This window comes from Pseudomonas sp. E1BtOHC1 (genome assembly GCF_058744285.1).
The window spans coordinates 1981262-2434605 of sequence record NZ_CP196023.1 but is presented as its reverse complement, the minus strand read 5'-3'; the positions used below and the strand labels follow the sequence as shown (position 1 = coordinate 2434605).

Annotated in this window: 424 protein-coding genes, 4 tRNA genes and 1 pseudogene (2 of these 429 running past the window's edge); 158 read left to right on the top strand and 271 right to left on the bottom strand. The window is 62.0% G+C overall.

Translation table 11 applies throughout. The features are described 5' to 3' along the window. The 12 genes from ACSSVC_RS11210 to dapA form a co-directional block, all read right to left on the bottom strand. Window positions 1-5 carry the start of a fimbrial protein gene (locus tag ACSSVC_RS11210; RefSeq protein WP_346634893.1) on the bottom strand. Its footprint begins 1114 nt before the window's first position, so only the first 5 of its 1119 coding nucleotides appear in the window; it begins with the start codon at window positions 3-5; the stop codon falls past the left edge of the window. Between the two features lie 268 nt (window positions 6-273). Next, window positions 274-3309 (bottom strand): two-partner secretion domain-containing protein, encoded by a 3036-nt coding sequence (locus tag ACSSVC_RS11205; protein WP_346634894.1) that lies wholly within the window; start codon window positions 3307-3309, stop codon window positions 274-276. Between the two features lie 75 nt (window positions 3310-3384). Next, a complete protein-coding gene (locus ACSSVC_RS11200) occupies window positions 3385-5028 on the bottom strand; it encodes a ShlB/FhaC/HecB family hemolysin secretion/activation protein (RefSeq protein ID WP_446438929.1) in 1644 nt (547 codons plus the stop codon). Between the two features lie 79 nt (window positions 5029-5107). Next, entirely contained in the window at window positions 5108-5869 is a 762-nt protein-coding gene (locus tag ACSSVC_RS11195; protein ID WP_404939935.1) for a fimbria/pilus periplasmic chaperone, read from the bottom strand. Next, window positions 5869-8436: a fimbria/pilus outer membrane usher protein gene (locus ACSSVC_RS11190; protein WP_492612287.1), complete on the bottom strand. Its 2568-nt coding sequence runs from the start codon at window positions 8434-8436 to the stop codon at window positions 5869-5871. Before ACSSVC_RS11190 ends, ACSSVC_RS11195 begins: the two co-directional genes overlap by 1 nt. Before the next feature lie 172 nt (window positions 8437-8608). Continuing rightward, a complete protein-coding gene (locus ACSSVC_RS11185) occupies window positions 8609-9373 on the bottom strand; it encodes a fimbrial biogenesis chaperone (protein ID WP_404938580.1) in 765 nt (254 codons plus the stop codon). 27 nt (window positions 9374-9400) lie between these two features. After that, a complete protein-coding gene (locus tag ACSSVC_RS11180) occupies window positions 9401-9964 on the bottom strand; it encodes a fimbrial protein (protein WP_346634898.1) in 564 nt (187 codons plus the stop codon). 613 nt (window positions 9965-10577) lie between these two features. After that, a tRNA-Ser gene (locus tag ACSSVC_RS11175) sits at window positions 10578-10667 on the bottom strand. An 83-nt stretch (window positions 10668-10750) separates the two neighbouring features. Beyond that, window positions 10751-11464: a phosphoribosylaminoimidazolesuccinocarboxamide synthase gene (purC, locus tag ACSSVC_RS11170; protein ID WP_058433542.1), complete on the bottom strand. Its 714-nt coding sequence runs from the start codon at window positions 11462-11464 to the stop codon at window positions 10751-10753. A 28-nt stretch (window positions 11465-11492) separates the two neighbouring features. Further along, entirely contained in the window at window positions 11493-12251 is a 759-nt protein-coding gene (locus ACSSVC_RS11165) for an MBL fold metallo-hydrolase (protein WP_123726262.1), read from the bottom strand. A 4-nt stretch (window positions 12252-12255) separates the two neighbouring features. Then, window positions 12256-13371, bottom strand: a complete 1116-nt coding sequence (gene bamC, locus ACSSVC_RS11160; protein WP_346634899.1) for an NlpB/DapX family lipoprotein — start codon at window positions 13369-13371, stop codon at window positions 12256-12258. A 17-nt stretch (window positions 13372-13388) separates the two neighbouring features. Continuing rightward, the gene (dapA, locus tag ACSSVC_RS11155) at window positions 13389-14267 is read right to left on the bottom strand and encodes a 4-hydroxy-tetrahydrodipicolinate synthase (RefSeq protein WP_102878721.1); all 879 of its coding nucleotides are present in this window, start codon (window positions 14265-14267) and stop codon (window positions 13389-13391) included. 325 nt (window positions 14268-14592) lie between these two features. Between dapA and ACSSVC_RS11150 the strand changes: the two genes are divergently transcribed. After that, window positions 14593-15153, top strand: coding sequence for a glycine cleavage system transcriptional repressor (locus tag ACSSVC_RS11150; RefSeq protein ID WP_346634900.1), 561 nt, complete (start codon window positions 14593-14595; stop codon window positions 15151-15153). Between the two features lie 9 nt (window positions 15154-15162). Beyond that, window positions 15163-15636 carry a peroxiredoxin gene (locus ACSSVC_RS11145; protein WP_346634901.1) on the top strand — a complete coding sequence of 158 codons (474 nt, stop codon included), beginning with the start codon at window positions 15163-15165 and terminating at the stop codon, window positions 15634-15636. 37 nt (window positions 15637-15673) lie between these two features. On the opposite strand, the gene ACSSVC_RS11140 is transcribed toward ACSSVC_RS11145, so the two are convergent. Then, window positions 15674-16744, bottom strand: coding sequence for an AI-2E family transporter (locus ACSSVC_RS11140; protein WP_346634902.1), 1071 nt, complete (start codon window positions 16742-16744; stop codon window positions 15674-15676). Between the two features lie 33 nt (window positions 16745-16777). Further along, window positions 16778-17017: a sulfurtransferase TusA family protein gene (locus ACSSVC_RS11135; protein ID WP_011059792.1), complete on the bottom strand. Its 240-nt coding sequence runs from the start codon at window positions 17015-17017 to the stop codon at window positions 16778-16780. Between the two features lie 233 nt (window positions 17018-17250). Between ACSSVC_RS11135 and ACSSVC_RS11130 the strand changes: the two genes are divergently transcribed. After that, window positions 17251-18684, top strand: coding sequence for a M48 family metalloprotease (locus ACSSVC_RS11130; RefSeq protein ID WP_346634904.1), 1434 nt, complete (start codon window positions 17251-17253; stop codon window positions 18682-18684). Window positions 18685-18759: 75 nt separating this feature from the next. Here ACSSVC_RS11130 and ACSSVC_RS11125 read toward each other — a convergent pair whose 3' ends face one another. The 4 genes from ACSSVC_RS11125 to rpoE all read right to left on the bottom strand — a co-directional run bounded on the left by ACSSVC_RS11125 (window position 18760) and on the right by rpoE (window position 22579). Then, entirely contained in the window at window positions 18760-20190 is a 1431-nt protein-coding gene (locus ACSSVC_RS11125) for a DegQ family serine endoprotease (RefSeq protein ID WP_123726268.1), read from the bottom strand. A 223-nt stretch (window positions 20191-20413) separates the two neighbouring features. Next, a complete protein-coding gene (locus tag ACSSVC_RS11120; protein ID WP_404938578.1) occupies window positions 20414-21370 on the bottom strand; it encodes a MucB/RseB C-terminal domain-containing protein in 957 nt (318 codons plus the stop codon). Between the two features lie 8 nt (window positions 21371-21378). Then, window positions 21379-21966, bottom strand: coding sequence for a sigma-E factor negative regulatory protein (locus ACSSVC_RS11115; RefSeq protein WP_346634906.1), 588 nt, complete (start codon window positions 21964-21966; stop codon window positions 21379-21381). A 31-nt stretch (window positions 21967-21997) separates the two neighbouring features. Continuing rightward, window positions 21998-22579 (bottom strand): RNA polymerase sigma factor RpoE/AlgU, encoded by a 582-nt coding sequence (rpoE, locus tag ACSSVC_RS11110; RefSeq protein WP_007930230.1) that lies wholly within the window; start codon window positions 22577-22579, stop codon window positions 21998-22000. A gap of 559 nt (window positions 22580-23138) precedes the next feature. On the opposite strand from rpoE, the gene nadB reads away from it, so the two are divergent. Continuing rightward, window positions 23139-24761, top strand: coding sequence for an L-aspartate oxidase (gene nadB, locus ACSSVC_RS11105; RefSeq protein WP_346634907.1), 1623 nt, complete (start codon window positions 23139-23141; stop codon window positions 24759-24761). Here nadB and ACSSVC_RS11100 read toward each other — a convergent pair. Both ACSSVC_RS11100 and ACSSVC_RS11095 read right to left on the bottom strand, forming a co-directional pair. Next, complete coding sequence (locus tag ACSSVC_RS11100) at window positions 24724-25176, bottom strand: protein YgfX (protein WP_492612286.1); 453 nt, start codon at window positions 25174-25176, stop codon at window positions 24724-24726. The genes nadB and ACSSVC_RS11100 overlap by 38 nt on opposite strands. Then, on the bottom strand, window positions 25160-25414 hold the full coding sequence (locus ACSSVC_RS11095; RefSeq protein ID WP_011059785.1) for an FAD assembly factor SdhE: 255 nt from the start codon (window positions 25412-25414) through the stop codon (window positions 25160-25162). Before ACSSVC_RS11095 ends, ACSSVC_RS11100 begins: the two co-directional genes overlap by 17 nt. A gap of 149 nt (window positions 25415-25563) precedes the next feature. Here ACSSVC_RS11095 and ygfZ point away from each other — a divergent pair, with 149 nt between their 5' ends. Further along, complete coding sequence (ygfZ, locus tag ACSSVC_RS11090; RefSeq protein WP_346634909.1) at window positions 25564-26505, top strand: CAF17-like 4Fe-4S cluster assembly/insertion protein YgfZ; 942 nt, start codon at window positions 25564-25566, stop codon at window positions 26503-26505. Between the two features lie 38 nt (window positions 26506-26543). Beyond that, entirely contained in the window at window positions 26544-27365 is an 822-nt protein-coding gene (locus ACSSVC_RS11085) for an HDOD domain-containing protein (protein WP_346634910.1), read from the top strand. A 3-nt stretch (window positions 27366-27368) separates the two neighbouring features. Here ACSSVC_RS11085 and ACSSVC_RS11080 read toward each other — a convergent pair whose 3' ends face one another. Next, entirely contained in the window at window positions 27369-28754 is a 1386-nt protein-coding gene (locus ACSSVC_RS11080) for a sensor histidine kinase (RefSeq protein WP_346634911.1), read from the bottom strand. Then, window positions 28747-29418 (bottom strand): response regulator, encoded by a 672-nt coding sequence (locus ACSSVC_RS11075; protein ID WP_346634912.1) that lies wholly within the window; start codon window positions 29416-29418, stop codon window positions 28747-28749. Before ACSSVC_RS11075 ends, ACSSVC_RS11080 begins: the two co-directional genes overlap by 8 nt. Before the next feature lie 235 nt (window positions 29419-29653). On the opposite strand from ACSSVC_RS11075, the gene ACSSVC_RS11070 reads away from it, so the two are divergent. The 5 genes from ACSSVC_RS11070 to ACSSVC_RS11050 all read left to right on the top strand — a co-directional run bounded on the left by ACSSVC_RS11070 (window position 29654) and on the right by ACSSVC_RS11050 (window position 35147). Further along, a complete protein-coding gene (locus tag ACSSVC_RS11070) occupies window positions 29654-30946 on the top strand; it encodes an OprD family porin (protein WP_346634913.1) in 1293 nt (430 codons plus the stop codon). 163 nt (window positions 30947-31109) lie between these two features. After that, entirely contained in the window at window positions 31110-32096 is a 987-nt protein-coding gene (locus ACSSVC_RS11065) for a Bug family tripartite tricarboxylate transporter substrate binding protein (RefSeq protein ID WP_346634914.1), read from the top strand. Between the two features lie 58 nt (window positions 32097-32154). After that, complete coding sequence (locus tag ACSSVC_RS11060; RefSeq protein ID WP_404938571.1) at window positions 32155-32613, top strand: tripartite tricarboxylate transporter TctB family protein; 459 nt, start codon at window positions 32155-32157, stop codon at window positions 32611-32613. 1 nt (window position 32614) lies between these two features. Further along, a complete protein-coding gene (locus ACSSVC_RS11055) occupies window positions 32615-34129 on the top strand; it encodes a tripartite tricarboxylate transporter permease (protein WP_346634916.1) in 1515 nt (504 codons plus the stop codon). Next, window positions 34122-35147, top strand: a complete 1026-nt coding sequence (locus ACSSVC_RS11050) for an AbrB family transcriptional regulator (protein WP_492612285.1) — start codon at window positions 34122-34124, stop codon at window positions 35145-35147. Before ACSSVC_RS11055 ends, ACSSVC_RS11050 begins: the two co-directional genes overlap by 8 nt. Window positions 35148-35218: 71 nt before the next feature. Here the strand turns inward: ACSSVC_RS11050 and ung are convergent, their stop codons facing one another. Beyond that, window positions 35219-35911, bottom strand: a complete 693-nt coding sequence (ung, locus tag ACSSVC_RS11045) for a uracil-DNA glycosylase (RefSeq protein ID WP_346634918.1) — start codon at window positions 35909-35911, stop codon at window positions 35219-35221. A 133-nt stretch (window positions 35912-36044) separates the two neighbouring features. Here ung and dspII point away from each other — a divergent pair, with 133 nt between their 5' ends. Next, window positions 36045-37157 carry an enoyl-CoA hydratase/isomerase DspII gene (gene dspII / locus ACSSVC_RS11040; protein WP_404938565.1) on the top strand — a complete coding sequence of 371 codons (1113 nt, stop codon included), beginning with the start codon at window positions 36045-36047 and terminating at the stop codon, window positions 37155-37157. 49 nt (window positions 37158-37206) lie between these two features. Here dspII and ACSSVC_RS11035 read toward each other — a convergent pair whose 3' ends face one another. Then, complete coding sequence (locus tag ACSSVC_RS11035; RefSeq protein ID WP_346634920.1) at window positions 37207-37614, bottom strand: hypothetical protein; 408 nt, start codon at window positions 37612-37614, stop codon at window positions 37207-37209. A 302-nt stretch (window positions 37615-37916) separates the two neighbouring features. On the opposite strand from ACSSVC_RS11035, the gene ACSSVC_RS11030 reads away from it, so the two are divergent. The 5 genes from ACSSVC_RS11030 to ACSSVC_RS11010 all read left to right on the top strand — a co-directional run bounded on the left by ACSSVC_RS11030 (window position 37917) and on the right by ACSSVC_RS11010 (window position 41782). Continuing rightward, window positions 37917-39404 carry a sensor domain-containing diguanylate cyclase gene (locus tag ACSSVC_RS11030; RefSeq protein ID WP_492612284.1) on the top strand — a complete coding sequence of 496 codons (1488 nt, stop codon included), beginning with the start codon at window positions 37917-37919 and terminating at the stop codon, window positions 39402-39404. Further along, complete coding sequence (locus ACSSVC_RS11025) at window positions 39397-39615, top strand: cysteine-rich CWC family protein (RefSeq protein WP_102861583.1); 219 nt, start codon at window positions 39397-39399, stop codon at window positions 39613-39615. Before ACSSVC_RS11030 ends, ACSSVC_RS11025 begins: the two co-directional genes overlap by 8 nt. Before the next feature lie 33 nt (window positions 39616-39648). Continuing rightward, window positions 39649-40341, top strand: coding sequence for a 16S rRNA pseudouridine(516) synthase (locus tag ACSSVC_RS11020; RefSeq protein ID WP_346634922.1), 693 nt, complete (start codon window positions 39649-39651; stop codon window positions 40339-40341). A gap of 326 nt (window positions 40342-40667) precedes the next feature. Then, window positions 40668-41552, top strand: coding sequence for an alpha/beta fold hydrolase (locus ACSSVC_RS11015; protein WP_346634923.1), 885 nt, complete (start codon window positions 40668-40670; stop codon window positions 41550-41552). Between the two features lie 156 nt (window positions 41553-41708). Further along, window positions 41709-41782 (top strand) — tRNA-Gly (locus ACSSVC_RS11010). Between the two features lie 163 nt (window positions 41783-41945). Here the strand turns inward: ACSSVC_RS11010 and ACSSVC_RS11005 are convergent. Then, complete coding sequence (locus ACSSVC_RS11005) at window positions 41946-42371, bottom strand: SMI1/KNR4 family protein (RefSeq protein ID WP_492612559.1); 426 nt, start codon at window positions 42369-42371, stop codon at window positions 41946-41948. 262 nt (window positions 42372-42633) lie between these two features. Between ACSSVC_RS11005 and ACSSVC_RS11000 the strand changes: the two genes are divergently transcribed. After that, window positions 42634-43362: a class I SAM-dependent methyltransferase gene (locus ACSSVC_RS11000; protein ID WP_346634924.1), complete on the top strand. Its 729-nt coding sequence runs from the start codon at window positions 42634-42636 to the stop codon at window positions 43360-43362. 25 nt (window positions 43363-43387) lie between these two features. Here the strand turns inward: ACSSVC_RS11000 and ACSSVC_RS10995 are convergent, their stop codons facing one another. Further along, window positions 43388-45163 carry a putative bifunctional diguanylate cyclase/phosphodiesterase gene (locus ACSSVC_RS10995; RefSeq protein WP_346634925.1) on the bottom strand — a complete coding sequence of 592 codons (1776 nt, stop codon included), beginning with the start codon at window positions 45161-45163 and terminating at the stop codon, window positions 43388-43390. A 560-nt stretch (window positions 45164-45723) separates the two neighbouring features. Here ACSSVC_RS10995 and ACSSVC_RS10990 point away from each other — a divergent pair. Further along, window positions 45724-46011: a hypothetical protein gene (locus ACSSVC_RS10990; RefSeq protein WP_346634926.1), complete on the top strand. Its 288-nt coding sequence runs from the start codon at window positions 45724-45726 to the stop codon at window positions 46009-46011. Window positions 46012-46239: 228 nt separating this feature from the next. Next, on the top strand, window positions 46240-46614 hold the full coding sequence (locus ACSSVC_RS10985; protein WP_110595061.1) for a hypothetical protein: 375 nt from the start codon (window positions 46240-46242) through the stop codon (window positions 46612-46614). A gap of 77 nt (window positions 46615-46691) precedes the next feature. Here the strand turns inward: ACSSVC_RS10985 and ACSSVC_RS10980 are convergent, their stop codons facing one another. Continuing rightward, window positions 46692-47228 (bottom strand): GNAT family N-acetyltransferase, encoded by a 537-nt coding sequence (locus ACSSVC_RS10980; protein ID WP_492612283.1) that lies wholly within the window; start codon window positions 47226-47228, stop codon window positions 46692-46694. A 227-nt stretch (window positions 47229-47455) separates the two neighbouring features. Between ACSSVC_RS10980 and ACSSVC_RS10975 the strand changes: the two genes are divergently transcribed. After that, complete coding sequence (locus ACSSVC_RS10975; RefSeq protein ID WP_492612282.1) at window positions 47456-49612, top strand: TonB-dependent receptor; 2157 nt, start codon at window positions 47456-47458, stop codon at window positions 49610-49612. Between the two features lie 107 nt (window positions 49613-49719). Here the strand turns inward: ACSSVC_RS10975 and ACSSVC_RS10970 are convergent, their stop codons facing one another. The 4 genes from ACSSVC_RS10970 to ACSSVC_RS10955 all read right to left on the bottom strand — a co-directional run bounded on the left by ACSSVC_RS10970 (window position 49720) and on the right by ACSSVC_RS10955 (window position 55039). Further along, window positions 49720-50730: an Ldh family oxidoreductase gene (locus ACSSVC_RS10970; protein ID WP_346634930.1), complete on the bottom strand. Its 1011-nt coding sequence runs from the start codon at window positions 50728-50730 to the stop codon at window positions 49720-49722. A gap of 10 nt (window positions 50731-50740) precedes the next feature. Further along, the gene (locus tag ACSSVC_RS10965; RefSeq protein WP_446438934.1) at window positions 50741-52360 is read right to left on the bottom strand and encodes an aldehyde dehydrogenase (NADP(+)); all 1620 of its coding nucleotides are present in this window, start codon (window positions 52358-52360) and stop codon (window positions 50741-50743) included. 44 nt (window positions 52361-52404) lie between these two features. Further along, on the bottom strand, window positions 52405-53976 hold the full coding sequence (locus ACSSVC_RS10960) for an APC family permease (protein WP_346634932.1): 1572 nt from the start codon (window positions 53974-53976) through the stop codon (window positions 52405-52407). A 142-nt stretch (window positions 53977-54118) separates the two neighbouring features. Next, the gene (locus ACSSVC_RS10955) at window positions 54119-55039 is read right to left on the bottom strand and encodes a dihydrodipicolinate synthase family protein (protein WP_492612281.1); all 921 of its coding nucleotides are present in this window, start codon (window positions 55037-55039) and stop codon (window positions 54119-54121) included. A 264-nt stretch (window positions 55040-55303) separates the two neighbouring features. On the opposite strand from ACSSVC_RS10955, the gene ACSSVC_RS10950 reads away from it, so the two are divergent. From ACSSVC_RS10950 to ACSSVC_RS10930, 5 genes are all read left to right on the top strand, one after another. Continuing rightward, window positions 55304-56236, top strand: coding sequence for a 4-hydroxyproline epimerase (locus ACSSVC_RS10950; protein ID WP_492612280.1), 933 nt, complete (start codon window positions 55304-55306; stop codon window positions 56234-56236). Further along, a complete protein-coding gene (locus ACSSVC_RS10945) occupies window positions 56233-57354 on the top strand; it encodes an NAD(P)/FAD-dependent oxidoreductase (protein WP_346634934.1) in 1122 nt (373 codons plus the stop codon). The genes ACSSVC_RS10950 and ACSSVC_RS10945 overlap by 4 nt, the downstream gene beginning before the upstream one ends. After that, entirely contained in the window at window positions 57351-57584 is a 234-nt protein-coding gene (locus ACSSVC_RS10940) for a (2Fe-2S)-binding protein (RefSeq protein WP_492612279.1), read from the top strand. The genes ACSSVC_RS10945 and ACSSVC_RS10940 overlap by 4 nt, the downstream gene beginning before the upstream one ends. Further along, entirely contained in the window at window positions 57581-58849 is a 1269-nt protein-coding gene (locus tag ACSSVC_RS10935; RefSeq protein ID WP_346634936.1) for an FAD-dependent oxidoreductase, read from the top strand. Before ACSSVC_RS10940 ends, ACSSVC_RS10935 begins: the two co-directional genes overlap by 4 nt. 113 nt (window positions 58850-58962) lie before the next feature. Beyond that, window positions 58963-59739: an AraC family transcriptional regulator gene (locus tag ACSSVC_RS10930; RefSeq protein ID WP_346634937.1), complete on the top strand. Its 777-nt coding sequence runs from the start codon at window positions 58963-58965 to the stop codon at window positions 59737-59739. 7 nt (window positions 59740-59746) lie between these two features. Here ACSSVC_RS10930 and ACSSVC_RS10925 read toward each other — a convergent pair whose 3' ends face one another. From ACSSVC_RS10925 to ACSSVC_RS10895, 7 genes are all read right to left on the bottom strand, one after another. After that, window positions 59747-60520 (bottom strand): GNAT family N-acetyltransferase, encoded by a 774-nt coding sequence (locus tag ACSSVC_RS10925; RefSeq protein ID WP_346634938.1) that lies wholly within the window; start codon window positions 60518-60520, stop codon window positions 59747-59749. Window positions 60521-60669: 149 nt separating this feature from the next. Next, entirely contained in the window at window positions 60670-61194 is a 525-nt protein-coding gene (locus tag ACSSVC_RS10920; protein ID WP_346634939.1) for a DUF4142 domain-containing protein, read from the bottom strand. A 157-nt stretch (window positions 61195-61351) separates the two neighbouring features. After that, on the bottom strand, window positions 61352-62701 hold the full coding sequence (locus tag ACSSVC_RS10915; protein WP_346634940.1) for a sensor domain-containing protein: 1350 nt from the start codon (window positions 62699-62701) through the stop codon (window positions 61352-61354). A 104-nt stretch (window positions 62702-62805) separates the two neighbouring features. Then, window positions 62806-63444 (bottom strand): LysE family translocator, encoded by a 639-nt coding sequence (locus tag ACSSVC_RS10910; RefSeq protein ID WP_346634941.1) that lies wholly within the window; start codon window positions 63442-63444, stop codon window positions 62806-62808. Between the two features lie 125 nt (window positions 63445-63569). After that, complete coding sequence (locus ACSSVC_RS10905) at window positions 63570-63746, bottom strand: VOC family protein (RefSeq protein WP_346634942.1); 177 nt, start codon at window positions 63744-63746, stop codon at window positions 63570-63572. Between the two features lie 3 nt (window positions 63747-63749). Further along, window positions 63750-64481 (bottom strand): PA3715 family protein, encoded by a 732-nt coding sequence (locus ACSSVC_RS10900; protein WP_446438939.1) that lies wholly within the window; start codon window positions 64479-64481, stop codon window positions 63750-63752. 10 nt (window positions 64482-64491) lie between these two features. Beyond that, window positions 64492-65229, bottom strand: coding sequence for a PA3715 family protein (locus ACSSVC_RS10895; protein WP_346634944.1), 738 nt, complete (start codon window positions 65227-65229; stop codon window positions 64492-64494). A gap of 129 nt (window positions 65230-65358) precedes the next feature. Here ACSSVC_RS10895 and ACSSVC_RS10890 point away from each other — a divergent pair. Further along, window positions 65359-65490 (top strand): annotated as a pseudogene (locus ACSSVC_RS10890) (type II toxin-antitoxin system RelE/ParE family toxin); the annotation flags it as partial. Window positions 65491-65541: 51 nt separating this feature from the next. Here the strand turns inward: ACSSVC_RS10890 and yiaY are convergent. Further along, on the bottom strand, window positions 65542-66690 hold the full coding sequence (yiaY, locus tag ACSSVC_RS10885) for an L-threonine dehydrogenase (RefSeq protein WP_346634945.1): 1149 nt from the start codon (window positions 66688-66690) through the stop codon (window positions 65542-65544). Window positions 66691-66846: 156 nt separating this feature from the next. On the opposite strand from yiaY, the gene ACSSVC_RS10880 reads away from it, so the two are divergent. Continuing rightward, a complete protein-coding gene (locus ACSSVC_RS10880; protein WP_404939931.1) occupies window positions 66847-67866 on the top strand; it encodes a DUF4917 family protein in 1020 nt (339 codons plus the stop codon). 111 nt (window positions 67867-67977) lie between these two features. Here ACSSVC_RS10880 and ACSSVC_RS10875 read toward each other — a convergent pair whose 3' ends face one another. Continuing rightward, window positions 67978-68520 carry a helix-turn-helix domain-containing protein gene (locus ACSSVC_RS10875; protein ID WP_123726337.1) on the bottom strand — a complete coding sequence of 181 codons (543 nt, stop codon included), beginning with the start codon at window positions 68518-68520 and terminating at the stop codon, window positions 67978-67980. 161 nt (window positions 68521-68681) lie between these two features. Between ACSSVC_RS10875 and ACSSVC_RS10870 the strand changes: the two genes are divergently transcribed. Beyond that, window positions 68682-69464, top strand: coding sequence for an aldolase (locus tag ACSSVC_RS10870; RefSeq protein ID WP_346634946.1), 783 nt, complete (start codon window positions 68682-68684; stop codon window positions 69462-69464). A 33-nt stretch (window positions 69465-69497) separates the two neighbouring features. Further along, entirely contained in the window at window positions 69498-70385 is an 888-nt protein-coding gene (locus ACSSVC_RS10865; RefSeq protein ID WP_346634947.1) for a dihydrodipicolinate synthase family protein, read from the top strand. Window positions 70386-70454: 69 nt separating this feature from the next. Here ACSSVC_RS10865 and ACSSVC_RS10860 read toward each other — a convergent pair whose 3' ends face one another. The 19 genes from ACSSVC_RS10860 to ACSSVC_RS10770 form a co-directional block, all read right to left on the bottom strand. After that, window positions 70455-70988 carry a hypothetical protein gene (locus ACSSVC_RS10860; RefSeq protein ID WP_446438940.1) on the bottom strand — a complete coding sequence of 178 codons (534 nt, stop codon included), beginning with the start codon at window positions 70986-70988 and terminating at the stop codon, window positions 70455-70457. Then, window positions 70988-71632, bottom strand: a complete 645-nt coding sequence (locus ACSSVC_RS10855; protein WP_346634949.1) for a hypothetical protein — start codon at window positions 71630-71632, stop codon at window positions 70988-70990. The genes ACSSVC_RS10860 and ACSSVC_RS10855 overlap by 1 nt, the downstream gene beginning before the upstream one ends. 262 nt (window positions 71633-71894) lie before the next feature. Further along, window positions 71895-72233 (bottom strand): YegP family protein, encoded by a 339-nt coding sequence (locus ACSSVC_RS10850; protein ID WP_346634950.1) that lies wholly within the window; start codon window positions 72231-72233, stop codon window positions 71895-71897. Window positions 72234-72296: 63 nt separating this feature from the next. Then, window positions 72297-73649 (bottom strand): LLM class flavin-dependent oxidoreductase, encoded by a 1353-nt coding sequence (locus ACSSVC_RS10845; protein WP_492612278.1) that lies wholly within the window; start codon window positions 73647-73649, stop codon window positions 72297-72299. Next, the gene (locus ACSSVC_RS10840) at window positions 73642-75069 is read right to left on the bottom strand and encodes an MFS transporter (protein WP_346634952.1); all 1428 of its coding nucleotides are present in this window, start codon (window positions 75067-75069) and stop codon (window positions 73642-73644) included. The genes ACSSVC_RS10845 and ACSSVC_RS10840 overlap by 8 nt, the downstream gene beginning before the upstream one ends. Window positions 75070-75200: 131 nt before the next feature. Then, window positions 75201-75950, bottom strand: a complete 750-nt coding sequence (locus ACSSVC_RS10835; protein WP_346634953.1) for a tRNA-dependent cyclodipeptide synthase — start codon at window positions 75948-75950, stop codon at window positions 75201-75203. Between the two features lie 4 nt (window positions 75951-75954). Then, window positions 75955-76731 carry a 2OG-Fe(II) oxygenase gene (locus tag ACSSVC_RS10830; RefSeq protein WP_404938529.1) on the bottom strand — a complete coding sequence of 259 codons (777 nt, stop codon included), beginning with the start codon at window positions 76729-76731 and terminating at the stop codon, window positions 75955-75957. A 291-nt stretch (window positions 76732-77022) separates the two neighbouring features. Beyond that, window positions 77023-77973: an aliphatic sulfonate ABC transporter substrate-binding protein gene (locus tag ACSSVC_RS10825; RefSeq protein ID WP_492612277.1), complete on the bottom strand. Its 951-nt coding sequence runs from the start codon at window positions 77971-77973 to the stop codon at window positions 77023-77025. A 52-nt stretch (window positions 77974-78025) separates the two neighbouring features. Next, window positions 78026-80494 carry a TonB-dependent receptor plug domain-containing protein gene (locus ACSSVC_RS10820; RefSeq protein WP_492612276.1) on the bottom strand — a complete coding sequence of 823 codons (2469 nt, stop codon included), beginning with the start codon at window positions 80492-80494 and terminating at the stop codon, window positions 78026-78028. A 25-nt stretch (window positions 80495-80519) separates the two neighbouring features. Further along, window positions 80520-81017: a RidA family protein gene (locus ACSSVC_RS10815; protein ID WP_404938523.1), complete on the bottom strand. Its 498-nt coding sequence runs from the start codon at window positions 81015-81017 to the stop codon at window positions 80520-80522. A gap of 137 nt (window positions 81018-81154) precedes the next feature. Beyond that, window positions 81155-82732, bottom strand: a complete 1578-nt coding sequence (locus tag ACSSVC_RS10810) for a flavin monoamine oxidase family protein (RefSeq protein ID WP_492612275.1) — start codon at window positions 82730-82732, stop codon at window positions 81155-81157. 259 nt (window positions 82733-82991) lie between these two features. Continuing rightward, on the bottom strand, window positions 82992-84203 hold the full coding sequence (locus ACSSVC_RS10805) for a dipeptidase (RefSeq protein WP_404938519.1): 1212 nt from the start codon (window positions 84201-84203) through the stop codon (window positions 82992-82994). A 235-nt stretch (window positions 84204-84438) separates the two neighbouring features. Next, a complete protein-coding gene (locus tag ACSSVC_RS10800; RefSeq protein ID WP_404938517.1) occupies window positions 84439-85401 on the bottom strand; it encodes an ABC transporter substrate-binding protein in 963 nt (320 codons plus the stop codon). Between the two features lie 10 nt (window positions 85402-85411). Continuing rightward, on the bottom strand, window positions 85412-86221 hold the full coding sequence (locus ACSSVC_RS10795) for a class II aldolase/adducin family protein (RefSeq protein WP_346634959.1): 810 nt from the start codon (window positions 86219-86221) through the stop codon (window positions 85412-85414). Between the two features lie 46 nt (window positions 86222-86267). Beyond that, window positions 86268-87206, bottom strand: a complete 939-nt coding sequence (locus ACSSVC_RS10790; RefSeq protein ID WP_404938513.1) for a D-isomer specific 2-hydroxyacid dehydrogenase family protein — start codon at window positions 87204-87206, stop codon at window positions 86268-86270. Beyond that, window positions 87203-88408, bottom strand: a complete 1206-nt coding sequence (locus tag ACSSVC_RS10785; RefSeq protein WP_492612274.1) for an acyl-CoA dehydrogenase family protein — start codon at window positions 88406-88408, stop codon at window positions 87203-87205. The genes ACSSVC_RS10790 and ACSSVC_RS10785 overlap by 4 nt, the downstream gene beginning before the upstream one ends. Next, entirely contained in the window at window positions 88405-89184 is a 780-nt protein-coding gene (locus ACSSVC_RS10780) for an ABC transporter ATP-binding protein (protein ID WP_404938509.1), read from the bottom strand. Before ACSSVC_RS10780 ends, ACSSVC_RS10785 begins: the two co-directional genes overlap by 4 nt. A gap of 2 nt (window positions 89185-89186) precedes the next feature. Continuing rightward, window positions 89187-90008, bottom strand: coding sequence for an ABC transporter permease (locus ACSSVC_RS10775; RefSeq protein WP_346634963.1), 822 nt, complete (start codon window positions 90006-90008; stop codon window positions 89187-89189). A gap of 276 nt (window positions 90009-90284) precedes the next feature. Next, on the bottom strand, window positions 90285-91172 hold the full coding sequence (locus ACSSVC_RS10770; RefSeq protein WP_123723323.1) for a LysR family transcriptional regulator: 888 nt from the start codon (window positions 91170-91172) through the stop codon (window positions 90285-90287). 106 nt (window positions 91173-91278) lie between these two features. On the opposite strand from ACSSVC_RS10770, the gene ACSSVC_RS10765 reads away from it, so the two are divergent. The 6 genes from ACSSVC_RS10765 to ACSSVC_RS10740 all read left to right on the top strand — a co-directional run bounded on the left by ACSSVC_RS10765 (window position 91279) and on the right by ACSSVC_RS10740 (window position 99065). Further along, on the top strand, window positions 91279-91908 hold the full coding sequence (locus tag ACSSVC_RS10765; protein ID WP_346634964.1) for a cysteine dioxygenase family protein: 630 nt from the start codon (window positions 91279-91281) through the stop codon (window positions 91906-91908). After that, the gene (locus tag ACSSVC_RS10760) at window positions 91905-93488 is read left to right on the top strand and encodes a rhodanese-related sulfurtransferase (protein WP_492612273.1); all 1584 of its coding nucleotides are present in this window, start codon (window positions 91905-91907) and stop codon (window positions 93486-93488) included. Before ACSSVC_RS10765 ends, ACSSVC_RS10760 begins: the two co-directional genes overlap by 4 nt. A 261-nt stretch (window positions 93489-93749) precedes the next feature. Next, window positions 93750-94298, top strand: coding sequence for an RNA polymerase sigma factor (locus ACSSVC_RS10755; RefSeq protein ID WP_492612272.1), 549 nt, complete (start codon window positions 93750-93752; stop codon window positions 94296-94298). After that, the gene (locus ACSSVC_RS10750) at window positions 94295-95257 is read left to right on the top strand and encodes a FecR family protein (RefSeq protein WP_346634967.1); all 963 of its coding nucleotides are present in this window, start codon (window positions 94295-94297) and stop codon (window positions 95255-95257) included. Before ACSSVC_RS10755 ends, ACSSVC_RS10750 begins: the two co-directional genes overlap by 4 nt. A 119-nt stretch (window positions 95258-95376) precedes the next feature. Further along, window positions 95377-97938, top strand: coding sequence for a TonB-dependent receptor (locus ACSSVC_RS10745; protein ID WP_492612271.1), 2562 nt, complete (start codon window positions 95377-95379; stop codon window positions 97936-97938). 506 nt (window positions 97939-98444) lie between these two features. After that, window positions 98445-99065: a hypothetical protein gene (locus ACSSVC_RS10740; protein WP_346634969.1), complete on the top strand. Its 621-nt coding sequence runs from the start codon at window positions 98445-98447 to the stop codon at window positions 99063-99065. A gap of 192 nt (window positions 99066-99257) precedes the next feature. Here ACSSVC_RS10740 and ACSSVC_RS10735 read toward each other — a convergent pair whose 3' ends face one another. The 6 genes from ACSSVC_RS10735 to ACSSVC_RS10710 form a co-directional block, all read right to left on the bottom strand. Further along, window positions 99258-99560, bottom strand: a complete 303-nt coding sequence (locus ACSSVC_RS10735) for a ribbon-helix-helix domain-containing protein (protein ID WP_346634970.1) — start codon at window positions 99558-99560, stop codon at window positions 99258-99260. A 14-nt stretch (window positions 99561-99574) separates the two neighbouring features. Next, entirely contained in the window at window positions 99575-100156 is a 582-nt protein-coding gene (locus ACSSVC_RS10730; RefSeq protein ID WP_346634971.1) for a DJ-1/PfpI family protein, read from the bottom strand. A 148-nt stretch (window positions 100157-100304) separates the two neighbouring features. After that, window positions 100305-101540: a class I SAM-dependent methyltransferase gene (locus tag ACSSVC_RS10725; RefSeq protein WP_446438949.1), complete on the bottom strand. Its 1236-nt coding sequence runs from the start codon at window positions 101538-101540 to the stop codon at window positions 100305-100307. Window positions 101541-101821: 281 nt separating this feature from the next. Beyond that, window positions 101822-102439 carry a TPM domain-containing protein gene (locus ACSSVC_RS10720; RefSeq protein ID WP_346634973.1) on the bottom strand — a complete coding sequence of 206 codons (618 nt, stop codon included), beginning with the start codon at window positions 102437-102439 and terminating at the stop codon, window positions 101822-101824. A gap of 29 nt (window positions 102440-102468) precedes the next feature. Further along, entirely contained in the window at window positions 102469-103239 is a 771-nt protein-coding gene (locus ACSSVC_RS10715; RefSeq protein WP_346634974.1) for a TPM domain-containing protein, read from the bottom strand. A gap of 195 nt (window positions 103240-103434) precedes the next feature. Then, window positions 103435-104043, bottom strand: a complete 609-nt coding sequence (locus ACSSVC_RS10710) for a LemA family protein (protein WP_346634975.1) — start codon at window positions 104041-104043, stop codon at window positions 103435-103437. 240 nt (window positions 104044-104283) lie between these two features. Between ACSSVC_RS10710 and bglX the strand changes: the two genes are divergently transcribed. Continuing rightward, window positions 104284-106575, top strand: a complete 2292-nt coding sequence (bglX, locus tag ACSSVC_RS10705) for a beta-glucosidase BglX (RefSeq protein ID WP_346634976.1) — start codon at window positions 104284-104286, stop codon at window positions 106573-106575. A 60-nt stretch (window positions 106576-106635) separates the two neighbouring features. Here bglX and ACSSVC_RS10700 read toward each other — a convergent pair whose 3' ends face one another. The 9 genes from ACSSVC_RS10700 to ACSSVC_RS10660 form a co-directional block, all read right to left on the bottom strand. Beyond that, a complete protein-coding gene (locus ACSSVC_RS10700; RefSeq protein WP_346634977.1) occupies window positions 106636-107793 on the bottom strand; it encodes a phospholipase D-like domain-containing protein in 1158 nt (385 codons plus the stop codon). 1 nt (window position 107794) lies between these two features. Continuing rightward, a complete protein-coding gene (locus ACSSVC_RS10695) occupies window positions 107795-108376 on the bottom strand; it encodes a YceI family protein (RefSeq protein WP_402889407.1) in 582 nt (193 codons plus the stop codon). 100 nt (window positions 108377-108476) lie between these two features. Further along, window positions 108477-109247: an IclR family transcriptional regulator gene (locus ACSSVC_RS10690; RefSeq protein WP_346634979.1), complete on the bottom strand. Its 771-nt coding sequence runs from the start codon at window positions 109245-109247 to the stop codon at window positions 108477-108479. An 84-nt stretch (window positions 109248-109331) separates the two neighbouring features. Further along, a complete protein-coding gene (locus tag ACSSVC_RS10685; RefSeq protein WP_492612558.1) occupies window positions 109332-110774 on the bottom strand; it encodes an amidase in 1443 nt (480 codons plus the stop codon). Window positions 110775-110791: 17 nt separating this feature from the next. Beyond that, entirely contained in the window at window positions 110792-112102 is a 1311-nt protein-coding gene (locus ACSSVC_RS10680) for an MFS transporter (protein WP_492612270.1), read from the bottom strand. Window positions 112103-112200: 98 nt separating this feature from the next. Continuing rightward, the gene (locus ACSSVC_RS10675; RefSeq protein WP_492612269.1) at window positions 112201-113376 is read right to left on the bottom strand and encodes a M20 aminoacylase family protein; all 1176 of its coding nucleotides are present in this window, start codon (window positions 113374-113376) and stop codon (window positions 112201-112203) included. Between the two features lie 172 nt (window positions 113377-113548). After that, window positions 113549-113878 carry an amidase gene (locus tag ACSSVC_RS10670; RefSeq protein WP_446438952.1) on the bottom strand — a complete coding sequence of 110 codons (330 nt, stop codon included), beginning with the start codon at window positions 113876-113878 and terminating at the stop codon, window positions 113549-113551. Next, window positions 113875-114972: a serine hydrolase domain-containing protein gene (locus tag ACSSVC_RS10665; RefSeq protein WP_492612268.1), complete on the bottom strand. Its 1098-nt coding sequence runs from the start codon at window positions 114970-114972 to the stop codon at window positions 113875-113877. The genes ACSSVC_RS10670 and ACSSVC_RS10665 overlap by 4 nt, the downstream gene beginning before the upstream one ends. Before the next feature lie 170 nt (window positions 114973-115142). Further along, entirely contained in the window at window positions 115143-116021 is an 879-nt protein-coding gene (locus ACSSVC_RS10660) for an acyl-CoA dehydrogenase middle domain-containing protein (RefSeq protein WP_346634984.1), read from the bottom strand. A gap of 140 nt (window positions 116022-116161) precedes the next feature. Between ACSSVC_RS10660 and olsB the strand changes: the two genes are divergently transcribed. Both olsB and ACSSVC_RS10650 read left to right on the top strand, forming a co-directional pair. Then, window positions 116162-116917, top strand: a complete 756-nt coding sequence (gene olsB, locus ACSSVC_RS10655; protein WP_346634985.1) for an L-ornithine N(alpha)-acyltransferase — start codon at window positions 116162-116164, stop codon at window positions 116915-116917. Beyond that, window positions 116917-117711 carry a lysophospholipid acyltransferase family protein gene (locus ACSSVC_RS10650; RefSeq protein ID WP_346634986.1) on the top strand — a complete coding sequence of 265 codons (795 nt, stop codon included), beginning with the start codon at window positions 116917-116919 and terminating at the stop codon, window positions 117709-117711. Before olsB ends, ACSSVC_RS10650 begins: the two co-directional genes overlap by 1 nt. 100 nt (window positions 117712-117811) lie before the next feature. Here the strand turns inward: ACSSVC_RS10650 and ACSSVC_RS10645 are convergent, their stop codons facing one another. Further along, on the bottom strand, window positions 117812-118396 hold the full coding sequence (locus ACSSVC_RS10645) for an acyl carrier protein phosphodiesterase (protein WP_492612267.1): 585 nt from the start codon (window positions 118394-118396) through the stop codon (window positions 117812-117814). A gap of 153 nt (window positions 118397-118549) precedes the next feature. Between ACSSVC_RS10645 and ACSSVC_RS10640 the strand changes: the two genes are divergently transcribed. Genes ACSSVC_RS10640 through ACSSVC_RS10630 form a run of 3 tightly spaced genes read left to right on the top strand, consistent with a single transcriptional unit; the run spans window position 118550 to window position 121120 of the window. Then, a complete protein-coding gene (locus ACSSVC_RS10640; protein WP_016965050.1) occupies window positions 118550-118852 on the top strand; it encodes an ArsR/SmtB family transcription factor in 303 nt (100 codons plus the stop codon). Window positions 118853-118870: 18 nt separating this feature from the next. Beyond that, window positions 118871-120037 (top strand): MFS transporter, encoded by a 1167-nt coding sequence (locus ACSSVC_RS10635; RefSeq protein WP_346634988.1) that lies wholly within the window; start codon window positions 118871-118873, stop codon window positions 120035-120037. 33 nt (window positions 120038-120070) lie between these two features. After that, the gene (locus tag ACSSVC_RS10630) at window positions 120071-121120 is read left to right on the top strand and encodes an alkene reductase (RefSeq protein WP_492612266.1); all 1050 of its coding nucleotides are present in this window, start codon (window positions 120071-120073) and stop codon (window positions 121118-121120) included. Window positions 121121-121184: 64 nt separating this feature from the next. Here ACSSVC_RS10630 and ACSSVC_RS10625 read toward each other — a convergent pair whose 3' ends face one another. Then, window positions 121185-122069: a DMT family transporter gene (locus ACSSVC_RS10625; protein ID WP_346634990.1), complete on the bottom strand. Its 885-nt coding sequence runs from the start codon at window positions 122067-122069 to the stop codon at window positions 121185-121187. Window positions 122070-122231: 162 nt separating this feature from the next. After that, a complete protein-coding gene (emhR, locus tag ACSSVC_RS10620) occupies window positions 122232-122864 on the bottom strand; it encodes an efflux system transcriptional repressor EmhR (RefSeq protein ID WP_346635024.1) in 633 nt (210 codons plus the stop codon). Window positions 122865-123129: 265 nt separating this feature from the next. On the opposite strand from emhR, the gene emhA reads away from it, so the two are divergent. The 3 genes from emhA to adeC are packed head-to-tail and all read left to right on the top strand — an operon-like array spanning window position 123130 to window position 128891. Beyond that, window positions 123130-124287, top strand: a complete 1158-nt coding sequence (gene emhA, locus ACSSVC_RS10615; protein WP_346634991.1) for an efflux RND transporter periplasmic adaptor subunit EmhA — start codon at window positions 123130-123132, stop codon at window positions 124285-124287. Window positions 124288-124290: 3 nt separating this feature from the next. Then, window positions 124291-127434, top strand: coding sequence for an efflux RND transporter permease subunit (locus ACSSVC_RS10610; protein ID WP_346634992.1), 3144 nt, complete (start codon window positions 124291-124293; stop codon window positions 127432-127434). After that, complete coding sequence (gene adeC / locus ACSSVC_RS10605) at window positions 127431-128891, top strand: AdeC/AdeK/OprM family multidrug efflux complex outer membrane factor (RefSeq protein ID WP_346634993.1); 1461 nt, start codon at window positions 127431-127433, stop codon at window positions 128889-128891. Before ACSSVC_RS10610 ends, adeC begins: the two co-directional genes overlap by 4 nt. 68 nt (window positions 128892-128959) lie before the next feature. On the opposite strand, the gene ACSSVC_RS10600 is transcribed toward adeC, so the two are convergent. From ACSSVC_RS10600 to ACSSVC_RS10585, 4 genes are all read right to left on the bottom strand, one after another. Beyond that, the gene (locus ACSSVC_RS10600; RefSeq protein WP_492612265.1) at window positions 128960-130906 is read right to left on the bottom strand and encodes a multinuclear nonheme iron-dependent oxidase; all 1947 of its coding nucleotides are present in this window, start codon (window positions 130904-130906) and stop codon (window positions 128960-128962) included. Between the two features lie 15 nt (window positions 130907-130921). Next, window positions 130922-132082 carry an aKG-HExxH-type peptide beta-hydroxylase gene (locus ACSSVC_RS10595; protein WP_492612264.1) on the bottom strand — a complete coding sequence of 387 codons (1161 nt, stop codon included), beginning with the start codon at window positions 132080-132082 and terminating at the stop codon, window positions 130922-130924. Window positions 132083-132102: 20 nt separating this feature from the next. After that, entirely contained in the window at window positions 132103-132573 is a 471-nt protein-coding gene (locus tag ACSSVC_RS10590; protein ID WP_346634996.1) for a GNAT family N-acetyltransferase, read from the bottom strand. 93 nt (window positions 132574-132666) lie between these two features. Continuing rightward, window positions 132667-132924, bottom strand: coding sequence for an Os1348 family RiPP precursor (locus ACSSVC_RS10585; protein ID WP_346634997.1), 258 nt, complete (start codon window positions 132922-132924; stop codon window positions 132667-132669). 622 nt (window positions 132925-133546) lie between these two features. Here ACSSVC_RS10585 and ACSSVC_RS10580 point away from each other — a divergent pair. The 4 genes from ACSSVC_RS10580 (at window position 133547) to ACSSVC_RS10565 (ending at window position 137502) form a co-directional block, all read left to right on the top strand. Beyond that, a complete protein-coding gene (locus ACSSVC_RS10580; protein WP_492612263.1) occupies window positions 133547-134809 on the top strand; it encodes an OprD family porin in 1263 nt (420 codons plus the stop codon). A gap of 249 nt (window positions 134810-135058) precedes the next feature. Then, window positions 135059-136249 carry an NAD(P)/FAD-dependent oxidoreductase gene (locus ACSSVC_RS10575; RefSeq protein WP_346634999.1) on the top strand — a complete coding sequence of 397 codons (1191 nt, stop codon included), beginning with the start codon at window positions 135059-135061 and terminating at the stop codon, window positions 136247-136249. A gap of 25 nt (window positions 136250-136274) precedes the next feature. Beyond that, the gene (locus ACSSVC_RS10570) at window positions 136275-136664 is read left to right on the top strand and encodes a helical membrane plugin domain-containing protein (protein ID WP_346635000.1); all 390 of its coding nucleotides are present in this window, start codon (window positions 136275-136277) and stop codon (window positions 136662-136664) included. Between the two features lie 13 nt (window positions 136665-136677). Further along, window positions 136678-137502, top strand: coding sequence for a methyltransferase domain-containing protein (locus ACSSVC_RS10565; RefSeq protein WP_346635001.1), 825 nt, complete (start codon window positions 136678-136680; stop codon window positions 137500-137502). 25 nt (window positions 137503-137527) lie between these two features. Here ACSSVC_RS10565 and pcaC read toward each other — a convergent pair whose 3' ends face one another. From pcaC to pcaR, 11 genes are all read right to left on the bottom strand, one after another. Further along, a complete protein-coding gene (gene pcaC, locus ACSSVC_RS10560) occupies window positions 137528-137920 on the bottom strand; it encodes a 4-carboxymuconolactone decarboxylase (RefSeq protein WP_346635002.1) in 393 nt (130 codons plus the stop codon). Window positions 137921-137942: 22 nt separating this feature from the next. Next, window positions 137943-138731: a 3-oxoadipate enol-lactonase gene (gene pcaD, locus ACSSVC_RS10555; protein WP_492612262.1), complete on the bottom strand. Its 789-nt coding sequence runs from the start codon at window positions 138729-138731 to the stop codon at window positions 137943-137945. An 11-nt stretch (window positions 138732-138742) separates the two neighbouring features. Further along, window positions 138743-140107 carry a 3-carboxy-cis,cis-muconate cycloisomerase gene (locus ACSSVC_RS10550; protein WP_492612261.1) on the bottom strand — a complete coding sequence of 455 codons (1365 nt, stop codon included), beginning with the start codon at window positions 140105-140107 and terminating at the stop codon, window positions 138743-138745. A gap of 48 nt (window positions 140108-140155) precedes the next feature. After that, window positions 140156-141451, bottom strand: a complete 1296-nt coding sequence (locus ACSSVC_RS10545) for an MFS family transporter (protein WP_492612260.1) — start codon at window positions 141449-141451, stop codon at window positions 140156-140158. A 95-nt stretch (window positions 141452-141546) separates the two neighbouring features. Further along, window positions 141547-142113: a protocatechuate 3,4-dioxygenase subunit alpha gene (gene pcaG, locus ACSSVC_RS10540; RefSeq protein ID WP_492612259.1), complete on the bottom strand. Its 567-nt coding sequence runs from the start codon at window positions 142111-142113 to the stop codon at window positions 141547-141549. A gap of 1 nt (window position 142114) precedes the next feature. Then, complete coding sequence (gene pcaH, locus ACSSVC_RS10535) at window positions 142115-142819, bottom strand: protocatechuate 3,4-dioxygenase subunit beta (RefSeq protein ID WP_492612258.1); 705 nt, start codon at window positions 142817-142819, stop codon at window positions 142115-142117. 37 nt (window positions 142820-142856) lie between these two features. Further along, window positions 142857-144062, bottom strand: coding sequence for a 3-oxoadipyl-CoA thiolase (pcaF, locus tag ACSSVC_RS10530; protein ID WP_492612557.1), 1206 nt, complete (start codon window positions 144060-144062; stop codon window positions 142857-142859). Then, window positions 144059-144838, bottom strand: coding sequence for a CoA-transferase subunit beta (locus ACSSVC_RS10525; RefSeq protein ID WP_346635007.1), 780 nt, complete (start codon window positions 144836-144838; stop codon window positions 144059-144061). The genes pcaF and ACSSVC_RS10525 overlap by 4 nt, the downstream gene beginning before the upstream one ends. Next, the gene (locus tag ACSSVC_RS10520; RefSeq protein WP_102861493.1) at window positions 144838-145695 is read right to left on the bottom strand and encodes a CoA transferase subunit A; all 858 of its coding nucleotides are present in this window, start codon (window positions 145693-145695) and stop codon (window positions 144838-144840) included. The genes ACSSVC_RS10525 and ACSSVC_RS10520 overlap by 1 nt, the downstream gene beginning before the upstream one ends. A 190-nt stretch (window positions 145696-145885) precedes the next feature. Beyond that, window positions 145886-147232, bottom strand: coding sequence for a 4-hydroxybenzoate transporter PcaK (gene pcaK / locus ACSSVC_RS10515; RefSeq protein WP_346635008.1), 1347 nt, complete (start codon window positions 147230-147232; stop codon window positions 145886-145888). Between the two features lie 290 nt (window positions 147233-147522). Beyond that, the gene (gene pcaR / locus ACSSVC_RS10510) at window positions 147523-148365 is read right to left on the bottom strand and encodes a pca regulon transcriptional regulator PcaR (RefSeq protein ID WP_016962563.1); all 843 of its coding nucleotides are present in this window, start codon (window positions 148363-148365) and stop codon (window positions 147523-147525) included. A 686-nt stretch (window positions 148366-149051) separates the two neighbouring features. On the opposite strand from pcaR, the gene ACSSVC_RS10505 reads away from it, so the two are divergent. Next, a complete protein-coding gene (locus ACSSVC_RS10505; protein WP_102861491.1) occupies window positions 149052-149252 on the top strand; it encodes a hypothetical protein in 201 nt (66 codons plus the stop codon). Between the two features lie 376 nt (window positions 149253-149628). Beyond that, window positions 149629-151104 (top strand): inorganic phosphate transporter, encoded by a 1476-nt coding sequence (locus ACSSVC_RS10500; protein WP_102861490.1) that lies wholly within the window; start codon window positions 149629-149631, stop codon window positions 151102-151104. 133 nt (window positions 151105-151237) lie between these two features. Here ACSSVC_RS10500 and ccoM read toward each other — a convergent pair whose 3' ends face one another. Continuing rightward, window positions 151238-151354 (bottom strand): cytochrome c oxidase subunit CcoM, encoded by a 117-nt coding sequence (gene ccoM, locus ACSSVC_RS10495; RefSeq protein ID WP_015634423.1) that lies wholly within the window; start codon window positions 151352-151354, stop codon window positions 151238-151240. Window positions 151355-151498: 144 nt separating this feature from the next. Beyond that, a complete protein-coding gene (locus ACSSVC_RS10490) occupies window positions 151499-151660 on the bottom strand; it encodes a hypothetical protein (RefSeq protein WP_177435099.1) in 162 nt (53 codons plus the stop codon). Window positions 151661-151865: 205 nt separating this feature from the next. Between ACSSVC_RS10490 and ACSSVC_RS10485 the strand changes: the two genes are divergently transcribed. The 3 genes from ACSSVC_RS10485 (at window position 151866) to ACSSVC_RS10475 (ending at window position 154496) form a co-directional block, all read left to right on the top strand. Beyond that, a complete protein-coding gene (locus ACSSVC_RS10485; protein WP_404939927.1) occupies window positions 151866-152732 on the top strand; it encodes a LysR substrate-binding domain-containing protein in 867 nt (288 codons plus the stop codon). A gap of 88 nt (window positions 152733-152820) precedes the next feature. After that, on the top strand, window positions 152821-153291 hold the full coding sequence (locus ACSSVC_RS10480; protein ID WP_492612257.1) for a RidA family protein: 471 nt from the start codon (window positions 152821-152823) through the stop codon (window positions 153289-153291). Next, the gene (locus ACSSVC_RS10475; RefSeq protein WP_492612256.1) at window positions 153288-154496 is read left to right on the top strand and encodes an aminotransferase class V-fold PLP-dependent enzyme; all 1209 of its coding nucleotides are present in this window, start codon (window positions 153288-153290) and stop codon (window positions 154494-154496) included. Before ACSSVC_RS10480 ends, ACSSVC_RS10475 begins: the two co-directional genes overlap by 4 nt. Here the strand turns inward: ACSSVC_RS10475 and ACSSVC_RS10470 are convergent. After that, window positions 154493-154834: an aspartate-semialdehyde dehydrogenase gene (locus ACSSVC_RS10470; RefSeq protein ID WP_346635012.1), complete on the bottom strand. Its 342-nt coding sequence runs from the start codon at window positions 154832-154834 to the stop codon at window positions 154493-154495. The two genes, ACSSVC_RS10475 and ACSSVC_RS10470, sit on opposite strands and share 4 nt — an antisense overlap. Before the next feature lie 218 nt (window positions 154835-155052). Here ACSSVC_RS10470 and rapA point away from each other — a divergent pair, with 218 nt between their 5' ends. Then, window positions 155053-157902, top strand: a complete 2850-nt coding sequence (gene rapA / locus ACSSVC_RS10465) for an RNA polymerase-associated protein RapA (RefSeq protein ID WP_492612255.1) — start codon at window positions 155053-155055, stop codon at window positions 157900-157902. Window positions 157903-157965: 63 nt separating this feature from the next. Here rapA and ACSSVC_RS10460 read toward each other — a convergent pair whose 3' ends face one another. Continuing rightward, window positions 157966-159312 carry a spinster family MFS transporter gene (locus ACSSVC_RS10460; RefSeq protein WP_404938462.1) on the bottom strand — a complete coding sequence of 449 codons (1347 nt, stop codon included), beginning with the start codon at window positions 159310-159312 and terminating at the stop codon, window positions 157966-157968. Window positions 159313-159639: 327 nt separating this feature from the next. Between ACSSVC_RS10460 and ACSSVC_RS10455 the strand changes: the two genes are divergently transcribed. Then, the gene (locus tag ACSSVC_RS10455) at window positions 159640-160008 is read left to right on the top strand and encodes a YkgJ family cysteine cluster protein (protein ID WP_346635015.1); all 369 of its coding nucleotides are present in this window, start codon (window positions 159640-159642) and stop codon (window positions 160006-160008) included. Between the two features lie 142 nt (window positions 160009-160150). Then, a complete protein-coding gene (locus tag ACSSVC_RS10450) occupies window positions 160151-162427 on the top strand; it encodes a putative bifunctional diguanylate cyclase/phosphodiesterase (protein ID WP_492612254.1) in 2277 nt (758 codons plus the stop codon). Here the strand turns inward: ACSSVC_RS10450 and ACSSVC_RS10445 are convergent. Beyond that, entirely contained in the window at window positions 162318-163214 is an 897-nt protein-coding gene (locus ACSSVC_RS10445) for an NAD(P)-dependent oxidoreductase (protein WP_492612253.1), read from the bottom strand. The genes ACSSVC_RS10450 and ACSSVC_RS10445 overlap by 110 nt on opposite strands. A 198-nt stretch (window positions 163215-163412) precedes the next feature. On the opposite strand from ACSSVC_RS10445, the gene ACSSVC_RS10440 reads away from it, so the two are divergent. Continuing rightward, window positions 163413-165596, top strand: coding sequence for a hypothetical protein (locus tag ACSSVC_RS10440; RefSeq protein ID WP_346635018.1), 2184 nt, complete (start codon window positions 163413-163415; stop codon window positions 165594-165596). Window positions 165597-165850: 254 nt separating this feature from the next. Here the strand turns inward: ACSSVC_RS10440 and ACSSVC_RS10435 are convergent, their stop codons facing one another. After that, entirely contained in the window at window positions 165851-166156 is a 306-nt protein-coding gene (locus ACSSVC_RS10435) for a DUF2288 domain-containing protein (RefSeq protein WP_102878633.1), read from the bottom strand. 338 nt (window positions 166157-166494) lie between these two features. Between ACSSVC_RS10435 and ACSSVC_RS10430 the strand changes: the two genes are divergently transcribed. The 9 genes from ACSSVC_RS10430 (at window position 166495) to ACSSVC_RS10390 (ending at window position 174143) form a co-directional block, all read left to right on the top strand. Beyond that, entirely contained in the window at window positions 166495-167622 is a 1128-nt protein-coding gene (locus ACSSVC_RS10430) for a branched-chain amino acid ABC transporter substrate-binding protein (protein ID WP_346635839.1), read from the top strand. Between the two features lie 230 nt (window positions 167623-167852). Beyond that, window positions 167853-168776 (top strand): high-affinity branched-chain amino acid ABC transporter permease LivH, encoded by a 924-nt coding sequence (livH, locus tag ACSSVC_RS10425; RefSeq protein WP_346635840.1) that lies wholly within the window; start codon window positions 167853-167855, stop codon window positions 168774-168776. Beyond that, window positions 168773-170029, top strand: coding sequence for a high-affinity branched-chain amino acid ABC transporter permease LivM (locus tag ACSSVC_RS10420; RefSeq protein WP_346635841.1), 1257 nt, complete (start codon window positions 168773-168775; stop codon window positions 170027-170029). The genes livH and ACSSVC_RS10420 overlap by 4 nt, the downstream gene beginning before the upstream one ends. Beyond that, window positions 170026-170793, top strand: a complete 768-nt coding sequence (gene livG, locus ACSSVC_RS10415) for a high-affinity branched-chain amino acid ABC transporter ATP-binding protein LivG (RefSeq protein ID WP_060837861.1) — start codon at window positions 170026-170028, stop codon at window positions 170791-170793. The genes ACSSVC_RS10420 and livG overlap by 4 nt, the downstream gene beginning before the upstream one ends. Continuing rightward, window positions 170794-171495 (top strand): ABC transporter ATP-binding protein, encoded by a 702-nt coding sequence (locus ACSSVC_RS10410; protein WP_123727752.1) that lies wholly within the window; start codon window positions 170794-170796, stop codon window positions 171493-171495. A gap of 153 nt (window positions 171496-171648) precedes the next feature. Next, complete coding sequence (locus ACSSVC_RS10405; protein ID WP_346635842.1) at window positions 171649-171951, top strand: BufA1 family periplasmic bufferin-type metallophore; 303 nt, start codon at window positions 171649-171651, stop codon at window positions 171949-171951. A gap of 25 nt (window positions 171952-171976) precedes the next feature. Beyond that, window positions 171977-172867, top strand: a complete 891-nt coding sequence (bufB, locus tag ACSSVC_RS10400) for an MNIO family bufferin maturase (protein ID WP_346635843.1) — start codon at window positions 171977-171979, stop codon at window positions 172865-172867. Beyond that, complete coding sequence (locus ACSSVC_RS10395) at window positions 172864-173634, top strand: HvfC/BufC family peptide modification chaperone (RefSeq protein ID WP_346635844.1); 771 nt, start codon at window positions 172864-172866, stop codon at window positions 173632-173634. Before bufB ends, ACSSVC_RS10395 begins: the two co-directional genes overlap by 4 nt. A 2-nt stretch (window positions 173635-173636) precedes the next feature. Further along, window positions 173637-174143 carry a DoxX family protein gene (locus ACSSVC_RS10390; protein WP_492612252.1) on the top strand — a complete coding sequence of 169 codons (507 nt, stop codon included), beginning with the start codon at window positions 173637-173639 and terminating at the stop codon, window positions 174141-174143. Between the two features lie 12 nt (window positions 174144-174155). Here ACSSVC_RS10390 and ACSSVC_RS10385 read toward each other — a convergent pair whose 3' ends face one another. After that, window positions 174156-175064: a LysR family transcriptional regulator gene (locus tag ACSSVC_RS10385; protein WP_346635846.1), complete on the bottom strand. Its 909-nt coding sequence runs from the start codon at window positions 175062-175064 to the stop codon at window positions 174156-174158. 104 nt (window positions 175065-175168) lie between these two features. Here ACSSVC_RS10385 and ACSSVC_RS10380 point away from each other — a divergent pair, with 104 nt between their 5' ends. The 3 genes from ACSSVC_RS10380 to ACSSVC_RS10370 all read left to right on the top strand — a co-directional run bounded on the left by ACSSVC_RS10380 (window position 175169) and on the right by ACSSVC_RS10370 (window position 178345). Further along, window positions 175169-175768, top strand: coding sequence for a short chain dehydrogenase (locus ACSSVC_RS10380; RefSeq protein WP_346635847.1), 600 nt, complete (start codon window positions 175169-175171; stop codon window positions 175766-175768). 173 nt (window positions 175769-175941) lie between these two features. Continuing rightward, window positions 175942-176619 (top strand): COG3650 family protein, encoded by a 678-nt coding sequence (locus tag ACSSVC_RS10375; RefSeq protein WP_346635926.1) that lies wholly within the window; start codon window positions 175942-175944, stop codon window positions 176617-176619. A 112-nt stretch (window positions 176620-176731) separates the two neighbouring features. Further along, window positions 176732-178345 (top strand): NAD(P)/FAD-dependent oxidoreductase, encoded by a 1614-nt coding sequence (locus tag ACSSVC_RS10370; RefSeq protein WP_402889490.1) that lies wholly within the window; start codon window positions 176732-176734, stop codon window positions 178343-178345. Between the two features lie 132 nt (window positions 178346-178477). On the opposite strand, the gene ACSSVC_RS10365 is transcribed toward ACSSVC_RS10370, so the two are convergent. Then, window positions 178478-179572 (bottom strand): PLP-dependent cysteine synthase family protein, encoded by a 1095-nt coding sequence (locus tag ACSSVC_RS10365; protein ID WP_346635849.1) that lies wholly within the window; start codon window positions 179570-179572, stop codon window positions 178478-178480. Window positions 179573-179895: 323 nt separating this feature from the next. On the opposite strand from ACSSVC_RS10365, the gene nhaA reads away from it, so the two are divergent. Next, window positions 179896-181083 carry a Na+/H+ antiporter NhaA gene (gene nhaA, locus ACSSVC_RS10360; protein WP_346635850.1) on the top strand — a complete coding sequence of 396 codons (1188 nt, stop codon included), beginning with the start codon at window positions 179896-179898 and terminating at the stop codon, window positions 181081-181083. Window positions 181084-181161: 78 nt separating this feature from the next. On the opposite strand, the gene ACSSVC_RS10355 is transcribed toward nhaA, so the two are convergent. After that, complete coding sequence (locus ACSSVC_RS10355) at window positions 181162-181626, bottom strand: outer membrane lipoprotein (protein ID WP_025127763.1); 465 nt, start codon at window positions 181624-181626, stop codon at window positions 181162-181164. A gap of 174 nt (window positions 181627-181800) precedes the next feature. Between ACSSVC_RS10355 and ACSSVC_RS10350 the strand changes: the two genes are divergently transcribed. Next, window positions 181801-182037, top strand: a complete 237-nt coding sequence (locus ACSSVC_RS10350) for a hypothetical protein (RefSeq protein WP_123727741.1) — start codon at window positions 181801-181803, stop codon at window positions 182035-182037. A 10-nt stretch (window positions 182038-182047) separates the two neighbouring features. Here the strand turns inward: ACSSVC_RS10350 and pdxH are convergent, their stop codons facing one another. From pdxH to dinG, 5 genes are all read right to left on the bottom strand, one after another. Continuing rightward, on the bottom strand, window positions 182048-182695 hold the full coding sequence (pdxH, locus tag ACSSVC_RS10345) for a pyridoxamine 5'-phosphate oxidase (protein ID WP_346635851.1): 648 nt from the start codon (window positions 182693-182695) through the stop codon (window positions 182048-182050). A 23-nt stretch (window positions 182696-182718) separates the two neighbouring features. Next, the gene (locus tag ACSSVC_RS10340; RefSeq protein WP_404938450.1) at window positions 182719-183963 is read right to left on the bottom strand and encodes an OmpA family protein; all 1245 of its coding nucleotides are present in this window, start codon (window positions 183961-183963) and stop codon (window positions 182719-182721) included. 140 nt (window positions 183964-184103) lie between these two features. Further along, window positions 184104-185249, bottom strand: coding sequence for a serine hydrolase domain-containing protein (locus tag ACSSVC_RS10335; RefSeq protein WP_346635853.1), 1146 nt, complete (start codon window positions 185247-185249; stop codon window positions 184104-184106). A 112-nt stretch (window positions 185250-185361) separates the two neighbouring features. Then, complete coding sequence (locus tag ACSSVC_RS10330; protein ID WP_492612251.1) at window positions 185362-187761, bottom strand: beta-galactosidase; 2400 nt, start codon at window positions 187759-187761, stop codon at window positions 185362-185364. Window positions 187762-187854: 93 nt separating this feature from the next. Continuing rightward, window positions 187855-189999, bottom strand: coding sequence for an ATP-dependent DNA helicase DinG (dinG, locus tag ACSSVC_RS10325; protein WP_102878618.1), 2145 nt, complete (start codon window positions 189997-189999; stop codon window positions 187855-187857). Between the two features lie 99 nt (window positions 190000-190098). Between dinG and ACSSVC_RS10320 the strand changes: the two genes are divergently transcribed. Continuing rightward, window positions 190099-190563 carry a CopD family protein gene (locus ACSSVC_RS10320; protein ID WP_346635855.1) on the top strand — a complete coding sequence of 155 codons (465 nt, stop codon included), beginning with the start codon at window positions 190099-190101 and terminating at the stop codon, window positions 190561-190563. A gap of 56 nt (window positions 190564-190619) precedes the next feature. Here ACSSVC_RS10320 and ACSSVC_RS10315 read toward each other — a convergent pair whose 3' ends face one another. The 4 genes from ACSSVC_RS10315 to ACSSVC_RS10300 form a co-directional block, all read right to left on the bottom strand. Then, entirely contained in the window at window positions 190620-191378 is a 759-nt protein-coding gene (locus tag ACSSVC_RS10315) for a collagen-like protein (protein WP_346635856.1), read from the bottom strand. After that, on the bottom strand, window positions 191371-191652 hold the full coding sequence (locus ACSSVC_RS10310) for a DUF1145 domain-containing protein (RefSeq protein WP_346635857.1): 282 nt from the start codon (window positions 191650-191652) through the stop codon (window positions 191371-191373). The genes ACSSVC_RS10315 and ACSSVC_RS10310 overlap by 8 nt, the downstream gene beginning before the upstream one ends. Window positions 191653-191791: 139 nt before the next feature. Next, window positions 191792-192520 (bottom strand): PA1041 family peptidoglycan-binding anchor lipoprotein, encoded by a 729-nt coding sequence (locus tag ACSSVC_RS10305; protein WP_346635927.1) that lies wholly within the window; start codon window positions 192518-192520, stop codon window positions 191792-191794. An 89-nt stretch (window positions 192521-192609) separates the two neighbouring features. After that, window positions 192610-193299, bottom strand: coding sequence for a PA1041 family peptidoglycan-binding anchor lipoprotein (locus ACSSVC_RS10300; RefSeq protein ID WP_346635858.1), 690 nt, complete (start codon window positions 193297-193299; stop codon window positions 192610-192612). Window positions 193300-193489: 190 nt separating this feature from the next. Here ACSSVC_RS10300 and ACSSVC_RS10295 point away from each other — a divergent pair, with 190 nt between their 5' ends. From ACSSVC_RS10295 to ACSSVC_RS10280, 4 genes are all read left to right on the top strand, one after another. Then, the gene (locus ACSSVC_RS10295; protein ID WP_404938444.1) at window positions 193490-193987 is read left to right on the top strand and encodes a DUF6231 family protein; all 498 of its coding nucleotides are present in this window, start codon (window positions 193490-193492) and stop codon (window positions 193985-193987) included. A gap of 4 nt (window positions 193988-193991) precedes the next feature. Continuing rightward, window positions 193992-194468: a YchJ family protein gene (locus ACSSVC_RS10290; protein WP_346635860.1), complete on the top strand. Its 477-nt coding sequence runs from the start codon at window positions 193992-193994 to the stop codon at window positions 194466-194468. A gap of 63 nt (window positions 194469-194531) precedes the next feature. Further along, the gene (locus ACSSVC_RS10285; RefSeq protein WP_346635861.1) at window positions 194532-195017 is read left to right on the top strand and encodes an LEA/WHy family protein; all 486 of its coding nucleotides are present in this window, start codon (window positions 194532-194534) and stop codon (window positions 195015-195017) included. A 6-nt stretch (window positions 195018-195023) separates the two neighbouring features. After that, window positions 195024-195230: an SEC-C metal-binding domain-containing protein gene (locus tag ACSSVC_RS10280; protein WP_016965285.1), complete on the top strand. Its 207-nt coding sequence runs from the start codon at window positions 195024-195026 to the stop codon at window positions 195228-195230. Window positions 195231-195279: 49 nt separating this feature from the next. Here the strand turns inward: ACSSVC_RS10280 and ACSSVC_RS10275 are convergent, their stop codons facing one another. Continuing rightward, window positions 195280-195828, bottom strand: coding sequence for a cysteine hydrolase family protein (locus ACSSVC_RS10275; protein ID WP_492612250.1), 549 nt, complete (start codon window positions 195826-195828; stop codon window positions 195280-195282). Between the two features lie 145 nt (window positions 195829-195973). On the opposite strand from ACSSVC_RS10275, the gene ACSSVC_RS10270 reads away from it, so the two are divergent. The 7 genes from ACSSVC_RS10270 (at window position 195974) to ACSSVC_RS10240 (ending at window position 203827) form a co-directional block, all read left to right on the top strand. Continuing rightward, complete coding sequence (locus ACSSVC_RS10270) at window positions 195974-196615, top strand: glutathione binding-like protein (RefSeq protein ID WP_404938440.1); 642 nt, start codon at window positions 195974-195976, stop codon at window positions 196613-196615. Between the two features lie 243 nt (window positions 196616-196858). After that, the gene (locus tag ACSSVC_RS10265) at window positions 196859-199300 is read left to right on the top strand and encodes a penicillin acylase family protein (protein WP_492612249.1); all 2442 of its coding nucleotides are present in this window, start codon (window positions 196859-196861) and stop codon (window positions 199298-199300) included. A 332-nt stretch (window positions 199301-199632) separates the two neighbouring features. Continuing rightward, entirely contained in the window at window positions 199633-200415 is a 783-nt protein-coding gene (locus ACSSVC_RS10260) for a transporter substrate-binding domain-containing protein (RefSeq protein WP_346635865.1), read from the top strand. Window positions 200416-200471: 56 nt separating this feature from the next. Further along, complete coding sequence (locus ACSSVC_RS10255; RefSeq protein WP_346635866.1) at window positions 200472-201200, top strand: ABC transporter permease; 729 nt, start codon at window positions 200472-200474, stop codon at window positions 201198-201200. After that, complete coding sequence (locus tag ACSSVC_RS10250) at window positions 201197-201907, top strand: ABC transporter permease (RefSeq protein WP_346635867.1); 711 nt, start codon at window positions 201197-201199, stop codon at window positions 201905-201907. Before ACSSVC_RS10255 ends, ACSSVC_RS10250 begins: the two co-directional genes overlap by 4 nt. A 23-nt stretch (window positions 201908-201930) precedes the next feature. Then, window positions 201931-203049: a succinylglutamate desuccinylase/aspartoacylase family protein gene (locus tag ACSSVC_RS10245; protein WP_492612248.1), complete on the top strand. Its 1119-nt coding sequence runs from the start codon at window positions 201931-201933 to the stop codon at window positions 203047-203049. Between the two features lie 13 nt (window positions 203050-203062). Next, window positions 203063-203827 (top strand): ABC transporter ATP-binding protein, encoded by a 765-nt coding sequence (locus tag ACSSVC_RS10240; RefSeq protein WP_492612247.1) that lies wholly within the window; start codon window positions 203063-203065, stop codon window positions 203825-203827. A gap of 69 nt (window positions 203828-203896) precedes the next feature. On the opposite strand, the gene ACSSVC_RS10235 is transcribed toward ACSSVC_RS10240, so the two are convergent. Then, entirely contained in the window at window positions 203897-204109 is a 213-nt protein-coding gene (locus tag ACSSVC_RS10235; protein ID WP_102861446.1) for a hypothetical protein, read from the bottom strand. Between the two features lie 105 nt (window positions 204110-204214). Further along, entirely contained in the window at window positions 204215-204781 is a 567-nt protein-coding gene (dcd, locus tag ACSSVC_RS10230; RefSeq protein ID WP_016965530.1) for a dCTP deaminase, read from the bottom strand. Between the two features lie 352 nt (window positions 204782-205133). Between dcd and ACSSVC_RS10225 the strand changes: the two genes are divergently transcribed. After that, window positions 205134-205343, top strand: a complete 210-nt coding sequence (locus ACSSVC_RS10225) for a cold-shock protein (protein WP_002554837.1) — start codon at window positions 205134-205136, stop codon at window positions 205341-205343. Window positions 205344-205461: 118 nt separating this feature from the next. Here the strand turns inward: ACSSVC_RS10225 and ACSSVC_RS10220 are convergent, their stop codons facing one another. Beyond that, window positions 205462-206469: a DUF481 domain-containing protein gene (locus ACSSVC_RS10220; RefSeq protein ID WP_404938432.1), complete on the bottom strand. Its 1008-nt coding sequence runs from the start codon at window positions 206467-206469 to the stop codon at window positions 205462-205464. Between the two features lie 159 nt (window positions 206470-206628). On the opposite strand from ACSSVC_RS10220, the gene ACSSVC_RS10215 reads away from it, so the two are divergent. From ACSSVC_RS10215 to ACSSVC_RS10200, 4 genes are all read left to right on the top strand, one after another. Next, on the top strand, window positions 206629-206982 hold the full coding sequence (locus ACSSVC_RS10215) for an MGMT family protein (protein WP_346635871.1): 354 nt from the start codon (window positions 206629-206631) through the stop codon (window positions 206980-206982). A 42-nt stretch (window positions 206983-207024) separates the two neighbouring features. Then, window positions 207025-208590 carry an AmpG family muropeptide MFS transporter gene (locus tag ACSSVC_RS10210; RefSeq protein ID WP_346635872.1) on the top strand — a complete coding sequence of 522 codons (1566 nt, stop codon included), beginning with the start codon at window positions 207025-207027 and terminating at the stop codon, window positions 208588-208590. Between the two features lie 129 nt (window positions 208591-208719). Continuing rightward, a complete protein-coding gene (locus tag ACSSVC_RS10205) occupies window positions 208720-210435 on the top strand; it encodes a proline--tRNA ligase (RefSeq protein WP_346635873.1) in 1716 nt (571 codons plus the stop codon). A gap of 17 nt (window positions 210436-210452) precedes the next feature. Continuing rightward, entirely contained in the window at window positions 210453-211403 is a 951-nt protein-coding gene (locus tag ACSSVC_RS10200) for a hypothetical protein (RefSeq protein WP_123727721.1), read from the top strand. A 77-nt stretch (window positions 211404-211480) separates the two neighbouring features. Here ACSSVC_RS10200 and dinB read toward each other — a convergent pair whose 3' ends face one another. Next, window positions 211481-212548: a DNA polymerase IV gene (gene dinB / locus ACSSVC_RS10195; RefSeq protein ID WP_492612246.1), complete on the bottom strand. Its 1068-nt coding sequence runs from the start codon at window positions 212546-212548 to the stop codon at window positions 211481-211483. A gap of 294 nt (window positions 212549-212842) precedes the next feature. Between dinB and ACSSVC_RS10190 the strand changes: the two genes are divergently transcribed. The 5 genes from ACSSVC_RS10190 (at window position 212843) to ACSSVC_RS10170 (ending at window position 218129) form a co-directional block, all read left to right on the top strand. Continuing rightward, window positions 212843-212919: transfer RNA gene (locus tag ACSSVC_RS10190), tRNA-Met, on the top strand. A gap of 202 nt (window positions 212920-213121) precedes the next feature. Then, window positions 213122-213198, top strand: a tRNA-Met gene (locus tag ACSSVC_RS10185). Between the two features lie 277 nt (window positions 213199-213475). After that, a complete protein-coding gene (mprF, locus tag ACSSVC_RS10180) occupies window positions 213476-216124 on the top strand; it encodes a bifunctional lysylphosphatidylglycerol flippase/synthetase MprF (RefSeq protein ID WP_492612245.1) in 2649 nt (882 codons plus the stop codon). Further along, window positions 216124-217422 (top strand): virulence factor family protein, encoded by a 1299-nt coding sequence (locus ACSSVC_RS10175; protein ID WP_404938426.1) that lies wholly within the window; start codon window positions 216124-216126, stop codon window positions 217420-217422. Before mprF ends, ACSSVC_RS10175 begins: the two co-directional genes overlap by 1 nt. A 431-nt stretch (window positions 217423-217853) precedes the next feature. After that, complete coding sequence (locus tag ACSSVC_RS10170; protein WP_337154090.1) at window positions 217854-218129, top strand: DUF3077 domain-containing protein; 276 nt, start codon at window positions 217854-217856, stop codon at window positions 218127-218129. A 166-nt stretch (window positions 218130-218295) separates the two neighbouring features. Here the strand turns inward: ACSSVC_RS10170 and ACSSVC_RS10165 are convergent, their stop codons facing one another. Next, window positions 218296-220137 carry a potassium transporter Kup gene (locus tag ACSSVC_RS10165; protein WP_373873504.1) on the bottom strand — a complete coding sequence of 614 codons (1842 nt, stop codon included), beginning with the start codon at window positions 220135-220137 and terminating at the stop codon, window positions 218296-218298. 381 nt (window positions 220138-220518) lie between these two features. On the opposite strand from ACSSVC_RS10165, the gene rimO reads away from it, so the two are divergent. The 6 genes from rimO to tsaA all read left to right on the top strand — a co-directional run bounded on the left by rimO (window position 220519) and on the right by tsaA (window position 225453). Next, window positions 220519-221856, top strand: a complete 1338-nt coding sequence (gene rimO / locus ACSSVC_RS10160; protein WP_011059594.1) for a 30S ribosomal protein S12 methylthiotransferase RimO — start codon at window positions 220519-220521, stop codon at window positions 221854-221856. Window positions 221857-221952: 96 nt separating this feature from the next. After that, on the top strand, window positions 221953-222426 hold the full coding sequence (locus ACSSVC_RS10155) for a GNAT family N-acetyltransferase (protein ID WP_346635876.1): 474 nt from the start codon (window positions 221953-221955) through the stop codon (window positions 222424-222426). Between the two features lie 82 nt (window positions 222427-222508). After that, window positions 222509-223219 (top strand): rRNA pseudouridine synthase, encoded by a 711-nt coding sequence (locus ACSSVC_RS10150; protein WP_446438966.1) that lies wholly within the window; start codon window positions 222509-222511, stop codon window positions 223217-223219. 66 nt (window positions 223220-223285) lie between these two features. Then, a complete protein-coding gene (locus ACSSVC_RS10145; protein WP_194237494.1) occupies window positions 223286-223747 on the top strand; it encodes a YehS family protein in 462 nt (153 codons plus the stop codon). Window positions 223748-223866: 119 nt separating this feature from the next. Continuing rightward, window positions 223867-224637 (top strand): SDR family oxidoreductase, encoded by a 771-nt coding sequence (locus ACSSVC_RS10140; RefSeq protein WP_346635877.1) that lies wholly within the window; start codon window positions 223867-223869, stop codon window positions 224635-224637. 120 nt (window positions 224638-224757) lie between these two features. Continuing rightward, entirely contained in the window at window positions 224758-225453 is a 696-nt protein-coding gene (gene tsaA, locus ACSSVC_RS10135) for a tRNA (N6-threonylcarbamoyladenosine(37)-N6)-methyltransferase TrmO (RefSeq protein ID WP_446438967.1), read from the top strand. 122 nt (window positions 225454-225575) lie between these two features. Here tsaA and fpr read toward each other — a convergent pair whose 3' ends face one another. Then, a complete protein-coding gene (gene fpr / locus ACSSVC_RS10130; RefSeq protein ID WP_003198368.1) occupies window positions 225576-226355 on the bottom strand; it encodes a ferredoxin-NADP reductase in 780 nt (259 codons plus the stop codon). 119 nt (window positions 226356-226474) lie between these two features. Between fpr and ACSSVC_RS10125 the strand changes: the two genes are divergently transcribed. After that, a complete protein-coding gene (locus ACSSVC_RS10125; protein ID WP_060842641.1) occupies window positions 226475-227401 on the top strand; it encodes a LysR family transcriptional regulator in 927 nt (308 codons plus the stop codon). Here the strand turns inward: ACSSVC_RS10125 and ACSSVC_RS10120 are convergent. Together ACSSVC_RS10120 and erdR are read right to left on the bottom strand one after the other, a co-directional pair. Next, window positions 227398-227760, bottom strand: coding sequence for a diacylglycerol kinase (locus tag ACSSVC_RS10120; protein WP_123727711.1), 363 nt, complete (start codon window positions 227758-227760; stop codon window positions 227398-227400). The genes ACSSVC_RS10125 and ACSSVC_RS10120 overlap by 4 nt on opposite strands. A gap of 75 nt (window positions 227761-227835) precedes the next feature. Next, complete coding sequence (erdR, locus tag ACSSVC_RS10115; RefSeq protein ID WP_060837817.1) at window positions 227836-228486, bottom strand: response regulator transcription factor ErdR; 651 nt, start codon at window positions 228484-228486, stop codon at window positions 227836-227838. Window positions 228487-228724: 238 nt separating this feature from the next. On the opposite strand from erdR, the gene ACSSVC_RS10110 reads away from it, so the two are divergent. Next, the gene (locus tag ACSSVC_RS10110; RefSeq protein WP_346635878.1) at window positions 228725-229633 is read left to right on the top strand and encodes a DMT family transporter; all 909 of its coding nucleotides are present in this window, start codon (window positions 228725-228727) and stop codon (window positions 229631-229633) included. Here the strand turns inward: ACSSVC_RS10110 and ACSSVC_RS10105 are convergent. After that, window positions 229617-230327 (bottom strand): tRNA-uridine aminocarboxypropyltransferase, encoded by a 711-nt coding sequence (locus ACSSVC_RS10105; RefSeq protein WP_110594976.1) that lies wholly within the window; start codon window positions 230325-230327, stop codon window positions 229617-229619. The two genes, ACSSVC_RS10110 and ACSSVC_RS10105, sit on opposite strands and share 17 nt — an antisense overlap. A gap of 191 nt (window positions 230328-230518) precedes the next feature. Here ACSSVC_RS10105 and ACSSVC_RS10100 point away from each other — a divergent pair, with 191 nt between their 5' ends. Beyond that, window positions 230519-230944, top strand: coding sequence for a quorum-sensing-regulated virulence factor family protein (locus tag ACSSVC_RS10100; RefSeq protein ID WP_194237498.1), 426 nt, complete (start codon window positions 230519-230521; stop codon window positions 230942-230944). 1 nt (window position 230945) lies between these two features. On the opposite strand, the gene ACSSVC_RS10095 is transcribed toward ACSSVC_RS10100, so the two are convergent. Next, window positions 230946-231140 (bottom strand): hypothetical protein, encoded by a 195-nt coding sequence (locus ACSSVC_RS10095; RefSeq protein WP_110594975.1) that lies wholly within the window; start codon window positions 231138-231140, stop codon window positions 230946-230948. A 453-nt stretch (window positions 231141-231593) separates the two neighbouring features. Between ACSSVC_RS10095 and ACSSVC_RS10090 the strand changes: the two genes are divergently transcribed. Further along, complete coding sequence (locus tag ACSSVC_RS10090; RefSeq protein ID WP_346635879.1) at window positions 231594-232712, top strand: LOG family protein; 1119 nt, start codon at window positions 231594-231596, stop codon at window positions 232710-232712. A 40-nt stretch (window positions 232713-232752) separates the two neighbouring features. Here ACSSVC_RS10090 and recX read toward each other — a convergent pair whose 3' ends face one another. The 42 genes from recX to ACSSVC_RS09880 form a co-directional block, all read right to left on the bottom strand. After that, window positions 232753-233220 (bottom strand): recombination regulator RecX, encoded by a 468-nt coding sequence (recX, locus tag ACSSVC_RS10085; RefSeq protein WP_194237500.1) that lies wholly within the window; start codon window positions 233218-233220, stop codon window positions 232753-232755. An 8-nt stretch (window positions 233221-233228) separates the two neighbouring features. Continuing rightward, window positions 233229-234281, bottom strand: coding sequence for a recombinase RecA (gene recA / locus ACSSVC_RS10080; RefSeq protein WP_011059579.1), 1053 nt, complete (start codon window positions 234279-234281; stop codon window positions 233229-233231). 83 nt (window positions 234282-234364) lie between these two features. Next, window positions 234365-234865: a CinA family protein gene (locus ACSSVC_RS10075; RefSeq protein WP_346635880.1), complete on the bottom strand. Its 501-nt coding sequence runs from the start codon at window positions 234863-234865 to the stop codon at window positions 234365-234367. A gap of 245 nt (window positions 234866-235110) precedes the next feature. Beyond that, window positions 235111-235524 carry a hypothetical protein gene (locus ACSSVC_RS10070; RefSeq protein ID WP_346635881.1) on the bottom strand — a complete coding sequence of 138 codons (414 nt, stop codon included), beginning with the start codon at window positions 235522-235524 and terminating at the stop codon, window positions 235111-235113. A 96-nt stretch (window positions 235525-235620) separates the two neighbouring features. Next, window positions 235621-236463: a putidacin L1 family lectin-like bacteriocin gene (locus ACSSVC_RS10065; protein WP_346635882.1), complete on the bottom strand. Its 843-nt coding sequence runs from the start codon at window positions 236461-236463 to the stop codon at window positions 235621-235623. 8 nt (window positions 236464-236471) lie between these two features. Beyond that, window positions 236472-236657, bottom strand: coding sequence for a Com family DNA-binding transcriptional regulator (locus ACSSVC_RS10060; protein WP_404939925.1), 186 nt, complete (start codon window positions 236655-236657; stop codon window positions 236472-236474). An 84-nt stretch (window positions 236658-236741) separates the two neighbouring features. Next, window positions 236742-237248 (bottom strand): hypothetical protein, encoded by a 507-nt coding sequence (locus ACSSVC_RS10055; protein ID WP_404938415.1) that lies wholly within the window; start codon window positions 237246-237248, stop codon window positions 236742-236744. Window positions 237249-237323: 75 nt separating this feature from the next. After that, complete coding sequence (locus ACSSVC_RS10050; RefSeq protein WP_492612244.1) at window positions 237324-237887, bottom strand: glycoside hydrolase family 19 protein; 564 nt, start codon at window positions 237885-237887, stop codon at window positions 237324-237326. A 50-nt stretch (window positions 237888-237937) separates the two neighbouring features. Further along, window positions 237938-238285: a tail fiber assembly protein gene (locus ACSSVC_RS10045; protein WP_492612243.1), complete on the bottom strand. Its 348-nt coding sequence runs from the start codon at window positions 238283-238285 to the stop codon at window positions 237938-237940. Continuing rightward, complete coding sequence (locus ACSSVC_RS10040; protein WP_492612242.1) at window positions 238282-240054, bottom strand: phage tail protein; 1773 nt, start codon at window positions 240052-240054, stop codon at window positions 238282-238284. Before ACSSVC_RS10040 ends, ACSSVC_RS10045 begins: the two co-directional genes overlap by 4 nt. 98 nt (window positions 240055-240152) lie before the next feature. Further along, window positions 240153-240515, bottom strand: a complete 363-nt coding sequence (locus ACSSVC_RS10035; protein ID WP_404938413.1) for a tail fiber assembly protein — start codon at window positions 240513-240515, stop codon at window positions 240153-240155. Then, window positions 240512-242314 (bottom strand): phage tail protein, encoded by a 1803-nt coding sequence (locus ACSSVC_RS10030; protein ID WP_492612241.1) that lies wholly within the window; start codon window positions 242312-242314, stop codon window positions 240512-240514. Before ACSSVC_RS10030 ends, ACSSVC_RS10035 begins: the two co-directional genes overlap by 4 nt. Before the next feature lie 15 nt (window positions 242315-242329). Continuing rightward, the gene (locus ACSSVC_RS10025; RefSeq protein WP_346635889.1) at window positions 242330-242929 is read right to left on the bottom strand and encodes a YmfQ family protein; all 600 of its coding nucleotides are present in this window, start codon (window positions 242927-242929) and stop codon (window positions 242330-242332) included. Beyond that, complete coding sequence (locus ACSSVC_RS10020) at window positions 242917-243957, bottom strand: baseplate J/gp47 family protein (protein WP_492612240.1); 1041 nt, start codon at window positions 243955-243957, stop codon at window positions 242917-242919. The genes ACSSVC_RS10025 and ACSSVC_RS10020 overlap by 13 nt, the downstream gene beginning before the upstream one ends. Beyond that, window positions 243947-244345, bottom strand: a complete 399-nt coding sequence (locus tag ACSSVC_RS10015) for a phage GP46 family protein (RefSeq protein WP_346635891.1) — start codon at window positions 244343-244345, stop codon at window positions 243947-243949. The genes ACSSVC_RS10020 and ACSSVC_RS10015 overlap by 11 nt, the downstream gene beginning before the upstream one ends. Window positions 244346-244347: 2 nt before the next feature. Continuing rightward, a complete protein-coding gene (locus ACSSVC_RS10010; protein WP_123727696.1) occupies window positions 244348-244854 on the bottom strand; it encodes a phage baseplate assembly protein V in 507 nt (168 codons plus the stop codon). A 108-nt stretch (window positions 244855-244962) separates the two neighbouring features. After that, window positions 244963-246003, bottom strand: a complete 1041-nt coding sequence (locus ACSSVC_RS10005; protein WP_346635892.1) for a phage baseplate assembly protein — start codon at window positions 246001-246003, stop codon at window positions 244963-244965. 3 nt (window positions 246004-246006) lie between these two features. Further along, a complete protein-coding gene (locus tag ACSSVC_RS10000; protein ID WP_492612239.1) occupies window positions 246007-247251 on the bottom strand; it encodes a DNA circularization protein in 1245 nt (414 codons plus the stop codon). Next, window positions 247244-248962, bottom strand: coding sequence for a phage tail protein (locus ACSSVC_RS09995; RefSeq protein ID WP_492612238.1), 1719 nt, complete (start codon window positions 248960-248962; stop codon window positions 247244-247246). The genes ACSSVC_RS10000 and ACSSVC_RS09995 overlap by 8 nt, the downstream gene beginning before the upstream one ends. A gap of 130 nt (window positions 248963-249092) precedes the next feature. Further along, a complete protein-coding gene (locus ACSSVC_RS09990; RefSeq protein ID WP_041116251.1) occupies window positions 249093-249389 on the bottom strand; it encodes a phage tail assembly protein in 297 nt (98 codons plus the stop codon). Further along, window positions 249386-249733, bottom strand: a complete 348-nt coding sequence (locus ACSSVC_RS09985; RefSeq protein ID WP_016965085.1) for a phage tail tube protein — start codon at window positions 249731-249733, stop codon at window positions 249386-249388. Before ACSSVC_RS09985 ends, ACSSVC_RS09990 begins: the two co-directional genes overlap by 4 nt. A gap of 66 nt (window positions 249734-249799) precedes the next feature. Next, on the bottom strand, window positions 249800-251296 hold the full coding sequence (locus tag ACSSVC_RS09980; protein ID WP_492612237.1) for a phage tail sheath subtilisin-like domain-containing protein: 1497 nt from the start codon (window positions 251294-251296) through the stop codon (window positions 249800-249802). Continuing rightward, window positions 251296-251478, bottom strand: a complete 183-nt coding sequence (locus ACSSVC_RS09975) for a DUF2635 domain-containing protein (protein WP_123727692.1) — start codon at window positions 251476-251478, stop codon at window positions 251296-251298. Before ACSSVC_RS09975 ends, ACSSVC_RS09980 begins: the two co-directional genes overlap by 1 nt. Then, window positions 251475-252056 carry a phage tail terminator protein gene (locus tag ACSSVC_RS09970; RefSeq protein ID WP_492612236.1) on the bottom strand — a complete coding sequence of 194 codons (582 nt, stop codon included), beginning with the start codon at window positions 252054-252056 and terminating at the stop codon, window positions 251475-251477. Before ACSSVC_RS09970 ends, ACSSVC_RS09975 begins: the two co-directional genes overlap by 4 nt. A gap of 52 nt (window positions 252057-252108) precedes the next feature. After that, window positions 252109-253260, bottom strand: a complete 1152-nt coding sequence (locus ACSSVC_RS09965) for a glycosyl hydrolase family 18 protein (protein ID WP_346635897.1) — start codon at window positions 253258-253260, stop codon at window positions 252109-252111. Between the two features lie 105 nt (window positions 253261-253365). Continuing rightward, window positions 253366-254409: a phage late control D family protein gene (locus ACSSVC_RS09960; RefSeq protein ID WP_346635898.1), complete on the bottom strand. Its 1044-nt coding sequence runs from the start codon at window positions 254407-254409 to the stop codon at window positions 253366-253368. Window positions 254410-254470: 61 nt separating this feature from the next. After that, window positions 254471-254677 (bottom strand): tail protein X, encoded by a 207-nt coding sequence (locus ACSSVC_RS09955; protein WP_123473858.1) that lies wholly within the window; start codon window positions 254675-254677, stop codon window positions 254471-254473. Further along, window positions 254652-255497 (bottom strand): phage tail protein, encoded by an 846-nt coding sequence (locus tag ACSSVC_RS09950; RefSeq protein ID WP_492612235.1) that lies wholly within the window; start codon window positions 255495-255497, stop codon window positions 254652-254654. The genes ACSSVC_RS09955 and ACSSVC_RS09950 overlap by 26 nt, the downstream gene beginning before the upstream one ends. A 9-nt stretch (window positions 255498-255506) precedes the next feature. Next, entirely contained in the window at window positions 255507-258062 is a 2556-nt protein-coding gene (locus ACSSVC_RS09945; RefSeq protein ID WP_492612234.1) for a phage tail tape measure protein, read from the bottom strand. A gap of 141 nt (window positions 258063-258203) precedes the next feature. Beyond that, on the bottom strand, window positions 258204-258509 hold the full coding sequence (locus ACSSVC_RS09940; protein WP_492612233.1) for a phage tail assembly protein: 306 nt from the start codon (window positions 258507-258509) through the stop codon (window positions 258204-258206). Between the two features lie 12 nt (window positions 258510-258521). After that, window positions 258522-259031 (bottom strand): phage major tail tube protein, encoded by a 510-nt coding sequence (locus ACSSVC_RS09935; protein WP_123727684.1) that lies wholly within the window; start codon window positions 259029-259031, stop codon window positions 258522-258524. A 12-nt stretch (window positions 259032-259043) separates the two neighbouring features. Continuing rightward, window positions 259044-260210, bottom strand: a complete 1167-nt coding sequence (locus tag ACSSVC_RS09930; RefSeq protein WP_492612232.1) for a phage tail sheath subtilisin-like domain-containing protein — start codon at window positions 260208-260210, stop codon at window positions 259044-259046. 101 nt (window positions 260211-260311) lie between these two features. Beyond that, window positions 260312-260698, bottom strand: a complete 387-nt coding sequence (locus tag ACSSVC_RS09925; protein ID WP_492612231.1) for a tail fiber assembly protein — start codon at window positions 260696-260698, stop codon at window positions 260312-260314. Window positions 260699-260701: 3 nt separating this feature from the next. Further along, window positions 260702-262099: a phage tail protein gene (locus tag ACSSVC_RS09920; RefSeq protein ID WP_492612230.1), complete on the bottom strand. Its 1398-nt coding sequence runs from the start codon at window positions 262097-262099 to the stop codon at window positions 260702-260704. After that, window positions 262096-262701, bottom strand: a complete 606-nt coding sequence (locus tag ACSSVC_RS09915) for a phage tail protein I (protein WP_492612229.1) — start codon at window positions 262699-262701, stop codon at window positions 262096-262098. The genes ACSSVC_RS09920 and ACSSVC_RS09915 overlap by 4 nt, the downstream gene beginning before the upstream one ends. Window position 262702: 1 nt before the next feature. Next, window positions 262703-263584 (bottom strand): baseplate assembly protein, encoded by an 882-nt coding sequence (locus tag ACSSVC_RS09910; RefSeq protein ID WP_492612228.1) that lies wholly within the window; start codon window positions 263582-263584, stop codon window positions 262703-262705. Then, on the bottom strand, window positions 263581-263907 hold the full coding sequence (locus tag ACSSVC_RS09905) for a GPW/gp25 family protein (RefSeq protein ID WP_102861399.1): 327 nt from the start codon (window positions 263905-263907) through the stop codon (window positions 263581-263583). Before ACSSVC_RS09905 ends, ACSSVC_RS09910 begins: the two co-directional genes overlap by 4 nt. Before the next feature lie 4 nt (window positions 263908-263911). Continuing rightward, on the bottom strand, window positions 263912-264115 hold the full coding sequence (locus tag ACSSVC_RS09900; protein WP_123727678.1) for a hypothetical protein: 204 nt from the start codon (window positions 264113-264115) through the stop codon (window positions 263912-263914). Window positions 264116-264203: 88 nt separating this feature from the next. After that, window positions 264204-264794 (bottom strand): phage baseplate assembly protein V, encoded by a 591-nt coding sequence (locus tag ACSSVC_RS09895; RefSeq protein ID WP_404938347.1) that lies wholly within the window; start codon window positions 264792-264794, stop codon window positions 264204-264206. Continuing rightward, the gene (locus tag ACSSVC_RS09890) at window positions 264791-265312 is read right to left on the bottom strand and encodes a hypothetical protein (protein WP_346635909.1); all 522 of its coding nucleotides are present in this window, start codon (window positions 265310-265312) and stop codon (window positions 264791-264793) included. The genes ACSSVC_RS09895 and ACSSVC_RS09890 overlap by 4 nt, the downstream gene beginning before the upstream one ends. An 86-nt stretch (window positions 265313-265398) precedes the next feature. Next, window positions 265399-265749, bottom strand: a complete 351-nt coding sequence (locus tag ACSSVC_RS09885; protein ID WP_123727675.1) for a phage holin family protein — start codon at window positions 265747-265749, stop codon at window positions 265399-265401. Between the two features lie 517 nt (window positions 265750-266266). After that, a complete protein-coding gene (locus ACSSVC_RS09880) occupies window positions 266267-267013 on the bottom strand; it encodes a LexA family transcriptional regulator (RefSeq protein ID WP_123727674.1) in 747 nt (248 codons plus the stop codon). Window positions 267014-267199: 186 nt separating this feature from the next. Between ACSSVC_RS09880 and mutS the strand changes: the two genes are divergently transcribed. After that, window positions 267200-269779 carry a DNA mismatch repair protein MutS gene (mutS, locus tag ACSSVC_RS09875; protein WP_346635910.1) on the top strand — a complete coding sequence of 860 codons (2580 nt, stop codon included), beginning with the start codon at window positions 267200-267202 and terminating at the stop codon, window positions 269777-269779. Between the two features lie 142 nt (window positions 269780-269921). Beyond that, window positions 269922-270245 (top strand): ferredoxin FdxA, encoded by a 324-nt coding sequence (fdxA, locus tag ACSSVC_RS09870; RefSeq protein WP_007908827.1) that lies wholly within the window; start codon window positions 269922-269924, stop codon window positions 270243-270245. A 517-nt stretch (window positions 270246-270762) separates the two neighbouring features. Here the strand turns inward: fdxA and rpoS are convergent. The 8 genes from rpoS to ACSSVC_RS09830 form a co-directional block, all read right to left on the bottom strand. Then, window positions 270763-271770 carry an RNA polymerase sigma factor RpoS gene (gene rpoS / locus ACSSVC_RS09865; protein ID WP_016964675.1) on the bottom strand — a complete coding sequence of 336 codons (1008 nt, stop codon included), beginning with the start codon at window positions 271768-271770 and terminating at the stop codon, window positions 270763-270765. A gap of 106 nt (window positions 271771-271876) precedes the next feature. Further along, entirely contained in the window at window positions 271877-272737 is an 861-nt protein-coding gene (locus ACSSVC_RS09860) for a peptidoglycan DD-metalloendopeptidase family protein (RefSeq protein ID WP_346635911.1), read from the bottom strand. A 211-nt stretch (window positions 272738-272948) separates the two neighbouring features. Next, window positions 272949-273584, bottom strand: coding sequence for a protein-L-isoaspartate(D-aspartate) O-methyltransferase (locus ACSSVC_RS09855; protein WP_170001073.1), 636 nt, complete (start codon window positions 273582-273584; stop codon window positions 272949-272951). 41 nt (window positions 273585-273625) lie between these two features. Beyond that, a complete protein-coding gene (surE, locus tag ACSSVC_RS09850; RefSeq protein WP_102861388.1) occupies window positions 273626-274375 on the bottom strand; it encodes a 5'/3'-nucleotidase SurE in 750 nt (249 codons plus the stop codon). After that, window positions 274363-275421, bottom strand: a complete 1059-nt coding sequence (gene truD / locus ACSSVC_RS09845) for a tRNA pseudouridine(13) synthase TruD (protein ID WP_346635912.1) — start codon at window positions 275419-275421, stop codon at window positions 274363-274365. The genes surE and truD overlap by 13 nt, the downstream gene beginning before the upstream one ends. Next, a complete protein-coding gene (ispF, locus tag ACSSVC_RS09840) occupies window positions 275418-275891 on the bottom strand; it encodes a 2-C-methyl-D-erythritol 2,4-cyclodiphosphate synthase (RefSeq protein ID WP_123727669.1) in 474 nt (157 codons plus the stop codon). The genes truD and ispF overlap by 4 nt, the downstream gene beginning before the upstream one ends. 52 nt (window positions 275892-275943) lie before the next feature. Further along, a complete protein-coding gene (gene fghA, locus ACSSVC_RS09835) occupies window positions 275944-276795 on the bottom strand; it encodes an S-formylglutathione hydrolase (protein ID WP_346635929.1) in 852 nt (283 codons plus the stop codon). Between the two features lie 83 nt (window positions 276796-276878). Further along, entirely contained in the window at window positions 276879-277991 is a 1113-nt protein-coding gene (locus ACSSVC_RS09830; protein WP_404938345.1) for an S-(hydroxymethyl)glutathione dehydrogenase/class III alcohol dehydrogenase, read from the bottom strand. A 104-nt stretch (window positions 277992-278095) separates the two neighbouring features. Between ACSSVC_RS09830 and ACSSVC_RS09825 the strand changes: the two genes are divergently transcribed. Then, the gene (locus tag ACSSVC_RS09825) at window positions 278096-278995 is read left to right on the top strand and encodes a LysR substrate-binding domain-containing protein (RefSeq protein WP_346635914.1); all 900 of its coding nucleotides are present in this window, start codon (window positions 278096-278098) and stop codon (window positions 278993-278995) included. Window positions 278996-279007: 12 nt separating this feature from the next. Here ACSSVC_RS09825 and ispD read toward each other — a convergent pair whose 3' ends face one another. The 23 genes from ispD to rpsB all read right to left on the bottom strand — a co-directional run bounded on the left by ispD (window position 279008) and on the right by rpsB (window position 305128). Next, window positions 279008-279715, bottom strand: a complete 708-nt coding sequence (gene ispD, locus ACSSVC_RS09820; protein ID WP_346635915.1) for a 2-C-methyl-D-erythritol 4-phosphate cytidylyltransferase — start codon at window positions 279713-279715, stop codon at window positions 279008-279010. Further along, window positions 279712-279990: a cell division protein FtsB gene (gene ftsB / locus ACSSVC_RS09815; protein ID WP_011059544.1), complete on the bottom strand. Its 279-nt coding sequence runs from the start codon at window positions 279988-279990 to the stop codon at window positions 279712-279714. Before ftsB ends, ispD begins: the two co-directional genes overlap by 4 nt. A gap of 172 nt (window positions 279991-280162) precedes the next feature. Next, on the bottom strand, window positions 280163-281452 hold the full coding sequence (gene eno / locus ACSSVC_RS09810) for a phosphopyruvate hydratase (protein ID WP_123727664.1): 1290 nt from the start codon (window positions 281450-281452) through the stop codon (window positions 280163-280165). Between the two features lie 157 nt (window positions 281453-281609). After that, window positions 281610-282455: a 3-deoxy-8-phosphooctulonate synthase gene (gene kdsA / locus ACSSVC_RS09805; RefSeq protein ID WP_011059542.1), complete on the bottom strand. Its 846-nt coding sequence runs from the start codon at window positions 282453-282455 to the stop codon at window positions 281610-281612. Window positions 282456-282460: 5 nt separating this feature from the next. Beyond that, window positions 282461-284092 (bottom strand): CTP synthase, encoded by a 1632-nt coding sequence (pyrG, locus tag ACSSVC_RS09800; protein WP_123727663.1) that lies wholly within the window; start codon window positions 284090-284092, stop codon window positions 282461-282463. Window positions 284093-284366: 274 nt separating this feature from the next. Then, window positions 284367-285683: a tRNA lysidine(34) synthetase TilS gene (tilS, locus tag ACSSVC_RS09795; RefSeq protein ID WP_346635916.1), complete on the bottom strand. Its 1317-nt coding sequence runs from the start codon at window positions 285681-285683 to the stop codon at window positions 284367-284369. A 115-nt stretch (window positions 285684-285798) separates the two neighbouring features. Further along, complete coding sequence (locus ACSSVC_RS09790; RefSeq protein ID WP_015634338.1) at window positions 285799-286746, bottom strand: acetyl-CoA carboxylase carboxyltransferase subunit alpha; 948 nt, start codon at window positions 286744-286746, stop codon at window positions 285799-285801. 139 nt (window positions 286747-286885) lie between these two features. Further along, window positions 286886-290407: a DNA polymerase III subunit alpha gene (gene dnaE / locus ACSSVC_RS09785; protein ID WP_346635917.1), complete on the bottom strand. Its 3522-nt coding sequence runs from the start codon at window positions 290405-290407 to the stop codon at window positions 286886-286888. A gap of 69 nt (window positions 290408-290476) precedes the next feature. Continuing rightward, window positions 290477-291109 (bottom strand): ribonuclease HII, encoded by a 633-nt coding sequence (gene rnhB, locus ACSSVC_RS09780; protein ID WP_102861377.1) that lies wholly within the window; start codon window positions 291107-291109, stop codon window positions 290477-290479. Between the two features lie 11 nt (window positions 291110-291120). Continuing rightward, complete coding sequence (gene lpxB, locus ACSSVC_RS09775; protein ID WP_404938339.1) at window positions 291121-292251, bottom strand: lipid-A-disaccharide synthase; 1131 nt, start codon at window positions 292249-292251, stop codon at window positions 291121-291123. Between the two features lie 2 nt (window positions 292252-292253). Continuing rightward, window positions 292254-293030 (bottom strand): acyl-ACP--UDP-N-acetylglucosamine O-acyltransferase, encoded by a 777-nt coding sequence (lpxA, locus tag ACSSVC_RS09770; protein WP_346635918.1) that lies wholly within the window; start codon window positions 293028-293030, stop codon window positions 292254-292256. Further along, a complete protein-coding gene (gene fabZ, locus ACSSVC_RS09765) occupies window positions 293027-293467 on the bottom strand; it encodes a 3-hydroxyacyl-ACP dehydratase FabZ (RefSeq protein ID WP_007924058.1) in 441 nt (146 codons plus the stop codon). The genes lpxA and fabZ overlap by 4 nt, the downstream gene beginning before the upstream one ends. A gap of 109 nt (window positions 293468-293576) precedes the next feature. Continuing rightward, window positions 293577-294632: a UDP-3-O-(3-hydroxymyristoyl)glucosamine N-acyltransferase gene (gene lpxD / locus ACSSVC_RS09760; protein WP_346635919.1), complete on the bottom strand. Its 1056-nt coding sequence runs from the start codon at window positions 294630-294632 to the stop codon at window positions 293577-293579. A 3-nt stretch (window positions 294633-294635) separates the two neighbouring features. Next, on the bottom strand, window positions 294636-295139 hold the full coding sequence (locus ACSSVC_RS09755) for an OmpH/Skp family outer membrane protein (RefSeq protein WP_102861373.1): 504 nt from the start codon (window positions 295137-295139) through the stop codon (window positions 294636-294638). Window positions 295140-295184: 45 nt separating this feature from the next. Then, window positions 295185-297575: an outer membrane protein assembly factor BamA gene (gene bamA / locus ACSSVC_RS09750; RefSeq protein WP_125062631.1), complete on the bottom strand. Its 2391-nt coding sequence runs from the start codon at window positions 297573-297575 to the stop codon at window positions 295185-295187. A gap of 74 nt (window positions 297576-297649) precedes the next feature. After that, window positions 297650-299002 (bottom strand): sigma E protease regulator RseP, encoded by a 1353-nt coding sequence (gene rseP, locus ACSSVC_RS09745; protein ID WP_446438990.1) that lies wholly within the window; start codon window positions 299000-299002, stop codon window positions 297650-297652. 48 nt (window positions 299003-299050) lie between these two features. After that, entirely contained in the window at window positions 299051-300241 is a 1191-nt protein-coding gene (gene ispC / locus ACSSVC_RS09740; RefSeq protein WP_346635922.1) for a 1-deoxy-D-xylulose-5-phosphate reductoisomerase, read from the bottom strand. Then, window positions 300238-301044, bottom strand: coding sequence for a phosphatidate cytidylyltransferase (locus ACSSVC_RS09735; RefSeq protein ID WP_346635923.1), 807 nt, complete (start codon window positions 301042-301044; stop codon window positions 300238-300240). Before ACSSVC_RS09735 ends, ispC begins: the two co-directional genes overlap by 4 nt. Continuing rightward, on the bottom strand, window positions 301044-301799 hold the full coding sequence (gene uppS, locus ACSSVC_RS09730) for a polyprenyl diphosphate synthase (protein WP_317071628.1): 756 nt from the start codon (window positions 301797-301799) through the stop codon (window positions 301044-301046). Before uppS ends, ACSSVC_RS09735 begins: the two co-directional genes overlap by 1 nt. A gap of 15 nt (window positions 301800-301814) precedes the next feature. Then, window positions 301815-302372, bottom strand: coding sequence for a ribosome recycling factor (frr, locus tag ACSSVC_RS09725; protein WP_123727653.1), 558 nt, complete (start codon window positions 302370-302372; stop codon window positions 301815-301817). Next, window positions 302369-303112 (bottom strand): UMP kinase, encoded by a 744-nt coding sequence (pyrH, locus tag ACSSVC_RS09720; protein WP_011059526.1) that lies wholly within the window; start codon window positions 303110-303112, stop codon window positions 302369-302371. The genes frr and pyrH overlap by 4 nt, the downstream gene beginning before the upstream one ends. A 208-nt stretch (window positions 303113-303320) precedes the next feature. Next, a complete protein-coding gene (gene tsf / locus ACSSVC_RS09715) occupies window positions 303321-304187 on the bottom strand; it encodes a translation elongation factor Ts (protein WP_346635931.1) in 867 nt (288 codons plus the stop codon). Window positions 304188-304390: 203 nt separating this feature from the next. Continuing rightward, entirely contained in the window at window positions 304391-305128 is a 738-nt protein-coding gene (rpsB, locus tag ACSSVC_RS09710; RefSeq protein ID WP_011059524.1) for a 30S ribosomal protein S2, read from the bottom strand. Between the two features lie 407 nt (window positions 305129-305535). Between rpsB and map the strand changes: the two genes are divergently transcribed. Genes map through dapC form a run of 3 tightly spaced genes read left to right on the top strand, consistent with a single transcriptional unit; the run spans window position 305536 to window position 310307 of the window. Beyond that, entirely contained in the window at window positions 305536-306318 is a 783-nt protein-coding gene (map, locus tag ACSSVC_RS09705) for a type I methionyl aminopeptidase (RefSeq protein WP_068580424.1), read from the top strand. A gap of 48 nt (window positions 306319-306366) precedes the next feature. Further along, window positions 306367-309069 (top strand): [protein-PII] uridylyltransferase, encoded by a 2703-nt coding sequence (locus ACSSVC_RS09700; protein ID WP_446438992.1) that lies wholly within the window; start codon window positions 306367-306369, stop codon window positions 309067-309069. 38 nt (window positions 309070-309107) lie between these two features. After that, on the top strand, window positions 309108-310307 hold the full coding sequence (gene dapC / locus ACSSVC_RS09695) for a succinyldiaminopimelate transaminase (protein ID WP_492612227.1): 1200 nt from the start codon (window positions 309108-309110) through the stop codon (window positions 310305-310307). Window positions 310308-310379: 72 nt separating this feature from the next. On the opposite strand, the gene ACSSVC_RS09690 is transcribed toward dapC, so the two are convergent. Beyond that, window positions 310380-312026 carry a Na+/H+ antiporter gene (locus ACSSVC_RS09690; protein ID WP_404938331.1) on the bottom strand — a complete coding sequence of 549 codons (1647 nt, stop codon included), beginning with the start codon at window positions 312024-312026 and terminating at the stop codon, window positions 310380-310382. Window positions 312027-312263: 237 nt separating this feature from the next. Between ACSSVC_RS09690 and ACSSVC_RS09685 the strand changes: the two genes are divergently transcribed. The 4 genes from ACSSVC_RS09685 (at window position 312264) to ACSSVC_RS09670 (ending at window position 315377) form a co-directional block, all read left to right on the top strand. Beyond that, entirely contained in the window at window positions 312264-312626 is a 363-nt protein-coding gene (locus ACSSVC_RS09685) for an ArsC family reductase (RefSeq protein WP_346633435.1), read from the top strand. A 33-nt stretch (window positions 312627-312659) separates the two neighbouring features. Beyond that, complete coding sequence (dapD, locus tag ACSSVC_RS09680) at window positions 312660-313694, top strand: 2,3,4,5-tetrahydropyridine-2,6-dicarboxylate N-succinyltransferase (protein ID WP_015634328.1); 1035 nt, start codon at window positions 312660-312662, stop codon at window positions 313692-313694. Between the two features lie 76 nt (window positions 313695-313770). Then, window positions 313771-314976: an aminotransferase class V-fold PLP-dependent enzyme gene (locus ACSSVC_RS09675; RefSeq protein ID WP_346633436.1), complete on the top strand. Its 1206-nt coding sequence runs from the start codon at window positions 313771-313773 to the stop codon at window positions 314974-314976. Next, entirely contained in the window at window positions 314973-315377 is a 405-nt protein-coding gene (locus ACSSVC_RS09670) for a SufE family protein (RefSeq protein ID WP_404938329.1), read from the top strand. The genes ACSSVC_RS09675 and ACSSVC_RS09670 overlap by 4 nt, the downstream gene beginning before the upstream one ends. Window positions 315378-315507: 130 nt before the next feature. On the opposite strand, the gene tcdA is transcribed toward ACSSVC_RS09670, so the two are convergent. Beyond that, window positions 315508-316320, bottom strand: coding sequence for a tRNA cyclic N6-threonylcarbamoyladenosine(37) synthase TcdA (gene tcdA / locus ACSSVC_RS09665; protein ID WP_492612226.1), 813 nt, complete (start codon window positions 316318-316320; stop codon window positions 315508-315510). A 217-nt stretch (window positions 316321-316537) separates the two neighbouring features. Between tcdA and ACSSVC_RS09660 the strand changes: the two genes are divergently transcribed. The 4 genes from ACSSVC_RS09660 to ACSSVC_RS09645 all read left to right on the top strand — a co-directional run bounded on the left by ACSSVC_RS09660 (window position 316538) and on the right by ACSSVC_RS09645 (window position 321743). Next, the gene (locus ACSSVC_RS09660; RefSeq protein WP_346633438.1) at window positions 316538-319132 is read left to right on the top strand and encodes a glycosyltransferase; all 2595 of its coding nucleotides are present in this window, start codon (window positions 316538-316540) and stop codon (window positions 319130-319132) included. A gap of 186 nt (window positions 319133-319318) precedes the next feature. After that, window positions 319319-320470 (top strand): succinyl-diaminopimelate desuccinylase, encoded by a 1152-nt coding sequence (gene dapE / locus ACSSVC_RS09655; protein ID WP_346633439.1) that lies wholly within the window; start codon window positions 319319-319321, stop codon window positions 320468-320470. Then, window positions 320470-321279: a putative RNA methyltransferase gene (locus tag ACSSVC_RS09650; RefSeq protein WP_404938325.1), complete on the top strand. Its 810-nt coding sequence runs from the start codon at window positions 320470-320472 to the stop codon at window positions 321277-321279. The genes dapE and ACSSVC_RS09650 overlap by 1 nt, the downstream gene beginning before the upstream one ends. Before the next feature lie 86 nt (window positions 321280-321365). After that, entirely contained in the window at window positions 321366-321743 is a 378-nt protein-coding gene (locus ACSSVC_RS09645; RefSeq protein ID WP_346633441.1) for a hypothetical protein, read from the top strand. Window positions 321744-321846: 103 nt separating this feature from the next. Here the strand turns inward: ACSSVC_RS09645 and ACSSVC_RS09640 are convergent, their stop codons facing one another. Then, window positions 321847-322056, bottom strand: a complete 210-nt coding sequence (locus ACSSVC_RS09640) for a cold-shock protein (protein ID WP_011059510.1) — start codon at window positions 322054-322056, stop codon at window positions 321847-321849. A 247-nt stretch (window positions 322057-322303) separates the two neighbouring features. Here ACSSVC_RS09640 and plsB point away from each other — a divergent pair, with 247 nt between their 5' ends. Genes plsB through ACSSVC_RS09625 form a run of 3 tightly spaced genes read left to right on the top strand, consistent with a single transcriptional unit; the run spans window position 322304 to window position 325972 of the window. Beyond that, window positions 322304-324808, top strand: a complete 2505-nt coding sequence (gene plsB, locus ACSSVC_RS09635) for a glycerol-3-phosphate 1-O-acyltransferase PlsB (protein ID WP_346633442.1) — start codon at window positions 322304-322306, stop codon at window positions 324806-324808. Window positions 324809-324859: 51 nt separating this feature from the next. Further along, window positions 324860-325258, top strand: coding sequence for a YbaY family lipoprotein (locus ACSSVC_RS09630; protein ID WP_346633443.1), 399 nt, complete (start codon window positions 324860-324862; stop codon window positions 325256-325258). A gap of 24 nt (window positions 325259-325282) precedes the next feature. Further along, on the top strand, window positions 325283-325972 hold the full coding sequence (locus tag ACSSVC_RS09625; protein WP_102878539.1) for a DUF4197 domain-containing protein: 690 nt from the start codon (window positions 325283-325285) through the stop codon (window positions 325970-325972). A 59-nt stretch (window positions 325973-326031) separates the two neighbouring features. On the opposite strand, the gene ACSSVC_RS09620 is transcribed toward ACSSVC_RS09625, so the two are convergent. From ACSSVC_RS09620 to ACSSVC_RS09610, 3 genes are all read right to left on the bottom strand, one after another. Beyond that, the gene (locus tag ACSSVC_RS09620; protein ID WP_346633444.1) at window positions 326032-327207 is read right to left on the bottom strand and encodes an aromatic ring-hydroxylating oxygenase subunit alpha; all 1176 of its coding nucleotides are present in this window, start codon (window positions 327205-327207) and stop codon (window positions 326032-326034) included. Between the two features lie 261 nt (window positions 327208-327468). Continuing rightward, window positions 327469-330525: an efflux RND transporter permease subunit gene (locus ACSSVC_RS09615; protein WP_346633445.1), complete on the bottom strand. Its 3057-nt coding sequence runs from the start codon at window positions 330523-330525 to the stop codon at window positions 327469-327471. Between the two features lie 6 nt (window positions 330526-330531). Further along, window positions 330532-331620 (bottom strand): efflux RND transporter periplasmic adaptor subunit, encoded by a 1089-nt coding sequence (locus ACSSVC_RS09610; protein ID WP_346633446.1) that lies wholly within the window; start codon window positions 331618-331620, stop codon window positions 330532-330534. Between the two features lie 95 nt (window positions 331621-331715). Between ACSSVC_RS09610 and ACSSVC_RS09605 the strand changes: the two genes are divergently transcribed. Continuing rightward, entirely contained in the window at window positions 331716-332351 is a 636-nt protein-coding gene (locus tag ACSSVC_RS09605; protein ID WP_346633447.1) for a TetR/AcrR family transcriptional regulator, read from the top strand. A 148-nt stretch (window positions 332352-332499) separates the two neighbouring features. Here ACSSVC_RS09605 and ACSSVC_RS09600 read toward each other — a convergent pair whose 3' ends face one another. Further along, complete coding sequence (locus tag ACSSVC_RS09600; protein WP_346633448.1) at window positions 332500-333282, bottom strand: class I SAM-dependent methyltransferase; 783 nt, start codon at window positions 333280-333282, stop codon at window positions 332500-332502. A gap of 93 nt (window positions 333283-333375) precedes the next feature. Between ACSSVC_RS09600 and ACSSVC_RS09595 the strand changes: the two genes are divergently transcribed. After that, a complete protein-coding gene (locus ACSSVC_RS09595; RefSeq protein WP_492612225.1) occupies window positions 333376-333993 on the top strand; it encodes an energy transducer TonB in 618 nt (205 codons plus the stop codon). A 9-nt stretch (window positions 333994-334002) separates the two neighbouring features. Here the strand turns inward: ACSSVC_RS09595 and ACSSVC_RS09590 are convergent, their stop codons facing one another. The 7 genes from ACSSVC_RS09590 to ppc all read right to left on the bottom strand — a co-directional run bounded on the left by ACSSVC_RS09590 (window position 334003) and on the right by ppc (window position 341257). Continuing rightward, window positions 334003-334701, bottom strand: a complete 699-nt coding sequence (locus ACSSVC_RS09590; RefSeq protein ID WP_492612224.1) for an extensin-like domain-containing protein — start codon at window positions 334699-334701, stop codon at window positions 334003-334005. Window positions 334702-334714: 13 nt separating this feature from the next. Then, on the bottom strand, window positions 334715-335545 hold the full coding sequence (locus tag ACSSVC_RS09585; protein WP_346633451.1) for an isocitrate lyase/PEP mutase family protein: 831 nt from the start codon (window positions 335543-335545) through the stop codon (window positions 334715-334717). Window positions 335546-335578: 33 nt separating this feature from the next. After that, on the bottom strand, window positions 335579-336439 hold the full coding sequence (locus ACSSVC_RS09580) for a DUF72 domain-containing protein (RefSeq protein ID WP_346633731.1): 861 nt from the start codon (window positions 336437-336439) through the stop codon (window positions 335579-335581). Further along, complete coding sequence (locus ACSSVC_RS09575; protein ID WP_346633452.1) at window positions 336436-336738, bottom strand: hypothetical protein; 303 nt, start codon at window positions 336736-336738, stop codon at window positions 336436-336438. The genes ACSSVC_RS09580 and ACSSVC_RS09575 overlap by 4 nt, the downstream gene beginning before the upstream one ends. A gap of 186 nt (window positions 336739-336924) precedes the next feature. Continuing rightward, window positions 336925-337599, bottom strand: coding sequence for a tRNA (adenosine(37)-N6)-threonylcarbamoyltransferase complex dimerization subunit type 1 TsaB (gene tsaB, locus ACSSVC_RS09570; RefSeq protein ID WP_492612223.1), 675 nt, complete (start codon window positions 337597-337599; stop codon window positions 336925-336927). A gap of 90 nt (window positions 337600-337689) precedes the next feature. After that, window positions 337690-338337 carry an adenylate kinase gene (adk, locus tag ACSSVC_RS09565; protein ID WP_346633454.1) on the bottom strand — a complete coding sequence of 216 codons (648 nt, stop codon included), beginning with the start codon at window positions 338335-338337 and terminating at the stop codon, window positions 337690-337692. Window positions 338338-338626: 289 nt separating this feature from the next. Beyond that, a complete protein-coding gene (gene ppc / locus ACSSVC_RS09560; protein ID WP_346633455.1) occupies window positions 338627-341257 on the bottom strand; it encodes a phosphoenolpyruvate carboxylase in 2631 nt (876 codons plus the stop codon). Window positions 341258-341461: 204 nt separating this feature from the next. On the opposite strand from ppc, the gene ACSSVC_RS09555 reads away from it, so the two are divergent. The 3 genes from ACSSVC_RS09555 (at window position 341462) to lptF (ACSSVC_RS09545) (ending at window position 343346) form a co-directional block, all read left to right on the top strand. After that, complete coding sequence (locus tag ACSSVC_RS09555; RefSeq protein WP_346633456.1) at window positions 341462-341806, top strand: pilin assembly protein; 345 nt, start codon at window positions 341462-341464, stop codon at window positions 341804-341806. A gap of 287 nt (window positions 341807-342093) precedes the next feature. Beyond that, on the top strand, window positions 342094-342507 hold the full coding sequence (locus ACSSVC_RS09550; RefSeq protein ID WP_016967758.1) for a DUF4398 domain-containing protein: 414 nt from the start codon (window positions 342094-342096) through the stop codon (window positions 342505-342507). Window positions 342508-342557: 50 nt separating this feature from the next. Next, window positions 342558-343346, top strand: coding sequence for a lipotoxin F family OmpA-related lipoprotein LptF (lptF, locus tag ACSSVC_RS09545; protein ID WP_346633457.1), 789 nt, complete (start codon window positions 342558-342560; stop codon window positions 343344-343346). A gap of 112 nt (window positions 343347-343458) precedes the next feature. Here the strand turns inward: lptF (ACSSVC_RS09545) and ACSSVC_RS09540 are convergent, their stop codons facing one another. The 7 genes from ACSSVC_RS09540 to prfB all read right to left on the bottom strand — a co-directional run bounded on the left by ACSSVC_RS09540 (window position 343459) and on the right by prfB (window position 350232). Next, entirely contained in the window at window positions 343459-343785 is a 327-nt protein-coding gene (locus ACSSVC_RS09540) for a PA3694 family proteiin (RefSeq protein ID WP_011059491.1), read from the bottom strand. Beyond that, window positions 343782-344696 (bottom strand): alpha/beta hydrolase, encoded by a 915-nt coding sequence (locus ACSSVC_RS09535; RefSeq protein ID WP_346633732.1) that lies wholly within the window; start codon window positions 344694-344696, stop codon window positions 343782-343784. The genes ACSSVC_RS09540 and ACSSVC_RS09535 overlap by 4 nt, the downstream gene beginning before the upstream one ends. Before the next feature lie 53 nt (window positions 344697-344749). Next, window positions 344750-346027 (bottom strand): flavohemoglobin expression-modulating QEGLA motif protein, encoded by a 1278-nt coding sequence (locus ACSSVC_RS09530; RefSeq protein WP_492612222.1) that lies wholly within the window; start codon window positions 346025-346027, stop codon window positions 344750-344752. 35 nt (window positions 346028-346062) lie between these two features. Beyond that, the gene (locus tag ACSSVC_RS09525) at window positions 346063-346608 is read right to left on the bottom strand and encodes a hypothetical protein (protein ID WP_346633459.1); all 546 of its coding nucleotides are present in this window, start codon (window positions 346606-346608) and stop codon (window positions 346063-346065) included. A gap of 88 nt (window positions 346609-346696) precedes the next feature. Next, window positions 346697-347413, bottom strand: a complete 717-nt coding sequence (locus tag ACSSVC_RS09520) for a TetR/AcrR family transcriptional regulator (protein ID WP_346633460.1) — start codon at window positions 347411-347413, stop codon at window positions 346697-346699. Between the two features lie 105 nt (window positions 347414-347518). After that, a complete protein-coding gene (lysS, locus tag ACSSVC_RS09515; RefSeq protein WP_102861335.1) occupies window positions 347519-349021 on the bottom strand; it encodes a lysine--tRNA ligase in 1503 nt (500 codons plus the stop codon). Window positions 349022-349136: 115 nt separating this feature from the next. After that, window positions 349137-350232 (bottom strand): peptide chain release factor 2 gene (prfB, locus tag ACSSVC_RS09510; RefSeq protein ID WP_100255254.1). Its coding sequence is split into 2 segments (ribosomal slippage): window positions 349137-350159 and window positions 350161-350232, totalling 1095 coding nucleotides; the frame shifts between segments, so codons are not numbered across the junction. A 402-nt stretch (window positions 350233-350634) separates the two neighbouring features. On the opposite strand from prfB, the gene ACSSVC_RS09505 reads away from it, so the two are divergent. Next, window positions 350635-351042, top strand: coding sequence for a hypothetical protein (locus ACSSVC_RS09505; protein WP_492612221.1), 408 nt, complete (start codon window positions 350635-350637; stop codon window positions 351040-351042). A gap of 18 nt (window positions 351043-351060) precedes the next feature. Here the strand turns inward: ACSSVC_RS09505 and ACSSVC_RS09500 are convergent, their stop codons facing one another. The 8 genes from ACSSVC_RS09500 to ACSSVC_RS09465 form a co-directional block, all read right to left on the bottom strand. Then, window positions 351061-352062, bottom strand: a complete 1002-nt coding sequence (locus tag ACSSVC_RS09500) for a response regulator (protein ID WP_025127597.1) — start codon at window positions 352060-352062, stop codon at window positions 351061-351063. 48 nt (window positions 352063-352110) lie between these two features. Continuing rightward, window positions 352111-353121 (bottom strand): chemotaxis response regulator protein-glutamate methylesterase, encoded by a 1011-nt coding sequence (locus tag ACSSVC_RS09495; protein WP_110652336.1) that lies wholly within the window; start codon window positions 353119-353121, stop codon window positions 352111-352113. Then, the gene (locus tag ACSSVC_RS09490; RefSeq protein ID WP_346633462.1) at window positions 353118-355436 is read right to left on the bottom strand and encodes a hybrid sensor histidine kinase/response regulator; all 2319 of its coding nucleotides are present in this window, start codon (window positions 355434-355436) and stop codon (window positions 353118-353120) included. The genes ACSSVC_RS09495 and ACSSVC_RS09490 overlap by 4 nt, the downstream gene beginning before the upstream one ends. Then, window positions 355433-356119: a chemotaxis protein CheW gene (locus ACSSVC_RS09485; RefSeq protein WP_346633463.1), complete on the bottom strand. Its 687-nt coding sequence runs from the start codon at window positions 356117-356119 to the stop codon at window positions 355433-355435. The genes ACSSVC_RS09490 and ACSSVC_RS09485 overlap by 4 nt, the downstream gene beginning before the upstream one ends. After that, complete coding sequence (locus ACSSVC_RS09480) at window positions 356116-357393, bottom strand: CheR family methyltransferase (protein WP_492612220.1); 1278 nt, start codon at window positions 357391-357393, stop codon at window positions 356116-356118. Before ACSSVC_RS09480 ends, ACSSVC_RS09485 begins: the two co-directional genes overlap by 4 nt. Beyond that, window positions 357390-357926 carry a chemotaxis protein CheW gene (locus tag ACSSVC_RS09475; RefSeq protein WP_346633465.1) on the bottom strand — a complete coding sequence of 179 codons (537 nt, stop codon included), beginning with the start codon at window positions 357924-357926 and terminating at the stop codon, window positions 357390-357392. The genes ACSSVC_RS09480 and ACSSVC_RS09475 overlap by 4 nt, the downstream gene beginning before the upstream one ends. After that, window positions 357926-359548: a methyl-accepting chemotaxis protein gene (locus ACSSVC_RS09470; protein ID WP_346633466.1), complete on the bottom strand. Its 1623-nt coding sequence runs from the start codon at window positions 359546-359548 to the stop codon at window positions 357926-357928. Before ACSSVC_RS09470 ends, ACSSVC_RS09475 begins: the two co-directional genes overlap by 1 nt. 214 nt (window positions 359549-359762) lie before the next feature. Then, window positions 359763-360488: a tellurite resistance TerB family protein gene (locus ACSSVC_RS09465; protein ID WP_492612219.1), complete on the bottom strand. Its 726-nt coding sequence runs from the start codon at window positions 360486-360488 to the stop codon at window positions 359763-359765. A gap of 353 nt (window positions 360489-360841) precedes the next feature. Here ACSSVC_RS09465 and ACSSVC_RS09460 point away from each other — a divergent pair, with 353 nt between their 5' ends. The 3 genes from ACSSVC_RS09460 (at window position 360842) to ACSSVC_RS09450 (ending at window position 363686) form a co-directional block, all read left to right on the top strand. Then, complete coding sequence (locus ACSSVC_RS09460) at window positions 360842-361252, top strand: hypothetical protein (RefSeq protein ID WP_492612218.1); 411 nt, start codon at window positions 360842-360844, stop codon at window positions 361250-361252. 35 nt (window positions 361253-361287) lie between these two features. Continuing rightward, the gene (locus ACSSVC_RS09455; RefSeq protein WP_492612217.1) at window positions 361288-362310 is read left to right on the top strand and encodes an SEL1-like repeat protein; all 1023 of its coding nucleotides are present in this window, start codon (window positions 361288-361290) and stop codon (window positions 362308-362310) included. Between the two features lie 182 nt (window positions 362311-362492). Next, window positions 362493-363686 (top strand): DUF418 domain-containing protein, encoded by a 1194-nt coding sequence (locus tag ACSSVC_RS09450; protein WP_346633470.1) that lies wholly within the window; start codon window positions 362493-362495, stop codon window positions 363684-363686. Here ACSSVC_RS09450 and ACSSVC_RS09445 read toward each other — a convergent pair. After that, the gene (locus ACSSVC_RS09445) at window positions 363683-364216 is read right to left on the bottom strand and encodes a GNAT family N-acetyltransferase (RefSeq protein WP_346633471.1); all 534 of its coding nucleotides are present in this window, start codon (window positions 364214-364216) and stop codon (window positions 363683-363685) included. The genes ACSSVC_RS09450 and ACSSVC_RS09445 overlap by 4 nt on opposite strands. A 199-nt stretch (window positions 364217-364415) precedes the next feature. On the opposite strand from ACSSVC_RS09445, the gene ACSSVC_RS09440 reads away from it, so the two are divergent. After that, complete coding sequence (locus tag ACSSVC_RS09440) at window positions 364416-366035, top strand: glucan biosynthesis protein D (RefSeq protein ID WP_346633472.1); 1620 nt, start codon at window positions 364416-364418, stop codon at window positions 366033-366035. Window positions 366036-366200: 165 nt separating this feature from the next. Here ACSSVC_RS09440 and ACSSVC_RS09435 read toward each other — a convergent pair whose 3' ends face one another. The 4 genes from ACSSVC_RS09435 to ACSSVC_RS09420 all read right to left on the bottom strand — a co-directional run bounded on the left by ACSSVC_RS09435 (window position 366201) and on the right by ACSSVC_RS09420 (window position 370601). Further along, window positions 366201-367307, bottom strand: coding sequence for an NADH:flavin oxidoreductase/NADH oxidase (locus tag ACSSVC_RS09435; protein ID WP_346633473.1), 1107 nt, complete (start codon window positions 367305-367307; stop codon window positions 366201-366203). Between the two features lie 248 nt (window positions 367308-367555). Next, window positions 367556-367873: a DUF6124 family protein gene (locus ACSSVC_RS09430; RefSeq protein WP_492612556.1), complete on the bottom strand. Its 318-nt coding sequence runs from the start codon at window positions 367871-367873 to the stop codon at window positions 367556-367558. A gap of 418 nt (window positions 367874-368291) precedes the next feature. Beyond that, window positions 368292-370001, bottom strand: coding sequence for a single-stranded-DNA-specific exonuclease RecJ (recJ, locus tag ACSSVC_RS09425; RefSeq protein ID WP_053156512.1), 1710 nt, complete (start codon window positions 369999-370001; stop codon window positions 368292-368294). 57 nt (window positions 370002-370058) lie between these two features. Continuing rightward, a complete protein-coding gene (locus tag ACSSVC_RS09420; protein WP_346633475.1) occupies window positions 370059-370601 on the bottom strand; it encodes a YaeQ family protein in 543 nt (180 codons plus the stop codon). 219 nt (window positions 370602-370820) lie between these two features. Between ACSSVC_RS09420 and ACSSVC_RS09415 the strand changes: the two genes are divergently transcribed. Both ACSSVC_RS09415 and ACSSVC_RS09410 read left to right on the top strand, forming a co-directional pair. Next, window positions 370821-372557, top strand: coding sequence for an ATP-binding protein (locus ACSSVC_RS09415; protein WP_446439003.1), 1737 nt, complete (start codon window positions 370821-370823; stop codon window positions 372555-372557). A gap of 99 nt (window positions 372558-372656) precedes the next feature. Beyond that, on the top strand, window positions 372657-374378 hold the full coding sequence (locus ACSSVC_RS09410; RefSeq protein ID WP_492612216.1) for a hypothetical protein: 1722 nt from the start codon (window positions 372657-372659) through the stop codon (window positions 374376-374378). A 29-nt stretch (window positions 374379-374407) separates the two neighbouring features. Here ACSSVC_RS09410 and ACSSVC_RS09405 read toward each other — a convergent pair whose 3' ends face one another. From ACSSVC_RS09405 to bacA, 6 genes are all read right to left on the bottom strand, one after another. After that, window positions 374408-375097, bottom strand: a complete 690-nt coding sequence (locus ACSSVC_RS09405; RefSeq protein ID WP_346633478.1) for a phospholipase D-like domain-containing protein — start codon at window positions 375095-375097, stop codon at window positions 374408-374410. A gap of 39 nt (window positions 375098-375136) precedes the next feature. Further along, window positions 375137-380281 carry a DNA repair ATPase gene (locus ACSSVC_RS09400; RefSeq protein ID WP_492612215.1) on the bottom strand — a complete coding sequence of 1715 codons (5145 nt, stop codon included), beginning with the start codon at window positions 380279-380281 and terminating at the stop codon, window positions 375137-375139. Between the two features lie 176 nt (window positions 380282-380457). Next, window positions 380458-382533 (bottom strand): flotillin family protein, encoded by a 2076-nt coding sequence (locus ACSSVC_RS09395; protein WP_346633480.1) that lies wholly within the window; start codon window positions 382531-382533, stop codon window positions 380458-380460. Window positions 382534-382569: 36 nt separating this feature from the next. Then, window positions 382570-383211, bottom strand: coding sequence for an OB-fold-containig protein (locus tag ACSSVC_RS09390; RefSeq protein WP_194237949.1), 642 nt, complete (start codon window positions 383209-383211; stop codon window positions 382570-382572). A 64-nt stretch (window positions 383212-383275) separates the two neighbouring features. Then, window positions 383276-383971: a PspA/IM30 family protein gene (locus ACSSVC_RS09385; protein ID WP_194237948.1), complete on the bottom strand. Its 696-nt coding sequence runs from the start codon at window positions 383969-383971 to the stop codon at window positions 383276-383278. A gap of 15 nt (window positions 383972-383986) precedes the next feature. After that, window positions 383987-384607, bottom strand: a complete 621-nt coding sequence (gene bacA / locus ACSSVC_RS09380; RefSeq protein ID WP_346633481.1) for a biofilm formation regulator BacA — start codon at window positions 384605-384607, stop codon at window positions 383987-383989. A gap of 318 nt (window positions 384608-384925) precedes the next feature. Between bacA and ACSSVC_RS09375 the strand changes: the two genes are divergently transcribed. Together ACSSVC_RS09375 and ACSSVC_RS09370 are read left to right on the top strand one after the other, a co-directional pair. Continuing rightward, the gene (locus ACSSVC_RS09375) at window positions 384926-386125 is read left to right on the top strand and encodes a CaiB/BaiF CoA transferase family protein (RefSeq protein WP_492612214.1); all 1200 of its coding nucleotides are present in this window, start codon (window positions 384926-384928) and stop codon (window positions 386123-386125) included. 79 nt (window positions 386126-386204) lie between these two features. After that, window positions 386205-387053: a TIGR02285 family protein gene (locus tag ACSSVC_RS09370; RefSeq protein WP_446439004.1), complete on the top strand. Its 849-nt coding sequence runs from the start codon at window positions 386205-386207 to the stop codon at window positions 387051-387053. Window positions 387054-387221: 168 nt separating this feature from the next. On the opposite strand, the gene ACSSVC_RS09365 is transcribed toward ACSSVC_RS09370, so the two are convergent. After that, the gene (locus tag ACSSVC_RS09365; RefSeq protein ID WP_346633484.1) at window positions 387222-387509 is read right to left on the bottom strand and encodes a DUF3509 domain-containing protein; all 288 of its coding nucleotides are present in this window, start codon (window positions 387507-387509) and stop codon (window positions 387222-387224) included. A gap of 218 nt (window positions 387510-387727) precedes the next feature. Here ACSSVC_RS09365 and ACSSVC_RS09360 point away from each other — a divergent pair, with 218 nt between their 5' ends. Next, window positions 387728-388381: a response regulator gene (locus tag ACSSVC_RS09360; protein WP_346633485.1), complete on the top strand. Its 654-nt coding sequence runs from the start codon at window positions 387728-387730 to the stop codon at window positions 388379-388381. Here the strand turns inward: ACSSVC_RS09360 and ACSSVC_RS09355 are convergent. From ACSSVC_RS09355 to xerD, 6 genes are all read right to left on the bottom strand, one after another. Beyond that, the gene (locus tag ACSSVC_RS09355) at window positions 388378-389643 is read right to left on the bottom strand and encodes an EAL domain-containing response regulator (protein ID WP_492612213.1); all 1266 of its coding nucleotides are present in this window, start codon (window positions 389641-389643) and stop codon (window positions 388378-388380) included. The two genes, ACSSVC_RS09360 and ACSSVC_RS09355, sit on opposite strands and share 4 nt — an antisense overlap. 91 nt (window positions 389644-389734) lie before the next feature. Continuing rightward, complete coding sequence (locus ACSSVC_RS09350; protein ID WP_492612212.1) at window positions 389735-393349, bottom strand: ATP-binding protein; 3615 nt, start codon at window positions 393347-393349, stop codon at window positions 389735-389737. A 91-nt stretch (window positions 393350-393440) separates the two neighbouring features. Beyond that, window positions 393441-394865, bottom strand: coding sequence for a threonine synthase (thrC, locus tag ACSSVC_RS09345; RefSeq protein ID WP_446439007.1), 1425 nt, complete (start codon window positions 394863-394865; stop codon window positions 393441-393443). Between the two features lie 107 nt (window positions 394866-394972). Beyond that, on the bottom strand, window positions 394973-396277 hold the full coding sequence (locus ACSSVC_RS09340; protein ID WP_346633488.1) for a homoserine dehydrogenase: 1305 nt from the start codon (window positions 396275-396277) through the stop codon (window positions 394973-394975). Window positions 396278-396412: 135 nt separating this feature from the next. Then, complete coding sequence (locus ACSSVC_RS09335) at window positions 396413-397144, bottom strand: thioredoxin fold domain-containing protein (protein WP_123727604.1); 732 nt, start codon at window positions 397142-397144, stop codon at window positions 396413-396415. 149 nt (window positions 397145-397293) lie between these two features. After that, the gene (xerD, locus tag ACSSVC_RS09330; RefSeq protein ID WP_346633489.1) at window positions 397294-398190 is read right to left on the bottom strand and encodes a site-specific tyrosine recombinase XerD; all 897 of its coding nucleotides are present in this window, start codon (window positions 398188-398190) and stop codon (window positions 397294-397296) included. A 107-nt stretch (window positions 398191-398297) separates the two neighbouring features. Here xerD and ACSSVC_RS09325 point away from each other — a divergent pair, with 107 nt between their 5' ends. Further along, window positions 398298-400100: a cation:proton antiporter gene (locus ACSSVC_RS09325; RefSeq protein WP_404938304.1), complete on the top strand. Its 1803-nt coding sequence runs from the start codon at window positions 398298-398300 to the stop codon at window positions 400098-400100. A 71-nt stretch (window positions 400101-400171) separates the two neighbouring features. On the opposite strand, the gene ACSSVC_RS09320 is transcribed toward ACSSVC_RS09325, so the two are convergent. Next, a complete protein-coding gene (locus ACSSVC_RS09320) occupies window positions 400172-400585 on the bottom strand; it encodes an acyl-CoA thioesterase (protein ID WP_102861301.1) in 414 nt (137 codons plus the stop codon). 326 nt (window positions 400586-400911) lie between these two features. Here ACSSVC_RS09320 and ACSSVC_RS09315 point away from each other — a divergent pair, with 326 nt between their 5' ends. After that, window positions 400912-403038 (top strand): DUF4132 domain-containing protein, encoded by a 2127-nt coding sequence (locus ACSSVC_RS09315; RefSeq protein WP_492612211.1) that lies wholly within the window; start codon window positions 400912-400914, stop codon window positions 403036-403038. A gap of 58 nt (window positions 403039-403096) precedes the next feature. On the opposite strand, the gene rplS is transcribed toward ACSSVC_RS09315, so the two are convergent. From rplS to ffh, 5 genes are all read right to left on the bottom strand, one after another. After that, window positions 403097-403447: a 50S ribosomal protein L19 gene (gene rplS, locus ACSSVC_RS09310; RefSeq protein ID WP_007927677.1), complete on the bottom strand. Its 351-nt coding sequence runs from the start codon at window positions 403445-403447 to the stop codon at window positions 403097-403099. Window positions 403448-403492: 45 nt separating this feature from the next. Then, window positions 403493-404266: a tRNA (guanosine(37)-N1)-methyltransferase TrmD gene (trmD, locus tag ACSSVC_RS09305; protein ID WP_170001093.1), complete on the bottom strand. Its 774-nt coding sequence runs from the start codon at window positions 404264-404266 to the stop codon at window positions 403493-403495. Next, a complete protein-coding gene (gene rimM / locus ACSSVC_RS09300; protein WP_346633492.1) occupies window positions 404248-404784 on the bottom strand; it encodes a ribosome maturation factor RimM in 537 nt (178 codons plus the stop codon). Before rimM ends, trmD begins: the two co-directional genes overlap by 19 nt. 5 nt (window positions 404785-404789) lie before the next feature. Continuing rightward, the gene (gene rpsP / locus ACSSVC_RS09295; protein WP_007927680.1) at window positions 404790-405041 is read right to left on the bottom strand and encodes a 30S ribosomal protein S16; all 252 of its coding nucleotides are present in this window, start codon (window positions 405039-405041) and stop codon (window positions 404790-404792) included. A gap of 249 nt (window positions 405042-405290) precedes the next feature. Next, the gene (gene ffh / locus ACSSVC_RS09290) at window positions 405291-406667 is read right to left on the bottom strand and encodes a signal recognition particle protein (RefSeq protein WP_346633493.1); all 1377 of its coding nucleotides are present in this window, start codon (window positions 406665-406667) and stop codon (window positions 405291-405293) included. Between the two features lie 208 nt (window positions 406668-406875). On the opposite strand from ffh, the gene ACSSVC_RS09285 reads away from it, so the two are divergent. The 3 genes from ACSSVC_RS09285 (at window position 406876) to ACSSVC_RS09275 (ending at window position 410480) form a co-directional block, all read left to right on the top strand. Then, window positions 406876-407688, top strand: coding sequence for a cytochrome C assembly family protein (locus tag ACSSVC_RS09285; protein WP_123727600.1), 813 nt, complete (start codon window positions 406876-406878; stop codon window positions 407686-407688). 9 nt (window positions 407689-407697) lie between these two features. Beyond that, window positions 407698-408927, top strand: a complete 1230-nt coding sequence (locus ACSSVC_RS09280; RefSeq protein ID WP_346633494.1) for an HlyC/CorC family transporter — start codon at window positions 407698-407700, stop codon at window positions 408925-408927. Between the two features lie 236 nt (window positions 408928-409163). Next, on the top strand, window positions 409164-410480 hold the full coding sequence (locus tag ACSSVC_RS09275; protein WP_492612210.1) for an MFS transporter: 1317 nt from the start codon (window positions 409164-409166) through the stop codon (window positions 410478-410480). Between the two features lie 77 nt (window positions 410481-410557). Here ACSSVC_RS09275 and purT read toward each other — a convergent pair whose 3' ends face one another. From purT to ACSSVC_RS09250, 5 genes are all read right to left on the bottom strand, one after another. After that, window positions 410558-411739 (bottom strand): formate-dependent phosphoribosylglycinamide formyltransferase, encoded by a 1182-nt coding sequence (purT, locus tag ACSSVC_RS09270; protein WP_346633496.1) that lies wholly within the window; start codon window positions 411737-411739, stop codon window positions 410558-410560. Window positions 411740-411838: 99 nt separating this feature from the next. Continuing rightward, the gene (locus ACSSVC_RS09265; RefSeq protein WP_346633497.1) at window positions 411839-412306 is read right to left on the bottom strand and encodes a preQ0 transporter; all 468 of its coding nucleotides are present in this window, start codon (window positions 412304-412306) and stop codon (window positions 411839-411841) included. A gap of 116 nt (window positions 412307-412422) precedes the next feature. After that, a complete protein-coding gene (locus tag ACSSVC_RS09260) occupies window positions 412423-412638 on the bottom strand; it encodes a DUF1289 domain-containing protein (protein ID WP_025127551.1) in 216 nt (71 codons plus the stop codon). After that, entirely contained in the window at window positions 412635-413159 is a 525-nt protein-coding gene (locus tag ACSSVC_RS09255) for a gamma carbonic anhydrase family protein (protein ID WP_492612209.1), read from the bottom strand. The genes ACSSVC_RS09260 and ACSSVC_RS09255 overlap by 4 nt, the downstream gene beginning before the upstream one ends. 56 nt (window positions 413160-413215) lie before the next feature. Next, window positions 413216-413815: a CoA pyrophosphatase gene (locus ACSSVC_RS09250; RefSeq protein WP_102878492.1), complete on the bottom strand. Its 600-nt coding sequence runs from the start codon at window positions 413813-413815 to the stop codon at window positions 413216-413218. A 135-nt stretch (window positions 413816-413950) separates the two neighbouring features. On the opposite strand from ACSSVC_RS09250, the gene ACSSVC_RS09245 reads away from it, so the two are divergent. The 7 genes from ACSSVC_RS09245 (at window position 413951) to nagE (ending at window position 422479) form a co-directional block, all read left to right on the top strand. Further along, window positions 413951-414502 (top strand): NUDIX hydrolase, encoded by a 552-nt coding sequence (locus ACSSVC_RS09245; RefSeq protein WP_346633499.1) that lies wholly within the window; start codon window positions 413951-413953, stop codon window positions 414500-414502. Between the two features lie 49 nt (window positions 414503-414551). Next, complete coding sequence (locus ACSSVC_RS09240) at window positions 414552-415055, top strand: L,D-transpeptidase family protein (RefSeq protein ID WP_346633500.1); 504 nt, start codon at window positions 414552-414554, stop codon at window positions 415053-415055. Between the two features lie 274 nt (window positions 415056-415329). Continuing rightward, the gene (locus ACSSVC_RS09235) at window positions 415330-416061 is read left to right on the top strand and encodes a GntR family transcriptional regulator (protein ID WP_102861287.1); all 732 of its coding nucleotides are present in this window, start codon (window positions 415330-415332) and stop codon (window positions 416059-416061) included. Between the two features lie 29 nt (window positions 416062-416090). Beyond that, a complete protein-coding gene (gene nagA / locus ACSSVC_RS09230) occupies window positions 416091-417197 on the top strand; it encodes an N-acetylglucosamine-6-phosphate deacetylase (protein ID WP_346633501.1) in 1107 nt (368 codons plus the stop codon). Further along, complete coding sequence (locus ACSSVC_RS09225; RefSeq protein WP_492612208.1) at window positions 417178-418200, top strand: SIS domain-containing protein; 1023 nt, start codon at window positions 417178-417180, stop codon at window positions 418198-418200. The genes nagA and ACSSVC_RS09225 overlap by 20 nt, the downstream gene beginning before the upstream one ends. Window positions 418201-418227: 27 nt before the next feature. Further along, the gene (gene ptsP, locus ACSSVC_RS09220; protein ID WP_492612207.1) at window positions 418228-420750 is read left to right on the top strand and encodes a phosphoenolpyruvate--protein phosphotransferase; all 2523 of its coding nucleotides are present in this window, start codon (window positions 418228-418230) and stop codon (window positions 420748-420750) included. A 22-nt stretch (window positions 420751-420772) separates the two neighbouring features. Continuing rightward, a complete protein-coding gene (nagE, locus tag ACSSVC_RS09215) occupies window positions 420773-422479 on the top strand; it encodes an N-acetylglucosamine-specific PTS transporter subunit IIBC (protein ID WP_492612206.1) in 1707 nt (568 codons plus the stop codon). Window positions 422480-422577: 98 nt separating this feature from the next. On the opposite strand, the gene ACSSVC_RS09210 is transcribed toward nagE, so the two are convergent. Continuing rightward, window positions 422578-422889 (bottom strand): YqfO family protein, encoded by a 312-nt coding sequence (locus ACSSVC_RS09210; protein ID WP_346633735.1) that lies wholly within the window; start codon window positions 422887-422889, stop codon window positions 422578-422580. 5 nt (window positions 422890-422894) lie between these two features. Then, window positions 422895-426791 (bottom strand): phosphoribosylformylglycinamidine synthase, encoded by a 3897-nt coding sequence (gene purL, locus ACSSVC_RS09205; protein ID WP_346633505.1) that lies wholly within the window; start codon window positions 426789-426791, stop codon window positions 422895-422897. Between the two features lie 286 nt (window positions 426792-427077). Here purL and mltF point away from each other — a divergent pair, with 286 nt between their 5' ends. Beyond that, window positions 427078-428538, top strand: coding sequence for a membrane-bound lytic murein transglycosylase MltF (gene mltF, locus ACSSVC_RS09200; RefSeq protein ID WP_346633506.1), 1461 nt, complete (start codon window positions 427078-427080; stop codon window positions 428536-428538). A 66-nt stretch (window positions 428539-428604) separates the two neighbouring features. Here mltF and pdxJ read toward each other — a convergent pair whose 3' ends face one another. From pdxJ to lptF (ACSSVC_RS09160), 8 genes are all read right to left on the bottom strand, one after another. Next, entirely contained in the window at window positions 428605-429351 is a 747-nt protein-coding gene (gene pdxJ / locus ACSSVC_RS09195; RefSeq protein WP_060842554.1) for a pyridoxine 5'-phosphate synthase, read from the bottom strand. 133 nt (window positions 429352-429484) lie between these two features. Next, window positions 429485-430174 carry a DNA repair protein RecO gene (recO, locus tag ACSSVC_RS09190; protein ID WP_047301927.1) on the bottom strand — a complete coding sequence of 230 codons (690 nt, stop codon included), beginning with the start codon at window positions 430172-430174 and terminating at the stop codon, window positions 429485-429487. A 118-nt stretch (window positions 430175-430292) separates the two neighbouring features. Beyond that, entirely contained in the window at window positions 430293-431195 is a 903-nt protein-coding gene (era, locus tag ACSSVC_RS09185; protein ID WP_404938293.1) for a GTPase Era, read from the bottom strand. Then, complete coding sequence (gene rnc, locus ACSSVC_RS09180) at window positions 431188-431877, bottom strand: ribonuclease III (protein WP_102861278.1); 690 nt, start codon at window positions 431875-431877, stop codon at window positions 431188-431190. The genes era and rnc overlap by 8 nt, the downstream gene beginning before the upstream one ends. A 216-nt stretch (window positions 431878-432093) precedes the next feature. Further along, entirely contained in the window at window positions 432094-432948 is an 855-nt protein-coding gene (lepB, locus tag ACSSVC_RS09175) for a signal peptidase I (protein ID WP_346633507.1), read from the bottom strand. A 5-nt stretch (window positions 432949-432953) separates the two neighbouring features. Next, window positions 432954-434753, bottom strand: a complete 1800-nt coding sequence (gene lepA / locus ACSSVC_RS09170; protein WP_123727581.1) for a translation elongation factor 4 — start codon at window positions 434751-434753, stop codon at window positions 432954-432956. 168 nt (window positions 434754-434921) lie between these two features. Further along, a complete protein-coding gene (gene lptG / locus ACSSVC_RS09165) occupies window positions 434922-435983 on the bottom strand; it encodes an LPS export ABC transporter permease LptG (RefSeq protein WP_404938292.1) in 1062 nt (353 codons plus the stop codon). After that, a complete protein-coding gene (lptF, locus tag ACSSVC_RS09160) occupies window positions 435976-437094 on the bottom strand; it encodes an LPS export ABC transporter permease LptF (protein ID WP_346633509.1) in 1119 nt (372 codons plus the stop codon). The genes lptG and lptF (ACSSVC_RS09160) overlap by 8 nt, the downstream gene beginning before the upstream one ends. Before the next feature lie 306 nt (window positions 437095-437400). Here lptF (ACSSVC_RS09160) and ACSSVC_RS09155 point away from each other — a divergent pair, with 306 nt between their 5' ends. The 5 genes from ACSSVC_RS09155 (at window position 437401) to rlmF (ending at window position 444106) form a co-directional block, all read left to right on the top strand. Beyond that, window positions 437401-438891, top strand: a complete 1491-nt coding sequence (locus tag ACSSVC_RS09155) for a leucyl aminopeptidase (protein ID WP_404938290.1) — start codon at window positions 437401-437403, stop codon at window positions 438889-438891. A gap of 60 nt (window positions 438892-438951) precedes the next feature. After that, on the top strand, window positions 438952-439380 hold the full coding sequence (locus tag ACSSVC_RS09150; protein ID WP_492612205.1) for a DNA polymerase III subunit chi: 429 nt from the start codon (window positions 438952-438954) through the stop codon (window positions 439378-439380). 7 nt (window positions 439381-439387) lie between these two features. Further along, entirely contained in the window at window positions 439388-439855 is a 468-nt protein-coding gene (locus tag ACSSVC_RS09145) for a DNA polymerase III subunit chi (protein ID WP_346633512.1), read from the top strand. 171 nt (window positions 439856-440026) lie between these two features. Then, window positions 440027-442873 (top strand): valine--tRNA ligase, encoded by a 2847-nt coding sequence (locus tag ACSSVC_RS09140; protein ID WP_346633513.1) that lies wholly within the window; start codon window positions 440027-440029, stop codon window positions 442871-442873. A 207-nt stretch (window positions 442874-443080) separates the two neighbouring features. Then, on the top strand, window positions 443081-444106 hold the full coding sequence (gene rlmF, locus ACSSVC_RS09135; protein WP_492612204.1) for a 23S rRNA (adenine(1618)-N(6))-methyltransferase RlmF: 1026 nt from the start codon (window positions 443081-443083) through the stop codon (window positions 444104-444106). Window positions 444107-444200: 94 nt separating this feature from the next. On the opposite strand, the gene ACSSVC_RS09130 is transcribed toward rlmF, so the two are convergent. Beyond that, complete coding sequence (locus ACSSVC_RS09130; protein WP_003440137.1) at window positions 444201-444482, bottom strand: HU family DNA-binding protein; 282 nt, start codon at window positions 444480-444482, stop codon at window positions 444201-444203. A gap of 394 nt (window positions 444483-444876) precedes the next feature. Here ACSSVC_RS09130 and yejK point away from each other — a divergent pair, with 394 nt between their 5' ends. Continuing rightward, window positions 444877-445881 (top strand): nucleoid-associated protein YejK, encoded by a 1005-nt coding sequence (gene yejK, locus ACSSVC_RS09125; protein WP_011059411.1) that lies wholly within the window; start codon window positions 444877-444879, stop codon window positions 445879-445881. Then, entirely contained in the window at window positions 445881-446237 is a 357-nt protein-coding gene (locus ACSSVC_RS09120; protein WP_346633515.1) for a glutaredoxin family protein, read from the top strand. Before yejK ends, ACSSVC_RS09120 begins: the two co-directional genes overlap by 1 nt. Before the next feature lie 91 nt (window positions 446238-446328). Here the strand turns inward: ACSSVC_RS09120 and ACSSVC_RS09115 are convergent, their stop codons facing one another. The 5 genes from ACSSVC_RS09115 to ACSSVC_RS09095 all read right to left on the bottom strand — a co-directional run bounded on the left by ACSSVC_RS09115 (window position 446329) and on the right by ACSSVC_RS09095 (window position 450241). After that, complete coding sequence (locus tag ACSSVC_RS09115) at window positions 446329-447264, bottom strand: glutathione S-transferase family protein (protein ID WP_350023633.1); 936 nt, start codon at window positions 447262-447264, stop codon at window positions 446329-446331. Window positions 447265-447351: 87 nt separating this feature from the next. Further along, window positions 447352-447681, bottom strand: coding sequence for a GIY-YIG nuclease family protein (locus ACSSVC_RS09110; protein ID WP_346633517.1), 330 nt, complete (start codon window positions 447679-447681; stop codon window positions 447352-447354). Between the two features lie 45 nt (window positions 447682-447726). After that, window positions 447727-448197 carry a nuclear transport factor 2 family protein gene (locus tag ACSSVC_RS09105; RefSeq protein WP_346633518.1) on the bottom strand — a complete coding sequence of 157 codons (471 nt, stop codon included), beginning with the start codon at window positions 448195-448197 and terminating at the stop codon, window positions 447727-447729. 99 nt (window positions 448198-448296) lie between these two features. Continuing rightward, complete coding sequence (locus tag ACSSVC_RS09100) at window positions 448297-449568, bottom strand: CynX/NimT family MFS transporter (RefSeq protein ID WP_346633519.1); 1272 nt, start codon at window positions 449566-449568, stop codon at window positions 448297-448299. A gap of 13 nt (window positions 449569-449581) precedes the next feature. Beyond that, window positions 449582-450241 (bottom strand): FadR/GntR family transcriptional regulator, encoded by a 660-nt coding sequence (locus ACSSVC_RS09095; RefSeq protein WP_492612203.1) that lies wholly within the window; start codon window positions 450239-450241, stop codon window positions 449582-449584. A gap of 165 nt (window positions 450242-450406) precedes the next feature. Between ACSSVC_RS09095 and ACSSVC_RS09090 the strand changes: the two genes are divergently transcribed. Together ACSSVC_RS09090 and ACSSVC_RS09085 are read left to right on the top strand one after the other, a co-directional pair. After that, window positions 450407-450718 (top strand): type II toxin-antitoxin system MqsR family toxin, encoded by a 312-nt coding sequence (locus ACSSVC_RS09090; RefSeq protein ID WP_492612202.1) that lies wholly within the window; start codon window positions 450407-450409, stop codon window positions 450716-450718. Continuing rightward, a complete protein-coding gene (locus ACSSVC_RS09085) occupies window positions 450715-451197 on the top strand; it encodes a type II toxin-antitoxin system MqsA family antitoxin (protein WP_346633522.1) in 483 nt (160 codons plus the stop codon). The genes ACSSVC_RS09090 and ACSSVC_RS09085 overlap by 4 nt, the downstream gene beginning before the upstream one ends. 65 nt (window positions 451198-451262) lie before the next feature. On the opposite strand, the gene ACSSVC_RS09080 is transcribed toward ACSSVC_RS09085, so the two are convergent. The 3 genes in view from ACSSVC_RS09080 to ACSSVC_RS09070 are tightly spaced (at most 10 nt apart) and all read right to left on the bottom strand, a layout consistent with a single transcriptional unit that may run on beyond the window. Next, window positions 451263-452027 carry an amino acid ABC transporter ATP-binding protein gene (locus ACSSVC_RS09080; protein WP_041116093.1) on the bottom strand — a complete coding sequence of 255 codons (765 nt, stop codon included), beginning with the start codon at window positions 452025-452027 and terminating at the stop codon, window positions 451263-451265. Window positions 452028-452037: 10 nt separating this feature from the next. After that, the gene (locus tag ACSSVC_RS09075; RefSeq protein ID WP_346633523.1) at window positions 452038-453135 is read right to left on the bottom strand and encodes an amino acid ABC transporter permease; all 1098 of its coding nucleotides are present in this window, start codon (window positions 453133-453135) and stop codon (window positions 452038-452040) included. A 10-nt stretch (window positions 453136-453145) separates the two neighbouring features. Next, window positions 453146-453344, bottom strand: the 3' portion of a protein-coding gene (locus ACSSVC_RS09070) for an amino acid ABC transporter permease (RefSeq protein ID WP_346633524.1). The gene runs 983 nt beyond the window's last position; 199 of the gene's 1182 nt are visible here — the last part of the coding sequence; its start codon lies off the right edge, out of view — the gene reads right to left on this strand; the stop codon is at window positions 453146-453148.

Here is a 453344-nt window from a genome sequence, read left to right as displayed (position 1 = left end):
TTCACCCACAGGGAACGTCGTTTCCGATCAGCTACAAGCCTGAGCCATTGGCGAATCATCTGTCATTCTCCCAGTCTGCGCCTGTGTGCCACGGCCCCTGAAAACGGCTGCGTGATGCACAAGCGAGATGGATTGCACAGCGATGGCCGGCTGCTTCCGGCCATCGGCAAAGAACAGACAAGGGACGGGACAAGCAGGTACCCGCCAGCAGCCTCGATACGCCCTGCACCCGCACGGCGTATCGAGAGACTGCGTTTCCCCTGTACTACCTCATCAGTTGCGGATATCGCCCTGATTGAGGCCAACCAGCGGTACCTGGGTCGCCTGCCCCAACGCGGTGTTGTAGGCCAGGATTCCGTAGTTGACACCGGCCAGACCACCGTAGGTCTGCTTGCCGTTCGCGAGGACCTTGACGTTGCCGTAGGCCACGGACTGACGAATATCCCCCATGTTCAAGCCGGCCAATCCACCCAGGCGGGCATAGCTGCCACCACTCACCTCACCATTGGCCAAGGAGTTGGCGATCCGCGAATTGTTCTGCCCGACCAGGCCACCAACGGTACTCTGGGCACCGCCCACGACGTTGCCTTTGGCCGACGCGGTATCAATGCGGTGATCCACATAATCGCCGTTGGTCCCCACCAGGCCGCCGATAAAGCTGCTGGCGCCGCCGCTGACATTACCGCTGGCCTCGACTGAACTCAGGTCGCCATCGTTGAACCCCACCAACCCGCCGATATGGCTCAGGGTGCCGCCGGTGACCTTGCCGCGAGCCACTGCATATTCGGTAGTGCCGGCAAAGTTGTGCCCGATGAGGCCGCCGATGTTGCCGCTGCCACCACCCAGAACCTCACCGGTGGCTTCAGCCGTGTGGATTTCACTCCGGTCGTTCTTGCCCACCAGACCGCCAACATTGGCACCGGTCGAGTCGGCAACCCTGCCGGAAGCGCTGACGTTGTTCAGCACGCTGTTCTGGTTCAAGCCAACCAGGCCGCCTGCTGCCGCTGACCCCGTGCCGGTGATCGCACCGCTGGCGCTGGAGTCAGTGACGGTGCCGTTGTTGTTGAAGCCCACCAGGCCACCGATGTTGCTGGCGGCATAACCCCAGACGTTGACCGAGGAGCTTGCGCGCTCGATGGTGCCGCCCTGGTTGTAGCCCACCAACCCACCCAGGTTCGGGTCCTGGACGTAACGGTTGAAACCGGTGCCGACGGTGCCGGCACTGGAAGAGTCGGCAATCGACCCGCCCTTGTTGACCCCCACCAGGCCGCCCATACCGCCAACGGGACTGATCTGCATGGTGCCCAGGACCTGCACGTTGGTGCTGCTGTTGGTGATGGAGCCCGCACCGGCGAAACTGTTGCGGTTTTCCCCTACCAGCCCGCCGACAGCGAGGGTGTAGCCATTACCGGTAACAGTGCCGGCCATGGTTCCACGATCGATGGTGCCACCGGAGTTGATCCCCACCAGGCCACCGAGGTAGTTGTTCTGATTGCTGTTGGCAACTACCCGCAGATTGGTGGCACTGACGTTGTTGATCCGGCCACTGTTCAAGCCCACCAGCCCACCGATATTGCCGAAGCCGGCGTTGGAGGTCGTACCGTTGATGGTCATGGAGGCCAGCTTGAGGTTGCTGATGTCACCCGACGACTTGCCGAACAGACCACCGTAAGGGCCGTCGGTGTTGACGGTGAAACCGCTGATCGTGTTGCCCAGGCCATCGAAGGTCCCGGTGAACGTGTTGCTGCCACCAATGGACTTGATGATCCCGCTGCCGGCGATGTTATTGCCCAGTACGTACAGGCCATCGAGGCTGGTACCGATCGCCTGCAACTGCGCGGCGTTCTGGATCACGTTGTACAGATCGCCATTGGCGTCGAACCAGGCGCCGCTGCCGGACAGCGTGACCCGGCCATCCGTGCCCAGGGCATAGGCGTTGCCATAGTCCAGACCCAGACTGCTGTTGATCCCGGTGAGCTCCACCGCGCCATTGAGCTTGATGTCCCGCTCGGCATTGAGCTCGATGCGAGTACCGCCGCCGCTGCCTTTCAGGCCGCTATTGATATGGATGTCCTGGGCCGAGTTGACGCTCAGTTGATTGCCGCTGGTCCAGGCAATGGCTCCATCCACCGAAACGTCACCGCTCTTGCTGTTGAGCTCGACATTGGTAGTGGCCAGGTTGTGCGCCAGGGTATCGGCATACACGGTGTTGCTACCGGCCGTGGCGGTAGGGCTGACCTTGACCTCGTCGGAGCTGATCTTCCAGGTGCCGGCCTTGCCATTGTTGGCCAGGGTGTTGACCCGCGCGGCCAGTTGCACCTTGGTATTCGCGCCCTTGGTCTCGACCACACCACCATCACCCACCGAGGTCAGCGCACTGGCGCTCATCGAGCCGCCGACGTTGACTACACCTATGTCGCCACCGTCCAGGGTGATCTTGCCGGCCTTGCGTGACAGGGTGTTGGCTTCGATGGCGCCCTGGTTGTTGACCACGGTCTGCAGCATGGAGCCGGCGCTCTTGGCGGTCATCAGCACCTGTCCACCGTCGGCCTTGAGCAGGCCGCCGTTGCTCACCAGCGCATTGATCGCCGCGGCGTCCACTTGCAGATCCAGCAAGTTGCTGCCGTCGAAACTGACGGTGAATTCATTGCCACCGCCCAGGGCTACCCGGCCCTTCTGGGCCTTGATGGTGCCGTCGTTGATCACGGTCTTGCCGAGCAGCGCCACGTTGCCGCCGTCAGCAGCGGTGATGGTGCCGTTGTTGACGATCCGCGCCGATGAGGTGCCGGCAAACTTGTAGTTGCCGGCAGTGAAGTTGGCATCGGTGATGTTCTGGGTCGAGGCCACCAGGCCGCCGACATTCACTTGCGCGCCCTGGCCGAAGACCACCCCGTTGGGGTTGATCAGGAACACCTGGCCGTTAGCCTTGATTTGCCCCTGGATGTCACTGCCGTTGACGCCGATCACCCGGTTCAGGGCGATAGAGGTCTTGGTCGGCTGGCTGAAGGTCACGGTCTGACCGTTTCGCACACTGAAGTCGTTCCAGTTGGTGATCAACTTGTCGGTGTGCTGGTTGATCGACATCTGCTTGCCGTTATCGAACGTCAGAATATCCGCCGTCCCGGAGACCACTGTTCCCCCAGTCGGCAAGGCGAAAGCCGCGGGCAAACCGCCCAGGCCCAACAAACCGGCGACCATTACCACCAGGCCTTTGCGGGTTCCGGAACGACGGCGACGACGGGCGCCTTCGTCGGTCACACTCCAGCAGCCCTGGGCCTGATTCCATACCAATGCATAAACCTTGTTCACGTTGACTCCTCATCTATCAATTAACGCCCTGCAACATTTGCAGGACGGCACTGCATCCGAAGTGCACGCAGGCCTTCAGAAATACTGTGTGGCGCTGGCCCAGACCCGCGGTGTGCGCTCGGGCCCGCTGCCTTCCTTGCTGTTGTCCAGGGGCCAGGCGCTGGTCACGCTGATCTGTTGCGATGGCCCACTCCAACTGGCGCCCACACCGGCGCCCGAGAGCTGGCGGCGGTTCTCTTCGCGGGTCCAGGGACGTTTGTTGACCTCCACCGCTCCGTGGTCGACAAACGTCTTGAGCTGCCAGCGAGGGGCCAGGGCGTAGCGCAACTCCAGGCTGGCCTGCCAACCCTGGTCGCCACTGCCGGTGCCCTGGGGATAGGCACGCACATCAAAAGGACCGCCCACGCCGAACTTTTCCGAGCTGTCCAGGTTGGCTGAAGCCCATTGCGCGTTGAACTGGGTGTAGAGCTGAAAGCGCGGGCTCAGGTACTGCAGGCGCGCGGCATTGAGGTTGAACTTCTGAAAACCGCCGGCCGTACCGGCCGTGAAGTGATCACGCCATTGATCCCCTGGATCGTCGAGGCTCAGCCGCCCGCTGCCATAAGTGAGGTAGAAGAAGGTCTGGCCGCCGCCGAGCAGGCTGTCCTGAAAATTGCCGTTGAGACCCAGGCTCCAGAGTTCCACGTGTTTCTTGCTGCTGACTTCGAACAGGTCGATGTCATCGCGCAGACGCTTGTCCTCGTATTGCAGCTGGGCGCTGAGATCGAAGGTGCGGCTGCGGATCAGCGGCTGGGTGACAAAGACGCTGCCGATGCTGGCTTGGCCGTGGGCCTCCAGCAGTTCGAAGACCTTGCCCAACTCGTAGTTCATCTGCGAATAAGCCACGCCCAGGCTGGTGGACCAGGGGCCTACCGGAAGCTTGTAGGCGGCGCGGTAATAACGCTGATCCTCATCGCTGCCCAATACCCGCAGGTTGAGCTGGTCGCCCAGGCGCAAGGGGTTGTTGAGGTTGAGGCTGCCCCCCAGTCGATATTCGCCGGTGTAGTAGCCGCCATAGTTGTCGGCCTCCAGGCTGCCGCTGGCCCAGGGACCGGGCTGCGCATTGATCAGCAGGTCGGTGGTGCCGCGCTGCTCACCGGCGCGCAAGGTGCCCTTGACCCGTACTCCAGGCAGGTCGCTCAACAACAGCAGACTGCGCTCGAGGTCATCGCTGAACACGGGGGCTTCGCTCTTGAGTGACGACAAAGGGCCACGAATCACCGAGTCCAGGGCCCGGGATTGGTTGTGCAGTTCGATACGGCCGTAACGGCCCTCGATGACCTCGATGCGCACCACGCCGTCCTCGATGTCCTGGGCCGGCAGGAAGGCCCGGGCCAACATGTAGCCCTGGCCCTGGTAATAGGTGGTCAGGCGTTCGGCAGCCGCACGCAACTGATTCAGGTCCAGCTCCTGGCCCTTGAGGTCCGCCAGCAACGGCAGCAGGGTCTGATTGGAGAACGCCTGGTTGCCCACAAGCACAAAGTCGTTGACCTCTAGGCGGATACCCGAGGTATCCGGGGCAGGAGCGCTCGGCGGCTTGACCGCAGGCAGGTCCAACTCCGGCTCCGCCGGTTCCGGCAAAGCCGGTTGGGTGGACTCGATATCACGCATCGCCTGTCCCGCGTTGGGCACATACCCAGCGGCAGTCGCCAGCCCCGGCAGCAGCAGGAGCAGGCTCAAACAGCCTCTGGAAAAATGTTGTCGAGCGCCTTCAAGGCCCCCGAAAACCGACCCACTCAAAGACTTGCCCAAGGCAACTTCAGTCTTGTATCCGCGCACTTCCACTCAGCGTCTCCCCGCTGTCTGTTGCCACTTGGTAATGAACCACCGCCTGATCCGGGGTAATTCCTGGTACTTCAGGCAGGGCGATCCGCGCCGAACCAAAAGGCTCCACGGTGATGCCCTGCAAGGTGTTGGCTCGAGCGCTGCTGCCCAGCGTCAATTCGGCGAAGGACACGTAATACGGCGTCGGGTTGCCGACCAGCAGCGCCGCATCGGATTTGCCCGCAGCGGCGAAGCTCCAGCGCAGTTGGCGCACGGCTTGGTCGGCACTACCGGCCAGGCCCTGGGGGCGATACAGCAGCTTCATGCGCATGCGATAGGCCAGGCGCAAGACGTTCTCGGTCACCGGCAGCCGAGATGGCACTTCCAGAAAATTGATCCAGAACACTGACTCGCGATCAGAGGGCAAAGGCTCGCCGCTGTAACGCAGCATCAGGGCCGCCCGCTGTTGCGGTTCCAGCCTGGAGATCGGCGGCGACAGCACGAACGGCACTGCCAACCCACTGGGACTGGCCTTGGCATCGCCCTTGTCCAGCCAGGCCTGTAACAGGATCGGCGCCTGGCCGATGTTGCCGACCCGGATGCTCATGACGGACGTATCTGCGGGGAAGATGAACCGGGTGCCGGCGATCGACAGATCGGCCTGGGCCCAGGCACTGAACCAGAGCAGTAGCGCCGCCAGCAGCCAGCGGCCAAGACCGGCTCGGCATGGGATCTCACGTCCCTCCAGAAAGCGCATCAAGACTGCCCCCCCTGGCTTGGGCTCGCGTCGCCAGCGGGCACTGCCCGACAAGGAAGCTGGAGCAGGTCATAACCGGTGGCGGACGCCGGATCACGAGGCGGCAACTGGTAGTCGATCAGGCAGCGCTGATCCGGTTCGTGGCCCCATTCCACACGGAGGGTTCCCTGGTCCTGCTCGGAACGCAGTACCAGACGACTGCCTTGGCCGACGGCGCCCAGTTCGGCACCGCTCTGGTCATCGACGGCGACCGCGGCAAACGGCAATTGCTGGCCATTGGGCTGCCGGCTATCGATCAGGAACGCCCTGGCCCTGCGGGTGGGATAAGAGAGCATCACCACCGCGCCCGCTACCGGCGCGACGTTGCGTGAACTGACCTGCAGTTCGACATCGTCGGCCATGCCGCTGGGGTCGATGTCCACGGTGTTCAATTGATAGGGACTCAGGCTCGGCACCACGGCGTAGCCGCGTCCATCCACCCGCGTCTGGGCATAGCCAACCCTGGCACCCTTGGCATGGGGGGCATACACCAGGCCTGAGGTTTCACTCAGGGTCTGGGAGAACGTCAGGCCGCCCGAGTGCAGGACCATGCCTCCGGAAGCCCCCAGGGACTCCTGGCGATAGTCGCTGCCCTGGGAAAAACTCGAACTCAGGGAGACCTCGGGCATGAAGTAGTTGAAGCTGGCGTTGGTCGAGGTCTCGCGCTGGCGCTGATCATGGGACGCGGACACGGCATAGGTGGCATCGCCGCGCTCGCCCAGGGCTCCGGAAACACCGCTGGTGTAGTGCGCACCGGAGTTCTTGTCATGACTGGCGTAGGCGTTGACCGTGGTTGCTCGGCGACCCTCGCGTCCCAGGGGGATCGACAGACTGAAGCTGAAATAGGTGTTGTCCGCCCCGACTCCACGTCCAGAGCCATTGCTGGACGCGCGCATGCGCTGGGCCATGAAGGAGTAGCTGTTGCCCCGCCACTGATTGCTGTAGCCCAGGGAGAAGTTCAGGGTCTGGCCCTGGCGATTCCAGTACTTGAGGCTGGAGCCGGTGACATAAAGCTGACCGCCACCCTCGCCCAGTTGCTGGTTGATGTTCACATCCAGGCGGTCCCGCACGCGGGAAAACGACTCGGCCCCGGCGCCACGCTCCACGTAGTCCTGCAAGGCAATGGCGTCATGCAGCCCCAGATAGCCACGGGTGGAATAGCGATACGCCAACAGGGAAAACTGCGTACCGCTGATGGGCAGGTTCTTGCTGTAGGAAAGGCGCAGGCTCGACCCCTGCAGACTGCCTTCGCGGGGCAGTTCGGTCTTGGCCTGAGTCAGGTCCAGAGCGAATGCGCCCACGGAGGTATTCAGCGCACTGCCGATCAGGGCCGACATGTAGCTGCCGGTCACTGCCGTACCGGCGTAACCGGTCAGTTGGTTATCCAGCCCGTAATGCAGGGTGCCCTGGGCCACATACTGCTCGCCACCAAGCCCCGGGTCGGTGACCTGGCCGGCGGTCAGGCTGTAGCGTGAGGTGCCCGGACGCAGCAATTGCACGGTGGTGGCAAAAGGCACGGTAAAACGGCTGGTTTGTCCATTGGCCTCGGTGACTGTTACCTCCAGGTCACCGCCAAAGCTGGCCGCCTGCAAATCGGAGATTTCGAAGGGGCCCGGGGCGACCGCCGTCTCGTAGATCAGATAGCCGCGCTGATACACCGAGACCTTGGCGTTGGTGCTGGCGGTGCCTCGCACTTGCGGTGCGTAGTAACGCTGGGTGTCGGGCAACATGCGCGAGTCGCTGGCCAACTGGACGCCGCGAAACGACACCGAATCGAACAGATCGGCATCGGTCACGCTTTCCCCCACCAGCAACTGTGAGCTCCAGTCCGGCAGGTCGGTCTGGGCATAGATGTAGCCACGCTGATAGCGGCTGCCCAATTCCGGCGACCAGGTCGCGGTACCACTGTGGCGCAAGCGCAAAGCGCCGATATTGAGCCCCATGTTGAGTCCGGCGTAGCCATGGGTCTGGCTTTGTCCACGACTCTGGGAGCTGAACAGGCTGGTGTTGTAATTGAGCACCGCCGCGGACACGCCGGAATCCCAGCTCGCCGGATCGACGTAGGTCTTCGACTGGTTCGGCTGGAGGAAGAACTGCGGCACGGACAGGTCGATCTTCTGCTCGGCGATATTGATGCGGCTGGTTACACCGGGGATGTAGCTGCCCAGGTCGCCACAGAACAACCCCTCGCTCATGAGCGGGTGGGACGCCCCGGCCCCCAGCGCGGCATCGGCCTTGTGCAGGTCGATCCCCAACTGCTGCAGTGACGCGCGATCGAAGCACGGCCGGCTACCCTGAGGCTCGTCGCTGGCACGGAACTCGACCTCCAGCAACGCCCGCCATTGGCCACTCACCAGCAGATCAAGCAGGTATTTGCCGGGCGCGATATAGCCCAATTGCTCAAAGCGCGAAGTATCGATGGGTGTCTCCTTGCCTTGAAACAACATCTGGCTGTCGAACAGCACGCGTTCGCCACTGTTCTGCTGGGGCCCCTCCTCGCTCGCGACCAGGACCGTCGAGTGCCCCATCAGCGCCGCCAGACACAGCCTCTGCACAACCGGAGCAGAACCCCGACCACACCGAACACCGGGGCGCGCAGATACATCGCGCCTATGGCACTGAACACTCAACATAACGAGATCCCAACGCGCTCAAGACTGAGCAAGCGGACAAACGAGCGAAGTTGAATTAAGAAACCAACTAGAGCAGCGAACTCTTCAGCGATCGGCGGCCACCGAAATCGTTGATCACTTCATAGTTGATGGAGGCCTTGGCCGGGTCTTTCGGAGCTGTCGCCGGCCAAGCGAACGACTCATTGGCAAACGGCGCGACCATTCCCGGTTTAAGGGCAAACTGACGACCTCCCAGTTCAACCTCTATACGACCGAAAGACACGTAGTAAGGCGTTGGGTTGGATACCTTGACAACAGGCACTTGCGGACCTGTCGGGGCGGAACTCAAGTGACCGGCCCGATTGAACTCCCACTTGAGTTTTTCAGCGGCCGAGTCAACAACACCGTCAAGATTGGGCGGCCGAAAGAAAATCTTGATACGCGTTCTAAATGCAAACTGCAGTACGTTTTCATCCTTCTCCTTGCGGGGCGGAGTTTCCAATACATTCAGCCAGAACAATGATTCGCGATCGGTCGCCAACGGCTCTTTCGAATAAGACAGGCGCAGCACTGCCGAGTCTCCAGACTCCAAACGACTGACAGCCGGCGCCAGCAGGAAAGGTACTTGTATTTCTTCAGGGGCCTTATTGGCTTCCCCTCTATCGATCCAACTTTGCGCCAAAAGAGGAACAGGACCGGAGTTACTTATTTTCAATGTAACCTCTCGGGCTTCGGCCGGATAAATCAACCGAGTCCCTTGTAGAACTATCCCTGCATGCGCAGCTCCCGAAAACAGCCCCAGGAACATGACACCGATAACGAGAGAATGTACAAAACGCGCTGTCGGCGTCATGACCTGCCCCTTAATAACTAACGACTGTTACTGATAAGCCAGGGTGTAGCGAATGAAGGAAACACCCGAACCGGCACCGACCGAAGCTGCCGTAGAGACGTAAGCGGCCTTGTACTTGAGGGTCGCGGCGTTGCCGGAAACCGTTGCCACTTGCGGCGTGGTCTCGGCCTGGCCCAGGACAATCTTCTGCGGTTGAGCGGCGTTGTCGTTGTAGATCTGGATCTGTACACCGGTTGCCGGTGCACTGCCGATCAGCTTCAGGTTGCCTGTAGCAGGGTCAATGTTATTGACCTGATCGAACTCGATGGACACCTTGGAGTCGTTCTTGCAGTTAGTACCCGAGAGTTTCAGCTCGAAGGGTTTCAAGTCGGACGTGGTACCGATTTTTGCAAAGTGCGTAGGCAAGAAAGTGCCCAACTCAACGTTGGTCACGTTGTTTTCGCCGGGCGCCTTGCCGTTGATCTCGCAGGTCACGTCAGTGATGCTGCCACTAAAGTTCACTACACCGTCGGTAGCCTGGGCAAATGTCGGGATCAATGCAGCCAGCATCAAACCGGAAGTTGCCATGGACAAGAGAGAGTTGCGTTTCATCTGATTTCCTTTTCCCAATAGCTCAATAGAGTAAGCACAAAGATCTTCCCTATCTGAAAGAGGTCGACAAACACTCTTGCCACCGCAATAGAAGAAAAGACCTGCTCTGCCTTCAAACGTTTATGAATACTGCTGACTTCCAGTTCGATGACCCACTTCAGTCACACAAGCGGGCCAGGCTTGCCAGCAGGAAGCCACCATATCGAATAGCCGATTGTTTTAGATCAAGACCACGCCGACTCGAATTACAGGAACAGTCCCAGAGCTCTATAAGAAATTTCCTACAGCCTTAAAAACAACACCCACGAGTCAACATCCAGATAAACCCATTGGATACCGGACAACAGCATTTGAATTTAATAGTTTATTAATAAGGCCGTAGATGAATACAACTCCAACGACCACGAATAAACTTGGCCACTGGAGCTATTGAGATCGACAACAGGAGTTGGGCGAGAAGGAAGCCACAACGGCAGAATAAAGTCAGGCCGAACAAGGAACGTCCGAGAGGACTGGGTGATGGCTTGGAGCGCGGCGGGAAAGCGGTTTCGGAAAAAACAGCGGGCAACAAAAAAGCCCCGGAAATCGACAATTTCCGGGGCTTTCATTTGTATGGCGGAGAGATAGGGATTCGAACCCTAGGTACCGGTGAAGGTACAACGGATTTCGAATCCGTCCCATTCGGCCACTCTGGCATCTCTCCAACGGCGCGCATCATAACAGCACCTTTGCCGGATGCGAAGCCCCCGAGCAAATTTTTTCCGTGCTATCAGATGCTTGCGTCGATTACAGCGGTACGCCCAGGCGCTGAGCGACTTCTTCGTAGGCTTCGATCACGTCACCGAGGCCCTGGCGGAAGCGGTCCTTGTCCATCTTCTTCTTGGTGTCCTTGTCCCACAGGCGGCAGCCGTCCGGGCTGAACTCGTCGCCCAGGACGATGGAGCCGTCGCTGAACACACCGAATTCCAGCTTGAAGTCCACCAGCAGCAGGCCAGCGTCATCGAACAGCTTGCTCAGGACTTCGTTGACCTTGAGCGACAGTTCTTTCATGCGCGCCAGTTGCTCGACGGTGCCCCAGCCGAACGCCACAACGTGGGATTCGTTGATGAACGGGTCGCCCTTGGCGTCGTCCTTCAGGAACAGCTCGAACGTGTAAGGATTGAGCTTCATGCCCTCTTCCACACCCAGGCGCTTGACCAGGCTGCCGGCCGCGTAGTTACGCACCACGCACTCCACCGGGATCATGTCGAGCTTCTTCACCAGGCATTCGTTGTCGCCCAGCAGCTTGTCGAACTGGGTCGGCACGCCGGCGGCTTCAAGTTTCTGCATGATGAAGGCGTTGAACTTGTTGTTCACCATCCCCTTGCGGTCCAACTGCTCGATGCGCTTGCCGTCGAACGCCGAAGTGTCGTTGCGAAACAGCAGGATCAAGCGGTCAGCGTCGTCGGTCTTGTAAACCGATTTGGCTTTGCCGCGGTAGAGTTCTTCACGTTTTTCCATGATGGGCTCCGCTTGCTAAGTAGGTGGGCTAGGCGATGTGGCGCCAGTCGAGCCCTGAATCTTGATCGGCCAGTTGCAGCCAGTCCGGGTCGCACCCGAGGGTGTCGACAAAACATTGCCGGGCCAGCTGCGGCAGGTTGTTCTTGCTGCTCAGATGAGCAAGGACCAGATGCTGCAGGTCCTGCCATCCCAATTCGGCCACCAGGCTTGCGGCCTGATGGTTGTTCAAATGCCCTTCGTCGCCGCCAACCCGCTGCTTGAGAAAGTACGGGTAATAGCCGCGCGCCAACAGGTCCCGGCAATGGTTGGCCTCGATCATCAAGGCATCCAGGCCACGGTAGCCTTCCAGTACGCCGGCACAGTAGGAACCCAGGTCGGTCAGCAGGCCAAAACGCCGCTGACCGTCGCTGAAGACAAACTGCGTAGGTTCCTGGGCGTCATGAGCGACGGCAATCACGTCAATGCACAAGGCGCCGATCTGCAGTTGCTCGCCACCGCGGACAAAACCCGCAGCCTCCACCGGCTTGCGCATCCCGCGCAACGTGCCCTGGCTGAGGTAGACCGGTAAATTGTAGCGCCGAGACAGCAAACCCACGCCATGCACGTGGTCGGCATGTTCGTGGGTCACCAGGATGGCGCTCAACTGCGAGGGATGAACGCCCAGGCGCAGCAGGCGCCGCTCGGTTTCCCGCAGGGAGAAACCACAATCCACCAGGATGTAAGTGTCAGCACTGGCGATCAGCGTGCCATTCCCTTGGCTACCACTGCCGAGAACGGCAAAACGCATCTGATCAGCCCAGGTTGTCCTGAATCACGCCCAACACTTTGCGCGCCACATCGGCCGGCGCCACGGTGTTGATGTTCTTCTCGACGGTCACCTGGACGTTGTCGCCCACCTTGCTCAGGCGAACCTGATAGCGCTCGGCACGGGCTTCGATCTCTTCCTTGGCCGGCTTGCTGCCGAACAACTTGCCGAAGAAGCCCGGCTCGTCGTTCTTCTTCTCGGCTTTTTCCGCCAGGTTGATGTAGTACAGGCCCAGGCTGCGGTTGATGTCCTCAACCCGCCACTCGCCCTGCTCCAGGGCGCGGCCTACGCTGGACCAGGCGCGATCGAGGTCGGCACCCAGGTTCAGCACCGGGTTGCCGCTGCCGTCTTCGCTGAGGCTGACCCGGCTTGGGGTATCGAAATCACGGGCCGCCAGCAGGGACACTGAACCGCCCTTCTCGGAGGTACGGCTCATGCTGGCAAGCATGTCGTCCACCAGCGCGGCGTCCAGGCCGGTGTTGACCGAGCGATTGGTGAACTCCACGTCAGCGGTGCTGCCGGCGGGACGCTCGGCACTGACCACGTAGACTTCACTGGTATTGCGCTGCACGCCCGGTTCGATACGGACCCGTACGCGGGTTTCGCTGTCGGCGGCGACGCCGGCGCTGCTCAGGCGCTTGGCCACGGCAGCGGAAAGCTCGTCGGAACGCTGCCAGCGGGTGCTGAACTCGCCGGTTTGCGGACGTTGCTGATCCAGACGGAACCCGTTGTCCTGGAAGAACTGCACCGCCACTGGCCAGACTTCGGCCGGTGGATGCTGGGCCATGACCCAGCGCGAATCGCCGCTCTTCTGCAGGGTGTAGTCGCTGGCGTCGGCAATGGCCGACAGCGGCTGCGGACGAGGTACTTGGTACTCGCCCTTGACGTTGTCGTCGGCCACGTTGCGCGGGATCGGCAGCAGCGGATCCAGACGCTTGGAGGTCTGGACATCCGGCGGCAGTTGCATCGGTGCTGTTTGTTGCGCTTGCAGGTAATCGCTACCCCGGTCACGGAAGTAGCCTTCCGGGCCCCAGATCCAACCGCAGCCACTGGTGCTGGAGATAATCAAGGCAAGTGCGGAAAGTCCGGCCATTCGCTTCATGCGTTGTACTTCCTCAATTAAACCAAGACGCCGGACTGGCGCATGGCCTGCCGCAGCGGTTCGTGACAGGCGGCACTGAGCCAGGTGAGCGGCAGACGGATACCGTCCGGCATCAAACCCATTTCGTGCAGGGCCCATTTCACGGGAATAGGGTTGGATTCGATGAACAGAGTCTTGTTCAGCGGCATCAGGGTTTCGTGGATCTCGCGGGCCTTGGCGGCATCGCCGGCCATGGCCGCGGCGCACATCTGGCTCATGGCCCGAGGCGCGACGTTGGCAGTCACCGAGATATTGCCCTTGCCGCCCAGCAGGATCAGCTCGACGGCAGTGGCGTCATCGCCGGAGTACACCAGGAAATCGTCGGGCACACCGGCCAGGATGGCCTTGGCGCGCTGCAGGTCGCCGGTGGCTTCCTTGATCCCGATGATGTTTTTCACGGAGGACAGGCGGATCACGGTCTCGGCCTGCATGTCGCATGCGGTGCGGCCTGGAACGTTGTAGAGGATCTGCGGGATGTCCACGGCCTCGGCAATGGCGCGGAAATGCTGGTACAGGCCTTCTTGAGTCGGCTTGTTGTAATACGGGGTCACCAGCAGGCATGCATCGGCGCCGGCAATCTTCGCGTTGGTGGTCAGTTCGATCGCTTCACGCGTCGAGTTGGCGCCGGTACCGGCAATCACCGGGATGCGCCCTGCAACCTGGGCCACCACCCGACGAATCACTTCGATGTGCTCGTTGACATCCAGTGTGGCCGATTCACCTGTGGTGCCGACCGCCACGATGGCGTTGGTGCCCTCTTGCAGGTGGAAGTCCACCAGTTTGCTCAGGCTGTCCCAGTCGAGATTTCCCTGTGCATCCATGGGTGTGACCAGTGCCACCATACTGCCCGCAATCATGCAACCGCTCCTGCCGGAAAAAGAGAGCGGTAATGGTACTGGCGCCAAGTTCCTTGCACAAGCGAAGTCCCGCGCCGTGAGCATTCCCCTGAGCGATGGTTTTCGCTACCCTTCAGGCTTTGATCGCTACCGATAAGCGTGTAAACCGGGTTATCGCCTGCCTGTCGCTTCTCCAAAGCCCCATTCCTGCATTGCCAGCCTGTGTTCCGGACGTATCGGGACCTGTCGCCGGCTTGTGGTTCAAGGCCCAGAAGATCCGCTTGCAACACTTGCCCGGCACTGGCTTGTCAAAAGTATCGACCGCTCATCGCTTTAGGAATGCTGCATGTCCACCCCCACAGTTCGCGAACAATTCCTTGTCATCAGTGCCCTTGGCGCCAACCCCATGGAGCTGACCAACGTCCTGTGCCGCGCCAGCCATGAAAACCGCTGCGCCGTAGTGACCTCGCGCCTGACCCGGCATGGCGAGTGCAGCGCCCTGGTGCTGGAGATTTCCGGCAGCTGGGACGCCCTGGCGCGCCTGGAAAGCAGCCTGTCATCCCTGGCCAAGAAGCACGCCTTCACGGTCAACGTGGTGCGCAGCGCCGCCCTGGAAAGCCGCCCCCAGGCCTTGCCTTATGTCGCCTACGTCAGCGCGGCGTACCGCTCTGACATCGTCAATGAGCTGTGCCAGTTCTTCATCGACCACCATGTCGAGCTGGAAAACCTCACCTGCGATACCTACCAGGCTCCGCAAACAGGCGGCACCATGCTCAACGCCACCTTTACCGTGACCCTGCCCGCCGGCACCCAGATCAGCTGGTTGCGCGACCAGTTCCTGGATTTTGCCGATGCCATGAACCTCGATGCGCTGATCGAACCCTGGCGCCCACAGAACCCTATGTAAGGAAGCCCCATGGCCGTTGCTATCGATCAACCTATTGCCGATTTCCAGGCCCCTGCCACCAGCGGCCAGACCGTCAGCCTGTCCGGCCTCAAGGGCAAGCAAGTGGTGATCTACTTCTACCCCAAGGACAGCACCCCAGGCTGCACCACCGAGGGCCAGGGCTTTCGTGATCAGTACGCCGCCTTCCAGGCCGCCAACACCGAGATCTTCGGCATCTCCCGCGACAGCCTGAAGTCCCACGAGAACTTCAAGTGCAAACAGGAGTTCCCCTTCGAGCTGATCAGCGACAAGGACGAAGCCGTCTGCCAGCTGTTCGACGTGATCAAGTTGAAGAAGCTCTATGGCAAGGAATACCTGGGGGTGGACCGCAGCACCTTCCTGATCGACAAGGACGGCGTATTGCGCCAGGAATGGCGCGGGGTCAAGGTTCCGGGCCACGTCGACGCTGTACTGGCTGCAGCCCAGGCACTGAACAAGGCCTGAAACCAACGGGGCGGCTGAATCAGCCGCCCCGCGTTATCTAGAGTAAAGGCGCCACCACCGGGTCCTTCCTCGGCCAGGCATCCAGCACAGCCTTGAACAAGGTGGCCAGGGGAATGGCAAAGAAAATCCCCCAGAAACCCCACAACCCGCCAAACAGCAGCACCGCACAGATGATCGCCACCGGATGCAGATTCACCGCGCCGGAGAACAGCAGCGGTACCAGCACGTTGCCATCCAGGGTCTGGATAATCCCGTAGACCGCCATCAGATAAATGAACTGGTCGCTCCAGCCCCACTGGAACAGCGCGATCAGCGCCACCGGCACGGTTACCACTACTGCGCCGACATAGGGCACCACCACCGAAATCCCCACCAGCAGGGCCAGCAGGGCCGCGTAGTTCAGGCCCAGGGCGACGAAGGCGATGTAAGTCACACCACCGCAAATGACGATCTCGATCACCTTGCCGCGGATATAGTTGGCGATCTGTCGGTTCATTTCATGGGCGACCCGGGTGATCAGGGTCCGTTCCTGGGGCAGATAGCCAATGACCCAACGGCTGATCATCGCCCGGTCCTTGAGGAAGAAGAACACCAGGATCGGCACCAGCACCAGGTAGATCATGATGTTCACCAGCAAGGGCAGGCTGGACAGGGAGAAGGTCAGCGCCCATTGCCCGAACTTGCCGATCTCGCCCCGAGCCACTTCGATGGCCTGCAGTACCTGCTCGTCCGATACCAGATGCGGATAGCGCTCTGGCAACAGCAGCAACAGCGACTGCCACTTGGCGAGCATGCCCGGCAACTCGTTGAACAGGGTGACGAACTGGTGCCAAAGCAACGGCACCACCACCAGGATGAACACCAGCAGCAGTCCCATGAACAGGGCGAACACCAGCCCCACCGCCGCCCCACCGGGCAGGTGCAGGCGCTCCAAGCTCACCACCAGCCCCTGCATCAGGTAAGCCAGGACCATGCCCGCCAGTACAGGCGCCAGCATCCCGCCCAAGGTCAGGACAGCGGTAAAGGCCAGGAACAGCAGCACAGCCAGCACCACCGCTTCTTCATCCGAGAAGTAGCGCTGTATCCAGTCACGTAGCACTTTGAACATCAATGATCCTTAGATGAAAGCGGTGATGGGCCGTCAGGCCTTTTTCAGCCAGTAACGATAGACTCCGGCCTCGTCCTCTTCGCGCAACAGGGTATGACCGGCCAGGCGAGCGAAGGTGCGGAAGTCACGCTGGGACCCGGCATCGGTGGCAATGACCTTGAGCACCGCGCCACTGGCCAGGCGATTGAGTTCCATCTTGGCCTTGAGCAGTGGCAGCGGGCAGTTGAGCCCACTGGCATCCAGCTCGGCGTCATGGGCGACAACATCGGTCATGGGCTTACTCCGATCATCAATTCAAGGCGCCTAGAATACCCTGCAAGGCAAAGCCGTCGGCAATAAACAAGCCTGAAACCAGAGCGCTGTTGCGCCGAGGTAAAGGCTCGATAAGGTAGACGTCGGAATTTGCCTGAAAGCACTTTTTTATCCTCAGAGTTTTCACTGGCTTTGTCTGGTCCCCGGCCAGGTGTCCAGCTACAGTAGAGCCTTTGTCGATTAAGGCTTTGTGCATGAATTTATTGCGCCCTACCCTGCTGACGCTCGCTTGCCTGCTCGCCTCACCGGGCTTCGCCGACGACCTGCCGTCACTCGGTGATGCCAGTTCATCCATCGTCTCTCCACAACAGGAATACCAGCTGGGCCGTGCCTGGCTGGCGTTGCTACGCAGCCAGGTCTCGCAGCTCAACGACCCGCAACTCAAGGACTATGTCGAAACCAGCGTCTACAAACTGGTGGAGACCAGCCAGGTCAACGACCGGCGCCTGGAGTTCATCCTGATCAACAGCCCGCAGCTCAACGCCTTCGCCGCCCCAGGTGGGATTGTCGGGGTCAACGGCGGCCTGTTTCTCAATGCCCAGACCGAGGGTGAATACGCCTCGGTGCTGGCTCACGAACTGGCGCACCTTTCCCAACGCCACTTTGCCCGCGGTGTCGAAGCCCAGCAGCGCATGCAGGTACCAATGATGGCCGCCTTGCTGGCTGGGATCGTGATCGCCGCCGCCGGCGCCGGGGATGCAGGGATCGCCACCATCGCCGGCACCCAGGCCGCGGCCATCCAGGAACAGCGACGCTTTTCCCGGCAAAACGAACAGGAAGCCGACCGCATCGGCATTCTCAACCTGGAGAAGGCTGGCTACGATCCGCGCTCGATGCCCACCATGTTCGAGCGTCTGATGCGTCAATACCGCTTCGACGCCAAGCCACCGGAATTTCTCCTGACGCACCCGGTCACCGAATCGCGGATCGCCGACACCCGCAACCGCGCGGAACAGGCCAAGCTTGGAGGCACCGAGGACAGCCTGCGCTATCAACTGATCCGTGCCCGGGTGCAGTTGAACTACGAAGAATCTCCAGGGCTGGCTGCGAAGCGCTTTCGCGCACAGCTCGATGAAAACCCGAAGAACGACATTGCCCGCTACGGTCTGGCCATCGCCCAGATCAAGGGCAGCCAGTGGAACGAAGCCCGGGAAAACCTCAAGCCGCTGCTGGCCAAATCCCCCAATGACGTCACCTACAACCTGGCCCAGATCGAACTGGACATGGCCAACAACCGCCTGCCGGATGCTCAGGCCCGGGTGGAGCGAATGCTCAATCTGTACCCGGGCAATTACCCGCTGAACCAGATCCGGGTGGACCTGCTGCTCAAGCAGAACCGCCCGGCGGATGCGGAAAAGGCCCTGGAGGGCTTGCTGAAAAGTCGTCCGGACGATCCGGATGTCTGGTATCTGGTGGCGGAAACTCGCGGCCTGTCGGGCAACATCATTGGCCTGCACCAGGCCCGGGCCGAGTACTTCGCCCTGGTCGGCGACTACCGCCAGGCCATCCAGCAGCTGGACTTCGCCAAACGGCGGGCCGGCAGCAACTTCCCACTGTCATCGAGAATCGACGCTCGCCAGCGGGAGATGATGGATCAGGAGCAGATGGTCAAGGACATGATGCGCTGATGTTTCCAGGCAGCATAAAAAAGCCCGCCTCTTACGAGGCGGGCTTTTTATTGCGCGAGCATTCCGTCAGACGGATTACTCGGCCAGTTTAAAGGTAATGAAACTGGCTCGCCCCTGACGCAGTACGCGCATGGACACCGAACGGTTCTTCGGCAGCGCCTTGGCAATTTCGGTGAACTCCTTGGCGGTGGTAATCGCCTGGTTGTTCAGATGGGTGATCACGTCACCCGGCTGCAGACCGATCAGCGCCGCTGGGCCGTCCTGGACTTCCTTGATGACTACGCCGCCCTTGAGGTCAAAAGTCTTCTTCTGCTCATCATTGAGCTCGACCACGGCTACGCCGAGACGGTTGCTGCTGCGCTCGACACCGGACTTGGGCAACATGCTCAGATCCTTGTCTTCTTCAGGAATGGCGCCCACGGTGAGTTCGACATTCTTGCGCTTGCCTTCACGGATCACTTCCAGGTTGGCCTTGGCTCCGGCCTTCAGCGCCCCTACCAGATGCGGCAGGTCCGCCGACATCACGATTGGCTGGCCATTAAGACTGAGAATCACGTCACCCACTTGCAGGCCGCCCTTGGCCGCTGGTCCGCCGTCCTGAACCTGCGCAACCAGTGCACCGGCAGGTTTTTCCAGGCCAAAGGATTCAGCCAGGTCTTTATTGACCTCCTGAATCACTACGCCCAGCCAGCCACGACTGACCTTGCCCCCGGTTTTGAGCTGATTGGAAACGTCCATGGCAACGTCGATAGGGATCGCGAAGGACACCCCCATGAAGCCGCCGGAACGGGTATAGATCTGCGAGTTGATCCCCACCACTTCCCCCGCCAGGTTGAACAGCGGCCCCCCCGAGTTACCCGGGTTGATCGGCACGTCGGTCTGGATGAAAGGTACGTAGTTTTCGTTTGGCAGACTGCGACCAATAGCGCTGACGATGCCTTGGGTCACTGTGTGGTCGAAGCCAAATGGCGACCCAATAGCCACGACCCATTGCCCGGCTTTCAGGTCCTGGGATTTACCCAGCTTCAGCACAGGCAGATCCTTGCCATCGATCTTCAACAGTGCCACGTCGGAGCGTGGGTCGGTGCCGATCAGCTTGGCTTTCAATTCGCTGCGGTCGGCCAGGCGCACGAGAATCTCGTCCGCATCGGCGATCACGTGATTGTTGGTGAGGATGTAGCCATCCGGGGAAATGATGAAACCCGAGCCCAGGGACTGGGCTTCACGCTGGCGATCCCCTCGCGGAGAGCGCTGCTGCGGCATGCCGCGCTCGAAGAACTCCCGCAACATTGGCGGCAGGCCTTCCAGATCGGGCATCTGCGCCGAGTTGGAGACCCGGCGATCAGGCAGTTTCTGTGTGGTACTGATGTTCACCACTGCAGGCGAGGCCTGTTCGACCAGTTGGGTGAAATCAGGCAACTCGGCTGCCTGGGCAGACACGGCCTGTCCCAGCACCAGCACGGTGGCAAGAATGGTGAAGTAAGACTTCAAGCGTGGTATCGACATACGGCTCCCGTTACGACGAGCGTGGTTAAGCGATATGGAGCAAGCAGTACCGAACAGACAGGGGCGGTACTTTTGTTCCAGGAACGACAAATAAGGTCAGAACCGAGGGGTTCTGACCTATAAAAAAACTCTGGGGATTTTGCAAATGAAATTGCTCACCAAACATTTCATCTTCTCAATTGTGGAGTAGGCATTACCGACCTCTTACACAACCAATAAAGGCTCATTGCTTGGCGGTGGCATCGGAACGCATCGACAGTGCGATTCGTTCAGCGGTACCGATAGGGATTTCCCCGACCACGGTGACCATCATTTCGCCATCGGGCGTGGTCAAGCGACGCGATACGGCGACAGTCGGACCGAGCTGAGTCCGGGTATCGGTAACCGTCGCACCGTTGAGCGGCTCGAGGAATACCGAGAACCGCGCCAAGCCGTCGTCATACAGCAAGCTGTTGACCAGGGTCTTGGTTTCCGGATCCTTGCGGGCGGAGCTACTGGTCAGCTCGAAACCTGGAGGCAGCCAGTCGGAATGCCAGGTTTGCGCAGTTTTGATGGCCGAAGCCTTGTTGCTGTCCAGGCTCACCGGCTTGCAGTCAGCACCAGCTTGCAACTCGGCGTCTTCGGGGACATCTGTAGTATCCAGACGAGTGAACTGGAAGCGCTCCAGCAGCTGTCCCTTGTCATTCAACAACAGGGATTTGAGCGGCAGGCCGGTTTCCCGATCCAGATGCAACTCAAAGCCGTAGCGATGCTGATCTTTGGGCGTAACAGAAACGATCACTGCCTGACGCCCAGCCACACGAGACTTGCCGATAACGGCAAGGTCGTACCAATTCTTGAGCTTTTGCGGGTCCAGCGCACGGGCCGCAGAGTCCGGAGCATCCCCCAACCCTGCCACCAACGTACCGCTGACGCACTGGGTGCGACCATCGACACGCACCACCTCTTGAGCGGATCCATCGAGCTGAATCAGACGCTCACGGACCTTTCCATCCTGGACGCGATGCCAGATGTTATGGGTAGAAAAACTACCGTTACGCTCGTAAACGAAAGTGCCCTGAAAGCTTTGCTGTTGTTCCGCTTGCCCAAGACGTTGCAACCAGTCCTGGGCTTCATCGGCGTGGGCTGGAACCACAAACCAGCCACTAAGCAGAAGCGAGAGTAGAGGTATGGCGCGCATGATCCTCCTTAGCGGTTTTCCAAGCTTGCCGCACGGGCATAAGGCAGTGCGCTTTCAGTACCTTTTAGTGCAGCTTGCTGAGCATGCTGACGCAGGTAGCTCGGCAGACGCTGATCGTGCCAGCCTGGCTGCCCTTGCAATACACCATTAGCCATAGGGCCAGTGGCTTCCGAGCTTTCATTGTAGCCGGCCAATACAGCAGGGCCTTTTACTTGTGGAGTCGCCAGGGTTGGCTGACCGGCTTGCTGAGCCAGTTCAACGCCCGCGATCTCGTCTTGGTTGTACAGACGCACACCGGCCAAGACCGCCACAGTCACCGACGCAGCTACCGCCAGGCGGCCCAGGCTGCGCCAAGGTCCGCGGGACACTTTGGCCGGTACGGCCTCATCAGCCAGAGCTGCAGAAACGGCAGCGGCAATGTCCAGACGTGGAAGCAGCAACTCCTTGTGCATAGCTGCCCGGGCGATTTGATAACGGGCCCAAGTCTCACGGGTTTCTACTTCGTCGACGGCATTCAATACCCGACGCAATTCCAGTTCGTCCGCTTCGTTATCCATCACCGCGGACAGCGATTCCTGCAGGGCTTCACGACTCATGGCGGTTCCTCTCTTGGCTGTCGCCGCTGTCTCAGGTTTCCTGCAACAACGGCTGCAGGGCTTTATCGATGGCTTCCCGAGCGCGGAAAATCCGGGAGCGCACGGTACCCACCGGACACTGCATGACGCTGGCAATGTCCTCGTAACTCAGACCATCGAATTCACGTAAAGTTAAGGCTGTACGCAAATCTTCAGGCAGTTGCTGGATGGTTCGATGGACGGTGCCCTCGATCTCATCCCGCAGCAATGCACGTTCCGGCGACTCGAGATCCTTAAGGCCATGATCGCCGTCATAGAACTCAGCATCCTCAGAACTCACATCGCTATCCGGCGGCCGACGGCCGCGTGAAACCAGATAGTTTTTCGCCGTGTTGATGGCGATACGGTACAGCCACGTGTAAAACGCGCTGTCCCCTCGAAAATTACCTAGTGCACGGTAAGCCTTGATAAAGGCTTCTTGTGCGACATCCTGGGCTTCATGGGTGTCGTGCACGAAACGCACGATCAACCCGAGAATTTTGTGCTGGTATTTCAGCACGAGCAGATCGAACGCTCGCTTGTCGCCGCGTTGAACGCGTTCGACCAGCTGCTGATCCTCTTCCTGGGTTAGCATGAACACTCCTCGATAAGCTCGGAGGAGGCTTGCATCACTAATTGATCAGGCTTGCAAACATAGACTCGGGCTTTTCGCAAAAGTTCTCCCCCTCCAAGCAAGTTTCCTGCGGGCTCTGATCCGGCACGCACGAAAAACGCAGCGCGGGCAAGGCCGGCTGCGCGAATAATCCTGTCGTCGATTTCTGTCACAAGGGCCAGATTGCAAACCTTGGCCAGAACCGACGCTGTCCCTTCTTTCAGGCAACCTTCTATTGAGTTTGGGGCCTTGGCAAAAGTTCCCAATCTTTATAGCTGTGCTGAACGAAGATTGTGTAACGGTGAAGAGAAAAACCGCCCTACTTCTTCGAACACTCGGTTTCGCAACCTGGAATGCTTCGAATACCTGGGTGATCGAGAGCAACGCTTCTGCTCAGCGAAGTCGCACAATGCCCTGAAGGCGCGACTATTGTGCCGATCCCCCCCTCTATATACTAGTGGGCTGTGTGGCTGCCATGACTCGCCGATTCAGGCGTCTTGCGCCAACCCCGTCCTGGGTCGCTTTGAGCGGAATCCTTCAAATGAGCCAACAGTTTCAACACGATGTTCTGGTGATTGGCAGCGGCGCCGCCGGCTTGAGCCTGGCCCTGACACTGCCCCGCCACCTGCGTATTGCCGTCCTGAGCAAGGGCGATCTGGCCAATGGCTCGACCTACAGGGCCCAAGGCGGCGTCGCTGCCGTGCTGGACGATACCGATACTGTCGAATCCCATGTCGATGACACCCTCAACGCCGGTGGCGGCCTGTGCCACGAGGATGCAGTGCGATTTACCGTGGAACACAGCCGTGAGGCCATCCAATGGTTGATCGACCAGGGGGTTCCCTTTACCCGTGATGAAGACGCCAGCAGCGACGACAATGGCTTCGAGTTCCACCTGACTCGAGAAGGCGGTCACAGTCACCGACGGATCATTCATGCCGCAGACGCCACCGGCGCGGCCATCTTCAAGACACTACTGGCACAGGCCCGACAACACCCCAATATCGAACTGCTGGAGCAACGGGTTGCCGTCGACCTGATCACCGAGAAACGCCTGGGCCTGGAAGGTGATCGCTGCCTGGGCGCCTACGTGCTCAACCGCGGCACCGGTGAAGTGGATACCTTTGGCGCCCGCTTCGTAATCCTCGCCTCCGGCGGTGCGGCCAAGGTCTACCTCTATACCAGCAACCCCGACAGTGCCTGTGGCGACGGCATCGCCATGGCATGGCGCTCGGGCTGCCGGGTGGCCAACCTGGAGTTCAACCAGTTCCACCCCACCTGCCTGTATCACCCCCTGGCCAAGAGCTTCCTGATCACCGAGGCCCTGCGCGGTGAAGGCGCCCACCTCAAGCTGCCCAACGGTGAACGCTTCATGCAGCGGTTCGACCCCCGGGCCGAGCTGGCTCCCCGGGATATCGTCGCCCGGGCCATTGACCATGAAATGAAGCGCCTGGGGATCGACTGCGTCTACCTGGATATCAGCCACAAACCAGAAGCCTTCATCAAGACCCACTTCCCCACCGTGTATGAACGCTGCCTGGAATTTTCCATCGACATCACCCAACAGCCGATCCCGGTGGTGCCGGCCGCTCACTACACATGCGGCGGCGTGATGGTCGATCAACAGGGGCGCACTGATGTGCCAGGCCTGTATGCCATCGGCGAAACCAGTTTTACCGGCCTCCACGGAGCCAACCGCATGGCCAGCAATTCGTTGCTGGAGTGTTTCGTCTACGCCCGTTCGGCAGCAGCCGACATTCTCCAGCAGTTGCCCCAGATCTCGATTCCCATCGCCCTGCCGGCCTGGGATGCCAGCCAGGTCACCGACTCCGACGAAGACGTGATCATTGCGCACAATTGGGACGAACTGCGGCGATTCATGTGGGACTACGTCGGTATCGTGCGGACCAACAAACGCCTGCAACGGGCTCAACACCGGGTACGCCTGCTACTGGACGAGATCGACGAGTTCTACAGCAACTACAAGGTCAGCCGTGACCTGATCGAGTTGCGCAACCTTGCCCAGGTGGCCGAGCTGATGATTCTCTCGGCCATGGAGCGCAAGGAAAGCCGAGGTCTGCACTACACCCTCGACTACCCGCAGCTGCTGCCCGAGGCACGCGACACTATTCTGCTGCCACCCACCTACGCCGGCCGAACTTGAGCCGCACCCGCAGACGCCGGTGCTCATCGGCTGTCTGCGCGTCCCTGGGAACACAAAGGGAGCGCACCCAGCGCTCGCCCTGCAGACGAAAGCGCAACACCACGATCAGCGGTAACGCCAGGCTGTCCGGCCGCAACTGCACCACCTGCCACCCCGTGGCCGGACTCCACAACTGCCAGCCCTCAGGCGAGTGCCGCAAGCGGCTGAATGCGCGGGAATGGGTCAACAAAATCTGTCGAGGCAGCACCCAACCGCCATGCACCAGGCACAGCAGGATGCCCAGCCCCTTGGCCACAGACGGGATATCCAGCAGAAAAATGGCGACCAGGGCGAATGCCTGGGCCAGCAGGTAGGCCGCCAGCAGTTGCCGTGAAGCACGCCAGCGGCACTCGAACAGCCTACTTGGGCTGGACACGGTCCAAAATCATGCGAACCATGCGCTGCAGCTCAGGATCCTCGGATTCGCTGCGCTCCATGAACCAGCCGAACATGTCCTGATCCTCACACTCCAGCAACTTGCGGTAGCACTCGCGATCAGTCTCATTGAGATGCGGGTACACCTCCCTGACGAACGGCACCAGCAATACGTCCAGCTCAAGCATGCCGCGACGGCTGTGCCAGTAGAGGCGATTCAGTTCAACATCTTCAACCATGGAGCGCTCCTCAAATAGAGCGCAAGTATACAGCCCGGGGAACACGAGAACAGTCGGCTTTGGTCGGTCACCACCCGTCCTTTGTGAACTATCCATTTCAGGGGCGCCCCCTTATGATGTGCCCCAGACTTTTTACCCTGCGATGAACCATGGCTGACTCCGCTTTTTTCTGCCCCCTGTCCCACGAAGGCGTCCTCGCCGTCCGCGGCCCTGATGCCAGCAAATTCCTTCAGGGTCAGTTGACCTGCAACCTCAGTTACCTCAGCGACAGCCAGTCCAGCCTGGGCGCCCGTTGCAACCAGAAAGGCCGCATGCAGTCGAGTTTTCGTATCCTCCTGGAGGGTGACGGCTGCCTGCTGGCCATGGCCAGCGAACTGCTTGAGCCGCAACTGGCAGACCTGAAGAAATACGCAGTCTTCTCCAAGGCCAAGCTCACCGATGAAAGCGCCAATTGGGCGCGCTTCGGCCTCAGCAATGCCGACTCCAGCCTGAGCGGCCTGGGCCTTGAACTGCCCCAGGAAGACGGCGCCGTAGTCCGCGCCGATGGCCTGATTGCCGTGCGCGCCTCAAGCAAGCGCGTCGAACTCTGGGTCCCGGCGGAACGCGCCGAGAGCCTGGGCCAGCAACTGGCTGCGCAACTACCCCAGGGCGAGCTCAATCAGTGGCTGCTAGGCCAGATCCGCGCGGGCCTCGGCCAGGTCATGGCACAGACCCGTGAACTGTTCATTCCACAGATGCTCAACCTCCAGGCCGTAGGCGGCGTCAGCTTCAAGAAAGGCTGCTATACCGGTCAGGAAATCGTCGCCCGCATGCAATACCTGGGCAAGCTCAAGCGCCGCCTCTACCGACTCGCATTGCCCGCCGGCGAGCTCCCCGTCCCAGGCACCCCGCTGTTCTCCCCGACCCACAACAGCTCCATCGGCGAAGTGGTCCTGGCTGCCCAGGCACCCGATCAAGTGGAACTGCTGGCCGTGTTGCAGGCCGAAGCGGTAGAAGATGGCAACCTGCACCTGGGCGCACTCGAAGGGCCCGGTCTGCAATTGCTTGACCTGCCGTACCAACTGGACCGCGATCGCGAAATCCAGCGCTGACCGACTCCCCCTTTCCTGCAACACCCTAGAGAACTGAAATGACTGAGCTGGCGGAAAAGGTCCAACAGGATTTGGTGGAGGCCATCGACAATGATGACCTGGTTCTGCCAACCCTACCGGAGGTGGCCATGCAGATTCGCCAGGCCGCCGAAGACCCGGAAATCAGCGTCAGCACCCTGAGCAAAGTGATAGGCCGCGACACCGCGTTGTCGGCGCGACTGATCAAGGTGGTCAACAGCCCACTGTTGCGGGCGGCCCAGGAAGTCACCGACCTGCACACCGCAATCACTCGTCTGGGAGTCAACTACAGCAGCAACCTGGCCATCGGCCTGGTGATGGAGCAGATCTTCAATGCCCGCTCCGAGGTGGTTGCACAGAAAATGCACGATGTCTGGCGCCGCAGCCTGGAAGTGGCCGGGGTCAGCTATGCCCTGTGCCGCAGCTACACCCAGCTCAAGCCCGACCAGGCGGCCCTCGGCGGCCTGGTACACCAGATCGGCGTGCTGCCGATCCTGACCTACGCCGAAGACCACTACGAACTGCTTTCCGACCCGGTCAGCCTCAATCACGTGATCGAACGCATTCACCCGCTGCTGGGGGACAAGCTGCTACGGGTCTGGGAGTTCCCCGAGCAACTGGTGGAAATCCCCGGGCACTACCTGGAATTCAACCGCCAGACCACCGGGATCGACTACGTCGACCTGGTCCAGGTGGCGACCCTGTACTGCCACAAAGACACTGACCACCCTCTCTCGCGTATCGACGCCTTCAGCGTGCCGGCGTTCAAGAAGCTGGGGATCGACCCGGACAACAAGGCCATGTGCAACGATCTGCAAGAATCCCGCTCAATGCTCTACTGATCCTCATCCGGCGATAAAACTCACCCGCACCTTCAGCCCCGAAGGCTCGCCATCGTGCAGACTGATCTGTGCCAGATGGGCGCGACAGATTTCCCCCACGATCGCCAGCCCCAACCCCGAACCGGCCACCTGCTGATTACGCCGGTAAAAACGCTCGAAGACCCGGTCGCGATCCTCCAGGGGAATTCCCGGCCCGTCGTCCTCCACCTCCAGCACCCCCGGCGCCGATACCCGCAGCACCACATTGCCGCCCGACGGCGTGTGGGCCAGGGCGTTGTCCACCAGGTTGCTCAGCAGTTCATTGAGCAGGGTGGGCTCGCCCTTGAGCCACACCGGCTCGTCGGCTTCCAAGGCCAGGGCCACCCCTCTGGCATGGGCCAGGGGCGCCATGGCCATGCCAAGCTCCCGGGCCAGCTGGCTGAGATCGAGCAACTGTGCGCCCCCCTCGGCGATGGCCCGGGCGCCATTTTCCACCCGGGCCAGGGACAGCAACTGATTGGCCAGGTGGGTCAGGCGATCGGTGCCCTGGGCCGCGCTTTCCAGGGTCGTGCGCCAGGTGTCCGGCTCACTGGAGCGCAGTCCCAGCTCCAGGCGGGCCTTGAGTGCCGCCAGCGGTGTACGCAATTCATGGGCGGCCTCGGCAATGAACTGTGCCTGGCGCTCGAACTGCCCCCGCAGGCGTTCGGTAAAATGGTTCAAGGCCCGCACCAGAGGCCACAACTCACGCTGTACCGAAACCAGCGGCAGTGGCCGCAAGTCATCGGGCTGGCGCTCCTCCACCGCACCGCGCAAACGTTCCAGCGGACGTAAGGCGGCACTCACCGCAAACCACACCAGCAGCAACGCCCCAATGGCCAGCATGCCCAGGCGCAGCAAGGTGTCGGCCATCAAACTGCGAGCCATGGCGACCCGCGCCTCGTCGGTCTCCGCCACGCGGATTTCCGCCATGCCGTTCATGTTCGGCTCGCTGACCGCCTTGAGCAGGCTCACCACCCGCACGTTCTGGCCCTGGTAGGTGGCGTCGTAGAAACGCGCCAGAGCCGGATAGTCATCGGTACGCGGAGTACCCGGTGGCGGACCGGGCAAGTTTTCGTAACCGGAGATCAGTTGCTGGTGAATATCGTTGACCTGGTAATAGATGCGCCCGGCGCTGTCGTAGGCAAAGGTATCCAGGGCCACATAGGGCACATTGGCGCTCAGGCTGCCGTCACGCTGGGACAACCCGGCGGCAATGGTCCGTGCCGAGGCCAGCAAGGTGCGGTCATAGGCGGTGTCAGCGGCCTCACGGCCGTTCCAGTAGGCACTCAAGCCGCTGGCCAGCATCAGCACCACCAGCAGCAGAGCCAGGTTCCACAACAACCGCCAGCGCAGGCTGCTGGGCCTATGCATCGCGGCTTTCCAACAGATAACCCAAGCCACGGAACGTCACGATGGCCACCGCATGGCCATCGAGCTTCTTGCGCAGACGGTGGACATAAATCTCGATGGCATCCGGGCTGGCCTCCTCATCCAGGCCAAACACCTGAGAGGCCAATTGCTCCTTGCTCATCACCCGGCCAGGACGGGCAATCAATGCCTCGAGCACGGCCTGCTCGCGGGACGTCAGGGTCAGCAATTCCTCACCCAGGGTGAAGCGCCGGGTATCCAGGTCATAAGCCAGCACGCCGCAACGCTGCTGGCGCTCGCCCCCCAGCACGCTACGGCGCAACAGCGCCTTGACCCGAGCTTCGAGCTCGGTCAGTTCGAACGGTTTGGCCAGGTAATCGTCGGCCCCCAGATTCAGACCATGGACCCGATCCTTGACGTCGCTGCGGGCAGTGAGCATCAGCACCGGTAGGTTCTTGCCCCGGGCCCGCAGGCGCGCCAGCACCTCGAAACCGTCCATGCGCGGCAGGCCGACGTCGAGGATCGCCATGGCGTATTCCTCACTGCCCAGGGCCAGGTCGGCGGCCACGCCATCGTGCAGCACATCCACGGTCAGGCCGGTGCTCTTGAGCGCCTGGGCGACACTTTCGGCCAGTTGCAGATGGTCTTCGACGAGCAGGACTCGCATGTTTTCTTACCTCGTTCCGGGGGGATCGACGCCACTCTTTGGCGCGGAGTGTACCGCCGCAACCGCCGCTGTGAAGCCCGAAAACCGTGAAAGTACGCTGAAAGGTTAGCGAAAGGTTGGCCCTTTAGAGTCCGGCTACGGACAGTCTCGACTGCCCTGGCCTTGACGGCCGCTGATACGCAAAACGCCTTGAAGCGTTTTCGTCAAAATAAGAACAATAACGGAGTACTCCAGGATGCCATCCTCGCACCCTCAGGCTGTCCAGCCCGCGCGTTTTTCCCGTTTGACCCCGACCGCCCTGGCCAGCGCCGCCGCCCTCGCCGGTTTCGCCCCACTCAGCCAGGCCGCCTTCTTCGAAGACAGCAGCGCCACCTTCGAAACCCGCAACATGTACTTCAATCGCGACTTTCGCGACGGCACCAGCGCCCAGCAATCCAAGCGCGATGAATGGGCTCAGGGTTTCATGCTCAACCTGCAGTCGGGCTACACCGAAGGCACCGTGGGTTTCGGCCTGGACGCCCTGGGCATGCTCGGGGTCAAGCTCGACTCCAGCCCCGACCGCACCGGTACCGGCCTGCTGCCGACCCACGACGACGGACGCGCGGCCAACCAGTACTCCAAGCTCGGCCTGACCGGCAAAGTGAAGATCTCCGCCACCGAACTGAAAATCGGCAGCCTGATCCCCGAGCTACCGATCCTCAAGCCCAACGACGGGCGCATCCTGCCGCAGACCTTCGAAGGCGGCCTGCTGACTTCCAAGGAAATCAAGAACCTGACCTTCACCGGCGGCCGCCTGGACAAGGCCAAGGACCGCGACGACAGCAACTACGAGGACATCCGCCTCAACAACAAGAACAGCCGCTTCGCCGGCACCGTGGCCGGCAAGCACTTCAATTTCGGCGGCCTGGATTACAAGTTCACCGACAAGATCACCGGCAGCTACCACTTCGCTCAGCTGGACGATGTCTACAACCAGCACTTCCTCGGCCTGGTAGCCTCCCAGCCCATGGGGCCGGGCACCTTCGGCACCGACCTGCGCCTGGCCATCAGCGACGACCAGGGCCAGGCCCGGGGCGGCAAGATCGACAACAAATCCCTCAACGGCCTGGTGAGCTATGCCCTGAACGGGCATAAACTCAGCGCCGGCTACCAGCACATGTCCGGCGACAGCGCCTTCCCCTACGTGGATGGCAGCGATCCGTACCTGGTGAACTTCGTGCAGATCAACGACTTCGCCGGGGCCGAGGAACGCTCCTGGCAGGCCCGCTACGACTACGACTTCGCCAAGCTGGGAATTCCCGGTCTGAGCTTCATGACCCGCTACCTCAGCGGCGACAACATCGCCCTGAAAAACGGCGACACCGGCAAAGAGTGGGAACGCAACACCGAGGTCAAATACGTAGTGCAAAGCGGCACCTTCAAGGACGTCGCCGTGCGCCTGCGCAACGCCACCTACCGCTCCAACTACTCGGCTCGCGACGCGGATGAAGTGCGCCTGCTGGTGAGCTACAGCGTGGCCCTGTGGTAAGCCACCCGTATCACGCTGCGTCGTAGGAGCTGGCTTGCCAGCGAAGAGGCCCGCAAGCCCTGTACAAAACCAAGGCCTCCTTCGCCGGCAAGCCGACTCCTGCGGAAAAAGGGTCGGGGATGACCCGGACATACCGATAACAACAACTCCTGTGGAGACGTTCATGGACCTTTCACTGCGCAAACTAGCCCTCGCCGCCGGCTGCCTGCTGTTCGCCGGCCAACTGCTGGCTGCGACCGCCGAGCCCAAGCGCCCGGAATGCATCGCACCGGCCTCCCCCGGCGGCGGTTTCGACCTGACCTGCAAGCTGGCGCAAAGCGCCCTGGTCAACGAAAAACTCCTCACCAAGCCGATGCGCGTGACCTACATGCCTGGCGGTGTCGGTGCCGTGGCCTACAACGCCGTGGTGGCCCAGCGTCCCGCCGACGCCGGAACCCTGGTGGCCTGGTCCAGCGGCTCGCTGCTGAACCTGGCCCAGGGCAAGTTCGGCCGTTTCGATGAAAGCGCAGTGCGCTGGCTGGCAGCGGTCGGCACCAGCTATGGGGCCATCGCCGTGAAAAGCGACTCGCCCTACAAGACCCTCGACGATCTGGTCCAGGCTCTTAAGAAAGATCCAAGCAAGGTAGTGATAGGTTCCGGCGGCACCGTGGGCAGCCAGGACTGGATGCAGACCGCACTGATCGCCAAGGCCGCCGGGATCAACCCCCGGGACCTGCGCTACGTCGCCCTGGAAGGCGGCGGTGAAATCGCCACCGCCCTGCTGGGTGGACACATTCAGGTCGGCAGCACCGACATCTCCGACTCCATGCCCCATATCCAGGCTGGCGACATGCGCCTGCTGGCGGTGTTCTCCGAACAGCGTCTGGACGAGCCGGAAATGAAAGACATCCCCACTGCCAAGGAGCAGGGCTACGACATCGTCTGGCCGGTGGTACGCGGTTTCTACCTCGGGCCGAAAGTCACCGACGAGGAATACGCCTGGTGGAAAAATGCCTTCGACAAGCTGCTGGCCTCCGAAGAGTTCGCCAAGCTGCGTGATCAGCGCGAACTCTTCCCCTTCGCCCTCACCGGCCCCGAGTTGGACACCTATGTGAAAAAACAGGTGGCCGACTACAAGACCCTGGCCAAAGAGTTCGGCCTGATCCAGTGACCGACCCTTTCTGACGGCCCGGTCCTCGCGCATCGAGGGCCGCGCCCGGGAGTTAGCCATGCTCGTTCAACGTCTCTTCGCTGCGGTGTTGCTGCTGGCCTGTGCCGGCCTGGCACTGATGGCCTGGCCGTATCAGGCGGCCTTTTCCTACGAACCCGTGGGCCCGCGGGCCTTCCCCTTGCTGATGCTCGGCCTGATGGGCCTGGCCCTGCTGTACATGCTGCTGCGTCCGGCGCCCATCAAGCACAGTGAAGAAGAACCGCCCCTGGACCGGGCAACCCTGAGCAAGATCGCAGTCTGCGTCGCCTTGCTGCTGGTGTTCGCCGGAACCTTCGAACCCCTGGGCTTCATCGTCGCCAGCATCCTCATCGGTGTACCAATGGCACGGCTCTACGGCGGCCGCTGGCTACCGAGCCTGGTGATCATCAGCCTGCTCAGTGTCGGCCTCTACTGGTTGTTCGACCGGGTCATGGACGTACCACTGCCCCTCGGCCTGCTCGACGTTCTGGAGAATTGATATGGATACCCTCAGTTATCTGGGCCAGGGCTTCGGCGTTGCGCTGACCCCCTACAACCTGGTCACCGCCCTGTCCGGCACCCTGATCGGCACCGTGGTCGGCCTGCTCCCGGGCCTGGGCCCGATCAACGGCGTGGCCCTGTTGATCCCCATTGCCTTTGCCCTGGGCCTGCCGCCGGAGTCGGCGCTGATCCTCCTGGCGGCGGTGTACCTGGGTTGCGAATACGGCGGCCGCATCAGCTCGATCCTGCTGAACATTCCTGGCGAAGCCTCCACCGTGATGACCACCCTGGACGGCTACCCCATGGCACGCAAAGGCCTGGCGGGCGTGGCCTTGTCACTCTCGGCCTGGAGTTCGTTCATCGGCGCCTTCATCGCCACCTGCGGCATGGTGCTGTTCGCCCCGCTGCTGGCCAAGTGGGCGATCGCCTTCGGTCCGGCGGAATACTTCGTACTGATGGTGTTCGCCATCGTCTGCCTCGGCGGCATGGCCGGCGATCGACCGCTGAAAACCTTCATTGCCGCGTTGATCGGCCTGTTCCTGTCGGCGGTGGGCATCGACGCCAACAGCGGCGTGTACCGCTTCACCGGAGACAACATCCACCTCACCGACGGCATCCAGTTCGTGGTGCTGGTGCTGGGCCTGTTCTCCATCAGCGAGATCCTGTTGCTGCTGGAGAAGACCCATCGCGGCCAGGAAGCGGTGAAAGCCACCGGCCGCATGATGTTCAACTTCAAGGAAGCGGCCTCGGTGTTCGTGGTGAACATCCGCTGCGGCCTGCTGGGCTTCATCATGGGCGTACTGCCCGGTGCCGGCGCAACCCTGGCCAGCGCCGTGGCCTACATGACCGAGAAGCGCATCGCCGGCGCCAGCGGCACCTTTGGTGAAGGTGACAAGCGCGGCCTGGCGGCCCCTGAAACCGCCATCGGCGCCTCGGCCTGCGGTGCCCTGGTGCCGATGCTGACCCTCGGCGTTCCCGGCTCCGGCACCACGGCGGTGATGATCGGCGCCCTGTCGCTGTACAACATCACCCCCGGCCCGCTGTTGTTCCAGCAGCAGCCGGATATCGTCTGGGGCCTGATCGCCTCCCTGTTCATCGCCAACATCATGCTGGTGATCCTCAACATCCCGATGATCCGCATCTTCACCCGCATCCTCGCCGTACCGAACTGGGCCCTGGTGCCGGTGATCGCGATCATTACCGGGATTGGTGTCTACGCAGTGCACGCCACCACCTTCGACCTGTTCCTGATGGTGGGCATCGGCATCTTCGGCTACATCCTGCGCAAGCTCGACTTCCCGTTGTCCCCGGTATTGCTGGGTTTCATCCTCGGCGGTTTGATGGAACAGAACCTGCGCCGGGCGCTGTCGATCTCCAATGGCGCGCTGGAGATCCTCTGGTCGAGCCCGATCACGGTCGGGGTCTGGGTGTTGACCCTCCTCATGCTGTTCATGCCGCTGCTGCGTATCTGGCGCAAGCGTTCGGCCCAGCAACGTGCCGTGGCCGATGTCTGAAGCCCGCTTCAGACAATGGTGGGGCACGCCCCTGGTGGGCCTGGCTGGCGGTTATCTCGCCAGCCAGATCGGCTGGCCGCTGCCCTGGATGGTCGGCTCGCTGCTGGCGATCATCCTGGTGCGCTGCCTGACGCCCTGGCAATTGGCGGAAATTCCCGGCGGCCGCAAATGTGGGCAATGGGTCGTCGGCATCGGCATTGGCCTGCACTTCACCCCACTGGTGATGGCGCAGGTCATGAGCCACTTTGGCCTGATCTTCTTCGGTGCCCTGGTGACCAGCCTGTCCAGCATGGTCGGAGTCTGGTTGCTGCGGCGTACCGGAGAGGACCGGGCCACTGCATTTTTCTCCAGCATGCCCGGTGGCTCCGGGGAGATGGTCAATCTGGGCGCGCGCAATGGCGCGGTGCTCAGCCGCGTGGCGGCTGGACAGAGCCTGCGAGTACTGACCGTGGTGCTCTGCGTGCCAGCGGCCTTCAAATATCTGCTAGGAGAAGGCACCCCCGCCCTGCATGCCACCACTGTGGACTGGCAGTGGCTGGCCCTGTTGTTTCCGGCGGGCGCGCTACTGGCCTGGATCTGGCAGCGTCTGCGTCAACCCAACCCCTGGTTGTTCGGCCCCTTGCTGCTCAGCGCTACGGTGAGCATCGCCTGGGACCTGCACATTGGCCTGCCCGAGGGCAGCAGTCAGGTGGGCCAATGGCTGATTGGCAGCGGCCTGGGCTGTCACTTCAATCGACAGTTCTTTCGCCGTGCGCCGTCGTTCATGGGACGGACCTTGATCGGCACCGCCCTGACCATGCTGATCGCCGGCCTCGCGGCACTGGGCCTGAGTGTGTTGACCCACCTGGATCTACGCTCGTTGACATTGGGCATGATGCCCGGCGGTATCGCGGAAATGAGCCTCACGGCCGAGACCCTGCAACTGTCGGTGCCACTGGTGACCGCCATGCAGGTGATGAGGTTGTTGTTCGTGCTGTTTCTCGCGGAGCCGTTGTTTCGGCATTGGAACAGGGACTGAGAACCTTGTTCGCCGGCAAGCCGGCTCCTACAGGGAATGCAGGAGCCGGCTTGCCGGCGAAAGGGCCTTGATCATACCGGCGGCAGGCGCCACTCGATGGGCGTCTCGCCGTTCTGCTCAAGGTATTTGTTGGTGCGGCTGAAATGCCCGCAACCGAGAAAGCCGCGGTAGGCCGACAGCGGCGAAGGATGCACCGAGGTCAGCACCAGATGCTTGGTGGCGTCGATCAGCTTCTGCTTGCTCTGGGCGTGAGCCCCCCACAACAGGAACACCAGGTGCGGCTGGTGCTCGCTGACCACTTCGATGATCCGATCGGTGAAGAACTGCCAACCCTTGCCCGCATGGGACGCCGCGTTGGCCCGCTCCACGGTCATGGTGGTGTTGAGCATCAGCACGCCCTGGTCGGCCCAGCTTTGCAGGTAGCCGTGGTTAGGAATGTCGATGTTGAGGTCACGCTTGAGCTCTTTATAGATGTTCACCAGCGAGGGTGGCGCTGGCACCCCGGGCTGTACCGAGAAGCACAAACCGTGGGCCTGACCCGGTCCGTGGTACGGGTCCTGGCCGAGGATCACCACCTTGACCTTGTCCAGCGGCGTCGAGTTCAAGGCATTGAAGATCATCGGACCCGGTGGATAGATTTCCTTGCCGGCGGCATGTTCCTGGCGCAGGAATTCGCGCAGTTCGCCCATGTAGGGCTGCTCGAATTCGGCACGCAGCGCCTCCTTCCAGCTCGGTTCGAGTTTGATACGATCGTCAGCAGTCATGGCCTGGCCCGTGAAAAAAACAATGGCCGCACCCTAGGAAAGCCGACTTCGCTTGTCAATTGATCTGACACAGAACCGGCACTTTCCCTACCAGCGATCATACTGATCGCTCCTATTTCCCCTCGAGGTCACGATGAACCTGCACGTCGAAGAACTCACCGGCACCGATGGCGCACGCATCGCCATTGCCACCCTGGACGCGGAAAAATCCCTGAATGCCCTGTCGCTGCCCATGATCCAGCAGTTGAGCGAGCGCCTCGACGCTTGGGCCAAGGATCCGCAAGTGGTCTGTGTGCTGCTGCGGGGTAACGGCACCAAGGCCTTCTGTGCCGGCGGCGAGGTACGCAGCCTGGCCCAGGCTTGCCTCGATCACCCCGGCGAAGTGCCGGCCTTGGCCGGGCATTTTTTCGCAGCGGAATACCGTCTCGACTATCGCCTGCACACCTACCCCAAACCCGTGATCTGCTGGGGCCACGGCTATGTGCTCGGCGGCGGCATGGGCCTGCTGCAAGGCGCCGGGATTCGTATCGTCACCCCCAGCAGTCGCCTGGCAATGCCGGAAATCAGCATCGGCCTGTATCCCGACGTCGGCGCCAGTTGGTTCCTCTCGCGGATGCCCGGCAAGCTCGGCTTGTTCCTGGGGCTGACCGGCGCCCACATGAATGGCCGCGATGCCCTGGACCTGAACCTCGCCGACCGCTTCCTGCTGGACGAACAACAGGAAGCACTGATCGAGGGGCTGTTGCAGTTGAACTGGCAGGAACAGACACCAAGGCAACTCAACAGCTTGCTCAAGGCCTTGCAGCAGGAAGCATTGGCTCAACTGCCCGACGCCCAATGGCTGCCGCGTCGGCAGCAGATCGATGCCTGGCTGGACGTCAGTGACGTGGCCTGTGCCTGGCGTGCCATCAGCCAGTTGCAGAACCACAGCGATGCTCTCTACAGCCGAGCGGCCAAGACGCTGGTCGAGGGCTGCCCGCTGACCGCGCACCTGATATGGGAGCAGATCCGCCGTGCCCGCTACCTGTCCCTGGCCGAGGTATTCCAGATGGAATACACCCTGAGCCTGAACTGCTGCCGGCACCCGGAATTCGCCGAAGGGGTGCGTGCCCGCCTGATCGACAAGGATCATCAGCCCCATTGGCATTGGTCGGATATCAACAGCGTGCCCGAAGCGGTGGTGGAAGCGCATTTTCACAAGGCCTGGGAAGGCCGCCATCCTCTGGCGGACCTGACGGATTACTAAAAAGCCTGGAGCCGCCGGCAGCGGCTACAGGCTTGTGGCCCACTGGGAATCAATGACCGCGACCGCCTCGCCCATGGTCGCCACGGTCACGATCGCCACGTCCGCCGTGACCGCCCCAATCCCGGTTGCCACCGTTGTTGCCCCAATTGTTGTTGCCCCAGTTGCTGTGGCGATCATGCCCGCCCCAGCCCTGGTTCGGATAAGGTCGGTACACCGCCCGAGGTGGCTGGTAGTAGCGCGGAGCCGGTTGGTAATAACGGGGCGCCGGCTGGTAGTAGCGTGGTGCGTAGTAACTGCGGCCAGTGGAGTAATAGGAAGACCCGCCACCGTAGTAATAGGCAGGCGCGGGGGAACTGTAGACTTCGGAGCTGTAATAGCTTGAACCTCCACCGTAATAAGGGACACACGCGCTAAGACTCAGACCCAGTAATGCAACAAGCAGAAGTCGACGATACATGGCGGCCTCCTGGACCGCGAAGAAGCCACGCCAGCGACGCTGGCAGGCGGCAGCCGACAACAGGCCGACTGACGAAATATCTGACCGCGAAAACCCCTTCTGGTGCGATTTTGGCAACACATTGATACAAGTCCTCGACCGCCGGTAACCGCCTAATCAGGACGACTCGGGACCTGCGCTTCCGGCACCGGAAAAGCCCCATGCCGTGTATCGATTCCGAGACAATTCAGTGCGCTGATGAACGAGTTATTTCCAAGCCGTGCCACTAGAATGAGTCATCGGGCCACTATCACGGAATCGCCATGCCGCTTCGTTCTCCCTTGTATTCGCAACGTTCGCTGGTACTGGCACTGATCACCTTGCTGGGCAGTGGCTTCCTCGCCACCTCCCTGCTCAGCTACTACGCTTCCCGAGACTCGATCCGCGACAGCATCGTCAACACCGAACTGCCCCTGACCTCCGACACCGTGTACTCGGAAATCCAGAAAGACCTGGTACGTCCGGTCCTGATCTCCTCGATGATGGCCCGCGATACCTTCATGCGTGACTGGGTGGTGGCCGGTGAACACAACCCCACCCAGATGACCCGTTACCTCAACGAGGTCATGACCCACTATGAGGCCTACACCGCGTTCTTCGTCTCCAACACCAGCCTCACCTATTACCAGGCCAAGGGCGTGCTGAAGAAGGTCAAGGTCGATGAGCCCCGAGACGCCTGGTACTTTCGCGTACGCGACATGGCCACGCCCTACGAAATCAACGTCGATCCGGACCTGGCCAACCAGGACAAACTGACCTTCTTCATCAACTACAAGGTCTACGACTACCAGGACCGCTTCATCGGGGCGGCCGGAGTGGGCTTGACGGTGGACGCGGTGATCAAGCTGATCGACAAGTACCAGCAGCGCTACCAGCGCAGTGTGTACTTCGTCGACACCTTCGGCCGCATCGTCCTCACCGGCGCCGACGGCGGGCCCCAGGGCGCCCGCAGCGGCCAGTCCCTGCATGACCTGGACAGCCTCAAGGAACTGATGAACCAGCAGCCCAAGCCTCACAGCGGCAGCTATGAGTACTCGACCCAGGGCCAGGGGCACTTTCTCAATGTTCGCTTCATTCCCGAGTTGAACTGGTACCTGTTCGTCGACAAGCGCGAAGACGGCGCCCTCAACAGCATCCGCCAGTCGCTGTACCTGAACCTGCTGATCTGTCTGGTGATTACCAGCATCGTGCTGATCCTGCTCAGCGGCGTGGTGCGCCGCTACCAGCGCAAGATCGAGGCCCAGGCCACCCTCGACAGCCTCACCCGCCTGCCCAACCGCCGCGGCTTCGACCTGTTGGCAGCCCAGGCCCTGCAAGAGGCGCGACGGGACCTGACCCCACTGTGCGCCCTGCTGCTGGACCTGGATCACTTCAAGCGCCTGAACGATACCTACGGCCACCTGGCCGGGGATCTGGTGCTCAGCGGTTTTGCCCGGGACCTGCAGGATTGCCTGCGCCAGTCCGACATCGTCTGCCGCTGGGGCGGCGAGGAGTTCATCGTCCTGCTCAAGGACACCGAGAACAGCGCCGCCCTGGTAATCGCCGAGAAGATCCGCCTGCAGACCGAACAACAGCGCTACTACTATGAAGGGCAGCCTCTGCAACTAACCGTCAGTATCGGCTTGACCGCTCTGCAATCGGAAGACACCCTGCACAGTCTGCTGTCCCGTGCCGACCATGCGATGTACCGCGCCAAGCAGAGCGGACGCAATCGAACCTGTGTGGAAATGCCTCACTCCAGCCATGAATGAACCTGACCTTTGCCCGGCCTGCGGCGCCCGCAACGACTGCACCCTGGCCGACCCGCGGACGGCGGACCAAGCCTGCTGGTGCTACAGCGTGAGCATCGACCCGGCAATCATCGAAGCCTTGCCGCCACAACTGCGCGACCGCTCCTGCCTGTGCCCCCGCTGTGCCGGGGTCGAGGCGCAGTTGCGCGCCGGCACCTTACCGCGCTCCTGAACCTCCTCACCTTGCCCCCAGCCGCCGATCACCATGCGCATTGACCGTTTCCTCAGCAACCTGCCCCGCTTCAACCGTCAGCAGGTGCGCCTGTTGCTGGTGCAACGACGCATCCGCATCGACGGCCAGCCAGTGAGCGACCCCAAGGCCGAGGTTCGGGAGTTCAGTCGTGTCGAGCTGGATGAGGAAGTGCTCCAGAGCGGCAAGCCGGCGCGCTATTTCATGCTGCACAAACCCATGGGCTGCGTCAGCGCCACCCGAGACCCCGAGCACAAAACCGTGCTGGAGCTGATCCACGAGCCGGACCCTCAGGAACTGCACATCGCCGGGCGCCTGGACTACAACACCACCGGACTGATGCTGATCACCAACGACGGCAGTTGGTCGCGACGCTTGACCCAGCCGCAGACCAAGTTGCCCAAGCTGTACTACGTGGAGACCGAAGCGCAGATTGGCCCCGAGTACATCGAGACCTTCGCCCAGGGCCTGTATTTCGCCTTCGAGGACCTCACCACCCTGCCCGCGCAGTTGCAGATCCTCGGCCCCCGCAGCGCCAGACTGAGCATCGTCGAGGGGCGCTATCACCAGGTCAAACGGATGTTCGGTCACTTCAACAACAAGGTTGTGCGCCTGCACCGCGAACGCATGGGACCACTGGTGCTGGATAAATGCCTTGCCCCCGGCGAATACCGCCCCCTCAGCGCAGACGAAATCCGCCTGATCTGATGCCCCCTGCCCTCTGAATGACCGCTGGGCAGAAGCTGTCGAACAATTTGTCCAATGCACTTGCAGGTTCCCGGTTGCCCTGCTTGAATCAGTCCGTCGGCCGAAATGTGACCGACGAGTCACCAACACATATCTAAGAAACCTTTTGCCGGCCTGAGCCCTGCCTGCTCTGCATTCAACCCGGTAAATCGCCCGCCTATAACAACACCCGTCGACCTGCATTACCGGATCGACATGGGCTCCCATTCCAGGCGTATGCCTACCTGTCACATTGCCCGTGCACACTCAATGTTGCGCGCATACCCGCTTGCCAGGAGTCTTATGACATGAGGCCAGAAATCGCTGTGCTGGATATACAGGGTCAGTATCGGGTTTACACGGAGTTCTATCGCGCAGATGCCGCAGACAAGACCATCATTCTGGTCAACGGCTCGATGGCCACCACTGCGTCATTTGCCCAGACCGTGAAGAACCTGCACCCGCAATTCAACGTGGTGCTCTACGACCAGCCCTACGCGGGACGGTCCAAGGCCCACAACAGGCACGAACGGATGCTCACCAAGGAAGTGGAGGGGCAGATCCTGCTGGAGTTGATCGAGCACTTCGCCGCCGAGCATGTGCTGTCGTTCTCGTGGGGCGGCGCCGCGGCCTTGCAGGCCCTGTCCCAGTGTCCACGACGCATCGAAAAGGCGGTGATCAGCTCGTTCTCGCCGGTGATCAACGAACCCATGCGCGACTACCTGGAGCGCGGCGTCGACTACCTTGGCAGCCTCGACCGCCATCGCGTCGGTCACCTGGTCAACGACACCATCGGCAAGCACCTGCCATCGCTGTTCAAGCGTTTCAACTATCGCCACGTCAGCAGCCTGGCGGAGCACGAGTACGGGCAGATGCACTTCCACATCAGCCATGTGCTCAACGGCGATCGCCAGTGCTACTTGCGGGCGGCGAAGAACATCCAAGTACCGGTGCTGTTCATCAACGGTGAATGGGACGAATACACCTCGGCCCACGACGCCCGTCTGTTCGCCAACCACGTGCAGCATTCAAGCTTCAGCACCATCCAGGCCACCGGGCATTTTCTCGATATGGAACACAAGGCAGCCTGCCGCGACAGTCGCCAGGCACTCATGGGTTTCCTCAAGCCAACTCAGTACGACAACCGCTCGCGTCCACACTATGTTCAGGATCAGCATGCACGAGCCATCTGAAACCCCGTCGCCACAGGCCGTCACCCCGTCTTGAAAAACCCTGTTTTTCCTGGCGCGTGACGCACCTGTGGCGACCTCAACCGACACGCAAGCACAAGTCAGATAAAGAAAAACTTCAAATCCCCGGCCACATCTGGTACAAAGTCAGCCGTTCGAGCGGGTGTCGTATAATGGCATTACTCCAGCTTCCCAAGCTGATAACGAGGGTTCGATTCCCTTCACCCGCTCCACTTCCCCAATCTGCGGGCTCGCGCAGATATCTGTAGTAGCTTCTCAAGTCGTTAACTCAAACGATCTCCTCCCCCCCAGCAGCAAACCTGGCGAATCAAGCCCAAGCCTCGTGCAGATGATTGGGGCGCCGCTGTTTAAGCACCGACCTTTGCCAAGAGCGCATCAGCCTGATGCCTGGCACTGCCGATCAGGATTGGCCAAGAAGGCCGCATAGCCATCCGCAACGACGCAGGTTCGGCCCGTCTCATGGGACCAGAGCACCACGACCGGCTCACCGGTATCACCCAGTACGGCGTAATCGAAGCAGTAATAGTCGCCCGTGCCAAATTGAGCGAACGGCAGCAGGCTGGAGAAGTCGAGCGCGATGTCGGAGAAGGTGTCTTGCCAGGCCTGCCAGCCCTGCTCGAAATGCCGGACTATCGACTCCCAGGTCTTGCGGGGATCACGCGCATCAAAGACAGGAAATACTTCCAGCCCCCCCAGCGCCTTGCCGTTGTGCTCCAGAAGCCAGTCCACGAACGACCTGGGCAAGGTTCGCCCCAATGCCATCTCGGCAGCATGAATAGCCTCTACTGTCGTGCCTATCACTCTCGCTTTGCCCAAGATTCCTCGCTTAGGGTACAGACCCGGGTTCGGGGGATTCGATTGGCCCTTACAGACGATCACCCACCGGTATCGGTTGGGTTGGTGTCGATGACGACGCTGATCGTTTGAGGCGTGGCGCACGATAATGCATAACCCACACTGAGTGAAAATCCGCCGTCACAGGGTCAGAGGAAAACCCTCAGCCGCATCTTTTGTATGGTCCGCCCGACACCACGGCTGCACACGAACCTGAAGGAAACGCTACATGACCCAGAACATTTACGACGATCCGACCTTTTTTCAGGGCTACAGCCAGATGGGCCGCTCCCTCGGCGGCCTGGATGCGGCACCGGAATGGCCGGCCCTGCAGGCACTACTGCCTGCCATGAACGGGCTCAAGGTGGTGGACCTGGGCTGCGGTTATGGCTGGTTCAGCCGCTGGGCCAGCGAACAGGGAGCCCAGCAGGTACTGGGCCTGGACGTTTCGCAAAAGATGCTGGCGACCGCTCGCGCCAGCACCTCGGCACCCAACATCGATTATCAGCGGGCCGACCTGGAACACCTGAGCCTGCCCACCTGCCGCTTCGACCTGGCCTACAGCTCCCTGGCCCTGCACTACATCAAGGACTTGCGCGGGTTGTTCACCCAGGTCCATGCCGCCCTGGTACCCGGGGCGCGTCTGGTGTTCTCCATCGAGCACCCGATCTTCATGGCTCCGCGCAACCCGGGTTGGCGGGTGGATGACCAGGGCCGCAAGTCCTGGCCGCTGGACAGCTACCAGCAGGAAGGCGAGCGGGTAACCCATTGGCTGGCGGAAGGCGTGATCAAGCAGCACCGGACCCTGGGCACCCTGCTCAACACTCTGATCGACACAGGGTTCAGCATTCGTCATGTCGAAGAGTGGGGCCCCACGGCGCAGCAGGTGCTTCAGCAACCGGCGCTGGAAGAAGAGCGGGAACGGCCAATGATGCTGCTGGTGGCTGCCCAGCGTTGAGGCAGCCATCGCCCTTAGCAGGCGTCTAGATGCCACCCTGCAACGGAAAACGCCGGGCCCCGCTGCGAGCGAGGAATTTTTCCTGAGCCATGGGCCGGGCCAGGAAATAGCCCTGGGCTTCGTCGCAGCCAAAGGCCCGCAGCATCTGCAGGCATTTGAAACTCTCGATACCCTCGGCCACGGTGCGATAGCCCAGCTCCCTGGCCAGGGCGATGACCGAACGGGTGATCTTCTGGTGCTGGGCGCTGCTCTCAAGGTCCGTGACCATGGACTTGTCGAGTTTCACCACATTGGCGGGAATCTGATGCAGGTAGGCGAAGTTACTGTAGCCGGTACCGAAATCATCGATGGCCACGTCCATGCCCAGGCCACGTATCTTGCTCAACTGATCCAGCACCCTTGGGTTGGAACGCAGCCAGGCACCCTCAGTGATCTCCACCTCCAGGCGCCGAGGATCGATACGGTGACGCAGGCAGGCATCCCTGAGCACATCGGCAATGTCCTGGTCCTCGAAATCCTGGGGGGACAGGTTGATCGACAGGCGCTGTACATCGCTGGAGCCCCAGCTGTGCAGCCTCTCAAGCACCGCGTTGATCACCCAATGGGTCACCCGGTGGATCAAGGCGTTACGCTCCATGACCGGAATGAATTCCGCCGGGGAAACCGGTCCCAGCCAGGGATGATCCCAGCGGATCAGTGCCTCGGCGCTGACCTGGGCACCGTCGGGCAGGGCAAAGCGCGGTTGGAACATCAGGTAGATCTGTCCGCTGTCGAGGGCTTCGCTGATGTCCGAGGCCAAGTTGAAGGCACGTCGATAGGCCTGATCCCGCACCACGTCATAGGGCGCCCAGGTGCTGCGCTTCAAGGCCGCCAGCTCCAGGGCGAACATGGCTTTGCGCAGCACGTCCGGCACCGCATCGCGGTCCGTGGAGAACTCCACGGTGCCCGCACATACCCCCGGAATCATCGGCAGCTCAAGGCCCGGCGGCTGGCGCCGCAAACGCCGCACCAGCCCTTCGAGAAAACGTTCGATGCCCGGCGCTGCCGGTAGCAGGAAGCCAAAACGCTTGACCGAGACGTGATACACCCGCACATGCCGTCCCAGGTAGGCGAGCAGTTGCTGGGCCAGAAAGCGCACGATGATTTCGAACGGAGCCATGCCCATGGCCAGGGTCAGCTCGTGAGCCACGGTCATGTCCACCGCATCCACCAGCACCAGCACGCGCTTTTCGCCAGGATGCTGTTCCGCCAGGTCGTACAGGTCGCTCTGGAATTGTTCCCGATTGGGCAGACTGCTGACTGGATCGCGACGGGTCTGGCGCTGACGCTGTTCGATCTGCTCCATCACCAGGGACGCCAGATCCCGCAGTTGCTGGCGTTCAATGGCATTCAAGCGCTGGGGCTGTTTATCGATGACGCACAAACTGCCGATGGCGTGGCCAGTGGACGTGATCAGCGGCGCGCCGGCATAAAAGCCGATGCACGGATCTTCGGTAACCAGCGGATTGGCATGAAAGCGCACATCCCGGCGGGCGTTTTCCACTTCAAACACATCACCGGACTTGATGGTGTAGGCGCAGAACGATTGATCGATAGGGGTCTGCTCGGCGACAAAACCCACTCGCGACATGAACCACTGGCGGTCCCGATCCACCAGGGTGATCAGGGCCGTGGGTACCTTGAAGTATTCCGCCGCCAGACGACAAATACGATCGAAACGCTCGCAACGAGCCGTGTCCAGCAGCTCCAGGGCATACAGGGCAGCCAGGCGCTGCTCCTCGGCCAACGCCTTATCGGGCATACCGCGCCTCAGGCAGGATCAACACACTCATCAGAAAACCTATCTCAGCATCGCAGGGGGAAAACGCCACCTGGAAACGGGCCGCGCCCAAAGTAGTGGCATTACGACATCCATCGACAGCATGACGCAGTGACTAGTGCTTGCCAATTCCATCCGTCGGACGAACGGTATTTCCCTGGAAAATTTATCGCGACCTTGAAAGGACCGGTCCAGAGCGCTTGCGCCCAATGACAAAGAGACCTTGCCGGCTATTGCACCCTGTTCCAGCCGCCCTCTGCAACCCCTGGCAGATCGGCAGGTGCGCACCTTGCGAGGACAAAAAAAGCGATCCGCAGATCGCTTTCTTTGTTACTGCATCACAAGGCCGGTTCCAGCGTCCCGACCTCCTTGCCCCCTTGTCACTACCCTGCTCCTGCCGGGCGTCCGAACCTTTTAACAGTCTGCGACTGTCTGCTGGCTGAACCTGCCGGCGACAAGCGTGAAAATTCATGACTAGGCCCTTGCCAAGCAGAAGCAAAGCCGGAACCATGCGCCGCCCTGCCCACGGATGGAGCCGTACCATGAAAAAACTCGTCTTCCTGCTGTTCGTCGGCCTGCTGGTGGTACTCAACGTCGGCTACTACACCGAGCTGGAAGAAGCTGAGACCCACACCCGCTGGTTTATCAAACAGTCCCCGACTCTGCGCCTGGAGTTCTTCAATATCCACGCCAATGACGGCGATTACCGGCGCGTGGAAAAACTCACCCCCGAGTACCGGCAGATGATCATCGACTACTGCAAGTACCGTTTGGGCATCGATACCCAAGTCACTACCCAGGCCGACGTGGAGCGTTGCGCAAAGCTCTGACCCCTCCCCTTCTGCACGCCCCCCGTTCTTTGGTACTCGTCTCATGTCGACCGGGCCAGCCCCTGGCTATGGTCGCGACAACACCCCTGCCCAAGGCCCCGGGGAGCCCTGCGCCCGCCCTTGGTCCAGGGGTGCTATGGTGGTCGGCTGCCCTGCGTGCCAGGGCTCACTGGAGGAGTGCGACGCTGAACGCCTGGTCGTGAAGCTTGAGGAGGTCACTGAATAGATATGTGCAACGCCAAAGATATTTATACCGCGGGTTGGATTCTGGTGGTCATGTCCGGACTGGTGTCCCTGGTGATCCAGGTTTACCTGGGTTATTTCAAGATCGATGACATGGTCAAGTACCTGGCCCGCTGCCGGGTCATCGCCATTCGCATGCCGCTGCTGGGCAAGGACCCCCTCAGCCGTCTGTGCATGCTGGTGTGCATTGGCGGGATGTTCGCCATGCCCCACCTCTTTCTGCGCAATGGCGGCATGGATGTACGGGACTACAAGAACTTCCCCCTGGGCCTGAAATGGCTGATCAATCTGTTCCAGCTGTCAGCCCTGGCCGCAGTCATCGCCTTCCTGGTGCTGTGGTGGGTCAGCCGTCACCTTTGACCGGCAACTGACCGGCAACGGCCTTCATTGCGGGGTGCCACAGGACGGCGCCCCGTCTCCCCATCGCTAGCAGCCCTTCAACCGGTGGCAGACAGCTGAAGAAAATCCTCACGGGTCATTTCGAAAAAACGGCTTGGCAGCCCTTCAAATTCGCCGTCGTGAGTGAAACGAAAACCTATCTTGCGAGCCACCGCCAACGAGGCGCCATTATCGATGTGAGCATCAGCGACAATCCGCTCGACCTCCGGGTCGGCAAAGGCGTGCTCGACAATGCGCCTGGCGGCCTCAGAGGCAACCCCCCGGCCCCAGGCACGCCGCACCAGACGCCAGCCCATCTCCAGCTCGGGGCCCACGGCGTCGAACGGAATGAACGAGACCCAGCCCAGAAAATCGTTCGGGGCCTCCTTGGCGAAGATCGCCCAATAACCGCATCGCTCACCAAAGTCCTGGGTCATGCGCGACTGCAGGAAATCCCGATGCCATTGCCCACCGTCCCAGATCCCCGGAGTGAAGCGCGTGACTTCAGGGTCCAGGTCCATGCGCAAGCAGGCCTCGAAGTGTTCGAGCGTGCGTGGACGCAATATCAGGTTGGGGGTTTCGAAGTGCAGATTCATCCGTGATCTCCTGGGTTGATGGTCGACCATGAAACAGCGGTGGGCGGAAAAAGAAAACAGCCCGCCGCAAGAAACACGTCGCTCCGCACAGCAGACCCGATCAAGCCCCCTCACCTCGTATACAGCCACGCATACACTTTTCGACACCATTGTTCAGAACTATCTGATTGAATGATAATGATTATCTAATGAGAATCGCTTCCAAATAAAACGGAGGCTCTATCTCAATGTCCAGTCCCGCCCGCCCACAACCCTGGAAGTTGTGGTCCACCTCTCTCGGTCTGATGGCCCTCAGCGAAGCCAGCCTGGGAGCCACTCCTGAAGACACCAAACGTCCCACCGAGGCGACTCCTGTCACCCTGGCCCCGACCCATGTGCAGGGGGTGCATCAGCCTGGCTACAAGCGCGATGCCTCGGACTCGGTGAAGTTCACCGCGCCACTGCGGGAAACGCCGAAGTCGGTGACCATCATCACCGACACCCTGATGCAGGAACGTGCGGTGTCGACCCTGACCGACGCCTTGCGCACCACCCCGGGCATCACCTTCGGCGCCGGGGAAGGCGGAACGCCGCTGGGGGATCGCCCCTTCATCCGCGGCTTCGAGGCCAGCACCGACATCATGATCGACGGCATCCGCGATGTCGGCCGGATGAACCATGAAGTCTTCAACTACGAGCAGATCGAGATCGTCAAAGGCCCGGGTTCGGCCTACTCGGGACGCGGTTCCACCGGTGGCACCATCAACCTGATCAGCAAGGTGCCGCAACAGGAGAACTTCGTCGCCGGCAACCTGACCCTGGGCACCGATCATCAGCGCCGCAGCACCCTCGACCTCAACCAGTACCTGCCCGAACAGAACATGGCCCTGCGTCTGAACGCCATGAAGCACGAAGCCGACACCCCGGGGCGGGACAACGTCGAAGTCAGCCGCTGGGGCCTGGCACCGAGCTTCTCCTTCGGCCTGGGCACCGAGACCCGCGGCACCTTGAGCTACTACCACATGCAGACCGACGACATGCCCGACCAGGGCATTCCGGTGTCGGAAATCAGCGGCAAGCCGGTCAAGGTCGATCGGGACAATTTCTACGGTCTCACCAAGCGCGACTTCCGCAAGACCTCGGCAGACCTCGCGACCTTGCAGCTGGAACATGATTTCAATGAGCACCTGACCCTGCGCAACACCACCCGCCAGGGCCGCAGCATGCAGGACTACATCATGAGCCGGCCGATCGCCTCGGCGGCGCAGGAGCGGGCGAACACCGTGCAACGTACCGCTCGCGGGCGCAACGTGAGCAACACCTCGCTGATCAACCAGACCGATATCTTCGGCAAGTTCGACACAGGGACCATCGGCCACAGCTACAGCGCCGGCCTGGAGTTTTCCCGGGAACGGATCGACGTCAAGAATCGCTACGGCAACTCCCGCAGTGCCGATCTCGGCGACCTGAACCAGCCCAATCCCAAGGACCCGTTCACCCCGATACCACGGGGCAACGGCCAGCACACCGCCACCAAACACAACAACCGTGCCGTCTACGTGATGGACACCCTGGCCCTGCACGAACAATGGGACCTGAACCTGGGTGTGCGCTATGACGCCTATCACGTCAGGGACCCCAGCCAAAGCAACCGCAGCAATATGTGGACCTACCAAAGCGGCATCGTCTTCAAGCCCCTGCCCTACGGCAGCATCTACCTGTCCTACGGCACCTCGTTCAACCCTTCGGGCGAAACCGCCGGGCAGTCGGGCGGCGCCGATGGTGCAGCGGGCGGACGGCTCAGCAACCTGGACCCGGAAAAGAGCCGCAGCCTCGAACTGGGCACCAAATGGGACCTGCTCAACGAGCGCCTGGCCCTGACCGCAGCCGTGTTCAAGACCGAGAAGACCAACGCCCGGACCTACGACCCGATCAGCAACGAAGTGACCCTGGATGGCGATGTCGAAGTGAAAGGTTTTGAAGTCGGTGCCACTGGTCACCTCACCGATCAATGGGAGCTGATGGCGGGCTACACCTACCTGGATGCCAAGACCGTCAAGTACGCGTCAGGCAGGAACACCGACTTCAACGGCAACCAGATGAAGTTCATCGCCCCCAATAGCGCCTCGGTCTGGAGCACCTACATGCTCACCGACCGCCTGAAAGTCGGTGCCGGCGCCAACTATGTGGGCGAGCGCTACACCAACGACGAAAACACCCGCAGCCTCGATGCCTACTGGCGCTACGACGCCATGCTGGCCTATCGGGTGAACAAGAACCTGGACCTGCAGTTCAACGTCCTCAACCTCACCGACGCGACCTACTACGACGCCTCCCACGTCGGCATGTTCGCCATCGTCGCTCCGGGCCGTTCTGCCGAGCTGGCGGCCAACCTGCGTTTCTAAGGGCTTGCCCTCTTCGCCGGCAATCCGGCTCCTACGGAGGTTGTAGGAGCCGGCTTGCCAGCGAAGGCGTCACATGAACCCAGTCCCTGCCCGCCGGCAAACACCCCCTAAAGCAAACGCCGGATCTCCTCCAGCAACTCCCGAGGAATCTGCACCCCGTGCTCCAGGCTGCGCGCCCGCGCCTCGAACCTGCGCTGGGACGGCAACCGCGCACCATCCCGGGCAATCCCTGCGAACAAGCCCTCCGCCCGCTCCAGTCCCGCTTGATACCCCTGCCCCAGAAACACCTGGGGATCGAACGCCAGCACCAGCTCACCATGACAAGGCGTAGCCCCGACGCCCTCATCGAAGGCCATGGATTCCACACTGGTGAGGTCGCCAATCAGGGCCCCGGCCAACAATTCGATCATCGCTGCCAAGGCCGAGCCCTTGTGTCCGCCAAAGGTCTGCATGGCACCGCGCAATGCAGCCTTGGCATCCGTGGTGGGCTCGCCGTCGGCATCGATGGCCCAGTGCCCGGGAATCGGCTTGCCCTGGCGTGCATGCAACTCGATGTCGCCGCGGGCGATGGCGCTGGTGGCGAAGTCGAAAACAAAAGGATCGCCCCCCGGTCGCGGCCAGGCAAAGGCCAGGGGGTTGGTGCCGAATACCGGGTGCCGGCCACCGGCCGGAGCCACCCAGCTGTGACTGGGGTTCATCGCCAGGCCCACCAGCCCGGTGGCGGCAATCGCCTCGACCTCGGGCCACAGGGCGGAAAAGTGGAAACAGCGCTTGATCACCATGGCGGCGATCCCCTGGCTGCGGGCCTTTTCCGCCAGGACCGGCAAGCCAGTGTGGAAACCCAGCAAGGAATAGCCGTAATGGGCATCCACTTCCAGCACCCCGGGCGAGACATGCCGTAAGCTGGGCTCGGCCCGGGGGTCGATCTTGCCTTCGCGCACCGAGCGCACGCAGCCCAGCAGGCGATACACCCCGTGGGAATGGCATTCGTCACGCTGGCCCTGGGTGATGACCTCGGCGATCGCCCGACTGTGAGCGTCGGACAGGCCATGTCGGCTGAGCACCTGGAAAGACAGGCGGCGGACTTCGTCCAGTGACAGGGTGATGTATTCAGACATGGTGGAACCTCTATGAGCAGTGAGTGAAAGCTCCTGTGGGAGAGTTTGTTGTGGGGCTGATCGGCCCCTGGCCATCGATCAGTTGCGGCACCTGCAACCGATTGCCGCTGGACAGTTCGACAGGCAGCAACACCTCCGGCAGATCCTGGTAAGACACTGGACGCAGAAAACGCTGGATCGCCAGGCTGCCCACCGAGGTGCTGCGACTGTCGGAGGTGGCCGGGAACGGACCGCCATGAACCATGGCGTGGCCCACTTCGACCCCGGTGCCGAAGCCGTTGACCAACAGGCGTCCGGCCTTGCGCTCCAATAGCGGCAGCAGCGTCCGGACCTGGGGGTGGTCGCCATCGCTCAGGTGCAGCGCAATGGTCAACTGGCCCTCCAGGCTTTGCAGCACCTGTTGCAAGGCAGCAAAGTCCGGGCAACGCACGATCAACGAGGCCGGGCCAAAGACCTCCTCGCGCAATGCTGCGCAGCCCATGAAGGCCTCGGCCGAGGTGGCGAGCAACGCGCCTCGGGCCTGGCTGCCCTGCCCCGCCAGGCCCTGGGCCAAGACCTGCACCTGGGGATGGGCCGCCAGGGCGGCAACGCCCTGGCAGTAACTGCGGTGAATGCCTGGAGTGAGCATGGTCTGCGCCGCCTGTGTATCTAGGGCTGCTGCGGCAGCGTGTTCAAAGCGCTGCAATGCCGAGCCTTCCAGGGCCAGGATCAAGCCCGGGTTGGTACAGAACTGCCCGGCGCCCTGGGTCAGCGAGGCAACGAACGCCGGGGCAATCTGCTCCGCCCGTGCCTCCAGGGCTTGGGGCAACAACAGCACCGGGTTGATGGAGCTCATCTCGGCGTACACGGGAATCGGCTCAGGGCGCAAGGCGGCGATCTGCATCAGCGCGACCCCGCCCGTGCGCGAGCCGGTGAACCCCACCGCCTTGATCCGCGGGTCCGCCACCAGCCCCTGGCCGATGGCCCGGCCACTGTCGAACAGCAGCGAAAACACCCCCTCGGGCAACCCCAGGCTCTGCGCGGCCCGGACAATGGCCTGCCCCACCAGCTCTGATGTACCGGGGTGCGCCGAGTGGGCCTTGACGATCACCGGGCAACCCGCCGCCAAGGCCGAGGCGGTGTCGCCGCCGGCCACGGAAAACGCCAGGGGAAAGTTCGACGCGCCAAACACCGCCACCGGGCCCAGGCCGATATGCCGCAGGCGCAGCTCGACCCGGGGCAGAGGCTGACGCTCAGGTTGCGCCGGGTCGATCCTGACCCCGAGAAAACCGCCGTCACGGACCACCTGGGCAAACAGGCGCAACTGGCCGACGGTGCGCCCCCGCTCACCTTCCAGGCGGGCCCGGGACAAGCCGGTTTCCAACTGACAGCGCTCAATCAGCTCCTCGCCCAACGCCAGAATATGGCTGGCAATGCTCTCCAGAAATGCCGCCCGCTGTGCAAGCGGCAGCTGGCGATAAGGATCGAAGGCCGCCTGGGCCAAGGCACAGGCGCGCTCGAGCTCAGCTGCCGAGGCGCCACCGAAAGCCGGTTGCAACACCTCGCCACTGGCGGCGGCCAGCCCATGAACCGAGCCATTGCCGCCAAGCACGGCGGTGTGACCTATCAGCATCTGTCCCGTAACAGTCATGGATTACCTCGTCTGCGTGAAAGTGATCGTGATCGTGATCGTGGTCATTCCACCTCATCGCCATCGAGCACCAGCTTGGCGCTGGGCACCCCGGTATTGGCCCCCCAGTAATAGATGCACAGGGCCATGAGAGTGACGGTGAGGGTGTCGTAGGGGTGACTCAGGGCGCCGATACCGCCGAAGCTGCCCAGGTAGGAAATGAGGATGGTCAACGCGTAGAAGGCGATCAGCCACAGGGACGAGCGGACCTGTTCCCCCAGGCTCAGGTGATCGGTGGGTACCAGGCGCTTGCACAGCAGGTAGATCACAAACATCAGGATCTGCAGCCCCAGCAGCCAGGACACCGTGCCCCAGCCGGACCAGTAGACAATCAACGCCGCGATCACGAAGGACACCGGGCCGAGCAAGGCAAACGCCCTGACCCGGAACGGCCGCGGCATCTGCGGTGCACTCTTGCGCAACGCCGCGACGCTGATGGGGGCCACCGCATAACTGAGCACCAGGGCCGCCGAAACCACGTTGATCAGTGCCTCCCACGAGGGGAACGGCAGGGTCCAGAACACCGATAGGCCGAAGGTCAGCCATAACGCCGGACGCGGGATGCCGGACTGTTCATCGATGCGGGTGAAGATCTTGAAAAAGGTCCCGGTCCGGGCCCAGCCGTACACCACCCGTGGCGTGGCGTTCATGTAGATGTTGCCGCAGCCGCTGGGGGAGATCACCGCATCGGCCACCACCAGATAGGCCAGCCAGCCGACCCCGAGGGTCAGGGCAATGTCGCGGTACGGCAGGGAGAATTCCTTGCTGATGCCGCTCCAGCCGTTGGCCAGCATTTCCGTGGGAATGCTCCCCAGAAAGGCCAGTTGCAACAGGCCGTAGATCAAGGTCGAAAGCAGCACCGAGAGAATCAGCGCGATGGGAATGGTGCGCTGGGGATTACGCACTTCACTGGCCACGGAGATGATCGGCGTCAGCCCCAGGTAGGCGAAGATGATGCCCCCCGCCGAGACCGCCATCTCGATTCCCGACAGGCCGAACGGGGCAAAACCCTGGACGTGGAAGTTGTCGGGCTTGAAGAAGGTGAACAGCACCGCGATCACCAGCAGCGGCACGATGAACTTGAACAGGCTGATGAAATTGTTGGATTTGGCGAAGGTCTTGACGCTGTAGTAGTTGAGCCAGAAGAACAGGCACAACAGGGCAAACTGCACCAGCCAGCCGATGATGGTCGGGTTGCTGGAGCCTTCGTGGGTCAATGCCGGGAACCAGGCCGCGGCGTATTGCCGGGCCGCCACCACTTCAATCGCCACCAGGCTGGAAAAGGCGATCAGGGTGATGAACCCCATCAAGTAGCCCAGCAGCGGGCCATGGGAGAACACCGGGTAACGCACCACGCCACCGGCCCGCGGCAGGGCGGCTCCCAGCTCGCAATAGACGATGCCCAACAGCAGCACGGCGAACCCGCCCAGCAGCCAGGAAAAGATCCCCGCCGGCCCGGCAATCGCCGAAACGTGGCTGGCAGCGAACAGCCAGCCGGAACCGAAGATCGCACCCAGACCGATAAAGGTCAGGTCCACCAGAGAGAGTTGTTTCTTGAATTTACCTTTGCCTGACATGGGGCTGCGCCTTTTTGAGGTTATTGGAATAGGCAGGTCGAATGTCACGTCGACGGAACCGCTCGACGCTTGCAGCACGTGTGATGTTCCAAAAGCGGGCGCCCCCACCCAGGGCGCCCGACCCACTCCTACAGGCCAGTTTCTACAGGCCGACGTCCGGCAGGCTCGGGCGCGTGGCCAGGGCCTTGGCGACTATGGCTTTGACTTCGGCCAGGGTTTCACCCTGCAGTGCCAGACGCGGCGGCCGGGTGATGGACGAGCCACGGCCCACCAGTTCTTCGCAGAGCTTGATGCACTGCACCAGGTCCGGACGAGCGTCCAGGTGCAGCAGCGGCATGAACCAGCGGTACAGGGCCAGGGCCTCCTCGAAACGCTGTTCCTTGGCCAGGCGGAACAGGGTCTCGCCTTCCTTGGGGAAGGCCACGGACATGCCCGAGACCCAGCCCTCGGCCCCCACCGCCACGCTCTCGACCACCACATCATCAAGGCCGGCGAACAGCACGAAGCGATCGCCGACCGCGTTGCGCAGATCGATGAAACGCCGGGTATCGCCGGAAGAATCCTTGAAGCAGACGATGTTCTCGCAGTCCTGCAGGGCGATCAGCACTTCGGGGGTGACGTCATTCTTGTAGATCGGCGGGTTGTTGTAGACCATCACCGGCAGGTCGGTACCGGTGGCCACCGCACGAAAATGCGCCGCGGTTTCATGGGGCTTGGCCGAGTACACCAGGGCCGGCATCACCATCACCCCGTCGACTCCGACCCTGGCCGCTTCGCGCACCGTATGGCGGGCGAACTCGGTGGTGAATTCGGCCACCCCGGCGATCACCGGCACCCGGCCGCCGGCGGCGTCCTTGGCGACTTCGATCACTGATAGCTTTTCCGTGGTACTCAAGGAGGTGTTCTCCCCCACGGTGCCGCACACCACCAGGCCGGATACGCCATCGTCCACCAGGTTGCGCATGACCTTGTGGGTGGCCTGCAGGTCGAGGGAGAAATCGGCTTTGAATTGAGTGGTCACAGCGGGGAACACACCGCTCCATTGGATGGCTTTACGGCTCATGGTCTTGTCCTTGTGTGAGGTCGGCGGGGCCGACTGACGTTGAAAACCCAGACCAGAGTCGCCTTTTATCCCCCTCGCAGCTTGAGGCTTTTCGTCCCTGCAAGAGACGAAATCGGCACACTCGCCCCTCGCCCCACTGTGGCTTCAGCGCCACAGGAGCCATGGCGTGACTGTGCCGATTTCGTCATCTGCAACAGCGAAAACCCACAAGCAACGCCGCCCCCGCCAAGGCCACTCTGTAGCTCTTTCCCGTCAGGTGCCGCCATGAAAAAAATAACCGTGATCGACTCACACACCGGGGGTGAACCCACTCGCCTGGTGATCGACGGCTTTCCCGAGCTGGGCCGTGGCTCCATGGCCCAGCGCCTCCAGACCCTGCGCAGTCAGCACGATCACTGGCGCCGCGCCTGCGTCCTCGAACCCCGGGGCAGCGACGTGCTGGTGGGGGCCCTGCTCTGCGAACCGCAGGCCGGGGATGCCTGTGCCGGCGTGATCTTTTTCAACAACAGCGGCTACCTGGGCATGTGCGGCCACGGCACCATCGGCCTGGTGCGCTCGCTGTACCACCTGGGCCGCATCGACTACGGCGTGCACCGCATCGAAACCCCGGTGGGCACGGTGGAGGCCACCTTGCATGACGACCTGTCAGTGAGCGTGCGCAATGTCCCCGCCTATCGCTACCGCACCCAGGTGGCGCTGCAAGTGCCGGGGCACGGCACGGTGCATGGCGACATCGCCTGGGGCGGCAACTGGTTCTTCCTGATCAGCGATCACGGCCAGGACATTGCCCTGGACAATGTCGAAGCCCTGACCCAATACACCTGGCGCGTGCGCGAGGCCCTGGAAGCCGCCGGGGTGACCGGGGCCGAGGGCGGGGTCATCGACCACATCGAACTGTTCGCCGACGACCCACAGGCCGACAGCCGCAACTTCGTGCTCTGTCCCGGCAAGGCCTACGACCGCTCCCCCTGCGGCACCGGCACCAGCGCCAAGCTGGCCTGTCTGGCCGCGGACGGCAAGCTCGCTCCGGGCCAGACCTGGCGCCAGGCCAGCGTCATCGGCAGCCAGTTCAGCGCCCACTACGAGCAGGCCGGCGAGCGGATCATTCCCACCCTGCGTGGTAGCGCCCACATCAGCGCCGAAGCGACCCTGCTGCTCGATGACAGCGACCCGTTCGCCTGGGGCATCGGCTCGTGAATTCCCAGGGCGAGGCCGACGTGATCGTGGTCGGCGCCGGCATCATCGGTGCCACCTGCGCCCATGAACTGGCCGGCCGCGGCCTGCGGGTGCAGGTGCTGGACGACGCCCGTGGCGGCGCCACCGGGGCCGGTATGGGGCATCTGGTGGCCATGGACGACAACCCGGCGGAGCTGGCCCTGAGTCATTACTCCATCGTCCTGTGGCGGCAACTGCGGGAACGTCTGCCCGAGGCCTGTGCCTATCGCAACTGCGGCACCCTGTGGCTGGCCGCCGACCGCGAGGAAATGGACCTGGCGCGCGCCAAGCAGCAGACCCTGGCAGACCACGGCGTCACCGGCCAACTGCTCGACGGCCGGCAACTGGCGGCGCTGGAGCCGATGCTGCGCCAGGGCCTGGGAGGCGCCCTGAAGATCCCCGGGGACAGCATTCTCTATGCCCCGGCCACCGCCCACTGGATGCTCAGCAGCCATCCACTGATCCAGCGCCAGTACGGCCATGTGCGCCGGGTTGCCGGCGATCAGCTGGAGCTGGACGACGGCCGGGTCCTGCGCGCGCCCCGGGTGCTGCTGGCCAACGGTCTCGCCGCCCGGGAACTGCTGCCGGCCCTGCCCCTGCGGCCAAAGAAGGGCCACCTGCTGATCACCGACCGCTACCCGCAACAGGTCCAGCATCAACTGGTAGAACTGGGCTACGCCGCCAGCGCCCATGCCAGTGACGGTACCTCGGTGGCCTTCAACGTCCAGCCGCGTCCAACCGGCCAGTTGCTGATCGGCTCGTCCCGGCAGTTCGACACCCTCGATCCTCAAGTCGAACCGGCCGTACTGGCGCCCATGCTGCAACGGGCAGTGGAATACCTGCCGGAGCTGGCAACGCTCAACGGTATCCGCGCCTGGACCGGCTTTCGCGCCGCCACTCCGGACGGCCTGCCGATCCTGGGTGAACACCCGCAACAGCCGGGCCTGTGGCTGGCCGTCGGCCATGAAGGCCTGGGCGTGACCACCGCCCCCGGCAGCGCGCGGCTGCTGGTGGACCTGATGCTCTGCGAATGCCCGGCGATCGACCCCCGCCCCTATCGGCCCGGACGCTTCGCCACCCTGACAGGAGAACGCCCGTGATCATCTACCTGGATCAGCAAGCGCTGGAGATCCGCTCCGGCCTCACGGTGGCCGCCGCCGTGGCCACCAGCGGCATGCCCTATACCCGCACCGCCTGCAGCGGTGCTCCACGAGCGCCGTTCTGTGGCATGGGCATGTGCCAGGAATGTCGAATGACCATCGACGGTCGCCGTCAACTGGCCTGCCAGACCCTGTGCCGGGATGGCATGCAAGTGGAGCGCAGCCAATGAGCGCCCAACGCCTGCACTGCCAGATAGTCATAGTCGGCAGCGGCCCGGCGGGGCTCGCCGCCGCCCAGGCCGCCAGCCACAGCGCGACCTCGATCCTGATGATCGATGACAACCCGCGGCCCGGCGGACAGATCTGGCGCAATGGCCCCGGGCACCCGCCCACAGCCCTCCAGGCCGAGCGTTTCAAGGTCCTGCAGCACCCGGCGCTGCGCTACCTCAGCGCCACCCGCATCATCGCCGCCCTGGGCCCGCAACGCCTGTTGCTGGAGGATGCACAGCAGGCCTGGCAGGTGGACTTTGAACACCTGATCCTGTGCTGCGGCGCCCAGGAATTGCTGCTGCCCTTTCCCGGCTGGACCCTGCCCGGGGTCACCGGCGCCGGAGGCCTGCAGGCGCTGCTGAAGAATGGCCTGCAAGTGAATGGAAAAAACCTGGTGATCGCCGGCAGCGGCCCCTTGCTGCTGGCCAGCGCCGCCACCGCGCGCCAGGCCGGCGCCCGCGTGGTGCGGGTGCTGGAACAGACCCCAGCAGCCTCCGTGCTGGGTTTCGCCGGCCAGCTGTGGCGCTGGCCAAGCAAGCTGGCCCAGGCCCTGAAGCTGGCTACCCCGGCCTACCGTTGCAACGCCCATGTGGTGGAAGCCCTGGGGGACCGGCACCTGCAAGGGGTGCGCATCCGCCAGGGTCGACGCAGCGAAGAAATCCCCTGCGACTACCTGGCCTGCGGCTTCGGCCTGGTGCCCAATACCCGTCTGGCCAGCCATCTGGGCTGTCACCTGGAACACGGCGCCATCGTGGTCGACCACCAGCAGCGCAGCAGCCTGCCCCAGGTCCTTGCCGCCGGTGAATGCACCGGCATCGGTGGCAGCGAACTGGCCCTGATCGAAGGCGAGATTGCCGGCTGCGTCGCCAGCGGCCAGAGCGTCCGAGCGGCCAGCTTGATCCGCCAGCGCCAACACTGGCAGGCCTTTGCCAGGCAGTTGCAGCGTCACTTCGAGCTGCAACCGCAGATCCTCGAACTGGCCCGCCCCGAGACGCTGCTGTGCCGTTGCGAAGATGTGCCCTACGCTGCGGTGGCGGCGGCAGCCGATTGGCCCAGCGCCAAGTTGCACAGCCGATGCGGCATGGGGGCCTGCCAGGGCCGGGTCTGCGCCAGCGCTGCCCAGCGCCTGTTCAACTGGCCCATAGTGGCCCCGCGAACGCCGCTGGTCCCGGCCCGGGTCGCCACCCTGATGCTCGACGAGACCTGCCACGACGCCGCAGACTGAGCCCCTGAACCCACCCTGGCCGGGAATACCCGGCCAGCTTGCACAGCCCTTTTGTACCCCCTGGCTTTATCGACACAGATCCATCCCCCAAGCCCCCTAGAGAGAGGCCGACGATGATCGATAGCGCACAGCTCCACCACTTGCCCAGGGCCATCGCCGCCCAATCCCTCGGGGACATCAACAGCCTGCTGGCCAGCATGGCTCCGATCACGCCCCTGCTGGACTGCATTCCCAGCGCGGTGTTCTTCATCAAGGACCTGCAGGCCCGGTACCTGATCGCCAACCTGACCCTGGCCCAGCGCTGCGGCTTCAAGAACATCCGGCCATTGCTCGGCAAGACCTCCGCAGAAGTCTTTCCGGCGGTGCTCGGCCCGGTCTACACCGAGCAGGACCAGCGCGTGCTGCGCCAGGGCATCACCATCAAGGGCCAACTGGAGTTGCACCTGTACGGCAGCCGCGAACCCGGCTGGTGCCTGACTCACAAACTGCCGCTGTATGGACGCGACGGACAGATCATCGGCATGGCCGGCATCTCCCTGGACCTGCAGGCAGCCCGTGACACCCATCCGGCCTACGAGCGTTTGGCGGCCGTGGACCGGCATATCCGCGAGCACTACAGCGAAGCCATCCGCCTGCAGGACCTGACCCGCATCGCCAACCTGTCCACGGCGCAGCTGGAGCGCTACTGCAAGCGCATCTTCCACCTCACGCCCCGGCAGATGATCCACAAGGCACGCCTGGAACACGCCTCACGGCTGCTGCTGACCCAGGAGCCCATCACCGAGGTGGCATTGCAATGCGGCTACACCGACCACAGCGCCTTCAGCCGGCAATTCAAGTCCCTGACCGGACTCAGTCCACGGCAGTTCCGGCTCAACGCCACGACTTAGCCAGGACTTACTCCTGGCAGAAGGTGCAGTAGTCGAACAAGCCCGTGAAGCCGACCTTGCGGTAGATCGACAGGCCGTCGAGGGAGGCTTCGAGCACACAGATTTTCGCGCCCTGGGCCTGGATCAGGCGCAGCACCGAGTGAATCAGCGCCGTGGCATAGCCCCGCCCCTGGCACTCCTGCAAAGTGCCGATATCATCCAGCCGCGCCACCCCCGGCCCCAGGGACAGCGTCAGGGCGCTCACCGGACGCTGGTCGACATACAGAGTGAAATGGCGCAGCGCCCTGCCGGCCTGCAACGCCGCCCGATGCCGTTCCAGGTACTGCTCGATGCCCCCACCATTGGGCTCGAACGCACTCTCCACCGGTAGCCCCCAATCGTCCAGATGCTCATCGGTGCAACGCACATCCGCCAGTGGCACCAGTACCTCCTGCGCTTCATAGGTCGCCAGATCCAGCACCATGCAAGTGGTCTTGTCCGCGGGCATCAGGTTCTGCTGTTGCAACTGCAGACTGACCCGTGACACCTGCGCCTGAGGGATCACCACACAGAACGGCATGCCGGTGCGCTGCAGGAACGCCACGCCCTCGGCCAGTTGCTCGCTGTTGTCGCCAGCCTGGTCCGTCATCATCAACAGATTCAGGCTGCTGGCTTCGACCCCAGTGCAATAGGCACTGAGATCGGAGCCGAAGCGCCGATAGAACTGGGAGATGGAAACGAAGAAATAGTCTTCCGCCTGATGATACAGATCGATGATCGACGCGCTGGGTACCTGCGCCATCTGCTACCTCCTTGAGCCTCGCGGCGCGCCATGCGTCGCCTGATCCGAGCCACGTTAAGCCCACAGGCCCGGCGGCTCCAGCACAATCCTGTTTTATTGTGCGAAGGAATGTTCTGAGGTGTAAGCAGACAGCGTTGGTTGATCACCACTCAACCATCCAGGCGATCGCCGGGGCGTCCGGCCTGGATGGCCTTGGCCATTTGCAGGTGGTTCTCCAGCTTGGGCAAGGTTTCCTCGGCGAAGGCCTTGAGCTCCGGCACTTCACTGGTTTGCGCCTGTTGCTGGATCTGCCGGATCGCCGCTTCAGTGGCCTTGATCTGGCTCGCGGCATAGGCGCGGTCGAAATCCGCACCCTCGGGCACCTGTGGCATCAGGCGCTTGGCCTGGTCCACTACCTGCTCTCGGGGGGCCACCGGCAGGTCCAGTTGCCTGGCGATTTTTGCCAGGTGCTGATTGGCGGTGGTGCGATCGTTGATCACCTGAATGGTGTATTCCTTGACCGCCCGGGACGAGGTTTGCTGATGCGCCAGGCGACTGGCTTCGATATCGGCCATGCCCTTGGCCGAAGCGTCGTCGATAAAGGCCGCGGGGGACTGGGCCAGGGCGTTGCTGGCGCCAAGGCCGAGCAACAAGGCCAGGCCGGCACGACCGAGGATTGTGGCCATGGGGTTCATGCGGGGAGTCTCCTCTTGCAAATCAATACGGCGGGAGCCACAGCACCCGCCTGCATTGGGAAAACCCGGAGCCACAAAGGTTTACAACAATCGCCGCCGGTACGACGAACGGCGACTCTTTCAGGCCTGGACCAGAGCCCTGCCCCTGGCCATGACTTCAGGCGCTGGAGCGGCTTTTGCGCTCGCGCTTGACCGCGTACATCGCCTCATCGGCGTGCTTGAACAGCTGCTTTTCTTCCAGGCCATGTTCGGGGTACAGGCCAATGCCGATACTCGGCAGGATACGCAGGGAATGGCCATCCAGGCGCAGGGGCTCGTTTAGCGCGCGGCGAATCTTCTCGGCTACATGCTGGGCATCGTCACTGTGCTGCACGCTCTCGAGCAGCACCACGAACTCATCGCCGCCCATGCGCGCCACGGTGTCGGTTTCCCGCACGCAGCCCTTGAGGCGATTGGCCACTGCTTGCAGCAGCATGTCGCCCACAGCATGCCCGCAGGTGTCGTTGACCTCCTTGAACTTGTCCAGGTCGACATACAGCAAGGCCATGCGTCCCGACTCGCGCCGGGCCCGAGCCAGGGCTGAACGCAAGCGCTCGCGCAGCAGCTCGCGGTTAGGCAGATGGGTCAGTTGATCGTACTCGGCCATGTAATGCAGGCGCGCATGCAATTGCGCGCGTTCGATGGCAGCGGCGAGCTGGGCACTGACGTACTGCAGCAATTCCAGCTCTGCATCACCGTAGCCTTGTGCGCCGGGTGCACTTTTGACCATGAGCACACCGATGGTGCCCTTCTGCGAATTCAGTGGTACGCCCAGCCAGCAGCGAGGACCTTGAGCGACGGCGAACTCGTTCCACAAATCCCGGCTCAACGGACACTCCGGTGCCAGCAGCAAGGACTGGCCGTGCCGCAGCACTTGCGTGCAGAAACGCCCGATCAAGGTCCCGGGCTGCTCCGGGCTGCTTTCGCAGTCATCGACGTGGTAGGGAAAGTTCAGGCTATCGCTGCGCTCGTCGTACAGCGCCAGAACGAAATTGAGCGCCGGCAGCCACTCGCCGATGATCCGATGCACATGCTTGAACAGCACCAGCAGGTCCTCGGTGGCATGGGCCGCTTCGGAAATGGCATACAACGCCGCCTGTTTCGATTCGGCCTGTTTACGCTCGGTAATGTCCCGAGCCACGGCGATGCGCAACTGGTCCACTTCCGACCAGCGCGCCGACCAGAGGATGTGTGCCACCCGCCCGTCCTTGCGCAGGTAACGGTTCTCGAAATTCGGTTTGGGCACGCCCCCCATGATTTCCCGGGCGGCCTGCAAGGTGCGCTCACGATCGGCCGGGTGCACCAGCTCGATCATCGGCCGGCCGATCAGTTCATCGGCGGTGTAGCCGAAGACCCGCTCGCAGGCGGCACTGACAAACACGAAGCGCCCATCGATATCCACTGCGCACACAGCGTCCAGAAGCAGATCGATAAAGCTCGCCAGAGGCGCGGAATTGTTGGTTGCCATCAGAGAAAGCTACTACCCATGAAAAATGCACTGAGTACCCATCCCTTGAGCCCGGTCAGGTGGGATCGCCACCGACTGCGCACCGTCGCAACCCGCGCGGTACGTTATGCCTTGTTACCGATCAACCCCGGCACCGCATGCAACAGGGCATTGATCGCAAAACCGATGAACATCACCCCGCAGACCCGGGTGATCGCCAGCTCGTGACGCTGATACCAACTGCGTACCTGACGCGCACCGACCACGCCGATGAGAATAGCGTAAGCGCCGAGGCCGCCAAGGAAGCTCAGGGCAATCAGGCCGGGAAGCATGGACCAGCTGAGCAGCTCCGCACGGCTGGACAGCAGCGCGGTGAACGTCGCCACCGCCACCGGATAGGCCTTGGGATTGGTCAGGCCGAAGATGATCCCGTGCCAGAACGGATTGCGCGCAGCGCCCTGAGGTTCATCGCCATTGCTACCACGACTGCGAATAGCCCGCAGCCCCAGCCAGAACAGGTACAGACCGCTGAGCACCCCGAGGATATTGAAGGCGTCGCTGCCGATTTCCCGGGCGCCGACAATGGCGATCAGCGCCGTACTGCACCAGACCACATCGCCCAGCAGGTGCCCGCAGAGAAACCCGGCGCCGGCCTGCCGACCACGGGAGGCGCCAATACCGAAGACCGCCAGGACTCCTGGTCCGGGGGTGATCGCGTAAATGAAACCCGAGGCGATAACGGCCAGTAACAGCGATGAGGTCATCAACAAGACTCCAGAACGGATGCACCTCACGGAAACGCCAGGCACAGAATGAATCTGCCGGATTCTGCACGATCAAGGCACCTTGCCACCAGCGGCTTTCGTCAGCTGCTTCCGCTAGCGGCGCCTCAGTCGGCGGGGTAAAAGCGCATCCCAGCGTAAGGATGTTCGCGACAGGCCCGTAATCGCGAAGCCAAATCACCGACATGAGTCTCCAGACGCAGTTGCAACTGCGAGTGATAGAAGGCCAGGCTGCGGGGCAAGTCGCTGACCGCCAGGGTCAGGTGATTGAGGCCGGTGAGCATCGATTACTGTCCTTTCAGGGCTTTGCTCAACACGTAGCGCCGGCCGTCATAGTGCAGGGTCGCCAGCGTGTTCCTGGGCGCCAGGTCACGGCTTTCACAGCCGTCGCGGCCCTTGAAATGCTCGGTACTGACTTCACGGGTACGCACGATCAGATCGGCGTAACCGTTGCGCTGGCCGCTGCCGACTTCCAGGGTCCGGTGCAGGGTCCGGGAGCGGCCCACGCATTCGCTGCCCCAACCAAACTCGCCGGTGCTTTCATCCACCACCAATCCTTCCAGCAGCGGCAGGACCTCCTTGTCTTCACGTCGATACAGGGTCAGCACGCTTTTCTCGTAGGGCATGGCACTGGAGCTGTGGTGATAGAGAACCCGCAGGCCAAAGGCCCGCTGCTCTTCGTTCAAGCGGTAGCGCCCGGTGTCGATCTGCAGCCCTTGCAGGGCCACGGCATCGGAGAACAGAGCGGAATCCTTGTAGTTGCTGGCCAGGGTCCAACCGGAGTCGATGTCCTGCAGCGATACGTCCAGGCTGTAGCTGCTGACGTCGCCAGCCTGGCTCCCGGGCATGGGCGTCGCCCGGGCACTGATGCTCAGTTCCGGCTCCGCGGGCCAGGGCTTGCAGACATAGAGCTCTCCGGGGATATCCGTCGTGTTGTCACAGTGCGCCTGCGCCGCCGTGACACCCCCCAACCAGGCACAGAGCACCAGGCCCAGACCCCATGGTTCAAGCCACTTCATCAAAACTCCTTCAGATACCGCTGTAACCATTGGGCAGGACGTAACGCTGGCCATCGTAATGCAGCGTGATGAGCACCGGCTTGGCGGTCACGGACTTGGACTGGCACTCCTCCCCCACTTTTTCGCTCCGGGTACTGACGCTGACCGAACGCACGATCAGGTCGGCATAGCCATGGCTGCGGGTCTTGGCGATATCCAGGGTGCGAGTGGTTTCAGTGCCCTCGCCGGTGCACTGGCCATCCCACTCGCCGTTGTAGGAGCGGGCCAGGAACTTCTCCAGCACCGGGCGCAGGGTGCTGCCTTCGCGCACGTAGAGACTGAGCCAGATCTGATTGAAGGGGTTGACCCGGGAGGAGCCCTCGAACGCCGCCCGAACCCCAAAGGCCCGCACTTCTGGCGCCAGTTGGAAGCGCCCGGTGTCGAGCGTCACGCTTTCCAGGCGGAAGGCGTCGGAGACGAAAGCCACAGGCTGTCTGTAACTGGCCAGGGGCTTGCCGCTGTTGCGCTCCAGCACTGCCAGTTGCAGATTGTAAGTGCCGTCCCCGTCGCCGGTGTCGCTGGGGTCCGGGACTTGTTCTGACAGCAGGCTGATGCTCTGGTCGTCAAAGGCCGGCCAGTCCTTGCACAAGGAAAAGCCCGGAACCTCGGCGTTGCGTGGCGGCGGCAGGCACTGGGCCGCGACGGATGTGGTGCCGGCCAGCAGCGCGAGGCTGCCCAGAAGCGGGATCAGAGAAGAGCGACGGAACATTCACGACTCCTTGTGACAGGCGGATACAGCGCGGTTTCAGGTCGCACTATCCTCTGCCCCGCCGACGCTTTCAACGCTGGGAGCACGGGTCCGGGAATAAGGCCGCCATATTGCTCAGGCCGATCCTCAGGCCGGCTACCCGGCACCCGGGGGTGGGTGATATCCGGCTGGCCTTACCTGATTCCCTACCGGGTGCGCGGGGACCGGCTCCAGATTCTGCGAATTTTCCATACCCACCGGCAGCCCCTGGCACGTTGGTGAACGCTTCACTTGTAGGAGCTGGCTTGCCAGCGAAACGGACTTACTCGTTCCTCAAAACGCGCTACGGAAAATCTCTTCGATCTGCCGCTGCTCCGCCGGACGCGGGTTGGTCAGGCCACAGGCGTCTTTCAGGGCATTGGCCGCCAGCACCGGAATGTCCTGCAACTTGGCACCCAGCTCGCGCAGCCCGGCAGGAATTTCCACATCCCGAGCCAAAACACGAATCGCCGCAATTGCAGCCTGGGCACCCTCCTCCGGGCTGAAGCCACGAATGTCCGCGCCCAGGGCGTGGGCCACATCGGTCAGGCGCTCGGCACAGACACTGGCGTTGAAGCTCTGCACATGGGGCAGCAGTACCGCGTTGCACACTCCATGGGGCAGATCATAGAAACCGCCCAGTTGGTGGGCCATGGCATGCACGAAGCCCAGGGAAGCGTTGTTGAAGGCCATGCCGGCGAGGAACTGCGCATAGGCCATGTTCTCCCGGGCCAGCAAATCGCTGCCGTCGTGCACCGCCTGGCGCAAGTTCGCGCTGATCATGCTGATGGCTTTCAACGCACAGGCGTCGGTGATCGGGTTGGCGGCGGTGGACACATAAGCCTCCACTGCGTGGGTCAAGGCGTCCATGCCGGTGGCGGCGGTCAGGCCCTTGGGCATCGCCACCATCAGCGCCGGATCGTTGACCGACAGCAGGGGCGTAACGTTGCGGTCGACAATGGCCATTTTCACGTGGCGCGACTCGTCGGTGATGATGCAGAAACGGGTCATCTCGCTGGCGGTGCCGGCGGTGGTGTTGATGGCAATCAGCGGCAGTTGCGGCTTGCTCGACTGATCGACGCCTTCGTAATCGCGAATATGCCCGCCGTTGGTGGCGCACAGGGCAATGCCCTTGGCGCAGTCATGGGGCGAGCCGCCCCCCAGGGAAATCACGAAATCGCACTGGGACTGCTGCAACTGCGCCAGCCCCTGCTCGACGTTGGCGATGCTCGGATTGGGCTTGGCGCCATCGAAGATCACCGAGTCGATGTCCTGCATGGCCAGCTTCTCGGCGATCATGCCCGCCACCCCGGCCTTGGCCAGCCCGACGTCGGTGACGATCAGCGCCTTGCGAAACCCATAATTGCGAATGGCGCTCATGGCCTCGTCCAGGCAATCGATGCCCATGATGTTGACGGCTGGGATAAAGAAGGTGCTGCTCATGAGGAGGTCTCCAGGCGAATGCCCAATGCGGGTGTCGATTCATGTCTGCCCGACAGGATCGACTCATCGGTCACGGGCGATCTTGATCTGGCTCAAGGGTCGGTCGTGATAAAGTCGGCGCCCTGATTACCTTCTGCCTTGAGACCAATGACCGCGATGACGGATTTCCAGGAATTTGACGCCAAACTTGAAGACTGGAACGCCCTGGTCACCAGCACGCCGTTCAGTGGCCTGCTGATCGGCAACGGTGCCAGCCGTGCCGTGTGGGAGGATTTTGCCTACGACTCGCTGTTCGAAAACGCTCGCACAGTGGAAGAAAAGCCCCTGAGCCAGTCCGAGCTCAGCGTCTTCGAAGCCCTGCAGACCCGCAGCTTCGAACAGGTATTGGGCGCCCTGAAAACCACCAGCCGGGTCAACAAGGCCCTGGCGGTCAGCTCGGCGGCGCCGCGCAACCGCTACTACGCCATCAAGGAAGCCCTGATCAACACCGTGCATGCGGTGCACATCCCCTGGCGCCTGGTGCAGCCGCAAAGCCTGGCGGCGATCAACCAGGAGTTGCGACGCTATCCCACGGTGTTCACCAGCAACTACGACCTGCTCAACTACTGGGCGGTACAGCATGACAGCCAAGGCATCGACGACCTGTTCCACGGCGCCGATCCGGCCTTCGCACTGGGCACCACCTCCAGCACCGCTACCCGCTTGCTCTACCTCCACGGCGGCCTGCACCTGGTGCGCAACCTGGACGGCAGCGCACGCAAGCTGAGCTCCACCGAAGGCACCCTGCTGGGCAGCTTCGCCATCAACAACACCCTCAAGACCCTGGACGACGTGCCGCTGTTTGTCAGCGAAGGGCCCCTGGCGGACAAGCTCAAGACCATCCGCAGCTCGGACTACCTGTCGTTCTGCTACCAGCAGTTGCTGGACCACAGCGGCGCCCTGTGCATCTTCGGCCACAACCTCGGCCCCCAGGACCAGCATCTGGTGCAGGCGATCCGCCAGTCGGCCACCAAGACCCTGGCCATCTCCATCTACCCACGCAGCGCAGCCTTCATCCAGCACCAGAAGCGCCACTACGCCAAGCTGTTCGAGGGCCTGGAGCTGAGCCTGCGCTTCTTCGATTCCAAGACCCACGCCCTGGGCAACCCGGCGCTGTCAGTCCCCGTAGAACGCTGATCAGCCCCGCAGATCTCACGACTGGCGCAAGGAACTGGCTTGCCAGCGAAGGCGGCCGCAGAAGCAACACAAGGCTCCACCGCCCGGCCAGCTCCTGGCGGATGAGCGCCCTCAGTCCTCGCTGCTGTGCACCACCACCAGCAACTGCGCCTGCTCGTCCCCCAGGGAGCGGATGCGATGGGGCTTTTGGGCATTGAAGTGCAGCGCGTCGCCACGGTTGAGAATCACCCGCTCGTTCATGAAGTCCACTTCCACCTGGCCTTCATGAACAAACAGGAACTCCTCCCCCAGGTGTTCCTTGAAGGTCTTGTCACTGAACTCTTTGGCCGGGTAGATGATGAACGGCAGCAGATTGCGTTCACTGACCTGATGGGCCAGCACCGCATATCCCGGCGTCTGCCCGTTGGCTGCCAATGACTGGCGCTCGTCGCTGCGCACCAGGCTGTAGCTGTCCAGGCTGATGCTGTCCTCGGCGAACAGCTCCTCGACCTTGACGTTCAGCGCCTTGGCCAGCTTCAAGGCGGCTGCAATCGACGGCGTGTTCAACCCGCGCTCGACTTTCGACAGGTAGCTCTTGGTCATCCCGGATTTTTCAGCCAGGGCCTCCAGGGTCACGCCAAGTTTTTTTCTCAATAATTTCAAACGGATAGACATGTAAAGCGATTAATCCATCTAGAAAACAACGATTGGCGCTTGCCAATGACACAAAGTGTCATATAGCCTCTTTAGTGTCATCAGCATTCACCCAACGACCTTGCAAGTAGCAGGTGAAGTGCAGACCCGACGTCCATTGCACCCTCACCAAGGACCCCGATATGGCCAAGACATTAGCATTGCCCAAGGACCAACTGATCAAGCAAGCCCTGACCCAGATGCAAAATACACTGGCGGATAATACGTGGACCGACCGGCAAAAGCTGGCCCTGACCTGCCGCATTCTGTTCGAGAACGGTCACGACTCGGGCCTCGCCGGGCAGATCACCGCCCGCGGTCCGCAGCCAGGCACCTACTACACCCAGCAATTGGGCCTGGGTTTCGATGAAATCAGCGCCAGCAACCTGCTGCTGGTCAACGAAGACCTGGAAGTCCTGGAAGGCCACGGCATGCCCAACCCGGCCAACCGCTTCCACAGCTGGGTGTACCGCGCCCGCCCGGACGTGAACTGCATCATCCACACCCATCCGACCCACGTTGCCGCGCTGTCGATGCTGGAAGTGCCCCTCGAGGTATCGCACATGGACCTCTGCCCGCTGTATGAGGACTGTGCCTTTCTCGAACCCTGGCCCGGGGTGCCAGTGGGCAACGAAGAAGGCGAAATCATCTCCGCAGCCCTGGGAGACAAGCGCGCGATCCTGCTTTCCCACCACGGTCAGCTGTCCACCGGGGCCAGCATCGAGGAAGCCTGTGTCATCGCCCAACTGATCGAGCGCGCAGCCAAGCTGCAACTGCTGGCCATGGCCGCCGGCACCATCAAGCCGATCCTTCCTGAGCTGGGTCGTGAAGCCCACGACTGGATCTCCAAGCCCAAGCGCCATGGCGCCGCCTTCAACTACTACGCTCGGCAAAACCTGAAAAAACACGCCGACTGCCTGAACTGATCCACACCCTTATGCCTTGCTAGGAGTTGCACCATGTCTACACCCGATATCCACGGCATCATCGGCTACACCGTCACCCCCTTCGGCCCCCACGGCGAGGGCCTGGACCTGGACGCCCTCGGGCACTCCATCGACCGCATGATCGACGCCGGCGTCCACGCCATCGCCCCCCTGGGCAGCACCGGCGAAGGTGCCTACCTCAGCGATGCGGAATGGGATCAGGTCGCCGAGTTCAGCATCCGCCACGTGGCCAAACGCGTGCCGACCATCGTCAGCGTTTCCGACCTGACCACCGCCAAGGCCATCCGCCGCGCGCGTTTTGCCGAAGCCCAGGGCGCCGACGTGGTGATGGTACTGCCGGCCTCCTACTGGAAGCTCAGCGAAGCCGAGATCCTCGCCCACTACCAGGCCATAGGCGCCAGCATCGGCGTGCCGATCATGCTCTACAACAACCCGGCCACCAGCGGCACCGACATGTCGGTGGAGCTGATCCTGAAGATTTTCCACGCCGTGGAGAACGTCACCCTGGTCAAGGAAAGCACCGGCGACATCCAGCGCATGCACAAGCTGCAACTGCTGGGCGAAGGCCAGGTGCCGTTCTACAACGGCTGCAACCCCCTGGCCCTGGAAGCCTTCGCTGCCGGTGCCCGCGGCTGGTGCACGGCGGCGGCGAACCTGATCCCCCAGCTCAATCTCGATCTGTACCAGGCCGTGCTGAACCATGACCTGCAACGGGCCCGGGAACTGTTCTACCGTCAGTTGCCGCTGCTGGACTTCATCCTCAAGGGCGGCTTGCCGGCCACGGTCAAGGCCGGACTGGAACTGGCCGGACTGAACGCCGGCGAGCCACGCCGGCCGGTGTTTGCCCTGAACGCGGGCGGTCGCCAACAGTTGCAGACGCTGCTGCATACCCTGGGTTGAATCCCTGACAAAAAAGCCCGGACGGCTGACACCGTCCGGGCTTTGGCATGGGCCACGTTCAACGGTCGCTCAGTGGCTGTTCAGCGCCACCGGGGCCTTGGCCTTGAACAGCGGGTCCTGCAGCATCTGCGCGATGAAGTCGTCGGTGATGCGCTGCACATGCTGGTATTGGCCGCCATCGAGATTGGCCCAGCCGCGCCAGGACCGGGTCTGATTACTGACCCGATACTTGGCCAGCGGCTGGTCACCACGGCTGACATGGAACATCACCTGACTGTCCCAGGTGGCCCGGGCCGGCACGATAAAAAAGGTCATCGCGCTGAGCAGCCCCATGGGAATGTTCTGCCAGCCAAAGTAATCACTGTTCGCCATCACGATCACGTTGTAGCCATCGGCACTGAACCCCGACTGCACCTGCTCGAAGGTGCCGCGACGACGCAGTTCGTCACGGATCAGGCCGCCGGGAATGGGCCCGATCACACTGACGCTGATGGCCGGCAACCTCTGCTGATAATCCACCTCGGCCGGCTTGAGACTATGGCTGGTCTGGCAACCGCCAAGCCCCAGCATCAACACCATCAACAACCACCAACCACTGCGCATTACAGATCCCCCGACAGCATGGCCTTGAGCATTGACGCCTTGGGCCCCTGCTCCTTGACGATCAGCGACGTGACGTCTTCCATCTTCTGCAGATCGACCCGTTGCAGGCTCGGCACCTGCGGGTACTTGGCGCGCACCAGAGCGGCGTCGCGCTCCAGGTGGTCACTGTGCAGAAACACGCACTTGGCCCCCGCCGCCGACAGGCAGCCGGCGCGGAAATCACCGACGTAATAGGCCTTGCCGGCTTCCAGTTCCAAGGGGATGGAGAAGTCTTCGCGGCTCCAGGAAGTGGCGTTGCCGCGGTCGAAGTGCAGGTTGTAGATCTCGTAGCGCCCGGGTTTGAGCGGCATCACGAACAGGCTGCCGATACCGTGCCAGGTCTCGCGCACATCGCGCGGGGTGCGACCGTAGACCTGGTTGTACAAGCGCGCCGAGGCGAACCCCTCACCGCCCCGTGGGCGAATCAGCAGCATCTGTTCGTTGGCGGTGTGCACCGCCTTCGGCCAGATGCCGACCACGCCCACCACATAGGCCACCCCCGACTGCGAATCGGGGCGCATGCTCTCGGCGATTTTCGTGGAAGACAAGCTGTAGCAACCGCTCAGCGCCAGCAGCGCGGCGAGTAATACGAGAGGGCGAATCATGAGGTCGCAAATCCCTTGGACAATGATCGATAACGTCAACCAGTGCGCCAGGCATGCCGACCGCCCGGTGACGGGCGCGGAGGATAATGCAAGTGATGGCATTTCGCCAGAATTCAGTCGCCAAGCGGCTGGCGTCCGCCAGGAGCTCGAACCAAAGCTCGCCGCCATCGCGGGCGACGAGTTTCAGCCGGGCAGATGGCGGCGCAGCCATGCGGCCTTGCCCCTGATCAGGCCAAGCGGCCGGGGCTTTGCCGAACCGGGTTTAAACGCCAGTCAGGTCCTTGATGTTGTGGCTCGGACCGTTGGCCTTGACGCTGGCGATGCCCTTGTCCCGGGCCGCCTCCGATGAATAGGTTTCACTGTTGCCGATGATCTGGTGATTGGCCGCCTTCAGCGTGAAATAGGGTTTGCCGTCCTTGGCGCTCTTGCGCTCGTAGCGCTCATCCAGGGGACTGTTGGTCTGCACCGAGGCAATGCCGTTCTCCGCGGCGGCGCGAGTGGTGTATTGCTCGCTGGTGAGAATGGTCTCGGCGTTGGCCGCCTTGAGCACGAAACGAAACTGACCGTTGCTGCTTTTCTTCAACTCATACCATCCGGACATGCTGTGGCTCCTTGCGTTGATCGATGGGCGTTGCGCCTTGAGAGTAAAGACTCTTTAAGCGATTCAGCCATTGCCCCGATGACTGAAAAATCGGTTTTCCACTCGCGCAAGCCCCAGGTGTTCGCGCAGGGTGTGCGCCGTGTAGCGCTGGCGAAACAGGCCCCGGCGTTGCAGCTCCGGGGTGATCAATTGCACGAAATCCTCGATGGCTCCCGGCAAATGGGTAAACAGCACATTGAAGCCATCGGCGGCGTACTCCTCGTACCAGGTCGCCAGTTCATCAACGATCTGCCCTGGCGTCCCCACCAGTACCTTGTGCCCGCTGGCGGACAGGCTGCGCAGCAGCTGCGCCAGCGTTGGCCGCTCCCGGCGGACCAGTTCCACCACCAGTTGCCGACGGCTCTTGTGCCGCTCGGTGGGCGCCGCGTCTGCCAACAGCGGCACTGGGGCATCCAGGGGCAGTGTCGACAGGTCGATGCCCAGGTCCAGCAAGTAGGACAGCGCCCTGAGCTGGGCCTGCGGGTCCTGCAGCTCCTGCAATTGCTGATACTTCTCCTCGGCCTCGTTGAGGGTCCGGCCGACGGTCGGCGCAATCCCCGGGAAGATCTTCAACTGCCGGGCATGGCGACCGTAATGGGGAAGTCGTTCCTTGAGCCCGACGTAGAAATCCTTGGCCTGTTGCAGGTCGCTCTGGGCGGTGAACACCAGCTCGGCACAGCGGGCCGCCAGCTCGCAGCCCGGGCCCGAAGACCCGGCCTGGGCGATCACCGGCCAGCCCTGCAGCGGACGCGGCGCATTCAACGGGCCCTGTACCTGGAAGTGCCGGCCACGATGCTCCAGCAGGTGCATCCTGTGCGGCTGCAACCACTGGCCGCTGGCCTTGTCCCGGGGAAAGGCGTCATCGGCCCAGCTGTCCCACAGGCCGCTGACCACCGTGAAAAACTCCTCGGCCCGGGCGTAACGTTCGGCATGGCTGGGGGGCTCGGGGTGATTGAAGTTCTCTGCGCCGATCAACCCCGTCACCAGGTTCCAACCGGCACGCCCCTCACTCAGGTGGTCCAGGGACGCGAACTTGCGCGCCAGGTTGTAGGGCTCGTTGTAGGTGGTGCTGGCGGTAGCGATCAGGCCGATATGCCGGGTCACCACGGCCAGCGCCGGCAGCAGGGTCAAGGGGTCCCAGCGCAAGCTGTAGGAACTGCGGGCCAGCACCCGGGGATCGAGATCCCCCACGGCCACGTTGTCGTTGAGAAACAGCGCGTCGAAACAGCCGCGCTCCAGGGTCTGGGCGTAGTGTCGGTAGCGCTGGAAATTCAACGAGGCATCGGCATCCGCCCGGGGATGGCGCCAACTGCCGCCGTGGGCGCCGGAGCCGGAGAGAAAGGCCCCCAGCCCCATCTGCCCGCTGCGCTCAGCCATGACCGGCGCCCTCCTCGGCCGCCGCCAGGGTAGCCGGGGCGGTACGCAGCAACAGGCTCACCGTGGCCCAGACCAACAGCGTCGCCACGGCCAGAAACCCCATCACCCCGCGATAACCGTTGAGAAAGGCGCCCTGGGCATCGTCCAGCGGCGTCGCGGAAAAGTAGTGGAACAAGCCCACCCCCACCGCCAGCCCCACGCCACCGCCGACGTTGTGCAGGGTCATCAGCGAACCCATGGCCACCGAGCCCACTTCCTGAGGCACCGAGGAAATCCCCAGCACCGTCGACGGCCCGAGAATACTGGCCCAACCCAGGCCCATGATGACGAAGGCGCCGAGCAGATACGCCAGCGACGTCTGGCGGTCGAACCCGGCCTGCAACAGCGCCGACAGCACGAACAGCAGCAGCCCGGTCTTGATCAGCAGCGCCGGGCCCTTGCGGTCCACCAGCCGTCCCACCAGCGGCGACAGCAGTGCCACCCCCAAGGTGGTGGGCAATAACAGCAAGCCGCTGGCCTGCACCGACTCACCACGGATCTGCGCCAGATACAACGGCATGACGAAAAACGCCACGCAGTAGAACAGCGCCAGACCGAAGCTTGCCGCGACCCCGGCGACAAAGCGTCGGTTGGCGAACAGCTTGAGATCGATGATCGGCGCCGCAACCCGTTTCTCCACCGCCAGGAAGGCCACCAGGGCCAGGGTCGCCAGGGCGATCAGACCCAGAGTCAGGTGCGAGCCCCAGCCCCAGGTTCCACCCTGAACGATCACCAGCACCAGGCTCGGCAAGCCGATCAGCAACAGCAACGCGCCCCATACATCCAGTCGTGCACCGGCCTCTGCCGAGCGGGACTCCTTCACGCTGAAACTGCAGATGCCCAGGCTCAGCAGCACGAAGGGCACGTTGATCAGGAAGATCCACTGCCAGCCAAAGCCACTGGTGATCAGCCCCCCCAGTACCGGCCCGATTGCCAGCCCCACGCCATTGACGCCGAACAGCACGCCGAAGGCCTTGCCCTGTTCGGCGCTGTCGAAGGTGCTGGAGACAATGGCCCCCGACGCGGTGTAGAGCACGGCGCAGGCCAGCCCCTGGATCACCCGGGCAGCGATCAGGGTGTCGATCTGCGTCGCCAGCCCAGCCGCCAGCGACGCCAGACCGAACACCGTCAAGCCGATGAACAGCACCCGCTTGCGTCCATGCAAGTCGGCCAGGCGCCCCACCAGCACCATGAAACTCGACAGCGCCAGGATGAAGCCGTTAATGACCCACTGCAGACTGTCCACCGAGGTCCCCAGATCGGTCTGCAATGCCGGCAGCGCCGTGTTGACGATGGTGAAATCCACACAGCCGAGAAAACTGGCAATGCTCACTCCGAGCAATGCCCACCATTTGCGTTGCTGTTGCGCAAAAACGCCCATGGAAACTCCTTGTCAGTCATAAAAAAACCGCTCTGCAGGAGCCCGCTTGCCGGCGAACAGGCCCTTGAGCCCTGCACCGCCCGCAAGGACGTCTTCGCTGGCAAGCCAGCTCCTACATTGATCGCGGCGGATCAGATGGCGATCGCGCCACTGGTCCAGTTCGGGTGAATGGCCCCAGGCAAGGTGAACGGAATCGGAATCCCGCGCTTCTTGAACTTCAGGGGCAGCCAGCGCACCCGATCCGGACTGTGGGGTTCGATCAACAGCTCGCGACTGGTGGCCATGGCCGTGGTCATCTGCTGCGGGTAGAGCACGTAGTGATAACCCTCATCGGCCCACAGCGGCAGGATGATGGGGATCTCTTCCAGGATGTATTCGCGGCACTGGGCCGCCGCGCGTTCGATGTCCGCGTGCTCGTCACGCAGGCGCAAACGCTCGGTGAACACGCCGATGGTGCTGTCGATGGCGTCGCGCAATTCCTCGCGCTGCTGATAGATGCGGTCCAACTGCTGGCGCAACTCGGCATAGCGGTCGCTGGCCAGTTCCTGGTTCCAGCGGGTGATGTGATAGGGCACCCGCAGGCCATCGAGGATGTCCTGGTTGCGCGCCAGCCAGGCATCGCCGTCGCGGATCGACGCCGACAACGCCTCCCCCGGAGATTTGCCGTGCTTGTTGTGGCGTTGCAGGGTGTCGGCCACCACCACCTTGACGTGACTGAAGCCGGACTGGTTGATCAGGTGAATGGTGGAGCGCAGCTTCTGGTCTTCGTGATATTCCTGGCCAACGCTGACCGCCAGGACCACGCGCTTGCCATCGAATTCGTGCTCTTCGCCGCCCTTGTTGAAGTAGGCCTTGAGATTGATTTCCTGCACCTTGCTCATGAGTTCAGCTCCAGTAGGCCAAAGGCTGTTGTTCGCCGTAGTAACCGATAAAGACCCCGAGGGTGACCCGGGTGCTGCTGGCCGAGGGGCGTACCGCGTGGATCAGCCGCGGGTTGAGCAGGATCAGGTCGCCCGGCTCGGGCTTGATCACGAAATCCGGCGGCGGCAGCAGATGGCGCTCGATGCCGTAGGCTCGTTCGCCGCGCAGGCGGTTGTACTCCTCCTCGTCCGGCTCGATGCCCCAGATCTCCAACTCTCCGCCGTCCTCGGGGATTTCCAGGTAGATGTTGGTGGACAGCTGGGTCAGCAGTGGCGGGCTGTGGCCCTGCGGCGCGTTGCGTTCGAGCTTGTCGGTATGGGGCGTGAGATCGACCCCCGAGCCCTGGAAGCGGGCGATACCGACAAAGCACTTCTGCCCGCCTACCTGCAGCAGGTGGGCGCCCTGAGGCCAGACCTCATCCAGCAGCAGGCGCAGCTCGTCGATGGGCGAGGCCAAGGGCCGGAACAGGTTGCGGATCTTGCGGATATTGGGCAGTGCCAGGGCATGGTATTCGGCGCGGCTCTGCTCATCCTGGATCTCGATATAGGCCTTGCCGACGCGGACGAATTCCTGCTGCTGGCTGAAGGCGCTGCGCAGCTCCTGCTGGTACAGATGATCCCGCGCCACCTGCAAGGTGTCCGGCGGACAGAAACCTTTGAGCTGGACGCCATAAGAACGTTTTTCAACGACATCGAGGATATGCCGCGCTTCAAGTTTGTCGGCAGTAGTGACTGTGAACATGCAAGCTCCCTTATTCCCTGGAAGTAGCGACGAAGTACATCTTTGGCAGAACGTAATAATTTATTTCAAGGCCACCTTAGGCAGTTGCCAATGCCTTGTGAAATACCCTTTATCTCTAATATCCAAACTTAAAAATGTATAGAAAATCAGGCAAATAGCGGCCATCACCGACAACTTTAACGGCCTGCGCGGACACTATGAAATTTGCTGATAGTTAAGTTAAACAGCGGACATTATTGAAGGGATATTTATTCATTCCTCCCGAGCTTAATTAATAAAAATGCCATCTATTCATTCAACTTCATTGAACTGTTCGTCCATGTAAGCCGAGGCATCGAAAGACTGGCGGATGATGCCTTCCTCGCGATACAGATCGGCGGTGTGCTGCACGTCCGCCACCACCGACGGCCCCACGGCAATGCGTCGGGGCACGGAGTAGCGGTTGGAGCGTTCATGGACCTCTACCGGCAGGCCGCTGTAGCCGGCCTGGATGCGGGAAAACTCGGCCTGATGTTGATTGGCCCAGGCATAGGCGCGATCCAGGCGCCGGAGGAAATCGGCAATCTGTGCCGGCTTGTCATGGATCGCCTGATCATTGGCCACCAGTAACATGTGCCCGGCGAACAGGCCCTCGCCACTGACCAGCACCCGGGTTCCACCTTCCATCTGCACCATGCTGGTGTAGGGGTCCCAGGTCGACCAGGCATCGGCCTGACCATTACTCAGCAGGCTGCGGGACTCGGCGGGCTGCAGGAAGATGAACTGCGCATCCGCGCCGTGCAGCCCCGCCGAACGCAGGGCGGCGAGGGCCAGGAAATGGCCGATGGAGCCGCGAGTGGTGGTGATGCGCTGGCCCTTGAGGCTGGCGGCATCCTGCAGCGGCGAGTCGTTCTTGACCACAATCGCCACTGCCGTGGGCGTGACCTTGAGTTTGATCACCCCCACGGTCTTGATCGGCGCCCCGGCGGCGGCAGCGAACACGAACGGCGCATCCCCCAGGCTGCCAATGTCCACCGCCCCGGCCGCCAGCGCCTCGGCGGTGGGCGCGGCGGCGGCAAAGGACGCGAACTCGATGGGATACGGCACCTGCTCCAGCTCGCCGGCGGCCTGCAGCAGAATCTTCAGCGACTGCTTCTGGCTGGAAACCCGCAACGCCGGCTGCGCCAGCGCAGTGCCCACCCACAAACACAACACCACCCCTTGTAGGAGCCGCGACTGGCCCCTGAACCTTGCACCCGTCATGCGGCCGCCTTCGCTGGCAAGCCAGCTCCTACAAGATCGATGCTGACCATGCCTAGAACGCCAGGCTGACGCGGCTGTAGTAATAACCACCGCCCAGGCCATAAGGCGAGAACATCCCGTATTCATAAGTCCCCGCCCAGGCCTTGAGGCCGATCTTGTCCGGGTACACGTCAAACAGGTTATTGGCCCCCACCGCGACGGTGAGGTTCTGGGTCACGTCGTAGGCCACGTCCAGGTCGGTGATCCACTTGGCACTGTAGGTACGGTCGTTGGCCGCAAGGTTCGAGCCTTCGGTGTACTCGCCAAAGCGGGTCAACTGCAGGTTGGTGGTCCAGTCGCCCACCTTGTAGTTGCTGGACAGAATCCACTTGTCCTTGGGCGTCGACTTGGTCAGGTCGATCTGCTGCTGGCGGTCGAACAGCACATAGCCGGCCCCCAGGCGCGACAGGGCCGCCGGGGTCTGCGCCAGATCGCGGATGGTGGTCTTGTTGTGGTTGTAGGCGACGCTCCACTTGGCCGTGCCGTACTCGCCGAACGACTGGCTGTAGTCCGCCACCAGGTCCACGCCCTTGGTCCGGGTGTCGGCGGCGTTGGTGTAGTACTGCCCGGCGAGGTTCGGCGACAGGCCGTTCTCCACCAGGATCTGCGACACCGCCGGGCCCTTGAGGATGCCGGTCTGGAGGATGCGCTTGTCGATGTCGATCAGGTAGAAGTCGGCGGTCAGGCGCAGGCGCTCGGTGGGTTCGGCGGTGAAGCCCAGGCTGTAGTTGCGCGAGGTTTCCGGCTCCAGGTCCTTGGCCCCCAGGGCAATGGCTTCCGGCGAGTTGGGGCGCATCTGTTTGGTCCGCACCGAGCTGGTGGTGCCGCCGGCGCCGAACTGGGTCACGGTGCTGGTGGTGGAGAACACGCTCTGGGCCAGGGACGGTGCGCGGAAGCCGTTGCTCACCGCCGCCCGTACCGCATAGCCGGGTATGAACTCATAACGGGTGGTGAGCTTGCCGCTGGTGGTATCGCCCACGCCGAGGTTGTATTTCTCATAACGCGCCGCTGCGCCGACGTACCAGTTGGGGGTGATGTTCAGGCCGAAATCCACATAGGCGGCTTCGCTGTGGCGCTTGAGGCTGTAGGCGTCTTCCGGCGTGGTGCCGTTGACCGAAAACAGCCCCGGGTCCGGTACCACGCCGGCAAAGGGACCGGTGGCCGGGACGTAGCTGCCCTGGTTGTAGGAGTTGGGCTCGCCCTCTTCCAGCGCGTATTTCTCCCAGCGGTATTCCACGCCAAAGGAGGTTTCCAGCGGGCTGCTCCAGCCGATGTCCAGGGCCCGGGAGAAGTCCAGGTTGTTGGTCCACTGGTCAAATACCAGATTGCCCAGGTGGAAGTCGTGCTGGCCGTAAGGGCCGTTGGAAATGTTCAGGTTGTTGGCGGTATCCAGTACCCCGCGGTCCTTGCCGTAGGTGCTGGACAGGTCCCAGTCCCAACCGCCCGCCAAACCCTTGGCACCACCGGCGACCTGGAAGTCGGTCTCGCGGATCTCCCGCCGCGCCTGGCCGCCATTGGGATACGGTGCGTTGGGTACCCCCGCCAGACTGGTGATGTCGGTGGGCTTGCGGTGCCCCAGGTTCTTGTTGCTGTTGCGGTAGCTCAAGGTGGAAAACGAGTACAGCTTGAGGTCGTCGGCCAGGGGCAGCTCGGCGTTGTAGGCCAGGCTGGTGGTGCGGTCGCGGCCCAGGCCGTACTCGGTGCCCCAGCCCTGACGATTGCTTTCCCGAGGGTCCGGCGAGCCATTGGGCTGATTGAAGTACAGCTGGCCGCTGGCCGCACTGGAGCGCTCGTAAGGCTCCTGGAGCTTGGCGTCCCAGGACAGGTTGACGAAGCCGCCGTCCTCCCCCAGCTTGCTGCCCCAGTTGAAGGCTTCGTGGCCGGTGGTGCCGTCACCGTCGTAGTACTGGCCCAGGGTGGTGTCCGAGGTCAGGCCTTCGGCATTGCGCTTGAGGATGATATTGATCACCCCGGCGATGGCGTCGGAGCCGTATTGCGCTGCGGCGCCGTCGCGCAGCACTTCGATACGCTCGATGGCGGCCGTGGGAATCAGGTCCAGGTCCACCGGAACCGAGGCGTTGCCGACCCGGGCACCGTTGTTGATCAGCGCCGAGTTGTGCCGGCGCTTGCCGTTGATCAGCACCAGCACCTGATCACCGCCCAGGCCGCGCATGCTCACCCCACGCACCAGGAACGCCGTACCGCCGCCGTTGATGGTGGGCACGTTGAACGACGGCAGCAGGCGCCCGAGCATTTCTTTCAGACCGTTCTGACCGATGCTGCGCAACTGCTCGCTGTCGATCACATCGATAGGCGCCGGGCTGTTGGTGACGGTGCGCTGCTGGCTGCCACGGACCCCGGTGACCACCACCGTGCCCAGGGTTTCGTCAGCGGCCAGCAACTCCACAGGGGTTGTCAGGCTCAACAGGCCAAGGCTCAGGGGCGCGGCGCCGCGAACGATTTTATGCAAGGAAATACCCATGACTTCAGATCCTTTTGAATGGCGCTCAGCGCGACCGGGCGGCGACGGTTTCGACTTCGATCAGGGCCCCGGGCAACACCAGCCCTGCCACTTGCACCGTGGTCCGGGCCGGTTTCAGCGGTTGTTTCTCGGTGCCGAAGAACTCGCGAAAAGCCACTTGCAGGCCATCGAAATCCAGCTTGCCACCCAGGGCCGGGTCGCCCACCAGGTAGATCCGCAGTTGCACCACATCCCCCAGGGTCAAGCCCTGGCTGGCGAGTAGGGTTTGCACCTTGCGCAGCACCACCCGGGCCTGGGCCTCAGTGTTGCCGGCGGCATGGATCTGCTCCTTGGGCGCCTTGGGGTCCACCGGGTCCGGCAACAGGCCGGAGAGGTAGGTCACCTCGCTGTTGGCGGGCAAAGTCACCGACTGCAGGATCGGTGAATTGGGATAGGTGGACGGCACGCGCTGGATACCCGCGGCCCAGCTGCTGCTGGCGGCAAGCAACAGCCCCAGCCCTACGACGGTATGTTTTACAGACATGCAAAGACGCTCCAAGGTTGTGTGTGCCAGCCTCGGAGGTCCGCTACCCGGCATGGGTTACTGCTGTTCTGTACGAAAACTGCCTGCATTTCGATCAGGTAATTTTTTGTGCAGAACAAGGTAAATGCTCGGCTTTTTCAGGCCGTTTGCTGTAGCGACGAGCCTTGCGCCCGTTCAAAAAGGTGGCGCACCACGCGCCGCGCTGCACCGGCGGCGGCTTCCTGCCAGATGCCCACGCCGCTGTGGGCCAGGCCGTCGCTGGTCAGGTAGACCCGGCCTTGGGGCTGGTTGAGCAGGCTGTAGTCCGGTTCGGCCACTTCATGGCTGATCCAGGGCCCGAAGTTGTAGGGGATCTTGCTCCAGGCAATCACCAGAGGATTGCGCAGTTCATGGCTGTGACCGGGGTGCAGCAGTTCCACCGCCTGACGGGAGATCTCGATCTGCTGGGCCAGGGTTTTCTCACCGAACTTGCGCGCGGTTTCACCGTTGTTGTACGCCGCCACCAACACCCCTTCGGCCTGGTTGAACCCACCGCTGGGGTACCACAGCCCGGACGCTTCCTGATTGATGAACGACAGCCCGCCATAGATCTGGTACTGGCTTTCCCAGAAGCGCCGGGACTGCCAGGCCACCTTGTTGGCGTAGCCGAACTGCACCGCAGCGATGGCCTGGCGTACCGGGGCACTGAAGTTGTTCTGCACCTTGGCCAGCAGCGGCAAGGGCAAGGAACTGATCACGTAGTCGGCCTTCAGGCTCTGGGTGCGACCGCTGCGCCGGTCCAGGTAGAGCACCTCGACGCTGTCACTGTGATTGGTGATGGAACGCACCTCACTGTGCAGCCGCAACCGCCCCTGCAAGCGTCGGGCAAAGGCCTGGGGAATGCGGTCCATGCCGCCCACGGGCTGGAACATGGTGGGCGAGAATTCCGGGTATTCATCGATCATCAGCGCCGTGGTCAGCGCCGGGTTGAGCAGGGTCTGCAATGGCAGCGGATCATTCTTCTGCGCCAGCTGGTCACCGGCACCGGGCCAGACCTTGTAGCCGGAGCGGGCCGATCCCAGGTATTCCAGCTTGTCCGAGAGATCGCCCCAGGTTTTCAGGAAGCTCAGCAGGTTGCTGCGATCGGCCGCCGTCAACTCCTGGTCCAGGGCATGCCGATTGACCGCCTTGGCCAGCAGCTCGGAAAAATGCCCGCGGCTGTCATTGACCGCCTGGCGGATCTGCAGGGCCGGCTGGTTCAGGTCCGGACGCACCAGGGCATTGCGACTGGTGTTGACCAGTACCTCCAGTTCGACCCCCAGCTCGCGGCAGTAGCCGAGCATCAGTTGATGGTGACTGGGCAAGCGACCGGCCCCGGCATTGAGATAGAAACCGTCATCGAACTCGGCGACTTGCGCACTGCCGTCGCTGTATTCCACCCGATCACCGCGGCGCACGGTCCAGTTGCGCCCGCCGACCCGGTCCCGGGCTTCCAGCAGCGTGACCTTGAACCCGGCCTTGTTCAGTTCATAGGCACTGACCAGACCGCCGATTCCGGCGCCGATTACCACCACCGAAGCCCCCTTGCCCAGGGCAGCGGTGGGCAGCGACGCATAGTTCTCCTCGTAGGCCTCGGCGTTGCCCGGACCGCCGAACAGGCCCATGACCGCACTCGCCGCCTGGACCCCGCCGACAGCGGCGATACGGGCGATCAATTGTCTTCTGGTCAGTGGCATGCCAGCGCTCCCTGCTGCGGATGGATAGTGCGTTCGGTTATAGCCCGTGGACTTATGCAGTCACTTGGGTCTATGGGAAGCCATCCTAGGGGCGCTCATTTAATAAGAGAAATACATTTTAAGCATATGCAAATATTACTTTGTTTCATATTCAAGCCAGAAGATTCTGCGCCCCGCGCATAGCCCAAAAAACCAAACAGGCCTCCTCTCCCGGTAGGAGCTGGCTTGCCAGCGAAGGCCGTCTCCAGCGCCCCAAGCCTCAGGGTCCATTCGCCGGCAAGCCGGCTCCTACCCGTTGGGCGGCGTCGAGGACTCGCAGCAGATTGCCGCCCCAGATCTTCGCCAGGTCCGCTTCGCCGTACCCCGCCGCCAGCAAGCGCTCGGTGATTCGCGGCAGCTGCGCCACATCCTCCAGTCCCTGCACCCCTCCACCGCCATCCCAGTCGGCGCCGATGCCCACATGGTCCGGCCCCACCACCTCAAGGATGTGCAACAGGTGCTGCAGGTAGTCGTCCAGGGTTGCCCTGGGCTGTGGGTAGCGCATCTCCACCTGACGAATCCGCTCGGCCAGGTCCGCCACCTGCCCGGGGCTCAGGCTGGCGGCCAGGCGGAACTCGCGGTACAGCGGCCCCAAGGCCTTGTCACGCTCGGGATTGGGCACGAGGTTGATCAGGTCACTGGCAAAGCTGTTGACCTGCACCACCCCCCCCTTGGCCGCCAGTTGCCGCAGGCGCCGATCATCCAGATTGCGGGGATGGTGGGTGATGGCCCGGCTGCTGGAGTGGGAGGCAATGATCGGCGCCGTGGACAGCGCCAGCACTTGGTCGAACACCTGATCCGAGGCGTGGGACACATCCAGCAGGATGCCCAGGCGATTGGCCGCGGCCACCAGATCGCGGCCCGCAGGACTCAGGCCCTGCCACTGCGGCAGGGCAGTGGCCGAGTCGGCGAAGTCGTTATTGGCCGAGTGCACCAGGCCGAGCATGCGCAAGCCCTGGCGATGGTAGGTGAGCAAACGCCCGGGATCGGCTGCCAGAGGCTCGGCATTCTCCATGCTGATAAACACCACTCGCTGGCCACGGGCGATGATCGCCGGCACATCGGCGGCGCTCAGGGCCAGGGCAAAGTCCTCGCGGTGGGCGGCGATCAGGTCGCGAATCCGCGTGAGCACTGCCAGGCCATGCTCACTGGCCAGGGTCCGGCCTTCGGCATTGAGCGGGCCCTGGGGGGTGAAGATGGCCCAGAAACCGCCATCCAGGCCGCCCTCCTTCATGCGCGGCAGATCCACCTGGGACAGGTCGTCCTGATAACGATGGCGCTGGGTGATGTCCCAGCCGGGGCGAGCCAGTTGCATGGGGGTATCGAGATGGCTGTCGAGCACCGTAAGGCGCTGGTGCAGTGAAGCGGCAGGGCTGGCGGCAAGCGCCCAGGGACTGACCAGCGCCAGCAACAGCAAGGATCGGGTGAACATAAGGCCTCCGTGGCCAATAGAAACGCTGCCCTGCAGGAGCTGGCTTGCCAGCGAAGGCGGCCACAAGATCGATGCAAGACTCAAGGACCTGTTCGCCGGCAAGCCGGCTCCTACAGGGAACTGCACGGTGTATCTGACTGCTGTAGGAGCTGGCTTGCCAGCGAAGGCGGCCACAAGATCGATGCAAGGCTCAAGGGCCTGTTCGCCGGCAAGCCGGCTCCTACGGGGTGAAGGCTCAGCTCCAGTGGAAGCTGCGGTCCCACAGGCCGGAAACATCCAGCTGCTGGGGCAGAACACCGGCTTCAAAGAACAGATCGGCCACGTCCTGCTGGGATTTCACCGCCGCGTCGTCCACCGGTTGCAACAGCCGTGGGCCGCTCTGGGCACGGTATTGGGCCAGGAACACTTCCCGGGGCATGCCGAGGATCTTCGCGCTCTTGGTGGCCCATTCCTCGGGATGGCTGGCGATCCATTGCCAGGCACGGTATTCGCGCAGGATGTAGTCGGTGATCGCCGCGTGCTTGAGCGGATCGGCAATGCTCTGTTGGTTGGCGGCAATCACGTAGTTGCCGGACAGGTAGCCCTGGCCGGTCTTCAGTACCCGGGCCCCGGCCCGCAGTTCCGCCAGCTGGATGAAGTAGCCGAAGCTGACCCAGGCATCCAGCGCGCCATTCTGAAAGGCGGCGAAACCATCTTGCGGAGTCAGCGCCATGGGCACGATGTCGGCAAAGCCCAGCCCCTGCTCCTTCAACGCCTTGAGCAGGAAGTAGTGGGAACTGGTGGAGCGGATATAGCCAACGCGCTTGCCCTTGAGTTCGGCCACCGACTGCACCCTGGAGCCCTTGGGCACGATAAACGCCTGGTTGTTGACGTCGCCGGTCAGCACCGCGATCAGTTTCACCGGGGCGTGGTTCTTGATCCCGAAAATCGGCGGGATCTCACTCATCGGCGAGATATCCAGGGTGCCGCTGACCAGGGCTTCGAAGCTCAGGTTACCGCCGGTGAACTCGGCGTACTTGACCTTGTAGGGCGGCGATTCGATGCCCGCCTCGGGGAAGAAGCTCGGCGCTGCGCCCTTGTAGGTGGCGACATTCAGGGTGACCCCGGACAGGTCCGCCGGGGCCCCCAGGCCCAGACGCGGCAAAGCACCGGCCAGGCCGGCAAGGGCCGAGAGTTGCAGAAATCGACGACGCTGCATGAGCTTGTCCTTAATCGAGAAAATCCGGTTCTTCGCGCACGATCCGCTCGCGGTAAGGCTGGAAGCTGAACCAGCCACCAAACTCGGTGCCGACCTGGCGCGCGGTGTGGCGCGCCACATCATGGGGAATGGGCCTGGGTGTGCCGGCGGCTTCCGCCAACAGCTGAGTCTGGGCGGCGTTGTCCATGGCAATGAAGCGCCAGACGGCCGCCTCGACGGTTTCGCCAACGGTGAGCAGCCCGTGGTTCTGCAGGATCAACGCCTTGCGTCCCTGCAACGCGGCGGCGATCCGCGCGCCCTCGCTGGCCTCCAGCACCACCCCGGAAAAGTTGTCGAACAGCCCGTGCTGTTCATAGAAGGCGCAAGCGTCCTGGGTCAGCGGGTCCAACAGGCGGCCCAGGCTCGACCAGGCCTTGCCGTACAGGGAATGGGCATGGGCGGCGGCCACCACTTGCGGGTGGGCTTCGTGGAGTGCTGCATGGATGGCGAACGCCGCCAGGTTCAAGGCGCCCTCGCCTTCGACAATGGCGCCCTGGGGATCGACCAGCAACAGGTCACTGACCCGGATATGGCCGAAATACACCCCCACCGGATTCACCCAGAAATGGTCCGGGCGCTGCGGATCACGCACGGTGATATGCCCGGCGCCGCCCATGTCGAAACCCAGCCGGGCGAACACCCGGAAGGCGGCGGCAAGGCTCTGTTTGCGCTGCTGGCGCTCAAGCTCGACGGTGGCTTGCTGGGGCGGATGCTCCCAGCGCAAAACCGTGTGGCCGTCGCGGGGCAGGTCATACACCGCGGGACGAAAATGCGCCGTCATGGCGGCTCTCCTTCAGAGGGGTTGTGGGGGCCAATGGCTGGCGAGGCTAGTAGCCACGTTCGATCTCCACCGGGTTTTCCAGGGCCAGCCCCGCACGCCAGCGCTGGAGGTTGCGCTCCAGCAAACGAGCGATATTCAGGTAGACCCGAGGCGAGTTGGCCGAGGTGTGAGGCGACAGGCGAATGCGTTGATGACGGTAGAACGGATGGCCTGCGGGCAGCGGCTCGGGATCGGCCACGTCCAGGCTGGCGCGAGCGATCTGCCCCACGTCCAGAGCCCGTAACAGGGCGGTCTGATCCACCAGGGCACCCCGGGCAATATTGATCAGGTGCAGACCGGGCTTGGCCGCCGCCAGTACCTCGGCGTCGATGACCTGCCGGGTCTGTTCGGTCAGCGGCACCGCCAGCAGCAGGTGGTCGGCCCGGGCAAACAACTCATGCAGGTTGGCCACAGGCTCGACTCCGGGCACATCAAAGGGCCGTTGCGAACGCCGCAGGGCCAGCACCTGCATGCCCAGGGCCTGGGCCTTGGGCGCCAGCTCCCGGGCGATGCTGCCAAAACCGAACAGGCCCAAGGTGCTGCCGGCCACCGAGGCCAGCGGCCGTTGCCGCCAGTGCTCGGCATCATCGATCCACACCTGGGGCAGGTCTTTGGCGGCCGCGAAAATCGCCGCCAGGGCAAACTCGGCGATGCTCTCGGCGGTGCTGCCACGGGCGCTGGCCACCGGCAACCGGGCGAACAGCCAGCGCGGAAAATAGTCCAGGCCCGAGGTCACCAGTTGCACAAACTGCAGGCCGAAGGGCCAACCCGCAGGCGGCTCTGGAGCATCACGAAAATCGGCATGGGGCGCCGCCAGCAGCACCTGGATATCCCCGGGCAGATCGCTGGGCAGCCCGCGGGGCAGGCTCAGTACCTCGACGCCTGGCAGCCACTGGCGCAATTGCTGGTTGAAGCCCTCGTCGAGCTGGCTGGCGATCCGCGTCACACCTGGGCTCCCCGGCTGGGCAAGGCAAAGGCGGCACGCCCGACAGCGCCAAGGATCGCGTCGTTCTGCGGCGTGTGAATCCGGCTGCAGAGCACGTCGCGGTAATGCCGTTCGATGGGATTGCCCCGGGCCAGCCCGGGGTTGCCGATGGCTTCGATGCCCAGCTCCACGGCGCTGATGGCGTTGCTGGTCACCAGGTACTTGATCTGGGTCGCCTCCCCCGGGGCGATCCGCCCTTCGGCGGCCGCATCCAGCAGCACCCGATTGTTGAACAGCAAGGCATCGATGCGCCCGATCAGTTCCTGGAAACGCGGCAGGCTCGACAGTGGCGCGCCAAGGTTGGCCGGGGTGCGCTGGGCCAGCCAGCTCAGCAGCCAGTCGCGGGCGGCCCGGGCCACGCCGTCATAGATCGCCGACAGCAGCACCGCCAGCCAGAGCACACCCTTGCTGTCCAACTCCGAGGGGCGCGGAACGTTGGCCGGCTGGATGTCCACCGCTTGTTCCAGGGGCACGAACACTTCGTCGAAGATCACGTCGTGACTGCCGGTGGCGCGCATGCCCAGGTGGTCCCAGGTTTCCTCGACGCTGATGCCGGGGCTGTCGCGGTGCACCAGCCAGGTGCCCACCTGCGGCTCGGCATCATCGCTGCGGGCCCAGACCGCCAGCCAGGTCAGCCCGGGAATGCCGGTGGAGTAGATCTTGCGCCCGCTCAGCCGCCAACCGCCTTCGACCCGCCGCGCCAAGGTCGAGGGCAACCCGCCACGGGCCGGGGTGCCCAGGTCCGGTTCGACCCGCAGGGCGTTGATCAAGGCGCCGTCCTGTACCGCTTCACGGGCCACTTGCTGACGCAGATGCAGGGGCCAGGCGTTGTTCTGTTGCAGCCGCGTGTGCTGCAGATACTGCATCACCAGCACCAGCGCAGTGGAGGGCTCACCCTGGGCCACGGCGCCGATCACTCGGCGCGCCTGGGCCAGGGTCGCCTCACTGCCCCCCAGGGCCCGGGGCACCGTCAAGGCCAGCAGGCCATGCTCGTGCAGGCGTTGCAGGTTGGCGTGGGGAAACTCGCTATGACGATCGTAATAGGCCGCAGTGGCGGCGAACTCCTCGCTCAACTGCTGCAGCAGATCGGCGAACTCGGCAGAGTCCGCATCCAGCGAGGAACGGGCTACGGACGGGGACGGTTGCACAGTGGAAAGGCTCATCGGCTGGCAGTCCTGCTCAAGGGGTGGGAGACGCTGACGGCCGGCTCGGCCTCAGTTTCGACCCCCAGCAGTTGCAGCAGCCGCGCACGCAGTTGCTGGAACCCCGGGGTGGACGCCTGACGCGGACGCGGCAGGCGAATCGGTAGCTGTTCGGCTATCTGCCCGTTGGCCAGTACCAGCACTCGGTCGGCCAGCAGCAATGCCTCATCGACATCGTGGGTCACCAGCAACACGGCCGGGGTATGCACCCGCCACAGGCGGATGATCAGCTGATGCATGCGAATTCGGGTCAGGGCGTCGAGGGCGGCAAAGGGCTCGTCCAGCAGCAATAACTGCGGCTCGCGCACCAGGGCCCGGGCCAGGGCCACGCGCTGGGCTTCGCCGCCGGACAGGGTGCCGGGCCAGGCACCGAGGCGATGACCCAGCCCTACTTCGGCCAATGCCGCCAGCGCCCGCTCACGCACCTGGGCCCCGCGCACACCGAGGGCGACATTGCGCCATACGCGCTTCCAGGGCATCAGCCGTGGTTCCTGGAAGACTGCGGCCATGGCAGTGGGCACCTGCAACTGCCCCTCATCTACCGGTTCCAGCCCGGCCAGGGCCCGGAGCAAGGTGGTCTTGCCCGAACCGCTGCTGCCCAACAGGGCGACGAACTCCCCCGGGGCGATCTCCAGGTCCAGGCCATCCAGGACCGCTTGCCCGGCAAAGCGTCGGCTGACGCCGCGGCATTCGACGGCGGCGCGCACGCGGCCCGGCTGGGGCAGTAATACAGTCATGGTCAGTTCCTGATGAAGGTCGGCCGCCAGGCCAGGGCAAAACGTTCAAGGCCGCGCACCAGGCTGTCGATGCCCAGGCCCAATACGCTGTAGACCAAGAGGCAGATGACGATCACGTCGGTGCGCATGAAATCCCGGGCGTCATTGACCAGATAGCCGATACCGGCGCTGGCGTTGATCTGCTCCACCACCACCAGCCCCAGCCAACTGATGCCGAAGGCGTAGCGCAGGCCGACGAAAAAGGCCGGCAACGCACCGGGCAGGATCACGTGGACGATCAGCTCCCAGCGCTTGAGGCCCAGCAGCGTCGCTGCCTCCACCAGCTTGGGGTCGAGGCTGCGGATACCGGAGAACAGGGTGAGGTAGATGGGAAAGGTGGTGCCCAGGGCAATGAGGGCGATCTTTGGCGTCTCGCCAACCCCGAACCAGAGAATGAACAGCGGCACTATGGCCAGGAATGGCAGGGTGCGCAGCATCTGCATCGGCGAGTCGATGGCGATCTCGCCACGCCGGGACAGGCCCGCCAGCAGGGCCAGGACAGTGCCCAGGCTGACACCGATGGCCAGTCCGCTGAGGGCGCGCTTGAGGGACACCCACAGATGTCCGCCCAACTCGCCACTGCCGAGCATCTGCCACAGGGTGTCGCCGATGGTGCTGGGGGCGGCGATGATCCGTGTCGGCAAGAGCCCGGTGCGGGAGGCCAGTTCCCAGAGCAGCAGGAGTAACAGCGGGCTGATCAGGCGTAACAGCAGGTTGCCCAGGAGCTTCAATCCGGGGCGCTCGGTCCAGCGGGAGGACAAGGTCAGCGGGGCTTGCGCAGGCATTTCAACATCCCTATTTCAGCGCGTTCGAGCCCCATGCTAACTACATAAAAAACGTCCGTGAAATTCGTTTTGGTTCTAACTTAATATACAAAAAATGCATTCAGCAAATAGATATATATGCAAACAAAGGATAAACCACCCCCCCCCCCCTGTAGGAGCCGGCTTGCCGGCGAAGGGGCCGTTGCGGGTTGCGCTGCCCCTGCCGAAGCCTTCGCCGTCTAGCCCGCTCTTGCAACAAGCCAGCACCTGCAAGCACCCGTTGCGCCGCACCCGTGACTAGCCGACGCGGGCGGCGACCATCTCGCCAAACAGGCTCACCGGTTCTTGCAGGTTGCCGAGGAAGCGCGGGTGTACCAGCCACAGGTCGATCACCGGCTTGAAGTCGCTCACCGGCACTATCTCCAGTTTGTCGCGGTGGCTGCTGTTCTCCAGCAACGGCAGCGGCACCAGGCCGTACCCCAGGCCATTGGCGATCAGCCCCAGTTGCAGCTCGGTGCCGAAGGTTTCCAGGTTGATCTGTAAAGTCAGGCCCTGGGCACTCAACGCTCGTTGCAGGCCCGCACGGAAACCGCAGCCATCGGGATTCAACACCCAGCCGCGCTGGTAACAGTCGGCCAGCTTGCAGGAACGCTTGCGCACCTCGCCCTTGGCCGCTACCACCACCAGATTCATGCTGCCCAGGGAGCGCCCCACTACGCCTTCGGGGAATACCTTGCCAGCGGGAAACAGCGCAGCCACCACGTCCAGCTCACCGTTCTCGACCTTGCTCAGCAGGTGGCTGCCCCACCCCGTGGCCACCGACGTCTGCAATTGCGGATAGAGCGTCTTCAGCTGGCTCAGGGCATCCAGCAGCACCACATCGCCAATGGTCTGCGGCACACCGATGCGCAAGGCGCCGCTGGGGGCGCCGTCATTGGCCACCAACTCGTTCAGGGCATCGATGCTGCGCAGCACTTCCAGGCACTGGCCATAAACCCGCAGGCCCATGCTGGTGGGCTTGAGTGGCTTGGTGTTGCGATCCAGCAACTCCACCCCCAGGGCTTCCTCGAAATTCTGCACCCGGCGGGTGATGGCCGGCTGGGTCAATTGCAGGGCATCGGCCGCCTGGCTGATGGTCTGGCAACGGATCACCGCAACGAACGCATTCAGATCATCTATCTTCATTCTTTTTTCGCATAATAAATGACTGGAAAAATGTTCGATAAGAATAATACCTTTTAGCTCGCCCGTGTAGTTCGCGTCATTTGCCTTGTGTCCACGGAGGGAGCCCATGCCCCACAACGCCGAAACAATCGCCATTGCTTCACCCAACTTCGCCCGCCTGCGGGACTTCATCGCCGCCCTGGCCGAGCTGCTGGACAGCGCCCCCGATGAGGCCCGGGTGCTGGATCAAGGGGCCACGCTGCTGCAGCGCCTGGTGAGCCGGGACGATTGGCTGCCCGATGAGTTCGCCGAGCCGGACCCACAGCGCTACCAGCAATTCCTGCTGCATGCCGACTCGCGCCAGCGCTTCTCCATCGTCAGCTTTGTCTGGGGGCCGGGGCAGCGCACGCCAATCCACGATCACCGGGTCTGGGGGCTGATCGGCATGCTCCGCGGCGCCGAAGACTCCCAGGGTTTCGAACGCCTGGCGGACGGCCGCCTGCAACCTGCGGGGGCTCCGATACGCCTGGTGCCGGGGCAAGTGGAGGCAGTGTCGCCGCGCATTGGCGACATCCATCAGGTGAGCAACGCCTACGCCGACCGGGTGTCCATCAGCATCCATGTGTATGGCGCCAATATCGGTGCGGTACGCCGTGCCGTATACGATCCGGACGGTCACGAGAAGCCCTTTGTCTCCGGTTATTCCAACCGCTTGCTGCCTAACCTCTGGGACTTGTCGAAGGAGCCCCTGCAATGACCGATTTCCCTACCCGCAGCCCGGCGCACATCCGTCAGGCCCTGCTCGACCGCCAGGAACTGGCGCTGATCGATGTCCGTGAAGAGGCGCCCTTCGCCGAAGCCCACCCGCTGTTCGCCGCCAATATCCCGCTGTCGAAACTGGAGCTGGAGGTCTATGCGCGCATCCCCCGGCGCGACACCCCGATTACCCTCTATGACCAGGGCGAAGGGCTGGCCCAACGTGCGGCGACCCGCCTGCGGCAACTGGGCTACAGCGATGTCGCCCTGCTTGAGGGCGGCCTGGATGGCTGGCGCACCGCCGGTGGCGAGTTGTTCAAGGACGTCAACGTCCCCAGCAAATCCTTTGGCGAACTGGTGGAGGCGGAGCGTCATACCCCATCCCTGGCCGCCGAAGAACTCCAGGCGCTGCTCGACCAGCAGGCCGATCTGGTGGTGCTGGATGCAAGACGCTTCGACGAATACCAGACCATGAGCATCCCCGGCAGCACCAGCGTGCCCGGCGCCGAACTGGTGCTGCGGGTGCGTGAACTGGCCCCCGATCCGCGGACACAGGTGGTGGTCAACTGTGCCGGACGTACCCGCAGCATCATCGGCACCCAGTCCCTGGTAAACGCCGGCATTCCCAATCCGGTGGCGGCCCTGCGCAACGGCACCATCGGCTGGACCCTGGCCGGGCAGAAACTGGAGCACGGCCAGAACCGCCGGTTCAAGGCAGTGAATGAGGCCCAGCGGGCGCAGGCGCAAACGGCGGCACGGGCGGTAGCGGATCAGGCTGACGTGGCGCGCATCGATCTCGCCCAGTGGCGGCGCTGGCAAGCCGATCCCAAGCGCACCAGCTATCTGTTCGATGTACGTACTCCGGAGGAATTCGCCGCCGGCCACCTGCCCGCAGCCCGCTCCACGCCCGGGGGGCAACTGGTGCAGGAAACCGATCACTTCGCCAGCGTTCGCGGTGCGCGCCTGGTGCTGGTGGACAACGACGGCGTGCGCGCCAACATGAGCGCGTCCTGGCTGGCCCAGATGGGCTGGCAGGTGGCGGTGCTCGACGGTCTGCGCGACAGCGACTTCAGCGTGCGCGGTCCCTGGCAGGCGCCCTTGCCGGATGCGGCCCCGGCCGAGGAGATCAGCCCGCGCACCCTGGCCGACTGGCTGCAGGAACCCGGCACCCTGGTTCTGGATTTCACCGCCAGCGCCAACTACGTGCAACGCCATATCCCCGGTGCCTGGTGGGCCCTGCCCAGCCAACTGGAGGAATCCCTGGCCCAACTGCCCCAGCCCGAGCGGTTTGTCCTGACCTGCGGCAGCAGCCTGCTGGCACGCTTTGTAGTGCCGCAATTGCAGGCCCTGACCCAGCGTCCGGTGTTTCTCCTGAGCGGTGGCACCGCAGCCTGGATCGAAGCCGGGCTGCCCCTGGAGGAAAGCCGCCAGCAACTGGCCGCGCCACGGATCGACCGCTACCGCCGCCCCTATGAAGGCACCGACAACCCCAGGGAAGCCATGCAGGGTTACCTGGACTGGGAGTTTGGCCTGGTGGAACAACTACGGCGCGACGGCACCCACGGCTTTTTCGTGATCTGAGCCTTTATGGGGGCTTTCGCTGGCAAGCCAGCGCCGACATGCCGTGCTTCCCCCTTGTAGGAGCCGGCTTGCCGGCGAAGAGGGCGCAGCCTGGCATCGCCTGCAAGGGCGCCTTCGCTGGCAAGCCCGTTCCCGCGAAGAAGGGTATTTAGAGCGCGAAGGCGGTGCTGGCTGATCGTCAATTTGCGCAAGTGACAAATAGCAATAATTCTCGATATCATTCGCGACCTTGTGCTCACCGCGTCGTCAAGAAGGATATCCATGTCTCTCTCCAAGACCGACTCTGCGTCGGCGGACTCTGTTCGCGGGTTCTATGCGGACATCCTGCATTTCCTGCGTAAACGCACGGACAACGCCAGCGACGCGGCGGACATGACCCAGGACGTGTTCACCCAATGGCTCGATTACCGTGATCGGGCCCAGGTCGAGCAGCCCCGGGCCTTTCTGTTCCAGATGGCGCGCAATCTGCTGCGCGATCATTGGCGACGCCAGCAAGTACGTTCCAAGGTGCACCACGAGCCCCACCTCGAAGAAAACTTCGACAGCGAACCCCTGGCCGACGAACAGCATGAGCCGCTGCCCGCCATCCAGCGCCTGCAACGCCTGGAGCAATTGAAAGAAGTCCTCGCCCAACTCTCGCCGCGCCGCCGCGAAGCCCTTATGCTGCACCGCTTCGAAGGGCTGAGCCAGGCGCAGATCGCCGAACGCATGGGGATTTCCGTGAGCATGGTGGAGAAACACATCGCCTTTGCCCTGCTGCACTGCAAGCAGCACCTACAACGAGAAAATGGCAAGGAGCAGCCTGAATGACCCGCTTTCCCGGCACCCACGACGACCTCGACAGCGAACAGATCGATGCTCAGGCCGCCAGCTGGTTCGCCCGTAACCGCAATGATCCGGATCGCGCCACGCGCAAGGCCTTCGATAGCTGGATCAGTGAACCGGCCCATGCCCGGGCCTACGCCGAATTCGAGGCGCTGTGGGACGACCTGGCGCAGTTGCAGCAACTGAGCCGCCCGGTGCCGCTCCCCCGGCGCAAGACGCCACTCTGGCGGCCGGCCCTGGCAGTGGCCGCCGCCTTGCTGTGCGCGGTGCTGGCGGTCAACCTGGGCACGCCCCAGGCCCCCTACCGGCAGCAGATCGCGGCCCAGGAACAGGGGGCACGGGCCTTCAAGCTGCCGGACGGCAGCACCTTGTACGTCAACGCCAATACCCAGGTGACCATCGATTTCAGCGCCCATCAGCGCAACATCTACCTGCAGTTGGGCCAGCTGTACCTGGAAGTCGCCGCCGACAAGGAACGTCCGCTGTGGGTGCACAGCGGCGAGGCCAAGGTGCGGGTGGTGGGCACCGCCTTCGACGTGCGTCGCGGCCAGCGCCAACTGGTGGTCAGCGTGGCCCACGGCCAGGTGGCCTTCAGCCCGGACGGCAAGCCCGGGGAGTTGACCCTGCTGAGCGCTCGACAACAGGCCACCTATGACCTGCAAAAAGGCACCCTGCGCCAGCAGACCCTGGACCGCGACGAGGTGGCCGACTGGCGCAGCGGGCGCCTGGCCTTTCGCAACCGCGACCTGGCGAGCCTGGTGGACGAGCTGAACCTGTACCGCCACCAGCCGGTACAACTGGCCGAGGGCCCGCTGAGCGCCTACAAGGTTTCCGGCAACCTCGACGTCAACGATCCGGATGCCTTGGTCAAGGCTCTACCGGCCCTGATCCCGGTAAAAACCCGGGTACAGGCCAACGGTCAGCTGAAGATCGAAGCCCGCTGAATTTTATATGAGAATATTTTGCATTCGCATATGAGGTTTTTTTTCACTGCCGCGTCTTCCTCCTGTCTGCGATCTGTCCGCAGCGCCTTTTTGGCCTTTAAGCCGCTCTGGGGGAAGTCATGTTTCGCGCGTTCTTGCCTGTTCCGTTAGTCCGTACCCGCCCGACCCTGCTCGCCGCCTGCCTGGCATTCAGCCTGCAGGCCCATGCCGGGCCGCTGCATTTCCAGCTGCCGGCGCAGCCTCTGGCCGCCTCCCTGAGCCAGATCGCCCAGCAGGCAAAGATCCAGCTGCTGTTCGATGAGCAACTGCTGCGCAATGCCAAGGCCCCGGCCCTGCAAGGCGACTACAGCCCGGAAGAGGCGATCCGCGCCCTGCTGCAGAGCGGCCAGTTCAACCTGATGAAGGTCGACAACACCTACATCGTGCGCCCTGCCGAGACCAGCCTCAGCAGTGGTTCGGCCTTGCAACTGGGGGCCATGAGCGTGATCGGCAATGGCACCGAGGTGGACGCCGCCAGTGTTGGTCGCTCGACCCTGAACCAGACGGAAATCGATCGCCACCAGTCCAACAACGTGGTCAGCCTGATCGACACCCTGCCCGGCGTGAGCCTGGGCGGCTCGCTCAAACCCGGCGGCCAGACCATCAACATCTGGGGCCTGGGAGACGCCGAAGACGTACCGATCACCGTCGACGGCGCCACCAAGAGCGGCTTCGAGCGCTACCAGCAGGGAGTGATCTTCATCGAGCCGGAACTGATCCGTCGGGTGGAAGTGGAGAAAGGCCCGCACTCGCCGAAGACCGGGAACGGCGGCTTCGGCGGCACCGTGCACACCGAGACCAAGGATGCCCCGGACCTGCTGCAGGACGGACGCAATGTCGGCGCCATGGTCAAGTACGGCTACAGCAGCAACGACCATCAACAGGCCTACACCTCTGCCGTCTATGGCCGTTCCGATGACCATCGCTTCGATGCCCTGGCTTACTGGACCAAGCGCGACGGCGACGACATGAAGCTGGCCAGTTCCATTCCCGACCCGCGCAATGAATACCTGATCAACCCCAAGCGCCAGCCCAACACAGCTCAGGACCTGGACGGCGAGCTCTATAAGTTCAACATGCAACTGACCGACGAGCATCGCCTGGGCTTGAGCTACATGCGCTCCAACAGTGACATCTGGGCGCCCTTCTCGGCCAAGACCTACCCGGCGCCGCCCAGCAAGGCCAACATCGACAAGTACGGTTATGACGGCGCCACCAAGCGCTACCTGGCTCAGCGCAATACCGTCGACACCACCTGGCTGACCAAGTACGAGTATCAGCCGGTAGACAACCCCTGGGTCGACCTCAAGGTCCAATACTCCAACTCCAAGACCGACCAGACCGACGAGCGCGGCCCGACCGCTTTCTATCAACCGGTCACTGGCGGTCGCAAGATCACCGTGGGCTACGAGGACAAGATCCTCGAAGTGACCAATACCAGCCGCTTCAGCACCGGCCCTCTGGAACACGCCTTCACCACAGGTGCGCAGATCCGCAAGCACACTCGCGAGGTGGACATGTGGATGCCGGGCAAGACCTATGAAGTGCCCAAGTACAACTACGGCCACTACCAGCCGGGCTTCATGCCCCATGGCAAGGTCGACAACAACGCCTTCTACATCCAGGACGCGGTAACTCTGGGGGACTTCACCCTGACCCCATCGCTGCGCTACGACCATGTACGCAACCGTGGCGAGCAAAACGATGCGCCGCTGTACAACAGCACCAGCCCCAAGGACGGCCATGACTATGGTGACAAGACCTACACCGGCTGGTCGCCGCGCCTCTCGGCGTTCTGGAACGTCAATCCGAACCTGGCGCTGTTCGCCGACTACAGCAAGACCTGGCGCGCACCGGTAATCGACGAGCAGTACGAAGTTCAGGCCCCCGGCAGCACGCGCTCGGCCACCAGCCGTAACCTGGACCCGGAGCGCATCACCGCACTGCGAGCAGGGACCATCCATAATTTCTCCAAGGTGCTGACCGACAACGACAACGCGCAGATCCGCACCACGGTGTTCCAGAACAAGATCACCAACGAGATCCTCAAGGCCACCGGCATCGGCTGTGCGGAGCAGTTGAGCACTGGCAAGAGCATCTCTCAGGTGTGCAAGGAATCGCCGATGTCGGTGTATCGCAACATCGGCGACCTGACCATCAAAGGCTTTGAAGTCGAGAGCTACTACGACTCCACCTACCTGTTCGGCGCCCTGTCTTACTCATGGATCACCGGCAAGCACCAAGGCGCCTATACCAACCCTTGGGGACCGAACGTCTGGGCCCGGGACATTCCGCCACGCAAGTGGGTGGCGACCCTGGGGCTGAAGATTCCCCAATGGGATGCCCAGGTTGGCTGGCAGGGCCAGTGGGTACGCCAGACCGACCGCCTGCCCAGCGACAAATACCCCAGCGGCCCGGCCAGTAGCCTGGGTGATTCCTACTGGGACCAGTACGGCAATGATCGCTACAACGTGCAGGGCCTGTTTGCCAACTGGAAGCCCCAACAAGCCTATCTCAAGGGCACTGAAGTCAACTTCACCCTGGATAACATGTTCAACCGCGACTACCGTCCGGCCCTCAGCGGCGACAACGCCTACAGCGTCGGACGCAACGCCAAGATCAGCGTGACCCGCTTCTTCTGACGGCAACTGGCTGCGGTGCATCGGATGCACCGCAGCAGGCCAGCCGTTGGCCATCACGGATGTATTGCAAGCCTTTAGCCAAGCCCTGCCGCCCGCGCCTGCCGGGCTAAGATCGACTCCCCCCTGAAAACCGCTGAAATGCCTTTGGGCGCTTTCAGCCTACTTCCCATTGATTATGTACGACATTCGTCGTACAAACGAGAAAGCATCATGGACAGAGGCTTCAGGAAGGTCAGGCGGGACCTGATCGATGCACTACAGAGCGGCAACTATGTGCATGCCGCGGCTCGATCGAGGTCAAGAACCTGCTGGCCACCGGTGAGGTTTCGGCCGGCCAACTGATCGAGGTCATCGGCGCCTGCAAGGGCACCGACCACCAGTGCAGTGCCCACCACAGCGCCCCGGACCTTGCCGTCCATGTGCTGAATAAGGCGGACTGGTACATCAAGTTCTACTTTATCGAGCCAGATGTGTGGTTCATCAGCGTTCACCGATGAGGGCAACCCATGAAACTCTATCTGCAGGGCGACCGGGGCAAGGCGCTTTGTGAGCATTGCCAGCAGGTCGTGGGCATCACCTACACCCGCCGCGACGTACCGTTCAGCGACGGCAACGGCCAGGCCCGGGAGATCCTGGTGGGGGTCTGCGACCTGTGCGCCACGGTGGTAGCCATCCCGCCCCAGTCGACGCCGGCGATCAAGGAAGCGCGCCGCCAGCAACTGACCTCCATCGAGGCGCGGCTGCCAGCGGTCTACCTCGACGTGCTGGATGCCGCGATGCACTCGGTGGCCGAGGACGCCGGGGTACAGATGCGCAAATTGTTCTTCAGCTACTACTTCAGCGCCCCCGCCGAGCCTGGCCTGGAGCAGGTACACGAGGGTTTCGCCACGTACCTGGCGGAACAGGCCAAGGCCCGCCAGTTGCCTGCCGTGCCGGCAATGAAGCGCCTGTCGCTGAAGGTCAACCACTATGTGGCTGAGGATCTCGCGCGTCTGCTGGAGGCAACCCGGATGACCCAGACCGAACTGCTGAAATCGCTGATCGCACAGATTCGCCTGGATGTGCTGGAGGGCGGCAACCCGGCGGTGATCGCCGACCTGCGCCAACTGGCGCGCCTGGGCCTGTAACCGCTCAGCCCGCGCCTCGTCCGGGCGCCCTGCCCGCCTGCAGCCAATCCCCCCGGCGCCGGTGAAGAGGCATGCCACGATGGCATGCCTCTTCACCGGCAAGCCGGCGCCTACAAGATGTAACGCCGTAAGCCTCGTAGGAGCTGGCTTGCCAGCGAAAGCGCCGCCAGGTGCGATGCACGACACGAGGACTTACAAAGCGTTGCGGCGTACCAGGCTGAGATCGGGGGCGCTGCGGCGCTGGCTCAGGTAGCGGGTGCAACTGACCCGCAGGAAGGAGGCGAAATTCACCACTTCGCCGCGATAGTCCATGACCTCTTCATACAGCTTGGCAATCAGCTGGTTGGTGGTCATGCCGTCCACTTCGGCAATTTCGCTGAGGATATCCCAGAACTGGTTTTCCAGGCGCAAGGTGGTGACCACGCCACAGATACGCAACGAGCGGGAACGGGATTCATAAAGAATCGGGTCGGCCTTGACGTACAGCTCGCACATGACGTGGTCCTCGCTTAAAGGGTGATGCGGGTGCCCAGCAGGCCCAGGAAACCCGCCAGCCAGCTGGGGTGCGCCGGCCACGCTGGGGCGGTGACCAGATTGCCCTGGACGTGACCTTCAGTCACCGGGATATCGATGTAAGTGCCACCGGCCAGACGCACTTCCGGGGCACAGGCCGGATAGGCACTGCATTCACGACCTTCGAGGATGCCCGCTGCCGCCAGCAGTTGCGCGCCATGGCACACCGCAGCAATCGGCTTGCCGGCCTGGTCGAATTCCTTGACCAGTTGCAGGACTTTTTCGTTCAGGCGCAGGTATTCCGGTGCACGTCCGCCGGGGATCAGCAGGGCGTCGTAATCAGCGGAGCTGACCTGGGCAAAATCGAAGTTGAGGGCAAACAGGTGACCCGGTTTCTCGCTGTAGGTCTGGTCGCCCTCGAAGTCGTGGATCGCCGTACGCACGGTCTGCCCGGCGCTCTTGTCCGGGCACACGGCGTGCACCGTATGACCGACCATCAGCAGTGCCTGGAACGGCACCATCACTTCGTAGTCTTCGACGTAATCGCCAACCAGCATGAGGATCTTTTTAGCGGCCATGGAGTGGACTCCTTTCAGGGAAAGACGTGGGCGGAATGAGTACTCAAGGTAGTCCCAATCCGCCAGCCCGGGTAATAGCCACTTACTACAGCGGCAAGCTGTAAGCCTCAAGCTGCTGGCGTGAAACTCCAGACTGGTGGCTTGCAGCTTACTGCTTGGCGCTGCTGCTCTGTAGATAGCCGTCGGCCTTGAGCAGGGTTTCCAGGCAGTGTTCGCTGATCTGGTAGAAGGCCTTGAGCTCTTCGATCCTGGCCAGCAGTTGGGTCGGGTCAACCGGCTCGGCACGCTTGACCGCAAGGATCATCTTGTTCTTGTTGGTGTGTTCCAGGGAGATGAATTCAAAGACCTTGGTTTCATAACCGCAGGCTTCGAGGAACAGGGCCCGCAGGCTGTCGGTGACCATCTCCGCCTGCTGCCCCAGGTGCAGGCCGTATTGCAGCATCGGCTTGAGCAGCGCCGGGCTCTGGATCTGCAGGCGGATCTGCTTGTGACAGCACGGCGAGCACATGATGATCGCCGCGCCGGAGCGGATGCCGGTGTGGATCGCGTAGTCGGTGGCGATATCACAGGCATGCAGAGCAATCATCACGTCCAGTTCGCTGGGGGCCACACTGCGCACATCGCCACACTTGAACACCAGGCCCGGATGCTCCAGACGCGCGGCGGCGGTGTTGCACAGGGTCACCATGTCCTCACGCAATTCGACACCGGTGACTTCACCCTGGGCCTGCAAGGTGTTGCGCAGGTAATCGTGGATGGCGAACGTCAGATAGCCCTTGCCGGAGCCGAAGTCCGCGACCCGCACCGGCTGGTCGAGCTTGATCGGCGAGCTGCCCAGGGCGTGGCTGAAGACCTCGATGAACTTGTTGATCTGCTTCCACTTGCGCGACATGGCCGGGATCAGTTCGTGCTGCTTGTTGGTCACTCCAAGATCGGCCAGGAAAGGTCGGCTCAGGTCGAGAAAGCGGTTCTTCTCGCGGTTGTGCTCGGCGGACGGCACATCGCGCTGGGTTTGCGGCTTGCCCTTGAACAGCGAGCTCTTGCCCTTCTTGCTGTATTCCAGCTGCACTTCGTCGGTCAGGGTCAGCAGATGGGCATTCTTGAACGAGACCGGCAGCAGCCCGGCGATGGTGGCCACGCCCTCGTCCAGGGGGAAGTTCTTGGTGATGTCACGGGTCTTGTAGCGATAGACGAAGGACAGGCACGGCTGCTCCTTGACCGTCAGTTGCTTGATGATCAGCCGTTGCAGGTCCGCCTCCGGGCCCACGTGCTTGGCCAGTACCAGCTTGATAAAGGCGTTTTGCGCAAGGCTGGTGTCGAGCAATTGCAGGAACTGGGCGTGATGATCCGGCGCGGGACGGGCGGAAGGTGCGGTGACAGACATGGGGGCAGGTGCCTCGGGCAATGCGGGGTGTGAATCAGGGAGTGGCAGGTATTTTAGGGAGCTAGCCCCGTCGGGGCACGAAGTTATTCACCCGACGGTAAAAAATCCTCGCCCGAGGGCGGTGCAAGGCTCAGGGGCCATTCGCCGGCAAGCCGGCTCCTGCATGAACAACACCGATATCGCACCGCCGTAGGAGCTGGCTTGCCAGCGAAGGCGTCCTCAAGGGCGGTGCAAGACTCAGGGGCCTGTTCGCCGGCAAGCCGGCTCCTACGGCGGCGGGCTCAGTTGAGCACCACCAGGCGGTTGGGCAATTCGTTGCGCTCCTGGGTCAGGGGCACATGGGTCTTGAGCAACTCGCCGCTGGCTTCAATACAGTCGAGGAAGCCCTGCAGGGTCTGGCCCTGTCGCACTTGCTGGGTAAAGTTGCGCACGATGTCGTTCCACTGCTTGTTATCCAGACGCTTGGAAATGCCCTCGTCCACGAGGATTTCCACGTAACGCTCGGCTTCGCTGACAAAGATCAGCACCCCGGTGCCGCCCACAGTGTGATGCAGGTTCTGTTCGAGAAACTGCCGTCGGGCCAGGTTGGAAGCCCGCCAATGGCGCACCGACCGCGGGATCAGCCGGGTGGTGATCTTGGGCAGGCGGAACACCAGGCACAGCACGATGAAGGTCGCCCATTGCGCCAGCAGCAACAGGTGCATGTTCAGCCAGCCGGTGGCGTAGTGCACCAGCCCCGGCACCACCAGCGCCAGCAGACTGGCCCAGAGCAACGGGATGTAGGCATAGTCGTCGGCCCGGGCGGCCAGCACCGTCACCAGCTCGGCGTCGGTCTGGCGTTCGACTCGGGCGATGGCTTCGGCCACCTGCCGTTGTTCGTACTCACTCAGTAATGCCATGTCGTTGGATACCCTCTTTTTATTTTCAGTTACCAGCCGCCGGAGGAACCGCCGCCGCCAAAACTGCCACCGCCCCCGCTGAAGCCGCCACCACCGCCGGACCCGCCACCAAAACCGCCACCGCCGAAACCGCCGAAGCCACCGCCTCCGTCACCGCCGCGCCCGCTGGTGGTGGTGATGAACCCGAGCGCCTGCGCCACTATCACCACCAGGATGAACAGCAGCACCAGGAAGATGAACAGCAACGGATGACGCTGGACAAAATCGTCCTGGTCGCTGCTCTCGACGCTGTCATACACCGGGTCCGGTTGGTCCAGCGGCGTGCCACCGAGCACCAGCAGCATGGCCGAGACGCCGTCGCTGATGCCCTTGCTGAATTGTCCAGTCTTGAACGCCGGGGTAATCACCTGATTGATGATCACCGAGGCCTGGGCATCGGTCAGGCGATCCTCCAGACCATAACCCACTTCAATGCGCAGCTTGCGCTCGTCCCGGGCGACGATCAGCAGCGCGCCGTTGTTCTTGTCCTTCTGGCCAATGCCCCAGTAACGCCCCAGCTGATAGCCGTAGTCCTCAATGCTGGCACCTTGCAAGTCAGGTAGGGTCACCACCACCAACTGCTCGCCGGTGGCCTGTTCGTGGGCTTGCAACTGCCGAGTCAGCTGGGCGCTGATGGTTGGTTCGATCAACTGGGCGTTGTCCACCACCCGCCCACTCAGAGCCGGGAACTTCAGCTCGGCCTGGGCCGTGACCGCAAAGACCCAGAGCAACAGCACCAGGCCGATTTTATAGAGTCGCATCAGCACCTCATCCTCAATGATTGTCCGCTTGCGCTACCCAGTGCCGGACGCCCCGCCTCCGCCAAAACTGCCACCACCGCTCCGGCTGCTGTCGGAGTCGGAACTGGAACTGGAACGGCTGTTGCGCCGATACGGCGCCACTCACCAGGCATAGCGACAGCAGCGCGCTTTGCAGCACGCGCTGCCCGAGGCTCATCAGAATTTCACTTGCGGCGCTTTGTCGGCGTCAGGGCTGGTGGCCTCGAAGGACGCACGCACCGGCAAGTCGCTGTACATCAGGCTGTGCCACAGGCGACCGGGGAAAGTGCGGATCTCGGTGTTGTACTTCTGCACCGCGAGGATGAAGTCGCGGCGGGCCACGGCGATGCGGTTCTCGGTGCCTTCAAGCTGGGATTGCAGGGCCAGGAAGTTCTGGTTGGCCTTCAAATCCGGGTAGCGCTCGGAGACCACCATCAGGCGGCTCAGGGCACCGCTCAACTGATCCTGGGCCTGCTGGAACTGCTTGAGTTTTTCCGGGTTGTCCAGGGTACTGGCGTCCACCTGGATCGAAGTGGCCTTGGCCCGGGCCTCGATCACCGCAGTGAGGGTTTCTTCTTCATGCTTGGCGTAGCCCTTGACGGTCTCCACCAGGTTGGGAATCAAATCGGCACGACGCTGGTACTGGTTCTGCACCTGGCCCCAGTCGGCCTTGACCTGCTCATCGAGGGTCGGAATGTTGTTGATGCCACAACCGCTGAGCAGGCTGGTGAGCAGCAACAGGGCGGCAACGGGCCAGCTCGAGCGCAGGCTTTGGGTGATGTTCATGGGTGGGGCTCCTTGCACAACCTGATGGAAAAGAATCTTTTGCCCGGTTTCACACATCCTGTGGGGCAAAATCTGCCTGCGCCACTGGAATGCATCGGGCTGATGGGCTAAAAGATGCCCAGCGCGAAAAAGAGTTCAGAAGTGTGCGGGAATTATCTGAACAACAATAGTCGCTCCCTAAATTTTGGCTGTTCGACGCGTCACTCATGCGTCGGTCTTGAGCCCCTGAGAACACTATTCATGAATAAGCTGTGTTTGCTGGGCCTGCTGGTCAGCCTGGCCAGTCACCCTGTGTTGGCCGAATCTGCCCCGGTCCCCCTGGAAAACAAAGAAGCCTTTATCAGCGATCTGCTCCAGCGCATGACCCTGGAAGAGAAGATCGGCCAGTTGCGCCTGATCAGCATCGGCCCGGAAATGCCTCGCGAGCTGATCCGCAAGGAAATCGCCGCAGGCAACATCGGCGGCACCTTCAACTCCATCACCCGCCCGGAAAACCGGCCGATGCAGGACGCGGCCATGCGCAGCCGGCTGAAGATCCCGATGTTCTTCGCCTATGACGTGATCCACGGCCACCGGACCATCTTCCCCATCAGCCTGGCCCTGGCGTCCAGCTGGGACATGGACGCCATCGGCCGCTCCGGGCGCATCGCCGCCAAGGAAGCCAGCGCCGACAGCCTGGACATCACCTTCGCACCCATGGTCGACATCTCCCGCGATCCACGCTGGGGCCGTACCTCCGAAGGCTTCGGCGAAGACACCTATCTGGTCTCGCGGATTGCCAAGGTGATGGTCAAGGCCTACCAGGGCCAGAGCCCGGCCTTGCCGGACAGCATCATGGCCAGCGTCAAGCATTTCGCCCTGTACGGCGCCGTGGAAGGCGGTCGCGACTACAACATCGTCGACATGAGCCCGGTGAAGATGTACCAGGACTACCTGCCGCCCTACCGCGCGGCCATCGACGCCGGTGCCGGCGGAGTGATGGTGGCCCTGAACTCCATCAACGGCGTGCCGGCCACCTCCAACACCTGGCTGATGAACGACCTGCTGCGCAAGGAGTGGGGCTTCAAGGGCCTGGCGGTGAGCGACCACGGGGCGATCATCGAGCTGATCCGCCACGGCGTCGCCAAGGACGGTCGCGAAGCGGCCAAGCTGGCGATCAAGGCCGGCATCGACATGAGCATGAACGACTCGCTGTACGGCAAGGAACTGCCGGGGCTGCTCAAGTCCGGGGAGATCGAGCAGAAGGACATCGACAACGCCGTGCGTGAAGTGCTGGCGGCCAAGTACGACATGGGCCTGTTCAAGGACCCTTATGTGCGTATCGGCAAAGCCGAGGACGACCCGGCCGACACCAACGCCGAAAGCCGCCTGCACCGCAGCGACGCCCGGGACATTGCCCGCCGCAGCCTGGTGCTGCTGAAGAACCAGAACGACACCCTGCCGCTGAAGAAAACCGCGAAGATCGCCCTGGTAGGCCCCCTGGCCAAGGCGCCGATCGACATGATGGGCAGTTGGGCCGCCGCCGGCGTTCCGGCACAGTCGGTGACGCTGTATGACGGCATGCGCAACGTTCTGGGCGACAAGGCCCAATTGGTCTACGCCCGGGGTTCCAACATCACTGCCGACAAAAAGGTGGTGGATTACCTGAACTTCCTCAACTTCGATGCCCCGGAAGTGGTGGACGACCCACGCTCCGCGCAGCAGATGATCGACGAAGCGGTCAAGGCGGCCAAGCAGTCGGATGTGATCGTGGCCGCGGTGGGCGAGTCCCGTGGCATGTCCCACGAGTCTTCGAGCCGCACCGATCTGCATATTCCCGCCAGCCAGCGGGAGCTGATCAAGGCCCTCAAGGCCACCGGCAAGCCTCTGGTGCTGGTGCTGATGAATGGCCGTCCGCTGTCACTGCTGGAAGAAAACCAGCAAGCCGACGCCATCCTGGAAACCTGGTTCAGCGGCACCGAAGGCGGCAACGCCATTGCCGACGTACTGTTCGGCGACTACAACCCGTCGGGCAAGCTGCCGATCACCTTCCCCCGTTCCGTGGGCCAGATTCCCACCTACTACAACCACCTGACCATTGGCCGGCCGTTCACGCCGGGCAAGCCAGGCAACTACACCTCGCAGTACTTCGACGACACCACCGGCCCCCTGTTTCCGTTCGGCTATGGCTTGAGCTACACCAGCTTCAGCCTTTCAGACATGGCGCTGTCCTCCACCACCCTGAACAAGAGCGGCAAGCTCGATGCCAGCGTGACCGTGAAGAACACCGGCAAGCGTGACGGCGAAACCGTGGTGCAGCTGTATATCCAGGACGTGGCCGGCTCGATGATCCGCCCGATCAAGGAATTGAAGAACTTCCAGAAAGTCATGCTCAAGGCCGGTGAAGAGAAATCCATCCACTTCACCATCACCGAGGACGACCTGAAGTTCTACAACGCGCAGCTCAAGTACGCCGCGGAACCGGGCGACTTCAATGTACAGATCGGCCTGGATTCCCAGGACGTCAAGCAACAGAGCTTCGAACTGCTCTGATCCCCTGTGACGGGTCGGCGCTGAAACAGCGCCGGCCGGTTACGCCTCTGCCCTTGGCGCCTAGCCGCGACGATCCAGCAGGTTGACCACCAGGCGGTCGACCCAGCCCCAGATCCGCTGCTTGATCCGCCGCCACAACGGCCGGTTGCGCCACTGCGCCAGGCTGATCTCTTCACTCTGGGCAAAGTCCGCCTCGAAGCTCGCCGCCACGGAGCGCGTCAGTGGCGGGTCCAGGGCTTCCAGGTTGGCTTCCAGGTTGAAGCGCAGGTTCCAGTGGTCGAAATTGCACGAGCCCACACTGACCCAGTCGTCCACCAGCGCCATCTTCAAATGCAGGAAACGCGGCTGATACTCGAAAATCCGCACGCCGGCCTTGAGCAGGCGCGGGTAGTAACGGTGCCCGGCATAGCGCACGGCCGGATGATCGGTGTGCGGCCCGGTCAGCAACAGGCGTACGTCGACGCCCCGGGCGGCCGCCTTGCGCAATGAGCGCCGCACCGACCAGGTGGGCAAGAAATAAGGCGTGGCCAGCCAGATGCGTTGCTGGCCGCTGTGCAGGGCACGAATCAGTGAATGCAGGATGTCGCGATGCTGACGCGAGTCGGCATAAGCCACACGGCCCATGCCCTCCCCCGAGTCAGGTACACGGGGCAGATGGGGCAGGCCAAAATCGACGTTGGGCCGCCAGGCGCCCCTGCGCAGGTTGGCGCTCCACTGGCGATCGAACAGCCTCTGCCAGTCCTGCACCGTGGGCCCGGCGATCTCCACCATCACTTCATGCCAATCGCAGCTGTTGTCCTCGGGCTGCCAGAACTCATCGGTAACCCCAGTACCGCCCACCACGGCCAGGGACTGGTCCACCAACAGCAGTTTTCGATGGTCGCGGTAAAGGTTGAGAAAGCCCTGGCGCCACTTCAGGCGGTTGTAGAAACGCAACTCGACACCAACCTTGGTCAAGCGCAGGCGCAAGGCCTGGGTAAAGGCCAGGCTGCCATAGTCATCGAACAGACAGCGCACCCGTACCCCGCGCTCGGCAGCCTGGACCAGGGCCCGGACCAAAGCCTCGGCACATGAACCGGCTTCCACCAGATACAGCTCCAGCTCCACCTGTTGCTGGGCGCGAGCAATGGCCACCAGCATGCGCGGAAAGAACTGGGGACCGTCGATCAGCAGCTCGAAGCGGTTGCCTTCACGCCAGGGGAACACCGCTCCGCGCATTTCAGCGCGCCGTGAAGATCAGTACCGCACCCACCGGTACCGAGAAACTGATGGCCGACAAGCCAGCCACCTTGCGCAGGCTGTCGAGGCCCGGCGCCAGGTTGAAGTCTTCGGCATTGAGGACCAGGGGTTCCAAGGTCACCACCTGGAAACGCCGCTCATCCAGGCGAGTGGCCAGCAGTTCGGCGTTGTAGGTGTGTTCCTGGCCGTGCAGGGCCACGGTGACCGGCAGCAGCAACTCGATCTGCGCCCCGGGGGCCAGGTCGTTGATCGGCCGCAGGTTGATCTGCGCCGTGATCTGCGCCTCGGGAAACTGCTGGACCTGGAACAGCTCCTGGCGCATGCGTTCATCCCGCAGAGGAATGCCGCTGCTGACCGAGTCCAGCTCGATCTGCAACTGGGCCTGGCCCTTGGCGTCGACCTTGCCGTGCAACACCAGAAAGCGCTGGACCTCGGAAATGCTGGCGTTCTTGGTGGTCACGAAGGACACCCGGGAAGACTCGTTGTCCAGGTACCAGTTGGCCTGGGCCGGCAGGGCCAGTACCCCGAGCAGGCTGAGAAGAAGGCGGATCGGCGTACGCATGCAAGCTCCCGTGAACAGAAGGCGCCACCTTAACCGGCTGCCAGGGGGCTGGCAAACACCGCGCTCAAGTGGGGCTCAGCCGTTGCAGACGGGGAATGGCTCAGGCAATGGACTTCTGCAATTGCTCGATGGTGTCGGCCAGCAATCCCAAGTGGCGATTGCGCACCAGTTCGACACAGCTCAGGTCCATCGGCCAATGCAGGGCGATGCTGCCGATCACCCGACCTTCGGCCTGCAACGGCAAGGCCACCGCGCGAATCAGAAAGGGCAGGCGCACCGGATACTCCCAGTGCCCCTCGGTACGCTGGCCGAACCCCAGATGCTGGGACTGAGCGCAAGCCTGTTGCCGGTCTTCGGCCGGCACTCGCTCACGCTCGGCCAGACGCGCGACTTCATCACTGGCCAGGGCCCCCAGGCAAGCCTTGCCCATGGCCGAATGAAACAGGCTGGCGTGCTGGCCGACAATCCGGCTGTTGGTCGGGTAACGCTTGCGCAACACCGCAGGCACCGCACTTTCCAGGACCTCAAGGTGCTCGCCGTCAAAACTCGACAGGTCACTGACCAGTCCGGTGCGTGCACTCAACTCCAGCATCCAGGGCGCTGCCTGCTCCACCAGATGGCGCTTGAAACGTTGCCGGCTGTCACCGAACAGGCTGCGAGCGCTCAGGCGATAACGCCGATCGCTGAGGCCACGGTAGATCCAGCCCTGCTCCTGCAGGGTCAGCAACATGCGCGACACCGTGGCCTTGGGCAGCCCCGTCAGGTAGTGCAACTCCTCGAGCCCCAGGGCCTGGTGCTGGCCCAGCAACTCGACGATGGCCAGGGCCCGTTCCACGGAACGCACGCTACCGGTTTCTACCTTGCTGGCCATAGTCCGAACTCCCTGACTGAGGATGGGTAAGGTTTTACCCAGCAAGATGCGGGCCTCAGAACCCTATCAACGGCATTTGCCTGGTTACAGCAGATTACCCGGAGGGTGTTGCCGCACCCATTGCGTCAGTTGTTCGTGGGCATAGGCCAGTTGCAGCACAGCGTGGTCGGCCTGGGCCGGCCCGATGATCTGCAAGCCCATGGGCAGGCCCGACAGATTGAACCCCACCGGAATGCTGATACTGGGCAGACCGGCCAGGGTCGGACCGATCACCACTTCCATCCAGCGGTGATAAGTGTCCATTTCCTGCCCATCGATCTGCCTTGGCCAGGCCTGCCGTGCATCGAAAGGGAACACCTGGGCCGTAGGCAGCAGCAGAAAATCGTAACGCTCGAACAGTCGCAGCAAGGCGCGATACCAATCGCTGCGACTCTGGGAAGCGCGATACACGTCCGCGGCACTGAGGTTGGCCGCGCCCTCTACTTCCCACCGTGCCTCGGGCTTGAGCCAGCGGCGCTGGTCCGGGTCGTTGTGCAACAGCCCCAGGGAACCCTGGACCAGCCAGTGCCGGTGCACCAGCCAGCAGTCCCACAGTTGTGCCATGGAAAACTCCGGCTGGCAGCTTTCCACTTCACAGCCCAGACGGGTGAAGTCGGCCAGGGCCTTTTCGCACAGGCTCAGGACTCCCTGCTCCATGGCCAGGTACCCGTTGTAGTCCCCCAGCCAGCCCAGGCGCAGTCCGCGTACATCCCGTTGCAGAGGCGCCTGCAGCAACGCCGGATCTTCCTTGAGGGACAAGGGCGCCCGCGGGTCGTAACCGGCCTGGGTGCTCAACAGCCGTGCCACATCAGCCACCGTGCGGCCCATCGGTCCTTCGGTAGCCAGTTGTTGCACGAACAGCTCAGGGGTCGGGCCGAATGGCACCCGCCCCTGGGAGGGGCGCATGCCGAACACGTTGTTGAAGGCCGCCGGATTGCGCAGCGAGCCCATCATGTCGCTGCCATCGGCCACTGGAAGCATGCGCAAGGCCAGGGCCACCGCCGCACCGCCGCTGCTGCCGCCGGCGCTCAGGCTGCTGTCGTAAGCATTGCCGGTGGTGCCGAACAACTGGTTGTAGGTATGAGAGCCCAGGCCAAACTCCGGCACGTTGCTCTTGCCGACAATGATCGCGCCGCTGGCCCGGACCCGGGCCACGCTGATGGCATCCACCTGGGGTACCTGATCGGCGAACAGTGGCGACCCCATGCTGGTGGTCAGCCCCGCAGTGGCTGCCAGATCCTTGATCGCCTGGGGCATGCCATGCATCCAGCCCATGGACTGTCCCCGATCCAGTTGCCGGTCACGCTCATCGGCCTGGGCCAGCAGGTCCTGCGGATCGCACAGGGAGACCAGGGCATTGACGCCGGGGTTGTAACGCTCGATCTGCTGCAGATAAGCCTGCATCACCTCGCGACAGGACAGCTCGCGGGCATGGATCGCCCGGGAAAGCGCCAGGGCGTCCAGCTCGACGATGGATTCGTTGGCCATTGGTTCGCGGTGCTTGATCAAGACTCGCCTCCCAGGGTCACGGCATCGGGTTTGTCGTCTCTGACCGCGTCGTACATGCAGTAGATACCCAGCAGACTGAGGATCGAGGTCAGCAAGACATAGAAGGATGGCGCCACCGGCGTGGCCATGACCTTGCTCAGCCAGGTCACGATCAAGGGCGCAAAGCCACCGAACAGCATCACCGTAACGTTATACGCCACCGATACCCCAGTGGAGCGCACCTCGATGGGAAACTGCTCGGCCAGGGCCGTAGGACCGGGACCGAAAAAACCGCCAATGGCACCGCACAGCAACATCTGCATCACCAGCAGACGCTCAATGGACGGCGCCGCGGCGACCCACACATACAAGGGATAGACCATGACGAAAAACGCCAGGGTGAAGGCCATCAGCACCGGGCGCCGGCCGATGCGGTCCGACAGTGCTCCGGCAAAGGGAATCACCACGGTCATCAGGGCCACGGCCAACATCTGCACCAGCAGTACCTGATCCAGAGGCAGGCCGAGGTTGGTGTGGGCGAAGGTCGGCATGTTCACCAGCACCACATAGAAAGACACGGTGCCGCCGCAGCACAGGCCCATGGACACCAGGATTGCCCGGCGGTAGGCCGACACCACCTGCCACAGCCCCGGCCCCTTGCCACGCACCTGCTTGCGCGCCTCGATGAAGGCCCCCGGCTCCTCCATGTACTTGCGAATCCACAGCCCCACCGGACCGATCAGCAGACCGATCACGAACGGCAGGCGCCAGCCCCAGAGATCCAGGGTCTGCGGTGAAAAGAAGTGGGTCACCGCCGCCACCATCGCGGCTCCGCTGAACACCGCCAGGCACTGTCCTACCAGTTGCCAGGAGCCATACAGGCCTTTCTTGTCCGCCGGGGCACTTTCCACCAGGTAGGCCGTGGCGCTGGCGTACTCCCCCCCAGTGGCAAAGCCCTGAAGCATCCGCGCCACCACGATCAGCAACGGCGCGCCCAGGCCGATGGCCGCGTAGTTGGGGGCAAAGACGATCATCGCAATGGCCAGGGTCATCAGCTGGATGATCACCAACATGGCCGCCTTGCGGCCTTTGCGGTCGGAATACATGCCCAGCAGCACGCCGCCCACCGGGCGCATGAAAAAGCCCACGCCGAAGGTGGCCAGGGCCATCAGCAGCGAGGTGTACTCATCTTCAGCCGGAAAAAACTGGCGAGCGATAAAGCTGGCGAGAAAGCCATAGACGATGAAGTCATACCATTCCAGGGCGTTGCCAACCACGGCGGCAACCACCTGCCGGGTCTTGGAAACAGAGGGTATCGAGACGCTCATGGGAGGTTCCTTGAAACTTTTGAGCCTTCTTGCGGGCTCGGAAAAGTTCCGGGCGCATGGAACGCCCGGACCGAACAGCGCTACAGGAACAGGAAGGCTCAGACGGGCTTGAGCCAGCTCTCCGCCAGGGCACCCCAATAGGCCGCACCGGTGAGCAGGATGTCGTCGTTGAAGTCGTAACCCGGGTTATGCACCATCGGTTGCGCTACGCCATTGCCGATGAACAGGTAGCTGCCGGGGCAGCGCTGCAGCATCCAGCCGAAGTCTTCGCTGCCCATCAGCTTCGGCGTGTTGCCATTGACCGCTTCGGCCCCCACTAGCTCGACACCGACCCGCCGGGCAAACTCGGTTTCTTCCGGGCTGTTGATCAGCACCGGATAAGCCGGGCGATGGTCGATGCTGACGCTGCAGCCAAAGCTCTCGGCCTGGGTCTGGATGATCGCCTTGACCCGCTCCAGCATCTGCTCGCGCACCGGTGCATTGAGGGCCCTCAGGCTCAGGCGCAACAACGCCTGCTGGGGAATCACGTTGGCCGCCTCGCCGGCCTGCAGGGCGCCGACCGTCACCACTGCCGCTTCCTGGGCATCGATATTGCGCGCCACCACCGTCTGCAACGCCAGGACCATGCTGGCCGCGGCTACCAAGGGGTCCACCGCCAGGTGCGGCATGGAGCCGTGGCCGCCGACGCCTTCGACAATCACCTCGAGCAAGTCCTGGGACGCCATCATCGGCCCCTCGCGAAAGCCCAGGTGACCGGCCGGCAGCCCGGGCATGTTGTGCAGGCCGAACAGCGCATCACAGGGGAAGCGCTCCAGCAGGCCATCGGCAAGCATCGCCTCGGCACCGCCCTGCCCCTCTTCCGCGGGCTGGAAGATCAGGTTCAGGGTGCCGTCGAACGCTCGGGTCGCCGCCAGGTAGCGCGCCGCTCCCAGCAGGATCGTGGTGTGGCCGTCATGCCCGCAGGCGTGCATGCAACCGCCATGGCGGCTGCTGTAGGAAGCCCCGGTGTTCTCGATGATCGGCAAGGCGTCCATGTCCGCCCGCAGGCCCAGGGTGCGCGTGCCCGTGCCGTTGCGCAGAACGCCCACGACCCCGGTTCGACCGACGCCGGTGTGCACTTCATAACCCCATTCCTCCAGACAACGAGCCACCAGCGCCGAAGTGCGTTGCTCTTCGAACCCCAGTTCCGGGTGGGCATGAATATCCTGGCGGATGGCCCGCAGATCGCTGGCAATGTCGTTGAGCCAGGCAAGGATGTGCTGGTGTCGGGTCATGGCGTATCTCCTCTGGGCCGGGTGGCTTCCCGTTCTTTTTTTCGGAGCGTTGCACGAGGCGCAGGAGCGTGCTCGAAGCTCTGCGTCAGATAACCGCGAGCCGGAGCACAGGACAATCAAATGTGGTTCCACTGGATGGAACACATAATCTGCAGCGATGCCTGATCCAGGATCAGGGATCGAGGCGGCAGCCTTCCCGGGGGCCCAGCCAGAGCGCGCTATGGGTACGCCCCAGGGCGCTGGCGGTGACACGTCGGCTCAGCGGTTCATCGCTAAAACCGCTGATGGGCAGGTACTGGCGCACATAGGCCCGGCAGTAGTCGGCGGGGTGTTGCATCACGTAGCGGCAGGAGCAGTACTCCTTGGCGGTATAGGCACCGAGGATATCCGGGAAGGCTTGCAGGGCCTCCCGTTGCTGCCAGCTCCAGCCCAGCAACAGGAGCAGCGCCACCAGCACCAGGCCGAACAGCGGATGACGGCGGAAAAAGGCCCGGCGTCTCATGGCTGCCCCTTGCTGGAGAAAGCCGCCAGGACTCGCTTGAGCAGCTCATTGTGCCGATAGCTGCCATCGCGGTCGTCGCCGTAACGCACGATCACCAGGCGCTGTGCAGGCAGGACATACAGTGCCTGCCCCCAGTGCCCCAGGGCCGCGTAGGCATCCGCCGGCGCATCGGGCCAGGGCTGGGGGGCGCCATCCACCGAGCGGTTGAGCCACCAGTGCCCGCCCGCCACCGCCTCATCCTGGTTGGCCCGATAGCCAGCGAAAGGCGTACGGCAGAACTCGACCCAGGCCCTGGGCAGCAACTGCCGATCACGCCAGCGACCGTCGCGCTGCATCAACAGGCCGACACGGGCCAGATCGCGGGCCGTCAGGTAGAGGTAGGAAGACGCCACGAAGGTGCCGGCGGCGTCGCGTTCCCACACCGCCTGGGTGATGCCCAGCGGTTCGAACAGGGCACGCCAGGGATAGTCCGCATACTGGTCCGCCCCCACCATCCCCCGCAGGCTGGCCGCCAGCAGGTTGCTATCGCCGCTGGAGTAACGGAAGGCCTGCCCCGGTGGAGTGGAGCGCGCCTGCTGTGCAGCAAATGCCGCCATGTCCCGATGCCCGCGGGTGTAGAGCATGGCCACCACTGAGGAGTTGAGGGGGGCGTATTCGTAGTCTTCCTGCCAGTCCAGACCCGAGGCCCAGTGCAACAAGTCACCCAGGGTGATGGCCGGATGCGCCTGTAACGCCGGGTAATATTGTGCCGCGGGGTCCTGGAGCTGGAAGCGGCCTTCACCGTAGGCAACGCCCAACACTACCGCCAACAGACTTTTGCTGGCCGACCAGATGAGATGGGGCGTCTGGGGTCCGGTGGCGCCGGCGTAGCGCTCGTAAAGCACCTGGCCATCGCGGATCACTAGCAAGGCATCAGTACGAATGCCTTTGTGGGACTGGTCGTCCCTGGGCACGAAGGCGTAGTCCTCCAGAGCCTTGAGCGCCGGGCTATCGACGACCGGGCCTCGACTCCATTGCTGCGCCGGCCACTCCTCGGCCCAGGCCGGCAGGCTGAGGCATACAAGCAACGCCAGCAGGATCGGACCTTTGACCATGGATGAGCCTCGAATGACGTCAGTGGCCGAGCCTAGTTGAGGCGGATGACAGTTTCACTGCAAGCGCCCTCGTTTGTTGGCACTGGCTGGCGTAGGGAGCATCAAGCCTTGTGCAAAACCATCCGGCCCCTTCGCCGGCAAGCCGGCTCCTACGCAAGGGGGCGCCGTTGCTAAAACGAGGCCAGGGCTTTGGCCAGGCGTTGCTCCCGGGCGCTGGCAGCCAGGTCCAGCAGGGCCTGGTCCCGGGACCATTGGCTGCGCCAACGCTCAGGGCCATTGGCGAAGGCGGCGTCGATTTCAGGCCGCAATACCTGGAACTGCGTGAACAAACCACCCAATAGAATGTGCCCGCCACTCAAGGAAGGATTCTGCCGACTGACTTCGGCACAGCCCGCAAGCAATCCCAGCAACTGCAGTTGCAAGGGCTGCGGCCAGCCACTGTCCTGCCCCACGCCATACAGCCAGGCGAGCATGGCGCTCAGGACATAGATGTCCTCCAGGGTGCGGAAGGGTTTGACATAGGCGTCCCAGCCATCGCCGGCCAGCAGTTCGCAGGCAGCGTTTTCCAGCAACAGGCAGCCGTGGCTGATCTCCGGCATCAGGGCGATGGCCGGCAGGGTCTGGACCTTGACCCCAGGCTCTCCGGCATAGACCACGGTCAGGCGCAATGCTGCCCGCTCACCCGGGGCCTCGCTGCGCGCCGCCACCAACAGCCAGTCGGCGGCATCGCCGGCGGTCACGAAATCCTTGCGCCCTTGCAGGCGCAGATCCTCCAGCCGGGTCTGCATGTCCGCCGGGCGCAGGCTGCGGCGTTCGGTCGCGCACAAAGCCCCCAGGCTTTGCGGCGCACTGGGCCACAACATGCGCAATGCCGCCTGGTAGCCCACCAGGAACGCCAGCCCCGGAGTCTCCATCAGGCGGCCCCCGAGCACCGCCAGTTCGAAGGGCGTAACGCTGCCCAAATGGGCCAGCAAAGCCCCGTAGCCCTCGGCCAGATCGGGGTTGACGGGCAGTCGTTCACGGCTCTCGAGCAGGGCTTGCCAGGGCATTCGAAGATCCTCAGGGGCTGTCATATAAGCATCACCAAAGCTTCATGGCGATGACACCGGGGCTACATAGCCTGACTTTGCACAACAAAGTCGATTGGCTGCAACCCAAGGCGGGTCGGTAGCCCGCACGGAGATTCACAATGACTCAGATCGCCCGCATCAGCGACACCGGCACTGAACGCCGCCTGCAAGCCGAACGCCTGATCGGCGCCCAGGCCCTGCAGGAAGCCCAGGCCCTGCGTTTCAACGTCTTCAGCGGCGAGTTCAACGCCAAGCTCAAGGGCGCGGAACTGGGTCTGGACATGGATGACTATGACGTTCACTGCAGCCATATCGGTGTCCGCGACCTGAACACCGGGCGCCTGGTAGCCACCACCCGCCTGCTGGACCATCAGGCCGCCAGCAGCCTGGGACGTTTCTACAGCGAGGAAGAGTTCAGCCTGCACGGCCTGACGCACCTCAAGGGCCCCATCCTGGAAATCGGCCGCACCTGTGTCGACCCGGCCTATCGCAACGGCGGCACCATCGCCGTGCTCTGGGGCGAACTGGCGGAAGTGCTCAACCAGGGCGGCTACAGCTACCTGATGGGGTGCGCCAGCATTCCGATGCAGGACGGCGGCATCCAGGCCCAGGCCATCATGCAGCGACTGCGGGAGCGTTACCTGAGTACCGAACACCTGCGGGCCGAGCCGAAGAACCCGCTGCCCAGCCTGGACATCCCTTCCAATGTCATCGCCGAGATGCCGCCATTGCTCAAGGCCTACATGCGCCTGGGGGCGAAGATCTGCGGCGAACCCTGCTGGGACCAGGACTTCCAGGTGGCCGACGTGTTCATCCTGCTCAAGCGCGACGAGCTGTGCCCGCGGTATGCCCGGCACTTCAAGGCGGCGGTTTGATGCGCCGGTTGCGGGTCTACGGGCGCATCGCCCGGGTACTGCTGGTGGTGGCGCTGGGCCTGAGCATGGCCAGCATCTTTGGCCTGCTGGAGCGCCTGGGTGTTGCCAATTCCATGGTCCGGCGCCAGCGCTGGTCGCGGTTCTTCATGGCACGCCTGAGCAATGCCCTGCCGTTCCGGGTCACGGTGCACGGCGAGTTGCCTCGCCAGCCGATGCTCTGGGTCAGCAATCACGTGTCCTGGACCGATATTCCGCTGCTGGGCATGCTCACGCCGCTGTCCTTTCTGTCCAAGGCCGAAGTGCGCACCTGGCCGGTGGCGGGCTGGCTGGCGGCCAAGGCCGGTAGCCTGTTCATCCGTCGTGGGGCCGGTGACAGCCAGTTGATCCGCAAGCAAATGACCCGCCACTTGCAGGAGCAGCACCCGCTGCTGCTGTTTCCCGAAGGCACCACCACCGACGGCCGTGGCCTGCGCACCTTCCACGGACGCCTGCTGGCCAGCGCCATCGATGCCGAAGTATCCCTGCAACCCGTGGCGATCCGTTATTTGCGCGATGGCCAGATCGACACCCTGGCCCCCTTCATTGGCGACGACGACCTGCTCTCGCACCTGATGCGGCTATTTGCCAACGATCAGGGCCGAGTGGAAATCCATGTGCTCAAGCCCATTGCCTGCCAGGGCCAGGAACGTGCGGCGCTGGCCTTCCAGGCCCAGCAAGCGGTGCACAAAGCCCTGTTCGGTGATGTCGTACAACCCGCCGAACCACGCCGCAACGGCGAACTGGTTGCCGCCTGAAACGCCCTGTAGGAGCCGGCTTGCCGGCGAAGAGGTCCTTGAGACAGGCACCGCCCACGAGGACGTTTTCGCTGGCAAGCCAGCGCCTACAAAACGCCATTCATTGCCCTGGTTGGGTGTGTTCGGCGGCGAAACTCTGCAACTGCGGGTAGAAGGCACGAAAATCTTCGCTCAACGGCTGATACAGCCGCTCCAACTCGCCCATCGCCGCGGTCAGTTCCTCTGGCCGTGACAGGCGCCGGGCAATCCCTCGCAACACCTGCTCCAGCACCGCAAATTCGCGATAGGAACCCAGCCAGTCATCCGCCGCCATATAGGGCGCAATCTGCGCCAGGCGCGCTGGCAACTGCGGTTCGGCCGCCAGCACCCGATACACCTCGGCAGTGAACAGCGGCAAGGGGCGATCGGCGTAATGCTGCCAATCCCGGGCCAGGCAGTGGTCGAAAAACACGTCGATGACGATGCCGGCGTAACGCCGTCGGGTCAGGGAGAAACGCGACAGTGCCGCCGCCACCAGAGGATGGCTGTCGGTGTAGGTATCGATGCGCCGATGCAGCTGGATCGCCGCCTCGACCTCGGGGGCAAACTGCCCTTGCAGGCGCCCTTTGACGAAATCGCCATACAGGCTGCCGAGTAATTGACCCGGGCGCTGGCCGCCAAGGTGCAGATGTGCGAGATAATTCATTTGCGCAGCTTAGCACTGCGCCTCGCATATCGTTATAACCCGATATACCGATAAGTAATGATTTAAGATCAAAATCATATTGGTATATCGCGAAATAACGATTTAAATTTCGCCTCATCGCGATACAACGTTTTATGGAAAACGAGCACCGCCATGTCCCTCGACCTCGACGAAATAATAAAAGCCCTGGCACATCCGGTTCGCAGGGAAATCCTGCACTGGCTGAAAGACCCGACAGTCGAATTTCCCGATCAGGCTCACAGCAATGAGCACGGCGTCTGTGCCGGACAGATCGATCAACGCTGCGGCCTGTCGCAGTCGACCGTCTCCGCCCACCTCGCCACCTTGCAACGTGCAGGCCTGATCAGCAGCCGGAAAGTCGGCCAATGGCATTTTTTCAAACGCAATGAGGAAGTCATCCAGCAGTTCCTCACGCAAATGAGCCAACAGCTCTGATCTGACAAGGACCCGACAATGCCCCTTTCACTCATCATCCTGGCCTTGAGTGCCTTCGCCATCGGCACCACCGAGTTCGTCATCATGGGGCTTTTGCCCGATGTGGCGGCGGACCTCGGGGTGTCGATTCCCGGCGCCGGCTGGCTGGTTACCGGCTACGCCCTGGGCGTGGCCATCGGCGCGCCGTTCATGGCCCTGGCCACCGCACGCCTGCCGCGCAAGGCAGCCCTGGTGGCGCTGATGGGGATCTTCATTGTCGGCAACCTGCTGTGTGCACTGGCCAGTGATTACAACGTGCTGATGTTCGCCCGGGTGATCACTGCGCTGTGCCACGGTGCCTTCTTCGGTATTGGTTCAGTGGTGGCTGCCGGCCTGGTGCCCGCCAACAAGCGCGCCTCGGCCGTGGCCCTGATGTTCACCGGCCTGACCCTGGCCAATGTACTCGGCGTGCCCCTGGGTACCGCCCTGGGTCAGGCAGCCGGCTGGCGTTCGACCTTCTGGGCGGTGACGGTAATCGGTGTAGTGGCGCTGATCGGCCTGCTGCGCTTCCTGCCGGCCAAGCGCGATGAGGAAAAACTCGACATGCGTGCGGAACTGGCAGCCCTCAAGGGCGCGGGGATCTGGCTGTCCCTGAGCATGACCGCACTGTTTGCCGCGTCGATGTTCACCCTCTTCACCTACGTTGCGCCGCTGCTCGGCGACGTCACCGGCGTCTCGCCCCAGGGCGTGACCTGGACCCTGCTGCTGATCGGCCTGGGCCTGACCCTGGGCAACATCATCGGCGGCAAGCTGGCGGACAAGCGCCTGGGGGCCACCTTGATCGGCGTGTTCGCGGCCATGGCCGTGGTCTCCACCGTGCTGACCTGGACCAGCGTGGCGCTGATTCCCACCGAGATCACCCTGTTCCTCTGGGCCACCGCTTCGTTTGCCGCGGTACCGGCGCTGCAGGTCAATGTGGTGACCTTCGGCAAGGCTGCCCCCAACCTGGTTTCGACCCTGAACATCGGCGCCTTCAACATCGGCAACGCCCTGGGCGCCTGGGTCGGCGGCAGCGTCATCGCCCACGGTTTCGGCCTGACCAGCGTGCCACTGGCGGCGGCGGTCCTGGCGATCCTGGCCCTGCTGGTGACGTTGATTACCTTTCGCCAGGGCGGCAACGCCGAACTGGCCCCTGCGACCCACTGACCCGTTTCTTTCCTATATAGAAGGCTGCATTCCATGACCACTATCTTTGATCCGATCAAGATCGGCGACCTCGAGCTGTCCAACCGCATCATCATGGCGCCGCTGACCCGCTGCCGCGCCGACGCTGGCCGCGTACCCAATGCACTGATGGCCGAGTACTACGTGCAGCGGGCTTCCGCTGGCCTGATCCTCAGCGAGGCCACCTCGGTGACCCCAATGGGCGTGGGCTACCCGGACACTCCCGGCATCTGGTCCAACGACCAGGTGCGTGGCTGGTCCAACGTGACCAAGGCGGTGCACGGCGCCGGCGGCAAGATCTTCCTGCAGCTGTGGCACGTGGGCCGGATTTCCCACCCGTCCTACCTGGACGGTGAAACGCCAGTGGCGCCAAGCGCCATCCAGCCCAAGGGCCATGTCAGCCTGGTGCGTCCACTGGCCGACTACCCAACCCCGCGCGCCCTGGAAACCGCTGAGATCGCCGACATCGTCGACGCTTACCGGGTCGGTGCGGAAAACGCCAAGGCCGCCGGTTTTGACGGTGTGGAAATCCACGGCGCCAACGGCTACCTGCTGGACCAGTTCCTGCAAAGCAGCACCAACCAGCGCACCGACCAGTACGGTGGCTCCCTGGAGAACCGTGCCCGCCTGCTGCTGGAAGTCACCGACGCCGCCATCGACATCTGGGGCGCCGGCCGAGTGGGCGTGCACCTGGCACCCCGTGCCGACTCCCATGATATGGGCGACGACAACCTGGCGGAGACCTTCACTTATGTAGCCCACGAGCTGGGCAAACGCGGCATCGCCTTTATCTGCTCCCGCGAGAAAGAAGGCGCTGACAGCCTGGGTCCGCAGCTGAAAGCGGCCTTCGGCGGCCCCTACATCGCCAACGAGCGTTTCACCAAGGACAGTGCCAATGCCTGGCTGGCCGCCGGCAAGGCTGACGCCGTGGCGTTCGGCGTGCCCTTCATTGCCAACCCGGACCTGCCGGCCCGCCTGAAGGCCGACGCCCCGTTGAACGAGGCGCATCCGGAAACTTTCTACGGCAAGGGCCCGGTCGGTTACATCGACTATCCGACGCTGTAAGCCTGGATCGGTAAATAAAAAGCCCCGACTCTCGCGAGCCGGGGCTTTTTTGTGAGCGCCGGGATCAGCGCTTGCGTTGCGTCCAGGCCACCGCCAGGCCGCTCAGGCAGATCACCGCGATGCCGATCAGGCCATAGCTGTCTGGGGTATGACCGAAGATCAGGTAGCCATACAGGCCGGCGAACAGAATCTGCCCGTAGCTGAACGGCGCCAGCATTGCCGGCGCGGCATGGCGGAAGGCCTGGGTCAGCAGCATATGGCCAAGCATGCCGCAGGTGCCGAGGCCGATCATGAACAAGCCGTGGACAAAGCTCGGCGTGCTCCAGAAGAACGGCAACAACGCACTCATGATCAGGCTGTTGAAGATCCCGGTCAGGAAGTTGCTGGTGGTGGGGCTGTCGATGCCGCTGAGCTTGCGGGTGAGCAACTGATAAAAGCCGAAGCACAGCGCCGAGCCCAGGGGCAGCAGGATCGCCGGAGTGAAGAGTACGCCACCGGGACGCACCACGATCAGCACCCCGACGAAGCCCGCGAGCACCGCCAGCCATTGCCCGCGGCTGACCCGCTCGCCCAGGAACGGCACGGACAAGGCCGTGACCAGCAAGGGCGCAAGGAAGTTGACCGCGGTGGCTTCCGCCAGGGGGATATAGCGCAGGCCGGTGGTGAACAGCAGGCTGGTGCCGATCAGACACAAGGCCCGGAGCAGTTGCAGGCCGGGACGCTTGGTTCGCACCACCGCGGAAAAGCCGCTGCGGGGGACGAACACCACCAGCATCAGCAGCGTATGAACCACATAACGCGCCCAGACCACCATGACGATGGGGTAAAAGGCCGAGAGGTATTTGGACAGCGTGTCGTGACTGGCGAAGAGCAGAACCGCCAGACAAATCAGGGCGATACCCTTGATTGGCTGTTCTGCGCCTTTGAACGGTGAAGGGTTCACACTCATTCACACACCCGCAACAAAATCCCTACAAAATACGTAGCTCGCTATCTATCAAGATGCAGCCAGCCCGTATATAAAAGCACCCCATCGCGATCTGGCGAGCGCTGGAATGAATCTCCCTCGCCGTAAATCTTGACACAACTGGACTCAATTACGCATTTTGTCTTAATGACGGAGGCTCGGGCTCAAGCGCAGCATATCCAGCCCGATGTCGATCCAGCGCTCTGCCTCGGTGTGCAGAGCGAAGCTGTCAGGGGCCAGCAGCCATTGATAAAGGATGCCATCGATAAAGGCGCGCATGCTGATAGCCGCCCGCATCGTGTCGAGGTTTTCGGGCAATTGCCCACGATTCACTGCATTGGTCAGCGCCAGCTCGATACGCAGGTTGCAGTCCAGGCTGGCGGCGCGACGTTGGCGACGCAGATCGCACATTTCATCGGTGAATTCGCACTTATGAAACAGAATTTCATTAATGCGTCGGGTTTTCGGGTCCAGGGCAACTTGATGAAACAAATGAATGAGCAGCTTGCGCATCCAGCCCAACGGATCCATTTCATCTACATTTTCACTGGCGGCAGCCATCTCATCCAAGGGTTCACGCAGGCTGTCGAGCATGGCCTGCACCAGATCGGCCTTATTGCTGAAGTGCCAATAAATGGCACCCCGCGTCACCCCCGCCAGTGCCGCGATATCGGCCAGGGTGGTACGCGCCACGCCACGCTCGTAAAAGGCCTTTTCGGCGGCCTCGAGTATCTGGCTGCGGGTTTCTTGAGCTTCCTCTTTGGTACGACGGACCATGGCAGTAAAACCTCGATCAGGATCTTTCAGCGATGCGTGAAGACCTTCTGAATAAATATGGAACGGCATCTCGAGTGCCGTTTGCCCAGCCTACAATTCAACACCTACAGGGGCTTTTGTAACCGGATGGGTACGCCGCCAGGGTATTTACAAACAACCATGAACGTAAGTATATTCCTTAGCAAGCTACTAATCCACTCAGCCAACTCTTTTTACCCTTCCACTTTTCTTGTGCGCATCTTGCGTGCCTGACCCGAGGATCTTCATGCAACTCAAGCCAGCTGTTACCGCTCTGGTCACTGCCGTCGCCCTGGCATCGCTGCTCAGCGGATGTAAAAAGGAAGAGGCGGCGCCTGCCCCTCAAGCCCCTCAGGTCGGCGTCGTCACCCTGCAACCACAAGCCTTTACCTTGACTTCCGAACTCCCGGGCCGGACCACCGCGTTCCGCATCGCCGAAGTTCGCCCACAGGTAAACGGGATCATTCTCAAGCGTCTGTTCAAAGAAGGCGGAGATGTTAAGGAAGGTCAGCAGCTTTATCAGATCGATCCGTCGATCTACGAGGCAACGCTGAAGAGTGCTCAGGCTAATCTGCAGTCCACACAGTCGATTTCCGATCGCTACAAGCAATTGGTCAACGAGCAAGCCGTAAGCCGTCAGGAATACGACACCGCCGTGGCCAACCGTCTGCAATCGGAAGCCTCCCTGCAAAGCGCCCAGATCAACCTGCGCTACACCAAGGTGCTGTCGCCTTTGACCGGCCGCATTGGCCGCTCCTCGGTGACCGAAGGCGCTCTGGTCAGCAACGGCCAGGCCGATGCCATGGCGGTGATCCAGCAGTTGGACCCGATCTATGTCGACGTCACCCAGTCCTCGGTTGAGTTGCTGGAGCTGCGCCGCGAGCTGGAAAGCGGTCGCCTGCAAAAAGTTGGCGACAACGCCGCCAAGGTCAAACTGACCCTGGAAGACGGCAGCCAGTACAAGCTCGAAGGCAAGCTGGAGTTCTCCGAAGTCTCGGTGGATGAAAGCACCGGCTCGGTGACCCTGCGCGCCGTGTTCCCCAACCCTCAGCACACTCTGCTGCCGGGCATGTTCGTCCACGCCCAGCTGCAAGCCGGGGTGAACAGTGCAGCGATCCTGGCGCCACAACAAGGCGTGACCCGCGACCTGAAAGGCACCCCGACCGCTCTGGTGGTTGGCCCGGACAACAAGGTCGAGCTGCGCCAGCTCAAGGCCAGCCGCACCGTCGGTAGCCAGTGGCTGGTGGAAGATGGCCTGAAAGCCGGTGACCGTCTGATCACCGAAGGCCTGCAATTCGTCAAGCCAGGCATTGAAGTCAAGGCCAGCGAAGCAACCAACGTAGCAGCGAAGAACCCGGCCCCTGCACAGGCAACTGACAAAGCTGCAGGCGGCAAAGGGGAGTAAACCATGTCGAAATTTTTTATCGACCGTCCGATTTTCGCCTGGGTAATTGCCCTGGTGATCATGTTGGTCGGGGCTCTATCGATCCTCAAATTGCCGATCAACCAGTACCCGAGCATCGCCCCTCCGGCGATTGCGATCTCCGTGACCTACCCAGGCGCTTCTGCACAGACCGTGCAGGACACCGTGGTCCAGGTGATCGAACAGCAGCTCAACGGTATCGACAACCTGCGTTACGTGTCCTCGGAGAGTAACTCCGACGGCAGCATGACCATCACCGCGACCTTCGAGCAGGGCACCAACTCGGACACCGCGCAGGTACAGGTGCAGAACAAGCTCAACCTGGCCACCCCGCTGCTGCCTCAAGAAGTGCAGCAACAGGGTATCCGCGTGACCAAGGCGGTGAAGAACTTCCTGCTGGTGATCGGCGTGGTTTCCGAGGACGGCAGCATGTCCAAGGACGACCTGTCGAACTACATCGTGTCGAACATGCAGGACCCGATCTCGCGGACCGCGGGTGTGGGTGACTTCCAGGTGTTCGGTGCCCAGTACGCCATGCGGATCTGGCTCGACCCGGCCAAGCTGAACAACTTCAACATGACCCCGGTGGACGTGAAGACCGCGGTTGCCGCGCAGAACGTTCAGGTTTCCTCCGGCCAGCTCGGCGGCCTGCCCGCCCTGCCCGGCCAGCAGTTGAACGCCACCATCATCGGCAAGACCCGCCTGCAGACTGCCGAGCAGTTCAAGGCAATCCTGCTGAAGGTCAACAAGGACGGTTCGCAAGTACGTCTGGGTGACGTCGCCGACGTCGCGCTTGGCGGCGAGAACTACGCCATCAGCGCCCAGTTCAACGGCAAGCCGGCTTCCGGTCTGGCGGTGAAACTGGCCAACGGCGCCAACGCCCTGGACACCGCCAAGGCGCTGCGCAAGACCATCAGCGACCTGGAACCCTTCTTCCCGCAAGGCATGAAGGTGGTGTTCCCGTACGACACCACGCCAGTGGTGACCGAATCCATCAAGGGTGTGGTTGAAACCCTAGTGGAAGCGATCGTCCTGGTGTTCCTGGTGATGTTCCTGTTCCTGCAGAACTTCCGCGCCACGGTGATCACCACCATGACGGTACCGGTGGTGTTGCTGGGGACCTTCGGCATCCTCGCGGCGGCCGGTTTCAGCATCAATACCCTGACCATGTTCGGCATGGTGCTGGCCATCGGCTTGCTGGTGGACGACGCCATCGTCGTGGTGGAAAACGTCGAACGGGTGATGCACGAGGAAGGCCTGTCACCCAAGGAAGCAACGAAGAAATCCATGGGCCAGATCCAGGGAGCCCTGGTGGGTATCGCCCTGGTGCTGTCCGCGGTACTGCTGCCGATGGCCTTCTTCAGCGGCTCCACGGGCGTGATCTACAAGCAGTTCTCGATCACCGTGGTTTCGGCCATGGCCCTGTCGGTGCTGGTGGCCCTGATCTTCACCCCGGCCCTGTGCGCCACCATGCTCAAGCCCGTGGTTGCGGGGCAGAATCACGAGAAGCGGGGCTTCTTCGGCTGGTTCAACCGTACCTTCGATCGCAGCGTGAAAAGCTACGAGCGCGGCGTCGGCAACATGCTGCGCCACAAGGTCCCGTACCTGCTGGCCTACGTATTGATCGTCCTGGGCATGATCTGGCTGTTCACCCGCATCCCGACCGCGTTCCTGCCGGAAGAAGACCAGGGCGTTCTGTTCGCCCAAGTGCAGACCCCTGCCGGTTCCAGTGCCGAACGGACCCAGGTGGTAGTCGATGAAATGCGCGCCTACCTGCTGGACAAGGAAAAGGACACCGTTGCCTCGGTGTTCACCGTAAACGGCTTCAACTTTGCCGGTCGCGGCCAGAGCTCGGGCATGGCCTTCATCATGCTCAAGCCCTGGGGCGAGCGTTCCGCGGAAAACAGCGTGTTCAACCTGGCAAACCGCGCCCAGCAGCACTTCTTCAGCTTCCGTGACGCGATGGTGTTCGCCTTCGCCCCTCCGGCCGTACTGGAGTTGGGTAACGCCACCGGTTTCGACGTGTTCCTCCAGGACCGCGCCGGTATCGGCCACGAGAAACTCATGGCTGCACGCAACCAGTTCCTCGGCATGGCCGCCCAGAGCAAAGTGCTGTCCCAGGTGCGTCCGAACGGCCTGAACGATGAACCGCAGTATCAGTTGACCATCGATGACGAGCGCGCCAGTGCCCTGGGCGTGACCCTCACCGATATCAACAACACCCTGTCGATTGCCCTGGGCAGTAGCTACGTCAACGACTTCATCGACCGCGGTCGAGTGAAGAAGGTCTACATCCAGGGTCAGGCCGGTGCTCGCATGAGCCCTGAAGACCTGAAGAAGTGGTACGTACGCAACAGTGCCGGGACCATGGTGCCGTTCTCCTCCTTCGCCAAGGGCGAGTGGATCTACGGTTCGCCGAAACTGGCCCGTTACAACGGCGTGGAAGCCATGGAAGTCCTCGGTGCTCCAGCCCCTGGCTACAGTACCGGTGAGGCCATGGCCGAAGTCGAAGCCATTGCCGCCAAGCTGCCGCCGGGCGTGGGCATTTCCTGGACCGGCCTGTCCTACGAGGAACGTCTGTCGGGCTCCCAGGCACCTGCGCTGTATGCCTTGTCCCTGCTGATGGTGTTCCTGTGTCTGGCCGCCCTGTATGAAAGCTGGTCGATTCCGATCGCGGTCATGCTGGTGGTACCTCTGGGGATCATCGGTGCACTGATGGCCACCAGCCTGCGGGGTCTGTCCAACGACGTGTACTTCCAGGTGGGACTGTTGGTGACCATCGGCCTGGCGGCGAAAAACGCCATTCTGATCGTCGAGTTCGCCAAGGAACTGCACGAGCAGGGCCGCTCCCTGGTGGACGCCGCGGTGGAAGCCTGCCGCATGCGTCTGCGGCCGATCATCATGACCTCCCTGGCCTTCGTCCTCGGGGTTGTGCCACTGGCCATCTCCACCGGCGCCGGCTCGGGCAGCCAGCATGCGATCGGTACCGGGGTCATCGGCGGTATGCTCACCGCGACGATCCTGGCGATCTTCTGGGTGCCATTGTTCTTCGTCACCGTGTCGTCCATGGGCCGCAGGAAAGCGGACCAATCAGAAACTACTGCAACTCCTAATGAGGCTGGCCAATGAGCAAGTCGCTACTCTCCCTGGCAATCACCGCCATTGCGCTAAGTGGTTGCTCGCTGATACCGGATTATCAGCGACCGCAAGCGCCGGTGGCGGCGCAATTCCCCCAAGGCCCTGCCTACTCGCCCAAGGAGGCCGCCAACGTGGCGGCCGCCGAACAGGGCTGGCGGCAGTTCTTCCATGACCCGGCGCTGCAGCAGCTGATCCAGACCGCTCTGGAAAACAACCGCGACCTCAGGGTCGCGGCGCTGAACATCGACGCCTACGCTGCGCAGTACCAGATCCAGCGGGCTGACCTATTCCCTGCGGTGTCGGCCAACGCCAGCGGCAGCCGCCAGCGTACTCCGGCACGCATGTCGCAGACCGGCGAAGCCGGGATCACCAGCCAGTACTCGGCCACCGTGGGCGTCAGCGCCTACGAGCTGGACCTGTTCGGCCGGGTTCGCAGCCTGAGCGAGCAAGCCCTGCAGACCTACTTCTCCAGCGAAGAGGCCCGGCGCAGCACGCAGATCAGCCTGGTGGCCAGCGTGGCCAATGCCTACATGACCTGGCAGGCCGACAAGGAGCTGCTGAAACTGACCCAGGACACCCTCGGTGCCTACGAGGAAAGCTACCGGCTGACCTCGCGCAGCAACGAAGTGGGCGTGGCGTCGGCCCTGGACCTGAGCCAGTCGCGGACCTCGGTGGAAAACGCCCGGGTGCAACTGGCCCGTTACACCCGCCAGGTGGCCCAGGACGAAAACAGCCTGACCCTGCTGCTGGGTGCGGCGATTCCGGCCAATCTGCCGAAGGCCCAGCCGCTGGCGGCCGACCTGCTGAGCGATCTGCCGGCGGGCTTGCCGTCGGAGCTGCTGCAACGGCGTCCGGACATCCTCGAAGCCGAGTACAAGCTGAAAGCGGCCAACGCCAATATCGGCGCGGCGCGGGCGGCGTTCTTCCCGAGCATCAGCCTGACGGCCAACGCCGGCACCTTGAGCCCGGATCTGTCCGGCCTGTTCAAGGGCGGTTCGGGGACCTGGCTGTTCCAGCCGCAGATCAATCTGCCGATCTTCAACGCCGGCAGCCTGCGAGCCAGCCTGGACTACTCGAAGATCCAGAAAGACATCACCGTCGCGCAGTACGAGAAGTCCATCCAGACGGCCTTCCAGGAAGTCTCCGATGGCTTGGCCGCACGCCAGACCTACAACCAGCAGTTGCAGGCCCAGCGTGACTTCGTCAACGCCAACCAGGACTACTACCGCCTGGCCGAGCGTCGCTATCGCATCGGGGTCGACAGCAACCTGACCTTCCTCGACGCCCAGCGCTCGCTGTTCAGTGCCCAGCAGGCCTTGATCACCGATCGCCTGTCGCAGTTGACCAGCGAGGTCAACCTGTACAAGGCCCTCGGCGGCGGCTGGAGCGAACAGACCGCGAAGAACGAGCCACTGGCTGAAAAGGCCCCGGCGCTGCACCTGTTCTGAAGCACAGCCTGTCTGTATGAAAAACCCACCTGACGGTGGGTTTTTTTATGCCTCGCCGCGCCCTCCCCTCAACCGCCGGCACCATTGAGCAGGAACACTGGCTCGCGCAGGTAATTCAGGCCCAGTCGGTTTTCGAAGGTCTCGTCGCGCAAGGCCGCCGTGGTGCAGCTCTTGAGCCCCAGTGCCGTGGCCACCAGGGCGAAGCTCTGGCTCAGGTGGCCACAGTCCATCAACGCCACGCGCAAGGCCCGGCTGCCCGGGTACTTCCAGGCCAGGCGCTCGAGCCGCGCGGTGGACAGAAACACCACGGCGGCCTTGCTGATCCAGTCCTGCTCACCACAAGCCGCGCCAATCCACGCCCTCGGGTCCTCTCGCGACAGCAGTTCGAGCCCGTGCCGGCGCACCGAATAGTGATACAAGCCCGCCTCGAAGCCCTGCACATTGAGCAGGATCGGATAGACCTCGATGGCATGCAGGGAGCCGCCGGAAGCCGAGGTTTTCTTCAGGAAGAAGTCGCCCATGGGGTTGCGACGCATCTGGCTGGCACCCCAGGTGTAATACAGCAGCTGGGACAACTGCCGGGCGCTCAAGGGCGAACCGTCGAAGGTCCGGCAAGTCTCGCGATCGTTCAGGGCATCCAGCAGGTTCCGCTGGCCAAGCACCTGTGCAGGTGCCAGCAGAGGATTGTCCAGGGCAAGGAACGGGTGTGAAAAGTAGTCCTTGAAGGCCGACGGCTGACGCTGCTGCAAAGCCTTGCCCACCAGTTGCTCTTCCATCTGCGCCACGCTGATGTAGGGCGTAGCGGTTTGGGTGCGAGTCCCCAGGTAGAAATCCAGGGCGTCCTGCCAGTGGGCCCAGATATCGCCGGCCTCCTCGGGCTCGGCGAGGCCCTGGGACTGCCCGGGCTGCAACAGCCCCAAATCAATCAGTTCCTGGAGCACCGCCAGGCTCTCGTCCTGCAACGCGCCGGGTAGCAAGAGTGCGCTGTCCAGGGACCGTGGGCAGAGAAAGTGCCGCACCAATGGCAGAAACTCCGTCGACAACTCCAGGTCCAGGTCGCGCCGGCGATCGCGCAGGGAAAAGGACTGATGGGCAAAACCGAGCCAGGTCCCCGGCCGCAGTTGGAACAAGGTCCGGCCATCCACCGCAGCGGCTGCCGGAGCCGGCGCACTGGATACAGACGCGGCCTGCCAGAACAGAGGCTCGGGCCGCAGGGCCTTGATCTCCTTGATCAGCGCCGACAACTGCGGGTCCTCGGCTCGATCGGCAATGTCCCACTCGATGGTGACGGCCTTGAGCGGCGCACACTGCAAGAGTTGGCGCAGGATGTCCCAGTCGCGCCGCGGATCGCCGATATGCACCTCGATCAAACGCTGCAGCGGCAACGACCGCAGGTAATCGCGCAAGTCGTAGCCCAGGGCCCTGGCGGTGCTGATGGCACTGTCCAGGTCCAGGAGAAAGCCACTGTCACTGCGCTCGACCACACTGCAAATGAACCCGCCTTCGGAAAGTTCCTGGCCAATGTCCATGGAAAACAGCCGAGGGGCGTTCTCAAGCACCAGGGGGGTCCGGGTGAAGGCCTGTAGCTCGATGGCGTTGGCCACCACCGTATCGGCCACTTCACGGGCCAGGCTCGGCAAAATGAAATGCTGGGTATCGCCCCCCTGAAACCGTGACCAGGAAATATGCTCCGCCAGCCAGGGGGATGAGGTCCGGTCGCACAGACGGCGAGTCATGTGCAAAAACTCCCGGTCCATCTCGATGCCGACGCTGCCCAGGGATAGGCTGGAGGAGTGCAGCAGCACCGGCACCCGTCCGCCCAGCTCGTTCAGCCGCGGCTGCAGAATGCAGTGGGTGGGCTGGAATTCCAGGTAATCGAAGTACGGCAGCCCTTCACCCAGGATCCGCTCGATGGTGGGATCGAGCCCGCCTGGTTCAGCCCCGGCAGCCTGCGGCAAATGGTATTCCAGCCCTACCCCGGCTTCCGGGAAACGCGAAGAATCGAAGTTTTGCATGTCCGCCTCCCCGGCTCAGGCCGTCATGTGCAGGGACGCCGCAACGGTGCTGGCCCCCGCGCCCCGACTCAGCAATCCGGCATGACGCCGCTCCAGCCGATGCACCTCTTGCATCAGGTTGCCCAGCAGTTCTCGCCCTTGCGCGGTGAAACCCGGCGCGGTTTCGAAATCCGCCAGCGCCTTGCTCAACCCCCGCAGGATAAACAGCATGCGCTGCTCGGCCCGGCGCATTTCCTCCGCCGGACGGGCCTGGACCCGCTCCAGGTACTTGACCAGGGCGATGTAGACGTAAAAGGCATGGAAGTAGCCATACAAGTCACGCTGCTGCCCCGACCAGGGCAAGGTGTACAGGGCCTCCTTGGAGGCGTGGGGCTCAACCACCGCGGCGACTTCGACGATGTTGTACAGCAACTGGTGGGTCGCTTCATGCACCAGCGACTCTTCCATGTCGAGTATCGAGTTGTCCCGGCTCGACAGCAGGATCACCCCGGTATAACGGGACGCCGAGCAACTGCGAAAACTGCCGTCGGGTAAATAGCACACGGCCTTGACCAGCACCTGCCACTGTTCATGACAGGCCGGCCAGGTGTGCTTGATCCGCTGCAGGGCAAGCTGCATGACGTCCTTGAAAAAGGCTTTGGAATAACCCGCCTTCTCCAGCTGACGCTGGGTCAGTTCATCTGGCGGATAGTCATAACTGGGCGGCGTGACCTGGGTGATCAACGGGTCGACATCGAATCGATAAACCGGTGGGTATTGCTCATCGACCTGTGCATCCTGCGAAGCTTCGATCCGTTGCAGTACTGGCGCAAACTCCAGGAGCCTGGCTTTAACTTCACCCTCATCCTGCGTCTTTCCAGTCAACAGATAGTTGACATCGCGAAACGTCAGAATACTCCAGATCTGAAACACTGGATGCGCGACAAGTTTGGAGCGGGCACTTGGCGCAGACAGAATAATATCCAGCGCCTGTTTAAAAAACGGACTCAATGCAGAATCAGCGGAAAACAACTTTGACAGCTCGGCATATAACGCGACAAACATCGTATATCGATTTTTTGCAACTTGTTCCTGTAACTGCAGAAATCGCTCCGGCTCACTGTCCGGGAGAAAAGTAGTGCCCTGAAATAGTTCATCGATGGAAAGTTCTGCTTGCTTACTGTTAGCACTGTCCATGGTTCAACCTTCCCTTAAGGTCACGGCAAGGGCTTGTTCATCGTCAGGCTGGCGACTTCATAGCCCAGCAGTTCATAAAGACGACGCGCCCCTTGGTTGTGGCCGAAGACATGCAAACGCATCTCGTCACACCCCCACTCACGCGCCGCCGACTCACCGGCCAGCAGCGTCTGCCTGGCGTAACCCCGGCGACGTTCGATCGGTTCGATATAGAGATCGAGGATGAAGGCAATCCGTCGAGGGCCCACCTGGCGCTCGGCGATCCACAACTCGCCCACCGCCCGCCCCGCATAAAGCGCCCGCCACAAGTGGTTGTGCGTGCTCAGACGACCCTGCGGAAGCAACTGGCGGAACACCTCTGCAGCCTGGAACGATGCCTGCTCCGGTAGCCACTCACCGGCAGCCACCATGCCGGCGGCATACTCATCCAGGGCTCGCTGGGCGAAACGACTGAAGTCGGCTTCCTGCATCGACACCAAGGTGATGGACACGGACAGGCACTCCACTATGACCTTGAATCCCGGTTCCGGTGTGCCGCATTCATGAAAGCTTGAGTGCGACACACCGGACTGCACACGCCTCGCTCAGTCCATGCGTGCCTGTTGCTGTTGAGTGTCAAAGATTGCTGCAACGCCAATCTTGTCGCGAATCGCCGAACCGGCGCTGGTCAGTTTTGCCGTATCGATACTTTTCACTGCGCCCACTTCGGTAGCACTCAGGTGCACACCGATGCCTTTGGCTGCCGCTTCAGGATCCTGATGCAACTGCGCCGCGAACTCCTTATCCAGAAGTGCGCGACCTACTACCGATGCCAAGCGTTCCTGATTGACTTTAGTACCCATGGTATTTCTCCTTATATATTCAAATCACAATAACAATCCTTCTCCTGACGAAACTTAAAACTTATCCCTATCCGCCCTGAGGAACTTCAATATAGCAAGGCAACCCTGCTTTTCCAGCGAGCACAAACCTTTCACTTAAACCTTTTTACGATAATCGATAACACCGAATATCAAGTATTACTGGCGATTACCCATATATCTTTTATACAAGAGCAACACTCAAGGACAATGACTTACAACCAAAGCAATAAGCCCTTGTATTGAAAAATCCGATGCTGCCCGCAACGTCATGGAAACAGCGTAACTTCCAACATTGATCGATCGGCGTGGACAACCTCAGGATTAATCAGGGATATGTCCCTTGGACGCCCCGCCACACCCGACTTGATAAGTGTTCGTTAATCGCCCAGAACCCGCGTTCGCCAATTGATCGGCCCTGATCCGCGACGCACCATTCCCGGCACCCGAACACACCAATAACAACAGGTTCGATGCTATGCCCTCACGTCCTGCCCGCTCCGGCTGATCCTGCAAGCACCACCTCCCAAACCTTGAAAGCTGTCCGCATGGGCTTTTTGCGGCAGTGGATCGTTGCACCCCTAACAATTAGAGAGACCGACGAATGAAGCCAATCACCCCGCCGCAACACCTGCTGCCCAGCCTTCTGGCCCTGGCGCTGACCAGCACCGCCCTGCCGGTCATGGCCGAAGAGTCGGGCTTTCTCGAAGACGCCCAGGCCAACCTGAACCTGCGCAACTTCTACATCAACCGCAACTTCACCAACCCGACCAAGGCCCAGGGCAAAGCTGAAGAGTGGACCCAGAGCTTAATCCTCGACGCCAAGTCCGGGTTTACCCAGGGCACTGTCGGTTTCGGCATGGACGTATTGGGCCTGTACTCGCTGAAGCTCGACGGCGGCAGGGGCACCGGCGGCACCCAGCTGCTGCCTCTGGACCACGACGGGCGCCCGGCGAACAACTTCGGGCGCCTGGGAGTGGCCTTCAAGGCCCGGCTGTCGCAGACCGAGGTCAAGGTTGGCGAATGGATGCCGGTGCTGCCGATCCTGCGTTCGGATGACGGTCGCTCGCTGCCGCAAACCTTCCGCGGCGGCCAGATCACCTCGAAGGAAATCGCCGGCCTGACGCTCTACGGCGGCCAGTTCCGCGGCAACAGCCCCCGCGATGACAGCAGCATGAGCGACATGACGATGTTCGGCAAAGCGGCCTTCACCTCGGATCGCTTCAACTTCCAAGGGGCGGAATACGCCTTCAACGACAAGCGCACCCAGATCGGCCTGTGGAATGCCGAGCTCAAGGACATCTACAGTCAGCAGTTCGTCAACCTGACCCATACCCAACCCCTGGGTGACTGGACCCTGGGGGCCAACCTGGGCTTCTTCTACGGCAAGGAAGACGGCAGCGCCCGGGCCGGCGACATGGAAAACCGCACCTGGTCCGGCCTGTTCTCGGCCAAGTACGGCGGCAACACCTTCTACGTCGGCCTGCAGAAACTCACCGGCGACAGTGCCTGGATGCGGGTCAACGGCACCAGCGGCGGCACCCTGGCCAACGACAGCTACAACGCCAGCTACGACAACGCCAAGGAAAAGTCCTGGCAAGTGCGCCATGACTACAACTTCGCCGCGCTGGGTGTTCCCGGCCTGACCCTGATGAACCGCTATATCAGCGGCAGCAACGTGCACACCGCCACGGTCAGCGACGGCAAGGAATGGGGTAGAGAAAGTGAGTTGGCCTACACCGTACAGAGCGGCACCTTGAAGAACCTCAACCTGAAATGGCGCAACTCCACCATGCGTCGGGACTTCAGCAACAACGAGTTCGACGAGAACCGCCTGATTGTCAGCTATCCCATCAGCCTGCTGTAAGCCCCTTCTACCAAGGGGCCGGCCGAACCAATGGGCCGGCCCCCCGCAGTTGCCGGCATTGAACCGCGGCGTCCGAGAAAAGGTCCGCTGGTCGGGCTTAGTAAAAAGCACTCCGATACACAGATAAAGTGAAGGGGTATTTACTCTCGGCGGGCAACGCTCGCTTCCATGAACGAAATCTATCGATTCAGTTCCGTTATCCATCGGATGTCATACGTGAAGCTGACGTAGCCCTGGAGGGTCTGCGTTGTGAGCAAGCACATCGTCATTGTCGGAGGTGGTGTAGGCGGTACCATCCTGGCCAATCAACTGGTCAGCAAGCTCTACCCGGAGATACTCAGGAACGAGGTCAAAATCACCCTGCTGTCCGAATCGCCGGATCATTTCTACAAGCCCGCCTTCATGTATGTGGCGTTCAACCTGTTCTTCCACGAAGAACTCAAGCGGCCCGAACGCTCCCTGCTACGCCCCGAAATAACCTTCGAGGTCGACCCCGTCACCCGCTTCGATTTTGCCGGCCAGAGCCTGCACACTCGCAGCGGCAAGCGCCTTGGCTACGATTTCCTGGTGGTCGCCACCGGCTGCGTGCCGGCACCGGAACGGATCGAGGGGCTCAAGGAAGCCGGCGACCACTTCTACCAATACCAGCCTGCCCGGCAACTGGCACAGCGCCTGAGCCGGATCGAAAAGGGTCGGGTGTTCATCACCGTGTCGTTTCCGCAAACACCCAATGTTCCTCATCAATGCGGCATCGCGCCGGTAGAAACGACCCTGATGCTCGATGACTTCCTGCGGCGGCGTGGAGTACGGGATCGGGTCGAGATCATCTACACCTACCCCAGCACGGCCCAGCTACTGCGCAATTGCCTGTTCCTGCAACGCCCGGTCGGCGAGGTGCTGCCGGATCTCTTCGAACAGAGGAACATCCGCTTCCAGCGCGGCTTCACCCTGGCCAGGGTCGACCCGGATCGGCGTATCGCCTACTCGGAGGAAGGCGCTGAACAGCCTTTCGACATTCTCATGGCCACCCCACCGATTCGGGCCGTAGACGCCGTGCTCGAATCCGGCGCGTCTCAGGCACAGGACCACGAGGGCTGGCTGCCGACCCATCACGAAACCCTGCAAGTCTATGGCCTGGAGCGGGTCTATGTAATTGGCGATACCGTCGACCTGCCGATCAGCAAGGCCGGCGGCGCCTGCCACAACCAGGCCCCGGTGATTGCCAACAACATTGCCGGAGAAATCCGCCTGGGCTCTCCCGAGGCGGTTTATGACGGCAGGGTCCAGGCGGTCGCGCAAATGGGCCTCAATGCCGGCATGCCCCTTTGGTACGACTACGCCCACGACGTTCTGCCCACCCCGTCGAGCAAGTTGGGTGGCCTGCTGCGCACTGGATTCAATCGCGGCCTGTACTGGGCCGTAGCCCGCGGAATGCTATGACCCTGCACAGGGAGGAGACAACGCCATGGATAGCTTTGATCCAAGCATGCCTGGTCCAAGGGCGACCAAGCCTGAACTTGCCGGCACGCCAGGCCTGGAAGCCCTGATGAAAAAGCTCCAGCCGCTGCTGGACAGCGCTCGCCTGGACAACCTGGTCGACCTGTTGTCACTGCTTTGCGACCTGATCGACATGCTCGATCAGGCAATGATCGAAAAACTTGCGCAACAGTTCGAAGAAGCCACCGCTGCCAGCTGGATACTGGGCAATGCACTGCGCATGGCCAAGGCCGAAACCTCAGCGCACGGTACCGCTCCCAGCCTGTACGGGCTGCTCTCGCTGCTGCGTGAAGAGGACACACGACGTGGCGCAGCCCTGCTCCTCAGAACTCTGAATGTCATTGGACGACAACTTTAAAAAGGATGTTTACATGAGTACCAAGCCTCAGCCGACCACGGCCAGGAACCTCAGTACCCAATGGGATCCCCAGGCCTATCAGCAGTTCGTGCGCCTGCGAGAACGACCTGCGGTCGAACTACTGGATCATGTCGCCCTGCAGCACCCCCATCACATCTACGACCTGGGTTGCGGAACAGGTATCGCCACTCAACTGCTGGCGCAGCGCTGGCCCTACGCGGAGCTGACAGGCGTGGACAGTTCCTCGGAAATGCTTGCCGAAGCCAGCTGCCTGCCGATCAAGGCGCTGTGGCGCAGGTGCGATCTGCTGCAATGGAAAGCCAAACAGCCTGCAGACCTGTTGTTCGCTGCCGCAGTGCTGCACTTCATGAGTGACCACGAACACCTGCTGCCGCGCCTGTTGAACCAGCTCACCCCCGGCGGCTGCCTGGCGGCGCATATGCCCAATTGGCGCGATGCCCTGTGGTATCAGTTGATACTCGAAAGCCTGGAGCAGGCAGGACCGGACGGCAAGCCGCTGGGCACCCCGGAGCTGCGGGCGTTCATGGCCGAGCGCCGGGTACTGTCGCTGGATGGCTACTACCGTTTGCTGGCGCCCCTGACTCGGGAACTGGACATCTGGGAAACCGAACACCTGCAGGTCGTGGAAGGCCAGTCGCCGATCTTCGACTGGGTCAAGGTCTCGGCCTTGCGCCCCGTACTCCTGAGCCTGGACGACCGGCAACGACAATGCTTCCTCAACCATTACCTGGCACGGGTACATCGCTACTATCCGCCCGAAGGCGATGGCCGGACGCTGTTCCCGTTCAAGCGGGTGTTCATTCTGGCCACCGTCTGAAACCATGCGGTGCAGCTCCGGCGCCTCAACTGCGGGATTCGATGCCCAGTTCGTCCCACACCGATTCGGCCAGGTGGAAGGTGGCATTGGCCGCCGGGATGCCGCAGTAGATCGCGCTCTGCATGATCACTTCCTTGATCTCGGCGCGGCTCACGCCGTTGTTGGCCGCGGCCCGCAAGTGCAGCTTGAGTTCTTCGTTGCGGTTCATGCCGATCAGCATGGCGATGGTGATCAGGCTGCGGGTGTGCCGCGGCAGGCCCGGACGGGTCCAGATATCACCCCAGGCATGGCGGGTGATCATTTCCTGGAATTCCGAGTTGAACTCGTTCAGGGCATTCAGGCTGCGGTCCACATGGGCATCGCCCAGTACGGCGCGGCGTACCTGCATGCCTTCGTCATAACGTTGTTTCTCGTCCACAAAGGGCTCCTTGAATCCGGGGTCAGGCCAGCAGGAATTCCACGACACGGTCGCTGAACGCGTCACCGGCCTGGACGTTGGACAGGTGCGCGGCATAAAACTCGGCGTACTCGGCGCCGGCCACGTGCTGCTGGATAAAGTGCCCGCCGGAAGGCGGCGTCACCGCGTCTTCGCTGCCGGCGATCACCAGGGTCGGCACCTTGATCGCTGCCAGTTGCTCACGGAAATCCGCATCCCGCACCGCTGCGCAGTTGGCGGCATAGCCTTGGGGCGAAGTGGCAGCGAGCATGTCGGTAATCAGCTTGGCCTGGTCAGGACGAGCGGCGGCAAAATCTTCGGTGAACCAGCGGGCAATGGAGGCATCGCGCAGCGCCACCATGGCCGCCTGACCGTCACGCAGAACCGTCTCGATCCGTGGGTTCCAGATGGACGGGTCACCAATCCTGGCGGCGGTGTTGCATACCACCAGCTTGTGCAGGCGCTCGCCGGCATTGATCCCCAGCCACTGGCCGATCAGGCCACCCATGGACAGACCGCAGAAATGCGCACGCTGGATATCCAGGGCGTCCAGCAGCGCCAGCACATCCTGGCCCAGTTGCTGGATGCTGTAGGGCCCCTCGGTCACCAGCGAAAGGCCATGGCCGCGAGTGTCCATGCGCAACACCCGAAAGTGCCGGGTGAACGCCGCGATCTGCTTGTCCCACATGTGCAGATCGGTGCCCAGGGAGTTGGACAGCACCAGTACCGGCGCGCCTTCTGGCCCTTCGAGTTGATAGTGCAGATCGCCCTCGGCGAGTTTCACGAATCCCACAGCAGTCTCCTTCAGGCCTTCAAGGCAAAATGTTCAGCCGCGGCGCGCTCGACCCAGGCCTGGGCCTGACCGAGGTACTGCGCCGGGTCCATCAGACGATCCAGCTCTGGCGCCGAAAGCTCGGCGCTGACCTGGGCATCGTCCGCCAATACCTCGCGCAGATGGCGTCGTTCGGCCACCGCACGCTTGCAGCATTGTTCCAACAGGTGATGGGCAGTCTCCCGCCCCAGGCGCTGGGCCAGTTCAATGCTCACCGCTTCCGCCAGGACCAGGCCCTGGGTCAGGTCAAGGTTGCGCGCCATGCGTGCGCTGTCGACCTCCAGGCCCTCGGCTACCAGCAAGGCTTGTTGCAGGGCCCCCGACACCAGGCAGCAAATCTCCGGCAGGGTTTCCCATTCGGCGTGCCACAAGCCGAGGCTGCGCTCGTGCTCCTGGGGCATGGCGGCGAACATCGTGGCCAAGAGCCCCGGAACCCGGGTCGCGGCGCTGATCAGTACCGCCGCGCCCACCGGATTGCGCTTGTGGGGCATGGTGGACGAACCGCCCTTGCCCGGCGCCGAAGGCTCGAAGACTTCCGCCGCTTCGGTCTGCATCAACAGGCTGATGTCCCGCCCCAGCTTGCCCAGGCTACCGGCCAGCAGGCCCAGCACCGAGGCGAACTCCACCAGACGGTCGCGCTGGGTGTGCCAGGGCTGTTCCGGCAGGCTCAACTGCAGCTCTTGCGCCAGGGCCTGGGCAATCGGCAGGGCCTGTTCGCCCAGGGCCGCCAGGGTTCCGGAAGCACCACCGAACTGCAGCACCAGCAGGCGCGGCTTGAGTTGCTGCAGCCGTTCGCGGCTGCGGGTCACGGCCCCCAGCCAACCGGCAATCTTCATGCCCAGGGTCACCGGCGTAGCATGTTGCAGCCAGGTTCGGCCGGCCAGAGGCGTGTCCGCATAGCGCTTGGCCTGGGCCGCGAGTATGCCGCCCAGACGGTTCAGGTCCTGCTCCAGCAAGTGCACGGCGCGCCGCAATTGCAGCACCAGCCCGCTGTCCATCACGTCCTGGCTGGTGGCGCCCAGGTGCACATAGCGCTCGGCCTCGGCATCGCTCCGGGCGATCTGCTTGCCCAGGGCCTTGACCAGTGGAATCGCCGAATTGCCGGCCGTGGCGATCGCTTCGCCCAGGGCCTGGAAGTCATAGAGTTGGGCGCGGCAGGCTGCCTCGATGGGGGCAACCGCTGCGCTGGGAATCAACCCGGTCCGCGCCTCGGCCCGGGCCAGGGCGGCCTCGAAGTCGAGCATGGCCTGGACCCGCCCCTGGTCGCAGAACACTCCGCGCATTTCCCGGGCAGTAAAGTAGGCATCGAACAGCTGATTGCTCGCAGGTAGGGTCATAAACAGTCCTTGCTGCACCTGCGTCCTGGGCGGGCGCAGGTGCATGGGTCAAAGGTCGTGGTGCAGGTACGCCGCCTGTTTCGGCAGACGCAGGCTGAACAGGAAAGCAATCGCCATCATCGCCGTGACGTACCAGTAGAAGGTGTTTTCCATGCCCATGTTCTTGAAGTTCAGGGCTACCCATTCCGCCGAGCCACCGAAGATCGCATTGGCCACCGCATAAGCCAAGCCCACCCCCAGCGCCCGCACTTGGGGCGGAAACATCTCGGCCTTCACCAGGCCGCTGATGGAGGTGTAGAAACTGACGATGGACAGGGCCAGGGTGATCAGCACGAAGGCCAGGAACGGACTGGTGACGGTCTTCAGGGTCATCAGGATCGGCACCGTGAACAGGGTGCCCAGGGCGCCGAACCAGAGCATCGAGTTACGCCGGCCGATCCTGTCAGCGAGCATGCCGAACAGCGGCTGCATGCACATATAAAGGAACAGCGCGCCGGTCATGATGTAGCTGGCCGTCTTGGCGTGCATGCCCGCAGTGTTCACCAGGTACTTCTGCATGTAGGTGGTGAAGGTGTAGAAAATCAGCGAGCCGCCGGCGGTGTAGCCCAGCACCGTGATAAAGGCCGCCGAGTGATTCTTGAACAACGCGGCGATGCTGCCGGCATCCTTGTTCTCGCGCATTTCCTTGCTGGTGGTTTCTTTCAGCGAGCGACGCAGCAGCAAGGAGATCACCGCCGCAATGGCGCCGATCACGAAGGGAATGCGCCAGCCCCAGGCCTTGAGCTCGGCCTCATCGAGGAACTGCTGGAGGATCACCACCACCGACACCGCCAGCAGTTGTCCGCCGATCAGGGTCACGTACTGGAAGGAAGCGAAGAAACCACGCTGGCCCTTGAGCGCCACTTCGCTCATGTAGGTGGCGGTGGTGCCGTACTCGCCGCCCACCGACAAGCCCTGGAACAGGCGCGCCACCAACAGCAGGAACGGCGCCCAGGCACCGATGCTGGCATAGGTCGGCAGGAAAGCGATGACCAGGGAGCCGGCGCACATCATCAGCACCGAGATCATCATCGAGTTCTTGCGCCCATGACGATCGGCGACCCGGCCGAACAGCCAGCCGCCGATGGGGCGCATCAGGAACCCTGCGGCGAATACCCCAGCGGTGTTGAGCAGTTGCACGGTGGGGTCGTCAGAGGGGAAGAAGGCCGGAGCGAAGTAGATGGCGCAAAAGGCATAGACGTAGAAGTCGAACCATTCCACCAGGTTGCCGGAGGAGGCACCGACAATGGCAAAGATCCTTTTGCTGCGCTCCTCTGCGGTGTAGTGACTTGTCGTTGTAGTCATGGTTTTTCACTCGTGGGGGACAGTGTGAGTCTAGACACACTTGGCAACATTCCCGTTCCCTGTCACCGCTGCCATGCAGGCAGCGGTGCCCCAGGTCAGTAGTCGAAGAACACGGTTTCGGCGTCGGTGCCCTGGAGGATCACGTTCCACTGGTAGCGGCCCTCGGCATCGGCCTTGGCCAGCAAGGTGGTGCGACGCTCCTCGGGTACGCAGGCCAACAAGGGGTCGGCGGCGTTGGCCGGTTCACCCTCGAAATAGATCCGGGTCAGCAGGTGCTTGACCAGGCCACGGGCGAACACCAGCACCACCAGGTGCGGGGCCTGGGTCGCGCCCTTGAGACCTGGCACCGTGCCCGGCTTGATGGTGGTGAAACGAAAGCGCCCTTCAGCGTCCACCGGGACTCGGCCAAACCCCTGGAAGTTCGGGTCCAGGGGTTTGTCCTGCTCATCCTCGCAGTGGCGGTACTTGCCGGCAGCGTTGGCTTGCCAGACTTCCAGCATGGCGTCGTTGACGAAGTTGCCGTTGCCGTCCACCACCTGGCCGGTGATTGCCACCCGCTCGCCCAGGGTGCCTTCCTCGGTCAGGTCTTCGCGGTTCAGCCAGGTCAGGCCGATGTGATAGTAGGGGCCGACGGTGTGGGACGTGGTCGCGGTCAGGCTCATGTTATTTCTCCATCGGCGTGGCATCGCGGCCGCGCAGGACGATGTCCCAACGGTAACCGAGGGCGTAGGAAGGAATGGTTTTCTCCAGGTCGAAGCTGGCGATCAGGCGTTCCTTGGCACGGGTGTCCGGCACGCAGTTGTAGATCGGGTCATATTCCAGCAGCGGGTCGCCGGGGAAATACATCTGGGTCACCAGGCGGGTAAGAATGCTCGGGCCGAACAGCGAGAAATGGATATGCGCCGGACGCCAGGCATTGTGGTGGTTGCCCCAGGGGTAGGCGCCGGGCTTGATGGTCTGGAACTGGTACCAGCCGTCGGCGTCGGTCACGGTACGCCCGGTGCCGGTGAAGTTCGGGTCCAGGGGCGCGTCGTGCAAGTCGCGGTCGTGGTTGTAGCGACCGGCGGCGTTGGCCTGCCAGACCTCCACCAGGATGCCCGGCACCGGCAGGCCGTTCTCGTCCAGAACCCGACCGTGGATGATGATGCGCTCGCCCTGAGGCTGGCCTTCGTGCTGGGCCGTCAGGTCGTTGTCCCGCTCCTGGATCGACTCGGCACCGATGCTCGGGCCGGTGATTTCCGAAAGCGAATGCGGCAGGAACACCAGCGGCTTGGACGGCGAACGGGTGTTGGTCGACTGGTAGGCCGGGTGCAGATAATCAGGCTGAGTACCCGCTTGCGGGCGCCGGTAACCGGGCTTGTCACTCATGGTGGTTCCTCGTTCTCTTCTTATATAGGGCAGGCATTCAAACCCGCTCGATGGCCAGTGCCAGCCCTTGGCCGACACCCACGCACATGGTGGCCAGGCCTTTCTTGCCGCCGCTCTTTTCCAACTGGTGCAAGGCCGTCAGTACCAGGCGTGCGCCGCTCATGCCCAACGGGTGACCCAAGGCAATGGCGCCGCCATTGGGATTGACCTGCGGCGCATCGTCCGCCAGCCCCAGTTCCCGCAGGACCGCCAAGCCCTGGCTGGCGAAGGCTTCGTTGAGTTCGATCACATCGAAGTCGCTGACGGCCACACCCAAGCGCTCGATCAATTTGCGCACCGCCGGCACCGGGCCAATGCCCATGACCCGCGGCGCCACACCGGCACTGGCCATGCCCAGCACTCGCGCACGTGGAGTCAGGCCGTGTTTCTTGACCGCCTCGGCCGAAGCCAGGATCAGTGCGGCAGCGCCGTCGTTGACCCCGGACGCATTGCCGGCGGTGACGGTCTTGTCCGGGCCGTTGACCGGCTTGAGTTTGCCCAGGGCTTCCAGGGTAGTGTCGGCCCGTGGATGTTCGTCCTGCTCCACCACGCTCTCGCCCTTCTTGTGGGCAATGCGTACCGGGACGATTTCCTCGGCGAAGAAACCCTCGGCCTGGGCCGCGGCGGTGCGCTGTTGGCTGCGCAGGGCGAAGGCGTCCTGGTCGGCGCGGGACACTTTATAGTCGTCCGCCACGTTGTCGGCGGTCTGGGGCATGGCATCCACACCATACTGGGCTTTCATCAGCGGGTTGATGAAGCGCCAGCCGATGGTGGTGTCTTCCAGCTTCATGTTGCGCGAGAAGGCGGCATCGGCCTTGCCCATGACAAAGGGCGCACGGGACATGGACTCGACGCCGCCGGCGATGGCCAGTTCCATCTCGCCACTGGCAATGGCGCGGAAGGCGGTGCCGATGGCATCCATGCCCGAGGCGCAGAGGCGGTTGAGGGTGACGCCCGGCACGCTGTCCGGCAGGCCCGCCAACAGTAGTGCCATGCGCGCCACGTTGCGGTTGTCTTCACCGGCCTGGTTGGCGCAGCCGAGGAACACCTCGTCCACGGCATTCCAGTCCACCGTCGGGTTGCGCTCCATCAGCGCCTTGATCGGTACCGCCGCCAGGTCATCGGCGCGCACCGCCGACAGGCCGCCGCCAAAGCGGCCGATGGGGGTACGAATGGCATCACAGATGAATACATCGCGCATCAGGCTTCTCCGGGGGCTTGGCCATGGGCCGCGGCCGTGCGTGCTTCCAGGTCACGCAGGGCGGTCAGTTCGACTTCGGTAGGCGCGGCCGTCTCGGCCACCTGCTCGGCAAAACGGATCGCCCAGCCGGTGGCGGCCACGACCTGCTCGCGGGTCACGCCCGGGTGCAGGGAGGTGACGACGAATTCGTGGGTACCGGCTTCCGGCTCCATGATGCACAGGTCGGTGATGATCCCCACCGGACCAGCCCCGGGCAGGCCCAGGCGCTTGCGCGAGTCGCCGCCTTCGCCATGGCCGACGGAGGTGATGAAGTCCAGCTTGTCGACGAAGGAGCGCGAGGATTGCTTGAGGATGATCAGCACGCTTTTCGCCGAACCGGCGATCTCCGGGGCACCGCCGGCACCCGGCAGGCGCACCTTGGGCCGGTGGTAATCACCGACCACGGTGGTGTTGATATTGCCGAAGCGGTCGACCTGGGCGGCGCCGAGGAAACCCACGTCGATGCGCCCACCCTGCAGCCAGTAGCGGAAGATTTCGCCGGTGGGCACCACGGTATCGGCGGTTTCCGCCAGTTCGCCGTCACCGATGGACAGCGGCAATACGCTGGGCTTGGCACCGATGGGGCCGGACTCGTAGATCAGCACCACGTCCGGCGACGAGGTCAGGCGCGCCAGGTTGGCGGCCTTGGATGGCAGGCCGATGCCGACGAAGCACACCGAGCCGTTCTGCAGGCGACGGGCCGCGGCCACGGTCATCATTTCATTGGTGGAGTAGGTCATTACTGGGCCTCCGAAGCTGCGGCCAGCTTGGCCTGGAATTCGCTGAAGTCGGCACTGCCGTGGATGTATTCGTTGATCCACGCGGTGAAGGTCTCACGGTCGCGGGCGATCGGGTCCCAGGCCTGGTAGAAGCGGTTGTCACGCTCGGAGTAGCCGTGCGCATAGGACGGATGGGCACCGCCGGGCACGTGGCAGACCGCGCTCAGGGCCCAGGTCGGCAGTACACAGGCGTTCATCGGCGCATTCAGGTCGTCGACGATTTCCTCGACGGTGACAATGCAGCGCTTGGCGGCCAGGGCGGCCTCTTTCTGCACCCCAAGGATGCCCCACAGCAGGACGTTGCCCTTGCGATCGGCTTTCTGCGCGTGAATCACCGTAACGTCGGGACGCACCGAAGGCACCGCCGCCAGCACTTCACCGGTGAAGGGACAGGTCACGGTCTTGATCAATGGGTTGACCTTGGGCAGATCGGAGCCGGCATAGGCGCGCAGTACCGCGAATGGCAGTCCGGAGGCTCCGGCCACATAGGCGTTGGCCAGGTCGGCGTGGCTGTGCTCTTCAATTTCCAGGGGCTGTGGCCACTGCTTTTCCACGGCGTCCCGCAGACGATGCAGGGAGCCAACACCCGGGTTGCCGCCCCAGGAGAAAATCAGCTTGCGAGCGCAACCGGCACCGATCAACTGGTCGTAGATCAGGTCAGGCGTCATCCGCACCAGGGTCAGGTCTTTCTTGCCCTGGCGGATGATTTCATGACCTGCGGCCGTAGGGATCAGGTGGGTGAAGCCTTCGAGTGCGACGGTGTCACCGTCGTTGACGAATTGCTTCACCGCGTCGTGCAGCGAAAGGATTTCAGCCATGGATGGGGTCTCCCGATTGTTATTCAGCGACTGGAGAAAAAGGCGCTCTGGGCGCGCCGCAGTGACTGAAGATTAAGCCGGAGCACTACCCCAAACAATCCGATAATCGACTGAGCGTTCGATTATCGAACGGATTGTTGCAGGGCTATCGATCCTCGGCCCCGCACTCAATCCTGGCCTTTATTGCCTGTCAGGTGGCGTCCGCATGGCTGACCATGCCCTTGATCACTACCGCTGTGGTGGCCAGCGCCGCCGGGATCACCAGCGCGGTCAGCACCTGTTCGAAGTTCCAGCCCAGGCCCAACAGGGTGGCGCCCATCCAGGCACCGAGAATGGCGCCGAATCGACCGATGCCGAGCATCCAGGACACCCCGGTGGCCCGTCCCTGGGTCGGATAGAAACGCGCCGCCAGGGAAGGCATCGCCGATTGCGCACCGTTGACGCACATGCCGGCGATCAGCACCAGGGTGGCGAGCACGGTGATGTTGCCCAGGCTTTGTCCCACGGCATAGGCGAAGACCCCGGCCAACAGGTAGAAGCAGCCAATCACTTTGTGCGGATTGAAACGGTCCATGGCCCATCCCACGGCGACCGCGCTGAGCACCCCACCGAACTGGAACAAGGCGCCGATAAAGGCCGCCTGCTCCATACTGGCGCCACTGTCGCGCATCAGGGTCGGCAGCCAGCTGGTCAGCAGGTAGACAATCACCAGGCCCATGAAATAGGTGAGCCACAGCAGCAGAGTGCCGACGCTGTAAGTGCCGGAGAAGATCACAGCAAAAACGTTGCGCGCCTTCACCGTCTTCTGTTCCGGCACGCTGAAACTGCCGGCCTCGCCGACGATGGCCGGAGCGATGGGAGCCAGGGTCTTGCGCACCTTGTCGGTGCCGCGATTGCGCACCACCAGATAACGCGCCGACTCCGGCAGCCAGACCACCAGCACCAGGGCCAGGATCAGCGGCAGGACACCGCCGATCAGCAGCAGGCTGTGCCAACCAAAGGCCGGGATCAGCTTGGCGGAAATGAAACCACCGCCCGCCATGCCCAGGTTGAACCCGCAGAACATGCTGGTCACCAGCAGCGACTTGTGGCGCTCGGGGGTGTACTCCGAGAGCAGCGTGGTGGCATTGGGCATCCCCGCCCCCAGGCCCAGGCCGGTAAGAAAGCGCAGCACCAGCAACTGGTCGACGTTGGTGCTGTAGGCCGAAGCCAGGCTGAAGGCGCCAAACAGCAGCACCGCCCCTACCAGCACCACCTTGCGGCCAAAACGGTCAGCCAGGGGCCCGGAACCCAGGGCACCGAAGACCATGCCGATCAGCGCTGCACTCATCACCGGGCCGAGGCTGGCACGGTCGATACCCCAGTCCTGGGACAGCGCCGGGGCGATGAAGCCCATGGCCGCAGTGTCCAGGCCATCGAGAAAGACAATCAGGAAACACAGGATTACTACTCGCCACTGGTAACGGGACAGCGGCTGGGAATTGATGAAGGACTGCACATCGAGGCAGTTCCCTACAGCGGATTGGGGTTGATTCATTGTTTTTATTTCCACACTAAAACGCAGGCGAGCACAGGCCGCCAAGGGCTGATCAGGTCACGTAGAAAGGGTGGCGAAAATCAGGCGATTCGAGCGGGACGGCAGGAACGGTCACGGCAACGACGCAGGGAGAGCATGCTCATGAGTTGGCCTCTTCATTATTATTGGACGGGTCGGCGGCGGCAGCCTGGCAATGCCGGCTGGCCGCCGATGACGCTGCCGCGACATTAATGAGCCAGGGGAAAGAGCGTCAATTCGTCAAAGGCGGATCTGTGCGTTTATCGAACAGCTTAAGCAAACAGCTGGGCGCTCAGATCACGGCTGGCGCTCAGCAGGCCGGGTAGAAAACGCTGTTCCAATTCGGCGCGGCTGACCCGGCCCGCGTGGGTGCTGACGTTCAACGCCGCCAGTACCTGGCCCGAAGCATCGTAGACCGGCACGGCAATCGAACGCAGCCCTTGCTCCAGTTCCTGATCGACGATGCACCAGCCCTGCTGACGCACTTGCTGCAGGCACTCCAGCAACGCCTCCGGGGTGTGCAGGGTGCGACTGGTCTTGGCCTGTAGATCGGCATGTTCCAGATATTCATGCAGCGAAGAATCATCCAGCGCGGCCAACAGAATCCGCCCCATGGAGGTGCAATAGGCCGGTAGCCGGCCGCCCACCGAAAGATCGACGGAAATCAACCGCTGGGTAGTGGCCGAACGGGCGATATACAGGATGTCGTCACCTTCAAGGGTGGCCATGTTGCAGGCTTCGTGGAGTTGCTCGCTCATGCGGTCCAGATAAGGCTGCGCGGAAACCGCCAGGGGCGTCGACGACAGGTAGGCATGACCCAGGGTCAGCACCTTGGGCAGCAGCGAATAGGTACGCCCATCGGTGGTGGCGTATCCCAGCTTGATCAGGGTATGCAGGCAGCGGCGCACTGCCGCCCGAGGAATCTCCGTGCGGTGGCTGATCTGGGCAATGGTCAGGTGGCGCTTGCGCTCCTGAAACGCCTGCACCACCGCCAGGCCTCGGGCCAGAGACGTCATGAAATCCGGGTCACCGGTCAACGCCTGAATCCTCTTCGCCGCCGAAGCCACGATGGGCGGCGCCACTGAGGTAAAGGAATTACGCATCTGATCGTTCATTTCAGGGTCTCTGCGATGAAATTCTTCCGTATTACAAGCCGTATTGGAGAGGCAGCACAAGCCGGCCCCTGCAAGATTGGGCGATTATCGAACCGTCGACCGATAATCGCAATCAACGATGCTGGCCGTTGCCGACCACCCACCCACTCTTTTATTGCAAAAACTCATAGTAATAATCGCCAGCAGGAGGCGGACTCAGTGGCTATCTTCAGGCCTGCCACTTGTATCAAGAGCGGACTCGCCCCATATAGAATTCAGCCAGCGGAGTGCGAAGACGGGAAGCGCCGTGTAGGAATTCATTAGAACTTTCGTGTCACAAAACGCTCACAATAAAGTTGGCTGTTTTAAACTTTCTAACCATAGAGTTATTCTTCGCCGAAGCTATACTGCCGGAGTGAGTAGCGCGGAATCAGTCCCGCTCGTACCTCGCTCAGGTGATTCAGGCTGCAATCGGTCACCTGCCGCAAGCGCTTGACCCCAAACCAGATTCGGCCAATCCGCTTGCAACAAACAACACTGTTGCTACGACAGTCGTTTTCATCCGGTGACGTGGCCGCATGCAACAAAAGGCTGGCTGGAAAGAACAGGACCCAAGGCCTGAGCAGGCAAACAGTCCGCTTTCTTGATAGTCGCCCCCCAGGCAATGCGTTGCACCGGAATGGACCCTTACTCAATTAGGTAACACTGTGACGAAAGACGAACTGCGCGCGGAACTTGAGCGCCAGGAACAACGTTACAAGGAAGTTTACGGCGGCGAGATCACCCGTTATGCCGCCCAACCGGAACCTGAACGCAAACCTTGGCGCAAACGCGCAAGTATTCGCGATCAGGCGTTCACCCAAGAACTGCAAAAGATGGAAAAAGAGCTCAAGGCCGAACAGCCATAATGCTGACGGCCTGAGTTTTTCAGGGCTTGCTCTCTTGTCCGCTCGATCACCCCAGCGGCCAGGCAGACCATTGATGCTCGCTACCCCGGGCCCTTCACCGCCTCGCCCCACCCACAGCGAGAAACGGTACCCGGCAGGCCCTTTCGTTGAAATTTCATACAAGCGTTTGAACCCTTTCATCCCCGGGCTAGAAGCCCCGGCGTCGTGCTTTGGGCCAATAAACTCAATGACTTGCCGCGCTGGGCGGGAATCGGCGAAAACTCTGCTCCCGGTCAGTTTTTTCGTTGAAGAATGTTACCGGTGAGCACCTTGTGCATTGATTAGCAGGGTTTTCTGGCATAATCGCGCCCCCTTATGACCGGGTCAGAAAACCTTCATGATCGATTTATTCAGCGGACTGGATGCTTGGGTGCTTGTGAGCCTCTTGCTCGCCCTGGCTTTTGTCCTCGCCTACGAGTTCATCAACGGCTTTCATGACACCGCAAACGCGGTTGCCACTGTCATCTACACCAAAGCCATGCCGCCACACCTGGCCGTGTTCTTTTCCGGTGTCTTCAATTTCCTCGGTGTGCTGCTGGGCGGCGTCGGCGTAGCCTATGCCATTGTTCACCTGCTGCCGGTCGAGCTGCTGATCAATGTCAACACCGGTCACGGTCTGGCCATGGTCTTCTCGTTGCTGGCCGCGGCCATCGCCTGGAACCTGGGCACCTGGTACTTCGGCATCCCGGCCTCCAGCTCCCACACCCTGATCGGCTCGATCCTCGGTGTCGGCCTGGCCAACGCCCTGCTCAACGACATTCCCCTGGGGGACGGCGTGAACTGGCAGAAAGCGATCGATATCGGGGCCTCCCTGGTGTTCTCGCCGATGGCCGGCTTCCTTATTGCTGCGCTGGTACTGATCGGCCTGAAATGGTGGCGTCCGATCTCGAAGATGCACAAGACCCCGGAACAACGCCGCAAAGTCGATGACAAGAAGCACCCACCGTTCTGGAACCGACTGGTACTGGTGATCTCGGCCATGGCCGTGAGCTTCGTCCACGGCTCCAACGATGGTCAGAAGGGCATTGGCCTGATCATGCTGGTGCTGATCGGCATCGTGCCCGCGCAGTTCGTGCTGGACCTCAACAGCACCACCTACCAGATCGAGCGTACCCGCGACGCGACCCTGCACCTGAGTCAGTTCTATGAGCGCAACCACGACTCACTGGGCGAATTCCTGGCTTTGGGCAAGAGCGTGAAAGACGACCTGCCGGGCAAGTTCCGCTGCAACCCGCAACAGACCGAGCCCACCATCAGCGCCCTGCTGAGCAGCCTCAAGGGGGTCGCCGACTACCACTCGCTGTCGCCGGAAAGCCGCATCGAAGTGCGCCGCTACCTGCTGTGCCTGGACGACACGGCGAAGAAAGTGGGCAAACTGCCGAACCTGTCGGCCCGTGAAAAGGCTGACCTGGACAAGCTGCGCAAGGACCTGACCGCCACCACCGAGTACGCGCCGTTCTGGGTGATCCTGGCTGTCGCCCTGGCACTAGGCCTGGGCACCATGATCGGCTGGAAGCGTGTAGTGCTGACCATTGGCGAGAAGATCGGCAAGCAAGGCATGACCTACGCCCAGGGCATGTCGGCACAGATCACCGCGGCGGGCCTGATCGGCCTGGCGAACATCTTCAGCCTGCCGGTCTCCACCACCCACGTACTCTCCTCCGGCGTGGCCGGGACCATGGTCGCCAACAAGAGCGGCCTGCAAGGCGGTACGGTGAAGACCATCCTCCTGGCGTGGGTCCTGACCCTGCCGGCGACCGTGGCCCTGTCCGCCGGTCTGTTCTGGGCGGCCTCGAAAGTCCTCGGGACCTGATACCCCAGCGCCAACAAAAAAGGTGCGACCTTCAGGACGCACCTTTTTTTATGCCTTGAGCTTTTCGACAGGCAAAAAAAAGGGCAACCGAAGTTGCCCAAAATGCCTTGCGTGCTCGTTGCTCTGGAGAGACTTAAGGTTTTTTACGCTTATTCGCGTCTTTCCAGATGAAGAATCCAAACCCTGCGAAAAACAGAACCATGAGGCCGACAGTCAGCACTCCGGCGATCACCACATTGTCGAAAAACATGACTGGCCTCCTGCTCTTGCCCTGTTGCGATGGGGCTAAGTTAACCAAAGAGGCGGCGGGGAAAATTGACCGGGGTCAATGTCGCCCAAGACTGGGCGCGAGGAAGGGGGAATAACTGACCTGTATCAACAGAAAGCGCCCAGTTCAGCGCTTTTTCGGTTTGTTTTTCGACTTTTTCTTGGCTTTGCCCAAAGGCATGGCCTGCTCGAATGCCTGGCGCACTTCATTCAGGCGCTTCTCGTTCAGGTCATGTACGCGCTTGGCGCGTTCGGCATTCAGGTCGATCAGCTTGTCGTCTTGATTCATGGCTTGGCTGGCATCACTGGGAAGTCAATATCAACCGCACTGCTACAGGATGCAGAGCGGCCCTGGCGGATGTGCCAATAATGCGACGTGCCGCCGCACCTGACCAGTGATCAGACCGACACTCCGGTAATAAAGTCGCTGCCGCGAAGAGTTTTTATCCGCACAATGGCCCTTTGCGAAACGCCCCCCGGAGCCTGATGTGGAAATGCCCAAGCACCTGCCGCCGCTACTGGCCCTGCGCGCATTCGAGGCCGTGGCCCGCCACCTGAGCTTTATCAAGGCGGCTCGGGAACTGTGCGTGAGCCAGAGCGCGGTCAGCCATCAAGTGCAGAAACTCGAACAGCACCTGGGCCAACGCTTGTTCATACGCCGGACCCGCGCCATCGACCTGACCGCCACCGGTGACACCTATTACCGACAGATTCGCCCGGCCCTGGAACAGATCGCCCAAGCCACCCAAGCGCTGCTTGCCCCACCTCGCCAGCCAGTACTGCGCATCGGTCTGCTGGCGTCCTTCGCCACCTTGTGGCTGGCGCCTCGCCTGGCGGACTTCACCCGCCGCCATCCGGAGATCCAGTTGGAGTTGCAACCGGCCATCGACCTGGCGGATGTCGCCGGCGCCGAAGTCGACCTGGCCATTCGCTACGGCAAGGGCAACTGGCCGAAGGTGCGGGCCACGCGCTTTCTCGCCGAGCAGCTGTCACCGGTCTGCAGCCCTGGCTTCAAAGCCACCTCCCTGGCCAGCGGCCCCTTGCTGATGGCTCGCTCCCATCAACCCTTCGAATGGGATGATTGGAGCAGGCAACAGGCTATGGACCTTGCCTCCCTCCCCAGCGTGATGCTGCACGACTACAACATCGTGGTAGAGGCCGCCGTGGCCGGCCAGGGCATCGCCATGGGGCGTCGCCAGTTGATCCAACGCCACCTGGCCCAGGGCAGCCTGGTGGATGCCTTCGACCTGCCGCCCTTGTGCAGTCAGATCGGCTACTGGCTGGTGACCGCTGAAGGACCGTCGAACCCGGCACTGGACTGCTTTGCACAATGGCTGCTGGAGCAAGGGCTCGACCCATGAGAAATTCAGATACATCGAATTAGATCTATCCGTTTGTCGCTCCTGGACTGAACGCCGATGCTGCAGGCCTTGCATCCGAGGACTGCCCATGAGCGATTCCCTGAAACACCGCGTTCAGCAACTGGGGCTTGAACTGCCCGCCCCCAGCCAGCCGATCGCCAACTACGTCAACCATGTACGCAGCCAGAACCTGCTGTTCATCTCCGGACAGATTCCCTTGTTACAGGGCCAACCGACCCTGCTGGGCCGTCTCGGCGAGAGTCTGACGGTGGAGCAAGGCACCCAGGCCGCGGAGCTCGCGGCCCTGGCCTTGCTGGCCCAGTTGAGCGCGGCGCTGGACGACGACCTGTCGCGGCTGCAGCGCATCAGCCGGCTCGCTGTATTCATTGCCGCCAGTGCCGATTTCCAGAGCCATGGCAGCGTGGCCAATGGCGCTTCCAACCTGCTGGTCAACGCCCTGGGCGAGAAAGGCCGGCACGCACGCACGGCGGTGGGCGTGGCCAGCCTGCCCGCCGGGGTCGCCGTGGAGGTCGACGCGATCTTCGAACTCAAGCCATGACCCCCCTGGACCCACAGCACCTCGCCCGTCTGCGCCTGGCCACACCCGGCTGCGCCCAGGTCTGCCACTTCAACCACGCGGGTGCTTCATTGCCCAGCCAGGGCACCCTGGACGCCATGCTCGGGCAACTGCAACGGGAAGCCCGTGAAGGGCCGATGGAAGCCGCCATCACCGGCGCACAGCTGCAGGAACAGGCCCGTGAGGCCGCGGCCCGGCTGCTCAATACCAGCCCCGCCGCAATCGCCTTTGCCAGCAGCGGCTCGGCAGCCTGGGGCATGGCCTTCAGTGCCCTGCCGCCATGGCAAGCGGGCGACCGGATTCTGGTGGGGCGCCACGAATGGGGTGGCAATCTGGCGTGCCTGGCCCAAGCCGTGGGCGCCGGGGCCCAGTTGGAAGTCATCCCCTGCGATCACAATGGTGCGGTTTCGGTGGAGGCACTGGAATCCATGCTCGACTCGCGCGTGCGTCTGATCGCCCTGACCTGGCTGCCGGCCAACGGCGGCTTGATCAATCCGGCCGCCGCCGTCGGCCAACTGGCGCGGGATTGGCGCATCCCCTATTTCATCGACGCCGGCCAGGCCTTGGGGCAACTGCCCTGTAATGTACAGGCGCTGGGGTGCGATGTGCTCAAAGGCGCAGGACGCAAATACCTGCGCGGGCCACGGGGCACGGCCCTGCTCTATGTCAGGCCGGGCTTCCTGGAACAGTTGCAACCGCTGCCGCGGGATGTCTTGTCAGCCCCCTGGAACGGCCAGGGCTTCAGCTTGCGAGAGGATGCGCGACGCTTCGAAACCAGCGAAGTTTCGCTGGTGCTGCTGGCGGGGCTGGCCAATGCGTTGCAGGAACTGAACAGCATCGGCATCGAAGCCATTCACCAGCGGATCAGGACCCTCGCCGACACGCTTCGCCAGGACCTCGACCGCCTGCCCGGCCTGCAGCGCCAGGACCTGGGCGCCGCCGGCCAGCAGTCAGGCTTGATTGCCTTCACGCTCAAGGGCTGGGACGGTTTTGAACTAAAGGAAGAGTTGGCTCGCCGGGGCATCAATATCGGTGCCAACGGCGTGGCCTACACCCCGCTGGACATGCAGGCCCGGGGCCTGACCCAGATTGCCCGGATCGCCTTGAGCTATTTGAATACCGAAGCGGAAATCCAGTGCCTGCTGGAGGCGCTGACGGAACTGGCCGAACGCGGCCCCACAAGCTAGACCTGCACGTCCACCCACAGCCCCTGGCGCGGGGCATCCTCGATCAACGGAGCCACCGGTACGGTGTTGTCGGCATTCAACTCGTCGCCGGGTACGGCCAGATGCTGCTCCGGATCCTCATCGGCCTCACGCTTGCGCCGCTGCTTTTCCTGTTGGCGCTGCTGCTCCTCGCGCAAGAGCAGGGCCGACTGCTCGGCATCGCGCTTTTGCAAGTCGATGGTGCTTTCATTGGAGCTTTCCTGCACCGGCACCACTGGCGGGATATCCGGACGCTGCCGGATCGGGTCCTGCTGGGCGGTGATGGGCACGGCACTCAAGGGGAGCATCGGTGGCAGCATGTTATTGGTCTCCTGTCGGCAGTCTGTCGGCTGCGGCATGGGCGACTTGAGCCATCGGTCGCAAAACTGTGACCCAGTCGTCAGCCGATAGTGCCCTCGGGGCCGACGAACGCCGCTGTACGCTACCTTTTATTCCAGGGGTTTTTATCAGAGTTCTTTGGACTGGAAGCGTCGTTCCGTTAAGATAGTCGGCTTTTTCAAAGCGGGAGTCAGGCAGCATGGCGCAGCAGTATCAACCGGGGCAACGCTGGATTAGTGACAGCGAAGCCGAGCTAGGCCTAGGCACCGTTCTGGCACAGGACGGTCGCTTGCTGACCGTGCTCTATCCGGCCACTGGCGACACCCGCCAGTATGCGCTACGGAATGCGCCCCTCACTCGCGTGAGGTTCTCTCCAGGGGACAACATCACCCACTTCGAAGGCTGGAAAATGACTGTTCAGGAAGTCGACGACGTCGACGGCCTGCTGGTCTATCACGGCCTCAACGGGCAGAACGAAGCCGTTACCCTGCCGGAAACCCAACTCTCGAACTTCATCCAGTTCCGTCTGGCCAGCGACCGTCTGTTCGCCGGGCAGATCGACCCGCTGGCCTGGTTCTCCCTGCGCTACCACACCCTGGAACACACCAGCCGCCAACTGCAGTCCTCGCTCTGGGGCCTGGGTGGCGTGCGCGCCCAACCTATCGCCCACCAGTTGCACATTGCCCGTGAAGTCGCCGACCGCATCGCGCCACGGGTCCTGCTGGCGGACGAAGTGGGCCTGGGCAAGACCATCGAGGCCGGCCTGGTGATCCATCGCCAACTGCTCTCGGGTCGCGCCAGCCGGGTGCTGATCCTGGTTCCGGAAAACCTCCAGCACCAGTGGCTGGTGGAAATGCGTCGTCGCTTCAACCTGCAAGTGGCGCTGTTCGACGAAGAACGCTTTATCGAAAGCGATGCCAGCAACCCATTCGAAGACACCCAGCTGGCCCTGGTGGCCCTGGAATGGCTGGTGGATGACGAGAAGGCCCAGGACGCGCTGTTCGCCGCCGGTTGGGACCTGATGGTGGTGGACGAAGCCCACCACCTGGTGTGGCACGAAGATCAGGTCAGCCCGGAATACGCCCTGGTGGAACAGCTGGCCGAGACCATCCCTGGCGTGCTGCTGCTGACCGCGACCCCGGAACAACTGGGCCAGGACAGCCACTTTGCCCGCCTGCGCCTGCTGGACCCGAATCGCTTCCACGACCTCGCGGCCTTCCGCGCCGAGAGCGAGAACTACCGCCCGGTGGCCGAAGCGGTGCAGGAACTGATGGATAAAGGCCGCCTGTCTCCCGAGGCGCACAAGACCATCCACGGTTTCCTCGGCAACGAAGGCGAAGCCCTGCTGGCCGCGGTCAACGATGGCGACAGCGAAGCCAGCGCACGCCTGGTGCGCGAGTTGCTGGACCGCCATGGCACCGGCCGCGTGCTGTTCCGCAACACCCGCGCCGCCGTGCAGGGTTTCCCGGAGCGCAAGCTGCACGCCTACCCGCTGCCGTGCCCGGACGAATACCTGGAACTGCCCCTGGGTGAACACGCCGAGCTGTATCCGGAAGTCAGCTTCCAGGCCCAGCCCGATGCCGCCGATGAAGAACAGCGCTGGTGGAAATTCGACCCGCGGGTCGAATGGCTGATCGACCAGTTGAAGATGCTCAAGCGCACCAAGGTCCTGGTGATCTGCGCCCACGCGGAAACCGCCATGGACCTGGAAGACGCTCTGCGCGTGCGCTCCGGCATCCCGGCCACGGTGTTCCACGAAGGCATGAACATCCTCGAACGCGACCGGGCTGCCGCCTACTTCGCCGATGAAGAGTTCGGCGCCCAGGTGCTGATCTGCTCGGAAATCGGCAGTGAAGGCCGCAACTTCCAGTTCGCCCACCATCTGGTGCTGTTCGATCTGCCGTCGCACCCGGACCTGCTGGAGCAGCGCATCGGCCGTCTCGACCGGATCGGCCAGAAACACGTAATCGAACTGCACGTGCCGTACCTGGAAACCAGCCCGCAAGAGCGTCTGTTCCAGTGGTATCACGAAGCGCTGAACGCTTTCCTCAACACCTGCCCGACCGGCAACGCCCTGCAGCACCAGTTCGGCCCACGCCTGCTGCCACTGCTGGAAAACGCCGACGACGGCGAGTGGCAAACGCTGATCGACGAAGCCCGCGGCGAGCGTGAACGCCTGGAAGCCGAGCTGCATACCGGCCGCGACCGTCTGCTGGAACTCAACTCCGGCGGCGCCGGTGAAGGCGATGCGCTGGTGGAAGCGATCCTCGAACAGGACGACCAGTTCGCCCTGCCGATCTACATGGAAACCCTGTTCGACGCCTTCGGCATCGACAGCGAAGACCACTCGGAAAACGCCCTGATCCTCAAGCCCAGCGAGAAGATGCTCGATGCCAGCTTCCCTCTGGGTGACGACGAAGGCGTGACCATCACCTACGACCGCAACCAGGCGCTGTCCCGCGAAGACATGCAGTTCATCACTTGGGAGCACCCGATGGTGCAGGGCGGCATGGACCTGGTGCTGTCCGGCTCCATGGGCAACACCGCCGTGGCACTGATCAAGAACAAGGCGCTGAAACCCGGCACCGTGCTGCTTGAGCTGCTCTACGTCAGTGAGGTGGTCGCTCCACGTTCGTTGCAACTGGGTCGCTACCTGCCACCGGCCGCCCTGCGCTGCCTGCTGGATGCCAATGGCAACGACCTGTCGGCACGGGTGGCCTTCGAGACCCTCAACGACCAGTTGGAAAGCGTGCCCAAGGCCAGCGCCAACAAGTTCATCCAGGCCCAGCGCGACCAACTGGCGCCGAAGATCAACGCCGGTGAAGCCAAGGTCGCACCGCGTCACGCCGAGCGCGTGGCCGAGGCGCAACGCCGGCTGGCGGCCGATACCGAAGAAGAGCTGGCGCGCCTGACCGCGTTGCAGGCGGTCAACCCGACCGTCCGTGACAGCGAGCTGGTAGCCCTGCGCAAGCAACGGGAACAGGGTCTGGCGATGCTGGAAAAAGCCGCCCTGCGCCTGGAAGCGATCCGGGTGCTGGTGGCAGGCTGATTGCCCGGCTCCAAGCGCTAAACAAAAGGCCCGCATCATGCGGGCCTTTTTTCATCTGCCAGATCAAACCGCCAACGCCGTCGCCGCAGGCTCGGCCAGTGCCAATCCCTCCTTCATGCGCTGGGCATCGCGCACAAAGCAACGCGCAGCCTGGAACAGAAACAGCAGGGTCAGGAATAACGCCACCGGAATCAGGTACATGGCGTCGTGCAGGCCGATGGCCTTGAATTCCTCGGTCATCAGCTCGGCACCGGCGGCATACATCGCCGAGTGGGCGAAGTGATCCGACAACGCGCCGACCACCACCGGCCCCAATCCGCCGCCCAATAGATACAGACCGGCGAAAAACAAGGCCATGGCAGTGGCCCGCAAACGGGGTTCGACCACGTCCTGCAAGGCGGTATAGACGCAGGTGTAGAAGTTGTAGGCAAACAACCAGCCGACACTGAACACCGCGACAAATACCCCGATCTCGACGCGCCCGGCATGCAACGCCCAGCCGGTGGCCAAGGTCGAAATGATCAGGCTGCAGGCCGCGAACAGCAGGCGGCCGTTGGCAATCCGCTGATGAATCTTGTCAGCGAACCAGCCGCCCAGGGTCAAACCCACCAACCCGGTCACACCGACAATCAGCCCCGTCGCCATTGCCGCCTCCTGCAAGGGCATGAGGAAGTAACGCTGCAGCATCGGCACCAGGAACGAGTTGCAGGCGTAAGTGGCGAAGTTGAAGGTCAGCCCGGCCAGGGTCAGCCAGAGAAAGGTCGGAATCGCCAGCACCCGGCGAATCGGTCGGTCGATAGGCACCTGCGCCACCTTCACCGCTTCCGCCGCTCCGCGCTTGGGCTCCTTGATGAAGAACATGAACACCGCCAACACCAAGCCTGGCACCGCGGCGATAAAGAACGGCGCCCGCCAGCTGTCGAACGCCTTGACCATCGCCCCTATGGTGAAGAAGGCCAGCACCAGCCCCAGGGGCAGCCCGAGCATGAAGATGCCCATGGCCCGGGCCCTGCGGTGCGCAGGGAACAGGTCGCCGATCAGCGAGTTGGCCGCCGGTGCGTAGCTCGCCTCGCCAATGCCCACCCCCATGCGCACCAGCAGGAAACTCCAGAAACTGCCGACCATGCCGTTGACCGCAGTCAGCCCGCTCCACACCGCCAGGCCCCAGCCCATCAGCTTGCTCCGCGAGCCAGTATCGGCCAGGCGCCCGAGGGGCAGGCCGGCGATGGCATAGACGAGGGTAAAGGCGGTGCCGATGATCCCCAGCTGAAAGTCACTCAAGTGCCATTCCATGCGGATCGGCTCGATGATGATGGCGGGAATGGTGCGATCGAAGAAGTTGAACAGGTTTGCCAAAAACAACAGGAACAGAATGCGCCAGGCATTTGCCGCTTGAGTCGAATTATCCATGGGTCGATCTCTTTATTGTTATTCGGCCAGACGCGAGCGAGCCTGGAAGCTGCAATCTAGTCAGGCTGGGCGTAGCTGTCTGTGATCATTCGTCAGCCTGATATCAAACCATCGCATGCTGGCCCCGGCTGCGGCCTTCGAAGTCCTTGCGGCGCGGCGCGGCGAATCCGCCACAGCCCGCGGTACCCGGGGCTTTCCCAGTCTTTTCAAGGGCTTGGCCAAGGCTGAAAAAATACCTTGCGCCCCCCCTTCCCAAGGCCGATGGGAAGCCTAGAATAGCCGCCTTGCCTGCCCCCCTTACCCTTCCCTCTCCCTTTGAATACGCCTATGTCCGAAGCCAGTCCGTGTCTGAATTGCGGTGCCTGCTGTTCATACTTTCGTGTGTCTTTTTTCTGGGGCGAATGCGCCTCATCCGGCGGCACGGTCCCCGACGATCTGGTGCAGAGCATCAGTCCCACTCGGGTAGCCATGCTGGGCACCGACTGCAAGTCGCCGCGCTGCATCTCCCTTGAAGGCGAGGTCGGCCAGGGCGTGAGCTGCTCCATTTACGAGCAGCGCTCCAGCCCCTGCCGGGAGTTCGAAGCCTCCTGGGCCGACGGCCAGCACAACAGCGACTGCGACGCCGCCCGGGCCGCCTTCGGCCTGGCGCCCCTGGAACCCGTGGACCACGAACCCTGGTTCGAGAAAAGCGCTTAGCACCATTGGCGATAGGGCTCATAAGCAAATCATTAGAGCCAGATTGCCACCTCCCATTGCAGCCAACGGGTGCCCTCTATACTGCAAGCACTTGTTGGCGTGCGGGTCCGCCGACACCAGATGACTCAGAGATGGGCATGCTATGGATTGGCTGGGTCTGCATTTCATCACCGAGCTTCCAGATAACGGGCAAGTGGTTCTGCAATGCAGCCACAACCCGGTCCTGGTGCTGCTGGCTTACCTGGTGGCCTGTGCCGCCAGCTTCGCTACCCTGGATATGGCAGAACGTGTCAGCCACGTCGAGCAAGCAACCAGCCAACGCCTGTGGCGCTGGGTCGGTGCCTGCTGCCTGGCGGGCGGCATCTGGGCCATGCACTTCATCGCCATGCTGGCGTTCGAAGTGCCCCTGGAGATCCACTACGACCTGCCACTGACCCTGGTCTCGCTGTTTATCGCCCTGGTCGCCGCCTGGCTGGCGATGAACATCCTGAGCCACGTCCAGTTGCCGCTATGGCGCTACGGCGTGGCCTCGGTGTGGATCGGCCTGGGCATCTGCTGCATGCACTACGTGGGCATGGCCGCCATGCGTTCAAGCGCCAGCCTGTACTACCAGCCGCTGCTCATGGGGCTGTCGCTGCTGGTGGCGATCGGCTGCAGCCTGGCCGCGCTGCTGCTGTCCCGGCACCTGCGCGATGGCAGCGGGATGTTCCATCAACTGCTCAAGTACACCAGCAGCCTGGTGCTGGGGGGCGCCATCGTGCTGATGCATTTCACCGGCATCTGGTCCATGACCCTGGTGCTGCCTGCGGGCAGCCTGCCCACCTCCGTGGCACCCAACGGCCACATGCAACTGGGTCTGACCCTCAGCGTGATCACCCTCCTGATCATCGCCAGCGGTATCAGTGCAGCCCTGGCGGACAAGAAATTGCAGCACAAGGAACGCGACCTGCGCCGGGTCAACGCCCTGCTCTCGCAACTGGACCAGGCCCGGGTCTCTCTGCAGCAGGTGGCTCATTACGACGCCCTGACCAACCTGATCAATCGCCGTGGCTTCAACCAGCTGTTCGCAGAAAAACTCATGGAGAAAAACACCTTCGGCGGCATGCTGGCGGTGATGTTCCTCGACATCGACCACTTCAAGCGAATCAACGACAGCCTGGGCCACGATGCCGGCGACGAGTTGCTCAAGGTCATCGCCGGACACATCAAGAGCTCCACCCGCAGCCATGAAGACGTGGTAGCACGCCTGGGTGGCGATGAATTCTGCATTCTCATCAACCTCTATGAGCGCGATGAGGCACGGCACATGGCCCAGCGCATCATGCAGAAGATGAAGGAACCGATCGAACTGGGGGGCCGGCGCATGGTGATGACCACCAGCATCGGCATCAGTGTCTTCCCCGACGACGGCAAGACGTGCGAGGAGTTGCTGAAGAACGCCGACCTGGCGCTCTATCAGTCCAAGGATGCCGGGCGCAACAGCCTGCACTTCTTCAGTTCCAAGCTGAAGACTCGCGCCACCCTGGAGCTGCAACTGGAAGAAGAGTTGCGTAATGCCCTGCGCGACGATCAAGGGCTGCTGCTGTATTACCAGCCGATCTACGACCTCAAGCTGCGCAAGGTCACCAAGCTCGAAGCCCTGATCCGCTGGCAACATCCCCAGCACGGACTGCTGCCCCCGGATCGCTTCATCGAAATTGCCGAAACCAACGGCATGATCGCCGAGCTGGACAATTGGGTATTGCGCAAGGCTTGCGAGGACCTGGCCTACCTGTCCCAAAACGGCGGTGGCGAGCTGAAGATCGCGGTCAACTGCTCGGCCCTGAACCTGACCCGTGAAACCTTGGCCGGGGAAATCGAAACCGCCCTGCGAGAAGCCCAGGTAGCCCCGCAACGCCTGGAACTGGAGGTCACGGAAAACGCCCTGATGGGCAACATCGCCAGCACCCTGGCGCTGCTCAACCAGATCCGCGGCCTGGGCGTATCGCTGTCGATCGACGACTTCGGCACCGGTTACTCATCCCTGGCCTACCTCAAGCGCCTGCCGCTCAATACCCTGAAGATCGATCGCTCGTTCATCCAGGACATCCCCAAGTCGACCCAGGACAGGGAGATAGTCCAGGCAATCATCGTCATGGCCCACACCCTGCACCTGCAAGTGGTCACCGAAGGGGTCGAGACCCTGGAGCAGCAGCAGTTCCTCGAACACTACGGCTGCGACTACCTGCAGGGCTACCTGCTCAGTCGCCCAGTGCCGCTGCAGGACCTGAGCCGGGTACTGGATGAACTGAACCAGCGCCACGATGGGCTCAATCCGCGGATACCGGGTCTCGATAGAGGCGAACCAGGGTCGCCGGGTCCTGCTCCAGATAGCCCTGGCCACCATGCAGACGCATCAACTGCGCAGCTAATCCGCTGATCGGCGTAGCCGAACCCTGTTCCCGGGAAAACTTCACCGCCCCGTCCAGATCCTTGAGCAGGGTCCGCACATGCCATTTCACCGGTTCGAAACGACTCTCGGCCATCTGCGGGGCCAGGATCTGCAACGGTTTGGAGTCGGCGAAACCGCCGGCCAGGGCCTCGGCAATCAATCGTGCATCCACGCCGGAACGCTCCGCCAGGGCCACCACTTCGGCAATCACCAGGGCATTGCAGGCGACAATCATCTGGTTGCAGGCCTTGGTGACCTGACCAGCACCCACAGCGCCCATGTGCGTCACCCGCTGCCCCAGGGCCAGCAACACCGGGCGAACCCGTTCGATATCCGCCGCCTCGCCACCCACCATGATCGCCAGGCTGCCGGACTCGGCGCCGGGGGTTCCACCGGAAACCGGGGCATCGACCCAGGCCATGCCGGTGTCGCGGGCCAGCGCCGCAGCCATCTCCCGGGTGGCGGTGGGTTCCAGGCTGGACAGGTCCAGCAGCAGTTGCCCGTCCCGGGCGCCCTGGGCGATGCCATCGGCAGCAAACACCACCTCGCGCACCACCTCGGTGTTGGCCAGGCACAGCAGCAGCAGATCCGCGTGCTCGCAGAGCTGCGCCGGTGTGGCCACTTGTCGCGCCCCGGCAGCCACCAGGGGCGCGCATTTCTCCGGGTTGCGGTTCCACACCGTCAGCCCATAGCCCGCAGCCAGCAGGCGCCGGCACATGGGCAGCCCCATCAGGCCGATCCCGGCAAACCCGAGTGAAGGTAACGCTGACATCATATTGCCCTCATTTGATTAAAGATCATCGAATACTGGCCGATTCATCATGATTCAGGAAAGGATTCCCCCGAGCGACGCTCAGAAAATACCCTGACGCCTTGGGCAAAATTCGCGCTCCACGCAGCGGCGAGGTCCCATTCCGTGATGGTTCGCTGACACCTCGTCCTCGAGCCAACCAGACCAGGCATATGGCGCACAATGACTTCTAAAAACAATCCTGCCAACGCAGTCTCCGAGATGACGCTGACCTCCCCCACATCAAGCCACTCAGATACGAAGCCATTGTCCAGTTCACGCCCCCTGTCGACCCAGCAGTACCTGTATTTCACCGAAACCAACACCGACCGCATCCTCGACAACCTCGATGGCCTGCGCGACTCCGTGTTCCCGCGCCCGCCGCACCTGGAAGACGAGCAGGAAAATCGCCGCGACCAGGAATTCCCGTCGGTGTGCCTGATCGGCCTGGGTCGCTGCGGCTCCAACATTGCCCTGGACGTGGCGGAGCTGGTGTACAACGCCCGCAAGTTCTACCTCAACGAATTCAACAACGAAGACAAGTCCTACGAAGGCGGTGGCTACAGCCCCGGCCAGTGGATCCGCCAGAACCTGCGCCTGGGCCAGAACAAAGCCAGCAAACCGGTATTCCTGGTGGAGCCTTTGGTGATGCTCGGCGACCTGGACAAGGACATCGCCGGACGCATCCGCTTCTCGCGCAAGGGCGAAAAGAGCGGCTTCATCCGCGACTACAGCAAAATGAAGATCATGGACCTCTCGGAAGTCCACGCCGGTGGCGCCGGTAACGCGCCGATCCTTGGCCAGTACCTGGCCAAGATCATCCTCAACAAGGACACCCAGCGCTTCTCCAGCCCCGACTGGAAAATGATCCACTCGTACCTGATCGATTCCTGCGGGATCAAGGCCAACCAGTCGCGCCTGTACTTCTCGATCTTCAGCGCCGGCGGCGGTACCGGTTCGGGCATGGCCTCGGAGTTCGGCCTGGCCCAGCAGTACTCGTACATGAACAAGACCTTCGACACCAAGCCGATGGACGAGCACGACAGCAAGAGCGGGCACTCCTTCGTCTTCGAGCCGATCTTCACCAGCGGCATCTGCGTGCTGCCGAACATTTCGGACCATCGCAGCGAAATGTCCGAGGCACTGCACATCAACGCCGGCCGCCTGCTGTGCAAATACCTTTCGGAAGAGTGGGACTTCTCCTACAACTTCGACAATGAAGACAGCAGTGAAGCCAGCGTCATGGGGCGTATCCGCCCATGGAACGCGATGATGCTGATCTCCAACGACATCATGCGCTACGCCGAAGAAAGCGATGACGGCAACATCCAGAACATTGACGTCAACGCCATGGAGAAGCACGCCAACCAGTACATCTCCCAACAGATCTTCAACATCCTCACCGCTCAGGCAGTGACCACCGACTACGACCAGAACTACTTCCGTCGGGCCGGCATCGACATCGGCGAGACCATCCGCCTGGACGCCAACGACCTGTTCATGAGCCTGGCGGGCCCGGTGGCGATCGCCTACGCCGAATCCGTGGTGCCGGAGCAACCGGTGCCCACCGGCGACAAGTTCAAGGTGTTCGAGAAAGAGCCGCAGCGCCTGAACATCGACGACCTGTTCTTCCGCTCCATCGACCTGCCGCACTTCAACAAGGTGACCCAGGCCATCGAAGGCATCAGCCTGCTGCCTATCGAGTCCAAGCGCTATCGCGCAGCCCTGGAGCAGTACAAGGCCTCGGGTTATGACGCTGCGGCGCTGCACGACCTGCACTTCTTCAAGAACTGCTCGTCGGTGGTCTCGATCGTGTCCTTGCCCAAGGATTACAAGCTGTCCTACATGGACCTGAACCGGCTCAAGACCCACCTCAACAGCCTGTTCCCCAACACCACCCTCAAGCGCTACGCGTTGGTGATCGGCGCCTCGGCCAACCTGTCGCTGACCACCCTGATCGCCAAGAGCCCGTGCCTGTCGGATGACTTCCTGACCCTGATCGTGGCCTTTATCAAGCGTTGCTTTGCGCGCAATCCGTACCGCTTCGACGACACCCTGGACAACTCGGTGCTGGATTTCATCGTCAGCGACCAGTTCGACGAAGACCGCATCGACGATCTGCTCAACGAATTCGAGAACCCGGCGAAGATCCTCGACACCAACTGGTACGCGATCAAGCCGATGTACGAGAAGAAATACCGCGAGCTGATCAACGACAAGGACAAGTTCGTCTCGATCAACGACATCCGTCTGTCGCGCGATTGCGTGAAGAAGGCCATCAAGTACCTGCGCGAGATCTACCGTCACCGCATCGGCAAGACTCGGGTCATCTCCCTCAATAGCCACACGGGCAAGACGGCCTATTAAGAAGAGCTTCGCCGGCGAGCCGGCTCCTGCAAGGTGCAGGAGCCGGCTCGCCGGCGAAGGGTCAATTTGCTTACACCACGAAACAATTAAGCAGCTCGTCGGACGGGCTTGAAACTGTGCCCCTTCCGTGAACGTCACCTTGGCTGAAACCCTTGTGGGGCCTTTCTCCACGGCAAGATGCCATCACTGGATTCACGGTTACTCGGCTACACACTTTTGTCCGACAAAACAGCGCACCAAATCGGCGCACACCTTCAGCGCGACGCCCTCTCCTGGGTCAGAATCCAGGGTGAGACCACCACTGCCCACAACTGCGGATCACGCTCCAACAGATCGGACGCCCGCGTCGCAGACAGCTTTTCAACCTTCCCTTCGGCCAGCCAGGCCGCGACTTTTTGCGCCTGATTCTCCGCCACCGCCTGGGCCGCCTCGATCAGATCCAGGTCGGCATCGACCCACAATAGGGCGCCCTTGGCAAAGAACGGCTCCAGTTCCTTCCAGCTGATAGATGCGGTCTCACCAAGCAGCTTGGCATAGAGGGTGCTAGGTTCTTGAGTCATGGGACTGTCCAGAAATGAAATCGGCGCAATCATAACGTCGGTGCTCTGGCAGAAAAACCCAGAAGCAAACGCGTCACCGATCGAGAAGCTCAGAAGCGCCAGGGACTGACGCCGAACCGGGCGCAAGCCACGCCGCAAATCTGTCTTTTTCTTTCAATTAAGCGACACTCCGCGTTTTTGCCCCCAGCCGCCAGCTTTTCAAGCGAACAACCGGCGCTCTACACTGTACCGGTACAGTTGCCAGGGGCATTTCCGACGGATATCGCGATATATCTGATTCGGTTCTGCGACCAAGGCCGCCGGAACTATAAAAATTACAACAGTAAGAGTGGAGCACTATGAATAAGGCTACTAAGCAGATTTCCAAACTGTTTGCCGCTATGGTCCTGGCCGGGGTTGCCAGCCATTCGTTCGCAGCTGACACCATCAAGATCGGTATCGCCGGCCCCAAGACCGGCCCTGTAGCCCAATACGGCGACATGCAGTTCAGTGGCGCCAAAATGGCCATCGAACAGATCAACGCCAAGGGCGGCGTCAACGGCAAGAAGCTCGAAGCCGTTGAATACGATGACGCCTGTGATCCAAAACAAGCCGTGGCGGTGGCCAACAAAGTGGTCAACGATGGCGTCAAGTTCGTGGTCGGCCACCTGTGCTCCAGCTCCACTCAACCCGCTTCCGACATCTACGAAGACGAAGGCGTGATCATGATCACCCCGGCTGCCACCAGCCCGGACATCACCGCCCGTGGTTACAAAATGGTGTTCCGCACCATCGGCCTGGACAGCGCCCAAGGCCCCGCCGCCGGTAACTACATCGCCGACCACGTGAAGCCAAAAGTCGTGGCCGTACTCCACGACAAACAGCAGTACGGTGAAGGCATCGCCACTGCCGTGAAGCAGACCCTGGAGAAGAAAAACACCAAGGTTGCCGTGTTCGAAGGCATCAACGCCGGCGACAAGGACTTCTCTTCGCTGATCGCCAAGCTCAAGCAAGCCAACGTCGACTTTGTCTACTACGGCGGCTACCACCCGGAGCTGGGCCTGATCCTGCGCCAATCCCAGGAAAAAGGCCTGAAGGCCAAGTTCATGGGTCCGGAAGGCGTGGGTAACGACTCCATCTCGCAGATCGCCAAGGACGCGTCCGAAGGCCTGCTGGTCACCCTGCCCAAATCCTTCGATCAGGACCCGGCCAACGTCGCCCTGGCTGACGCATTCAAGGCCAAGAAAGAAGACCCGAGCGGTCCTTTCGTATTCCCTTCCTACTCCGCCGTTGAAGTTATCGCGGGTGCCATCACCAACGCCAAGAGCGAAGACGCGGCCAAGGTGGCTGAAGCCATCCACGCCGGCACCTTCAAGACCCCCACTGGCGACCTGAGCTTCGACGCCAAGGGCGACTTGAAAGACTTCAAATTCGTGGTCTACGAGTGGCACTTCGGCAAACCTAAAACCGAAGTCTCTCCTCAGTAAGGCGTGCCCTGACTGACTGCCAATAAAGCCCACGGCTCGCCGTGGGCTTTGTTTTACGAATGTATGGGCCTGTGTTCCGTGATCCGGAATCCCGCCCACCTGAAAATCTCAAAACCGTCATCAGCGGTTCGCTGGCAAAACCCAGCCCGAAGTGGGTGCAGATCCACGGGGCCTGGGCGGGAAAATGACTCCACCAGTGAAATGCGTATCAGGTTTTTAGGAGCGTTGTAATGCCTGACATCTATCACTTTTTCCAACAGCTGGTTAACGGTCTCACCGTTGGCAGTACGTATGCCCTGATCGCCATCGGCTATACGATGGTTTACGGCATCATTGGAATGATCAACTTCGCCCACGGCGAGGTGTACATGATCGGCTCCTATGTGGCGTTCATCGCCATCGCCGGGCTGGCCATGATGGGACTCGACAGCGTCCCGCTGTTGATGACCGCAGCCTTTATCGCGAGCATCGTCGTCACCAGTGCCTACGGCTACAGCATCGAACGGATCGCCTACCGCCCCTTGCGTGGCAGTAACCGCCTGATCCCGCTGATCTCCGCCATCGGCATGTCGATCTTCCTGCAGAACACCGTTCTGCTGGCGCAAGACTCCAAGGACAAATCCATCCCTAACCTGATCCCGGGCAACATCTCCATCGGGCCAGGTGGCGCACATGAAGTGCTGATTTCCTACATGCAGATCGTGGTATTCGTGGTGACTCTGGTCGCCATGCTCGGCCTGACGCTGTTCATCTCCCGTTCTCGCCTGGGTCGCGCCTGCCGTGCCTGCGCCGAGGACATCAAGATGGCCAACCTCCTGGGGATCAATACCAACAACATCATCGCCCTGACCTTCGTGATCGGCGCCGCACTGGCGGCCATCGCCGCCGTGCTGCTGAGCATGCAATACGGTGTGATCAACCCCAACGCCGGTTTCCTGGTGGGCTTGAAGGCCTTCACCGCAGCGGTCTTGGGCGGCATCGGCAGCATTCCGGGCGCGATGCTCGGCGGGCTGGTGCTGGGGGTGGCTGAAGCCTTTGGTGCCGACGTGTTCGGCGACCAGTACAAGGACGTTGTGGCATTCGGCCTGTTGGTTCTGGTGCTGTTGTTCCGTCCGACCGGCATTCTGGGCCGTCCGGAGGTTGAGAAAGTATGACTAGGAATCTTAAATCGGCGCTGTTCAGCGCCCTGTTGGTCTGGGCCGTCGCCTACCCGGTGCTGGGCCTGAAACTGACCATCGTCGGCATCAACCTGGAAGTCCACAACACCAGCCCGACCATCCTCGCCACCATCGCGCTGTGCTCGGTGCTGATGTTCCTGCGGGTGCTGTTCCATAGCCAGATCAGCGCCGCCTGGAAGTCTTCTCCCAGCATGCCGCTGATCCCGGCCAAGGCCAGCAACTTCCTGACCCTGCCCAGCACCCAGCGCTGGATCATCCTGGCGTTGATCCTCGGCGCTCTGGTCTGGCCGTTCTTCGGCTCTCGCGGCGCGGTGGACATTGCCACGCTGATCCTGATCTACGTGATGCTGGGCCTGGGCCTGAACATCGTCGTCGGTCTGGCCGGCCTGCTGGACCTGGGTTACGTGGGCTTCTACGCCGTCGGCGCCTACAGCTACGCGCTGCTGTCGCACTACTTCGGCCTGAGCTTCTGGATCTGCCTGCCGATCGCCGGCCTGATGGCGGCCACCTTCGGCTTCCTGCTGGGCTTCCCGGTGCTGCGCCTGCGAGGTGACTACCTGGCAATCGTGACCCTGGGCTTTGGTGAAATCATCCGTCTGCTGCTGCGCAACATGACCGATCTCACTGGTGGTCCGAACGGCATCAGCAACATCGAGAAGCCGACCTTCTTCGGCCTGACCTTCGAGCGCAAGGCAGCGGAAGGCCTGCAGACCTTCCACGAGTTCTTCGGCCTGCAGTACAACTCGATCAACAAGGTGATCTTCCTCTACCTGGTGGCCCTGTTGCTGGCGCTGGCGGCGCTGTTCGTCATCAACCGCCTGCTGCGCATGCCTATCGGTCGTGCCTGGGAAGCTCTGCGTGAAGACGAGATTGCCTGCCGCGCCCTGGGCCTGAACCCCACCGTGATCAAGCTCTCGGCCTTTACCCTGGGCGCCGCGTTCGCCGGTTTCGCCGGCAGCTTCTTCGCCGCGCGCCAAGGCCTGGTAACCCCGGAGTCCTTCACCTTCATCGAGTCGGCGATCATCCTCGCCATCGTCGTGCTGGGTGGCATGGGCTCGCAGCTGGGTGTGATCCTGGCGGCAATCGTGATGATCCTCTTGCCTGAAATGATGCGTGAATTCAGCGAATACCGGATGTTGATGTTCGGCGCCATGATGGTGCTGATGATGATCTGGCGTCCTCAAGGTCTGCTGCCCATGCAACGTCCTCACATGGAGCTGCGCAAATGAGCCGTGAGATCCTCAAAGTAACGGGCCTGTCGATGCGCTTCGGCGGCCTGCTGGCGGTCAACGGTGTGGCCCTGACCGTCAAGGAAAAACAAGTGGTGGCATTGATCGGCCCGAACGGGGCCGGCAAGACCACGGTGTTCAACTGCCTGACCGGTTTCTACCAGCCAAGCGCCGGCAGCATCCTCCTGGACGGTGAGCCGATCGAAGGCCTGCCGGGCCACAAGATCGCCCGCAAGGGCGTGGTGCGAACCTTCCAGAACGTACGGCTGTTCAAGGACATGACCGCGGTCGAGAACCTGTTGATCGCCCAGCACCGTCACCTGAACACCAACTTCCTGGCCGGTCTGTTCAAGACCCCGGCGTTCCGCAAGAGCGAGCGCGAAGCCATGGAGTACGCCGGCTACTGGCTGGACAAGGTCAACCTGCGGGAGTTTGCCAACCGTCCCGCCGGCACCCTGGCCTACGGTCAGCAACGGCGTCTGGAAATCGCCCGCTGCATGATGACCCGCCCGCGAATTCTCATGCTCGACGAGCCGGCCGCCGGCCTCAACCCCAAGGAAACCGAGGACCTCAAAGCGCTGATCAGCGTGTTGCGCGAGGAGCACAACGTCACCGTGCTGCTGATCGAGCACGACATGAAGCTGGTCATGAGCATTTCCGACCATATCGTCGTGATCAACCAGGGCACCCCCTTGGCCGACGGTACGCCGGAACAGATCCGCGACAATCCCGAAGTGATCAAAGCCTACCTGGGGGAAGCGTAAATGCTGCAGTTCGAAAACGTTTCCACCTACTACGGCAAGATCCAGGCGTTGCACAGCGTCAACGTCGAGATCCGCCAGGGCGAAATCGTCACCCTGATCGGCGCCAACGGTGCCGGCAAATCCACCCTCTTGATGACCCTCTGCGGCTCGCCTCAGGCTCACAGCGGCAGCATCCGTTACCTGGGTGAAGAGCTGGTGGGACAAAGCTCGGCGCAGATCATGCGCAAGAGCATTGCCGTGGTGCCGGAAGGCCGCCGGGTGTTCGCCCGCCTGACCGTGGAAGAGAACCTCGCCATGGGCGGCTTCTTCACCGACAAGGGCGACTACCAGGAGCAGATGGACAAGGTCCTGGAGCTGTTCCCACGGCTCAAGGAGCGCTTCACTCAGCGCGGCGGCACCATGTCCGGCGGCGAGCAGCAGATGCTCGCCATCGGCCGTGCGCTGATGAGCAAGCCCAAGCTGCTGCTGCTGGACGAACCGTCCCTGGGCCTGGCGCCGATCATCATCCAGCAGATCTTCGACATCATCGAACAGCTGCGCCGCGACGGCGTGACGGTGTTCCTGGTGGAGCAGAACGCCAACCAGGCATTGAAGATCGCCGACCGCGCCTATGTGCTGGAGAATGGCCGGGTGGTGATGCAAGGTACCGGCGAGTCGCTGCTGACCGATCCGAAGGTGCGTGAAGCCTACCTGGGCGGCTAAGCACCTGCGTCAATGAAAACGGCCCTTCGGGGCCGTTTTTTTTATCCCGGAATAAAAAACTGTCCCCACCTGTAACGAATGCCGATGAGCCTTCTCTAGAGGGGTAAGCAAGCACGAATGCTTCCTTAACCCACCCCGATCTGGAGAAACACCATGAGCAACACTCGCACCCTGTCCGCTACCGCCCTGGTCCTGGCTCTGGGCTCCGCCCTGAGCATCGCTGCCGTCTCCACCACCGCCCAGGCGGCCGGCGACATGGAGAAATGCTTCGGCGTGGCCATGAAGGGCAAGAACGACTGTGCCGCGGGCGCCGGCACCACCTGCGCCGGGACCTCCAAGCTCAATGACCAGGCCAACGCCTGGAAACTGGTGCCAAAAGGCACTTGCGAAAAAACCGCCAGCAGCACCTCGCCCACCGGTTTCGGCCAGCTCGAAGCCTTCAAAGCCAAGTCCTGATCCCGCGCCTGCCTGAGTGTCGATGATGAACACAGCCCTGATCCAGCGTCCCCGCCACGACATTCAGGCGTCCGCCTCGTGCCTGCCGCCCCGTGCAGGCCTGGGGCTCAAGAGCGAACACTTCAAGGATGTCCTCGAACAGCGACCCGATGTCGGTTTTTTCGAGGTGCACGCCGAGAACTACATGGTGGCGGGCGGGCCCTTCCATCATTACCTGGGGTTGATCCGCGAAGACTATTCGCTGTCGTTGCACGGTGTCGGCCTGTCCATTGGCGGCGAAGGGCCCCTGGACACCGAGCATCTGCAGCGCCTGGCGGTCTTGATCGAGCGCTATCAACCCCAGTCCTTTTCCGAACACCTGGCCTGGTCCAGCCACGGCCCGGTGTTTCTCAATGACCTGCTGCCCCTGGCCTACGACGTGCCGACCCTGCGGCGGGTCTGCGAACACATCGATCAGCTGCAGAACCATCTGGGGCGAACCATGCTGCTGGAGAATCCGGCCACCTACCTGCAATTCCAGCGCTCGACCCTGGACGAAACGGACTTCATCCAGGAGGTGATCCAGCGCAGCGGCTGCGGCCTGCTGCTGGACGTCAACAACCTCTACGTTTCCTGTATCAATCACCAACGCGATCCCCTGGCCTATCTGCAGGCACTGCCGCTGCACGCCGTGGGCGAGATTCATCTGGCCGGGTTCGCCGAAGACCGAGACAACCTCGGTGACCGTCTGTTGATCGACGATCACGGCGCTCCGGTGGACCAGGAAGTCTGGGCCCTGTATCGGCAAACGCTGAAGAGGATCGGCCCCATGGCCACCCTGATCGAGCGGGACAATCAGGTGCCGAGCCTGGCGACCCTGGTGGTCGAGGCCGATCAGGCCCAGGCGTTGCTGCAGCGTGCCCGGGTGCAGCCATGAGCAGCCAAGCCGCCTTTGCCAACGCCCTGCTGAGCAGCGAGGCGATCTGTCCTGCGGGGCTGTGCAGCAGCAACGGCGCCGATCCGGCCAGCCGCTTCGCGGTCTATCGCAACAATGTGCAGAGCTCGTTGATCAACGCCCTTTCGGCGACCTACCCGGTGGTGGCGCAACTGGTGGGCCAGGCCTTCTTCGACGCCATGGCCCGTCACTATGTGCAGGACTTCGCGCCCCACAGCCCCTTGCTCAGCGACTACGGCCAGGACCTGGGCGACTTTATCCAGGGCTTTGCTCCCGCCGCCGCCCTGCCCTATCTGGCCGATGTGGCGCGCCTGGAACGGCTGCGGGTCGAGGCCTATCACGCCGCCGACGCACGCCCCCTGGACCCGGCGCACCTGGCGGCGGCGATGAGCCGGCCAGACAGCCTCGGGCAGGTGCGCCTGCTGTTGCATCCGTCGCTGCGCACCCTGCACTCACACTTCGCCGTCGTCAGCTTGTGGGCCGCTCACCAGAGCGAGGCGGCGTGGCCTGCGTTCGACCTGTATCAGGGCCAGTACGCCCTGGTGCTGCGCAATGCCCTGGAGGTGGAGGTCATCGCGCTGGACGCCGGCAGCGCCACCTTCATCGACAGTCTGCACAACCACTGGCCGCTGGAAATCGCTGCCGCCTATGCCCTGGATGCCCAAGCCGATTTCGACCTGGGCCAGTGCCTGGGCCTGCTGCTGGGCCACGGCGCCGTTATCGACCTGCAACCTCACCAAAAGGCTTGACCATGAACACCCAGAATCCTGCCCCCGTTAGTGGACTGCTGAACCGAATCATTCAAGGGTTCGAGCGTATTCCCTACAGCCTGATTGCCTTTATCGCGCGGTTCTCCATCGCCGCGGTGTTCTGGAAATCCGGCCAGACCAAGGTCGAGGGGCTGGCCATCGACCTGATCGACGGCACCTTCCAGCTGGGCTGGCCGCGTCTGGCGGATTCGACCATTCCCCTGTTCCAGAGCGAATACCACGTGCCGCTACTGACGCCGGAAGTAGCGGCGCACCTGGCGGCCTTTGCCGAGCATTGTTTCCCGGTGCTGATCCTGCTGGGCCTGGCCACGCGCTTTTCCGCCCTGGCGCTGCTGGGGATGACCCTGACCATCCAGTTGTTCGTCTACCCGGATGCCTACCCGACCCACGGCACCTGGGCGGCCATCCTTCTACTGCTGATGGCCAAAGGCCCGGGCGTGTTCTCTCTCGATCAACTGCTCGCCCGTCGCTATCGCCGCGCGCTGTAACGACGAGCGGCCCTAGAGGCGATCCAGGGCCTCGCCGCTGCGGCGGAACCAGTCCATCAGGTAATCGGCCAACACCTGGGTACGCTTGGGCAGGCCGCCCTGATAGGGATGCACCAGATACATCGGCATGCTGCGGGTCTGGTAATCCCGCAGCAGCCAGCGCAGGCGACCGTCGGCCAGATCGCTGTGCAGCACATAGGAAGGCAGCCGGGCGATGCCTGCTCCCGCCAGGGCGGCTTTCTTCAGCAGGTTGTAGTGGTTGCTGGCGAAGGGCCCGCTGACGCGCACTCGCAACAGCTCGTGGCGCTGGTGATACAACCATTCCTCCCGTCCGCTGTAATGACTGTTGAGCAGACAGCGATGTTCGGCCAGCTCCCGGGGAGTCTGCGGCTCGCCGTATTGCTCAAGGTAAGCCGGGCTGGCACAGGTCATCTCATGCCAGGCCAGCAGCGGCCGGGCGACCAGGCGCTGATCATTGGCCACCTCCGAACGCACCGCCAGGTCAAACCCCTCCCGGGCCAGGTCGCGGTAACTGTTGCTCAGGTCCAGCTCGATCTGCACCTGGGGGTAGTGCCGGGAGAACTCCAGCAGCAGGCCATCGAAAAAGGTCTCTCCCAGGGACACCGGAACCGTCAGGCGCACCGGGCCGGCCATATCGTCCTTGAGCCGGGCCAGGGCCTGATGGGCCCGCTCCACTTGGACCACCAGCGCCTGGGCCTGAGGCAGAAGCGCCGCGCCGGCGGCGGTCAGGTCCAGGCGACGGGTAGTACGTTGCAGCAGTACCACGGCGTAGCGGGCTTCCAGGGCGCTGATGCGCTTGGACAACTGACCCTTGCTGCACCCCAGTTGCTGGGCAGCCAGGGTAAAGCTGCCCGCCTCCACCAATACTGCAAATGCCGCCAGGTCATCCATCTCGCTCACGGATTGTTTCCATTTGAAAACCAAAGGTTGCCTATTAGCGCGTTAATCCACAAAAAAAACCACTCTAGACTGCAACCTCGTCCCCCCCCTTTGAGGAACAGCCCATGAAAATTCTCTTGATCGGTGCCAACGGCACCATTGGCTCGGCGGTAGACCGGGAACTGTCCCAGCGTCACGAAGTGATCCGTATCGGCCGCACCAGCGGTGACTTCCAGGTGGATATCAGCGACAGCCAGTCGATCCGCGCGCTGTTCGAAAAGACCGGGCGCTTCGATGCGCTGGTGTGCGCCGCCGGTAACGTCACCTTCGCACCGCTGGGGGAAATGACCGCCGAGCACTTCAGCCTGGGCCTCAAGGACAAACTGATGGGCCAGGTCAACCTGCTGCTGATCGGCCGCGAATACGCCAACGACGGCGCCTCCTTCACCTTCACCACCGGCGTGCTGAGCCACGACCCGATCCGCAGCGGCGCCTCGGCCGCCCTGGTCAACGGCGCCATCGACAGCTTCGTGCGGGCCGCCGCCATCGAGCTGCCCCGGGGCCTGCGAGTCAACTCCATCAGCCCCAACGTGCTGCAGGAAGCCATGGGCAGCTACGCCCCCTACTTCCGCGGCTTCAAGCCGGTGCCGGCGGCCGACGTGGCCCTGGCCTACGCCAAGAGCGTGGAAGGCCTGCAGACCGGCCAGACCTACCACGTCGGTTGATCCGGCTTGTGTAGGGCTCGCCAGCGAAGGCGTCCTCCCGAACCACACAAGGCTTCAGGGCCTCTTCGCCGGCAAGCCGACTCCTACGGTTGATGGCGCTGCCGCGTTCAATCCGGGGTTGTGGTGACCGGGCGGGCTGCGTAACGTGTCGGCTTCCGCTTGGAGGCCCAATGATGCGCACCGCCCGTTCACTGCTTTGTTTCGCCCTGTTGCCGCTGTTTGCCGGCTGCCAGATGTTGCCGATGTTCAACTCACAACCCGAGGCGCCATCCATGGCCGGGCTGACCCGGATGCAGGGGGAACTCAGTGCGGCAGACGGCAAGTTGCTGTTCAAGCCCTGCACCGAAGATCGCCGTTATGTGGTCCGCGACGGCGGCGATACCAGTGTGCTGCAAGAGGCCGCTACCCTGGCTGAGAAACAGGGCAAGCTGTTCGCCGACCTGCGAGGCAAGTTTTCCGCCAGCGGCAGTAGCGACGGGCAGTTGAACCTGCGCCAGCTGTATCGCATCGAACGTTCCGGCAGTGCCTGCAACGACCCGAATTTCCAGCGTCTGATCCTGCGGGCCGGCAGCAAGAACCCGGCCTGGAATGTCGATGTCAGTGCCAAGGGCATGATGATCGAGCGCGCCGGCCAACCAACCCTGGCCCTGCCCTATCTGGAAGAGCAACTGGGCGACGGTCGTTTCAACCTCACCAGCGAGGCCAATCACCAGCGCGTGGAGCTTTGGGTCGCACCGCAACGCTGCGTCGACCCCGTTACCGGCAGCGTCCAGCACCTGAGCGCCGAGCTGCGGGTGGATGGTCAGGTCCAGCGCGGTTGCGGCTATTTCGGCGGCTCGCGCAACGACTGATTCGACGAGCAGCGGTTTTAGCCTCACGGCGACGGTGGATTGCGGCTTATAATCGCCGGTTTGTGCAAAGCAAGCCGGCGCACTGTTGCGCACCGCCTACCCGGATCCTGTCATGTTACGAATCACCGAACTCAAGTTGCCGATCGACCATCCCGATGAAGACCTGCGCGCCGCTATCGTGCAGCGCTTGGGGATCGCCAGCGATGACCTGCTCGATTTCACCTTGTTCAAACGCAGCTACGATGCGCGCAAGAAGTCTTCCGAGCTGTGCTTCATCTACACCATCGACCTCAACGTGCGCGACGAAGCGGCGCTGCTGCTCAAGTTCGCCGACGACCGTAACGTCAACCCGGCGCCGGATGTCAGCTACAAGGTGGTGGGCCAGGCTCCGGCAGACCTGAACGAACGACCGATCGTGGTGGGTTTCGGCCCTTGCGGCATCTTTGCCGGCCTGTTGCTGGCCCAGATGGGCTTCAAGCCGATCGTCCTCGAGCGCGGCAAGGAAGTGCGCCAGCGCACCAAGGACACCTGGGGCCTGTGGCGTAAAAGCGTGCTCAACCCCGAGTCCAACGTGCAGTTCGGCGAAGGCGGCGCCGGGACCTTCTCCGACGGCAAGCTCTACAGCCAGATCAAGGACCCGCAACACCACGGCCGCAAGGTGCTCCACGAGTTCGTCAAGGCCGGTGCGCCGGACGAAATCCTCTACGTCAGCAAGCCGCACATCGGCACCTTCCGCCTCACCGGCGTGGTGGAAAACATGCGCCAGCAGATCATCGCCCTGGGCGGTGAGGTGCGCTTCGAGCAGCGGGTCACCGACGTGCTGATCGAAGACGGCCAACTGCGGGGCGTGGAACTGGCCAGCGGCGAACAACTGCACTCCCGGCACGTGATCCTGGCCCTGGGCCACAGCGCCCGCGACACCTTCCGCATGCTCCACAGTCGTGGCGTGTACATGGAAGCCAAGCCGTTCTCGGTGGGCTTCCGTATCGAACACCCGCAATCGCTGATCGACAGCGCGCGCCTGGGCAAGTACGCCGGCCACCCGAAACTCGGCGCCGCCGACTACAAGCTGGTGCACCACGCCAAGAACGGTCGCTCGGTCTACAGCTTCTGCATGTGCCCGGGCGGCACCGTGGTCGCGGCCACCTCCGAGCCGAACCGGGTGGTGACCAACGGCATGAGCCAGTACTCGCGCAACGAGCGCAATGCCAACTCGGGCATCGTGGTAGGCATCACTCCTGAAGTGGACTACCCGGGCGGCCCATTGGCGGGCATCGAACTCCAGGAACGCCTGGAGTCCCACGCCTTTGTCCTGGGTGGCAGCAACTATCAGGCTCCGGCGCAGCTGGTGGGCGACTTCATCGCCGGCAAACCCACTACCGCTCTGGGCAGCGTCGAGCCGTCCTACAAGCCGGGGGTGAGCCTGGGCGATCTGGCCCTGGCCCTGCCGGACTTTGCCATCGAAGCCATTCGCGAAGCCTTGCCGGCCTTCGAGCGGCAGATCAAGGGCTACTCCCTGCACGACGCGGTGTTGACCGGGATCGAGACCCGCACCTCATCGCCGCTGCGTATCACTCGTGACGCATCGATGCAGAGCCTGAATGTGAAGGGGTTGTATCCAGCCGGTGAAGGCGCCGGTTATGCCGGGGGGATTCTTTCCGCCGGTGTGGACGGGATTCGCATTGCCGAAGCCGTGGCCCGGGACATCCTCGGGATTCAGGCCTGACGGACGGGCCCTTTCGCCAGCAAGCCGGCTCCTACCGTCTACCGTAGGAGCTGGCTTGCCAGCGAAGGCGTCATCCAGAACAACGCACGGCTCAAGGGCCCCTTCGCCGGCAAGCCGGCTCCTACGACAGGTTCAGATGCCGGCGCGCAATACGCTGGCGGGTAGTGCCTCGCCACGTTCGACACTGGCCGCTACCGAATCGATCAAGGCATCCAACTCATACCCCTGCTCCGCCAGCCACTGCTTATCGTAGTAAGTGGTCGCATAGCGCTCGCCACCGTCACAGAGAATCGCCACGATCGAACCCGTCTCGCCCGCGGCGGCCATCTGCTGCGCGGCCATCAATGCGCCGATCAGGTTGGTGCCGCTGGAGCCGCCGACCCGGCGACCCAGGCGCTGGGCCAGGTAGTGCATGGCCGCCAGGGACAAGGCATCCGGCACCTTGACCATGGCGTCGATCACCTTGGGCAGGAAGGAAGCCTCGACCCGTGGCCGGCCAATGCCTTCAATCCGCGAACCGCAATCCAGACGCAGACTGGCATCGCCGCTCTGGTAGAAATCAAAGAACACCGAACGCTCGGCGTCGGCACACAGCACCCGGGTGCTGTGCTGGCGATAGCGCACGTAGCGGCCCAGGGTCGCAGTAGTGCCGCCGGTGCCCGGACTGGAGATCAGCCAGCTAGGCTCCGGGTAACGCTCGAAACGCAACTGCTGGAAGATCGACTCGGCGATGTTGTTGTTGGCCCGCCAGTCGGTGGCCCGCTCGGCGTAGGTGAACTGGTCCATGAAGTGGCCGCCGCTCTCCCGAGCCAGGCGCTCGGATTCGGCATAGATCTGCGTCGGGTCCTGCACCAGATGGCTCTTGCCGCCATAGAAGGCGATCTGCGCGATCTTTTCCTGGGAGGTAGTGGCTGGCATCACGGCAATGAAAGGCAGCCCCAGGAGACGGGCGAAATAGGCTTCGGAAATCGCCGTGGACCCACTGGAGGCCTCGATCACTGGCGCGCCGGGCTTGAGCCAGCCATTGCACAGGGCATAGAGAAATAACGAGCGGGCCAGGCGGTGCTTGAGGCTGCCGGTGGGATGGCTGGATTCATCCTTGAAATACAGTTCGATACCCGGCTGGCCTGGAAGCGCCAGCGGAATCAGATGGGTGTCGGCACTGCGCTGGAAGTCGGCTTCGATGATGCGGATGGCCTCACGGGCCCACTGGCGATTGTCGCTCATGTTCTATTCTCGTCGGATCGAACGCCGTACCGGCGCAAGAAAATGAAATGCACCCAGCTTAGGTGATCCGGGTTCGGCGCAATCAGGTGATTGTTCCCTGGAGGAAAACCATCTGTAAGCCCCTGGCGACGGACATGTTAGGAAATATCTCCAGCCCCTGACAGGTACAGCTGGGAAGCAATTGGAAACACAACTGCAAGGGAGCTTTTTCAGCAGGCCGCTTGCCTGCTACATATAACAAAAAAGAATATAACTTTTGTTTTAACAACTAACTGTACGGGTTAGGGTGTGCCACCTTTTTTAGATTTAGATGGAGAGCGACCTTGCCTCTGCGTAGCACTTTCACTCGTTTCTTTGCCATGGAAGCTGCCAGCGGTCTGTTATTGATCGCCGCTGCCATCCTGGCTCTCATCATCAACAACTCACCACTGTCCTGGCTGTACAACGGCTTGCTGGAAACCCCGGTAGTGGCCCAGATCGGTGCCTTGAAGATTGCCAAGCCGTTGTTGCTGTGGATCAACGACGGCCTGATGGCCCTGTTCTTCCTGCTGATCGGCCTTGAGGTCAAGCGCGAAGTCCTGGAAGGCCAGTTGTCCAAGCCTTCGCAGATCGTCCTGCCAGGCCTGGCAGCCATTGGCGGCATGCTGGTACCGGCCCTGATCTACTGGTTTCTCAACCGTGACAATCCGGCGGCACTCAATGGCTGGGCGATTCCGACGGCCACTGACATTGCCTTCGCCCTGGGGGTCCTGGCTCTGCTGGGCAAGCGTGTCCCCACGTCGCTGAAGCTGTTTCTGATGACCCTGGCGATCATCGATGACCTGGGAGCCATCGTGATCATCGCGATCTTCTACTCCGGCGCCCTGTCGACCCTGTCGCTGATGCTGGCGGCCGCCTGTATCGCTGCGTTGGTGGCGATGAACCGAATGGGGGTGGTGAAACTTGGCCCCTACATGATCATCGGCCTGATCCTCTGGGTCTGCGTGCTCAAGAGCGGGGTCCACGCGACGCTGGCCGGCGTGACCCTGGCCTTCTGTATTCCCCTGCGTACCCGCAATGCCGAACCCTCGCCGGCCCAGGCACTGGAACATGCACTGCATCCTTGGGTGGCGTTTGGCATCTTGCCGCTGTTCGCCTTCGCCAACGCCGGCTTGTCCCTGAGCGGCGTAACGCTTGAGAGCTTCACCCACCATGTACCTATGGGGATCGCCATCGGCCTGTTGCTGGGCAAGACCATCGGCGTGTTCGGCCTGAGCTGGCTGGCGATCAAGACCGGGCTCACCTCCCTGCCCGCCGGCGCCAACTGGGGACAGGTGCTCGGTGTGGCGATTCTGTGCGGGATCGGCTTCACCATGAGCCTGTTCGTCGGCTCCCTGGCCTTCGTGCCCGGTAGCAGCGAATACGCCGGCATGGACCGTATGGGGATTCTCACCGGCTCGTTGCTGGCCGCACTGATCGGTTATGCGGTTACCGCCGCCGCCAGCCGCAAGAACACGGCGCTGACCTCCTGATCAAGCAGGATCAGCCAGCCTGAAAACACAAAACCCCGATCAGTTGCCTGGTCGGGGTTTTGTTTTGTAGCAGAAATATCAGCGGGTAACGCGGCTGGTGCCGTTGACACTCATGATGCGCACGCGATCACCAACACGGAACACTTCGTTTTCCTGTACCTGCTGAACATAGGCACGCATGCTGCCGTCGTCTTCACGGACAGTGATCTCCACGCCCTGGGTACGGGTCAGACCTTCTTCAGTGGCCGAACCCAGCAGGCCGCCAGCTACCGCACCGATCACCGCAGTGACGATGCTGCCACGGCCGCCGCCGATGGCGCTGCCGCCCACACCGCCGATAACAGCACCGGCAGCACCGCCGATCGGGGTCTTGGTACCTTCGATTTTCACTGGACGCAGGGACTCGATGGTGCCCATGCGTACGGTTTGCACACGACGCGCTTCATCACGGGAGTAAGAGTCACCGGTCAGGTTTGAGGCACAGCCGCCGAGCAACATTGCCATCGTGGTGAAAGACGCAACCAGCAAAACAGACTTACGCATAGGATCAACTCCAAAGGACAGATGGACATTAGACTCCGCAGCTTGACGCCTGTCACGGCGCAGCCCGGATAAAATTGGTTTCATTCAGCCAAAGTACAGACTGTATGAACGCTGAACCTTCTCAATACGGTAACGCCGGTTTCCAGCATAGCGCCACCGAGCAAAGGATTTTTCATGGATTACTTCATCATCATCGTGACCACCATCGCCGGCCTGTATTTTCACTGGTGGCTCTACGTGCGCATCAAGCGCTGGGTGGACCGGGACCTGGCCTTGTCCCTGGCCGGAACCGATGAACAGAAGAAGCAATTCATGCTGCAACAGCTGGCCGAGGCCCAACGCCAGAAAGTAAAACGCCGGGACCTGCCGCAATGGCTGGAAGCCGCCGCGGCCGGTTATCCCGGCGAGTGATCTGCGCGTTTCAGGGGGCCAAACGTTCCCGGCTCCACTGCCCCGCCTGCAGGCGATAGTTCAAACGGTCATGCAGACGGCTGGGACGCCCCTGCCAGAACTCGATGCGCTCGGGCAGCAGGCGATAACCACCCCAATGTTCCGGGCAATCGGGCTGGCTATCGCTGAAGCGCGCCTCAGTGGCCTTGAGCAACTCCTGCAACTGGTCGCGATCGGCGATCACCCGGCTTTGCGGTGAAGCCCAGGCCCCCAACCGACTCCCCAGAGGGCGCACCTGATAGTAGGCATCAGACTCCTGAGGAGTGACCTTGACCACCCTTCCTTCGATCCGAACCTGACGCTCCAGGGTCGGCCAGAAGAAGGTCATGGCGGCAAAAGGGCGCGCGGCCAGTTGCTCGCCCTTGGCGCTTTCGTAGTTGGTGAAGAAGGTGAAACCCTGTTCATCCAACCCCTTGAGCAACAAGATGCGGCAATGGGGACGACCGTCGGTATCGACAGTCGCCAGCGTCATGGCATTGGCCTCTACCGGTGGTTGCTCGGTTTTCACCGCATCGGCAAACCACTGGTGAAACAGCGCAAAAGGTTCGCCCGGGGCCTGGGCCTCGGACAAACCATCGCGGGTGTAATCCCGGCGCATATCAGCCAGAGACTGAGTCATGCCTGCTTCCTTATCCTTGAGAATCAGTTTTTAGCCTGAGCGGTAGCCGTAGTTTTCTTTGCTGGAGCTGCGGCTTTCTTCGCTGGAGCCTTCTTGGCTGCCGGCTTCTTGGCAACGGTGGACTTCTTCGCTGACGCTGCGGCCTTTTTGCCGGTGGCGGCAGGAACGGGCGGCTTGGCGTCCTGCACGGCGACCATTTCGGTCTCGGACGGCGTCGGCTGGTTGTATTTGCTCAGCAGGCCCAACATGGTGCTGCGCTGGGTCAGCATGATTTCCACTCGACGGTTCAGCGAACGGCCTTGAGGACTGTCATTGGCTGCACGTGGCATGACCGAACCCATGCCACGCAGCATCAAGCGGTCCTGTTTCAAGCCACTGAGGCTGAAGATGGCAGCAACAGACTGGGCGCGATCACGGCTCAGCTTCTGGTTGGCCAGGGTCGGGCCAGTCGCATCGGCGTGGCCGAGAATCAGTACGGCAGTCTTGGGATCGCCTTCAACGGCCTTGGCCACGCGAGTGAATGGGCCCAGGGTCACCGGCAGCAGCATGGCTGGACGGTCCGGGTTGAAGGACGCGTCGACCAGCGCAGTCACTACCAGCACATTTTCACGACGCTCTATTTGCAGCTTGCTGTCCTTAACGGCTTCACGCAGGCGTGGCTCGTAGTCGTCCAGCCAGGCCTGGGTGATTTTCGGGTCGGGCATCGGGATGTCCGCCACGTTGACCTTGCTCAGTGGCTTGGGTTGGCTCTTGGCAAACGGCCACCACCAGTGGGTCTCGGAGTCTGCGGCCTTGGCAACTTCTGGAGCCGGAGCCGGCTCGGCCTTTTTGGCCTCAGCCACAGGCTTGTCGGCGGAATCCTTGGAAGAGAACGGCCACCACCAGTTGCTGCTCTCGGCCTTGGCGGCAGGAGCGGCAGGTGCTGCGGCTACAGGGGCAGGAGCAGGAGCTGGCTCGGCTGCTGCCGGCTTGGCGGCAACCGGAGCTTTGCCAGCTGGCGCCGCCTGCTTCGCGGAAGCGGTGGTTTTACCGGCAGCGGCCGCAGGAGCTGCGGGCTTGGCCGCCACTGCCGGCTTGCCCGCAGGAGCGGCAGGAGCTGGCGCTTCGGCTGTGACGGGTTTTTCAGCGGCCTGCGGGGCTTCCTTGCTGCTGGCCTTATCGGACCCGAACGACCACCAATGGCCGCCATCCGCTTCATTTTGTGGGGTTTGTGCACAACCAGTGACGGTCAGGCAGATGGCCAAGGCTAGAGACTTGTTCGACGACATGGGATATCCACAAAATGAGATAAAAAATTCGGTCTACATGACCGGTACAAACAGACGCTTGGAAATTATAAAAGCCACAGGGTTCCGTCCTGCAGCTTTCCAAGCATGTTTAAGCAAAAAAGTTCTTAACAGCAACCTTTTTACAGACAATCCGACAAAACCCGCACCAGCTTCTGTGCCCGGGGGTCCATCAATACATAAGGCCCCAGGGTATTTGTCACAAAACCGAATGCCACATCATGCTCAGGGTCAGCAAAACCGATGGAGCCCCCGGCCCCCGGATGCCCAAATGCCCGCGCGCCCAAGCCAAAAGTGGCATTGGCCACCTGAGGCTGGTCGAGCATGCAACCCAGGCCGAAGCGGGTCTGGGTCAACAACGTCTTGTCCATGCCCAGGCTGTGCTCTCGGGTCAGCTCTTCGAGCATATCGGCTTCCAGCAAGCTGCCATCGAGCAGGCCGCTGTAGAACCCGGCGAGGCTGCGGGCATTGCCGTGACCATTGGCCGCCGGTTGCTGCATGCGCCGCCACTCGGGTTTATTGGTGCTGGTCAGGATAGACGGTGGATTGGTAAACGCCCGGGTAGTCATCGCATCCGGCTCGCGCATGGTCACTTGCAGCAGGCGCTGCGCCGCGGCGTCACCGACATTGCCTTTGCCACGGGCGATATGTGCCACCCGATGGAATTCCTCGTCAGCCAGGCCGACATGGAAGTCCAGCCCCAGAGGCGTGGCGACCCGGGCCACGATGGAGTCTCCCGCCCCGCGCCCATCGGCACGCCGGATCAACTCGCCGACCAGCCAGCCATAAGTGATGGCCGCGTAGCCGTGGCCCTCTCCCGGCGTCCACCAGGGCTGCTCGGCGGCCAGGGCATCGACCATGGTCTGCCAGTCGTAGAGGGCCTCGGCAGGCAGCAACTCGCGCAGGGCCGGCAAGCCCGCCTGATGACAGAGCAATTGGCGCAGGGTAATGGCGGCTTTGCCTGCCGCGGCGAACTCCGGCCAGTAATTGGCTACCGGCGCATCCAGCTTGAGCTTGCCTTCGGCCACCAATTGCAGGGCGGTGACCGCAGTGAACGTCTTGGTGCAGGAGAACAGGTTGGCGATGGTATCGCTGTGCCACGCCTCGGCACCGTCCTTGTCGGCGGTGCCGGCCCACAGATCAATGACCGTTTCCCCGCCGATCTGGATGCACAGCGCCGCGCCGCGCTCCTGGGGATCTTCGAAAAGCGCCGCGAAGGCTTCGCGTACCGCCTCGAATTTAAGTTCGTAATGACCTTGAATCTGCACCCTGACTCTCCCCACGACAATGCTCGACAACGTGGCGCGCATTGTTCCAGCCCTGAACCGATTTGGGAACAACCGACAGGGCTCCGCTCATTGATCCAGAGCCCTGGACAGATCAGTGGCCGTTGCCGGAGTGGCCACCGGCGCGCGCGCCCGCTTCCTTGGCTCCGCGGCCCTTGCCCTCATCCCCGGAGCCGTGTTCGGCAGCCGCTGCCTGTTGTGCCTGGACTCGGGCCTTTTGCGCCTCCTTGCCCAATTGATCCACAGCCTGCAGGTTGCTCTTGCGCACGCTGTCGACAAACCCCTGGAAGGGCACATCGGTAATCCCCACCAGACCAAAATGGCCGTTTTCACCATCCAGCAGACGCCCGGTTACAGGCTGGTCGAGATACTGGAACCAGTGCACACCGACAATCGATGGCTCGCTCACAGCCTGCTTGAGGAAATTGGCGTAGGCCGGTCCACGATCTTCCTCCCGGGCCAGTTCGGTCACGCCGCCCCAGAACGGGCCACGGTCCCGGGAGCCGAAATTGAACTCGGTCACCAGCACCGGCTTGTCCAGGCTGCGCAGGTACGCAAAGTCCTGACCGTCCTGAGGCTTGAGGGTGTACATGTTGAAGCTCAGCACATCGCAGTACTGGGCACAGGCCGCCACCGCTTCGGGGTTGCTGACGGCAAAGCGCCCGCCCAGCAGCAGATGGTTGGGGGCATGCCACTTCAGCGAGTCGGCGATGGTCTTGAAATAGGTCTCGGCAAAGACTTTCTGGAAATACTTGAAGTCAGCCTCGATCTCCGGGTGCTCGGGACTTGGCTGCGGCGGTACGAACCCCGGGTCTTCCATCAACTCCCAGGCCGGCAGATCGATGCCCCAGGCTTTCGACAGGCCCGCCTGATTGCGGTATTTGTCCCGCAATTGCTTGAGGAAGGCCCGTTTGGCCGGCACATCGGTGGTCAGGCGCAGGGTGCCGTAAGCCAGGGCATAGCGGGCTTTCGGATCGTCACCGGGGCCGGCCCAGGCCAGCTCGTTGTCGGCAAAGTAGCCGATCAGCCAGGGATCGTCCCGATGGTCGCGGGCGGCGATGGCCACGGCGCGCTCAGTGGCCATGGCAAAGCGCGGATCGAAAGGGTCCGGCATGCCGCCCCACCAATCACTGCCCGTGCTGATGCTGGCGTAGTCACCAACGATGGACAACGGCAAGGTGTAGGCCACCCGGTCAGCCAACCCCAGCGCCGGCGCGCTCCAGTTGCCGATGGTGTTGAATCCCCAGGCCTGCAAGCGGTCCAGGGTGTGGCTGACCCAGCGTCGCTCATCGAAGGCCGGTGTCGCACATGGGACTGCGGCGGCTTCAGGCGCCGCTGGCTTGGGCTCGTTACTGGAGGCTTCGGCCGGGGCTTCGCTGCCCATCGCACAGGGGGCGCTGTAGGTGCGTTGCAGGTTGGCCCGATAGAAGTCGTACCAGCGGCCGGCGTTATAACCACGTCCCTGGTCGGCGCCGTTGCCGCCACGGTTGTCGCCCTCACCGTAGTAGCTCGCCAGAGGCTCGCCGTTCTTGGGCAAGGCGCTGAACATCCACTCACGCCCGGCGACATAGGTCTGGCTGTTGTCCGGGGCTACGGTGTTGACGCCCAGGGAGTAGAACGGGTGACCTTGCGGAGTCACCAGGAACCAGCGGCCATCACGTTTTTCCGTGCGGAAGAAGCCGCTGGCCTTGAAGCTCGGGCCCTTGTCCCAGCCGCCGAACTTGTCCAGGGAAGTCTTCTCGCGCTCGCCAAGCCACGCCTTGAGTTGCTGCTGCTCCTTGGCATCGGCCGCCTTGAGCTGATCGTCGCTGGCGATCTTTTCCGGCCAGCGGGCCCGGGTCGACTGGCCGTAGCCATCCACCAGAGAACTGTAGACCGCCCTGACCACGCCCTCGCCATCCTGCACGCCAAAACGTTCGAGGAGGATACTCTGGGCGGCTTTGGGGCTATCCAGAGACAAGGTCACCGACACCACCTGGCTGCGGTCCAATTGCCCTTCGCTGCTGGCCAGCAGGATGCGCTGGCCGTCCACGGTCATCGGCATCGGCGGTGCGGCCTTCATGCCCTGGCTCAGAGGAGTACTGGCCACCAGCGGCACCAGCAGGGTCTGCGCCGGACCCGCCGGCAGATCGACGCGGCTGACCAGGGTCTTGCCGTCGTTGCTTTGAATGGTCACATAGAGGGTCAAGGCCCAGTTCATCGCGCTCTGGATGCGTAGGCTCATCATCCCCGACTGCGACCAGTCCCAGGCGCCGCTTTGTGGGCTCAGACTCAGGCTGGGCCGACTGGTCGGGTTGAAGGTGATTCGCCGCAGCACTTCACCTTCGGCCGTTTGCTCCGCATTGGACTGTGGCAGGCTGGCATCTTGTGTCGCCACCTGCACCACAGCGGCAGGCCGGACAAAGTTGAACAGCGTCTGTTGGCCGGCAGGGGCCGCCAGGACGGGGGCGGCAAACAACAGGGCAAGTACAGCGGGCAACGAACGGCGAATCATATGAACCTGGCTCTCCCTAAAGACCGATAAACGGCCGGTGCTGAAGCGGTGACATGAAATAGACAGCACGGCGCGCAAAGGTGCGCGCCTTGCTTAAGATATTTCTCGGCGAAATGGCGGCAAGGCATTGAGGATAGCCTTGCCGTAGCGCTGGGTGACCAGTCGGCGGTCCAGCAGGGTGATGGTGCCGCGGTCCTGCTCGGTACGCAGCAGGCGGCCGCAGGCCTGAACCAGCTTGAGAGAAGCATCCGGCACCGAGATCTCCATGAATGGATTGCCGCCCCGGGCCTCGATCCACTCCGCCAGCGCCGCTTCCACCGGATCATCCGGTACCGAGAACGGAATCTTGGCGATCACCACGTGTTCACAATAGGCACCGGGCAAGTCCACCCCTTCGGCAAAGCTCGCCAAGCCAAACAGCACGCTGGAATCGCCACCGTCGACCCGGGCCTTGTGCTTGTTGAGGGTTTCCTGCTTGGACAGGTTGCCCTGGATGAACACTTGCTTGCGCCAGTCACGGTCCAGGCCGTCGAACACGTCCTGCATCTGCTTGCGCGAGGAGAACAGCACCAGGGTGCCCCGGGAGCCCTCCACCAGTTCCGGCAGGTCGCGGATGATTGCTGCGGTATGCGCCGGTGCATCCCGCGGGTCGGCGCGCAGGTCGGGAACGCGCAACACCCCGGCATCGGCGTGATGGAACGGGCTGGGGACCACCGCCGTCACGGCTTTCTTCGGCAGTCCGGCACGCATGCGGAAGCGGTCGAAGGTGCCCAGGGCGGTCAGGGTCGCCGAAGTCACCAGGGCGCCGTAGGCCACGTTCCACAAATTGCGCCGGAGCATCTCCGCCGCAAGGATCGGGCTGGCATTGACCTCGATGTCGAACAGCGAACCGCTCTCGGCCAGGGTCAGCCAACGGGCCATGGGCGGGTTGTCTTCCGGGTCTTCGATGGTGAACGCGGTCCACAGTTCCCAGTTGCCCGAAGCCCGCGCCAGCAGGCTACCGAACAGCGGATACCACTCTTCGGCCTGGTTGCTGGCGATGCCGATATTGACCTCGCCATCCATGCCTTCCTTGAGCAGCTCGGTGAGGCGGGTGAACAGATCGGTGAGACGGGAGAACCCCTTCTTCAACTCGATGCCCATCTCGCGCATGTGGTCGGGGATCAGCCCGCCGACGAAGCGATGGCGTGGCCGCTCACGGCCTTCCATGTCTTCGCCGGTCTTGAAGTCGGCGATCTGCTCGCAGGCGCTGAACATGAACTGCTGCTGGGTCTTGATCTCCCGCGCCAGCTCCGGCACTTGCTCGATCAAGCGCCCCAGGTCCCCCGGCAGCGGGTGCTGGGCCAGCAACTTGGTGAGGTTCTTGGCGGTCTGCTCCAGCCAGTCGGCGGTGGAGCGCAACCGGGTGTAATGGGCGAAGTGGCCGATGGCCTTGTCCGGCAGGTGGTGGCCTTCGTCGAACACATAGAGAGTGTCGCGCGGGTCCGGCAGTACCGCGCCGCCGCCCAGGGCCAGGTCGGCCAGGACCATGTCGTGGTTGGTGACGATCACGTCCACCTTGCCCATGCCTTCCCGGGCCTTGTAGAAGGCGCACTGGCCGAAGTTCGGGCAATGTCGATTGGTGCACTGGCTGTGGTCGGTGGTCAGACGTGCCCAATCGGCGTCTTCCAGGGCGGTGGGCCAGCTGTCGCGGTCACCGTCCCATTTATTCCCGGCGAGCTTCTCGATCATGCTGGTGAACAGCTTCTGGCTGGCTTCATCGACCTCGATCTTGAAGCCTTCTTCCTCGAACAGCTGGGCGGTGGCGGTCTGGGCGTGACCTTCCTGAAGCAACATGTCGAGCTTGGACAGGCACATATAGCGCCCGCGGCCCTTGGCCAGGGAGAAGCTGAAGTTCAGCCCGCTGTTGCGCATCAGGTCCGGCAGGTCCTTGTAGACGATCTGTTCCTGCAGGGCGACGGTGGCGGTGGCGATTACCAGGCGCTTGCCGGCGGCCTTGGCCGTGGGAATGGCCGCCAGACTGTAGGCCACGGTCTTGCCGGTACCGGTCCCGGCCTCCACCGCGACCACCGCCGGGTCGCCACTGCGCCGGCCCTCGTCGTCGGTGTCGATATCACCCAGGACCTTGGCCACTTCGGCGATCATCAGGCGCTGGCCGTAACGCGGCTTGAGGCTCTTGGCTTCGAGAAAACGCGAGTAGGCGCCCTGGATCGTGGTTTTGAGTTCGTTGCTGATCATGGTTTTTCGGGCGCACAAAACGCTGGATAAATTTTCAGTGGTTCGAATCGGCCGCTATCATACCCCGCTAATTCATGTCGCGCAGAACGGAGTACCCGAATGACCGCTTTCGCCCTTGCCTACACCCTGCATGTACTGGCCGCCCTGGTCTGGGTGGGCGGCATGTTTTTCGCCTGGATGGTCCTGCGCCCGGCAGCCGTGGCGGCCCTAGAGGGACCGGCGCGACTACAGCTCTGGGCGCAAGTGTTTCCGCGTTTTTTCGTCTGGGTCTGGGCAGCGGTGGTGCTGTTGCCGATCAGCGGTATCGGCCTGCTGCACCTGCGCTTCAGCGGTTTTGAAACCGCACCGCGTTATGTGCAAGTGATGATGGGGGTTTACCTGGTGATGACCGCCCTGTTCATCCGTATCCAATCCCTGCAACTGCCGGAGTTGCACAAGGCGGTAGCGGCCCAGGACTGGCCGATCGCTGCGGCGGCGTTGGGGAAGATCCGTCGCCTGGTGGGCATCAATCTGATCATTGGTCTGCTGCTGGTCGCCCTGGCTGCGGCACGGCCAACCTTCTGAAAGCAACCGCCCGCTACAGGAGCGGGCGGCTGGAAGCATCCATCTTTCGAGGCTGACTACAAACGCTGGACCGTCAGCGACCCCGCCTCGCCTGCGGGTCCTGGCTGCCCCTGAGCACCGGGACGCCCGCTTTTGCCGCCGTCGGTTCGGTAGACCAGGCAGCCCTTGGACTTGCCCCCGGCCCCCGGCTTGCCGCCGGCACCGGCCAGGCCGCCCGCGCCGCCATCGACCAGGACCTTGATTTGCTCGCTGGGGTAATCACGGGGCAACTCCACCCGGACCTGGGCGCCCGAAGCCCCCGGCCGGCCGTCACCGCCGTTGTCACCGTCGGCGCCGCGCCCGGCCTGCCCCCAGGTGCAACCCGGCTCCTGGCCATTGGCTCCGTCGAGGCCGACATAACCGGGAGCACCCGTGCCACCACGGGCGTCCACGGACAGTTGCTCGGCCTTCAAGGACTCGATTCGCAAGTTCAGATTGCGCCCCGGCTTGGCCACTTTCTCATAGGTGCCCGGCGCACCACGGGAACTGATCTGACTGCCGTTCTCCAACTGCGCATGCCGGATAATCAGTTGCAGGCTTTGCCCGGTAGGCACGATGGCAATCCGCGCGTCACGCCCCAGGCGCAGTTCGTCGACCTTGAGCTCGGTGACATTGGCCGGGATCAGCAGGGTGCCGTAATCCGCCACGTCCAGACGCTCCAGCTGCAGGGTGCTGGCGGTATTGGGCAGGCGCATGAAGGAGTTGGTTTCGACCTGGACCACCTGGGCCACGGCTAGAGGACTGCAGAACAGGGCCAGCAGGCAAAACTTACGCATGGTCGGTCTCGACAACAGGAGCAACAGCGGGAAGGGTTTGCAGGTGGAAGATCCCCACCAACAGGATTTGTAAACGATCACGCCAGGGATATGGACGATCCTTGAGGCTGCCGTTGAACAGCAACAGTTCCAGCAAATGGGTCAAAAGCAACAGGCTACCCGCCAGGTTGACCAGCAGGTGCAACGGATTGACCAATGGCTTGACCATATTGATCAGCACCACCAGCCAAAAGACCAAGGTCAGAAATTTTCCCATCCCCCATAAGACCTTCATACGCTCCCCTTGTGAATTATTCTTTGCGCGCACAGTAACGACTTACCCCGGGGATACGCCAGAGGGCGATGAAAATTCTTCCCGAAGCGTCTGTTTAGCGGCCCGATCGGCGAGGATCGCCGACCCGAGCCGCCTGGTTTCAACGTTGGATATGCAGTTCCACGCGGCGATTCTTTGCTCGCCCCTGCTCACTGTCGTTATCCGCTACCGGCTGACTTTCTCCCAGGCCCTGGCTGCTGATCTTGTCCGACGCCAAGCCCTGTCCAACAAGAAAGGCCACGACACTGCTGGCTCGACGTTCCGAAAGTTTCTGGTTGTAGGCATCGGAACCCTGGCTGTCGGTATGCCCGAGCACCTTGATGCTCACCACATCGGCATTGGCCAGCTTGGCCATCAGCCCCTGCAACTGGTTGCGGGCCTCGGCAGTCAACTCCGCGGAGTCGAAGGCGAACAGCACATTGCCCTGATCACTGAGGGTGATCACTTCCGCAGGGGCTGCAGCCTCGGGCTCCGGCGCCTTGACCACCGCCGGATACTGGGGCAGCGGGCACCCGCGATCGTCCACCGCGGTGTTGGACGGGGTGTCCGGGCAATGATCACGACGATCGAATACCCCATCGCCATCCTCATCACCATCCTGGGCGTAACAGATCAAGCCACCACCGATCAGCCCCAGGGCCGCACCTCCAGCCGCCCAGCTACCACTCTCGATCGCTCCCAAGCCACCGCCGGCCAGGCCACCGAGCAGGCTGCAGATGGGCCAGGTGCGTTGGTTGAGGGGGGCAGTACCATCACTGTGGGTTGCGCAACCTGTCAGCAGGCCGCCGAGCAACAGGACCGGGAACACGGTCCGAGGGAGAAGGTTCATCATGAATACTCCTGTGTCACCGGCAAGACCGGTCACACAGGAGTAAAGACTGCCATCGACGGCGACACAAGCCGCGCAGGCATAGGCTTTCAACGGTTGATCTGGATCTCCGTACGACGGTTCATCGCCCGGCCTTCGGCAGTCTTGTTGTCCGCCACCGGCTTGCTTTCACCGGCTCCGGTCACTGACACGAAACTGTTGCGAGGAATACCGTTGCTGATCAGGTAGTCCACGACCGAGTGGGCACGCTTGTCCGAGAGTTTCTGGTTGTAGGCATCGCTGCCGACGCTGTCGGTGTGGCCGGTCACGCGCAATTGTGCAGTCGGCGCTTCCTGTTTCAGGCGGCTCACTACGGTGTTGAGCTTGGTCTTGTCGGCGTCGGTCAACTTGGCTGAGTCGAAATGGAAGTACACATCGCGAATGACGATGGTTTCTTCCTTGACCACCACGACTTCTTCCACCACTGGTGGCGGCGGTGGGCAACCATTGGCATCGACCTGCACGCCTTTGGGGGTATGTGGACACTTGTCACGGCTGTCCGGCACGCCATCGCCGTCTTCATCGCCATCACCTTTTACCCAGCAGTAGGCACCTGCCAGACCACCGACCACCAATGCGCCACCGCCCGCCCACGAGGCGCTTTCGGTGGCGCCCAACGCCGCGCCCGTGACGCCGCCGACTGCGGCGCAGATTGGCCAGTCGGTTTTCTGCAAACCTGCACAACCAGTCAACACACTGGTTAACAGAACCAAGGGTACTGCCGTCCGAATGATGCTCATCTGATTTCTCCTGAGGGATCGGCTCGAGGCCGATTCACGGAGTAAAGACTGCGCATTTCAACTGCGCCAGCACCGGGCTATCACTGATTTCGCCCCGTAAATACGGGAGGTTCGCCGATTTAGTGGCGAACCGCTCTAGGCCCAAGGGTGCCGGCACGCTAGTCTTGGGCGTTCTGATCGAGGAGCTAAAATGAGCGCCGGAATTTCTACCCGTACTCCCCAGCAGGCTCTGGCGGCCTTACTGGACCGTTACGCCCCCCAACAATTGCTGCTGATCGGCGCCAGCGACTTCCCCGCCCTGGCCGCATTCAAGGAGGCTCACCCCGGTACCGAGGTGGCGCAGGCGGCCCCCGGCCCCTTGCCTGCGGAGCTGGCTGCTCGGCGTTTCGACCTGGCTCTGGCAGTGGACTGCCTGGAGCATCTGCCCAAGCGCGATGGTCTGAACCTGCTTGGGGGCATTCGCAACCTCAATGCCAGCCGGATTGCCGTGCTGGCCGACCTGTGTGCCTGCGGCTGGCAGGAGACCGACTTTTTCTCCCTGGCCCTGCAGGCCAGTGAACGCTTCCAGCGGGACGAACAGGTACTGACCCTGTTTACCTACGATCTGCTTGAATACAAACAAGTGCCCGACTGGCTCAACTCTCGCTTCTGGGCGAACCCGGAAAACTTTGGAAAGTATTGGTGGTAACACAATGAGCGCCTCGATTTGTCCTTGTGGCAGCGGCAACCTCCTGGATGCCTGCTGCGGCCACTACCATGCCGGCCATCCCGCCCCTTGCGCCGAAGCCCTGATGCGCTCGCGCTACAGCGCCTATGTACTGGGGCAGGTGGATTACCTGCTGGCCACCACACTGCCGATACAACAGGCAGGCCTGGATCGCCAATCCATCAGTGACTGGAGCGCACAAAGCACCTGGCTGGGGCTGGAGGTGGAAAGCTCGGAGGTCTTCGGCGGTCAGCCGGAACATGCCTTCGTCACCTTCACTGCTCGCTGGCATGACAGCCAGGGCGAACACAGCCATCGCGAACGCTCGTCCTTCGTGCAGAATCAGGGACGCTGGTACTTCATCGACCCCACGGTGCCCCTGAATGCCGGGCGCAATGACGCCTGCCCCTGTGGCAGCGGGCAAAAATTCAAGAAGTGCTGCGCCGGCTATTTCACACGCTGAGCCTTTGCAGGCCAGGCACCCCAAGCCCAGGACGGGTACAGGGGGTTCAAAGGGAGTCTTGCAATGATCGGTGAGCTGCGCGCATTACGGGCCGTCTGCCTGCTCGGACTGCTGAGCCTGTCGGGGTGCGTGTCCTGGTTCACCGATGAGAACCTGGACCCTGCGGTACACCTGGTCGAGGTCGAGGTGGTCAAGGCCAACCTGCTGGAGCAGCGCTTCACCCTGCACCTGCGGGTCGACAACCCCAATGACAGCGACCTGACGGTGCGCCGCCTGACCTACCGGGTCTACCTGGAGCGCTTTCTGCTCAGCGAGGGCGAGCACGAACACTGGTTCACCGTCTCGCCCCACAGCAGCCGCTTCTTCAAAGTCCCGGTGCGGACCAACCTGTGGCCGCAGATTCGCGATGTGGTGAAACTGTTGCGCAAGCCCGAACGGCCGATCCCCTATCGCCTCGAAGGCGAGCTGGAAATCGGATTATTCATCGGCCAGGACGTGCACCTGAAGCGCAATGGCGTGATAATTCCCGGTGATTTTATCCCGGAGTAACCTGCAATGACCCAGCAACCTCATGTCCATGGCCCTGACTGCAACCACGATCATGACCACCACGACCATGATCATGACCATGGCCATGTTCACGGTCCGCACTGCAACCACGCCCACCAGGAGCCGGTACGCAACGCGCTGAAAGACGTTGGCCGCAACGATCCTTGCCCATGCGGCAGCAGCAAGAAGTTCAAGAAGTGCCACGGCGCTTGATCTGATCGCGGGAGAGGCTTGTCCGCGCGACTTCGCCGTCCGACCTCTCCTAAAAAAGCTGCGCCAGGTTCAACACCGTGGCGTACTCGCCGTGCAGGTTGGCCAGCGACATGTCATGCACTTCCTCGGCAGAACGGGCGCGACCGGCGAAGTCGAGCTTGTCGAAGGTAAAGCAGGCGTCGGCCACTACCCATACCGCAAAGCCCAGGTTACCGGCGGTTCTCGCCGTCGACTCCACCGAGTTGTTGGTGGCAACACCGACTATCACCAACTGTCCGATCCCCTGTCGGCGCAGATCCGCCTCCAGCGAGGTGCCACAAAAAGCATCCGGCACCTGTTTCTGAATCAGCCCCTCCCCCGTTTGCGGGCGAAAGCGCGGCTGAAACTCCACACCGGACTGCCCGGGCCAGAACACCGAATCCATCGAGCGCGACAGATGCTGCACATGGATCACCGGCCAACCCCGGGTGCGCCAATGGGCCAGCAACTCGAGCATCCGCTCTTCTGCCTCAGGATTGTTTCGTGGACCGAGCCGGGGGTGCAGGATGCCTTGCTGTTGATCGATGAGTATCAGCGCCGTGTCGGCCGGAATGGGCATGGAGCATTCTCCGTTGGAGCATCATTGAATTTTGCCGACTTCAACATCACCTTCTGTTTCAGGCAAGCCACCCATTGCACACAGGACGACCTAATGCCGGAGTTTGCTGTCGTTTAACAAGGACCCATTCCTTTTGGAGCGCTGCATGATCGATCTGTACTACTGGACCACCCCCAACGGCCACAAGATCTCCCTGTTCCTGGAAGAAGCCGGCCTGCCCTACACCCTGTACCCGGTCAACATTGGCCTGGGCGAACAGTTCAAGCCGCAATTCCTGAAGATCGCTCCCAACAACCGCATTCCGGCCATCGTCGACCATGAACCGGCAGATGGCGGCGCACCGCTGTCGCTGTTCGAGTCCGGGGCGATCCTTTTGTACCTGGCGGAAAAAACCGGACAGTTCCTGCCCCAGGACCTGCGGGGGCGTCAGGAAGCCCTGCAATGGCTGTTCTGGCAAATGGGTGGGCTGGGGCCGATGGCCGGACAGAACCATCACTTCAGCCAGTCCGCCCCGGAAAAGATCCCCTACGCCATCAAACGCTATGTGGACGAAACGGCGCGGCTGTATGGCGTGCTGGACCGGCGCCTGGCAGACCGGGCGTTCGTCGCCGGCAGTGACTACAGCATTGCCGATATGGCGATCTATCCGTGGATCGCGTCGTACAAGAAACAGAGCCAGAAACTCGAGGACTTCCCTCATCTGCAGCGCTGGTTCAACAGCATCCAGGGGCGGCCGGCTACCGAGCGCGCCTACGCCCTGGTCGAGCAGGTCAATCCCGCCTCTTGAGCCTTGCACCGGCCAGCTCCTGTAGGTGCTGGCTTGCCAGCGAATGGCCTGCAAAGGCCAGGCCGGGCTCCAAGGCCTCTTCGCCGGCGAGCCGGCTCCTACGGGTTTGGCCAGCTACCGACGCGCCGGCGATAACTATTTGTGGCGCGCTCGAGAAATACCTCCTGCCCCCGCTTGCGCGGCACTCGCCTGCTCACTAACGTAGCGCCTTTATCGACGCTACCCCCCCGCAGGAGCTTTGCCATGGCCTCGCCAGCCCTCTCACATTTTCTTCCCCGGTTCGGCGTTGCCGCGGCAGTGGCCGGTGCTCTCAGCCTGGCCGGTTGCCAGTCCTGGAACACCCAAAACAGCCTGCCACCCACCTCGGGCGTACAGCCCCTCAAGGGCCTGGCGCAGAACGTTTCGGTCAGACGTAGCGCCGTCGGTGTACCGCTGATCGAAAGCAACAGCTTCCACGACGCGCTCTTCACCCTGGGCTATGTACACGCCAGTGATCGTATCGAGCAGATGGTCACCCTGCGCCTGCTGGCCCAGGGCCGCCTGGCGGAGATGTCCGGCGCCGAGGTGCTGGAAGTCGACCGCCTGATGCGTGCGGTGAACCTGAAGAAAAGCGCCGACGAGCTGTACAAGGCCTCGTCGCCACGGATCAAACGTTTCTTCGAGGTCTACGCACGGGGCGTCAACGCCTATCTGTTCCGCTACCGCGACAAGCTGCCGCCAGACCTCGCCGCTCGTGGCTACATTCCTGAATACTGGAAAGCCGAGGACTCGGCACTGATCTTCTGCCTGCTGAATTTCGGCCAGTCCGCCAATCTGCTGGAAGAGATCAACAGCCTGGTACTGGCGCAAAAGGTCGGCAGCGACAAACTGCCCTGGCTGACCCCGAGCTACCCCGATGAGCCGCTGCCCATGGCCGAGGCCGACAAGCTCAAGGGGCTGGCATTGCATGTGCCGGGTTTGAGCGAACTGAGCCTGGCTGCCAAGCAGATGTCGGCCCTCAATTCACTAGGCGTCACCGCCGGCAGCAACCTGGCTGTCGCCCCGCAGCGCACTCGCAGCGGTCGCAGCCTGCTGGCCAGCGACAGCCAGATCAGCGCCTGGTACTACGTACAGATCCGCGCGCCGAAGTATCAGGCAGCTGGGGCCTCGATCGCCGGTTTACCGACCATTGTGCAAGGATTCAACGGCAAGCTGGCCTGGAGCATGAGCTCGGCGATGGGCGACAACCAGGACCTGTTCCTGGAAAAACTCAAGCGCCAGGGCAATGCCCTGTACTACCAGAACAACGGAAAATGGCAGCCGGTCATCGTTCGCAACGAGACCTACTTCGTCAAAGGCCAGCGGCCGATTCGCGAAGCCGTGTACGAAACCCGCCACGGTCCATTGCTCAACAGCACCCTGGGGATCAACGCCAACAATGCCCTGGCCAGTGGCTACGGCCTGGCGCTGCAAATGCCGGAGCTCAAGGATGACAAGAGCCTGGATGCTTTCTTCGATCTGTCACGGGCACAGAATGTGGAGAAGGCCTCCGACGCCAGCCGCGAGATCCGCGCCATTGCCCTGAATATGGTCTATGCCGATGCCAGCAACATCGGCTGGCAGGTCACCGGGCGCTTCCCCAACCGCCGCGAGGGCGAAGGCCTGCTGCCCTCTCCCGGCTGGGACGGACGCTATGACTGGGATGGCTACGCCGACCCGATGCTCCACCCTTATGACCAGGACCCGGCGCAAGGCTGGATCGCCACCGCCAACCAGCGGGTGATCTCCCGCGGTTATGGCATGCAGCTCTCCAACTCCTGGGAGGCTCCGGAGCGGGCCGAGCGCATCGGCCAATGGCTGTCGGGCGGCAAGCAGGACAACCGCAGCCTGATTGCCCTGCAGTACGACCAGACCACCCTGTTCGCGGCCAAGTTGAAAAAGATGTTCGAGGCGCCGGGCATGGCCCAGCCGCTGAAAAACGCCATCGACACCCTGCCCGATGCAGACCGCGCCAAGGCCCGGGAAGCCTACAGCCGGCTGATGGCATTCGACGGCAAGCTCAGTGCCGGCTCCGCCGACGCCGCACTCTACGAACTGTTCCTCCAGGAAAGCGCCAAGCAGACCTTCCTCAAACAGCTCGGCCCAGAGCCCGGCGTCGCCTGGCAGGCCTTCGTTGCCAACGCGGGCCTGTCCTATTCGGCCCAGGCCGACCATCTTCTGAGCCGGGAAGACAGCCCGTTCTGGGGCGACTCGCGTAACGGGCAAAAAGAGGACAAGCCGGCCATTCTCGCCCGCAGCCTGGCGGCGGCCGTCAGTTCGGGCGAGCAACTGCTGGGCACGGACCGCAAGGCCTGGCAGTGGGGCAAGTTGCACAGCTACCACTGGACCCACAACAACGGCCAGACAATGCGCGGCCCGTTGCAGGCCGGTGGCGACCAGAACACCGTCAACAGCGCCGGCTATCGCTGGGGACAGGACTTTGCCATTACCACGACCCCGGCCCTGCGTTTCGTCGTCGACTTCGCGCTGAGCGAGCCGCTGATGGGCCTCAACAGCAGTGGCCAATCCAGCAACCCGGTGAGCCCGAACTACGCCAACGGCATCGACGGCTGGCTCAAGGCCCAGTACCTGAGTTTCCCGATGCAGCCGCAGAACTTCGAGCGCAGCTACGGCAAGACCCGCCTGACCCTGGTCCCGGGCAAGTAGCCTTCACGACCGAACCCGCCGGCGCATCCTGCGTCAGCGGGTTTGCCCCATAACGATCACTGTTCAATCCCTCCAGTTGCGATCAAGTCGGCAGACATCCGCTCTGCTCCGGCCTGCGGCCCACTTGCGGCCATCGCGCCCCCTCTTGGCGCCACACCACCAACACGCCCCCTTTCAGTGCACGACAGGCATTGTGCAAGCGCGATCAGCAGCTTTTAAAACACCTGTTCGGGACTCTGGTTCGGAAATTGCTACTTTCAATAAGTCTTATGCGTTCCAGTAACAGTACTCATGCGCCACAAGCGCTCATATTGGTTCTTAGGGATTGAATAATGAAAAAAGCATTGCTGACCCTTTCTGCACTGGCTCTCTGCATGGCCGCCGGCTCCGCGCTGGCCAAGGAATACAAGGAACTGCGCTTTGGCGTCGATCCGTCCTACGCCCCCTTCGAGTCCAAGGCCGCCGACGGCAGCCTGGTGGGCTTCGATATTGATCTGGGCAACGCCATCTGCGCCGAGCTGAAGGTCAAGTGCAAATGGGTCGAAAGTGACTTCGACGGCATGATTCCCGGCCTCAAGGCCAATAAATTCGACGGTGTGATCTCTTCCATGACCGTTACCCCGGCCCGTGAAAAAGTCATCGACTTCTCCAACGAGCTGTTCTCCGGCCCCACCTCGTTCGTATTCAAGAAAGGCTCGGGCCTGAGCGAAGACACCGCCTCGCTCAAGGGCAAGACCGTGGGCTATGAGCAAGGCACCATTCAGGAAGCCTATGCCAAGGCCGTGCTGGACAAGGCCGGGGTCAAGACCCAGGCCTATCAGAACCAGGATCAGGTCTATGCCGACCTGACTTCCGGGCGCCTGGACGCCTCGATCCAGGACATGCTCCAAGCCGAATTGGGCTTCCTCAAATCGCCGCAGGGCGCGGACTACGAAGTCAGCAAGCCGGTGGAAGACCCACTGCTGCCAGCGAAGACCGCAGTCGGTATCTCGAAAGGTAACAAAGAGCTGAAAGCGCTCCTGGATAAAGGTATCAAAGCGTTACACGATGATGGCACCTACGCCACCATCCAGAAAAAACACTTCGGTGACCTGAACCTCTACAGCGGTAAATAACCTGCCGGCGCCCATCCTCGATGGGCGCCTTTTTTATCGCCACGGGTCATTGATCAATGCTCGAAGAACTTCTAAAAAACCTGGGGCTTTCCGCCTTCAGCCTGAAGGGTTTCGGCCCTCTGCTGCTGGAAGGTACCTGGATGACCATCAAGTTGTCGGTGTTGTCGCTTCTGGTCAGCGTCTTGCTCGGCCTGCTCGGCGCCAGCGCCAAACTGTCCAGCCTCGCCCTGCTGCGGGTCCCGGCCCAGCTCTACACCACCCTGATCCGCGGAGTGCCGGACCTGGTACTGATGCTGCTGATTTTCTACAGCCTGCAAACCTGGCTGACCTCCTTCACCGATTTCATGGAGTGGGAATACATCGAGATCAACCCTTTCAGCGCCGGGGTGATCACCCTGGGTTTCATCTATGGCGCCTATTTCACCGAAACCTTTCGCGGGGCGATCCTCGCCGTGCCCCGGGGCCAGGTGGAAGCGGCCACCGCCTACGGCCTCAAGCGCGGCCAGCGCTTTCGCTTCGTGGTCTTCCCGCAGATGATGCGCTTCGCCCTGCCGGGTATCGGCAACAACTGGATGGTGATGCTCAAGGCCACGGCCCTGGTGTCGATCATCGGCCTGGCCGATCTGGTCAAGGCGGCCCAGGATGCCGGCAAGAGTACCTATCAGCTGTTCTACTTCCTGGTCCTGGCAGCATTGATCTACCTGTTGATCACCAGCGCCTCCAACTTCGTACTGCGCAAGCTTGAACGGCGCTACGCCGCTGGCGCCCGGGAGGCCGTGCGATGATCGAACTCCTGCAGGAATACTGGCGTCCCTTCCTTTACAGCGATGGGTACCACATGACCGGGCTGGCCATGACCATGTGGCTGCTCAGCGCCTCAATCTGCATCGGTTTCCTGGTGTCGATCCCACTGTCCATCGCCCGGGTCTCGCCCAAGCGCTACGTCCGCTGGCCGGTGCAGTTCTACACCTACCTGTTCCGGGGTACGCCGCTCTATATCCAGTTGCTGATCTGCTACACCGGGATCTACAGCATCGCCGCGATCCGCGCACAACCGCTGCTGGACTCGTTCTTCCGTGATGCGATGAACTGCACCATCCTCGCCTTCGCCCTGAATACCTGCGCCTACACCACGGAGATTTTCGCCGGGGCGATCCGCAGCATGGCCCACGGCGAAGTGGAGGCAGCCAAGGCCTATGGTTTGAGCGGCTGGAAGCTGTATGCCTACGTGATCATGCCCTCGGCCCTGCGCCGCTCGCTGCCCTACTACAGCAACGAAGTGATCCTGATGCTGCACTCCACCACGGTAGCCTTCACCGCGACCATTCCCGACATCCTGAAAATCGCCCGGGACGCCAACTCGGCGACCTTCCTGACTTTTCAGTCGTTCGGTATCGCCGCCATCATCTACCTGTGCGTGACCTTCACCCTGGTGGGCTTGTTCCGTCTTGCCGAACGCCGCTGGCTGGCCTTCCTCGGACCGACCCACTAGGACTTGCTGCCGGGAAATCATCAATGCGCCACGAGATCCACGACCTGCTCGCTCCGCTGCCGGGCACCGCGCGTCAGGTCCACAGTTTTCATTTCGGCCCCGCCCAGGCCCAAGGCAAGGTCTACATCCAGTCCGCCCTGCATGCCGATGAAATGCCCGGCATGCTGGTGGCCTGGCACCTCAAGCAGCGCCTGACGGAACTGGAGGCCGCCGGTCGCCTGTTGCATGAAATAGTCCTGGTGCCGGTGGCCAACCCGGTGGGCCTGGAACAGGTACTGATGGACGTGCCCCTGGGCCGCTACCAGCTGGAAAGCGGGCAGAACTTCAATCGCGGCTTCGTCGACCTCAGTGAAGAGGTCGGCAACGCCATCGAAGGGCTGCTCAATCACGATCCGCAGCACAACCTCGACCTGATCCGTCGACACCTGGCCGATGCCCTGGCCCGTCACTCACCACAGACGCAATTGCAGTCGCTGCAACTGACCCTGCAACGGCTGGCCTGCGATGCCGACATGGTGCTGGACCTGCATTGCGATTTCGAAGCTGTGGCGCACCTGTACACCACCCCCGAAGCCTGGCCGCAGGTAGAGCCCTTGGCCCGCTACCTCGGTGCCGAGGCCTGCCTCCTGGCCACCGATTCCGCGGCCTGGTCGTTCGACGAGTGCTTCAGCCTGCTGTGGTGGCAACTGCAACAGCGCTTCGGCGAACACTTCGCCATTCCCGCGGGCAGTTTTGCGGTCACCGTCGAGCTGCGTGGCCAGGGTGACGTCAACCACGGCCTGGCCAGCCTCGACTGCCAGGCCATGCTGGACTACCTGACCCGCTTCGGTGCCATCGCCGGCCAGATTCCACCGCTGCCGGAGCTGCCCTTCCCAGCCACGCCGCTGGCGGCGGTCGAACCGGTGACGACAGCGGTGGGCGGTCTGCTGGTGTTCGCTGCGCTACCGGGGGAATACCTGGAGGCCGGGCAGTTGGTGGCTGAAATCATCGATCCGATCAATGACCGGGTTACCCCTATCCATTGCAACAATGCCGGGCTCCTGTATGCCCGCTCGCTGCGGCGCATGGCCACCGCCGGCATGGTGATCGCCCATGTCGCCGGCCGCGAGGCCTATCGCAGCGGCTATCTACTTTCGCCTTGAGGATGCAAGCCCCATGTACAAACTGACCGTTGAAGGCCTGCATAAATGCTATGGCGACAATGAAGTGCTCAAAGGTGTGTCTCTCAAGGCCAAGACCGGTGACGTGATCAGCCTGATCGGCGCCAGCGGTTCGGGCAAAAGCACCTTCCTGCGGTGCATCAACTTTCTCGAAACCCCGGACAACGGCGCCATGAGCCTGGATGGCCAGCCGATCCGCATGGTCAGCGATCGCCACGGCATGCACGTGGCCGATCCTGCCGAGCTGCAGCGGATTCGTACGCGCCTGGCGATGGTGTTCCAGCATTTCAACCTGTGGAGCCACATGACTGTGCTGGAAAACATCACCATGGCCCCGCGCCGAGTGCTGGGGGTCAGTACCAAGGACGCCGAGGAGCGCGCTCGGCGCTATCTGGACAAGGTCGGCCTGCCGGCCCGGGTCGCCGGTCAGTACCCGGCGTTCCTCTCCGGCGGTCAGCAGCAGCGGGTGGCCATCGCCCGGGCATTGGCCATGGAGCCGGAAGTCATGTTGTTCGACGAACCCACTTCAGCCCTGGACCCGGAGCTGGTGGGCGAGGTGCTCAAGGTGATTCAGGGCCTGGCCGAGGAAGGCCGGACCATGATCATGGTCACCCACGAGATGAGCTTCGCCCGCAAGGTATCGAGCCAAGTGCTGTTTCTGCACAAGGGCCTGGTGGAGGAGGAAGGTGCTCCTGAGGAGGTGCTGGGCAACCCGAAAAGCGAGCGCCTGCAGCAGTTTCTCAGTGGCAATCTGAAGTAGCGCCCGCGTGGTACGCCACCGTCCGCGCAGGATTGCCGCGGACGGGGCGACTGTCGGCATCCAGTGAGATCACGCCACAGGCGCGGGCGGCGGCTCGTCCGGCAAAGTGGGCTCGCCAGGTTCGGTGGGTTCAGGGGGTTGCGGAGAGTCCGGGTCGGGCTGACCGGGAATGCCGCCTGCCATGTTGACAGGCGGATGTGCCAGCAGGGTCCAAGCCAATACCCCAACCTGATTGGGTTCCAGCCTGGCCAAGGTGGCGCTGATTCGCGGATCTATCTTCATGGGGCACTCCTGAGCAATGCCCGGTACGCCTTGCGCATACCGGAAGTACACCCAATAGAGTGTGGGTGCGCTCAGGAATTCCCGCTATTTGTCAGACGGACGTACTCAGGTACGCGGCAGAGTCACACCACGCTGGCCCTGGTATTTGCCGCCACGGTCCTTGTAGGACACTTCGCACTCTTCATCCGACTCCAGGAACAGCATCTGCGCCACGCCTTCATTGGCGTAGATCTTGGCCGGCAAGGTGGTGGTGTTGGAAAATTCCAGAGTCACGTGACCTTCCCACTCGGGTTCCAGCGGAGTCACGTTAACGATGATGCCGCAACGGGCATAGGTGCTTTTGCCCAGGCAGATGGTCAGCACGTTGCGCGGAATGCGGAAGTACTCGACGGTGCGGGCCAGGGCGAAGGAGTTTGGCGGAATGATGCAGACGTCGCTCTTGATGTCGACAAAGCTCTTTTCATCGAAGTTCTTGGGGTCGACAGTGGCCGAATTGATGTTGGTGAACACCTTGAATTCATCGGCGCAACGCACGTCGTAGCCGTAACTCGACACCCCGAAGGAGATCAGCCGATCCGGGCCTTCGCCACGCATCTGGCGCTCTACGAAGGGCTCGATCATGCCGTGCTCTTGCGCCATGCGGCGAATCCACTTGTCCGATTTGATGCTCATGGCGGGTGTCCTGAAATAACGAGGTGAAAAAAATCTGTCCGGCATCTTACCGGGGCGCGGGGTCGGGTTCAAAGTCTGGGGCGTTTTTCTCGCCTCACCCCGCATTTTTCAAGGGCTCGGCGACGAGCGACCCGCCGTCAGTCACGAAAACCGAGAAACCTTCGCACTGACCATTGGCACGTTCAGGAAAAAGGGTTAAGGTGGCGCCACTGTGTTGCTTGTGTCACTGAGAATCTCTACACGATGTTGAATTTCGATCCAACCATCTCCAAGAATTTTTCCTGCTCTTTGCACTCAGTCTCGGCCAGGGCTTTTCCTGAGTCGCAGTTAACTTTGTCCAAGGAGATACACCATGTCTAATCGCCAAACCGGTACCGTTAAGTGGTTCAACGATGAAAAAGGCTTCGGCTTCATCACTCCACAATCCGGTGACGACCTGTTCGTACACTTCAAAGCTATCCAATCCGACGGCTTCAAAAGCCTGAAAGAAGGCCAACAGGTTTCTTTCATCGCTACCCGCGGTCAGAAAGGCATGCAAGCTGAAGAAGTTCAAGTTATCTAACTTGTACTGATCCAGTAAAAAGCCCCGCCCTCAACAGCGGGGCTTTTTTGTGCTCGCAGATTTTTTTGCTACCAGCAGCCAAGGCGCATCCTGACGAATGCACCTGGCCGACACCAAGTTACCAAGTCACGCCGAAGCCCACGGTATAGCGGGTCTTGTCCAGGTCGCTGTCCTCGGTACCGCGGATCAGATCCTTTTCCGCCTTGAGGTTTAGCGATGCCCAGTCCGTAACCTTGTAGCGCAGCCCCATCTCCGCATCCAGCGCGTAGTCGGCGACCCCGGAAAGCGGCCTGCCCACTTCACCATTGGTGAAGAACTCCACCCGCTTGCCGATCAGGTAGCGGTTGTAATCCCACTTCATCGCGAGTGAATAGAAGCTGTCCTTGCCGCCATCGGCGTACTCGTAATCCGTGCGGTTGAGCAGCGAGCCCAAGGAAAATGCCCCCAGCTCATCGTCCCAGAACTGGTAACCGGGACCCGTACCCACCACCCGTTGCCGTGCCAGATCCTCGACCTTGTCGCGCTTATAGGTCAGGCGTCCTTCCCAGAACCACTTCTCAGTGATGAAGCGGTCCAGAGCGTACTCGGCACTCCAGTTGTCGGTGGTCACCACATGATTCTGGAACTCGCGGTTGTACTCGCCCTGGGCGTTGTGGCGCCAAGCGCCATGGCGCGCCGAGGTCTTGAAGTCAATGTCATAGTCATCGGTGTCTTTCTCTGCACGCTTGTAGTCCATGGCCACGTCGACATTACCCTTCCACACCATGTCCTCTACCAGCGGCTTGGGCTTCATGATCTGCTGAATGCTGGCCAGCTCCACGGTCTTGGGCGCCTCGCCGTTGGCCAGGACGACCTTGCCCTCCTCCGCCGCCTGCAACGACTTGGCCTTTTCCCCGATGTAAGCATCTTGCTTGACCAGCAACTCCTGATCGCTTTCCAGGGTCTTGACCTGCTTCCAGTCGATGGAAATAGCACCACCGTAATCGGTCTGGATCAACAGCTTACCGCCGTCGAAAACCTTGATCTTGCCGCTCAACCGGTCACCATTCTTCAACCAGACGGTATCGGCCAGGGTAGGCATGGAGGCGCTGAGCACCGCGAAACACAGCAACGTTCTAGGCAACATAAGCAATACAGGACTCGATCTTGCGAAAAAAAACGGCATTATTCCTGCTGAACAAGCCTTAGTCAGGAGTGACCCGAGTATCGAGAGTGAGTTCAATACTCATCCGGATTTCACCCTCACAACCGACCAGCGCCCCTTCCTCTATCTGGAACCGCGAAAGTGACCGAACACGGCGAAGACTCGCAAAACCCCGCGCAAATCCGACGCACGGCGCTGTACCTGACCCTGGCCCAAGTCCCCGAAGGCAAGGTCGTCAGCTATGGCCAACTGGCGGAAATGGCCGGTCTGGGCCGGGCCGCACGCTGGGTTGGACGCACCCTCAGTCAGTTACCCGCCGATACCAGCCTGCCCTGGCACCGGGTACTCGGCGCCGGGGGCCGCATCAGCCTGCCCGTCGGCAGCCCATCAGGCGACGAGCAACGCGCCAGACTGCGCGACGAAGGTGTCTCTATCCTGAACAATCGCGTGGATATTCAGTGCCATGGCTGGCGCCCGGTAGAGCACAGCGGTTAGAGTGCGCGCTTTGTTTCCGTAATCTGAGGCAGACTTCAGCCCATGCCCCGTAAAACCTGGCGAGCCGCACTTGCCGCCTATGCCAGCCCCTCGACGCTCGTGCTGTTGCTGCTTGGTTTCGCTGCCGGCATGCCTTACATGCTGGTGTTCTCGACTCTTTCGGTGTGGTTGCGCGAGGCCGGTGTGGCCCGTGAAACCATCGGTTACGCCAGCCTGATCGGTTTGGCCTATGCCTTTAAATGGGTGTGGTCGCCGCTGCTCGACCAATGGCGCCTGCCTCTATTGGGCAAGCTCGGCCGACGTCGCTCCTGGCTGGTACTGGCCCAGGTCCTGGTGATTCTCGGCCTGATCGGCATGGGCTTTTGCGACCCGCAAAAACACCTGTCCTGGCTGATTGCCATTGCGGTGGTCGTTGCCTTTGCTTCGGCGACCCAGGACATCGCCATCGACGCCTACCGCCTGGAAATCGCCGACGACAGTCGACAGGCCGCCCTGGCCGCCAGCTATATGTCCGGCTACCGGGTCGCGGTACTGCTGGCCACCGCCGGCGCCCTGTTTTTCGCCGAAGGCTTTGGCTCAACCGGCTTCAGCTACAAGCACTCAGCCTGGACCGGTACCTATGTGCTGTTCGGCGTACTGATGATTCCAGCACTGATCACTACCCTGCTGATGCGTGAACCTGCGGTGCCATTGCGCACCCAACTGTCGGCAGGGCGCTACAGCTTCGCCCACCAGTTGATCTCGGTATTCGTCCTGATCGTGCTCCTGGTTTCGGTGCCAGCCACCTTTACCCAGCTCTACAACACCGACTTCGCCAGTGTGATCTTCGACGGCGTGAGCCTGCTGGACCTGCTGCTGGAAGACCGGGCCTTCCTGCGGGCGATCCTCTACATCACGCTCAGCACCCTGTGCCTGTCAGCCATGGGCCGTCGGGGCCTGGCGCCGGTGCTGACCCCGGTAAACGACTTCATCCTGCGCTACCGCTGGCAAGCCTTTCTGTTGCTCGGTCTGATCGCCACCTATCGCATGTCGGATACCGTCATGGGCGTGATGGCCAATGTGTTCTATATCGACCAGGGTTTCACCAAGGACCAGATTGCCGGAGTCAGCAAGATCTTCGGCCTGATCATGACCCTGCTCGGTGCCGGCATGGGCGGCCTGCTGATCGTGCGCTTCGGCATCCTGCCGATCCTGTTCATCGGTGGTGCCGCGTCCGCCGGCACCAACCTGCTGTTCCTCATGCTCGCCGACATGGGCCCGAACCTGAAAATGCTGATTGTCACCATTTCCCTGGACAACTTCAGTTCAGGAATGGCCACTTCAGCCTTCGTCGCGTACCTGTCGAGCCTGACCAACCTCAAGTTCTCCGCCACTCAATACGCCCTGCTCAGCTCCATCATGCTGCTGCTTCCACGCCTGATCGGCGGCTATTCCGGGGTCATGGTGGAAAAATTCGGCTATCACGACTTCTTCCTCATCACTTCGATACTCGGGGTGCCGACGCTGATTCTGATCGCCATTCACTGGTTCCAGGAGAGCCGTCGCGCCGGACCGAAAGACCCGTCGGAGCAGCCCGCCAAGGGCGCTGTCGCGGGCGAAGAATCCTAGAAAATCCCGGGAGTTGCAGGCTTTTCTCCGCGGCTCCCGCCCCCTCAAAGCGCAATCCTGTACGCCAGCGGAACTCGCCCGTACAATGCTCCGTCACTTCCAGTCTTCAGCAACCGACAACGGCCTACCATGCGCACCAGTCAATATTTGCTCGCCACACAGAAAGAAACGCCTTCCGACGCGGTCGTGATCAGCCATCAGCTGATGCTGCGCGCCGGCATGATCCGTAAACTGGCTTCCGGCCTGTACACCTGGCTGCCGATGGGCTTGCGGGTAATGCGCAAGGTTGAAGCCATCGTTCGCGAAGAAATGAACGCCGCGGGCGCGCTTGAAGTGTTGATGCCGAGCACTCAACCGGCTGAGCTGTGGCAGGAATCCGGTCGCTGGGAAGAATACGGCCCTGAGCTGCTGCGCTTCAAAGACCGTCACGGTCGCGATTTCTGCGCCGGCCCGACCCACGAAGAAGTGATCACCGACCTGGCCCGCAACGAGCTGAGCAGCTACAAGCAACTGCCGCTCAACCTGTACCAGATCCAGACCAAATTCCGTGATGAGATCCGCCCACGCTTCGGTCTGATGCGCGGTCGCGAGTTCATCATGAAGGACGCCTACTCCTTCCACGCCGACCAGGCATCGCTGCAGGTCACCTACGACCGCATGCACCAGGCCTACTGCAACGTGTTCAGCCGCCTGGGCCTGAACTTCCGCCCGGTGGAAGCCGATAACGGCTCGATTGGCGGTGCCGGCTCCCACGAGTTCCATGTGCTGGCCGAGTCCGGCGAAGACGATATCGTCTTCAGCAACGGTTCCGACTACGCGGCGAACATCGAGAAAGCCGAAGCCGTGCCACGGGAAACCTCCCGTCCGGCGCCGACTGAAGATCTGCGCCTGGTGGACACCCCAGAAACCAAGACCATCTCGGCCCTGGTGGAAAAATTCAATCTGCCGATTGAAAAGACCATCAAGACCCTGATCGTGCGCGCCGAGGAAGAAGGCAAGCTGATCGCCCTGGTGATCCGTGGCGACCACGAGCTCAATGAAATCAAAGCCGCCCAGCAACCTGGCGTAGCCAGCCCGCTGGTCATGGCCACGGACTCCGAACTGCGCGACGCCATTGGTGCCGGCGCTGGTTCCCTGGGTCCGCTGAACCTGCCATTGCCGATCATCATCGACCGTTCGGTGGAGCTGATGAGCGACTTCGGTATCGGTGCCAACATCGACGACAAGCACTACTTCGGCGTCAACTGGGAACGTGACCTGCCCGTACCAACTGTTGCCGACCTGCGCAACGTGGTGGCCGGCGACCCGAGCCCGGACGGCAAAGGCACCCTGGAAATCAAGCGCGGCATCGAAGTCGGGCACATCTTCCAGCTGGGCAACAAGTACAGCAAGGCGATGAAGTGCGAAGTGCTGGGCGAGAACGGTAAGCCGGTCACCCTGGAAATGGGCTGCTACGGCATTGGCGTGTCCCGCGTGGTGGCCGCTGCCATCGAGCAGAACAACGATGAAAACGGCATCATCTGGAGCGACACCCTGGCGCCGTTCCAGATCGCCCTGGTGCCACTGCGCTACGAAACCGAGCAGGTTCGCGAAGCCACCGACAAACTCTACGCAGAACTGACTGCCGCCGGTTTCGAAGTGCTGCTGGACGATCGCGACAAAAAGACCAGCCCGGGCATCAAGTTCGCGGACATGGAGCTGATCGGCATTCCTCACCGGATCGTGGTCAGCGACCGCGGCCTCGCCGAAGGCAACCTGGAATACAAGAGCCGTACCGAAGCCCAGGCGCAAGCGCTGCCAGTGGCTGATGTCCTGTCCTTCCTCCAAGCCCGTATCCGTCGCTGAAACCAGATAGAGAAGTCATGTTCAAGCGAAACACCTTAAGCCTCGGTGGCGCCGCCTTGTGCGGCGCCCTGCTGGTCAGCGGCTGTGCCAACCAGATGTCACAACGCAGCGAGCACGAGGAGCGGGTCGAGCGCAAATTGCTCGACCATAGCCTGCAGATCGATGTCGGTGAGCCTAAGGTGCTTGAGCTGCCGCAACGCCGGGTACGCATCCACGAGCAGAAGACCTTCGAAGTGACTGAGTTCGAGGTCACTCGCCGCTACGATCGCTATACGCCCTACCAACCCTGGCGGGAAATCTACGAGATCCCGCTGGGCGCGGTGGCCCTGGTGGCCGGCGTCGGCGCCAATGTGGTCAACGTGTTTGCTCTGGGCAACCTGCCGGACAGCGTCACCAAGGACTGGGTCAGCTATGGCGTGTCCGGGCTCAACCCGTTCATGAACATGCCGTCCCACGGTCGCGCCCAGCAGAACCTGGCGGCCATCGATGAAGTCCAGCGTGACAAGCGCCTGGAGTATTCGAGCCTGCCCTGGAGCGAGCGTCCAGTGCAGGTCAAAGCCGGCAAGCAAACCTACGATTTGAGTACCGATCGCAATGGTGTGCTGCGGTTGAACCTGCTGGACAACCCGTTCTCCGAACAGGACCTGAACCACATCGGCAAGTTGCAGATCAGCGTCGAGGATGCTCAGGACGAAGTGCATTCCGACTCATCCCTGAGTCTCAGCAGCAGCCTTCGCGGCAAGCTACTGGAAGCCCACGCACTGATTTACGACGACCTGGAAGATGACGAAGTGAGCCAGTGGGTGCACCGGGTCAAGCGCCTGTCGGAGCTGGGGCTGGAAGAAGAAGCCAGCGAGCTGGAGCAGAGCCTGATCGAGCTGACCCGCAACGATCCGGAACTGCAGAGCGAGTTTCTCAAGTCCCTGACCAAGAACGCCGGCCGTCTGGTCGCCGATCCCGGTCACTGATTCACTAGGAGCCGGCTTGCCGGCGAATACCACGCCGCGGATCAATCGCGACGCCCAATTCGCCAGCCAGCCAGCGCCTACAACACGCCCCGAAACAGCTCCAGCTGTTCGTGACCACCACGTAGATCCTGCAGTCGCACTCCAATCCCCAACAGCCGCACTGGCTTGCCGCCACGCTTGAAGGCCTGGGTCAGCAGCTGCCGATAACTCTCCAGATCCCGTCCGGCCCCCGCCTGCTCAAGAGTGGTCTGGGTAAAGTCGTGGAACTTCACTTTGACGAAGGGTTTGCCCGGCCGATAACTGCTGTCGATACGTGCAATGCGCCCTGCCAGAGTCTCCATCAGCTCCGGTAGTTTCTGCAGGCAGCTATCCAGATCAGGCAGGTCCACGTCGTAAGTGTTTTCCACGCTGATGGACTGCCGCCGGCTGTCATTCTGCACCGGCCGATCATCGATCCCTCGTGCCAGGTTCCACAGCCGCTCGCCGAAACTGCCAAACTCGCGCACCAGGGCCAGCTTGTTCCAATCACGCAACTGCAGGCAGTCGACGATACCCAGGCGCCCCAGTTTGTCCGCCGTGACCTTGCCCACCCCATGCAATTTGCTCACCGGAAGTTCGGAGACAAAATCCTCCACCTGATCCGGGGTAATCACGAACAATCCGTTGGGCTTTTTCCAGTCACTGGCGATCTTGGCCAGGAACTTGTTGGGCGCGACGCCGGCCGACACCGTGATATGCAGCTGATTGGAGACCCGCCGACGAATGTCCTGGGCAATGCGCGTGGCGCTACCGGCGAAGTTCGGGCTATCGGAGACATCCAGATAGGCCTCATCCAGGGACAAGGGTTCGATCAGGTCGGTGTAGTCACGAAAGATCGTATGAATCTCTTTCGATGCCTCGCGATAGGCATCCATGCGCGGCTTGACGATCTCCAGGTCCGGGCACAGCGTCAGCGCATGCCGCGACGACATGGCCGAGCGCACGCCATAGGCCCGCGCCTCGTAGTTGCAGGTGGCGATCACCCCGCGTCGATCTGCGGAACCACCCACTGCCAGCGGCTTGCCGGCCAGTTGCGGGTCGTCGCGCATTTCGATGGCGGCGTAGAAGCAATCACAGTCAATGTGGATGATTTTGCGCTGCATCATATAAAGGCAGAGATCATTAAAGGCCGACGTTGGAATCAAAGCGGGCAGCCAGTATCTACCGACACCTGTATATAGCACCAGTACCTTGCATCTCAGATCAACGAGCACAGCGGCGGAGTGAATTTATTTTCTCAATGACCACAAACTCATCAATAGAGCTACAAGCCACGTTTTACCTAGGTCGAAGCCTCCTAAAACACCTCAGGCCGGACGCTAAGCGATTGAACCGGAAGCCTTTTTTAAAATTTATTGATTGACAGCATCTCGCGACGCTGTAGAATTCGCCCACACAGACGCGGGATGGAGCAGTCTGGTAGCTCGTCGGGCTCATAACCCGAAGGTCGTCGGTTCAAATCCGGCTCCCGCAACCAAACATCAAAAAAGGCTACTCGAAAGAGTGGCCTTTTTTGTGCGTGGCTGTTTTGTACTGCGCCCTCTCAAACATGGCACAAGCAAAACTCTTTAGCTGTCGATGACTTAAGAGACAGAACTGGCCATTCGACGTTTATTTGACCTATTGGACCATTAACGGTTGACACTCAGTCGTTCGCCTGTAGAATGCCGCCACACAGACGCGGGATGGAGCAGTCTGGTAGCTCGTCGGGCTCATAACCCGAAGGTCGTCGGTTCAAATCCGGCTCCCGCAACCAAACATCAAAAAAGGCTGCTCGAAAGAGTGGCCTTTTTTGTATCTGTTGAAAAAGTCCTTTCGCAACAATGACCTGGCAAAGTGTTGCGAGCCGTTAGCGATGCTTCGACCCTTCAAGATGCGAGCTATGCTCTGTCTCGAGCGACCACCCGGTGGCCATTGCCCAGGGTCGCCGGGCCACGGTGAGACGCGTTAATATTTGAAACTATTTTTTCTACAGGGATTGGTAACTTGGCTGGATACCCCCATCCTGTCGCGCACAATCCACGAGGTGATTGATGCGCGCCAACACGTCTGATTCACAAGACAGCGATACCACTACCGCCACTCAACCTGTGACAGCCACTCGCTTGCGCTGGCTGGACCTGTTGAGCAAGTACCGCCAACCCCTGGGCCTGGCCATAACCCTGCTGCTGTTCGCCATTGCCCTGATCGCTTGCCGTCACCTGCTCAGCGAGCTGGACTTCTACGCCCTGCACGACTCGATCCTCGAGGTGCCCAAGCCGGCCCTGCTCGGCGCCTTGGGCGCGACCATCGTCGGCTTCATCATTCTGCTGGGGTACGAGTGGTCCGCCAGCCGTTACGCCGGGGTCAACCTGCCCGGCCGCACCCTGGCCCTGGGCGGCTTCACCGCTTTCGCCATCGGCAACGCCATCGGTCTGTCGCTGCTATCCGGCGGTTCGGTACGTTATCGCCTGTATGCACGTCACGGGCTGGGGGCCTCCGACGTTGCACACATGACCCTGTTTGCCAGCCTCTCTCTGGGTTGTGCCTTGCCACCGCTGGCGGCCCTGGCCACCCTGAGCAACTTGCCGGCAGCCTCGGCGGCCCTGCGCCTGCCTGAAAGCCTGCTGGCCGGCATTGCCATTGCCGTCCTGCTGCTGGGCGCGGTACTGGCGGTCGGTATCTATCGCCGACGCCTGCCGGAGCAGCCCCTGCGCGACAACCTGCTGGTCCGGGTCGGGCGCCGCACCCTGCGCCTGCCTGGACGCCGCCTGACCTTCCTGCAACTGATCATCACCGCCCTGGACGTCGCCGCAGCCGCCACCGTGCTCTACCTGCTGCTGCCGGAGGCACCGCCGTTCGGCGCCTTCCTGCTGGTGTACCTGCTGGCCCTGGCCGCTGGTGTGCTCAGCCATGTGCCCGGCGGCGTCGGGGTGTTCGAAGCCATCCTGCTGGCGGCGTTCGCCGACAAGCTCGGTGCCGCGCCCCTGGCGGCAGCATTGCTGCTGTATCGCCTGATCTACGTGGTGCTGCCGATGCTGGCGGCCTGCGTCCTGCTGCTGATCAACGAAGCCCAGCGCCTGTTCCAGACCCGGCAATCCCTGCGGGTAGCTTCCGGCTTGGCGGCGCCGATCCTGGCGGTGCTGGTGTTCCTCTCGGGCGTGGTGCTGCTGTTCTCCGGCGCCACCCCGGAAATCGATACCCGTCTGCAGCACATCGGTTTCCTGATTCCCCACCGCCTGGTGGACGCTTCGCACTTCGGCGCCAGCCTGATCGGCGTGCTCTGCCTGCTGCTGGCCCAAGGCCTGCGCCGGCGCCTGTCCGCCGCCTGGATGCTCACCACCATTCTGTTGCTGGTGGGCGCCCTGCTCTCGCTGCTTAAAGGCTTTGACTGGGAAGAAGCCTGCCTGATGACCCTCACTGCCAGCCTGCTGGCCGTATTCCGGCGCTCGTTCTATCGCCCCAGCCGGCTCACCGAACTGCCCTTCTCGCCGCTGTACCTGGTGGCCAGCGTCTGCGTGCTCGGTGCCTCCATCTGGCTGCTGCTGTTCGCCTATCAGGACGTGCCCTACAGCCACCAACTGTGGTGGCAGTTCACCCTCGACGCCGACGCCCCCCGGGGCCTGCGCTCGCTGTTGGGAGCTGCGGTGCTGTTGCTGGTGGTGTCCCTGACCTGGCTGCTGCGCACCGCACGCCCGGTCATCCACCTGCCCACCAGCGACGAGCTGGACAAGGCCGCGAAGATCCTCATGGCCTCCTCTCAACCCGATGGTGGCCTGGCCCTGACCGGGGACAAGGCGCTGCTGTTCCACCCCAACGACGACGCCTTCCTGATGTACGCTCGCCGCGGCCGCAGCCTGGTAGCGCTGTACGACCCCATCGGCCCGACCCAGCAGCGCGCGGAAATGATCTGGCAGTTCCGCGACCTGTGCGACCTGCACCACGCGCGCCCGGTGTTCTACCAGGTACGGGCGGAGAACCTGCCCTACTACATGGACATCGGCCTGACCGCGATCAAGCTCGGTGAAGAGGCCCGGGTTGACCTCAAGCGCTTTGATCTCGAAGCCAAGGGCAAAGAGATGAAGGACCTGCGCTACACCTGGAACCGTGGCACCCGCGACGGCCTGTCGCTGGAGATCCACGAACCCGGCCAAGCGCCGATGGACGAGCTGAAGGTGATCTCCGACGCCTGGCTGACCGGCAAGAATGTCCGCGAGAAAGGCTTCTCCCTGGGCCGTTTCAGCGACGACTACCTGAAGCACTTCCGCATCGCCATCATTCGTTTTGAAGGACGCCCGGTGGCCTTCGCCAACCTGCTCGAGACCTACGGCCATGACCTGGCCAGCCTCGACTTGATGCGCGCGCACCCGGACGCGCCGAAGCTGACCATGGAGTTCATGATGGTCGGCCTGATCCAGCATTATAAAAATCATGGATACGCCCGCTTCAGCCTGGGCATGGTGCCGCTGTCCGGCCTGCAACCCCGCCGTGGCGCACCGCTGACCCAACGCCTCGGCTCGATGGTCTTCCGTCGCGGCGAGCAACTGTATAACTTCCAAGGCTTGCGCCGCTTCAAAGACAAGTTCCAGCCCGACTGGGAACCCCGTTACATGGCCGTGCCGGCCGGGCTCGACCCGCTGGTGGCACTGGCCGACACCGCCGCCCTGATCGCAGGCGGCCTGACTGGATTGGTGAAACGCTGATGATTCAACGCTCTTGGCGGTATCTGCTGGCCACACTGGTGGTGCTGGCTTTGATTGCGGGTGGCGGCTACTGGTGGTGGAACCGTCCCGCCCCTGAACCCACCCTGGAACAACTGACCCAGGCCGACGGTTCGACCCTGACCCGAGTGACCCCAGGCACCAAGGCCAAGGCCCGGGTAGTGGTGGCGGTGCTGCCTGATTCGACCCTGACCGACAAACAACTGCTGGCCCTGAGCCGCAGCGGCGCGGCGCAGATCGTCCAGGTGATCCTGCCCAAGGACGATTGCAAACTGCAGGAACAAGCCCTGCAAAGTGCCCTGCCCCAGCTCAACGGCCCAGCCACCCTGGTCAGCGGCATTGGCCCGGGCGCCGCCCTGGCCTGGCGCTGGATCGCCTCCCAGAACGACGACAAGGCCCAGGCAGTGTCAGTTGGCTTCACCATCAACCCGGCCCCGGGCTGCACCGATCCGTTGCCCAAGACCCTGGCCCACGGCCATTGGCTGGTGGCCTGGAACGACAACCCCGACGATGAAAGCGCCGGTTTCGTCCGCGACACCCCCAACGCCACCACCAGCATCAGCGACTACGACATTCACCTGCCGCAAGTGCTGAACAATGAGCTGCGCAAGCTGCTGGTGGGTTCGGAAAACGGCGGCCTGAACATTCCCGTGGTGGAAGTCCCGGCCGGCCAGACCAAGGACACCGTGACCCTATTCCTCTCCGGCGACGGCGGCTGGCGCGACCTGGACCGTGACGTGGCGGGTGAAATGGCCAAGATCGGCTACCCGGTGGTGGGCATCGACACCCTGCGCTACTACTGGCAGCACAAGACGCCTGAGCAAAGCGCCGTCGACCTCACCGAGCTGATGCAACACTACCGGCAGAAGTGGGGCACCAAGCGCTTCGTGCTGACCGGCTACTCCTTCGGCGCCGACGTGCTGCCAGCGATCTACAACCGCCTGCCGGAAGCCGAACAGCAGCGCATCGACGCCATTATCCTGCTGGCCTTCGCCCGTACCGGCAGCTTCGAGATCGAAGTCGAAGGCTGGCTGGGCAATGCCGGCAAGGAAGCCGCCACCGGCCCGGAAATGGCCAAGCTCCCCGCCGCCAAGGTGGTGTGCATCTACGGTGAGGAAGAAGTCGACGAAAGCGGTTGCACCGACAAGACTGCGGTCGGTGAAGCCATGAAGCTGCCGGGCGGCCATCACTTCGATGAGAACTACCCGGCGCTGGCCAAGCGCCTGGTGGACGCCATCGAAAAGCGCCAGACCAAGGATCAGGCCACCGCTCAAGAGTGAGCTGAGCCTAGCCCGACAAAGCCCCCGCAGCCTCAGGTTGCAGGGGCTTTTTTACATCAGCTGTCTAGTTGCCTCGTTGAAGCGCGCGTAATGGCGGATGACTCCCGCGCAGCTTGTAGGCAAACTCCGAGAGTTGTGTAGGGGGTGCGTTTTGGGCACTTTGCTGCCTTGTTGGCCTGCGGTTCGACGGGCTAGGCTCCGGGTGTCGCTGATCCTTCAGCGGCCGGGCTTGGAAACCCGAAGAGTTAAGCGCAACAGCACCCCGTCACGACTGCAGCGGTTTACCGCTGCAGTTCTGTGTTATGGCAGCTGTGCGTGGGACGCCTTTAGGCGTGCCGGTTCTTAACTCCCGGTTTTCCAACCCGCGCACAGCTGCCACCCATTCGCTTGGAAACGAACGTGGCAACTTCTTTGAGTTAAGGAGTATGACCATGAGCCAAACAAGTCCACCTGCACCTCGTGAACTGAAAACCGTCGGCCTCACACCTTTCATCTATCGCTCCGACCTGCCGCTGTTTCAGGTCAGCCCCGGCCTCCCCATCGGCGAAGCCCTGGCCCAAGCCTCCGACCTGCTGTCCCTGGCCAAGGCCTTTGCCGAGGACGCTGCCTACAGCAAGGACAGCGACCGCCACGCCTGGGCGGCGCACTACCTGACCACCATCGGCAAGGCGGTCGTGGACGATGTGGTGCAGGCGCTAGCCGCGTAAAGGCCGGGGCGGTCGCGCGGTCAGTAGGCTCTGGAAGAAACCGTTCAGGCATCAGTATCGATGTCGATGCCCAGTCCGTCATCGCGAGCAAGCTCGCTCCTACAGGGCCGTGAAACGAAAAAGCCCCCGCTGCCGCAAGGCAACGGGGGCTTTTGTCTGGTCAGGATTACATCTCGACCTGAGTACCCAGTTCGATCACCCGGTTCACCGGCAGTTTGAAGAAGCGCAGGTTGCCGTTGGCGTTCTTCAACATGAAGGCGAACAACGCTTCGCGCCAGCGGGCCATGCCCACCAGTTTGGAGGCGATCACGGTCTCACGACTGAGGAAGTAGGTGGTGCGCATGGGACTGAAGTCCAGCTCGTCCAGGTGGCACAGTTTCAGGGCTTCCGGGACGTCCGGTTCATCGGTGAAACCAAAGTGCAGGATCACCCGGAAGAAGCCTTCGCCGTAGGAATCCACCTCGAAGCGCCGCTGTGCAGGTACACGCGGAATATCCTCGTAAACCACCGTCAACAGCACCACTTGTTCGTGCAGCACCTGGTTATGCAGCAGGTTGTGCAGCAAGGCGTGGGGCACGGCGTCCGGACGGGCGGTAAGGAACACGGCGGTGCCTTGTACCCGATGTGGCGGCTGTACGCGGATGCTGCCGATAAAGATTGGCAGCGGCAGCCCACCTTCGTCCAAGCGATCCACCAGCAATTCCTTGCCGCGCTTCCAGGTGGTCATGAGGATGAACAGCACGATCCCCGCCAGTACCGGGAAGGCACCGCCCTGGAAGATCTTCGGCACGTTGGCAGCGAAAAACAGACCGTCCACCAGGAGGAATCCCACCAGAAGCGGCACCACCAGCATCGGCGGCCACTTCCACAGCAGCAGGATCACTGCCGACACCAGGATGCTGGTAATCAGCATGGTCCCGGTCACCGCCACGCCGTAGGCCGAAGCCAGGGCACCGGAGGACTCGAAACCGAGCACCAGCAGGATCACACCCACCATCAGCGCCCAGTTCACCGCGCCGATGTAGATCTGCCCCTGCTCGGCGCTGGAAGTGTGCTGAATGTGCATCCGCGGGATGTAACCCAGCTGGATTGCTTGGCGAGTCAGGGAGAAGGCCCCGGAAATCACCGCCTGAGACGCGATCACTGTGGCCAGAGTGGCCAGCACCACCAGCGGAATCAGGGCCCAGCTCGGCGCCAGCAGGTAGAAGGGGTTGCGGGCGGCTTCAGGGTTCTCCAGCAGCAGCGCGCCCTGGCCAAAGTAGTTCAGCACCAGCGCCGGCAGTACCAGGGCAAACCAGGCCCGAGCAATGGGCTTGCGCCCGAAGTGCCCCATGTCGGCATACAAGGCTTCGGCACCGGTCAATGCCAGAACCACCGCCCCGAGGATGGCGACCCCCATGCCCGGATGGACAATGAAGAAGCGCACGCCCCACATCGGGTTCAACGCCTGCAACACTTCCGGGTGCTGGAGAATGCCATTGACCCCCAGCCCGCCCAGGACCACGAACCAGGCCACCATCACCGGGCCAAACAGCTTGCCGATGCGATCAGTGCCGTGTTTCTGGATCAGGAACAAGGCCACCAGTACCACCAGCGCCATTGGCACCACCCAGTGTTCCAGGCCGCTGAATGCCAGCTCCAGGCCCTCGACCGCCGACAGCACGGAAATCGCCGGGGTGATCATGCTGTCGCCATAGAACAGCGCCGCCCCGATCAGGCCCAGAATCACCAGCATCGAACGCAAGCGTGGATAGGAACCGGAAGCCCGCCTGGCCAGCGCGGTCAGGGCCATGATGCCGCCCTCGCCCTGGTTGTCGGCCCGCAGGACGAACAGTACGTACTTGATCGAGACGACCCAGACCAACGACCAGAAAATCAGGGCCAGGATGCCAAACACCCCGTCATGATTGACCTGAACCCCATAATGGCCGGCAAACACCTCCTTGAGGGTGTAGAGCGGACTGGTGCCGATATCGCCATACACCACCCCGACCGCCGCCACCAGCATTCCCAGAGGCTTGCCCCCGGAGTGCTCGCCACTCGCCGCCTGACTACTTGCCTGACCCATCAATGACTCCTACTACTCAAGACCGGGGCTTCTTATATAGAAAGCGCAAGGTTATACAAGCGCTATTCTCTTAAGTTGCGCAGTTTGCCATGTAATTTGCAGATTCTTATTACCACTAAGGCGCCAACTAACGCCGTATGAAAGCAACCGGGCATAACGGGACGAAGCATAGTCCAGCGCTGGTCGTATTTCCCCTGCATAAAGCTGGTCAAGCGCGTCGACCATCGCTAGAATTGCGCACTTTTTGATCAGAGGCGCAGCCAGCGCCCAACCGTCGCACTTGCCCCCCAAGTGGCTCGACACCCAATACCGAGGTTAGACATGTCCACCCCCTCCGCGCCGGCCAACCCGAAAGTCGGCTTCGTATCCCTGGGTTGCCCAAAAGCTCTGGTCGACTCCGAGCGCATCCTTACTCAACTGCGCATGGAAGGCTATGACGTTGTGTCCACCTACCAGGACGCCGATGTCGTGGTGGTCAACACCTGCGGTTTCATCGACTCGGCCAAGGCCGAATCCCTGGAAGTGATCGGCGAAGCCATCAAGGAAAACGGCAAGGTCATCGTCACCGGCTGCATGGGCGTGGAAGAAGGCAATATCCGTGACGTGCACCCTAGCGTGCTGGCGGTCACCGGTCCGCAACAGTACGAGCAGGTGGTCAACGCCGTGCACGAAGTGGTGCCACCGAAACAGGACCACAACCCGCTGATCGATCTGGTGCCGCCACAAGGCATCAAGCTGACCCCGCGACACTACGCCTACCTGAAGATTTCCGAAGGCTGCAACCACAGCTGCAGCTTCTGCATCATCCCGTCGATGCGCGGCAAGCTGGTCAGCCGCCCAGTGGGCGATGTGCTCGACGAGGCTCAGCGTCTGGTTAAATCCGGGGTCAAGGAACTGCTGGTGATCTCCCAAGACACCAGCGCCTACGGCGTCGACGTCAAATACCGCACCGGGTTCTGGAACGGCGCGCCGGTGAAGACCCGCATGACCGAACTGTGCGAGGCCCTGAGCACCCTGGGCGTCTGGGTGCGCCTGCACTACGTGTACCCGTACCCGCACGTTGACGAGCTGATCCCGCTGATGGCCGCCGGCAAGATCCTGCCGTACCTGGATATCCCGTTCCAGCACGCCAGCCCGAAAGTGCTCAAGGCCATGAAACGTCCGGCCTTCGAAGACAAGACCCTGGCGCGAATCAAGAACTGGCGCGAGATCTGCCCCGAGCTGATCATCCGTTCGACCTTTATCGTCGGCTTCCCTGGCGAAACCGAGGAAGACTTCCAGTACCTGCTGAACTGGCTGACCGAAGCCCAGCTGGACCGCGTCGGCTGCTTCCAGTACTCGCCGGTGGAAGGCGCACCGGCCAACGACCTGGACCTGGAAGTGGTCCCGGACGAGGTCAAGCAGGACCGCTGGGAGCGCTTCATGGCGCACCAGCAGGAAATCAGCTCGGCACGCCTGCAACAGCGCATCGGCAAGGAAATCGAAGTGCTGATCGATGAAGTCGACGAGAATGGCGCCGTGGGCCGCTGCTTCTTCGATGCGCCGGAAATCGACGGCAACGTGTTCATCGACGGTGCAGGCGACCTGAAGCCGGGTGACAAGGTCTGGTGCCGGGTCACCGACGCCGACGAATACGACCTCTGGGCCGAAACCCTGTAAGGCGTAAAAAAACTGCCAAGCCCCGCTCTCGCGACGAGATGCGGGGCTTTTTTCGGTCTATCGTTAGCCCTTGCCAATCACATCAGGGGCAGCGGCATGCGCCACCACTCGGTCATCCACACACCGAAACTCAGCGACTACCCGGAACTGGTCCGCGTCTGGGAAGACTCGGTGCGCGCCACCCACGACTTTCTCCCGGACAGCTATATAGAGCTGCTGAGAAAGCTGGTGCTGACCCGCTACCTGGATGCGGTAATGCTGATCTGTACCCGGGATCAGCGGCAACGCATCACCGGTTTCGCAGGCGTGGCGGCAGGCAAGATCGAGATGCTGTTCATCGACCCGGCCCATCGCGGCCAGGGCCTGGGCCGGCACCTGCTGCACTACGCAGTGGAACACCTGAATGCTCAGCAACTGGACGTCAATGAACAGAACCCCCAGGCCCTGGGCTTCTACTTCAAGCAAGGCTTCGAAGTGGTCGGCCGCTCTGAGCAGGACGGTATGGGCCAGCCTTACCCGTTGTTGCACATGCGCCTGAAACAACCACAACTGCAGGCCCGACGCGGCTAAAAGCCACAGCGGGCAAATGGACCCGCGATTAACCGGCGCCAGGCAGGTACAATAGCTGCCCTCTTTTGTTACGGCCCCTGTCATGACTGACCCGATTCGTCTCTCCAAACGCCTCATCGAACTGGTCGGCTGCTCCCGCCGGGAGGCTGAGCTGTTCATCGAGGGCGGCTGGGTCACCGTAGACGGCGAAGTCATCGACGAACCGCAGTTCAAGGTCGGCGCGCAAAAGGTCGTCCTCGACCCCGAGGCCAAGGCCACTGCCCCGGAGCCGGTGACCATTCTGCTCAATATGCCCGCCGGCCAGGACCTGGACAGCGCCCTGGCATCCATCGGCGCCGACAGCCTGTCGGATGAGCACCGCTACGGCAAACGTCCGCTACGCGGGCACTTCCTGCGCCTGACCGCCAGTGAAGACCTGCAGCCCAACGCCAGTGGCCTGCTGGTGTTCACCCAGGACTGGAAAGTGCTGCGCAAACTGACGGCCGATGCGGCCAAGATCGAGCAGGAATACGTGGTCGAGGTCGCAGGCGAGATGATCGATCACGGCCTCAACCGCCTGAACCACGGCCTGACCTACAAAGGCCGCGAGCTGCCACCGGTCAAGGCCAGCTGGCAGAACGAAAACCGCCTGCGCTTCGCCATGAAGAATCCGCAGCCAGGCGTGATCGCGCTGTTTTGCCAAGCCGTCGGCCTCAAGGTCGTCGCCATTCGCCGCATCCGGATCGGCGGCGTGTCCATCGGCAAAGTGCCACTGGGCCAGTGGCGCTACCTGTCGACCAAAGAGAAGTTCTAAAACCTCCCCCATTCAGACGCCGTGCCCTGGCGCGGCGCTCCACGCGCATTGATCAGGACTGTAACCATGATTCATAACGATGTACTGCGCAGCGTGCGCTACATGCTCGATATCAGCGACAAGAAGGTCGTGGAAATCATCAAACTCACCGGTTTCAAGGTCAGCCTGGACGACATCGTCAGCTACCTGAAGAAGGACGAGGAAGAAGGCTTCGTGCACTGCCCGGACGAAGTCATGGCGCATTTCCTCGACGGCCTGGTGATCTTCAAGCGCGGCAAGGATGAAAGCCGTCCGCCGCTGCCGATCGAACTGCCGGTGACCAACAACATCATCCTGAAGAAGCTGCGCGTAGCCTTCGAACTCAAGGAAGACGACATGCACGCCGTGCTCAAGGCCGCCGACTTCCCAGTGTCCAAGCCCGAACTCAGCGCGCTGTTTCGCAAATTCGGCCACACCAACTACCGTCCCTGCGGCGACCAGTTGCTGCGCAACTTTCTCAAGGGCCTGACCCTGCGAGTACGCGGCTGAGCGTCGACGCACACCGTCAGCGCCTCTGATGAGCCGCTATTGCGCAAGACAATAGTGGCTCCGCGACGAACGCCTGAAGACTAGGGTAGGCACACACCCACATCCCCTCAGGACTCGTCATGCATCCCTACTTTTCCCTGCAAGGCCGCACCGCCCTGGTGACCGGTGGCACTCGTGGCATCGGCAAGATGATCGCCAAGGCCTTCGTCGAGGCCGGCGCCCGGGTCTATATCTGTGCCCGTGATCCCGAGGCCTGCCGGCAAACCGCCGAGGAACTGGCAGCGTTTGGCGACTGCCGGGGACTGGCCGCCAACCTGGCCAGCGAAGAAGGCGTGCAGCAACTCGCCGCCGCACTGGGCCAGCAACTGGACGCTCTGGACATTCTGGTGAACAACGCTGGCACCACTTGGGGCGCGCCCCTGGAAAGCTACCCGGCCAAGGGCTGGGAGAAGGTCATGCAGTTGAACGTGACCTCGGTGTTCAGTTGTATCCAGCAACTGCTGCCGCTGCTGCGCGGGGCCGGCTCGGCGGCCAATCCGGCGCGCATCATCAACATTGGCTCGGTGGCCGGGATCAGCTCCTTTGGCGAACAGGCCTACGCCTATGGTCCGAGCAAGGCGGCCCTGCACCAGATGTCGCGCATTCTGGCCCGGGAGCTAGTGAGCCAGCACATCAACGTCAATGTCATCGCTCCGGGACGTTTCCCCAGCAAGATGACCCAGCACATCGGCAATGATGAACAGGCCCTGGCCGAGGATACGGCGTTGATCCCGATGAAGCGCTGGGGCCGGGAAGAAGAAATGGCGGCCCTGGCTATCAGCCTGGCGAGCACCGCGGGGGCTTACATGACCGGGAATGTCATTCCTCTGGATGGTGGGTTCAGTCTCTGATCGGTGTCGTGTGCTTCGCCGGCAAGCCGGCTCCTACGGATGGCGCTGGGCGTTGTAGGAGCTGGCTTGCCAGCGAACGGGTTATCATGGCTCCCCCTCTCCCAGCCTCGACCCCAGAACATGACCTACAGCGTTTCTCCCATCGGTTTCGTGCGTTCCTGTTTCAAGGAGAAGTTCGCCATCCCGCGCCAGCCGCAACTGGCACCCGCCGCCCGTGGGGTAGTGGAATTGGTGGCGCCCTTCGATCAGGGCGATGCGGTGCAGGGGCTGGAGCAAGTCAGTCATGTCTGGCTGCTGTTCCTGTTTCACCAGGCCCTGGAGGAGAAACCCCGGCTCAAGGTGCGCCCACCGCGCCTGGGGGGCAACAAGTCCATGGGGGTCTTCGCCACACGCGCTACCCACAGGCCCAACGGTATTGGCCAGTCGGTGGTCAAGCTGGACAAGGTCGAGGCCAATCGCCTGTGGATCTCTGGCATCGACCTGCTGGACGGCACACCAATCCTCGACATCAAACCCTACGTGCCCTACGCCGACATCATTGCCACGGCGAGCAATGAGATCGCTAGTGCTGCACCACAGTTGATTCCAGTGCAGTGGCAGGACAATGCCCTGCAACAGGCCAAGACCCAAGCTCAGCGTCTGCAGGAGCCCTTGGTAGAACTCATCGAGCAGTGTCTGGCCCAGGACCCGCGCCCGGCCTATCAGGTGCCCACTGCCGAGCGGGAATACGGTGCGCAGTTCTGGGACTTGGATGTGCGCTGGCATTACCCCGAGCCTGGGCTGATCCGGGTGTTGGAAGTGGTCCTCGCCGGCTGAACCCTGGAAACGAAAAAGCCCGCGTTGCCTTTTCAGGCAACGCGGGCTTTTTTGTGTCTGGGAGCACCCGCCCAGTCAGCACGGATGCGCTGCCTGGGCGGTCTTCGCGAGCAAGCTCGTTCCTACTTTTCGACGAAAGCGCGCTCGATCAGGTAGTCACCCGGCTCGCGCATGCGCGGTGAAACGGTCAGGCCGAAGCTGTTGAGCACTTCACTGGTTTCATCCAGCATGCTCGGGCTACCGCACAGCATGGCGCGGTCGTCCTGGGGGTTGATCGGCGGCAGGCCGATGTCGCGGAACAGTTTGCCGCTGCGCATCAGGTCGGTCAGGCGGCCTTCGTTCTCGAACGGCTCACGGGTCACGGTGGGGTAGTAGATCAACTTCTCACGCAGTGCTTCGCCGAAGAACTCGTTCTGCGGCAGATGCTCGGTAATGAATTCACGGTAGGCGACTTCGTTGACGTAGCGTACGCCGTGGCACAGGATCACTTTTTCGAAACGCTCGTAGGTTTCCGGATCCTGGATCACGCTCATGAATGGCGCCAGGCCGGTACCAGTGCTGAGCAGGTACAGATGTTTGCCCGGTTTCAAGTCATCCAGTACCAGGGTACCGGTTGGCTTCTTGCTGATGATGATCTCGTCGCCTTCCTTCAAATGCTGCAATTGGGAAGTCAACGGACCGTCTGGAACCTTGATGCTGAAAAATTCGAGATGCTCTTCCCAGTTCGGGCTGGCAATGGAGTAGGCACGCATAAGCGGACGGCCATTGGGCTGTTGCAGGCCGATCATCACGAACTGACCGTTCTCGAAGCGCAAACCCGGATCGCGGGTGCACTTGAAGCTGAACAGAGTGTCATTCCAGTGATGAACACTGAGGACACGCTCGTGGTTCATGTTGCTCATGTACGGGGGCTCCTAGAAATTGCCTGCGCTGACCATGAGCGCAATTGCACAGCATTCTAATGGCGGCGACAATATCTGTTAACTGGATTATTAAGATAAGGGTTATCGGTTATATCGATATGCGATTTACTCTCCGTCAACTGCAAGTCTTCGTCGCCGTCGCCCAGCAAGAGAGCGTTTCTCGTGCTGCCGGGCTTCTGGCCCTGTCGCAATCGGCGGCCAGCACCTCGATCACCGAACTCGAGCGCCAATCCAGTTGCCAGCTGTTTGATCGCGCCGGCAAGCGCCTGAGCCTCAACGCCCTGGGCAAACAGCTTTTGCCACAAGCGGTGGCACTGCTGGACCAGGCCAAGGAGATCGAGGACCTGCTCAATGGCAAGTCCGGATTCGGCTCGCTCTCGGTGGGCGCCACCCTGACCATTGGCAATTACCTGGCGACCCTGCTGATCGGCAGCTTCATGCAGGTGCATCCGGAAAGCCAGGTGAAGCTCCATGTGCAAAACACTGCGCATATCGTGCAACAGGTGGCCCACTACGAAATTGATCTGGGTCTAATCGAAGGCGACTGCAGTCATCCGGATATCGAGGTGCAAACCTGGGTCGAGGATGAGCTGGTGGTGTTTTGCGCGCCCCAGCACCCTTTGGCCAAACGCGGCCACGCCAGCATGGAAGAGCTGACCCACGAAGCCTGGATCCTCCGCGAGCAGGGTTCCGGAACCCGACTGACCTTCGACCAGGCCATGCGTCACCACCGCAGCGCGCTGAATATCCGCCTGGAGCTGGAGCACACCGAAGCCATCAAGCGTGCCGTGGAGTCGGGATTGGGGATTGGTTGCATCTCCAGACTGGCGCTGAGGGATGCCTTTCGTCGTGGCAGCCTGGTGCCAGTGGAAACACCGGGCCTGGATCTGGCCCGGCAGTTCTACTTCATCTGGCATAAACAGAAGTATCAGACTTCAGCCATGCGCGAGTTCCTCGAACTGTGCCGTTCCTTTACCGCCGGGGTACAGCGCAGCGACGAAATCGTCCTGCCGAGCATTCCTTAGATCAGGATCACTGCCCAGACGATAGTGATCATGCTCAAGGCAATAAACTGCGCTGCGCTGCCCATGTCCTTGGCGTTCTTCGACAACGGGTGACGATCCAGGGAAATGCGATCGATCGCTGCCTCCACCGCCGAATTGAGCAACTCGACGATCAACGCCAGCAGACACACGGCAATCAGCAGCGCGCGCTCGACCCGGCTGACGTTGAGCAGGAAGCTCAAGGGAATCAGGATCACGTTGAGCAACACCAACTGACGAAATGCTGCCTCGCCGGTGAAGGCGGCGCGCAAGCCATCGAACGAATAGCCCGCGGCGTTGAGGATGCGTTTAAGACCGGTTTGACCTTTGAAAGGCGACATAAGCTGAGCAACTGAAGAAAAAGGAGTGGGGAAGCTAGTTCAACCAAAGTCAAAAAAGCGTGAACAAGCAGCCGGTTAATGGCTGGAAATTGACTCAAGTTGTTGCAAGAGCAAGGCCGCCTGGGTGCGGGTGCGAACCCCGAGTTTGCGGAAAATTGCCGTCACGTGAGCCTTGATCGTCGCCTCGGAAACACTCAGCTCATAAGCGATCTGTTTGTTCAGCAACCCCTCGCAGACCATGGTCAGAACCCGAAACTGCTGAGGCGTCAGGCTTGCCAGGCCTTCGCTGGCAGCCTTGGCTTCCGCCGAGACACTGACTTCTTCAAAGGCTTGCGGCGGCCACCAGACGTCGCCATCAAGGACGCTGCGCACCGCCTGCTGAATGACTTCCAGAGAACTGGACTTGGGAATGAAACCGCTGGCCCCGAACTCGCGGGAACGAACCATGACGGACGCTTCTTCCTGCGCCGAAACCATCACCACTGGAATCTGCGGATACTGCCCGCGCAACAACACCAGGCCTGAGAAACCGTAGGCACCGGGCATGTTCAGGTCCAGCAGCACCAGATCCCAGTCAGCTTTTTCGGTGAGGCGGGTTTCCAGCTCGGCGATGCTCGCCACTTCCACCAGACGCACATCAGGGCCCAAGCCCAGAGTGACGGCTTGATGCAGTGCACTGCGAAAAAGCGGGTGGTCATCGGCAATCAGGATTTCGTATGTGGCCATTTTTCAAATGATCCTGTTTTTCATGGCAGGACTGATGCATTCAGCCCTCACCCAAGCAACACGGGGGCTCGCCAGAGTGCGACACCCAAAGAGCACGAACGCCGCGAAAAGCCTGAGCAAAACGATGGTTCAAACAGCGCTGGCGCCCTAATCGGCGCCAAGCATGCCCAGCGAAGCCAGGGTGGTCAAGCTTGAAGCTTTGCGGCATCTTAGCCAGCTAACTAATAAGAGAGCCCTCATGCGAAGCCAAGCATTGCGTGCCGATGTCCTGATGCTGATCACCGCCGTCATCTGGGGCTCAGCGTTTGTCGCACAAACCTCCGGCATGGATCATATCGGCCCCTTCCTCTATTCCGGCCTGCGTTTCGCCCTGGGCTCACTCTGCCTACTACCGCTGGTACTGCGCAAAACGCCCGCTGACCGCCAAGCCGAACCCCTGCTCAATCGTGGCCTGTTGTTGGGCGGCGTGCTCATGGGCCTGGCCCTTGCCCTAGGGATCAACCTGCAGCAGGTCGGCCTGATGTTTACCAGCGTAACCAATGCCGGGTTCATCACCGGACTCTACGTCATTGTAGTGCCGCTGCTGGGACTGCTGATTGGCCACAAGACAGGCCTGGGTACTTGGCTCGGCGCGATGCTGGCCGTGGTGGGCATGTTCCTGTTGAGCGTCAGCGACAGCTTTCACGTTGCATCTGGCGACTGGCTGCAACTGATCGGCGCCTTTGTCTGGGGCGCACACGTAATCCTGGTGGGAGTATTCGCCAGCCGACACGACCCGATTCGCCTGGCCTTCCTGCAATTTGCCACCTGTTCGGTGGTGAGCCTGGCCCTGGCGCTGTGCCTGGAGCCGATTCACTGGAACGCGATTGTCGCCGCCGGCCCGGCCATTCTTTACGGGGGCGTGATTGCTGTCGGCGTCGGCTACACCCTGCAAGTGATTGCCCAGAAAGACGCGATCGCCTCCCATGCGGCGATCATTCTGTCCCTCGAAGCCGTGTTTGCCGCGATTGCCGGTGCCTGGCTGCTGAATGAATCACTGCAACTGCGCGGTTACTTCGGCTGTGCACTCATGCTCAGCGGCATGCTAGTGGCCCAACTATGGCCGCAAAAATCCCAGGCAACGGCTACCACTACACAAAGGGCTTGAGCCGGGAATGCACTTCATCCTGCGGATCGATGGCCTTCTGGAACTTCGCCGACAGGTAATGAGTGCTGAATACGTCAAGATAGGCATCCATTACCTGGCTGACCTGCTCGTCCCCCGCCAACTCCAGGCATAGAGCGGCTACCTCGGCGGTACAGAAATGATCATCACGCTTGGAGCGCCGCAACTTGTAGCGCGAGAGCTTCTCGGAAGACAGGCTCAGCACCGGCAAGTGCTCAAGATAGGGGCTCTTGCGAAACATCTTGCGGGCTTCGCTCCAGGTGGCATCCAGCAGAATGAACAGCGGGCGCTTGCCTTCCTGCTGCCGGACCTCGCTGACCACTCGCTCGGGGGCCACGAACTCTCCGGGAAAGACGATATAGGGTTGCCACTGCGGATCGGCAAGCAAAGCCAGCAATTGCGGATCGACCTCGGTACGAGACCAGTGAAACGCCCAGGTATCGGCAATCACATCGGCGATCAACCAGCCGGTATTACTCGGTTTGAGCGGCTCCACATCGTGCATCACCAGGCACATGGCCGACTCGGCGCTGACCTTGGGCCGCCAGGCACACAGGCAATGACTGGGAATCACTCGGCAACGCGGGCAGCGCTCAGCCCGTGAGCCCCGTGCAAAAAAGGGTTTGACCGCACGAGCCATGCGCAGATCACGTAAACGGGATACCGCATGGCTCATCGCTGAGCACACCGGCAAAGGACAGGAATCGACACGAAAATAACTCGAAGGGGTAAAAAGTGGGACAAGTTTATCAGAGCTATCTGTTCAAACCTGTACCGCCTTCCTAGCTCTCCCCCTATAATTCGTCGCCACTGAACGCACAGTCGAGTGGCTGGTCGAAGCATCAGTCACTGCACCAGGAGAGTTTCATGTTGCGCTTTACCATCCCTACCGTCGCCCTTCTGCTGGCCTTGCCCCTGGGTGTCCAGGCTGCGTCCTTGCAAGAGTTCGAACTGAGCAAAATGCTGGAGAAGGTCGCTGCGGAAAGCAACGTCGGCACTCCCCGGGAAGTCAACGAGAACATTCTCGATCAGGGTTATACCGTTGAAGGCAAGGAACTGATCAACCACCTCAGCGTCCAGGCCGGCCACGCCGAACAGATGCGTGCCAACCCCAAGGCCGTCTACTTGCAACTGGGCGCCAGCGTCTGCCGCAACCCCAACTACCGCAAGCTGATGGCCAAAGGCGCAGTCATGCGCTACGAGTTCACCGAAAACCGCACCAATCGCCCTGTAGCCTCGGCGCGCTTCCAGGAATCGGATTGCCCTTCTCAGAAAGCGCCAAAGAAGAAGTGAATCAAGAACGGGACGCGCGCCGCTGCTGATCATCGGCGCGCAACTCCGCCACCAGGGCCTGCAGATATCGCGAAGGCCGCTCCTCCCCCGCCAACCGGCGTCGGCATTCTTCCTCAAGGCTCAAATGATGGGCCGCCGCAGCAGCTTGCAACAGCTGGTACAACTGCGGATCGACTTCCAGCACGACAGTGGTCATCCCTTGCCTCCCTGCCCTCGGCTTGCACGGACGAATGGCCGCGACCCCTTCCTGGGCCCGGCTCCTGAACCCAGCGCTGCACTTTAGTAAATCAGAGCCACGAGCCCTTGCCTTGGCGCCTGACCAATGGTGCCAAGGCTGGTAAATTCACCAAGAAGCGGTTGCCAGCCAAGACTTTATGGGCACATGATCAAGTCATGTCCGAAGGTTCCCATCGATTGTTCCAGGACGGTTCAGGAGGCCGTTCTTGTACGTCTTGCAGTGCAATTTTTTCTTAATAAAGGAAAGCAGAACCTCTGTGGATACCTCGATTGCGGCCCAGCGACGGTCAGCGGTGATCGGGACAGGATAATTGCTCACACGCTGGGCTGAGCAGGCAGCGACACAGGCTGTGTCGTGGCACGTTCGAATACTTCGGTCGTGCACAAGGTTCTGCGCAGAAGGAGAAGCTGAATGCCTTACCAATCGAATGACCTGTTAACTCGTCATTTCCAAAGCAAGGGCGTCGACCTCACAAGCCAGGTCGAAGCGCAACTCAACCAGATTGCCCCCAACAGCCCGAATATCCCCCTCTATCGCGACATGGTTCTCACCGTCCTGCGCATGGCCGAGGACGACCTCAACCGCTGGAACGCCAAGATTACCCTGCAAGCGCTACGCGAGCTGGAACATGCCTTCCGGGTACTGGAACAGTTCAAGGGCCGGCGCAAAGTGACGGTATTCGGCTCGGCGCGAACGCCCAGCGAGCATCCGCTTTATGCCATGGCCAAGGAACTGGGAGCCGCTCTGGCCCGTTCGGACCTGATGGTTATCACCGGCGCCGGTGGCGGCATCATGGCCGCGGCCCATGACGGCGCGGGCCTGGAACACAGCCTGGGCTTCAACATCACCCTGCCCTTCGAGCAACATGCCAACCCCACCGTCGGCGGTACGGAGAACCTGCTGTCGTTCCACTTCTTCTTCACCCGCAAGCTGTTCTTCGTCAAGGAAGCCGATGCCCTGGTGCTCTGCCCAGGCGGTTTCGGCACCCTGGATGAAGCCCTGGAAGTACTGACCCTGATCCAGACCGGCAAAAGCCCTCTGGTACCGGTGGTGTTACTGGACGCACCTGGCGGACAGTTCTGGCAAGGCGCCCTGGACTTCATCCATAACCAGTTGGAGGCCAATCGCTACATCCTGCCCAGCGACATGAAGCTGGTGCGCCTGGTACACAGTACAGAAGAGGCAGTTAAGGAAATCCAGCAGTTCTACGCCAACTTCCACTCCAGCCGTTGGCTGAAGCAGGAGTTTGTCATCCGCATGAACCACAGCCTCAATGAACAGGCGCTGGAACACATGCAGACAGCATTCGCCGACCTGTGCTTGAGCGGCCAGTTTCAGCAACATGCCTACAGAGGAGAGGAGCACGACGAAGTTCAGTTCAGCCATCTGGCGCGGCTATCGTTCGTTTTCAACGCTCGTGACAACGGCCGTCTGCGGGAACTGATCGACTTTATCAACCTGCCCGAGAACTGGACCAAGCAACAAACCGAGACCCGCCAACGCGTGCGAGAAACCAGCAAAGTCAGCTGATAAGCACCGTCGCCCGCTGCATCATGCAGCGGGTATAACCTCAGTCATCCACCCCTCGGCCGCTCAACAGGCGGCCGATCATGTCCATGGAATACCCGCGGTAACTCAGAAAGCGCCCTTGCTTGGCCCGTTCTCGGGCATCCACAGGAAGCTGCCCGGCAAACTTGCGCTGCCAGACGTCTCGCAACTGCTCCTGCCAGTCGATACCGCACTCACGCAGAGCAAGATCGATATCACCTCGCTGCAAGCCACGCTGGCTGAGCTCTTCGCGAATACGCATCGGCCCGTAACCTGAGCGGGCACGATAGGAAACAAAACTTTCGAGATAACGGGATTCGGAAAGCAGACCCTCTTCCGTCAAACGGTCCAGGGCGGCTTCGATCATTTCAGGAGAGGCGCCGCGCTGACGCAGTTTACGCGTCAGCTCGACTCGACCGTGCTCGCGTCGCGCGAGCAGGTCCATTGCAGTTCGCCGCACCGCGACGAGGGTATCGAGTACGGCGGTCATTGGATCAATCAGATATCAGCGTCGGCCATATCGTCTTCGGTCTCTTTGACCGGATTGGCTTTGACGTCTGGCGAAGCGGTCAGCAGCTTCTCGCGGATCTGCTTCTCCAGCGCGTTGCCGATTTCCGGGTTGTCCTGCAGGAACTTGGCCGAGTTGGCCTTGCCCTGACCGATCTTGTTGCCCTGATAGCTGTACCAGGCACCGGATTTTTCCAGGAAGCCGTGCAGCACGCCCAGGTCGATGATCTCGCCGTTGAGGTAGATACCCTTGCCGTAAAGAATCTGGAACTCGGCCTGACGGAACGGCGGAGCCACCTTGTTCTTGACGATCTTGACTCGGGTTTCGCTACCGACCACTTCGTCGCCTTCCTTCACCGCGCCGGTACGACGAATGTCCAGACGAACCGAAGCGTAGAACTTCAGCGCGTTACCACCGGTGGTGGTTTCCGGGCTGCCGAACATCACACCGATCTTCATACGGATCTGGTTGATGAAGATCACCAGGCAGTTGGCATTCTTGATGTTACCGGTGATTTTACGCAGCGCCTGGGACATCAGGCGGGCTTGCAGGCCCACGTGCATGTCGCCCATCTCGCCTTCGATTTCAGCCTTGGGCACCAGGGCCGCCACGGAGTCGACGATGATCACGTCAACCGCGTTGGAACGCACCAGCATGTCGGTGATTTCCAGGGCCTGCTCGCCGGTATCCGGCTGAGAAACCAGCAGGTCATCGACGTTGACACCCAGCTTGCCGGCGTATTCCGGATCCAGCGCGTGCTCGGCGTCGACGAAGGCACAAGTGGCACCGGCTTTCTGCGCCTGGGCAATGACCGACAGGGTCAGAGTGGTCTTACCGGACGACTCAGGGCCGTAGATTTCAACGATACGGCCTTTTGGCAGACCGCCAATGCCCAGAGCAATGTCCAGACCCAGAGAGCCAGTGGAAATGGCCGGGATCGCCTGACGGTCGTGATCGCCCATACGCATTACGGCACCCTTGCCGAATTGACGTTCGATCTGACCCAGGGCCGCAGCCAAGGCTTTCTTCTTGTTGTCGTCCATTAAAGTCCTCACGTAATCAATAAGGCCTGACGGCCAACACCTGTATAAGTAGCCAGTATTATTCCACAGCGCTCGAGGATCGCCTACCCCTGATTTGCGATTTCTGCTGCAGCGTGTTGCAGCAACCCCTCTAGCGCGGCCTTCACCGTTTGTCGGCGAACCTCATCGCGATTCCCGGGGAAGTGTCGGCACTCGGTGGTCAACGTCTCTCCCGCGCCCCAGGCCAGCCACACCGTACCTACCGGCTTCTGCGCAGAACCGCCATCCGGCCCGGCGATACCACTGACCGCCACCGCAAAATGCGCATGACTCTTGGCCTGCGCGCCCCGGACCATGGCCTCCACTACTTCTCGACTGACCGCACCGACCGAATTGAACAAATCGGCCGGCACATTCAATTGCAGGGTCTTCTGGCGGTTGGAGTAGGTGACATAACCGGCCTCAAACCAGGCCGAGCTGCCCGGGATCCGCGTGATCGCCTCGGCAATCCCACCGCCGGTGCAGGACTCCGCGGTGGTGACGTGGGTATTCAGAACCTGCAAACGCCGGCCGAGTTCAGCGGCAAGCTGGGTAATTTCTTTCACGATCCTCTCCTGATGGGGCTGGCGTGCACCTACCGTACACCAGGCAAGATGGCTTGCAAGTGACAAGCTGTCAGGAAACCGGACGGCTCTGGAACACTGCTTCAGATGAGGTGGTCTCGAACAGTCCCGCCCCGCGCCAGGAACAGCGCCAGCCACGAAGCTGGCGCTGGCACCCCGCTACCCAAGCCTGCCGGAATGAACAAAAGCACCGATGACTATTCACCAGCCTTCCCTGCGCAGAAAGGTCAGGCCAGCAAGTCCCAGGTCAATGCGATTGCACCGCCTGGAGTGGATGCATATGCCCACAATGCCTGGCCCGCGGGAATACGGATCGGGTACGGCATGACAATCTCGGAGTCGCTGCCGGAAATGGTAGAGCCATTGCCAGAGAAGATGATCGCCGCATTGGAGATGGAAGAACCGGTCGGTCCCACATACAGATCGACGACACCTGTCGAGGTCTTGATCAAACCCGTCTGGATGATCAGGCCACCCGTGTTTTGAGCAGCCGAAACGATCTCCACAATCCCTTTTGGGAATACGGTAATGAAGTGCTTGCCCATGGTTACTGCGTTCATATTTTTCACCTTTGAATGGAATGGTCGGTCACGGAGAGTGCCGCTTTCATGTCGCTCAAAGGCGATGGGGTCGAAGCTCATGGCTTTCTCAATGGGCGAGCTACATAAGCAAACCCACTGAAGTCTCGAAGAAGAGATGCAAAAGCCCCGCCTTATCACGGGGCTCATTGCTGTTTTTTAGAACACGTTGTCCCAGGTGTAGCTACCGGTTTTCCACTTGTGGTCCGGGTAGAAGACACGGGGCGGCTTGATGGTCGGGGTGTACCCGAAGCGAGCCCAGATCGGCCGCTCGGTCACGATCGTGAAGCTGCCGTTGGCCTGCAAGCGGATAGTGGCGCCGGGACGGCCGGCGGTGCCGCTTTGCCACACGACGGCATTGTTCGCTGCGTAGATCACCAGGTTACCGTCATCCTGCATCACGCATCTCACGCCGCCTTTGTTCTGGGTGTAGGTCGCCCAGACGACGCTGGAGTTCGGGCCGTAAACCACCAGATTGCCGTCACCCTGGAAAACCAGGGAGTGATCGCCCGCACTGTAGAACTGCCCCGGTACCAACTCCGTAGTACCACCAATGATCATGGCCGCCCCGACAGCCGGAGTGAACACGCGACCGTTGGGCGCATACCAGTGAGGGATGGTGTCGACGGTGACGATGTTCCCGTCATCCTGAACCTGAGTGAACGCTCGCAAGGACGCATCTTCGCGAGAGCCCATGGTGGGATCGCTGGGTGTCGTCGACCAGATACGGCCACGCAGTGGGTCATCCAGTACGAAGCCATAGTTCATGAAGACCATCATGGGGTCTTTTTTGTTGCCCTTGCTCACATTAGTGAAGGGCGTGTTCTGATCGGCGACCCACGCCAACTGAGCACCGTCATAAAGCGCGAGGTTGCCATCAGGCTGAAAGAGCAACTTGAAGCGCTTGTTGGGGGACTGCAGATACTGGTTCGGCGCCATGTAATAGCGCGCAGGCAGTATAGAAGAACCGTTATCGGTAAAGTCGTATCGAATCCAAGCCATGTTGATACCTATTGAGTCGAATGATCAGTCGCGGAAAAGTCCGCTCTCATGTCGCTCATAGGCGATTGCTCGAGGCTCGAGGCCTTCACATGGTTCAAGGTTCCGCAGCGGGAACATTTGATCTGGAGCTCGGTAAACTCACCCACGCGGGCGAGAAGTCGTTTGCAATGACCGCATCTGCATTCTTTTAACATCGACAAGTCCATTTGATTTCAGTCACACCACGTGCCGACACAAACCGCGGCAGCGATCCATTTTTCATACCAGCCTCAAGGCCATCAGTGCATCGCCGAGGCGCCTTGCAACAACGCCTGAGACTCACGCACCCACTGCTGCAACGCCTTCAGTTGCTCGGCGTTGGCGTGGCATTGGCTGTAGTTGTCGACGACGCTGGCGGCGACGGTAGAGAGTGCAAGGCCCGAGGCGGCGCCATCAGCGACGCTGGGGCCTGCGGCCACGGGCAGGTTGGCGGCGCCGGCGTCGTGCACCCGGACAAAACCATCAGGCACAACGCAGGCGTTATCAGCCGCTTTCGAGACATAGATAGGAACCTCCTTGGTGAGAGTGGCGCCCGCCTGATAGACCTTGACTACGCGATCGACGTACTCGACCACCACCTTCTCCTTGACCGTGCCCAGGGCCTGGCCTTGTTCGAAGGATTGCTGCAGCCGAGCCTCGTCGAGGCGCTGGTGTTTACTGCGTTCACTGCCGGCGCCGCTGACAAAACCAAGGGCATAAAGCAACGCAGCCGCCAGGGCTACGGCCAGCCAACCGCTGAAGTTCATCAAACCACTCCTGCTATCCGTGAAAGAAATGGGCCTGCCGATCCGCGGCCATCAGCCCCCAATCAGGCAGGGGATTCAGACCACGGGCAGGCAAAGCACCGCCCGCGCCCTGGCCCAGAGTTGCAGGCGATCCTGCAAGCCGTTCAAACCACCATTGATGCGGCGGGTAATGCTGTTGAACTCATCGCGATCAGCCAGGGCATTGAGTCCGCCGCGCTCCCAGAACCAGGCCGCCGACTCGGCGGCCCATTGCGGCTGCTCCAGCAGTTCCGGCAACTCCAGCAGGCGCTCATCGCCAAACAGCCCGAGGCTGCACTGGCGATAGTTGCTGCGCCCGGTGATCTGGATCAGACCACGCCCGCGATAACGCTGGCCGTCGCCGTCAGCCTCCGGTGTGTTGCCCAAGCGTGCCGCGAGCGTGCCGGTGTCGTACTTGCTCAGGTATTGATCACTGCCCAGCTCGCGCACATATAGCAGTTGCCCGGATTCGTGACCGATCTGGGCGAGAAAGGCCGCCTGGCGCTTCGGTGTATCGATCTGCCGATGGGCCATGGCGGTGTTGAGTGGAGAAACAAAAACGCCCGCTTGGCGGCGGGCGTTAGGCATGATTTTTTGCAGTTGTTGTTCAGTGATTGGCATGGTCGGTGTTTGTAAGTCGGATAAGAAAACGCCCCGGCGGTGCGGGGCGTTTATTGAGCGGGGATCTGATCGGGCGGTTGCGGCCAATCGACATCGGTGGGAAATCCTGGTTGCTGCTGAAGTCGACTCAACGCTACCCGATACCGCCGCCAGAGATTCAGTTGTTCAACTTCGCCTGCATTGGCGATATCGGTATCAATCGCATCCTGCAAAGGCCCCATGCGGTTTGCCGCGATCGCCAGGAGCTGGTCTCGCTGCCCCAGCACTTCATCAATCGAAGAGGGAGGAAACATAGTTTCCAACGGTGCCTGTTCCGAGAAATACTCTCCTGGAAGAAGATCCTCTTCAACGTTGACTGCACGCCAGCCTTGACCATCATTACGTACTGCAAAACTCATAAAACCTCCTCATACCCATGAATTGCTACGGCCCCTGCCGCGGTTTGAGACGCGACATAAATGCTCATGCCCTCAAGTACGATTTCTGCCGACATGACATCCGAAGCACTACCCGTACCACCGGCAATAGTCGTCGATATCTGCGGAACCGAGGAGCTGCGAGTCCCCAGGTAGCTTGAGTTGGAAGCGATACAGACATTCGACTGAGCACCGCCGTTGTAACTGGCAATCGCTGTAAGAGAAACAGATACCGCAGTGGGCGGTACAAAGTTGACCAAAGACACTTCCCCCCAAGTTGGTGCAGTGGAATTCCAACTGCCAACAACCCCAGCCGCCACAAATCGGTTAGACACAACATTGGTGCCTGCCGCCAATAGCCACTTCACCTTGGACCCGCGTTGCCGGTATCGAAGCGGGTACTTGTTGGTAGCATCAGTGAAGAACGAGGTCACCCGCACTGCGGTAAAACCAGCAGGAAGCACTGGTTCATAAACAAACAACACAGGTGTCGTACCAAGCGTCTGCGTCGCCGGATGACTGGCAGTAATCTGATTGGCCGAATCGACCGACTGGACCACGGTTCCAGGAGGGAAAGCCCCACCCGCAAAAGCCATTCCCTTACGCATAAGGACAGTGCTGGGAATGCCTGTAACCACATTCGAACCAGCCGTAGTGCTCACCGTAATGGTGGGCATCAAAGCCGCAATTCCGGCTACTACCTCACCATTGGTTGCTACCCACCCGCTGTACCAACTTGAGGCTGTAACAGCCCCCTGATCAAGCCCATTGAGCCCATTGGTCAAGAGGTTGATGCCGACATTGACATCGCTTAATGCAGACGCCGCTCCAGCAGATCCGACAATCAGCCTCCTGGCTCTGATACCGACGATTGAATTCTGACCAGAAGCAGAAACAAAGAGAGTTTGTGGGTCGCCAACAGCAGCCATCGCTTTGACTCGCTGAAGTTCCAAAAGCAAAATCGAGATATCCACTGTCCCCTCATTGACAGGAGCATTCCAAGCTTTGATGCACCACATTACAGCCAGATTTCGAGGCCGTGACTCGTCCCCCCCAGATGCGCTAGTTGTTGCATCCAGCTCCCCAACCCAACACACACTCGTAGAACCGCTTTGAGGCATCGCCGTTTGCTTGGTTTTATAAGAGTGTGTATGGCTCTTGTTTTCACTAAGTTGATAACTACCAATTATCCGACCGCCATCCACCCCTCGCCCATGATCCCACCCCCGCAAAAACTCCCCCCGCGACTCCGGCAAACGGAAGTTACCCGTGCCCTCGCCCCCAGTGTTGAAGGTCGTCCCCAAATAAGCCGCCAGATCCGGATAAGTCGCAACGCTCTGCACACTGCCATCCACCTCCAGAAACCCCGCCGGCACCGCCCCCTTGGGAAACGGCACCATGGCCCCCACCGGCAAGGCCGACATGTTCTTCAGCAGCGCCTCGATCTCGGCCTTGGTGTAGGTCACCGATTTGGTATACGCATCGGTGATCCCATACTCGGCCAAGGTGCTGCGAATCCTCTCCGGTGGAATCGAATCCCGAACGATCGCCTTGATCGCCGCCAGCAACTGATCATGCTCGGCCTCAGCCGGCTCCTTCCCACCCGCACGAATCACGTTGAGCAATTCGTCGGTCACTGCATTTCCCCAATCGGAAGAAATCAGTGAGCCCACTTGCCCCGTGACCGGGTTTTCGTCGACAAACTTCCCATTAACCAACCCAACACTTGGCACACTCTTTGGATAATCCACTCGTCTGTCCTCTCGTTGTCATTCATCCACACCGACGGAGTTCGGTGTGGACATAGTTAGAAAACTGGAAAAGAAAACGCCCCGGCGAGGCGGGGCGTTTATTGAGTCAAAATTTCATCTGGAGACAGAGGCCACTGAAAATCACTCGAAACGAAATCCTGCTCCTCAATTCGATTAAGGCTGATTCGATAGTTTTTCCACAATAAAAGTTGTTTGGCTTCTACGTCTGTAATGCAACCGATATCCATTGCATCCTGTAATGGGCCCATTCTGTGCGTTGCAAACATTAGCAATTCACTTCGTCGAACCTTCGCTAGAACAGAAAGTTCTTCAATACTGCGTGGGGAAGGCATCACCTGTGCAGGCTCAAACTCTGAATAAATTTCATTCGAAAATAGCTCATCAACAGTCCCTATCGCTCGCCATCCCTGAACACCATCATTTCGTACAGCCCAACTCATACATCGTCCTCCCAGCCATAACACATCAGCCCTGCGGCGCCTGCTCCCCAGTAGTAAACTCTTGGCTCTTCCAGCAGAAATCGTCCCTGAGTATTGTGCTGCGTATTAGTAGAGCCGGTACTATTGAGCGGTGGACTATTGGGCCCAATATAACCACCGATGTAACTTGCGTTTGGTGCAGCTGAAGAGTTGCTGTTGGTCGCCCCCAGTAGTTGAAGACAGATACCTGTGGCCGTTGGTGGCACAAACTGAAAAATGCTAACACCAACAAGAGCTGTGGCTGCCCCCATCGCCCCCGACGCCATCATTGGAAGGGATGCCAGATTCGAACCTGACGCAACTTTGTAACGACTGCTCCGGCCGAACTGTACATAAGACAGTGGGTATCTGTTTGCCGTAGCGTCTGTAAAAAATGCGCTCACGCGCGTCGCAATGAAACCTGCGGGGATAATCGGTTCAAACACAAACCTCAGCGTTGTATCTACGGCGGTCACGGTCGCTGGCACGCTCGCCGTGACCTGACTCGACGAGTCGACAGACTTGATGAAGGTTCCTGGCGGAAAGCTTGCCCCACCAAACGGCATTCCAACACGCATTGACGTAGTGCTGGTAATACCGGTCACGACTGCCGAACCGACGATGGTCGAACACTGGACTGTCGGCATCAACGCAGCAATACCGGCGACCTGAGTGCCATTGGAGACAACCCAAGCGCTATACCAACTGGAAGCCGCAACCACCCCGCTATCAAGGCCGTTCAGACCTGTGGTTTGCAGGTTGATGCTCAGGTCCACTGCACTCAATGCCTGTGCCGCACTCCCTTTGCCGACAATCAGGCTGCGTGCCTTCACGGAAATCAATGCATTGGTGCCTGACGCAGAAACGTAGAGTCCCTGATAGCTGCTACCCGATAGCGCCTTGAGCTTCTGAACTTCGGCAGCTAGAGCAGCGACATCAATGTTTCCCTGGTTGACCGGTGCGTTCCAAGCCTTGAGGCACCACATGACCGCCAGGTTGCGAGGACGGGTTTCTGCAGCAGTTCTAGCCACTCGGCTTGCATCAAAGTCCAAGGATGCAGAACTCCAAGCCCCGCCTCCTGCAATACCAGTAGGCACACCAGATCGAGCATTCGTTTTGAACACCCCCGAACTGTTTAGCGGCGCGGTGTTTCCTGTGGGAAACGTTGACGATTCACCCGTGATGTTCTGCAACGCATCCTGCTGTTCGCTACCGAGTGCCCGCCCCGCATCGACGCCACGCCCATGATCCCAACCCCGCAGAAACTCCCCCCGCGATTCCGGCAAACGGAAATTGCCCGCGCCCTCGCCCCCGGTGTTGAAGGTCGTCCCCAGGTAAGCCGCCAGATCCGGATAAGTCGCAGCGCTCTGCACACTGCCATCCACTTCCAGGAACCCCACCGGCACCGTGCCCTTGGGAAACGGCACCATGGCCCCCACCGGCAAGGCCGACATGTTCTTCAGCAGCGCCTCGATCTCCGCCTTGGTGTAGGTCACCGATTTGGTGTAGGCGTCGGTGATGCCGTACTCGGCCAAAGTGCTGCGAATCTTTTCTGGCGGAATCGAATCCCGGACGATCGCCTTGATCGCCGCCAGCAACTGATCATGCTCGGCCTCGGCCGGCACCTTCCCACTCGCACGAATCACATTGAGCAATTCGTCGGTAACCGCGTTTCCCCATTCCGAGGAAATCAGTGAGCCGACTTGCCCGGTTACCGGGTTCTCGTCGACAAACTTGCCGTTCACCAGCCCTACGCTGGGAACACTTTTCGGATAATCCACTTGTTCTTGTCTTCTCTAGTCATAGTTGATGTACACCTGGGTATGCGCCGGTGTACTGCGATGGATCAGGCATTCCAGGGCGCTGCCCGGGTTCATGCCAAAACGTTCGCCCCAATAGCTCGCGCCGAAGCGCCGGCCCAGTTGCAGGCGGCCGCCGGTATTGAGGGTCCACATGAAATTCGCCCGCCAGGTGCCGAAATGGGCGTGACCAAAACGTGAGCGCCCCATGCGTGGGGTGCTCAGTTCGGTGACGCTGGCATTGGGATAGCCCTGGCTACGGGCGATTTCGACGAAGTAGGCGGCGCGCTGGCTGCCTACTGCCAGCAGACGGCGGCGCACGGCCAGGCGTCGGTCTTCGAACAGCGGGGTCAGGCCCAGGCAGGGATCGGGCAGGTTCATGACCTTTTCCCAATCGGTCACCAGTTCGCTGACGCTGGCCGGGTCCATTTCGTTTTGCAGGTCCACGGCCCGGGCGTCGATGCGCGCCAGCTCCTGGGACACGCCCTGCAGTACCCGTTCGAGCTCCGGCACCCGCTCCGGGTCCCAGGCCGGGCCGCTGGGCAGCAAGCTGCGCAGTTGGCCCTGGTACTGGGCGGCACTTCTTATGGCAGCCATTCACAACCTCCAAAGACCAGCAGTTGGTTGTTCGCCGCCGGGACATCGGCCGAAGGCGCCAGCAGGCGGTGATCCTGTTCGCCGGTGGCGCTGCTGATGGCTTCGCGGATATGGCTCAGCAACAGCGTCTGGCCCAGGCCGGCCTCGCGGCTGTGCAGGTCGCGCAGTTGGTCCTCGACGGCGGCGCGCACCGCGCTGGTGTCGGGGGTCAAGCGCAGTTTGTAGGTCACCGGCAGCATCACCGGGGCCAGTACATGTACCTCGGCGGTGACCGGGCGCAGCGGCTCGATATAGGCCTGAACCAGCGCCAGTTGCTCGGCATTGGGGATCGGCTGCGGGTCGTCGTCACGCATGACAAACAGCCCCACAGTGCCCGGCCCCAGGTAATTGCGTCGGGACCAGGCGCGGGTGATCCCCGGGCACTCCAGGGCCCAGGTTTCGTAGTCGTCCGCTGAGCCGCCGTGGGGAATGATCCGGTATGAACGGATCACTCGAGCCCGCAGCGACTCGAGGCTTTCTTCGGCCACACCACCGCTCAGACCCGGGGCCAGAACGGTGAAGGGATTGCTGATGCCTTGCACCGGCTGCACCGCGATCAGGCTCAGACCAGCATCGGCATTGCCCAGGGTGCCAGCATCCACGGCCTGGATCGTGATGCTGTTGAGCCCGGCGCTGGTGGTGCGGGCGGCGGTCACCTGGTAGCTGCGACCGTCGCTGCTCTGCAGCAGGGTGTCGACATCCAGCACGGCACCGGCCGCGGCGTTGAAGCTGACGCTGCCACGGGCGGCCTGAGCCGCCTTGCGTGGCTGGTTCAGACGCAGCGCAGCGATGCGCTCCAGGGTCGACTCATCGGCCTTGTCCGGGAGGATCTGCTCAGCGATCCAGTCCAGGTAGCCATACAGGCCAAAGGCGGCACCGCTCAAGGTCCGGGCCAGGACTTGGGCATCGGACTGGCGCAGCGAATCGCTGGCCAGGTCGCTTTGGGTGCGCTGAATCAGCACCGGCAGCGAAGGGGTTTCAAACGGCATAGGTCACCTGCCAACTGTGAATGGGGTTGATGTCCAGGCGCTCACCGTCGGCCAGGATCAGCACCGTGCGCAGGTTCAGGCGCTGGGCGTCGAGGCGCTCGGTAATGATCTCCACGGCGTTGCAGTGGCCATCGTCGATCAGCCATTGCAGGGCCTCGCGGGCATAGAACTCGGCGTCGAGCTGGGTCTGCCGGCTGAGCTTGACCCGCCGCAGCAGCCACAGACGCGAGCCGATGCGGTCGTCGGCCACCGTGGGAAAGCTGTCGCCCCACCAGCCATAGCGCTGGTCGTCGTCCAGGGCGTCGTCATCGGCGGCACGGCGCCAGGTGAACAGGCTGATTTCCACGGCCCGGGTCAGGGCGTTCTTCAGGTCATAGGTGGCAAACATGCTTAACCTCCCACCGGTACGCCGGTCTGCCCCGGGCCGGGTTGCACGCCGCTGTGGACGTGGTTGATCTGGCTGATGCCGGCGGCAATCTGATCCCCTTGGGAGACGATCTTGCCGCTCTGGGTCAGGGTCGGTGTATCGATGTTGACGCCGCTGCTGGCGCGGATATTCAGGGTCGCGGTGTCGATGTCGATGATGCGGCCGCGCTTGAAGTGGATCTTGTCGCCCTCGTCGGTGTAGATCGCCACTTCGCCGGCGGCCAGGGCCTGCAGGCGATAGCGCCGGTCCGCCACCACCAGCACCACCGCGTGGGAACGGTCGCCACCGAGGAAGGTGGCAATGCCTTCGGCGCCGGCCAGGGGATTGCTGGTGAACCCGTAAGGCTCGAAATGCTCCATGTCGTCGTTGACCTCGCCGGCGGTGAGGCGCATTTGCAGCGATTGCAGTTTGTTGGCCGAGTTGGCGAGCACCACGGTGCCCCGCGCCAACAGGCGTGTCAGTAGGCTCATGCTGAGTTCCTTGGGAGGTAGGAGCCGGCTTGCCGGTGAACAGGTCTTCGGCGTTGTCTGTGAGGGCGCTTTCGCCGGCAAGCCGGCTCCTACGGATGGACGCGGGTATCAGGTTTTCGCGGGTGCCGGGTTGGCATCGAAGGTGTGGGGCGGCGCCACCTGCAAAGTCGTGATCGATCCCTGCTCGGACAGCGACCAGGTGACCTTGGAGATCAGCATGTCCCGGTCAACATCCAGCACCGGATCGATCACCCGCACCAACGTGTTGTGCCTCCACAAGTCGCCGTTGCTCTGGCGCCAGCCCTGCACCTGGTAGGTGGTGGTCAGGGCCTTGCCGGTGCGGGTACCGCACTCCCAGTCGGCCCGCTGCTGAGCCAGTTCGGCACTCAGTTGCGCGGCTTCGTTGATCACGGTCACGCGCTTGCGGGACACCCTGGCGTCGTTGGCCTGACCCGACACCTCGCTGACCGCAGCACCACTGCTTTGGTCGCTGCCCTTGTGCTGGCCGATCACCCGGTACTCGGAAAACACTGCGGAAAAATCCATTGCGGCATTGGCCGAGAGGATGTTCTTGCCCAGCTCCAGGGCATCGCTGGCGCGCCCGCCGCTTCCAGGCGCCGCCAACAACAGGTAACCGTCGGCGTCATCGGTGGAGAACACCCGGTACAGGGTCAGCAAACGGTCGATGGAGGCGAACACCGTCTCCCCCGGCACGATGCTGTGGGTGTGCAGCTTGCTGGTCGGGGCAATCTCGCTGCGGACTCCAACCCCGTAGGACCCGGCCAGGGCGCGGACGATGCTCAGCACATCCTGCTGGCGCCACTGGCTCGGCCGGTTGATGGCCGCGCAATCCACCAGGTCCTGGGTCAGCGAGCTGCCCTGGACGCTCAGGCTGATCTGCTTGCCGTCGTAACTGATCGGCGCCTTGTAGACATGCCCGGTGAGCACCAGGTCGCAGCCGATGCGTACCTGGCAGCGAGCGCCCGGGCGGATGCGCACCTGCGCATCCTGCCCCGGCCATTGCCAGGTGATGTTGAGGCTGAAGGTGCGGAACTGACGCTCCAGGTCCGCACTGATCTCGACGTTTTTCCAGCCGCTGTAATCCAGTCCGTCCACCGTCAGAGTGACAATGTTTGCCAGTTCGTCCATGGGTCACTCCCGAGCGATTTGCAGGTTGGCCGGCGGCAGGAAGCCCGGATGGGCCACCCGATTGCGCTGCACCACTTCGCCGACCCGCGTCGCATCGGCAAACCGCTGATAGGCCAGCACCAGCGCCGGCAGGCTGCTCTTGGGGCTGAGGCTGACTAGCCGCACCCCCGAGGACGCCACCGCATTGAGGTGCCCCTGCACCTGCTGGCGCAGGGTGTTAAGCGCCTGGTAATGCACCGCGTCGGCCTTGAGCGCGGCTTGCCAGATCAGCTCATTGAACTGATCGCGCAGCGCCAGCACATCGTCGGCCACCGGCACCTCCAGGCGCTGCACCGGACGGCTGGCCTGCTGCGCCAGGGGCGGTGTGTTCTTGAGCTTCACCACTGGTGTGGCCACCGGCAACGCCGACACCAGCCGGGCGATCTGCACCAGCAGCGCATCCTGGACCAGGTTCGCCACGGCTTCGGCCGCCGCCGTGGTGTCCTTGCCGGTGGTCAGCTTCGGCGCATCGATGCGCCTGGCCGCCTCCACCTGCTGGGAAATATCGGCGAGCATCTGCCGATAGCCGGTACGGGCAAAGTCCTTGAGCCCGCGCACATCCTCCAGCAACCCCTTGAACTCCGTGCTCAGCTCCTTGGGTATTTCCTTGACCGCCTTGACCAGGGTGTTGAGGTCGCCATAGAACTCGATCAGCGGTTTGAACTCGTGCTCGATGACCTGATACACGTCCGCCAACCCCTGGCGCAAAGACGCCACGCCAATCCGCGCCTGCTTGATGAGGTTGGTGGCAAACTCGAACCGCAGCACCGCCGCTCCCAGCAAGGTATCGCTGGCCACCAACACCTGCTGCTGGGTATTGACCACCGCCGAGGGAAAGCGCAGCGGCTGGTCCGGGTAGAACTTCAGGCTGAAGGTCACCAGACCGCCGTCCTGGCGGCTCTGGGTCATCTCGCACTCACCGACCTTGACCTGCATCCGCCCGAGCCAGGGGTGCACCAGCTCGCCGCTGCCCTCCTCCAGAGCCTTGAGCAGTTTGTCGCGCTGCTCCAGGCAATCGGCACCGACGATAAAGGCCGTCAGATCGTGGATTTTCGCCTGCTGTCCCAGCCCCTCGAAGAAGGGCTGGTCACGCTGCGGGTACTCATGCAACTGACCTTTCTGCCCCACCGGGGTTTTCGCCTGGTCGACCCAGAAGGGCACGCCGCGAAACGAGGCGGGCAACAAACGATCACGCCAGGAATCAGGCATCAGAACCTCCTAGGGAAAGTGAGCGATAGCCCAGGGTCGAAGCCACGTTCAACCCCGGTTGATTGGTCTTGGCCTGTTCGGCACGCAGGCCCGCCGGGGCGTTTTCGAAACGCACGGTCAAACCGCCTTCGAGTTGCGTGCGGTTGTTGGCGGCGTTCTGCTGGATCAGGGCACGGGAGTTGTGGGTCAGCGAGCTGCCCTGGGTTGCGGCAAAGGGTGATGCCAGCCCGCCTTTACCCTCGGCGTTGATTTGCCTTTGCGCCTCGGTAAAGCCTTCGACCTTGCCGGTGACCGTGGCAATCAGCCCTCCGAAACCGCCCTCGAACAGCTCCTTGATCGGCACCATCAGCGCTTGAAGCTGGCTCCACAGCCCGGAAAACCAATCGGCGATGGGGGCCCAATTCGTCATGATCAGCTCCATCGGCGACCAGTCGAACAGGGCCTCAATGGCCTTCCTGATCGAGTCGATACCCGGTTGCAACTCGGCCCAGATCGAGCCGAAAAAGCCCGTGACCGCGCCCCAGTTGTTGTAGAGGATCACCAACGGAGAAAAGTCGAACAGGGTTTGCAGGACTTTCTTGACCCCGTCGATGCCCGGTTGCAGCGCCGCCCAGATTGAGCTGAAGAAGCTGCTGACAGCCCCCCAGTTGTTGTAAAGCAACACGGACGGAGAAAAGTCGAACAGCGTCTGAAGCACCGTCTTGATCCCCTGAATACCCGTTTGCAACGCTCCCCATATAGACGCGAAGAAGCCGGTGACCGCGCCCCAACTCTTGGTGATCATGTCCATCGGCACCCAGTCGAACAGGCCTTTTAGAAAGGCCATCGCCGGCACCGTCAACGCCTTGAGCGATTCCCAGATCGACGCGAACAGGCCCGTCAGCCCAGCCCAGTTATCGATGATCAGTCCCAGAGGCGACCAGGAGAACACCTCCTTGAGGAAGCCGACCACCGAGGCCGTCATCGCCTTGATACTTTCCCAGAGCCCGGCAAAGAACGCCGTGACAGCCCCCCAATTGCCAATCAGCATGCCCAGAGGCGTCCAGCTGAACAGAGTTTTCAGCCCCTCCAGCGCCTGCGCCGCAAGACTCTTTGCGCCCTCCCAGAGGCTGACGAAAAATGCCGAGATCGGCGTCCAGTTGGCAATGATTACCCCGGCTGCCAGAGCGATGCCCAGGGCTATCAACATCACCGGGTTGGCCTTGGCCACCGTGCCCATCAGGTCAAGCACCTGGGTCGCCCCGGTCACGGCGGTTTGCATCGCCGAGAAGGCAATGGCACCCATCGCCAGCCCCTCAACCAACTTGGGGTTGTCATCGAGCAGTGTTCCAACGCTGTTGAGCATGGGTTCCAGACCGACCACCAGCGCCCCCACCGCCGGCGCCAGCGCCGCATCAATGGCCGAGGACACCTTGGCCATGGACTGACTGAATACATTCATGCCTTTGGCTGCATCGGCGGACGCACTGGAGTCGCCGACCTCGGCCAGTTTGCCCTGGAACGCGTCGCAGGCCTTGATCCCATCCAGAAACGGGGTGATCAGGCTGCCGCCCTTGAACAGGCCGCTGATGTTCAGCTTGCCCAGCCCGGCCTGTTCAAGGTTTTTCTTGAAAGAGTCGACCTTGCCTTGAAGGGCGACGAGTTTGGGTGACAGTTCGTCGATGCCGGTCAACAGCACCGACTTCCTCTCTACGGTTTGTGTGTCTGCCATCACTGCACCTGCTGCATCGCATTGATCCGTTGCGCGTGCTCCAGGGATTCCCGGAGCACATCCAGTGGCCTGGCCATCATCTGTTCGGGGTCGACCTTCCAGAACCAGGCCAGGTCATAGACGAAAGCGATCAGGTCGGCGATGGCTGCGATGCCGCACTCATGAAAAAACTCGCCACCGCCCAGCTCAGGGCGTTGAGGTCCACCAGGTCCAGCTGGTTCACCGAAGACGGTGGAATACCGGCGCAGACCGCGATGTACTTGGCCGCGACATCCATGTCGAGGCTGACTTCTTCGCTCTTGTCGATCTTGTACGGCAGTGCCTTGATCGCTCGCACTTCCTGCACCGTCGGACGGCGCAGGGTGAGTTCGGCCAGAGGCTCGCCGTGGGCCTCGATGGGCACCTGCAGCTTCACCGCATTGCTCATTGCCAGGTCCCCTTCTGCCCTTCGAAGTTCAGTTCGATGCTGGCGTCGTCGCCCTTGGCAATAGGCTCGTCCACCAGGTAGGCACCGGCCAGCACGTAGACCTTGCCGTTGGCGAACTCGCAGGTGACGGTCATGTCGGAACCGGCAATCAGCTGCTTGAGTGGAAAGTCCGGGGTGTGCAGCGCGGTGACTTTGAACGACGGGGTGAGGTCGGTTTCCTTGTAGAAACCCGGAACCACGGTTTCCCGCTTGACGGCCATCAGCGGTGCTTCGCAGCCGCCGCTGATGGTCAGTTGAGCGCCGTCCACTTTGACGTAGCAGGTGCCCGCAATCAGTTGACCCATGATGTTTCTCCCAAAAAATAAGCCCGCTCAAGGCGGGCTGAAAAAGCGCAGTGATGCAGGTCCGGCTCAGGCCGCGGCGTCGTACTGCAGACGGAATTGATTGAGCAGCGCGAACACTCGCAGGCCGTTGATGTAGTCCGGCGGGAACAGCACGTTGACCCGGCTCGGGTCCTGCACGTCGCGTTCGACGATCAGGTGCTCGGCAAACAGTTCGGCGTTCTCCACATGGCCTTCCAGCTCCAGCTTGGCGTACTGGGCAATCAGCTCACCGCGAATGGTGCTCGGGGTGACGATCGGCTGGCCGGCGCCGAAGCGGGTGCCGTCGGCGGCCAGCTTGTGGCGCCCGTACTTGCTGGTGATCACGCTTTGCAGGCGACGCACGATGAACGCCGACTGGTGCATGGTTTCGCTGTCCAGGTAGGAGTTGTCGGCCTGGCCGTAGGCGTTCTTCTGGTAGGTGGTGATCGCCCGCTGAATGCGCATGTAGCCGCCTTCGTAGTAGGCGGTGGCGATGCCGTAGCTCAGCAGCGATTGACGCTCGGTCAGGGTAAAACGCTCGCTGGCCGGCGCCGGATCGATACCCGGCAGGCTACCGCTCTGGGTCGGGCGACTGGCATCGGCAGAGATGAACACCGACGTCCGTGCCGCCAGGGCCGCGGCCTGAACCCAGACCGGTTGTGGCACGCCGGTTTCCAGGGCCTGGATGGTGATGTGCTGATCGTTACGCGCCTGACCGGCCGCCACCAGGGTACCGACGGTGCCGCGCTTGGCGCTGTAGACGTGACCGAACAACTGCTTGGCCCAGGACCAGCGACCAGTGCTGTCGTCCATCACCGCTTGCCAGGTGTTGAGGCTGGCCGTATCGGTCCAGGGCATGCAGATGAACTCGAAAGGCTCGTCGCCCAGGGCCGCCAGCGCAGCCACCTGATCCGGCACACCGGTGCCACCGGCCATCTTGCCCAGCACCAGGGTCAGGCCCGCCGGGGTCTGTTCGCCATTGCTCTTGCCCAGACGGTTGAGTTGCAGACTGATGTCGTTGCCGCTGTCGCCGGTCCACTTGGCGCTCAGGGTCACAGTGCCGTCGACGGCTGCCGCGGTCACCGGCAGATCCACCACCGCATTGACCTTCAACGCCAGGGCGCTGGCCGCCTGAGCGGCAGTGGCGCCGCTGACAATGGATGCCTGCACCCGCACGCCACCAACGTAAAGGTTGAGCAGGCCGCTTTCGCTGGCGGCGCCGGTGATCTTCACCTCGGCCTTGGCCACACTGCCTTCAGTGCTGTGCAGCGCCAAGCACCAGATCTCGCCCACCGGGTCGGTCTTGCGCCAGGTTTCATACATCGAAGCGAGCATCGAACCTTGCCCACCGATACTCTTGGCCAGGGCCACGCTGGACACCAGCACCAGCTTGCCGATGTCATCGCCAGTCTGATTGTCATTGACTTGGGCGACGATCAGACGGCGCATGGCCGAAGACGCGCTATTGGCCGCCGAGTTGTCCATCTCGGCGTAGAACAGCGGAACACGGATGTCCGCCGGGATATTGCTGAAACCGATCGCCATTATTTGGCTCCTTGAGATTTCGCCGCTTTCACGGCCTTGCTAGTGATATCGCCATCGGCCAGACGTCGGCGCCACCAGGCGTTGTCCGGCACTTCACGGCCTTCTATCGGCAGCAGATCGCCTGCTTCCGGGTCCGGTACGGCGCGGCCGGCGACCGGCAGCACGGTGATGCGTTTGCTCATTGCTTCAGCTCTCCTGAAAAAGTCAGCTCCAGGCGCCCGTCGGGCCCTGGGTGTTGCAGATTGGGGTCCGCCGGATCGATGGCATCGACCCGCACCGTGACCCCGGTAAAGGACGGCAAGCCGTCGAGTTCACGTTCATGCCAGGTCTCCGCCGGCTGACTGGGCAGATTGCGGCCCAGCTGGAACTCGGCGAAAAAGCGCAGGCGGTAGAGCAGTCGGGTGGCGTTGAGCGACACCAGTTCGCCACCGTCGTATTGGATCGGGTTGTACTCGGCGCCGGGCTTGAAGCCGACCAGGGCGCGCCAGACTTCAGCGCGCAGGTCGTGGAACTGGTCCAGGGCTTGTTGTGGGTTGCCGGCGTCGAGGAGCAAGGCGACTTCGAAGCGGTCGCGGATGATCTGGCGGTGGGCGTTCTGGGCCGTATTGGCGGTGGCCAGATCGTTCAGCGGAGCGACGTAGGCGGCGGGAACAGCAGGCGAAGTGCTGCTCAGGGTGTCGAGGTTGATGCCGACAATGATGCGCTCAGCAAGGCTGGGACACCGGGTTTGCAACTGAGTGAGAACAGCGGTGAGTTTCATAGAGAGGCTCCTGGTTTTCGGTGCATGCAAGCTCGAAGGACACCGGCCAGGATCACTCCAGCCCCGCCGGCAACAACGCCTGACCACCTTTGAGACCCGCCTGAACCGCCGTCCAGAACTCGGCATTTTCATAGCCCATGGCCCAGACACTGGTACCGCCCAGCCCCAGCTTGGCGACCAATGCAGTCTTGGTCTTGATGCTCTTGGCATCGTCGTACCAGAGCACCGGTTGCGCCCGCTCCGGGGTCCATTCCACGCCATCGGCGAAGCGCTTGACCGGGCCCCAGGTGGCGTAAGGCGTTGCCGAAGCGGCGTCCAGATGGGTAGCGGCGCGATGCTCGGTAATCACTTCCTGGTAAGCCGACCAGTGCACCCGATTGCCAATGCTGTAGTCCTGACCATAAGCCGGGAGCCCCGCCAGGACCTTGCTCGGCGCGACTCGCGAAACGGCGTAGCTGAGCAGCGCCTGCTGCCAGTCGGCGCCCGACTCGGGGCCGGGCCAGACTTCATCGTGGAAACCGCCGCTGCTCCACCCAGGCCCGACCTGGTCATAGGTCATGACCTGGAAGTAATCCACCGCCGCGCCCAGGGCCTTGTAGTCGTAGCCTTGGAGGTATTCGGGCTCGCGGTCGCTGGATTTGGGCGGGATGCTGATGATCAGCTTCTTGTTGCTGGCATGCAGGGCGTTGCCCAGGGCTTTGACATAGGCGGAAAACGCCTTGGCATTCCGCGGCTCGACCTTTTCGAAATCCAGGTTGATACCGGCAAAACCGCCGTCCTTGGCCAGCGTCACCAGTTGCTTGATGCTGCCGGCACTCAAGGTCTTGTCGTTGACGATGGAGTGGGAAATGGCCGGGTCGAAATCACCAATGCCTTCGTTGTAGTCGGAGACGGTCGGATACAGCGGCAGGGACTTGGACTGGGCGAAGCGGATGATGTTTTCGGTGGTTTGGTTCATCCCCTCCTGATGCAACTGGCCGGTGACCGTCAGCCCGTAAGTACTGCCCAGACCGACGGCAGAAAGGTTGCGGTAGAACGTTTGCAGATTGCTGTAGGACGCTTCGACCTGGCCGTCGGTGTAGGCCAGAACAAAGGGCTCGGCATGGGCTGCGGTTGCCAGCAACAGGGTGCAGCCCGCGATCAATGCCTGAAAAAAATGCCGGATGCCTCGCTTCGAGGCCGGGCTGCTGATGCCTGGATTCATGAATACTCCTGCGGATTTTCCGCGTGCTTTGAAAGGAAGTGAATGCTGGATCGGGGACGATCCGAATGAGCCGCCCGCGAGGATGCTCGCGGCGCCGTTGAAGAGTTAAAGCTGCACCACTCTGAGTGGTTTTTTGGCGCTGTTTTTCTTGGCCTTGGCCTTGGCTTTGCCTTGCTTGCCGCCGTTGCATTCCACCGTGGTGCTCCACCCGGACGGGTTGAACATCTGCTCCACCGAGTCCACCAGGTAGTGGCCATCCAGGCCGGGCTTGAAGCCCTGGGCATTGATCAGGCGCTCGGCGAACAGGTCGGTGCGCCCCGGCATCTCCAGGCGGACGTTGGCATTGCTGCGATTGAAAGCAGCCAAACGGGCACTGGCCGCCTGCTCGGCGGCGGACTTGTTCGGGTACAGGTGCCGATCGGTGTGCACTGCCGGCACGCTGTCCGGTGAGTCGCTGTTGCCCAGGTCGATCACCCTGAGCGTGCCGCTCTTCTTGTCCTGATGCCGGGTCTGCACCGCCTTGTGGGTGCTGCTGTCACTCAGGCGGAACTGATAGCGGCTGACGTCGCTGCGGCTGAGGGTGACCACGCCCAGGGCCTTGCCGCTGGCACTCAATCCGGCCTGACGAGGCAGCACCAGCAACTTGCCTTCGGCCACTTTGGCGGTGCAGTCGTACTGCCGGGCCAGACGGGTGATGAAGTTGAAGTCGGACTCATTGAGTTGATCGATCCGCAGCACCTTGGTGGTGACGGGGCAGATGGGCGTCCAGCCGTTGCGGGCCGCCAGGTCGCGGACAATCTGCGCCAAGGCCACGTTCTCCCAACTGCCGCTGCGGGTGGTCTTGCCGCTGCCGCGCATGTCGCTGGCCTTGCCGCGGATCTCGATGGAATCCGGCGGCCCGCTCACCACCACTTCATCCACCGTGTAGCGCCCCAGCCGGGTGAGTGTCTGGCCGGCGTAGCCGAGGAAGATTTCAATGCTGGCGCCACGACTGGGCAGTGCAACCGCCGAGTCGCGGTCATCAATACGCAGTTCAAACTCGTCCGACTCCATTCCCGGTTTATCCGAGGTGCGCAGCGTCAGCAGCCGGTCGTTGATCTGCGCCGTAATATCCCGGCCATCGGCCAGGATGCGAAAGACTGGGGTCATGCTCCGTGCTCCAGAAAATGAAGACCCCGTACACGACGGGGTCTGTTGATTGGATGCAAGGTCAGTCCCATAGCTGAACCATCGCCTCGGCCCGAATCGGCAGATCCGGCAACAGGATCAGTACCCCGGCCCGAAAGGGTTGTGGCTCATCGGCCAGGCCCTGGTTGGCGTCCAGCACCGCCTCGACGCTGCCATTGAGGTGTCCGTAATACTGATGACACAGGGTATCGAGCAGATCACCGTCAGAGGTTCTGCAGGTCGTTGCCATAGCTCACAAACTCCAGTGAAAAGCCTTGTTTGCGGGGAATGCCGCCTGCCAGCAGGTGGCTCTGGTCCTCGTCGATGCTGATGAGGCACCAGGTGCCCAGCACTTCGCCGTAGCCCGTGGTCAGGCTCAGGGGCTGCAAGCGCCGACCAATGCTGCGCAACGTCTGCAACTGGCCCAGCCCGCCCTTGAACCCGGGGTAGATCGTGCCTTTGAGGGAGATCTTGTCGTCGCCCTGCCCCACCGCCTGCTGCGCGATGCCGCGGCTCAAGCGCTCCTGGGCCGCCCAGCGAAAGCCGGTCTGGCGGCGCAGCTCATCGAAGGCCGCGGTGTCGAGGTTGAAGTAGAAAGGCTCGGCCGCGGCCCCCAGGGGCTGCAGGATCAGCAAGTGCGGGAAGGGTTTCACTGCCTCGGCCGCCGGTGTGTCCTGATCCGCAAATGCCGCGCTGGGGAAGATATTGCCCAGGGATGGGCTGATTTGCCCGCCGATGCGGTTGATCGCCGCGCCGGCCTTGGTGACTTGTTCCTGCAGCGCACCAAGACGCTGCTGGACCTGCCCCGCCACGGTCACGGCCTGGCTGTACTTGGCGGCAACTTCACCGACAACCGATTGCGCAGCGCTGATGCCACGCAGGGTCCGTTGCAGCTTGGCGCCCAGCACCGGCCCGACCCAGGGCAGGTTCTCTAGCTCAGAAGCAGCGCCGGTGATGTCGCTGATAGCGCCATTCATGGGGCCCAGCATCTCATCGGCACTGCGCCGCCCCGCCTCCGCTGCCGCCACCAAGGACGTGAGCCCCGATTGCAGCTGTTCCATATAGGCCATGCCACCTCCTTAAACGTGTGCCGCGTCGAACAACTGACGACCCGCCGCCTGACGGCTGTATTCGTCGAACTGAAAGCGCAGATAGGGTTCCAGCTCCCGGGCCAGTTGCGCCGGATCTCTGACATCGCCCTGGACCGAGATCGACAGGTAAGGCGCGAAGCTGAACTGCTGCTCGATCGCCGGGGGCGCCGCCGATGTAAACGGCTCCGCCGGTTTGAGCAGCGAAGAGGTCGATGCCGACGGCGACGGGCTGGCCATCGAACGCACGGCCTGCCCCATCAGCGGAGGTGTCTGCCCCGGCTGGAAGGATTTGGCGATATCGCCCATGACCGGCGGGATGTTCTGCCCGGCGTTGCGCATCATCAGCGGACCGGCTGCAGGCATTTGCTTGAGCGAGTCGTCGGAGCCGAACATTTTTTTACCCAAGGCTCCACCAGCGGCCGAACCGCCCCAGGCGCCCAGTGCACCGCCCACCAGCCCACCAATAACAGTACCGATGACCGGCACCACGGAACCAATGGCGGCCCCTGCTGCTGCTCCGGCAGCGGCGCCTGCAAGATTGCCTGCCGCCTCGCCATAGCCTTCGGCTTTTTCATCCTGGGTCTTGGCATTCAGATAGGTGTCCGCAACCTGGAAACCGGCACCGAGCACCGAGAGAACCGCGCCGCCCTTGAGCAATGGTGCAAAACCCTTGGCCAAGGAGCCGGCACCTTTCATCGCAGCGCTGGACATGCCTGGCGCGGCCGCTCCTCTGGCCAGTCTCTCCAGACCACTGGGCGTCAGAGGGCTCTTGAACCTTTTGCCACCTGAGCTTCTGGAACGAGGCTCACGCCTGGGCGATCTGCGCCCGCCACGGCCCTGGCGGCGTTTTTTGTCCAAGCCGCAGTCAACCATGGGCTCAAAACAGTCGATGCCCCCGGCGTTGCGGCCAGGCACTCGCTTCGCCACCTTGGGATCGATCTGCAACCCACCCCGCAAGACATTCAGCAGGCCCTTGCCCATGGTGTAGACGGCCATCAGCTTTTTCACCGCGACATAAGCGGCGCCCAGGGCGGTCACCCCCAGCACCAATGACGGGGCCTTCTCCGCCAGTTCGGTCAGCTTGCCGACCACCACCGTGATGCTTTGGGCCACCAGATCCGTGGCCGGGCGCAGGGCCTCTCCCACCGCACGCATGCCATCGTCGACCGCCTGCTCGGTCTCCCTCCACAATTGCGCGGAGGCTTGTCGACGCTCGGCGAGGTTCTTGGCGAGAACCCCCGAAGCGCTCAACGAATCCTTCTTCACTTGCTCATACTGCTGCCGGCCCTGGGTCTGGGCCAACAAGGCCGCCTTGATCTGCATATCGGTGAACAGATCACCGGTACGCAGGGACTCTTCCAAAGCCTCGAGCATGGCCTTGGCCTTCGCCGGGTCGGTTTCCTTGCTGATCTGCGCCTGAGCCTCGGCCATCTTCGCCGCCTTGGCCGGGTCGATGGCCCTGACGTAACGCATGGCCAGGGCAAAGCTCGCCTCCAGGCTCGACATGCCCTTCTGGATACCGGTGTTCAGCGAAGCCTGATAATCAATGCCGGCGTCTTCATAAGCCTTGACCGCCTCACTGGAACCAATTTTGTCTATCCAGTTCTGCAATTGGCCGGCGGCCTCATCAGCACTGCCAGCGGTGTTCATCTGCACTTGCAGCATCGACCCCAACTGACTCACCGCATCCATACCGGTGAGTCCTTCCCGGCTCGCGCTCTTGAGCAGTGCCGGGAGCAGGCGCGCCATGTCGGCGGCCTCGAAGTTGCCCGCCTGTCCCTGCAGGGCGATGGCCTCCAGGGCCTGCTCCATGACCTTGGGGTCGCTGATACCGGCCTGCCGCTCAAGGGCCCGCATCAGGTTCGCCGTGTCATCGACACTCGCGCCCTGCCCCACCGCGAACTTGGCGGCCAGCCCTGCGTAGCCTTGCGCCTTGGCCAGTGACATGCCGCTGGCAGTCATCTGGCTCACCAGAGCGGCCACCTCGTTGCGGGCCATTCCCGTGTCACGCGAGGTCTGAATGACCGTGCGGCTCAGTTGCGCTTCCTGAGGCTGGTTGGCCACACCGGCCTTGATCGCGATATCACGGATCAGTGCCTGATAATCGGCACTGATCTTGACCGGGATGGCCAGCTTGCCGATCCCGTCCTTGGCCAAGCCATAAGCCGCCTTGAAGTCGGCTTTGCCCTGGCCGATCTGCTGGTGCCCCCGGGCCTGCAGAGCAGAGCCCCGGGCCACATTACCCAGCGCCTCATATTCCTGACGCAGCTTGTGCACCTGAACACCTTGCTGGCGCAGCCCCTCCCGGCTCTTCTCCAACCGACGCAACAGCCCGGCTGCCGAGGAATCGCCCGTGTCATGGGCCTTTTTCCATTCCTTCTGTAGGCGCAGGGTCTGGCCGATGGTCTGTTCCAGCACCCTGGCCTTGCTGCCCTGCTGCTCCAGCTGCTTGATCCGGCCTTCCACCGTCTTGAAGGCGGCGTCCCACGTCGAACTGAGGGCTGTACCAATCACCACCGCCCCCGATACCCGCTTGCTCGCCATCTGTTTCTCCTGCTCCTTGGGTGACGGGCTCAATCCGTGAGCCACCAGACCATGTCGGAAAAGCCCATGGTCATGATTTCCTCGGCGGAAAAATGCAGCTCGCTGGCGAGCCGCTTTGCCGCCATTTTCATCACCGCAGGATCAAAGCTCGTCGTCTTGCACCAGGCGAAAATAGCCGGCCTGTAGGCGCTGATAGTCCTTGAGCGCCATGCTCTCCAGGTCCTTGGTGCTGATTTGCGCGAGGCTGGCAAACAGCATCAGCTCGCGCTGTTCATCGTCACCCACGCCGGCGGCACTGGCGGCGCGCACATCACGAACCGTCGGCGCACGCAGGGTGAGCTTGTCGCAGACCACGCCGTTCATCTCCACCGGTTTGCTCAGCGCCACCATCACGCTGTCGCTGCACAGGGTCATCCAGCTCGGGGTCTTGTCGATTGCTTGAGACATGGGGTGTCTTCCTTACAGGCCCAGGGCCGAACGTTGGGCGGCGAGCTGGTCGACGCCGTTGATCACGCGCTTCATGCCCAGGGCATCGATCTCGTAGATCAGTCGACCGTCGACTTCGAGCTTGTAGTAAGTCAGGGCCACGTTGTGCTTGATCTCGGCCTTGTCGCCAGATTTCCAGTCGCCCATGTCGACCTCCTTGAGCATGCCGCGCAGGGTGACGATCACCGGAGTGACCTTGCCCTTGAGACCTTTGAACGCCCCACGGAACACACCGTTGAAACCGCTGCTATCGGCCAGGCCGAAGAGCTTCAGCGACTCACGGCGCACGCCGGTGGTGGTGAAGCCGGCTTCCTGTTTCTCCATGCCCATGTCCAGTTCCACCGGCACATCCATGCCGCCGACTCGATGCTCCTCGGTCTTGAGGGTCAACTTGGGCAGGGTCAGGCTCGGCACGTCGCCTTGAAAGCTGATGCCATCGACGAACAGGTTCATGTTCGCCAGGGTTTCGGGAATCATTGCCATTGCTGCGGCTCCTTAAGCGGCTTGGTCGAGGACTTCGGTCAACCACTGGTTGGTGACTTCGACCCGGAAGTTGGGGTTTTCGGCAGGTGGGACGTCGGTAAAGCGAATGTTCCAGTACACCTTGCCCTGCTCCAGCTGGCTGGCAGTGTTGAGTTCGGTGTCGGCGTAGACCTCGAAATTGATGATCGCGCCCTGGTTCTTCAGATCACGCATGAAGGCCTGCAGGCCCTCGGTGACGTCCTTGACGTAAGTCGCGGTGATCGAGCGGTCCACTGCCCACTTGTGACCGAAGAGGATGGCGTCCATGACGATGTCCATGGTCCGTACTCGGGTGACGAAGGCCCACTTCGGATCGCTGGACAGCGTGCGGTTGCCCCACAGGCGGAAGCCCGCGTCACGAATGACGGTGGTGATATTGGCGTTGTTCAGCAGGTTGGCGCGGCAGGTTTCATCGCCGTCGAGGAACTCGATCGGCCGCTTGGTGCCGGTGATGCCGACGAACTCCTTGTTCGACGGCGAGGCCCAGAAGCCGTACTCGTTGTCGGTCCAGGCGAACAGACCGGCGACCCAGGCCGAGGCCGGCGCATCGACGGTGGCATTGGCGCCGTTGTCCCAGTGCTGAACGCCTGGGTCGACCATATAGGCGCGCTTGGCGCCGAAATTCTTGGCATAGGCCATGGCCGCTTCGTCGGTGGTGTTGGGGCCATCGAGAATGGCCAGGCCACGCAGCTTGTCAGCCAGGGCCACCAGGGCAGTACCGACTGCCTGGGTTGCGCTGTGCTTGGGGGAGACCAGCAAACGTGGCTGGGCGTTGAAACGGCTCTTGCCGTCCAGCAGCGCCTGCAGGCCGGTGCGCTTACCGTCGGCCAGCACCCCGCCGATGATCGCCGAAGTCTGCTCGGCCGCGTCGGTCATCTTGGCCACGCCACAAGCGACGATCACCGCCTTGGCCCGCTGGTAGATGGCTTGGCAGGCCTTGGTGATGGCCGCATCCGGCCCCCAGGCGGCAATGGCCTCGCGCTCGTTGGTGATCAGCAGCAGGTCATTGACCTTGGCAGCGGCGGTCGGGCCTTCGGTGAAGGTGTCCACCAGGCCAATGATCGAAGACGACGGCAGCGAAATCGTGCGCGTGCCGGTGTCGACGTTAGTCACGGTAACGCCGTGGAAAAAACCACTCATGGATAAACTCCAGACATGAAAAAGCCCCGGGTGAAGGGGGCTGTAAGGGATGTTTGATTAATGGGGAGCGGAAAGGAAAACGCCCCGGCGGTGCGGGGCGTTTATGGGGTTTGTTCGGCGATCCAGGATGGGACTACTGGGCGGTGCTTAACTTGTGGAAAATCCGGGGATTGGGGCCAGTCGCGAAGCGATTGCATGTACACAAGCAGCTCCTTGAATTGCTCCGCATCAATGCTCGTCGGGGCTTCGATTTCAAGTTGATCACGATGACGCTCACGCAACCACATCACCAATGACAGCTCATCGTCGCGCCATTTGCGCTCCTTAACTGTCATCGATATAGGCAAGGGCTTGTTAAGCTCTTCGATTATGGCTTTGGCCCTTTGCCCAGAAATTGGCTTCAGGTGTTTGGGGGCAAATTTTTCTGCAGCATCCGTATCGTCATACGCGAAAAGTGCCCCGTTTTTTTCGTCAAGATAGTATTCCAACTTTTAAGCCCTCAGCTCTGCCCAGTGCGAGATTGTTGCGCCGCCTAAAAGACCGACGGCATACGTTGATCCAGGTGGAATAATGGCTTGAACACAATTTAGATCGCTCCCCGTTCCACCTTCCTGACCCTGCTTTGAGACCACAACACCGTCTACATGAATGTATAAACCGCGATCAGCTGTACTAGAGGTCACACTTACCATGATCGGTTTACTAGTGCTGTTCAAGTACCCGACACCTGCAGCCCGAGACCCAAGCATGTCCCTCCATACTTGTCTGAAACCGAGGCTGAAGTTCATGAACATATTGGCCGTCATAGCCTTAAAACCATCACCGGCATTGACATCAGCAAAGCCCGCAAGCATCACAGTACCGCGTGCGGCTTCGGTAGCCTGAACAACAGCGGAAGCGTCGGCCTTGTTCGCGGGGTTGAAGTTACCGGCATGCCAGGCAAGGTTCCCGAAAAAATAGGGGACCTTAGTAGCTGTATCTAATTGGAGCGGAAACACTATTTCCCCACTACGCTCAGCAAAAATGCGCAGAACACCATCTACCAGATCAAGGTAGGCATTACAGCTTGGGGTTTTCCAAGATAATTCAGGTGAATCATCAGTTCCATTGTTCAAGTATATTGGACCTGAAACCACACCGCCGGCCTTGGGCAACAACTGGCGCGAGAGATCATCTACATAAGTCCTAGTCACAGCATCTTTAATACCGTAGCCGTCAAGAGTGGTTGCTTTGTTAGCCTTTCCCTCGACCGATGCCTGAATTGCTGAGTTGGTTTCCAGTTTGGTGTAGGCGTTTACGATGCCATAAGCTGCTAGCGTTGTCGGGTTGTCACCGCTGACAACGATCCCCCGCTTATCAATCGTGACCTGCCGGTAGCTACCCGATACCTTGTCACTTGGTAGTGCCGCCACCAGGGAGTCATCGACATACCGACGAGTCGCAAGCACCACCGCCGGATCAATCTTCAACACGATCTGCGCGGTGTTGGCGACGATGAAATTCATGCGGATGACTTGAGTCTTGCCGGTGCCCTGAACCAGCAGGGGCTTGAAGCTCGGGGCGCAGTTGGCCACCGCCACCAGATCGCCGTCGGCATCGAACAGGCCGATCTCACGAATCCAGCGCCCGCCAACATCAGGCGGGATCACTTGTTCGGTGATGATGATGTTGGGGTTGGCCGGGTCGGTGCGCACCTGGTTGACCGGGGCGCGGCGCCATTCGTTGATCAGCTTGGTCTGCGCCTTGTTCGGGATGGGGTCGGTGCTGTTGGCATCGCCGACCGCCATTTCCTTGAAGGTCCAGGGCGTGCCCAGGGCCGTGGCGTTGGCCTGTTTCGCCTCGCCCACCGCCGTGAGAATGGCAAAGAACTGACTGTTGGAATCAATCATGAGTACACATCCAGGGTGTCTGTTTCATCAATACACATGACCTGGCCATAACGGCCGGTCACTTCGATATCGCGGGGTGTCGGGGGGTAAACGTCGATGTCTTCGCCCTGATATTCATAGGCGCCAAGACCAATCACTCCGGAGCTTTCCAGGCTGATGGCCAGGCCAGTCATGTGCCGGCTGACAGGCCTGGCGTCGTCGATCAGCCGGGTCAGCTCCTGGTACATTTCCTCAGTGATACCGGTGTCCAGAACGCCGACTTTCAGGGCAAAGGTGGCCGGTTCGCCTTCAGGGACCGTCTGCCACCATTCGACCACTTCGATCAGGTAGCCCAGCGGTTCCACCACCCGGCGCAGTGCACCGATGGTGCCTTTGCGAGCGTGGATGAAGTACGAGGCACGAATGGCGTTGCGCTTGACCGTCTCGGACCAGCGCGGGTCCCAGCGATCCACCGACCAGGCCCAGGCCAGCTGCGGTAACAGATGCACCGGGCAGGTGGACGGGTTGTACAGGGTGCGCAGCATGATGGCGGTATCGCCGGCGTTGGCCGCCTCAAGGGCGCGCTCCAGCGGCGTGCTATTAATCGGCAGTAGGCTGCTCATCTCAGCTCCCCAGCGTGACGCTGTATCCGGTGCAATACGCCGCTTGAGCCTTGGTCGGGGTGAGGTCTTGCCAACCCGCCAGATCGACCCGAGCCACGCCGGCCACATGCAACTGCGCATCAATGGCCGAACGGGCCACCTCGATGCCCAGGCGCCGGCGTGGGTTGACCCAGGCGGCCAGCTTGCGCTCGGCTTCAGCCAGGGCGGCGTCACCTTCCGGGCCGGGGCCCTTCATGTGCAGCACCGCATCGATGCGATACGGCAACACCTGGGCACTCTGTACCGTGACCCGGTCCCCCAGCGGTCGCACGTCCTCATCGTTGAGGGCTGCGGTAACCGTCGCCAGCAAGTCAGGACTGGCCGCGCCATTGCCTTCCAGGCTCAACACCGTGACCGTCACCCGCGCCGGCGACGGGCTTTCGGCCTCGGCGTCTGCTACCAGCGCGGAAGCGTTGCGGGCATGCAGAATGTAGCTGTTGCGCGGCCCGGCGGTGGTCAGGCCTTCGTAGGCCAACTGCACCCGCTCGCGCAGCGCATCATCCGCCTCCTTGACCTCTGCCAACGGCGGTACCGCCTGCGGGTCTGCGAGCTGGATCACCAAGCGCTGCAGTTTGACGTTGGCCGCCAGGTGATCCAGGTCCGTGCCCTTGGCATGGGCCAGCAGCAGCGCCTTGGCCGCATCGTTGACCCGGGCCCGCAGCTGCATATCGCCATAAGCCGACAGTTCCAGCAGCTTGCTGACCGGATCGCTTTCAAGACTGGCCGTCCAGTTGTCGCCCATGTGCCGGCGAAAGGTGGCCAGCTTGCCTTGGTACAAGGCCTCAAAATCCAGGGCCTCAAGCACCTGCGGCGCCGGCAGCGCCGACAAGTCCAACGTACTCATGCCGTCACCTCCAAAACCGCGCTATCGCCCAGGTACTGGCCGGTCAGTTGAAAGCTGATCTGACCTCCCACTACCGCTACCACCCTGACCCGCTCCAGCTTCAGCCGGGGCTCCCAGCGCAACAGCGCTCGGGCCACTTCGGCCTGCACCGCACTTTTCCAGCCGCCAGTTACCGGCAAGTCGACGTAACGGCGCAGGTTGCTGCCGTACTCCGGGCGCATCCGCCGACTGCCCAGCGGCGTGGTCAGGATGTCTTCGATGGACTGCCGCACATGCTCGATGCCGGACAGCGACAGGCCGGTACGGCGATCCATTCCGATCATCACGTCACTCCTGCACTTGCAGATCCGGGTGGGTGTTCAGGTAGTCCAGGGCGGCAAGGTCGCCGGCCTTTACCGACAACTGCCCCTGGGCTACCAGCAACTGGCGACCATCCGGCAGGATCAACAGACGTGAGGTGTACAAGGTGTCGCGAAACACCACAGTGCCGGTGCCCGCAGGGCGACCGGGAGTTTTCTTAGGGGTGGCCATAGGCTTCTCCGGGTACAAAAAACCGCTCTGGGCGGGTGGATGGGGTGTTCGGTGAGAGAGGAGTCGTGAGGGCGACGACCCGCGAGGATCACTGCGGTGTTGCAGTTGAACCGGGACCCGGCATCACACCCGGGTGGGTATGGGTCGAACCGACATTGACCCCGTTGTGCTTCAAGCTCCCACCGTTGATTTGCACATCGCCATTCAAGGTGATTGCACCCGTCAGGGTGATGCTGTCGGCCTTGCCGGTCAGGGCGCTGTCAGTCACCACCGCCGAGCTGCCGCCGACCTGAATGGTCACCGTGCCGCTGGGCAGGCTGATGCTGTAACTCTTGGCCTGCCAGTCATAGATCAGCGAACCACCATCCTCGAAACGCCAGACCTCAACGTGATCACGGTTGTCCGGCTGGGGACCGGCATTGCCATACAGACCGGGGACAAAAGTGCCCTGGGCCGGCTCGCCGCTGGGGCTGATCAGCACGCCCTGCTCACCCAGGCTCGGTGCTCGCCAGTGTCGGGCCTTGCCCGCGGCCTGGCTGTGCCAGCGCACCCAGGCGCTGGTCCAACCGGCGCCATCGGAAACCCGAACCAGTCCGGCAGCCAGATCCACGCCGACCACGCTGCAAGGCAGGATCAGGCCGGCAATCATGCGGTCGTGGGTTGCAGACACGTAACTCACGCCATGTGCTCCGGCGACTGGTAGCCGCCCTCGTGACCGGGGCCGGTATCGGGGCTGAACCCCAACACCAGCGTGCCAGGTGGTTGATTCGGCCAGGACCATTGCTCTTGGCCAAGGTAGATAAGCTGCTGCCACTGCACGATCCACTCGGCCCGGTAAGCCGATTCCGCAACCGTGCCGGCAGGCTTGGCCCACACCGCCGTTGCGCCTTCGACAAACTCCAGATCCCACTGCTGGCAACGCAGCAGCTCGATTAACTGAGCCGCCAGAATGGCCGCCTGCAACGGCGCCTGGGCAAGTTCGGGATCAACCCGCAACCGGGCCTCCAAGGTGGCACGCATGCAGCAGCGGCCGTCACCCGGGTCGGCGGCCTGGTCCAGCGCCGTGACGGCAAAGTAGAGCGCCGGCTCAGTGGCGTCCTGAAGCGCCTTGGGGAATGCCTCAACCGTATGCAGATGGGGCATCGCCAGCTTGATCGTGGACGTGATGGCGTCTTTTAGCTGGGTCAGTTCGTTCATTGTCTAGTTCCAGAATAAGGTCGAAGCGGCCCGGCCATTGAGGGCTGGGCCGGTGGACCTTGTTGAGAGCCGGAGCCGATCAGGGTTCAAGGCTGATCCGAATGCGAATCCCGGGAAGGCGGTTCGCAAATCCCGATGCGCTTGGCCGCCCAACGCTCATAGAGGCCGATGGCGACGTCGGCGCCGGCCATGGCGGTCAGACAGCCAAAGGCGCAGGCGGTCCAGATCGAGACGCCGGCGGCATACAGCAGCATGATCGCCGAGACCCCGCAGACCACGCAGGCTCCGGAGCGCAGCGCCAGGCGCCGCAGCAGCGACCAGCCACGGGCGCCCTCCTTGTCGGCGCGCCACATTTCGCCGGAAACGCCACCGACCAGCGCCAGGACGATGACCAGCCAGATCGGCATGTCCAGCAACGCTTGTTGCTCGTTTGTCATTCACGTCTCCCGTGCGGATTGAGGCCAGCGAAATGGCCAGGTGATAGAAGGCTGATAACGATGTTTCAAGGGGTCCCTGTCTGTTGGTGGCCCACGTTAGGCAGGCATTCCAAAAAGCCCGGTCGCCCGGGCTTTTCAGTAATGCAAACCTTGGTCTTTCGGCACTACTGGTGCGGTACGGACCCATTCAAATTGTTCCTCCGACCGCGACCCTGTCCGCCGGATAACTGCTTCTGGTGCTTTACGCTGCACACCCGGGTCAGTTGCCAACCCTCTGAACCGTCGAGGCCGGTTCATCGCTGCCTTTGCTTTGCCACTAAAGAGCGTCTTTGCAGCCGTTGTTGAACGGCTTGAGACGGATAATATGCATTCATGCATATGCAGTCAATGCATTGATGCATTTATTTATGCGCAATAATTGCGCGAACGCATGGAGCCCGCATAAATGCAGGGCGGGGGATTTTTCGAGGGCGAAAAAAAGCCCGCTCAGTGGCGGGCTTTGTCTGACGGTGATGGCTTAGCGGGCGTACATGCCCCACCAGAAGACGTGACCGAGGATGCTGATCTGCTCCTCCTGGATTTCCTGGAAGCTGTAGTCCTCATCCGGATGCTCGTCGCGGTTGAAGCTGCGCAGGCGAATCCCGGTGGGCAGGCGATACAGCTGCTTCACTCGCAGTTGGCCATTGTGGTTGATCGCGTACAGGTCGCCATCGACGATATCGCCGATGGCACACTTGCCGGCATTGACCCCGACCGTGGCGCCATCGCGCAGTACCGGCAACATACTGTTGCCCCGCACCGTGACGCACTTGGCCTGGTCGAACTGCACGCCGTTGTGCCGCAGGCTGCGCTTGCCGAACCGCAGGCTGGCGCGCTCGCTCTCCTCAATGACGAATCTTCCTGATCCAGCAGCCAATTCAACCTCACGCAGAAAAGGAACCGACACCTCGTCGTCATCGACAGGGGTATCGTCGTCCCACAGGCTTATGTCCTTGAGTTCCGAATGAATCTCGTCACGGGGCGCAGCAGCCCGAGCTGGCGCGATATTCACGCGTCCGCGCAATTGGTCGGTGCTCACCTGGAAGTATTCGGCAATCCGCGAGATGTGTTTATCCGAAGGATCGACGATCTTCCCGCTGAGAATCCGCGAGAGGGTGGATTGAGGCACACCGGTCCGACGGTGAAGCTCCGTAGGGGAGATTCCGTCGCGATCCAGCAGCTCTCTTAAGACGGTAGAAACATTGCGTATTTGCATAGAACGCATATTGCTCGAACTTTTAGTCAATGACAAATGCTGTTTTGCATATTTGTGCTGCATTTACCGGACAAACACAGTAGTGCCTTGGTGTCTGCGAGGCCAGGGCACCCATGGTAACCTTGCCGCCATCTGCAAAAAGCCGAGCCCAGCGCTCCTTTGCTTCACCCATTCAATGAATCCGCCTAAATACCAATGAGTAAAAATACCTCCGATCTGTCCTCCCACACGCCGATGATGCAGCAGTACTGGCGCCTCAAGAACCAGCACCCTGATCAGTTGATGTTCTACCGCATGGGCGACTTCTACGAGATCTTCTACGAAGACGCGAAGAAGGCCGCCAAGCTGCTGGATATCACCCTGACGGCGCGCGGACAGTCGGCGGGGCAGGCGATTCCCATGTGTGGCATTCCCTACCACGCCGCCGAAGGTTACCTGGCCAAGCTGGTCAAGCTCGGCGAGTCGGTGGTCATCTGCGAGCAAGTGGGTGACCCGGCCACCAGCAAAGGCCCAGTGGAACGTCAGGTGGTGCGCATCATCACCCCGGGCACTGTCAGTGACGAAGCCTTGCTGGACGAGCGCCGCGACAACCTGATCGCGGCCGTGCTGGGCGATGAGCGCCTGTTCGGCCTGGCGGTGCTGGATATCACCAGCGGCAATTTCAGCGTCCTGGAAATCAAGGGCTGGGAGAATTTGCTGGCGGAGCTGGAACGCATCAATCCAGTGGAGCTGCTGATCCCCGACGACTGGCCACAAGGCCTGCCGGCGGAAAAACGCCGGGGTGTCCGACGTCGCGCTCCCTGGGACTTTGAGCGCGACTCGGCCCACAAGAGCCTCTGCCAGCAATTCTCCACCCAGGACCTCAAGGGCTTTGGTTGCGAGACCCTGACCCTGGCCATCGGCGCTGCCGGATGCCTGTTGAGCTACGCCAAGGAAACCCAGCGCACCGCCCTGCCCCACTTGCGCAGCCTGCGGCACGAACGCCTGGACGACACGGTGGTGCTGGACGGTGCCAGTCGCCGCAACCTGGAGCTGGACACCAACCTGGCCGGCGGACGCGACAACACCCTGCAATCGGTGGTCGATCGCTGCCAGACCGCCATGGGCAGCCGCCTGCTGACTCGCTGGCTGAACCGCCCGCTGCGGGATCTCAAGGTCTTGCAGGCGCGTCAGTCCTCGATCACCTGCCTGCTGGATGGCTACCGTTTCGAACGGCTGCAGCCGCAGTTGAAGGAAATCGGCGATATCGAACGGATTCTCGCGCGAATCGGCTTGCGCAATGCCCGTCCGCGGGACCTGGCTCGCTTGCGTGATGCCCTGGCCGCGCTGCCGGAGCTGCAAGAAGCCATGACTGAACTGGAGGCGGACCACCTCAAGCAACTGGCAGCCACCACCAGCACCTACCCGGAGCTGGCAGCGCTGCTGGCCAAGGCGATCATCGACAACCCGCCGGCGGTGATCCGCGACGGCGGCGTGCTCAAGACCGGCTACGACGCAGAGCTCGACGAACTGCAATCCTTGAGCGAGAACGCCGGGCAGTTCCTGATCGACCTGGAAGCCCGGGAAAAAGCCCGTACCGGTCTGGCCAACCTCAAGGTCGGCTACAACCGTATTCATGGCTACTTCATCGAGCTGCCAAGCAAGCAAGCCGAACAGGCACCGGCGGATTACATTCGTCGTCAGACCCTGAAGGGCGCCGAACGCTTCATCACTCCAGAACTCAAGGAGTTTGAAGACAAGGCGCTATCGGCCAAGAGCCGTGCCCTGGCCCGGGAAAAGATGCTCTACGACGCGTTGCTGGAAACCCTGATCAGCCACCTGCCGCCGCTGCAGGACACTGCCGGCGCCCTGGCCGAGCTGGACGTGCTCAGCAACCTGGCCGAGCGCGCGCTGAATCTGGACCTCAATTGCCCGCGTTTTGTCAGCGAACCTTGCATGCGCATCACCCAGGGCCGTCACCCGGTGGTGGAGCAAGTACTGACCACGCCTTTTGTGGCCAACGACCTGAACCTGGACGACAACACCCGGATGCTGGTGATCACCGGTCCGAACATGGGCGGTAAATCCACCTATATGCGCCAGACTGCGTTGATCGTACTGCTGGCCCATATCGGCAGTTTTGTCCCGGCGGCGAGCTGTGAGCTGTCCCTGGTGGATCGGATCTTTACCCGGATCGGCTCCAGCGACGACCTGGCCGGAGGTCGCTCGACCTTCATGGTGGAAATGAGTGAAACCGCGAACATCCTGCACAACGCCACTGAACGCAGCCTGGTGCTGATGGACGAAGTGGGTCGTGGCACCAGTACTTTTGACGGACTGTCCCTGGCCTGGGCTGCGGCAGAACGTCTCGCCCACCTGCGGGCCTACACCCTGTTCGCCACCCACTATTTTGAACTGACCGTACTGCCGGAAAGCGAGCCGCTGGTGGCGAACGTGCACCTCAATGCCACTGAACACAACGAGCGTATCGTCTTCCTGCACCATGTGTTGCCCGGCCCTGCCAGCCAGAGCTATGGCCTGGCGGTAGCCCAGCTGGCGGGGGTTCCCAGCGCTGTCATCACTCGCGCAAGGGAGCACTTGAGCCGTCTGGAAACCACCAGTTTGCCCCATGAAGTGGCGCCTCCAGCGCCGGGTAAAACCTCGGTTCCCCAGCAAAGCGACATGTTTGCCAGCCTGCCGCACCCAGTCCTCGATGAACTGGCCAAACTGGATCTGGATGACCTGACGCCACGCCGGGCACTGGAAATGCTCTATACATTGAAGACACGCATCTAACGCGAACGCCTTCAAGCTGTTAGAATCTCGCGCGGTTTGGGATGCTGCGGACTATTAGCCTGGTTCGCAGACTATCGCTCCCAAACCTGGCGACCCCGTCATGTAGGGGCTCCGCTGCCGCCGCCTGAGGAGAGAATTAGAAATGACCTTCGTCGTCACCGACAACTGCATCAAGTGCAAGTACACCGACTGCGTAGAAGTCTGTCCGGTGGACTGCTTTTACGAAGGGCCGAACTTCCTGGTGATTCACCCGGATGAGTGCATCGACTGCGCGCTGTGCGAGCCTGAATGCCCGGCTGTAGCCATTTTCTCCGAGGATGAAGTCCCGGAAGAGATGCAGGAGTTCATTCAGCTGAACGTCGAGCTGGCAGAGATCTGGCCGAACATCACTGAAAAGAAAGAATCGTTGCCGGATGCCGAAGAGTGGGATGGCGTCAAAGGCAAGATCAAAGACCTCGAACGCTGATTGCCCCCGCGTTCCTGAAAAGGCCCCTTGCGGGCCTTTTTGTATTTCTGGGAACGGGGTTCTTGCACTCGGGACTTTTCGACAGGCAAAAAAAAGGGGCGGTATGACCCGCCCACATTTTTCCCTAGTCCCTGTGTTCCTTTTCATCGTCCTGATGAATCGCTTCCTGCGATGTCCTGACCATCGTCCTTGATGGCTGTGTCTATCCGTCGACACAGGGCTGATATTAGAGAGTTCCCAGGTAAGAGCAATCGCACTATTCCCGTAAAAACTTGTCGGACACGAATAACTAAATTAAAAAACACCTTATAAATCAACAATATAAAAAACAGCCTAGAGTATTTTAGACAAGTCTGAAGCAACCGAGAACCGAACACTTACGAAAACGTAATCTATTGCTTACACGCAAGTTAAGAGTAATCCCAACCCTGAGCAGAATCCGAGAACTCAGAGTCAAAACAATCACCCAATAAAAAGCCCCGAATAAATCGGGGCTCTTACGGATCAGTTCCAGACGTTACTGAAATAACGACTCACTGGACAATCCATTCTTTTCAAGGATCTCCCGCAGGCGCTTGAGGCCTTCAACCTGGATTTGTCGAACCCGCTCACGGGTCAGACCAATCTCCAGGCCGACATCCTCAAGAGTGCTGCTCTCATGACCTCGCAGGCCAAAGCGGCGAACCACCACTTCACGCTGCTTTTCGGTCAGTTCGGAAAGCCATTGATCGATGCTTTGCGACAGATCATCGTCCTGCAGCAGTTCACAAGGATCCGTCGGACGATCGTCAGTCAGGGTATCCAGCAGGGTTTTATCCGAATCCGGTCCCAGCGAGACATCAACCGAAGAAACCCGCTCATTCAGACCGAGCATGCGTTTGACTTCAGCCACCGGCTTCTCCAGCAGGTTGGCGATTTCTTCGGGAGAGGGTTCATGATCGAGTTTTTGCGTCAACTCACGGGCGGCGCGCAAGTAGACGTTGAGCTCTTTGACCACATGAATCGGCAACCGGATGGTCCGGGTCTGATTCATTATCGCCCGTTCGATGGTCTGGCGAATCCACCAGGTGGCGTAGGTCGAAAAGCGGAAGCCGCGTTCCGGGTCGAACTTCTCCACTGCCCGGATCAGGCCGAGGTTGCCCTCTTCGATCAGGTCCAGCAGCGACAACCCACGATTGACATAGCGCCGGGCGATTTTCACCACCAGTCGCAAGTTGCTTTCAATCATGCGCTTGCGCCCGGCTGGGTCGCCACTCTGCGACAAACGCGCAAAGTGCACTTCCTCTTCGGGAGAGAGCAATGGAGAAAAGCCGATTTCATTGAGGTACAACTGCGTCGCATCGAGCGCACGCGTGTAATCAATGTACTTGTGTTGCTTAAGTGAAGCGGAGCTTTTGGATTTGGCGCGAACGGAAGGTGGAGTTGCCCCCTCATTATTCGACATCGAATCCATATCGATACTGCTCTCCATAAGGAGAACCTCATCGTCGATGTCAAACTCCGGCACTTCTTTACTGAGAGCCATTGTTATAGTCCTTTGGTGAGTTCGACCTCAGGCTCAAGCGGCGCCTATATCCCTGGCAACGCTGGAGCCTGTTCCCTCTACGTGAGCGGAACAGGCTGGTAACGGATCAACGACGTGGCAGGAATTGCAGCGGATCTACAGGTTTACCTTGTCGGCGAATCTCAAAGTGCAGTTTCACCCGGTCTGTACCAGTTGATCCCATCTCGGCAATTGTCTGTCCGACTTTGACCTGCTGTCCCTCCCGAACCAATAGCTTGCGGTTGTGGCCGTAAGCACTGACGTAGGTTTCGTTGTGTTTGATGATGACTAATTCGCCGTAGCCCCTTAAGCCACTCCCGGCGTAAACCACCGTCCCATCAGACGCAGCTAAAACAGGCTGTCCCAAATCTCCGGCGATATCAATGCCTTTATTCAAACTACCGTTTGAAGAAAATTTTCCAATCAAAACACCGTTGGAAGGCCAGCCCCAGCCCGTCGGAGCAGGCCCCGCAGGCGCAACCGGAGCGGGCGCCGGCTTGCTTGCAGGAGGCGTTGCAGCACTTGTTGCCGGGGCAATGACAGCCCCCGCCGGACGACGAATAACCGTGGTTTTGCTGGAGGACGAGGCACCGGACTGGGTGCTGGTAACCACAGTTGTCGGCGCAGTACCCGTGCGACCATCAAAGCGAATGGTTTGCCCCGGATGGATGGTATAGGGCTCGGCAATATTGTTACGCGCTGCCAGCGCCTTGTAATCCCAGCCGTAGCGAAACGCGATGGAGAACAGTGTATCCCCACGACGTACTACATATTGTCCCGTGGTCACGGTAGGGCGCTGAGGCGCCGCGTTATTACTGCGTTCAACCACACCCACACTGCTGGACTTGGTGCTGGAGCAGCCGACCAACAAGGAACTCAAGACAAGGCCAATCATCAGTCGCTGAAAGCTTGTTATACCCATACGCTGCGCAATGACTGTGAGACTCACCCGCCGCTCCCTTTATGGTGGTTGACGATATTAATTACCTGGCTCAGGCATGAAATGACGCAAGTATAACTGGAGGCCGGCGTTTTATTGCTGGCAAAGCGCAACACACAGTCGCAAGAGATTGCCATTGATCGCCGTCCCACTCATTGACGATCAATACGGCACTAAGACACAGCCAAGCAGACAGAATTCACCCAGGGTCGATAAATGCTCAGGCCAATGGCCCATTGAGCAAAGGCACAAACCGTACCGCGCCCAGGACATGTCGGGCAAAGCCATGTTCTTCACGAATGATCAGCATCAACTGCTGCACTTCTCCGGCACCCACAGGAATCACCAGGCGCCCACCAGGCGCCAGTTGATCCAGCAGTGCCTGAGGAATATCGGTGGCAACGGCGGTGACGATGATGCCGTTGTAAGGCGCCAACGCTGGCCAGCCCTCCCAGCCATCGCCCCAGCGGAACACCACATTACGCAGGTTCAGTTCCTGCAGGCGCTCCTTGGCCCGATCCTGCAGGACCTTGATCCGCTCTACCGAAAACACCCTCTCCACCAGCTGCGACAGCACCGCCGTCTGGTAGCCGGAGCCGGTACCGATCTCCAGCACTTTGTCCAGCGGACCTGCCGCCAGCAGCAGCTCGCTCATGCGAGCCACCATATAAGGCTGGGAGATAGTCTGGTTATGGCCGATGGGCAGTGCCGTGTCTTCATAGGCACGGTGAGCCAGAGCTTCATCAACGAAGAGATGCCGTGGCGTGCGACGAATGACCTCCAATACCTGGGGATTGGACAGGCCCTCATCGTAAAGCCGTTGGATCAGGCGCTCGCGGGTACGCTGGGAAGTCATGCCGATTCCCCGTCGCAGCAAATCGTCTTGCTCACGAGCCATCAGCGCAGCCCCTCCAACCAGCCGTCCAGACTCCTGAACGCTTCATTGAAGGTGCGATCCAACTGCAACGGCGTGATCGACACATAACCTTGCATGACCGCGTGAAAGTCAGTACCCGGACCACCATCTTCGGCGTCCCCTGCGGCGGCAATCCAGTAACCCGACTTGCCACGGGGATCGACGACCTTCATGGGTGCCGCCGCGCGCGCGCGATGGCCCAGGCGGGTCAGTTGTATGCCACGGATATGATCAAGCGGCAGGTTGGGAATATTCACGTTCAACACCGTCCGTGGTGGCAAATCCAGCAAGCCCTGAGCCTGCACCAGCTTGCGCGCGAAATGGGCTGCGGTGGCGAGGTTTTCTACCTGCCGCGACACCAGCGAAAAGGCAATCGCCGGGCGCTGCAGGAAACGGCCTTCAAGCGCAGCGGCGACCGTTCCGGAATACAGCACGTCATCACCCAGGTTGGCCCCCAGATTGATCCCCGACACCACCATGTCCGGCTCATGCTCCAACAGGCCATTAAGCCCCAGGTGAACACAGTCGGTCGGTGTGCCGTTGATGCTGATGAAGCCATTGCCGAGGGTATGCGGATGCAACGGACGGTCGAGCGTCAGCGAACTGCTGGCGCCGCTTTTGTCTTGATCCGGTGCGATAACCACACACTCGGCGTAATCCGCCAGCGCAGCATGCAGCGCAGCGATACCGGGTGCAGTTACCCCATCATCGTTAGAAATCAGAATACGCATGAGCTGTCCGTCTGCCCCACCGGCACCAGATCGACGAGTTCACGCACCAATGCGGTGGCGAAACACCCGGCCGGGAGGACGAATTCCAGTTGCAGAATGTCAGGCTCGGGATAATGCCACGTCAAACCGCCAATGGGCAGCCGCAGAATGCGTCGTTCATGGCTCATGCCGGCTTTTATCAACCAATCGCACAGTGCCGACTCAGCGCCTGCAAGCTCTTGCTCGCGATCATGGGTTGCACCAGCCGCAGGAGACTCGCCCTCGCCCCACAAAGGGCCAGTGGGATGCAAGTCGAGAATCGCCAGGCGCGGGTCCGAGCATTCGGCCTGCCCGGCCATGAAAAAGCTGCGACTGTCGGTAAACGCCAGCAGATCACCCACTTGCGCCTGCTGCCAGCTGCCGTCCGCCACTCGCGCCGCCAGCACCTGATTGAACAGGTAGCTACGGGCCGTGGACAACAACCGCGAACGCACATTGCGCTGCTCCGGCAGGGCCTGACGGGACGCCCAGTCACGGGCATCCACCAGATTGCCACCGCCATGACCGAAACGCTGAGCCCCGAAGTAGTTGGGGATCCCCTGCTGGGCGATCCGTTTCAAACGCTCATCGATAGCCGCCTGATCCGCCTTGAGCTCTGTCAAACGCAGGGTAAAACCATTGGCCGCATGGGCACCACGCTGCAATTTGCGCTTGTGGCGGGTGGCCTTGAGGATTTTCAGGGTGTGGTTTTCCGCGGCGCCAAGATCGGGATCGGCCTTACCGGGCAACTGCACACTAAACCACTGACGAGTCAGCGCCTGTCGATCCTTGAGCCCGGCGTAACTGACGGTGCGCAATGGCACACCGGCCGCCTTGGCGATCCGGCGTGCCGCCTCCTCGGTGTTCAAGCCACGCTTTTCCACCCACAGCCACAGGTGCTCGCCCTCACCGCTCAGCGGGATATCCAGCACCTCATCGACTTGAAAGTCTTCGGCAGTAGCTTTGAGTACGGCGCTGCCCAAGGCCTCGCCATAGGCCCGCGGGCCTAACAGTTGCAGTTCATTCATGGGCGCAGCAACAAGGCCACGGAATGCACCGCAATACCTTCCTCGCGGCCAACGAAACCGAGTTTTTCGGTGGTGGTTGCCTTCACGTTCACTTGATCCAGTTCGACTTGCAGGTCCTCGGCGATCAAGGCCCGCATGGTTTCGATATGAGGCGCCATCTTCGGTGCCTGGGCGACGATGGTATTGTCGACGTTGCCGATCCTCCAGCCCTTGGCATGGATCAACGCGACAACGTGACGCAGCAGAACACGGCTGTCGGCACCTTTGAATTGCGGATCGGTGTCCGGAAAATGCTTGCCGATATCCCCTAGCGCCGCGGCGCCCAGCAGGGCATCACTGAGTGCATGCAACAACACGTCACCGTCAGAATGGGCGAGCAACCCAGAATGATGGGCGATACGCACACCACCCAAAGTGATGAAGTCGCCTTCAGCGAAACGGTGCACATCGTAGCCGTGGCCAATACGCATAAAAAAACGCCCCGAAAAAGTCAGGGCGTGATTCTACCTGCTTTGGCAGGCATTAGGCGTTAAGAGCACGTGCATGGTGCTGCAAGTGGTCGTCTATGAAGCTGGCGATGAAAAAGTAGCTATGGTCGTAACCCGGTTGCAAACGCAACGTCAGTTCATGACCGGCATTCTTTGCCGCCTGCTGTAACACTTCGGGCTTGAGTTGGGTCGCAAGGAAGTCATCACGATCCCCTTGGTCCACCAGCAACGCAAGCTTCTCCCCGGCATCTGCAAGCAGCACGCTCGCGTCCCATTCGCGCCATCGAGAGCGCTCCTCTCCCAGATATCGGGAAAAGGCTTTCTGCCCCCAAGGACAATCCATGGGATTACTGATGGGAGCGAAAGCCGACACCGACTGATAACGACCAGGATTACGCAGTGCACAGACCAATGCCCCGTGCCCGCCCATGGAGTGCCCGCTGATACCGCGTTTTTGCGACGCAGGAAAGTGTGCTTCCACCAACGCTGGCAACTCGTCCACCACATAGTCATGCATGCGGTAGTGCTGAGCCCAGGGCTCCTGGGTGGCATTCAGGTAGAAGCCCGCTCCCAGGCCGAAGTCCCAGGCGCCCTCCGGATCGCCAGGGACGCCGGCCCCACGAGGGCTGGTGTCGGGAGCGACGATAATCAGCCCGAGTTCCGCAGCCATGCGCTGGGCACCGGCCTTGTGCATGAAGTTCTCGTCGGTGCAGGTCAGGCCGGACAGCCAATACAGCACTGGCAGCTTGCCGCCCTGTTCGGCCTGCGGCGGTAGGTACACAGCGAACACCATGTCGCAGCCCAACACCTGAGAATGATGTTTGTACCGTTTGTGCCAGCCGCCGAAGCTCTTCTGGCAGGAAAGGTTTTCCAGACTCATGGCAATCTCCCCAGCCACAAGCCGCACGCTTCGAGCCACAAACAGGTGCTTCCCGTTTGCCGCTTGTCACTCACGGCTTGCCGCTGCTTTTAGAAATGAATGACGGAACGAATGCTCTTGCCTTCGTGCATCAAGTCGAATGCCTTGTTGATGTCTTCCAGACCCATGGTGTGGGTAATGAAGGTATCTAGAGGGATCTCGCCGGTCTGGGACATTTCCACGTAGCTTGGCAGCTCGCTGCGGCCACGCACGCCACCGAATGCCGAACCGCGCCAGACGCGGCCGGTCACCAGTTGGAAGGGACGGGTCGAAATTTCCTGGCCGGCACCGGCCACACCGATGATCACCGATTCGCCCCAGCCTTTGTGGCAGCACTCAAGCGCGGCGCGCATGAGTTGTACGTTGCCGATGCATTCGAAGGAAAAATCCACGCCGCCGTCAGTCATGTCGACGATGACCTCCTGGATCGGACGGTCGAAATCCTTCGGATTGACGCAGTCGGTGGCGCCCAATTGCTTGGCGATCTCGAACTTGGCCGGGTTGATATCGATGGCAATGATGCGCCCAGCCTTGGCTTTGACCGCACCAATCACCGCCGACAGGCCGATACCGCCCAGGCCAAAGATAGCCACGGTGTCACCAGCCTTGACCTTGGCGGTGTTGATCACCGCACCGATACCGGTGGTTACGCCGCAACCCAGCAGGCAGACCTTCTCCAGAGGCGCTTCCTTGGGGATCTTGGCCACGGAAATTTCCGGCAGCACGGTGTACTCGGAGAACGTCGAAGTACCCATGTAGTGGAAAATAGGCTGGCCCTTGTAGGAAAAACGGCTAGTGCCATCAGGCATCAGGCCTTTGCCCTGGGTAGCGCGAATTGCCTGACAGAGGTTGGTCTTGCCAGAAAGACAGAATTTGCACTTGCCACATTCCGGGGTGTACAGCGGGATCACATGATCACCGACGGCGACCGAGGTCACACCCTCGCCCACCGCCTCCACCACTGCACCACCTTCATGGCCGAGAATCGCCGGAAAGATGCCTTCCGGGTCAGCACCGGACAAGGTGTAGGCATCGGTATGGCAGACGCCGGAAGCAACCACCCGCAGCAGTACCTCGCCAGCCTTGGGCATGGCGACATCCACTTCGACGATTTCCAGGGGCTTCTTGGCCTCGAAGGCTACGGCAGCACGTGACTTGATCATCCTGACTCTCCAGCGAATAAAAACGAGGAGGTGAGTGTAAAACAGCGCAATGCGATGAATAATCCAGGTAAAAGCAAAACATTATTGCCGTACAGGGATAATCAATGAGTGAAAACCGTTGGGAAGGCATCGACGAGTTTGTTGCAGTAGCCGAATGCAGCCAGTTCACCGCCGCTGCCGAGCGCCTGGGAGTGTCCTCCTCCCATATCAGCCGTCAGGTGGTGCGCCTCGAAGAGCGCCTGCAGACGCGTCTGCTGTATCGCAGTACCCGCCGAGTCACCCTGACCGAGGCCGGACAGACCTTTCTCCAGCATTGCCAACGCCTGCAGGACGGCCGCGAAGAAGCGCTGCGGGCCGTAGGGGACCTGGCCAGCGAGCCCAAGGGCATGCTGCGCATGACCTGCGCCGTGGCCTATGGCGAGCGTTTTATCGTGCCGCTGGTGACCCGTTTCATGGGGCTTTACCCGCAATTACGGGTGGACATCGAGTTGAGCAACCGCCCTCTGGATCTGGTGCACGAAGGACTCGACCTGGCCATTCGGCTCGGGCGGCTGCAGGACTCACGCCTGGTGGCCACTCGCTTGGCACCGCGACGCATGTACCTGTGCGCCTCGCCCTCCTATCTGGAGCGCTACGGGCGCCCCCATAGCCTGTCGGAACTGAGCCGTCATAATTGCCTGATCGGCAGTTCGGATATCTGGCAATTGGAGCTGGATGGGCGCGAGTTCTCACAGCGGGTACAGGGCAACTGGCGCTGCAACAGCGGTCAGGCCGTACTGGATGCGGCCTTGCAAGGCGTCGGACTGTGCCAACTGCCGGACTACTACGTTCTGGAGCACCTGCAGAACGGCACCTTGATCTCCCTGCTGGAAGCCCATCAGCCGCCCAATACCGCCGTCTGGGCCCTGTATCCGCAGCAACGGCACCTGTCGCCAAAAGTGCGCAAGTTGGTGGATTATCTAAAGCAAGGCCTGGCCGAACGCCCGGAATACCGGGGCCTGTAGCCACAGTACGGATCAGCGCCGATTGGACCAGCGCTGACGCAGCCACTCCAGGTCTTCGGGACGAGTGACCTTGAGGTTGTCGGAGCGCCCTTCGATCAGGCGTGGTGCCTGGCCGGCCCATTCCATTGCCGATGCTTCATCGGTGATGGCTACATCCGCTACCAGGCTGTCGGCCAGGGCGCGATGCAAGGCGCCAAGGCGGAACATCTGCGGTGTGTAGGCCTGCCAGATCAGACTGCGGTCCACGGTTTCCAGCACCCGTCCGTGCTTGTCGATCCGCTTCAGGGTGTCACGGGCCGGCACCGCCAGCAGGCCGCCTACAGGATCGTCCGCCAGCTCGCCCAGCAGCTTGTCCAAGTCATCGCGAGACAGGTTCGGTCGTGCGGCATCGTGGACCAGAACCCAATCCTCATCGGCCGCGCCCTGAGCATGCAGATGAAGCAAGGCATTGAGTACCGACCCGGAACGCTCGGCGCCACCTTCGACCCGCTGAATCCGCGAGTCATGGGCACAGGCCAGGGCTGGCCAGTAAGGATCGTCAAGCGCCAGGCTGACCACCAGCCCCTTGAGGCCAGGATGGTCGAGGAAACAGCCGAGGCTGTGTTCGAGAATAGTGCGTCCGCCCAATTGCAAGTATTGCTTGGGACGGTCCGCGGCCATACGGGCACCGACGCCCGCGGCAGGAATCACGGCCCAGAAGGCCGGCAATCTATCGCTCATTGGGCCAACTGGTAGAGGGTTTCACCCTCCTTGACCATGCCCAACTCATGGCGAGCCCGTTCTTCAACGGTCTCCATGCCCTTCTTCAACTCCATGACTTCCGCATCGAGTACGCGATTTCGCTCCAGCAAACGCTCGTTTTCAGCGTGCTGGTCGGCAATCTGCTGAGTCAGGTCAGCTACCTGGGCCAAGCTGCCATTCCCCACCCACAGGCGGTACTGCAAGCCAGCCAGCAGCAAGAGCAAGACCAGGAACAACCAATTGGGACTGCGCATCGAATATCGGGTATCCAGTGAAAAAAGACAGCCATGCCAACAACTTCGAACCTACTGATAGCACGAAGCCTGGAAGACCCAGGCTTGTACTCTTAAGGCATCAGATTAGTGGCAAAAAACTCGCTGTAGCGATTTTCCCGACACAATCCGGTGTCTTTTTACCATCTACGGCTTAGCCGCGAAACTCGCTGCGACCGTTGTACTTGGCCTTGCCATTCAATTGCTCTTCGATACGCAGCAATTGGTTGTACTTGGATACGCGGTCGGAACGGCACAGGGAGCCGGTCTTGATCTGGCCAGCCGAGGTGCCCACAGCCAGGTCGGCGATGGTCGAATCTTCGGTTTCACCGGAGCGGTGGGAGATCACGGCAGTGTAACCGGCAGCCTTGGCCATCTGGATGGCTTCCAGGGTTTCGGTCAGGGTGCCGATCTGGTTGAACTTGATCAGGATCGAGTTGGCGATCTTCTTGTCGATGCCTTCTTTCAGGATCTTGGTGTTGGTCACGAACAGGTCGTCACCCACCAGTTGCACTTTCTCGCCGATCTTGTCGGTAAGGATTTTCCAGCCAGCCCAGTCGGACTCGTCCAGGCCATCTTCGATGGAGATGATCGGGTAGCGCTGAGTCAGACCTTTCAGGTACTCGGCGAAACCTTCGGCGGTGAACACCTGGCCTTCGCCGGACAGGTTGTATTTACCGTCTTCGTAGAACTCGCTGGCGGCGCAGTCCAGGGCCAGGGTCACGTCAGTGCCCAGAGTGTAACCGGCGTTGGCCACGGCTTCGGAGATGACTTTCAGCGCGTCTTCGTTGGAAGCCAGGTTGGGTGCGAAACCACCTTCATCGCCCACAGCGGTGTTCAGGCCACGGGCCTTCAGCACGGCTTTGAGGTGATGGAAAATCTCGGTGCCCATGCGCAGACCTTCCGAGAAGGACTTGGCGCCGACCGGCTGCACCATGAACTCCTGGATGTCGACGTTGTTATCAGCGTGCTCGCCACCGTTGATGATGTTCATCATCGGAACCGGCATCGAGTAGACGCCTGGGGTGCCATTGAGGTTGGCGATGTGAGCATACAGCGGCAGGTCCTGGTCCTGAGCGGCAGCCTTGGCAGCGGCCAGGGACACGGCGAGGATCGCGTTGGCGCCCAGGGTGGCCTTGTTCTCAGTACCGTCGAGCTTGATCATCGCCTGATCCAGCGCCTTCTGGTCGATCGGGTCTTTACCCAGCAACAGGTCGCGGATCGGACCGTTGATGTTGGCTACCGCCTTGAGCACACCCTTGCCCAGGTAACGGCTCTTGTCGCCATCACGCAGCTCCAGCGCTTCGCGCGAGCCGGTGGAAGCACCGGACGGCGCGCAAGCACTGCCGATGATGCCGTTATCGAGAAGCACGTCCGCTTCGACGGTGGGATTGCCACGGGAGTCGAGAACTTCACGACCTTTGATGTCGACGATTTTTGCCATTGTTGTAAACACTCCAAAGTTGACGAAAACGCTGAGTACCGCTCGATTTATAACTTGTGGGTCAAATTGCATTCTTGTAGGAGCCGGCTTGCCGGCGAACGGGTCCGCGAGGACACCTTCGCCGGCAAGCCGGCTCCTACAGAGGAAGTCGCCGGTTTTACGCGGTTTCTACCGTGGGGAAACTCTTGACCAGTTCGTCCAGAGCCTTGAGCTGAGCCAGGAACGGCTCGAGCTTGTCCAGACGCAGAGCGCAAGGGCCGTCGCACTTGGCGTTGTCCGGATCCGGGTGGGCTTCCAGGAACAGGCCAGCCAGGGACTGGCTCATGCCGGCCTTGGCCAGGTCGGTGACCTGGGCCCGGCGACCGCCAGCAGAATCGGCGCGACCGCCCGGCATTTGCAGGGCATGGGTCACGTCGAAGAATACCGGGTATTCGAACTGCTTCATGATGCCGAAGCCGAGCATGTCCACCACCAGGTTGTTGTAACCGAAGCTGGAACCGCGCTCGCAGAGAATCAACTGATCATTACCCGCCTCTTCGCACTTGCTCAGGATGTGTTTCATTTCCTGAGGCGCGAGGAACTGGGCCTTCTTGATGTTGATCACCGCGCCGGTCTTGGCCATGGCCACCACCAGGTCGGTCTGCCGCGAGAGAAACGCCGGCAGTTGGATGATGTCGCAGACTTCGGCGACCACCGCGGCCTGGGCCGGCTCGTGGACGTCGGTGATGATCGGCACGCCAAAGGCCTGCTTCACATCTTCGAAAATCCGCATGCCCTCTTCCAGGCCGGGGCCACGGTAAGAGGTCACCGACGAACGGTTGGCCTTGTCGAAACTGGCCTTGAACACGTAGGGAATACCGAGCTTCTCGGTAACCCGTACGTACTCTTCACAGACCTGCATCGCCATGTCGCGGCTTTCCAGCACGTTCATACCGCCGAACAGCACCATCGGCTTGTCGTTGGCGATCTCGATGTTGCCTACGCGGATGATCTTCTGCGCCATCAGGTTCAAGCCTTCTTCTGGTGTTGAGCCAATGCAGCTTTGACGAAACCGCTGAACAATGGGTGACCGTCACGTGGCGTCGAGGTGAACTCAGGGTGGAACTGGCAAGCGACGAACCATGGATGATCCGCAGCCTCGACCACTTCAACCAGCGCGCCGTCGCCGGAGCGACCGGAAATCTTCAGGCCCGCCTCGATCAGTTGCGGCAACAGCTTGTTGTTCACTTCATAACGGTGACGGTGACGTTCGATGATCACGTCCTTGGCGTAGCAGTCGTGGACCTTGGAGCCCGGCTCCAGAAGGCAGTCCTGAGCGCCCAGGCGCATGGTGCCGCCCAGGTCGGAAGCTTCAGTACGCACTTCGACGGCGCCGGTGGCGTCTTCCCACTCGGTGATCAGGCCGACCACTGGATGACCGCTGGTGCGATCGAACTCGGTGGAGTTGGCATCTTTCCAACCCATGACGTTACGGGCGAACTCGATAACCGCCACTTGCATGCCCAGGCAGATCCCCAGGTACGGCACCTTGTTCTCGCGAGCGTATTGCACGGCGGTGATCTTGCCTTCCACGCCACGCAGACCGAAGCCGCCAGGAACCAGGATCGCGTCGACGCCTTCCAGCAGCGCGGTGCCCTGGTTCTCGATGTCTTCGGAATCGATGTAGCGCAGGTTGACCTTGGTGCGGTTGGTGATGCCGGCGTGACTCATCGCTTCGATCAGCGACTTATAGGCGTCCAGCAGCTCCATGTACTTGCCGACCATGGCGATGGTGACTTCGTGTTCAGGGTTGAGCTTGGCGTCCACCACCTTTTCCCACTCGGACAGATCGGCGCCGTTGCATTGCAGGCCGAAACGCTCGACGACGAAATCGTCCAGACCCTGAGCGTGCAGCACGGCTGGGATCTTGTAGATGGTGTCGACGTCTTCCAGGGAGATCACCGCACGCTCTTCAACGTTGGTGAACAAGGCAATCTTGCGACGCGAGGACACATCCACCGGATGGTCGGAGCGGCAGATCAGCACGTCAGGCTGCAGACCGATGGAGCGCAGTTCCTTCACCGAGTGCTGGGTCGGCTTGGTCTTGGTCTCGCCAGCGGTGGCGATGTACGGAACCAGGGTCAGGTGCATCAGCATCGCGCGCTTGGAGCCGACTTCGACCCGCAGTTGGCGGATAGCTTCGAGGAACGGTTGCGACTCGATGTCGCCCACGGTACCGCCGATTTCCACCAGGGCCACGTCGGCATCGCCAGCGCCCTTGATGATGCGACGCTTGATCTCGTCGGTGATGTGCGGAATCACCTGGATGGTGGCGCCCAGGTAATCACCACGGCGTTCCTTGCGCAGCACGTGCTCGTACACGCGGCCGGTGGTGAAGTTGTTGTTCTGGGTCATGGTCGTGCGGATGAACCGCTCGTAGTGGCCCAGGTCCAGGTCGGTCTCGGCGCCGTCGTGGGTGACGAACACTTCACCGTGCTGGAACGGGCTCATGGTGCCCGGGTCGACGTTGATGTACGGGTCCAGCTTGAGCATGGTGACCTTAAGCCCCCGCGCCTCCAGGATGGCCGCCAATGAAGCCGAGGCAATGCCTTTCCCCAATGAAGAAACAACACCGCCCGTGACGAATATGTAGCGCGTCATGAAAAACCCTAGAAGTCTGCGTTAAAGCGGTCAGTGCCGCCGGGGAAAGCGAAGGAAGGCCGAAGCCCCCGATCACCTGCATTAATCACAGTGCACCTTTCAAAAAAACCGCCGCGTGGTGACAGACCGGATGCAAAAACACCGGTAGGTTGCTCGCTACACATTTTTTGGAATCGCCCAGCAAAGACTGCTTGGTAATCGGCAACTCCTGCAATTCAGGCGAATCCACAGAAGTTGTATCAAGAAGGGAGCGTAGTCTACCGGAAAGCCCCTTTCAGCTCAAACCTTGATCGCTAGTCAGTGGTCGCCAATACAATTGCCAGCCTGCCTGGGGCTTTGCGCCGGGCTCCGGCAAGTTTGCCAACGTCAGCAGCCGCTCATCCTGATACAGCAGCGGCAATCTGCCACGGACGAAGCTTGGTAGTCCGGCTTCATTGAGCAGACGCTTCAGGTCACGATGACCACGTCCTGCCACCTGCATGACTTCCCCACCCTGCCGGTAACGGATGTGCAACGGACCCCGTGGCGCCGGTCCGACGAAAAACACCCGGCCATTGTCCGGCAACTGCAACGGACTCCCCGGGTCCGGCCATTCGATCCCACTCTTCACCGGCCGCAACCAGGCGCCGGAAAGCCACCAGATCCGCCCTCCCGCGCGATGCACTTCGCCATCGGCCAGACGCCATTGCGGGCGCGCCTCGGCGCTGGCATCCCGCAGGTTCTCCCAGCCGGTCCAATGATCGGTATCCGGCAAACGGCCAAGTTTGCTCAACCAATGGCTCAAGGCATTGCGCTGCCGGGCCGGGGACAACTGCTGCAGAGGAGCAAGAGCCAGTGACGGCAAGTCCAGCCAGGGAAAGTCGCTTTCCACCTCGGCTGTCGCCAGATCCATCATCGCCAACTCATCGAGCAGGCCCTGCGCTTCTCTCAGGTGGGCGGCGCTGCGGCTCATGCTGGTCGCGGCCTGAGGCCAGCGAGCAAGCAGCGACGGCATCACCTGATGCCGCAGATAATTGCGCGAATATTGATGATCGGCATTTGAAGGGTCCTGGACCCAGCTCAGGCAATGCTCAGCGGCATAACGTTCAAGTTCGGCACGGGATACGCCAAGCAAAGGCCGCAGCAGGTGCCCTGCGCCCAAAGGTCGGCTTTCCGGCATTGCCGACAGCCCCCTGACGCCGGCACCGCGCAACAGTCGAAACAACAGGGTTTCGGCCTGATCGTCACGATGCTGCGCCATCAGCAGCAACTCGTTGGCAGCGTTCAAGCGCTCGAACGCCCCATAACGTGCCTCCCGGGCAGCCCCTTCGAGACTGGCACCGGCCTTTACCTGGACATGAATCACCTGCAACGGCACACCCAGAGCATCGCAGACCGCCCGACAGTGGGCCGGCCAAGCATCCGCCGCCGTTTGCAGCCCGTGATGAACGTGCACAGCCGTGAGCCGTGGAAGGCGATGTTGTTGCGCCAGATCGACAAGAAGATGCAGCAGGACGGTGGAATCAAGTCCACCGGAGAAGGCGATACGCCAATGGGCGGCTTCACGCCAGGGCGCCAGGCTTTTTAGAAGTTTGGCGGAGAGAGAATTCATTGAGCTTCAAGCCCTGTAGGAGCATGTGCGCGAGAAAGGACGACGCCGCAATCTTAAAGACTGCGGCGCCTGGGTCGCGAGCAAGCGTACCCCTACAAGGGGGAGCAGCGCTCGATCAGAGACCGTAGCTCATCAGGCGGTCATAACGACGAGCCAACAGGGTGTCGTTGTCCATTTCCTTGAGCATTGCCAGCTGCGAGCTGAGTTCGGCACGGATCGAGGCAGCCGCGGCGGCTGGATCACGATGGGCGCCGCCCAATGGCTCGCCGATGACCTTGTCGACAATCCCCAGGCCTTTCAGGCGCTCGGCGGTGATACCCATTGCTTCGGCGGCATCAGCGGCCTTTTCCGAGGTTTTCCACAGGATCGAGGCACAGCCTTCCGGCGAGATCACCGCGTAAGTGGAGTACTGCAGCATGTTCAGTTGGTCGCAAACGCCAATGGCCAAGGCACCGCCAGAACCACCTTCACCGATCACGGTGGCGATGATCGGAGTCTTCAGGCGCGCCATGACTCGCAGGTTCCAGGCAATGGCTTCGCTCTGGTTGCGCTCTTCAGCGTCGATACCCGGATAAGCGCCCGGGGTGTCGATGAAGGTCAGGATCGGCATCTTGAAGCGCTCGGCCATTTCCATCAGGCGGCAGGCCTTGCGGTAGCCTTCCGGACGCGGCATGCCGAAGTTGCGGCGGACCTTCTCGCGCACTTCGCGGCCCTTTTGGTGACCGATGATCATCACCGGCTGCTCGTCCAGGCGAGCAACGCCGCCGACGATCGCGGCGTCGTCAGAGAAGTGGCGATCGCCATGCAGCTCGTCGAACTCGGTGAAGATGTGCTGGATGTAATCCAGGGTGTACGGACGACGCGGGTGCCGCGCCAGACGTGCGATCTGCCAGCTGGTGAGCTTGCCGAAGATGTCTTCGGTCAGGGTATTGCTCTTGTCCTGCAGGCGGGAAATCTCATCGCCGATATTCAGCGAATTGTCATTACCGACCAAGCGCAACTCTTCGATCTTGGCTTGCAGGTCGGCGATCGGCTGTTCGAAATCAAGAAAATTCGGGTTCATAGGCGTCCGTCTGGGCTCGACGTCCAAGGGGGCTTGGGCCGGCCGGTTGTCTATTCGCGCCCTACCTTAAGGGACGGACGCGTTGAGGTCGAGATTAAAAATTCAAGTGGCGATGAGGCGCAATGATGGCACCTCACCGTCAACGGTATTGGAGGAAGACGTTGTCTCGCCCGAACTGGTCACGCAGGGCTTGAATCAAGCTGTCTGCCGGGTCGATCCGCCAGTTCTCGCCAAACTGCAGCAAGGCCTTGGCATCGTTACGGGTGTACTCCATGGTAATCGGGCACGCACCGCGGTGGCGCTTGAACAAGTCCCCCAGCCAGCGTAGCTGATCGCCCTTGAGGGCATCAGTATGAACTTTCAGGCGCAGACTTTCCGCCAGGTTGGTCCGCGCATCCTCCATGCTCATTACCCGCTTGACCCGCAGGCGCAGGCCGCCGGAGAAGTCATCGTTGCTGACCTCGCCCTCCACTACCACCATGGCGTCGGTCTGCAACAGCGACTGCGCCGAGTGGAAAGCGTCGGCAAACAAGGAGGCCTCGATCCGTCCCGAACGGTCGTCGAGGGTGATGAAACCCATCTTGTCGCCCTTTTTGTTCTTCATCACCCGCAGGGCAATGATCATGCCCGCCACCGTCTGGGTATCCCGGGCCGGTTTCAGGTCAATGATGCGCTGACGGGCGAAGCGGCGGATCTCGCCTTCATATTCATCGATCGGGTGCCCGGTCAGGTACAGGCCGAGGGTATCTTTCTCACCCTTCAGGCGCTCCTTGAGGGTCAGTTCCTTGGCCTTGCGATGATTGGCATAAACATCGGCGTCTTCCTCGACAAACACACCACCGAACAGGTCGGAGTGGCCACTGTCGTGGGTACGGGCAGTTTGCTCCGCCGCCTTGATCGCCTCTTCCATGGCTGCCAGCAACACCGCGCGGTTCTGGTCGATGTTGGCCTGATACGCCTTGGGCTCATCGAAGAAATGCGGGCCAAGACGGTCCAGAGCACCACTGCGAATCAGACCATCCAGGGTACGTTTATTAATGCGCTTGAGGTCGACTCGGGCGCAGAAATCAAACAGATCCTTGAAGGGACCTCCCTCACGGGCTTCGGTGATAGCTTCCACCGGTCCCTCGCCCACGCCCTTGATCGCGCCCAGGCCATACACGATGCGACCTTCATCGTTCACCGTGAACTTGAACTCGGAAGTGTTCACGTCTGGCGCATCGAGGCGCAGCTTCATGGTCCGCACTTCCTCGATCAAGGTCACGACCTTGTCGGTGTTGTGCATATCCGCAGACAGTACCGCCGCCATGAATGGCGCCGGGTAGTGAGCCTTGAGCCAGGCGGTCTGGTAGGACACCAGGCCGTAGGCGGCGGAGTGAGATTTGTTGAAACCGTAACCGGCGAACTTTTCCACCAGGTCGAAGATGTTGCCCGCGAGGTCGGCATCGATGTTGTTGCTGGCGCAACCCTCAATGAAACCGCCACGCTGCTTGGCCATTTCCTCGGGTTTTTTCTTACCCATGGCTCGACGCAGCATGTCCGCACCGCCGAGGGTATAACCGGCCATGACCTGGGCGATCTGCATCACCTGTTCCTGGTACAGGATAATGCCGTAGGTCGGCGCCAATACCGGCTGCAGGCCGTCGTACTGATAGTCCGGGTGCGGATAGGCCAGCTCGGCGCGCCCGTGTTTACGGTTGATGAAGTCATCCACCATGCCCGATTGCAGCGGCCCCGGACGGAACAGGGCCACCAGTGCGATCAAGTCTTCCAGACAGTCGGGCTTGAGCTTCTTGATCAGCTCCTTCATGCCCCGGGATTCAAGCTGGAACACCGCGGTGGTTTCAGCTTTCTGCAACAGGCTATAGGTCGGCTTGTCGTCCAGCGGGATAAAGGCGATATCCAGCGGTTCCTCGCCAACCTTGGCGCGGTCGCGGTTAATGGTTTTCAGTGCCCAGTCGATGATGGTCAGGGTTCGCAGACCGAGGAAGTCGAACTTCACCAGGCCAGCAGCCTCGACGTCATCCTTGTCGAACTGGGTAACCAGGCCGCCGCCCTCTTCATCGCAATAGATCGGCGAGAAGTCAGTGAGTTTGGTCGGAGCAATTACCACACCACCGGCGTGTTTACCGACGTTACGCACCACGCCCTCAAGCTTGCGCGCCATCTCCCAGATTTCCGCCGCTTCTTCATCGACCTTGATGAAGTCCCGCAGGATCTCTTCCTGCTCGTAGGCTTTTTCCAGGGTCATGCCGACTTCGAAGGGAATCATCTTCGACAGACGGTCGGCCAGGCCGTAGGACTTGCCCTGAACCCGCGCCACGTCGCGCACCACCGCCTTGGCCGCCATGGAACCGAAGGTGATGATCTGGCTTACCGCATTGCGACCGTACTTTTCGGCCACGTAGTCGATCACCCGGTCGCGACCGTCCATGCAGAAGTCGACGTCGAAGTCGGGCATGGAAACCCGTTCCGGGTTAAGGAAACGTTCGAACAGCAGGTCGTATTCCAACGGGTCCAGGTCGGTGATCTTCTGCACGTAGGCCACCAGGGAGCCGGCACCCGACCCCCGGCCAGGGCCTACCGGAACGCCGTTGCTCTTGGCCCACTGGATAAAGTCCATAACGATCAGGAAGTAACCGGGGAACCCCATCTGGATGATGATATCCAGCTCGAAATTCAACCGGTCGACGTAGACCTGGCGCTTGGCTTCGTAGTCTTCGGTGGTGTCCTTGGGCAGCAGCACGCTAAGGCGCTCGTCCAGGCCGTCGAAGGAAACCTTACGGAAGTACTCATCGATGGTCATGCCATCGGGAATGGGATAGTCGGGCAGGAAGTGCTTGCCCAGCTTGACCTCGATATTGCAGCGCTTGGCGATCTCAACCGTGTTTTCCAGCGCCTCGGGCAGGTCGCTGAACAGCTCGGCCATTTCCTCGGCGCTCTTGAGGTACTGCTGGTCGCTGTAATTCTTCGAGCGACGCGGATCGTCCAGGGCCCGACCTTCACCGATGCAGACTCGGGTTTCGTGGGCTTCGAAGTCTTCCTGCTTGATAAAGCGCACATCGTTGGTGGCCACCAGCGGCGCACCGATCTTGTCTGCCAGGGCCACCGCGGCGTGCAGTTGCTCTTCGTCATTGGGCCGATTGGTACGTTGCACTTCGAGGTAGAAACGGTCCGGGAAGACTGCCATCCACTCCCGAGCCAGGGTTTCAGCGACCTCAAGGTCACCGGCGATGAGGGCCATGCCGATCTCGCCCTCCTTGGCCGCCGAGAGCATGATCAGGCCTTCTGCGGCCTCCGCCACCCACTCACGCTCGATGATGATCTGGCCGTTGCGCTGACCATCGATAAAGCCGCGGGAAATCAGTTCGGTGAGGTTGCGATAACCCATGGCGTTCATCACCAGCAGACTGATGCGACTCAGGGGGTTATCCGGGTCCTTGTTCGACAACCACAGGTCGGCACCGCAGATCGGCTTGATCCCGGCGCCCATGCTGTTTTTGTAGAACTTGACCAGAGAGCACATGTTGTTCTGGTCGGTGACCGCCACCGCAGGCATGCCCATGCCGGTGAGGGCCTTGACCAGCGGCTTGATCCGCACCAGACCGTCGACCAGGGAGTATTCAGTGTGCAGGCGCAGGTGAACGAATGAAGCCGGCATAGTGATCCTGTAATAAGCGCGAAAACAACAAGGCCCGGATTGTACCGGGCCCCGACTAAAACATCAGCCTCAGGACTGAATCTCGCCCTGCGCCTCACGGGCTTCATAAGCTTGCCGCACAGGGGCGAAGGAACGCCGGTGAATCGGCGTCGGCCCCAGGCGGGCCAGGGCTTCCAGATGCACCGGCGTCGGATAACCCTTGTGGCCACCAATACCGTAACCCGGGTAGATCAGCTCGAAAGCGGCCATTTCCCGGTCGCGGCTGACCTTGGCCAGAATCGACGCTGCAGCGATCGCCGGAACCTTGCTATCGCCCTTGACCACCGCTTCGGCCGGCATCGCCAGCTTCGGGCAACGGTTGCCATCGATCATCGCCAGCTTCGGCGTCACGCTCAGGCCCTCCACCGCTCGCTGCATCGCCAGCATGGTGGCATGCAGGATGTTCAGTTCGTCGATCTCTTCGACTTCAGCCCGAGCAATACACCAGCTCAGGGCCTTTTCGCAGATTTCGTCGAACAGCTTCTCGCGGCGGGCCTCAGTGAGCTTCTTCGAGTCGTTGAGGCCGAGAATCGGCCGTTGTGGATCAAGAATCACCGCAGCAGTGACAACCGCCCCGCACAAGGGGCCACGGCCGACTTCGTCGACACCGGCCACCAGGTCCTCGGCATCCGCCACCAGGGTGAAATCCAGGCCCATCTGCATCTTTGAATTACTCACAGGGTTTTGCCGATCAGCCCAAGCACCGCTTGTGCGGCCTGGTTGGACGCATCACGGCGCAAGGTTCGGTGGATCTCGTCAAAGCCGCGGGTCTGCTCTTCACCGCCATCGATCAGCGGCGACAGCGTCTGAGCCAGGGCCTCGGCAGTGGCGTCGTCCTGCAGCAACTCAGGCACCAGCAAACGCTGAGCCAGCAAGTTCGGCAAGGAAATATACGGACTCTTGACCATGCGCTTGAGAATCCAGAAGGTCAGCGGCGCCAGGCGATAGGCCACTACCATAGGACGTTTGTAGAGCAAGGCTTCCAGAGTCGCGGTACCGGAGGCGATCAACACCGCATCACAAGCGGCCAGGGCCTTGTGGGACTGACCATCGAGCAAGGTCAGCGGCAGGTCACGACTGGCCAGCAACTCTTCCAGCTGGACCCGACGTTCCGCGCTGGCACACGGCATGATGAAGCGCACGCCGGGGCGCATGGCTCGCAACCGCTGGGCGGCATCGAGGAACAAGGCACCCAGGCGCCCTACTTCGCCGCCACGGCTGCCGGGCATCAAGGCCACCAGCGGACCGTCAGGCAAGCCCAGCTCCACACGCGCTGCAGCGCGATCGGCTTGCAGCGGAATGGCATCGGCCAGCGAGTGGCCGACAAACTTCACCGGTACGCCCTTCTCTTCATAGAAGCGGGCCTCGAAGGGAAACAGGGTCAGCATCAGATCGCAGCCTTCGCGAATCTTCAGTACCCGTTTCTGCCGCCAGGCCCAGACCGACGGGCTGACGTAGTGCACCGTCTTGATCCCGGCCTGACGCAGCTTGAGTTCGATATTCAGGGTGAAATCCGGGGCATCGATACCGATGAACACATCCGGCTTTTCAGCGATCAGGGTCTGGATCAGCTTCTTGCGCCGAGCCAACAGTTCACGCAGGCGCCCGAGAACCTCCACCAGCCCCATGACCGCCAGGCGCTCCATGGGAAAGTAGGAAGTGAGGCCTTCGGCCTCCATCAGCGGACCGCCGACGCCCATGAATTCGACAGCCGGGTGCTGAGCCTTGAGGGCCCGCATCAAACCGGCGCCGAGAATGTCGCCGGAGGCTTCGCCAGCCACCAGCGCAATACGCAGAGTGTTCATGATTAACGGGTGATGCCGCGAGTCGAAGACTGGATCGAGTCACGAAAGACCGCGACTTCGGGGAACTGTACAGCTGGCTCGGCCAGCTCGGCCAAGGCCTGCTCCACCGTCAGCCCTTGACGATAGACCGTCTTGTAGGCGCGACGCAGTGCATGGATTGCATCTTCGCTGAAGCCACGACGGCGCATGCCTTCGAAGTTCATGCTGCGGGCTTCGGCAGGGTTGCCGAACACCGTGACGAATGCCGGCACATCCTTGCCTATGGCCGTGCCCATGCCGGAGAAGCTGTGGGCGCCGATATGGCAGTACTGATGCACCAGGGTGAAGCCGGAGAGAATCGCCCAGTCATCCACGTGCACATGCCCGGCCAACGCAGTGTTGTTGACCAGGATGCAGTGGTTGCCAATGACACTGTCATGGCCAATGTGGGCATAGGCCATGATCAGGTTGTGATCGCCCAGGGTGGTTTCGGCACGGTCCTGGACAGTGCCACGGTGAATGGTCACGCCTTCGCGGATCACATTGTGGTCACCGATAACCAGGCGGGTTTCCTCGCCCTTGTACTTGAGATCAGGCGTGTCCTCACCTACCGAGGAAAACTGGTAGATGCGGTTGTGCTTACCGATCCGGGTAGGGCCCTTGAGAATCACATGGGGCCCGATCACTGTACCCTCGCCGATTTCCACACCAGCGCCGACGATCGACCACGGGCCAACCTCAACGTCGTCGGCCAGGACGGCCGTCGGATCGATGATTGCGCGAGGGTCAATCAAACTCATAGTTTGCGTTCCGCACAGATGATTTCAGCGGAGCAGACAGGCTTGCCGTCTACCGACGCCTGGCACTCGAACTTCCAGATCTGGCGCTTGCAGCTGATGAACTTGGCTTCAAGAATCAGCTGGTCACCCGGCAGCACAGGCTGACGGAAACGCAGCTTGTCGGAGCCGACGAAGTAATAAAGGGTGCCGTCGGCTGGCTTCACGTCGAGCATCTTGAAACCGAGAATGCCCGCAGCCTGCGCCATGGCCTCGATAATCAGCACGCCCGGCATGATCGGATGCGCTGGGAAGTGACCATTGAAGAATGGTTCGTTGATGCTGACATTCTTGTAGGCACGAATGCACTTGCCCTCGACATCCAGATCCACTACCCGATCCACCAACAGGAAAGGGTAACGGTGAGGCAAGTATTCGCGAATCTCGTTGATGTCCATCATTTCGGGGGGAAGCCTGTAGTAAAGAGTGGGAGCGCGCGACTAACGCACGCCCCTCTAGCAAATCAAGGAGGCAGTCTAGCGGCTGTGCACACTTGATATGGAAATGGTATCAGCCATCTGATGAAGCATTGCCGTCAGGGGTCACGTCCCCAACGCGCTTTTCCAACTGGCGCAAACGCCGCGCAAGGTCATCGAGCTGACGGATGCGTGCCGCGCTTTTGCGCCACTCGGCAGCAGGTTGCATGGCCGTACCGGAAGAGTAAGCGCCCGGCTCGGTAATCGAGTGGGTCACCATGGTCATTCCAGTGAGGAATACGTTGTCACAAATCTCGATGTGCCCTACCAGGCCCACACCGCCGGCGAGCATACAGTGCTTGCCGATCTTGGTGCTGCCGGAAATTCCCACACAAGCAGCCATGGCAGTGTGATCACCGACCTGGACGTTGTGGGCAATCTGAATCTGGTTATCCAGCTTCACGCCGTTACCGATGACGGTATCGGCCAGGGCGCCGCGGTCAATCGCCGTATTGACGCCGATTTCCACATCGTCACCGATGGTCACACCGCCAATCTGCGCGATCTTCTGCCAGATGCCTTTCTCATTGGCGAAGCCGAAGCCTTCACCGCCGAGCACCGCACCCGACTGGATGACTACCCGCTTGCCGATACGCACGTCGTGGTACAGGGTCACCCGCGGGGCCAGCCAGCCGCCTTCGCCGATTTCGCAGCGGGCACCGATAAAGCAGTGGGCACCGATGGTCACTCCGGCCGCAATCCGCACACCGCTCTCGATCACTGCAAACGGGCCAACGCTGGCCGCCGGGTCCACCAGTGCATCGGCGGCAATCACCGCAGACGGATGAATACCCACTGGCGCCTTGGGCTTGGGATCGAACAGATGGGAAATACGGGCGTAGGACAGATAAGGATCGGCCACCACCAATGCATCGCCGGCATAAGCCTCTGCATCAGCGGCCTTCAGCAATACCGCGCCGGCCTGGCAGTCCACCAGGTACTTGCGATATTGCGGATTTGCCAAAAAGCTCAACTGAGCTGGGCCAGCCTCCTGCAAGGTGGCTAGCCCAGTGATTTCCTTCTCCGGGTCACCACTCAGGGTGGCGCCGAGGAACTCGGCCAACTGGCCGAGTTTTATGGTCGCGGTCATGGCTTACTTCAGCTGATTCATGCGCTCGATAACCTGGCGGGTGATGTCGTACTGAGGCTTGACATCGATCACTGCGCCACGCTCGAAAACCAGGTCGAAAGCACCTTTCTTGATGACTTCTTCAACGGCGCTGTCCAGCTTCGGCTTCAGTTGCTTGAGCATTTCACGGTCAGCAACAGCCTTGGCTTCGTTCAGCTCCTTGGACTGGAACTGGAAATCCCGAGCCTTTTGCTTGAACTCGAGCTCCAGACGCTCACGCTCGCCTTGCTGCATTTTGTCGCCACCGGCAACCAGGCGGTCCTGAATCCCCTTGGCACTGCTTTCCAGGGTTTTCAGCTTGGTCAGTTGCGGACCGAATTTCTTCTCGGCATCCACTGCGTACTTCTTGGCCGCATCGGATTCCAGCAGCGCCATCTGATAGTTCAGAACAGCGATTTTCATTTCGGCGAATGCCGGGCTCGCGACCAGTACGGAGGCCAGGAGAACCAATTGAGTCAACTTACGCACGATGCACCCCTACAAAATCCATTGTCGTTATCTTGGGTCAAGCTCTTAGAAAGTCTGACCGAGAGAGAATTGGAACACCTGAGTTTCAGCGTCATCCGGTTTCTTGATCGGCATCGCCAGGGCAAAGCTCAATGGCCCCAGAGCAGTGACCCAAGTCACACCAACACCCACCGAACTGGCCAGATTGCTCAGGCTGATATCGTTGCACTGCGTTTTCACATTCGACGCCGCAATGGTGTTGGACGTGCTTTCACAGCGAGAGTTGAAGACGTTACCCACATCCCAGAACAAGGAGGTACGCAGCGAGCGTTGATCCTTGACGAAAGGCAGTGGGAACAGCAACTCGGCACCACCCTGGATCAATACGTTACCGCCGAATGGCAGTGGATCCTGGTCTGGGTCGGCAGCCGTACCGACGTTACCGGTTACACCAGCACCACGACTAGGAGTACTGCGCGGCCCCAGCGTACTGTCCTTGAAGCCACGTACCGAGTTGAAACCACCAGCATAGTAGTTCTCGTAGAACGGCAAGCCCTTGGTATCACCAAAGCCGTCGCCATAACCCAGTTCGGTATGGAAGCGCATGGTGTAGTTCTCACTCAGCGGAGTGAACAACTGGCCACGGTAGTCGAGCTTGAAGAACGACAGATCGCTACCTGGAGTAGTGGTTTCCAGAACCAGGCTTTGCGAGTGACCACGAGTGGCCAGTACACCTTTGTTCAGAGTCGACTCGGACCAGCCGGCCGACGCCTTGAAGTTGAGGTAGCTGTCGCCCTGCTTGTTCACGAAGTCGAAAATTTCGTCGACGGTGTACAGGCCGGTCTTGATCTTGTCCTGCTGCGCAGTCAGGCCGAAGGTCAGACGCGAAGTCTCACTGATCGGATAGCCCACGCTGACGCCAGCACCGAGGCTGTCCACCGCATAGCTGGCCACGTCGACATCGAGGTCTTTGTAGTCAGTGGTGCGATAGAAAGCGTTGTAACCCAGGCTCACGCCATCGGCGGTCCAGTAGGGGTCAACGTAGCCGAAGTTGTAGCGGCTCTGGTATTCACTGCGGGTCAGGCCAATGCTGACCTTGTTACCGGTACCCAGGAAGTTGTTCTGGGTGATCGAACCACCGAGGATCAGACCGGCGCTCTGGGCAAAACCAACGCTGGCGGTGATCGAACCGGAAGCCTGCTCTTCAACCGCGTAGTTCACATCAACCTGGTCATCAACACCCGGTACAGCCGGGGTCTCGACGTTGACTTCCTTGAAGAAGCCCAGACGCTCAAGACGGGTCTTGGACTGGTCAATCAGGTAGGTCGAAGCCCAGCCGCCTTCCATCTGGCGCATCTCACGACGCAGCACTTCGTCTTCGGACTTGGTATTGCCGCGGAAGTTGATGCGATTGACGTAGGCACGCTTGCCCGGGTCCACCACAAAGGTGATGTCCACGGTGTGGTCTTCATCATGAGGCTGAGGCACGCCGTTGACGTTGGCGAAGGTGTAGCCCTCGTTACCCAGACGACGAGTGATCAGTTCGGAAGTGGTGGTCATCAGCTTGCGCGAGAACACCTGGCCCTTCTCCACCAGCAACAGCGCCTTGACTTGATCTTCAGGGACTTTCAGGTCACCGCTGAGCTTCACGTCACGAACGCTGTATTTTTCGCCTTCGTTGACGTTGACGGTGATGTAGACGTGCTTCTTGTCCGGAGTGATGGACACCTGGGTCGAAGCGATATCCATGTTGATATAGCCACGATCCAGATAGTAGGAACGCAGACGCTCCAGGTCACCGGAGAGTTTTTCACGGGCGTACTTGTCGTCGTTCTTGAAGAACGACAGCCAGTTGGTGGTCTTGAGTTCGAACAGGCCGATCAGGTCCTCATCGGGGAAGACGGTGTTGCCTACCACGTTGATGTGCTGGATGGCTGCGACTGTGCCTTCGTTGATCTTGACCTTCAGGCCAACCCGGTTACGTGGCTGCGGCACGACTTCGGTTTCAACGGTGGCCGAGTAACGGCCCTGAGCGACATATTGACGCTGCAGCTCGTTACGCACGCCTTCAAGGGTCGCACGCTGGAAGATTTCACCTTCCGCCAGGCCGGACTGCTTGAGTCCTTTCATCAGGTCGTCAGTAGAGATCGCCTTGTTGCCTTCGATCTCGATACTGGCAACCGACGGCCGTTCGACTACCGTGATGACCAGGACGTTGCCATCGCGGCCCAGCTGGATGTCTTGAAAGAAGCCGGTTTTGAACAGCGCACGAGTGGATTCCACCAGGCGACGGTCGTCCGCCTGCTCGCCGACGTTCAACGGCAAGGCACCAAAGACGCTACCCGCGGAAACGCGCTGAAGGCCGTTGACGCGGATATCGGAGATAGTGAAGGACTCGGCGTGAACTTCGGCGATCATCAATACGGTGAGAACCGCAGTTAGCAGCAGACGTTTCATGAAGTCCTTTCTTATTCCAACTGGCAATAAACAAACTGCCGCAAAATGCGGCAGATTCGCAATTCAGCGAAGCGTTACAGACGACCCAGATCGTTGACCAGAGCAAGCAGCATGACTCCGACCACCAAGCTGATACCGATCTGTATCCCCCAACCTTGCACCCGATCCGACAAGGGACGACCACGCGCCCACTCGATCAGATAAAACAACAAATGCCCCCCATCCAATACCGGGATGGGCAACAAATTCAGAACACCCAGGCTAATACTCAGATAAGCAAGGAAATTCAAGAAATCAGCAATGCCCGACTGGGCAGAAGCGCCCGCCACTTTAGCAATGGTTATCGGTCCACTCAAGTTTTTTACCGAGAGCTCGCCGAACAACATTTTCTTCAGTGATTCGAGGGTCAGGACGCTCATGGTCCAGGTCCGTCGGGCCCCTTCGCCAATCGCCTCCAGCGGGCCGTAACTGACCTCGCGAAGCATCTCCGCTGGCCAGTCGACAGCTTTCACCCCTGCCCCCAGGTAGCCATTGGGTGCTTTGCTTTCGCCGCGGCTGGCCAAGGTCACGGGGACGTCGATTTGAGCACCATCGCGCTCGACATGCAGCACAATTTTCGTATCAGGGTGCACACGGACCCAATCAACCACTTGCTGCCAGTCATTGAGCGATTGCCCATCCAGCGCCAGCAGACGATCGCCGGTTTTCAGGCCGGCAGCCTGGGCCGGGCCTTTCGGATCGAGCTCAGCCAGCACCGGTGGCAGCGCCGGGCGCCATGGGCGAATCCCCAGAGAGCGGATCGGGTCCGGCTCGTCGGCGCCCTTGAGCCACTTGTCCAGCATCAATTGACGAGGAGAATCAACCGTCGCACCCCGCTCGCGCACCTGCACCTGCAGCGTTCCACTTTCACCAAGACGGCGCACCAACTGCAGATTCACCGCCGCCCAGCCGGAAGTCGGCTCACCATCGATGGCAACGATTTCCTCGCCGGCACTGAGCCCAGCCTTGGCGGCGATACTGCCCGCCTCGACATCGCCGATGACTGGTCGTACCTGCTGGCTGCCCAGCATCGCCAGGGCCCAGAAGAACACCAGAGCGAGGAGGAAGTTGGCGATCGGGCCAGCGGCAACAATAGCGATACGCTGGCGTACGGACTTGCGATTGAAGGACTGGTCGAGCTCATCGAGGGCCACTTCGCCTTCACGCTCGTCGAGCATTTTCACATAGCCACCCAGAGGGATGGCGGCGATCACAAATTCGGTACCGCGGCGATCGTGCCAGCGCAGCAAAGGCATGCCAAAGCCCACGGAGAAACGCAGCACCTTGACGCCACAGCGACGCGCGACCCAGAAGTGCCCGAATTCGTGGAAGGTGACCAGCACACCCAGGGCTACCAGGGTGCCGACAATCATATAGAGCGCGCTCATCTACTTTCTCCGCAATCCTATTCGCCGCCACTCGCCCGGTCGCGAATCCTATCGCCCGTTACGCTGCAACCATTGTTCTGCCAGGCTTCGGGCCTTGGCATCTGCCGCAAACACTGCATCGAGCTCATTGACTGCAACTACAGGCTCAAGGGCTAAAACTTCGTCGATGATACTCGCGATCTCCGGGTAACGGATGCGCCGATCAAGAAAGGCCGAAACAGCCACTTCATTGGCCGCATTGAGCATCGCCGGAGCACTGTCACCCGCCTCGGCAGCTTGACGCGCCAGACGCAGGCAAGGGAACCGCTGCTCGTCGGGTGCCTGGAAGTCCAGACGGGCAATCGCGAACAGATCCAACGGGGCCACACCGGAGTCGATACGTTCCGGCCAGGCCAGGGCGTTGGCGATAGGCGTGCGCATATCCGGATTACCCAACTGTGCAAGCACTGAGCCGTCGACATAATCCACCAGGGAATGAATCACGCTCTGCGGATGCACCACCACCTCAACCTGGGAAGGCTTGGCATCGAACAACCAGCAGGCCTCGATCAGCTCCAGCCCCTTGTTCATCATGCTCGCCGAATCCACGGAGATCTTGCGCCCCATGGACCAATTAGGATGGGCACACGCCTGTTCCGGCGAAACATGCTCGAGCTCGGCCAGAGGCGTCTGACGGAATGGACCGCCCGAGGCGGTCAACAGAATCCGTCGCACCCCGACCTGACTCAAGCCCCGGGAAAAATCCCCGGGCATGCATTGGAAAATCGCGTTGTGCTCGCTGTCGATAGGCAGCAGCACCGAGCCGCTCTTGCCTACCGCCTGCATGAATAGTGCGCCGGACATCACCAGCGCTTCTTTATTGGCCAGGAGGATCTTTTTGCCGGCCTCCACCGCCGCCAGGGTCGGGCGCAGGCCCGCAGCCCCGACAATTGCTGCCATTACCGCATCGACTTCAGGCGCCGAAGCGACTTCACATAAACCCTGCTCCCCCACCAGCACTCGAGTCGACAGGCCAGCAGCTCGCAGATCGTCCTGCAAAGTCCTCGCCGCCGCCAACTCGGGCACCACCGCAAAACGCGGCACATGGCGCACGCACAATGCCAGCAGCTCAGCCAGGCGGCTGAACCCGGTAAGGGCAAACACCTGATAGCGGTCCGGATGACGAGCTATCACATCCAGCGTACTCAGACCAATGGAGCCTGTAGCCCCCAGAACCGTGATCTGTTGCACACGACTCACAGTGCAGCCATCCACAGCAGCACCGCAAACACCGGAATGGCCGCTGTCAGACTGTCGATCCGATCAAGCACACCACCGTGCCCAGGCAACAGATTGCTGCTGTCCTTGATGCCGGACTGACGCTTGAACATGCTCTCGGTCAGGTCACCGACCACCGAAATAAAGACCACAATGGCAGCCCCCAACAGCCCCAGCAGAATCTGCCCAAAGGTCCAGTCACGCACCAGCCCGACCACTGCGGTGATCACCAGGCTCAATGCAAGGCCGCCATAGACGCCCTCCCAGCTCTTGCCAGGACTCACCTGAGGAGCCAGCTTGCGCTTGCCGAAGGCCTTGCCGGAGAAGTAGGCACCGATATCTGCCCCCCAAACCAGCACCATTACCGCCATGATCAACCAATTGCCCAGCGGCAACTGCTTGATGAACACCAGGCCCTGCCAGGCCGGCAACAGGATCAACAGGCCGATCAGCAGCTTGGGGGCCGCCCCGGACCATTGCTCACTGGTGCGCGGATAGGTAAGCACCAGGAAAGTCGCCAGCCCCCACCACAGCACCGCGGCACCCAGCACCCAAGGCGCAACACCCGGCACCAGATGCATCAAGAACAGCAGCGCCGCGACCGCCACCGCGTAAGCCACCCGAGCCGGCTGCGCCTCGAAACCTGCCAGACGCGCCCACTCCCAGGCACCCAGGCTCACCACTAAACCGATGAACAGGGCAAAACCCGATCCCTCGAGCAGGAAAAACCCACACAAGGCGATCGGCAGCAGGATCAGCGCAGTAATGATTCGTTGTTTAAGCATTAAACCCGGGCTCCAGCCTCGACCTGCTCGCTCGTTTTACCGAAGCGTCGCTGTCGAGATGCGTAATCGGCCAGCGCATTGCGCATGGCTTCGTGTTTGAAGTCCGGCCAGAACAGGTCGGAGAAATACAGCTCGGCATAAGCCAGCTGCCACAGCAGGAAATTACTGATGCGATGCTCGCCACCGGTACGGATGCACAGGTCAGGCAACGGCAAGTCGCCGGTTGCCAGACAGGTCTGCAACAGGCCCGGAGTAATGTCCTCGGGACGCAGATGCCCGGCCTGGACCTCACGCGCCAGGCGCTGGGCAGCCTGGGCGATATCCCACTGGCCGCCGTAGTTGGCAGCAATCTGCAGAATGAAACGATCACTGCCCGCAGTAATGGCCTCCGCCTCACGCATCGCCGCCTGTAGCTCGGGATGGAAGCGCGATCGGTCGCCAATAATCCGCAGACTGATGTTGTTCTCGTTAAGACGCTTGGCCTCACGCCGCAGCGCCTTGAAGAACAGATCCATCAAGGCACTGACTTCATCGGCCGGGCGTTGCCAGTTTTCACTGGAAAAGGCAAACAGGGTCAGCACTTCGACCTTGGCCTCGGCACACACTTCAATCACTGCACGTACCGCGTCAACACCCGCTTTATGCCCGGCAACACCCGGCATAAAGCGTTTTTTTGCCCAGCGGTTGTTACCGTCCATGATGATCGCGACATGTCGCGGTACCGAGGACGATACTGGCTGCTTGGTCTTTTCCATGAAAACGCCTGACCCTTATACGGCCATCAAGTCCGCTTCTTTCTGCTTAACGGCCACTTCGATTTCCGCCACGAACTTGTCGGTCAGCTTCTGGATATCGTCAGCAGCACGACGCTCGTCGTCTTCACTGATCTCTTTTTCCTTGACCAGATCCTTGAACTGGCTCAACGCGTCACGACGCACGTTACGCACCGCAATGCGAGCGTCTTCAGCCGCTTCACGAGCCTGCTTGGTGAAGCCCTTACGGGTCTCTTCAGTCAGGGCCGGCATGGTGATCAGCAGCAGTTCGCCCAGGTTGGTCGGGTTGAAGCCCAGGCCGGAGCTCTGGATCGCTTTGTCCACGGCCGCCAGCATGTTGCGTTCGAAAGCCACGACCTGCAGGGTGCGGGCATCTTTCACGGTAACGTTTGCCACCTGATTGATCGGCGTATCAGCGCCGTAGTAAGGCACCATCACACCCGCCAGGATGCTTGGGTGAGCCTGGCCAGTACGAATGCGGCTGAATGCATGCGCCAGGGACTCCAGGGATTTCTTCATGCGCTCTTGAGCGTCTTTCTTGATTTCGTTGATCATTGCTCGCCTTCCTCGATCAGGGTTCCTTCAGCGCCACCATGCACGATGTTCAGCAGGGCGCCGGGCTTGTTCATGTTGAATACCCGCAGCGGCATCTTATGGTCGCGGCACAGGCAGATGGCCGTCAGGTCCATCACTCCCAGCTTGCGATCCAGCACTTCATCGTAAGTCAGATGATCGAACTTCTCGGCATGCGGGTCTTTGAACGGGTCTGCAGTGTAAACACCGTCGACCTTGGTTGCCTTGAGCACGACATCGGCATCGATCTCGATGGCTCGCAGGCAGGCTGCGGAGTCGGTAGTGAAGAATGGATTACCGGTACCGGCCGCGAAGATCACCACCTCTTTGGAGTTCAGGTGGCGCATTGCCTTGCGACGGTCATAGTGATCGGTCACACCCACCATGGAAATAGCCGACATCACGATGGCCGAGATATTCGCACGTTCCAGCGCGTCGCGCATGGCCAGGGCGTTCATCACAGTGGCCAGCATGCCCATGTGGTCGCCTGTGACCCGATCCATCCCGGCAGCACTCAGTGCCGCGCCGCGGAACAGGTTACCGCCACCAATCACCAGACCGACCTGAACACCGATGCCGACCAGTTGGCCAACTTCCAGCGCCATGCGGTCCAGCACCTTGGGGTCGATCCCGAACTCTTCCGAGCCCATCAGGGCCTCGCCGCTAAGCTTGAGTAGAATGCGTTTATAGCGAGCTTGATAACCACTGCCCTGCTGAGCCATTGCGAATCTCTCCTGCGGCGTATTTTAAAAATTCTTTGCGGGCTGTTTGCAGCCTGCGTTCACTCTAGCTTGACGCTGTCACAGCGCCATCAGAACACGACTTTGTAAACCGGTTCCGAGGATAAACAACAAAATTACCCTGCCCATTTGAAAAGAGGCTGCGCGCGTGAGCGGGCAGCCTCTTCTGGGCGACAGTTGAAAAACCGTCTTACTGTTGCTTGGCAGCAGCCAGTTGTGCAGCAACTTCTTCAGCGAAGTTGTCTTCTTTCTTCTCGATGCCTTCACCTACTGCGAAACGGGTGAAGGAAACGATTTCAGCGCCGCCTTTCTTGGCCAGAGCACCTACGGTGATTTCTGGATCCTTGACGAAAGCCTGCTCAACCAGACTGGCTTCAGCCAGGAACTTGCTGATACGGCCAGCGATCATTTTTTCAACGATTTCGGCTGGCTTGCCTTTCATCTTGTCTTCGTTCAGCTGCAGGAACACAGCTTTTTCGCGCTCGATGGCTTCGGCGGAAACTTGCGACGGCAGCAGGAACTCAGGGTTGCTTGCCGCTACGTGCATGGCGATGTCTTTGGCCAGGTCAACGGAACCGCCCTTCAGGACAACCGCAACACCGATCTTGTTACCGTGCAGGTAAGTACCGACCACGTCACCTTCAACGCGAGCCAGACGACGGATGTTGACGTTCTCGCCAGTCTTGCCCACCAGGATCAGACGGTCAGCTTCTTGAGCTTCGATCAGCGGAGCTGCGTCGGTCAGCTTGTCAGCGAAAGCTTTTTCCACGCTGGCAGCAACGAATGCCTTGAAGTCGTCCTGCAGAGCCAGGAAGTCGGTCTGCGAGTTCACTTCCAGCAGGACAGCGACTTTACCGTCGTCCTTGATGGCAATAGCGCCTTCAGCAGCTACGTTGCCTGCTTTCTTGGCAGCCTTGATGGCGCCGGAAGCACGCATGTCATCAATGGCTTTCTCGATGTCGCCGCCAGCCTTGGTCAAGGCCTTTTTGCAATCCATCATGCCTTCGCCGGTACGCTCGCGCAGTTCTTTGACCAACGCTGCAGTAATCTCTGCCATTTTCAAAATCCTCTTGGATAGGTTTTCAACCATTCCACCCGATCGAACGGGCGTTCAATTCTTGGGCGCTACCTCGAACTCATTTCATAACAGCCCCGCATTACAGAAACTGTCAGGGCGCAAAGACGAAATGATTTTCGAGTTGGCAAAAAGGGGGCCAAGCCCCCTTTTTGCGTACTGAGTAAACGCTAAGCGTCAGTTACTCAGGCTTCAGCCGCCGGTGCTGCAGCTTCTTCGAACACTTCGGTGCCGCCAGCAACGTTGTTGCGACCACGGATCACAGCGTCAGCCATCGAACCCATGTACAGCTGGATGGCGCGAATGGCGTCATCGTTGCCTGGGATGATGTAGTCAACGCCTTCCGGGCTGCTGTTGGTATCGACAACGCCGATGACCGGGATGCCCAGCTTGTTGGCTTCGGTGATCGCGATGCGCTCGTGGTCAACGTCGATCACGAACAGTGCGTCAGGCAGGCCGCCCATGTCCTTGATACCACCCAGGGAACGATCCAGCTTTTCCAGATCGCGAGTGCGCATCAGCGCCTCTTTCTTGGTCAGCTTGGCGAAGGTGCCGTCTTCTGCTTGCACTTCAAGGTCACGCAGACGCTTGATGGAAGCACGGATGGTTTTGTAGTTGGTCAGCATGCCGCCCAACCAGCGGTGATCGACGTACGGCGAACCGCAACGTGCTGCTTCTTCAGCAACGATCTTGCCAGCGGAACGCTTGGTGCCGACGAACAGAATCTTGTTTTTGCCCTGGGCCAGACGCTCTACGAAAGTCAGAGCTTCGTTGAACATTGGCAGGGTTTTTTCAAGGTTGATGATGTGAATCTTGTTGCGCGCACCGAAAATGTACTTACCCATTTTCGGGTTCCAGTAACGAGTTTGGTGACCGAAGTGCACACCGGCCTTCAGCATATCGCGCATGTTGACTTGGGACATGATAGTTCCTTAATAAGTCGGGTTAGGCCTCCACGTATCCCAATGACCAACCAACAGCATGTGCTGAGGGCACCCAGGTCATCGTGTCGACACGTGTGTGGGTTTGAGCTTTTCGGGGCATCCCCGGAAAGCGGCGCATTTTATACCACAGCGTGGGCCAAAACGGAACCCGGATTCACATCCTCCGCTCCGTGCAGTTTTTGCCCTGCTCTTGGATTCAGCCCAGAATGCACCATTGTATAGAGACAAGCGCCAGCAGAACCTCAGATTTGCGCTGAGCCTCTGTTAGAATCGCACCTTTGCGGCTTCTGAAAACCTCACCGGTTCCATCCCGGTTCCAGCCTTGCAGGGGCAGGTTTTCAAGCCATTCCGTGTTTACCGCGCCATTGAGCGTCAAGAGAGCCTGTATGACCGTCACCCTCAAAACTCCCGAGGACATCGCCAAAATGCGTGTCGCCGGCAAACTGGCCGCCGAAGTCCTGGAAATGATTGCCGAGCATGTCAAACCCGGTGTCACCACCGAAGAACTGGACCGCATCTGCCATGACTACATCGTCAATGTGCAGGGTGCGATCCCGGCACCGCTGAACTACAAGGGCTTCCCCAAGTCCATCTGCACCTCGATCAATCATGTGGTGTGCCACGGCATTCCCAACGAGAAGCCGCTGAAGGATGGCGACACCCTGAACATCGACGTCACCGTCATCAAGGACGGCTACCACGGTGACACCAGCCGCATGTTCCACGTCGGCACCGTCCCGGTCTGGGCCGAGCGGCTGTCGCAGATCACCCAGGAATGCATGTACAAAGCCATCGAACTGGTGAAACCGGGCTGCCGCCTGGGCGACATCGGCGAAGTGATCCAGAAACACGCGGAAAAGAACGGCTTCTCGGTGGTTCGCGAGTTCTGCGGCCACGGCATCGGCAAGGTGTTCCACGAAGAGCCGCAGATCCTGCACTACGGTCGCGCGGGCACCGGCATGGAACTCAAGGCCGGCATGACCTTCACCATCGAGCCGATGATCAACCAGGGCAAGGCCGACACCAAGGTACTGGGCGACGGCTGGACCGCCATCACCAAGGACCGCAAGCTCTCGGCACAGTGGGAGCACACCCTGCTGGTCACCGAAACCGGCTATGAGATCTTCACCCTGCGCAGCGATGACACCATCGCCCGGGTGTCTGCCTGATCCACAACGCCGCATCCCGACCTTATAGATAGACAGGAAAGCCAATCGATGCCGCAGGTGGACCCCGAACTCTTCGACCGTGGCCAGTTCCAGGCGGAACTGGCACTGAAGGCCAGCCCCATCGCCGCTTTCAAGAAAGCCATCCGTCAGGCACGAGAAGTGCTCGACAACCGCTTTCGCAGCGGACGGGAAATCCGTCGGCTGATCGAAGACCGCGCCTGGTTCATCGATAACATCCTGCAAAAGGCCTGGGACCAGTTCAGCTGGAGCGAAGACGCCGACATTGCCCTGGTGGCGGTCGGCGGCTACGGCCGCGGCGAGCTTCACCCCTATTCCGATATCGACCTGCTGATCCTTCTGGACAGTGCCGATCACGAGATCTTTCGCGACTCCATCGAACGCTTTCTTACCCTCCTCTGGGACATTGGCCTGGAAGTCGGGCAAAGCGTGCGTTCGGTGGACGAATGCGCCGAAGAGGCCCGGGCCGACCTGACGGTAATCACCAACCTGATGGAAAGCCGCACCATTGCCGGCCCCGAGCAACTGCGCCAGCGCATGCTGGACGTCACCAGCACCGCACATATGTGGCCGAGCAAGGACTTCTTCCTGGCCAAGCACACCGAGCAGAAAGCCCGCCACCACAAGTACAACGACACCGAATACAACCTGGAGCCCAACGTCAAAGGCTCCCCCGGCGGCCTGCGGGATATCCAGACCATTCTCTGGGTCGCCCGCCGTCAGTACGGGACCCTGAACCTGCGAGCCCTGGCCGGCGAAGGCTTCCTGGTGGAAAGCGAGAACGCCTTGCTGGCCTCCTCCCAAGAGTTCCTGTGGAAGGTCCGCTACGCCCTGCACATGCTCGCCGGCCGCGCCGAAGACCGCCTGCTGCTGGACCACCAGCGCTCCATCGCCGAACTGCTGGGCTTCAGCGGTGAAGACGCCAAGCAATCCATCGAAAGCTTCATGCAGCAGTACTACCGGGTGGTGATGAGCATCGCCCAGCTGAGCGACCTGATCATCCAGCACTTCGAAGAAGTGATCCTCGCCCCCGAGGACGAAGCTGCACCGCAGCCGATCAACGCCCGCTTCCAACTGCACGACGGCTACATCGAGGCGATCAACGACAACGTGTTCAAGCGCACGCCGTTCGCCATGCTGGAAATCTTTGTGCTGATGGCCCAGCACCCGGAAATCAAGGGCGTACGGGCCGACACCATCCGCCTGCTGCGGGAACACCGGCACCTGATCGACGACGATTTTCGTCACGATATCCGCAACACCAGCCTGTTCATCGAACTGTTCAAATGCGAGATCGGGATTCACAGGAACCTGCGACGGATGAACCGCTACGGCATCCTCGGGCGTTACCTGCCGGAATTCGGCTTCATCGTCGGGCAGATGCAGCACGATCTGTTCCACATCTATACGGTGGACGCCCACACGCTGAATCTGATCAAGCACCTGCGCAAGATGCAGTACACGCCGATCTCCGAGAAATTCCCGCTGGCCAGCAAGCTCATGGGCAAGCTGCCCAAGCCCGAGCTGATCTATCTGGCCGGCCTGTACCACGACATCGGCAAGGGCCGCCACGGTGACCACTCGGAAATCGGTGCAGTGGATGCCGAAGCCTTCTGCGTGCGCCACCAGCTGCCTCTCTGGGACACCCGGTTGATCGTCTGGCTGGTGCAGAACCACCTGGTGATGTCCACCACCGCCCAGCGCAAGGACCTGTCCGACCCGCAGGTGATCCACGACTTCGCCCAGAGCGTGGTCGACCAGACCCGTCTCGACTACCTATACGTACTCACGGTCGCCGACATCTACGCCACCAACCCGACCCTGTGGAACTCCTGGCGCGCCAGCCTGTTGCGCCAGCTCTACACCGAAACCAAGCGCGCCCTGCGGCGCGGCCTGGAAAACCCGGTGGACCGCGAAGAGCAGATCCGCCAGACCCAAAGCGCCGCCCTGGACATCCTGGTGCGCAACGGCACCGATCCGGACGAAGTCGAGCAGCTCTGGTCGCAACTGGGAGACGACTACTTCCTGCGTCACACCGCCGGCGATGTGGCCTGGCATAGCGACGCGATCCTCCAGCAACCGGCCGATGGCGGGCCACTGGTGCTAATCAAGGAAATCACCCAGCGCGAGTTCGAGGGTGGCACCCAGATCTTCATCTACGCCCCGGACCAGCACGACTTCTTCGCCGTGACCGTGGCCGCCATGGACCAGCTCAACCTGAACATCCATGACGCGCGCATCATTACCTCCAGCAGCCAGTTCACCCTCGACACCTACATCGTCCTGGACAACGACGGCGAGTCCATCGGCAACAACCCGCAGCGGGTCGAGCAGATCCGCAAGGGCCTGACCGACGCCCTGCGCAACCCCGACGACTACCCGACCATCATCCAGCGCCGGGTGCCGCGCCAGCTCAAGCATTTTGCCTTCGCCCCTGAGGTGACCATCCACAACGACGCCCAGCGCCCGGTCACCGTGCTGGAGCTCAGCGCCCCGGATCGTCCGGGCCTGCTGGCACGGATCGGCAAGATCTTCCTGGAGTTCGACCTGTCGCTGCAAAACGCCAAGATCGCCACCTTGGGCGAGCGCGTGGAAGACGTGTTCTTCATTACCGACGCACACAACCAGCCTCTTTCCGACCCACAGCTGTGCAGCCGCTTGCAGGATGCGATCGTCGAACAGTTGAGTGTCAGCCACGAACCGACTATCGAAATGACCCGCCTGAGCATCTGACAGGTCTGAACCGCCGCTTTGAGTGAGAAAACGCACCAATGAACAACGCTCTGAACCAGCTGCAACCCTACCCGTTCGAAAAGCTGCGCGCCTTGCTCGGCACGGTTACCCCCAATCCGGACAAGCGCCCCATCGCCCTGTCCATCGGCGAACCCAAACATCGCTCGCCCAGCTTTGTCGCCGAAGCCCTGGCCAGCAATCTCGACCAGATGGCGGTCTACCCCACCACCCTGGGCATCCCCGTCCTGCGTGAAGCCATCGGCGGCTGGTGCGAGCGACGCTTCGGCGTGCCGACCGGCTGGATCGACCCGGCGCGTAACGTCCTGCCGGTCAACGGCACCCGCGAAGCGCTGTTCGCCTTCACCCAGACCGTGGTCAACCGCGGCGACGACGCGCTGGTGGTCAGCCCCAACCCCTTCTATCAGATCTACGAAGGCGCAGCCTTCCTCGCCGGGGCCAAGCCGCACTACCTGCCGTGCCTCGACGAAAACGGCTTCAACCCGGACTTCGACGCCGTGCCGGCCGAAATCTGGCAGCGCTGCCAGATCCTCTTCCTGTGCTCCCCGGGCAACCCCACCGGCGCGCTGATCCCGCTGGACACCCTGAAGAAACTGATCGCCCTGGCCGATGAGCACGACTTCGTGATTGCCGCCGACGAGTGCTACAGCGAGCTGTACTTCGACGAACAGACCCCGCCGCCGGGCCTGCTCAGCGCCTGCGTCGAGCTGGGCCGCAAGGACTTCAAGCGCTGCGTGGTGTTCCACAGCCTGTCCAAGCGCTCCAACCTGCCGGGCCTGCGCTCCGGTTTCGTCGCCGGCGACGCGGACATCCTCAAGGGTTTCCTGCTGTACCGCACCTACCACGGCTGCGCCATGCCGGTGCAGACCCAGTTGGCCAGCGTCGCTGCCTGGAACGATGAAGTACACGTACGCGCCAACCGCGCCCTGTACCGCGAAAAGTTCGATGCAGTGCTGGCGATTCTCTCGCCCGTGATGGACGTACAGCGCCCGGATGGCAGCTTCTATCTGTGGCCGAACGTGGCCGGGGATGACGCTGCCTTCTGCCGCGACCTGTTCGAGCAAGAGCACGTGACCGTGGTCCCGGGTTCCTACCTGTCGCGGGATGTGGACGGTACTAACCCAGGCGCTGGGCGTGTGCGCATGGCGCTGGTCGCGCCGCTGGCGGAGTGCGTGGAAGCAGCGGAACGGATTCGCGATTTCGTTCTGCGTCGCGCTTGAGACCCTTCGCCGGCCAGCCGGCTCCTACCCCCTCCTGGTAGGAGCCGGCTGGCCGGCGAAAGCGTTATTCGCTCACTTCACCTGCCCCAGATTCGCCTCGCTCAAATCCAGGTCCGCCAACACCTCGCGCAGTACATCGTCACCGATCTGGTGATGTCGGCTCAGGCGGTACAACTCCAGCCGTTGCGCCCGCAGGGCCTTGAGCCGCAGGCGCCGTTCCAGCAAGTCCATCTGCAATGCCAGGGCCTGAGCCTCCGCGGAATCGTTGTAGACCTCCAACTGATGCCGGTACTCAGCCATCAAACGGCCCTTGAGCTCGGTGGCCAGTGCCGCCTGGGCCGCATCGGGGGCCTCATTGGTTTCAGCCACTTCCTCGGCTTCCAGGGCATGGATCGCCGCCTCGGCGGTCTTGCGCCAAGCATCGCGGACTTCCCCACGGCGTTTGTCGTCCGGGCTTTTGACGATACCGCGCAACAGCAGCGGCAGGGCAATGCAGGCCGCCACCAGGGACAGCAGAATCACTCCGGCGGCGATAAAGATCAGCAGGTCACGCTCGGGAAATGCCTCCCCGACGCCCAGGAACAAGGGCACCGACATCACACCGGCCAAGGTCACCGCCCCACGTACCCCACCCACAGTCAGCAACCAGCAGGAGCGCGCCGTGGGCACCAGGGTCAGCTCGCCCTTGCCACGCCAGCGCCGCAGCAGCCCGGACAGACGCCAGATGCTCTGCACCCAGATAAAGCGCAACACCAACAGCACCAGGAAGATCGCCATCACATCCAGGCAGCGATAGAACAGGGTCGGCCAGAGCGAAGTCTCATGGCTGACCACAGCCTTGATGATGTCAGGCAACTGCAGCCCCAACAGTAGAAAGATCAGGCCATTGAAGGCGAACTCCAGCAGCGACCAGACGCTGCGATTGAGCAGTCGGGTGCTGGTCTGGCGCGGCAGCAGGTCGAGCCAGCTCTGCATCATTCCCGCCGCCACCGCCGAGAGAATGCCCGAGGCCCCCAGGCGCTCGGCCAGCACATAAGCCGCAAACGGCAATAGCAACATGAACACCACATGGGTCGCCGGATCGTCCCAGCCTCGGGCGATCATCCAGGCCCGCAGGCGCCCGACCAGCCAGCTCAGGGCCACACCGACCGCCAAGCCACCCACCGCCACCAGCACAAAGGTCAGACTGGCATTGGCCAGAGAAAACACTCCGGTAACGGCGGCCACCAGGGCGAACTTGAAAGTCACCAGGCCCGAGGCATCGTTCATCAGGGCCTCGCCCTGGAGCATGTGCATCAGCGGGGTTGGCAGGCGGTTCTGGGAGATGGCCGACACCGCTACAGCGTCGGTGGGCGACAGCACCGCGGCCAGGGCGAAAGCCACCGGCAACGGGATGGTCGGCAGCAGCCAGTGAATGAAATACCCGGCACCGACCACGGTGAACAGCACCAGGCCCACCGCCAGGGTCAGGATCGGGCCTCGCAAGCGCCAGAACTCGCGCTTGGGCATGCGCCAACCGTCGGAAAACAACAGGGGTGGCAGGAACAGGAAAAGGAACAGTTCCGGGTCCAGAGCCACGTGCAAACCCAGGGTCGGCCAAGCCAGCAAGGCGCCGGCGGCAATCTGTACCAGAGGCAAGGGCAGCGGAATCACCCGTCCGACCAATCGCGAGAGGCTCACCAGCATCAGCAGGATGAGGACGGTATAGGCAGTTTGCATAAAGCGAAAATCCAAGGCTCAACAAGAAAAATCGTACTCATCTCAGCTGAGAATCGCCGACGAAGTGCCATATTAGCCGCTTAAACTCGGTACTGACCGCTGCACAAAAGTCGCAACCCCCATGATCTGCTGTGCAACAACCTGCGACAAAGCCGATTTCAGGCCGACGCCGAAGCGCTGCGGTCGTGGCATAATCCGTGACCTTTCATCTCCAGCATCTCCAAAGGGGGCAATTCCTTGACCGCTTCAAGCAAAACGTTGCACCTTTTCGGCATCAAAGCCTGTGACACCATGAAAAAGGCGCGCACCTGGCTCGATGAACACGCTGTCAGCTATGACTTCCATGATTACAAAACCTCCGGCATTGACCGTGAGCACCTGAATCAGTGGTGCGACGAGCACGGCTGGCAGGTGGTGTTGAACCGCGCGGGCACGACCTTTCGCAAACTCGATGACGAAAGCAAAGCCGATCTCGACCAGGCGAAAGCCGTTGAACTGATGCTCGCGCAACCTTCGATGATCAAGCGCCCGGTGCTCGACCTCGGAGACAAGACCCTGGTTGGCTTCAAGCCAGACCTTTACGCAGCGGCGCTCAAGTAAGCCTGCTCACTCTATTTCGCAAGAGGTAACTGCATGTCCACTACTCTGTTCAGCCTGGCATTCGGTGTCGGCACCCAAAATCGTCAAGGCGCCTGGCTGGAAGTGTTCTACGCATCGCCACTGCTCAACCCTGCCGCCGAAATCGTTGCCGCTGTCGCACCGATCCTCGGTTACAGCGAAGGCAACCAGGCCATCACCTTCACCACTGCCCAGGCCGCGCAAATGGCCGACGCGCTGAAGAGCATCGACGCCACCCAGGCCGCCCTGCTGACCCGCCTGGCCGAAAGCCACAAGCCGCTGGTCGCCACCCTGCTGGCCGAAGACGCCCAGCTGACCTCCACTCCAGAGGCCTACCTGAAGCTGCATCTGCTGTCCCACCGTCTGGTCAAGCCGCACGGCCTGAGCCTGGCCGGGGTGTTCCCGCTGCTGCCGAACGTGGCCTGGACCAGCCAGGGCGCGATCGACCTGGGCGAGTTGGCCGAGCGCCAACTGGAAGCCCGCCTGCGCGGCGAGCTGCTGGAAGTATTCTCCGTGGACAAGTTCCCGAAAATGACCGACTACGTGGTGCCGAGCGGCGTGCGTATCGCTGACAGCGCGCGGATCCGCCTGGGCGCCTACATCGGCGAAGGCACCACCGTCATGCACGAAGGCTTCGTCAACTTCAACGCTGGCACCGAAGGCCCGGGCATGATCGAAGGCCGCGTATCGGCTGGGGTGTTCGTCGGCAAAGGTTCGGACCTGGGCGGCGGTTGCTCCACCATGGGCACCCTGTCGGGTGGCGGCAACATCGTGATCAAGGTCGGCGAAGGCTGCCTGATCGGCGCCAACGCCGGTATCGGCATTCCGTTGGGCGACCGCAACACCGTGGAGTCGGGCCTGTACGTGACCGCCGGCACCAAGGTGGCGCTGCTGGACGAGAACAACCAGTTGGTCAAAGTGCTCAAGGCCCGTGAATTGGCCGGCCAGCCGGACCTGCTGTTCCGTCGCAACTCGGAAACCGGCGCCGTGGAGTGCAAGACCCACAAGTCGGCCATCGAGCTGAACGAAGCGCTGCACGCTCACAACTAAGCAGCGATTCGGTTTCACTGGAACCGGCCGGGCGCTTATCATCGGCGCCCGGCCTGTTCAAACGAGTTCTGCCACCATGCTTGTACCCTCCCCCTGGCGCGCCGACTTCCCGGCCATCGCCGCCCTGCATCGCCAGGACCAGACGTACCTGGACAACGCCGCCACCACGCAAAAACCCCAAGCCCTGCTGGACGCCCTGGCCCACTACTACGCCAATGGCGCGGCCAACGTGCATCGCGCGCAGCACCTGCCCGGTGCCCACGCTACCCAGGCTTTCGAGGACAGTCGCCGCAAGGTCGGCCAATGGCTGAATGCCGGTGACAGCGGGCAGATCGTCTTCACCCACGGCGCCACTTGCGCGCTGAACCTCCTGGCTTATGGCCTGGAGCATCAATTTGAAAGCGGCGATGAGATCGTCATCAGCGCCCTTGAACACCATGCCAACCTGCTGCCCTGGCAACAGTTGGCCCAACGTCGCGATCTCAAGCTGCTGATCCTGCCCCTGGATGCCGACGGTCTGATCGACATCGATGCGGCAAGCCGCCTGATTGGCCCGCGCACTCGCCTGCTGGCGGTGAGCCAGTTGTCCAATGTGCTTGGCGCCTGGCAACCCTTGACGCCACTGCTGGCCATGGCCAAGGCCCAAGGCGCACTGACGGTGATCGACGGCGCCCAGGGCGTGGTTCATGGCCGTCACGATGTGCAGGCCCTGGGCTGCGACTTCTATGTGTTCTCCAGCCATAAACTCTATGGTCCGGACGGCGTCGGCGTGCTGTTCGGCCGCCATGCCGCGCTCAAGCGCCTGCGTCATTGGCAGTTCGGCGGAGAAATGGTCCAGGACGCCGACTACCAGCACGCCAGCTTTCGCCCGGCGCCCCTGGGGTTCGAGGCCGGTACACCACCAATTGCCGGGGTTATCGGCTTGGGGGCTACCTTGGACTATCTTGGCGCCCTGGATCAGCAAGCAGTCACCGCACATGAAGCCGCGCTGCACGCCTATCTGTTGCAGGGCTTGCAGGCACGCAACGGCATCCGCCTGCTGGGCACGCCGCAACTGGCTCTGGTCAGCTTCGTCGTGGACGGCGTACACAACGCCGACCTGGCGCACCTGCTGACCGAACAGGGCATTGCCGTACGTGCCGGTCACCATTGCGCCATGCCGCTGATGAAGAGCTTCGGCCTCGCCGGGGCGATTCGCGTATCCCTGGCGCTGTACAACGATTCCGAGGACCTGGAGCGCTTCTTCGAGGCTCTGGATCAGGCCTTGGAGCTGCTGCGATGAGCCTGCCGGACGATGCCGTTGCCGCCCTGGAGGTCTTTCAGCAAGCCCCAGGCTGGGAGCAGCGTGCGCGCTTGCTGATGCAATGGGGCGAGCGCCTGCCGGCCCTGGACGAAGCGGACAAGATCGAAGCCAATCGGGTGCTGGGTTGTGAGAGCCAGGTCTGGCTGGTGGCAAGCCTGCATGAGGGGCGCTGGCAGTTCGCCGCCGCCAGCGACGCGCGGCTGATTCGCGGTTTGGTGGCCTTGCTGCTGGCCCGGGTCAATGGCCTGACGGCGCAGCAGTTGCAGGAAGTGGACCTGGCCGACTGGTTCAACCAGTTGGGCCTGTCACGTCAACTCTCGCCATCGCGCAGCAACGGCTTGAATGCCGTACTGCAGCGCATGGGCGAACTGGCTCTATAGGAGCCGCCCACCCTCTGCACCGCAGGAGCCGGCTTGCCGGCGAACAGGGCCTCAAGCCGAGCATCGCCCTCTGGTTCCCTTTCGCTGGCAAGCCAGCTCCTACAACAACCAGCGTCTGTGCAATCCGGCCTTATGCGCCGGGCTTGCTGCGTTCAGATGGGCGGCGCACGCCGGCAACGATCTTGTCTACCGCCTTGGTCGCCGCCACCATGCCGAAGGTCGCGGTGACCATCATCACCGCGCCAAAGCCACCGGCGCAGTCGAGCTTGACCCCATCGCCGACAAAACTCTTTTGCAGGCAGATGCTGCCGTCCGGCTTCGGATAACGCAGCTGCTCGGTGGAAAACACGCAGGGCACGCTGTAATGCCGGGTCACGGTACGCGAGAAACCGTAGTCACGACGCAGGGTGGAACGCACTTTGGAGGCCAATGGGTCGTTGAAGGTGCGGTTCAGGTCGCAGACCTGAATCAGGGTCGGGTCGATCTGCCCGCCGGCGCCGCCGGTGGTGATGATCTGGATCTTGCGCCGCTTGCACCAGGCGATCAGCGCCGCCTTGGCATTCACGCTGTCGATGCAGTCGATCACGCAATCAATGTCCGGGGTGATGTACTCGGCCATGGTGTCCCGGGTGACGAAATCCGTCACCGCGTGCACGGTGCAGTCCGGGTTGATGCCCCGCAGGCGCTCGGCCATGACTTCGACCTTGGGCTTGCCCACGGTGCTGTCCAGGGCATGCAGTTGCCGGTTGCTGTTGCTGACGCAGACATCGTCGAGGTCGAACAGCGAAATTTCGCCCACCCCGCAACGAGCGATGGCTTCCGCCGCCCAAGAACCGACCCCGCCGACCCCGACGATCGCCACATGGGCCGCCCGCAGCCGCTCCAGGCCTTCAATGCCATACAAACGGGCGACGCCGGCAAACCGTGGATCTTCTGTACTCATGACCATCACCTAAAAAACCGGCGCGCATTATAGGGCCTCAAGGCGACAAGTTTTAACCTTGAAGCTACAAGTAAAGAACTTAAACCCGAATACAGTGCCCAAGGTCTGGCTTTCCTCTGTGCGCTGTACGCTCAGTTGAGGGCCGGTGTAGGATGCCCGCCGTTTGGCGCCTGCCAACCCTTCCCTCGTTCCACACCTTTTGGAACCCGAAATAGCTATGTCATCGCGTAAATTTGGACTCAATCTGGTGATAGTGCTGGCCATTGCCGCCCTGTTCACCGGTTTCTGGGCGCTGATCAATCGCCCGGTCTCGGCCCCCGACTGGCCGGAACAGATCTCCGGTTTTTCCTACTCGCCTTTCCAGCAGGGCCAGTTCCCACAGAAGGACCAGTTCCCGTCCGACGATGAAATGCGTCGCGACCTGGAGATCATGAGCAAGCTGACCGACAACATCCGTACCTATTCGGTGGACGGCAGCCTGCAAGACATTCCCAAGCTGGCGGAAGAGTTCGGCCTGCGGGTAACCCTGGGGATCTGGATCAGCCCGGACCTGGAGCGCAACGAGCGGGAAATCATGCGCGCCATCGAGCTGGCCAACAGCTCCCGCAGCGTAGTCCGCGTCGTGGTGGGCAACGAAGCGATCTTCCGCAAGGAAATCACCGCCGACCAGTTGTCGGTGCTTCTCGACCGGGTCCGCGCCGCGGTGAAAGTCCCGGTCACCACTTCTGAGCAGTGGCACGTCTGGGAAGAACACCCGGAACTGGCCAAGCACGTCGACCTGATCGCCGCGCACATCCTGCCCTACTGGGAGTTCATCCCGGTGGACAAGGCCGGACAGTTCGTCCTCGACCGCGCCCGTGACCTGAAGAAGATGTTTCCAAAAAAACCGCTGCTGCTGTCCGAAGTGGGCTGGCCGAGCAACGGCCGCATGCGCGGTGGGGCTGACGCCAGCCCGGCAGACCAGGCGATCTACCTGCGCACCCTGGTCAACAAGCTCAACCGCCAGGGCTACAACTACTTCGTCATCGAAGCCTTCGACCAACCGTGGAAGGCCAGTGACGAAGGTTCGGTAGGCGCCTATTGGGGCGTGTTCAACGCCGCGCGCCAGCAGAAGTTCAACTTCGAAGGCCCAGTGGTGGCGATCCCGCAATGGCGGGTGCTGGCTATCGGTTCGGTGGTGCTGGCGCTGCTGTCTCTGACCCTGCTGATGATCGACGGCTCGGCCCTGCGCCAGCGTGGCCGGACCTTCCTGACCTTCATCGCCTTCCTTTGCGGCTCGGTGCTGGTATGGATCGGCTACGACTACAGCCAGCAATACAGCACCTGGTTCAGCCTGACGGTGGGCTTCCTGCTGGCCCTCGGCGCGCTGGGGGTATTTATCGTACTGCTCACCGAAGCCCATGAACTGGCCGAGGCGGTGTGGATCCACAAGCGCCGGCGCGAGTTCCTGCCGGTGGAAGGCGACTCCAACTATCGGCCGAAAGTCTCGATTCACGTGCCCTGCTACAACGAGCCGCCGGAGATGGTCAAACAGACCCTCAACGCCCTGGCCAACCTCGATTACCCGGACTTCGAAGTCCTGATCATCGACAACAACACCAAGGACCCGGCGGTCTGGGAGCCGGTGCAGGCCTATTGCGAAACCCTGGGCCCGCGCTTCAAGTTCTTCCACGTCGCGCCATTGGCCGGTTTCAAGGGCGGGGCGCTGAACTACCTGCTGCCGCACACCGCCAAGGATGCCGAAGTGATCGCGGTGATCGACTCCGACTACTGCGTCGACCGCAACTGGCTCAAGCACATGGTGCCGCACTTCGCCGATCCGAAGATCGCCATCGTGCAATCGCCCCAGGACTATCGCGACCAGAACGAAAGCACCTTCAAGAAGCTCTGCTATGCGGAATACAAGGGCTTCTTCCATATCGGCATGGTCACTCGCAATGACCGCGACGCGATCATCCAGCACGGCACCATGACCATGACCCGGCGCTCGGTGCTCGAAGAACTGGGCTGGGCCGACTGGTGCATCTGCGAAGATGCCGAGCTGGGTCTGCGGGTGTTCGAGAAAGGCCTGTCGGCGGCGTACCACCACGAAAGCTACGGCAAGGGCCTGATGCCCGATACCTTCATCGACTTCAAGAAACAGCGTTTCCGCTGGGCCTACGGCGCGATCCAGATCATCAAGCGCCATACCGCCAGCCTGCTGCGCGGCAAGGACACCGAGCTGACCCGTGGCCAGCGTTACCACTTCCTCGCGGGCTGGCTGCCGTGGGTCGCGGACGGCATGAACATCTTCTTCACCCTCGGCGCCCTGCTGTGGTCGGCGGCGATGATCATCGTGCCGCAACGGGTCGACCCGCCGCTGCTGATTTTCGCCATCCCGCCCCTGGCGCTGTTCGTGTTCAAAGTCGGCAAGATCATCTTCCTCTACCGCCGAGCAGTAGGGGTCAACCTCAAGGACGCGTTCTGCGCGGCCCTGGCGGGCCTGGCCTTGTCCCACACCATTGCCAAGGCAGTGCTTTACGGCTTCTTCACCAGCAGCATCCCGTTCTTCCGCACACCGAAGAACGCCGACAACCACGGTTTCTGGGTGGCAATCTCGGAAGCACGGGAAGAGTTGTTCATCATGCTGCTGTTGTGGGGCGCGGCACTGGGGATCTTCCTGGTACAAAAGGGCCTACCAAGCAACGACATGCGCTTCTGGGTGACCATGCTCCTGGTGCAGTCGCTGCCCTATGTGGCGGCACTGGTCATGGCGTTCCTGTCGTCACTGCCAAAACCTTCGGAACAACCCGAGCCGGCTCCTGCAGCCTAAATCGATCCAAAGCACTAAACGGCGGCCTCAGGCCGCCGTTTTGCTTTAAGATACCCGCCATTTTGCGCGCCCCGCCCACCCCTTGTAGGAGCTGGCTTGCCAGCGAACAGAGCGCCACGGTATTTCTGCCCAACCGCCATCGCCGCACAGCCGGCTCCTACACAATGCCTTGCACCGGAGTGACCCATGACGGCCCATGCCGAGCTTTCGCCGACCCTGCAACTTGCCTGTGATCTGATCCGCCGCCCTTCCGTGACGCCGATCGACGCCGACTGCCAGAAACTGATGATGCAGCGCCTGGGCGACGCCGGCTTCAAGCTGGAACCGATGCGCATCGAGGACGTGGACAACTTCTGGGCCACTCATGGCCAACATGAAGGCCCAGTGCTGTGTTTTGCCGGCCACACCGACGTGGTGCCCACCGGCCCGGTCCAGGCCTGGCAGAACGACCCGTTCGAAGCCCTGATCGACGAACACGGCATGCTTTGCGGTCGCGGCGCGGCGGACATGAAAGGCAGCCTGGCCGCCATGCTGGTGGCCGCCGAGCGTTTCGTCGCCGACTACCCAGACCACAAGGGCTCGGTGGCCTTCCTGATCACCAGCGACGAAGAAGGCCCGGCGCACCACGGCACCAAGGCGGTGGTGGAGCGTCTGGCAGCACGCAAGGAGCGCCTGGACTGGTGCATCGTCGGTGAGCCTTCGAGCACCAGCCTGGTGGGCGACGTGGTCAAGAACGGCCGCCGCGGCTCCCTTGGCGCCAAGCTCACGGTGCGTGGGGTACAGGGCCATGTGGCCTACCCGCACCTGGCCAAGAACCCGATCCACCTGGCGGCACCGGCCCTGGCGGAATTGGCGGCCGAGCACTGGGACGACGGCAATGCGTTCTTCCCGCCCACCAGCTTCCAGATCTCCAACCTCAACTCCGGCACCGGCGCCACCAACGTGATCCCAGGTGATCTGGTGGCGGTGTTCAACTTCCGCTTCTCCACCGAATCCACCGTTGAAGGCCTGCAACAACGGGTTGCTGCGATCCTCGACAAGCACGGCCTGGACTGGCACGTGGACTGGGCCCTGTCCGGCCTGCCGTTCCTCACCGAACCCGGCGCCCTGCTGGACGCGGTCTCGGCCAGCATCAAGCAGATCACCGGTCGCGAGACTAAGGCGTCCACCAGCGGCGGCACTTCCGACGGGCGTTTCATCGCCACCCTGGGCACCCAGGTGGTGGAGTTGGGCCCGGTCAACGCCACCATCCATCAGGTCAATGAGCGCATCCTGGCCAGTGACCTGGATGTGCTGACCGAGATCTACTACCAGACCCTGATCAAGTTGCTTGCCTGATGCTTGCCTGTCCTCTTTGCAGCGCCCCGCTGAACGCCGTGGACAATGGCGTGGTCTGCCCGGCCGGGCATCGCTTCGACCGTGCTCGCCAGGGTTACCTGAACCTGCTGCCGGTGCAGCACAAGAACAGCCGTGACCCGGGCGACAACCAGGCCATGGTCGAGGCCCGCCGCGATTTCCTCAACGCCGGGCATTACGCCCCGGTGGCCAGACGCCTGGCAGAACTGGCGGCAGAACGCGCGCCCCAGCGCTGGGTCGACATCGGCTGTGGCGAGGGTTACTACACCGCGCAACTGGCCGAGTCCCTGCCCGGTGCCGATGGTTACGCTCTGGATATTTCCCGGGAGGCAGTGAAACGCGCTTGCCGTCGCGCCCCGCAACTGACCTGGATGGTCGCCAGCATGGCGCGCATTCCCCTGGCCGATGCCAGCTGCCAGTTTCTCGCCAGCGTCTTCAGCCCCCTCGACTGGCTGGAGGCCAAGCGCCTGTTGAGCCCCGGCGGCGGCCTGATGAAAGTCGGTCCTACCAGCGGCCACCTGATGGAACTGCGTGAACGCCTGTACGACGAAGTGCGCGAATACACCGACGACAAGCACCTGGCCCTGGTGCCGCCTGGCATGGCCCTGGCTCACAGCGAAACCCTGGAGTTCAAGCTGCGCCTGGAACGCCCGGAAGATCGCGCCAATCTACTGGCCATGACGCCCCACGGCTGGCGCGCCAGCGCCGAACGACGGGCCGCAGTGATCGAGCAGGCCGAGCCTTTCGAGGTCAGCGTGTCGATGCGCTACGATTACTTCGTGCTGCAATAACCCCACTTAACCCAACGACCGCGGGCATGGGCCCGGGGTCGAAGAAATCCGCGAATGGATTTTTCAGACCGGCAATGAGGACATCCATGCGCCAGCCCGATATCGAGATTTACCTGAAAGACGCCGACGTCGACTACAAGGCCATCGCCACCTGGCTCGGCGCCGTGCTCGGCCCTTGCAGCGAGTGGGTACAGAAAGGTCAGACCTACAAATGCACAGCAGGCACAGTACCCGTGACCTGGCTGCCCAAGGCCGTTGGCAAGTGGAACAGCCTGTACCTGGAAAGCGACCAGACCCCGTGGGACGACGACATTGCCTGTGCCCGCGCCGCCTTTGCCGCGCTGAATGTGGAAGTGCGCTGCGCACCGGGCAGTTGGGTCGAGGAAGAAGGTGAAGAGACCGCCGATCGCTGGATTCGCATCAGCACCGACGGCGAAGAAGAGATTACCTGGCGCACCGCCTGAACACCGCATACCCGTAGGAGCCGGCTTGCCGGCGAAGAGGCCTTCAAGACTTGCGTTCGATAGACGGGCGCCTTCGCTGGCAAGCCAGCTCCTACAAGGTTGGTTACAAGCCGACGACGTCTTCGGCTTGCAGACCTTTCTGGCCTTCGACCACGGCGTATTCCACCTGCTGGCCTTCGGTCAGCGAGCGGTGGCCTTCGCCACGGATCGCCCGATAGTGGACAAACACGTCCGCCCCACCTTCACGCTGGATAAAACCGTAGCCCTTGGCGTCGTTGAACCACTTCACGTTGCCGGTCTCACGAGTAGTCATGAATCCATACCTCATTTTTTTATTATTGGATTGGTGCACTGCTACCAAACCTTGAGAACTTTCCCTCGACCTGCCTCTCTATGACTGGAGGCAATACGGCCGCGGGAGAGTCGGCCGAGTATATGACAGGCGTAAAAACTCTCAACTCAATCTTGTTTCGGCGCTTTTTTGCCGATTTTCGACGAATCCGGCACACTACCGCTCCCGAGCAGTTGCTCGGTTTTCTACTCACTCACGCAGAAGCCGTATGACCCGCTCCCCGATCCGCCGTCTTGTGTTTGGCACCTTGCGCCGACTGCTGTACCTCTGGGTCCGCTCGGAAACCATCAACCAGTCGTCCTTCACCCTCGACCTCGACCGCAGCCGGCCGGTGTTCTACGTCCTGCAAAACCCATCCCTGACCGACCTCGCCGTGGTCGATACCGAATGCACCAAGGCCGGGCTGCCACGCCCGGTGCTGCCGGTGTCGGTGGGCAACCTGCTGGAGCCCGCGGCGTTCTTCTACCTGACCCCGGAACCCGACTGGCTCGGCCGCCAGGACAAGCGCGGCGCACCACCGACCCTGACCCGGCTGGTCAGCGCCCTGACCCAGAACGCAGCCGAAGATGCGCAGATCATTCCGGTCAGCGTGTTCTGGGGCCAGTCCCCGGACAGCGAGTCCAGCCCCTGGAAGCTGCTGTTTGCCGACAGTTGGGCGGTCACCGGACGCCTGCGTCGGCTGCTGAGCATCATGATCCTGGGGCGCAAGACCCGGGTGCAGTTCTCGGCCCCGATCAACCTGCGGGAGCTGATCGAGCACAACAAGGGTCACGAGCGCACCGTGCGCATGGCCCAGCGCATCCTGCGGGTGCACTTTCGCAACCTCAAGGCCGCGGTCATCGGCCCGGACATCTCCCACAGGCGCAACCTGGTCAAGGGTCTGCTCAACCAGCCTCTGGTGAAACAGGCGATCCTCGACGAAGCCGAGCGCGAGAAGATCTCCCCGGAAAAGGCCAAGGCCCAGGCCCTGCGCTACGGCAACGAGATCGCCTCGGACTACACCTACACCGCGATCCGCTTCCTGGAAGTGGTGCTGAGCTGGTTCTGGAACAAGATCTACGACGGGATCAAGGTCAACCACCTCGAAGGCGTGCAGAAAATCGCCCAGGGCCACGAAGTGATCTACGTGCCCTGCCACCGCAGCCATATCGACTACCTGCTGCTGTCCTACCTGCTGTTCCGCAACGGCCTGACCCCGCCGCACATCGCCGCCGGGATCAACCTCAACATGCCGGTGATCGGCAGCCTGCTGCGCCGCGGCGGGGCCTTCTTCATGCGCCGCACCTTCAAGGGCAATCCGTTGTACACCTCGGTGTTCAACGAGTACCTGCACACCCTGTTCACCAAGGGCTTCCCGGTGGAGTACTTCGTCGAGGGCGGCCGCTCGCGCACCGGACGCATGCTGCAGCCCAAGACCGGGATGCTCGCCATCACCCTGCGCAGCTTCCTGCGTTCCTCACGCATGCCCATCGTTTTCGTGCCGGTGTACATCGGCTACGAGCGGGTTCTGGAAGGCCGCACCTACCTGGGCGAACTGCGCGGCGCAAGCAAGAAGAAGGAGTCGATCTTCGACATCTTCAAAGTCATCGGTGCCCTCAAACAGCGCTTTGGCCAGGTGGCGGTGAACTTCGGCGAACCGATCAAACTGGCGGAATTCCTCGACCAGGAACAACCGGACTGGCGCACCCAGGAACTGGGCCCGCAATACCGCCCGGCCTGGCTCAACGAAACCACCAACCGTCTGGGCGAGCGGGTGGCCCAGCACCTCAATGAAGCTGCGGCGATCAACCCGGTGAACCTGGTAGCCCTGGCCCTGCTGTCCACCAGCCGCTTGGCCCTGGACGACCGGGCCATGGCCCGGGTCCTGGACCTGTACCTGGCACTGTTGCGGCGCGTGCCCTACTCGCCCCACACCACCTTGCCGGAAGGCGACGGCCAGGCGCTGATCCAGCACGTCAAGGACATGAATCTGCTGGCCGAGCAGAGCGACGCCCTGGGCAAGATCCTCTACCTGGACGAGCAGAACGCCGTCCTGATGACCTACTACCGCAACAACGTGCTGCACATCTTCGCCCTGCCGGCGCTGCTGGCGAGCTTCTTCCAGAGTTCATCGCGCATGAGCCGCGAACAGATCCTGCGCTACACCCGTGCGCTGTATCCCTACCTGCAGGCGGAGCTGTTCATCCGCTGGCCCCTGGAAGAACTGGATGCGGTGGTGGATCAATGGCTGGAGGCCTTCGTCGAACAGGGCCTGCTGCGCTTCGAGAAAGACCTGTACCTGCGCCCGGCGCCCAGCTCGCGGCATTTTGTTTTGCTGACCCTGCTCTCCAAGAGCATCGCCCAGACCCTGCAGCGCTTCTACATGGCCATTTCCCTGTTGCTCAACAGCGGCCAGAACAGTATCAGCGCCGAAGAACTGGAAGACCTGTGCACCGTCATGGCCCAGCGCCTGTCGATCCTCCATGGCCTCAATGCCCCGGAGTTCTTCGACAAGAGCCTGTTCCGCCACTTCATCCAGACCCTGCTGGATCAAGGCGTGCTGCGCCGCGACGAAGCCGGCAAGCTGAGCTACCACCCACTGCTGGGGGAACTGGCCGAAGGCGCAGCCAAACGGGTGCTGCCGGCGGAGATTCGCCTGTCGATCCGCCAGGTCGCCCTGCACCGCAGCGAAGATGCCGCCGACCAGCTCGCGGCACCGGCGCAAAACGACTAGATTCTTATCGGCGCCGCAGAACCTGCGGCGCCCTCGATACGGAGATCCGTCATGAAAAAACTCACCCTGCTGGCAGCCACTGCGCTGCTTGGAGCCTGCCAAGCCATGCACCCCGCAGCCAGAGCCAGCCTCGACGGCGAAGTCTTCTATCTGCAACGCATCGCCCTGCCACCTGCCGCCACCTTGAGCGTGAGCCTGCAGGACGTATCCCTGGCGGACGCTCCGGCGGTGGTCCTGGCCGAGCAGAATGGTCCGGTCAAAGGCCAGGTGCCGCTGCCCTTCCACCTCAGCTACGACCCGGCCCAGGTCAAGCCCGGCCACCGCTATGCGGTCAGCGCGCGGATCGAACTGGACGGCAAGCTGATGTTCATCACCACCGAACACAACGGGGTCAACCTCGACGGCAAGGATCCCCAGCCGTTGAAACTCCGTGTCGACGCTGTACGTTAATTTTCATTGCCCAAGGAAGCCGCCATGCTCCGTACCTCGCTCCGTTTCACCAGCCTATGCGCTGGCCTGCTGATCTCCGCCAGTGCCCTGGCCCTGTCCCTGAGCGACCTGTCCCAGGGTGACGCCAGCGGTGGCCTCAAGGATGCCCTGACCCAAGGCGCACAGATCGCCGTCAAACAGCTGGGGACGCCCGGTGGGTTCAGCAACAACCCCGATGTGCGCATCGAACTGCCGGGCAACCTCGGTAAAGTCGCGAAGAAAATGAAACAGTTCGGCATGGGTGATCAGGTCGATCAACTGGAAACCAGCATGAACAAGGCCGCAGAGGCTGCCGTGCCGCAAGCGCAAGCACTGCTGGTGGATGCGGTGAAGAAGATGACCGTGGCTGACGCCAAGGGCATTCTCGCCGGTGGCAAGGACTCCGCCACCCAGTATCTGGACAAGAGCAGCCGCGAGCAGATCCGCGCCAAGTTCCTGCCTATCGTCAAGCAAGCCACCGATCAGGTTGGCCTGGCCAAGCAATACAACTCCTTCGCCGGCCAGGCCGCGACCCTGGGTGTGCTGGATGCCAAGAGCGCCAATATCGAGGGTTACGTGACCGAGCAGGCCCTCAATGGCCTGTTCGAAATGATCGGCAAGCAGGAAGAGACCATTCGCCAGAACCCGGCGGCTGCAGCTACCAGCCTGGCCAAGAAGGTCTTCGGCACCCTCTGATCCGTCCTGCGGCCTTGCCCACTGCCTAGCGGGCAAGGCCACAAGTTGCCGGCGAGCGCTCAGCGCTCGCCGTGTACTTGCAGACTCGCCCCTTCCCGCACCTGTGGATCGTCCAGCGCAACATCCAGCGCCTGGTGAAACCACTTCAACGCCACTTCAAATCGTCCGTGCCACAGCTGCTCGCTGGCTCCGGCGCGAATCCCTGCCTGTACCTGTGCCGCCATGGCGAAGTCTTCCTCCAGGGCGCTGTAGAGAATCTGATTGTTCTTCTGGAAATAGCGCAGAGCCTGGTCACTGGCCGGCTCCTGCTGCAACAAGGTATGCCCGAGGACTCGTGTGGCCAGCGGCCCGTCAGGAAAGACCGTGGAGAAATCCAGGTGATCGGGCTCCACCAGCACCAGGGTATTGGGCCAGAGAAAATACAGCAGGTTGCCGTGGCGGCGCAGGTCCCACTGGCTCTCGGGCAAGTCCCGCAGTTCCTGCAGATTGCGCTTCACATAGAAGTTGCGGATATGCCGGCCATGGCGCTCGAACAGTCCCAGGTTGGGCCAGAACAGATGATCGATGGTCGCCTGATGGGCCTTGGCGACGTGGTAGTTCTCCAGGAAGGTGTCGATGGTCAGCTTCCAGTTCACCGGGCGGCGAATGTCCTGGGGGTCGAACAGGACATGGCGGTCTATGGCGAAACTGTCGAAATCCGCCAGGATCTGTTCACCGAAGAAGGCCGCAAGGTCCAGGGCCGGTCCTGCTGAATGACGCACCCAGACCGCGCCGAAGCGCTCGGCTACCGGCACCTCGGTCAGGTTCAGGCAAGCCCTCTGGATATCGGCAAAACCATAGGCATGGGGAATGCCTCGCAGTTGTCCGTCGGGGTTATAGGACCAGCCATGATAAGGACAGACAAACACCCGATTGGCACCGGCAACGTCGCTCACCAGTTGCGTACCACGGTGCTTGCAGACATTCAGGAAGGCCCGCAGCCGCCCCGAAGGATCGCGGCTCAGCAACAAGGGAGCCAGCAGGTCGCGGGTGAGAAAATGCCCGGCGGCAATTTCCGTCGAACGCGCCACCAGCAAGGGTTCCCGGAACAGCATCTGGCGTTCGCGCTGATAACGCTGTTCATCGAGGTAGACCCTGGCGGGCAAGGCACTCGCCGCTTCGGCGCCATCGGAAATGCCCTGCTCGGCCAGCGCCAGGGCTTTCTTGAGTAGCTGTACCTGGGTCGCGTGCTGCATGGGCGCCTCCTGCTGAGATCAGGTTCCCTGGAAAGGGGCCAGGGGCCCTGGATGAAATGCCGGAGCTGGCGCTCCGATCATGGTGCCCTCAACGGCCTGCAGTCCATTGACGACTCCGCGGCCCAAGCCTGCTGGTCCTGGAGCCCTGGCAGCGGATGTTCGAGAAGCGCGTTGCCCAATGGCTGGGAAGCCTGTGCCCCGCAAAAACCAGGCCGGGCAATCTCTACCCGGCCCTGGTTGATGCCTTGCGCGTTGCCCGGCTCAGTCCTTCCTGACCCGGAACCAGGCCGCATACAGCGCCGGCAGGAACAGCAGGGTCAAGACCGTGGCAACAATCAGGCCGCCCATGATGGCCACCGCCATCGGCCCGAAGAACACACTGCGCGACAGCGGAATCATCGCCAGTACCGCCGCCAGGGCGGTGAGCACGATAGGACGGAAACGCCGCACAGTGGCTTCGATGATCGCATCCCAGGGACGCAGGCCGGCCTTGATGTCCTGTTCGATCTGGTCCACCAGGATCACCGAGTTGCGCATGATCATCCCGGACAGGGCAATGGTGCCGAGCATGGCCACAAAGCCGAATGGCTGGCGGAACACCAGGAGGAACAGGGTGACCCCGATCAGCCCCAGGGGCGCGGTGAGGAACACCATGGCCGTGCGCGAAAAGCTGCGCAGCTGAATCATCAGCAAGGTCAGCACCACCACGATGAACAGGGGTACGCCAGCCTTCACCGAGTTCTGGCCACGGGTCGAGTCCTCGACAGTGCCGCCCACCTCCAGCAAGAAGCCGTCCGGCAGTTCGGCACGGATCGGCTCCAGGGTGGGCAGAATCTGCTGCACCAACGTCGCGGGCTGTTCCTTGCCGTAGATATCGGCACGCACGGTAACGTTGGGCAGGCGATTACGGTGCCAGATCACCCCTTCCTCGAAGCCGTACTCCAGGGTCGCGACCTGGGACAGCGACACGCTCTGACCGTTATCGGTAGGCACTGCCAGGCTTGGCAGCAGTGCCAGCTCTGTGCGCTCCTGCTGGGTTCCACGCAGGAGAATCTCGATCAGTTCGTTGTCCTCACGGTACTGACTGACGGTGGAACCGATCAGCGAGCTCTGCAGGAACTTCGACAGGTTGGCGGTGCTGACACCCAGCGCCCGGGCCCGGTCCTGATCGATATTCAGGTAGACCACCTTGCTCGGCTCCTCCCAGTCCAGGTGAACGTTGACCACGTGGGGGTTCTCCCGCACCTTGGCCGCCACCTTGCGCGCCAGGGCGCGAACCTCTTCGATGTGCTCACCCGTGACCCGGAACTGCACCGGGTAACCCACTGGCGGACCGTTCTCCAGGCGCGTGACCCGGGAGCGCAGGGCCGGGAACTGTTCATTGAGGGTGGCGATCAGCCAACCCCGCAGGCTCTCCCGCTCTTCGATGGTCTTGGCCAGCACCACGAACTGGGCAAAGCTGGTGGCCGGCAGTTGCTGGTCCAGCGGCAGATAGAAACGCGGCGAGCCGATACCCACGTAGGCCACATAGTTATCGATGCCCGGGTGATCCTTGAGCATCGCCTCCAGGCGCTTGACCTCATCGGCGGTGTTGCTCAGGGAAGCGCCTTCCGCCAGTTTCAGGTCGACCATCAACTCCAGGCGGCCGGAGGCCGGGAAAAACTGCTGCGGAACAAAACGGAACAGCATCACCGAGCCGACGAACGCCAGGATGGTCAGGACGATCACGGTCTTGCGCCGCTCCACGCACCAACCCACCACCCGGCGCACGCGCTGGTAGAAAGGCGTGCCATGGGGATTGGACTCGGCGCCGTGCTTGGCGGCGTGGATCTTGGCCAGGTCCGGCAGAAGCTTTTCCCCCAGATAGGGAACAAACACCACGGCAGCAATCCACGACGCCACCAGGGCAATGGTCACCACCTGGAAGATCGAGCGGGTGTACTCGCCGGTGCCGGACTGGGCCGTGGCAATCGGCAAAAAGCCCGCTGCGGTAATCAGGGTACCGGTGAGCATGGGAAAGGCGGTGCTGGTCCAGGCAAAGCTGGCGGCCTTGATCCGGTCGAAACCCTGCTCCATCTTGATCGCCATCATTTCCACCGCAATGATCGCGTCGTCCACCAACAGGCCCAGCGCCAGCACCAGGGCGCCCAGGGAAATCTTGTGCAGGCCTATCCCCAGGTAGTACATGGTGGCGAACGTAATCGCCAGCACCAGGGGAATCGCCAGGGCCACCACCATGCCGGTGCGCACGCCCAGGGAGAAGAAACTCACCAGCAGGACGATAATCAGGGCCTCGGCCAGCACCCGGACAAACTCGCCGACCCCGGTCTTCACCGCCGCCGGCTGGTCGGACACCTTGCGCAGTTCCATCCCCGCCGGCAGGCTTTTCTGCAGGCGGGAGAACTCGCCCTCCAGGGCCTTGCCCAACACCAGGATGTCGCCGCCGTCCTTCATCGCCACGGCCAGGCCAATGGCGTCATCACCCATGAAGCGCATGCGCGGTGCCGGTGGATCATTGAAGCCCCGGCGCACATCCGCCACATCACCGATGCGAAAGGTGCGGTCGGCGACCCGAATCGGGAAATTGCGGATCTGCTCCACCGTCTGGAAATTGCCGGATACCCGCAATTGCACCCGCTCGCTGGGGGTCTCGAAGAACCCCGCAGTGGACACCGCGTTCTGTTCCTCCAGCGCCTTTTGCACCGCTGCCAGGGGCAGGCCCAGGGTTGCCAGCTTGACGTTGGACAGCTCGATCCAGATCTTTTCGTCCTGCAGGCCCAGCAGATCGACCTTGCCCACGTCCTTGACCCGCTGCAGCTGGATCTGGATACGGTCGGCGTAGTCCTTGAGCACGGCGTAGTCGAAGCCCTGTCCGGTCAGCGCATAGATATTGCCGAAGGTAGTGCCGAACTCATCGTTGAAGAACGGCCCCTGGATACCCGGCGGCAGGGTCTGGCGGATGTCGCTGATCTTCTTGCGAACCTGATACCAGAGTTCGGGAATCTCGTTGGAGTGCATCGAATCCCGGGCAATGAAGGTCACCTGGGATTCCCCGGGGCGGGAGAAGGAAACGATGCGATCGTACTCGCCGGTTTCCATGAGTTTCTTTTCAATGCGCTCGGTGACCTGGCGCGAGACTTCCTGGGCCGTGGCCCCCGGCCAGTTGGTGCGGATCACCATGGCCTTGAAGGTGAAAGGCGGGTCTTCGCTCTGGCCCAGCTTGGTGTAGGACAGCGCACCGACAATCGCCAGCAACAGCATCAGGAACAGGACGATCTGACGATTGCGCAACGCCCATGCGGAAAGGTTGAAACCCATCGGGGACTACTCCTTGACCGCCAGATTGACCACACGGTTGGAGCGATCCACCGGGCGCACCTGCAAGCCCTCATGGAGCACATGCACCCCGGCTGCCACCACCCAATCGCTGGCGCTCAAGCCTTCGAGCACCGGCACTGTCTTCTCACCGAAAGCACCGACCCGTACCGGCGTCTTGTGCAAGGTGTTGTTGGCATCGACTCGCCAAACGTAGGTCGCGCCACCTTCGGCAGTCAGCGCCGACAACGGCACCGACAGCGACAGCGCATCAGCGCTCTGGATGAACACCCGGGCGCTCTGGCCCAATTCCGCCGGAACCTTGCCGGCACTGAAGGCAATGCGTGCAGCAAAGGTCCGGGACTTGGGATCGGCAGCCGGGGACAACTCACGGATGCGCCCATCGAAGCGTTGGCCCGGCTGGGTCCAGAGCTCAACCGAGACAGGCTGGCCGACCTTGAAGCGACCGTAGTTCTGCTCGGGGAAGCTGATCAGCACCTCGCGCTCACCGTCAGTGGCGAGCGTAAAGACTGTCTGCCCGGCCGCCACCACTTGACCCACTTCCACTGCGCGCTTGGCCACCACGCCATCCTGCGGGGCACGCAGCACGGCATAACCGGCCTGGTTGTTGGCCACGTCGAACTCGGCCTTGATCTGCTTCAGGCGGGCTTCACCGGCACGGTAGAGGTTTTCGGCGTTGTCGTACTGGGAATGGCTGACCATCTGCCGCTCCAGCAGGGTCTTGTAGCGATCACGCTCGGCACGCACCAGATTGAGGTTGGCGGTGGCCGCCGTAACCTGGGCCCGAGTGGCCTCCAGTTGCAGGCGTACATCCTGGGGATCGAGTTCGGCCAGGGGCTGATTGGCCTTGACCCGCTCGCCTTCCTCCACCAGTCGTCGACTGACCTTGCCGCCGATACGGAACGCCAGGTCGGGTTCGTAGCGGGCTCGCACCTCGCCCGGATAACTGTCCGAGGCCCGTGCCGAAGGCTCTGGCTGGACCACCATGGCCGGTCGGACGCCAATTTGAACGGGCTCTTCGTGCCCACAAGCAGACAGAAAAAAAGCCAGGCTGACTGGCAAGGCATAGCGGAACATGGCGGCGACCTTTCGCTAATGGTGCTTGGAATAATTATACTGGCCGGTATGTTATTAATAGCAAACTCACCAGTCCAGTATTAACAGCGAAAAAAATGTCCGACAATCACTCCGCAAACGTTGGGCCAGGCAGGCCCAAGGATCTGGCCAAACGTCAGGCCATTCTCGAAGCAGCGAAAGCCCTGTTTCTGAGTAATGGCTACGCCAGTACCAGCATGGATGCGGTCGCCGCCGAAGCCGGCGTTTCAAAGCTCACGGTCTATAGCCATTTCAACGACAAAGAGACCCTGTTCACTGCCGCCGTGGTGGCCAAGTGCGAAGAGCAGCTGCCCACGCTGATCTACGAACTGACGCCCGACACACCGGTGCGAGGCGTCCTGTTGAACATCGCACGAGGCTTTCATCAGTTGATCAACAGCGATGAGTCGGTGAACCTGCATCGCTTGATCATGGCCCTGGGCAACCAGGACCCCAAGCTCTCGCAAATGTTCATTGAGGCCGGCCCCGAGCGCGTTCTGCAGGGTATGGAACGGCTGCTGGGGCGAATCAATCAGCTGGGCACCTTGCACATCGACAAGCCGCGCAATGCCGCCGAGCATTTCTTCTGCATGCTCAAGGGCGGGGCGAACTTCCGCCTGCTCTATGGTTGCGGCGAGCCCTTGAGAGGCGCGGCTGCAGAAGAGCACGTGCAGGAAGTGGTGGATCTGTTCATGCGCGCCTATCGGCCGTAGAAACCGGCAGGTGCGGGAGCAGGCTGGTGTAGGAGCTGGTTTGCCAGCGAAGAGGCCCTGAGATCGCCTTCGCCGGCAAGCCGGCTCCTACAACCAGGAACCCTCCCCTGAAACCGCTTTTGCCAGCAAGCCGGCGCCTGCATCGGATTCAGGCCTTGAGGGCCTTCTTCGGGTAGATGTCGTAGCGACTGGATTTCCCTTCCAGTCCATGGCTTGGCTTCGGCCCTTCAATGCACGGTGCCTTGCGCGGGCGCTTGACCACCACCCGATGGCTGGCCAGGGCCAAGGCGGCGGCCAGCAGTGCCGGAGCGTCATTGTCGTCCCCCACCAGCGGCCGGAACAGACGCATTTCCTTTTTCACCAAGGCGCTTTTCTCCCGATGGGGAAACATCGGATCGAGGTAGATCACCTGGGGCGGCTCGCCCTCCCAGTTGCGCATCAGTTCGATGGAGTTGCCCTTGAGCAAGTGCATGCGGGCCACGATAGGCGCCACCTCGGCGTCCAGCGCACCACGGGCCAGCCCGTCCTCCAGCAGCGCACCAATCAACGGCTGGCGCTCGATCAGGCTCATCTCGCAGCCCAGGGTCGCCAGGACAAACCCATCCTTGCCCAAGCCTGCCGTGGCATCCAGCACCCGTGGCCGCACGCCCTGAGCAACGCCCACCGCCTTGGCAATCATCTGCCCGCTGCCGCCACCGTAAAGCCGCCGATGGGCCGCGCCGCCTTCAACGAAGTCCACCCGCACCGGCCCTGGCGCATCGGCGCCCAGCTGCTGCAATTGCAGCCCCAGCTCACCCACCTGCAGGGCAAACTCGGCCTCCTCGATCTGCAACGGCAGTCCCAGGCGTTGTGCCCATTGCTGAGCCTGCGGCGCGAATCCAGCGTCCAAGGCCTCGACTTTGATGCGGCAGGCCGCGGGTTGCTCATTCATCTGAAAACACACTCAAAAAATTAATGATCGGCAAAAACTGCCGATAACAGAACTATCGGCCATTTTGCCAGAGCTCAGCGTCGACCGAGAGCAATGTCAGACATTCAACGCACATCGATAGGTTATATTTCGCCCCACGGCGACTATGGCCTGCGCAATTCCCAGGCACTGAGCGGCGTCAGCCATCTGTGGCAGGATTTCTTTGCCCAGGCCCTGGCCGAGCAACAGGGGGAAGGCGCGAACGTTGAAGGGCTGCCTGCGGTGGCCATCGATGGTCCCGTGGAGCCGGTTGGCGGCACCGATGTACTGACGCAGATCGTCAACCAGCGCCATTGCGATGTTCAGGACACCGAGGTTCGCCCCCCTGAGCCGCTGTTCCTGCCGATCGCCGAATTCGAAATGGAGCTGCTGGACAAGCCGGCTCCGCCCTTCCCTCCAGAAGAAATCGTTGCCCAGCAACGTCAGCAGGACTTTGAGAGTGGCTGGGTTCGCCCGATCGTGCTCAATGCCGGCCAACCGCTACCGACTCCCGGCCCGGCGCCGGAACCGCGTCCATTGCACCTGCCCATCGCCGAATTCGAACTGGACCTGCTGGATAAACCGGCCGAGCCATTCCCAGCGCAGGAGCTTATCGAACAACAACGGCAGATGGACTTCGACATCGGCTGGGCGCGTCCGCTGATTCTGCAGAACCTGCGCATCGCCGCCTGAGCCCCCTCCTCAGCGATATATCCACCAAGGCCCTACATCCAGATGAAAATGGTTGTGATGGGCACTGTTGTAGTCCGGCCCCAGCACCACATTGAATGCACCACAGGCACCGTCCCGGGCCAGCCGCAAAAAGCGTCCCGCATCACTGTCCTTCGGCCAATCCCTGAGCACGCTGATGCTGCGCCCGTCCGCCAGTCGAAAACCGGCAATGTCCAGGGCATTGGCACTGGCGTGCTGACTGCGAGCACCATTCTCACGGCTGTACATATTGCGGCAGGCAAAACTGCCCAGATGATCGACCCGCGCCACGCGCTGTCCATACACCGCCTGTGCCGCGGGCTGCAGCCCATGGCGCTCATACAGGGCAAAGGCCACCGCCAGCGGGCAACTGGCGAGAAAGCTGCTGCTCAAGGCAACATCGCCACCTTGCACGCGCAAGGTGTTGCTCAATGGGCAGGCCACATCGCCCCGACTGTCAGGCTGGCGGCTGATGCGCAGGCCGGAGCGGCCAAGCACCTCGTCGCACAACTGCGGATCGTCCCGCAGTCGCGCCAGCTTGAAGCGGGTCAACAGATTCGGCTTGGCCCTTAGATCCAGCGGCGCCCAAGGGTTCCAGGCATCCGCCAGCGGCACCCAGCCCAGGCGTATGCCGATCAACAACAAGGCGCCCAGCAACAACAGGACGCCCAGAATTTTCACCACCCGCACAGAATGTCCCGTTTTATGGCTGCTTGAATAATTGATTGATCTGCCGGAACGGCATCGCGCGGTCGGCAAAATCGAAGCGACCGTGCTCACGGATATCCTCCGCAGCCCGGTAGAAAGCCCCGTAGGCGGCCCGGGCCAGGGCCGAACCGACACTGATGCGCTTGACCCCCAGTTCCGCCAATTGCGCCACGCTCAGGTTGAGGCCACCGGACATCAGCACGTTTACCGGCTTGGGCGCTACAGCCCGCACCACCTGCAAAATCTCCTCGGCGCTGCGCAGGGCTGGCGCATAGAGTACATCGGCACCGGCTTCGGCAAAGGCCTGCAAGCGGCGAATGGTGTCAGGCAGATCATCACGGCCATGGAGCAGGTTCTCCGCCCGGGCAGTCAGGATGAAGGGAAATGGCAAGCTGCGCACGGCGGCAGCACAGGCCTCGATACGCTCCACGGCCAGGTTGAAGTCATAGATAGGGTCGTCGGCGCGACCGCTGGCGTCCTCGATCGAACCTCCGACCACACCACTGGCTGCCGCCAACAGCAGCGCCTGGGCGCAACCTTCAGGGCTGTCGGAAAAGCCGTTTTCCAAGTCCACCGCCACCGGCAGGCTGCTGGCACCGACTATTGCGCGCACATTGTCCAGGGTGTCTTCCAGGCTGACGGCGCCCTCGGCATCCGGACGCCCCAGGGAGAAGGCATAACCGGCGCTGGTGGTGGCCAGAGCCTCGAACCCGAGACCGGCCAGCATCTTCGCGGAACCGGCATCCCAGGGGTTGGGAATGACAAAGGCGCCGGCACGTTCATGCAGGGCCTTGAAGGCATTGGCTCGAAGGGTTTGCGCGTCCATTTGCTCGCTCCAGAAGAAGGCAATGAAACCGCCTCAGAGCAAGCCGAGCTGCTCCGCGGCGGGCTCTCTGTATAACTCAGGCAAGGCGGGCAAGCCAGGCAAACGTTGCATCAGCTGGCCATGAAAACGGCGGGCCAGTTCAGCAGCCAGTCGATTGTCCGAGGTGTGCAGGAAGACATAAGGGGTACGCCCCTCTTCGATCCAGCCGGCGACCTTGTCGATCCAGGGCACGAGAAACGGATCGTTGGCCTCAAGCTCCGGATGGCCAATGAAGCGCACCTGGGGAAATTGGGTGAACGCCGCAGGACGCGGTGGCACCTTGGGCTTTTTCGATTGGGCGTGCAGCACTGCGGGAGTGGTGGATGTGCAACTGAACAGGGCCCGCGGATCGAGGCAGATCCGCTCGACGCCACGCTCACGCAACAGTCGGTTGAGCATGCGCTCCGCATCGCCCTTGGCAAAGAACTCCGGATGCCGGACCTCCACCGCCAGCGGCCGCTCCAGACCCTCGATAAAGCCCGCCAGTTCCGCCAGGCGCTGCGGGGAGAAGGTGGCCGGCAACTGCAGCCACAAGGGCGACACGCGTTCCCCAAGGGGACTGAGCAACTGGATAAAGGTCTCGGCAGCGCTCAGTTGTTCCCGCAGGTCACCGCCGTGGCTGATATCACCGGGAAACTTGGCGGTGAAACGAAAGTGCTCGGGCATGATCTGGGCCCAGCGCTGCACGGTGCCGGGCGCGGGCCGTGCATAGAAGGTGGTGTTGCCTTCCACGGCATTGAAGACCTGGGAATACAGGCCGAGGAAATCATTGGGTCGCGCGTCCTCCGGGTACAGGTACTCACGCCAGGCGTTTTCGCTCCAGGAAGGACAACCCAGGAAATAAGGCAGCATCAGATATGCAGATCGAGCCCCACCACTTCCAGATCCCAATCGACAAAACCGGCGGTGGTCAGGTAGCTGGCCAGGGCATTGGCCACGCTCCTTTTCATCGCGCGCTGAAAGACCATGTCCTGTGGACGGGCGGGGAGATTACCGGTGCGGGGAGCAGAAGCCTGGGAACGGCTTTGGGCCGAAGGTTCGGACTGGACTTCAATGGCCTCGGCATCGTCCAGAGACTCATCTACCAACGCCAAGCCTTTACGAGGCTTGCGCTTGATGGGGTAGGACTGAGAGGAGATGCCGTCTATGCGCATACTGAAAAGCCCGGGGTCAATGATGGCAATTTAGCGGCACTGCTTCGACTTAGCAAATGCCCAAGTGATAACTAGAACACAGAAAAGCCAAAAGGTTTAAAACCGCGCAGGATCGACTCTGAAAACCAGACGATTGGCCGTTTTACACCGAAGAAATCTGAACCCCCGCAGACACTTGGACAACCCTCAACGGGCTTTGGGCGTGGCCACCTTGTCGCGCAGATAGACCGGTTGCGCGTCGTCAGCGACTATCGCCTCGCCCCGCTCCCAGGCGAATTTAGCCAGGGTCAACAGGTCTTCAGCGTGGGGCAGCATGCCCGCATCCTGACCACTGAGCGTGACCGCGATGCGCTCGCCATAACCCCAGCCGGTGCCCGCACCAAACCAGTCTCCAGCGGCGTCTTCCGGCAAGGCGGCGACTTCTGGCGGCAACACCGCCTCGGCCCCCACCAGACGCATTTCGCCGGCCGTTTCCCGATAGCAACCCCAGTAGACCTCATCCATGCGCGCATCGATGGCCGAGGCAACCTGGGTCGCACCGTGCTCACGCAAGGCGCGCTGGGCCAGCACCGCCAGGTTGGACACCGGCAGCACCGGACGTTCCAGGGCGAAGGCCAGCCCCTGCACCACGCCAATGGCAATCCGCACGCCGGTGAAGGCGCCAGGTCCACGGCCAAAGGCAATGGCATCCACCGCCTGCAAGGTGGTACCGGCATTGGCCAGCAGCTCCTGGATCATCGGTAACAGCTTCTGCGCATGCAGGCGGGGGATCACCTCGTAATGGCTCGTAACCTTGCCGTCATGCAGCAAAGCAACGGAGCAAGCTTCAGTCGCGGTGTCCAGGGCCAGCAAGGTGCTCATCGGGGGTTCCATCGGCATTGAAAAAAGTGACCCATTATAAACAGCAACGGCCCGCAAGCGGGCCGTTGAACGATCAAACGATCAGGCAACTCAGCTCAGGGCTTCGAGCACCTTGGCGGTGATCACTTCCACCGAACCTACGCCAGGGATATGGCTGTACTTCGGCTTGCCCTGAGCGGCGGCCAGCTGCTGGTAGAACTCCACCAGTGGCTTGGTCTGGGAATGGTAGACCGACAGGCGATGACGCACGGTTTCTTCGGTGTCGTCCTTGCGCTGCACCAGGTCTTCACCGGTGATGTCGTCCTTGCCGGCGATCTTCGGTGGGTTATAGACGGTGTGGTACACCCGGCCCGAAGCCTCATGCACACGACGACCGGCGATACGCTGGACGATCTCTTCGTCGTCAACAGCGATTTCCACTACGTTGTCCAGCTCCACACCGGCTTTGACCAGTGCTTCAGCCTGAGGAATGGTGCGCGGGAAGCCGTCGAACAGGAACCCATTGGCGCAGTCGGCCTGGCTGATGCGTTCCTTGACCAGATTGATGATCAGGTCATCAGACACCAGGCCACCGCTGTCCATCACGCTCTTGGCCTTGAGGCCCAGCTCGGTGCCGGCCTTGACCGCAGCACGCAGCATGTCGCCGGTGGATATCTGTGGAATGCCGAACTTTTCGGTGATGAACTTTGCCTGAGTACCTTTACCGGCCCCGGGAGCTCCCAGCAGAATTACGCGCATCGATGTGCTCCTCAATTTTTTATTTAGAAACGCTCGGATTCGCCTCGTGGGGCCAATCTCAAAAATAGGATAGTGACCGCCCAAACGGCCAAAGGCTGATCAAGATACACAGCCGACACAGCGCACACAAGCAGTCGAAAGTCGGAGGAACCCGGCCCTTTTGTGCCCCATCGGCACGGTAGAACAAGTCGCAACCCCATAACAAAGTGTCGCCAGATGAATCTGCACGACACCTTGGGATTGTCCCGACCAGGGCTGTGCCAAAGCAGCCCCGCCGCCCTCTGCAGCCTCAGCCGGTATTGCGCAAACCGGCGGCAATACCCGCCACGGAGACCAGCAGCGCCTGTTCCACGGGGCTTCCTTGCGGCGCCTCCTGTTTGCGCGAGCGCGCCAGCAACTCCGCCTGCAACAGATGCAGCGGGTCGAGGTAGGTATTGCGCAGGCGGATGAACTCCAGGGTGTCGGGGCTGTGGGCCAGCAGTTGCGACTGCCCGGTCAGGCCCAGGACCACCGCGCAGGCCTGCGACAATAGGTCGCGTAAATGCGCACCCAATGGCAGCAGTTCCGCCTCCACCAAGCGCTCGTCATAAGAGCGCGCAATGTCAGCATCGGCCTTGGCCAGGACCATCTCCAGCATGTCGATACGGGTGCGGAAAAACGGCCATTGCTCACGCATCTGCCCCAGCAACTCACCCTCGCCCCGGGCCAGCGCCTTGCTCAAGGCCGCCTCCCAGCCAAGCCACGCCGGCAGCATCAGGCGCGTCTGGGTCCAGCCGAAGATCCATGGAATGGCCCGCAGGCTTTCAATGCCACCGGCGCGGCGCTTGGCCGGCCGACTGCCCAGGGGCAGGCGTCCCAGCTCCTGCTCCGGGGTGGACTGACGGAAGTACTCGACAAACTGCGGGTTGTCCCGCACCACCGCGCGATAGGCCTGGACCCCGTCGCTGGCCAGTTCGTCCATCAGGTGGCGCCAGGCCGGCTCCGGAGGGGGCGGCGGCAGCAAGGTGGCTTCCAGTACCGCCGCCAGATAGAGGTTGAGGTTCTGCTCGGCGATGTCCGGCAGGCCGAATTTGAAACGGATCATTTCCCCCTGCTCGGTGGTGCGGAAGCGCCCGGCCACCGAACCCGGAGGCTGCGACAGGATCGCCGCGTGGGCCGGACCGCCGCCGCGCCCGACAGTACCGCCGCGACCATGGAACAACAGCAGTTCCACCTGCTGTTCACGGCAGATATCCACCAACCGTTCCTGAGCCCGGTACTGCGCCCAGGCCGCGGCGGTGGTCCCGGCATCCTTGGCCGAGTCGGAATAGCCGATCATCACTTCCTGGGGCCCTTGCAGGCGTGAGCGATAGCCCGGCATGTGCAACAGTTTCTCCATCACGGGACCGGCGTTGTCCAGGTCCGCCAGGGTCTCGAACAGCGGCACTACACGCATCGGCCGCAACACTCCGGACTCCTTGAGCAGCAACTGCACCGCCAGCACATCGGAGGCCGCGCCTGCCATGGAAATCACGTAGGAACCCAGGGAAGCCGCTGGGGCGACGGCGATCTCGCGACAGGTAGCGAGCACCTCCGCCGTGTCTGCCGAGGGTTTGAAATAACCTGGCAGCAAGGGGCGGCGACTGCTCAGTTCACGCATCAGGAAGGTGATGCGGTCTTCCTCGCTCCAGTCTTCATAGCGGCCCAGGCCCAGATAGTCGGTGATCTCGGTCATGGCCGAGGTGTGCCGACTGGAGTCCTGACGCACATCGAGACGCACCAGGAATAGGCCGAACGTCACTGCCCGCCGCAGGCAATCGAGCAACGGACCATCGGCGATCACCCCCATTCCGCATTCATGCAGCGACTGGTAGCACAGCTGCAGCGGCTCCAGCAGATCACGGTTGTTCTGCAAGACCTCGGACCCCGCCGGTACCGGAGCGCCAAGCGCCGCATGCGCCCAGTTACGGGTAGCCCGCAGACGCTCGCGCAATTGCTTGAGCAGTGCCCGATACGGCTCGGCACTGTCCCCGGCCCTGGCCAGCAAGGCCGCGCTGGCCTGCTGCATGGACAGTTCGGCGGCCAGGTGATCGACGTCCCGCAGATACAGGTCGGCAGCCATCCAGCGCGCCAGCAACAATACCTCCCGGGTCACGCTGGCGGTGACATTGGGGTTGCCGTCACGGTCGCCGCCCATCCACGAAGCGAAACGGATCGGCGCCGACTCCAGCGGCAGGTGCAGCCCGGTAGCCTCGAACAGCGCCTTGTCGGCCTTGCGCAGGTAGTTGGGAATGGCCTGCCACAGGGAGTGCTCGATCACCGCGAACCCCCATTTGGCCTCATCCACGGGCGTCGGCCGAGTACGGCGGATTTCCTCGGTGTGCCAGGCTTCGGCAATCAAGCGCTGCAGGCGTTCCTGGATCTGCCCGCGCTCGGCGCTGGTGAGATCGCGATGGTCCTGGGCTGCCAGTTGCCCGGCAATGGCATCGTATTTCTGGATCAGGGTACGGCGCGCCACTTCGGTGGGGTGAGCGGTCAGCACCAGCTCGATCTCCAGGCGCCCCAACTGCCGGGCCAGGGCGTCGGCGGAATGCCCTGCGGCCCGCAGACGCGCCAGCAGCTCCGGTAGCACCCGGGCTTCGAACGGCGCCGGCTGCGACTCGTCGCGACGGTGGATCAACTGATACTGCTCGGCGATGTTCGCCAGGTTGAGGAACTGGTTGAAGGCCCTGGCCACCGGCAGCAGTTCGTCCTCGCTCAACTGGTCAAGGCTGGCGCTCAATTCGGCCCCCGGTGAACCCCGGCGATCGGCCTTGGCGCCCTTGCGAATCTGCTCGATCTTGTCGAGGAAAGCCTCCCCGTACTGGTCACGGATGGTATTGCCCAACAGTTCTCCCAAGAGGTGAACGTCTTCGCGCAAGCGCGCATCAATATCGGTCATCGAGGTGTTCTCCAGCAGACTCAAGGCGGCACGGAAGGCTCAAGAGTGCCGCTTGCACGCGTCCCTTAGCAAGCACGTGGCAAACCGGCGCCCAACCTTCGGCGATGGAGCTAGTCTCAACAGTAGGCCGCACAAGGGCCACGCACCGGCCCGGGCCGGTCACTCAACCCAACCTGCCACGAGCAGGTGTTCATTGAGGTCATCATGAAAATCCGTGAACTCGCGCAACATTGGGAAGAAAACGCCAAGGGTCGCCTGACCAAGACCGGCTACCGGATTCACCTGGATGTGGAAGCCGCCGCACGCCTGGCCGCCCTCTCCGAGATGTACCCCAAACGCCACACCGAAGAGCTCCTTGGCGAGCTGATCGGCGCCGCCCTGGAAGAGCTCGAGGCAAGCTTCCCCTACATCCAGGGTCAGCACGTGGTGGCCACCGACGAGGAAGGCGATCCGCTGTACGAAGATATCGGCCCCACCCCTCGCTTCCTGGCCTTGTCACGCCAGCATCTGCAACTGATGTCGAGCCAGACCGACAAGCCGAAACACTGAGTCCGCCGTCGCTCGTTTCCCTGTTGAAAACCATCGTTCCCGGTCCTGAAAAGGGCCGGGGATACCCCTGCGCACGGCAAAAGTTCCGGATTTAGAGCCTTGACCAAGGCGTCAGATTTTTTTCCGGCCAATCGCCATCTTTCTCTGAACTATTCAAAAAAGCCTCGGGTCACACCCATTAGCCATCACTGGAACAGCCGTTTCAAATTTTGCCATCAGCGCTCGTCGTCACTCAGCGTCACGGCGCCAGGACCGGGATGGATATTGATGTTTTCAGGAGTTACCCAATGGAGTTGAAGACCATGAAGATCAGCACTGCCAAATCCTCGTTCACCTCTCTGCGCGGGCTGAAGCTGGCCGCGCTGGCCCTCGGTAGCAGCATGGTACTGGCCGGTTGTGCCGGTAACCCGCCTTCCGAGCAGTACGCGGTCACGCAATCTGCGGTCAACAGCGCAGTGAGCGCCGGTGGTACCGAGTTCGCCGCCGTGGAAATGAAGTCGGCCCAGGACAAGCTCAAGCAAGCCGAGATTGCCATGCACGACAAGAAGTACGACGAAGCCCGTCGCCTGGCTGAACAAGCCGAGTGGGATGCCCGCGTAGCAGAGCGCAAGGCCCAGGCAGCCAAGGCTGAGCAAGCGCTGAAAGACTCGCAGAAAGGCGTTCAGGAACTGCGTCAGGAAGGTATGCGCAGCGTGCAGTAAGCCGCCGCCGATTCCCACGTACTCGTATTTGATTGAAAGGACGAACCATTATGCGCAAACAACTGATGATCCCTGCCCTGTTGGCCATGAGCGTAGCCCTGGCGGCCTGCTCCACCCCGCCTAACGCCAACCTGGAAAACGCCCGGACCAACTTCTCCGCCCTGCAGGCCAACCCGCAGGCCAGCAAAGTCGCGGCCCTGGAAACCAAGGACGCCGCCGACTGGATGGACAAGGCCGACAAGGCGTACCTGAACAAGGATGACGAGAAGAAGGTCGACCAACTGGCCTACCTGACCAACCAGCGGGTTGAAGTGGCCAAGGAAACCATCGCTCTGCGGACCGCCGAAGCCAAGCTCAAGGACGCCGGCGACCAGCGCGCCCGCGCCATCCTCGATGCCCGTAACGCGCAGATCAAGCAACTGCAGGACAGCCTCAACGCCAAGCAGACCGATCGCGGCACCCTGGTGACCTTCGGTGACGTGCTGTTCGCCACCAACAAGTCCGACTTGAAATCCAACGGCCTGGTGAACATCAACAAGTTGTCGCAATTCCTCCAGGAGAACCCGGACCGCAAGGTGATCGTCGAAGGCTACACCGACAGCACCGGTAGCGATTCCTACAACCAGTCTCTGTCCGAGCGCCGTGCCGGCTCGGTGCAGATGGCCCTGATCCGCATGGGCGTCGACCCGGCGCGTATCGTCAGCCAGGGTTATGGCAAGGAGTATCCGGTAGCCGATAACGGCAGTGTTTCCGGCCGCGCCATGAACCGTCGCGTGGAAGTGACCATTTCCAACGACAACCAGCCGGTAGCGCCACGTTCGGCCATCAGCCGCAACTGACGGGGCACCCTGCCTTTATAGGCAGGTCAAACAAAACGCCGCCGACCTCTTCAGGTCGGCGGCGTTTTTTTATGCGATTACCCCTGTAGGAGCCGGCTTGCCGGCGAACCGATCACTGCTCCAACTGCGGGGTTTCCTGGCCCATGCAGCGCACGGCTTGCTTCTTCTTGTTCACCAGCACCCCGGTCAGCCCCTTCTGCTGGGTGTCGAACAGCACCAGCACGCCATCGATGCACTGGGCCACTTCATCGGCCGGTTGCAGGGAGATCTTGTAGTCTTCGCCGGGCACGGTCTTGAGCATGGTGAAGTCGCTGAGCAACAACGCGTCCTCCGGCTTGGCGAAGTGCAGGTAGCCGTAGTACCACAGGCTACCCACGGTAACGATGATGCTGCAGATACCGGTGATGATCATTGGAATGGCGTTGCGTTCTTCACTCATTGCGGACTCTCTGGAGGTTCAACTGCTGAATTCGGGGTCGCCGGGTAGTTGGGGATTTCCCCCAGGCGGCGCAACCCGTCGAAATGCTGCGGATCGTCGAGGTAGCGCAGCATCACGCGGCGCCAGGTCGGATCGGCAAAGGTTTGCACGTGGCCACCGCGGGTCAGCTGCAGGACCCGCGGTGGCGGCGCAGCTTGATACACCCGGATGCCATTGGAAAGGGGCACGATCGGATCGTCGATGCTGTGATAGATCAGTTTCGGCACGCCAGTCAGGCGCGGCAGGAGGTGAACCGCGCTGTCGGCGTCCGGCACCAGCCACGACAAAGGCACCTGCAACGGCCAGGTCAGCCAGGACGTGCTCAGGGCATAACGCCCGACATCACGGTAGCTGGCCGGCACACCGTCAAGGACGATGGCCTTGAGCTGGGCCTGACGCTCGGGGTGCTCCACCAGATAGTGAATGGCCAGGGCGCCCCCAAGGCTTTGTCCGAGGACGATCAAGGGTTTGCCTTGAACCTCCGGCGCCTGGTCCAGCCATTTGAACGCGGCGTCGACATCCTGGTAGATCGCCGGCAGGCTCGGCGCACCTTCGGACAAGCCATATCCGCGGTAGTCCAGCAGCAATACCTGATAGCCCTGCTCCGGCAGCCACCAACTGCCCCCCAGATGCCAGGCCAGGTTGCCGCCGTTGCCGTGCAAGTGCAGCACCGTGCCCTTGACTGCCACGCCCGGCTTGGCCGGCAGCCACCAACCATGCAGCTTGAGGCCGTCGGCGGTGGTCAGGGTAATGTCACGGTATTCAAGCTTGGCCCGTTCGGGGGTGAAGGGCAGTCCTGGCTCGGGATAGAACAGCAGCGAGCTGCAGCCAGTGAGGCACAGCAGCAACGTCAGTGCGGCCAACAAACGCATCATCGGCCACTCCGTGTATCTATGAATACGTCCATGTGCGCCCCCGGAAAAATTCAAAGGATATTGGAGTAGTCCGCCTCGATCCGGTCCAGGCTCAGGTGGTTGAGGAAGTTGGAGAAACACATCCACGCCGACAGCGCATTCATGTCGCGGAACTGGTCGGGCAGGTACTTGGGTGGCACCACCAGGCCTTCATCCACCAGTTGGCGCAAGGTTCGCATGTCTTCCAGGGTGGTCTTGCCGCAGAACAGCAAGGGGATCTGCTCCAGCTTGCCCTTGCGCACAGCCAGCTGAATGTAGTTGTAAACCATGATGAAGCCCTTGAGATAGGACAAGTCTTTGGTAAACGGCAGCCCGTTGGGCACCGAACCGCGGAACACCCGGCTGGCGTTGCCGTAGCTCTCGGCCATCTCGAAACCCTGTTCGCGGAATAACTCGAACACCTGCAGAAAGTCAGCGCCCTCCTCCACCATGTGAATGGCTCGGGTGCGGTTGGTCAGCTTGCGCAGGCGGCTCGGGTAGGAGGCGAAGGTGATGATCTCCATCAGGATCGCCAGGCCTTCCTGGGTCACCGTGGACGACGGCGGGCCCTTGGCCAGGAAGGTGCAGATGGGCTGGTTGAGACCGTTCAAGGTGGTGCCCACATGCACCAGCCCCTCATGGACTTCCAAAGCCCGCACATCACGTTCGTTGAACATCGCATCGCTGCGGATCTTGATGTAGTCGGCACCCGCCGCCGCGTCGGCGACAATGCCGTCGGACTCGAATACGCGGATGGTTTCCTCGGCCTCGCCGAACACTTTGTTCAACCGGCTTTGCAGCAGGCTCACCGCCTCCTTGGCACTGAGAACCTTGGGTTCGTCCTTGAGATCGCCGCGGCCGTCGATGTTGTTCAGGTAGTCGGACATCATCAGCCCGAGGTCCGCCAGGGTCGGATCACCAGCGTGGAAGGCATCGGACGCGGCGCCGTAAAGTTCTTGGGAAATCAGCCCGAAATCAGCGGTCCCCCGAGCTTCGAGCATGCGCACCACCATGCGGTATTCCTTGCACATGCGGCGCATGATCTGGCCCACCGGATTGAACTGGCCCAACTGGCGGGTGATGTCGCGCTCAATGTTCTGGAACTCCAGCTTCACCGCGCCCGAATCGAAGGACAGCGGCCGCCCTTCGTAATAGGCGCGATCCACCGCCGGCATTTCCTTGCCCTTGGCCTTGAGAAAGCCCTTGCGGATGTTCTCGTCCCACTTCACCGCATCCAGCACACGGATCGGTGTCTGTGCCAGCACTATGCGATCGGACAAAGTGCGTATCGTCTGCTGGTAATCGTCCACCCGAAACTCCTATTGAATGGGTCTGTAGCGCAGGGTCACTTGCCCACGCGCTTGAAGCGCGCCGCCTCGACGAACAGGTCGGAATTGGCGGGGTTATCAAGGTAGGCGAAGACCTCGGGCAACGGGCTGCTGATCAGCACCCCATCCCCCTCGGCCGTGGTCATGGCTTCGCCGCTCAAGGCCTTTTGACCCAGGGCCTGGCGAATCTGTTCCAGATCCAGGGTATAGAGCACCAGTTCGTGTTTTGCCGTCAGCTCGAACCCGGCAATGCTGTAGTGCCCGCCAAAAGCCTGGGGCACTGCGGCCGACAGGTACCAGCGGTTACCGTGCCGGGACACGGTGAAGTCATAGGCGTCGCGCGGGCGCGCCGTGCCACCGGGGTAACTCGAAGCGCGGTAGCGGTTGGCGCCGATCTGGCTGAGCTGGATATTCAGCGGCTCGCCCCAGGCATTCTTGCTGGCCCACTTGCCCAGCAATTGGGCAGGCGCCGCCTGTTCAGCCGGCAGCGGGTCCTTGAAGGCAACCAGGCAACCACTGAGCAGCAGGAACGACAGGGCAATCAGAATGCGCCAGGCTTGCATGCAACTCTCCTATGAACTCCAGAATGACTCTAGCCGCTGGCGCGGGCTACGACCGACAGGCCGCAGCCGGTCAGCCGTGCCAGGCGCGTCAGACCGAAGCCAGAACCAGATGCATGTAGCGCGTGAGGATGCCGAGCATCTCTTCCTCGGCCAGCGGCTCGGTGCCGTTGAGCAGGCCCTGATATTCCATCCGGCCGATTATAGACGTCAACACTTTGGCATCCTGCTGCGGCTCCCGGGAGCCCAGGACCTGGAAGAACTGGCAGGTGCCCTGGAGCAGGATCTGCTGGTGCGAGCGCACCAGCTGCGCCAGGCGCGGGTTGAGCAGCGCCTCTTGGCGGAAGGCCTGTTCGGCCATCAGGTGCTCGCGACGATTGTGCAACTGGCGCTGCACATAATCGGCGGTCAGTCGGGCGATATCATCGGCCAACTGCGAACGGGACGCGGCGCTGCCGTCGCCGTAGGCCACCATTTCCCGCAGCAGGCCTTCATTGCTGGCCCACAGCTTGGCCATGAACGCCGCGCTGCGTTCCACGTACTGGGCGAAGGTATCGGTGAGCAGGTCATCGATATCCTTGAAGTAATAGGTGGTGGCCGACAAGGGCACACCGGCTTCGGCGGCCACCGCACGATGGCGCACGGCCCGCACACCGTCACGCACCACAATGCGCATGGCGGCATCAAGAATCTCCTGTCTACGCTGCTCACTGCCCTGCCGGCTGGCCTTGCGACCCTGGTACTGGACACTTTCAGCCACCGCAGTGGCGATGCCGGCTGCACCTTCTTGAGCAATTGCGCGGTTCACGACAGGTATTCCCTCTTAAAAATCACACAGAATTAGAAGCGGTACGTCAGTTACAGCCAGACAATAAAAAGCCGCCTGTTGAAGGCGGCTTCTTATTCACAACGCTTAAGCTTGTGGCCGCATGTGCGGGAACAGGATCACGTCGCGAATCGACGGCGAGTTGGTCAGCAGCATCACCAGACGGTCGATGCCGATACCTTCACCGGCCGTTGGCGGCATGCCGTATTCCAGGGCACGGACGAAGTCGGCGTCGTAGTGCATGGCTTCGTCGTCGCCGGCGTCCTTGTCCGCCACCTGGGCCATGAAGCGCTCGGCCTGGTCTTCCGCGTCATTGAGCTCGGAATAGGCGTTGGCGATCTCGCGGCCGCCGATGAACAGCTCGAAACGGTCGGTGACGTTGGGGTTCTCGTCGTTGCGACGGGCCAGCGGCGACACTTCGAACGGGTACTGGGTAATGAAGTGCGGCTGCTCCAGCTTGTGCTCGACCAGCTCTTCGAAAATCATCACCTGCAGCTTGCCCAGACCTTCGAAGCCCAGCACCTTGGCGCCGGCCTTCTTGGCGATGGCACGCGCCTTGTCGATGTCGTTCAGGTCATCGGCAGTCAGCTCAGGGTTGTACTTGAGGATCGAGTCGAACACCGACAGACGGGCGAACGGCTCACCGAAGTGGAACACCTTGTCGCCGTACGGCACGTCGGTGCTGCCCAGCACCAGCTGCGCCAGTTCACGGAACAGTTCTTCGGTCAGGTCCATGTTGTCTTCGTAGTCGGCGTAGGCCTGGTAGAACTCCAACATGGTGAATTCAGGGTTGTGACGAGTCGAAACGCCTTCGTTACGGAAGTTGCGGTTGATCTCGAACACTTTCTCGAAACCACCAACCACCAGACGCTTGAGGTACAGCTCAGGCGCGATACGCAGGAACATTTCCATGTCCAGCGCGTTGTGGTGGGTTTCAAACGGCTTGGCCGCGGCGCCGCCAGGAATGGTCTGCAGCATCGGCGTTTCGACTTCGAGGAAGTCGCGCTTCATCAGGAAGCTGCGGATGTGGGCAATGACTTGCGAACGTACGCGGAAGGTCTGACGCACGTCTTCGTTGACGATCAGGTCAACGTAGCGCTGGCGGTAGCGCTGCTCGGTGTCGGTCAGGCCGTGGTGCTTGTCCGGCAGCGGGCGCAGGGATTTGGTCAGCAGGCGCACGTGGGTCATTTCAACGTACAGGTCACCCTTGCCGGAACGGGCCAGGGTGCCTTCGGCGGCAATGATGTCGCCCATGTCCCAGGTTTTCACCGCGGCCAGGGTTTCTTCGGACAGGGTCTTGCGGTTGACGTAGACCTGAATCCGCCCAGTCATGTCCTGGATGACCATGAACGAGCCACGGTTGAGCATGATGCGACCAGCAACCTTGACCGGGATCGCCGCCTCTGCCAGCTCTTCCTTGGTCTTGTCGGCGTACTTCTTCTGCAGATCTTCGCAGTAGTTTTCGCGGCGGAAGTCGTTCGGGAAGGCATTGCCCTTGGCGCGCTCGGCAGCAAGCTTTTCCTTGCGCAGGGCGATCAGGGAGTTTTCTTCCTGTTGCAGGGCTTGCGGGTCGAGTTGTTGGTCGCTCATGTCTTTAGATATTCCATCAGGTTCGTTGCCCCCGGGCCTTGCGGCCCGGGGATCGCCAGCAGAGCTGGCTCCTACAGGGATCGCGTTGAATCAGCCGATCCTGTATCGCGTCTTTTTACAGTCCGGATTTCAGGCTGGCTTCCAGGTACTCGTCGATGTCGCCGTCGAGCACCTTGTCGCAGTCGCTGCGTTCGATGTTGGTGCGCAGGTCCTTGATCCGCGACGCGTCGAGCACGTACGAACGAATCTGATGACCCCAGCCGATGTCCGACTTGGTGTCTTCCAAGGCCTGGGAAGCCGCGTTGCGCTTCTGCATTTCCTGCTCGTACAACTTGGCCCGCAGCATTTTCATGGCGGTGTCCTTGTTGGCGTGCTGGGAACGTTCGTTCTGGCAACTGACCACGGTGTTGGTCGGTACGTGGGTAATACGCACGGCCGAGTCAGTGGTGTTTACGTGCTGACCACCGGCACCGGAAGAACGATAGGTATCGATCCGCAGGTCTGCCGGGTTGATTTCGATTTCCACCTTGTCGTCGATTTCTGGCGAGACGAACACCGCGGAGAACGAGGTGTGGCGACGGTTACCGGAGTCGAACGGGCTCTTGCGCACCAGGCGGTGTACGCCGATCTCGGTGCGCAGCCAGCCGAAGGCGTATTCGCCCTTGATGTGCACGGTCGCGCCCTTGATCCCGGCCACTTCACCGGCCGACAGCTCCATGATGGTCGCGTCGAAACCGCGTTTGTCGGCCCAGCGCAGGTACATGCGCAGCAGGATGTTGGCCCAGTCCTGGGCCTCGGTACCGCCGGAGCCGGCCTGAATGTCCAGGTAGGCGTTGTTCGGGTCCATTTCGTGGCTGAACATGCGGCGGAATTCGAGCTTGGCGAGGTTTTCCTCGAGACGGGCCAGCTCGGCGACAACATCGCCCACCGCGCCTTCGTCCTCTTCCTCGACCGCCATGTCCAGCAGATCGCGGCAATCGGCCAGGCCGCCGTTCAGTTCGTCCAGGGTCTCGACGATCTGTGCCAGCGCTGCGCGCTCGCGGCCCAGTTCCTGGGCGTATTCGGGTTTGTTCCAGACACTCGGATCTTCAAGCTCGCGATTGACCTCGGTCAGACGCTCATGCTTTTGATCGTAGTCAAAGATACCCCCGAATAGTTTCGGAGCGCTCGGACAGGTCCTTGATGGTGTTCAGGATCGGGTTGATTTCCATGGGGGGCGGCACTCGTTGGCGAACTTTTGAAAGCCGGAGATTATAACGGAATCACCGAATCACGGCAGCCCGCTTAGCGGCTTTAGAGGCCAATCAGCCATCTAATTTCAGCGACAGCCCCACTGAAATCCAAGTGCACACTGAATTTCATTGCCCTCCCTTACCTGCAAGCCCGGTTCGGCAAGGCACACCGCCTTCGATACTCACAGGCCGCGATATACAACCATGGCGCCCTTGAGACCGGCCGACGCTATACAATCCCACCTGAAATGACACGCAAGCAGTAGGCTCATGGGACGCACACTCAACAGCGCAGAAATAGAAAAGATCCAGCGCAGGGAGCGCCGAAACGGGAGAGGCGTCCAGGCGTTTTTCGCCGCGCTCTTCAGCGCACTGGCCTTTATGCCATTGATGGGAATCTGGCTGATGGTCTCACCGGCGCTGGCCTGCGCCCTGGTAGTGCCCTGGCTGATCTTTTTGTGGTGGTGGATCTACTACCGCACGAGAATGCTGGTGGATGAGGTCGGTGAGCGAACCCAATGGCTGCAGGCCAGGTTCAGCTGTCGCTGGGTCCACGTCCATAGGGGCGGCTACATGGACTACCGCTTTGGCGACTACCCGATCGCCCCTGGCAACCTGCTGAACAACTGGTTCATCGACAAGACACTCAACACCTACACCACCTATCGCATCGAAGCGGTAAAGCTCACTTGTCGGCACACCGCGAGCCACAGCTACTACCTGTTCAGAGACACCCTGGTGGAGGTCCCACAGGATCAGGCGCCGGCCACGCAAATAGCTGACGCCTAGAGCGCACGCCGAACCCGCCTACTCGATCCCGACCTGATTGCGGCCATTGTTTTTCGCCAGGTACAACCCCTTGTCCGCGGCCGAAATCAACTGCCGGCAATGGCTGTTGGGCTGCGGCGTTATGGTGGAGAGCCCGATGCTGATGGTCAGGCTGGCGCCCTCCACCGGCGCGATATGGGGGATTTTCAGGGCTTCCACGGTCTGGCGCAGCTTCTCCGCCACCAGTCGCGCCCCGCCCGGCGAAGTGTTGGGCAGCACCAGCACGAACTCTTCGCCACCGTAACGCGCCGGCAGGTCGGAAGGCCGGCTGCTGGCCTCGCGAATCGCCGTGGCCACCTTGCGCAGGGCTTCATCCCCCTCCAGGTGGCCGAAGGTATCGTTGTAGGTCTTGAAGTAGTCGACGTCGATCATCAGCAACGACAGCTGGCTCTGCTCACGCATTGCCCGACGCCATTCCAGCTCCAGGTATTCGTCGAAGTGCCGGCGGTTGGACAGCCCGGTCAGGCCGTCGGAGTTCATCAGCCGCTGCAGCACCAGGTTGGTGTCCAGCAACTGCTGCTGACTGACCCGCAACGCACGGTAGGCGGCATCGCGCTGCAACAGGGTCATGTAGGAGCGGGAGTGATAGCGGATGCGCGCCACCAGCTCGATGTTGTCCGGCAGCTTGACCAGGTAGTCGTTGGCCCCGGCGGCAAAGGCCGCGCTCTTGATCAGCGGGTCTTCCTTGGTGGAGAGGACAATGATCGGGATGTTCTGGGTCGCCGGATGGTTACGGTATTCGCGCACCAGGGTCAGGCCGTCCAGCCCCGGCATCACCAGATCCTGGAGGATCACCGTGGGCTTGATGCGGATGGCCTGGGCGATGGCCTGGTGAGGATCGGCGCAGAAGTGGAAGTCGATGTTTTCCTCATTCGCCAACCCACGCCGCACGGCCTCGCCGATCATGGCCTGGTCATCCACCAGCAACACCATCGCAGCGTTTTCGTCGGTCTTGAATTCGTCGAGCTGTAAATCATTCATGGGTTGTCACCTGAGTTACTACCTGGCCAGGACAGCTGCGTTTATCAGTCATTTGGCAAATATCTCCAGCAAACGTGGAGCGATCTTGTCCAGTGGGCGAATCTCTGCGGCGGCACCGATGGCAGCGGCCGCCTTGGGCATGCCATACACCGCGCTACTGTTCTGGTCTTGAGCGATGGTCAAATAACCCTGATCGCGCATCAACTTCAAGCCCTGGGCACCATCGCGGCCCATGCCGGTCAGCAGCACCCCCACCGCATCGCCATTCCAATAGCTGGCGACACTCTCGAAAAACACGTCGATGGAGGGCCGGTAGATTTCATTCACCGGTTCGGCGGTATAGGCCAGGGTGCCGTTCTTCAACAAGCGGATATGGTGGTTGGTGCCTGCCAGCAGTACCGTGCCGCTTTGCGGCGGCTCACCTTCCCGAGCCAGCCGTACCTGCAGGCCGGAGGCGCTGCTGAGCCACTCGGCCATACCCGCGGCGAACACCTGGTCAACATGCTGGACCAGCACGATGGCGGCGGGAAAGTCCTTTGGCAAGCCCTTGAGCAGCACTTCCAGGGCCGCTGGGCCACCGGCGGAGGAGCCAATGGCCACCAGGCTCTGGCGTGGCGCCCCGCTGCGCAGCGGCACCGGCGCCGAACGCACCCGACTGCCACGCTGGCCGATCAGCCAGCCGATATTGAGGATCTTGCGCAGCAGCGGCGCCGCCGCCTCCTGGGCATTGCCCGCGCCCAGCGCCGGGGTGTCCACCACGTCCAGCGCGCCGTGGCCCATGGCCTCGAACACTCTGTGCACATTCTGCTGGCGGTCGACGGTGACGATCACAATGGCGCAAGGCGACTCGGCCATGATCCGCCGCGTGGCCTCGACGCCATCCATGACCGGCATGATCAGGTCCATGAGAATCAGGTCCGGCGTCAGTTCGGCGCAATATTTCACCGCCTCGGCGCCATTGGTGGCGACCCACACCACCTCATGGCTGGGATCGAAGGCCAGGGCCCGACGCAAGGCCTCCACAGCCATGGGCATGTCGTTGACTATCGCTATCTTCATGCCCGCGCTCCTCCAATCAGCTCCACCACCGCATCGAGCAGGGCGTCGTCATGGAAACTGGCTTTGGCTAGATAATAGTCGGCACCGGCATCCAGTCCACGGCGCCGGTCTTCCTCACGATCCTTGTAGGACACCACCATCACCGGCAGGGACTGCAGGCGATTGTCGCGACGCAAGAGTGTGACCAATTCAATTCCATCCATTCGCGGCATGTCGATATCGGTGATCAGCAGGTCGAAGCTTTCCGAACGCAAGGCATTCCAGCCATCCATGCCGTCCACGGCAACGGCCACATCGTAGCCGCGATTGATCAATAGCTTGCGCTGCAGTTCACGCACCGTGAGTGAGTCATCCACCACCAGAATACGCTTGCGCGCGGCCTGTGCGTGCTGCTGGTGATGGCGTGCGATGCGCTCCAGGCGGCCGGTATTGAGCAGCTTGTCCACCGAACGCAGCATGTCCTCGACATCCACGATCAGTGCCACCCGGCCGTCATCGAGCAAGGCCCCGGCGGAAATATCCTGGATCTTGCCCAGGCGGTCGTCCAGCGGCAGCACCACCAGGGTACGCTCGCCGATAAAGCGCTCCACGGCGATCCCGTACACCGCGTCGCGCTCGCGAATCACCACCACCTTCAGGGTTGGCGCGTCGGTCTCGGTCGCCGGCCGCTGCAACAGCTGACTGGCCGCCACCAGGCCCACATGCCGCCCTTCGTGCCAGAAATGCTGACGCCCTTCCACCTGGACTATGGCCTCGGGTTCCAAGTCGCACATACGTTCGATATGGGCCAACGGGAAGGCGTAGGCCTCGTCGCCGACCTCCACCACCAGGCTGCGCACCACCGACAGGGTCAAGGGCACTTCCAGGTGAAAACGGCTGCCCTGGCCGCTGGTCTGCTCCAGCACTACCGCACCACGCAGTTGCCGCACCATATGCTGCACCGCATCCAGGCCGACACCGCGTCCGGAAACCTCGGTGACCTTGTCCCGCAGGCTGAAGCCCGGCAGGAACAGGAAAGTCAGCAGTTCTTCCTCGCTGAGCTGAGCGGCGGTCTGGGCCGGCGACAGCTGACGCTCGACAATGCTCTGGCGCAAGCGCTCAAGATCCACGCCATTGCCGTCATCACTGAGCTCCAGCACCAGAAGACCGGCCTGGTGCGAGGCCCGCAGACGAATCACCCCCTCCGCCGACTTGCCCGCCAGCAGGCGCTGCTCGGGCAGCTCGATGCCGTGGTCGACGGCATTGCGCAGCAGGTGAGTCAGCGGTGCTTCGAGTTTCTCCAACACATCGCGATCGACCTGGGTTTTCTCACCCTCGATCTCCAGGCGTACCTGTTTGCCCAGGCTGCGCCCCAGATCGCGGACCATGCGGACCTGACCGGTGAGGACATCGGCAAAGGGCCGCATGCGACAGGCCAGGGCCGTGTCATAAAGCACCTGGGCCCGCTGGCTGGCCTGCCAGCCAAACTCATCAAGCTCGGCGGTCTTCTCCGCCAACAATTGCTGGGACTCGGCCAGCAAGCGCCGCGCATCCTCCAGGGCCTCCTGAGCCTCCAGGCTCAGCGCGTGTTCCTTGAGGTGCAGGTTGAGGTTTTCCAGGGCGGTCAGGCTGTTGCTCTGGATCCGCTTGAGGCGCTGCATCGTCGCCAGGTAAGGCTTGAGCCGCTGGGTTTCCACCAGGGATTTGCTCGAAAGGTCCAGCAAGCTGTTGAGGCGCTCGGCGGTCACCCGCAGCACCCGCTCGCCACCTTCGGTCATGCGTTTGCCCGGGCGTCCGTTGCTCACTGCCGGTTCCAGGGCCGGTTCGCTCGGCGGCGACAAGGGCTCCAGCTCCCTCGGCAACTGCGCCATGGGCGCCACTGATGCTTCGAACTCCGGCTCTGGCGGGGCGCTTGCCTGGGCCGGCACGCTTGGCGCTCCCGGTCCATGCGCCAGCAACTGCTCCATCAACGCCACATAGCCCGGAATATCCGGCGCCACTGTCTCGACGCCCCCGGGACTGGCAATACGCATCAACAGGTCAGTGCCCTGCAACAGGGCGTCGATATGCTCGGGTTGCAGATACAGTCGCCCTTCCTGGGCACTGACCAGGCAATCCTCCATCACGTGGGCAACGCTGACCCCGGCATCGACCCCGACAATCCGCGCCGCGCCCTTGAGCGAGTGGGCGGCGCGCATGCAGGCTTCCAACTGATCGGCCTGGGTTGGATTGCGCTCCAGGGCCAGCAGCCCGGTACTGAGTACCTGGGTCTGGGCCTCGGCTTCCAGGCTGAACAGCTCCAGCAACGAGGCATCGCGCATTTGATCGGGGGTCATGTCAGGCTCCGGGTCACGGCCGAGAGCAGTTGCTCTTCGTCCAGCAAACGCAGGCTGCGTCCCTGCCATTGCAACACGCCACGGGTGTACTTGGCATTGGCCTGTTCTCCGGAGAGCGAGGCACCGTTGAGAATGCGTTCATCGATGGCATGGATACCGTGCACCTCATCCACCGGCACCACCACCGGGCCGCCCTCGGCCCCAATGATCAGCATCCGCGGCATGACCCGCCCCGTAGCAGCGACCACCGGTGTGCCATCCAGGCCCAGCAGCTCAGTCAATGACAGGCAGGCCACCAGGGCCCCGCGCACGTTGGCCACCCCCAGCAATGCCCGTGAACGCTGGTGAGGCAAGGAGTGGATCTCTTGCAACGGTGCCACTTCCAGCAGGCAGCGGGTCGCCAGCCCCAGCCACTCTTCGCCGAGACGGAACATCAGCAGCGAACGGGTGACCACATCGCTGTCGGCCTCCAGGACCACCGCGTGCTCCCGGTCCTCCTGGCGCAACGAATAGCGATCCAGCAGGCGCGTGGCGGCGGCGGAGTAGACCGCGCAGTTGCGGCAATGGATATGCTCGGCAAGCAATGGGCAGGACTTGTCGCCGTGGATGCCGATACGGTTCCAGCAATCGTCGATGGCCTGCGCATCTTCACGGGTCACGTCCAATGAGTAGGAATGGCTCATCGTTTCAACTCACTGTCGGCAGTGCGAGTGCTGCGGGCAGCGCGCTCCTGCAATCGTTGGGCTCCGGCGACATCGCCCTGGGATGCCAACAGCGCCGCCAGGTGCGCCAGGGCTTCAGGGTGCTGGGGAGCCAGGTACAGGGCCTTGCGATAGAAGCCCTGGGCTTCCATGGCGTTGCCGGCCACATCACTGAGCAGCCCCAGCCAGTAGAACACCTGGGCCACAGGCTCGTGCTGTTGCAGATAACGCTCGCAGGCGGCACGGGCCTGCGCGCTCTTGCCCTCGTTGGCCAAGGCGGCAATGTTGGCCAGCAGGCTCGCGGCATCGCTGACCGCCGGCGTGTTCCCGGCCACCGGGGCCTGGGCCGCGCGGGCGGCAAAGGGGCGCTGGCGCGGTGCCGCAGGCAGCGGATTGCGCGGCGGCAGCGGCAAGGACAAGGGCTGGGGCAAGGCCACCGGAACCGGTGCAGGCTCGGGCTCAGTGTGCCGGCTGAAGGCAAAGGACTGGGGAATACCGATGGAACGCATGCCCAGACGCCCCAGCAGGCTGCCCTCGGCAGGCCCGATGAACAGCACCCCTTCTTCATGGGTCAGGCGCTTGAGCACCTCGAACACCTGGTGCTGGGTCGGCTGGTCGAAATAGATCAGCAGGTTGCGACAGAAGACGAAATCGAAAGGCGGCTCGCTGGCCAGCAACCCCGGTTCCAGGACATTGCCCACTTGCAGCCGGACCTGCTCGCGAACCCGCTCGCTCAAGCGATAACGGTCGCCCTCGGCACAAAAGTGCCGCTCACGGAACTCGGTGTTCTGGCCACGAAAGGAATTCTTGCCATAGACCGCCCCCCGGGCCCGCTCCACCGACAACGGACTGACGTCCAGGCCGTCGACCTTGAACTGGTGGGGAGCCAGGCCGCCATCCAGCAGGGCCATGGCAATCGAGTAGGGCTCCTCGCCGGTGGAGCACGGCAGGCTCAACAGGCGCAAGGCGCGCATGCCCTTGATCTGTGACAGACGTTCCTTGGCCAGCTTGACCAGGGTGGCGAAGGATTCCGGATAACGGAAAAACCAGGTTTCCGGAACGATCACGGCCTCGATCAGTGCCTGCTGCTCATCCCGGGAACCTTGCAGCTTTTGCCAGTATTCGTCGCTGCTGAGGGCATCCAGGGCGTTGCAACGCTGGCGCACCGCACGCTCGATGATCGCCGGACCCACCGAGGCGACATCCAGGCCGATTCGCTCCTTGAGAAAGTCGAAAAACCGTTGTTCGTCGCTCATCGAGGCTCCTCAAGCGACGCTGGGTCCAGAGGCTCGGCAGGAAACAGCAACTCACGCACCTGAGCACCCAGCAAGTCATCGACCCGCACCCATTGCAAAAGCCCCTGGGCGTCTTCACGCACCGGCCCCAGATACGGCGCCTGGCGGTTGTCCAGGCCATAAGGCTGGAACTCCTCGGGGTCGCAGCGCAGCGTGTCGTTGGCCTGCTCCAGCAGCAGTCCAAGCACCCGCGGCGGCTGGGCGACGTCGCCCCGGTAGTGCACCAGCACCAGTCGGGTACTGGTACGCAGCTGCGCCGCGCGCCCAAACGTCAGCTCGCACAGGTCGATGACCGGCACTACCACCCCGCGATAGGCAAAGACCCCAGCGACCCAGGACGGTGCCTGGGCAATGGGCTTGAGCTGCAGGCGCGGCAACACTTCCACCACGTCGGTGGCCTGTAGCGCATAGCGCTCCTGACCGATGCGAAACACCAGGAACAGAGCACTGCGCGCCCCGGCTGCGGCGCCGCGCTTGTGCGCGAGCTCATCCATCAGACTTTGAAACGCGAGACGCCGCTGCGCAGGCCCACGGCCACCTGGCTCAGCTCATCGATAGCAAAGCTGGCCTGACGCAGGGACTCGACGGTCTGGCTGCTGGCGTCCCCCAGTTGCACCAGGGCGTGGTTGATCTGCTCGGCGCCGGTGGCCTGGGCCTGCATCCCCTCATTGACCATCAGCACCCGCGGCGCCAGGGCCTGGACCTGATGAATGATCTGCGACAGCTGCTCGCCCACCTGCTGCACCTCGGCCATGCCGCGACGCACCTCTTCGGAAAACTTGTCCATGCCCATGACTCCTGCCGACACCGCCGACTGGATCTCGCGGACCATCTGTTCGATGTCGTAGGTGGCGACGGCAGTCTGGTCCGCCAGACGTCGCACTTCAGTGGCCACCACGGCAAAGCCGCGACCGTACTCACCGGCTTTCTCCGCCTCGATGGCGGCGTTCAGCGACAGCAGGTTGGTCTGGTCGGCAACCTTGACGATGGTCACCACCACCTGATTGATGTTGCCGGCCTTCTCGTTGAGGATCGCCAGCTTGGCGTTCACCAGATCTGCGGCGCCCATCACCGAGTGCATGGTGTCTTCCATGCGCGCCAGGCCCTGCTGGCCGGAACCGGCCAGCACCGAGGCCTGATCGGCCGCGCTGGATACTTCAGTCATGGTGCGCACCAGATCCCGGGAGGTGGCAGCGATTTCCCGCGAGGTGGCGCCAATTTCCGTGGTGGTGGCAGCGGTCTCGGTAGCGGTGGCCTGTTGCTGCTTGGAGGTGGCGGCAATCTCGGTCACCGATGTGGTGACCTGCACCGACGAACGCTGGGCCTGCGATACCAGTGCGGTGAGCTCGGTCATCATGTCGTTGAAGCCGGTTTCCACCGCGCCGAACTCGTCCTTGCGCTCCAGGTTCAAGCGGCCACTGAGGTCACCGGTGCGCATGATCTCGAGAATGCTCACGATGCGGTTCATCGGCGCCATGATCGCTCGCATCAGCAGCAGGCCACACAGGCCGGCGGCGAGCACCGCCAGCAGCAGCGACACGCCCATGCTGACCTTGGCCGCGGCCACCGCATCATCGATGGCGGCGGTGGCGGAATCGGCCACGGCCTTGTTCTCGCTGATGATGTCATTGAGTTTCATGCGGCCGGCAATCCAGGCCGGGGTCAGCTGTTCGTTGAACAGGCGGATCGCCTCGGCTTCCTGGCGACGTTGATGCAGGTCGAGCACCGCCGCCTGGACGCGATTGAATTCCTGATGGTCTTTCTCGAACGCGTCGAACTCGCTCTGGTCTTCGCGGCTGTTGATGGTCTGTTTGTAATTGCCCATCTGGGTCTGCAGGCGCTCTTCGAAGGCCTTGAAGTCCGCCTTGTCTTCGGAGCTGATGTCCTGATTCTGCTTGAGGCCGATGATTTCCTGGGTCTGCAGGTAGGTGTCGACCCAGGCGCTGCGGATCATCGAGCTGAAATAGACCCCGGGCACCGCGTCATTGCGCATGCGCTCTTCACCGGCCTCGATCTTCAACAGGCGCGAGTACGAGACGACGACCATCAACAACATGATGGCGATAATCACCGCAAAGCTCGCCAAAATGCGTTGGCGCAACGTCCAGTTCTTCACAGTCAGTCCTCGAGGCCATTCAAAAATGGGAGGAGTATAGCCGAGGACGATGCAGGTTTTATGGGTGGTTTAGCAAACCGAATGGCACTTTCGGCATCTTTGTGCACCCGCTCTGGATGGCGGTTCAGCGGGCATTTCCAGGCCACTGAAGGGCATTTCGGCAATTCCTTCCGGCAGAACCGCCATCCTTGGCAAAGGGCAACTCCCAGGTGCTTCAGAGACCGCTCTGGCGCACCTGGTTTTCCAATTCGGCCTTGAGCCCCGGCGCCAGCTGCAACTGACGCGCCAGCTCGTCCAGATAGGCCTTTTCCATGAAGTGTTCTTCATCCACCAGCATCACGCTGGCCAGGTACATCTCGGCCGCCATCTCCGGGGTGCTGGCGGCACGGGCCACATCCGCCGGGTCCAGGGGTTTGTTCAACTCGCTGTGCAGCCAGTTTTGCAATTGCGGGTCGTTGTCCAGCTTGCGGAACTCGCCCTCGATCAGCGCCCGCTCACGCTCGTCCACATGACCATCGGCCTTGGCCGCCGCCACCAGGGCCTTGAGGATCGCCTGGCTGTGCTGCTCCACCTGCTGCGCCGGGAGCCGGTCGAGGGTCTGCGGCTCGTTGCCTGGGGCGCTGCCCTGTTGTGCCTGCCAGTTGCCATAGGCCTTGTAGGCCAGCACTCCGAGGGCTGCCAGGCCGCCATAGGTCAGGGCCTTGCCGCCAAACTTGCGGGCCTTCTTGTTACCCAGCAGCAAGCCCATGGCGCCGGCCGCCAGGGCCCCGCCGCCCGCTCCGGACAGCAGTCCGCCCAGCCCGCCGGCCTTGCCGCCGAGCAAGCCGCCGAGGCCAGCGGAATCGGTTCGGGGCTTGTCCGTTGGCGCCGCGCCGGTCTTGTTCTGCAGCAACTCCTGGCCGGACCTGAGTAATTGATCGAGCAATCCACGGGTGTTCATCTGCCGCCTCCGGAAAATTAGGTGTCACATCGACACATAAGGCCGTAAGCCTAGAGAGAAGTGCCCAGGTTCAGGGGGACGATAGTGCTTCTGAATGTTGCTTTCCCACGAGCAGCCCCCCCTTGTAGGAGCTGGCTTGCCAGCGAAGGGGCCCCGCGCCGGAAATGCCTGCATCAAAGGCCCTCCATCAGCCCCCACCCAGGCCGCCAGACTGGATTAGCGCCCCGAGTTACGGCACTATCCGCCGCCAGAAAAAGCCCCGGCGCCATCGCCCGGAATCGCTGAAGACCTTCCGGCAGCAAGGATGCGCCCGTGCCCCGACAGAACCCCGCCACCGCCCACGAGTGCCGCCGATGAGCCTGGACGCCGTAGGCCGTTATCACCTGATACGCATCATCACCGGCCTGGTGCCCCTTTCGCTGCCGGCGCCGCTGTTCTATCTGGCCCATTTCTGGGGCATATCGGTGTATCGCAGCCACTTCGGTTCCATCGCCAAGGGCTTCGGCATGGGAGTGATGGTCGAACTCCTGCTCCATCTGCTGATCATCGTCAGCGTGCTGGTGGCCCTGGTGCCCAACCTGAAGGTCAAGCTGGGCCTGGTCGGCGCCCTGGTGCTGTTCACCGCCTGGGCGATGTTTCCCGACCATCCGATACGCGGCTACGTCTATTGCTTCCTGATGAGCGTACCGCCGCTGCTGGCGATCTGGCTGGCGCAGTGGCTGTGCCGCTGCTTCGTACCGACACCTCCGCCGGGCAGACCATGACCGACGCTCCGCCTCCAACCTCAATGAGTTCGCCGATGCCCGCCCTTCGTCATCTCTTGCGCCCGCTGTTCACCGTCCTGCTGCTCGGCGCCGCCACCCAGGCGGCCCAGGCCGCTGCGCCCGCCTGCCCGTCCAGCGACCTGCCGACTTTCGCCAAGGCCTTTGCCAGCAGCCCGGAGCTGCAGCAGGCGTTCAGCGACTCGCCGTTGATCGAACAGCGACCGACCCATGACGAGTACGGACGCGAGATCACCACCCGGCACAAGCTGACGGGCGATACCCGCCACCTGCTGACCCTGCTCGATCCAGAGACCCAGGCTCGGGCCGGGCTGCAAACCTTCTGGGAGAGCCAGACCCTGGTGGTGCATGACCCACTGGGCGACGTGGTCCAGGCCTTCGTCTTTCAACAGGGCGCCTGCTGGCAGCTGGTACGGGTGGAACAGTGGTCCATGGACGGCCTGCTCAATCAGGACGCTCCGGCCAATGAAACTGCACTACAGCGGCAGATGCGCAAGGCCGATCTGTTCCTGGGCTACGGCGGTCGGGAGCAGTACCTGTTGACCAAGTACTTCTTCGAGCTGGGTCAGCAGATTCTGCTGGACGCCGCCCGGCATGGCTCGGCCAAGGCAGCGGTGCAGGCGGTGAGCCTGGGTTACTCGGGCATGGCGCCGGAGCTCAAGCCCGGGGAGCCGGAAGAACTGCTGCTGCCTTACGCCCAGACCGATGCCGAGGCGGCGTTGATGCTATCCATGTACTACTGCGATCCGCTCGGCGATGGCTCCGTCACGCAATGCCAGCAACCGCGCAAGTCCGAAGAGTTGGTGCTGCGCACTGCCCGGGAACTGGACTCGGCCAACGCCTACTACTACCTGGGCAGCGGCTACGCCGAGGGCAAGTGGGGCACCACCGATGGCCCGCGGGCCCTGGCCTGCTACCGGGAAGCGATCAAGCGTGGCGACCTGAACAGCCTCCGGCACCTGACCTGGTGGACAAAAAAAGGCGAAACGCCCGCCGGCGAAGCCCAGTGCCTGGATGCCCAGGCTCCAGTGGGGAGCTAAGGCCCCTGTGGTCTGCCCCCAAGGCGTGGAAGATGGGCATCACGCTTTTTGACTCTTTTTCACAAGAGTTTGATTGCCCGCACACGGCCTGATCGCGTTAATTGAGCGTTCACTCAAGTACCCAAAGGCCGTCCCATGCTTCCCGCCCCCCAAGAACCCACCCTGCTGCCAAGGCCCTGGAGATGAGTGCGCTGGTGCCCGTCCAGGCAGCACGCCTGCAGCACGTGGACGCCCTGCGCGGCTTTGCTCTGCTGGGCATCCTGGCGGTGAACATCTGGTCCTTCGCCGACCCGTACTACACCTCGCCGGTGAGCAATCCAGCCTATGCCGGCAGCCTCGATCACCTGATCCGCTGGCTGGTGTCGGTCCTCTTCGAGGCCAAGTTCTACCTGCTGTTCTCCTTTCTGTTCGGCTACAGCTTCACCCTGCAGATGGCCTCCGCCGAACGCTCGGGGGAACGCTTCGTGCCGCGCATGTTGCGTCGGCAACTGGCCTTGCTGGCCATCGGCCTGGCGCATGGGGCGCTGTTGTTCTACGGCGAGATCCTCTCGCTGTACGCCCTGCTGGGCCTGGTGCTGCTGGCGCTGCGCGGATTGTCGGCAAGATGGGCGGCGACCCTGGCGATAGTGCTGATCACGGGAACCGCCGTGCTGATCCTGCTGTTCGGTGTCCAACTGCTGAACGCTGGCCTCTACACCGGCGTCGCCGACGGCGAACCGGTGCTCAAGGACATGGCCCTGGGCGGCGATGCCCTGGACACCCTGGCCTACAACGCCTCTCATCTGCTGGAGACCGCTTCTGCCCTGTGGCTGCTGCAGGGCCCCAGCACCCTGGCGATGTTCCTGCTGGGCTATGTAGCCGGGCGCAAAGGCCTGCTGGTGGCGCCTTACCGCTTTGAGCGCAAACTGCCAGGGCTGCTGGCCGTGACCCTGCCCCTCGGCCTGGGTAGCGCCCTGCTCTACGGATACTGGGCAGCCTACGCCCCTGGTGGCGGTCTGGAAGTCATCGGCTACGGCATCAGCCAACTGACCGCGCCGCTGCTCTCGGCCAGTTACGCCATGCTACTGCTCAGGGCCTTTCACGCCCCTCTGGGCCAGCGCCTGTGCCAACGCCTGGCCCCTCTGGGACGGATGTCACTGAGCAACTACCTGCTGCAATCGCTGATCCTCTGCCTGCTGTTCACCGGCTACGGACTGGGGCTGATCAACCATCTGTCGCCGCTGTGGATGCCCGTCCTGGTGATCGCCATCTACCTGCTGCAGATGCAGCTCAGCACCCTGTGGCTGCGCACTCATCAGTACGGTCCTTGCGAGTGGCTGCTGCGGGCGGTGACCATCGGTGCCTGGCCAAACTGGCGCAAGCCCCTCCAGGCTTAAACCAGACGCAGATAGAGGTGGATGTCCTCGGGCTCGAGGCGCAGCAGCTCCGGGTCCGGGACGGCCAATGGCTCACAGCCCAGGCTGGTGTAAAAATCCACGGTGTGCCGCGACGGCGTGGCCGACACGTACAAGCCCTGGGCGCCCATGATCAGGGCCTGCTCCCGGGCCAGGGCGAAGAGTTGCCGACCCAGGCCAAGGCCGCGATATGCCCGGCTCACATGCAGGAACTTCAACTGCCGCAAGTCCAGCCCGGCGCCCTCGATGGGCAGGCAATCGACCACCGCTGCCGCCACCAGCGCCGAGCCATCGAACACCCCATGCAACCAGCCGCCGCGCTGGTAACACTGCTGCAAGATCAGCGCGTCATGCTCAGCCTCGCCCTGCGGCCAACCCTCCACCACTTCATGCTGGGCATAGCGCAGCAGAACGCCATCCTGAAGACGGTAGAACTCATCGATGACCTCTGAGCGGTCGATCAATTTGAGCCGTTGGATATCGTCTTCGATGAGCAAGCGCGGGTGCAGCATGGGCGGGGTTCCTGGAGCTGATCGGTGGTTACCAATGGACACAAGCTAATCATTTTTCTGCCCCTGGCGAACCGTTTATTCTATCCGGCGTCTGTTTACAGTCCGTTGCGTTTGGCCGATGGCATGACCGAACCTCACCTCGCGATCCCCTCATGCAGCCAGGAACGGCTGGGGATCTTTCCCCGTACAAGGTTCACCTATGCACCGCAGGAATCTCCTCAAAGCCTCCATGGCCCTAGCGGCCTACACCGGCCTCTCGGCCAGCGGTCTGCTGGCAGCCAGGGCCTGGGCCGGCGCCGCTGACGGCCAAGCCCAGGCATTCGACTTCGATCAGCTCAAGGCCCAGGCCAAGCAACTGGCCGCCAGCAAGTACGTAGACACCAAGCAGGTGCTGCCACCGACCCTGGCGAAGATGACGCCGCAGAACTTCAACGCCATCCAGTACGACAGCCAGCACTCGCTGTGGAATGACCTGAACGGCCAGCTGGATGTGCAGTTCTTCCATGTGGGCATGGGCTTCAAGCAGCCGGTGCGTATGCACAGCGTCGATCCCAAGACTCGCCAGGCGCGGGAAGTGCACTTCCGTCCCGCGCTGTTCAACTACCAGAACACCAGCGTCGACACCGCCCAGCTCAAGGGCGACCTGGGCTTTGCCGGCTTCAAGCTGTTCAAGGCACCGGAACTGGACAGGCATGACGTGGTGTCCTTCCTCGGCGCCAGCTACTTCCGTGCGGTGGACGCCACCGGCCAGTACGGCCTGTCGGCCCGGGGCCTGGCCATCGACACCTACGCCAAACGCCGCGAGGAGTTCCCCGATTTCACCCAGTTCTGGTTCGAGACCCCGGACAAGGACAGCACTCGCTTCGTGGTCTACGCCCTGCTGGATTCACCGAGCGCCACCGGTGCCTACCGCTTCGACATCGACTGTCAGGCCGAGCGCGTGGTGATGGACGTCGACGCCCACATCAATGCCCGTACCGCCATCGAACAACTGGGCATCGCACCGATGACCAGCATGTTCAGCTGCGGCACCCATGAACGGCGCATGTGCGACACCATCCACCCGCAGATCCACGACTCCGACCGCCTGGCCATGTGGCGCGGCAACGGCGAATGGATCTGCCGGCCGTTGAACAACCCGGCGAACCTGCAGTTCAACGCCTTCGCCGACAAGGACCCGAAAGGCTTCGGCCTGGTGCAGACCGACCACGAGTTCGCCAGCTACCAGGACACCGTGGACTGGTACAGCCGCCGCCCGAGCCTGTGGGTCGAACCCACCACAGCCTGGGGCGAAGGCAGCGTCGACCTGCTGGAAATCCCCACCACCGGCGAAACCATGGACAACATCGTGGCCTTCTGGACCCCGAAAAAACCGGTGGCCGCCGGCGACTCCCTGAACTACGGCTACAAGCTCTACTGGAGCGCCCTGCCGCCGGTAGGCACGCCCCTGGCACGAGTACACGCCACCCGTTCCGGCATGGGCGGCTTCGTCGAAGGCTGGGCCCCGGGCGAGCACTACCCGGAAGTCTGGGCGCGGCGCTTTGCCGTGGACTTCACCGGTGGCGGCCTGGATCGCCTGCCAGCCGGCACCGGCATCGAACCGGTAATCAGCGCCTCCAACGGTGAGGTTAAGGATTTCAGCATCCTGGTACTGGACGAGATCAAGGGCTACCGCATTCTCTTCGACTGGTACCCAACCAACGACAGCGTCGAACCGGTGGAACTGCGGCTGTTCATCCGCACCCACGACCGCACCCTGAGCGAGACCTGGCTGTACCAGTACTTCCCGCCGGCACCGGACAAACGCAAATACCCGTGATCGGCTGACGGCCCCTGGCCCGCCCTACGGGCCCCTTCGCCGGCAAGCCGGTTCCTACAGACCACACCGCCTCCGTAGGAGCTGGCTGGCCAGCGCAGGCGTCCTGAAGCCAGGCACAAAAAAAACCGGCCCACACGGGCCGGTTTTTTTTACATCGGCAGGACCTTAATCACGCAAGTCCGACTCATGAATCGGCTGATCCCTGTGGGTTGCCCGCTGATACTGCGCCGGCCAGATCGCCTTGCGCCCGCCCAGATCATCATCGGCATGCAGCGGCCAGTAAGGATCACGCAACAGCTCCCGGGCGAGAAAGATGATGTCCGCCTGACAGGTACGCAAAATATGCTCCGCCTGGGCCGGTTCGGTGATCAGCCCGACGGTACCGGTGGCAATCCCCGACTCCTTGCGCACTCGCTCGGCAAAGCGCGTCTGATAACCCGGCCCGGTGGGAATCTCGGCATTGGCCGCGGTGCCTCCGGACGACACATCGATCAAATCCACCCCCAGGTCCTTGAGCCGCCGCGCCAGCTCCACGGTCTCGTCCGGGTTCCAGCCGTCTTCCACCCAGTCGGTGGCCGACACCCGCACAAACAGCGGCAGTTCCTCGGGCCACACCGCGCGCACCGCCTCGGTCACCTGCAACACCAGGCGAATGCGGTTTTCGAACGAACCGCCGTATTGATCCTGGCGCTGATTACTCAAGGGCGAGAGGAACTGATGCAGCAGATAGCCATGGGCGGCATGCACTTCCACCACTTTGAAACCGGCCTCCAGCGCACGTTTGGCGGCCGCAACGAAGGCCTGGATGATCTCGCCAATCTGCCCCTCATCCAACTGGGTGGGCGGCGTGTGCTGCGGGTCGAAGGCAATCCGTGACGGCCCCACCGGCACCCAGCCGCCGTCCTCGGGTTTGACGCTGCCGGACTTGCCCAGCCAGGGCCGATGAGTACTGGCCTTGCGCCCGGCATGGGCCAGCTGGATGCCAGCCACGGCGCCCTGGGCGGTGATGAAACGGGTGATGCGTTGCAAGGGTTCGATCTGCGCGTCGTTCCACAAGCCCAGGTCCTGGGCGGTGATCCGGCCCTCGGCGGTGACCGCCGTGGCCTCGGTGAAGATCAACCCGGCGCCGCCGACGGCGCGGCTGCCCAGGTGCACCAGATGCCAGTCGTTGGCCAGCCCGTCCACCGACGAGTACTGGCACATGGGCGACACCGCGATGCGGTTGAGAAGGGTCAGTTGACGCAGGGTATAGGGTTCAAGCAGCAGACTCATGGGGCACCTCTCGGTCAATGGTCAGGCTCCAGGGTTCTGTTTGAACGGTCGACGAGTGACTGCGAAGTGAAGCGCCCGCCCCCGCGGGTAGAAGAATGACAAAAGGTCACAAGGCCAATCAGACAGTGCTTAGAGACTAGTCGACAACACTGCCGCCAGCAGGGTTCCTGATGATTGCCCGGGCAAAAACCTTGCGCCCGGGCGGCACAAACGCCAGCCGCTGCGGCGGGACAGCGGCTGGCGGAGCGTCAAATCGCAGGGCCCCGGCGATTGCCATCGAGCAAGGCCTCCACCACGCCACGGGCCATCTCCACCGAATGCACCAGCGACCAGATCAACCCGCGCTCTACGCCACTGGCCTGCTCGGTGATCTCGTCGGACACCTCCTCGGCGGACTTGAGCAGCATGACAACGTGGAGCAGTGCTTCTTCGGCACTGATACCGGGGCGCACAGTGAAGGGGTTATCGGGGCCCGCAGGACCAGCGGCGGTGGGTTGCAGCGTCGCGATCAGCGAACCCTCTACGCCGATAATGGCCAGGGCATGGCGAACCCTTTCATTGGCCAGATCGTGGGCAGGATTACGACGGGAAGAAGGAGGGGAAACAGGCGGATCGGGACGATCTTTTTCATGGTGCAGTTCCTCGACGATGAAGCCTCCACACCTAACGCTGCTAGACGTTTAAAAAGGTGGCGGCTGTACGCGGGCTAGCAGACCGGGTCGAGGAACCGGTGCGCCCGAAAGCGCCCCCACGCACAGCCGCCATAACAGCACACTGCAAATATGAATTGCAGTGCTGATGGCATCGCTTGCGTTCGACCCGGGCTGCTATTCCCGATCACTGATAGGCAGTGATGAACCGAGACTAGTCAGCTGAGTAGATCGCCACAAGCGCCCGGGAGTGTCTCGGAAACCCCTTACAAAAGAAAGAGACATACCGCCATCCCGCTTCCCCAAAGTCTGGCGAAACCAGCCACAGCGTCCCTTAACGCGGTTCAATATGGGCAATCATCAACTGCACGGTTTCCTGGCCCCGGAACTCGTTGAGGTCGAGCTTGTAGGCCAGTTCCACCCAGCGGATGGTGGGGTTGGGCCAGACTTCGCGGTCGATGCCGAAGGCGATGCCGTCCAGTTTCAGCGAGCCGCATTCGCTGCGCAGCACCACTTTCAGGTGGCGTTCGCCAACGATGCGCTGCTCCACCAGTTCAAACACGCCATGGAACATCGGCTCGGGGAAGTGCTGGCCCCAGGGCCCGGCATGGCGCAGGGCGCGGGCCAGTTCCAGGTGGAACTCTTCCACGGCCAGGCTGCCGTCCGACAGCAGGCGCCCGGTGAGGTCTTCTTCGCGCAGCTGGCGCCGCACTTCTTCGTCGAAAGCCTCGGCGAAGGCCGGGAAGTTCTGCTCCGGCAGGGACAGACCGGCGGCCATGGCGTGGCCACCGAACTTGCTGATCAGTTGCGGATGGCGCGCGGCCACCGCGTCCAGGGCGTCACGGATATGGAAGCCCGGCACCGAACGGGCCGAGCCCTTGAGCATGCCGTCGCCAGCATCGGCAAAGGCGATGGTCGGGCGGTGGTAACGCTCTTTCAGGCGCGAGGCGAGAATCCCGATCACGCCCTGGTGCCAGTCGGCATCGAACAGGCACAGGCCGAACGGCATCGACTCCACCGGCAATTCCTTGAGCTGGGCCAGGGCTTCGCGCTGCATGCCCTGCTCGATGGATTTGCGGTCCTGGTTCAGTTCGTCCAGCTGAGCGGCCATGGCCCGAGCGGCGGAAACGTCGTCGCTGAGCAGGCACTCGATACCCAGGCTCATGTCGTCCAGGCGTCCGGCGGCGTTGAGCCGTGGACCAAGGATAAAACCCAGGTCGGTGGAGGTAATACGCGAGTGATCGCGCTTGGCCACTTCGAGAATCGCCTTGAGCCCCGGCCGCGCGCGACCGGCACGAATCCGCTCCAGGCCCTGATGCACCAGGATGCGGTTGTTGGCGTCCAGGGGCACCACGTCCGCCACGCTGCCCAGGGCCACCAGATCCAGCAGCTCGCCAATGTTCGGCTGCGGCCGGGTTTCATAGCGACCCAGGCTGCGCAGGCGTGCGCGCAGGGCCATCAGCACATAGAAGATCACCCCGACCCCGGCCAGGGCCTTGCTGGGAAACTCGCAACCCGGCTGGTTGGGGTTGACGATGGCGTCCGCCGCCGGCAGTTCATGGCCGGGCAAGTGGTGGTCGGTGACCAATACCTGCAAGCCTGCTGCCTTGGCCGCCGCCACGCCTTCGACGCTGGAGATGCCGTTGTCTACGGTGATCAAAAGCTGCGGCTCGCGCTGCAGGGCCACGGCAACGATTTCCGGGGTCAGGCCGTAGCCGTATTCGAAACGGTTGGGCACCAGATAATCGACATGGGCCGCGCCCAGCAGGCGCAGGCCCAGCAAGCCCACGGTGCTGGCGGTGGCGCCGTCGGCGTCGAAGTCGCCGACGATGAGGATGCGCTGGCGCTGGTCCAGAGCGGTCACCAGCAGGTCCACCGCGGCGTCGATGCCCTTGAGCTGCTGATACGGGATCAGCCGCGCCAGGCTCTTGTCCAGCTCCTCCACCGACTGCACGCCACGGGCGGCATAAAGGCGGGTCAGCAGTGGCGGCAGATCGCCGAGAAAGGGCAGGACGGCGGGCAACTCACGGGGTTCGATACGCATGGGCTAACAGCAACTTCTCTTGGGGGACGGTGGATCGTTCAGGTGCGGAGCGGGCGATCAGCCGCGCTCGCCCAGCAGCCATTCCAACTGGACTTCGTGCTGACCGCGATCGTCGGTGACGAAGATCGTGCCTTCGCTGATCATCACGTCCCACTTGATGACGCGCGGCATGTCCTTGGCCAGGGTCTCGAGGACGTCCTGGGGCACGCCGGCGATGTTGAGGTTCTTCAGGTTCTTCACCGCGTCCACCACCCGGGTCTGCCAGACCCGCAGGCTGCCGTAGGCCAGCAGGCTGGTGCGCTCGGTGCGTCGCGAGCACCAGGTCAGGCGATCGGCGTCCGGCTGGCCGACTTCGATCCAGTGCAGTACGCGATCGTCCAGGCTCTTTTCCCACAGGGCCGGTTCATCCACATCCGACAGACCCCGACCGAACGACAGGTGCTCGTTGTACCAGAAGGCGTAGGCCAGCAGTCGCACTGTCATGCGCTCTTCGGTTTCCGAAGGGTGACGGGCGATGGTCTGCTTGACGCTTTCGTAGACCCCGCGGTCGAGGTCGGTCAGGTTCAGTTCGAATTTGTAGGTGGTGGACGGCTGGGCCATGTGCGGGCTTCTTGAGTGTGCGAAAAGGCGGCAAGTCTAACCCGAAACCTGCCGCCCTGCCCGACCACTGACCGGGCCACCCCTGCCCTGGATGACATCCGCTGAAACGCATTGGCTGGGTAAAGTCGGTTGCCAGCCTGTAGCCATGGCTTTATAACCCCGCGCAAACCGGCTGGCGCGCACCGCACCAGAGCCGCTGTGCAATAGAAAAGGACGTCCATGACCCTCTTTGTCACCCTGCTTGTCATCGTGCTGGTGTTCATCGCACTGATTTTGTACTCCCGCCAGAAAACCGCCGATCGGAACGAGGGTCTGGAGCTGACCAGCAACCTCACCGCCCAGATCAATCAGACCCTGCTGCTGAGCAAGGCCGAGCCGCTGCTGGCGCTGAAACTGGCAGAGACGCTACCCGGCGAGGCCCGGGAACTGGCCTTGCAGCTGGTGGCCAGCGAGCTCTACCTGGCCGGACACAAGGCCCAGGCCCAGGCGATCTACCAGCAACTGCCGCCCCACGCCCGGGAGTACGTGCTCAATACCCTGATCGAAACACTGCTCGACACCGACGATACCCAAGCCTGCCTGGAACTCCTGGAGAACTGGGGGCAATCCCTGCCCAGCTGGCCGCTGCTGCAAGTGCGTATCCTCCAGGCCCGTGGCGAACAGGACCGGGCCCTGGCTGTGCTGGGCGAACTGAGTGACCCGCAACAGCAGGCCGCCCAGGAACGCCAGAGCATCGGCAACCTGCTGATCCTGGCGCACCTGCAACATCAGGCCGGGATGCAGGACGCGGCACTGGCCAGCGTCGAGCACGCCTGGTCGACGTTTGAGGCATCCGAGGAAAGCCATCGCCAGTCGATTCTGCGCAGGCTGTTCGAGGCCTGCGCGACCCTGGGTCAGTTCGACTCGATCCTCACCCGGGCCGCGCCACTGCCGGCAGAAGAACAGGCCCAGGCAGTCGCCGCCCTGATCAAGGCCGGTCAACTGGACTCTGCCCTCAGTCTGCTGGCCCCCATCAGCGAAGACCTCTACTACACAACGCACAGCGAACTGCTGGACCTGGCCCTGGCCCTGCCGCCGATCGATAACGCCCTGCGCCTGCTGGACAAGGCCCCCGACATGCATCGCTACAGCCTGCTGCTGAGCCTGCTGAGCCACATGGCGACACAAGGGCAGACCGCAGAAGCCGAGGCTCTGTTACTGACCCTGGAAACTGAACCGAGCCAGCATCCGGGCCTGATGCTCAGCCTCTGTGAACAGCACCACGCCACTCACCCGCAATGGGCCGAGGCACTGCTGGCCAAGGCGCTGCAACAGATCGACGGGTACAAGAATGACCATGAGTTCTGGAGCGGCATGCGCATGCAGGCCCTGCGAACCCAGCTACAGCTGCAAAGCCGGCTGCCGGCCCATCGTCGGGACAGCTGGCTGGTACGCAGCGGCCTTGAGGAATTGCACAGCCTGCACCAGCAGGAGGACGGCGAACAGCAATTGCTGTGCATTCGCGAGCAGACCAAGCTACTGCACGACCTGGGGCAGACGGCCCAGGCCAGGACCCTGCTGGAGCAGGCCCTGGCGTTGCTGGACAGCGACACCCTGCCGGAGGTCGATGAGATGGACAAAACCTTCTACCTGGAGGACATCGCCAGCGCCTACCTGAGCATCGACGAGGCGCAGCAGGCCCAGGTCCTGCAGGATCGATTGCACAGCCTGGAGGCCGGCAGTCGCGACCTGGAAGAGGACCTGCTGCTCAATCACATCGAGCACCAGCGCTTCGCCCAGGCCATCGAAGCCCTGAACCTGAGCGTCTTGCTCAGCGACAAGAAGCCTCTGTCGCGTCTGTATCAGGCCCTGGAGGAGCTGCACACACGGGCCCCCGAGCGGGCCAGCGAACTTCAGCAGCAACTGATGGAGAGCTTTAGCAGCGGCATGGCCTGGCGCACCTCTCAGGCGAACTGACCGCCTCCCGGACCGACACCCGCCTGGCTGCAACCCGTTGTCCAGGGCGCCCCCATGCAACGCGCCAGGCCCCGACCCGCACCAAAGGAAAACCGAATCATGGAAGTGCTTATCATCCTGCTGGTCATTACCGGCGTGATCTCGCTGCTGGTGGTGTATGCCAACAAGAGCAGCAGCGGCAATGACCTGGGTATCACCCTGGACGAGGCAGCGCAGATCAATCGCGCGGCGCACCTGAGCGCCATCGAACCGCAAGTGGGCTTGCAACTGGCCCAGCGCCTGACGGGCAAAGCCCGGCAACTGGGGCTGATGCAGATGCCTGCGGCGCTGTACCGACAAGGCGACCAGGAACAGGCCCTGGAAGTACTGGCCGAACTCGATGAAACCTACCAGCCCATGGCCCTGGACCAACTGCTCGAAACCTTGCTCGACAAGGACGGCCCACAGGCGGTGCTAAGCCTGTTGGAGCGCCTGCATCAACCCCTGCCCTCAGCGCCCATGCTGCGCATCCCACTGCTGGTGGCCAGCGGTGAACACGAGCAGGCCCGCGCCTTGCTGGTGACCTTCGGTGTCGAGCAGTTGAGCCAGGACTCCGCCAGCGAGCATCGGCAGTTGGCTACCCTGCAACGCAGCTTGGGCCTGGCCGACAAAGCCGCCATCAGCATCGGCCTGGCCTGGCAACTGCTACTCAAACAGCCGGCCAACAAACTGGACCTGCATGAACTGGAACAGACCCTGCTCGAGTACCGTGCCCAGGGGCAGGACGCGCAGTTCCCGGCCATGGCCGCGCAATTGCCCGAGTCGGCCCAAATCATCGTCGTGACCCTGCTGATGCAAGCCGGGGAATTCGACGCCGGATTCGAACTGCTGGCGCAAAACCCCGAGCCCGACGACTACTTCGGCTACCCACCGTTACTCAAGCTGATTCTGGACGCCAAGCGCCCGGATCTGGCTACACAGCTGATCGCCCAGGTGCCGGAGTCGGACGCCAGCGAGCTGCTGTTGAGCCTGTTGAACTGGCATGTCGCGCGCAACGAGATGGCCGAGGCCGAGGCGGCCTTGCAGGCCGGCGCCGTCTCGACCCCGCAGCGTATCTGGTGCCTGATCTGTCTGTGGGGCAACTACGTCGAGGAACACTCGCAATGGTGCGCCCATCTGCTGGAGCAAGCCTTGCTGGCACTGGAGACCTTGCGTGGCGATGAGCAATGGCCGTGGTTGCGCCTGCTGATCCTGGAAACCCAACTGCGGGTGCAGGCCGCCCTGCCGCGCCTGCGCCGCGACAGCTGGCTGATCCGCAATAACCTGGAGGAAATGGCGCATCTCAACACCCAGCTCGAATACGCCGATCGTCCGATGAAACTGGCGTTGCAGGCCAAGCTGCTCCACGACCTGGAACAAACCCGGCAAGCCGGCGAACTGCTGGATCAGGCTGTGCAAGCGCTCGACGACGACAGTCAAAATGCGACGCTGGACCCTGCGGAAAAAACCTTCTTCCTGGAACAGCTGGCGCTGAGCTACGTCTACATCGACGATCAGGCAAAAGCCGCCGAGCTAAAGAGTCGCCTGGAACAGCGGGCGGCCTATGCCAGCCAATTGAGCCAGGCCATGGTGCTGAACCATATCCGCCAGCAACGCTTCGAGGAGGCGATTGCCGGCCTGGAACTGCGCAACCTGTTTATTGGCGAAAACCCGGTGCAGCAGTTGCACCTGGCCCTGGAAACCCTGCGCCAGAGTGCCCCGGAAAAAGCCCATGAGCTGCGCCAGAAGCTGATCGACAGCCTGGCCGCCGAGAGCGCCTGGGGTTACCCGAACGCCGCCTGAGGCCGTGTTGAGGCCCGCCGCTGCACGCCTTAACGCGGCGCGTAGCGGCTCCACAGCTCGTTGAACTCCTTGAGATAACTGGCCACCAGTTGCGGGTGGTCGATCACCAGCAGGTTTTCCTCATTGCCGGTGGTGGCGCTGCGGGTCCAGTTGAAGCTGCCGTTGAGCAGGGTCCGGCCATCGAACACAGCGAACTTGTGGTGCATGTGGAACGGCGTGTCGTCGATCCGCACCGGCACGCCGGCCTCGCGTAACGCGGCGATATCGCTGCCGACATCGAATTGCTTTTCACTGTCGCTGATCACCCGCACGGCCACGCCGCGCTGGTGGCAGGCGCGGATTTCGTCGCTCAGTTGATCGTCGGAAATGGTGAACACGCAGATATCCACCGAGATTCGGGCCTGGCGACACAGGTCGCGGATCTTGCGCCGGCAGTCTTCGCCAGGGCTGAAGTGGGCACTGGCCATGTCCCGCACCGGGGCGCTGTTGGCGTCCAGGGTCTTGACCACCTGCTCCAGCCATTTCAACGCCGGCAGCACATTGGCGCTGTCTGTCAGCGCCAGTTCGCGCACCAGATCAAAGGCGCGGTTACGCATGTAGCGCACCTGGTCCTGGCCCAGTTCGCTGCCCAGTTGACGCAGCTCGTCGCGCTCTTCGTTGCTCAGTTTCAGGTCCAGCAGGCTGTCGCGCAGCTGCTGGTCCAGGTGGGCAAAATCCATGTCGTGATCCTTAAGTATTCGCCGGCAAGCCGGCTCCTACTATTGAGAGTCCTTGAGGGTCGGAACCTCGCCGTTACTGAGCATCTGGCTCAGTTCGTCGAGGCGCGTGGCGATGTCGCCGATGCGCTGGTGGCTGTGCAGGTCGACGTCGATCTTCTTGTGCATGACCTTGATCAGCGGCAGGAAGCTGTTCTCCAGGTGCTCGGAGAGGTTTTCCAGCACGTCGCGCAGTTCGTGCTGCTGCGCGGGTCGGGCCAGGCCGCGTACGCCTTCCACCAGATCGTTGAGCTGGGCCACCACGCGGGTACCGACATCGCTGTCGCTGCCGCCCATGGAGCGGTTGCGCACGAAGTCGCGCTTGATCTGGGTCCAGCGCTCGCTCTGCTCCGGGGTCTGGTTACCGCGCAGCTCGGCGAGCTTGAGCAGGTTTTCCTCGGCGCCGGTGGTCAGCAACTGGGATTCGCCCTGGTAGTGGTCGGCCAGCAGTTGCAGGAGCTCGGCGTCGTTCATCACCGCCGAGATCTTCTCCGCCATCTTGTTCATGTTGCGGTAGCTGCCTTGCAGCTTGAACGGCGGCTCGCTGCGGTACTGGTCGGCCTGGGCGGCGCTGGCGATGTATTGCTGGTTGACCCGCAGCACCACGTCGCGCACCTGCATCAGGCGTTGCAGGGTGGTGGTGATCTCGTTGATCTCGGCACCGCTGTAGCTATGGCTCAGTTCGTTGCTGGAGAAGGCCTTGCCCTCGGCCTTGGCGACGAAGCGGTAGACGTCCGCCATGTCGCGGGTGGCCAATGGCGCCAGGACCGGGTTGGAGGTCAGGCCGTTCTCGATGTAGCTCAGGGAGAAGGCCTCTTGCATGCCACCCAGGGTGTCGCCGAGGTTATAGATGTCGGCCCGGTTGGCCAGCATGTCGGGGATCTTGAACACCTCGCCGGACTCGGTGTACGGGTTGCCCGACATCACCACGCAGAACTTTTTGCCGCGCATGTCGTAGGTCTTGGTGCGGCCTTTCCACACGCCTTCGATGCGCCGGGTGCCGTCGCACAGCGAGATGAATTTCTGCAGGAATTCCGGGTGAGTGTGCTGGATGTCGTCGACATAGAGCATCACGTTGTTGCCCATCTCCAGGGCCAGGTTGAGTTTCTCCAGTTCCTGGCGCGAAGTGGCGTCCGGTGCCTGGGCCGGGTCCAGGGAACGTACCTGGTGCCCCAGGGCCGGGCCGTTGATCTTCATGAAGATCAGCCCCAGGCGGTGCGCCACGTATTCCATCAAGGTGGTCTTGCCGTAGCCCGGTGGCGAAATCAGCATCAACAGGCCCATCAGGTCGGTGCGCTTGTTCTCGCCCACAGTGCCCATCTGCTTGGCCAGGTTGTCGCCGATAAAGCCCAGGTACACATCGTTGATCAGCTTGTTGCGCACGAAGGAGCTCAGCGGCCGCGGCTTGAATTCGCTCAGGCGCAGGGCCGAGCGTTCACGGCCGATGATGCCCTGGCGCAAGCTCTGGTAACGCTGCAGGCCAGGCAGGAATTGTTCGCGGTGGGCCCGTAGGCGAGCGAAGAAGCCGTCCACGGTGAGGGACAGGCTGCGCTCCTGGATGCGCGGGTGTTCGCCCATCAGGTTGTCGACCTTGAACCGCAGATCGACTTCGGTGATGCGCTTGGCAAAGTCTTCCCGCAGCAGCGACAGGGCCACCGCCTCAGGCACGTAGTCGGCCCACTCGGCGAACTCGCCCTCGGCGCACAGGGCCGAGAGCCAGTTCTCGGTCAGTGCCCACTGCGCAGCGGGGCGCTCCACCAACCGCGCCAGGGCCTGCTGGTAGTCGTCCCACATCCGCGCGCCCTGCAGGCGCAGGGTCAGGGCTTCCTGCAGCTGCTTGGCGTATTTGCTGAAGGTGAATTCAATGCGTTCGGCGGCCAGCTCCTGGACCAGGTACTCGGCAGCCTCGGGCAACAGCTCGACGGCCAGGGTGAAGGCGTGCTGCTGATGCCAGTCACCCAGTGCCACGAGGATTTCCTCCTGCAACTGCTGCAAGCCTTCGCGACGCCCGAACAGTTGCTGGATATGCCGGCTGGTACGGGCACGTTCCACCCATTGCCGGGGTTGCGGCTGTTCCTGCTGGCGATCCCAGTAGAGGCTGGCAAAGGCACGGGCCGTGGCGCCGAAACGCAACAGGCCGGCACTGTCGCGCAGGGGCAGCAGTTGCAGGAGGATCGCTGCGGCGTCGTGGTCGTGGATGCCCTTCTCGTAGCCTTCCTTGTAGCGCGGCGCAGCAAAGTCGCGGATCACCCGCGCCAGTTCTTCAGGGTGCGCCAGCAAGGGTTTCAGGCTTTCCAGGCTCAGGCCTTCCACGCCTCGATCGGCAGCGTCCAGCACTTGCCCGGCGAGGTATTCGGCACGGTACAACTGGGCCGATTCCGACTCCAGGGCCACCTGCCAGAAGTCGCGCAGGGCCTCCAGCTCGGGGTCGCGCAGAGGTTCGAGGAAGTCCGTGCCGGTGAGGTGCAGGTGCAGTTCGTCGCCCCGGGGCATCAGGGTCAGGTCCAGCTCCTGGGTGTTGACGCTGAAACGGTGGCGCGGCCCCAGCTTGATGACGTTGCCGCCCTCTTCGAACAGCTCGGTCTTGTCGCGCAAGGCACGCACGGCCTGATCCCGGGCGCCCTTGAGGCGCGACTCGACATCGTCGGCCTTGACGCTGTCCTTGAGCTCGCGCAGACGCTCGGCCAGTTCCCGCAGCTTGAGGATCAGCGGGTCGGCGGCGAAGAACGCATTGAGCTCCTCGGCCTGGGTGAACTTGGCGGTGCGCCGGCCGAGGCTGTCGAGAATCCGCCGCGCCGCGTCCAGCAGGCCCTGGGCCTTGCGCTGACGCTCGTCGAGCAGGGATTGCTTGTGGGCCTCGAAGGTTTCCAGCAACTCCTCGCGCTTGCCGAGGATGTCGCCGAGGAACTGTTCGTGATCGCCGAAGCGGCTTTCCAGCTCCTCCAGCTGCACCAGCAACCGCGACAGCTGCTCGTCGCAACGTTCGGGGTCCTGGGCCTGGGCCAAGGCATTGGTGATGCCCTGGCTGAAGAGTTTGAACTGGGCCCCGAACTGCGCCACGGTCTCGGTCGAACCCAGCCCCTTGCGCCGCTGTTCGGCACGGGCCTTGGCCTGGTTGAGGCGGGCGTAGATCTGCGAGATGGATTCAATGATCCGGGTGCGCTGGGTGGCGTCGTCGATCTGTAGCGAGGCCATCAGGCTCGACAACATGTCCAGGTCGCCGGCCATGGCTTGCAGGGCGCCCAAGGGCTCGCTGAGCTGGGCCACGGTTTCGGCTTTCTGCGCCTGGGCGTCCAGGGCTTCGAGCTGGGTCACAAAAGGCTGCAAGGCCTGATCGCTGGCGAGGAAGGTCGCAGTGCCGGCGGCGGTGCGCTCCTGGGCCTTGAGCAGGTCGGCTTCCATGGCATCGATGCGCGCCACGTCGATGTAGCGGTAGTCGCGAATGGTCAGCAGCAGCCCGCGCTGGGCGGTGATGCCGTTCAGAGCATCGACGAAGCTTTGCACCTGATCCCAGCTGTCCACCAGCAGGCTGTCCAGCAGGGCTTTCTGCTTGGCCTCGGCGGCCACCATGGCCTGGTCCGACTGGCGACGGATGCTTTCGACTTTCTCGTATTCGTCGAGCACCAGCTCCGAGGTGGAGGCCACTTCCCGCAGCAGCGGCGCCAGGCCGTCGAGCTCGGCGCTGCCCAGCCAGTGGTACACGTCGAACAGGCGCCGGGTGTTCTGACACAACAGCGAATAGCGCTGCACCGACACCGCCGGGGTATCGATCTCGCGGCACAGGTCGTAGAGATCGGACACGCTGCGCACCAGTTCGGCATTGCCGATGCGTCCGAGAAAACCGCTGCGGGTCGGTTGCCGCGCGGCGTATTCCTCGGTGAAGAACGGCGTCTGCCAGACCTGCATCGGATGCACCCGGGTCGGCTCGTCGCCTTCGGCAGCGAAGATCACCATGCGCCCGTCTTCCAGGCGCGCGTAGCCGTGGCCGAACAGCGGGTTCTGCAACTGGCGGTTGATCATGTTGTAGGTCAGCAGCACCGAGCGGCCCTGCTCCGGGTGGTAGAAGATGTACTGCACATCTTCACCGTTGGGCGAGCGCACCGAGCGCTTGAAGCGCATGCCTTCCATGGACTGTTCGAAGGTCTTGTACTCGCCGCTCTGCAGGTAATAGCCGCCGGGGAAGATGATCCCGTGGTCTTCCGGCAGCTGCACGCAGGCCAGGCCGATGGCGTCGATGCGCTCCACCTGGCGAGTCAGGCTGTTGAACACCAGATAGCGCCACTGCTCTTCGCGGTACGGCAAAACCTTGAGCAGGATCAGGCTGCCCAGGCGGGCGAATTCGATCTGCGAGTCGTCCAGGGACTGGGTCTTGTCCAGCACCTCTTCACGGTAGATGCCCAGACCCGACTCGGTGTTGTTCTCGACCTTGATGGTCAGGTCGCCGCCGATGGTTTCGACGAACACCGTGTCGAGGATGTTCAGGTGCGGGAAGCGGCCTTCGACCACCATCTCGCGGGTGGCCTTCTTCCATTCGAAGTCGAAGGGCGCCGGCAGGGCGATATCTCGCTCGCCGCGATTGTCGATGTAACGGACGTCCCGTCCGTCCACCGAGATCGACCAACGGAACACCCGCACATCGGTGACGCGCTCGCCGATCTGGAAACTCGCCAGCAGCTTGCCGTCACGGATCGCCAGTTGCAGCAGGCGGGTGTTCTTGTAATAGGTGTAGAGCTCGTTGAAATCGTTGAGGAAGCCCTGGGCCGCCAGGAAACTGCCTTCCAGGGGCACGGGCTCGGCTTCGTAGCCTTCGCCCTCTTCCACCAGGCGGTAGAGGGAAAACACGTCGGCGACGCTGGTTTCCTTCTTCAGGCCGATAAAGACGTTGTAGCCAAACAACAGGCAGTCGCCGACCTGGACGATGTCCCGGGCGATGCAGTTGTTCTCGGTACGGATGCGCACCCGCCCGACCACTTCCATGCGGCTGTTGCCGAACTCGTCGAGACGCCTCTGGTTGAGGTCGTCAGTGGTGGCCCGCAGGCGCTGGCCCTGGTCCAGCAGGCGCTTTTGCAGCACCTCATAGGCGCCGCCTTCGGCGACTGCCTTGTCCAATACGTCCTGTGGGGGAGTTGCGACTTGAGCGTCCGACATCGTGGCCTTCCTGGATCTACGGCGGTGTGCAAAAAAGCGGGCTCCTCAAACCTGGAGCCCAGCACCTGAAACCAGCCAGCTGAAACCCGCAGCCTGACACCCGCCCTGCAGCCGTCGATAAAAACGGTAGCTACAGGATCAGGTGAGGGCTGGCGAATCAGCTGTGGTCAGGCATTTCAGGCTTCGGCAGACGGAGCGTCGGCCTTGCGCGTAACGGCAGCGGCGGCCAGCTCAGCGGCTACCGCCGGAGCGCCCTTGCCATTGAGCAGGCGTGCCAGGACGTCCTGGACCACCGGGCTCTTGCCCACCACGCCCTCGATGGCCTTGCCCACCGACAGCGACTTGGCGAAGGAGTTGAAGAAGTCGCCTTCGCCACCAACGATCTCGATCTTGGCCTTGCTGAGGGCGGCGGACAGCACTTCGGCCTGGTCCTTGGCGATTTCCTTGTTGGCGGCGATGGCGGCCATCGCTTCCTCGAAGTTCTTCTCCAATTGCATGCGGAACTCTTCGTGCTGACGTGCGCTGTCGCTGAGGGAGTCCAGGGCACCGAACTTCTTGCCCAGGCCTTCGGCTTCGGCGTTCAGACGCTGCAGCAGCACTTCGGCTTCAGCCGAACCCAGGTCCTTGGTGGCTTTGGCCTTGGCCGCGCCCAGTTGCTCTTCGCCACGGGCCTGAGCCCCGAGCTTCTCTTCCATGACCTTGGCTTCTGCCAGGCCGTCCTTCTCTTTGGCAGCCGCCTGGGCTTCCATGATGCGGGCGTCGGCCAGGCCTTTTTCCTGCTCGCCACGGGCTTCGGCAATCAACTGCTCGGTGCGTACTCGGGCTTGAGCCAGGCCTTCTTTTTCCTGGGCTGCTGCGGTGATTTCCAGCACGCGGGCATCCGCCAGGCCAGGCGCAGCGCGCTCGGCTTCCAGGCCTTCGGCCAGGCGCTTTTTGGCTTCGGCCTGTTTGGCCGCCGCTTCCAGTTCGGCTTGGGCCAGGTTGTTGATTTCCACAGCCTTGTGCTTGGAGCGGGTCTCGTCGGCTTCAGCCTGCTTGACCTGGCGCACCAGATCCTGCTCGGCTTCGGCCTGAGCCTGGATCACCACCACTTGCTTGGCGCGCTCGGCTTCGGACACTTCGCGCACTTCCTTGATCCGCTCTTCTTCCTGGGCCACGGTCTTCTCGACCGCTACCCGCTCACGGATCACTGTGGCGATGTTCTTGCGCTGCTCTTCCAGAGCCTTTTCTTTCTCGATGCGTTGCAGTTCCACTTCACGCTCGCGGGCCACCACTTCCAGGTCCTTGGCGCGGGTGACTTTCTCAACTTCGATGACCACCGCACGCTGACGGTTCTGCTGGGCCACTTCGACTTCGCGATGATGGTTCTCGGTGCGAACGTCGATTTCCTGCTGGGACTGAATACGTGCTTGCTCGGCCTTCAGGCGTTCCTCTTCCTTGACCTTGGCGGTCTCGGCTTCCTCGCGGGCGCGGATGGTTTCGATCTCGCGCTTCTGCCGGGCTTCGGCGTCGGCCTGCTGGCGTTCGAGGGACAGCGAGGCTTCGCGGGTCTCGACGTTCTTCTTCTGGATCGCCAGTTCCTGGTTGCGCTCCAGTTCGTTGGTGATGACGTTCTGCGCCGCAGTCAACTCGGTGATCTTGCGGATACCCTCAGCGTCGAGAATGTTGCTCGGGTCCAGGGAGTGCTTGGCGGTCTGCTCCAGGTAGTCGATGGCTACGTCTTCCAGCACATAGCCGTTGAGGTCGTTGCCGATGATCTCGATGATGCGGTCGCGGAAGTCCTGGCGGTTCTCGAACAGCTGGACGAAGTCGAACTGCTTGCCCACGGTCTTCAGCGCTTCGGAGAACTTGGCGTTGAACAGCTCGTTGACCGCAGCGCGGTCGGAGGCACGGTCGACACCGATGGCCTTGGCCACCTTGAGCACGTCTTCCTGGGTTTCATTGACCCGCAGGTAGAAGGCCACGGTGATGTCGGCGCGCATGTTGTCGCGGCAGATCAGACCATCCTTGGCCCGACGGTCGACTTCCAGGGTGATCAGCGAGATGCGCATGAACTCCTTGAGGTGGATGACCGGGTACACCAGGGCGCCAGTGAAGTGCACCTTGGGGGTCGAGGACATGTCGTTGACGATCAGCGCCGTGCCTTGGGGGACCTTGATGTAGAAGGCCTTGAACAGGGCCAGCAGGCCGAAGACCACCAGAACGACGAGGCCGATCCCGAGCAGGATGGGCAGCAGCGACGGTAAATTCATGCAATCAATCTCCTTTGATTCTGAGGAAGTCCGGGCTCAGAGGCCGCGAAACTCGTCCTCGGTAATGACCCGATAGGCGTGTTGCGCCTCCAGATACTCCAGTAACACGACGCGATCGCCGCGTTTGAAAGCTCGCGCCTCATCGGCACGCACACGCAGGATCAGGCCCGCGCCGCCGTTCTCGAGCACGGCTTCGCCGTGTTCCAGGGTGACTCTGCCGCTACGCACCACAGCCGTCTGCCCCAGCACCGACTGGCTGCTGGTGGCTTCCATCTTGTGAAACAGCGGACGCAGCGGGCTGCAGATTGCCGCGCTGATGGGCGCCGCCAGGAACAGTGCAACCACTGCCAGCAACAGGCCCAGGGGATAACGCAGCCAACCCAGGGGCAGGTGGCTGAGAACATAGAGTTCGGCGAAATAGGTCAGGAACCAGCTGAAGAACATCAGCAGGGTCAGCACCAGGGTGACCGGCACCCCGTTGAGCTTGAACTTGATCAGCAGCCCGGCCAGACCTTCAGTGGCGTGAGCGCCTTCGAGCAGCGAGTCGGCCTCGAAGTCCAGCAGGTCGACCTCAAGCATGCCCATGGCCACCACGGCCCAGTAGATCACTGCCAGGCAGAGCATGAAGCTGAACAGCACTGTGGGGAACGACAACACTGTCTGCAGGAAGATTTCCATTGCTTTCCTATCCCTGAAAAAGCCGGGCAAGGCCAATCGGCCCCGCCCCTACAACAACGGTGAATCAGGACTTGCTACGGTCCTTGAGGCGCGCCAGCACGCTGTCGGCGCTGGTGTTGCCGGCAACGATCCCGGCTTCACGCAACTTGGCATCCAGGGCATCGTCCGGGTTGCTGGTGCTGGCCAATTCGGCTGCGGCTTCCATCTTCGCCGCACGCTCGGCCTGCTTCTGCTTGATCCGCTCCAGAGATTCCACCGCGGTGTGCAGCTTGCTCTGGGAACCACCGTAGCGCTGAGCCACGGCCTGCTGGGCTTTCTGCACGCTCTCGGTGGCCTTGACGGTATCCACCTGCTGTTTCAAATGTTTGATATTGCCTTCGGCCTGGGTCACGGCCTTGCGCAATTGGGCCACGCTGGCGGCAAAACCATCGGCCTGCTCACGCTCGACCGCCAGGTCATTTTCCAGGTTGGCGATCTTCTGCGCTACTTCCTGGGCAAGATGTTCATTACCCGCTTCCAGGGCCTTGAGGGCATAGCTTTCATACTCGGCGATCTTCGCCGCGCTGCCATTGGCACGCTCGGCAGCGAGTTTCTGCCGGGCCATGATCTCGGCCAGGGCTTCCTTGGACTTGCGCAGTTCCTGGTCGGCGTCGCGGATTTCCTGATCGAGAATCCTCAGGGCCTGGCTGTCCACCAGGGCTTCGCCCGCTTCATTGGCGCCACCGCGCAGGGCGGTAAGCAACTTGCTCCATACGTTCATGTGCATTCCTCCAGGTCAGGCCTGAGCCTTCAAGTAGCCTTCATAGGCCTCGGTAGCCCTGATCACGTTGCTGGCCAGGGTTTCGATCTCGTAGAGCACGTTGGAGAGGATCGAGGTGGCGCTGAGCGCACCGAACATCATGTAGAAGCGCTCGCCGCCAAGACGGGTTTCCAGGCCGATGCTCGACAGCGGGAACAACTGTCGGCTGAGCAGCACTTCTTCGTTGAAGGCCTGCACATCGGTGACTTCGCTTTGCGGCCAGAGCAGCCCCTCTACCAGGATCTGCTCGCCGGACAAGGCGACGAACAACGGCAGATCACCGTATTCGCGCATGGTCACGTGCAAGCTCGGTTCGGCACCCTCGAGCAGCTCAACGCTGGCTTCGCCGCTATTGAACAGCTCGGTGGCTGCCAGGGCCTGGCACAACGATCGGGCATTCCAGATCTGCGGCATGCTCATTTCTCCATCCTTTTCCACAGGAGCCAGCCCTTCGAAGGGCTGACGCAGTTTGCGTTCAACCGCCAGCAACGCCTGGGCGTTCTCGGGCAGTATCCAGACTTCCTTTTTCACCAGACCCTGATCACGCAGGCGCTGGCGGAATAAACGTTGGTAATGGGCTGAGGATTTGTTTTCCATGGCGCACAGACTAGAGCATCACATGTAAGGTTTTCAATTCATCACATGTAATTTTTTAAAGGGGTATTTGTAACAAGAGTTTTCTATCGATTAGCTCGAAACAAACCGCCGGCCCCGTGACGGGACATAGACCACATTGAGCGATTTGCAACCGCCTTTCTCATGAACCGCGCCATTAAACCCGCCACCCAAGAGAATGAGAAGCACAATTATCCCGGCATCGACCTGGAAATAATGAAGGAAGGCCACCGCCCAGCGCTGCCTTAATGGCAACCAATGGTCTAGGCTAGGCGGATTTTCCTGCCCAGCGGATGCCCCATGAATAGCCTCAGCAAGCCCCTCGCCGGATTGAAAGTGATCGAACTCGGCACCCTGATCGCCGGCCCCTTCGCCTCGCGCATCTGCGCCGAGTTCGGTGCCGAGGTGATCAAGGTCGAGTCTCCGGACGGCGGTGATCCGCTGCGCAAGTGGCGCAAGCTCTATGAAGGCACCTCGCTGTGGTGGTTCGTCCAGGCCCGCAACAAAAAATCCCTGACCCTGAACCTCAAGCACCCGGACGGCCTGGCGGTGCTCAAGCAGCTGCTGGCCGAGGCCGACATCCTGATCGAAAACTTCCGCCCCGGGGTCCTGGAAAAGCTCGGCCTGGGCTGGGACGTGTTGCACGCCCTCAACCCGAAACTGGTGATGGTGCGCCTATCCGGATTCGGCCAGACCGGACCGATGAAGGACCAGCCCGGTTTCGGTGCGGTAGGCGAATCCATGGGCGGCCTGCGCTACATCACCGGCTTCGAGGATCGTCCGCCGGTACGCACCGGGATTTCCATTGGCGACTCCATCGCTGCCCTCTGGGGCGTGATCGGCGCGCTGATGGCCCTGCGTCATCGCGAGGTCAACGGCGGCCAGGGACAAGTGGTGGACGTGGCGCTGTACGAGGCGATCTTCGCCATGATGGAAAGCATGGTCCCGGAGTTCGATGTGTTCGGTTTTATCCGCGAGCGCAGCGGCAATATCATGCCCGGCATCACCCCCTCCTCGATCCATACCAGCCTGGACGGCAAGCATGTGCAGATTGGCGCCAACGGCGATGCGATCTTCAAGCGCTTCATGCTGCTCATTGGCCGCGACGATCTGGCCAACGATCCGGCCCTGGCCAGCAACGATGGACGGGATACCCGCCGCGATGAACTCTATGGCGTGATCGACCGCTGGGTGGCATCCCTGCCCCTGGACCAGGTACTGCAGCGGCTGAATCAGGCTGACGTCCCGGCGAGCCGGATCTTCAGTGCCGAAGACATGTTCCACGACCCGCAGTTCCTCGCTCGGGAAATGCTCCTCCAGGCCAAGCTGCCCGACGGCAAGGCCTTCAAGATGCCGGGCATCGTGCCGAAACTCTCTGAGACGCCCGGCTCCGCGGACTGGGTCGGACCCGAGCTCGGTGAGCATTCGACAGAAGTCCTGGCGAGCCTGGGCTACAGCAGCGAACAGATTCAACACTTGCGCAACTCTGGGGCGATCTAAGCTGAAAAACCGGTTCTCCATCAGCGCCCTGTCCGGCGCAAAACACCCCTTGCTACGCGGTCGCTTTCGGCGCTGCGTGATGTTTCTGCTCGCCCTGCTGTGGCTGCCGAACGCCTCCAGCGAACCCAAGGAGACACTGCTCTGGCTGCTGCGAGACCTGCCGCCCCTGAGCATTTTCGAGGGTGAACAGAAAGGACACGGGGTCATCGACCTGCTGATGCCGCAACTGATCGCCAGCCTGCCGGAGTACCAACAACAGATAGTCCGGGTCAATCGCGCCCGGGGCATGCAGATGCTGCGCGAGCCGACCTTCGTCTGCGACCCGTCGCTGATCATGAACAAGGAACGCGAACAGTGGGTGATCTTCTCCATCACCAGCTTCCGGGTCCTGAGCAATGGCTTGGTGATCCGCCGCGCCGACCATGAACACCTGGCCCACTTCCTCCAGCAGGGCAAGGTCGATCTGCGCGCCCTGCTCGCCAGCGGCCAGGAAAAAGTCGGAGTGGTCGCCGAGCGCAGCTATGGCCAGCAAGTCGACAACCTGCTGCAAGAAGCACCCGCGGAATCGGTCAATGCCCACCACGGCAACGACGCCCTGGGCAGCCTGTTGCAGATGCAACGCCTGGGTCGCCTGCGCTTGTTGCTGGGCTACTGGCCAGAGATTCGCTACCAGGCGATGCAGCAAGGCATAGACCCGCAGGAGCTTGAGTTCTATCCGATCCAGGGCACCCAGAAGTATCAGGAGATCCATATCGGCTGCAGCAAGACCGCCCAAGGGCGACAAGCCATCGCCCGGATCAACCAGGCCCTGCTCAAGCTGCGTGAGGATCGACTGGTTGAGCTGTACGCCACCTGGCTGGAGCCCGAGATGCGTGACCAGTACCGTGCCGACGCCCAGGCCTATTTCCACGATCTGCACGACCACTGACAAATCCCGGGCAAAAAGAAACCCCGAGAAGTGGGGAGACGACTCGGGGTTAAACGTGGTCTTTTACGACCCGTACCAGCAGGTTACAAGCACCGGAGCACAATGCCTGATCCTGCTGATACTGAGTCTGACTGACCGGGTGAAGGGAAGGTTCCGTAAAAATTTGCATCAACTGCGCTGATCGAACACCTTGCCTTCAGCGACATGGCGCAACGCGGCGATCACACAAGGCTCCAGCCGGCCTTCGGCGATCAGCACATCACGGTGCAAGCCATCGACTACATCGGTGAGCAAACGCTTGTCGGTGAGCTGGGCCTGATTGACCTCACGCTCCACGACGATTGCGCCTGCAGCGTTCTTCAGGCTCACCAGACATTCGCCATAAGCGCCGCAAGGCGTCAGTGTGACCTGGTAGGGACTCAGCGACTCACTCAACAAAAGACTGATACTTTCCATCTAGATCACCACTCAATAGCTCGAATTAGAGGTTCGAAAACAAAAATGCCGGTAGCTTTCTGACATTCAAGTGACCATCGCTCAGAGAAGAAAGTTCGCCACGCCTACTGCTGCCGACCTGAGTCATTCGAGCATGCACGGGTAACATGACAGATATAAAACGGCCGACCAGGCGCAAACCACGCCGCCGTTGCATTGGAGCCCAAGCTTTGAAAGCAATGTCGAACAACAAATTGCGCATCATCCTTGCCGACGACCACCCGATCTTCCTGATCGGCTTGCGCGCCGTGCTGGAGCAGGACGACAGCCTGGCCATTGTCGGCGAGGCCAGTTCGCCTTCCGCCCTGAGCCAGCTGATGCAGGAGACCGAATGCGATGTGCTGGTCACGGACTTCATGATGCCCGAGGAGCAGCAGAACGACGGCCTGCGCCTGATCGAACAACTGCGCCGGCATCATCCCGATCTGCCCATCGTGGTGGTGACCATGCTCAACCACGCCGGGCTGTTTCGTTCGATCCTCGACCTGGGGGTGACGGGGTTGCTGAGCAAGGCCAGCCTGGCCGATGAACTGCCGTCAGCCATTGCCCATGCGCGACAGCACAAACGCTATGTGGCCCAGGCCATCAAGCGGGCATTGAGCCTTGCCGGCGAAGTGGGGCCGGATCGACTGGTCTCCAAGGATCAGTTGTCGCCCCGGGAGCTGGAAGTGATCCGCCTGTTGGCCGCCGGCCATGCGGTGGGAACCATCGCCGCTCAGCTCAACCGCAGCAAACAGACTGTCAGCGCGCAGAAAGTCAGCGCCATGCGCAAACTGGGCCTGGCCAGCGAAGCCGCGCTGTATATCTACGTCCAGGAACACGGACTGTCCTAGGCACACAAACCGGTGGTCTGCTCATCAAGGCCGTTGCAGCCCAGCCCCGGGGTCTCGGCCAGCCATTGGCGCATCTCGGCGGCGCCCATCGGCGGGGCGATAAAACACCCCTGCAGATGAGCCGCCCCCAAGCCCCTGGCCGCCACACAGTCGGACTCGGTCTCGATACCGGTCACCACCACCCCCAGGGACATGCGTCGCGCCATGCTCATCGCACCGCCGACCAGCGCCCGCTTGCGCTCATCGGCGGCCATGCCTGCGACAAACACCGGAGGGATCTTCAGCTCGGTGAAAGGCAGCTCCAGCAAGCGCTGCAGGCTGGTTCCACCGGTACCGAAATCGCCGATGGACAACTTGCAGCCGATCATCCGCAGGCGCAGCAGCGCCTCGACATGGGCGGTATCGGTCTGCAGTTGCGTGGTATCGATGACTTCCAGGGTCAGCATCCGCGCCGGCACTTCGAAGCGCCTCAGCAATGCCTCCAACTGACGAGGGAACAACGGCCGCTCGAGGATGCCGATGGGAATGTTCACGGCAATCGGCAGCCAGTAGCCCAGCACCAGTTTCACTCCGGCCACCAGCTCGAGTGACTGCTCCAGCATGTGCCAGGTGAAAACCTCTTGCAGGCCGGCGAACTCGATCAGCGGAAGAAATTCGCCAGGCATCAGCAAGCCCCGCTCGGGGTGCTGCCAGCGAGCCAGCGCCTCGACGCCTTGAAGACCGCCGTGTTGGTGAATGACCGGCTGAAAATGTGCAACACCACAACCCAGCACCGCTGCCAGCCCCTCTTCCTGAGTCACAGCCTCGAAGACAAAAGGCTCAAGGCCCAGCAAGTCCCGGAGCAATGTCTGGTTCAATTCGAGGCCGTCTGACCTGGAGTGCTGCTGATAGGCACAGAGCAAGTCGCCGATCACCGCCGCCGAAGCCGGCTTGGGCAGGCACGCGAGCACTTTCAACCCCAGCTCACGGGCCATGCCGGCCGTGCCTTCGAGCACATCCGGCTCTGCGTCGCTGAGAATGATCAAGGCCTTGGCCTGCTGCTGCAGGGCCAGTTCGCGGATCAGCTCCAGGCCATCGGTCTGCTCCAGGTACAGATCGCAGATGGCGATATCCACCGGTCCCTTGCTGTCCAGCGAACGCCGTGCGGACTCCTGGTTCTCGGCGGTCAGCACGTTGAAAACGCCATTGGCGTTGAGCATCTGGTGCAAGGCCATCAACTGGAACGAGTTGTCTTCGAGAATCAGCACTTTAAGCGAATGCATGGGGGCAACCTCCGATACGGCGCAGGTGGGAACAGTCCACTACGGGCCGACACGGTAATCAGACAAGTCCCAATCACACATAGGACAAGTCTTATTCGTCCAGAGCCGTCTGAATATCGCTGCGCAAAATACCAATGACCTCAAGCAACAGCGGCCATTGGCTGCCCAGCGCCTGCTCTCGCCGCTCCTTGACCAGTACCTCCAGCTCGATACAGGCCTTGGCCAGGGGCAAGGCGTCGATCAGGCAACACACACCCTTGAGCCGGTGCAGGGTGCCTCCCAGGCGCCCCCAATCCCGCACCGCCAAGGCCTCTTCCAGCGCCTGCTGCTCTTCGCCAAGGTTGCGCAACAACTCCTGCAACATGCGCTGCAACACGTGTTCGTCGGCCTGGGTCATGCCGCGCAAGGTCTGGATGTTGAAGGACGGCGACGGCAGGAATCGGGCCAGAGATTGGGCCAACTGATCCAGGGTCACCGGCTTGACCAGCAACTGGTCCATCCCCGCACGCTCGCAACGCTCTCGCTCGTCTTCGAACGCGTTGGCCGTGCAACCGATCACCGGACAGGGCGAGCGCCCTTCCTGCGCCTCGATCTGGCGGATGGCCTCGGTCAGGGCGTAGCCACTCATGCCCGGCATGTTGCAGTCGGTCATCAGCACATCAAAGGTCCCGGAGCGCCACCGCTGCAGCGCCTCACGGGCATCGCCACAGGCCACGACCCGATGCCCGAGAAACATCAGTTGCTGGCTCAGGACCATGCGATTGGCGCTCAAGTCATCCACCACCAGCACTTCGATGCTGCGGCTCGGCGGACGCTCGGCAGGCGGCGAAACTTGCGGATCGAGATCCTCGCTGACCCGCTCCAGATACAGCTCGATGACAACAACGGTCCCGGCCCCAGGCTCACTCAGCAGGTGAATGCGCCCGCCCATCAACTCGATCAACTGCCGGCAGATGCTCAGCCCCAGCCCGGTGCCGCCATAGGTCGAAGAGGTCATGGCATCCGCCTGGACAAAGGGCGTGAATATCTTCGCCTGCTGCTCGGCGCTGATCCCCGGGCCGGTATCCGCGACGCTGATACGCAGACACGGGACACCGGACTCATCGGGCTGGCGCTCCACCGTCACCCGTACCTCACCTTCAGCGGTGAACTTCAAGGCGTTGCTCAACAGGTTGTGCAGGACCTGGCGCAGGCGCAACGGATCAAAGAGGTAACGCCCCCGGGCTTCCTCGTTGAAGACCAGTTGCAGGTGCACTCCCTGGTTGCGCGCGGCCACCTCGAAGAGCTGCCGGACACTGTCGAAAAAGGGCTTGAGGGCGGTGACCTGCGGCACCAACTGCATATGGCCGGCCTCGATCTTGGCCAGATCAAGGCTGTCACCCATCAGGCTGATCAACTCCTGGGCAGACTGATAGGCCACCCGCAGGGCCTCGGAGAATGGCGCGCCACGCATCCTGGCCTGCTCTTTCTCCAGCTCCAGCAAGCCAATAATGGCGGTCATCGGCGTGCGGATCTCATGACTCATGGTGGAGAGAAAAGCGCTTTTCGCGGCATTGGCCTGGTCGGCGGACTGACGCGCCTCCACCAACTGGTTCTCCAGGCGCTTGCGCTCGGTGATATCGATCCAGCCACCCAGCAAGCCCTGCAGACGGCCTTCGGCGCTGTAGAACGGGACCGTCCATTGATAGGCGTGGATCGATCCGTTGCGCGTCTCCACCTGACGGTCGGCAAACACCGACTCCTCGGACGCCAGCAACTGCATGATCTCGCCATGCAGCTGGCGAGCGGTGGCCGCGGGCAACAGATCCAGCTCCGTCAGTTGGCGCCCCTGAATCAGCTCCAGGCTCGTCCCCAACTGCTGTTCATAACTCTTGTTGCAGGTGATCAGGCGCCCCTGCAGATCACGGACAAAGATCGGGTTGGGAATGCCGTCAAGCAGGGCCCGCATGAACACCAACTGATCGTTGAGCCGCTGCTCGGCTTGCAATCGCTGCTGAATCTGCAGCTTGAGCCGACTGCTCCAGGCCAGGGAAATCAGACCGAACAGCAATGCGGTGGAAATGGCCCAGTACACCCAGGTCGGCACCCGCTGCCAGACCGGCATCGGCACCGGCGTGGCCCCCAGCCATTTGAGACGGATAGCACTGAGCTCCGCCACCGGCAGCGCCTCCAGCGACTTGTTGAGGATACTCAGCAGCTCGGGCTGATCCTTGCGCACAGAAAACTCGTCGGCGGACCAGGTACCTTCAACGCTGCGCCCCACCCGCAACCCATCGTCAGCGGGCCCCAACCCCAGCGCCTGGACCTGGACCTCGTTCTGAATGGTGGCCATGGCTTCACCACTGCTGACCAGAGCCCGAGCCTCCTCATAGCTGGCAACGCTGCGCAGCCGAATATCGGGATAGTAGCGCCGGATGTAGCTCTCAAGGGTGTGCCGCGCCGGCAACGCCAGTACCTCACCGGCCATCTGCTCCAGGCTGCTGAGGCGGCGATCCTCGGGGCGCACGACAAAGACCCAGGCAGCACCACCAAAGGCATGGGAGAAATTCAGGAACAACCGCCGGTCCTCACTGGCCGTGAGGGTAGAGTTCATCTGCGCCTGTCCACTCTCCAGCCACTCCAGGGTCTGCGCTGTGGACAGGCTCTCCTTGTGCACAAAATGCAGGCCGGTCATGCGCGAAATGCGGTTGAGCAGATCGATGTTCAGGCCGGCCCAGCGCCCCTCCTTGTCCTTGAACACATGGGGCGGGTACTGCTGGGACGCCACCATCACATGGGGATGCTGGAGAATCCAGGCCTGCTCCTCGGCGCTGAGCTCGATACGCTCGCCGGAGATGTTCGCCCCCAGGCCGGTGGTCCAGCGGGCCTGTATTTCCCGCTGCAAGGATTCGTCGATGCTCTGTAGCGCCTGCTCCAGCATGCCTGCCAACAGGGCGTTGTCGTCACGGGTGGCAAAGGCGAAGCCGGTCGGCGGCAAGCGGCTTTCATCCTGAATATGCACCGCCAGATAAGGGCGCAAGGCCTTGTAGGCTCGGACGATGATCTCATTGCCGATGAAGGCGTCGGCGTCCCCCTGGTTCAATGCTTCCAGGCCACTGTAGAGGTTAGGCGAGAGCATGATCTGACTGTTCGGATACGCCGCATGCACCTGTTCGGCGTTGGCATAGCCGTCCAATAGCACCAGTTTCTTGCCGGCCAGATCATCACTGGGGCTCGACCCGTCGCGGCGCACCACCACCACGGCCCTGTCGGGCATGTAGTCGCTGGTGAAGCGCAGCCCCGAGAGGCCGCGCTCATAGCCATTGGCACTGGTCAGCACATCGATGGTGCCGTTGCGCAGCGCTTCAACCGCCTGCTCACGCTCGGAAAACCCCAGGACTTCCATTGTCACGTCCAATCGCTCGCCCACCAGGCTGAGGTAATCGGCGCTGATGCCCTGATAGCGATTGCGGTCCCGGGTGATGTCGATGGGCTGGTAGTCGTCGATGGCAATCCCCACCCTCAGGCGTGAATGCGTCGCCAGCCATTGGCGCTCGTTGGGCGCCAGGGTCAGGGGTTCCAGCTCGACGAACGCCGGCACCAGTTTGAAAGGCAGGTTCTTCGCCGTGCCGGCCAGCGCGACACCCCAGAGTACGGCCCAGCTCAGCAGGCCCGCCACGAGCAGGCCCAGGACACGCCGTACCCTGTAAGTTAGACGAAGCATCATCCGGGCCTCCCTGCCCCTGACGGGCCAAGCTTGTAGATGAAAAAACAAAGCCCGTCAGGAGACGGGCTTCGTGGACGACAAGACCAAGGGATCAGAGTGGCTTGCCACGATTGCCGTGCTGGCTGACAAAAGCCTGCACCGCTTTCAGGTCATTGGCCAGGACCGTGCAGCGTTCTTCGCGCTGGAACAGGTCGGACAGGTGCGCCGGCAGCTCCAGAGCCTTGCCGACACCGGCCTTCTCCACCGCTTCCGGGAACTTGACCGGGTGCGCGGTGCCCAGGATCACCATCGGCGTATCCAGGCTGCGTCGGCACTCACGGGCGGCCTTGACGCCAATCGCGGTATGCGGGTCGAGCACCTCGCCGGTCTGCTCGAAGACTTCGGCGATGGTCTCGCAGGTCTGCTCGTCGTTCACCGCCAGGGAGTCGAACAGCTTGCGCGCCTCGGTCCAGCGATCTTCTTCGACGCTGAAACCGCCGCCCTGCTTGAAGCTGTCCATCAGACCGGCCAGTGCCGCGCCATTGCGACCGTGGAGGTCGAACAGCAGGCGCTCGAAGTTCGACGAAACCATGATGTCCATGGACGGCGACAAGGTCGCGTGCAGGGTTTCCTTGACGTACTGATTACCGCTCATGAAGCGGTGCAGGATGTCGTTGCGGTTGGTGGCGACGATCAGCTGGCTGATGGGCAGGCCCATGTTGCGTGCCAGGTAACCGGCGAAGATGTCGCCGAAGTTGCCGGTGGGCACCGAGAACGCGATGGAGCGCGCCGGACCACCCAGCTGCAGGGCCGCGTGGAAGTAGTAGACGATCTGGGCCATGATCCGCGCCCAGTTGATCGAGTTCACTGCCACCAGGCGGGTGCCCTTGAGGAAGCCCTGGTCGGCGAAGCTGGCCTTGACCATTTCCTGGCAGTCGTCGAAGTTACCGTCGATGGCGATGTTGTGGATGTTCTCGCCGAGGATGGTGGTCATCTGCCGGCGCTGCACTTCCGAGACGCGGTTGTGCGGATGCAGGATGAAGATGTCGACGTTGTCGCAACGCTTGCAACCTTCGATGGCCGCCGAACCGGTGTCACCGGAAGTGGCACCAATGATCACCACGCGCTCGCCGCGCTTCTCCAGCACGTAGTCCAGCAGGCGACCCAGCAGTTGCAGGGCGAAGTCCTTGAACGCCAGGGTCGGGCCGTGGAACAGCTCCAGCACCCACTCATTGCCGTTGAGCTGACGCAGCGGGGCAATGGCGCCGTGGGAAAAGGCGCCCTGCTCTGACGACGCATAGGTTTCTTCCAGGATTTTCTTGAATACGGCATCCGGAATGCTGCCGGTGACGAACGGGCGCATGACCCGGAACGCCAGCTCGTGATACGGCAGGCCGGCCCAGGAAGCGATTTCTTCCTGGGTAAAGCGCGGCAGGTTCTCTGGCACATAGAGACCGCCATCACTGGCCAGACCTGCCAGCAGCACATCTTCGAAATTCAGGGCCGGTGCCTGGCCACGAGTACTGATATAGCGCATGGGGACAAACCTTCGGTTTGAGCCGCAAGCCGCAAGCTTCAAGCCTCAAGTCAAAGCCGATCAGCTTCTGACTTGGCGCTTGCCGCTCGCCACTTGCGGCTGCTTCATTAATTCAAATGTTCGACGCGGATACGAACCACTGGGCCGACGACGCCCTGCAGGGCCTCCAGCGCGGTAATCGCATCGTTGATGTGCTGCTCCAGAACACGGTGGGTCAGCAGGATCATCGGCACCAGGCCATCCTGCTCTTCCACTTCCTTCTGCATGATCGATTCGATGTTGATGCCGCGCTCGGAAAGAATGCTCGCCACCTGAGCCAGTACGCCCGGGTGATCCTTGGCCTGGATGCGCAGGTAGTAGGCGCTCTCGCAGGACTCGATCGGCAGGATCGGGTGATCGGACAGGGAATCAGGCTGGAAGGCCAGGTGCGGCACGCGGTTTTCCGGGTCGCTGGTCATGGCGCGAACCACGTCCACCAGATCGGCCACCACCGACGAAGCGGTCGGCTCCATGCCCGCGCCGGCGCCGTAGAACAGGGTCGAACCGGCAGCATCGCCATTGACCATCACCGCGTTCATCACGCCGTTGACGTTGGCGATCAGGCGGTCGGCCGGGATCAGGGTCGGGTGTACCCGCAGCTCGATGCCGGCCTCGGTGCGGCGCGCCACACCCAGGTGCTTGATGCGGTAGCCCAGGGCTTCGGCGTAGTTCACGTCGGCCGTGGTCAGCTTGGTGATGCCTTCGGTGTAGGCCTTGTCGAACTGCAGCGGGATACCAAAGGCGATGGACGCCAGGATAGTCAGCTTGTGGGCAGCGTCGATGCCTTCAACGTCGAAGGTCGGATCGGCTTCGGCGTAACCCAGGGCCTGGGCTTCAGCCAGCACGTCTTCGAAGGTGCGGCCCTTCTCGCGCATTTCCGAGAGGATGAAGTTACCGGTGCCGTTGATGATCCCCGCCAGCCAGTTGATGCGGTTGGCCGACAGCCCTTCACGGATCGCCTTGATCACCGGAATGCCACCGGCCACAGCGGCTTCGAAGGCCACGATCACGCCCTTCTCCTGGGCCTTGGCGAAAATCTCGTTACCGTGGACGGCGATCAGCGCCTTGTTTGCGGTGACCACGTGCTTGCCGTTCTCGATGGCCTTGAGCACCAGCTCACGGGCCACGGTGTAGCCGCCCACCAGCTCGATGACGATATCGATTTCAGGGTTGGTGGCGACGGCGAAGACATCGTGGGTAATCGCAATACCGGTCGTCTGGAACTGCGGCTTTGGCGTACGGGTAGCAATCTGCGCTACTTCGATTCCACGCCCGGCACGGCGGGCAATCTCCTCGGCGTTGCGCTGAAGTACGTTTAGGGTACCGCCACCGACAGTACCCAGCCCACAGATGCCTACTTTGACCGGATTCACTCTGAACTCCCCATAAAACGGCCGACTCTAGGCCGGCCGTGGAAAACAGCCGCAAACAGCGCGGCTCTCTATTAATGGCCCGTCGGCATTCACCGGCGGGCCATGATCGTCAAAGGCTAGCGTGACGATGCAGGATTATTTCGCACCCAGGGCCAGTTTGGCGATCTGTGGTGCCGGCTGGTAGCCGGGAATGACTTGGCCATCAGCCAGGACGATGGCCGGCGTGCCATTGACGCCGATCGACTGGCCCAGGGCGAATTGCTTGGAAACCGGGTTCTCGCACTTGGCGGCCTTGATTTCCTTGCCGTCGACCATTTTGTCCAGGGCGGCTTTCTTGTCCGCCGAGCACCAGACCGCTTGCAGTTGTTCATCACCCGGCGAACCCAGGCCCTGACGCGGGAAGGCGACGTAGCGCACTTCGACACCCAGCTTGTTCAGCGCCGGTATTTCAGCGTGCAGCTTGTGGCAATACGGGCAGGTGGTGTCGGTGAACACGGTGATGTGGGTCTTGGTCTCGCCGATAGCCGGATAGACCACAGTTTCAGCGACCGGAATACCGTTGATCAACTTGGAAATACCCAGGCGTTCGGTTTTTTCCGTCAGGTTCACCGGCTTGCCGTCCTTGAGCTGGAACAGATAGCCCTGGACCACGAACTGGCCGTCGGCACTGGCATAGAGTACGCGACTGCCCTTGAGCTTGACCTCGTACAGACCGGCCAGGGGACTGGCGGTAATGCTCTCCACCGGCACTTCGAGCTGCAGGGTCTCGAGGCTTTTGCGAATGGCTTTCTCGGCACTGTCATCGGCCATGGCGAAGGTGCTGAGCAACGCCAGGGAGGCGGCGGCAAAAATCTGGGTCAAACGCATGGGAACTCCTGAAGGCGGGCAAATGGGCAACTTGGAGCGGTCGCAATGGCAACGGCCCGCAAACACCCGTTTTGCAAACCGGCAAAGCCTACCACATCTGTTTGCCGGCACCGACTACGGGCGACGCAAAGCGCCGCCCGGGAGCCAAATCAACCCCGCGGATGATGCTTGGCGTGCAGATCCTGGAGACGGGCACGGGCCACATGGGTATAGATCTGGGTGGTGGACAGATCACTGTGGCCCAGCAACATCTGCACCACTCGCAGATCGGCACCGTGATTGAGCAAGTGCGTGGCGAAGGCGTGGCGCAGGGTGTGAGGCGACAGCGCCTTGCCGATCCCGGCCACCTTGGCCTGGTGCTTGATCCGGTGCCAGAAGGTCTGCCGGGTCATCTGCTCGCCACGCGAGCTGGGAAACAGCACATCGCTGGGCCGCCCGCCCAGCAGCTCGGCCCGGGCATCACGCATGTATCGCTCGACCCAGACAATCGCTTCCTCGCCCATGGGCACCAGGCGCTCCTTGCTGCCCTTGCCCATGACCCGCAACACACCCTGGCGCAGGTTGACCTGCTCCAGGGTCAGGCTGATCAGCTCGGTCACCCGCAGGCCGCAGGCGTAGAGCACCTCCAACATGGCGCGGTCGCGCTGGCCGATGGCCTCGCTCAAGTCCGGCGCCGCCAGCAACGCCTCGACATCGGCCTCCGACAGGGACTTGGGCAGCGGACGCCCCAGTTGCGGCATGTCGATCTGCAAAGTCGGGTCGATCTCGATCAGCTTTTCTCGCAGCAAATAGCGATAGAAGCCACGCACCCCCGAGAGGAATCTGGCCGTGGACCGGGGCTTGTAGGCCTGCTCCACGCGCCAGGCCAGATGATCGAGGATCAGTTCGCGTCCGGCCCGCGGCAACTCCAGCCCCTGCTCCTGCAACCAGCCGTTGAACAGCGCCAGGTCACTGCGATAGGCATGGCGGGTGTTGTCGGACAGGCCTTTCTCCAGCCACAGGGCATCGAGAAAACGGTCGATCAGGGGGTGGTCGATGGCGGGCATAAAGACTCGAAAGGCACGGCCCAGGGGCCACGCGTAAAAAAATAGTGAACTGCGCAGAGGGTCGCTAGTCTTTCATAGCCAGCCATTTCAAGGAACAGGGTGCATTGATGAGTGAACAACAGATTCTGCTGGCCTTCGGCGGCATCGGCGCGGCGGCACTGGGTTGCCAATGGCTGGCCTGGAGACTGAAACTGCCGGCCATTCTGTTCCTGCTGCTGAGCGGCATTCTCGCAGGCCCCGTGCTGGGCTGGCTCGACCCCCAGGAGATGTTCGGCCCGCTGTTGATGCCTCTGGTATCCCTGGCGGTGGCGCTGATCCTGTTCGAAGGCAGCCTGACCCTGCACCTCTCGGAATGGCGTGAAATCGGCAGCGTGGTGCACCGGCTAGTGACCATCGGCGCGCTGTCCACCTGGGCGGTGATCACCCTCGCCACTCACTGGCTGCTGGGCTTCGACTGGATGCTGGCGCTGCTGTTCGGCACCCTGACGCTGGTCACCGGACCAACGGTGATCGTGCCCATGTTGCGAGTGGTGCGGCCCAAGGCCTCGATCGCCAATATCCTGCGCTGGGAGGGCATCGTCATCGACCCTATCGGCGCCCTGCTGGCAGTGGTGGTCTACAGCTTCATCATCGCCAGTGCCGCCGGTGAGGGCCTGAGCCACAGCCTGCTGACCTTTGGCGGAGTGATTCTGTGCGGCAGCCTGTTCGGCATCGCCGGCGGCTGGGTCCTGGGCACCATCATGCGTCGCCAGTGGCTACCGGAGTACCTGCACAACCTGGCGACCCTGGCCGCAGTCCTGGGAATCTTCATCGCCTCCAACCAGGTGATGCACGAATCCGGGCTGCTGGCGGTGACCCTGATGGGCATGTGGATGGCCAATATGAAGGGCGTGGACGTGCGACACATCCTGCACTTCAAGGAAAACCTCAGCGTGCTGCTGATCTCCGGGCTATTCATCCTGCTGGCAGCGCGCCTGGATCTGAAGGCATTGATCGCCCTGGGGCCGCTGGTGCTGATACTGCTGCTGGTGATCCAGTTCATCGCTCGCCCGCTGAACGTGTTGCTGTCCACTGCCGGTTCCAGCCTCAACTGGCGTGAACGCGCCTTGCTGGCCTGGATTGCACCAAGGGGGATTGTCGCAGCAGCGGTGTCGGCCATCTTCGCCATCCGCCTGGATGAAGCCGGTCACGAGGGGGCGTTGCTGCTGGTGCCACTGACCTTTGCCGTGATCATCGGTACCGTGGTCCTGCAAAGCGCTACTGCCCGGCCCTTGGCGCGCCTGTTGAAAGTGGCCGAACCGGCCCCCAGCGGTTTCCTGATTGTCGGCGCCAACGGCCCGGCACGCACCATTGGCAAGGCCTTGCAGCAGTTGGGCAGCCGAGTGCTGCTGACCGACTCCAGTTGGGAGAATATCCGTGCAGCACGCATGGAAGGCCTGCCCACCTATTTCGGCAATCCGGCCTCGCAGCACGCCGACGCGCATCTGGATCTGGTGGGATTGGGGCATTTGCTGGCGCTCTCACCTTCAGGCGAACTCAACACCCTGGCGGCCATGCGCTTTCGTCACGACTTTGGCCATCAGCGCCTTTACGCCCTGGCCAACAGCCAGGAAAGCCGACGCACCGACAAGCACCGCGCCAGCCACGAACATCGCGGCCAGCTTCTGGGCAGCGAAGCCTTGACCTACACCAAACTGGCGAGCCTGCTGGGCCAGGGCGCCGAGCTATACAGCACGCACCTGACCGAAGCCTTTGGCTGGGGCGACTACCAGACTTTGCACGGCGAACGCGCGACCCTGCTGTTCGCCCGCGACAGCAACGGCTGGGTGCATGTAGTCACCCCAGAAAGCGACCTCAAGCCGACGGCTGGCTGGACCCTGCTGGCCCTGATCCTGCCCGAGTCCCTGTAACCGAGCCCCCCCCTGTAGGATCTGGCTTGCCAGCGAAGAGGCCCAAGCCCCATTCGTCGGCAAGCCGGCTACTACGCTGCGAATCCTGGAAGCACCGGCACCGGACGCTTGTCGTCATCGATGGCGACGAAACTGAACAGGCCATGAATGGCCTTCTCCCTTCCGTCGCAGCTCATGCTCTCGACAAACACCTCCACCTCGACCTTGAGGCTGGTGTTGCCCACCTTTACTACCCGACCTACCAGCTCAACGATCGAACCAGCAGCAATCGGATGATTGAAGTCGATCCGATCAGTGGACACCGTCACCAGCGGCAAGCGACAGAAACGCGTGGCAGCAATGAACGAAACTTCGTCCATCCATGCCAGGGCAGTGCCACCGAACAGGGTGTTGTGGTGATTGGTGGTGGACGGGAATACCGCCTTGGTCACGCGGGTCACCGAGAGCTCGGTGCGGCGCTGGATTTCTTGCTCACGAAGGGTCATCGGACTACTGCCTGAATGGATAGATCCGCGCAGGGGCACGCTGCGGGCATGGAACACCGATGAGCGCTGCAAGGCAGCGACCAAAGGCTTGATGGGAACAATCGGGGGCCGCCTGCCTGTGGATAACAACAGACCAGGAGCGCCGGGAGTGCGTGACTCACCCTAGGTGTCCCGTGCTGGCTGCACGGCGCGGGCGATCACACTTTATTGGGTCGGCGAGTATATCGCCGCCCGGCAGGGGCCGAAAGAACCCGGCTGGGGTCAGAGGCCACGATCGGCGATAAAAAATGCGATCATCCGCGCACTGAAAACGGAGACCCGCCGCCATGGATGCCCTGCCCACGCCTTCGCTCGTCGCACACCTGCAGCAACGCCTGAACGCCGACAGAGTGGATCATCCGAATTTCTTGGGCCCGCCGCTCGACATCAGCCCACTGACACCCGCTCAACTGGGCAGCCTGTGGCCGGCTATCCGCCGAGCCCTGCGCGACCCTGCCAACCCGGCTGCGCAGCAACTGGCGACCTCGATTGTGCAGCAGGCCACACAACTGGAACTGAGCCCAGCCCTCGATCAAACCACCCTGCTAGAGGCGCTGCGCACCTGCCTGAATTGGCAGGAGGCGGTGGAGCAACTCGCCTGTTTCAGCGGTACACCGAACGCCGCCCTGGCCGAGGAACTGCGCAGGATCCTCGATGAACCCTGCACACAGTGGGCGGCGAATTACCACCAGGCGTACGTGCTGGCGCAATGGGTGGATGAAGAGGCTCAGGCGGCGCTGCGGCGTTGCGTGGAACAGCACTACGCCGATGCCCCCTACGCCCGGCAGGAGTTCGAACGGCTTGGGCAACTGGAACCCCGCTCACAGCAGGTCCTGGCCGGCAGCGAGTACTGGACCGGCCATCATCACCTGAGTGCTGACCCGGCCAGGGTGCTGGTGGATGACGCGGCCTACGTCGAATTCTCACAGCAGATCCTCAGCACCGCAGCCCTGCGCCTGGACGCTATCCACAGCGGCGCCACACCCTATGTGGCCGATGGCGCCTTCACCACCCATGACACCCCGGTGATCGCCCGCGCCGCCCGGGTCGCCCTGCTGCGCGATGCCTCCTGGCTGCCACCGCTAATGGACATTTTGCTGCCCAAGGCCTGCGTCGCCCCGACCCAGGCCAAGACCGCCCCGTCACAGTCCCTGGCCATTGCGCTGGGGCACTGCATCGAGCAGGTGCCAACCCCGGAAAGCGTGCAGGCCCTGCGCAACGCCCTGAGCCTGGTGCGGCATGCCAGTATCCAGAAAAAACTCACACGCAACCTCAAACCTGCCGAACGCGGCCTGGCCCAACGCCCCGAAATCGCCCTGCGTCTGGCCCCCACCAGCACGCCGAGCAAGGCCCAGCACGGGCTTCTGGCCAGTTGCCTGGAGTCCGGACTGTGGCAAGCCTTTGAGCTGTCTTTCAGCGACTGGCGAAAGCAATTGGCGGACTCCGCCGTGGGCTCGCCCTTTGCCCGCTCATTGGTCTGGGTTGCCCATTGCGGGCATGCCCAACGCCGCAGCTTCCTGCTGAACGCGGATGCGCAAGCGGTAGACCCCTGGGGCCAGCCGCTAAGCCTGGATGCCGGGTGCAGGATTTCACTGTGGCACCCGCTGTCAGCCAACGCCGCAGAGCGCCACGCCTGGCAAAACCTGATCAGCGAACGCCGGATCAAACAGCCGCTGCGCCAGGTGTTTCGCGAGTACTACCTGCCGTCCCAGCAAGAGCGGGAAAGCCATACCTGCCAGGCATTCGCCGGCTACAGCCTGTCCATCCGCCCACTGATCGGCCTGGCCCGCCGCGAAGGCTGGAAGATCGACAGGGACAGCGGCCTGAGCCGCAACCTGGGTGATATCCGGGTGAGTTTTGCGGTGGACGCAGCACTCTATCCGGGGCTGCAGGGGCACTGCCTGTCCGGTAGCGCAAGCTTCGCTCGACGCGTCGATAAATACTGGCAGCCGATACTGCTGCTGGATGTGCCGCCGCAGGTGTTTTCAGAGGCCTGCCGGGCCATCGACCTACTGGTCAGCGTCAGCAGTTTCGCCATCGAAGAACTGGCACAGACTGCCACCGGCCAATCCTTGCCGCAAATGCCAGCGGCCAAGCGCGAGCAACGCCTGAATCTGTTGGCCGAGCACAATCTCACCCAGATGACGCTGATGCGCCAACACGTACTGAGCACGGCTTTCGCCACGCTTATCGAGGAGGGGGTGTTGTCGATGGAGGGGCGCCATGTCCGCGTCGGCGAGCATGCGGTGCATCTGGTCACCGGGCGCGTGACGCGCAATGGAGAACCCGTGGAGGTGGCCCTGGCGGCACAAAGTGGCAAATTGACCGCCCTGCCCTGGCTGCCTTATGACGAGGTACTGCTGGAACGGATCGCCAACACCGTCTGCGCCCTGCTGAACCGCTCCGGGCACTAAATGACAGGCAACAAAAAAGCAGCCCGTAGGCTGCTTTTTTCTGCATCGGAAGCTGGACTTAAACCAGTTTTTCCTTGATGCGAGCTGCTTTACCCGACAGGTCGCGCAGGTAGTACAGCTTGGCTTTACGCACGTCACCGCGACGCTTAACAGCCATGCTGTCGATCTGCGGGCTGTAGGTCTGGAAAGTACGCTCTACGCCAACACCGTTGGAGATTTTACGTACGGTGAACGCGCTGTTCACACCGCGGTTGCGCTTGGCGATAACTACGCCTTCGAACGCCTGCAGACGGGAACGATCGCCTTCCTTCACTTTCACCTGAACGACAATGGTGTCGCCCGGGGCAAAGGCTGGGATCTCTTTGGTCATCTGCTCTGCTTCGAGTGCAAGGATGATTTTGTTGGTCATGCTGTGCTCCTAAGGTAAATCGTCGGATCTACCATCGATACGTTGTTAACTATCGTCCCGCTCGCGGAGATATTCCTCGAGCAGCTTCTTCTCTTCTCCAGAAAGCGAGCGGCTTTCCAGAAGATCGGCGCGTCGTTCATAGGTCCGACCAAGGGACTGCTGTAAACGCCAACGCCGGATGTGTGCGTGGTTGCCACTTAGCAACACGTCGGGAACACGCTGATCCGCATACACCTCCGGTCGGGTGTAGTGCGGGCAATCCAGCAGACCGTCCGTGAAGGAATCTTCCTCCGCGGAATCCACATGCCCTAAAGCTCCGGGCAGCAGTCGCGTAACCGCATCAATCAGGACCATCGCCGGCAGCTCGCCACCGGAGAGTACATAGTCGCCAATCGACCACTCTTCATCGACATGAGCTTCAATAAAACGCTCGTCAATGCCTTCATAACGACCAGCAATCAGGATCAATGCATCCTCATTCGCCAACTCGCGTACCGCCGACTGATTCAGTTGACGGCCTTGGGGCGACAGGTAAATCACCTTCGCACCCTCCCCGGCTGCGTTTCTGGCCTGAACCAGTGCATCCTCCAGGGGCTTGATCTTCATCACCATGCCAGGGCCACCGCCAAACGGGCGATCGTCCACAGTGTGATGTCGATCCGTGGTGTAGTCCCGCGGATTCCAACAGGTGAGCTGCAAGAGCCCCTGTTTCACCGCGCGGCTGGTTATGCCGTATTCGCTGATGGCGGAAAACATCTCGGGAAACAAACTGATCACTTCTACGCGCAAGTTAGCCACGCTTAGAAGTCCGCATCCCATTCCACCTTCATCTCGCCTGCCGCCAGGTCGACGCTCAACACACATTGCTCGGTATAGGGCAACAAGCGTTCACGATCATCCAGGCTGCCAACGCAAGGCTTGACCACCATTACATCGTTCGAGCCGGTCTCCAGCAGGTGATCGATCTGCCCGAGCAGTTGCCCGAGGGTGTCGATAACCTTGAGACCTTGTAGCTGGTACCAGTAGTACTCGCCGTCGGTCAGTTCAGGGAACAGGTTGCGCGGCACACAGATCTCGTAACCGGCCAGAAGACGAGCTTCTTCGCGATCATCAAGACCCTTGAGCTTTGCGACCAGGAACTTGTCGTTCCCGCGTCCGCTGACCAGCTCAACCTGTTTCACGCTACCTTCGCGCTTGAGCGTCCAGGTTTTGTAGTCCAACAGGTTTTTAATCGGATCAGTAAAGGAAAAGACCTTCACTTCGCCGCGAACGCCATGAACAGAGTAGATTTTGCCGATAACGATCAAATCATCAGCAGGAGCTGGCGTCGCGTTCATAGGGTTCAGGCTGCAGCCTTAGCCGATTCCTTCAGCAACTGAGCAACGCGCTCAGAAGGCTGTGCACCAACGCTCAGCCAGTAGGCTACGCGCTCTTGGTTCACGGACAGGCGGACTTCTTGACCACGAGCGATCGGGTTGAAGAAGCCAACTTGTTCTTTGTGCGAACCGTCGCGTGGGTTACGGCTGTCGGTCACGGTCAAGTGGTAAAACGGGCGCTTTTTGGAGCCGCCAAGGGCAAGACGGATTGTTAGCATGTGAACATCGTTCCTGTAGTCGGTGCTGCAAATCTAAATGCACAGCGGGCATGGGTGCCCGAAAGGCCGCATATTCTAAGGAATATCCGGACTTTTGCAAATGACTTTTTCCGGCGCCTATCGGCTGCCACTCAGATTTGCTATGGAGCCGCCGCAAGCGGCAGCGAGTGAGCGCGCCCCAATCGAGGGTTTGCTCGAGATTCCACGTCCCCGTGGAAAAGCGCCGACATGACTGCCGGCGCGGATTCTTCACATTTTCGGCATGCCGCCGCCGGGCAACATTCCGCCCATGCCGCGCATCATTTTGGCCATCCCGCCCTTGGCGGAGAACTTCTTCATCATCTTCTGCATCTGCTTGTGCTGCTTGATCAAGCGACCGATGTCCTGCACCTGGGTGCCAGAGCCCATAGCGATCCGACGCTTGCGCGAACCGCTGATCAGCTCAGGGTCGCGGCGCTCGGCCGGGGTCATGGAGTTGATGATGGCTTCCATCTGCTTGAACTGCTTTTCAGCGGCGTTCTGTGCGTTGCCCATCTGCGATAGGTTAACCCCACCGATATTCGGCAGCTTGTCCATCAGACCACCAAGGCCGCCCATGTTCTTCATCTGCTGCAACTGATCGCGGAAGTCTTCGAGGTCGAAGCCCTTGCCCTTCTTCAGCTTCTTGGCCAGTTTGTCGGCCTTTTCCTTGTCGAGAGTCTGCTCGGCCTGCTCGATCAGGCTGAGCACGTCGCCCATGCCGAGAATTCGCGAAGCAATACGCTCAGGGTGGAACGGCTCCAGGGCCTCGGTCTTCTCACCCATACCGATGAACTTGATCGGTTTGCCGGTGATGGCCCGTACCGACAGCGCGGCACCACCGCGGGCGTCACCGTCGACCTTGGTCAGGATCACACCGGTCAGCGGCAGCGCGTCGCCAAAGGCCTTGGCGGTGTTGGCGGCGTCCTGGCCAGTCATGGCGTCGACCACGAACAGGGTTTCCACCGGCTTGATGGCCGCGTGCAACGCCTGGATCTCGTCCATCATCTCGCTGTCGACGTGCAGGCGACCGGCGGTATCGACAATCACCACGTCGATGAACTTGAGCTTCGCCTCCTTTATAGCCGCCTCGGCAATGGCCACCGGCTTCTGGCTAAGATCAGAAGGAAAGAAGGTCACGCCAATATCATTGGCCAGGGTTTCCAGCTGTTTGATCGCTGCCGGACGGTATACGTCAGCAGACACCACCATCACGCTCTTTTTCTTGCGCTCTTTAAGGAAGCGCGCGAGCTTGCCGGCAGTGGTGGTCTTACCCGCACCTTGCAGACCGGCCATCAGCACCACTGCCGGAGGCACGGCGCTGAGGTTCAGGTCTTCGTTGGCCGCGCCCATCAGGCTTTCCAGCTCGGCCTGGACAATCTTCACAAAGGCCTGGCCCGGGGTCAGGCTACGGGACACTTCGGTGCCGACCGCACGCTCCTTCACCGAGTTGACGAAGTCTTTGACCACCGGCAATGCGACGTCAGCCTCGAGCAACGCCATGCGCACTTCACGCAAGGTGTCTTTGATGTTGTCCTCGGTCAGCTTGGCCTTGCCAGTGACATGGCGCAGCGTCTGCGAGAGACGGTCGGTTAGGTTTTCAAACATGCTCGATCCTTTCAGGCCCAAGGTAGACCGGGGTAATGGCGGCCCAGAGCTTAATAAACAAGAGCTCGATGAGCCTGCGGCGTGGGCAGGTCGCGGATTATAGCGAAGACTGTGCGTGGCGGACACCTCGCCGTCTGCTTGCGTGGTCTTTCAGGGCTGTGGGTTCTATGCCAAACTCAGCGACTTTCGGGCCTGCCTAACAGGATTTATGCTCCCCTTGTCACCCAGTTTGCTACCCACTCTCGCCGCCGCCGTCCTTTATGCCGCTGCGACCTTCTATCAAGGCTCTCGCCTGGCCACAGGCGCCAAGGCGAACAAGCGCCTGCTGGTTATGCTGGGCATCCTGGCCCTGCTCGCCCACGGCATCAGCCTGCTGACCCATTTGCTGACCCCGGTCGGCCTGGGCCTGGACTTCTTCAGCGCCGCCAGCCTGATCGCCGCAGCGGTCATCGCCCTGACCCTGCTGGCCTGCTGGCGGATTCCCGTGGAAAACCTGCTGGTACTGCTGTTCCCCCTCGGCGCCCTGACTGCGCTACTGGCGCAGTTCGTGCCTACCGGCACCGTGCCTGTGATCGATGAGGAACCGGGGATTCTCGCCCATATCCTGCTGTCGATCCTGGCCTACGGCATGTTCACCATCGCGGTGTTCCAGTCCCTGTTACTGCTGGTGCAGGACCATCAGCTGAAAAACAAGCACCCCTCCGGACTGATCAGGAACTTCCCACCCCTGCAAACCATGGAAAGCCTGCTGTTCGGCTTTCTCTGGGCCGGCTGGACCCTGCTCTCGCTGTCGCTGATCTCCGGCTGGCTGTTCGTCGAGAACCTGTTCGCCCAGCACCTGGTGCACAAGACCCTGCTGGCCTGCCTGGCCTGGGTGGTGTTCAGCGTACTGCTGTGGGGCCGCAACCGTCTGGGCTGGCGCGGACACAAGGCGATTCGCTGGACCCTGGCAGGTTTCTGCCTGCTGATGCTGGCGTACTTCGGCAGCAAGCTGGTTCGTGAATACATCCTGCACATCTGACGACCGGCCATGACCGACTCCCTGCCCTCCGGGCCCATGCTTGCGGTAATCGCCCTGCTCATCGTCTGGTCGGGCCTGTTCACCGCTATCGATGCCGCCCAGCAGCACCTGCTGACCCAACGCAACGGCTCGCGCCCGGGCGACAAGCCGACGGCGCGACTGGCCTTTCCCAAGGAAAGCCTGATCCTGTGCAACACCCTGTGCCGAGTCCTGGCAGTGATCATCAGCACCTTGGTTGCACTGTTCTACTGGGCGGAAAACGGCCCCTGGCTGGCCTGCCTGATCAGCACCTGTGGTTTGCTGGTGCTGGCCGAATACCTGCCCCGCACCCTGGCACTGCGCTACCCGGAAAGCACCCTGAGCTTTGGCAACAGCCTGCTCGCCATCCCCATGAAGATCGTCTATCCCCTGGCCTGGCTGCTCCAGGCCATCGGCCAACTGCTATTGCGCCCTTTCGCCACCAAGACCGGCGCGGTCAAACACAGCGACGACGACCCGGCCCTGCAGGATGAAGAACCCGCCCCCCAGGAACATCACCCGCTGTCCGGCATCCATGCCCTGGACAACATCACCGTCAATGACATCCTGGTGCCTCGCAGCGAAGTCGACGGCATCAACCTGGACGACTCCATCGACGAGATCATCGCCCAGTTGCGCCTGAACAAACGTACGCGCCTGCCAGTGTTCCACAGCGATATCAACCAGGTGGAGGCGGTACTCAATACCCGGCAGATCCGCCACCTGCTGCCCGACGCCAGCCTGACCAAAGAAGCCCTGCTGGCGGCCTGCCACGAACCCTACTTCGTCCCCGAAAGCACCCCTTTGCAGTTGCAACTGCTCAACTTCCACAAGCAGCAACGGCGCCTGGGCATGGTGGTGGATGAATACGGTGAGGTATTGGGCATCGTCACCCTGGAAGACATCCTCGAAGAAATCGTTGGCGAGTTCGAAAGCGAGCACAGCCTGGACAACCCCCACATCCACCCCCAGGCCGACGGCCGCTATGTGGTGGAAGGCGCCGCCTCGATCCGTGAACTCAACAAGAGCCTGGGCTGGCACCTGCCCAGCGACGGCCCCAAGACCCTCAACGGCCTGGTCACCGAAGCACTGGAGACCATCCCCGACAGCGCCGTGTGCCTGAAGATCGGCCGCTACCGCCTGGAGATCCTCGAAACCGAGGAAAATCGTGTCAGCCGCGTGCTGATCTGGCACACCAGCAGCACCCCCGTCATCGCCTGACGTTCCCCCGTCCCTGAAGCCCTTGTTGAATCGTTAGGGGCCTTTCTATAATCGGGCGGCTTACCCAAGCTCCGCAGCCCCGCGTGCTACCCGCACTCAGCGGGATCCTGCAGCCATCATCCGCCACTGTTCGACGCGGCTCCCATCCCGAGCAGCGACCGCGCCAAACCCACATCCCTGGGTGCTCGACCATAATAATTCGCTCCACTGGAGCACAGACTGTCAGGGATATCCGCATGACGACCAGCACCGCCTACAGCGCCTCCGCGCCTGCTCAACCCGCCAACTCCGCGACGCGAGTGGCCACCGCCAGCTTTATTGGCACCGCCATCGAGTTCTACGACTTCTATGTCTACGCCACCGCCGCCGCACTGGTGATCGGCCCGGTATTCTTCCCCCAGACTTCCGGCACCGCGCAGATGCTCTCGGCCTTTCTGACCTTTGGCATCGCCTTCCTCGCCCGCCCCCTGGGTTCGGCGTTGTTCGGCCACTTTGGCGACCGGATCGGACGCAAATCGACCCTGGTCGCCTCCCTTCTGTTGATGGGGGTGTGCACCACCCTGATCGGCGTGCTACCGGGTTATGCCAGCATCGGCGCCTGGGCGCCGATCCTGCTCTGCGTACTGCGCTTCGGCCAGGGACTGGGGCTGGGAGGCGAATGGGGTGGGGCTGCCCTGCTGGCCACCGAGAACGCTCCGCAAGGCAAGCGCGCCTGGTTCGGCATGTTCCCGCAACTGGGCCCCTCCATCGGCTTTCTCGCCGCCAACGGCCTGTTCCTGGCCCTGGCCATGGGCCTGGATGACGAGCAGTTCCGCTCCTGGGGCTGGCGTATTCCGTTTCTGCTCAGTGCCGCGCTGGTAATGGTGGGCCTGTATGTGCGCCTGAAGCTGCACGAAACCCCGGTATTCGCCAACGCCGTGGCACGCCAGGAACGGGTAAAGATGCCGCTGGTGGAGCTCTTCAGCCAGTACTGGCTGCCAGTACTGCTGGGCGCCGCGTCGATGGTGGTGTGCTACGCGCTGTTCTACATCTCCACGGTATTTTCCCTGAGCTACGGCGTCTCGACCCTGGGCTACAGCCGGGAAACCTTCCTCGGCCTACTGTGTTTCGCAGTGCTGTTCATGGCTGCGGCCACTCCACTGTCGGCCTGGGCCAGTGACCGCTTCGGGCGCAAACCGGTGCTGATTGTCGGTGCCGTGCTGGCCATTCTCTCCGGCTTCACCATGGAACCCTTGCTGACTCAGGGCTCCACCGCCGGCGTGGCGCTGTTCCTGTGCATCGAGCTGTTCCTGATGGGGGTGACCTTCGCCCCGATGGGCGCGCTGCTGCCGGAACTGTTTCCGACCCACGTGCGTTATACCGGCGCTTCGGCGGCTTATAACCTGGGGGGCATTGTCGGTGCTTCGGCGGCACCCTTCTTCGCCCAGAAACTGGTGGCGATGGGCGGGTTGAGCTGGGTGGGTGGCTATGTTTCGGGGGCGGCGATCCTGAGCTTGATCGCGGTGCTGTGCTTGAAGGAAACGCGCAATAACGATCTGAATCGGATTGCCTGAGCGGCCGCTTCGCGAGCGAGCTCGCTCCTACAGGTTCAATGCAAACCTTGTGGGAGCGACCTCGCTCGCGATGCTTCTCAGAGCTCGACCACTACCGCTTGCGCAGCGCGGGTCGCCTTGGCCCGGGCGGCTTCGATGGACTCATCACGGGCCAGGGCCACGCCCATGCGCCGCTGACCGTTGACTTCCGGCTTGCCGAACAGACGCAACGCAGTGTCCGGCTCGCTCAGGGCAGCCCCCAGATTGGCGAAGGCGGTCTGAGTGGATTTGCCTTCCACCAGAATCACCGCCGAAGCCGATGGCCCGAACTGGCGGATCAGCGGAATCGGCAAGCCGAGGATCGCCCGCGCATGCAGGGCGAACTGCGACAGATCCTGGGAAATCAGGGTCACCAGGCCGGTGTCATGGGGACGCGGCGACACTTCGCTGAACCACACCTGATCACCTTTGATGAACAGCTCCACGCCGAAGAGACCACGGCCGCCCAAGGCTTCGGTCACCGCCTTGGCCACGCGCTCGGACTCGGCCAGAGCTTTCGGGCTCATGGCCTGGGGCTGCCAGGATTCCTGGTAGTCGCCCTTTTCCTGACGATGGCCGACCGGGGCACAGAAGGTGGTGCCGCCAACGTGGCGCACGGTCAGCAGAGTGATTTCGTAGTCGAAGTCGATAAAGCCCTCGATGATCACCCGCCCCTTGCCGGCACGCCCGCCTTCCTGGGCGTAGTCCCAGGCTTTCTGTACGTCATCGACACTGCGCAGCAGGCTCTGGCCCTTGCCCGAGGAGCTCATGACCGGCTTGACCACGCAAGGGAAACCCAGGTCTTGCACAGCCTGGCGATAGTCTTCGAAGGTATCGGCGAAGTGGTAAGGCGAGGTCGGCAGGTCCAGCTCTTCAGCCGCCAGACGACGAATGCCTTCACGGTTCATGGTCAGCGAAGTTGCCCGGGCGGTGGGGATTACGGTGAAGCCTTCGGCTTCCAGTTCCACCAGGGTCGCGGTGGCGATGGCTTCGATTTCCGGAACGATAAAGTGCGGCTTCTCGGCCTCGATCACCGCCCGCAGGGCCGCACCGTCGAGCATGTTGATCACGTGGCTGCGATGGGCCACCTGCATCGCCGGCGCATTGGCGTAGCGGTCCACGGCAATCACCTCGACACCCAGGCGTTGCAGCTCGATCACCACTTCCTTGCCCAACTCACCACAGCCACAAAGCAAGACGCGGGTCGCGGTTGGCGACAATGGAGTTCCGATACGAGTCATCTGAAGGTCCTCAAAGGAGCGGATCATCGAGGGCCGAGCGCCAGGCGGGCGACCCATGGGGAAAGAGCGCGGCATTTTACATGAACCGCAGCCTTTGGCTCAGCCGGCGCACGCCGCTTTGCGCAAACGCCAAGCCATGGCCAACCAGACCACGGTGACCCCGGCGAATTTCGAACCCAGGGCGGTGAAGATCACCCCCGGGGTCAGGGCATCGATCATGCCGAAGAAGATGAAAGTATCCAGGGGAATGCTCAGGGCCGAGCTTATCCACAGACGATCGTGCAGGGGTCGCTTGGTGATGCTGAACACCAGCCAGTCGATGCATTCCGAAACGGCAAAGGCGGTGGCACTGGCCAGGGCGATGGTGGGGTCGGAGGTCACGTAGGACAGCACCAGGGCCGCCAGCATGGCGATGATGGCGCCGTGGCCAAAGCGGGTCTGCACCATGTCGCGCAGGACGAAGACCAGCCCGCCCCAGGCCGACCAGATGATGTCCAGGTGCGGGGCAACGGAAAAGGCATAGTTGATCAGCACGACACTGCTGATATAGGTGATCAGGAAGAGCATGAGGGCGAAAAGTACCTGTCAGGAAGGTGCACAGGTTACTGCAGGCGCGGGTTTGGGCCAAGAAACCCTTTCGCCGGCAAGCCACCCACACCAGGCTTGCCGGCGACAAGGGCGGATCAGCTCGCCGAACTGGAGCCGATCATCCACAGCAGCCCACTGGACTTGGCCCGTTCATGGCACAGGGCCAGGACCGCACGGCGCTCGGTGTTGTCCATGCGGCTCCAGCGGGTGATTTCATCCACGGTGCGCTGGCAACCGGTACAGATGTCCTGCTCGTCCAGGGCGCAGATACTCACGCAAGGCGAGGCAACGGGTCTTTCAGGGGTTGTCATTGTTCTTGCTCAACCAGGTCTCGGGCATAACGTTGAGCATTATGAACGTAGTGGGCAGCGCTGGCTTCGAGCATTTTCTTCTGGGGTTCGGTCAGTTCGCGTACCACCTTGCCCGGCGAGCCCATGACCAACGAACCGTCAGGTATTTCCTTGCCTTCGCCGATCAGCGAGTTGGCGCCGATGATGCAGTTCTTGCCGATCTTCGCGCCATTGAGAATCACCGCGTTGATGCCAATCAGGCTGTAGTCGCCCACGGTGCAGCCATGCAGCATGGCGTTATGACCAATGGTCACGCCGGTGCCCAGAGTCAGCGGAAACCCCATGTCGGTATGCATCACGGCGCCGTCCTGGACGTTGCTGTGCTTGCCGATCAGGATCAACTCGTTGTCGCCACGCAGCACAGCGTTGAACCACACGCTGGCCCCCTCCTCCAGCTTGACCTTGCCCACCAGCGTGGCATTCGGGGCCACCCAGCTCTGTGGATGGGTCTCGACTCGGGCATCGCCCAGGCGGTATTTCATCTTATTGTCCTCATGGCTCAGGCAGCCGCGGGTTTATGCCATGCGAGGCGATGGCTTCAGGTATCGATAAAGGTTTTCGGCGGGTGATGCAGGCTGATCTTGGCGTCGTACAGCAGGTTGACCAGTTCGACGACCATGATCGCGGTCAGGCCCCAGATCTTGTACTCGCCGAAGCGGTAGCTGGGGACGTACCAACTGCGACCCTGATAGTCGATGCGATGGGTGTGTTCACGGGGGTCCTGGCGAAAGAACTCCAGGGGGACGCTGAAAACGGCGGCGATCTCGGCATCATTGGCCTGGTATTCGACATAGTCGGGAATCACCCCCACGTAAGGCGTGACCTTGATCCCGTGCAGGGAAATCAGCGGACTCAAGGGCCCGATGACTTCCACCAATCCCGGCGGCAGGCCGATCTCTTCCTCGGCCTCCCGTAGCGCGGTGAAGATCAGGTCCGGGTCTTCCGGATCGCGCCGGCCACCGGGAAAGGCCACTTCACCACCATGGGTCGAAAGCCCGCTGGCGCGAAGGGTCAGCACCAGCTCCGGTTCATCGCTGCGGGTGATGGGCACCAGCACCGCAGCCTCGGGAAAACGACGGTCGGTCTCCAGCGTTCTTGGCGTGTAATGGCTTACCCGATGAAGTAGCTCGTCCAGCATGAGGCATCTCGATCTGTTGGCTACCGTGCATCATGCACCAATCCAATCAGAGGCCCAACCCCCGCACCTGTAACGACAACTTGCCGACAACCGGGCGGCGCGCCAAGATAGCCCCAGCCTTTTCGGATACCCCACATGAAATTTTGCAGCCAGTGCGGCAACCCGGTGACCCAGCGCATTCCCGAAGGCGACTCGCGCCTGCGTTTCGTCTGCGATCACTGCCAGACCATTCACTACCAGAACCCCAACATCGTCGCCGGGTGCCTGGCCACCTGGGAGGGCAAGGTATTGCTCTGCCGGCGCGCCATCGAGCCGCGTCTGGGCTACTGGACCCTGCCGGCAGGCTTCATGGAGAACGGCGAGACCGTGGAACAGGCGGCCATCCGCGAAACCTACGAGGAGGCCTGCGCCCGGGTACGCAACCTGAACATCTACACCCTGATCGACGTACCGCACATCAGCCAGGTGCACGTGTTCTTTCGCGCGGAACTGGCCGACCTGGACTTCGCCGCCGGCCCCGAGAGCCTGGAAGTGCAGCTGTTCGACGAAGCCGATATCCCTTGGTCCGAGCTGGCTTTCCGCACCGTCGGCCGTACCTTAGAATGCTTCTTCGCTGACCGGCGGACACAGGCATTTGCCGTGCGCTCCGAATCCATTCCGCCGCTCTCTCAGCCTGCCATCAGTTAAACAATAAAAACGTGCACGGAACCTGTGCGCGCCTGGGGATATCGTGTCAATGCGCTGGTTGCTTGCCCTGCTGTGCTGTTCCTTCGTCGCTCTGTCTCAAGCCTCCACGGTGGAAACCCTGGACGGCAAGGTCATCGAAAAAGTCCTGGTGCTCAAATCCGCCCATCAACTGCAATTGATCAATGGCGGCAAACCACTGAAAACCTACCGGATTTCCCTGGGCAAGAAACCCAAGGGCCCCAAGCTCATGGAAGGCGATAAACGCACCCCGGAAGGCCTTTACTGGCTCGACTGGCGCAAGACCAGTGATCGCTACAACCTGGCCATGCACATCTCCTACCCGAACATCACCGACTCCGCGCGCTCGCGCCGTGAAGGGGTCAACCCCGGTGGCATGATCATGATCCATGGCACCCCGGACACCGAAGAGTTTCCCGAGCAGTACTTTCACACTCTCGACTGGACCGACGGCTGCATCGCCATGCGCAATGTCGACATGCGCGAAGTCTGGGGCCTGGTCAAAGACGGCACCATGATCGAAATCCGCCCTTAATCCCTCCTGCGCAAAAAATATTTTCCTCCCTGCCGCGCCCCGAGAGCGCGCATACCACTTGGCGATCCGCTGCGGGTCGCCGCCTGAGGTTTTGGCCATCGCTGCCAGACCTGCCTAATACCACTTCAATCCTTTATCCTCTAAAGCACCCCGAAAGTGCCCGATTTACGGCGTCCACACCCGATCAGCGGCGTTGACATGGTATTTAAGTGGTATTAGTTTTTCGGCATTACCGGGCGACAACAACCTAATAACCGCATCGGAAAACCTACAGATGAACCACCTCCTGACCCTGCGTCCCGACGACACTCAGCCGACCCCGCTGTACCTGCAACTGGCGCGCAACCTGGAAGCCGCGATTCACTCCGGCCAATGGAAAGCCGAGCAGGCACTGCCTTCGGAACGCAACCTCAGCGAACTGCTGGGCATCTCCCGGGTGACTGCGCGCAAGGCCCTGGAAGTCCTCTTCGAACGGGGCCTGATTCGGCGCAGCCAGGGCTCCGGCACTTTCATCACCCCGCGCCTTGAGCAACCGCTGTCGCGCCTTTCCGGGTTCAGCGAAATGCTGCGCCTGAAAGGTTTCGTCCCCGGCTCGCAATGGCTGGAACGCACACTGACCCCGCCGACCCACGAAGAGCTGATCCGCCTCGGCCTGTCGCCCAACGACAAGGTGGCGCGCCTCAAGCGCCTGCGCAAAGCCGACGATGCGGTCATGGCGATCGAGATGAGTACCTTGCCAGCCAGCATCATTGCCCAGCCCGAGGCCGTCGGCGATTCGCTCTACGAGTACCTCGACAGCATCGGCCGTCCCGTGGTCCGAGCCCTGCAGCACATCCAGGCGATCAATGCCTCGGACGAATTCGCCGCCCTGGTGGGCATCGCCCCCGGCACCGCGATGCTGCTGATGACCCGGGTCGGCTACCTGGAAGACAACACACCGATCGAAGTCACCGACACCTACTGCCGCAACGACTACTACGACTTCGTCGCTGAACTGCGACGCTGAATCCGCCCCCTGGAGCCAGAGAAACGCCCATGTCCGAAGACAATATCCTCACGCCCCAAGGCTGGGTCCGTGGCCGCCTGATTCATCGGGACGGCAAGGTCAGCGCCATCGAAGGCAGCCCCTGCGACCCGGCGGACAACGACCTGCCCTACCTGCTGCCGGGCTTCATCGACCTGCACGTACACGGCGGCGGCGGCAAGGACGTCATGCAAGGCCGCACAGCCTTCGAGACCATCACCCGTACCCATGTGCGTTTCGGCACCACCTCGCTGCTGGCCACCACCATGACCGCCCCCAGCGAAGAAATCAGCCAGGTTCTGGCTGAGCTTGGAACCTACGCCGAGCAGCGCCCCCATGGCTGTGCCCGGGTCCTCGGGGTGCACCTGGAAGGCCCCTACATCAACCCCGGCAAGCTCGGTGCACAACCCAACTTCGCCCACACCGCGCTCATGGCGGAAGTGGAGAAGTACCTGCAACTGGCGCCCATCCGGGTGATCACCATCGCCCCGGAAATCGCCGGCCATGACGCACTGATCCGCGCCCTCAGCGCCCGCGGCGTGCGCATGCAGATCGGCCACACCCTGGGCAGCTACGAAGAAGGCGTGGCCGCCCTTGCCGCCGGTGCCACCAGCTTCACCCACCTGTACAACGCCATGAGCCCACTGCATCACCGCGAACCGGGCATCGTCGGTGCGGCCCTGGCTCATGCCCAGTACGCCGAACTGATCCCCGACCTGCTGCACGTGCATCCCGGCGCCATGCGCGTGGCCCTGCGCTCGATCCCCTGCCTGTACTGCGTCACCGACTCCACCGCGGCCGCCGGCATGCCCGACGGTGAGTACAAGCTGGGCAGCCACACCGTGACCAAGTGCCTGGGCGGTGTACGCCTGGCCGACGGCACCCTGGCCGGCAGCACCCTGACCATGGACCAGGCCCTGCGCAATCTGGTGAAAATCGGTTTGCCCCTGGCCGAAGCCTCCCAGCGCCTGTCGCAATTTCCCGCCGATTACCTCGGCATCCCTGAACGCGGCCGCCTGCAACCTGGCAGCTGGGCCGACAGCGTGCGCCTGGACCGCGCACTCACACTGACCGCCGTCATGGTCGAAGGAGAAGACATTGACTTCAAAAATGCTTGAAGAGGCGCTGTCCTCGTACGCTGCCGTGAGCAGCCAATTGAAGCACCTGGACCCGTCGCTAATCGAAGTCGCCGGCCGCCTACGCCGCCAGCCACCACAAGTGGCAATGACCGTGGCCCGGGGCAGTTCCGACCATGCCGCCAGCTACTTTGCCTACCTGACCATGCAACAGGTAGGCATCCCGGTGGCCTCGCTGCCGATGTCGGTGGTGACCATGCAACAGGCGCCCCTGCGGGTCAGCGGCCAGGCGGTGTTTGCATTCTCGCAATCGGGACAAAGCCCGGACCTGGTGAACAGCGTGCGCCTGCTGCGCAAACGCGGCGCCCTGAGCGTGGCCATGGTCAATGCGCAAAACAGCCCTCTGGAAGCCGCCAGCGAATTCTCCCTGCCGCTGTACGCCGGTGCCGAGCAGAGCGTGGCCGCCACCAAGAGCTTCATCGCCACCCTGAGCGCCAGCGCCCGCCTGATCGGTCACTGGAACGAGGACAACCAGTTGCTGGAAGCCGGCCTGGCATTGCCCGAAGGTTTGCAGCAAGCCGCGACCCAGGACTGGGACCTGGCGATCAACGCCCTGCGCGATTGCCAGCGGCTGATGGTCATCGGCCGCGGCGCCGGCTTCGCCATCGCCCAGGAGGCCGCGCTCAAGCTCAAGGAGACCTCGGCGATCCAGGCCGAAGCCTTCAGCAGCGCCGAAGTCCGTCACGGCCCGATGGCCTTGATCGACCACGACTATCCGTTGCTGGTGTTTGCCCCACGTGGCGCGGAACAGGGCGGCTTGCTGAGCCTCGCTGCCGACATGCGCCAGCGTGGCGCCAAGGTGCTGCTGGCGGCACCGGATGACATCGGCGAACGCGACCTGACCCTGAGCCGCACCGAACACCCGGCGCTGGACCCGATCCTGGCGATCCAGAGTTTCTATGTGATGGCCGCCGGTCTGGCGGAGGCCCGCAGCATGGACCCGGACCAGCCGCGGCACCTGAGCAAAGTGACCCGCACGCACTAAGCCCCTTTGATCGATGAGTACTGCGCCATGCACAACAACAATAACGACCTGACGCTCAGTGCCCCGTTAAGCGGGCCTGTAGTGCCCTTGCGCAACGTCCCCGACCCGGTGTTCGCCAGCGGCGCCATGGGCGACGGGATTGCCATCGACCCGCTCAACGACACCCTGCACGCGCCTTGCGCCGGTGAAGTGATCCAAGTGGCTCGCACCGGGCACGCCGTGACCCTGCGGGCGGCCAACGGCGCTGAACTGCTGCTGCACCTGGGCCTGGACACCGTCGAACTGCAAGGTGAAGGGTTTGCCCTGCTGGTGGAGCAAGGCCAGCAGGTCAGCGCCGGCCAGCCCCTGCTGCGGGTTGACCTGGACCATGTGGCGCAGCATTGCCGAAGCCTGATCAGCCTGTTGATCCTGACCAACGGCGAGGGCTTCGACCTGCGCCCGCTGACCCTGTCCGCGGTCAAGGTGGGCGAGCCGTTGCTGCACATCAGCCGCCGTGCCAACGCTGACCCGCAACCGCTGGCGCCAGAGCAATCCGAGCAGCAGGCCAGCGCCCGAATCAAGGTTGCCCATCGCGGCGGCCTGCATGCCCGCCCAGCCGCCCTGGTGCGCCAGACCGCCCTGAGTTTCAACAGCCATTCGCAGTTGACCTTCAAGGACAAGAGCGCCCCCTGCACCAGCCTGATCGCCCTGATGAGCCTGGGCATCGGTGAGCAGGATGAAGTGCTGGTCAATTGCCAGGGCGCCGATTGCCAGGATGCCTTGCAGGCAATGCTGCAGACCCTCGGTACCGCGATGGCCGCAGATGCCCATGGCGAAATCCCGGCACCGGCCCCGGTCGTCCAACGCCCCGTGGAAGATGGCGTGCTGCCGGGCGTCTGCGCCGCGCCAGGCCTGGTGTGCGGGCCATTGGTGCGACTCAACGCCATGGTCCTGGCTGACGATCACGGTCAGCATCCGCCCGAGCCCCAACGGCAAGCATTGAGCGCAGCCCTGCACCAGGTGCGCGAGGAAATCCGCCACACCCTGGAGCAGGCCCGGCAACGCCGCGACCAGCAGGAACAGGACATCTTCAGCGCCCACCTGGCCCTGCTCGAAGACCCGACCCTGCTGGACGCCGCCGAAGCCGCCATTGCCCGGGGGCGCGCAGCCACCCATGCCTGGAGCGCGGCGATTGCCGAGCAATGCCAAATCCTCCAGCAACTGGGCAGCGCACTGCTGGCCGAACGCGCCAACGACCTGCGGGATCTGCAGCAACGTGTACTGCGCGCTCTGCTGGGGGAGGCCTGGCACTACGATCTGCCGCCCGGGGCGATCGTCGCCGCCGAGGAGTTGACCCCTTCCGATCTTCTGCAACTTAGCGCCCAGGGCGTGGCCGGACTGTGCATGGCCGCCGGCGGCGCCACCTCCCATGTGGCGATCCTCGCCCGGGGCAAAGGCCTGCCCTGCCTGGTGGCCCTGGGTCCGGAGGTGCTGTGCATCGACGCTGGCCGCCAGGTGGTGCTGGATGCCAACGGCGGGCGCCTGGAACTGGCGCCCGGCCCGCAGCGCATCGCACAGGTGCAACAGGCTGGTGAAACCCAGCGCCAGCGCCGTGCACTGCAACAGCAACATGCCCATGAGTCCGCCCTGACCCAGGACGGCCAGCAGATCGAGGTGGCGGCCAATGTGGCTTCCAGCGGTGAAGCCCGGGACGCCCACCAGGGTGGTGCCGATGGCGTCGGCCTGCTGCGCACCGAGTTCCTGTTCGTCGATCGCCTGACCGCTCCGGATGAAGCCGAACAGCTACAGGCCTATCAGGCGGTACTGGATGCCATGGGCGACAAGCCAGTGATCATCCGCACCATCGATGTCGGCGGCGACAAGCAACTGGACTACCTGCCACTGCCAGTGGAGGCCAACCCGGTGCTGGGCCTGCGGGGCATCCGCCTGGCCCAGGCCCGCCCAGAACTGCTGGACCAGCAACTGCGGGCGCTGCTCCAGGTCAGCCCCGTGCAGCGCTGCCGTATCATGCTGCCGATGGTCACCGAAGTGGCCGAACTGCTGCATATCCGTCAGCGCCTGGATCAGCTCGCGGTGGAACTGGGCCTGAGCCAGCGCCCGGAGCTGGGAGTCATGATCGAAGTACCGGCTGCCGCGCTGATGGCCGAGCAACTGGCGGAGCATGCCGACTTCCTGTCCATAGGCACCAACGACCTGTCCCAGTACACCCTGGCCATGGACCGTGATCATGCCGGGTTGGCGGCGCGGGTCGACGCCCTGCACCCCGCCCTGCTGCGGCTGATCGCCCAGACCTGTGCCGGCGCCAAGCGCCATGGTCGCTGGGTCGGGGTTTGCGGTGCACTGGCTTCCGATCCGCTGGCCACCCCCGTCCTGATTGGCCTGGGGGTCAGCGAGCTGTCGGTCAGCCCGCCTCAGGTCGGCGAGATCAAGGACCGGGTGCGCCAACTGGACGCCGGCCAATGCCGCCACCTCAGCCAACCGCTGCTCAACCTGCCCGGCGCCGCCGCAGTCCGTCAGGCCTGCGAACGGCTTTGGCCTCTGCACTCATAACAAGAATTCCAGGAGAGACGCCATGTACCAGTATTTCATCGAGGGCCTGCAACGCCTCGGCCGGGCGCTGATGCTACCCATTGCCATCCTGCCCATTGCCGGCCTGTTGCTACGCCTGGGTGATACCGACCTGCTGAACATCGCCATCATTCACGATGCCGGGCAATCGATCTTCGGCAATCTGGCGCTGATCTTCGCCATCGGCATCGCCGTGGGCTTTGCCAAGGACAACAACGGCACCGCCGGACTCGCCGGGGCCATTGGCTACCTGGTGATGATCTCGACCCTCAAGGTGCTGGATGCCAGCATCAACATGGGCATGCTCGCCGGGATCATCAGCGGGCTGATGGCCGGCGCGCTGTACAACCGCTTCAAGGACATCAAACTGCCGGAGTACCTGGCGTTCTTCGGCGGCCGCCGCTTCGTGCCCATCGCCACCGGCTTTACCGCCGTGGGCCTGGGGGTGGCGTTCGGTCTGATCTGGCCGCCGATCCAACACGGCATCAACAGCTTCGGCCAATTGCTGCTGGAAAGCGGCAGCTTCGGTGCCTTTGTCTTCGGTGTGTTCAATCGCCTGCTGATCGTCACCGGCCTGCACCACATCCTCAACAACATGGCCTGGTTCATCTTCGGCAGCTTCACCGACCCGAGCACCGGCGCGGTGGTCACTGGCGACCTGACCCGCTATTTCGCCGGCGATCCCAAGGGCGGCCAGTTCATGACCGGGATGTTCCCCATGATGCTGTTCGGCCTGCCAGCCGCTTGCCTGGCGATGTACCGCAACACCGTGCCGGAGCGGCGCAAGGTGATGGGCGGGATCTTCCTGTCCATGGCCCTGACCTCCTTCCTCACCGGGGTCACCGAGCCCATCGAATTCGCCTTCATGTTCCTCGCACCACTGTTGTACCTGGTGCATGCACTGCTGACGGGGCTGGCCATGGCCCTGACCAATCTGCTGAACATCCACCTGGGATTTACCTTCTCCGGAGGCGCCATTGACATGGCCCTGGGCTGGGGCCGTTCCACCAATGGCTGGAAGGTGTTTCCGGTGGGGCTGCTGTATGCGGTGGTGTACTACCTGGTGTTCGACTTCTGTATCCGCCGCTTCAACCTGAAAACGCCGGGACGCGAGGACAGCCCCTCCGGCGAGAAGTCCGAACTCAACGCCGATCAGCGCGCCGCGGCCTACATCAAGGCCCTGGGCGGTGCGCGCAACCTGATCACCGTTGGCGCCTGCACCACTCGCCTGCGCCTGGAGCTGGCGGATCGCAACCTGGCCGCGGACGCCGAACTGAAAACCTTGGGCGCCATGGCCGTGGTACGCCCCGGCAAGGGTGGCAGTTTGCAGGTGGTGGTGGGACCGATGGCCGACAGCATTGCCGACCAGATCCGCCTGGCGTTGCCAGCCTCGGCCAACGTCACGGTGACGCCGTCGTCCGTAGAAGCACCACAGCAGATCGACATTTCCACCCAGGAAGCCCAGCAGTGGCTCAGCGCTCTGGGAGGCCGGGACAACCTGCTACAGATGGATTGCGTGGCCCTGACCCGGTTGCGGGTGCAACTGAGTGACAGCCGCAGCCTGTCGGAGTCGGCGCTCAAGAGCCTGGGCTGCCAGGGTATGCGGCGCATGGAGGGAGATATCTGGCACGTGGTGATTGGCGAGAAGGCCGGGGGATTGCAAGCGGCTCTGCAAACGCTGCTGCACAGGAAGGTGGAGGCGGGAGCCTGAAGACGCCTTCGCCGGCAAGCCGGCTCCTACAGGCAAAGACCCACAAAAAAGCCCGCTGACCGTCTCCGGTTCAGCGGGCTTTTTATCGGTGGACAACCTCAGAACGCTTCCAGGCGCCAGACTTCATAAGCCGGCGTCTCGTAGGGATGGCTCTGCTTGAGGGCCGCCACTGCATCAGCAATCAGTTCATCGGCCACCACCAGCTCGACTTTCCATTCCTCCACTCGCTCCACCTGACCGGTCTGCCCGAGAAACGGCTGGCTGCCATCCAACGGGCGAAACTGGCCTTGGCCGAGCACCTGCCAGGCGCACTGGTCATAGGCGCCGATACGTCCGCCACCGGCGGCAAATACGGCGCTCTTGACCGGCTCCACATGGCTGGGAGGCACGAAGAAGCTGAGCTTGTACATCAGCCTCAGTTCACCCAGGCGCGAGCGTTGCGGAACATGCGCATCCACGCCGCATCTTCGTTCCAGTCATCCGGACGCCAGGAGTTCTGCACGGCACGGAATACCCGCTCAGGGTGCGGCATCATGATGGTGACGCGACCGTCGCGGCTGGTAAGGCCGGTGATCCCGCGCGGCGAACCGTTCGGGTTGGCCGGGTAACGCTCGGTGACCTTGCCGTGGTTGTCGACGAAGCGCAGGGCCACGCAACCGGACAGATCGGCTTCCAGCAGCGCTTCTTCGCTTTCGAACTCCGCATGGCCTTCACCGTGGGCGATGGCGATCGGCATCCGCGAACCCGCCATGCCCTGCAGGAAGATCGAGTTCGACTCCTGGACCTGGACCATGGCCACCCGGGCTTCGAACTGCTCGGAGCGGTTGCGCACGAAGTGCGGCCAGAACTCGCTACCCGGGATCAGCTCGTGCAGGTTGGACATCATCTGGCAACCGTTGCACACACCCAGGGTGAAGCTGTCGGTACGTTCGAAGAAGCCCTGGAAGGCATCCCGTGCGCGGCTGTTGAACAGCGCCGACTTGGCCCAGCCTTCACCGGCGCCCAGTACGTCGCCGTAGGAGAAGCCGCCGCAGGCAACCATGCCCTTGAAGTCGTTGAGGTCGACACGACCAGCGAGGATATCGCTCATGTGCACGTCGATGGCGTTGAAGCCGGCGCGGTCAAAGGCCGCTGCCATTTCCACCTGGCCGTTGACGCCCTGCTCACGCAGTACCGCCACCTGTGGACGCACGCCTTTCTTGATGTAAGGCGCGGCGATGTCCTGGTTGACGTCGAAGCCCAGCTTGACGCTCAGGCCCGGGTTGTCTTCTTCCAGCAGGACGTCGAATTCCTGCTCGGCGCACTCGGCGTTGTCCCGCAGGCGCTGAATCTGGTAGCTGGTTTCTGCCCACTGACGCTGCAGTAGGCGACGCTGGCCGGTGAATACGCTTTCGCCGTTGTAGGAGATGCTCACTTCACCGTTGTTGATCGGCTGGCCGATCACGGCCACGCAGTCGCCCAGACCGGCGGCGCTGAACTGGGCCAGCACATCAGGAGTGGCATCCTGGCGCACCTGGATCACCGCACCCAGCTCTTCGTTGAACAGGATGGCGGCGATTTCCGCAGCGTTTTCCGCTACAGCGTCGAGGCTCAGGTTCAGGCCACAGTGACCGGCGAAGGCCATTTCCACGGCGCTGACCAGCAGACCACCGTCGGAACGGTCGTGGTAAGCCAGCAGGTGACCGTCGGCATTGAGGCCCTGGATCACTGCGAAGAAAGCTTTCAGGTCCTCGGCGTCATCAACGTCCGGCGCCTGGCTGCCGAGCTTGCCGTGGGTCTGGGCAAGGATCGAGGCGCCCATGCGGTTCTGACCGCGACCGAGGTCGATCAGGATCAGATCGGTGGTGCCCTTGTCCATGCGCAGTTGCGGGGTCAGGGTCTGACGAATGTCCGCGACCGGTGCGAAGCCAGTGACGATCAGCGACAGCGGCGAGGTGACGCTCTTGTCCACGCCCTCTTCGTTCCAGCGGGTGGCCATGGACATGGAGTCCTTGCCCACCGGGATGGTGATGCCCAGCTCTGGGCACAACTCCATACCCACCGCCTTGACGGTGTCGTACAGACGCGCGTCTTCACCCGGGTGGCCGGCAGCGGACATCCAGTTGGCCGAGAGCTTGATGTCGCTGATCTTGTTGATGCGCGACGCCGCGATGTTGGTCAGGGTCTCGCCGATGGCCATGCGGCCGGACGCCGGGGCATCCAGCAGGGCCAGCGGAGTGCGCTCGCCCATGGCCATGGCTTCACCGGTGTAGACGTCGAAGCTGGTGGCGGTCACGGCCACGTCAGCCACCGGCACCTGCCACGGGCCGACCATCTGGTCGCGAGCCACAAGGCCGGTGATGGTGCGGTCACCGATGGTGATCAGGAAGCTCTTGCTGGCCACGGCCGGGTGATGCAGGACGCGCTCGATGCTCTCGGCGATGTCCAGGGTGCTCGGATCGAAATCGTCACCCAACTCGGTTTCCCGAACCGCCGAACGGTGCATGCGCGGGGCCTTGCCCAGCAGCACTTCCAGAGGCATGTCCACCGGGCTGTTGCCGAAGTGGCTGTCGGTCACGGTCAGCTGTGGCTCGGCAGTGGCTTCGCCGACCACCGCAAATGGGCAGCGCTCGCGCTCGCAGATGGCCTTGAAGCGTTCGAAGTCTGCCGCGCCCACCGCCAGAACATAACGTTCCTGGGATTCGTTGGACCAGATTTCGTGCGGGGCCATGCCCGGCTCGTCGTTGGGGATGTTGCGCAGTTCGAAGCGACCGCCGCGGCCACCGTCGTTGACCAGTTCCGGGAAGGCGTTGGACAGGCCTCCGGCGCCCACGTCGTGGATGAAGCTGATGGGGTTGTTGTCCCCCAGCTGCCAGCAACGGTCGATGACTTCCTGGCAACGGCGTTCCATTTCCGGGTTTTCACGTTGTACCGAAGCAAAATCCAGGTCCGCCGAGCTGGTGCCGGTGGCCATGGAAGATGCGGCGCCGCCGCCCAGGCCGATGAGCATGGCCGGGCCGCCGAGGACGATCAGCTTGGAGCCGACGGTGATCTCGCCTTTCTGTACGTGCTCGTCACGGATGTTGCCCATGCCGCCCGCCAGCATGATCGGCTTGTGGTAACCACGAACTTCATCGCCACGAGGCGTGGTAATGGATTGCTCGAAGGTACGGAAATAACCGGTCAGGGCCGGACGGCCGAATTCGTTGTTGAACGCCGCGCCACCCAGTGGGCCTTCGATCATGATGTCGAGGGCGGTGACGATGCGCTCTGGCTTGCCATACGGCACTTCCCAAGGCTGTTCGAAGCCCGGGATCTGCAGGTTGGACACGGTAAAGCCGGTGAGGCCGGCTTTCGGCTTGGCGCCGCGACCGGTGGCGCCTTCGTCACGGATTTCGCCGCCGGAACCGGTGGAAGCGCCGGGGAATGGAGCAATGGCGGTCGGGTGGTTGTGGGTCTCGACCTTCATCAGGATGTGCACCGGCTCCTGCACCGCACCGTATTGGCGGGTATCAGGGTTCGGGTAGAAACGCCCGGCAACGGAACCGACGATGACCGCCGCGTTGTCCTTATAAGCAGACAGCACACCTTCGCTGTGCATCTGGTAGGTGTTCTTGATCATGCCGAACAGGCTTTTTTCCTGGCTCTGGCCGTCGATATCCCAACTGGCGTTGAAGATCTTGTGGCGGCAATGCTCGGAGTTGGCCTGGGCGAACATCATCAGTTCGATGTCGTGGGGATTGCGCTTGAGGCCCTGAAAGGCGCTCATCAGGTAATCGATTTCGTCTTCGGCCAGGGCCAGGCCCAGCTCACTGTTGGCTTTTTCCAACGCTGCGCGACCGCCGCCGAGAATGTCGATGGCCGTCAGCGGCTTGGGTTCGGCGTGGCTGAACAGGCCGGCAGCCTGCTCCAGGTTACCCAGGACGATCTGGGTCATGCGATCGTGCAGCGCTTCGGCGATCAACTGTGCGTCAGCGTCGCTGAATTCACCGGCGACGTAGAAAGCAATGCCGCGCTCCAGGCGCTGGATCTTCGCCAGGCCACAGTTGCGGGCGATATCACTGGCCTTGCTCGACCACGGAGAAATGGTGCCGAAACGTGGCAGGACCAGGAACAGACGACCAGTCGGCTCTTGTACCGGAACGCTGGGGCCGTACTTCAGAAGGCGCGCAAGCACCTGCTGTTCGTCGCCGGTCAGGACGCCGGTGACTTCGGCGAAGTGAGCGAATTCAGCATACAAGCCACTGACAGCCGGAACCTTCTGGCTCAGTTGCTCAAGGAGTTTGCTGTGGCGAAAGGCAGAAAGGGCAGGAGCGCCGCGCAGGATCAACATCTTCGGGACAGCCTCGGGAAGGGGGTGTGCTTTGAGGCCGTGCATTCTAACGTAAACCGTTGGCATCGGCACTCGAAACGCAAACCGGGGCGCCCCCGGACGTCGGTCCGGCCCCGACGGCCTATAACAAAGGCTCATCAAGGTCATTACCGTGGGTTATTTTAATCGTCACATTGACGGCCGAAGCCCCATTCTTGAGGCCTCCAGCCCAGGCAGCCCAGCGCTAGCAGACAAGCCCTTCGCTGTCGAGATATGGCGGCCGTTATCCTTTGCGTATACTGCGCCAATGTTTTCCCCTATGGCTTTACGTCCGCGCTGCGCCAAGTGGCTCATCGTAACCGGACTCTTCCTGATGCTCGGCGCCTGTGTTGAGAAACCCAGCACCCTTGAGCGCGTAAAGGAGGATGGTGTGCTGCGGGTGATCACCCGTAACAGCCCCGCCACCTACTTTCAGGACCGCAACGGCGAAACCGGCTTCGAGTACGAGCTGGTGAAGCGCTTCGCCGACGATCTGGGGGTGGAGCTGAAGATCGAGACCGCCGACAACCTCGACGATCTGTTCAACCAGCTGGGCCAACCCAAGGGTCCGGTGCTGGCCGCCGCCGGCCTGGTGAGCAGCGAACAGCGCAAGCAGCAAGTCCGGTTTTCCCATCCGTATCTGCAAGTCACCCCGCAAGTCATCTATCGCAATGGCCAGTCCCGCCCCACCAGCGCACAAAATCTGGTGGGCAAGCGCATCATGGTGCTCAAGGGCAGCAGCCACGCCGAGCAACTGGCGGAGCTCAAGCTCAAGTACCCCGGTATCGAATACGAAGAGTCCGACGCCGTGGAAGTCGTGGACCTGCTGCGCATGGTGGACGAGGGACAGATCGACCTGACCCTGGTGGACTCCAATGAATTGGCGATGAACCAGGTGTACTTCCCCAATGTGCGGGTGGCCTTCGATCTGGGGGACGCCCGCAGCCAGAGCTGGGCGGTGGCCGCCGGTGACGACAACAGCCTGCTCAACGAGATCAACAGCTTCCTCGACAAGGTCGAGAAGAACGGCACCCTGCAACGCCTCAAGGACCGCTATTACGGTCACGTGGACGTGCTCGGTTATGTCGGCGCCTACACCTTCGCCCAGCACCTGCAGCAGCGCCTGCCCAAGTACGAAAAGCACTTCAAGGCCTCGGCCAAGCAGGAAAAGGTCGACTGGCGACTACTGGCGGCCGTGGGTTACCAGGAATCCATGTGGCAGGCCGAGGTGACCTCCAAGACCGGCGTACGCGGTTTGATGATGCTGACCCAGAACACCGCCCAGGCCATGGGTGTGTCCAACCGACTGGACCCCAAGCAGAGCATCAGCGGCGGCGCCAAGTACCTGGCCTATATCAAGGAACAACTGGACGACAAGATCGAGGAGCCGGATCGCACCTGGTTCGCCCTCGCGGCCTACAACGTCGGCACCGGCCACCTGGACGACGCCCGCAAGCTGGCGGAGAAGGAAGGCCTGAACCCGAACAAGTGGCTGGATGTGAAGAAGATGCTGCCGCGGCTGTCACAGAAGCAGTGGTACAGCAAGACCCGCTACGGCTATGCCCGAGGCGGCGAGCCGGTGCATTTCGTGGCCAACATCCGCCGCTACTACGACATCCTGACCTGGGTGACCCAGCCGCAGCTGGAAGGCGATCAGGTTGCCGAGGGCAACCTGCATGTGCCGGGGGTCAACAAGACCAAGCCGACGGAAGAGAATCCGCCGCTCTAAAAGCATTCGCCGGCAGGCCGGCGCCTACAGAGGTTGTGTAGGCGTCGGCCTGCCGGCGAAGTCCATTCAGGCCTTGGCCGCAGCCGCCAGGATCAGCGCTTTCATCTCGGCCACCGCGCCCTTGAAACCGACGAACAGGGCATGAGCCACCAGGGCATGGCCGATGTTCAGTTCATTGATGCCCTTGATCGCTGCCACCGCTTCAACGTTGTGGTAATGCAGGCCATGACCGGCATTGACGATCAGCCCCTGTGCCAGACCCACGGCAACCCCGTCGACGATACGCTGCAACTCATCGGCCACTTCACTCGGCGTCTGGGCGTCGGCATAGCGGCCCGTGTGCAACTCGATGGCCGGCGCTCCGACGCGCTTGGAGGCCTCGATCTGACGCTCGTCGGCGTCGATGAACAGGGACACTTCGGACCCGATTTTCGACAGCCGCTCCACCGCCGCCTTGATCCGCGCCTCCTGACCCGCCACATCCAGACCGCCTTCGGTGGTCAGCTCCTGACGGGTTTCCGGCACCAGGCAGATATGCGCCGGGCGGATGCGCTCGGCAAAAGCCATCATTTCTTCGGTGACGCCCATCTCGAAATTCATGCGGGTCTGCAGCACGTCCTTAAGCAGCAACACGTCGCGCTCCTGGATATGCCGACGGTCTTCGCGCAGGTGCACGGTGATGCCGTCGGCGCCCGCCTCTTCCGCGTCCAGCGCGGCCTTGACCGGATCAGGGTAACGAGTGCCGCGGGCCTGGCGCAGGGTGGCAACGTGATCAATGTTCACGCCAAGAAGAATGCGATTGCTGGTGGTCACGAAAGCGCTCCTGAATGAATGAAGATTCGGCGCACAGCATACGGGGAGAACAGGGTCTGTTGCCATTTGCTCGAACGCAGAATGACGGCGCCAGCTGGGCTATCGCGGCGAGCGGCCAAAACGGCAGCCACGCCTAGGGCTTGCGAAACAGCTCGCGACTGACCAGAGGACGCCCGCCCAGATGCACTGCCAGGGCCTGGCGCATCAGGCGCTTGGCTGCCGACAACGCGCCAGGAGCACTCCAGTCGGCCTCGGCCATGGCCAACAGCTCGGTGCCGTTGAACAGACCCGGTTGCAGCAGGAACACCTGCTCCAGGCCGGCATCCACCTGCAGGCGATACAGGCCATCGGCAGCAATGGGTGCGCCGTGGATGTCACTGTCCAGGGCGAAGCCGTAACCCAGATCATCCAGCAAACGCCACTCGAAGGCCCGCAGCAGCGGCTCCAGGGGCCGCCCTTCAGCCAGGGCCAGCAAGGTTGCCGCGTAGTGGTCGAATACGGCCGGATGGGGATCTTCCGCCGGCAGCAGGCGGATCAGCAGTTCATTCAGGTACAGACCACTGAACAGCGCTTCGCCATTGAGCCAGGATGCAATGCCGGCACTTTCCATACGTCCGACGTTCTTCAGCTCGCCACGGCCGCGAAACTCGACTTCCAGAGGGACGAAGGGTCGCGCCAGGGTACCGGCCTTGCCCCGTGCATTACGCAGGACAGCACGCAGGCGACCTTGGGGGGTAAGGAAATCCACCAGGGCACTGCTTTCGCGGTAGGCGCGGCTGTGCAGGACGTAGGCGAGCTGGCCGACTGGGGCGTTGCTGGACATGGTTGCGGGGGATCTCAGGGGAAGAGAGGGAACCGGGTCCGGAGAAGGGGTTGCAGCTGTTCGCCGGCAAGCCGGCTCCTACAGGAAGGTGTAGGAGCCGGCTTGCCGGCGAAGTGCATCAGAGGTCGCCGTAGCCCAGGGAGCGCAAGGCGCGCTCGTCGTCGGACCAGCCGCCCTTGACCTTGACCCAGAGGTTGAGCATGACCTTGGAGTCGAACAGCAGCTCCATGTCCTTGCGCGCCTCCATGCCGATGCGCTTGATCCGCTCACCCTTGTCGCCAATGATGATTTTCTTCTGACCGTCGCGCTCGACGAGGATCAAGGCGTGAATATGCAGGGTCTTGCCCTGCTGCTTGAACTCTTCGATTTCCACGGTGATCTGGTACGGCAGCTCGGCACCCAACTGGCGCATGATCTTCTCGCGCACCAGTTCGGCAGCCAGGAAACGCGAGCTGCGGTCGGTGATCTGATCTTCCGGGAAGAAGTGCTCGTTCTCCGGCAGGTGCTTGGCGATCAGGCCTTCCAGGGCTTCGAGGTTATGCCCCTGCTGCGCGGAAACCGGCACGATCTCGGCGTTCGGCAGTTGCTCCTGCAGCCAGGTCAGGTGCGGCATCAGCTCGGCCTTGTCCTCGATGCGGTCGGTCTTGTTGATCGCCAGGATCACCGGACCCTGCACGTACTGGACACGCTCCAGGACCAACTGGTCCTCGTCGGTCCACTTGGTGCGGTCAACCACGAAGATCACCACGTCCACATCTTTCAAGGCCGCCGAAGCGGTCTTGTTCATGTAGCGGTTGAGGGCTTTTTCGTTGCTCTTGTGCATGCCGGGGGTGTCGACGTAGATCGCCTGGATGGCGCCTTCGGTCTTGATCCCGAGCATGTTGTGGCGTGTGGTCTGAGGCTTGCGCGAAGTGATCGCCAGCTTCTGGCCGAGGATGTGGTTGAGCAGCGTCGACTTGCCCACGTTGGGGCGGCCGACGATGGCGACATAGCCACAGCGTGTTGCGGTTGAATCAGTCATGGCCATTCTCCACGCCCAGGGCAATCAGTGCTGCGGCGGCCGCTACCTGTTCGGCAATACGACGGCTCACACCCTGACCTCGGCTTTTTTCATTCAATAAGGTGACTTCACATTCAACGAAGAATGTCCGGCAGTGCGGTTCGCCCTGGATATCCACCACTTCATAGCGCGGCAGTTCACAGGCACGAGACTGGAGGAACTCCTGCAGCCGGGTCTTGGGGTCCTTGTTGGTGTCTACCAGGGTCAGGCTCTCGAACTCCGAGGCCAGCCAGGACAACACGCGGTCACGGGCCGTTTCCATGCCGGCGTCCAGGTAGATCGCACCGATCAGGGCTTCCAGGGCATCGGCGAGGATCGATTCACGACGGAAACCGCCGCTCTTCAACTCGCCGGAGCCCAGGCGCAGGTATTCGCCCAGGTCGAAACCACGGGCCAGTACCGCCAGTGTTTCACCTTTCACCAGGCGTGCGCGCAAACGCGACAGCTGGCCTTCGCGGGCCTGGGGGAAGCGCTCGAACAACGCCTCGCCGGCCACGAAGTTGAGAATGGCATCACCGAGGAACTCCAGGCGTTCGTTGTTACGCCCGGCAAAGCTGCGATGGGTGAGTGCCAGGAGCATCAGCTCCTGATCCTTGAAGGTATAACCGAGCTGACGCTCGAGACGGCTCAAAGAAACGCTCACGGTTTACCCACGCTGATTTCGTTGCCGAAACTCGCCATCCTAGGGGCCGCGCACGAGGTGCGGGTGGCAATTAACGCTGTGTTCAAATCCACATCCTGAATATCGTTGACTGCATGCTTCTGGCCATAAGGCTGTTACGCGATGCCCGAGGGCAAGGGCGTTTTATACAAGAGCCAGAAAAGCATTCGGCGCTGTGTTCAACAGCGCCGTGTGTGATTACTTGATCAGGCCAACCCGCGAGAAATTCGGCAGGTGGCTGAGTTTCGGTTCGGGCCAGCTCATCCAGACTGCGAAGGCCTTGCCGACGATATTCTTGTCGGGAACCATGCCCAGCAGGTCTTTGGGAATACTCGGATCGTCCCAGTAGCGACTGTCGTTGGAGTTGTCGCGGTTGTCGCCCATCATGAAGTAATGCCCGGCAGGCACCACCCAACGCCCGTCCGGCGCGGGCCGGTAGCGACTCATTTCCTTGCGGATCAAGTGCTCGACGGCACCGAGCTTTTCCTTGTACAGCTCGGCGCTGCCCAAGGTGCCGGGTTCAGCCCCAACCAACTGCTCTGCCACCGACTGGCCGTTGACGAACAGGTGCTTGTCGCTGGTGTAGCGCACTTCATCACCCGGCAGGCCGACTACACGCTTGATGTAGTTGACGTTGGGGTCGCTTGGGTAGCGGAACACCATGACATCGCCGCGCTGCGGATCACCGACTTCGATGACTTTCTTGTCGATCACCGGCAGGCGGATCCCGTAAGAAAACTTGTTCACCAGGATAAAGTCGCCCACATCCAGGGTCGGCTTCATCGAGCCCGATGGAATCTGGAACGGTTCCACCAGGAACGAACGCAGCACCAGGACAATGAACAGCACCGGAAAGAACGACTTGCCGTATTCAACCAGCAGCGGTTCCTTGCTCAGCTTTTCGACCACCAGCCCATCCGGCTGGCTGACGCTGCCCTGATAGTTGGCGATGGCCGAGCGCCGACGCGGTGCCAGAAACACCAGGTCGAGCAACGCCAAGAGACCGCAGACAAAGACAGCGATGACCAGCAACAGCGGGAAATTTAGTGACATAGGACCTAACTATCCAACCTGAGCACAGCAAGGAAGGCTTCTTGTGGAATTTCCACGTTGCCCACTTGCTTCATGCGTTTCTTACCGGCCTTCTGCTTTTCCAACAGCTTGCGCTTACGGCTGACGTCGCCGCCGTAGCATTTGGCCAGTACGTTCTTTCTGAGAGCCTTGACGGTTGTCCGCGCCACAATCTGCCCGCCAATGGCGGCCTGAATTGCCACGTCAAACATCTGCCGAGGAATCAGTTCCTTCATCTTCTCGGTCAACGCACGCCCTTTGTAATGGGCGTTGTCACGGTGGACGATCAACGCCAGGGCGTCGACTTTCTCACCGTTGATCAGCACATCCAGCTTGACCAGATTAGCCGATTGATAACGGTCGAAATGATAGTCCAGCGAAGCATAGCCGCGGCTGGTGGATTTCAGGCGGTCAAAGAAGTCCAGTACCACTTCGTTCATCGGCAGATCGTAGGTCACCTGGACCTGGCTACCGAGGAACAGCATGTCGTGCTGCACGCCGCGCTTCTCGATGCACAGGGTTATGACGTTGCCCAGGTGCTCTTGCGGCACAAGAATGTTGGCCCGCACGATCGGCTCGCGCATGTCCTCAATCGCCGACAGATCCGGAAGTTTGGACGGGTTGTCGACATAAATCGTTTCACCGTTCTTCAACAGCAGCTCGAAGATCACCGTCGGCGCTGTGGTGATCAGGTCCAGGTCGTATTCGCGCTCCAGGCGCTCCTGGATGATCTCCATGTGCAGCATGCCGAGGAAGCCACAACGGAAACCGAAGCCCAAGGCGTCGGAGCTTTCCGGGGTGTACTGCAGCGACGAGTCGTTGAGGGTGAGCTTCTGCAACGCTTCGCGGAAATCCTCGAAGTCGTCGGAGCTGACCGGGAACAGGCCGGCGTAGACCTGCGGCTGGATGCGCTTGAAGCCTGGCAGCACTTCCACGTCCGGGGTCGAGCTCAGGGTCAGGGTGTCACCCACCGGCGCACCGTGAATGTCCTTGATGCCGGCGATGATGAAGCCCACTTCACCGGCCTTGAGGTCAGTGGTGGCGGTGTGTTTGGGGTTGAAGACGCCGACGCTGTCCACCAGGTGGATCTTGCCGGTGGATTTCACCAGGATCTTGTCACCCTTCTTCACCCGGCCGTGACGCACACGCACCAGGGACACAACGCCCAGGTAGTTGTCGAACCAGGAGTCGATGATCAGCGCTTGCAGCGGGTCTTCGATATTGCCGGTCGGTGCCGGAATGGTGGTCACCAGGCGCTCGAGCACCTCGTCCACGCCCAGGCCGGTCTTGGCGCTGCAAGTCACGGCGTCAGTGGCATCGATACCGATGATTTTCTCGATCTCTTCCTTGACCCGTTCAGGATCGGCCTGGGGCAGGTCGATCTTGTTCAGCACCGGCATCACTTCGAGACCTTGCTCGATGGCGGTGTAGCAGTTGGCAACCGACTGGGCTTCAACGCCCTGGCCAGCGTCCACCACCAGCAGTGCACCTTCACAGGCCGCCAGGGAGCGACTGACTTCATAGGTGAAGTCCACGTGGCCCGGGGTATCGATGAAGTTCAGCTGGTAGGTAATGCCATCTTTGGCTTTGTAATAGAGGGTGACGCTGTGGGCCTTGATGGTGATCCCGCGCTCACGCTCAAGGTCCATGGAGTCCAGAACCTGGGCTTCCATTTCGCGCTCGGCCAGGCCGCCGCACATCTGGATGAAGCGATCGGCCAGAGTCGACTTGCCATGGTCAATGTGGGCGATGATGGAGAAATTGCGGATATGACTCAAATCACTCACGGATGAACACTCAAAAAGGCTGCAGGCAGGGCCCGCCGAAAAATAGCCGGGAATTGTACCTGATACTCGGCACGAGCGTCACGCTCGCCTGTCAGCGTTTGTCAAATGCAAAAACGCCCCGATCCAGGGACCGGGGCGTTGCGCTAAAAACCTGACAGAGCCGCTGAATCAGCCGGCCCGGCGCAATAGCCAGAAGCCTGCGATGGCACAGATACCCGCCGGCACCAGCACCGCGAACAGCGGCGAGAAACCGAACACCAGGCTCGAAGGCCCCAGCAGGTCCTGAGCGATGCGGAAGGTGAAACCCACCAATACGCCCGTGAACACTCGCTGACCCAGGGTCACCGAACGCAGCGGTCCGAAAATGAAGGAAATCGCCATCAGCACCAGGGCCGCCGTCACCAGCGGCTGCAGCACCTTGACCCAGAACGCCAGCCAGTAACGACCATTGTTCAAGCCCTGGTCGGCTAGATAATGGATATAGCCCCACAGACCACTGATAGACAGAGACTCCGGCGCCATGACCACGGTGCTCAGCAGTTGCGGGCTCAGAGCCACGTCCCAACGCTCGTCGGGAACGCTGATGACCTCGGTGTGACCTTCACGGAAATAGGTGGTGGTGACATCCGTCAGCTGCCAGTAGTTTTCGTGGAAACGTGCCTGACGAGCAAAACTCGACGACAACATATGGTGATTGTCATCGAAGTGGTAGCGAGTCACGCCATACAGCAGGCCATTGGGCTGCACTGCGTTGATATGGATGAACTCCTCGCCCTGACGGTGCCACAGGCCGTGCTTGGAACTCTGGGCATCACCGGAACCCTGGGCCAGGGCGCGACTGGCCTGAGCTTGGGTCTCGGTGGCCGGCGCTACGTATTCACCCACCAGCACGCCCACCAGCATCAGCACCAGCATCGGTTTCATCACCGCCCAGACGATACGACCGACAGAGACGCCGGCAGCACGCATGATGGTCAGTTCGCTGTTGCTGGCCAGGGAGCCAAGACCGATCAGGCAGCCGATGAGGCCGGCCATCGGCAACATTTCATAAACCCGGCGCGGGGCGGTGAGGACCACGTAGCTCATCACGTCCATCACGGTGTAGGTATCGCTGACACTGCCCATCTCATCGATGAAGGCAAACAGCGAAGCCAGCCCGAGGATGATCCCCAGGACCGCAAGAATAGCCATGAACACACTGCTACCGATGTAGCGATCGAGCTTAACCACGAGCCATCTCCTTCATACTGCGACGACTCGCCATTTTCAAACGCAACGGTTCCCAGTACATCAAGCCCAGGCCAATGCCCAGGAACAGCAGGTGAACCCACCACAGCCCCAGGGTTGGCGAGATCTTGCCTTTCTCCATGGCGCCACGTACCGCGATCAGGATGGTCAGGTACGCCATATACAGCAGGATGGCCGGGATCAGCTTGAGGAAGCGGCCCTGGCGCGGGTTGACCCGGGACAACGGCACCGCCATCAAGGTCACGATAAACACCAGCAACGGCAGGGACAGACGCCATTGCAGCTCGGCACGGGCCCGCAGGTCATTCTTGCCGATCAGGTCAGCAGTGGGCATGGCATCGCGATCGGTGACTTCGTCGCTGACATCCGGTCGCTCCAGCAGCACGCCGTAGGTGTCGTACTTGATCACCCGATAGTTGGCCTCACCTGGATTGCCGTCATAGCGATAGCCGTTTTCCAGGATCAGGTAGCGATTACCGTCGGGACGAATGTCCTGGTGCCCCTTCTCGGCCACCAGCACCGAAATGCCCTGGTCCTTTTTCTCCCGGCTCAGACGCTTTTCGGAGATGAACACCCCGGAAAGATTGGTGCGATCCTCGGACAGCTGCTCGGTATAGGTCACCCGAGTGCCATCATTGAGCGCCTGGAAGCGCCCGGCCACCAGGGTGTCGAACTCGGTCAGGGCGTCCTGCTTGTTCAGCAGCAACTGGAACTGGTTGGCCCCCTGCGGCGCCAGGCTCAGGCTCAACCAGGCCACCAGCAAGGCCACCAGGGCCGCCGGGATCATGGTCATGCCTAGCAGACGCTGCTGGCTCATGCCGGTAGCCGACAACACGGTCATCTCGCTTTCGAGATAGAGCCGGCCGTAAGCCAGGAGAATGCCCAGGAACAGCCCCAATGGCAGGATCAGCTGCAAAAAACCCGGCAGGCGAAAGCCCATGATCAGGAACAGCGAGCCCGGGTCCAGGGCGCCCGAGGCGGCTTGTGCGAGGAACTTGACGAAGCGCCCGCTCATGATGATGACCAGCAGCACCGCACTCACGGCACTCAGGGTCAGCAGGATTTCGCGGGATAGATAACGAAAGACGATCAAACCAGACACTCCAGGGTTGTCAGGCTAAGGCGGCCGAACAAGCAAACGTATCGAGCCGACCCCAAATGCAGGGCCGCCGAAAAAAGATGGCGCATTATCCTGTGATTGCGCGCGCCTGTCACGGAGGATGCTCACCCGGCGCTCTAAAGCGGCGAACTTGGCCAAGACGAGGGTTGTCAGCCGCAAGCGGCGAGGTTCAAACTGGCGGCTTTGTCGTCGGCAGCACGCGACGTCTTCTTCTATATAGATAAGCCCCGCGCCGGAGTCTTTCCTGCGCTCTTTGACCATTCATTCAGGGACCCAGACATGGAACTGGTTGTAAAAAGCGCTAGCCCGGAAACGTTGAAGACCGCCACCCTGGTGGTCGCCGTCGGCGAAGGCCGCAAACTCGGCAACGTGGCCAAGCAACTCGACGAACTCAGCGGCGGCGCCATCAGCGCCGTGCTCAAGCGCGGCGACCTGGCCGGCAAGGTCGGTCAGAGCCTGCTGTTGCACGGTGTGGCCAAGCTCAAGGCGGAACGCCTGCTGCTGGTGGGCGTCGGCAAGGATGAGGAGCTGGGCGACCGCCCGTTCCGCAAGATCATCAGTGGTGTACTCGCCACCCTCAAGGGGCTGGGTGGCAGCGATGCCGTGCTGGCTCTGGATGAAGTCGTGGTCAAAGGTCGCGACAGCTACGGCAAGACCCGTCTGCTGGCGGAAACCCTGGTGGACGGCGGCTACGTATTCGACCGCTACAAGAGCCAGAAAGCCGAACCCCGCGCCCTGAAGAAAATCACCCTGCTGACGATCAAGGCCGCCCAGGCTGAAGTCGAGCGCGGCGTGACCCACGCCCAGGCCATCGCCAACGGCATGGCTTTTACCCGCGACCTAGGCAACCAGCCGCCAAACGTCTGCCACCCGACGTTCCTGGGTGAACAGGCCAAGGCCCTGGGCAAGGAGTTCAAGGGTCTGAAAGTCGAAGTCCTCGACGAGAAGAAGATCAAGGAACTGGGCATGGGCTCGTTCTATGCCGTAGGCCAGGGCAGCGACCAGCCGCCACGCCTGATCGTCATGCAGTACAACGGCGGCAAGAAGTCCGAGAAGCCGTTTGCCCTGGTGGGCAAGGGCATCACTTTCGACACCGGCGGCATCAGCCTCAAGCCGGGCGCCGGCATGGACGAAATGAAATACGACATGGGCGGCGCCGCCAGCGTGTTCGGCACCCTGCGTGCCGTGCTCGAACTGCAACTGCCGATCAACCTGGTCTGCATCCTGGCCTGCGCCGAGAACATGCCCAGCGGCGGCGCTGCACGGCCTGGCGATATCGTCACCACCATGAGCGGCCAGACCGTGGAAATCCTCAACACCGACGCCGAAGGCCGCCTGGTGCTGTGCGACGCCCTGACCTACGCCGAACGCTTCAAACCCCAGGCCGTGATCGACATCGCCACCCTGACCGGTGCCTGCGTGGTCGCCCTGGGCGCCCATACGTCCGGCCTGCTGGGCAACAACGACGAGTTGATCGGCCAACTGCTCAGCGCCGGCCAGCAAGCCGACGACCGCGCCTGGCAATTGCCGCTGTTCGATGAGTACCAGGAGCAACTGGACAGCCCGTTCGCCGACATCGCCAACATTGGCGGGCCGAAAGCCGGGACCATCACTGCCGCGTGCTTCCTCTCGCGCTTCACCAAGAACCTGAACTGGGCGCACCTGGATATCGCCGGCACCGCCTGGACCAGCGGCGGCAAGGACAAGGGCGCCACCGGCCGTCCCGTGCCCCTGCTGACCCAATACCTGCTGGACCGCGCCAAAGCCTGAAAACCATGACTGCGGAGGGCGTCGCTTGAAGGCAGCGCCCTCCCCGGCTCAGGAATCCCAATGACCAAAGTCGACTTCTATATTCTTCCCAGCGCGGACCCTGCTGCGCGCCTGGATTTTGCCTGCAAACTCACCGACAAGGCCTGGCGCATGGGCCATCGCATCTACCTGCATTGCAGCGACACACAACAACGGGACGAACTCGATGCCCGCCTGTGGCGCTTCAAGGGCGAAGCCTTTGTTCCCCACGGCCCGGCGGAAAGCGAAGCCGACGGCCTGATCGTGCTCGGCCTGGGCCAGGACCCCGGCGACCACAACGACCTGCTGGTGAACCTGGACCTGAAAGTACCGACCTTCGCACCGCGCTTTGCCCGAATTGCCGAAGTGGTGGTGGAAGATCCGACTATTCGTCAGGCGGCCCGCGAGAGTTTCCGTTTCTATCGCGAACAGGGCTATCCTCTGCAAGATCACCGTTTACAGCGACTCTGAGCACCCGATGGACACTCCCAACCCGCTGCAAAAGCCCGCGCATCTGCTGGACGATCTCGAGTCGATCCGCCAACTGCTCGGCGATGACAATCTGCAACCGCCGCTGCTTACCGAGACTGTGAGCGGCGAAGTGCAAATCCCCCTGCTGTTCGACATGGTGGGCAGCCAGCAACCTGCCGAAACCGAAGCCGCTCCCGCAGCGCAAGCCAAACCGCAAGCTGCACCGGCCCCTGCCCCAGTTCAAGTGGCGGCACCAGCCCCTGCTCCAGCACCGGCTCCCGTAGCCAAATCCGCCCCTGCCAGCAACAGTGCCGATGCCCTGCTGCATCTGGATACCGAACTGCGCGCCGCCGCACAGCTGATCATGCAAGACGTGATCGACGATTTCGCTCCGCACATCGAAACCGAAATCAAGCGCCGCCTCGACGCCCGCCTGGAACGCCTGCTCGCAGCAGCCACCAACGGCAAGCCGTAGCCGCAGCGACAAGCTGCGCCTCCCCCCCCCAAGCTGCCGGAAAAATACGACCACGCGTTCCTTGCGACTTAAAGCTTGCCACTTGGACTGCTGTCCAGTGGCTTGCAACTGCCCCCCTCCGCTATACTTCCCGGCTTTTCCTGAATAAATGCCAATAGGGTCCCGCCGCGCATGGATAAGACCTACCAGCCGCACGCCATTGAAACTTCCTGGTACCAGACCTGGGAGTCCGAGAACTACTTCGCCCCGCAAGGCGCGGGCGACTCCTACACCATCATGATCCCGCCGCCGAACGTCACCGGCAGCCTGCACATGGGCCATGGCTTCAACAACGCGATCATGGACGCCCTGATCCGCTTCCGCCGCATGCAGGGTCGCAACACCCTGTGGCAGCCGGGTACCGACCACGCCGGTATCGCCACACAGATGTTGGTGGAGCGTCAGATCGAAGCCCAGGGCCAGAATCGCCACGATCTGGGTCGGGAAAAATTCCTCGAAAAAGTCTGGGAATGGAAGGATCAGTCCGGGGGCAACATCAGCCGCCAGATCCGTCGCCTGGGCTCCTCCGTGGACTGGAGCCGCGAGCGCTTCACCATGGACGACGGCCTGTCGGAAGCGGTGAAGGAAGCCTTCGTCCGCCTGCACGAAGACGGCCTGATCTACCGCGGCAAACGCCTGGTGAACTGGGATACCAAACTGCACACAGCGATTTCCGATCTGGAAGTGGAAAACCACGACGAGAAAGGCTTCCTTTGGAACCTGCGCTACCCGCTGGCCGACGGCGCCAAGACCGCTGAAGGCAACGACTACCTGATCGTCGCCACCACCCGTCCGGAAACCATGCTCGGCGACTCCGCCGTCGCGGTGAACCCTGAAGACGAGCGCTACAAGGCGCTGATCGGCAAGTTCGTCGAACTGCCCCTGGTCGGCCGTCGCATCCCGATCATCGCCGATGACTACTGCGACCCTGAGTTCGGCACCGGCTGCGTGAAAATCACCCCGGCCCACGATTTCAACGACTACGAAGTCGGCAAGCGCCACAACCTGCCGCTGCTCAACATCTTCGACAAGAACGCCGCCGTACTGCCGGCCTGCCAGGTGTTCAACCTGGACGGCAGCCTCAACGAAACCATCGACGGCAAGATCCCGGCCGAGTACGTGGGCCTGGATCGCTTCGAGGCGCGCAAGCAGATCGTTGCCGCCTTCGACGCCGCCGGCCTGCTGGTCAGCGTCGACGACCACGCCCTGAAAGTGCCGAAGGGCGACCGCTCCGGCACCATCATCGAGCCATGGCTTACCGACCAGTGGTACGTCTCCACCAAGCCGCTGGCAGAACCTGCCATTGCTGCCGTGGAAGACGGTCGCATCGCCTTCGTGCCAAAGCAGTACGAAAACATGTACTTCTCCTGGATGCGCGACATCCAGGACTGGTGCATCAGCCGCCAGCTGTGGTGGGGCCACCGGATTCCGGCCTGGTACGACGAGTCGGGCAAGGTCTATGTCGGCCGCGATGAAGCCGAAGTCCGCGCCAAGCACAACCTCGGTCCGGACGTTGCCCTGCAACAAGACAACGACGTGCTCGACACCTGGTTCAGCTCGGGCCTGTGGACCTTCTCCACCCTGGGCTGGCCGGAACAGACCGACTTCCTCAAGACCTTCCACCCGACCGACGTGCTGGTCACCGGCTTCGACATCATTTTCTTCTGGGTCGCCCGGATGATCATGCTCACCATGCATCTGGTGAAGAACGAGGATGGCACGCCGCAGGTTCCGTTCAAGACGGTGTACGTCCATGGCCTGGTCCGCGATGGCCAGGGCCAGAAGATGTCCAAGTCCAAGGGCAACGTCCTCGACCCGCTGGACATCATCGACGGCATCGACCTCGAAACCCTGGTACAGAAACGCACCACCGGCCTGATGCAGCCAAAACTGCAGAAAGCCATCGAGAAGCAGACCCGCGCCGAATTCGCCGACGGCATCGCTAGCTACGGCACCGACGCCCTGCGCTTCACTTTCTGCTCCCTGGCCACCACCGGTCGCGACATCAAGTTCGACATGGGCCGCGTCGAGGGTTACCGCAACTTCTGCAACAAGATCTGGAACGCCGCGCGCTACGTGCTGGACAAGGGCGAAGACTGCGGCCAGAACGGCGAGGCTTACGAGCTGTCCCTGGCGGACCGCTGGATCATCTCGCAACTGCAGCGCACTGAAGCCGAAGTCACCCGTCAGCTCGACCAGTTCCGTTTCGACCTGGCCGCCCAGGCCCTGTACGAGTTCATCTGGAACCAGTACTGCGACTGGTACCTGGAGCTGTCCAAGCCCGTGCTGTGGGACGAGAACTCGCCGGTTGAACGCCAGCGCGGCACCCGTCGCACCCTGGTACGCGTGCTGGAAGTGGCCCTGCGCCTGGCGCATCCGTTCATGCCGTTCATCACCGAGGAAATCTGGCAGCGCCTGGCGCCGCTGGCAGGTAGCACAGGCAAGACCATCATGCTGCAACCTTGGCCGGTGGCTAACGAAGCCCGCATCGACCAGGCCGCCGAAGACGACATCGAATGGCTCAAAGGCCTGATGCTCGGCACTCGCAACATTCGCGCGGAAATGAACATCGGCCCGGGCAAGCCCCTGGCCCTGTTCCTGAAGAACGTCAGCGCTGAAGACCAGCGTCGTCTGACCGAGAACGAAGCCTTGCTGAAGAAGCTGGCCCGACTCGAATCCATCACGGTGCTGGGTGCCGGCGACGAAGCGCCGCTGTCCGCCACGGCTCTGGTAGGCGAGATGGAAGTGCTGGTGCCCATGGCCGGCCTGATCGACAAGGGCGCCGAACTGGCGCGCCTGGACAAGGAAATCCAGCGCCTGCAAGGCGAAGTGCAGCGAGTGGGCGGCAAGCTGTCCAACGCCTCCTTCGTCGACAAGGCTCCGGCCGAAGTGATCGAGAAGGAACGCGCCAAACTGGCCGAAGCCGAACAGGCTCTGGGCAAGCTGGCAGAGCAGCACGCACGGATCTCCAGCCTGTAACGGCGATTCGCGCAGCGTGAAAGAGGGAGGCCCGCAAAGGCCTCCCTTTTTTATTGGCGGCAGATCGCTTTCGCTGGCCAGCCAGCTCCTACCGGTAGACGGTGCTTTGGCAGGGGCCGGCTTGCCGGCGGCGAAGCCTCCCGCCCCAACGCCGCAAGATATGGGACAATGCCCGCCACTTTGAACCAGCCCCGAATCGATCCCCCCATGACCGCCCCCAACACTCCCAAGCCTGCGCGCAAAAAACCCAAGCCTGCCTCCCCAGCCAAAGCCGCCGCCCCCCGGGAAAAAGCCAGCCTGCACCCGCGCAATCGCCACCAGGGGCGCTACGACTTCCCACAACTGATCAAGAGCACCCCGGAGCTGGGGCAATTCGTGATCCTCAACCCCTATGGCAAGGAAAGCATCGACTTCGCCGACCCGGCCGCCGTGCGGGTGTTCAACCGGGCCCTGCTCAAGGCCTTCTACGGCATTGCCCACTGGGACATTCCGGCGGACTTTCTCTGCCCCCCAGTGCCCGGCCGCGCCGACTATGTGCATTTCCTCGCCGATCTGCTGGCCAGCCACAACCAGGGTGAAATCCCTCGTGGCGCGGCCGTGCGGGTGCTGGATGTCGGCGTCGGCGCCAACTGCATCTACCCCCTGATCGGCTACAGCGACTACCGCTGGCAATTCCTCGGTTCGGACATCGACAGCACCGCCCTGGCTGCGGCCAAGGCCATCGTCCAGGCCAACGGCTTGAACAAGGCCATCAGCCTGCGCCAGCAAGGCAATCCCAGGCTGATCCTCACCGGCCTGCTGGAAAGTACCGAGCGCTTCGACCTGACGATGTGCAACCCGCCCTTCCATGCCTCCCTGGACGAAGCGACACGCGGCAGCCAGCGCAAGTGGCGAGCCCTGGGCAAGGCCGATCCCAAGCGCAAGCTGCCAGTGCTGAACTTCGGCGGCCAGGCACGGGAACTCTGGTGCGAGGGCGGTGAGATCCGTTTCGTCAGTCAGTTGATCAGCGAGAGCGCAGGCGTCGGCCAGCAAGTGCTGTGGTTCAGCACCCTGGTGTCAAAGGCTTCAAACCTGCCAGCCATTGAAAGCGCACTGAAAAAAGCCGGAGTACTGGAAAGCCAAGTGGTGGAAATGTCCCAGGGACAGAAACAGAGCCGCTTCGTCGCCTGGACCTTCAAGGACAAGGCACAGCAACAGGCCTGGGGTCAGGAACGCTGGGTTAGGAAGAGCTAAAGAGGCGGGGGATTCAAAGACGATTCACCTTGCGTGAATCGGTGTCACACAAACCGTGCCCGGAAGACTTCTGAGCACGGTTTCACTGCAAGTATTACTTGTTAACAGCGTCGGTCAGGCCTTTAGCCACAACCAGCTTGATAACTTTCTTGGCAGCGATTTCGATGGCAGCGCCAGTCGATGGGTTACGGCCAGTACGGGCAGGACGCTCGGTCACTTTCAGTTTGCCGATACCTGGCAGAGTGATTTCGCCGCCATTTTCCAATTGATCAGCAACGATCTGGGCCAGTTGGTCCAGGGCGTTACGCGCGGTGGTTTTCGGCGCGTCGATAGCTTCAGCGATATCAGCGATCAGTTGGTCTTTAGTAATAGCCATTGTGGTGTTCCTTCCCTATCAAATTCATTTGGATTGCAGAGTGCAGTGTCAGCCATCGAGCCAGATCTTGTGAATCTGGCACCCCGGTTACAACCACGACAGATCGGGGTTATAGATACCGAAATCAGGGTTTGGTTCGACCCGACAAATGCTGAATGCACGCTTAACGCTGAGACATCGCGTAAGACGGGGCAAAACTAGCACACAGACGGGGAAATATCCGCCTCTACCTAGCCATTTGGTCAGCTTTATTGCTCTAAATCGGTAAAAAAATGCATAAGCCTTACCCACAGGCCGTTCATCGCCTGGCAAACCACGCCAAAACCAGCGGGTGCGGTACACTGGGCACTTTTTCGGGGAGCCCGCCCTCCCCCTTCAATCAGCCGAGAAGCCCATGCCGATCCGTCATTGCATCGTCCACCTGATCGACAAAAAACCCGACGGCAGCCCCGCAGTTCTTCATGCCCGAGACTCCGAACTGGCAGAGTCCGCGGCCATCGAAAACATGCTCGCCGATCTCAATGAAAGCTATAACGCCAAACAGGGCAAAGCCTGGGGCCTGTTCCATCCCGAGTCCGGCGCTTTCCCCTTCAGCGGCTGGCTGAAGGAGTACCTGGACGGCGGCCAGGACTTCACCGCTTTCAGTCGGGTGGCGGTGGAGCATCTGCAGAAGCTGATGGAAGAGTCCAACCTGTCGGTGGGTGGGCACGTGCTGTTTGCCCATTACCAACAAGGCATGACCGATTACCTGGCCATCGCCCTGCTGCACCACAGCGAAGGTGTGGCCGTGACCGACCAGCTGGACGTGACCCCGTCCCGCCACCTGGATCTGGGCCAACTGCACCTCGCCGCGCGGATCAACATCTCCGAGTGGCAGAACAACAAGCAGTCCAAGCAGTACATCTCCTTTATCAAGGGCAAGAACGGCAAGAAGGTCTCGGAGTACTTCCGCGACTTCATCGGCTGCCAGGAAGGCGTCGACGGCCCGGGCGAGACCCGTACCCTGCTCAAGGCCTTCAGCGACTTCGTCGAAAGCGAAGACCTGCCGGAAGATTCGGCCCGGGAAAAGACCAAGACCCTGGTGGACTACGCCAGCAGCCAGGCCAAACTCGGCGAACCCATGGGCCTGGAAGAACTCTCTGAATTGATCGACGAAGACCGTCCCAAGGCGTTCTACGATCACATCCGCAACAAGGATTACGGCCTGTCGCCGGAGATTCCCGCAGACAAGCGCACCCTCAACCAGTTCCGCCGCTTCACCGGTCGCGCCGAAGGCCTGTCCATCAGCTTCGAGGCCCACCTGCTGGGCTCGAAGATCGAGTACGACGAAGAAGCCGGAACCCTGATCATCAAGGGCCTGCCGACCCAACTGACTGACCAGCTCAAGCGCCGCAACTGATGCTCCAGGGAGTACTGAAGAAGTTCCTGCTGATCCTGCTGGTGGTGGTGGTCTATCAGAACTGGGGCAAGATCGAACGACTGTTCAACCCTTCGGCGGTGGTCAGCGAAGAGATCCGTAGCCAGGCCCGGGTCGTGCTCTACGCCACCGACTGGTGCGGCTACTGCAAGGCCACCCGGCGCTTTCTCGATCAGAAGGGCATTCCCTATCAGGAGTTCGACATCGAGAAAGATGCCGAGGCGCGCAAGGCCTATACCGAACTGGGCGGTGCCGGGATTCCGATCCTGGATGTGAATGGAACCCTGCTGCGCACCTACGACCCCGAGGCCATCATGGCTGCGCTGCAACGTCAGTAGGAGCTGGGCGGCGCGGCCAGCAGATCGTGCACCGATCTTGAGGGCGCCTTCGCTGGCAAGCCAGCTCCTACACCAGCCTGCTTCTCCTCGATCACTGCGCCTGGATACGGAAACCCAACCGCGGGAAGTGCACATGCACCACACCGGCTCGGGAGTCTTCGCGACGCAGGATCAACTCTTCAGTGCCGGCGAACAGCAACTCTCCCGCTACAGGATCAACACCATAATCGGTGGCGGCAATCACCACCTGCTGCCCCGCCGCGAAGCCGTTGGGATCGACAAACGGCTCATCAGGCAGGGCTGCCGGGGTAGCGCTACGTGACACCTCAAGCGCCTCTTCGGCGCTCATTTCGGTGAAAGAGCCGTGACCAAAGCCCAGCACCCGCGCCAACCAGGCGGCCACCGCCGGATACGCGTCCACCAGCGGCGCCGTCACCGGCGTGCCCTTGAGAAACCACAGCGGGTGAGCCAGGGCGATATCGGCAATCGAGGGTTCGCCAAACAGGAAGTCCCCCGGCTCGCGCTGCAGTTGCTGCTCCAGACGCGTCATGATGGTTGGCCATTGATGCTTGGCCACTTCCAGGGGCAGACGGCTGGCGCTGCCGCCACTGAACAACGCGGCGCGGTCGGCCATGAAGGCCTTGACTGCTTCCGGCGGCAACTTGCCAAAGCGTGCAGCTGCCGATTCGGGCTGGAACACCAGAGTCACTGCATGCTGGAACACCACCGAGTCGACCCAGGCGGCGAAGGTCGCGCTGATCATTTCCTGGCCTTCAGGGAACAGCGCCGGCGAGGCCTTTTCCTGCTCCAGACGCCGGGCGATCAAAGCCGTGTCGCAATAGATATCAGCACCGACCTGCAGTACCGGCGTCTTGCGATAGCCACCGGTCAGGGCAGTCAGATCAGGCTTGGGCATCACCGGGGAAATCTTCACGGAGCGCCAGGACAGGCCCTTGAAGCCCAGGAGCAGGCGGGCTTTTTCCGCAAATGGAGAAGTCGGGTAATGGTGCAGGATCAACTCTGACATGCTGGGTTCCGCCGGAAGAGGGAGAACGCTGAGCTTAGCGCGCAATCCGTGGACGGCCTACAGATCCAACTGATGAGAACCTATCAGTCAGATTGATGCGGTTGCACCGGCAGAAGCCACCAGGCATTCCTTGGCGCTTTTCCTGAGTTTCTTGATCAACCGCTCCTGGCGCAGAGCCTCGCTCTTGTCCCGGCAGGCTTCGGTATAGACCAGCGCCACGGCGGGGCTGGAGAGAAAAAACCGCGCGCCCTTGCCACTCTGGTGCTTGGCGAAACGCCGCTGCGGATCATCGCTGATGCCGCAATACAAGGCCCCATTGGCGGCACGCACCAGGTAGACGAACCAGGGTTTGCTGTCCGCCACTGGCGAAGCGGCTTCAACGACGGGAGAGGGATCGGGGCTGGTCACAAAGGGCATCGAGGCTTGTGGATAACAAGCCGCGATCTTAGCAGAGGATGGTTTTCAACGGCCGCCCTGGAAAGCCTTCAAGCCTTTGCGGGCCTGGGCGCGAACGGCATTTTTCAAGAACGGCGTCCAGCCCAGCAGCAGCCCCTTGGCTCCCAGGGCCTGACGCGCCCAACGCCACATGTCGAAATGGTCGTGGTGCTCACAGATCTTGCCATCGCGAAACACGAAGCGCGCCTGAATATCGTTGACCACCGTGTTGCCGGTCTGGCTGAACAGGTAAGTGGCGACCCAGTGCGCACCACCCGAGCGCTCGTCGGCATGCACCTGATCGAACGTCAGGGAAAAGTCCTTGGCCCGGGAAGTGAGCATGCGCCACATGTCGCCAGCGTCACGCCCGCGCAATTCGCCGAAGGCCGGATCACTGAATACGACGTCCTCGGTATAGCAAGCGCTCATGGCCTCGGCATCGAGCCGCTGGAAGGCCTGATAGAACTCAGTGATCAGGGCGCGGTGGGCATCACTCATGGGCGGACTCCGAAAGGGCAAAGGGATGCCTGCACAATAATCCGCACACCTTGAGAAAACTATCGGCATTTGCCGTGCAAATACCGACAGTGACGCCCATCAGATTCTCTCGCTTTGCACCTGCACATACAGCGAACGGCCGGCGCCCAGCCCGGCAATGATCGCCCCACTGCCCAGCACAGCGAAGATCCAGCCCACGGCGTTCCAGCCGCCGGTCCAGTCATGCACCAGCCCCACGGCAAACGGCCCCATGGACGCCAGGGTGTAGCCGATGCCCTGGGCCATGCTCGACAGGTTGGCTGCCACATGGGTATCCCGTGAACGCAGGACGATCAAGGTCAGGGCCAGGCTGAAAGTGCCGCCCTGCCCCAGGCCCAGCAGAATGGCCCAGCCCCACAAGCCGTCAAGCGGCGCATAGAGACAGCCGAACAGGCCGCCCAAGGTCATCAACATGACAATCACAATGGCCAGACGCTGATCCTTGCCGCGAGTCGCCAGCCAGGGCGCCGCCAGGGAGCTGGCCAGTTGCACGATCACCGAACCCGACAGCACCAGTCCGGCCTGGGTTGGAGTCAGACCACGACCGATCAGGATCGACGGCAACCAGCCAAACACGATGTAGGCCAGGGACGATTGCAGTCCCATGTACAAGGTCACCTGCCAGGCCAGGCGATCACGCAGCAACCCGCGGACACGGAAGGCGACATGGTGAGCGCCGTGTTTCTGCCCCACTTGAGGCAACCAGAACAGCGCCGCCACCAACGCCGGCACCACCCAGAAGCCAAGGCCCATTGCCCAGCTGTCATCAAAGTGATGGCTCAAGGGCACTGTCGCCCCTGCCGCCATGGCCGCCCCCAGGCACAGGGCCATGGTGTAGACACCGGTCATGGTTCCCGCATGCCGGGCGAAGTCGCGCTTGACGATGCCCGGCAGCAGCACCCCGATCACGCCGATGCTGGCCCCTGCCAGGATGCTCCCGGCAAAGACGCCGAACTCACCGAGGGAACTGCGCAGGACAATGCCCAGGGCCAGGGTCAGGAGAATCCCCAGCACCACCCGTTCGGCGCCGAAACGCCGGGCCAGCAGCGGCGCCAAAGGAGCAAACAGCCCCAGACACAACACCGGCAAGGTGGTCAGCAACCCCGCCTTGGCGGCCGACAGGCCCAGGTTCTGGGATACGTCACTGAGCAACGGCGCCATGCTCGACAGCGCCGGACGCAGGTTCAACGCCACCAGGATCAGCCCCAGCAGCAACAGCCAGGGCCGCCGCAAAGGTGGCGGAGCCTGCTGGACTTCTTCGTCATCGGCCTCAGCGTCAATCAACAACTCTGGAGGCGACGGGGTGTTCGGGGGGGCCTGGTGGTTGGACATATAGGTCTCGGATTCAGGATTCGTTGATCAACTGGCGGGAAAGGTGCTTGGCCCGCTCGGGGTCGCCCTGCTCGATGGCATCCAGCAGGTGCTGGTGGAGATCGAAGACGTCCTGGCGACGCGGAGTGACCGTCAAGGCCTGGCGCAACTGGGCACCCACCACACTGGAGAAATAGCGGTACAGCTGGCTGAGGGTCGGATTGTGTGCGGCATCCACCAGGCCCTGATGAAACACCAGGTCGCAGGCGATGTAGCTTTCCAGATCGCCATGAAAATGCCCGCCGCTGGCCTGCAAGGCTTCGTTCAAGGCGCGCAGGTCGTCGTCGGTGCGACGCAGGGCCGCGAGGCCAACCGCCTCCACTTCTAGGATCTGCCGGGTTTCCCGGGCCTGTTCCAGGGAGCATTGGGACAGGGCCTGGAGCATGTCCAGGGGATCGGCCACCGCCCGCAGGTAGCTGCCGTCGCCCTGGCGGATCTCGATCAGCCCGGAGAACGCCAGCACGCGCATGGCTTCGCGCACGGTGTTGCGGCTGATGCCCAGTTCGCTGGCCAGTTCCGGTTCGGTGGGCAAGCGCTGGCCGACAGCCCAGGCGCCATTGGTGATGCGCAGGCGCAGCTGTTCCAGGGCCTGATCGACCAGGGAACGTTTGATCAGAGGGGAAATTTCGCTCATTGAACTCACTCTTTCATCCAATCATCGGACGAATTGCCCGACATGGTATTCAGGCTTTTCCGAGAGTTCAACGTTTTAGGCTGGAGGAGGCACTTTCGCCATCTCAAACAGGCCTTGACAAAAAACCCTATAAGGGTAGTTTCAGTCAAGCCTCAAGAGTGTCTCATGGAAAAGAAAACACATCATTACGACCTGTCGTTGATCAAGGCACAGGTCGTTCGGCAAGGGGCACAAGCCTTCACTCGAAGTGCGTTGCTCTGCGGCAAGGAACTCGGATTGTCCCTGGCCGCCATGCAACGAGTGATAGCCGGACTCCAGGGCAGCATGCTCTACAAATCGATGACCACCTATCAAGATCACCGGATGTGGCAGGACGTGTATTACACCGGCATCGATAACCAGACGCTCTACATCAAGATCACCCAGCGCCCCGGCATAGGGCCTCCAGTGATCTCCTTCAAGGAGGCAGAAACATGAAACGACAACAGTGCTACAGCTGCGGCGCCCCGAGCGGCATGCTGGCGTTCGAGCAACGCAGCGAGCTCATCGACTACCGGCACCTGTTGCGTCACCTCCATGGCCTGGCCGGCTGGGAATGCCAGGAATGCAATGAAATCGAATTCGACGCAGCGAGCGCAGAACGTTACGCGGCCGCGGGCGACCAATTGCTGGAGGAGTATCGGCAGATCGTCGCTGCAGACATGAAGCGCATCCGCCGCAAGCTGCACCTTTCCCAGAAAGAAGCCGTCAGGCTACTTTCGGGCGGCGGGCACAATGCCTTTTCCCGCTACGAGCGCGGCGAAGTCAGCGCACCTCAGCCCTTGTACATGCTGATGCGCCTGCTGGATCGCCACCCGCAGTTGATGAAGGACGTACTGGATCTCAGCGAACCGCAACTGGCGCCCTCTGCCTCCCGCGACTCATCCGAACAACAGCTCGGCGCTGCCGGCAGTTGAACGCCGGGCAAAAATAAACCCGGAGCCAGTCCGGGTTTATCTTCAGCGCGGGTCCTGCAGCAGGATCAATGCAGGATCTGACTCAGGAACAGCTTGGTGCGATCATTCTGCGGGTTGTCGAAGAAGTCGTTCGGTGCCGCCTGCTCGACGATCTCGCCCTTGTCCATGAAGATCACCCGGTTGGCCACGGTGCGGGCAAAGCCCATTTCGTGGGTCACGCAGAGCATGGTCATGCCGTCTTCGGCGAGGCCGATCATGGTGTCCAGCACCTCCTTGACCATTTCCGGGTCCAGGGCCGAGGTGGGTTCGTCAAACAGCATGATCTTGGGCTTCATGCACAGCGCCCGAGCAATCGCCACCCGTTGCTGCTGACCACCGGAAAGCTGGCCCGGGTACTTGTTGGCCTGCTCCGGAATGCGCACCCGCTCAAGGTAGTGCATGGCAATTTCCTCGGCCTTGCGCTTGGGCATCTTGCGCACCCACATCGGCGCCAGGGTGCAGTTCTGCAGAATGGTCAGGTGCGGGAACAGGTTGAAGTGCTGGAACACCATGCCCACTTCCCGGCGAATGGCCTCGATCTGCTTGAGGTCGTTGGTCAGTTCCACACCGTCCACCACAATGCGCCCCTGCTGGTGTTCTTCCAGGCGATTGAGGCAACGGATGGTGGTGGATTTGCCCGAACCCGAGGGCCCGCACAGGACGATGCGCTCGCCCTGCCTGACGTTGAGGTTGATGTCCTTCAACACGTGGAACTGGCCGTACCACTTGTTCACACCCTGCATCTGAATAATGCCTTCAGGGCCCACAGGCTTTTTGCTCGCTTCACTCATGGAGATACTCCTAACGCTTGTGGCCTGTGTCCAACTTACGCTCCAGATGCATGGAGTAGCGGGACATACCAAAACAGAAAATCCAGAACACCAGGGCCGCGAAGACATAGCCTTCGGTGGCCATGCCCAGCCATTTGGGGTCGGCGGCGGCTTGCTTGACGCTGTTGAGCAGGTCGAACAGGCCGATGATGATCACCAGGCTGGTGTCCTTGAACAGGGCGATGAAGGTGTTGACGATGCCGGGGATCACCAGCTTCAGGGCCTGAGGCAGAATCACCAGGCCCATGGCGCGCCAGTAACCCAGGCCCATGGCGGCGGCCGCTTCGTACTGGCCCTTGGGAATGGCCTGCAAACCACCACGCACCACCTCGGCCACATAGGCCGACTGGAACAGGATCACCCCGATCAGCGCTCGCAGCAGCTTGTCGAAGTTCATGCCCTCGGGCAGGAACAGCGGCAGCATCACCGAGGACATGAACAGCACCGTGATCAGCGGCACGCCGCGCCAGAACTCGATGAAGGTCACGCAGACCACGCGGATCGCCGGCAGGTTGGAACGCCGTCCCAGCGCCAGCAAGATTCCCAGAGGCAAGGCTCCAGCAATCCCCACGGTGGCGATCACCAGGGTCAGCATCAGGCCGCCCCATTGGCTGGTGGCGACATTGCTCAGACCCAGGTAGCCGCCGTGCAACAGGGTGTAGGCCACCACCGGGTACCACACCAGGAAACACAGGCCGTAGATCGCCTTGCGGGCAAAGCGCGAGATGAACAAGGGGGCCACGCCGATCACTGCCAGCCACACGGTCAGGTCCACCCGCCAGCGCAGCTCCACCGGGTAGTAGCCGTACATGAACTGGCCGAATCGCTGCTGGATGAACACCCAGCAGGCGCCGTCCTTGGTGCAGTCGGCACGGCTGGTGCCGACCCAGTTGGCGTCGAGGATCGCCCAATGCAGGATCGGCGGCACCACCAGGTAGATCAGGTAGAAGGCAAACAGGGTCAACAGGGTGTTGAGCCAGCTGGAAAACATGTTGGCGCGCATCCACGCCAGCACACCGATACTGCTGCTGGGCGGCGGCATATCGGGCTTGAAAGTATGAGTCGTCATGGGCGCTTCCTCACCGCTCGATCAGCGCAATGCGCTTGTTGTACCAGTTCATCAGCAGGGAAATGCTGATGCTGATTGCCAGGTACACGCTCATGGTGATGGCAATGACCTCGATGGCCTGACCGGTCTGGTTGAGCACCGTACCGGCGAACAGCGAAACCATTTCCGGGTAACCGATACCCGCCGCCAGGGACGAGTTCTTCGCCAGG

What these genes read in the sequence shown, in the direction of transcription:
- ACSSVC_RS11195 (WP_404939935.1), bottom strand. Translation starts at nt 5,869, where the DNA reads ATGCGCTTTCTGGAGGGACGTGAGATCCCATGCCGAGCCGGTCTTGGC.
- ACSSVC_RS11190 (WP_492612287.1), bottom strand. Translation starts at nt 8,436, where the DNA reads ATGGGGCACTCGACGGTCCTGGTCGCGAGCGAGGAGGGGCCCCAGCAG.
- ACSSVC_RS11185 (WP_404938580.1), bottom strand. Translation starts at nt 9,373, where the DNA reads ATGACGCCGACAGCGCGTTTTGTACATTCTCTCGTTATCGGTGTCATG.
- ACSSVC_RS11180 (WP_346634898.1), bottom strand. Translation starts at nt 9,964, where the DNA reads ATGAAACGCAACTCTCTCTTGTCCATGGCAACTTCCGGTTTGATGCTG.
- purC (WP_058433542.1), bottom strand. Translation starts at nt 11,464, where the DNA reads ATGGAAAAACGTGAAGAACTCTACCGCGGCAAAGCCAAATCGGTTTAC.
- ACSSVC_RS11165 (WP_123726262.1), bottom strand. Translation starts at nt 12,251, where the DNA reads ATGCGTTTTGCCGTTCTCGGCAGTGGTAGCCAAGGGAATGGCACGCTG.
- bamC (WP_346634899.1), bottom strand. Translation starts at nt 13,371, where the DNA reads ATGAAGCGAATGGCCGGACTTTCCGCACTTGCCTTGATTATCTCCAGC.
- dapA (WP_102878721.1), bottom strand. Translation starts at nt 14,267, where the DNA reads ATGATTGCGGGCAGTATGGTGGCACTGGTCACACCCATGGATGCACAG.
- ACSSVC_RS11150 (WP_346634900.1), top strand. Translation starts at nt 14,593, where the DNA reads ATGTCCACCCCCACAGTTCGCGAACAATTCCTTGTCATCAGTGCCCTT.
- ACSSVC_RS11145 (WP_346634901.1), top strand. Translation starts at nt 15,163, where the DNA reads ATGGCCGTTGCTATCGATCAACCTATTGCCGATTTCCAGGCCCCTGCC.
- ACSSVC_RS11140 (WP_346634902.1), bottom strand. Translation starts at nt 16,744, where the DNA reads ATGTTCAAAGTGCTACGTGACTGGATACAGCGCTACTTCTCGGATGAA.
- ACSSVC_RS11135 (WP_011059792.1), bottom strand. Translation starts at nt 17,017, where the DNA reads ATGACCGATGTTGTCGCCCATGACGCCGAGCTGGATGCCAGTGGGCTC.
- ACSSVC_RS11130 (WP_346634904.1), top strand. Translation starts at nt 17,251, where the DNA reads ATGAATTTATTGCGCCCTACCCTGCTGACGCTCGCTTGCCTGCTCGCC.
- ACSSVC_RS11125 (WP_123726268.1), bottom strand. Translation starts at nt 20,190, where the DNA reads ATGTCGATACCACGCTTGAAGTCTTACTTCACCATTCTTGCCACCGTG.
- ACSSVC_RS11120 (WP_404938578.1), bottom strand. Translation starts at nt 21,370, where the DNA reads ATGCGCGCCATACCTCTACTCTCGCTTCTGCTTAGTGGCTGGTTTGTG.
- ACSSVC_RS11115 (WP_346634906.1), bottom strand. Translation starts at nt 21,966, where the DNA reads ATGAGTCGTGAAGCCCTGCAGGAATCGCTGTCCGCGGTGATGGATAAC.
- rpoE (WP_007930230.1), bottom strand. Translation starts at nt 22,579, where the DNA reads ATGCTAACCCAGGAAGAGGATCAGCAGCTGGTCGAACGCGTTCAACGC.
- nadB (WP_346634907.1), top strand. Translation starts at nt 23,139, where the DNA reads ATGAGCCAACAGTTTCAACACGATGTTCTGGTGATTGGCAGCGGCGCC.
- ACSSVC_RS11095 (WP_011059785.1), bottom strand. Translation starts at nt 25,414, where the DNA reads ATGGTTGAAGATGTTGAACTGAATCGCCTCTACTGGCACAGCCGTCGC.
- ygfZ (WP_346634909.1), top strand. Translation starts at nt 25,564, where the DNA reads ATGGCTGACTCCGCTTTTTTCTGCCCCCTGTCCCACGAAGGCGTCCTC.
- ACSSVC_RS11085 (WP_346634910.1), top strand. Translation starts at nt 26,544, where the DNA reads ATGACTGAGCTGGCGGAAAAGGTCCAACAGGATTTGGTGGAGGCCATC.
- ACSSVC_RS11080 (WP_346634911.1), bottom strand. Translation starts at nt 28,754, where the DNA reads ATGCATAGGCCCAGCAGCCTGCGCTGGCGGTTGTTGTGGAACCTGGCT.
- ACSSVC_RS11075 (WP_346634912.1), bottom strand. Translation starts at nt 29,418, where the DNA reads ATGCGAGTCCTGCTCGTCGAAGACCATCTGCAACTGGCCGAAAGTGTC.
- ACSSVC_RS11070 (WP_346634913.1), top strand. Translation starts at nt 29,654, where the DNA reads ATGCCATCCTCGCACCCTCAGGCTGTCCAGCCCGCGCGTTTTTCCCGT.
- ACSSVC_RS11065 (WP_346634914.1), top strand. Translation starts at nt 31,110, where the DNA reads ATGGACCTTTCACTGCGCAAACTAGCCCTCGCCGCCGGCTGCCTGCTG.
- ACSSVC_RS11060 (WP_404938571.1), top strand. Translation starts at nt 32,155, where the DNA reads ATGCTCGTTCAACGTCTCTTCGCTGCGGTGTTGCTGCTGGCCTGTGCC.
- ACSSVC_RS11055 (WP_346634916.1), top strand. Translation starts at nt 32,615, where the DNA reads ATGGATACCCTCAGTTATCTGGGCCAGGGCTTCGGCGTTGCGCTGACC.
- ACSSVC_RS11050 (WP_492612285.1), top strand. Translation starts at nt 34,122, where the DNA reads ATGTCTGAAGCCCGCTTCAGACAATGGTGGGGCACGCCCCTGGTGGGC.
- ung (WP_346634918.1), bottom strand. Translation starts at nt 35,911, where the DNA reads ATGACTGCTGACGATCGTATCAAACTCGAACCGAGCTGGAAGGAGGCG.
- dspII (WP_404938565.1), top strand. Translation starts at nt 36,045, where the DNA reads ATGAACCTGCACGTCGAAGAACTCACCGGCACCGATGGCGCACGCATC.
- ACSSVC_RS11035 (WP_346634920.1), bottom strand. Translation starts at nt 37,614, where the DNA reads ATGTATCGTCGACTTCTGCTTGTTGCATTACTGGGTCTGAGTCTTAGC.
- ACSSVC_RS11030 (WP_492612284.1), top strand. Translation starts at nt 37,917, where the DNA reads ATGCCGCTTCGTTCTCCCTTGTATTCGCAACGTTCGCTGGTACTGGCA.
- ACSSVC_RS11025 (WP_102861583.1), top strand. Translation starts at nt 39,397, where the DNA reads ATGAATGAACCTGACCTTTGCCCGGCCTGCGGCGCCCGCAACGACTGC.
- ACSSVC_RS11020 (WP_346634922.1), top strand. Translation starts at nt 39,649, where the DNA reads ATGCGCATTGACCGTTTCCTCAGCAACCTGCCCCGCTTCAACCGTCAG.
- ACSSVC_RS11015 (WP_346634923.1), top strand. Translation starts at nt 40,668, where the DNA reads ATGAGGCCAGAAATCGCTGTGCTGGATATACAGGGTCAGTATCGGGTT.
- ACSSVC_RS11000 (WP_346634924.1), top strand. Translation starts at nt 42,634, where the DNA reads ATGACCCAGAACATTTACGACGATCCGACCTTTTTTCAGGGCTACAGC.
- ACSSVC_RS10995 (WP_346634925.1), bottom strand. Translation starts at nt 45,163, where the DNA reads ATGCCCGATAAGGCGTTGGCCGAGGAGCAGCGCCTGGCTGCCCTGTAT.
- ACSSVC_RS10990 (WP_346634926.1), top strand. Translation starts at nt 45,724, where the DNA reads ATGAAAAAACTCGTCTTCCTGCTGTTCGTCGGCCTGCTGGTGGTACTC.
- ACSSVC_RS10985 (WP_110595061.1), top strand. Translation starts at nt 46,240, where the DNA reads ATGTGCAACGCCAAAGATATTTATACCGCGGGTTGGATTCTGGTGGTC.
- ACSSVC_RS10980 (WP_492612283.1), bottom strand. Translation starts at nt 47,228, where the DNA reads ATGAATCTGCACTTCGAAACCCCCAACCTGATATTGCGTCCACGCACG.
- ACSSVC_RS10975 (WP_492612282.1), top strand. Translation starts at nt 47,456, where the DNA reads ATGTCCAGTCCCGCCCGCCCACAACCCTGGAAGTTGTGGTCCACCTCT.
- ACSSVC_RS10970 (WP_346634930.1), bottom strand. Translation starts at nt 50,730, where the DNA reads ATGTCTGAATACATCACCCTGTCACTGGACGAAGTCCGCCGCCTGTCT.
- ACSSVC_RS10965 (WP_446438934.1), bottom strand. Translation starts at nt 52,360, where the DNA reads ATGACTGTTACGGGACAGATGCTGATAGGTCACACCGCCGTGCTTGGC.
- ACSSVC_RS10960 (WP_346634932.1), bottom strand. Translation starts at nt 53,976, where the DNA reads ATGTCAGGCAAAGGTAAATTCAAGAAACAACTCTCTCTGGTGGACCTG.
- ACSSVC_RS10955 (WP_492612281.1), bottom strand. Translation starts at nt 55,039, where the DNA reads ATGAGCCGTAAAGCCATCCAATGGAGCGGTGTGTTCCCCGCTGTGACC.
- ACSSVC_RS10950 (WP_492612280.1), top strand. Translation starts at nt 55,304, where the DNA reads ATGAAAAAAATAACCGTGATCGACTCACACACCGGGGGTGAACCCACT.
- ACSSVC_RS10935 (WP_346634936.1), top strand. Translation starts at nt 57,581, where the DNA reads ATGAGCGCCCAACGCCTGCACTGCCAGATAGTCATAGTCGGCAGCGGC.
- ACSSVC_RS10930 (WP_346634937.1), top strand. Translation starts at nt 58,963, where the DNA reads ATGATCGATAGCGCACAGCTCCACCACTTGCCCAGGGCCATCGCCGCC.
- ACSSVC_RS10925 (WP_346634938.1), bottom strand. Translation starts at nt 60,520, where the DNA reads ATGGCGCAGGTACCCAGCGCGTCGATCATCGATCTGTATCATCAGGCG.
- ACSSVC_RS10920 (WP_346634939.1), bottom strand. Translation starts at nt 61,194, where the DNA reads ATGAACCCCATGGCCACAATCCTCGGTCGTGCCGGCCTGGCCTTGTTG.
- ACSSVC_RS10915 (WP_346634940.1), bottom strand. Translation starts at nt 62,701, where the DNA reads ATGGCAACCAACAATTCCGCGCCTCTGGCGAGCTTTATCGATCTGCTT.
- ACSSVC_RS10910 (WP_346634941.1), bottom strand. Translation starts at nt 63,444, where the DNA reads ATGACCTCATCGCTGTTACTGGCCGTTATCGCCTCGGGTTTCATTTAC.
- ACSSVC_RS10905 (WP_346634942.1), bottom strand. Translation starts at nt 63,746, where the DNA reads ATGCTCACCGGCCTCAATCACCTGACCCTGGCGGTCAGCGACTTGCCC.
- ACSSVC_RS10900 (WP_446438939.1), bottom strand. Translation starts at nt 64,481, where the DNA reads ATGAAGTGGCTTGAACCATGGGGTCTGGGCCTGGTGCTCTGTGCCTGG.
- ACSSVC_RS10895 (WP_346634944.1), bottom strand. Translation starts at nt 65,229, where the DNA reads ATGTTCCGTCGCTCTTCTCTGATCCCGCTTCTGGGCAGCCTCGCGCTG.
- yiaY (WP_346634945.1), bottom strand. Translation starts at nt 66,690, where the DNA reads ATGAGCAGCACCTTCTTTATCCCAGCCGTCAACATCATGGGCATCGAT.
- ACSSVC_RS10880 (WP_404939931.1), top strand. Translation starts at nt 66,847, where the DNA reads ATGACGGATTTCCAGGAATTTGACGCCAAACTTGAAGACTGGAACGCC.
- ACSSVC_RS10875 (WP_123726337.1), bottom strand. Translation starts at nt 68,520, where the DNA reads ATGTCTATCCGTTTGAAATTATTGAGAAAAAAACTTGGCGTGACCCTG.
- ACSSVC_RS10870 (WP_346634946.1), top strand. Translation starts at nt 68,682, where the DNA reads ATGGCCAAGACATTAGCATTGCCCAAGGACCAACTGATCAAGCAAGCC.
- ACSSVC_RS10865 (WP_346634947.1), top strand. Translation starts at nt 69,498, where the DNA reads ATGTCTACACCCGATATCCACGGCATCATCGGCTACACCGTCACCCCC.
- ACSSVC_RS10860 (WP_446438940.1), bottom strand. Translation starts at nt 70,988, where the DNA reads ATGCGCAGTGGTTGGTGGTTGTTGATGGTGTTGATGCTGGGGCTTGGC.
- ACSSVC_RS10855 (WP_346634949.1), bottom strand. Translation starts at nt 71,632, where the DNA reads ATGATTCGCCCTCTCGTATTACTCGCCGCGCTGCTGGCGCTGAGCGGT.
- ACSSVC_RS10850 (WP_346634950.1), bottom strand. Translation starts at nt 72,233, where the DNA reads ATGTCCGGATGGTATGAGTTGAAGAAAAGCAGCAACGGTCAGTTTCGT.
- ACSSVC_RS10845 (WP_492612278.1), bottom strand. Translation starts at nt 73,649, where the DNA reads ATGGCTGAGCGCAGCGGGCAGATGGGGCTGGGGGCCTTTCTCTCCGGC.
- ACSSVC_RS10840 (WP_346634952.1), bottom strand. Translation starts at nt 75,069, where the DNA reads ATGGGCGTTTTTGCGCAACAGCAACGCAAATGGTGGGCATTGCTCGGA.
- ACSSVC_RS10835 (WP_346634953.1), bottom strand. Translation starts at nt 75,950, where the DNA reads ATGAGCAAGGTGCAGGAAATCAATCTCAAGGCCTACTTCAACAAGGGC.
- ACSSVC_RS10830 (WP_404938529.1), bottom strand. Translation starts at nt 76,731, where the DNA reads ATGTTCACAGTCACTACTGCCGACAAACTTGAAGCGCGGCATATCCTC.
- ACSSVC_RS10825 (WP_492612277.1), bottom strand. Translation starts at nt 77,973, where the DNA reads ATGACGGGTGCAAGGTTCAGGGGCCAGTCGCGGCTCCTACAAGGGGTG.
- ACSSVC_RS10820 (WP_492612276.1), bottom strand. Translation starts at nt 80,494, where the DNA reads ATGGGTATTTCCTTGCATAAAATCGTTCGCGGCGCCGCGCCCCTGAGC.
- ACSSVC_RS10815 (WP_404938523.1), bottom strand. Translation starts at nt 81,017, where the DNA reads ATGTCTGTAAAACATACCGTCGTAGGGCTGGGGCTGTTGCTTGCCGCC.
- ACSSVC_RS10810 (WP_492612275.1), bottom strand. Translation starts at nt 82,732, where the DNA reads ATGCCACTGACCAGAAGACAATTGATCGCCCGTATCGCCGCTGTCGGC.
- ACSSVC_RS10805 (WP_404938519.1), bottom strand. Translation starts at nt 84,203, where the DNA reads ATGTTCACCCGATCCTTGCTGTTGCTGGCGCTGGTCAGTCCCTGGGCG.
- ACSSVC_RS10800 (WP_404938517.1), bottom strand. Translation starts at nt 85,401, where the DNA reads ATGCAGCGTCGTCGATTTCTGCAACTCTCGGCCCTTGCCGGCCTGGCC.
- ACSSVC_RS10795 (WP_346634959.1), bottom strand. Translation starts at nt 86,221, where the DNA reads ATGACGGCGCATTTTCGTCCCGCGGTGTATGACCTGCCCCGCGACGGC.
- ACSSVC_RS10785 (WP_492612274.1), bottom strand. Translation starts at nt 88,408, where the DNA reads ATGAGCCTTTCCACTGTGCAACCGTCCCCGTCCGTAGCCCGTTCCTCG.
- ACSSVC_RS10780 (WP_404938509.1), bottom strand. Translation starts at nt 89,184, where the DNA reads ATGACTGTATTACTGCCCCAGCCGGGCCGCGTGCGCGCCGCCGTCGAA.
- ACSSVC_RS10775 (WP_346634963.1), bottom strand. Translation starts at nt 90,008, where the DNA reads ATGCCTGCGCAAGCCCCGCTGACCTTGTCCTCCCGCTGGACCGAGCGC.
- ACSSVC_RS10770 (WP_123723323.1), bottom strand. Translation starts at nt 91,172, where the DNA reads ATGAAGATAGATGATCTGAATGCGTTCGTTGCGGTGATCCGTTGCCAG.
- ACSSVC_RS10765 (WP_346634964.1), top strand. Translation starts at nt 91,279, where the DNA reads ATGCCCCACAACGCCGAAACAATCGCCATTGCTTCACCCAACTTCGCC.
- ACSSVC_RS10760 (WP_492612273.1), top strand. Translation starts at nt 91,905, where the DNA reads ATGACCGATTTCCCTACCCGCAGCCCGGCGCACATCCGTCAGGCCCTG.
- ACSSVC_RS10755 (WP_492612272.1), top strand. Translation starts at nt 93,750, where the DNA reads ATGTCTCTCTCCAAGACCGACTCTGCGTCGGCGGACTCTGTTCGCGGG.
- ACSSVC_RS10750 (WP_346634967.1), top strand. Translation starts at nt 94,295, where the DNA reads ATGACCCGCTTTCCCGGCACCCACGACGACCTCGACAGCGAACAGATC.
- ACSSVC_RS10745 (WP_492612271.1), top strand. Translation starts at nt 95,377, where the DNA reads ATGTTTCGCGCGTTCTTGCCTGTTCCGTTAGTCCGTACCCGCCCGACC.
- ACSSVC_RS10740 (WP_346634969.1), top strand. Translation starts at nt 98,445, where the DNA reads ATGAAACTCTATCTGCAGGGCGACCGGGGCAAGGCGCTTTGTGAGCAT.
- ACSSVC_RS10735 (WP_346634970.1), bottom strand. Translation starts at nt 99,560, where the DNA reads ATGTGCGAGCTGTACGTCAAGGCCGACCCGATTCTTTATGAATCCCGT.
- ACSSVC_RS10730 (WP_346634971.1), bottom strand. Translation starts at nt 100,156, where the DNA reads ATGGCCGCTAAAAAGATCCTCATGCTGGTTGGCGATTACGTCGAAGAC.
- ACSSVC_RS10725 (WP_446438949.1), bottom strand. Translation starts at nt 101,540, where the DNA reads ATGTCTGTCACCGCACCTTCCGCCCGTCCCGCGCCGGATCATCACGCC.
- ACSSVC_RS10720 (WP_346634973.1), bottom strand. Translation starts at nt 102,439, where the DNA reads ATGGCATTACTGAGTGAGTACGAACAACGGCAGGTGGCCGAAGCCATC.
- ACSSVC_RS10715 (WP_346634974.1), bottom strand. Translation starts at nt 103,239, where the DNA reads ATGCGACTCTATAAAATCGGCCTGGTGCTGTTGCTCTGGGTCTTTGCG.
- ACSSVC_RS10710 (WP_346634975.1), bottom strand. Translation starts at nt 104,043, where the DNA reads ATGAACATCACCCAAAGCCTGCGCTCGAGCTGGCCCGTTGCCGCCCTG.
- bglX (WP_346634976.1), top strand. Translation starts at nt 104,284, where the DNA reads ATGAATAAGCTGTGTTTGCTGGGCCTGCTGGTCAGCCTGGCCAGTCAC.
- ACSSVC_RS10700 (WP_346634977.1), bottom strand. Translation starts at nt 107,793, where the DNA reads ATGCGCGGAGCGGTGTTCCCCTGGCGTGAAGGCAACCGCTTCGAGCTG.
- ACSSVC_RS10695 (WP_402889407.1), bottom strand. Translation starts at nt 108,376, where the DNA reads ATGCGTACGCCGATCCGCCTTCTTCTCAGCCTGCTCGGGGTACTGGCC.
- ACSSVC_RS10690 (WP_346634979.1), bottom strand. Translation starts at nt 109,247, where the DNA reads ATGGCCAGCAAGGTAGAAACCGGTAGCGTGCGTTCCGTGGAACGGGCC.
- ACSSVC_RS10685 (WP_492612558.1), bottom strand. Translation starts at nt 110,774, where the DNA reads ATGGCCAACGAATCCATCGTCGAGCTGGACGCCCTGGCGCTTTCCCGG.
- ACSSVC_RS10680 (WP_492612270.1), bottom strand. Translation starts at nt 112,102, where the DNA reads ATGAGCGTCTCGATACCCTCTGTTTCCAAGACCCGGCAGGTGGTTGCC.
- ACSSVC_RS10675 (WP_492612269.1), bottom strand. Translation starts at nt 113,376, where the DNA reads ATGACCCGACACCAGCACATCCTTGCCTGGCTCAACGACATTGCCAGC.
- ACSSVC_RS10670 (WP_446438952.1), bottom strand. Translation starts at nt 113,878, where the DNA reads ATGAGACGCCGGGCCTTTTTCCGCCGTCATCCGCTGTTCGGCCTGGTG.
- ACSSVC_RS10665 (WP_492612268.1), bottom strand. Translation starts at nt 114,972, where the DNA reads ATGGTCAAAGGTCCGATCCTGCTGGCGTTGCTTGTATGCCTCAGCCTG.
- ACSSVC_RS10660 (WP_346634984.1), bottom strand. Translation starts at nt 116,021, where the DNA reads ATGCCCTGGCAAGCCCTGCTCGAGAGCCGTGAACGACTGCCCGTCAAC.
- olsB (WP_346634985.1), top strand. Translation starts at nt 116,162, where the DNA reads ATGACTCAGATCGCCCGCATCAGCGACACCGGCACTGAACGCCGCCTG.
- ACSSVC_RS10650 (WP_346634986.1), top strand. Translation starts at nt 116,917, where the DNA reads ATGCGCCGGTTGCGGGTCTACGGGCGCATCGCCCGGGTACTGCTGGTG.
- ACSSVC_RS10645 (WP_492612267.1), bottom strand. Translation starts at nt 118,396, where the DNA reads ATGAATTATCTCGCACATCTGCACCTTGGCGGCCAGCGCCCGGGTCAA.
- ACSSVC_RS10640 (WP_016965050.1), top strand. Translation starts at nt 118,550, where the DNA reads ATGTCCCTCGACCTCGACGAAATAATAAAAGCCCTGGCACATCCGGTT.
- ACSSVC_RS10635 (WP_346634988.1), top strand. Translation starts at nt 118,871, where the DNA reads ATGCCCCTTTCACTCATCATCCTGGCCTTGAGTGCCTTCGCCATCGGC.
- ACSSVC_RS10630 (WP_492612266.1), top strand. Translation starts at nt 120,071, where the DNA reads ATGACCACTATCTTTGATCCGATCAAGATCGGCGACCTCGAGCTGTCC.
- ACSSVC_RS10625 (WP_346634990.1), bottom strand. Translation starts at nt 122,069, where the DNA reads ATGAGTGTGAACCCTTCACCGTTCAAAGGCGCAGAACAGCCAATCAAG.
- emhR (WP_346635024.1), bottom strand. Translation starts at nt 122,864, where the DNA reads ATGGTCCGTCGTACCAAAGAGGAAGCTCAAGAAACCCGCAGCCAGATA.
- emhA (WP_346634991.1), top strand. Translation starts at nt 123,130, where the DNA reads ATGCAACTCAAGCCAGCTGTTACCGCTCTGGTCACTGCCGTCGCCCTG.
- ACSSVC_RS10610 (WP_346634992.1), top strand. Translation starts at nt 124,291, where the DNA reads ATGTCGAAATTTTTTATCGACCGTCCGATTTTCGCCTGGGTAATTGCC.
- adeC (WP_346634993.1), top strand. Translation starts at nt 127,431, where the DNA reads ATGAGCAAGTCGCTACTCTCCCTGGCAATCACCGCCATTGCGCTAAGT.
- ACSSVC_RS10600 (WP_492612265.1), bottom strand. Translation starts at nt 130,906, where the DNA reads ATGCAAAACTTCGATTCTTCGCGTTTCCCGGAAGCCGGGGTAGGGCTG.
- ACSSVC_RS10595 (WP_492612264.1), bottom strand. Translation starts at nt 132,082, where the DNA reads ATGGACAGTGCTAACAGTAAGCAAGCAGAACTTTCCATCGATGAACTA.
- ACSSVC_RS10585 (WP_346634997.1), bottom strand. Translation starts at nt 132,924, where the DNA reads ATGGGTACTAAAGTCAATCAGGAACGCTTGGCATCGGTAGTAGGTCGC.
- ACSSVC_RS10580 (WP_492612263.1), top strand. Translation starts at nt 133,547, where the DNA reads ATGAAGCCAATCACCCCGCCGCAACACCTGCTGCCCAGCCTTCTGGCC.
- ACSSVC_RS10570 (WP_346635000.1), top strand. Translation starts at nt 136,275, where the DNA reads ATGGATAGCTTTGATCCAAGCATGCCTGGTCCAAGGGCGACCAAGCCT.
- ACSSVC_RS10565 (WP_346635001.1), top strand. Translation starts at nt 136,678, where the DNA reads ATGAGTACCAAGCCTCAGCCGACCACGGCCAGGAACCTCAGTACCCAA.
- ACSSVC_RS10550 (WP_492612261.1), bottom strand. Translation starts at nt 140,107, where the DNA reads ATGACCCTACCTGCGAGCAATCAGCTGTTCGATGCCTACTTTACTGCC.
- ACSSVC_RS10545 (WP_492612260.1), bottom strand. Translation starts at nt 141,451, where the DNA reads ATGACTACAACGACAAGTCACTACACCGCAGAGGAGCGCAGCAAAAGG.
- pcaG (WP_492612259.1), bottom strand. Translation starts at nt 142,113, where the DNA reads ATGAGCCTGACCGCGACCACGTCCCACACCGTCGGCCCCTACTATCAC.
- pcaH (WP_492612258.1), bottom strand. Translation starts at nt 142,819, where the DNA reads ATGAGTGACAAGCCCGGTTACCGGCGCCCGCAAGCGGGTACTCAGCCT.
- ACSSVC_RS10525 (WP_346635007.1), bottom strand. Translation starts at nt 144,838, where the DNA reads ATGACCTACTCCACCAATGAAATGATGACCGTGGCCGCGGCCCGTCGC.
- ACSSVC_RS10520 (WP_102861493.1), bottom strand. Translation starts at nt 145,695, where the DNA reads ATGGCTGAAATCCTTTCGCTGCACGACGCGGTGAAGCAATTCGTCAAC.
- pcaK (WP_346635008.1), bottom strand. Translation starts at nt 147,232, where the DNA reads ATGAATCAACCCCAATCCGCTGTAGGGAACTGCCTCGATGTGCAGTCC.
- pcaR (WP_016962563.1), bottom strand. Translation starts at nt 148,365, where the DNA reads ATGAACGATCAGATGCGTAATTCCTTTACCTCAGTGGCGCCGCCCATC.
- ACSSVC_RS10500 (WP_102861490.1), top strand. Translation starts at nt 149,629, where the DNA reads ATGATCGATTTATTCAGCGGACTGGATGCTTGGGTGCTTGTGAGCCTC.
- ccoM (WP_015634423.1), bottom strand. Translation starts at nt 151,354, where the DNA reads ATGTTTTTCGACAATGTGGTGATCGCCGGAGTGCTGACTGTCGGCCTC.
- ACSSVC_RS10490 (WP_177435099.1), bottom strand. Translation starts at nt 151,660, where the DNA reads ATGAATCAAGACGACAAGCTGATCGACCTGAATGCCGAACGCGCCAAG.
- ACSSVC_RS10485 (WP_404939927.1), top strand. Translation starts at nt 151,866, where the DNA reads ATGCCCAAGCACCTGCCGCCGCTACTGGCCCTGCGCGCATTCGAGGCC.
- ACSSVC_RS10480 (WP_492612257.1), top strand. Translation starts at nt 152,821, where the DNA reads ATGAGCGATTCCCTGAAACACCGCGTTCAGCAACTGGGGCTTGAACTG.
- ACSSVC_RS10475 (WP_492612256.1), top strand. Translation starts at nt 153,288, where the DNA reads ATGACCCCCCTGGACCCACAGCACCTCGCCCGTCTGCGCCTGGCCACA.
- ACSSVC_RS10470 (WP_346635012.1), bottom strand. Translation starts at nt 154,834, where the DNA reads ATGCTGCCACCGATGCTCCCCTTGAGTGCCGTGCCCATCACCGCCCAG.
- rapA (WP_492612255.1), top strand. Translation starts at nt 155,053, where the DNA reads ATGGCGCAGCAGTATCAACCGGGGCAACGCTGGATTAGTGACAGCGAA.
- ACSSVC_RS10460 (WP_404938462.1), bottom strand. Translation starts at nt 159,312, where the DNA reads ATGGATAATTCGACTCAAGCGGCAAATGCCTGGCGCATTCTGTTCCTG.
- ACSSVC_RS10455 (WP_346635015.1), top strand. Translation starts at nt 159,640, where the DNA reads ATGTCCGAAGCCAGTCCGTGTCTGAATTGCGGTGCCTGCTGTTCATAC.
- ACSSVC_RS10450 (WP_492612254.1), top strand. Translation starts at nt 160,151, where the DNA reads ATGGATTGGCTGGGTCTGCATTTCATCACCGAGCTTCCAGATAACGGG.
- ACSSVC_RS10445 (WP_492612253.1), bottom strand. Translation starts at nt 163,214, where the DNA reads ATGATGTCAGCGTTACCTTCACTCGGGTTTGCCGGGATCGGCCTGATG.
- ACSSVC_RS10440 (WP_346635018.1), top strand. Translation starts at nt 163,413, where the DNA reads ATGACTTCTAAAAACAATCCTGCCAACGCAGTCTCCGAGATGACGCTG.
- ACSSVC_RS10435 (WP_102878633.1), bottom strand. Translation starts at nt 166,156, where the DNA reads ATGACTCAAGAACCTAGCACCCTCTATGCCAAGCTGCTTGGTGAGACC.
- ACSSVC_RS10430 (WP_346635839.1), top strand. Translation starts at nt 166,495, where the DNA reads ATGAATAAGGCTACTAAGCAGATTTCCAAACTGTTTGCCGCTATGGTC.
- livH (WP_346635840.1), top strand. Translation starts at nt 167,853, where the DNA reads ATGCCTGACATCTATCACTTTTTCCAACAGCTGGTTAACGGTCTCACC.
- ACSSVC_RS10420 (WP_346635841.1), top strand. Translation starts at nt 168,773, where the DNA reads ATGACTAGGAATCTTAAATCGGCGCTGTTCAGCGCCCTGTTGGTCTGG.
- livG (WP_060837861.1), top strand. Translation starts at nt 170,026, where the DNA reads ATGAGCCGTGAGATCCTCAAAGTAACGGGCCTGTCGATGCGCTTCGGC.
- ACSSVC_RS10410 (WP_123727752.1), top strand. Translation starts at nt 170,794, where the DNA reads ATGCTGCAGTTCGAAAACGTTTCCACCTACTACGGCAAGATCCAGGCG.
- ACSSVC_RS10405 (WP_346635842.1), top strand. Translation starts at nt 171,649, where the DNA reads ATGAGCAACACTCGCACCCTGTCCGCTACCGCCCTGGTCCTGGCTCTG.
- bufB (WP_346635843.1), top strand. Translation starts at nt 171,977, where the DNA reads ATGAACACAGCCCTGATCCAGCGTCCCCGCCACGACATTCAGGCGTCC.
- ACSSVC_RS10395 (WP_346635844.1), top strand. Translation starts at nt 172,864, where the DNA reads ATGAGCAGCCAAGCCGCCTTTGCCAACGCCCTGCTGAGCAGCGAGGCG.
- ACSSVC_RS10390 (WP_492612252.1), top strand. Translation starts at nt 173,637, where the DNA reads ATGAACACCCAGAATCCTGCCCCCGTTAGTGGACTGCTGAACCGAATC.
- ACSSVC_RS10380 (WP_346635847.1), top strand. Translation starts at nt 175,169, where the DNA reads ATGAAAATTCTCTTGATCGGTGCCAACGGCACCATTGGCTCGGCGGTA.
- ACSSVC_RS10375 (WP_346635926.1), top strand. Translation starts at nt 175,942, where the DNA reads ATGCGCACCGCCCGTTCACTGCTTTGTTTCGCCCTGTTGCCGCTGTTT.
- ACSSVC_RS10370 (WP_402889490.1), top strand. Translation starts at nt 176,732, where the DNA reads ATGTTACGAATCACCGAACTCAAGTTGCCGATCGACCATCCCGATGAA.
- ACSSVC_RS10365 (WP_346635849.1), bottom strand. Translation starts at nt 179,572, where the DNA reads ATGAGCGACAATCGCCAGTGGGCCCGTGAGGCCATCCGCATCATCGAA.
- ACSSVC_RS10355 (WP_025127763.1), bottom strand. Translation starts at nt 181,626, where the DNA reads ATGCGTAAGTCTGTTTTGCTGGTTGCGTCTTTCACCACGATGGCAATG.
- ACSSVC_RS10350 (WP_123727741.1), top strand. Translation starts at nt 181,801, where the DNA reads ATGGATTACTTCATCATCATCGTGACCACCATCGCCGGCCTGTATTTT.
- pdxH (WP_346635851.1), bottom strand. Translation starts at nt 182,695, where the DNA reads ATGACTCAGTCTCTGGCTGATATGCGCCGGGATTACACCCGCGATGGT.
- ACSSVC_RS10340 (WP_404938450.1), bottom strand. Translation starts at nt 183,963, where the DNA reads ATGTCGTCGAACAAGTCTCTAGCCTTGGCCATCTGCCTGACCGTCACT.
- ACSSVC_RS10330 (WP_492612251.1), bottom strand. Translation starts at nt 187,761, where the DNA reads ATGATTCGCCGTTCGTTGCCCGCTGTACTTGCCCTGTTGTTTGCCGCC.
- dinG (WP_102878618.1), bottom strand. Translation starts at nt 189,999, where the DNA reads ATGATCAGCAACGAACTCAAAACCACGATCCAGGGCGCCTACTCGCGT.
- ACSSVC_RS10320 (WP_346635855.1), top strand. Translation starts at nt 190,099, where the DNA reads ATGACCGCTTTCGCCCTTGCCTACACCCTGCATGTACTGGCCGCCCTG.
- ACSSVC_RS10315 (WP_346635856.1), bottom strand. Translation starts at nt 191,378, where the DNA reads ATGCGTAAGTTTTGCCTGCTGGCCCTGTTCTGCAGTCCTCTAGCCGTG.
- ACSSVC_RS10310 (WP_346635857.1), bottom strand. Translation starts at nt 191,652, where the DNA reads ATGAAGGTCTTATGGGGGATGGGAAAATTTCTGACCTTGGTCTTTTGG.
- ACSSVC_RS10305 (WP_346635927.1), bottom strand. Translation starts at nt 192,520, where the DNA reads ATGAACCTTCTCCCTCGGACCGTGTTCCCGGTCCTGTTGCTCGGCGGC.
- ACSSVC_RS10300 (WP_346635858.1), bottom strand. Translation starts at nt 193,299, where the DNA reads ATGAGCATCATTCGGACGGCAGTACCCTTGGTTCTGTTAACCAGTGTG.
- ACSSVC_RS10295 (WP_404938444.1), top strand. Translation starts at nt 193,490, where the DNA reads ATGAGCGCCGGAATTTCTACCCGTACTCCCCAGCAGGCTCTGGCGGCC.
- ACSSVC_RS10290 (WP_346635860.1), top strand. Translation starts at nt 193,992, where the DNA reads ATGAGCGCCTCGATTTGTCCTTGTGGCAGCGGCAACCTCCTGGATGCC.
- ACSSVC_RS10285 (WP_346635861.1), top strand. Translation starts at nt 194,532, where the DNA reads ATGATCGGTGAGCTGCGCGCATTACGGGCCGTCTGCCTGCTCGGACTG.
- ACSSVC_RS10280 (WP_016965285.1), top strand. Translation starts at nt 195,024, where the DNA reads ATGACCCAGCAACCTCATGTCCATGGCCCTGACTGCAACCACGATCAT.
- ACSSVC_RS10275 (WP_492612250.1), bottom strand. Translation starts at nt 195,828, where the DNA reads ATGCCCATTCCGGCCGACACGGCGCTGATACTCATCGATCAACAGCAA.
- ACSSVC_RS10270 (WP_404938440.1), top strand. Translation starts at nt 195,974, where the DNA reads ATGATCGATCTGTACTACTGGACCACCCCCAACGGCCACAAGATCTCC.
- ACSSVC_RS10265 (WP_492612249.1), top strand. Translation starts at nt 196,859, where the DNA reads ATGGCCTCGCCAGCCCTCTCACATTTTCTTCCCCGGTTCGGCGTTGCC.
- ACSSVC_RS10260 (WP_346635865.1), top strand. Translation starts at nt 199,633, where the DNA reads ATGAAAAAAGCATTGCTGACCCTTTCTGCACTGGCTCTCTGCATGGCC.
- ACSSVC_RS10255 (WP_346635866.1), top strand. Translation starts at nt 200,472, where the DNA reads ATGCTCGAAGAACTTCTAAAAAACCTGGGGCTTTCCGCCTTCAGCCTG.
- ACSSVC_RS10250 (WP_346635867.1), top strand. Translation starts at nt 201,197, where the DNA reads ATGATCGAACTCCTGCAGGAATACTGGCGTCCCTTCCTTTACAGCGAT.
- ACSSVC_RS10245 (WP_492612248.1), top strand. Translation starts at nt 201,931, where the DNA reads ATGCGCCACGAGATCCACGACCTGCTCGCTCCGCTGCCGGGCACCGCG.
- ACSSVC_RS10240 (WP_492612247.1), top strand. Translation starts at nt 203,063, where the DNA reads ATGTACAAACTGACCGTTGAAGGCCTGCATAAATGCTATGGCGACAAT.
- ACSSVC_RS10235 (WP_102861446.1), bottom strand. Translation starts at nt 204,109, where the DNA reads ATGAAGATAGATCCGCGAATCAGCGCCACCTTGGCCAGGCTGGAACCC.
- dcd (WP_016965530.1), bottom strand. Translation starts at nt 204,781, where the DNA reads ATGAGCATCAAATCGGACAAGTGGATTCGCCGCATGGCGCAAGAGCAC.
- ACSSVC_RS10225 (WP_002554837.1), top strand. Translation starts at nt 205,134, where the DNA reads ATGTCTAATCGCCAAACCGGTACCGTTAAGTGGTTCAACGATGAAAAA.
- ACSSVC_RS10220 (WP_404938432.1), bottom strand. Translation starts at nt 206,469, where the DNA reads ATGTTGCCTAGAACGTTGCTGTGTTTCGCGGTGCTCAGCGCCTCCATG.
- ACSSVC_RS10210 (WP_346635872.1), top strand. Translation starts at nt 207,025, where the DNA reads ATGCCCCGTAAAACCTGGCGAGCCGCACTTGCCGCCTATGCCAGCCCC.
- ACSSVC_RS10205 (WP_346635873.1), top strand. Translation starts at nt 208,720, where the DNA reads ATGCGCACCAGTCAATATTTGCTCGCCACACAGAAAGAAACGCCTTCC.
- ACSSVC_RS10200 (WP_123727721.1), top strand. Translation starts at nt 210,453, where the DNA reads ATGTTCAAGCGAAACACCTTAAGCCTCGGTGGCGCCGCCTTGTGCGGC.
- dinB (WP_492612246.1), bottom strand. Translation starts at nt 212,548, where the DNA reads ATGATGCAGCGCAAAATCATCCACATTGACTGTGATTGCTTCTACGCC.
- mprF (WP_492612245.1), top strand. Translation starts at nt 213,476, where the DNA reads ATGCGCGCCAACACGTCTGATTCACAAGACAGCGATACCACTACCGCC.
- ACSSVC_RS10175 (WP_404938426.1), top strand. Translation starts at nt 216,124, where the DNA reads ATGATTCAACGCTCTTGGCGGTATCTGCTGGCCACACTGGTGGTGCTG.
- ACSSVC_RS10170 (WP_337154090.1), top strand. Translation starts at nt 217,854, where the DNA reads ATGAGCCAAACAAGTCCACCTGCACCTCGTGAACTGAAAACCGTCGGC.
- ACSSVC_RS10165 (WP_373873504.1), bottom strand. Translation starts at nt 220,137, where the DNA reads ATGCTGGTGGCGGCGGTCGGGGTGGTGTATGGCGATATCGGCACCAGT.
- rimO (WP_011059594.1), top strand. Translation starts at nt 220,519, where the DNA reads ATGTCCACCCCCTCCGCGCCGGCCAACCCGAAAGTCGGCTTCGTATCC.
- ACSSVC_RS10155 (WP_346635876.1), top strand. Translation starts at nt 221,953, where the DNA reads ATGCGCCACCACTCGGTCATCCACACACCGAAACTCAGCGACTACCCG.
- ACSSVC_RS10150 (WP_446438966.1), top strand. Translation starts at nt 222,509, where the DNA reads ATGACTGACCCGATTCGTCTCTCCAAACGCCTCATCGAACTGGTCGGC.
- ACSSVC_RS10145 (WP_194237494.1), top strand. Translation starts at nt 223,286, where the DNA reads ATGATTCATAACGATGTACTGCGCAGCGTGCGCTACATGCTCGATATC.
- ACSSVC_RS10140 (WP_346635877.1), top strand. Translation starts at nt 223,867, where the DNA reads ATGCATCCCTACTTTTCCCTGCAAGGCCGCACCGCCCTGGTGACCGGT.
- tsaA (WP_446438967.1), top strand. Translation starts at nt 224,758, where the DNA reads ATGACCTACAGCGTTTCTCCCATCGGTTTCGTGCGTTCCTGTTTCAAG.
- fpr (WP_003198368.1), bottom strand. Translation starts at nt 226,355, where the DNA reads ATGAGCAACATGAACCACGAGCGTGTCCTCAGTGTTCATCACTGGAAT.
- ACSSVC_RS10125 (WP_060842641.1), top strand. Translation starts at nt 226,475, where the DNA reads ATGCGATTTACTCTCCGTCAACTGCAAGTCTTCGTCGCCGTCGCCCAG.
- ACSSVC_RS10120 (WP_123727711.1), bottom strand. Translation starts at nt 227,760, where the DNA reads ATGTCGCCTTTCAAAGGTCAAACCGGTCTTAAACGCATCCTCAACGCC.
- erdR (WP_060837817.1), bottom strand. Translation starts at nt 228,486, where the DNA reads ATGGCCACATACGAAATCCTGATTGCCGATGACCACCCGCTTTTTCGC.
- ACSSVC_RS10110 (WP_346635878.1), top strand. Translation starts at nt 228,725, where the DNA reads ATGCGAAGCCAAGCATTGCGTGCCGATGTCCTGATGCTGATCACCGCC.
- ACSSVC_RS10105 (WP_110594976.1), bottom strand. Translation starts at nt 230,327, where the DNA reads ATGAGCCATGCGGTATCCCGTTTACGTGATCTGCGCATGGCTCGTGCG.
- ACSSVC_RS10100 (WP_194237498.1), top strand. Translation starts at nt 230,519, where the DNA reads ATGTTGCGCTTTACCATCCCTACCGTCGCCCTTCTGCTGGCCTTGCCC.
- ACSSVC_RS10095 (WP_110594975.1), bottom strand. Translation starts at nt 231,140, where the DNA reads ATGACCACTGTCGTGCTGGAAGTCGATCCGCAGTTGTACCAGCTGTTG.
- ACSSVC_RS10090 (WP_346635879.1), top strand. Translation starts at nt 231,594, where the DNA reads ATGCCTTACCAATCGAATGACCTGTTAACTCGTCATTTCCAAAGCAAG.
- recX (WP_194237500.1), bottom strand. Translation starts at nt 233,220, where the DNA reads ATGACCGCCGTACTCGATACCCTCGTCGCGGTGCGGCGAACTGCAATG.
- recA (WP_011059579.1), bottom strand. Translation starts at nt 234,281, where the DNA reads ATGGACGACAACAAGAAGAAAGCCTTGGCTGCGGCCCTGGGTCAGATC.
- ACSSVC_RS10070 (WP_346635881.1), bottom strand. Translation starts at nt 235,524, where the DNA reads ATGAGCTTCGACCCCATCGCCTTTGAGCGACATGAAAGCGGCACTCTC.
- ACSSVC_RS10065 (WP_346635882.1), bottom strand. Translation starts at nt 236,463, where the DNA reads ATGGCTTGGATTCGATACGACTTTACCGATAACGGTTCTTCTATACTG.
- ACSSVC_RS10060 (WP_404939925.1), bottom strand. Translation starts at nt 236,657, where the DNA reads ATGTTAAAAGAATGCAGATGCGGTCATTGCAAACGACTTCTCGCCCGC.
- ACSSVC_RS10055 (WP_404938415.1), bottom strand. Translation starts at nt 237,248, where the DNA reads ATGAACTTCAGCGGTTGGCTGGCCGTAGCCCTGGCGGCTGCGTTGCTT.
- ACSSVC_RS10050 (WP_492612244.1), bottom strand. Translation starts at nt 237,887, where the DNA reads ATGCCAATCACTGAACAACAACTGCAAAAAATCATGCCTAACGCCCGC.
- ACSSVC_RS10045 (WP_492612243.1), bottom strand. Translation starts at nt 238,285, where the DNA reads ATGAGTTTTGCAGTACGTAATGATGGTCAAGGCTGGCGTGCAGTCAAC.
- ACSSVC_RS10035 (WP_404938413.1), bottom strand. Translation starts at nt 240,515, where the DNA reads ATGAGTTGGGCTGTACGAAATGATGGTGTTCAGGGATGGCGAGCGATA.
- ACSSVC_RS10025 (WP_346635889.1), bottom strand. Translation starts at nt 242,929, where the DNA reads ATGGCTGCCATAAGAAGTGCCGCCCAGTACCAGGGCCAACTGCGCAGC.
- ACSSVC_RS10020 (WP_492612240.1), bottom strand. Translation starts at nt 243,957, where the DNA reads ATGCCGTTTGAAACCCCTTCGCTGCCGGTGCTGATTCAGCGCACCCAA.
- ACSSVC_RS10015 (WP_346635891.1), bottom strand. Translation starts at nt 244,345, where the DNA reads ATGTTTGCCACCTATGACCTGAAGAACGCCCTGACCCGGGCCGTGGAA.
- ACSSVC_RS10010 (WP_123727696.1), bottom strand. Translation starts at nt 244,854, where the DNA reads ATGAGCCTACTGACACGCCTGTTGGCGCGGGGCACCGTGGTGCTCGCC.
- ACSSVC_RS10005 (WP_346635892.1), bottom strand. Translation starts at nt 246,003, where the DNA reads ATGGACGAACTGGCAAACATTGTCACTCTGACGGTGGACGGACTGGAT.
- ACSSVC_RS10000 (WP_492612239.1), bottom strand. Translation starts at nt 247,251, where the DNA reads ATGCCTGATTCCTGGCGTGATCGTTTGTTGCCCGCCTCGTTTCGCGGC.
- ACSSVC_RS09995 (WP_492612238.1), bottom strand. Translation starts at nt 248,962, where the DNA reads ATGGCAGACACACAAACCGTAGAGAGGAAGTCGGTGCTGTTGACCGGC.
- ACSSVC_RS09990 (WP_041116251.1), bottom strand. Translation starts at nt 249,389, where the DNA reads ATGAGCAATGCGGTGAAGCTGCAGGTGCCCATCGAGGCCCACGGCGAG.
- ACSSVC_RS09985 (WP_016965085.1), bottom strand. Translation starts at nt 249,733, where the DNA reads ATGGGTCAACTGATTGCGGGCACCTGCTACGTCAAAGTGGACGGCGCT.
- ACSSVC_RS09980 (WP_492612237.1), bottom strand. Translation starts at nt 251,296, where the DNA reads ATGGCGATCGGTTTCAGCAATATCCCGGCGGACATCCGTGTTCCGCTG.
- ACSSVC_RS09975 (WP_123727692.1), bottom strand. Translation starts at nt 251,478, where the DNA reads ATGAGCAAACGCATCACCGTGCTGCCGGTCGCCGGCCGCGCCGTACCG.
- ACSSVC_RS09970 (WP_492612236.1), bottom strand. Translation starts at nt 252,056, where the DNA reads ATGAAACTCACCGCTGTTCTCACTCAGTTGCAAACCCGGTGTCCCAGC.
- ACSSVC_RS09965 (WP_346635897.1), bottom strand. Translation starts at nt 253,260, where the DNA reads ATGAATCCAGGCATCAGCAGCCCGGCCTCGAAGCGAGGCATCCGGCAT.
- ACSSVC_RS09960 (WP_346635898.1), bottom strand. Translation starts at nt 254,409, where the DNA reads ATGACCCCAGTCTTTCGCATCCTGGCCGATGGCCGGGATATTACGGCG.
- ACSSVC_RS09955 (WP_123473858.1), bottom strand. Translation starts at nt 254,677, where the DNA reads ATGGCAACGACCTGCAGAACCTCTGACGGTGATCTGCTCGATACCCTG.
- ACSSVC_RS09950 (WP_492612235.1), bottom strand. Translation starts at nt 255,497, where the DNA reads ATGGCCTATATGGAACAGCTGCAATCGGGGCTCACGTCCTTGGTGGCG.
- ACSSVC_RS09945 (WP_492612234.1), bottom strand. Translation starts at nt 258,062, where the DNA reads ATGGCGAGCAAGCGGGTATCGGGGGCGGTGGTGATTGGTACAGCCCTC.
- ACSSVC_RS09940 (WP_492612233.1), bottom strand. Translation starts at nt 258,509, where the DNA reads ATGTCTCAAGCAATCGACAAGACCCCGAGCTGGATGACCCTGTGCAGC.
- ACSSVC_RS09935 (WP_123727684.1), bottom strand. Translation starts at nt 259,031, where the DNA reads ATGGCAATGATTCCCGAAACCCTGGCGAACATGAACCTGTTCGTCGAT.
- ACSSVC_RS09930 (WP_492612232.1), bottom strand. Translation starts at nt 260,210, where the DNA reads ATGAGTGGTTTTTTCCACGGCGTTACCGTGACTAACGTCGACACCGGC.
- ACSSVC_RS09920 (WP_492612230.1), bottom strand. Translation starts at nt 262,099, where the DNA reads ATGATTGATTCCAACAGTCAGTTCTTTGCCATTCTCACGGCGGTGGGC.
- ACSSVC_RS09915 (WP_492612229.1), bottom strand. Translation starts at nt 262,701, where the DNA reads ATGAGCAGCCTACTGCCGATTAATAGCACGCCGCTGGAGCGCGCCCTT.
- ACSSVC_RS09910 (WP_492612228.1), bottom strand. Translation starts at nt 263,584, where the DNA reads ATGAGTACGTTGGACTTGTCGGCGCTGCCGGCGCCGCAGGTGCTTGAG.
- ACSSVC_RS09905 (WP_102861399.1), bottom strand. Translation starts at nt 263,907, where the DNA reads ATGATCGGAATGGATCGCCGTACCGGCCTGTCGCTGTCCGGCATCGAG.
- ACSSVC_RS09900 (WP_123727678.1), bottom strand. Translation starts at nt 264,115, where the DNA reads ATGGCCACCCCTAAGAAAACTCCCGGTCGCCCTGCGGGCACCGGCACT.
- ACSSVC_RS09890 (WP_346635909.1), bottom strand. Translation starts at nt 265,312, where the DNA reads ATGAACGAACTGACCCAGCTAAAAGACGCCATCACGTCCACGATCAAG.
- ACSSVC_RS09885 (WP_123727675.1), bottom strand. Translation starts at nt 265,749, where the DNA reads ATGACAAACGAGCAACAAGCGTTGCTGGACATGCCGATCTGGCTGGTC.
- ACSSVC_RS09880 (WP_123727674.1), bottom strand. Translation starts at nt 267,013, where the DNA reads ATGCGTTCTATGCAAATACGCAATGTTTCTACCGTCTTAAGAGAGCTG.
- mutS (WP_346635910.1), top strand. Translation starts at nt 267,200, where the DNA reads ATGAGTAAAAATACCTCCGATCTGTCCTCCCACACGCCGATGATGCAG.
- fdxA (WP_007908827.1), top strand. Translation starts at nt 269,922, where the DNA reads ATGACCTTCGTCGTCACCGACAACTGCATCAAGTGCAAGTACACCGAC.
- rpoS (WP_016964675.1), bottom strand. Translation starts at nt 271,770, where the DNA reads ATGGCTCTCAGTAAAGAAGTGCCGGAGTTTGACATCGACGATGAGGTT.
- ACSSVC_RS09855 (WP_170001073.1), bottom strand. Translation starts at nt 273,584, where the DNA reads ATGACTTCCCAGCGTACCCGCGAGCGCCTGATCCAACGGCTTTACGAT.
- surE (WP_102861388.1), bottom strand. Translation starts at nt 274,375, where the DNA reads ATGCGTATTCTGATTTCTAACGATGATGGGGTAACTGCACCCGGTATC.
- truD (WP_346635912.1), bottom strand. Translation starts at nt 275,421, where the DNA reads ATGAATGAACTGCAACTGTTAGGCCCGCGGGCCTATGGCGAGGCCTTG.
- ispF (WP_123727669.1), bottom strand. Translation starts at nt 275,891, where the DNA reads ATGCGTATTGGCCACGGCTACGATGTGCACCGTTTCGCTGAAGGCGAC.
- ACSSVC_RS09830 (WP_404938345.1), bottom strand. Translation starts at nt 277,991, where the DNA reads ATGATCAAGTCACGTGCTGCCGTAGCCTTCGAGGCCAAGAAGCCCCTG.
- ACSSVC_RS09825 (WP_346635914.1), top strand. Translation starts at nt 278,096, where the DNA reads ATGAGTGAAAACCGTTGGGAAGGCATCGACGAGTTTGTTGCAGTAGCC.
- ispD (WP_346635915.1), bottom strand. Translation starts at nt 279,715, where the DNA reads ATGAGCGATAGATTGCCGGCCTTCTGGGCCGTGATTCCTGCCGCGGGC.
- ftsB (WP_011059544.1), bottom strand. Translation starts at nt 279,990, where the DNA reads ATGCGCAGTCCCAATTGGTTGTTCCTGGTCTTGCTCTTGCTGCTGGCT.
- eno (WP_123727664.1), bottom strand. Translation starts at nt 281,452, where the DNA reads ATGGCAAAAATCGTCGACATCAAAGGTCGTGAAGTTCTCGACTCCCGT.
- kdsA (WP_011059542.1), bottom strand. Translation starts at nt 282,455, where the DNA reads ATGGCGCAGAAGATCATCCGCGTAGGCAACATCGAGATCGCCAACGAC.
- pyrG (WP_123727663.1), bottom strand. Translation starts at nt 284,092, where the DNA reads ATGACGCGCTACATATTCGTCACGGGCGGTGTTGTTTCTTCATTGGGG.
- tilS (WP_346635916.1), bottom strand. Translation starts at nt 285,683, where the DNA reads ATGAATTCTCTCTCCGCCAAACTTCTAAAAAGCCTGGCGCCCTGGCGT.
- ACSSVC_RS09790 (WP_015634338.1), bottom strand. Translation starts at nt 286,746, where the DNA reads ATGAACCCGAATTTTCTTGATTTCGAACAGCCGATCGCCGACCTGCAA.
- dnaE (WP_346635917.1), bottom strand. Translation starts at nt 290,407, where the DNA reads ATGCCGGCTTCATTCGTTCACCTGCGCCTGCACACTGAATACTCCCTG.
- rnhB (WP_102861377.1), bottom strand. Translation starts at nt 291,109, where the DNA reads ATGCAGATGGGCCTGGATTTCACCCTGGTGGCGGATGCCGAGGACCTG.
- lpxB (WP_404938339.1), bottom strand. Translation starts at nt 292,251, where the DNA reads ATGAACACTCTGCGTATTGCGCTGGTGGCTGGCGAAGCCTCCGGCGAC.
- lpxA (WP_346635918.1), bottom strand. Translation starts at nt 293,030, where the DNA reads ATGAGTTTGATTGACCCTCGCGCAATCATCGATCCGACGGCCGTCCTG.
- fabZ (WP_007924058.1), bottom strand. Translation starts at nt 293,467, where the DNA reads ATGATGGACATCAACGAGATTCGCGAATACTTGCCTCACCGTTACCCT.
- lpxD (WP_346635919.1), bottom strand. Translation starts at nt 294,632, where the DNA reads ATGACCGCGACCATAAAACTCGGCCAGTTGGCCGAGTTCCTCGGCGCC.
- bamA (WP_125062631.1), bottom strand. Translation starts at nt 297,575, where the DNA reads ATGAAACGTCTGCTGCTAACTGCGGTTCTCACCGTATTGATGATCGCC.
- rseP (WP_446438990.1), bottom strand. Translation starts at nt 299,002, where the DNA reads ATGAGCGCGCTCTATATGATTGTCGGCACCCTGGTAGCCCTGGGTGTG.
- ACSSVC_RS09735 (WP_346635923.1), bottom strand. Translation starts at nt 301,044, where the DNA reads ATGCTTAAACAACGAATCATTACTGCGCTGATCCTGCTGCCGATCGCC.
- uppS (WP_317071628.1), bottom strand. Translation starts at nt 301,799, where the DNA reads ATGGAAAAGACCAAGCAGCCAGTATCGTCCTCGGTACCGCGACATGTC.
- frr (WP_123727653.1), bottom strand. Translation starts at nt 302,372, where the DNA reads ATGATCAACGAAATCAAGAAAGACGCTCAAGAGCGCATGAAGAAATCC.
- pyrH (WP_011059526.1), bottom strand. Translation starts at nt 303,112, where the DNA reads ATGGCTCAGCAGGGCAGTGGTTATCAAGCTCGCTATAAACGCATTCTA.
- tsf (WP_346635931.1), bottom strand. Translation starts at nt 304,187, where the DNA reads ATGGCAGAGATTACTGCAGCGTTGGTCAAAGAACTGCGCGAGCGTACC.
- rpsB (WP_011059524.1), bottom strand. Translation starts at nt 305,128, where the DNA reads ATGTCCCAAGTCAACATGCGCGATATGCTGAAGGCCGGTGTGCACTTC.
- map (WP_068580424.1), top strand. Translation starts at nt 305,536, where the DNA reads ATGACCGTCACCCTCAAAACTCCCGAGGACATCGCCAAAATGCGTGTC.
- ACSSVC_RS09700 (WP_446438992.1), top strand. Translation starts at nt 306,367, where the DNA reads ATGCCGCAGGTGGACCCCGAACTCTTCGACCGTGGCCAGTTCCAGGCG.
- dapC (WP_492612227.1), top strand. Translation starts at nt 309,108, where the DNA reads ATGAACAACGCTCTGAACCAGCTGCAACCCTACCCGTTCGAAAAGCTG.
- ACSSVC_RS09690 (WP_404938331.1), bottom strand. Translation starts at nt 312,026, where the DNA reads ATGCAAACTGCCTATACCGTCCTCATCCTGCTGATGCTGGTGAGCCTC.
- dapD (WP_015634328.1), top strand. Translation starts at nt 312,660, where the DNA reads ATGTCCACTACTCTGTTCAGCCTGGCATTCGGTGTCGGCACCCAAAAT.
- ACSSVC_RS09675 (WP_346633436.1), top strand. Translation starts at nt 313,771, where the DNA reads ATGCTTGTACCCTCCCCCTGGCGCGCCGACTTCCCGGCCATCGCCGCC.
- ACSSVC_RS09670 (WP_404938329.1), top strand. Translation starts at nt 314,973, where the DNA reads ATGAGCCTGCCGGACGATGCCGTTGCCGCCCTGGAGGTCTTTCAGCAA.
- tcdA (WP_492612226.1), bottom strand. Translation starts at nt 316,320, where the DNA reads ATGAGTACAGAAGATCCACGGTTTGCCGGCGTCGCCCGTTTGTATGGC.
- ACSSVC_RS09660 (WP_346633438.1), top strand. Translation starts at nt 316,538, where the DNA reads ATGTCATCGCGTAAATTTGGACTCAATCTGGTGATAGTGCTGGCCATT.
- dapE (WP_346633439.1), top strand. Translation starts at nt 319,319, where the DNA reads ATGACGGCCCATGCCGAGCTTTCGCCGACCCTGCAACTTGCCTGTGAT.
- ACSSVC_RS09650 (WP_404938325.1), top strand. Translation starts at nt 320,470, where the DNA reads ATGCTTGCCTGTCCTCTTTGCAGCGCCCCGCTGAACGCCGTGGACAAT.
- ACSSVC_RS09645 (WP_346633441.1), top strand. Translation starts at nt 321,366, where the DNA reads ATGCGCCAGCCCGATATCGAGATTTACCTGAAAGACGCCGACGTCGAC.
- ACSSVC_RS09640 (WP_011059510.1), bottom strand. Translation starts at nt 322,056, where the DNA reads ATGACTACTCGTGAGACCGGCAACGTGAAGTGGTTCAACGACGCCAAG.
- plsB (WP_346633442.1), top strand. Translation starts at nt 322,304, where the DNA reads ATGACCCGCTCCCCGATCCGCCGTCTTGTGTTTGGCACCTTGCGCCGA.
- ACSSVC_RS09630 (WP_346633443.1), top strand. Translation starts at nt 324,860, where the DNA reads ATGAAAAAACTCACCCTGCTGGCAGCCACTGCGCTGCTTGGAGCCTGC.
- ACSSVC_RS09625 (WP_102878539.1), top strand. Translation starts at nt 325,283, where the DNA reads ATGCTCCGTACCTCGCTCCGTTTCACCAGCCTATGCGCTGGCCTGCTG.
- ACSSVC_RS09620 (WP_346633444.1), bottom strand. Translation starts at nt 327,207, where the DNA reads ATGCAGCACGCGACCCAGGTACAGCTACTCAAGAAAGCCCTGGCGCTG.
- ACSSVC_RS09615 (WP_346633445.1), bottom strand. Translation starts at nt 330,525, where the DNA reads ATGGGTTTCAACCTTTCCGCATGGGCGTTGCGCAATCGTCAGATCGTC.
- ACSSVC_RS09610 (WP_346633446.1), bottom strand. Translation starts at nt 331,620, where the DNA reads ATGTTCCGCTATGCCTTGCCAGTCAGCCTGGCTTTTTTTCTGTCTGCT.
- ACSSVC_RS09605 (WP_346633447.1), top strand. Translation starts at nt 331,716, where the DNA reads ATGTCCGACAATCACTCCGCAAACGTTGGGCCAGGCAGGCCCAAGGAT.
- ACSSVC_RS09600 (WP_346633448.1), bottom strand. Translation starts at nt 333,282, where the DNA reads ATGAATGAGCAACCCGCGGCCTGCCGCATCAAAGTCGAGGCCTTGGAC.
- ACSSVC_RS09595 (WP_492612225.1), top strand. Translation starts at nt 333,376, where the DNA reads ATGTCAGACATTCAACGCACATCGATAGGTTATATTTCGCCCCACGGC.
- ACSSVC_RS09585 (WP_346633451.1), bottom strand. Translation starts at nt 335,545, where the DNA reads ATGGACGCGCAAACCCTTCGAGCCAATGCCTTCAAGGCCCTGCATGAA.
- ACSSVC_RS09575 (WP_346633452.1), bottom strand. Translation starts at nt 336,738, where the DNA reads ATGCGCATAGACGGCATCTCCTCTCAGTCCTACCCCATCAAGCGCAAG.
- tsaB (WP_492612223.1), bottom strand. Translation starts at nt 337,599, where the DNA reads ATGAGCACCTTGCTGGCCCTGGACACCGCGACTGAAGCTTGCTCCGTT.
- adk (WP_346633454.1), bottom strand. Translation starts at nt 338,337, where the DNA reads ATGCGCGTAATTCTGCTGGGAGCTCCCGGGGCCGGTAAAGGTACTCAG.
- ppc (WP_346633455.1), bottom strand. Translation starts at nt 341,257, where the DNA reads ATGACCGATATTGATGCGCGCTTGCGCGAAGACGTTCACCTCTTGGGA.
- ACSSVC_RS09555 (WP_346633456.1), top strand. Translation starts at nt 341,462, where the DNA reads ATGAAAATCCGTGAACTCGCGCAACATTGGGAAGAAAACGCCAAGGGT.
- ACSSVC_RS09550 (WP_016967758.1), top strand. Translation starts at nt 342,094, where the DNA reads ATGGAGTTGAAGACCATGAAGATCAGCACTGCCAAATCCTCGTTCACC.
- lptF (WP_346633457.1), top strand. Translation starts at nt 342,558, where the DNA reads ATGCGCAAACAACTGATGATCCCTGCCCTGTTGGCCATGAGCGTAGCC.
- ACSSVC_RS09540 (WP_011059491.1), bottom strand. Translation starts at nt 343,785, where the DNA reads ATGAGTGAAGAACGCAACGCCATTCCAATGATCATCACCGGTATCTGC.
- ACSSVC_RS09535 (WP_346633732.1), bottom strand. Translation starts at nt 344,696, where the DNA reads ATGCGTTTGTTGGCCGCACTGACGTTGCTGCTGTGCCTCACTGGCTGC.
- ACSSVC_RS09525 (WP_346633459.1), bottom strand. Translation starts at nt 346,608, where the DNA reads ATGCAAGCCTGGCGCATTCTGATTGCCCTGTCGTTCCTGCTGCTCAGT.
- lysS (WP_102861335.1), bottom strand. Translation starts at nt 349,021, where the DNA reads ATGAGCGACCAACAACTCGACCCGCAAGCCCTGCAACAGGAAGAAAAC.
- ACSSVC_RS09505 (WP_492612221.1), top strand. Translation starts at nt 350,635, where the DNA reads ATGCCATTGATGGGAATCTGGCTGATGGTCTCACCGGCGCTGGCCTGC.
- ACSSVC_RS09500 (WP_025127597.1), bottom strand. Translation starts at nt 352,062, where the DNA reads ATGAATGATTTACAGCTCGACGAATTCAAGACCGACGAAAACGCTGCG.
- ACSSVC_RS09495 (WP_110652336.1), bottom strand. Translation starts at nt 353,121, where the DNA reads ATGAAGATAGCGATAGTCAACGACATGCCCATGGCTGTGGAGGCCTTG.
- ACSSVC_RS09490 (WP_346633462.1), bottom strand. Translation starts at nt 355,436, where the DNA reads ATGACCCCCGATCAAATGCGCGATGCCTCGTTGCTGGAGCTGTTCAGC.
- ACSSVC_RS09485 (WP_346633463.1), bottom strand. Translation starts at nt 356,119, where the DNA reads ATGAGCCATTCCTACTCATTGGACGTGACCCGTGAAGATGCGCAGGCC.
- ACSSVC_RS09480 (WP_492612220.1), bottom strand. Translation starts at nt 357,393, where the DNA reads ATGAGCGACGAACAACGGTTTTTCGACTTTCTCAAGGAGCGAATCGGC.
- ACSSVC_RS09475 (WP_346633465.1), bottom strand. Translation starts at nt 357,926, where the DNA reads ATGGATGAGCTCGCGCACAAGCGCGGCGCCGCAGCCGGGGCGCGCAGT.
- ACSSVC_RS09465 (WP_492612219.1), bottom strand. Translation starts at nt 360,488, where the DNA reads ATGAACACCCGTGGATTGCTCGATCAATTACTCAGGTCCGGCCAGGAG.
- ACSSVC_RS09460 (WP_492612218.1), top strand. Translation starts at nt 360,842, where the DNA reads ATGAGCCTGGACGCCGTAGGCCGTTATCACCTGATACGCATCATCACC.
- ACSSVC_RS09455 (WP_492612217.1), top strand. Translation starts at nt 361,288, where the DNA reads ATGCCCGCCCTTCGTCATCTCTTGCGCCCGCTGTTCACCGTCCTGCTG.
- ACSSVC_RS09450 (WP_346633470.1), top strand. Translation starts at nt 362,493, where the DNA reads ATGAGTGCGCTGGTGCCCGTCCAGGCAGCACGCCTGCAGCACGTGGAC.
- ACSSVC_RS09445 (WP_346633471.1), bottom strand. Translation starts at nt 364,216, where the DNA reads ATGCTGCACCCGCGCTTGCTCATCGAAGACGATATCCAACGGCTCAAA.
- ACSSVC_RS09440 (WP_346633472.1), top strand. Translation starts at nt 364,416, where the DNA reads ATGCACCGCAGGAATCTCCTCAAAGCCTCCATGGCCCTAGCGGCCTAC.
- ACSSVC_RS09435 (WP_346633473.1), bottom strand. Translation starts at nt 367,307, where the DNA reads ATGAGTCTGCTGCTTGAACCCTATACCCTGCGTCAACTGACCCTTCTC.
- recJ (WP_053156512.1), bottom strand. Translation starts at nt 370,001, where the DNA reads ATGCGTATCGAACCCCGTGAGTTGCCCGCCGTCCTGCCCTTTCTCGGC.
- ACSSVC_RS09420 (WP_346633475.1), bottom strand. Translation starts at nt 370,601, where the DNA reads ATGGCCCAGCCGTCCACCACCTACAAATTCGAACTGAACCTGACCGAC.
- ACSSVC_RS09415 (WP_446439003.1), top strand. Translation starts at nt 370,821, where the DNA reads ATGACCCTCTTTGTCACCCTGCTTGTCATCGTGCTGGTGTTCATCGCA.
- ACSSVC_RS09410 (WP_492612216.1), top strand. Translation starts at nt 372,657, where the DNA reads ATGGAAGTGCTTATCATCCTGCTGGTCATTACCGGCGTGATCTCGCTG.
- ACSSVC_RS09405 (WP_346633478.1), bottom strand. Translation starts at nt 375,097, where the DNA reads ATGGATTTTGCCCACCTGGACCAGCAGCTGCGCGACAGCCTGCTGGAC.
- ACSSVC_RS09400 (WP_492612215.1), bottom strand. Translation starts at nt 380,281, where the DNA reads ATGTCGGACGCTCAAGTCGCAACTCCCCCACAGGACGTATTGGACAAG.
- ACSSVC_RS09395 (WP_346633480.1), bottom strand. Translation starts at nt 382,533, where the DNA reads ATGAATTTACCGTCGCTGCTGCCCATCCTGCTCGGGATCGGCCTCGTC.
- ACSSVC_RS09390 (WP_194237949.1), bottom strand. Translation starts at nt 383,211, where the DNA reads ATGGAAATCTTCCTGCAGACAGTGTTGTCGTTCCCCACAGTGCTGTTC.
- ACSSVC_RS09385 (WP_194237948.1), bottom strand. Translation starts at nt 383,971, where the DNA reads ATGAACGTATGGAGCAAGTTGCTTACCGCCCTGCGCGGTGGCGCCAAT.
- bacA (WP_346633481.1), bottom strand. Translation starts at nt 384,607, where the DNA reads ATGGAAAACAAATCCTCAGCCCATTACCAACGTTTATTCCGCCAGCGC.
- ACSSVC_RS09375 (WP_492612214.1), top strand. Translation starts at nt 384,926, where the DNA reads ATGAATAGCCTCAGCAAGCCCCTCGCCGGATTGAAAGTGATCGAACTC.
- ACSSVC_RS09370 (WP_446439004.1), top strand. Translation starts at nt 386,205, where the DNA reads ATGTTTCTGCTCGCCCTGCTGTGGCTGCCGAACGCCTCCAGCGAACCC.
- ACSSVC_RS09365 (WP_346633484.1), bottom strand. Translation starts at nt 387,509, where the DNA reads ATGGAAAGTATCAGTCTTTTGTTGAGTGAGTCGCTGAGTCCCTACCAG.
- ACSSVC_RS09360 (WP_346633485.1), top strand. Translation starts at nt 387,728, where the DNA reads ATGTCGAACAACAAATTGCGCATCATCCTTGCCGACGACCACCCGATC.
- ACSSVC_RS09355 (WP_492612213.1), bottom strand. Translation starts at nt 389,643, where the DNA reads ATGCATTCGCTTAAAGTGCTGATTCTCGAAGACAACTCGTTCCAGTTG.
- ACSSVC_RS09350 (WP_492612212.1), bottom strand. Translation starts at nt 393,349, where the DNA reads ATGATGCTTCGTCTAACTTACAGGGTACGGCGTGTCCTGGGCCTGCTC.
- thrC (WP_446439007.1), bottom strand. Translation starts at nt 394,865, where the DNA reads ATGCGCTATATCAGTACTCGTGGCCAGGCACCGGCCCTGAATTTCGAA.
- ACSSVC_RS09335 (WP_123727604.1), bottom strand. Translation starts at nt 397,144, where the DNA reads ATGCGTTTGACCCAGATTTTTGCCGCCGCCTCCCTGGCGTTGCTCAGC.
- xerD (WP_346633489.1), bottom strand. Translation starts at nt 398,190, where the DNA reads ATGCCCGCCATCGACCACCCCCTGATCGACCGTTTTCTCGATGCCCTG.
- ACSSVC_RS09325 (WP_404938304.1), top strand. Translation starts at nt 398,298, where the DNA reads ATGAGTGAACAACAGATTCTGCTGGCCTTCGGCGGCATCGGCGCGGCG.
- ACSSVC_RS09320 (WP_102861301.1), bottom strand. Translation starts at nt 400,585, where the DNA reads ATGACCCTTCGTGAGCAAGAAATCCAGCGCCGCACCGAGCTCTCGGTG.
- ACSSVC_RS09315 (WP_492612211.1), top strand. Translation starts at nt 400,912, where the DNA reads ATGGATGCCCTGCCCACGCCTTCGCTCGTCGCACACCTGCAGCAACGC.
- rplS (WP_007927677.1), bottom strand. Translation starts at nt 403,447, where the DNA reads ATGACCAACAAAATCATCCTTGCACTCGAAGCAGAGCAGATGACCAAA.
- trmD (WP_170001093.1), bottom strand. Translation starts at nt 404,266, where the DNA reads ATGGGATGCGGACTTCTAAGCGTGGCTAACTTGCGCGTAGAAGTGATC.
- rimM (WP_346633492.1), bottom strand. Translation starts at nt 404,784, where the DNA reads ATGAACGCGACGCCAGCTCCTGCTGATGATTTGATCGTTATCGGCAAA.
- rpsP (WP_007927680.1), bottom strand. Translation starts at nt 405,041, where the DNA reads ATGCTAACAATCCGTCTTGCCCTTGGCGGCTCCAAAAAGCGCCCGTTT.
- ffh (WP_346633493.1), bottom strand. Translation starts at nt 406,667, where the DNA reads ATGTTTGAAAACCTAACCGACCGTCTCTCGCAGACGCTGCGCCATGTC.
- ACSSVC_RS09285 (WP_123727600.1), top strand. Translation starts at nt 406,876, where the DNA reads ATGCTCCCCTTGTCACCCAGTTTGCTACCCACTCTCGCCGCCGCCGTC.
- ACSSVC_RS09280 (WP_346633494.1), top strand. Translation starts at nt 407,698, where the DNA reads ATGACCGACTCCCTGCCCTCCGGGCCCATGCTTGCGGTAATCGCCCTG.
- ACSSVC_RS09275 (WP_492612210.1), top strand. Translation starts at nt 409,164, where the DNA reads ATGACGACCAGCACCGCCTACAGCGCCTCCGCGCCTGCTCAACCCGCC.
- purT (WP_346633496.1), bottom strand. Translation starts at nt 411,739, where the DNA reads ATGACTCGTATCGGAACTCCATTGTCGCCAACCGCGACCCGCGTCTTG.
- ACSSVC_RS09265 (WP_346633497.1), bottom strand. Translation starts at nt 412,306, where the DNA reads ATGCTCTTCCTGATCACCTATATCAGCAGTGTCGTGCTGATCAACTAT.
- ACSSVC_RS09260 (WP_025127551.1), bottom strand. Translation starts at nt 412,638, where the DNA reads ATGACAACCCCTGAAAGACCCGTTGCCTCGCCTTGCGTGAGTATCTGC.
- ACSSVC_RS09255 (WP_492612209.1), bottom strand. Translation starts at nt 413,159, where the DNA reads ATGAAATACCGCCTGGGCGATGCCCGAGTCGAGACCCATCCACAGAGC.
- ACSSVC_RS09250 (WP_102878492.1), bottom strand. Translation starts at nt 413,815, where the DNA reads ATGCTGGACGAGCTACTTCATCGGGTAAGCCATTACACGCCAAGAACG.
- ACSSVC_RS09245 (WP_346633499.1), top strand. Translation starts at nt 413,951, where the DNA reads ATGAAATTTTGCAGCCAGTGCGGCAACCCGGTGACCCAGCGCATTCCC.
- ACSSVC_RS09240 (WP_346633500.1), top strand. Translation starts at nt 414,552, where the DNA reads ATGCGCTGGTTGCTTGCCCTGCTGTGCTGTTCCTTCGTCGCTCTGTCT.
- ACSSVC_RS09235 (WP_102861287.1), top strand. Translation starts at nt 415,330, where the DNA reads ATGAACCACCTCCTGACCCTGCGTCCCGACGACACTCAGCCGACCCCG.
- nagA (WP_346633501.1), top strand. Translation starts at nt 416,091, where the DNA reads ATGTCCGAAGACAATATCCTCACGCCCCAAGGCTGGGTCCGTGGCCGC.
- ptsP (WP_492612207.1), top strand. Translation starts at nt 418,228, where the DNA reads ATGCACAACAACAATAACGACCTGACGCTCAGTGCCCCGTTAAGCGGG.
- nagE (WP_492612206.1), top strand. Translation starts at nt 420,773, where the DNA reads ATGTACCAGTATTTCATCGAGGGCCTGCAACGCCTCGGCCGGGCGCTG.
- ACSSVC_RS09210 (WP_346633735.1), bottom strand. Translation starts at nt 422,889, where the DNA reads ATGTACAAGCTCAGCTTCTTCGTGCCTCCCAGCCATGTGGAGCCGGTC.
- purL (WP_346633505.1), bottom strand. Translation starts at nt 426,791, where the DNA reads ATGTTGATCCTGCGCGGCGCTCCTGCCCTTTCTGCCTTTCGCCACAGC.
- mltF (WP_346633506.1), top strand. Translation starts at nt 427,078, where the DNA reads ATGTTTTCCCCTATGGCTTTACGTCCGCGCTGCGCCAAGTGGCTCATC.
- recO (WP_047301927.1), bottom strand. Translation starts at nt 430,174, where the DNA reads ATGTCCAGCAACGCCCCAGTCGGCCAGCTCGCCTACGTCCTGCACAGC.
- era (WP_404938293.1), bottom strand. Translation starts at nt 431,195, where the DNA reads ATGACTGATTCAACCGCAACACGCTGTGGCTATGTCGCCATCGTCGGC.
- lepB (WP_346633507.1), bottom strand. Translation starts at nt 432,948, where the DNA reads ATGTCACTAAATTTCCCGCTGTTGCTGGTCATCGCTGTCTTTGTCTGC.
- ACSSVC_RS09155 (WP_404938290.1), top strand. Translation starts at nt 437,401, where the DNA reads ATGGAACTGGTTGTAAAAAGCGCTAGCCCGGAAACGTTGAAGACCGCC.
- ACSSVC_RS09150 (WP_492612205.1), top strand. Translation starts at nt 438,952, where the DNA reads ATGACCAAAGTCGACTTCTATATTCTTCCCAGCGCGGACCCTGCTGCG.
- ACSSVC_RS09145 (WP_346633512.1), top strand. Translation starts at nt 439,388, where the DNA reads ATGGACACTCCCAACCCGCTGCAAAAGCCCGCGCATCTGCTGGACGAT.
- ACSSVC_RS09140 (WP_346633513.1), top strand. Translation starts at nt 440,027, where the DNA reads ATGGATAAGACCTACCAGCCGCACGCCATTGAAACTTCCTGGTACCAG.
- rlmF (WP_492612204.1), top strand. Translation starts at nt 443,081, where the DNA reads ATGACCGCCCCCAACACTCCCAAGCCTGCGCGCAAAAAACCCAAGCCT.
- ACSSVC_RS09130 (WP_003440137.1), bottom strand. Translation starts at nt 444,482, where the DNA reads ATGGCTATTACTAAAGACCAACTGATCGCTGATATCGCTGAAGCTATC.
- yejK (WP_011059411.1), top strand. Translation starts at nt 444,877, where the DNA reads ATGCCGATCCGTCATTGCATCGTCCACCTGATCGACAAAAAACCCGAC.
- ACSSVC_RS09120 (WP_346633515.1), top strand. Translation starts at nt 445,881, where the DNA reads ATGCTCCAGGGAGTACTGAAGAAGTTCCTGCTGATCCTGCTGGTGGTG.
- ACSSVC_RS09115 (WP_350023633.1), bottom strand. Translation starts at nt 447,264, where the DNA reads ATGTCAGAGTTGATCCTGCACCATTACCCGACTTCTCCATTTGCGGAA.
- ACSSVC_RS09110 (WP_346633517.1), bottom strand. Translation starts at nt 447,681, where the DNA reads ATGCCCTTTGTGACCAGCCCCGATCCCTCTCCCGTCGTTGAAGCCGCT.
- ACSSVC_RS09105 (WP_346633518.1), bottom strand. Translation starts at nt 448,197, where the DNA reads ATGAGTGATGCCCACCGCGCCCTGATCACTGAGTTCTATCAGGCCTTC.
- ACSSVC_RS09100 (WP_346633519.1), bottom strand. Translation starts at nt 449,568, where the DNA reads ATGTCCAACCACCAGGCCCCCCCGAACACCCCGTCGCCTCCAGAGTTG.
- ACSSVC_RS09095 (WP_492612203.1), bottom strand. Translation starts at nt 450,241, where the DNA reads ATGAGCGAAATTTCCCCTCTGATCAAACGTTCCCTGGTCGATCAGGCC.
- ACSSVC_RS09090 (WP_492612202.1), top strand. Translation starts at nt 450,407, where the DNA reads ATGGAAAAGAAAACACATCATTACGACCTGTCGTTGATCAAGGCACAG.
- ACSSVC_RS09085 (WP_346633522.1), top strand. Translation starts at nt 450,715, where the DNA reads ATGAAACGACAACAGTGCTACAGCTGCGGCGCCCCGAGCGGCATGCTG.
- ACSSVC_RS09080 (WP_041116093.1), bottom strand. Translation starts at nt 452,027, where the DNA reads ATGAGTGAAGCGAGCAAAAAGCCTGTGGGCCCTGAAGGCATTATTCAG.
- ACSSVC_RS09075 (WP_346633523.1), bottom strand. Translation starts at nt 453,135, where the DNA reads ATGACGACTCATACTTTCAAGCCCGATATGCCGCCGCCCAGCAGCAGT.